This window comes from Candidatus Eremiobacterota bacterium (genome assembly GCA_031082125.1).
Classification (GTDB): Bacteria; Vulcanimicrobiota; CADAWZ01; order CADAWZ01; family Ess09-12; genus Ess09-12.
Map to the genome: position 1 here is coordinate 1 of JAVHLM010000003.1, position 365,891 is coordinate 365,891.

At 53.8% G+C, this 365,891-nt stretch carries 334 protein-coding genes, 8 tRNA genes and 2 pseudogenes; 180 read left to right on the plus strand and 164 right to left on the minus strand.

The features are described from left to right. The 10 genes from RDV48_03975 to RDV48_04020 all read left to right on the plus strand — a co-directional run. Window positions 1-813, plus strand: an 813-nt coding sequence (locus RDV48_03975) for a hypothetical protein (GenBank protein ID MDQ7821935.1), incomplete at its 5' end; no start/stop codon positions are given. Window positions 814-837: 24 nt separating this feature from the next. After that, window positions 838-1,500, plus strand: a complete 663-nt coding sequence (locus tag RDV48_03980) for an HNH endonuclease (GenBank protein ID MDQ7821936.1) — start codon at window positions 838-840, stop codon at window positions 1,498-1,500. A 68-nt stretch (window positions 1,501-1,568) separates the two neighbouring features. Further along, on the plus strand, window positions 1,569-3,317 hold the full coding sequence (locus RDV48_03985) for an HD domain-containing phosphohydrolase (GenBank protein MDQ7821937.1): 1,749 nt from the start codon (window positions 1,569-1,571) through the stop codon (window positions 3,315-3,317). 153 nt (window positions 3,318-3,470) lie between these two features. After that, a complete protein-coding gene (locus RDV48_03990; protein ID MDQ7821938.1) occupies window positions 3,471-4,172 on the plus strand; it encodes a CerR family C-terminal domain-containing protein in 702 nt (233 codons plus the stop codon). Next, entirely contained in the window at window positions 4,169-5,536 is a 1,368-nt protein-coding gene (locus tag RDV48_03995) for a TolC family protein (GenBank protein ID MDQ7821939.1), read from the plus strand. Before RDV48_03990 ends, RDV48_03995 begins: the two co-directional genes overlap by 4 nt. Continuing rightward, window positions 5,533-6,729 (plus strand): efflux RND transporter periplasmic adaptor subunit, encoded by a 1,197-nt coding sequence (locus RDV48_04000; GenBank protein MDQ7821940.1) that lies wholly within the window; start codon window positions 5,533-5,535, stop codon window positions 6,727-6,729. Before RDV48_03995 ends, RDV48_04000 begins: the two co-directional genes overlap by 4 nt. Beyond that, window positions 6,726-7,661, plus strand: a complete 936-nt coding sequence (locus RDV48_04005) for an ABC transporter ATP-binding protein (protein ID MDQ7821941.1) — start codon at window positions 6,726-6,728, stop codon at window positions 7,659-7,661. Before RDV48_04000 ends, RDV48_04005 begins: the two co-directional genes overlap by 4 nt. Beyond that, window positions 7,651-8,589, plus strand: a complete 939-nt coding sequence (locus RDV48_04010) for an ABC transporter ATP-binding protein (GenBank protein MDQ7821942.1) — start codon at window positions 7,651-7,653, stop codon at window positions 8,587-8,589. Before RDV48_04005 ends, RDV48_04010 begins: the two co-directional genes overlap by 11 nt. After that, on the plus strand, window positions 8,586-9,725 hold the full coding sequence (locus tag RDV48_04015) for an ABC transporter permease (protein ID MDQ7821943.1): 1,140 nt from the start codon (window positions 8,586-8,588) through the stop codon (window positions 9,723-9,725). Before RDV48_04010 ends, RDV48_04015 begins: the two co-directional genes overlap by 4 nt. Before the next feature lie 2 nt (window positions 9,726-9,727). After that, the gene (locus RDV48_04020) at window positions 9,728-10,846 is read left to right on the plus strand and encodes an ABC transporter permease (GenBank protein ID MDQ7821944.1); all 1,119 of its coding nucleotides are present in this window, start codon (window positions 9,728-9,730) and stop codon (window positions 10,844-10,846) included. A gap of 11 nt (window positions 10,847-10,857) precedes the next feature. Here RDV48_04020 and RDV48_04025 read toward each other — a convergent pair whose 3' ends face one another. From RDV48_04025 to cutA, 10 genes are all read right to left on the minus strand, one after another. Next, window positions 10,858-11,301 (minus strand): hypothetical protein, encoded by a 444-nt coding sequence (locus RDV48_04025; protein ID MDQ7821945.1) that lies wholly within the window; start codon window positions 11,299-11,301, stop codon window positions 10,858-10,860. Between the two features lie 115 nt (window positions 11,302-11,416). Continuing rightward, window positions 11,417-12,757 (minus strand): phosphoglucosamine mutase, encoded by a 1,341-nt coding sequence (gene glmM / locus RDV48_04030; GenBank protein MDQ7821946.1) that lies wholly within the window; start codon window positions 12,755-12,757, stop codon window positions 11,417-11,419. Next, complete coding sequence (locus RDV48_04035) at window positions 12,757-13,701, minus strand: CdaR family protein (GenBank protein MDQ7821947.1); 945 nt, start codon at window positions 13,699-13,701, stop codon at window positions 12,757-12,759. Before RDV48_04035 ends, glmM begins: the two co-directional genes overlap by 1 nt. Beyond that, window positions 13,661-14,539, minus strand: a complete 879-nt coding sequence (gene cdaA, locus RDV48_04040; GenBank protein ID MDQ7821948.1) for a diadenylate cyclase CdaA — start codon at window positions 14,537-14,539, stop codon at window positions 13,661-13,663. The genes RDV48_04035 and cdaA overlap by 41 nt, the downstream gene beginning before the upstream one ends. A 102-nt stretch (window positions 14,540-14,641) precedes the next feature. Further along, window positions 14,642-15,571 carry a spermidine synthase gene (locus tag RDV48_04045; GenBank protein ID MDQ7821949.1) on the minus strand — a complete coding sequence of 310 codons (930 nt, stop codon included), beginning with the start codon at window positions 15,569-15,571 and terminating at the stop codon, window positions 14,642-14,644. Then, window positions 15,564-15,986, minus strand: coding sequence for an adenosylmethionine decarboxylase (gene speD, locus RDV48_04050; protein ID MDQ7821950.1), 423 nt, complete (start codon window positions 15,984-15,986; stop codon window positions 15,564-15,566). The genes RDV48_04045 and speD overlap by 8 nt, the downstream gene beginning before the upstream one ends. 161 nt (window positions 15,987-16,147) lie before the next feature. Next, complete coding sequence (locus RDV48_04055) at window positions 16,148-17,488, minus strand: cyclic 2,3-diphosphoglycerate synthase (GenBank protein ID MDQ7821951.1); 1,341 nt, start codon at window positions 17,486-17,488, stop codon at window positions 16,148-16,150. Between the two features lie 153 nt (window positions 17,489-17,641). Then, window positions 17,642-19,078, minus strand: a complete 1,437-nt coding sequence (locus RDV48_04060) for a HAMP domain-containing sensor histidine kinase (GenBank protein MDQ7821952.1) — start codon at window positions 19,076-19,078, stop codon at window positions 17,642-17,644. A 4-nt stretch (window positions 19,079-19,082) separates the two neighbouring features. Beyond that, window positions 19,083-19,775 carry a response regulator transcription factor gene (locus tag RDV48_04065; GenBank protein ID MDQ7821953.1) on the minus strand — a complete coding sequence of 231 codons (693 nt, stop codon included), beginning with the start codon at window positions 19,773-19,775 and terminating at the stop codon, window positions 19,083-19,085. Window positions 19,776-19,797: 22 nt separating this feature from the next. Then, on the minus strand, window positions 19,798-20,115 hold the full coding sequence (gene cutA, locus RDV48_04070; GenBank protein MDQ7821954.1) for a divalent-cation tolerance protein CutA: 318 nt from the start codon (window positions 20,113-20,115) through the stop codon (window positions 19,798-19,800). A 251-nt stretch (window positions 20,116-20,366) separates the two neighbouring features. On the opposite strand from cutA, the gene RDV48_04075 reads away from it, so the two are divergent. Next, on the plus strand, window positions 20,367-20,663 hold the full coding sequence (locus tag RDV48_04075) for an HU family DNA-binding protein (GenBank protein MDQ7821955.1): 297 nt from the start codon (window positions 20,367-20,369) through the stop codon (window positions 20,661-20,663). Between the two features lie 91 nt (window positions 20,664-20,754). Then, complete coding sequence (locus RDV48_04080) at window positions 20,755-21,375, plus strand: hypothetical protein (GenBank protein MDQ7821956.1); 621 nt, start codon at window positions 20,755-20,757, stop codon at window positions 21,373-21,375. A 3-nt stretch (window positions 21,376-21,378) separates the two neighbouring features. On the opposite strand, the gene RDV48_04085 is transcribed toward RDV48_04080, so the two are convergent. Both RDV48_04085 and RDV48_04090 read right to left on the minus strand, forming a co-directional pair. Then, window positions 21,379-22,167 (minus strand): LytTR family DNA-binding domain-containing protein, encoded by a 789-nt coding sequence (locus RDV48_04085; protein MDQ7821957.1) that lies wholly within the window; start codon window positions 22,165-22,167, stop codon window positions 21,379-21,381. After that, window positions 22,152-23,897: a histidine kinase gene (locus RDV48_04090; protein ID MDQ7821958.1), complete on the minus strand. Its 1,746-nt coding sequence runs from the start codon at window positions 23,895-23,897 to the stop codon at window positions 22,152-22,154. Before RDV48_04090 ends, RDV48_04085 begins: the two co-directional genes overlap by 16 nt. A 92-nt stretch (window positions 23,898-23,989) precedes the next feature. Between RDV48_04090 and RDV48_04095 the strand changes: the two genes are divergently transcribed. Further along, the gene (locus RDV48_04095) at window positions 23,990-25,348 is read left to right on the plus strand and encodes a FecR family protein (GenBank protein MDQ7821959.1); all 1,359 of its coding nucleotides are present in this window, start codon (window positions 23,990-23,992) and stop codon (window positions 25,346-25,348) included. Here the strand turns inward: RDV48_04095 and RDV48_04100 are convergent. Beyond that, window positions 25,345-25,809 carry a GNAT family N-acetyltransferase gene (locus RDV48_04100; protein ID MDQ7821960.1) on the minus strand — a complete coding sequence of 155 codons (465 nt, stop codon included), beginning with the start codon at window positions 25,807-25,809 and terminating at the stop codon, window positions 25,345-25,347. The genes RDV48_04095 and RDV48_04100 overlap by 4 nt on opposite strands. Before the next feature lie 202 nt (window positions 25,810-26,011). Between RDV48_04100 and RDV48_04105 the strand changes: the two genes are divergently transcribed. Further along, window positions 26,012-26,590 carry a GAF domain-containing protein gene (locus RDV48_04105; protein ID MDQ7821961.1) on the plus strand — a complete coding sequence of 193 codons (579 nt, stop codon included), beginning with the start codon at window positions 26,012-26,014 and terminating at the stop codon, window positions 26,588-26,590. A 27-nt stretch (window positions 26,591-26,617) separates the two neighbouring features. Here RDV48_04105 and RDV48_04110 read toward each other — a convergent pair. From RDV48_04110 to RDV48_04150, 9 genes are all read right to left on the minus strand, one after another. Next, a tRNA-Ala gene (locus tag RDV48_04110) sits at window positions 26,618-26,690 on the minus strand. 51 nt (window positions 26,691-26,741) lie between these two features. Continuing rightward, window positions 26,742-27,449 (minus strand): 50S ribosomal protein L1, encoded by a 708-nt coding sequence (gene rplA, locus RDV48_04115; protein ID MDQ7821962.1) that lies wholly within the window; start codon window positions 27,447-27,449, stop codon window positions 26,742-26,744. A 66-nt stretch (window positions 27,450-27,515) separates the two neighbouring features. Next, window positions 27,516-27,941 carry a 50S ribosomal protein L11 gene (gene rplK / locus RDV48_04120; GenBank protein ID MDQ7821963.1) on the minus strand — a complete coding sequence of 142 codons (426 nt, stop codon included), beginning with the start codon at window positions 27,939-27,941 and terminating at the stop codon, window positions 27,516-27,518. 14 nt (window positions 27,942-27,955) lie between these two features. Next, window positions 27,956-28,465, minus strand: a complete 510-nt coding sequence (gene nusG / locus RDV48_04125) for a transcription termination/antitermination protein NusG (GenBank protein ID MDQ7821964.1) — start codon at window positions 28,463-28,465, stop codon at window positions 27,956-27,958. A gap of 253 nt (window positions 28,466-28,718) precedes the next feature. Next, window positions 28,719-28,913: a preprotein translocase subunit SecE gene (secE, locus tag RDV48_04130; protein ID MDQ7821965.1), complete on the minus strand. Its 195-nt coding sequence runs from the start codon at window positions 28,911-28,913 to the stop codon at window positions 28,719-28,721. Window positions 28,914-28,978: 65 nt separating this feature from the next. Beyond that, window positions 28,979-29,143, minus strand: coding sequence for a 50S ribosomal protein L33 (gene rpmG, locus RDV48_04135; protein ID MDQ7821966.1), 165 nt, complete (start codon window positions 29,141-29,143; stop codon window positions 28,979-28,981). Between the two features lie 33 nt (window positions 29,144-29,176). Beyond that, window positions 29,177-30,370, minus strand: a complete 1,194-nt coding sequence (gene tuf, locus RDV48_04140; GenBank protein ID MDQ7821967.1) for an elongation factor Tu — start codon at window positions 30,368-30,370, stop codon at window positions 29,177-29,179. 202 nt (window positions 30,371-30,572) lie between these two features. Continuing rightward, a tRNA-Thr gene (locus RDV48_04145) sits at window positions 30,573-30,645 on the minus strand. Between the two features lie 67 nt (window positions 30,646-30,712). Then, window positions 30,713-30,785 (minus strand) — tRNA-Gly (locus RDV48_04150). A gap of 196 nt (window positions 30,786-30,981) precedes the next feature. Here RDV48_04150 and RDV48_04155 point away from each other — a divergent pair. Both RDV48_04155 and RDV48_04160 read left to right on the plus strand, forming a co-directional pair. Continuing rightward, window positions 30,982-33,027: a DnaB-like helicase C-terminal domain-containing protein gene (locus RDV48_04155; protein ID MDQ7821968.1), complete on the plus strand. Its 2,046-nt coding sequence runs from the start codon at window positions 30,982-30,984 to the stop codon at window positions 33,025-33,027. A 79-nt stretch (window positions 33,028-33,106) separates the two neighbouring features. Further along, window positions 33,107-34,042 carry a response regulator gene (locus tag RDV48_04160; GenBank protein MDQ7821969.1) on the plus strand — a complete coding sequence of 312 codons (936 nt, stop codon included), beginning with the start codon at window positions 33,107-33,109 and terminating at the stop codon, window positions 34,040-34,042. 10 nt (window positions 34,043-34,052) lie between these two features. On the opposite strand, the gene RDV48_04165 is transcribed toward RDV48_04160, so the two are convergent. Then, a complete protein-coding gene (locus RDV48_04165; GenBank protein ID MDQ7821970.1) occupies window positions 34,053-34,742 on the minus strand; it encodes a response regulator transcription factor in 690 nt (229 codons plus the stop codon). A gap of 127 nt (window positions 34,743-34,869) precedes the next feature. Continuing rightward, the gene (locus RDV48_04170) at window positions 34,870-37,032 is read right to left on the minus strand and encodes a clostripain-related cysteine peptidase (GenBank protein MDQ7821971.1); all 2,163 of its coding nucleotides are present in this window, start codon (window positions 37,030-37,032) and stop codon (window positions 34,870-34,872) included. A 287-nt stretch (window positions 37,033-37,319) separates the two neighbouring features. Here RDV48_04170 and RDV48_04175 point away from each other — a divergent pair, with 287 nt between their 5' ends. Next, entirely contained in the window at window positions 37,320-37,553 is a 234-nt protein-coding gene (locus RDV48_04175; GenBank protein MDQ7821972.1) for a hypothetical protein, read from the plus strand. Here RDV48_04175 and RDV48_04180 read toward each other — a convergent pair. Genes RDV48_04180 through RDV48_04205 form a run of 6 tightly spaced genes read right to left on the minus strand, consistent with a single transcriptional unit; the run spans window position 37,550 to window position 43,710 of the window. Continuing rightward, a complete protein-coding gene (locus tag RDV48_04180; GenBank protein ID MDQ7821973.1) occupies window positions 37,550-38,443 on the minus strand; it encodes a carbon-nitrogen hydrolase family protein in 894 nt (297 codons plus the stop codon). The genes RDV48_04175 and RDV48_04180 overlap by 4 nt on opposite strands. Window positions 38,444-38,491: 48 nt before the next feature. Continuing rightward, window positions 38,492-39,247, minus strand: a complete 756-nt coding sequence (gene udp, locus RDV48_04185) for a uridine phosphorylase (GenBank protein ID MDQ7821974.1) — start codon at window positions 39,245-39,247, stop codon at window positions 38,492-38,494. A gap of 13 nt (window positions 39,248-39,260) precedes the next feature. After that, complete coding sequence (locus tag RDV48_04190) at window positions 39,261-40,676, minus strand: DUF1116 domain-containing protein (GenBank protein MDQ7821975.1); 1,416 nt, start codon at window positions 40,674-40,676, stop codon at window positions 39,261-39,263. 31 nt (window positions 40,677-40,707) lie between these two features. Next, window positions 40,708-42,276, minus strand: coding sequence for an acyl-CoA synthetase FdrA (gene fdrA / locus RDV48_04195; protein MDQ7821976.1), 1,569 nt, complete (start codon window positions 42,274-42,276; stop codon window positions 40,708-40,710). Window positions 42,277-42,295: 19 nt separating this feature from the next. Beyond that, window positions 42,296-43,264 carry a DUF2877 domain-containing protein gene (locus tag RDV48_04200; protein ID MDQ7821977.1) on the minus strand — a complete coding sequence of 323 codons (969 nt, stop codon included), beginning with the start codon at window positions 43,262-43,264 and terminating at the stop codon, window positions 42,296-42,298. A 47-nt stretch (window positions 43,265-43,311) separates the two neighbouring features. Further along, window positions 43,312-43,710, minus strand: a complete 399-nt coding sequence (locus RDV48_04205; protein MDQ7821978.1) for an STAS domain-containing protein — start codon at window positions 43,708-43,710, stop codon at window positions 43,312-43,314. 292 nt (window positions 43,711-44,002) lie between these two features. Here RDV48_04205 and nadB point away from each other — a divergent pair, with 292 nt between their 5' ends. The 3 genes from nadB to RDV48_04220 are packed head-to-tail and all read left to right on the plus strand — an operon-like array spanning window position 44,003 to window position 47,492. Beyond that, on the plus strand, window positions 44,003-45,604 hold the full coding sequence (gene nadB, locus RDV48_04210; GenBank protein MDQ7821979.1) for an L-aspartate oxidase: 1,602 nt from the start codon (window positions 44,003-44,005) through the stop codon (window positions 45,602-45,604). Further along, window positions 45,597-46,031, plus strand: a complete 435-nt coding sequence (locus tag RDV48_04215) for an archease (GenBank protein MDQ7821980.1) — start codon at window positions 45,597-45,599, stop codon at window positions 46,029-46,031. Before nadB ends, RDV48_04215 begins: the two co-directional genes overlap by 8 nt. 15 nt (window positions 46,032-46,046) lie before the next feature. After that, the gene (locus tag RDV48_04220; GenBank protein ID MDQ7821981.1) at window positions 46,047-47,492 is read left to right on the plus strand and encodes an RtcB family protein; all 1,446 of its coding nucleotides are present in this window, start codon (window positions 46,047-46,049) and stop codon (window positions 47,490-47,492) included. A gap of 3 nt (window positions 47,493-47,495) precedes the next feature. Here RDV48_04220 and RDV48_04225 read toward each other — a convergent pair whose 3' ends face one another. Beyond that, window positions 47,496-48,338 (minus strand): lytic transglycosylase domain-containing protein, encoded by an 843-nt coding sequence (locus RDV48_04225; GenBank protein ID MDQ7821982.1) that lies wholly within the window; start codon window positions 48,336-48,338, stop codon window positions 47,496-47,498. A 313-nt stretch (window positions 48,339-48,651) separates the two neighbouring features. Between RDV48_04225 and RDV48_04230 the strand changes: the two genes are divergently transcribed. Together RDV48_04230 and RDV48_04235 are read left to right on the plus strand one after the other, a co-directional pair. Continuing rightward, window positions 48,652-49,866 carry an AAA family ATPase gene (locus RDV48_04230; GenBank protein MDQ7821983.1) on the plus strand — a complete coding sequence of 405 codons (1,215 nt, stop codon included), beginning with the start codon at window positions 48,652-48,654 and terminating at the stop codon, window positions 49,864-49,866. Beyond that, complete coding sequence (locus RDV48_04235) at window positions 49,863-50,471, plus strand: DUF4276 family protein (GenBank protein MDQ7821984.1); 609 nt, start codon at window positions 49,863-49,865, stop codon at window positions 50,469-50,471. Before RDV48_04230 ends, RDV48_04235 begins: the two co-directional genes overlap by 4 nt. 22 nt (window positions 50,472-50,493) lie before the next feature. Here the strand turns inward: RDV48_04235 and RDV48_04240 are convergent, their stop codons facing one another. From RDV48_04240 to RDV48_04250, 3 genes are all read right to left on the minus strand, one after another. Beyond that, window positions 50,494-52,758 (minus strand): ankyrin repeat domain-containing protein, encoded by a 2,265-nt coding sequence (locus tag RDV48_04240; protein ID MDQ7821985.1) that lies wholly within the window; start codon window positions 52,756-52,758, stop codon window positions 50,494-50,496. Then, window positions 52,713-54,071: a protein kinase gene (locus RDV48_04245; protein ID MDQ7821986.1), complete on the minus strand. Its 1,359-nt coding sequence runs from the start codon at window positions 54,069-54,071 to the stop codon at window positions 52,713-52,715. The genes RDV48_04240 and RDV48_04245 overlap by 46 nt, the downstream gene beginning before the upstream one ends. A 152-nt stretch (window positions 54,072-54,223) precedes the next feature. Beyond that, window positions 54,224-55,177, minus strand: coding sequence for a hypothetical protein (locus RDV48_04250; protein ID MDQ7821987.1), 954 nt, complete (start codon window positions 55,175-55,177; stop codon window positions 54,224-54,226). 430 nt (window positions 55,178-55,607) lie between these two features. Between RDV48_04250 and RDV48_04255 the strand changes: the two genes are divergently transcribed. After that, entirely contained in the window at window positions 55,608-57,815 is a 2,208-nt protein-coding gene (locus RDV48_04255) for a hypothetical protein (GenBank protein MDQ7821988.1), read from the plus strand. Window positions 57,816-58,073: 258 nt separating this feature from the next. On the opposite strand, the gene RDV48_04260 is transcribed toward RDV48_04255, so the two are convergent. The 7 genes from RDV48_04260 to minC all read right to left on the minus strand — a co-directional run bounded on the left by RDV48_04260 (window position 58,074) and on the right by minC (window position 62,378). Further along, entirely contained in the window at window positions 58,074-58,334 is a 261-nt protein-coding gene (locus tag RDV48_04260; protein MDQ7821989.1) for a hypothetical protein, read from the minus strand. A 22-nt stretch (window positions 58,335-58,356) separates the two neighbouring features. Then, the gene (locus RDV48_04265) at window positions 58,357-58,707 is read right to left on the minus strand and encodes a DsrE family protein (protein ID MDQ7821990.1); all 351 of its coding nucleotides are present in this window, start codon (window positions 58,705-58,707) and stop codon (window positions 58,357-58,359) included. A gap of 44 nt (window positions 58,708-58,751) precedes the next feature. Continuing rightward, entirely contained in the window at window positions 58,752-59,105 is a 354-nt protein-coding gene (locus RDV48_04270; protein MDQ7821991.1) for a DsrE family protein, read from the minus strand. A gap of 16 nt (window positions 59,106-59,121) precedes the next feature. Next, window positions 59,122-60,201, minus strand: a complete 1,080-nt coding sequence (rodA, locus tag RDV48_04275) for a rod shape-determining protein RodA (protein MDQ7821992.1) — start codon at window positions 60,199-60,201, stop codon at window positions 59,122-59,124. A gap of 30 nt (window positions 60,202-60,231) precedes the next feature. Beyond that, entirely contained in the window at window positions 60,232-60,699 is a 468-nt protein-coding gene (minE, locus tag RDV48_04280) for a cell division topological specificity factor MinE (GenBank protein ID MDQ7821993.1), read from the minus strand. Between the two features lie 52 nt (window positions 60,700-60,751). Continuing rightward, a complete protein-coding gene (gene minD / locus RDV48_04285; protein ID MDQ7821994.1) occupies window positions 60,752-61,564 on the minus strand; it encodes a septum site-determining protein MinD in 813 nt (270 codons plus the stop codon). Window positions 61,565-61,637: 73 nt separating this feature from the next. Next, entirely contained in the window at window positions 61,638-62,378 is a 741-nt protein-coding gene (gene minC / locus RDV48_04290) for a septum site-determining protein MinC (GenBank protein MDQ7821995.1), read from the minus strand. Between the two features lie 302 nt (window positions 62,379-62,680). Between minC and RDV48_04295 the strand changes: the two genes are divergently transcribed. Continuing rightward, complete coding sequence (locus RDV48_04295; protein MDQ7821996.1) at window positions 62,681-63,151, plus strand: hypothetical protein; 471 nt, start codon at window positions 62,681-62,683, stop codon at window positions 63,149-63,151. Window positions 63,152-63,182: 31 nt separating this feature from the next. Here RDV48_04295 and RDV48_04300 read toward each other — a convergent pair whose 3' ends face one another. Beyond that, on the minus strand, window positions 63,183-64,178 hold the full coding sequence (locus tag RDV48_04300) for a tRNA (adenosine(37)-N6)-dimethylallyltransferase MiaA (GenBank protein MDQ7821997.1): 996 nt from the start codon (window positions 64,176-64,178) through the stop codon (window positions 63,183-63,185). A gap of 117 nt (window positions 64,179-64,295) precedes the next feature. Here RDV48_04300 and RDV48_04305 point away from each other — a divergent pair, with 117 nt between their 5' ends. Further along, window positions 64,296-68,747, plus strand: coding sequence for a tetratricopeptide repeat protein (locus RDV48_04305; GenBank protein MDQ7821998.1), 4,452 nt, complete (start codon window positions 64,296-64,298; stop codon window positions 68,745-68,747). Here the strand turns inward: RDV48_04305 and RDV48_04310 are convergent. Next, window positions 68,744-69,346 carry a class I SAM-dependent methyltransferase gene (locus RDV48_04310; protein MDQ7821999.1) on the minus strand — a complete coding sequence of 201 codons (603 nt, stop codon included), beginning with the start codon at window positions 69,344-69,346 and terminating at the stop codon, window positions 68,744-68,746. The genes RDV48_04305 and RDV48_04310 overlap by 4 nt on opposite strands. Before the next feature lie 168 nt (window positions 69,347-69,514). On the opposite strand from RDV48_04310, the gene RDV48_04315 reads away from it, so the two are divergent. Continuing rightward, complete coding sequence (locus RDV48_04315; GenBank protein MDQ7822000.1) at window positions 69,515-70,963, plus strand: tetratricopeptide repeat protein; 1,449 nt, start codon at window positions 69,515-69,517, stop codon at window positions 70,961-70,963. An 18-nt stretch (window positions 70,964-70,981) separates the two neighbouring features. Here RDV48_04315 and RDV48_04320 read toward each other — a convergent pair whose 3' ends face one another. After that, window positions 70,982-71,755 (minus strand): hypothetical protein, encoded by a 774-nt coding sequence (locus RDV48_04320; GenBank protein MDQ7822001.1) that lies wholly within the window; start codon window positions 71,753-71,755, stop codon window positions 70,982-70,984. Between the two features lie 137 nt (window positions 71,756-71,892). Here RDV48_04320 and RDV48_04325 point away from each other — a divergent pair, with 137 nt between their 5' ends. The 3 genes from RDV48_04325 to RDV48_04335 all read left to right on the plus strand — a co-directional run bounded on the left by RDV48_04325 (window position 71,893) and on the right by RDV48_04335 (window position 75,636). Next, window positions 71,893-73,077: an adenylate/guanylate cyclase domain-containing protein gene (locus RDV48_04325; GenBank protein ID MDQ7822002.1), complete on the plus strand. Its 1,185-nt coding sequence runs from the start codon at window positions 71,893-71,895 to the stop codon at window positions 73,075-73,077. Next, the gene (locus tag RDV48_04330) at window positions 73,064-74,398 is read left to right on the plus strand and encodes a serine/threonine-protein kinase (GenBank protein ID MDQ7822003.1); all 1,335 of its coding nucleotides are present in this window, start codon (window positions 73,064-73,066) and stop codon (window positions 74,396-74,398) included. The genes RDV48_04325 and RDV48_04330 overlap by 14 nt, the downstream gene beginning before the upstream one ends. Window positions 74,399-74,517: 119 nt before the next feature. Then, window positions 74,518-75,636, plus strand: coding sequence for a type II secretion system F family protein (locus tag RDV48_04335; protein MDQ7822004.1), 1,119 nt, complete (start codon window positions 74,518-74,520; stop codon window positions 75,634-75,636). Here the strand turns inward: RDV48_04335 and RDV48_04340 are convergent, their stop codons facing one another. The 4 genes from RDV48_04340 to rfbH form a co-directional block, all read right to left on the minus strand. Next, the gene (locus RDV48_04340; GenBank protein ID MDQ7822005.1) at window positions 75,637-77,748 is read right to left on the minus strand and encodes a hypothetical protein; all 2,112 of its coding nucleotides are present in this window, start codon (window positions 77,746-77,748) and stop codon (window positions 75,637-75,639) included. Next, window positions 77,745-78,386 (minus strand): type II secretion system protein, encoded by a 642-nt coding sequence (locus RDV48_04345; protein ID MDQ7822006.1) that lies wholly within the window; start codon window positions 78,384-78,386, stop codon window positions 77,745-77,747. The genes RDV48_04340 and RDV48_04345 overlap by 4 nt, the downstream gene beginning before the upstream one ends. A 90-nt stretch (window positions 78,387-78,476) precedes the next feature. Further along, window positions 78,477-78,920, minus strand: coding sequence for a type II secretion system protein (locus tag RDV48_04350; GenBank protein MDQ7822007.1), 444 nt, complete (start codon window positions 78,918-78,920; stop codon window positions 78,477-78,479). Next, window positions 78,917-80,464 (minus strand): lipopolysaccharide biosynthesis protein RfbH, encoded by a 1,548-nt coding sequence (gene rfbH / locus RDV48_04355; GenBank protein MDQ7822008.1) that lies wholly within the window; start codon window positions 80,462-80,464, stop codon window positions 78,917-78,919. The genes RDV48_04350 and rfbH overlap by 4 nt, the downstream gene beginning before the upstream one ends. A 318-nt stretch (window positions 80,465-80,782) precedes the next feature. On the opposite strand from rfbH, the gene RDV48_04360 reads away from it, so the two are divergent. From RDV48_04360 to RDV48_04465, 22 genes are all read left to right on the plus strand, one after another. After that, a complete protein-coding gene (locus tag RDV48_04360; GenBank protein MDQ7822009.1) occupies window positions 80,783-81,232 on the plus strand; it encodes a hypothetical protein in 450 nt (149 codons plus the stop codon). 161 nt (window positions 81,233-81,393) lie between these two features. Next, window positions 81,394-81,807 (plus strand): glycine cleavage system protein GcvH, encoded by a 414-nt coding sequence (gene gcvH, locus RDV48_04365; GenBank protein MDQ7822010.1) that lies wholly within the window; start codon window positions 81,394-81,396, stop codon window positions 81,805-81,807. After that, on the plus strand, window positions 81,807-83,168 hold the full coding sequence (gene gcvPA, locus RDV48_04370) for an aminomethyl-transferring glycine dehydrogenase subunit GcvPA (protein MDQ7822011.1): 1,362 nt from the start codon (window positions 81,807-81,809) through the stop codon (window positions 83,166-83,168). Before gcvH ends, gcvPA begins: the two co-directional genes overlap by 1 nt. Continuing rightward, a complete protein-coding gene (gcvPB, locus tag RDV48_04375; protein MDQ7822012.1) occupies window positions 83,168-84,631 on the plus strand; it encodes an aminomethyl-transferring glycine dehydrogenase subunit GcvPB in 1,464 nt (487 codons plus the stop codon). The genes gcvPA and gcvPB overlap by 1 nt, the downstream gene beginning before the upstream one ends. After that, window positions 84,618-85,430, plus strand: a complete 813-nt coding sequence (locus tag RDV48_04380) for a radical SAM protein (GenBank protein ID MDQ7822013.1) — start codon at window positions 84,618-84,620, stop codon at window positions 85,428-85,430. Before gcvPB ends, RDV48_04380 begins: the two co-directional genes overlap by 14 nt. Further along, window positions 85,427-86,401 carry a radical SAM protein gene (locus RDV48_04385; GenBank protein ID MDQ7822014.1) on the plus strand — a complete coding sequence of 325 codons (975 nt, stop codon included), beginning with the start codon at window positions 85,427-85,429 and terminating at the stop codon, window positions 86,399-86,401. The genes RDV48_04380 and RDV48_04385 overlap by 4 nt, the downstream gene beginning before the upstream one ends. Then, window positions 86,391-87,323, plus strand: coding sequence for an ATP-binding protein (locus tag RDV48_04390; GenBank protein ID MDQ7822015.1), 933 nt, complete (start codon window positions 86,391-86,393; stop codon window positions 87,321-87,323). The genes RDV48_04385 and RDV48_04390 overlap by 11 nt, the downstream gene beginning before the upstream one ends. After that, window positions 87,320-88,111, plus strand: a complete 792-nt coding sequence (locus tag RDV48_04395) for a lipoate--protein ligase family protein (GenBank protein MDQ7822016.1) — start codon at window positions 87,320-87,322, stop codon at window positions 88,109-88,111. The genes RDV48_04390 and RDV48_04395 overlap by 4 nt, the downstream gene beginning before the upstream one ends. A gap of 93 nt (window positions 88,112-88,204) precedes the next feature. Further along, on the plus strand, window positions 88,205-88,444 hold the full coding sequence (locus RDV48_04400; GenBank protein ID MDQ7822017.1) for a zinc ribbon domain-containing protein: 240 nt from the start codon (window positions 88,205-88,207) through the stop codon (window positions 88,442-88,444). Window positions 88,445-88,518: 74 nt separating this feature from the next. Further along, a complete protein-coding gene (locus RDV48_04405; GenBank protein MDQ7822018.1) occupies window positions 88,519-88,998 on the plus strand; it encodes a GNAT family N-acetyltransferase in 480 nt (159 codons plus the stop codon). 144 nt (window positions 88,999-89,142) lie between these two features. Continuing rightward, window positions 89,143-91,545 carry a PilT/PilU family type 4a pilus ATPase gene (locus RDV48_04410; GenBank protein ID MDQ7822019.1) on the plus strand — a complete coding sequence of 801 codons (2,403 nt, stop codon included), beginning with the start codon at window positions 89,143-89,145 and terminating at the stop codon, window positions 91,543-91,545. 80 nt (window positions 91,546-91,625) lie between these two features. Continuing rightward, window positions 91,626-92,324 (plus strand): YggS family pyridoxal phosphate-dependent enzyme, encoded by a 699-nt coding sequence (locus tag RDV48_04415; GenBank protein MDQ7822020.1) that lies wholly within the window; start codon window positions 91,626-91,628, stop codon window positions 92,322-92,324. 114 nt (window positions 92,325-92,438) lie between these two features. After that, the gene (gene hrcA, locus RDV48_04420; protein ID MDQ7822021.1) at window positions 92,439-93,488 is read left to right on the plus strand and encodes a heat-inducible transcriptional repressor HrcA; all 1,050 of its coding nucleotides are present in this window, start codon (window positions 92,439-92,441) and stop codon (window positions 93,486-93,488) included. A gap of 29 nt (window positions 93,489-93,517) precedes the next feature. Then, window positions 93,518-95,059, plus strand: a complete 1,542-nt coding sequence (locus RDV48_04425) for a TCP-1/cpn60 chaperonin family protein (protein MDQ7822022.1) — start codon at window positions 93,518-93,520, stop codon at window positions 95,057-95,059. A gap of 103 nt (window positions 95,060-95,162) precedes the next feature. Beyond that, the gene (locus tag RDV48_04430) at window positions 95,163-96,362 is read left to right on the plus strand and encodes a nucleotide exchange factor GrpE (GenBank protein ID MDQ7822023.1); all 1,200 of its coding nucleotides are present in this window, start codon (window positions 95,163-95,165) and stop codon (window positions 96,360-96,362) included. Between the two features lie 51 nt (window positions 96,363-96,413). Further along, window positions 96,414-98,273: a molecular chaperone DnaK gene (gene dnaK / locus RDV48_04435; GenBank protein MDQ7822024.1), complete on the plus strand. Its 1,860-nt coding sequence runs from the start codon at window positions 96,414-96,416 to the stop codon at window positions 98,271-98,273. 92 nt (window positions 98,274-98,365) lie between these two features. Then, entirely contained in the window at window positions 98,366-99,517 is a 1,152-nt protein-coding gene (gene dnaJ / locus RDV48_04440; GenBank protein MDQ7822025.1) for a molecular chaperone DnaJ, read from the plus strand. A gap of 9 nt (window positions 99,518-99,526) precedes the next feature. Beyond that, window positions 99,527-100,375, plus strand: coding sequence for a 50S ribosomal protein L11 methyltransferase (locus tag RDV48_04445; protein ID MDQ7822026.1), 849 nt, complete (start codon window positions 99,527-99,529; stop codon window positions 100,373-100,375). A gap of 5 nt (window positions 100,376-100,380) precedes the next feature. After that, the gene (locus RDV48_04450; GenBank protein ID MDQ7822027.1) at window positions 100,381-101,097 is read left to right on the plus strand and encodes an RsmE family RNA methyltransferase; all 717 of its coding nucleotides are present in this window, start codon (window positions 100,381-100,383) and stop codon (window positions 101,095-101,097) included. A 165-nt stretch (window positions 101,098-101,262) separates the two neighbouring features. Beyond that, window positions 101,263-103,419: a hypothetical protein gene (locus tag RDV48_04455; protein ID MDQ7822028.1), complete on the plus strand. Its 2,157-nt coding sequence runs from the start codon at window positions 101,263-101,265 to the stop codon at window positions 103,417-103,419. A 152-nt stretch (window positions 103,420-103,571) separates the two neighbouring features. Continuing rightward, the gene (locus RDV48_04460; protein ID MDQ7822029.1) at window positions 103,572-104,345 is read left to right on the plus strand and encodes a hypothetical protein; all 774 of its coding nucleotides are present in this window, start codon (window positions 103,572-103,574) and stop codon (window positions 104,343-104,345) included. Window positions 104,346-104,380: 35 nt separating this feature from the next. After that, window positions 104,381-104,593, plus strand: a complete 213-nt coding sequence (locus RDV48_04465) for a DUF6485 family protein (GenBank protein ID MDQ7822030.1) — start codon at window positions 104,381-104,383, stop codon at window positions 104,591-104,593. On the opposite strand, the gene ade is transcribed toward RDV48_04465, so the two are convergent. Together ade and RDV48_04475 are read right to left on the minus strand one after the other, a co-directional pair. After that, window positions 104,594-106,330: an adenine deaminase gene (ade, locus tag RDV48_04470; GenBank protein MDQ7822031.1), complete on the minus strand. Its 1,737-nt coding sequence runs from the start codon at window positions 106,328-106,330 to the stop codon at window positions 104,594-104,596. 63 nt (window positions 106,331-106,393) lie between these two features. Beyond that, the gene (locus RDV48_04475) at window positions 106,394-106,498 is read right to left on the minus strand and encodes a rubredoxin (GenBank protein ID MDQ7822032.1); all 105 of its coding nucleotides are present in this window, start codon (window positions 106,496-106,498) and stop codon (window positions 106,394-106,396) included. A gap of 545 nt (window positions 106,499-107,043) precedes the next feature. On the opposite strand from RDV48_04475, the gene RDV48_04480 reads away from it, so the two are divergent. From RDV48_04480 to RDV48_04630, 31 genes are all read left to right on the plus strand, one after another. Continuing rightward, entirely contained in the window at window positions 107,044-107,400 is a 357-nt protein-coding gene (locus RDV48_04480) for a hypothetical protein (protein MDQ7822033.1), read from the plus strand. Further along, entirely contained in the window at window positions 107,388-107,702 is a 315-nt protein-coding gene (locus RDV48_04485) for a hypothetical protein (protein MDQ7822034.1), read from the plus strand. The genes RDV48_04480 and RDV48_04485 overlap by 13 nt, the downstream gene beginning before the upstream one ends. 128 nt (window positions 107,703-107,830) lie before the next feature. Further along, the gene (locus RDV48_04490) at window positions 107,831-108,193 is read left to right on the plus strand and encodes a hypothetical protein (protein MDQ7822035.1); all 363 of its coding nucleotides are present in this window, start codon (window positions 107,831-107,833) and stop codon (window positions 108,191-108,193) included. 925 nt (window positions 108,194-109,118) lie between these two features. Next, window positions 109,119-109,328 (plus strand): type II toxin-antitoxin system HicB family antitoxin, encoded by a 210-nt coding sequence (locus tag RDV48_04495; protein ID MDQ7822036.1) that lies wholly within the window; start codon window positions 109,119-109,121, stop codon window positions 109,326-109,328. 11 nt (window positions 109,329-109,339) lie between these two features. Beyond that, window positions 109,340-109,552, plus strand: a complete 213-nt coding sequence (locus RDV48_04500; protein ID MDQ7822037.1) for a hypothetical protein — start codon at window positions 109,340-109,342, stop codon at window positions 109,550-109,552. A 24-nt stretch (window positions 109,553-109,576) separates the two neighbouring features. Continuing rightward, on the plus strand, window positions 109,577-109,825 hold the full coding sequence (locus RDV48_04505; protein ID MDQ7822038.1) for a hypothetical protein: 249 nt from the start codon (window positions 109,577-109,579) through the stop codon (window positions 109,823-109,825). Further along, complete coding sequence (locus RDV48_04510) at window positions 109,822-110,067, plus strand: type II toxin-antitoxin system RelE/ParE family toxin (protein ID MDQ7822039.1); 246 nt, start codon at window positions 109,822-109,824, stop codon at window positions 110,065-110,067. Before RDV48_04505 ends, RDV48_04510 begins: the two co-directional genes overlap by 4 nt. A gap of 112 nt (window positions 110,068-110,179) precedes the next feature. Then, window positions 110,180-110,788 carry a helix-turn-helix domain-containing protein gene (locus tag RDV48_04515; protein MDQ7822040.1) on the plus strand — a complete coding sequence of 203 codons (609 nt, stop codon included), beginning with the start codon at window positions 110,180-110,182 and terminating at the stop codon, window positions 110,786-110,788. 418 nt (window positions 110,789-111,206) lie between these two features. Continuing rightward, complete coding sequence (locus RDV48_04520; GenBank protein MDQ7822041.1) at window positions 111,207-111,431, plus strand: helix-turn-helix transcriptional regulator; 225 nt, start codon at window positions 111,207-111,209, stop codon at window positions 111,429-111,431. Further along, entirely contained in the window at window positions 111,428-111,709 is a 282-nt protein-coding gene (locus RDV48_04525) for a hypothetical protein (GenBank protein ID MDQ7822042.1), read from the plus strand. Before RDV48_04520 ends, RDV48_04525 begins: the two co-directional genes overlap by 4 nt. After that, window positions 111,706-112,026: a helix-turn-helix domain-containing protein gene (locus tag RDV48_04530; GenBank protein ID MDQ7822043.1), complete on the plus strand. Its 321-nt coding sequence runs from the start codon at window positions 111,706-111,708 to the stop codon at window positions 112,024-112,026. Before RDV48_04525 ends, RDV48_04530 begins: the two co-directional genes overlap by 4 nt. 4 nt (window positions 112,027-112,030) lie before the next feature. Then, complete coding sequence (locus tag RDV48_04535) at window positions 112,031-112,252, plus strand: hypothetical protein (GenBank protein MDQ7822044.1); 222 nt, start codon at window positions 112,031-112,033, stop codon at window positions 112,250-112,252. A gap of 14 nt (window positions 112,253-112,266) precedes the next feature. Beyond that, a complete protein-coding gene (locus RDV48_04540) occupies window positions 112,267-112,500 on the plus strand; it encodes a hypothetical protein (GenBank protein ID MDQ7822045.1) in 234 nt (77 codons plus the stop codon). A gap of 20 nt (window positions 112,501-112,520) precedes the next feature. Then, a complete protein-coding gene (locus RDV48_04545) occupies window positions 112,521-114,875 on the plus strand; it encodes a phage/plasmid primase, P4 family (GenBank protein MDQ7822046.1) in 2,355 nt (784 codons plus the stop codon). A gap of 73 nt (window positions 114,876-114,948) precedes the next feature. Beyond that, window positions 114,949-116,844, plus strand: coding sequence for a DNA polymerase (locus RDV48_04550; protein MDQ7822047.1), 1,896 nt, complete (start codon window positions 114,949-114,951; stop codon window positions 116,842-116,844). A 56-nt stretch (window positions 116,845-116,900) separates the two neighbouring features. Beyond that, window positions 116,901-117,302 carry a hypothetical protein gene (locus RDV48_04555; protein MDQ7822048.1) on the plus strand — a complete coding sequence of 134 codons (402 nt, stop codon included), beginning with the start codon at window positions 116,901-116,903 and terminating at the stop codon, window positions 117,300-117,302. A gap of 66 nt (window positions 117,303-117,368) precedes the next feature. Beyond that, entirely contained in the window at window positions 117,369-117,599 is a 231-nt protein-coding gene (locus RDV48_04560) for a hypothetical protein (protein MDQ7822049.1), read from the plus strand. A gap of 54 nt (window positions 117,600-117,653) precedes the next feature. Then, window positions 117,654-118,166 (plus strand): hypothetical protein, encoded by a 513-nt coding sequence (locus RDV48_04565; GenBank protein MDQ7822050.1) that lies wholly within the window; start codon window positions 117,654-117,656, stop codon window positions 118,164-118,166. 68 nt (window positions 118,167-118,234) lie between these two features. After that, window positions 118,235-118,468, plus strand: a complete 234-nt coding sequence (locus RDV48_04570) for a hypothetical protein (GenBank protein MDQ7822051.1) — start codon at window positions 118,235-118,237, stop codon at window positions 118,466-118,468. An 18-nt stretch (window positions 118,469-118,486) separates the two neighbouring features. Next, window positions 118,487-118,690, plus strand: coding sequence for a hypothetical protein (locus RDV48_04575; protein MDQ7822052.1), 204 nt, complete (start codon window positions 118,487-118,489; stop codon window positions 118,688-118,690). Window positions 118,691-118,713: 23 nt separating this feature from the next. Continuing rightward, window positions 118,714-119,109 (plus strand): hypothetical protein, encoded by a 396-nt coding sequence (locus RDV48_04580; GenBank protein MDQ7822053.1) that lies wholly within the window; start codon window positions 118,714-118,716, stop codon window positions 119,107-119,109. A gap of 1 nt (window position 119,110) precedes the next feature. After that, a complete protein-coding gene (locus RDV48_04585) occupies window positions 119,111-119,413 on the plus strand; it encodes a hypothetical protein (protein MDQ7822054.1) in 303 nt (100 codons plus the stop codon). A 72-nt stretch (window positions 119,414-119,485) separates the two neighbouring features. Continuing rightward, entirely contained in the window at window positions 119,486-120,046 is a 561-nt protein-coding gene (locus tag RDV48_04590) for a hypothetical protein (protein ID MDQ7822055.1), read from the plus strand. Then, complete coding sequence (locus tag RDV48_04595) at window positions 120,021-120,782, plus strand: terminase large subunit (GenBank protein MDQ7822056.1); 762 nt, start codon at window positions 120,021-120,023, stop codon at window positions 120,780-120,782. The genes RDV48_04590 and RDV48_04595 overlap by 26 nt, the downstream gene beginning before the upstream one ends. Before the next feature lie 12 nt (window positions 120,783-120,794). After that, a complete protein-coding gene (locus tag RDV48_04600) occupies window positions 120,795-121,355 on the plus strand; it encodes a hypothetical protein (protein MDQ7822057.1) in 561 nt (186 codons plus the stop codon). A gap of 11 nt (window positions 121,356-121,366) precedes the next feature. Beyond that, the gene (locus RDV48_04605) at window positions 121,367-122,104 is read left to right on the plus strand and encodes a hypothetical protein (GenBank protein MDQ7822058.1); all 738 of its coding nucleotides are present in this window, start codon (window positions 121,367-121,369) and stop codon (window positions 122,102-122,104) included. A 143-nt stretch (window positions 122,105-122,247) separates the two neighbouring features. Further along, window positions 122,248-122,436 (plus strand): CopG family transcriptional regulator, encoded by a 189-nt coding sequence (locus tag RDV48_04610; protein MDQ7822059.1) that lies wholly within the window; start codon window positions 122,248-122,250, stop codon window positions 122,434-122,436. A gap of 319 nt (window positions 122,437-122,755) precedes the next feature. Beyond that, window positions 122,756-123,460 carry a recombinase family protein gene (locus RDV48_04615; protein ID MDQ7822060.1) on the plus strand — a complete coding sequence of 235 codons (705 nt, stop codon included), beginning with the start codon at window positions 122,756-122,758 and terminating at the stop codon, window positions 123,458-123,460. Further along, window positions 123,460-123,684 (plus strand): helix-turn-helix domain-containing protein, encoded by a 225-nt coding sequence (locus RDV48_04620; GenBank protein ID MDQ7822061.1) that lies wholly within the window; start codon window positions 123,460-123,462, stop codon window positions 123,682-123,684. The genes RDV48_04615 and RDV48_04620 overlap by 1 nt, the downstream gene beginning before the upstream one ends. Window positions 123,685-123,696: 12 nt before the next feature. Then, entirely contained in the window at window positions 123,697-124,428 is a 732-nt protein-coding gene (locus RDV48_04625) for a Fic family protein (GenBank protein MDQ7822062.1), read from the plus strand. Between the two features lie 9 nt (window positions 124,429-124,437). Next, window positions 124,438-125,487, plus strand: coding sequence for a tyrosine-type recombinase/integrase (locus tag RDV48_04630; protein ID MDQ7822063.1), 1,050 nt, complete (start codon window positions 124,438-124,440; stop codon window positions 125,485-125,487). Window positions 125,488-125,621: 134 nt separating this feature from the next. Here the strand turns inward: RDV48_04630 and RDV48_04635 are convergent. The 4 genes from RDV48_04635 to RDV48_04650 all read right to left on the minus strand — a co-directional run bounded on the left by RDV48_04635 (window position 125,622) and on the right by RDV48_04650 (window position 127,218). Beyond that, window positions 125,622-125,694 (minus strand) — tRNA-Phe (locus RDV48_04635). A gap of 6 nt (window positions 125,695-125,700) precedes the next feature. Continuing rightward, window positions 125,701-125,777: transfer RNA gene (locus tag RDV48_04640), tRNA-Asp, on the minus strand. A 34-nt stretch (window positions 125,778-125,811) separates the two neighbouring features. Next, window positions 125,812-125,883 (minus strand) — tRNA-Val (locus RDV48_04645). 51 nt (window positions 125,884-125,934) lie between these two features. Further along, window positions 125,935-127,218 (minus strand): adenosylhomocysteinase, encoded by a 1,284-nt coding sequence (locus RDV48_04650; protein MDQ7822064.1) that lies wholly within the window; start codon window positions 127,216-127,218, stop codon window positions 125,935-125,937. Window positions 127,219-127,263: 45 nt separating this feature from the next. On the opposite strand from RDV48_04650, the gene queG reads away from it, so the two are divergent. The 3 genes from queG (at window position 127,264) to RDV48_04665 (ending at window position 131,899) form a co-directional block, all read left to right on the plus strand. Then, window positions 127,264-128,562, plus strand: a complete 1,299-nt coding sequence (queG, locus tag RDV48_04655; GenBank protein ID MDQ7822065.1) for a tRNA epoxyqueuosine(34) reductase QueG — start codon at window positions 127,264-127,266, stop codon at window positions 128,560-128,562. A gap of 94 nt (window positions 128,563-128,656) precedes the next feature. Further along, window positions 128,657-130,693 carry a S9 family peptidase gene (locus tag RDV48_04660; protein ID MDQ7822066.1) on the plus strand — a complete coding sequence of 679 codons (2,037 nt, stop codon included), beginning with the start codon at window positions 128,657-128,659 and terminating at the stop codon, window positions 130,691-130,693. Between the two features lie 114 nt (window positions 130,694-130,807). Then, the gene (locus tag RDV48_04665) at window positions 130,808-131,899 is read left to right on the plus strand and encodes a hypothetical protein (protein MDQ7822067.1); all 1,092 of its coding nucleotides are present in this window, start codon (window positions 130,808-130,810) and stop codon (window positions 131,897-131,899) included. Between the two features lie 27 nt (window positions 131,900-131,926). Here RDV48_04665 and RDV48_04670 read toward each other — a convergent pair whose 3' ends face one another. Beyond that, window positions 131,927-133,924, minus strand: coding sequence for a PEGA domain-containing protein (locus RDV48_04670; GenBank protein MDQ7822068.1), 1,998 nt, complete (start codon window positions 133,922-133,924; stop codon window positions 131,927-131,929). A 173-nt stretch (window positions 133,925-134,097) separates the two neighbouring features. Between RDV48_04670 and RDV48_04675 the strand changes: the two genes are divergently transcribed. Then, the gene (locus RDV48_04675) at window positions 134,098-134,499 is read left to right on the plus strand and encodes a hypothetical protein (GenBank protein MDQ7822069.1); all 402 of its coding nucleotides are present in this window, start codon (window positions 134,098-134,100) and stop codon (window positions 134,497-134,499) included. Here the strand turns inward: RDV48_04675 and RDV48_04680 are convergent. The 4 genes from RDV48_04680 to RDV48_04695 all read right to left on the minus strand — a co-directional run bounded on the left by RDV48_04680 (window position 134,496) and on the right by RDV48_04695 (window position 139,372). Further along, window positions 134,496-136,427: a tetratricopeptide repeat protein gene (locus RDV48_04680; GenBank protein ID MDQ7822070.1), complete on the minus strand. Its 1,932-nt coding sequence runs from the start codon at window positions 136,425-136,427 to the stop codon at window positions 134,496-134,498. The genes RDV48_04675 and RDV48_04680 overlap by 4 nt on opposite strands. A gap of 70 nt (window positions 136,428-136,497) precedes the next feature. Beyond that, window positions 136,498-136,953, minus strand: coding sequence for a CarD family transcriptional regulator (locus RDV48_04685; GenBank protein ID MDQ7822071.1), 456 nt, complete (start codon window positions 136,951-136,953; stop codon window positions 136,498-136,500). A 161-nt stretch (window positions 136,954-137,114) separates the two neighbouring features. Next, window positions 137,115-138,065, minus strand: coding sequence for a carbohydrate kinase family protein (locus tag RDV48_04690; protein MDQ7822072.1), 951 nt, complete (start codon window positions 138,063-138,065; stop codon window positions 137,115-137,117). 248 nt (window positions 138,066-138,313) lie between these two features. Next, entirely contained in the window at window positions 138,314-139,372 is a 1,059-nt protein-coding gene (locus tag RDV48_04695; GenBank protein ID MDQ7822073.1) for a hypothetical protein, read from the minus strand. 288 nt (window positions 139,373-139,660) lie between these two features. On the opposite strand from RDV48_04695, the gene mce reads away from it, so the two are divergent. The 9 genes from mce to RDV48_04740 are packed head-to-tail and all read left to right on the plus strand — an operon-like array spanning window position 139,661 to window position 145,868. After that, window positions 139,661-140,068: a methylmalonyl-CoA epimerase gene (mce, locus tag RDV48_04700; protein MDQ7822074.1), complete on the plus strand. Its 408-nt coding sequence runs from the start codon at window positions 139,661-139,663 to the stop codon at window positions 140,066-140,068. Window positions 140,069-140,077: 9 nt separating this feature from the next. Next, a complete protein-coding gene (locus tag RDV48_04705; protein ID MDQ7822075.1) occupies window positions 140,078-140,620 on the plus strand; it encodes a gamma carbonic anhydrase family protein in 543 nt (180 codons plus the stop codon). Further along, window positions 140,617-141,495, plus strand: a complete 879-nt coding sequence (locus tag RDV48_04710; protein ID MDQ7822076.1) for a hypothetical protein — start codon at window positions 140,617-140,619, stop codon at window positions 141,493-141,495. Before RDV48_04705 ends, RDV48_04710 begins: the two co-directional genes overlap by 4 nt. Before the next feature lie 15 nt (window positions 141,496-141,510). Continuing rightward, a complete protein-coding gene (locus tag RDV48_04715) occupies window positions 141,511-142,356 on the plus strand; it encodes a fumarate hydratase (GenBank protein MDQ7822077.1) in 846 nt (281 codons plus the stop codon). 11 nt (window positions 142,357-142,367) lie between these two features. Beyond that, window positions 142,368-142,928 carry a Fe-S-containing hydro-lyase gene (locus tag RDV48_04720; GenBank protein ID MDQ7822078.1) on the plus strand — a complete coding sequence of 187 codons (561 nt, stop codon included), beginning with the start codon at window positions 142,368-142,370 and terminating at the stop codon, window positions 142,926-142,928. Between the two features lie 17 nt (window positions 142,929-142,945). Continuing rightward, window positions 142,946-143,218, plus strand: coding sequence for a 4Fe-4S binding protein (locus RDV48_04725; GenBank protein ID MDQ7822079.1), 273 nt, complete (start codon window positions 142,946-142,948; stop codon window positions 143,216-143,218). 7 nt (window positions 143,219-143,225) lie between these two features. Beyond that, window positions 143,226-144,428, plus strand: coding sequence for a 2-oxoacid:acceptor oxidoreductase subunit alpha (locus tag RDV48_04730; protein MDQ7822080.1), 1,203 nt, complete (start codon window positions 143,226-143,228; stop codon window positions 144,426-144,428). After that, entirely contained in the window at window positions 144,425-145,270 is an 846-nt protein-coding gene (locus tag RDV48_04735) for a 2-oxoacid:ferredoxin oxidoreductase subunit beta (GenBank protein ID MDQ7822081.1), read from the plus strand. The genes RDV48_04730 and RDV48_04735 overlap by 4 nt, the downstream gene beginning before the upstream one ends. A gap of 40 nt (window positions 145,271-145,310) precedes the next feature. Then, complete coding sequence (locus RDV48_04740) at window positions 145,311-145,868, plus strand: 2-oxoacid:acceptor oxidoreductase family protein (protein MDQ7822082.1); 558 nt, start codon at window positions 145,311-145,313, stop codon at window positions 145,866-145,868. On the opposite strand, the gene RDV48_04745 is transcribed toward RDV48_04740, so the two are convergent. Together RDV48_04745 and RDV48_04750 are read right to left on the minus strand one after the other, a co-directional pair. After that, window positions 145,869-146,726, minus strand: coding sequence for a hypothetical protein (locus RDV48_04745; GenBank protein MDQ7822083.1), 858 nt, complete (start codon window positions 146,724-146,726; stop codon window positions 145,869-145,871). It abuts the gene before it with no gap. After that, on the minus strand, window positions 146,614-151,572 hold the full coding sequence (locus tag RDV48_04750; protein MDQ7822084.1) for a tetratricopeptide repeat protein: 4,959 nt from the start codon (window positions 151,570-151,572) through the stop codon (window positions 146,614-146,616). Before RDV48_04750 ends, RDV48_04745 begins: the two co-directional genes overlap by 113 nt. 165 nt (window positions 151,573-151,737) lie before the next feature. Between RDV48_04750 and RDV48_04755 the strand changes: the two genes are divergently transcribed. From RDV48_04755 to RDV48_04790, 8 genes are all read left to right on the plus strand, one after another. Further along, window positions 151,738-153,960 (plus strand): adenylate/guanylate cyclase domain-containing protein, encoded by a 2,223-nt coding sequence (locus RDV48_04755; protein MDQ7822085.1) that lies wholly within the window; start codon window positions 151,738-151,740, stop codon window positions 153,958-153,960. Next, entirely contained in the window at window positions 153,941-154,957 is a 1,017-nt protein-coding gene (locus tag RDV48_04760) for a hypothetical protein (protein ID MDQ7822086.1), read from the plus strand. The genes RDV48_04755 and RDV48_04760 overlap by 20 nt, the downstream gene beginning before the upstream one ends. After that, window positions 154,957-156,000: an S-methyl-5-thioribose-1-phosphate isomerase gene (mtnA, locus tag RDV48_04765; GenBank protein ID MDQ7822087.1), complete on the plus strand. Its 1,044-nt coding sequence runs from the start codon at window positions 154,957-154,959 to the stop codon at window positions 155,998-156,000. The genes RDV48_04760 and mtnA overlap by 1 nt, the downstream gene beginning before the upstream one ends. Before the next feature lie 32 nt (window positions 156,001-156,032). Then, complete coding sequence (gene holA / locus RDV48_04770) at window positions 156,033-157,097, plus strand: DNA polymerase III subunit delta (protein ID MDQ7822088.1); 1,065 nt, start codon at window positions 156,033-156,035, stop codon at window positions 157,095-157,097. A gap of 73 nt (window positions 157,098-157,170) precedes the next feature. Continuing rightward, window positions 157,171-158,760, plus strand: a complete 1,590-nt coding sequence (locus RDV48_04775; protein ID MDQ7822089.1) for an NAD(P)H-hydrate dehydratase — start codon at window positions 157,171-157,173, stop codon at window positions 158,758-158,760. A 49-nt stretch (window positions 158,761-158,809) separates the two neighbouring features. After that, a complete protein-coding gene (locus tag RDV48_04780) occupies window positions 158,810-159,292 on the plus strand; it encodes a CBS domain-containing protein (GenBank protein ID MDQ7822090.1) in 483 nt (160 codons plus the stop codon). A gap of 108 nt (window positions 159,293-159,400) precedes the next feature. Further along, entirely contained in the window at window positions 159,401-160,843 is a 1,443-nt protein-coding gene (gene proS, locus RDV48_04785; protein MDQ7822091.1) for a proline--tRNA ligase, read from the plus strand. Between the two features lie 11 nt (window positions 160,844-160,854). Beyond that, the gene (locus tag RDV48_04790; GenBank protein ID MDQ7822092.1) at window positions 160,855-162,624 is read left to right on the plus strand and encodes a hypothetical protein; all 1,770 of its coding nucleotides are present in this window, start codon (window positions 160,855-160,857) and stop codon (window positions 162,622-162,624) included. Here RDV48_04790 and RDV48_04795 read toward each other — a convergent pair whose 3' ends face one another. After that, window positions 162,625-163,221 (minus strand): indolepyruvate oxidoreductase subunit beta, encoded by a 597-nt coding sequence (locus tag RDV48_04795; GenBank protein ID MDQ7822093.1) that lies wholly within the window; start codon window positions 163,219-163,221, stop codon window positions 162,625-162,627. After that, window positions 163,214-165,085 (minus strand): indolepyruvate ferredoxin oxidoreductase subunit alpha, encoded by a 1,872-nt coding sequence (gene iorA, locus RDV48_04800; GenBank protein MDQ7822094.1) that lies wholly within the window; start codon window positions 165,083-165,085, stop codon window positions 163,214-163,216. The genes RDV48_04795 and iorA overlap by 8 nt, the downstream gene beginning before the upstream one ends. Window positions 165,086-165,281: 196 nt before the next feature. On the opposite strand from iorA, the gene RDV48_04805 reads away from it, so the two are divergent. Next, on the plus strand, window positions 165,282-166,136 hold the full coding sequence (locus tag RDV48_04805) for a DUF6263 family protein (protein ID MDQ7822095.1): 855 nt from the start codon (window positions 165,282-165,284) through the stop codon (window positions 166,134-166,136). Between the two features lie 155 nt (window positions 166,137-166,291). Here the strand turns inward: RDV48_04805 and rpsI are convergent, their stop codons facing one another. The 50 genes from rpsI to RDV48_05055 form a co-directional block, all read right to left on the minus strand. Continuing rightward, the gene (gene rpsI, locus RDV48_04810; GenBank protein ID MDQ7822096.1) at window positions 166,292-166,708 is read right to left on the minus strand and encodes a 30S ribosomal protein S9; all 417 of its coding nucleotides are present in this window, start codon (window positions 166,706-166,708) and stop codon (window positions 166,292-166,294) included. An 11-nt stretch (window positions 166,709-166,719) separates the two neighbouring features. Continuing rightward, window positions 166,720-167,148 (minus strand): 50S ribosomal protein L13, encoded by a 429-nt coding sequence (gene rplM, locus RDV48_04815; protein ID MDQ7822097.1) that lies wholly within the window; start codon window positions 167,146-167,148, stop codon window positions 166,720-166,722. A 119-nt stretch (window positions 167,149-167,267) separates the two neighbouring features. Continuing rightward, window positions 167,268-169,097 (minus strand): nucleoside-diphosphate sugar epimerase/dehydratase, encoded by a 1,830-nt coding sequence (locus RDV48_04820; GenBank protein ID MDQ7822098.1) that lies wholly within the window; start codon window positions 169,095-169,097, stop codon window positions 167,268-167,270. 39 nt (window positions 169,098-169,136) lie between these two features. Next, window positions 169,137-170,147: an SPASM domain-containing protein gene (locus RDV48_04825; GenBank protein ID MDQ7822099.1), complete on the minus strand. Its 1,011-nt coding sequence runs from the start codon at window positions 170,145-170,147 to the stop codon at window positions 169,137-169,139. Between the two features lie 230 nt (window positions 170,148-170,377). Beyond that, window positions 170,378-172,603 carry a tetratricopeptide repeat protein gene (locus RDV48_04830; GenBank protein MDQ7822100.1) on the minus strand — a complete coding sequence of 742 codons (2,226 nt, stop codon included), beginning with the start codon at window positions 172,601-172,603 and terminating at the stop codon, window positions 170,378-170,380. A gap of 59 nt (window positions 172,604-172,662) precedes the next feature. Then, window positions 172,663-173,934, minus strand: coding sequence for a hypothetical protein (locus RDV48_04835; protein MDQ7822101.1), 1,272 nt, complete (start codon window positions 173,932-173,934; stop codon window positions 172,663-172,665). A 147-nt stretch (window positions 173,935-174,081) separates the two neighbouring features. Beyond that, window positions 174,082-174,438: a hypothetical protein gene (locus RDV48_04840; GenBank protein MDQ7822102.1), complete on the minus strand. Its 357-nt coding sequence runs from the start codon at window positions 174,436-174,438 to the stop codon at window positions 174,082-174,084. A 29-nt stretch (window positions 174,439-174,467) separates the two neighbouring features. After that, the gene (locus tag RDV48_04845; protein MDQ7822103.1) at window positions 174,468-175,352 is read right to left on the minus strand and encodes a hypothetical protein; all 885 of its coding nucleotides are present in this window, start codon (window positions 175,350-175,352) and stop codon (window positions 174,468-174,470) included. Window positions 175,353-175,363: 11 nt separating this feature from the next. Then, a complete protein-coding gene (locus tag RDV48_04850) occupies window positions 175,364-176,917 on the minus strand; it encodes a hypothetical protein (protein ID MDQ7822104.1) in 1,554 nt (517 codons plus the stop codon). 119 nt (window positions 176,918-177,036) lie between these two features. After that, window positions 177,037-180,522 carry a tetratricopeptide repeat protein gene (locus tag RDV48_04855; GenBank protein ID MDQ7822105.1) on the minus strand — a complete coding sequence of 1,162 codons (3,486 nt, stop codon included), beginning with the start codon at window positions 180,520-180,522 and terminating at the stop codon, window positions 177,037-177,039. A gap of 51 nt (window positions 180,523-180,573) precedes the next feature. After that, window positions 180,574-185,889, minus strand: coding sequence for a tetratricopeptide repeat protein (locus tag RDV48_04860; protein MDQ7822106.1), 5,316 nt, complete (start codon window positions 185,887-185,889; stop codon window positions 180,574-180,576). Window positions 185,890-186,237: 348 nt separating this feature from the next. After that, window positions 186,238-188,253, minus strand: coding sequence for a secretin N-terminal domain-containing protein (locus RDV48_04865; GenBank protein MDQ7822107.1), 2,016 nt, complete (start codon window positions 188,251-188,253; stop codon window positions 186,238-186,240). 124 nt (window positions 188,254-188,377) lie between these two features. Next, window positions 188,378-189,265, minus strand: coding sequence for a hypothetical protein (locus tag RDV48_04870; GenBank protein ID MDQ7822108.1), 888 nt, complete (start codon window positions 189,263-189,265; stop codon window positions 188,378-188,380). Beyond that, complete coding sequence (locus tag RDV48_04875) at window positions 189,262-189,903, minus strand: hypothetical protein (protein MDQ7822109.1); 642 nt, start codon at window positions 189,901-189,903, stop codon at window positions 189,262-189,264. Before RDV48_04875 ends, RDV48_04870 begins: the two co-directional genes overlap by 4 nt. Window positions 189,904-189,909: 6 nt before the next feature. Next, window positions 189,910-190,572, minus strand: coding sequence for a PilN domain-containing protein (locus RDV48_04880; protein ID MDQ7822110.1), 663 nt, complete (start codon window positions 190,570-190,572; stop codon window positions 189,910-189,912). A gap of 54 nt (window positions 190,573-190,626) precedes the next feature. Next, window positions 190,627-191,733, minus strand: a complete 1,107-nt coding sequence (pilM, locus tag RDV48_04885) for a type IV pilus assembly protein PilM (GenBank protein MDQ7822111.1) — start codon at window positions 191,731-191,733, stop codon at window positions 190,627-190,629. A gap of 147 nt (window positions 191,734-191,880) precedes the next feature. Next, complete coding sequence (locus RDV48_04890; GenBank protein MDQ7822112.1) at window positions 191,881-192,087, minus strand: hypothetical protein; 207 nt, start codon at window positions 192,085-192,087, stop codon at window positions 191,881-191,883. A gap of 119 nt (window positions 192,088-192,206) precedes the next feature. Beyond that, window positions 192,207-193,121, minus strand: coding sequence for a prepilin peptidase (locus RDV48_04895; GenBank protein MDQ7822113.1), 915 nt, complete (start codon window positions 193,119-193,121; stop codon window positions 192,207-192,209). Between the two features lie 5 nt (window positions 193,122-193,126). After that, complete coding sequence (locus RDV48_04900) at window positions 193,127-195,130, minus strand: O-antigen ligase family protein (GenBank protein MDQ7822114.1); 2,004 nt, start codon at window positions 195,128-195,130, stop codon at window positions 193,127-193,129. Between the two features lie 170 nt (window positions 195,131-195,300). After that, the gene (locus RDV48_04905) at window positions 195,301-195,702 is read right to left on the minus strand and encodes a prepilin-type N-terminal cleavage/methylation domain-containing protein (protein MDQ7822115.1); all 402 of its coding nucleotides are present in this window, start codon (window positions 195,700-195,702) and stop codon (window positions 195,301-195,303) included. Window positions 195,703-195,867: 165 nt separating this feature from the next. After that, window positions 195,868-196,620, minus strand: a complete 753-nt coding sequence (locus RDV48_04910; GenBank protein ID MDQ7822116.1) for a sigma-70 family RNA polymerase sigma factor — start codon at window positions 196,618-196,620, stop codon at window positions 195,868-195,870. A gap of 228 nt (window positions 196,621-196,848) precedes the next feature. Continuing rightward, window positions 196,849-198,075: a type II secretion system F family protein gene (locus RDV48_04915; GenBank protein ID MDQ7822117.1), complete on the minus strand. Its 1,227-nt coding sequence runs from the start codon at window positions 198,073-198,075 to the stop codon at window positions 196,849-196,851. Window positions 198,076-198,216: 141 nt separating this feature from the next. Beyond that, complete coding sequence (locus tag RDV48_04920) at window positions 198,217-199,344, minus strand: type IV pilus twitching motility protein PilT (protein ID MDQ7822118.1); 1,128 nt, start codon at window positions 199,342-199,344, stop codon at window positions 198,217-198,219. A 24-nt stretch (window positions 199,345-199,368) separates the two neighbouring features. Then, window positions 199,369-201,105 carry a type IV-A pilus assembly ATPase PilB gene (gene pilB / locus RDV48_04925; protein MDQ7822119.1) on the minus strand — a complete coding sequence of 579 codons (1,737 nt, stop codon included), beginning with the start codon at window positions 201,103-201,105 and terminating at the stop codon, window positions 199,369-199,371. A 99-nt stretch (window positions 201,106-201,204) separates the two neighbouring features. Continuing rightward, window positions 201,205-201,768: a YqeG family HAD IIIA-type phosphatase gene (locus RDV48_04930; protein MDQ7822120.1), complete on the minus strand. Its 564-nt coding sequence runs from the start codon at window positions 201,766-201,768 to the stop codon at window positions 201,205-201,207. 9 nt (window positions 201,769-201,777) lie between these two features. Continuing rightward, on the minus strand, window positions 201,778-202,398 hold the full coding sequence (udk, locus tag RDV48_04935) for a uridine kinase (GenBank protein MDQ7822121.1): 621 nt from the start codon (window positions 202,396-202,398) through the stop codon (window positions 201,778-201,780). A gap of 123 nt (window positions 202,399-202,521) precedes the next feature. Beyond that, window positions 202,522-203,535 carry an endolytic transglycosylase MltG gene (gene mltG, locus RDV48_04940; GenBank protein ID MDQ7822122.1) on the minus strand — a complete coding sequence of 338 codons (1,014 nt, stop codon included), beginning with the start codon at window positions 203,533-203,535 and terminating at the stop codon, window positions 202,522-202,524. Then, entirely contained in the window at window positions 203,501-203,968 is a 468-nt protein-coding gene (gene ruvX, locus RDV48_04945) for a Holliday junction resolvase RuvX (GenBank protein ID MDQ7822123.1), read from the minus strand. Before ruvX ends, mltG begins: the two co-directional genes overlap by 35 nt. 56 nt (window positions 203,969-204,024) lie before the next feature. Then, entirely contained in the window at window positions 204,025-204,729 is a 705-nt protein-coding gene (recO, locus tag RDV48_04950; protein MDQ7822124.1) for a DNA repair protein RecO, read from the minus strand. A gap of 64 nt (window positions 204,730-204,793) precedes the next feature. Then, window positions 204,794-205,462, minus strand: a complete 669-nt coding sequence (gene deoC / locus RDV48_04955) for a deoxyribose-phosphate aldolase (protein ID MDQ7822125.1) — start codon at window positions 205,460-205,462, stop codon at window positions 204,794-204,796. Window positions 205,463-206,206: 744 nt separating this feature from the next. Then, window positions 206,207-206,665 (minus strand): ribose 5-phosphate isomerase B, encoded by a 459-nt coding sequence (gene rpiB, locus RDV48_04960; GenBank protein ID MDQ7822126.1) that lies wholly within the window; start codon window positions 206,663-206,665, stop codon window positions 206,207-206,209. 43 nt (window positions 206,666-206,708) lie between these two features. Next, complete coding sequence (locus RDV48_04965; protein MDQ7822127.1) at window positions 206,709-207,041, minus strand: BMC domain-containing protein; 333 nt, start codon at window positions 207,039-207,041, stop codon at window positions 206,709-206,711. 34 nt (window positions 207,042-207,075) lie between these two features. Beyond that, the gene (locus RDV48_04970) at window positions 207,076-207,627 is read right to left on the minus strand and encodes a BMC domain-containing protein (protein MDQ7822128.1); all 552 of its coding nucleotides are present in this window, start codon (window positions 207,625-207,627) and stop codon (window positions 207,076-207,078) included. 194 nt (window positions 207,628-207,821) lie between these two features. After that, a complete protein-coding gene (locus RDV48_04975) occupies window positions 207,822-209,135 on the minus strand; it encodes an SLBB domain-containing protein (GenBank protein MDQ7822129.1) in 1,314 nt (437 codons plus the stop codon). Between the two features lie 12 nt (window positions 209,136-209,147). Continuing rightward, window positions 209,148-210,563, minus strand: coding sequence for an aldehyde dehydrogenase EutE (locus RDV48_04980; GenBank protein MDQ7822130.1), 1,416 nt, complete (start codon window positions 210,561-210,563; stop codon window positions 209,148-209,150). A gap of 32 nt (window positions 210,564-210,595) precedes the next feature. Beyond that, entirely contained in the window at window positions 210,596-211,369 is a 774-nt protein-coding gene (locus tag RDV48_04985; protein MDQ7822131.1) for a hypothetical protein, read from the minus strand. Window positions 211,370-211,549: 180 nt separating this feature from the next. After that, window positions 211,550-211,879 (minus strand): ethanolamine utilization microcompartment protein EutM, encoded by a 330-nt coding sequence (gene eutM, locus RDV48_04990; GenBank protein MDQ7822132.1) that lies wholly within the window; start codon window positions 211,877-211,879, stop codon window positions 211,550-211,552. A gap of 31 nt (window positions 211,880-211,910) precedes the next feature. Then, window positions 211,911-212,573 carry a phosphate propanoyltransferase gene (locus RDV48_04995; GenBank protein ID MDQ7822133.1) on the minus strand — a complete coding sequence of 221 codons (663 nt, stop codon included), beginning with the start codon at window positions 212,571-212,573 and terminating at the stop codon, window positions 211,911-211,913. 170 nt (window positions 212,574-212,743) lie between these two features. Continuing rightward, complete coding sequence (locus RDV48_05000) at window positions 212,744-213,955, minus strand: HEAT repeat domain-containing protein (protein MDQ7822134.1); 1,212 nt, start codon at window positions 213,953-213,955, stop codon at window positions 212,744-212,746. A gap of 164 nt (window positions 213,956-214,119) precedes the next feature. After that, window positions 214,120-214,908, minus strand: coding sequence for a serine hydrolase (locus RDV48_05005; GenBank protein ID MDQ7822135.1), 789 nt, complete (start codon window positions 214,906-214,908; stop codon window positions 214,120-214,122). Further along, complete coding sequence (locus RDV48_05010) at window positions 214,901-216,502, minus strand: D-aminoacylase (protein ID MDQ7822136.1); 1,602 nt, start codon at window positions 216,500-216,502, stop codon at window positions 214,901-214,903. Before RDV48_05010 ends, RDV48_05005 begins: the two co-directional genes overlap by 8 nt. Then, entirely contained in the window at window positions 216,477-216,860 is a 384-nt protein-coding gene (locus RDV48_05015; protein ID MDQ7822137.1) for a hypothetical protein, read from the minus strand. Before RDV48_05015 ends, RDV48_05010 begins: the two co-directional genes overlap by 26 nt. An 89-nt stretch (window positions 216,861-216,949) precedes the next feature. Next, window positions 216,950-217,780, minus strand: coding sequence for a secretin N-terminal domain-containing protein (locus tag RDV48_05020; GenBank protein MDQ7822138.1), 831 nt, complete (start codon window positions 217,778-217,780; stop codon window positions 216,950-216,952). Between the two features lie 21 nt (window positions 217,781-217,801). Then, window positions 217,802-219,310, minus strand: coding sequence for a lysine--tRNA ligase (gene lysS / locus RDV48_05025; protein ID MDQ7822139.1), 1,509 nt, complete (start codon window positions 219,308-219,310; stop codon window positions 217,802-217,804). A 173-nt stretch (window positions 219,311-219,483) separates the two neighbouring features. Continuing rightward, window positions 219,484-219,993: a transcription elongation factor GreA gene (greA, locus tag RDV48_05030; GenBank protein ID MDQ7822140.1), complete on the minus strand. Its 510-nt coding sequence runs from the start codon at window positions 219,991-219,993 to the stop codon at window positions 219,484-219,486. A gap of 22 nt (window positions 219,994-220,015) precedes the next feature. Continuing rightward, on the minus strand, window positions 220,016-220,921 hold the full coding sequence (locus tag RDV48_05035; protein ID MDQ7822141.1) for a quinate 5-dehydrogenase: 906 nt from the start codon (window positions 220,919-220,921) through the stop codon (window positions 220,016-220,018). Window positions 220,922-220,937: 16 nt separating this feature from the next. Then, window positions 220,938-222,083, minus strand: a complete 1,146-nt coding sequence (locus RDV48_05040; protein ID MDQ7822142.1) for a shikimate dehydrogenase — start codon at window positions 222,081-222,083, stop codon at window positions 220,938-220,940. A gap of 12 nt (window positions 222,084-222,095) precedes the next feature. Continuing rightward, window positions 222,096-222,536: an SRPBCC family protein gene (locus RDV48_05045; protein MDQ7822143.1), complete on the minus strand. Its 441-nt coding sequence runs from the start codon at window positions 222,534-222,536 to the stop codon at window positions 222,096-222,098. A gap of 24 nt (window positions 222,537-222,560) precedes the next feature. Beyond that, window positions 222,561-223,826 (minus strand): aspartate aminotransferase family protein, encoded by a 1,266-nt coding sequence (locus tag RDV48_05050; GenBank protein MDQ7822144.1) that lies wholly within the window; start codon window positions 223,824-223,826, stop codon window positions 222,561-222,563. A gap of 88 nt (window positions 223,827-223,914) precedes the next feature. After that, window positions 223,915-224,784 carry a type III pantothenate kinase gene (locus RDV48_05055; GenBank protein ID MDQ7822145.1) on the minus strand — a complete coding sequence of 290 codons (870 nt, stop codon included), beginning with the start codon at window positions 224,782-224,784 and terminating at the stop codon, window positions 223,915-223,917. Between the two features lie 465 nt (window positions 224,785-225,249). Between RDV48_05055 and RDV48_05060 the strand changes: the two genes are divergently transcribed. From RDV48_05060 to RDV48_05075, 4 genes are read left to right on the plus strand one after another with little or no spacing between them, the layout of a single operon-like run. Then, window positions 225,250-226,593, plus strand: a complete 1,344-nt coding sequence (locus RDV48_05060) for a pitrilysin family protein (GenBank protein MDQ7822146.1) — start codon at window positions 225,250-225,252, stop codon at window positions 226,591-226,593. Beyond that, window positions 226,583-227,926: a pitrilysin family protein gene (locus RDV48_05065; protein ID MDQ7822147.1), complete on the plus strand. Its 1,344-nt coding sequence runs from the start codon at window positions 226,583-226,585 to the stop codon at window positions 227,924-227,926. Before RDV48_05060 ends, RDV48_05065 begins: the two co-directional genes overlap by 11 nt. A gap of 15 nt (window positions 227,927-227,941) precedes the next feature. Continuing rightward, entirely contained in the window at window positions 227,942-228,625 is a 684-nt protein-coding gene (gene cmk / locus RDV48_05070; protein MDQ7822148.1) for a (d)CMP kinase, read from the plus strand. Window positions 228,626-228,627: 2 nt separating this feature from the next. Then, on the plus strand, window positions 228,628-229,236 hold the full coding sequence (locus RDV48_05075; protein MDQ7822149.1) for a lysophospholipid acyltransferase family protein: 609 nt from the start codon (window positions 228,628-228,630) through the stop codon (window positions 229,234-229,236). A gap of 1 nt (window position 229,237) precedes the next feature. Here RDV48_05075 and RDV48_05080 read toward each other — a convergent pair whose 3' ends face one another. Continuing rightward, the gene (locus RDV48_05080) at window positions 229,238-229,663 is read right to left on the minus strand and encodes a type II secretion system protein (protein MDQ7822150.1); all 426 of its coding nucleotides are present in this window, start codon (window positions 229,661-229,663) and stop codon (window positions 229,238-229,240) included. A 177-nt stretch (window positions 229,664-229,840) separates the two neighbouring features. Here RDV48_05080 and RDV48_05085 point away from each other — a divergent pair, with 177 nt between their 5' ends. From RDV48_05085 to RDV48_05160, 16 genes are all read left to right on the plus strand, one after another. Continuing rightward, entirely contained in the window at window positions 229,841-231,196 is a 1,356-nt protein-coding gene (locus tag RDV48_05085) for a DUF512 domain-containing protein (GenBank protein MDQ7822151.1), read from the plus strand. Further along, a complete protein-coding gene (gene der, locus RDV48_05090; protein ID MDQ7822152.1) occupies window positions 231,189-232,499 on the plus strand; it encodes a ribosome biogenesis GTPase Der in 1,311 nt (436 codons plus the stop codon). Before RDV48_05085 ends, der begins: the two co-directional genes overlap by 8 nt. Before the next feature lie 55 nt (window positions 232,500-232,554). Further along, a complete protein-coding gene (plsY, locus tag RDV48_05095) occupies window positions 232,555-233,202 on the plus strand; it encodes a glycerol-3-phosphate 1-O-acyltransferase PlsY (GenBank protein ID MDQ7822153.1) in 648 nt (215 codons plus the stop codon). A gap of 56 nt (window positions 233,203-233,258) precedes the next feature. Beyond that, window positions 233,259-234,371, plus strand: a complete 1,113-nt coding sequence (locus RDV48_05100) for a PilT/PilU family type 4a pilus ATPase (GenBank protein MDQ7822154.1) — start codon at window positions 233,259-233,261, stop codon at window positions 234,369-234,371. After that, entirely contained in the window at window positions 234,361-235,137 is a 777-nt protein-coding gene (locus RDV48_05105; GenBank protein ID MDQ7822155.1) for a hypothetical protein, read from the plus strand. The genes RDV48_05100 and RDV48_05105 overlap by 11 nt, the downstream gene beginning before the upstream one ends. Continuing rightward, window positions 235,121-235,432, plus strand: coding sequence for an Asp-tRNA(Asn)/Glu-tRNA(Gln) amidotransferase subunit GatC (gatC, locus tag RDV48_05110; protein MDQ7822156.1), 312 nt, complete (start codon window positions 235,121-235,123; stop codon window positions 235,430-235,432). The genes RDV48_05105 and gatC overlap by 17 nt, the downstream gene beginning before the upstream one ends. 12 nt (window positions 235,433-235,444) lie before the next feature. Beyond that, window positions 235,445-236,938, plus strand: a complete 1,494-nt coding sequence (gatA, locus tag RDV48_05115; GenBank protein MDQ7822157.1) for an Asp-tRNA(Asn)/Glu-tRNA(Gln) amidotransferase subunit GatA — start codon at window positions 235,445-235,447, stop codon at window positions 236,936-236,938. Beyond that, entirely contained in the window at window positions 236,935-238,419 is a 1,485-nt protein-coding gene (gene gatB, locus RDV48_05120) for an Asp-tRNA(Asn)/Glu-tRNA(Gln) amidotransferase subunit GatB (protein ID MDQ7822158.1), read from the plus strand. Before gatA ends, gatB begins: the two co-directional genes overlap by 4 nt. A gap of 5 nt (window positions 238,420-238,424) precedes the next feature. Continuing rightward, on the plus strand, window positions 238,425-240,356 hold the full coding sequence (locus RDV48_05125) for a substrate-binding domain-containing protein (protein MDQ7822159.1): 1,932 nt from the start codon (window positions 238,425-238,427) through the stop codon (window positions 240,354-240,356). Window positions 240,357-240,443: 87 nt separating this feature from the next. Beyond that, window positions 240,444-240,704 (plus strand): hypothetical protein, encoded by a 261-nt coding sequence (locus RDV48_05130; protein MDQ7822160.1) that lies wholly within the window; start codon window positions 240,444-240,446, stop codon window positions 240,702-240,704. Between the two features lie 93 nt (window positions 240,705-240,797). After that, complete coding sequence (locus tag RDV48_05135) at window positions 240,798-241,454, plus strand: hypothetical protein (protein ID MDQ7822161.1); 657 nt, start codon at window positions 240,798-240,800, stop codon at window positions 241,452-241,454. A gap of 124 nt (window positions 241,455-241,578) precedes the next feature. Beyond that, on the plus strand, window positions 241,579-242,127 hold the full coding sequence (hpt, locus tag RDV48_05140) for a hypoxanthine phosphoribosyltransferase (protein ID MDQ7822162.1): 549 nt from the start codon (window positions 241,579-241,581) through the stop codon (window positions 242,125-242,127). A 110-nt stretch (window positions 242,128-242,237) separates the two neighbouring features. Next, complete coding sequence (locus RDV48_05145) at window positions 242,238-242,945, plus strand: C4-type zinc ribbon domain-containing protein (protein ID MDQ7822163.1); 708 nt, start codon at window positions 242,238-242,240, stop codon at window positions 242,943-242,945. 82 nt (window positions 242,946-243,027) lie between these two features. Further along, entirely contained in the window at window positions 243,028-243,315 is a 288-nt protein-coding gene (locus tag RDV48_05150) for a hypothetical protein (GenBank protein MDQ7822164.1), read from the plus strand. Window positions 243,316-243,451: 136 nt separating this feature from the next. Beyond that, on the plus strand, window positions 243,452-244,867 hold the full coding sequence (locus RDV48_05155) for an NAD(P)/FAD-dependent oxidoreductase (GenBank protein MDQ7822165.1): 1,416 nt from the start codon (window positions 243,452-243,454) through the stop codon (window positions 244,865-244,867). Between the two features lie 23 nt (window positions 244,868-244,890). Continuing rightward, window positions 244,891-246,186 (plus strand): adenylosuccinate synthase, encoded by a 1,296-nt coding sequence (locus RDV48_05160; GenBank protein MDQ7822166.1) that lies wholly within the window; start codon window positions 244,891-244,893, stop codon window positions 246,184-246,186. On the opposite strand, the gene RDV48_05165 is transcribed toward RDV48_05160, so the two are convergent. Next, window positions 246,161-246,709, minus strand: coding sequence for an archaemetzincin (locus RDV48_05165; protein ID MDQ7822167.1), 549 nt, complete (start codon window positions 246,707-246,709; stop codon window positions 246,161-246,163). The genes RDV48_05160 and RDV48_05165 overlap by 26 nt on opposite strands. A gap of 186 nt (window positions 246,710-246,895) precedes the next feature. On the opposite strand from RDV48_05165, the gene scfA reads away from it, so the two are divergent. Next, complete coding sequence (gene scfA, locus RDV48_05170) at window positions 246,896-247,036, plus strand: six-cysteine ranthipeptide SCIFF (GenBank protein ID MDQ7822168.1); 141 nt, start codon at window positions 246,896-246,898, stop codon at window positions 247,034-247,036. A gap of 5 nt (window positions 247,037-247,041) precedes the next feature. On the opposite strand, the gene RDV48_05175 is transcribed toward scfA, so the two are convergent. The 7 genes from RDV48_05175 to RDV48_05205 form a co-directional block, all read right to left on the minus strand. Continuing rightward, window positions 247,042-247,536 (minus strand): copper amine oxidase N-terminal domain-containing protein, encoded by a 495-nt coding sequence (locus RDV48_05175; GenBank protein ID MDQ7822169.1) that lies wholly within the window; start codon window positions 247,534-247,536, stop codon window positions 247,042-247,044. 195 nt (window positions 247,537-247,731) lie between these two features. Next, a complete protein-coding gene (locus RDV48_05180; protein MDQ7822170.1) occupies window positions 247,732-248,010 on the minus strand; it encodes a zinc-ribbon domain containing protein in 279 nt (92 codons plus the stop codon). 270 nt (window positions 248,011-248,280) lie between these two features. Further along, on the minus strand, window positions 248,281-248,556 hold the full coding sequence (locus tag RDV48_05185; protein ID MDQ7822171.1) for a hypothetical protein: 276 nt from the start codon (window positions 248,554-248,556) through the stop codon (window positions 248,281-248,283). A 14-nt stretch (window positions 248,557-248,570) separates the two neighbouring features. Then, a complete protein-coding gene (gene ftsH, locus RDV48_05190) occupies window positions 248,571-250,466 on the minus strand; it encodes an ATP-dependent zinc metalloprotease FtsH (GenBank protein MDQ7822172.1) in 1,896 nt (631 codons plus the stop codon). Window positions 250,467-250,631: 165 nt separating this feature from the next. Beyond that, window positions 250,632-251,171 carry a hypoxanthine phosphoribosyltransferase gene (gene hpt, locus RDV48_05195; protein ID MDQ7822173.1) on the minus strand — a complete coding sequence of 180 codons (540 nt, stop codon included), beginning with the start codon at window positions 251,169-251,171 and terminating at the stop codon, window positions 250,632-250,634. Continuing rightward, window positions 251,171-252,532: a tRNA lysidine(34) synthetase TilS gene (gene tilS, locus RDV48_05200; GenBank protein ID MDQ7822174.1), complete on the minus strand. Its 1,362-nt coding sequence runs from the start codon at window positions 252,530-252,532 to the stop codon at window positions 251,171-251,173. The genes hpt (RDV48_05195) and tilS overlap by 1 nt, the downstream gene beginning before the upstream one ends. Before the next feature lie 111 nt (window positions 252,533-252,643). Next, window positions 252,644-252,716 (minus strand) — tRNA-Met (locus tag RDV48_05205). Between the two features lie 162 nt (window positions 252,717-252,878). Here RDV48_05205 and rpsU point away from each other — a divergent pair. The 6 genes from rpsU (at window position 252,879) to RDV48_05235 (ending at window position 258,432) form a co-directional block, all read left to right on the plus strand. Beyond that, a complete protein-coding gene (gene rpsU / locus RDV48_05210) occupies window positions 252,879-253,052 on the plus strand; it encodes a 30S ribosomal protein S21 (protein ID MDQ7822175.1) in 174 nt (57 codons plus the stop codon). Window positions 253,053-253,210: 158 nt separating this feature from the next. Continuing rightward, on the plus strand, window positions 253,211-253,669 hold the full coding sequence (locus RDV48_05215) for a GatB/YqeY domain-containing protein (protein MDQ7822176.1): 459 nt from the start codon (window positions 253,211-253,213) through the stop codon (window positions 253,667-253,669). 22 nt (window positions 253,670-253,691) lie between these two features. After that, window positions 253,692-255,839, plus strand: coding sequence for an HDIG domain-containing protein (locus RDV48_05220; GenBank protein ID MDQ7822177.1), 2,148 nt, complete (start codon window positions 253,692-253,694; stop codon window positions 255,837-255,839). Window positions 255,840-255,854: 15 nt separating this feature from the next. After that, on the plus strand, window positions 255,855-256,331 hold the full coding sequence (gene ybeY / locus RDV48_05225) for an rRNA maturation RNase YbeY (GenBank protein MDQ7822178.1): 477 nt from the start codon (window positions 255,855-255,857) through the stop codon (window positions 256,329-256,331). Window positions 256,332-256,344: 13 nt separating this feature from the next. Continuing rightward, on the plus strand, window positions 256,345-257,067 hold the full coding sequence (locus RDV48_05230) for a diacylglycerol kinase (protein ID MDQ7822179.1): 723 nt from the start codon (window positions 256,345-256,347) through the stop codon (window positions 257,065-257,067). Window positions 257,068-257,130: 63 nt separating this feature from the next. Then, entirely contained in the window at window positions 257,131-258,432 is a 1,302-nt protein-coding gene (locus RDV48_05235; protein MDQ7822180.1) for a hemolysin family protein, read from the plus strand. On the opposite strand, the gene RDV48_05240 is transcribed toward RDV48_05235, so the two are convergent. Further along, on the minus strand, window positions 258,429-259,436 hold the full coding sequence (locus RDV48_05240; protein ID MDQ7822181.1) for an alcohol dehydrogenase catalytic domain-containing protein: 1,008 nt from the start codon (window positions 259,434-259,436) through the stop codon (window positions 258,429-258,431). The genes RDV48_05235 and RDV48_05240 overlap by 4 nt on opposite strands. A gap of 261 nt (window positions 259,437-259,697) precedes the next feature. Here RDV48_05240 and RDV48_05245 point away from each other — a divergent pair, with 261 nt between their 5' ends. Beyond that, window positions 259,698-261,224, plus strand: a complete 1,527-nt coding sequence (locus tag RDV48_05245) for a glycosyltransferase family 39 protein (GenBank protein ID MDQ7822182.1) — start codon at window positions 259,698-259,700, stop codon at window positions 261,222-261,224. A gap of 7 nt (window positions 261,225-261,231) precedes the next feature. On the opposite strand, the gene RDV48_05250 is transcribed toward RDV48_05245, so the two are convergent. The 4 genes from RDV48_05250 to aroB all read right to left on the minus strand — a co-directional run bounded on the left by RDV48_05250 (window position 261,232) and on the right by aroB (window position 265,573). Next, on the minus strand, window positions 261,232-262,308 hold the full coding sequence (locus tag RDV48_05250; GenBank protein MDQ7822183.1) for an NUDIX domain-containing protein: 1,077 nt from the start codon (window positions 262,306-262,308) through the stop codon (window positions 261,232-261,234). 4 nt (window positions 262,309-262,312) lie between these two features. After that, window positions 262,313-263,239: a bifunctional enoyl-CoA hydratase/phosphate acetyltransferase gene (locus RDV48_05255; GenBank protein ID MDQ7822184.1), complete on the minus strand. Its 927-nt coding sequence runs from the start codon at window positions 263,237-263,239 to the stop codon at window positions 262,313-262,315. 89 nt (window positions 263,240-263,328) lie between these two features. Then, on the minus strand, window positions 263,329-264,225 hold the full coding sequence (locus RDV48_05260; GenBank protein ID MDQ7822185.1) for a DNA methyltransferase: 897 nt from the start codon (window positions 264,223-264,225) through the stop codon (window positions 263,329-263,331). Window positions 264,226-264,499: 274 nt separating this feature from the next. After that, a complete protein-coding gene (aroB, locus tag RDV48_05265; GenBank protein ID MDQ7822186.1) occupies window positions 264,500-265,573 on the minus strand; it encodes a 3-dehydroquinate synthase in 1,074 nt (357 codons plus the stop codon). Between the two features lie 200 nt (window positions 265,574-265,773). Between aroB and RDV48_05270 the strand changes: the two genes are divergently transcribed. Continuing rightward, window positions 265,774-266,766 carry a hypothetical protein gene (locus tag RDV48_05270; GenBank protein MDQ7822187.1) on the plus strand — a complete coding sequence of 331 codons (993 nt, stop codon included), beginning with the start codon at window positions 265,774-265,776 and terminating at the stop codon, window positions 266,764-266,766. A gap of 18 nt (window positions 266,767-266,784) precedes the next feature. On the opposite strand, the gene RDV48_05275 is transcribed toward RDV48_05270, so the two are convergent. Continuing rightward, window positions 266,785-267,099 (minus strand): hypothetical protein, encoded by a 315-nt coding sequence (locus RDV48_05275; GenBank protein ID MDQ7822188.1) that lies wholly within the window; start codon window positions 267,097-267,099, stop codon window positions 266,785-266,787. Between the two features lie 163 nt (window positions 267,100-267,262). Between RDV48_05275 and RDV48_05280 the strand changes: the two genes are divergently transcribed. The 10 genes from RDV48_05280 (at window position 267,263) to hydA (ending at window position 276,735) form a co-directional block, all read left to right on the plus strand. Next, window positions 267,263-267,910, plus strand: a complete 648-nt coding sequence (locus RDV48_05280) for a DUF4126 domain-containing protein (protein MDQ7822189.1) — start codon at window positions 267,263-267,265, stop codon at window positions 267,908-267,910. Further along, window positions 267,907-268,296 carry a hypothetical protein gene (locus RDV48_05285; GenBank protein ID MDQ7822190.1) on the plus strand — a complete coding sequence of 130 codons (390 nt, stop codon included), beginning with the start codon at window positions 267,907-267,909 and terminating at the stop codon, window positions 268,294-268,296. Before RDV48_05280 ends, RDV48_05285 begins: the two co-directional genes overlap by 4 nt. Window positions 268,297-268,474: 178 nt before the next feature. After that, window positions 268,475-268,687, plus strand: coding sequence for a hypothetical protein (locus RDV48_05290; protein ID MDQ7822191.1), 213 nt, complete (start codon window positions 268,475-268,477; stop codon window positions 268,685-268,687). After that, window positions 268,677-269,096 (plus strand): cytidine deaminase, encoded by a 420-nt coding sequence (locus RDV48_05295; GenBank protein MDQ7822192.1) that lies wholly within the window; start codon window positions 268,677-268,679, stop codon window positions 269,094-269,096. The genes RDV48_05290 and RDV48_05295 overlap by 11 nt, the downstream gene beginning before the upstream one ends. A 126-nt stretch (window positions 269,097-269,222) precedes the next feature. After that, entirely contained in the window at window positions 269,223-271,490 is a 2,268-nt protein-coding gene (locus tag RDV48_05300; protein ID MDQ7822193.1) for a glycoside hydrolase family 3 N-terminal domain-containing protein, read from the plus strand. Continuing rightward, window positions 271,477-272,526 (plus strand): hypothetical protein, encoded by a 1,050-nt coding sequence (locus RDV48_05305; GenBank protein ID MDQ7822194.1) that lies wholly within the window; start codon window positions 271,477-271,479, stop codon window positions 272,524-272,526. The genes RDV48_05300 and RDV48_05305 overlap by 14 nt, the downstream gene beginning before the upstream one ends. A 66-nt stretch (window positions 272,527-272,592) precedes the next feature. Beyond that, window positions 272,593-273,471, plus strand: a complete 879-nt coding sequence (aroF, locus tag RDV48_05310; GenBank protein MDQ7822195.1) for a 3-deoxy-7-phosphoheptulonate synthase — start codon at window positions 272,593-272,595, stop codon at window positions 273,469-273,471. Then, window positions 273,428-274,480, plus strand: coding sequence for a prephenate dehydratase (gene pheA / locus RDV48_05315; GenBank protein ID MDQ7822196.1), 1,053 nt, complete (start codon window positions 273,428-273,430; stop codon window positions 274,478-274,480). Before aroF ends, pheA begins: the two co-directional genes overlap by 44 nt. A gap of 1 nt (window position 274,481) precedes the next feature. Further along, entirely contained in the window at window positions 274,482-275,312 is an 831-nt protein-coding gene (locus RDV48_05320; GenBank protein MDQ7822197.1) for a prephenate dehydrogenase/arogenate dehydrogenase family protein, read from the plus strand. A gap of 19 nt (window positions 275,313-275,331) precedes the next feature. Then, on the plus strand, window positions 275,332-276,735 hold the full coding sequence (hydA, locus tag RDV48_05325; protein ID MDQ7822198.1) for a dihydropyrimidinase: 1,404 nt from the start codon (window positions 275,332-275,334) through the stop codon (window positions 276,733-276,735). On the opposite strand, the gene RDV48_05330 is transcribed toward hydA, so the two are convergent. After that, window positions 276,707-277,687: a CehA/McbA family metallohydrolase gene (locus RDV48_05330; GenBank protein ID MDQ7822199.1), complete on the minus strand. Its 981-nt coding sequence runs from the start codon at window positions 277,685-277,687 to the stop codon at window positions 276,707-276,709. The genes hydA and RDV48_05330 overlap by 29 nt on opposite strands. Before the next feature lie 204 nt (window positions 277,688-277,891). Here RDV48_05330 and RDV48_05335 point away from each other — a divergent pair, with 204 nt between their 5' ends. Beyond that, the gene (locus RDV48_05335) at window positions 277,892-279,868 is read left to right on the plus strand and encodes an ankyrin repeat domain-containing protein (GenBank protein MDQ7822200.1); all 1,977 of its coding nucleotides are present in this window, start codon (window positions 277,892-277,894) and stop codon (window positions 279,866-279,868) included. A 3-nt stretch (window positions 279,869-279,871) separates the two neighbouring features. On the opposite strand, the gene RDV48_05340 is transcribed toward RDV48_05335, so the two are convergent. The 4 genes from RDV48_05340 to RDV48_05355 form a co-directional block, all read right to left on the minus strand. After that, complete coding sequence (locus RDV48_05340; protein MDQ7822201.1) at window positions 279,872-280,096, minus strand: hypothetical protein; 225 nt, start codon at window positions 280,094-280,096, stop codon at window positions 279,872-279,874. 158 nt (window positions 280,097-280,254) lie between these two features. Next, the gene (locus tag RDV48_05345) at window positions 280,255-280,836 is read right to left on the minus strand and encodes a hypothetical protein (GenBank protein MDQ7822202.1); all 582 of its coding nucleotides are present in this window, start codon (window positions 280,834-280,836) and stop codon (window positions 280,255-280,257) included. Between the two features lie 171 nt (window positions 280,837-281,007). Then, on the minus strand, window positions 281,008-281,259 hold the full coding sequence (locus RDV48_05350; GenBank protein MDQ7822203.1) for a hypothetical protein: 252 nt from the start codon (window positions 281,257-281,259) through the stop codon (window positions 281,008-281,010). Window positions 281,260-281,487: 228 nt separating this feature from the next. Continuing rightward, on the minus strand, window positions 281,488-282,501 hold the full coding sequence (locus RDV48_05355; GenBank protein MDQ7822204.1) for a GNAT family N-acetyltransferase: 1,014 nt from the start codon (window positions 282,499-282,501) through the stop codon (window positions 281,488-281,490). 153 nt (window positions 282,502-282,654) lie between these two features. Between RDV48_05355 and RDV48_05360 the strand changes: the two genes are divergently transcribed. The 3 genes from RDV48_05360 to RDV48_05370 all read left to right on the plus strand — a co-directional run bounded on the left by RDV48_05360 (window position 282,655) and on the right by RDV48_05370 (window position 285,376). Beyond that, a complete protein-coding gene (locus RDV48_05360; protein ID MDQ7822205.1) occupies window positions 282,655-283,170 on the plus strand; it encodes a hypothetical protein in 516 nt (171 codons plus the stop codon). 14 nt (window positions 283,171-283,184) lie between these two features. Further along, complete coding sequence (locus RDV48_05365; GenBank protein MDQ7822206.1) at window positions 283,185-284,255, plus strand: hypothetical protein; 1,071 nt, start codon at window positions 283,185-283,187, stop codon at window positions 284,253-284,255. 98 nt (window positions 284,256-284,353) lie between these two features. Then, the gene (locus RDV48_05370; GenBank protein MDQ7822207.1) at window positions 284,354-285,376 is read left to right on the plus strand and encodes a hypothetical protein; all 1,023 of its coding nucleotides are present in this window, start codon (window positions 284,354-284,356) and stop codon (window positions 285,374-285,376) included. A 109-nt stretch (window positions 285,377-285,485) separates the two neighbouring features. Here the strand turns inward: RDV48_05370 and RDV48_05375 are convergent, their stop codons facing one another. After that, window positions 285,486-286,253: an inositol monophosphatase family protein gene (locus RDV48_05375; GenBank protein MDQ7822208.1), complete on the minus strand. Its 768-nt coding sequence runs from the start codon at window positions 286,251-286,253 to the stop codon at window positions 285,486-285,488. A 180-nt stretch (window positions 286,254-286,433) separates the two neighbouring features. On the opposite strand from RDV48_05375, the gene RDV48_05380 reads away from it, so the two are divergent. Then, window positions 286,434-287,432: a hypothetical protein gene (locus RDV48_05380; protein ID MDQ7822209.1), complete on the plus strand. Its 999-nt coding sequence runs from the start codon at window positions 286,434-286,436 to the stop codon at window positions 287,430-287,432. Window positions 287,433-287,448: 16 nt separating this feature from the next. Here the strand turns inward: RDV48_05380 and RDV48_05385 are convergent, their stop codons facing one another. After that, entirely contained in the window at window positions 287,449-288,120 is a 672-nt protein-coding gene (locus RDV48_05385; protein MDQ7822210.1) for a histidine phosphatase family protein, read from the minus strand. A gap of 211 nt (window positions 288,121-288,331) precedes the next feature. Here RDV48_05385 and RDV48_05390 point away from each other — a divergent pair, with 211 nt between their 5' ends. Next, window positions 288,332-288,535, plus strand: a complete 204-nt coding sequence (locus RDV48_05390; GenBank protein ID MDQ7822211.1) for a hypothetical protein — start codon at window positions 288,332-288,334, stop codon at window positions 288,533-288,535. Window positions 288,536-288,650: 115 nt separating this feature from the next. Further along, the gene (locus RDV48_05395; GenBank protein MDQ7822212.1) at window positions 288,651-289,493 is read left to right on the plus strand and encodes a hypothetical protein; all 843 of its coding nucleotides are present in this window, start codon (window positions 288,651-288,653) and stop codon (window positions 289,491-289,493) included. Window positions 289,494-289,505: 12 nt separating this feature from the next. Here the strand turns inward: RDV48_05395 and glf are convergent, their stop codons facing one another. The 7 genes from glf to RDV48_05430 all read right to left on the minus strand — a co-directional run bounded on the left by glf (window position 289,506) and on the right by RDV48_05430 (window position 295,938). After that, complete coding sequence (glf, locus tag RDV48_05400; GenBank protein MDQ7822213.1) at window positions 289,506-290,660, minus strand: UDP-galactopyranose mutase; 1,155 nt, start codon at window positions 290,658-290,660, stop codon at window positions 289,506-289,508. Beyond that, window positions 290,661-291,500, minus strand: a complete 840-nt coding sequence (locus tag RDV48_05405) for a glycosyltransferase (GenBank protein MDQ7822214.1) — start codon at window positions 291,498-291,500, stop codon at window positions 290,661-290,663. It abuts the gene before it with no gap. Window positions 291,501-291,510: 10 nt separating this feature from the next. Then, complete coding sequence (locus RDV48_05410) at window positions 291,511-292,158, minus strand: class I SAM-dependent methyltransferase (GenBank protein ID MDQ7822215.1); 648 nt, start codon at window positions 292,156-292,158, stop codon at window positions 291,511-291,513. Window positions 292,159-292,448: 290 nt separating this feature from the next. Beyond that, window positions 292,449-293,624: a metallophosphoesterase gene (locus RDV48_05415; protein ID MDQ7822216.1), complete on the minus strand. Its 1,176-nt coding sequence runs from the start codon at window positions 293,622-293,624 to the stop codon at window positions 292,449-292,451. A 117-nt stretch (window positions 293,625-293,741) separates the two neighbouring features. Beyond that, on the minus strand, window positions 293,742-294,998 hold the full coding sequence (locus tag RDV48_05420; protein ID MDQ7822217.1) for a serine hydrolase domain-containing protein: 1,257 nt from the start codon (window positions 294,996-294,998) through the stop codon (window positions 293,742-293,744). An 89-nt stretch (window positions 294,999-295,087) separates the two neighbouring features. Beyond that, window positions 295,088-295,507, minus strand: coding sequence for a thioesterase family protein (locus RDV48_05425; GenBank protein MDQ7822218.1), 420 nt, complete (start codon window positions 295,505-295,507; stop codon window positions 295,088-295,090). 56 nt (window positions 295,508-295,563) lie between these two features. Further along, window positions 295,564-295,938: a hypothetical protein gene (locus RDV48_05430; protein ID MDQ7822219.1), complete on the minus strand. Its 375-nt coding sequence runs from the start codon at window positions 295,936-295,938 to the stop codon at window positions 295,564-295,566. A 190-nt stretch (window positions 295,939-296,128) separates the two neighbouring features. On the opposite strand from RDV48_05430, the gene RDV48_05435 reads away from it, so the two are divergent. After that, window positions 296,129-297,598 (plus strand): PQQ-binding-like beta-propeller repeat protein, encoded by a 1,470-nt coding sequence (locus tag RDV48_05435; protein MDQ7822220.1) that lies wholly within the window; start codon window positions 296,129-296,131, stop codon window positions 297,596-297,598. Window positions 297,599-297,612: 14 nt separating this feature from the next. Here RDV48_05435 and RDV48_05440 read toward each other — a convergent pair whose 3' ends face one another. Then, on the minus strand, window positions 297,613-298,923 hold the full coding sequence (locus tag RDV48_05440) for a PQQ-binding-like beta-propeller repeat protein (GenBank protein ID MDQ7822221.1): 1,311 nt from the start codon (window positions 298,921-298,923) through the stop codon (window positions 297,613-297,615). 182 nt (window positions 298,924-299,105) lie between these two features. Between RDV48_05440 and RDV48_05445 the strand changes: the two genes are divergently transcribed. Continuing rightward, the gene (locus tag RDV48_05445; protein MDQ7822222.1) at window positions 299,106-299,543 is read left to right on the plus strand and encodes a hypothetical protein; all 438 of its coding nucleotides are present in this window, start codon (window positions 299,106-299,108) and stop codon (window positions 299,541-299,543) included. A 4-nt stretch (window positions 299,544-299,547) separates the two neighbouring features. Here the strand turns inward: RDV48_05445 and RDV48_05450 are convergent, their stop codons facing one another. The 3 genes from RDV48_05450 to RDV48_05460 all read right to left on the minus strand — a co-directional run bounded on the left by RDV48_05450 (window position 299,548) and on the right by RDV48_05460 (window position 303,131). After that, window positions 299,548-300,963 carry a radical SAM protein gene (locus RDV48_05450; GenBank protein ID MDQ7822223.1) on the minus strand — a complete coding sequence of 472 codons (1,416 nt, stop codon included), beginning with the start codon at window positions 300,961-300,963 and terminating at the stop codon, window positions 299,548-299,550. 98 nt (window positions 300,964-301,061) lie between these two features. Next, window positions 301,062-301,892 carry a polysaccharide deacetylase family protein gene (locus RDV48_05455; GenBank protein MDQ7822224.1) on the minus strand — a complete coding sequence of 277 codons (831 nt, stop codon included), beginning with the start codon at window positions 301,890-301,892 and terminating at the stop codon, window positions 301,062-301,064. 72 nt (window positions 301,893-301,964) lie between these two features. Next, complete coding sequence (locus tag RDV48_05460) at window positions 301,965-303,131, minus strand: hypothetical protein (protein ID MDQ7822225.1); 1,167 nt, start codon at window positions 303,129-303,131, stop codon at window positions 301,965-301,967. 143 nt (window positions 303,132-303,274) lie between these two features. Between RDV48_05460 and speB the strand changes: the two genes are divergently transcribed. The 5 genes and pseudogenes from speB to RDV48_05485 all read left to right on the plus strand — a co-directional run bounded on the left by speB (window position 303,275) and on the right by RDV48_05485 (window position 307,873). Then, window positions 303,275-304,072: an agmatinase gene (gene speB, locus RDV48_05465; GenBank protein ID MDQ7822226.1), complete on the plus strand. Its 798-nt coding sequence runs from the start codon at window positions 303,275-303,277 to the stop codon at window positions 304,070-304,072. Between the two features lie 237 nt (window positions 304,073-304,309). Next, window positions 304,310-305,254: a DUF2092 domain-containing protein gene (locus RDV48_05470; protein ID MDQ7822227.1), complete on the plus strand. Its 945-nt coding sequence runs from the start codon at window positions 304,310-304,312 to the stop codon at window positions 305,252-305,254. A 12-nt stretch (window positions 305,255-305,266) separates the two neighbouring features. Continuing rightward, window positions 305,267-305,593 (plus strand): annotated as a pseudogene (locus RDV48_05475) (TlpA disulfide reductase family protein). Between the two features lie 20 nt (window positions 305,594-305,613). Beyond that, window positions 305,614-306,168 carry a hypothetical protein gene (locus RDV48_05480; protein MDQ7822228.1) on the plus strand — a complete coding sequence of 185 codons (555 nt, stop codon included), beginning with the start codon at window positions 305,614-305,616 and terminating at the stop codon, window positions 306,166-306,168. Window positions 306,169-306,208: 40 nt separating this feature from the next. Continuing rightward, window positions 306,209-307,873 carry a WD40 repeat domain-containing protein gene (locus RDV48_05485; GenBank protein MDQ7822229.1) on the plus strand — a complete coding sequence of 555 codons (1,665 nt, stop codon included), beginning with the start codon at window positions 306,209-306,211 and terminating at the stop codon, window positions 307,871-307,873. A 369-nt stretch (window positions 307,874-308,242) separates the two neighbouring features. On the opposite strand, the gene RDV48_05490 is transcribed toward RDV48_05485, so the two are convergent. From RDV48_05490 to RDV48_05500, 3 genes are all read right to left on the minus strand, one after another. Continuing rightward, window positions 308,243-308,566, minus strand: coding sequence for a hypothetical protein (locus RDV48_05490; GenBank protein MDQ7822230.1), 324 nt, complete (start codon window positions 308,564-308,566; stop codon window positions 308,243-308,245). Between the two features lie 224 nt (window positions 308,567-308,790). Continuing rightward, complete coding sequence (locus RDV48_05495; protein ID MDQ7822231.1) at window positions 308,791-310,197, minus strand: radical SAM protein; 1,407 nt, start codon at window positions 310,195-310,197, stop codon at window positions 308,791-308,793. A 464-nt stretch (window positions 310,198-310,661) separates the two neighbouring features. After that, window positions 310,662-310,865, minus strand: a complete 204-nt coding sequence (locus tag RDV48_05500) for a hypothetical protein (protein ID MDQ7822232.1) — start codon at window positions 310,863-310,865, stop codon at window positions 310,662-310,664. A gap of 568 nt (window positions 310,866-311,433) precedes the next feature. On the opposite strand from RDV48_05500, the gene RDV48_05505 reads away from it, so the two are divergent. From RDV48_05505 to RDV48_05575, 15 genes are all read left to right on the plus strand, one after another. After that, window positions 311,434-311,799 carry an STAS domain-containing protein gene (locus tag RDV48_05505; GenBank protein MDQ7822233.1) on the plus strand — a complete coding sequence of 122 codons (366 nt, stop codon included), beginning with the start codon at window positions 311,434-311,436 and terminating at the stop codon, window positions 311,797-311,799. A gap of 40 nt (window positions 311,800-311,839) precedes the next feature. Continuing rightward, window positions 311,840-314,437, plus strand: a complete 2,598-nt coding sequence (adhE, locus tag RDV48_05510; protein MDQ7822234.1) for a bifunctional acetaldehyde-CoA/alcohol dehydrogenase — start codon at window positions 311,840-311,842, stop codon at window positions 314,435-314,437. 245 nt (window positions 314,438-314,682) lie between these two features. Continuing rightward, a complete protein-coding gene (locus tag RDV48_05515) occupies window positions 314,683-315,195 on the plus strand; it encodes a hypothetical protein (GenBank protein MDQ7822235.1) in 513 nt (170 codons plus the stop codon). Window positions 315,196-315,445: 250 nt separating this feature from the next. Continuing rightward, on the plus strand, window positions 315,446-317,218 hold the full coding sequence (locus RDV48_05520; GenBank protein ID MDQ7822236.1) for a GAF domain-containing protein: 1,773 nt from the start codon (window positions 315,446-315,448) through the stop codon (window positions 317,216-317,218). Between the two features lie 1,294 nt (window positions 317,219-318,512). Next, the gene (locus RDV48_05525) at window positions 318,513-318,929 is read left to right on the plus strand and encodes a hypothetical protein (protein MDQ7822237.1); all 417 of its coding nucleotides are present in this window, start codon (window positions 318,513-318,515) and stop codon (window positions 318,927-318,929) included. Continuing rightward, window positions 318,926-319,648, plus strand: coding sequence for a glycosyltransferase family 2 protein (locus RDV48_05530; GenBank protein ID MDQ7822238.1), 723 nt, complete (start codon window positions 318,926-318,928; stop codon window positions 319,646-319,648). Before RDV48_05525 ends, RDV48_05530 begins: the two co-directional genes overlap by 4 nt. 276 nt (window positions 319,649-319,924) lie before the next feature. Further along, window positions 319,925-323,350: a tetratricopeptide repeat protein gene (locus RDV48_05535; GenBank protein ID MDQ7822239.1), complete on the plus strand. Its 3,426-nt coding sequence runs from the start codon at window positions 319,925-319,927 to the stop codon at window positions 323,348-323,350. Between the two features lie 292 nt (window positions 323,351-323,642). Beyond that, complete coding sequence (gene typA / locus RDV48_05540) at window positions 323,643-325,451, plus strand: translational GTPase TypA (protein MDQ7822240.1); 1,809 nt, start codon at window positions 323,643-323,645, stop codon at window positions 325,449-325,451. Window positions 325,452-325,783: 332 nt separating this feature from the next. Then, window positions 325,784-327,031, plus strand: coding sequence for a YcaO-like family protein (locus RDV48_05545; GenBank protein ID MDQ7822241.1), 1,248 nt, complete (start codon window positions 325,784-325,786; stop codon window positions 327,029-327,031). A gap of 52 nt (window positions 327,032-327,083) precedes the next feature. After that, a complete protein-coding gene (locus RDV48_05550; protein MDQ7822242.1) occupies window positions 327,084-327,371 on the plus strand; it encodes a Nif11-like leader peptide family RiPP precursor in 288 nt (95 codons plus the stop codon). 84 nt (window positions 327,372-327,455) lie between these two features. Next, entirely contained in the window at window positions 327,456-328,850 is a 1,395-nt protein-coding gene (locus RDV48_05555; GenBank protein MDQ7822243.1) for a TfuA-like protein, read from the plus strand. 15 nt (window positions 328,851-328,865) lie between these two features. Beyond that, complete coding sequence (locus tag RDV48_05560) at window positions 328,866-330,740, plus strand: radical SAM protein (GenBank protein ID MDQ7822244.1); 1,875 nt, start codon at window positions 328,866-328,868, stop codon at window positions 330,738-330,740. Next, entirely contained in the window at window positions 330,740-332,635 is a 1,896-nt protein-coding gene (locus RDV48_05565) for a radical SAM protein (protein ID MDQ7822245.1), read from the plus strand. The genes RDV48_05560 and RDV48_05565 overlap by 1 nt, the downstream gene beginning before the upstream one ends. After that, window positions 332,632-334,470 (plus strand): radical SAM protein, encoded by a 1,839-nt coding sequence (locus RDV48_05570; protein MDQ7822246.1) that lies wholly within the window; start codon window positions 332,632-332,634, stop codon window positions 334,468-334,470. The genes RDV48_05565 and RDV48_05570 overlap by 4 nt, the downstream gene beginning before the upstream one ends. Before the next feature lie 16 nt (window positions 334,471-334,486). Further along, on the plus strand, window positions 334,487-335,587 hold the full coding sequence (locus tag RDV48_05575) for a ThiF family adenylyltransferase (protein MDQ7822247.1): 1,101 nt from the start codon (window positions 334,487-334,489) through the stop codon (window positions 335,585-335,587). A 61-nt stretch (window positions 335,588-335,648) separates the two neighbouring features. On the opposite strand, the gene RDV48_05580 is transcribed toward RDV48_05575, so the two are convergent. The 5 genes from RDV48_05580 to RDV48_05600 all read right to left on the minus strand — a co-directional run bounded on the left by RDV48_05580 (window position 335,649) and on the right by RDV48_05600 (window position 344,569). Then, window positions 335,649-338,537 carry an NHLP bacteriocin export ABC transporter permease/ATPase subunit gene (locus RDV48_05580; GenBank protein ID MDQ7822248.1) on the minus strand — a complete coding sequence of 963 codons (2,889 nt, stop codon included), beginning with the start codon at window positions 338,535-338,537 and terminating at the stop codon, window positions 335,649-335,651. 19 nt (window positions 338,538-338,556) lie between these two features. Continuing rightward, complete coding sequence (locus RDV48_05585; protein MDQ7822249.1) at window positions 338,557-340,755, minus strand: NHLP family bacteriocin export ABC transporter peptidase/permease/ATPase subunit; 2,199 nt, start codon at window positions 340,753-340,755, stop codon at window positions 338,557-338,559. Between the two features lie 3 nt (window positions 340,756-340,758). Then, a complete protein-coding gene (locus RDV48_05590; GenBank protein ID MDQ7822250.1) occupies window positions 340,759-341,583 on the minus strand; it encodes a hypothetical protein in 825 nt (274 codons plus the stop codon). A gap of 168 nt (window positions 341,584-341,751) precedes the next feature. Next, window positions 341,752-343,233, minus strand: coding sequence for an insulinase family protein (locus RDV48_05595; GenBank protein MDQ7822251.1), 1,482 nt, complete (start codon window positions 343,231-343,233; stop codon window positions 341,752-341,754). Beyond that, window positions 343,226-344,569, minus strand: a complete 1,344-nt coding sequence (locus RDV48_05600; GenBank protein ID MDQ7822252.1) for a pitrilysin family protein — start codon at window positions 344,567-344,569, stop codon at window positions 343,226-343,228. The genes RDV48_05595 and RDV48_05600 overlap by 8 nt, the downstream gene beginning before the upstream one ends. Before the next feature lie 301 nt (window positions 344,570-344,870). Between RDV48_05600 and RDV48_05605 the strand changes: the two genes are divergently transcribed. Further along, window positions 344,871-346,034, plus strand: a complete 1,164-nt coding sequence (locus RDV48_05605) for a carboxylate--amine ligase (GenBank protein ID MDQ7822253.1) — start codon at window positions 344,871-344,873, stop codon at window positions 346,032-346,034. Window positions 346,035-346,266: 232 nt separating this feature from the next. On the opposite strand, the gene RDV48_05610 is transcribed toward RDV48_05605, so the two are convergent. Continuing rightward, entirely contained in the window at window positions 346,267-346,410 is a 144-nt protein-coding gene (locus RDV48_05610) for a hypothetical protein (GenBank protein ID MDQ7822254.1), read from the minus strand. A gap of 118 nt (window positions 346,411-346,528) precedes the next feature. On the opposite strand from RDV48_05610, the gene RDV48_05615 reads away from it, so the two are divergent. The 3 genes from RDV48_05615 (at window position 346,529) to RDV48_05625 (ending at window position 349,411) form a co-directional block, all read left to right on the plus strand. Beyond that, window positions 346,529-347,359, plus strand: coding sequence for an N-acetylmuramoyl-L-alanine amidase (locus RDV48_05615; protein MDQ7822255.1), 831 nt, complete (start codon window positions 346,529-346,531; stop codon window positions 347,357-347,359). Between the two features lie 38 nt (window positions 347,360-347,397). Further along, window positions 347,398-348,111 (plus strand): pentapeptide repeat-containing protein, encoded by a 714-nt coding sequence (locus RDV48_05620; protein MDQ7822256.1) that lies wholly within the window; start codon window positions 347,398-347,400, stop codon window positions 348,109-348,111. A 61-nt stretch (window positions 348,112-348,172) separates the two neighbouring features. Next, window positions 348,173-349,411 (plus strand): lipase family protein, encoded by a 1,239-nt coding sequence (locus tag RDV48_05625; GenBank protein MDQ7822257.1) that lies wholly within the window; start codon window positions 348,173-348,175, stop codon window positions 349,409-349,411. Window positions 349,412-349,455: 44 nt separating this feature from the next. Here the strand turns inward: RDV48_05625 and RDV48_05630 are convergent, their stop codons facing one another. The 4 genes and pseudogenes from RDV48_05630 to RDV48_05645 form a co-directional block, all read right to left on the minus strand. Beyond that, window positions 349,456-350,562, minus strand: a complete 1,107-nt coding sequence (locus tag RDV48_05630) for a glycerol dehydrogenase (protein MDQ7822258.1) — start codon at window positions 350,560-350,562, stop codon at window positions 349,456-349,458. Between the two features lie 171 nt (window positions 350,563-350,733). Continuing rightward, window positions 350,734-352,038, minus strand: a complete 1,305-nt coding sequence (locus tag RDV48_05635; protein ID MDQ7822259.1) for an anaerobic sulfatase maturase — start codon at window positions 352,036-352,038, stop codon at window positions 350,734-350,736. Window positions 352,039-352,175: 137 nt separating this feature from the next. Further along, window positions 352,176-353,783 (minus strand): annotated as a pseudogene (locus tag RDV48_05640) (arylsulfatase). Between the two features lie 373 nt (window positions 353,784-354,156). Continuing rightward, window positions 354,157-354,852, minus strand: a complete 696-nt coding sequence (locus tag RDV48_05645) for a hypothetical protein (protein MDQ7822260.1) — start codon at window positions 354,850-354,852, stop codon at window positions 354,157-354,159. 468 nt (window positions 354,853-355,320) lie between these two features. On the opposite strand from RDV48_05645, the gene RDV48_05650 reads away from it, so the two are divergent. Next, entirely contained in the window at window positions 355,321-357,624 is a 2,304-nt protein-coding gene (locus RDV48_05650) for a hypothetical protein (GenBank protein ID MDQ7822261.1), read from the plus strand. A 354-nt stretch (window positions 357,625-357,978) separates the two neighbouring features. Beyond that, the gene (locus RDV48_05655; GenBank protein MDQ7822262.1) at window positions 357,979-359,313 is read left to right on the plus strand and encodes a hypothetical protein; all 1,335 of its coding nucleotides are present in this window, start codon (window positions 357,979-357,981) and stop codon (window positions 359,311-359,313) included. On the opposite strand, the gene RDV48_05660 is transcribed toward RDV48_05655, so the two are convergent. After that, complete coding sequence (locus RDV48_05660; GenBank protein MDQ7822263.1) at window positions 359,310-359,894, minus strand: sigma-70 family RNA polymerase sigma factor; 585 nt, start codon at window positions 359,892-359,894, stop codon at window positions 359,310-359,312. The genes RDV48_05655 and RDV48_05660 overlap by 4 nt on opposite strands. Before the next feature lie 426 nt (window positions 359,895-360,320). Next, on the minus strand, window positions 360,321-360,494 hold the full coding sequence (locus tag RDV48_05665; GenBank protein MDQ7822264.1) for a hypothetical protein: 174 nt from the start codon (window positions 360,492-360,494) through the stop codon (window positions 360,321-360,323). Window positions 360,495-360,965: 471 nt separating this feature from the next. Here RDV48_05665 and RDV48_05670 point away from each other — a divergent pair, with 471 nt between their 5' ends. After that, the gene (locus RDV48_05670; GenBank protein ID MDQ7822265.1) at window positions 360,966-362,024 is read left to right on the plus strand and encodes a FecR domain-containing protein; all 1,059 of its coding nucleotides are present in this window, start codon (window positions 360,966-360,968) and stop codon (window positions 362,022-362,024) included. 5 nt (window positions 362,025-362,029) lie between these two features. Here RDV48_05670 and RDV48_05675 read toward each other — a convergent pair whose 3' ends face one another. The 3 genes from RDV48_05675 to RDV48_05685 form a co-directional block, all read right to left on the minus strand. Beyond that, the gene (locus RDV48_05675; GenBank protein MDQ7822266.1) at window positions 362,030-362,737 is read right to left on the minus strand and encodes a prepilin-type N-terminal cleavage/methylation domain-containing protein; all 708 of its coding nucleotides are present in this window, start codon (window positions 362,735-362,737) and stop codon (window positions 362,030-362,032) included. Window positions 362,738-362,742: 5 nt separating this feature from the next. Next, window positions 362,743-363,216, minus strand: a complete 474-nt coding sequence (locus tag RDV48_05680; GenBank protein ID MDQ7822267.1) for a type II secretion system protein — start codon at window positions 363,214-363,216, stop codon at window positions 362,743-362,745. A 255-nt stretch (window positions 363,217-363,471) separates the two neighbouring features. Continuing rightward, window positions 363,472-363,543 (minus strand) — tRNA-Thr (locus tag RDV48_05685). A 436-nt stretch (window positions 363,544-363,979) separates the two neighbouring features. On the opposite strand from RDV48_05685, the gene RDV48_05690 reads away from it, so the two are divergent. Further along, on the plus strand, window positions 363,980-365,872 hold the full coding sequence (locus RDV48_05690; GenBank protein ID MDQ7822268.1) for a hypothetical protein: 1,893 nt from the start codon (window positions 363,980-363,982) through the stop codon (window positions 365,870-365,872). Window positions 365,873-365,891 lie beyond the last annotated feature (19 nt).

Sequence of the window (365,891 nt, forward strand, 5' to 3'; positions counted from 1 at the left end):
AATAAAAAGGGTAACCGCCCCATATTTTCAAGTGTGCCTCTTTTGAAGAGGCGGAGGGGAAACCGCCGCATCAGCGATCCCGACGAGGTTACCGGGCAGGACGGCGAAGGGCGTGGCAACGAGGGTCAGGCCGGTGAGACACCGTGGTCTTCTCAGTGGAGCATCTTCTTCCCTTCGTGGCTGGAAGAGTGCCGCATAGGCAGTGAAGCCGGCGCGGTCTCCGCCAGGGTGATTGCGAATCGCCTTATCAGGGCCGCTTCCATCCGCCAGAGGCTCGACGTGGCCACGGGGATGCTCCTCCGGGCGATGGATGATCGGCAGCTCCAGCGCCTTCTGGGCTATGAGTTCATCGAGGACTACGCCGTGGATCGCTGCGGCTTCTCGATGGCTCAGACCCGCCAGCTCATAAGGCTCGCCGAGGGCTTCCACCGCCACTCCCTCACCGAGGAAGCCTTCAAAAAAGGCGTCATCACAAGGGAGCAGGCCCGCCTTATTCTCCCTGTGGTGGACGCCAGGAATGAGTCACAGTGGATCGCCTATGCGGCAAGCGTTCCCACCGTTGACCTCAGGGAAGAGGCGAGGCGCATCGCCAGGATCCTGGAGTATGACTGCCTTGCCTCACACAATTATGTGATTCTTCCTGGCTTCCGCTATGTCACTGACGAGAGGTTCCACGACCTGCCGGAGGAGGTGCAGGTCCTCATAAGGAGCGGGTCCTGGTACACGGGCCCTTCCCTCTATCCTTCGTGGCCTCTCTTATCAGATGACGAGAAGCTTATCGCTTCCCGCGACAGGCGCTTTGAGAAACCCTAGAAGTATTTCAGCGATGTCGATGAGATGATGGCCTCCGAGGCTCAGACAAGAATTGAAAAAGATTCCAGGCTGTGTGCGAGTGAAAAAGCCCTGGAGATCTGCACCATCCCCCGGGGCGAGAGCCCCGAGGAGGTCTTTCTCAGAGACATCCTCTCGAGAGAGAGCCCGGCCACGGCAGGGGGGGCTTTACGGGCGGCGGGAAGCTCCATGATGATCAAGTTCTTTCTCCCCCGGGAGCTCCAGGAAGTCTGGAACCTCGCGGCTCACCTCTTTCTCGCCAGGCTCGCCCGGGTGGAAGGCGCCGACAGTCTCGGACTCCCTGAAGAGAAATTTCTTGCAGCACTCCTGGCCGATTTTCTCACCACCGAGGGCACTTTGAAGCATGCGGCCCATCACCATAAGATCCTGAAGCGGGACCGCTTCAAATGCCAGGCTCCCGGCTGCCGGTGCCGCAGGAACCTCCATGTGCATCATATCATCAGGCGCTCCCAGGGCGGCACCGATGACCCCTGGAACCTCATCACGCTCTGCGAGGCCTGCCATCTTCACCTTCTGCACGGCCTGAGAACCCTCTCGGTAAGAGGCAGGGCGCCCTACGGCCTCACCTTCATATTCGGCTCCCTCTCGGAAGGCGGGCCCTTCCTGGTCTATGAAAATGGCTCCAGGTCAACGGTGAAGCACTTATGACAAGCCCTTGAGCGGAACCATCTGAGGTGATATAATGGCTATACCTGGTTCGAGGGAGAGAGTACACGATGAGCATAAAAATGAGGCTTCTGATTGCCCTGATACCGGCAATGCTCATTTTTCTCGCGCTGCTGATTTATTTCGGCTCATTGAGCGAGCGGCTTCTCAGGCTTGAGCACCGGCAGGTCGTGAGGATAATAGCCACGAGCTACGGGGTGAGATTCTCCACCATCGTTGACTCCGCGAGCACTATCGCAGATATTCTGGGAGACAGCATGGAGGCAGAGCCTGCCCTGACTGAGGAATTCGTCAACAAACTGGCTCAGAAAATCATGGTGGAGCGCACTGCCGGCATATCCGGCCTGTGTGTCTCTCTGGAACCCGGAATAATCGGGAAAGGTGAGTTCGCCCTTTATTTCAAAAAACCCCCCGCGGAAAAGAAAGAAGCGATATGCACGTCACTGGCCACCAGGGAATATGACTACAGGAACCGGGAATGGTACAGGACCGCCATGGAATCCGGGAAAGGCTTCTGGACAGAGGCTTATTTCGATAAAGGAGGGGGAGACGAGCTCGTCATTTCCTATTGCTCCCCTGTGCTGATAAAAAATAAGACCGCGGGGGTCATAAGGGCCGATCTCAGCGTCAGTGAGCTTGCCGGTGAGCTCCGGGAATTCAAGATAACGGAAAATGGGCTCGCTTTCCTGGTGACGGATAAAGGCCGCTGTATCGGCTCCTCAGAAGACACTCCCCAGTCAGGTGATTCGTTCTGGAGCGATGAGAAGTTCCTGAAAGATCCCGACACCCCCCGTCTTCTGAAGAAGCTCGAAGAGGGAAAGTCTTCCAGCATAAAGCTGAATAATCCCATCACCGGAGAAGAATCCCGGTTTTACATAAGGCCCGTGGCTCCCCTGAAGCTGAATCTTGTCTTTGTCAGTGCTTTGAAGGATCTTCATGCCCCCACCATACGCCTGAATTATATACTCATTGGAATATGCGGTGCTTTCATTGCTCTTGCGGCAGTCCTGATCGTCATGATCTCCTCGTCGGTTGCAAAACCCCTTGAAAAGCTGGTAAAACAGGCGGAAGACTATTCCTCGGGCAATTTCGAGAGCCGGCTTGACGAGCAGGAGGGGCCGGGCGAGATCAAAAAGCTCTCAAGAGCTTTCAACGCAATGGGTGAGGAAATAGGCAGAAAGCTCCATGAGCTCAGGGAGGCGCAGAAAGAAATCGTGCTCCATCTCGGGAAAGCCGCCGAATACAGGGACACCGATACAGGCTTCCATATATGGAGAATGAGCCAGTACTGCGGTGTTCTTGCAAAAGCCTGCGGCATGAAGAAGGATGAGTGGGATCTCTTCCTCCATGCGAGCCCAATGCACGACATAGGGAAGATAGGCATCTCAGACAATATTCTTCTCAAGCCGGGGGAGCTTGATGAAGACGAGTATTCCGTCATGAAGACCCATACCACCATCGGCACCAATATCCTCGCCGAAGGCAAGTCACAGCTTCTCAGGATAGCTCAGGTCGTGGCAAATTACCACCATGAGAAATGGGATGGATCAGGCTACCCCCATGGCCTCAAAGGCGAGGAGATCCCCCTGATGGCACGCATAGCCTGCATCGCTGATGTCTTTGACGCCCTCACTATGAAAAGACCCTATAAAAGGGCGTGGACGGTGGAAGAAGCGCTCACGGAGCTGAAAGAAAAGAGCGGCCAGGATTTCGATCCCGCGCTCGTGGCGCTTTTCATCGAGCATCTTGACGAGATCCTGGCAATCAGGGAGCACTTCAAGGACGAGATGACAGAATGACCACCCCGCAGTCTCCGACGGGGCCATTGACCGTAAGCAGGATAAAAGCAGTGCCGGGCGCTTACTGAGCAACTTCTTTCTCTTGACAGAAACGGCGAAATGTGATATAAATTTAAACAATCGTTTAATTAACAGATGGCAGGTTCATGCCCCATGCAGAAGAAAATCAGCAGCGCAGAGAAAACACCTCATCACGTGAACCAACACGCCGAGCACCACACCAAGAAAGAGCTTATCATGGAGGAGGCCAAACGGATCTTCGCCGAGAAAGGCTTCCATGCCACGACGATGCGCGACATCGCCAGGGCCGCAGAATCCAACATAGCCCTCATATACTACTACTTCAAGGACAAGGAAGACCTTTACCACACCATCATCGACACCACTATAAGCTCTCTCTTCAGCATGGTGAGAACATCGCTCTCCATGGAAACCACGCCGGAGGAGCGCATCAGGGCTTTCATCTCCGCCTATATCTCTTTCATGGGAAAGCAGAAATATCTCCCCCGCATCCTTGCGAGGGAGATGGCGGAGAAAGGCCAGCACCTTGACCTTGTGGCCCGTGAATACCTCCAGAAAAGCCATTCCACCCTCCAGGAAACTCTGAGGGAAGGCTCGGAGAGCTGCTCATTCAACGAACTGGACTATGAGCTCACTGCCCTCTCCCTCCTCGGGATGATGGGCTTCTACTTCTTCGCCGCCCCCATGGTGAAGAAGATACTGAAAAAGAGCTCCTATGACCGCCAGTTTATCACGAAGCTCACGGAGCACACCGCGTCGCTGTTCTTCCAGGGCATCCAGGGAGCAAAAGCCCCTGAGAGAGCGAAGGCGGGGATAAAGAGGAGGGCTTCATGAAAACCCTCACAAGGATGTCAGCCGCTTTCTTCATTCTTTGCCTCCTCGCATCACAGGCCCCGGGGGCGGAGGAGAGCACAAAGATTTACACGCTCTCTGAATGCGTCAGCACCGCCATAGAGAACAGCTACAGGCTCCCCACGTACGACTCGCGGATTACCCAGAACAAGGCCAAGGTGAAAGAGACCATGGACGCCTTCAATCCCACTATGACCTTCCAGGGCTCTTACACCTATCAGGAGCCCGCCATACCCTTCGAGATACAGGGGCTTCCCTTCGCATTCCCCGCCGCGAGCCCCATAGTTCCCTCTTTTTACCAGCAGTACAACCTTGCCGTCTCCAAGCTTATCACCTCCTTCGGGAAGGTCGAGGCCGCGGCGCGCCTCCAATCACTGAGCAGCGAGCAGTACAAGCTCCAGAAGAGCGCAGAGCGGGAAGCCGTTGTCTTTAATACAATAAACACCTACTACATGGTCCTCTTTAACCAGGAGCTCGTCAAAATAGCCCAGGCCGACGAGAGCGACTGGAAGGAACAGTACAAGCTCACCGGGGCTCAGTACAAAAGGGGCACCGTGGCCAGATATGATCTCCTGCGCGTCGAGGTGGCCCTGGCACAGTCCCATGACCAGGTGATAAGCACTTCAAAGAATCTGGAGGTCTCCAAGAGAAACCTGAGAACTCTCATGGGCCTCCCGGCAGAGACACGGATCGACCGCATCGAAAAGACCTCTGTCTGGGAAAGCTTTGAAAAGGACCACATGGACCGCCCTCTCGACATGTGGAAGGATATCTGCGATAAGTGCCACCCGGCGCTCCTTCTCGGGAGGCTTGCCATGACCCAGGGCTGGTTTTCACTTGAAGTGGCGAGGCTTGACAACGCCCCCGCCCTCTCGGCCTCCAGCACCTATTCCAGGCTCACCCCGACGGCCTTCGGTGAGAACTGGGCCTGGAAGAACTCCCTGGCCCTCAACATCCCCATATTCGACGGCGGGGTGCGCACCGAGAAGATGGACCAGGCCTGGGAGCTCATAAGGCAGGCACAGCTCAACCTCGATGACACCAAACGGAACACCCTGTGGAATGTCGAGAAGGCTTACCTTGATCTCCATGATCTCCCGCCCCGCCTGGAGACGGCGAAAAAGCAGGTGGAATCGGCTCAGGAGAGCTACCGTGTCGCCCAGGTGCGCTACAAGGCCGGGCTCAACACCATGGTGGAAGTGGTCGATGCCCACAGGGCCCTCATCGTCTCCGAGACCAACCAGATGCAGCTGCTCTTCAGCTATTACACGCAGATGGCGGCACTTTCCTACGCCACAGGCGTGCTGTTTGATGAACTATTTCTCGAGGGGAGGACAAGGGAATGAAAAAAATCATCCCCCTGCTCATACTGGTCATCGTGGGAATTGTGACCTACTTCTATGTCAAACAGATCAAGGCATCGAGGGTGACACCGGCCAATATCATTGAGGTGACGGGCTCCATCGAGACCACCGAGGTGGACGTGAGCTTCCAGGTGCCAGGGCAGATCGCCAGGATCACTGTGGAGGAGGGAGACAAAATAAAGAAGGGTGATGTGCTCGCGACCCTTGATGAAAGAGATCTCCGCCAGAAGATAAAGGAAGCCCGGGCGAGCAGGGCCACGGTGCTCTCGCAGCTCCCCCAGCTCGAAACAAAGATAAAAACCAGCGATGAACAGGAAAAAAAGCAGCTTGCCCAGGCCCGGACCCAGATTGACCAGGCGCGCTACCAGTGGATAAGCCTTAAAAAAGGCTCCCGCGATGAAGACATCGCGAAGGCAGAGTATGCCATTGACCAGGCAAGGCACAGCTTTGAGAATGCCAGCAAAAACTATGAGCGCGCCGAGCTCCTTTACAAGGACGGCGCCATGCCCGCCCAGCAGCGGGACTCCTACCTCACGGCCCATCTCACGGCACAGGATCAGCTCCGACAGAGCAAAGAGACATACCGCCTCCTCCTCGCGGGACCGAGGGAAGAGGACATAGAAGCCGCCAGGGCGAGGGTGGACCAGGCCGAGGCTTCGTACAACCTCATCAAGGTGCAGAGCCTCCAGACGAAGCAGCTCGTCGATCAGAAAGGCATCCTGGGCGCCCAGGTAAAGCAGGCTGAAGAGGTGATACGGTCAGCCCAAGTGCAGCTCTCCCATTCAAAAGCTTACGCCCCCATTGACGGCGTCGTGCTCATCCGCGCCAAGGAGCCCGGCGAGGTCGTGAGCGCCTCGACGCCCGTGCTCACCGTGGCCAATATCGAGGACGTGTATCTCAAAGCCTATATAGGGAATAATGATTTCGGCAAGGTGAAGCTCGGCCAGAAAGTGAGAATCACCATTGACAGCTCCAAGAATGTCTTCGAGGGGACCATCTATTACATTTCCGACGAGGCGGAGTTCACGCCCAAGAGCGTACAGACCAAGGAGGACAGGGTAAAGCTCGTGTACCGAATCAAGGCCCGCGTGGAGAACAAGTCACAGGAGCTCAAGCCGGGGATGATCGCCGACGGCACCATTGACATCAGCACCATGGGGCCGGAGAAAAAATGAGCGGCCAGGGAATCGAAGTACACTCCCTCACCAAGAGATTCGGCGCCACCACGGCGCTGAAAGACATCTCTTTTTCCATCGGGAAAGGGGAGCTCTTCGGCGTCCTCGGCCCCGACGGCGCCGGGAAGACAACCCTCTGCCGCATCCTGGCCGCCGTCATGAGCCCCACCGAGGGCGCCGTCACCATCGGCCCCTTCACCATAGGCAAGGACAGCGAAAAGGTGAAGCACCACACCGGTTACATGCCCCATGCTTTCGGGCTCTACGGCGACCTCACCGTCGAGGAGAACATTGACTTCTACGCGGATATTTTCAGGGTCCCCTTCAAGGAGCGGAAAGAGCGCATGGAAAGGATCCTGGGCTTCACGGGGATGGCGCCTTTCACCGACAGACGCTCCCAGAACCTCTCAGGCGGCATGAAACAGAAGCTGCAGCTTGCCTGCGCCCTTATTCATACGCCTGAATACCTTATTCTCGACGAGCCCACGTTCGGCGTTGACCCCGTCTCGCGCAGAGAGTTCTGGAAGCTCCTGCTCGAGCTTCTCAAGGGAGGCCTCACGATCCTGGTCTCCACGTCCTATATGGACGAAGCGCAGCGCTGCCACCGCATAGCCCTCCTCTCAGCGGGAAAGATCCTGAGGCAGGGCGATCCCGTCACCATCATCTCCGACATCCCCGGCGTCATGACAGAGCTCTGCTGCGACACCACGGCGGAAACCTCGAGAGCCATTGAAACACTGAGCGAGGTGCGCACCGTGACCCTTTACGGCGACAGGATCCATGCCCTTCTGAAGGAAGGCGTCACTGCCGACCAGTTTAAATCCCGAATCGAGGAGAAAGGGTTCTCAGCGCTCCCGGTGTCGGTCATCACCCCCTCGCTGGAGGATTATTTCATCTACCTTATTGAAGAGGAGCGAAGCCATGCACAATAACGGCTTCGCGGTCACCGTTTCGGACCTTGTGCGGAAGTTCGGCAAGTTTACCGCCGTGGACCACATAAGCTTTTCCATAAAGACCGGCGAGATCTTCGGCTTCCTCGGGCCCAACGGCGCAGGGAAATCAACAACGATCAAGATGCTCTGCGGCATCCTTGCGCCCACAGGGGGCACGGGAACAGTGGGAGGCTTTGACATAAGGCGGGATTCGGAAAAGATCAAGAGAAACATAGGCTACATGTCGCAGAAGTTCTCCCTCTATCCCGATCTTACCGCCGAAGAGAACATGGACTTTTTTGCCGGCGTTTACGGAGTGCACCCCCTGGAGCGAAGAAAGCGCAAGGACGAGCTCTGCCGCATGGTGGGCCTCCAGGACAAACGCACCATGGTGACGTCCCTCCTCACCGGGGGATGGCGCCAGCGCCTTGCGCTCTCCTGCGCCCTCATCCACCGGCCTCCCATTATATTCCTTGACGAGCCCACCTCCGGTGTCGATCCCATCTCCAGGAGAGATTTCTGGAACATCATCCAGGACCTCTCCCACGAGGGCATCACCACCCTCGTGACGACCCATTACATGGAGGAGGCCGAGTACTGCCAGAGGCTCGCCCTCATCAACCAGGGCAGGCTCATCTCCCAGGGCACCCCTGTGGAGCTGCGCGCTTCCTTCAGCTACCGCATTTTCTACGTGGAGTGCGACAACCTTATCAAAGCCCTCGACGTGCTCTCCCGCGAGCCTGCTTTCATGGAAACAGCCCTCTGGGGCTCGGGACTTCACGTGGTGGCTGAACCGGCAGGCGATCCGGCGGCAAAAATCAAGGAGCTGCTTGAGCGGGAGCAGATTGCCCTTAAGGCCATCAAGCCCGCTGTCGTGTCGCTTGAAGACGTATTTGTATACAAAGTGAGTCAGGGGAAAGCATCATGAGCATGATAAGGCTCCTGGCAGTCATAAGAAAAGAGACAATCCACATCACGAGGGACTTGAGGAGCCTCATCACGGCCATCCTGCTCCCCCTGGTGCTCATGGTCGCCTACTGCGAATCCCTGAGCCTTGACGTAAACAACATTCCCATGGTGATCATCGACTATGACAAGACCAAGGAAAGCAGGGACCTCGTAGACCGCTTCGTGAGCTCCGGCTATTTTTCCATCGTGGAGTACGTGGACAGCTACCGCGCGATGCAGCGGGCCATAGACGCGGGAAGAGCGGTCATCGGGCTCACCATCCCGAGAGATTTCGGCAAGCTCATCAATACCGCCGAGAAGCGTGTCCCTCTCCAGGTGCTTCTGGACGGCACAGACCCCAACAGGGGCTCAACGGCCAACGGCTACACGCAGGTCATCGCCCAGAACTATTCCCAGCAGATGATAATGGACCGCTTCGCCCGTCTCGGCATAATCCAGAGCGCTGTTCCCATACAGCCAAGGATAAGAATATGGTACAACCCGACGCTCCGGAGCAAGAATTTTCTTGTGCCGGGCCTCGTGGCAATGATAATGGCAATCCTTGCGGCGCTTCTCACGTCGGCTACCGTTGCGCGCGAGTGGGAAAACGGCACCATGGAGCTCCTTATCTCCACCCCGATCTCGGCTTTCGAGATAGTGCTGGGAAAATTCATCCCTTACTTCATCATAGGGCTCATCGACAGCATCATGATAATTATCGTGGGGACCATGTACTACCACGTGCCTATTGTGGGGAGCCTCGCGCTTCTTGCCCTTCTGATAGTCCTTTTCCTCACGGGGATGCTTCTGCTGGGCCTCCTTATCTCATGCTCCTTCAGATCGACCCTGATGGCCAACCAGCTTGCCTTCATGGTGACGTACCTTCCCACGATGCTCCTCTCGGGCTTCGTGTTTTTCATCCCGGGGATGCCCAAGGTGCTCCAGTACCTCTCCAGAATTGTGCCCGCCACCTATTTTCTCACCTGTTCCCGCGGCATCTTCATGAAGGGAGTCGGGATGGAGGTCCTCTACGAGTCTTTTCTTTTTCTTGCCATTTTTGATATGCTGGTGATTGCCCTTACGATAATGAGCTTCAGAAAGACCCTCGACACATAGCCATGATAGGAAGACTGCTGACCATCATTGCCAAGGAGTTCATCCAGTACCGCAGGAACCCTGCGATGCTGAGGATGATCGTCCTCATGCCGATCATGCAGATGTTTATTTTCGGCTATGCCGCCGTGCTTGATATCAAGGACATCAATATAGCCGTTCTGGACAAGGACAAGTCGTCATATTCAAGAGAGCTTCGCGAAAACTTTATCTCGTCGAACTACTTCATCGTGAAGTACGACGTGGACAGGGAAAGCGAGATAGTGAGCCTGCTTGACCGCGAGAAAGTCTTCGCCGGCATCATTATCCCCCCCGATTTCTCAAGGAATATAAAATCGGGAAAAACAGCCAGGGTGCAGGTGGTCATTGATGGCACCAACAGCTCGGCGGCAGGCGTCATCAGCAATTACTCGGCAAGCACCATATCCTCATACTCTTCAAAGCTCCTCGCCGAAAAAGGGCTCGACCCTTCAAAAATGGGCTCCCTCTCCGTCGAGGAGCGCTACCTTTACAACCCATCGCTTAACAACCAGTATTTCTTCATCCCCGGCATCCTTGGCATGATTGTCCTGGTCTTCGGAATGCCCATCACGGCCATGGCTATCGTGCGCGAGAAGGAGCAGGGGACCCTCGAGCAGATCATCGTGACGCCCATCACTTCCACCGAGCTCATCCTGGGAAAGGTGATCCCCACGACAATCCTCATCATGATAAGCGCTTCCGGCATCATCCTGCTCTCCCTCCTGTGGTTCAAGCTCCCGCTCCGCGGTGAGCTCTGGCAGCTCTATCTCGCAATCTGTCTCTTCCTTCTGAACAGCCTGGGCATCGGCATCTTCATCTCCACTATCTCAAACACTCAGCAACAGGCAATCCTCACCAGCTTCTTCGTGAACATGCCCATGATACTCTTCTCGGGTTTCATGTTTCCCGTGGACAACATGCCGGCGCTCTTCAAGCGCTTTGCCGACATCAATGCCATGCGCTATTTCCTGGAGTGCTCCCGGGACATCTTCCTGAAGGGCACCTCGTGGGAAGATCTCAGCCATGATCTCATCGCCATGGGCATCCTGGGCATCATTGTGTTTACGGCGAGCATCGTCAATTTCCACAAGCGTATTGACTGAGGGAGCACCGGCTAGGGGATCGTCATGAAGCGCCGCCCTGCAAGGTTCAGGAGGCAGAAATGCTTCATGTGCCGAACCAGCCTCTCCCAGGCTTCCTCGGAGTCTCTGAAGAGCCTCTCTGCGTGGAGAAGGCATGATTTTTTCCTGAGCTTCAGGTATCTTTCAAGGTGCCTGAGGGCCTTGTGATAGCCTATGAGCTCCCTGTCCCTGAGCAGCTCCGCTTCCTTGACGGCGCTGCGCTCCTCAATGGTGAGGTATGCCTTGGAAGCCTCCCTTATGCGGTTATAAAAGCGCTCCATATCGGAGTTCAGCTCACGGCGGGCTATGGCGAGGTAGGCTTCCACCTCCTCCGGCATCATCTCCCCATGGAGAAGGGTAGCGCAAATCAGGGGTATCCGGCTCAATGCATAAGGCTTCCTGCCTGGAGCGGCTGCCAGGGCCTGCGTCGTCATCATGGTGAACCACCTCCGTCGCTTTTATCCCATTGTAGGATAAAAAAGATGCGACGACGGTGATCCCTGTCACAGAAAGAGGGATGGAGGTATTACGATCAGGTAATATATTCCCTTTTCACCCGAGCTTGTCGGCGATGACGGAGGCGATCTTTCCCACGACTTCATTGAGCTCCTTCTCGTCAGGCCCCTCAGCCATCACCCTGATGAGGGGCTCGGTGCCTGAGGGCCTCACAAGGAGCCTTCCCCTGTCCTTGAGGAGCTCCTCGGTCTCCTTGATGGCCGCCGAGATATCCTCATCATCTGAAAGCCTGTCCTTGTGCCTTGCCTTCACGTTCACAAGGAGCTGCGGCATGTGTTTCATGCAGGCTGCCAGCTCATGAAGGGGCTTCCCCGATTCCTTCAGAATACGGGCCAGCAGCACTGCCGTCGCGATGCCGTCGCCGGTGGTATTGTGTTCAAGAAGGATGATATGGCCTGACTGCTCGCCGCCGATCAAGGCGCCCCTCCGCTTCATCTCCTCGATGACATGGCGGTCGCCCACCTTGGTGCGGATAAGCTTTATGCCCATCGAATCGAGGGCCTGCTCCATGCCAAGGTTGCTCATCACCGTCGCGACAAGCACATCGGGGCCGAGCTTTCCGCTCTCCTTGAGGAACCGGGCCGCTATGGTGAGAATCTGGTCTCCATCGACAAATTTCCCCATTTCATCGACGGCGAGGCACCGGTCCGCATCACCGTCAAAGGCAAGGCCCGCCGAGGCACCCTTGGCAAGGATCACCTTTTTCAGGTGGCCCATGTTTGTCGATCCGCACTGCACGTTTATCCTGAGGCCGTCAGGCTCATCATGAAGGGCGATTACCGAGGCGCCAAGCTCAGTGAAGATCCTCGGTGCGAGCCTGAAGGCGGCACCAAAGGCGCAGTCGAGGACTACTTTGATCCCCGTGAGGCTTCCCCCCACACTCTTCTTGACATGGTCGCAGTACATGTCCTCGGCGATGAGCACGGGCGTCACCCGGCCCAGGTCTTCTCCGACAGGCCTCGGGAGCGTGTCCTCGGGCGCCAGGACAAGCTCCTCAATCCTCTCCTCGTCTTCGTCGGGGAGCTTGTAGCCCTCATGGGAGAAAAGCTTGATGCCATTGTCGCCTATGGGATTGTGGGACGCCGATATCATGACGCCCATCTGCGCATTCAGCTGCCTTGTGAGAAATGCCACCGCAGGTGTGGGAATGATGCCCACCTTGAGCACATCGGCGCCGATTGAGCATGCCCCCGCCAGGAATGCTCCCTCCAGCATATCGCCTGAGATCCTCGTGTCCCTCCCGATGACTATCCTGGGATGTGATATATTGCAGGTGAAATAACAGGCCGCTGCGCGGCCCAGCCTGAAGGCAAGCTCTGGGCTGAGGTCTTCGTTCGCCACGCCGCGGATACCGTCAGTCCCGAACAGGGTTCCCATTATTCTCCCTCCTTGCGGATTGTAATCTTGACAAGCACACTCTTCTGGCTCATCAGGGTGCCGCCCTGGGGCTGTATGAGGTTGACCTGCTTCTGCACGTCACCCCTGATGTTCTTGAGACTGATAGCCTCCGTGTGAAGGACCTCCTCGGTGACCGTTGATTTCCCGGGGAAAAGCACGGTGGCGACGGGAGGCTCTATCATCACCTGCGTAACGGCATATCCCTGGGCGGGGCTGTCCATTATCCTGGGGTTGACCGGAAGGGTCATGGCCCTGATCGTGGACCGGACCGGCATGTCCACCTTGATATACTTGGGATTCACATCGACAAATACAATGGTGCCCTGGGCATCCTTCGGCTCCGGCTGCACGCGCTGCTTGAGGTCCATGTCGGCCGCCGTCACATTGACGGTCACCCCGACATCCTTGATGCTCCTGAGCGACGACTGTGCGCCGGAGACCTCAACTTCCTGCGGCTCCACGACGGCCTTTCCTGCCACGTAGCCCTCCTTGGGAGCTCCCACGACATTCACTTTCACATGGAAGCTCCGCCTCTCCAGCTTTTCAAGCACAATCTTGGCTCTTGAAGGCTGTTTCTCAAGCACGGTAAGACCCGGCGGGATCTTCACGCCGACATCCACCCAGTTCTGCCCCTCCGTCATGCCTTCAAGATCGACGAACGCCTTGAAATGCTCGGGCATAATCTTGTCAATGACCTGCGGCGGGCCCTTCACGGTGATTATCACCTTGTCGGGTCCCTTGGTGAGCATGAGATCGGTTTTCTCGTTCTGATACACCACCGGGAGGTAGATGCTCGTCTGGGACTCGTTCCTCACGGAGAGGGGTGCCTGGGTGAAGCGGACCCAGGCCCAGAGGGACATGCTCAGGATGATGCAGAGTATCTTAAGTCCCAGGTTGTTTTTTAAAAAATGCGTCAATCGCATTTTTCGCACCTGCTCCCTGTAGTTTTCTTGCCCGGTCCCCCGCCGAGGCGAACTGGAATGGATAAAAAGTCAGGAGGACCTTTTTGAGAGTCTCTTCCGTGAGGTTCTTGGTGAATTTCCCGTTCCTTGCAATCGAGATGTTTCCCGTCTCTTCAGAAATGATTATCACAATGGCATCGGTCTGCTCAGACAAGCCCAGGGCCGCACGGTGCCTTGTCCCGTAGCTTCTCCCCTGGGAGGACATCAGGTTCTCCGAGAGGGGCAGGTAGCAGCTTGCGGCCACGATCTTGTCGGCCCTCACGATGACGGCGCCGTCATGGAGGGGGCTCTTGGTGTTGAAAATAGAGAGGAGAAGCTTGGCCGACACCTCGCCGTTGAGCCTCGTACCTGTCTCGATGAACTCCTCGAGGCCTGTCTCCCTCTCAATGACCATGAGAGCCCCTGTCTTGGACTGCGAAAAGATTGCCGCCGTCCACACTATGTCATCGATCATTTTAGTAAGATCCTCCCGGTGTACCCTCCCAAAGGCGGTCTTTATCCCCCCCCCGCGGCCGAGAAAGCCGAGGGCGCGGCGGAGCTCCGGCTGAAACACGATGGGAATGGCGACGACAAAGCCGTAGAGAGAGTAATGGAGAAGCCAGTAGATGGTCTGCAGGTTCAGCTTGTAGCTGATGAAGAGGAGGATCAGAAGGACTCCTACTCCCTGAAGAATCTGCACGGCCCGCGTTCCTTTGATCAGCAGAAAGAGGTAATAGAGCAGGATGGCTACAAAGAATATGTCAAGGAGATCACGGTAGGTGATGGTGGAACTAAGAGTGGAAAGGACTTTCGTTATCATTGATCACCTTTAATGGTTCAATACCATGAGAATCAGCAAATTCCTGCAGAAGTCCCGAAAGAAATGACAGGCCCCGGAACGCAGGGCAGGTTTCCTTATCCCTTATATAATATAGACAGGGGCATTGAAATGGGCGAGGGCCTCACCCCTCTGCATGATCTGCTCGTGGCGGAGACGCTCCGTCCTGAAATACTTGGGGAGATGAAAGATCCCTGCATGGGTCTCGCCGTCATAAAAGGAGAGCTCGCCTTCAACACGTTCGGCGATGCGCCTGTCTATCTCTTCCTTGCTTACCGAGAGGGGATCGTGGGACTCGGAGGCGCAGATATAGGACCATACCACGTCAAAACAGGGGATCCTCGCAAGGTAGGTGCGCACCAGGGGAAAGACTTCTTTCACGGTGCGGTGGAGCGCGCTGTGGGTCCTCACGTCAATGAGATCGGCACGGGATGACTGCATGATAAGAGCGCCGCCTTTGGCGAGCCTGTTCTTGAGGATCGTGAAATATTCAACGGAATAGATACCGCTCGAAGGAGTATGGGGAAGGGGCTCCGTCAGGTCGCTTATGATGAGATCGAAAAGCATGGCATTGTTCTCAACCCATGCATAGGCATCGGTGAAAAGGAGAGTGAGCCTCGGGTCGGAATATGCCCCCTTTGACCACTCGGGAAGGTATTCCTTGCAGATCTCGATGAGCTTCTCATCGAGATCTATCATGGTGACTTCCTTCACGGTCCTGTGCCTGAGGACCTCGCGAAGGCACGCGCCTTCTCCTCCTCCGAGGATGAGCACCTTTGCGGGACCATGGTGAGAGGTCATTCCGGGATGAACAAGGGCCTCATGGTAGATAAACTCGTCCCGCTCGGCCGACTGCATGTCCCCGTCAAGGAGAAGAATCTTGCCGTATACGGCGCTTTCCACTATCCCCACTTCCTGGAAAGGCGTCCTGTCCGTGAGGATTGTTCTCTTTATGGCATGCATGTGGGCTTCATAATCGGCGATGCGATCAATGTACCACCACCAGTTACGCACTTTGGACAACTTTCAGACCTCCCGGCATGTGAGTCTTTGAGAACGCATGACTGAAATATCCCCGCGAGTTGGGTATTCCCCGCTTCACCTCGGAAACGGAAATGTCCTGCGCATCGAGTTTTTCCGCTATAAAATAACAAGCTCTCCAGGGTTCTGTGGTATCGCCGCATGTGTAGATATCTATGGCCGCATAGCCCAGCTCCGGCCACGTGTGAATGGACAGATGCGATTCGGCTATGACGACGACACCGCTTACTCCGTACGGAGAGAATTTGTGAAACGCTGTTTCTCTGATCTCGGCCTTGGCTTCCAAGGCAGCCCGCACCATGATGTCCTTGATTCCTGCCACGTCACAAAGGGAGTCTTTGTTACAGTGGGATAACTCAGCTAAGATATGGCAACCTATAGCCTTCATGGCAAGCCACCCCTTCCTATGAGTTTTTCGAGGAGATCCCACCTCCGATATGCCGGGTTTTTTATAACAAAATACAAAATATATAATAACGAATTTTTCCCTGTTTGTAAAGAGGTTTCGGGAATTTTTTCACCGCAGGGCCTGCAAGTCCTTTCCAGCCCTTAGGTGGTGCTGCGACGCTCTCTGAGCTTAGTGAAAATTTTTGTGAGGACCTCCTCAAGGTCAGGCTTTCCGATCTCCTGGAGCTCGTAGGTGATGCGCACGCTTGGCCTGGAGAGCTCCATGACCTTCCTCAGGTCTATTGGCGTGCCTATCACGACAAGGTCACAGGGAGTCTCCTCGATGGTCTCCTTGAGCTCCTGTATCTGGTGGTCAGAGTATCCCATCGCGGGGAGCAGGGGGCCGATATGGGGGAATTTCCTGAAGACCTCCCGTATGGAGCCCTTGGCATAGGGTCGGGGATCCACGAGCTCGGCGGCTCCCAGATTCTTGCTCATCACCACGCCGGCGCCGTATCCCATCTCTCCATGGGTGAGGGTGGGGCCGTCTTCAATGACAAGCACACGCTTTCCCCTCACCAGAGCGGGATCGTCACAGGAGATGGGAGAGGTGGCTTCTATCACCGTCGCCCGGCTGTTGTTGATCGTTATATTGCTCTTGACCTCCTCGATGTCCATAGGAGTGGCCGAGTCCATTTTGTTGATTATAATGCAGTCGGCCATCTTGAGGTTGGCCTCGCCGGGATAGTAGCGCACCTCATGGCCCGGCCTGAGGGGATCGACAAGGACAATCTGAAGATCGCTCGTGTAAAAGGGAAAGTCATTGTTCCCGCCGTCCCAGAGTATCACATCGGCCTCTTTCTGGGCCTCCTCGAGGATCACCTGGTAATCAATACCCGCGTATACGATGGTCTTTCTCTCTATGTGGGGCGCGTATTCCTCCCGTTCCTCTATGGTGCACTGGTACCTGTCCAGGTCCGAGTGCTCGGCGAAACGCTGGCAGACCTGCTTGGTGAGGTCGCCGTACGGCATGGGATGGCGTACGGCGACGACGCGGTAGCCACGGTTTTTAATAATATCACAGACCTTTCTGGTGGTCTGGCTTTTTCCCACGCCTGTCCTCACGGCGCACACGGATACCACCGGCACCTTTGCTTTGAGGCACGTGGCACTGGGGCCCAGAAGCTTGAAGTCGGCGCCTGAAGCCACGACCGTCGAGGCCTTGTGCATCACCTCCTGGTGAGAGACATCGCTGTAAGCGAAGACCACCTGATGGATTCCCTTTTCCTTGATGAGGCGGGGAAGCTCCTCTTCGGAGAAGATGGGGATCCCGCCGGGGTAAAGAGGCCCCGAAAGCTGAGGGGGATAGACTCTTCCCTCTATGTTTGGTATCTGCGTGGCCGTAAAAGCCACCACTTCATATTCTTCCCGTGAGCGGAAAAAGGAGTTGAAGTTATGAAAGTCCCGCCCTGCGGCTCCCATGATGATTACCCTTGTTTTCATGAAACTATCCTCTCTCTGGACCTCAGGGCAGCCCAGATGAAAAATGATGCCCTGCCCCTTCCTGAGGCTTCCGCCAGGCACCACCTGTCAATAAACTGCCATTGGTTATTTATCCTGTTATGATAGATCCTTGAATGTTCGCCCTGCCTTATGTTATTCCTTCTCCCGGGGGAGGGAAATCACGATGCGCAATCCCCCTCCGGCCCTGTTCACCGCCTCTATCGCCCCCCCGTGGAGGAGCACGAGCTGTTTCACCACGGCAAGCCCCAGGCCGCTTCCCCCTCCGGCCCTCGAGCGGGACTTCTCGACGCGGTAAAAGTGGTCAAAGAGCCTCGTGAGATCCTCTGCCGGCACACCAGGGCCTTCATCATCAAAGATCATGCAGACCTTGTCCTTATCTCCCTCAATCCCGATCAAGAGGCGGCTCCCTTGGCCGCAGTAACGAATGGCATTCTCTACGAGATTGAATACGACCTGCCTCATCCTCTCGGGATCGGCCTGCACCATCAGGGGGCCGCCTGAGACCTCTGCAGTGATGCCTCCCTCGCCGAGCCTTTGATGGCATGCCTCGATGATATCGGCACAGAGCCCTGCAAGATCGATCGGCTCCTTTTTAAGCTGCACAGCCTTTGCCTCGAGCTTTGAAAGCTCAAGCAGGTCTGAAACAAGAGTGTTGAGCCTTGTGACCTCCCGGTGAATGACTCCAAGATACTTCTGGGCGTCCTCCCCGCTCACGATTCCGTCCTGGAGCGCTTCCGAGCAGCCCTGGAGGGTGGAGAGAGGGGTCCTTATCTCGTGAGAGATGCTCGCAATAAGCTCTCTGCGCCGTTTTTCCATCGAGGCGAGTGAATCCTTCTCCTCTTCCATCTTAAGGAGGGCACTCTGAAGTTTTTCCGCCATGGCATTGAGGGTTTTGCCAAGGATCTTAATCTCCTCGGAATAGGCGGAGCCCCTCACACGGCCCTCCAGGTCGCCGTTTCCAAGCTTCCGGGCCACCTCCGTCATTTCTTCGAGGGGCCTTACAATCTTCCTTGCCATGAAAAAGGCGGCGCAGAGAGCGAAAAGAGCGATAAGCGCGAAAGCCTTTGCGACAGGCAGAAGGGCCTGGTAATTCCCCTTCCCCTCAATATTGTAAGGGAAAAGCATGTAGATGGCGCCCTTCACCTCCCCCTTGACAGTGACCGGCACGCTGCAGTAATATGCCCTTTCCCTCTGCTTCAGCCCCGAGAGCGTCTCGCCTCCCAGTGTCCTTGAAAGAATAGCGCTGTCAGGAGCAATAGTGCCCTTCTGTGCCTTCGGAGAAGCATTCATTACCTGCCCATACCTGTCAAGAACCCAGATGGCGGGATCCTGCGGGGAAGAGAGGAGGTCGAGCATCCGCCCCACCTCGACTCTCCCCTCCTTGTTCCCGTAGGACTCCGCCACAAGCTGCGCAAAGGCGGCAATTCTTCCCTTTACCACCTCGCCCCTGTGGGAGATGGCCTGGGGTGTCACTGTCACGAGAAGGTACACTGCGGCAAGAAAAAGAGCGCCCAGGGCAAAGAGAAAATAGGAGAGGGCCAGTTTCCACCACAGCTTGTTTCTCTTCATATCCTCACTTTGCCTCATCCCATGTATAGCCCACACCCCTCACGGCCCTTATCAGGGAGATCCCGCATGCGTGGCTCTCAAGTTTCTTGCGGATGTTTTTCACATGGACATCAACAGTCCTGGTCTCGCCCACAAAGTCCTGCCCCCAGATCCTGTCAAGAAGCTCCTCGCGGGAAAAGATCTTTCCCGAGTGGGACGAGAGAAGGCGGAGCAGCGCAAACTCAATAGGGGTAAAAAAGACCTCTGTGCCCGCCACCCGGGCCTTGCGCCCCTCAAAGTCGATTGCAAGAGGGCCTCTCTGAAGGATCCTTTTCTGCACGGGCAGGCTCATGCTCCTGCGCAGGAGCGCCTTTACGCGGGCTATGAGTTCCCGGGGGCTGAAAGGCTTGCTGACGAAATCATCAGCGCCGAGCTCCAGGCCTACGACCCTGTCGGTTTCTTCATTCCGCGCCGAGAGAATGAGGATAGGAGTCCCCCTGTCACGCCTTATCTCCCTGAGGACCTCAAGCCCCTCAATGCCGGGGATCATCAGATCCAGGATTATCATGTCCGGCTCTTCGGCGCTCACCAGGCCGAGGGCTTCCTTTCCGTCGCCGGCCTCAAGGATCAGATAGTTCTCCCTCAGCAGATAGCGCTTTACGAAATCCCTGATTTCCTCCTCGTCCTCGACGAGAAGAATTTTTTTCCTTGTCTCCATGGTCACACTGCTCCTCCAGCGCTTAGACGACTTCCTTCCCTATCCATTCGAGATAGTCGGGATTTCCCTCCTTGAGAGGAAAGAAGATGATTTCCGGGACTTTGTAGCTGTGAAGTGATTTCACCTCTTTGATGAGGGCCGGAATGGCGGCGGCCTTGGTCTTGATGATGAGCATCACTTCCACGGAGTTTTCCATGGCGCCCTCCCACCAGTAAATCGACTCGACGGCCGGGATGATATTCACACAGGCCGCATAATGCTTTTCCACGACAGCCTGGGCGATTTTCCTCCCCTCCTCCTTGCTCGAGCAGGTCACATAGCCAGCATAGTATTCTTCCATAGCCGCACTCCTCTCCTCGCTTGCTTGCCACGGGACTCCCGGGGACATGTCCTCCCCGGTGCCGCTTATTCCCATGATTATATCAAGAGGCAAGAGTTCCTTTCTCGGGTATATTTATGACTCTCATCACGCTCATCAAAGGGCGGAAAAAACGCGGCACAATGGCTATGGATCTCAGGGGAAAAGGGTTTTCAATCATGAGTATAGAAATTCCCCCTACCCACTATAGAAAGACACCAAGGAGGCCGGCCGTGAAAAGCGATTCAGGAAATGGTATGAATAAAGAGTCCCTTATTGCGCAGGTGGCTGACAGGACAGGCCTTGCCAAAGCCCAGGCGAAAAGTGCCGTTGAAGAGGTGTTCAATGCCATAAGCGACTGCCTGGCCCGCGGAGAAAAATTCCAGTATATAGGCTTCGGGGCTTTCTTTGTAAAAAAGCGCGCAGCAAGGATGGGAATCAACCCCATCACCAAGGAGAAAATGAAAATCAAAGCCAAGAAGATCCCCTCATTCTCTCCCGGGAAAAAACTCAGCGAACGGGTGGAGTAGGCGAAGCGGGTCGCTTTACTTTTCCCCCCATTTAAGCCATAATAGAGAGAGAATGAGAGCATGGCATAGCATGCCGCAAGGAGGCCCTATCATGTCTGAAGAAGAAAAACAAGCGGCTGGTTCCTCTGAAGAGGGAATGAGCCATAAGGATATGCTGCAGATGGATCTGAAGACCGTCGACCAGATGACAAGGTGGCGGAAAAAACTCTCAAAAGGCGAGAACATCAAGATTAAGGTCCTGGACAAGGGCATGATGCCCACCGTGATGATTGGCGACACCGTCGAAGTGATGCCTGTACATGCCATGAACCTGAAGACAGGGAATGTGATATTTTTCAGGCAGAGCGAGAATTTTCTCGTGCGGCGCATCGTGGAGGTTGTCTATGGTAAAAGCGGCGAATACCGCGTAAGAGGCGACGCCATTGAGACAGAGGAGCCGAGCGTGGTGGCGGGCCAGATCATCGGCAAGGTAGTGGCGGTAGAGCGCAACGGCCAGAGACTGGAAGTAGAGAGAAACATCGCGGGAGCCGCTCTCGGAAAGCTGAGACAGCTCGGTTCTACAAAAATAGGATCCGAAAAAGATTATTCAAGAGAAAAAGAGATGGCAAGCGCCGCCATGGGGAAGGTCGTAGAATTTTTTGAAAAGGCGTACCAGAAGCTCTGCGAATCCACCGATAAGCTCATTGAGATGATTTTCAGCAGGAAAAAATAGGCTTCAGATCCACCCCACCTTTTCCTTGAAGACTGCCACAAAGCTCCTGCTGAGCGGAAGCTCCGTCGCCTGGTCCTTCATTTTCAGGTTGTAGGTTCCGGAAAACCAGGGTATCACTTCCTGGATATGCTTGATGTTCACAATGTAAGCCTTGTGGGTTCTCACGAAAATGTCGGAAGGAAGGCGCTTCGAGAGGTTGGCCAGAGTGTCATAAATCCTGAACTCGCCTTTCTGCACCCTGGTATAGGTCTTGTCGCCCTTGGCATATATCCACCACAGCTCTTCAGGCTCAACTATCATCCTGTTCCCCGTTTCCTCGTGGACGATGGTGAGGCGCGTGAGCTTCTCCTCGCTCTTGTCCACGATTCTTCCCAGGGCCACGGAGAGCTCGTCAATGAACTGCCCCTTTGTCTCCTTGGTGCCCAGTATGCCCTTGAGCCTCTCCACGGCCATCTGCAGCCTCTCCTGGTTCGCGGGCTTCAGGATGTAATCGATGGCATTCACTTCAAAGGCATCAATGGCATACTTGTCATAAGCCGTGACAAAGACTATCATAGGCGGCTCGTCGTCGCTCACCAGCTCGCGGGCCAGGCTGATGCCGTCCATGTCGGGCATCTGGATATCCAGAAATACCACGTCAGGCTTGTACTCAGGGAGCATCGAGAGGGCTTCTTCCCCGCTGGAAGCGCCTTCAACCTTCTCAAAATCCTCGAACTTCGAGATCATGGCCATGAGCCTCTCGCGGGCCGGCAGTTCATCATCGACAATAAGAGCCTTCAGTTTTGCTGGCATTGTTTTTCCCCTTTCTCCACGATATAAAATCGCACCTTCGTTCCCTCTCCCTGGGTGCTCTCCATCTCAAATTTTGACTCGGGACCGAAAAGAGCCACCACTCTCTCTTTTACATTAAATACCCCGATTCCTCTCCGGGGCCCGCTGTCATCCTGGGGCGGAGGAGTATGGAGGATTTCATGGAGGCGCTCAGGCGAGCACCCTACCCCGTTGTCGCTCACCTCCACCTTTATCTTCTCCTCTTCGGGCTGAATCGTCACATGGATCGTTCCCCCTTCTTTCTTTTTGGAAAGGCCGTGCTTGATGGAGTTTTCAACGAGGGGCTGGATAAGAAAGGGAGGGATGCTGTGGGAGAGCACCTGGTCATCTATGGCGTAATGCACCTGGAGCTTCTCCATGAAACGGGCCTTTTCTATGAAAAGATAGGACTTGAGGTATTCTATCTCCTTGCGGAGGGTGACAAACTCGCCTTTCTGATCAAAGCTCTGGCGCATGAAGGTGGAAAGGTGAATGATAAGCTCCTCGGCCTTCTGGGGGTCCTTGCCGGTCATCCAGGCGATGGTGTTCAGGGAGTTAAAAAGGAAGTGGGGGTTGATCTGGGCCTGCAGGAGCTTGAACTTTGCCGATTCAAGAGCCATCCGCTGCTCTTCCAGCTTGGATCTTGTGAGCTCACTGGAAAAGATAAGGGAGAGGCCTGTCACAAGGTTCTGCTCTGAATGGCTGAAAGCCTGCCGCCTGCTCTGAATGAAGCCGAGAGCCGCCACCACCTTCTGGCCGTCACTGAGGGGGAGAAGGAAAATGCTGGTGAAGTCACAGTCTCTGGGGCATTTCCCGAAAATGAGGGTATGGTTTCCTTCAAAGACCAGGCCCTCCTCAAAGATCCTCTTCTGGATGTTCCTGAACGTATCGGAATCCTGGGGGTATTCGTGGGGTGAGCGGCCGGGGAAATAGGTGCTTTCATGCTTCTTTATGATGCAGACGCCGGGGATATCCAGGGCCTTCCTCAGGTTTTCACAGAGCTTCCTTGCGCTTTCCTGGGAAATGCCCTCCCTTATCTGATCAAGGGCCTTTCCCACGAGCCTCAGAATGTTATCGGTCTGAAGAGCACTCTTTCGGTCCTCTTCGGCAATGATGAGCTCAAGAAACGCGAGCAGGAGGTAGCACCCCGCCGCGTACACGGCAAGATAGAGGACCAGCGAGAAGTACCATGTCTGCGAGGTGAACATCAGGTCGGGGATCGTCGATATTATCGTGGGCATCGAGTAAAAAGGGGTATCGCTGGTGCTGAATCCCAGTAAAGTGATAAAGCCCGCGATGAGAGGCACATAAAAGGGCTTCTTCCCCCCGGGGGGGATCCTCATCCCCATGAGGGCACCAAGTGGCCCTGCAAGAAGGCATAAACCGATGGTGTAGAGAGGCTGGCCTATGATGAAGGTGTAGACAGCCAGTATCACACTCGCACCGGCGCCCACGACCATGCCGCTGTACATTCCGAAGAAGAGGGGGAGAAAAAGGGGGGCTCCGGCTTCGTTGATAACGATGAAGAAGGCTATGGAAATGATGCCGAACACGGCGGCAAGAAGGAGCTCTTCCTTCCGCTTGAGCTCCTTCCGGTAAAGGAGCTGGCTGAAAGCCGTGTAGCGCGCCACAATATAAAACAGGATAATAAAAAAGGAAAACTTGCAGAAAAACTCTATGACATTCTGGAGAAGAGCGGTCTTTATGGGCATAACGGGTGTATTCTCCACCCTGGCGTTCTCCCCTGCCAAAACGGCGAAGATGATAGGAGTTTGACGGGGGAACAGAGAAACCCTTATCCGCCATGATGCCATACCGGTCCACGAGCTTCGTGCTTTTTCTCATTGCCGCTCTCATCCTCCTTTCCGGAGGGATGGCGCCTTCCTTCTGCCAGCAGGACTTTGTCGGAAAGATCACCTCACTTGTGCAGAATACCGAAATTGTGAGGGCCGAAGCGAAATATGCCGTTCCCGCCCTCGAGGGAAATAGCCCCGGCCCGGGAGACGTGCTGAGAACTGGCGAGGGAGGGCGGTGCGAGCTCACCCTGTCAGATGGAAGCCAGATCATCCTGAACAGCAGGTCATCGCTTCTGATCAGAAGGAGGGACCTCTTCATCCTGCAGGAAGGCCAGCTCTGGGCTTCTTTCAGGGCCGAGGCCCGGGCGACCGTTGACTCTCCCTGCGGGCAGGCCGCCACCAGGGAGACCGTATCGGAATTTGTGATGACCCTCTCGAAAGATCACCGTCACACGGCGGTGGAACTCATATCAGGTGAGCTTCACCTGTCAACGCCCCTTGGCACCATCAAGCTCACGGCCCCTCAGAAGGGCATGCTTTCCCTCTCATCGCCGCCCAGTGAAGACCCTTCCTCTCCCTCTCAGGATTCCGGGGCTGAAAGCCCCCCATGGACCGCCTTCAGGAAGCAGTCGATAATAGTGCTCGTGAAGGAGAACGAGAAAGGGAGAGGTGACCGCTTCTACCAGCAGGATCTGGAAAAGACCCTCCGGCAGGGGAGATTTGGCGTGCTCACCGGGGAATCCCTGATGAGCTACAGGGACCAGGCGATACAGGCCCTGAAAGGAAGGGCGATGAAGGGGGAGCTCTCTGCCGCGATGGATCTCTGCCGCAAGACAGGGATCGACCTGCTCATCATGGCGTCAGTCACTCCAGTACAGACACGGCAGATATCAGCAGGCATCGTTTCCTGCGCCGTGAAGGGAGAGGTGAGGCTCTACCAGGTGTCCACAGGGGAGCTCCTGATATCAAGCGCCTCCACCGCGACAGGGACGGGGAAAAATGAAAAGGAGGCCGCCTCCGACGCGATCCGCACCATAAGAAGAAATCTCGTCACGAGTCTCCCATGGGAGGTCCGCAGGGAGCTCGCTGAGAGGGTAAGGAAAACGGATATACCGGAGAGGGTGGAGATTGTGCTGATTGATTTCACCGCCCAGGGGAAGAAGGCGCTCATGGAGAAGCTCAGAAAAATGGCCGAGACCATGAAGGTGAGCGACGAGTCCCTCCCGGGGAGACCAGCTTTCATCCTTATGACCACCGCATCGGTAAAGACCCTTTCCCGCGCTCTTACCCAGGTGAGCGGCTTCAGCACAAAGGTCGTGGAGGCCACCGGCGAAAGGATTGTGCTCAAGGCTCAGAAAAGGAACTAGAGCTTTTTCTTAAGGGTGTAAAAGACCTCTTCGAAGCCCTCTTCCCGGTACAACCTCAAGGCTTCCTTGTTGCTGGTGAGGACGCTGAGTGTCACCACTTCTATTCCCCGGTCTTTCAGGAAACTCATCACATGCCTCAGAAGCCTTCTCCCGTAGCCTTTCCCGCGGTGGATCTTTGCCACGTAGATATCAATGACCTCGGCGCACTGGTAGATGGTCTCAAAGGGCGGGGAGCATATGTTGAGAGAGATGAAGCCAATGACAGAGCCCTTTTCCTCTGCAACGAGAAAGAGGCCCTGGCTGATATAATACCTGGCGAAGGTTCGCCATTTCACCGTGTTCTGCTCTGACCATTTCATGTTCACGAGCTCATGGTAGCCATCGCCCATATACTCGCGCCAGAGGGTCACAAGACCCTCCAGATCATCATCACGGCCCGGCCTTATGACTAAATCACTCATTGCCCCGCCCTTTCGCTTTCACTCTTTTCTTCATTCGTTTCTCTGCTGCCTTATTCCTAGTTCCCTGAGAAAATTCATCAGGCGAAAAGAGGAAAAGAGGAGCTTCTCACCTAAATATGGAGTACCTCATAAGCCCGTAAGAATCGAAGTGGCAGGCGCCAGGGACAAAGCTCAGGGTGCCTGCCTGAGGGGGAGTACCGCAATGGATCAGAATTCCCAGGAAGAACAAAAGCTTCTCGTGCAGGATATCATCGCCCGCATCAACTCGATAAAAAATTATTACAGGGTCTTTGATGAATATGTGGTTTCAGTGGCAGAGTCGCTCAATGCCGAGCGCGGATTCATCATGCTGAAAATGAAGGGCACGGAGGACATGAAAGTCTTCGGCACCCACAACCTGAACCCCGAATCGATTGCCACCACGGCGGACATAAGCCAGTCCGTCATCAACGACGTAGCAGAGAAGGGCAAGGCCATCGTGAGCGTCGATGCAATGAAAGACCCTCGGTTCCAGGACAAGACAAGCGTCGTCATCTCGGGGCTGCGCTCCATACTCTGTGTTCCCCTCAAGATAAAGGGTATCACCGTAGGGATCCTTTACCTGGATAACCGTTACAAGGGATCGGCATTCAGGGATCAGCACCTCGAGGTGCTCACCAGTTTTCTCGACGCGGCCTCGCCTGTGATGGAAGCCCTTTACTCAAGGCTCGAAGCCTCGGAGAAAATCAAGGACAAGAGGATTGACAAGCGCGTGGTCCCGAAGAAGAGGAGCGGCATTTAGCCCCTGCCGATTGAGGTACAACAAAAATGGAGCTGCGGGGATTCGAACCCCGGACCTCCTGCATGCCGAGCAGGCGCTCTCCCAGCTGAGCTACAACCCCTTAAACATCTTCAATTATAGGCGATCTTCCTTTTCCCGTCAATAGGGTTCCCTATTTACCATGGACGAAGAGCGCCGCCTTCTGAGGATCGACCTTCACTCCCGCCCCCATGGTGGAGGTGAGGACGATGCTCTTGAGATAGGAACCCTTTGCCGTGGCGGGCTTCGCCCTTATGACGGCATCAAGCAGCGTGGAAATGTTCTGCCCCAGCTTTTCCTTGCCGAAATCTCTTTTTCCCACCGACGAGTGGATTATTCCCTCCTTGTCGGTGCGGTACTGCACCTTACCGCTCTTGAGCTCCTTTACGGTCTTCCCTATGTCCTTGGTCACGGTGCCGGCCTTGGGATTGGGCATTCTCGGGCCAAGTACTTTACCGAGCTCCTTGCCGAGCTGCCCCATCATGTCGGGGGTGGCCACGCACACATCAAAATCTGACCAGCCTCCCTTGACCATATCGATAAGCTCCTCGGCGCCCACCTTGTCGGCCTTGGCTTCCTCGGCCTCCTTTGCCTTGTCCCCCTTGGTGAAGACGATGACTCTCGGCGTCTTGCCGGTGCCATGGGGAAGGACCACGGTGCCGCGCACGTTCTGATCGCTCTTGCGCGGGTCTACGCCGAGCTTGATGTGCATCTCGACAGTCTCGTTGAATTTTGCCTTCGCGTTGGTGATGACGAGGTCTATCGCTTCCTCGATGGTGAGGAGCTTTGCCTTGTCATAGCTCTGCACGATTGCCTTGTAGCGCTTTCCTTTAGTTGCCATTCTTTCCTCCTCGTGGTGTTACCGGGGGGTTTGACGGATCCCCTCCCACATAATGAGAGGCATTGATCATGCCTCAACAACAATGCCCATGCTCCGGGCCGTTCCCTCGATGATCTTCACTGCGCCGTCAAGATCAGTGGCATTGAGATCGGGCATCTTGAGCTTGGCAATGTCTTCCACCTGTTTTCTCGTTATCTTGGCCACTTTCGTCACGTGGGGCTCGCCAGAGCCCTTTTCCACGCCTGCCGCCTTGAGCAGCAGCGTCGAAGCCGGGGGAGTCTTGGTGATAAAGGTAAAACTCCTGTCTTCAAACACGGTGATCTCAGCGGGGATAATCATGCCCACCTGATCAGCGGTGCGGGCATTATACTGCTTGCAGAACTCCATGATATTCACGCCGTACTGGCCAAGGGCGGGCCCGACGGGCGGAGCCGGGTTTGCCTTTCCTGCAGGAACCTGCAACTTCACTATAGCTTTTACTTTTTTTGCCATCTCAAGCTCACCTCTTACAACTTCTCAACCTGGCTGAATTCCAGCTCTACCGGTGTCTCTCTCCCAAAGATGGTAATGAGCACCTTGACCTTCTCTCGCTCAGGGTTCACCTCTTCCACAATGCCGTGGAAGTCCTGGAACGGACCATGGGTGACCCTCACTCCCTGTCCCACATCAAGATCAAGCTTGATGCGTATCGGCGCCTCAAGTCCCATGTGGCGCTTGATGATCTTTACCTCTTCCTCGGGCAGCGGTATGGGCTTGACCCCCGGCCCGACAAAGCCCGTAACTCCCGAGGTGTTTCTCACCACGTACCAGGAGTCGTCGCGCATGATCATCTCAACCAGCACGTACCCCGGGTAGATCTTCTTCTGGACTGTTTTCCTCTTGCCGTCCTTAAACTCTATCTCCTCTTCCGTAGGAACGAGGATCTGGAATATCTTGTCCTTCATGCCCATGGACTCGATCCTGCGAAGAAGATTGGCCCGCACCTTGTTTTCATAGCCTGAATAGGTGTGGATCACATACCACTTCCGGTCGGGATCCTTTTCCTGCTCTGCTTCCTCTCCCTCGGGAACCTCTTCTCCCTGCTCGGCACTCTCCTCCTCGGGAGACTCCTTGACCTCTTCACTCTCTACGGCAGGCTCCGGGGCGGTCTCTTCGGCCTTGGGTTTTCTTCCCTTCTTGGTTTTTCCCTCTTCGCTCTTAAGTGCCATCTTTTTGAAGTTCCTCCACCATATGTCAGAAACGGACGGTGTTTTTGACGATTAAGGTTTCCTATTGGATAAATCTCTTGAAAAACGCCGCAAGGAGATTGTCAACAAGAGAGAGATAGGCAGTGACCACCGCCAGGGTGACAAGCACCACTATGGTGGATGCCTTGAGTTCCTGCGGCGACGGCCAGGAAATCCTTTTCACTTCGGACCTGACGGCCTTTAAGTACTTCACAAGGTCATCAATATGCTTTTTCATGGTCGAGCCTTTCTGAAAAATATGTGCCTTATATGAAAACCCTCATCATACAAGGCACATAACAGTTACTTCGTTTCCTTGTGCGGAGTGTGCTTCCGGCAGAACGAGCAGTATTTTTTAAGCGCCAGACGCTCTGTGGTATGCTGCTTGTTCTTCTTTGTCGCGTAATTTCTGCGCTTGCACTCCCCGCAGGCCATCGTAATGATTATACGGGTTTCCTTCTTGGCCATGGTACAACACCTTCACCCTTCTGATTCTTGTTCTTACTCGATAATGCCGACCACCACTCCGGCACCCACCGTTCTTCCGCCTTCACGGATGGCGAAGCGGAGGCCTTCGTCCATGGCGATGGGGGTGATGAGGTTTACTTCTATCGTCACGTTGTCACCGGGCATGATCATCTCCATGCCCTCAGGCAGCTTGATAGCGCCGGTCACATCGGTAGTCCTGAAATAGAACTGCGGACGGTAACCGTTGAAGAATGGTGTATGGCGGCCGCCCTCTTCCTTTGACAGCACATAAACCTCTGCCTTGAACTTGGTATGAGGCTTTATCGATCCTGGCTTCGCAAGCACCTGGCCTCTCTCTATCTCTTTCCTGTCTACTCCGCGGAGCAGCACGCCGATATTGTCGCCGGCGCGGCCCTCGTCCAGAATCTTGCGGAACATCTCGACGCCGGTGCAGACCGTTTTCTTGACTTCCGTGGAGAAGCCCACGATCTCAATCTCGTCGCCCACCTTGACTATGCCGCGCTCCGCTCTTCCCGTTGCCACGGTGCCTCTCCCGGTGATGGTGAACACATCCTCGACAGGCATCAGGAAGGGCTTGTCAATGGGGCGCTCGGGCATGGGGATATACTCGTCAATGGAATTGCAGAGATCCTCGATTGATTTGGTCCATTTCGGATCGGGATCGTTTTCGATGACTTTCAGGGCCGAGCCCCTTATCACGGGGATGTTCTCGCCGGGGAACTCGTAAGTGCTGAGAAGTTCTCTCACCTCAAGCTCCACGAGGTCAATAAGCTCGGGATCGTCCACCATGTCAATCTTATTGAGGTACACCACGATGTAGGGCACATTCACCTGGCGCGCAAGGAGGATATGCTCGCGCGTCTGCGGCATGGGGCCGTCGGCCGCTGACACCACCAGAACTGCACCGTCCATCTGTGCGGCACCGGTGATCATGTTCTTGATGTAGTCGGCATGGCCAGGGCAGTCCACGTGGGCATAGTGCCTTTTTGCAGTCTCATACTCTGCATGATAGATGGCGATGGTGATGCCGCGCTCCTTTTCCTCGGGAGCATTGTCAATCTGATCAACATTGAGGGCCTTCGTGGTCCCTTTCGCCGCGAGAACCTTCGTTATTGCGGCAGTAAGGGTCGTTTTCCCATGATCGACATGCCCGATGGTTCCAATATTCACATGAGGTTTTGTTCTGTCGAATTTTTGCTTGGCCATTTCATTCCTCCTCTTACCACGTTCTTGTAATAGATGATTAAGTTAGGAAAATTCCCCGTTTTTCCCTCTAAATCCTTTCTCACAGGGGACTTTTTTTCGATCCCCTCTCTGCGCCAAGGCTTAAGACCACTGAGAGCCTGCCGCTCCTCGAGGCACCGGCGCATTCCCGGGTTCTATAGGCAACTGCACTTTGATCTGAAAAAGCTGGGGAACGGGATTGAACCGTCGACCTCATCCTTACCAAGGATGTGCTCTACCGACTGAGCTACCCCAGCGCGTGATACTAGAAAAGATTCCTCGCAAAAGAACATTCCAATTTGCTTGGAATCTTTAAGTGTAGAAAGCGGGAGACGGGATTCGAACCCGCGACATCCAGCTTGGAAGGCTAGCGCTCTACCAATTGAGCTACCCCCGCATATGCTGTACACTTTGTGCATCTGTACAATACAAAATATAAGGTAGAGATGCGCTACTATAATAGCCGATGAAATTTATTTTGTCAAGACCTTTACGAGGTATAAAAATAATGGTTCCACTGGAGGGATCTCTCTGCTTTTCAAGAACGTTTTACATGGCCACCGAAATAAAATGCCGCCCCAGGAGGAGTTATCATGGAAAGCCTTCCTTTTATAATTGATAAAAGACGATTCTACATGGCCTTCAAAGGCAGGACTGACAGGGTGGGCATCTATAATGCTGCCACATGCAAGATAGTATCGATGGAAGTAAAGAAAGGCGACTGGGAGATAGCCCAGAGGATAGAGGCCCATCTGGGCGGCCAGGCACGGCTGGGCATCCACAACCATCTCCAGGACAACACCTGCCCCTGGGCGCTGGTAATCTTTGATGAGGCAAGCGGGAACCCTACAGGGAGGGACTCGCTTTTTTTTGCAAGCGAGGGAGCCAAGCTGGGTCTCCGCGACATCAAGAGGGAGCGGACCAAGGTGAAGGGTGAGAACTACGAGTGCTGGCTCTTTTTCGAGAAGCCTCTCCCCGTGAGAAAGGTGAGGCACCTCCTCACGCTCATGCTCAAGAAATTCGGGATCTCCAAGGTGGAGGTGCTCCCCAACGAAGACGATCTCACCACGGGCAGCTTCGGGAACTATGCATGGCTTCCCTATTTCGGGGGCACCGACAAGTGGATGACCGAATCCGGTGAGAGCCGCGTTGACTACGGCATGAAGATGGGATTCACCATCTTCATCGACGAAGAGGGAAAGCCTCTCAAGGATCCCTTCGCCACCATCCACCGCTACACGGAAGAGGAGGTGGACAACGCCATCCTCTACCTCTCCGAATACATTCCCCCGGAGCCCTCGCCTGAAGAGGGGATAAGGATCCTGGACTCACACCTCAGAAAGCTGTCGGAAAAATGTGACGGCTTCAAAGCCATGACCCTTGAGGTCCGCGACAAGAGAATCCTCCGTGAAGAAGGCCTCACCCTGCTGGGCCTCATGCTCGGGACCCTCAACAGGCCTGACTACCTTCACAAGCTCCTCGCAAAAACCGCCGATTACGACAAGGACTATTACGACAAGAAGATCCAGGCCCTCACGGGAAGGGCATTCCGCACCTGCGCCGAGTTCAAGGCGACGGGGTACTGCCCCAAGGAGAAGGTCTGCTTTGACAGGAGGCCGCCCCTCTCTGAGCGTTTCGGGAAATTCGATGAGGACAAGAACAAGCCACCCGAGCTCTGGAGAGAGCCGTCGCCCGTGCAGTGGATATTCCAGGGAATCAAGGAGAGAATGGGAGAGGAGGGCGAAGCCGAGACTGCGGTCATTGACATCGATGTAAAGAGCCAGGAAGAGTTTCTGGTGGACTTTGACAAGGAGATAGTGGAACTGCGCGGGAGGGTCATCAAGAGCAAGAGGAACTTCTCAGGGTATGATACAGGCTTCCCCTCGCTCAACCAGGTGCTTGACGGCCTCAAGGCCGACACGCTCATCACCCTTGCGGGGCCCCAGGGAACAGGGAAAACGGCTTTTGCTCTGCAGCTCACCGAGCAGGTCGCCCAGCTCGAAGGCGTGCCCTGCGCCTTCATCGCATACAGCGAGACCAAGCAGGCAATGACGGTGAAAATGCTCTCCCGCATCTCGGGAATGGATTACAGGAAAATCTCGCGGGCTCTTCTCAATGATGAAGAGCTCATCAGGGTGAAACAGGCAGCGGAGAAGATAAAGGCGAGCTACGGGAAACATGTTTTCATCATAGAGGGGAACGACTCTCTCGGCATAAAAAAGATCAAGACCCTCATGGACTTTGCCTCGCCAAAGTTCATCGTCATTGACTCCATCGGCCAGCTGCCTTTTATTTCGAAACAGAACATCTCGGACATCTCGCTGCGCATCGAGCAGAACATGTCTCAGCTCAAAACCCTTGCCCGTTATCAGAAAATACCCCTTCTGGCTGTTTTTTCCTCAAGAGACAAGGAGCTTTCCATTGAAGGGGCCCTCATGCTTGAGTCCCTCATCATGCAGGCCAGCGACGTGTTCCTCCAGATGGAGGAAAAGGGACCTCTCACAGGCCCCGCTGAGAGCTCCTCACCAGGCTCGAAGGAGCTTACTCTCACGGTCCGCAAGAACAAGGGAGGAGAAAAAAATATCGTGATGCGCTTCGGGTATCAGCTCCTGGTCCAGAAGCTCTTTGAGCTGAAATAGGCCGCCTTGCCGGGTGAAGGATAATATCTTTATCTGAAGAAGATGTAACGCACATCACAGCCGAAGCGGGGGTTCCCTCGTGGAAGAGGTTTACAGGATACTTGTCGCCGATGATGAGGAAGACAACCTCAATCTCCTGAAATGCTACCTTGAAACCATGGACTTCGAGGTCATCACCGCCGTCAATGGAATTGAGGCAGTGGAGAAAGCCCAGAGCGAGACCCCCGACCTCATAATCCTCGATGTCATGATGCCGGGAATAGACGGATTTGAGGCATGCAAGAAAATCCGCGGTGATTTCTCCGTGAGCCATATTCCCATACTTTTCCTCACCTGCAAGGTCTCAATCGAGGACACGGTCCATGGCCTCAACGTGGGCGGCGATGATTACATCTCCAAGCCTTTCGATTTCAGGGAACTCGTCACCAGGATCCACACCATTCTCAGGCGCACCAAGCAGCATATGGCCGCAAACCCCCTCACCGGCCTTCCGGGGAACACCTCCATCCAGAAAGAGATAAAAAGGCTTATCAGCGAGAAGATCACCTTTGCCGTCTGCCTTCTGGACATCGACAATTTCAAATCCTTCAACGATCTTTACGGTTACGAGAGAGGCGACAAGGTCATCAAGAACACGGCCACCATCATCATGGAAGCCTGCAAGGACACGAGCATTCCTTACAAGTTTATCGGGCACATCGGCGGCGATGATTTTATCTTTATCTGCGCTCCTGAGCACGCCGCCGGGCTCTCCGAAAAGATAATCTCCCAGTTTGACGCCGTGGCGCCTGAATTCTATGATGACAAGGACAGGGAGAGGGGCTTCATTGAGACGATCTCGCGGAGGGGTGACGTACAGCGCTATCCCCTTGTGAGCATCTCTATAGGCATCGTGACCAATGAACTGAGGATCCTTGAGCATCCCGGCCAGGTAGCCCAGATCCTGGCGGAACTGAAATCATTTGCCAAGAAAACGCCGGGAAGCAATTATGTGAAGGATCGGCGGGCCGACTGACGGGCAAGGGTTACCTGATTCCTTTTTCCACCGCGTAGAGCACTGCCTGAACCCGGTCAGAGATGCCGAGCTTCCTGAGGAGATTCCCCACATGGGTCTTCACCGTGTGCTCGCTGATAAAGAGCTTTTCCGCGATCTCGATGTTGCTCATTCCTTTAGCGATAAGTTTTAATATCTCTATCTCTCTCTTGGTAAGAGGGGTATCCCTCATCAGCTCGGGGCCGCCAGCAGAGCCCTCGTGGCCTTCCACCGGCTCCTTGCCGTTTGTATGGATCTTGACAAACTCCCTGATGAGCTTGGTGGTGATTTTCGCCTCCAGCAGGGACTCTCCCTGGAACACAGTCCTGATTGCCTCTTTCACCTTGTCTGCCGAGATATCCTTGGAGAGATAGCCACTCGCCCCGCGCTGGAGCGCCTCAAAAATATAGTCTTCCTGGGAATACCCTGTGAGGACCACGACCTTGATCTTTTCATATTCCTTTTTCACGATTTCGGTGACGTGGATCCCGTTCAATTCAGGCATGTTGATATCGACCAGCACTACATCCGGCTGCAGTGCCTTTATCTTCGTGACAGCCTCCCTGCCGTCTGAGGCTTCCCCCACTACTACTATATCATCCTCCCTCTGGAGGATCCCCACAAGCATCTCCCTGAAAAGATTCTGATCGTCAGCGACAAAGACTTTGATCGGCTCACTCATAAACTCCCCCCTATCCCGGCCACACAGTCATGTTCTCTTTCTCTTTGTGAAAAAAACAAACAGCCACAAAACCCCAAGCCCTCCAGGAAAAGTCCGGTATGTGCTGCCCCACTGCTGAAATGATGTGCTATTTGATAAACCTGGGATTGTGACCCATCCCATCCTTGATTTGGCTGTCAGCGATGAGATTATCGGCAAAAAGCGAGATCGGATCCTCTTCCTTACCCGCCAGTTCGTCATACAGGACGCCTTTCCCGTGGGACATACCGTCACGGGTCTGGGAACGCATGATATGCCCTTCTATATATTCTTCATCCTTCCCTCGTGCCTCCTGCTTTGCAATCTCCTTTTCCCCGGCTTCAAGCATTGCTTTCTCTTCAGGGGTCTCGGGAGCGATTTCCACATCATCTTTCACGATGCTCAGCTCACCCCTGAGCTTGACAGCCTCCTGCTGGAGCTTTTTAAGCTTCTCCTCAACCTGGCTCTTTTCTGTGTCTGATATGTGGGGATTTCTCAGCATCTGCTGTGACTGTGCGAGGAGCTTGATGCAGGCCATGAACTTCGCAAGCTTCTGCTGATCGGCGCTGGTCACCGATTCGATGAGCTTCTTGTCCCAGTTGGTTCCCTGGACAAAATCGGGCACGCGCTTTCCGTAAGGCGCCGCCATCAGGGCGATATCAGAGACATTGGTAGGTGCCCATATGGAGAGGCCTGAAGAGCCTTCCATGTCATGACCCGTATGCTGCTCGGCAATCACTGCCTCTGCGAGGGCCTTTTTTATCTTGATTGCATCATCCTTGACCACCTGGGGCAGGTTTTCAGCACTCGAGAGCTTGTCGGCTATATCACCAAGATCCCTCAGGGTGCCGTAATCAAAAAGCATCTCGGGGCTGTAAGCAAAGGAGGGGTAATTCTTGCTCCCGTCAAGGAGCTTGAAAATCTCTTCATCGCTCGTGCCCGACTTCTTCCAGTCTGCCACGAGCTTCCTCCACGATGAGGTCACCTCATCTATCTTGTCAGTGTCAACGGCGGCAAGGGTAAGATAATGCTCCTTTGAGAACTTCCTGATAAGGGGAAGCTCCCTGGTCGCTTCCCCTTTCTCACGGTAAAGCTCCACGAAGCCCTCGGCAAACTCCCTCGCGTCGAAATCCTTGCCCTCTGAGAGATCTTTCTGCACGCCGCCAAGTATCTCCGGCCAGTCTGAGAGGACGCTCGACTTGGCTGACATCTCCGAGGCAATGATGATATCCGATGAGTCCTTCATCTCATTGATGGACTCAAGGTTCCCCATATAGCATGAATTGAAGACAGTGGCATCAACGCGGTCATTTCTCCCCGTTGACCTGTTGGCCTGGTTGATGCCCGCCTGTATTGCCATTCCCATGTCAGAGGGGCTCATCTGGAGGGCTCCCGTCCATGCCCCGCCGTGGCCTCCCAGTATTACTACGTAGTGCTTTGCCGGGTAGTTCTTTATGCCCCAGGCGACAAAGTCTCTCAGGTTATGTGGGAGCTTCATGTCCACGCCTGTCCCCAGGTCTTCCGCAACAGGGGAGGCATAGACGTTTGACTCCATGTCCTTGTCTCTCAGGGGCTGAAGGGCCTGCTGAAACTCCGTGCTCCACTCTTTTATCTGCGGATTCGCGGGCTCGGTGAAGAATTTCATATAACCGAGCTCCTCGGCCTTCTTGAATTCCTTTTCAGCTTCCTCCTTTAACCCCTGGCCTTCATAGACCTCGCCCATCACATAATGGATGAGGGGGTTTCCCGGATTGGCAGCCGCCACATCCTTCCAGTCGCCAAGCGTTACCGTCTCTGCCCGGGGCGTGGTGCTCGAGGTGATATGGTACCGTCTTACCCCTTCCCAGTCGCTGTCTATCCTGTCATAGCCGCCGTCGGAATATACGACCGACTGGGGCGCTCTGCCCAGCTCAACGACCACGTTCATATCTTTGTTTGAGCCTACTTTCTCAAGGCCCAGAGGTATTGACGCCACGGTGGATTCAAGGTCGGGATACTGGCCGTCCATGTAGAGGAGGAACGTGACTTCCTTTTCAGGTTGCTCTGCCCTGGTGTCCTCAGGCTCGCCGACCGGGGAGGGGGGCGGCGGGAGGGTCTTCTTTTTCTTATCGGCTGTGCCATTGAGGTCCACTACATCAGAGGGCGCCGCCGAAAGATCCTCCTGCGCGTCCTGCTTTCCTGCCGTAGCTTTTCCCTGGGAGATGGCTGCGTTCTTGAGTGATTCGATGTGTGGTCCGGAGCCTGGTGCGTTGAGGTTGAATGAGCTGTCCACAGCAATTCCTCCTTTTCCTGATTCATGCCTATTATAACACAGAAGGCAGTCTTTCACCTTTTAACAATTTGTTAACTTTTTACCTCTCAAGGCCATGGTGCCCGATTTTTCCTCTCAATCTTGTGCGCCCTCTCTTCCTGTGCTATAATAAATACTATCAAAATTCCGGCATATTGGGGGGATTTATGAAATTCCTGATGTGGCTTTTTTACGGCCTCATACTGCTGGCCATAAGCGCCGGCTGTTCGCCGCCTGTTGACTGATCCTCAAACTACAAGGAGGTTGCGATGGCTATTTGCCCTTTCCTCAACAAAGAGTGTTTTGCCGAGTGCGCCCTTTACGCACCGGGAATAAAAAACTGCTGCTTCGTGGCATCGACGCTTCTTTTGGAAGATATCCAGAGAGTGGCAGTGCTTGCCTATGAAAAATACCTTCAGCCTCCGGGAGCCCCTCTGAGAGAGATCTCGAAAGAGGCTCCCCGGCCCATGGCAGCAGAAAATCCTGAGAAGAGAAGAGCCTAGCCGTTCTGGTAGGGGATTCTCCGGGAAGGCTCAAAAGAGCTGCGCCCTTTGCTCATAATCCCCTCATAGGCTTTCAGATTCCTGTCCTCGAGGTGATCAAAAAGCATCGGCGATTTGGTCCCGTAGGTGACATATTTAAGGGGATCGGCACTGAGCCGGGCATAGACAATTTCTTCGCCGGCCCGGGCAAGTGCCAGCTTCTGGCCGATGGGGCTCACGATCATGCTGTGGCCGAAGTAATAGGCGCCCCCTCTGTCCTGCCCGATAGCGTTCACGGCTACAAAATAAACATGGTTGTCATAGGCCCTCGCGCAGTTGGTGAGCTCCCAGATCTCGTAGCTCCGGAGCAGCGCCGAAGGGCGCACAATCACCTCGGCGCCTTTCAGGGCGAGAACTCTTGAGAGCTCGGGGAAATCCCCGTCATAGCAGATGATAAGCCCCACCTTCGCGAAGGGAAGCTCGCAGATCACCGTTTCATGGCCGGGAGTGGTCCACCCTCCCGCTTCCAGCCTCTCCGTGGGGAAAGGATGGGTCTTGCGGTAAACCCCTGCAAGCTCCCCTCGATGGTCAAAGAGGGCTGCGGAATTATAGATTACCCCTTCTTTCTCACCTTTTTCATAAAGAGGCCAGACCACCGAGATGCCGATATCCTTCGCCGCCTCCTGGATCCGCCAGGTCATTTTCCCGGGAATGCCGTCAAGCCGCCCGTAAAATTCGCGGGCGCTCTCGCCGGGATTGAAGCCTGTGGTGATTGACTCGGGGTACACCGCGAGGCTTGCGCCGCAGGTCTCCCGGGCCTCCTTCAGAAGCACAACGGCCCTGTCAATGGTGGCCTCAACATTTTCCAGGTTCACGGCCATCTGTATTCCTGCGGCGACGAACTCTTTCATGCTTCACATCCTTTGCTTCCCGTCAACGGAATAGTGCGCATCCCGCAGCTATTTTTTCTTTTTTTCCTGCCCGTGAAGGATTCTGATCGCCTCCATGGCGGTCTTGATCGCCTCGTCTATCCCGACTTTCTTCATAATCGGGGCATCCTTATAAGTGAGGCCGATGATGGCGAGCACTTCCCCGGCTCTCACCCTTCTTATCTGTGAAACGACGAAGAGGGCGGCATCCTCCATTGAGGTGGCGAGGACATTGGCCCTCTCCCATGCCTTCCAGAGAGCCTGATTGTGCTCCTTGTGAGGGATCTCCATTTCGCCTTCTATATAGAAGGCATCCTTGCAGTGACACACGCCCATATGGTGCTTGTAGCCCAGCTTCTTTGCAGCTTCCCTCAGCGCAAGCGTCACGTCGAAATCGGCCACGGCAGGGTAGCTGAGCGGGATATACTGCCTCGTGGTGCCCTCCTCACGGATGGCGCCCGTGGCTATCACCAGGTCCCCCAGGCCCACCGAGGGCTGCAGCGCGCCGGCGGTGCCCACGCGGATGAAAGTGTCCGCTCCTATCTTTATCAGCTCCTCGAGGCAGATGGCGGCGCTGGGGCAGCCGATTCCCGTCGAGGTGACGGCGACCTTGATGCCGTCAAGGGTCCCCGTGTAGGTGGTATATTCCCTGTTCTCGGCCACCTTCTTGCTGTTCTCAAGATAGCCCGCGATGAGGGGTACCCTTCCGGGGTCGCCGGGGAGTATCACATACTTTCCCACGTCACCCTTGCCCAGCGCGATATGGTATTCCTTTCCTTTCTTCATGCACGCACTCCTTTCAAATCACTTTTTCCATTGCCTCGAGAGCCCTTACAAAACATTCCATCGGGGCGTCGAGTATCCCTGCGCCTATCTGCCCCACGCCCGCTTTTTTATGGGCAATTCCCGTGTTGATGATGGGAGTAATCCCGGTCTCCACCACTTTCCTCACATCAATGCCCACGGGGGTCCCGCTAAAATCAAGTGACGGGATGGTATAATCCCTGTGCATTGCCTGGGTAATCTCGTACATTTTCTGTGTCGCTTTCAACGCGTCGCCTGCCGACCCCCCTACGAACTTCACGATTGCAGGAGCAGCCGCCATCGCAACTGCACCAATTCCTGCCACCTCTGATATGGTGCTGTCTCCAAGGTCATTGTTTGCGTCTTCCTCGGAAAAACCTGAAAAATAGAGGCCTTTCGGCATGCCTGCCGGAGCGGTGAACCACTGTTCGCCGAGTCCTGCCACCCTGATGCCTATTTCCACACCGTTGCGTGCCATGCACGAGAGGATGGTGCTGTTGTTCAAGCCCAGGATCGTGTCAGCCGTCGCTTTACAGGCAGCCATGGAGAGGTTCAGGAAGAAATGCACATTGCCTGCGATGAACTCATAGATCTCCTGCATTTTCCTGCACTCCACCTCACTCTTGAGAAGAAAGGGGGTAATATGCTTGAGAAACTGCAGGGTTCCCCCCACATTCCTGTTGTGGCACTCGTCACCCATCATAAGGGCCTGGGAGGTGAGGTTTTTCACGTCGATGCCTCCCGAGAGGGCCACAGCCTTCTTGAGCGAGGGGGCCAGCACTTTCTCCATCCAGCGGAGCCTGTCAATCACGTCCCAGTCGTAGGCGCCGAAACGCAGCACCTTTCCAAGACCTTCGTTGAGGGAGCAGTAAGCCCTGTTCCCGAAAGTCCTGTTCTCCACGACAAAGACATACATGGAGGCAGAGAGGATGCCCGCCATAGGGCCGACGGCATGATGATGATGGCAGGGGTCAAAACTGATGCTCCCCGAGCGGGCCAGCCTTTTTGCTGCCTCCTTGTTCTCCGCCAGTCCCTCGTATATGAGGGCTCCTGTGACGGCGCCCTGCATGGGGCCGCACATCCTGTCCCAGGTGATGGGGGGGCCCGCATGGAGAATCTTCTCCTTGGTGAGGCCGGGAATCACCTCTTTCGCCTGGCAGATATCGACAAGGACGGGATGGGAGTCAATAAGTCTCTTCGCCGCTTCCTCGTTGGCCTTCTCCACTTTTTCGCACTGCAGCCTGCCAAGGAGGGAAGTAAGCTTCTCGTCGCCCCCGCATGGAGGCTTCCAGTCCACCTGGACGGCCTTCACCTCCTGGGACACGAGGGACTCGTGAAAGAGCGGGAGTCCCAGCGTGACAACGGCAGGACCATCTGCAAACATCTGATGAAACCGTTCTTCATTCTCCATAAGCTCACCCTTTCGATTATAGTTTACCGCGCTACGTCGCCTGAAGAAGCTTCTCGGAAGCCCTTCCCCTTGATGCCACAAGTGCCGCAAACCGGGCGGCCTGGGCATTGCTGGGGAGCACGAAGACGCCTGCCTCCTCGAATATGCTCTTCTGCCTCCTGAGGTTCTGGGGGTCGCCTTCCGTGCCGCAGAGGGAGATCACAAAGACAGGCGCTCCCTCTCTCTCTTTCACCTTGAGAATGAGCGGGAGCAGCTCCCCTGCGGGATCGGCATGGGAGCCGTATCCCAGCACCACGTCCATGAGAATGACTGCCACGTCCTCACGGGCTGCCTCTTCCATAAGGCGCTCTTTCCTGAGGGTATAATCTATCATGGGATGGGGAGTGCCCCTCGTAAACTCATCGTCGCCAAGATCCACCAGGGTGTGGGCCTGGCTCTTCCTCGCATCCTCAAGCTTCTGAGGCGGATAGACGTTCGTATTCGAATAGACCTCTCCAAGGAGCTCATGGAGTATCACCAGGGCCTCCTCGCAGAGGGTTCCCCCCGAGTAAAGGCCGCGGATAAAGACCCGCTCCTCGGGGAGCGCCTTCGCGGCGCCCTCGCTCTTCTTCTGAATCTTCTCAAAATCCTCCTGGAAGGGTGACTGGTTCAAGGGCTTCCCTGTCACAATGGCTGCGGTCTTGCCAACGGTCTCCTCCAGGGTTGAAGCGCTCTCTATCCTGTTGCCCGACACTTTCTCTCCTTCACCGCGGATAAAGCAAATCACGACGGGTTTCCCGAGCTTTTTCGCCGCCTTCACCACTTTCGCCGCCACCTTCCTGTCGGGAGGCTTTGACACGAGAACGATCACGCTGGTCCCGCGGTCATGCTGAAGAACGGACATGCCGTCAAGCATGGTGATGGCGTCAACCTCCTGGGAGAGATCCTTGCTCCCTGTTCCTATCGCATGGGAAATGCCAATCCCCTGCTGCTCCAGAAGGACGGTAATCTCCTGGATGCCTGTGCCTGAGGCTCCTACGATCCCCACGGGGCCGGGCCTTACGACATTGGCGAATCCCAGGGCCTTCCCCTTGATGATGGCGGTGCCGCAATCGGGCCCCATCACGAGAAGACCGCGGTCATGGGCCATCTGTTTCAGGGCTATCTCGTCGGCAAGGGGCACGTTGTCACTGAAGATCATCAGGTTAAGGCCAGCCTGAAGAGCCTTCTGTGCCTCATGGCGCACGAAGGGGCCCGGCAGCGATATGAGCGCGATATTGGCTCCTCCAATCTCATCAAGCGCCCTTGCAATGGTCCGGGGGGCATAGCTCGTATCGGACTTCTTTACCTCTCTTTTCTCAAGGAGCTCCAGTACTTTCTCGAAGGCGCCGGAACAGGCCTCCTCCTGATCGGCCACGACGGCAATGACAAGGTCATTGGGGCCGGCCTGCTCACCTCCCTCTGCAAGAATCGAGGTCTCCTTCATGAGGGCTTTATTGCTCGCAGTTCCCATGAGGACCGAGACCTTTTCCACGCCGCTCTGCTCTTTTGCCTGCGAGGCAATCTGCATGAGGAGCACCGAGTCATAGAAGCGGTTTTTCAGCACGAAATTCAGTACCATCGTAGCAAACCCTCTTTCGCTATAGAATAGAGCCGGAACCACCGGCAGACATTCCAAGAGCCACGCCCAGAAGTATTTCCCTTCCCGAAGAGGCTCCCATCGAGAGAAACCATGAGGCGCGCTTTTCCAGATCGGGCTCTTTGCTCTCAAGAAGCTCCCCGGTCAGGTCCATGAGCTCCTCAGAGAGCCTTCCCTGAGCCGCCCACCGGAGAAATTGGCAACTTATGAGGGTCGTAAGCTCTCCTGCACCCTCGATAAAACTCCCAAACCACCGGAGAAAGCTGACGGCTGTGGCGCTGAGCGCAAAACCGTGGTATTTCATCATCGAGAGCCCCCCCAGAAAGCCCAGCAGGATATCATCTCCTGTAGGCGTGAGACCCTTCCCCAGGCCAAGAAGTCTTTGCGCGGCCCTTTGCGCCTGCCCGGGATCCCCTGAGGCAATTCCCTTGGAAAGGTCATCGCAGAGAGCGCTTATCAGCTCATTAGCCGGTGAAAGGGCATCCCTGTGAGAGCTTACCGCCGACATCCCTGCCCTGCATATGCTTTCGGACACCAGATCGCCTGTCTCGCCGCCGCTGCGGGCGAGGAGGAATCTGGCAAGACGTGCTGCGTTCCGCTTGATTCCCTTGCCTGCGAGGGGCGACCGGCGCCTGTCCGGCCTGCCTGACCAGACTGTCATGGCCGGCGGGGGAGAGAGGGCAATCACTATTTTTCTCGTGTGGTGGCAGAGCTCGGCGCCGTCACATGAAAAGCGGTCTCCCGGTGCGATACCGATTCCTGCGAAGGAGCAGGGGCCCTCGATGAGAATCCTTGAAGGGCCGTTATAGGGGGTCGAAGTGAGGAGCGTGACCATGGTGCCCCCTGGGTCAATGAGGTTGAGGGCCCTCTCATGGACGCTCAGCACGCGGGCATGCCATGAGCTTTTCTTCCATAAGGCGAGAAGAGGCCTGTCGCATGAAAGCGCTTTGAGACTCCGGTGTTCAGGCACCTGCACCACCTTGCCATTTCAAGGAAATATACGAGCGCACTTTCCCTTCAAGACCGTTCATCACTCTGAAGAGAGATCGTTGGTTCAAGCTCACCGGCAACCGCTGCCTTGGAACGGCTGATATCCTCTATGGCTTTTTCTTCACTTTCATAGACGGAGAGAAAATCATAGAGCTTGGTGAGGTTGAGGATCCTTCTCACGTAGCTCTGGGGACAGCAGAGTCCAAAGCGCTTTCCCTGCTTTCCCATTTTCTTCCTGAACGATATCAGGAGAGAGAGGCCGAAACTGTCAATATAATCGGTATTTGAGACATTCAGCAGAAGGGATTCCCTGGACTCGGAGAGCTCCTCAAGGAGATGCTTGAGCTCCTCGCTGCTGTATATGTCAACTTCGCCCTTCAAATCCAGGATGGCAATACCCAGTACTTCTCTTTTCTGAATCTCCATCTCTTTCACGGCATCAATCCCTTTCTGGGAAGATATGGGGTGTGAAAAAAAAACGGAATATCTCTTTTTCCGAAACCATGAGTACTTATACATGGGAGCAAAATTTCCTCTAAGAAGCGAAGAAAAGGGAGCGGTGGGAGGTCAAAACAGGGAGAGAGGGAACAGGCCATGAAGGAGAGTCCCTCACGGTAAGATAATATATACCTGAGTGCCCGACGAGCAAATCCTCACTGGAATAAGGGGTTCAGGGCCTGGAAGGCTATTCACCATTCCGCCAGGACAGGAGCACACTATGACACAATCTGAAAGCGCCCGCCACCATAGCGATGTGCTTATCATAGGAAGCGGGATCTCGGGGGCAAGTGCTGCCCTGATGCTTGCAGGAGAGGGCCTCGAGGTCACCCTTGTCACCAAGGAGAGAGAGCCGGGGGAAAGCTCCACATGGTATGCCCAGGGAGGGATCGCAGGACTCGGGAATGACGACAGCCCCGAGCTGCTTGCCAGGGATATCATGCAGGCCGGAGATCACTACTGCTACAAAGAGGCAGTCGATGCCGTCACCGCCGAAGGGCCCGGCCTTTTGAGTGACTTCCTCATCAGGATGGCCGGGGTGAAATTCGACAGGGACAAGGGAGGCGCCTACGATCTCACCAGGGAGGCCGCCCATTCCCGGAGAAGAATCTATCACTACAGGGACGCAACGGGTTCTCAGATAGAGTCACAGCTTATAGAAAGACTCTCCTCCCATAGGCACATAAACCTGCTCTGCTCCCACCAGGCCATCGATCTCATCACCTTCCCCCACCACTCAAAAAACTATGCAAGGATCTACGAAGACGACATATGCTGCGGCGCCTATATCCTCGATCTCGCGACGGGCCAGGTGAAGACCTTTTTTGCCTCCTCGGTGATCCTCGCCACGGGAGGCATCGGGCAGGTATACCTCCATACGACAAACCCCCACTGTGCCACCGGTGATGGAGTGGCCATGGCGTACCGGGCCGGAGCGAGGATCATCAACGCGGAATTCGTGCAGTTTCATCCCACGGCCCTTCTTTCAAGAGATGACGAGAGGTTCCTGATCTCGGAAGCCCTCCGCGGCGAGGGCGCCCGCCTTCTCACCAAGCGCGGCGAGCTTTTCATGAAGAAATTCGCTCCCGACCTGGGGGACCTGGCGCCTCGCGACGTGGTCTCCAGGGCCATTCACGAGGAGATGACGGCATCAGGTGACAATTATGTCCTTCTGGACATCGCCCATTACAAAAAGGAGGGGCTTGATATCAAAAAGCGCTTCCCCACCATCTTCAGGAAATGCAGGGAATACGGGATTGATATCACGAAAGAGCCCATACCGGTGGTGCCTGTGGCCCACTACTTCTGCGGAGGGGTGAAGACTGACCTCCATGGGGAAACGACCGTCAAGAATCTCTACGCGGTAGGCGAGACCGCGTGCAGCGGAGTGCACGGCGCCAACAGGCTCGCAAGCGTAAGCCTGCTGGAAGGGCTGGTATGGGGAATAAGGGCGGCCCGGAGGATCTGTGAGCAGTTCTCCAGGGATTCCGTTGCCTTTGACGAGGTCCCCGGCTGGCAGTCGCCTTCCTGGGAGGAGGATATGGACCCCGTGCTTATCCTCCAGGACTGGCACACCATCAAGACCACCATGTGGAACTACGCAGGCATCGTGAGAACCCGTAAAAGGCTCTCAAGAGCTTATTCGGACATGAACTACCTTCACCACCGGATCATGAAATTCTACAAGGAGTCGGCCCTTACCAGGGGCCTCATAGAGCTGAGAAACGCCATAATAGTGGCAAGGCTCATCATAGAGCAGGCTCTTCAGAACAAGGAAAGCAGGGGATGCCATTACCTCAGGGAGGGCGGGAAATATGAGTGACATTCCTCTGCCGGCGGTATACCGCACTTTTGAGCATACGGCAGATACAGGCCTCATAATCTGCGGAAAAACCCTTAAAGAGCTTTTTGCCCATGGGGGATTTGCCCTTTTCGACTTCATGGCAGACCTCTCGCTGGTGAGAAAGCGCATCAGGAGGGAAATCTCACTCTCCTGCTTTGACAGGGAAGAGCTCTTCGTGAGGTGGCTCTCAGAACTCCTCTACCTTCATGAGGCGGAGCACCTTTTGCTCTGCCGCTTTTCCGTCCTCTCGGTGAGAGGGGGAAAGCTCATTGCCCTGGCTGAAGGCGAGAGCTACAAGGGGGAGCGCCACAGGATTCACACCCTCGTGAAGGCAGTGACCTACCATGGGATGGAGATTGCAAAAAGGAATGGCCTCTGGGAGGCCCGTGTAATTCTTGATCTTTGAAGAGGGGGGGCGCTTATGAGCGCACAAAACTTTGAAAAAATTGACGAGTTCAGGTTCCGTATCGCCCGCTCGGGGGCAATGCAGACCGACGGCCTGATCTATACCGATGAGAAGATGCTGGAGGACCTCCGCCAAGACCAGTGCCTCCAGCAGGTCATCAACGTGGCGTGCCTGCCCGGTATCGTGGGAAACTCCATGGCCATGCCTGATATTCACTGGGGCTACGGGTTCCCCATTGGCGGCGTGGCGGCCTTTGACATGGAAAAGGGCGTGGTCTCCCCCGGAGGTGTGGGCTACGATATCAACTGCGGGGTGAGGCTCATGACGACCTCACTTGATCGCGCCGATATCAAGAGCTCTCTTGACAAGCTTGTCAATGCACTCTACCAGAACATCCCCTCGGGCGTAGGCTCGCATCGCAAGGATCTGAAGCTCTCCAGGAAAGAGTTTGACGGGGTCCTGAGGAAGGGAGCCCGGTGGGTCATCGAGAGCGGCCAGGGTGAGAGCTCCGATAAGGATTTTATTGAAGAAAATGGCTCCATCCCTGGTGCCGATCCCGATATTGTCTCAAAAAAAGCCTACGAGAGAGGGAAAGACCAGCTCGGGACCCTCGGCTCGGGAAATCATTTCGTGGAAGTGGGCGTCGTGCAGGAAGTCTTTGACGAGAGGGCTGCCAACGTCATGGGCCTCTTCAAGAACCAGGTCACCGTGTTCATTCACACGGGCTCGCGGGGGCTGGGCCACCAGGTCTGCGATGACTACCTGGTGAAAATGCTTGACGCCTCAAGAAAATACGGGATCATGCTCCCCGACAGGCAGCTCTGCTGCGCGCCCATCACCTCGAAAGAGGGGCAGGAATACCTTGCCGCCATGGCCGCCGCGGCCAATTTCGGCTTTGCAAACAGGCAGCTTATCACCCACTGGGTAAGGGAGACATTCCAGCATGTGTTCCACCGGTCGCCCCGCGACCTCGCAATGAAGCTTCTCTACGATGTGGCCCACAACGTGGCAAAAATCGAATCTCACCGGGTCGGCAGCGTGATAAAGAAGCTATGCGTGCACCGCAAGGGCGCTACAAGGGCTTTCCCGCCTCACCACCGCGAAATTCCCGCCCTTTACGCCGAGATAGGGCAGCCGGTGCTTGTTCCCGGCGACATGGGCAGGTGCTCCTACGTGCTCCTGGGAACGGAAAAAGCCATGGAGGAATCATTCGGGAGCTCCTGCCATGGAGCAGGAAGGGTGTTGAGCAGGAGCCAGGCGAAAAAGGTGGCCAGGGGGCGATCAATCGTCGATGAGCTCAGGGAGAAAGGGATTTCCGTCAAGGCGGCAAGCATGGAGACCCTCGTGGAAGAGATGCCCGACGCTTACAAGGATGTATCGCAGGTCGTGGAGATAATGGCGGGGTCGGGGCTCTGCCGGAAAGTGGTAAAGCTCAGGCCTCTGGCGGTGATCAAGGGCTAGGGCTCAGGCAAGCCAGGGCTTGTTCTGCACATGGCCCATCACCGATGAGGCATATTTCCGCGCCATGGGTCCGCTCCCATTATAGCGCTCCACGGCTTTCTCCCAGCTCCCTGTCTGGTCATAGAGATTTCTGAGGAACTTGGCAGCATATTCAATGTTGTAAGCCACGTCGTTTTTGCCCTCCTGGACTTTGTAATCAGGGTGGGCGCTCGTGTAGATCTGCATCATGCCGAAGCTCTTGCCGCCGTCGCCGACGCAGCTGTTGTTCCAGCGGCTCTCCTGCCAGGCAATCCCCTTGAGAATGTCGGGAGGGATGCCGTACTTGTTCGCGGTATTTTCCAGGATCTCGCTTGTCTTCTGCTTGTCAGGGTTGTTGCAGACACCCCCTGAATAGGAGGAGCCGCTCGCATAGGGACTACCCTGGTTCCCATAATTCCCGTAGTTCCCACTGTTCCCGCAGTTGTTTCCCCCTCCGTTGAGCATCCGGGAGATCATATCGGGAGACATGCCGTTCTGGCGCATCATGAGCATCATCATGAGCATCATGTTCTGCATCTGGATCTGCTGGTACATCATCATAAACATCATCATCTGGGGGTTCTGCATCATCATCGACTGAAGGTCGGGGAGCGCGTTGCCGTAGCGGAGCTGGTTTATCGAGCCCAGGCAGCCGTTATAATATCCCTGGAGCCCCGAGATCTCATCCATTGAGGGCTGGGCGATAGGACAAAGGGCATTGTCCGCAAGGATGCTCTGCCGCTCCTGGAGGCGCTGCTGAGAGGCAACCCCCCCGTAATAGCCGGACTGCTGCAAATATCCCGGGCCCTCTATCATGTTTCCTCCCATTGTGGTCGCCTCCCCGATATTTTAACTTCTCGCACTGTATTCATTTTTTGCTGTCACCTTTAGTATAGCAAACTCACCGGGGTTTGGCAAGAGGAGGGGAACACCTCACCGGTGAAGATTCAGAGCAGACCACGATAATGTCCGTAATGGCAGGATTTTTAGAAGAATTTCCTTCATTGCGAACTCCTCCAGTGGAGAGGGAATGAACCACGATGATGTCGAAACTGATATCAAGACAGGAAAGCCTCCGTTATTACCATGCAGAAAATAAGCAATCCATAAAATAACCAGTGTGGTAACGAAAAGGTCCCTTATGGAACACACAGTCAATCCAAATCCCGGAATACTCCGGAAGATAAAACCCTGCAACCTGCTCTCATTCGGCCCTGACACCCGGGAGCTCGAGCTGATGAGCCTCAATGTGCTGATTGGGCCCAATGGTGCAGGGAAATCAAATCTCATCGAGGCACTTGCGCTTATGAGGGCGGCGCCCGTATCTTCGCAGACGACCTCGAACGCCGACATTCCTGGCGTTCTCCGGCGGGGCGGCGGAGTCCAGGACTGGATATGGAAAGGGGCAAAAGACCGGCATGCCACCGTCGAACTGTCAGTGAACTATCCCGGTGGAAACAGTCATATCCGGCACACCTTTGAATTCAGTGATAATAGCCAGCGTTTCTGGCTCCATGATGAGCGGATAGAAAATGAAGGGGCACACCAGAACAATAATCAAGAATCTTTCTTCTACCGCTTCCAGAATGGAAACCCTGTCATAAGCACCACCTTCAAGGGTGAGCGGAAGCTCGCGCCGGACAAGGTGAATTTCCAGGAGTCGATTCTTGCACAGCGCCGCGACCCGGAGCTGTATCCTGAAATCACTTACCTGGCCGATGTCTATGAAAAGTTTCGTATTTACCGTGAATGGGTTTTCGGACGGAACATGGTGTTCCGTGAAGCTCAAAAGGCGGATATGCGCAACGACAGGCTGGAAGAGGATTTCTCCAACCTGGGACTTTTTCTGAGCCGTCTGCGCAAGACGCCTAAGACAAAAAAAGCAATATTGGAGGGGCTGAGGGATCTCTATGAGGGGCTGACTGACTTTGACGTGGTCGTGGAGGGCGGCAGTGTCCAGGTATTCTTCACAGAAGGGGATTTCTCCATTCCCGCAACGCGGCTTTCAGACGGCACTCTGCGGTACCTCTGCCTGCTCGCGATTCTCTGCGATCCCAAGCCTCCCCCGCTGATTTGCATTGAGGAGCCTGAACTGGGCCTCCATCCTGACATCCTCCCAAAGCTCGCAGACCTGCTGGTGGAAGCGTCGCAGCGAACACAGCTCATCATCACCACCCATTCAGATATTCTTGTGGACGCCATGTCGGAACGGCCGGAAGTCGTGGTGGTGTGCGAAAAGCACGATGGTCAGACCGAGATGCGCCGCCTTGAGGGCGACAAGCTGGCCAAATGGCTGGAAAAATACCGGCTCGGCCAGCTGTGGACCAAGGGACAGATCGGAGGGACCCGCTGGTGAGCGCGCACATCTACCTGGAAGGCGGGGGTGACTCGAAGGAACTGCATACGCGCTGCCGTGAGGGCTTCCGCCGGCTCATTGAAAATTGCGGCTTCAGAGGAAGAATGCCTCGCCTGATTGCCTGTGGAAGCCGGGACAGCGCATTCGAAGATTTCAAAAGAGCCCATGGAGCAGGTGCCTCCGACGAATATATAGCACTCTGGATTGACAGCGAAGAGCCCATGGAAGACATCAATCGAGCCTGGGAGCATCTCCATAATGTTACTACCGTCAGCAAATGGGAAAAACCAGATGGGGCTGAGGATAATCAGGTACTATTCATGACGACCTGCATGGAAACCTGGATTATTGCCGACCGCGCCACACTGAAGGAGCATTATGACAAGAGCCTGCTGGAATCAGCACTGCCGCCCTTGGATAATTTAGAACAGCGATCCCGCCACGAAGTTCAGGAAGACCTGGCGCATGCGACATGGAACTGCTCCAACTCTTATAAAAAGGGCAGGCGGTCCTTCGATCTTCTCGGCAAGCTCACGCCCGCCGTTCTGGAACACCACCTGCCAAGCTTCGTCCGTGTCCGCCGGATTCTGGCGGACAGGCTGTAGGCACTTTTGTAAGGCTAAAGCCCTATTCCGAGAGAGCCCCCTCAGAAATCAGGTAGTACCTGATCTCTTCATCTTCAGCATAATAGAGCGGAGTATTTCCATCATTGTCCTGTGCATTCACATCGGCTCCGCCTTTGACAAGGAGCTTGATATAGTCAAGATTTATGTAATCATCAAAGGTTTGTAAGGCAAGGTGAAGGGCGGTAAAACCGTAATAATCAACGGCATTGACATCGACACCTTTCTTGATGAGAAGATTGGTGAGCTCTGGAAGTTCCTCTTTATAGGTCTCAGACCTGAGAGCCCAATGTAGGAGAGTACCACCATTTTTTTCGTTATAGCAGACATCAAATCCCTTCTCTATGAGGAATATGATTATTCTCATTAGTTTATCGGGATCTACTGCGTCTTCGTAATTACTATCAAATATTACTTGACCAATCATGCCATTCTCGTAATAATCAACAAACCGATTAATATTGTCCCCTTCTGAAGCCAAAAATTCTATCAATTCTTCATTCTGCCTTACCATTGCCCAATAAATCGGTGTTCGGTTATCAATATCTTCAGTGAGCAAAGCTCCTTTTTCGAGAAGCAGTTTTGCAATCTCCAAATCATTTTCGCGTGGTTTATAATATTTTGCAGCATAATGAAGAGGTGTTTGCCCATTTGAATCCTTTGCATTTACATTGGCACCCTTTTCCAGTAAAAGTGCCGCCACCTCTTCATTACCCGAATCTGCAGCGACACTGAGGTGAGTTCTGCTATCTATCGATAATGCATCAACGTCTGCACCATTCTCTATGAGGAAGGATGCCATCCTTTCAGTGCCATTCCATCTCCAAGCCACACAATGGAGAGGGACCCAGGCATTTTTACCTATGGTATTGACATCAGCGCCCTTTTGTATTAACAGGGCGACGACTTTCTCATGCCCATTTTTTGCAGCCAGGTGAATGGGAAGGTCACCACGCGGAGTCTGCGCATCAATATCTGCACCATTTTCTATGAGGAAAGATGCCATATCTTCATGACCGTTTATGATTGCCGCATGAAGTGGGGGTTCCCCGCTGTATTTATCTATTGCATTGATATCGGTTCCTTTTTCGATAAGAAGGGCAACCACCTCCACGTGCCCGCCTATGACTGCCAAATGAAGCAGTGTCCTGCCACGTTCATCCTTTTCATTGATGTCATAATTCCCTGAATCAAGGAACTCCTGAACACCTTTCGTGTAGCCAATTTGTGAAGCGGTTATGATATCGCATTGGACTCCCTTATCAGCAAGCAGTCGTGCAACTTCAAAGTGGTTTTTTTCCAGTGCGCAAGAGAAAGGCGTCTTGCCCTCTTTGTCAGCCGCATCGATCACGGCACCTTTTTCAATCAGAAGCGCCACAATCTTTGTATGACCGTGACGAGCAGCCTCATGGAGAAGAGCCCTGCCCGATTCCCTTCCCATATTAACATCAGCACCATGATTGACAAGATACACCATCAATTTTTCCATACATTGAGCTGCAGCGCCGAAAAGAAGATGTTTAAAAATCGAGGAATCCTTGTTTATTGGAATCTTTTCAATGAGAAGAAACACAATCTCCTCTTGGCCATAACCTATAGCATCATAAAGAGCCTTTATAAGGATTTCATTCAGTGAATCATAAGCATCATCCCGGGAACTGAGCAGTTCTTCGACAAGATCTCCATCACCTAATTTGGAAGCGACTGAGAGAGTAAATTCAAATCCCTTAGTGGCAAGGATTCTCATCATTTCAATATAGCCTACTTGGCTCTGAATCATCCCTGGGAAACCCCAATTAACCAGCTCTGCCCCACTAATATCAGCTCCATTTTTTATAAGGTCTGTCGCTAATTTATAATGACCTCTTGTTATGGCCTCACGGAGAGGGGACCAGCCATATTCACCCTTCTTGTAATTGATGTTCGCGCCTTTCTCAATGAGGAGAGTCGCTATTTTCTTATTGCCGTAATATGCAGCCTGCCGGAGAGGGGACCAGCCATATTCATACTCTGCATTGACGTCCGCACCCTTCTCAATGAGGAGCGCCGCTATCTCACTGTGGCCATTCTTCAATGCGATATAAAGAGGTGGAAGAGGTCTATCATTTACATTGGCACCGTTTTCAAGAAGAAGGGCGGTCATAGCAAAATCACCTTTGCTGACCGCATAACGGAGTGGCAGATGAGGCTTTTTCCCTGGCGAGAGGTCATCGGCACCATGTTTTATGAGGAACTCTGCAATTTCAATATTCCCCCTGTCAACAGCCAGGCAGAGCGAGGACTTGCGCCAAGGAGGCCATGATCTTCATTTACATCGGCACCGTTTTCAACCAGAAGCTTTATCATATCCATATCTTCATTTTCTATTGCTACATGAATGCAGGTTTTATCAAAGCACCTGCTATTAACGTCAGCGCCATTCTCAATAAGAAGCTTTACAATATCCTTATTACCCTTCTCCACCGCTTTTCCAATGAGAGAGCGATATTCAGAGACTTCATAACCCCCTTCATATACAAGTCTTACGCCATTTTTCAGGAACTCATGAACGGCATCGGTGTCACCTTTTTCAACGGCATCGAAAATCGTGGCGTATTTCCTTGAGGGCGGCCTGCTTTCTTTCTCCGTTGCGACCTTTTTCTTTTTCACCCGAGGGACTGCTTTCTTTTTTACAGCGGTTGAAGTGAGCTGATCTTTCAACAAGACGAGACTGTCTCTTACCGCCATGGCATGAGGCGGCCTTTTTTCTGATTCTTTTTCCACGAGCGAAAGGACCAAGATGCTGAGGGCTTCTGGTATTTCCTTGTTAAGCTCCGACAGGGGCTTGAAGGGAATGTCTGTGCCGGCCTGGGGATCGATACCGGTGAGAAGGTAATGCATCACCACCCCCAGAGAATAGAGGTCGCTCCGTGGCTCTGCCCTGCCGCTGCACTGCTCAGGGGCAGCATAGCCATCGGTGCCTATGGCGGTGAGCGTATGCTCCGGGATGAAGACACGGGCTACTCCGAAATCCACAAGAAAAACCTTGCCCTCAGCAATCATGATATTGGCCGGCTTTATATCACGGTAAACCAGGGGCGGCATACGTGTGTGAAGATAATGGAGAATGTCAAGGATCTGGAGGCACCACTCGACCACCTGTCCCACTGGGAAAGGCCTGCTGCCTGATTTCCTATGCATCGCCTCGAGATCGCTGCCTTCAATGTGGGTCATCACAATGTAACATTCCGGATCACCGGTGAGGGGGTTATGGGCAGTGAAGTAATCCATAACCTTGGGAAGCCCGCCATGATGGAACTGCGAGAGGAGCTTCGCCTCTTTCCTGAATCGCTCCGCAGCCTCTCTAAGCTCCGAGGAGCTCGAGTAATAGGGAAGCATCTTCTTGAGGGCTACAATGGTATCAAGTCTTGTGTCCATGGCCTTATACACACAGCCCATGCCGCCGGATTTGATAGTCTTTATGACCCGGTAGCGGCTGTCAAGGAGCGGGGCGCTTGAAGAGGAGAGCGTATCACCGCAGCCGATACAGAATCTCGCTGTTTCAGAATTCTCTCTCCCGCACTCCGGGCAGAATAGCGCCATAATAACCCTTCCTTTATGCTGGCAAGATGAGGTACCATATTTCTAGCGGGTCTCTATCTCAGAGATATTTCTGCAGCACGGGAGTTCCATCCTGCGGCTTCGAAAGATCCCCATACCTGTAAGATATTCTCTGATAAATATTATCAGCTTTTTCATCTCCGGCGCACATAGACCTCAACGGTCTGCGTCACCGTGGGGGTGGCGTAAATGGACTCGCGCAGGATCCTGTTCCTTTCCTTCTGCACCTCGTAGTTCTGAGCTGCTTCGACCTGGCGCTGCGACGCCTCCTGGGCTTTCCAGTAATTATCCCAGTATTGTTTTGACTGTTCCCGGGCCTCCCTGCTTTCCCTCTCTTTTTCGCGCTCATAGGCCTCGGCCTGATCCTTTTCGGCCTCCATCCGGGCCTTCTCTGCATCCTGCTCTTTCTTCTCTTCGGCCTGGAGCTTCTTTATGAACTCTCCCCGCATGGGATTTTCTGTGTAAGTGGAGCCGGCAGCCTTCCCGGGAAGGGGGGGCGCCTTCACATGAGCCGACTTCTGCGGCGCCCGAGGAGTCATCTGCTGAAGCTTCACCGGGGACTCTGCCGGCCGGTGAGGTAAAGGGCAGCCTGAAGGGTGCGCCTTTCCAGGTGATGACGCTGAAGCGCTGAAGGGAGTCATTGCAGTGGGCTGAGGCACCGGGGTGAGCGAGCGCAAGTACTCCTTCGCCTGATCCGCCTTCGCCGTCCCCGGCAGCAGGGCGATGACATTCTGCGCCTCGATGTAGGCCTTTGATCTCCGGGTGATTCTTGATTCGGTGTTTTTATAGGCAAGAAATAGCCAGAAGCGCACCTCCCCTTCCCGGGGCTTCAGCTCTTTCGCCTTGAGCAGGGGCGCTATGGCTTTCTTATAGTCACCATCAAGAACCCTGTCAATTCCATCATCCAGGGCTGCCTGAAACTCTTCCCGTGAAGAAGGCTCCACGGAAGGAGAGCCAGCCTGCGGCGTGGCGTGTGGGGGTCTGGCGCCTGAGGAAGAACCTGCAGAAGGCTTGCCCGCGCATCCATAAAATACCGCCGCGAAGAGCAGAGACACCAGTAATCCTGACCACCTCAATCTCCTCATCATCGCCACCTCCGTTCCCCATCTTCCACACTCACCGGGGAGCCCGCCTCACCCGTGCATATGGATAGAGCTTCCCCTCATGATACTTGGACACAGTTTGCCGAATAGTGACAGGAGCCCCCTCATTCACCTCGCTCACCGCTTACCTGCAAAATATTTTTCTACTCAGCCCTTTCCGGGCAGGCACCTCTCCACACTCACGCAGAGCGGCATTTTTCTCCGCCGGGTGGCCTTTCAGGCTCCAGGCGCAAAAAAATCACAAAACAGGCCTTTCCAAGGCTCCAGATGCCATGTGATGATGACTCTCAAACCCAATGTACATATAGTATTCTGCAGAAGGCAATTTTGACATGCCGATTATTATGCGATATAATTAATATGAGATACATAAGAGACCTGTTATAGATACCCTCAGCATGAAAGGAGGATTGTCGTGAGTACCGGCGTGATCCGCGAGTATCCCGGCTACGAGGCCGTCTGTGAGGGCGGGCAGGTCTTCAAGGCGCTCCCCGGCCTCCCCCTCGTCACGTACGGCGCCGACGAGGTGCTCTCGCGGGCAAACTGCCGTCACATCTTCCGCGATCTCACCGGCGAGGTCCTGGACTGGAACCTCTGGTGCCTCTCCCAGGCGGGTACGAAACTCGACCTTCTCATCGGGGAGGCCCTTACTTCCCTTCACGGGAAGATCGAGAGGCTCGGCTATGTCCGTATCGTTGATTTTGTCCGTGAGGAGCTGGGCATCTCATCCAGGAGCGGTTATGAGCTTATGCGGAATGCGAAGGACCTGCAGAAGTTTCCCCTTATCAGAGAAGCCCTTGAGAGCGGGCGGCTCCGCAGGAGCGCGCTGCGGCATCTTTTCCAGGTCGTCACTCCTGAGACCGAGGCTGAGTGGCTCCGAAAAGCCATGAGCCTCACCGTGCGGGGTCTCGAGGAAGAGGCGCGCCGCTTCAAATCTGAGCAATCACAGGGAAAGGAGGATATTGATTCTTTTGCACCGGGAGAGGACGACGAGGAGGGCAGCTCCACTTCCGTGAGCGTGAGAGTTCCTCTCGCCGTGGCGGCAAAGTGGGATCGGGCCCTTGAGGTCTTCCTTAGGATGGAGGAGGCGGAGCTCCCTTCGGAGTCGTTTGTGGAGGCCCTTCTCGCCGAGTTTATCGCTTCGGCGCCGCTCGAGGGGAGCGGGGAGACAGGGGCTCCCCCCGCCATCGAGGAGAAGGCACTTCTCCTTGGCGCCCTGGCGGGTGCCATAGGCTCTCTTGATGACGAGGCCTCCTTCGGAGAGCGGGACAGGGAGCTTGCGCGGCAGGTCCACAAGGATCTCGAAGAGGTGTCGCACCTGTGGGAGTTCCTGCCCTGGAAGCCCATCACGGTGGAGCTTCCCCAAGAGTTCCAGGCTTTCGCAGGCCACAGGCCCGATGCCGATAACGCCGTCGGGGCCCCTGGAGGGACACTTGCGCCTCCTGCTGCCGATCCTTTCGAGACGGTCGCCCGCCTCCGAAAGATGGCGGCGCTTCGCCACTCCCTCTCCTTCTACCAGGGGAGGCTCCTTCGGACCCTCAACAATTTCGGCCTCTACAGGGACATGCTCTTCCTCTCTCTCGGGCACTACACCAGGGAGCGCCTCGGGATGTCCCGCAGCACCGCCTATTCACTCATCAAAATGGAAAGGAGTTATCTCGAGTATCCTGATATGCTGGACCTGGTCCTGGAGGGGAAGCTCACCCCTGAGCAGGCGCGCCTGCTCTCCAAGGTCTTCATTGAGGGGACCAGGGTCCAGGGGGCGTGGCTCTCCTACGCACAGCAGGTCCCGGTGGCCACCCTCATCCAGGCGGTCGAGGGGTTTCTCTGCTTCGCGAAGAGGGCGGTCCACAAAAAGTGGGACATCCACCCTGAAGCCTTCGAGGTGGCCGTCACGGGGAGGTCCGTCAAGAGGATTTCCCCTGCACTCTCAAATGCCACGGAACCCAATGGGGATATGGGTTTGGATGCCGCAGTCCAGATGTGTACACATGAGCCTGGAACTCCCTCCTGTCAGGATGGGCTCACCTCCGTCATCTGGCAGGTCACCTGTGGCGGTGAGCACCCCGAGCTTTCCGAGATCCTCTCCATTCTCTCGGGAGAGATCCCAAAAGAAGGAACCTTCGGGTCAAACCCTCCAGAGAGGGTCTCCCTCATCCGCTTCTTCCTGAAAAGCGATCTCGTTCCCCTCTGGAACCACGCCGCGAGGCTCTGGGTTGCCGGCAGGCCGGAAGAGGCCGTCAATGACGGCCAGCAGCTCCCCCTCTTCATCGAGGCCCTCCTTGACACCTTCCTTGCCGCCTGGGACCTCCCCGAGAAGCGGGATATCCACCACAGGACCATTGCCCGCGATGGCTACCAGTGCCAGGCTCCCGGCTGCCGGTGCCGCCGGAATCTCCATTCCCATCACATCATCTTCCGCTCCCACGGGGGAAGCGACAAGCTTCACAACAGAATCACCCTCTGCATGGCCCACCACCTGCGGTGCGTCCACGAAGGACACCTCATCATCAGGGGCACGGCGCCTCACGACCTCACCTTCATCTCTGGCTCCCTCTCTGAAGGCGGGGCCCCGTTCCTGGTCTATGAAAAAAGCACCAGGACAACAAAATGCTTTTTATAACCTGGCGCATGCTCAAGAGGACGGGGGAAATTCTCTAAGACAGCCTAAATTTGCCCCTATGCCGGCATTCGTGACATAGGCAAATTTCCAGCTGGCCGGGAGATTTTCCCCCGGCCTCACGATGCACCGCAGGGCAATGCACGCTGGTCCGGAGAATAACCCATGGCCTCACAATGCACCGCGGAGAAAACAAAAAAGACAGACACCGCTTTTGCTGAAAGCGCGGTCCGTCCCTTTCCACAGTCATTCCCTGCCGAGTCAGGCGAAATTGAAGAGAGAGTTCGTGGTGAAAAGATCGATAGCCTCGGCGTAGCTGATTTTTTTGTAAGTCTCGGGGAGGTGGGCTCCCAGCCCCCGCTCCTCGACCTCGCTCTCGAAGACATAGACCTCTTTTCCCTGAATCTTTGCAGCATCAAGATAGAGGCCGTCGTGGATCAGCAGCACCTTCGCCTCCTCATCCATCATGAGGTAGGGAACGGCGTTCTCTCCGTAATTCTTGTCCAGAATATAAAGAGCCATAAGAGGCACCTCCCGTCACAGGCTAAAATGAAAGGACATGTTCCGAATCCTTGAGGATCGAGAGTATCTCGGAGCGCGTAACCACCTTTGCATCGTCACGGAGGCGCTCCCTGGCGATATTCCTGTCGCGGAGCGAATCCTCCTCGATGAAAAGCTCCATTCCCATCCCCTGGAAAATCTTTATGTACTTGAGAAAATCACCCTGCTTCAGGCTTGCCAGGCCGAAATAGACTCCATCACCGATGCAGATTGTCTTGACTGACTGGCCCTCTATCGCCATATGGGTTCCTACTGCGACGCGAAGCCCTTCTTCGCAGAAACTCCCTGTGTAAGGTGAGTGATTCAACATAAGTGCCACATTCTTCTTCGCCATGGTTTATGCTCCCTTCCTTATGCGCTCCCGAATCTGCGATGACATCAGAGGGTTATGACCCTGTCCGCTTCGCCCAGGATGGCAGAGAGATTTTCCATATTCCCCACCTTCATCCCTTCTACGTGGAGATCCAAATCATGGACACCCCGCTCTGCGCTGCAGGTGCTGCAGAGGTAGAAAACCACGCCCTTTTCCGCCATTTCGGCTATCCTGTCCTTGGGAAGCGTGAGAGCTTCCCTGGACAGCTGATCCTTAAGGGAATTAAAGACTCCGTCAAGCTCAAGAAACACCGTCACCTTCACACCCTTCTCCCTGGCGGCCAGCGCCAGCCTGGCGAGTGTCTCAAGCCTCGCGCTTGAATAAGGACCCGACTTCATCACAAAACCCAGTGAGTTCACTGCAATCCCTCCTCTCCTAGAATATTCTCTCCCTGCGGAAATATATACTGCCCAGCATCCCCATTGCCACCATGGAGGTGATGAGCGAGCTTCCCCCGTAGCTCACGAAAGGAAGCGGTATCCCTGCCACAGGCATTATGCCAAGGGTCATTCCAATATTGACAAAGACATGAAAACCCAGCATGGCGACTATCCCTATAGCAAGAAGACTGCCGAAAAGATCATGAGAGCTCTCGGCAATCGCAATCCCTTTCCACAGCACATAGAAATAGAGCACAAGTATTCCTACTCCCCCAACGAGTCCGAGCTCCTCACCTATGACCGTGAATATAAAGTCAGTGGAATGCTCCGGTACAAAGTTCAGATTATTCTGTGTGCCCATAAAAATACCTTTTCCCCATAATTTTCCCGAACCGACGGCGATCTTTGCCTGCACAAGGTTCCACCCCGCTCCCTCAGGGTCAGCCTCGGGATTGAGAAAGGTGAGAAGGCGCTTCTTCTGGTATTCCTTCAGGATGAAAGGGGCAGTGAAGAGGCCTGCGCATAGCGTTGAGAGGAGAATCCATGGCTTCACCCCTATGGCGAAGAGCATGGCAGCGGTGACTGCCAGGAGCACAAGGGCCGTCCCGAGGTCGGGCTGAACGAAGATGAGCGCAAGAGGGACGAGCATATAGAAGAGCGCCTTCAGGATATCCCTGGAAGTCCAGCTGTCATGCAGGGAGAGAAACCGCGCAAGGGTAATGATGACCGCAAGCTTCGCCATCTCTGAAGGCTGGAAGGCGCCAATGGGCCCGAGCGACAGCCAGCGCTGCGCGCCCTTGGCCGAATGGCCGAATAGCATCACCGCTATCAGAAGCGCAATTGTCAGGCCGTAGATATACCAGGAGGTCCTTCCCCAGAGCTCATAGTCTACCAGGGTAAAAACCGCCATGAGCACGAGGCCCGTGAGAAAGTAAAAAAGCTGCTTCTTGACCTCGGAAAGTGAATCCGGCTCTCTCCCGTTGGCGCTGTATATCATGAGGATCCCAATGAAAACAAGCGTAGAAACGGCAAGAACCAGAGTAAAGTCAATTTTGTGCCACCAGGCCCTGTTCAAGACGCCTCACTCCTATAGGCGGACATCAGCCTATTCCTTCTTTGCCTTCTTATCGGTAAAACGCTTCATCTTTGTCTTCCTCCTCCCGGAAGATCCCCGCGTCTTCCGGAGGGTCTCCACCTTTACCACTGCCTTTTTCCCGGTCTCTGCCTGGGATTTCTCCCGGTGAGCCGTCTTTGAAGGTCCTTCCCCGCCAGATTCGGCGGTGCCGCTTTTCTTTGCGGTGCTGCGCTTGATCTCCTTGATGGGAATATTGGCCGCCAGGGCAATTGCGCCGTCTTTCGACTCAATGCCGATTTCAAGGGCACTTCTGTCGATTTCCAGGTACCGTGAGATCACCTCTATCAGATCCTTTTTGAGGTCTTCCATGACCTGGGGGGATACGGAGGCCCTGTCATGGATAAGCACGAGTTGAAGCCTCTCTTTCGCCGTCTGGCGCGATTCATTCCGTTTGAAGATTCTGTTGAAAAAGTCAAATTTCGTCAAAAACTCCAGCATCTGCCCATGCTCCTTCCTCACTGCAATTTTGAAAAGGACGCGCTCCCGGCCGTCAGCCCTGCAGTTCATCCTTTTTGGTAATCAGTCTTTTAAGCCTGGTAAAGAGTCCCCCATCACCCGGGGGAGAGAGGGGGTAGCTCTTGGGATCAATAATCCTGCTCACGATCCTCCTGTAAGCGCTCCCGGCCTTTGAGGATTTGTCAAAGACTGCCGGTTCTCCCTTGTTTGACGCTTTCAGGATTTTCTCATCCTCCGGCACGATCCCCAGGATCTCTATGCCCAGAATCTCCTGCACATCCTTGACGCTGAGCATCTGGTTTTTCTTTACCATGTCCTTCTTGTAACGGTTCAGTACAATCCTGGGATTGAACTTCTCCTCGGCTTCAAGGAGGCCTATTATCCTGTCGGCGTCCCTCACGGCTGAAACTTCGGGATTGGTGACTATGAGGGCCTCGTCACTCCCCGCAATGGCGTTCTTGAAGCCCTGCTCTATGCCGGCGGGGCAGTCTATCATTACGTAGTCAAAATCCTCCCTCAGCGTCGCGCACAGGCGCTTCATCTGATCGGCATTAATGGCATCCTTTTCCTTGCTCTGATCAGCAGCAAGCAGGAAAAGATTCTGCGAGCGCTTGTCCTTCACAATGGCCTGCCGGTAAGAGCGGCACTTCCCTTCAAGCACGTCAACAATGTTATAGACTATCCTGTTTTCCAGTCCAAGTATGAGATCCAGGTTCCTGAGGCCTATGTCGGCATCAATCATAAGAACCTTTTTACCCATCAGCGCAAGACCTGTACCGATATTTGCCGTGGCCGTCGTCTTGCCGACGCCACCCTTCCCAGAGGTTACCACATATACCTTGCCCAATCCTATCCCTCCTCGCAGCTATGCACCATCATTGAAATATTCTTATATTGTCTCTGTCTCTTCCCGGACACATTCATAACCTGTGACTGCCCTCACGGGCGCTGAAAGGCACCAGCGTGATTCGGCCATTGACGACGCTCGCAATCACCGCGGCTCCTTTTTTCAGAGAGCGCAGATTGCTGGTGATTGCCATATGATCAGCGATGCGGAGCTGTGTCGGCTCAAGCACGAAGGCCATCACCACAGCCGAGGCGTTTCCTCCCGCCCCGGCATGGGCAATCCCTCTCAGCGTGCCAAGGATAATGATATCACCCTGGGCAATAACCTGGGCACCGGAATTCACATCGCCCTGTATCACCACGTTCCCCTGAAACTCCACCTTCTGCCCGGACCGCACGGTCTTCCTGAGCATGAGAGTCTCTTCTTTCTGTTCAAATTGCCTCTTTTCCGAAGGCTTTGACTGATCGGGAGCGCCTTTTGAAGTTCTTGAGTAATGCTCGGCGATACCGAGCCTCCCTATGATCACTTTTATTCCCTGGCGCTCCGCCACTTTTCTCGTGGCCAGAGACGTGCTGATTATCCCCTGAAGGGCCAGTGAATGTTTCTCAAGGAAGGCGAGAAGGCGCTCAAGGTCTTCCTGTTCCACTTCGCGCCAGCCCAGGTCAAAGCTCACGGGAGAACCATCAAAAAACTGCTTGTTTGAGTGTATTTTTTCCGAAAGGAGCGAGAGCATGTCAGAAAAGAAGCCCTCTTCAGACATGCTCACCATTATTCCCATCCTTGTTCCCTTGAAGGAAATGGGCTCCTTTTTCATGGTCCGCTCCTTGTGGAGGGCAGAGAATCATTACCGCGCCTGCGGAAGAAAAACACCATGCCCTTGTTTATATCCATAAAATCTGGAGTCGGGAGAAATGTCTCACAGAATCATATGAATTTTCATACATTTCTTCAGAGCATGGCAAAATCCTCCACTGAGCCCCGCCTTATCCGGCCCCATTGGACCTCCCGGACCATCGCCGGGGAGAGAGGAGCCGGGAAATATCCTCCTCAAGTTGCAGGAAAAGAAGAGGCTCCTGCGAAACTATCAAAGACCTGAGTGAATGAAGGAGGTGCCCTTTGACCTGTCCTTACTGCAAGGCACAAATCACGGAAAACGACGTGTTCTGCCCGGCCTGCGACTCCCAGCTCTATACCCCGAAGGACCTGCTCACCACGACGAGCATATCGCCCGTGGACAGTATCCTGAAATGGATTGAAGCATACCGCTCGGGACACTATTCCCTGGGCCAGTTCCAGGTGAAGGTCAACTGGCTGGTCGAGGCAGTGAAACTCCAGAAGGAACAGATTGAAGCGATGAGGATCCCTGAAAATGCCTCAGAGAATGCGAAAGAGAGCAAGGAATCCTTTATAAAAATCCTGGGGCTCATGCTTGAAGCCCTGGAGAAAACTGACAAGCACCTGAGGGAAGGAAATGTCGAACTCCTCAAAGAGTCTCTTGTCACAATTCATGATGTGCACAACAGGCTCCATGACCTCAAGGACCGCATGGTGGACTCGTTCAGCAGGGATGAGCTCAAGAGGGAGTAAAAGCCACCCCCCTCGACAGGGAGCAAGACCCTTATCGGGAGCTTTTCTGGTCAGCCGGAAGCGCTCCTTCCTCCAGGAAGTCAGAAACTATCGCCCCGGCCTCGCTCCAGTCAGAAATCCACCTTACGCTCCCATATTTTCTGAACCAGGTCATCTGCCGTTTCGCGAAGCGGCAGATCTCGGTATAAAGCTTCTCCTTCATCGCCTCAAAGGAAAGCGCGCCGCTGAGATAACGGGCAACATACCGGTATTCAAGCCCGAATGCCTCGAGGCGCTCCCTTGCCACCCCCCCGGCCATGAGGCTCTCCACCTCTTCAATCATGCCGCCGGAGAGCCTTCTTGACAGGCGCTCAAGAATCCGTGCCCTTACCACCTCCCTTGGGAGTGCTATTCCAATGGTGAGAGCCTCAAAAAACACGGGCCTTGTGCACCGGAGGGATCCGATTGAACCGCCGAGCCTCAGCACTTCAAGCGCCCTTATGATGCGCCGCCTGTTCTTCACATCTATGATTGCCGCTGCTTCGGGGTCAAGGGTGAGGAGCCGCTTCTGGAGATCTTCAAGTGTTGAGCGCCCATAGTCCCCTTCCCCCCCGGGCGTTGCCGGGGGGAATTGAAAACCCTCAAGTACGGCGCGGATATAGAGGCCTGTCCCTCCCACAAGGAAGGGGACTCTGTCCCTGAAGGCAATCGAACTGATCAGGAAATCTGCCAGATCAAGGTATTCAGCGACGGTAAATAGTTCCGAGGGCTCGACGATGTCGAGAAGCCAGTGCGCTATCCCCCCTGAAAGCCTGGGCACCACATGAAAGGTCTTCCCCCGGGCTTCAATAGTGACGGCATCATCTCTGCAGGGGACACCCTCCACCTTGCCGGAGCCTATATCCATCCCCCGGTATACCTGGCGGGAATCGGCCGAGATAATCTCGCCGTGAAATCTCCCGGCAAGGGCAATGGCTGCCTCTGATTTGCCGCATGCATTGGGGCCGACAATGGCAATCACTCTGGGCCGATCGGGAAGGCAGGCCATGGCTTTTTGGCACCCCCTGTAAAATTTGCTCATTTCTTTCCAAGGGGAGGTGGATTCTCTCCGGGAAGGAAATTATATGGTATCTACTTCTTTATGGTGGGAACAGAATCCTCGACAATGACAGATAATGGCACAAATCCCTGGCTCATAAAGGTATCAGAGCTTACCTGCGACGACGAAGGCTGCCAGGTGCTCCATGACAACGGGCTGGCCTCTCTTCAATGGGCCGATCTGGGCTGCCTTTTCATCATGAACCCCCGCGGCATGGCATCAACTATCGTGGCGCCCGATCTCTTCATCTATGACACAAAGGGCTCCACTCTCCTTTTCATAGACGGCAACCGCTTCAACTACAAGAAGTTTCTCCGCAAGGACCTCGCCGCCACCCAGGACAAGAACATGACGCTCCTCATCAAGAAGATCCTTCCCCAGCTCAGGGCCACTTACCTTGACGAATCGCTCGAGGCTTACCTTGAAAAAGCCTACCACCTCCTTCCCGTGCACTCTTCCGAGAACGAGGTGGGGGCTTACCTCCGCCAGGTGATACAGAGGGCGGCCGCCGAAGCCGCCGCTCCTGCCGAGGAAGATGAGGCTCACGATGAAAAAGGCGAGGTGAAAGCCCGCGAGTGGAAAACCGGCGATTTTATCGACGAGAACCTCCGCGTCAAGGAAGTGCTCAAAGGCGGGATGGGTATTGTTTATATCGTCAATGACCTGAACAGCTCTGCCCTCTATGCTTTGAAGACCATCCAGCAGCAGTACTTCTGGAACAAGAGGATCTACAGCATGTTTGTCAGGGAAGCCGAGGTCTGGGTGGAGCTTGAAAAGCATCCGAACATCGTGCAGGCCCATTTCGTGAGAATCCTGGGGGGATGCCCCTTCATTTATCTGGAATATATAAAAGGGACCAATCTGGATGCAGTGCTCAAGAAAGGACCCCTTCCCCTCTCTGCCACGCTGGATTTTGCCATACAGTTCTGCCGGGGAATGGATTATGCCTTCAAGAAGCTGGGCATTGTGCACCGGGACATCAAGCCTTCCAACTGCCTGATCACCGAGGAGGGAGTGCTGAAGATTTCTGACTTCGGTCTTGCCAAGATTTTTTCAGAGCCCGGGAGCATGGGTCCCGAGGAGGATCAGGCTTCAAGGGGAGAAATGCTCCCCATGCAGCCTCAGGGGATGCGGGTCACTGCCACAGGCGCCTTTCAGGGCACTCTCCCTTACATGGCTCCCGAGCGCTTCAAAAATTCCAATATCTCCGATATCACGGCCGACATATACTCCTTCGGCGTGATGCTTTTCGAGATGATCACGGGCACAAAGCCGGTGAACGCATCGGATCTCTCGGAGTTCATGATATTCCACAGCAAGGGTGAAGTGCCTGACATCAGGAAATACCAGCGGGCCATTCCCGACGAGCTCGCATCGCTTGTGATGAGATGCCTCGCCAATAAAGCCCAGGATCGCTTTCCCCACTTCGGCGAGCTGGAAAAGCTTCTGCTCAGCCTCTTCCAGTCCGTGACAGGGGCACCTTATATCTTCAAAGAGGAGGAACGGGAGCTCTCACCGCTTGACTGGGTGAACAAGGGGCGCTCCCTGGCGGCCCTCAACAGGGAGGAAGAAGCGCTCTCCTGCTTTGAGCAGGCCCTCAGGCATGACCATCGCAATGAATCAGCATGGCTTGCGAAGGGGAACACTCTCTGCTCCCTCGGCAGGCACAAAGACGCACTCCTTTGCTACAACAAGGTTCTTGAAACAGACAAGGACAATGAGGAGGCCTGGCTCAAGAAAGGCTCCACCTTCTTTGAGCTTAAAAGGCTCCAGGACGCACTTTCGTGTTACAACAGAGCACTGGAGATAAACCCGGAAAACCATGAGGCATGGATCAAAAAAGGTCTCTACTATGCCTATTTCGACAAAACCGTGGAAAGCCTCAAATGCTATGACGAAGCCCTCAAGGCGAACGGCAACTCGGCCGAGGCTGCCTATTACAAAGGAGCGAAGCTTCTTGAGGGGAAAAAGCTCAACGAGGCAATACTGCTTTTTGAGAAAGCGCTCGAGATCAATCCGCGGTGGATCGATGCATGGCTCAAAAAAGCCGAAGCCTTTGCCGAGAAAAAAAATACAGAGGAAGCGCTCCAGGCATACCTCAAGGTGCTCGAGATCGAGCCGGATAATGTGAGAGCCCTTCTTGCACAGGCCCAGGTGCTGCTGAAAGAGGACCACCACGAGAGGGCCCTCCCGCTCCTGCAGAAAATTCTCACTCTTGACGGCAGCCACAGGGAAGCGCTTAATCAGAGCTATGCCATTTCGAGAAGAATGGGACGGAACGAGGAAGCGCTGAGAATCTGCGAGAGAATTCTTGACCAGGATGGGGAAAACCTCACCTTTCTCCTCATAAAGGGAGAGATTCTTGACGAGCTCTTCCAGTTTGAGAGAGCCGAAGAGCACTACCAGGAGGCTATAGCGAGGGTGCCCCGCTGGGAAGAGGGCAGGAAGGCGCTGGAAGCCCTGATCAAGAGACGCAGGATTTACGAGAAGCATACCGAGGCATTCCTTGCCGAGGATATCGAGTTTCCCCAGGGAGACAAATCCATTCCCTCCATACCCGAAGAGGAAAGGAAAAAGTTCAAGGACTTCCTTGCAAAAGCGAAGAAAATCACGACAGAGGAGCTCCTCGCCCGCGGTCGTGAAGCCCATGAGAAAGCCTCCCTCTGGCAGGCTCTTCAGCTGATGCTCCAGGCTCTCCAGTCCAGGCCCGACCACGCCGAAGGCTGGCTCCTTGTGGGAAGGATAATGGGCGGACTTGAACTCCATGACCATGCATTCTATGCCTACGGAAGGTACCTCCATATGACTCACGACGCCCCGGTGGCCTTCTATGAAGTGGGCTTTCTCTTTGAAAAGGAGGGGAAAGTATACCGGGCCTTGAGGTGCATTCTGAAGGCTCTTAAGGCTGAGAACCGGAACTGGCGCCTCTGGCTCATGGCATTAGCCTATCTTTACCAGCTTGGAGCCTATGGCTGGGTAAAGGCCATGGCGCGAAAAGTGCTCACCCTTATGGCAAAGCGCCAGGCCACACCCCTCATGAGGCAATGCCAGGGCATCTGCGAATCAATCCTGGGTCTGTATGAAAAGGCCAACAGCACCTTTGATGAGCTTATCAGGGAAAACAGCAACGACTTCTTCAGCATCATCCACAAGGGCAACAACCTGAGGAGGCTCAGCCTCTCCAAAGAGAGCTCAGCGCTTTTCATCAAGGCAAACAGGCACCAGGACAACTCCCCCTACTATCTCTACTACCTTGGAATTCTTCACCAGCAGCTCTTGAACGAGAGCACGGCCTTAAGCTGCCTCTCGGAAGCCGAGAAAAAGAACAGGCTCCTCAGCGAAGCCACCCTTGCAAGGGCAATGCAGCTCATAGGGCAGGATTCCATGCAGGAGGCCGCCGAGATCATCAAAGGCGTGACCGGGCTCCCGAGAGGGAAGGGAAGAGCCTACGAGGCGCTGGGCTATCTCCACTGGAGACAGAACCAGTTCAGGGAGGCATTCCTTGCCCTCGAAGAGGGCAGCATGACCGATCCCTGGGATGGCGGCATTCCCATGAACAAGGCCCATGTCATGAGGAAAATCAGGACTGATAACAGCGCCATTCACTCGCTGCTGGAGCGCTATGAGGGAAACCACCCTCTCGAGGAGGAGCCTCTGATTATCCAGGCCATCCTCTGGCTCGAAGAGGAACACTATGAAAAGGCAGACCAGGCCCTCGCAAAGGCCCTTGCCATCTCGCCGCATTCGGCACGGGCCTGGAACACTGCCGGTATGGGAGCATGGCAGCGCCAGGAACGGGAAAAAGCCATGGAATGCTTCAGCCGCGCAATTGAGTGCCGCAAGGCCATTGAAGAAGCTCTCAACAACAGGGCGGCGCTCTATCTTGTCGAGGGAAAGACTGATGAAGCCGGCCGGGATCTTGATACCCTCCACCGGATGAATCCCAATCTCCCCTCGGGCTGCTATAACAGGGCTCTTTACCTCTGCCTCAGCGGCGCTAGCAAGGAGGCACTCGGAGAACTTGAGAGGGCCCAGCTCATGCTTGGAGAGACACGGAACCTGCTCACAGACCGCGCAATCTTCCACTTTCTCCTGAGGGACAAGAACACCACCGACCTCTGCCTCATCAAATCAGTAAAATCAGGCGACCAGAATGCGAAGACCTGGTTTCTGAAGGCTCTCCTTCACACCAGCTCCGGCACCCACGGCGCCTCTTTCAAATTCTATGAACAGGCCCTGAACCTCGAGAAGGATATTTACTTCTTCTGGCTCTGCTTCGGAGTATCCCTCAATGCGAGCGGTTCCCATGACAGGGCAAAAGAGGCAATAAGGAGAGGGGTGGCACTCCATCCCGGCATCTCTTTTGACACCGCAAGAACTTCGCTGGAAGAGAAGGAAATAGACGAGTTCATCATGCAGTGCGTCGGCAGTCCCATGTTCATCTCTACGGCTTTCTCATATGTCTGCCGCGATGACTATCATATCCTCCCGGGAGAGATAGCTTTCTTTCTCACCTAAAGCCTTTTCATGATCCACCAGGTCATGGCAACGGGAATGGAATCCACAATGCTCTCGTACTCTACAGGCGCTCTCATGGCAAAGTAAGGTGAGAAAAGCCCCTTCACGTCGTTTCCTGTGAAGCGGTGGCCAGCACCGCCTGAATTGAAGTACTTCTCACTGAAGCAGCGCAGAAGGTATATGCCGCCCTTTCTGAGGACGCGGAGGATTTCTGCCACAAAGGGTTCCCTCCGGGAGGGAAGAATATGGTGAAAACATCCCCTGTCATTTATTACGTCAAAGACATCCTGCCCGAAAGGAAGTGAGAGGGCATCACCCTGTACCAGCATGAATACCGCTCCTTGCTCCTCCCCGCGTTTACGGGCATGCGTGAGGGCTGCAAGGGAAATGTCAACACCGGTGCAGCAATGGCCCCGCCCTGAGAGAAAGACAAGATCGGTGCCCCACCCGCATCCCACATCGAGCACATGGGCCCTTCCCCCGATCTCCCTGCAGGTGAAGGCAACAAAGAGGCTTTCCGGCACGCCGGTCTCCCAGAGGAGGTGGTGATCTCCTTCAGCCTCATCGTATTCCCTTTCCCAGTCTATCGGATAGTGCATGGCACCTTCCCTTTCCCCGGGTCTCGCCGCAAGAGATATTTCATCACCAGGAAAGGAACCCCTCCTTCGTGGAAGGAGAATACCCAGGGGAGGAGAAATTTCAGATTATGAAGACCGCTGAGGGTGCTCATACCCGCACGGTTTCGGAGAACATTCTGGGGGGTTGCCATGGTCGATTCGCTCGATACTGCAGAAAAACTGGAGAAAATCCTTCTTGAAAATCCTGATGATCACAGGACGAGAATTGAGCTTGCCACCCACTGCATGTATTCAGGTGACTACTACAGCGCTGCCTATGAGCTTCAAAAGGTGGTAAAAAAGTCTCCTCCCTCTCCCATGTATGTGGACGCGTACTACCAGCTCGGAATAGTGCTCAGAACCCTTGGAAACTTCCCGGAAGCCCTCAAGTGCATGGGAAAAGTCATTGAGGCCGATGAAACCAACGGGAACGCCTTCTACTATTCGGGCCTCCTCCAGAGTGAACTCGGCGATCACAAGAAAGCCGCTGAGTCCCTGCAGAGATCCATCAGCCTCCTCCCCCAGCAGTCATATCTTCACTATGCACTGGGAAACACGCACCTGCAGCTTGGAAATGGAGACGAGGCCATCAAGGAGTTCCAGACAGCCCTCACTCTCTCTCCCAAGGATACACAAATCCGCAACAGCCTCGGCCTCTGCTATATTCTGAAGGGAGACTATCCCAGGGCTTCAGCAGAGCTTGGAGAAGCGCTGCTCGTAAACCCCAAGGACCCCACTGCCAATTTCCTTTACTCCTGGGTGAAGATCCGCCAGGAAGAGGAGATTGAGGCCATAGAAAAAGTGGAGAAATTTGTCCATAATGATCCCTCCAATCCTCTGGGCCATCTCACCCTCAGTGCCCTCCACCAGGTCATTGGAGAGTATTCCATGGGCGAAGAGGCTTACCGCAAGGGGGCAAAACTCCTCAAGATCGGAAAAGATCCCGTGCTCTACTCGGCCATCCAGGTGATCTCCTCCTCACTGAACGAGATCGCCAGGGAGAAAAACATGCTGGAGGAGGATGAGCTTCTTTACAAAGACGGCACAGTAAAAGCTTTTCAAGAGATTATGGGGTTGAAATCTCCGGCACTCCTGGAAAAGAGTCGGCTCACCGCCAGTCTGTCGCAGAAAATGGCCCAGGAGAATAAGGATTTTGATGATAGCGAGATAGAGGATATCCGCATCGCCGGGACGCTCTGCAACCTGGGAATGGCCTTTGTCCCCGACACCATCGTCAACAAGGAGGAGAAACTCACTGACGATGAGAAAAAAGTGCTTGCCACCCACCCCCTCCTGAGCCAGAAGGTCCTTCAGAAAATCGAGAGCTTCGCCGATGTCGTTCCCCTTATAAGGCACCACCACGAGCGCCATAACGGATCAGGCTTTCCCGACCATCTCAAGGGCGACGACATTCCCCTGGGAGCGGGTATAGTGGGGCTTGCTGACTTCTACGTGGAGATCACCGTCGGAAGCAAGCGGCAGAGGGCGGCGACAAAGGATGAGGCTCTGAGGACCATCAACACCCTGAAAGGCAATTTCTTCTCTCACAAGGCAGTCGAGCTGATAAACAAGGCGCTTTCATCACCGGAGAGCAGCTGAGAATTTCACCGGCTCACTTTACTTTATAGGAAGAGCAAGTATCTCCTTCACCTCACGGGAGAGATCTTCGCCGTCAAAAAGAATCTCCTTGCCTGCGAGGGCTTCGCCGGTGGGCATTTCATTATCCTTCGAGAGCATCATGGTGAGGAACAGGCCCTTTCGTGCCACCGTGTTGGGATAGGCGTCGCTGGCGTTGTAATAGTAATCTTTCGCAATGGTGAGAGCCCTCTCCCTGCCACTTTCCTCGTACCATCTGTCACGGGCGAAAAGATGTGCCAGGCTCAGGCGGGCCCCCCTCATAAAGCAGAGGACTGACCGCTTCTCAAGGTCATAGGGGGAAGGGAAGCACTGATCGGACATGTCGATGAGGCAGAGGGCATAGGCTCCCCAGTGCTCAGGCTCATAAGGCTTCATATGGAGGAGATAGGTAAACTGCTTGATGCTCCTGATGGGATCCATGAGCTCCTTGTAAAAGGTGACTGCACATTGCTGGAGGCACTTTATAAGCTCAGGCTCATTGTCAATATAGCGCAGGGAGTCCTCAAGCAGCGAAAGAATCTTTTTCCAGGCCTCTATCTGAAAGGTGGAGGTGAGAAGCTCTATTCCGAAGGTGGTTTCGTCGATATCCTCCTCCATGGCGGCAAGGGCTACCTTTACTTTGTCAAGCGTGTAAAGCTGCTCCTTCTGGAAGCTCTCCCTGTGAAAGGGAGAGCCGTCAAAAAAATCAAGGGGCTCGTAAAAGATATCCTCAGGAAGGACCTCCTGGGGGGAATGTTCAGTGAGTTCGTCCATGGCCGCTCCTCAAAGGTCGTATTCCCCTCTTTATTTCCCTTCATATCGACAGAATCCTCCATTGCCTGGAAAAAGGGAAAGCAGTGATTTCTGCGAATTTTCTTAGAGGTCATACTGAGAGTGCACAGGAATCCTCCATGGGTGAAGAAAACGTCATCGTAAATCCAGCCTCCTCGAAGAACCGCTTCGATACCCTCGGCTCAATTGTGAACGTCATCAATTCAACGCTGGACATAAGGAAAATCCTGGAGCTCATCATGGATAATGCCCTTGAGCTGATGGAAGCCGAGCGGGGATTTATCATGATGGTGGACCAGCAAGCCGACATCCTGGAGTTCAAGATAGCGAGAAACCTTGACAGGAAAAAGCTCGAAAGCGACGAGCTTGCCATAAGCAGAACCATCGTGAAGGAAGTATTTTCCGGGCAGAAGGCCGTGCTTACCCACAATGCGGCAAAGGATCCCCGCTATAAGAACAATCCGAGCGTGAAAGCCTTTGGGCTCCGCTCGGTAATCTGCGTGCCGCTTCTCGTCAAAGGGGAATGCCTTGGCGTCATCTACCTCGATAACCGCTTCAAGAAAGGCATATTTCAAGAAGAAGATCTTGATTTCATGTGCATTTTTGCCCATGAGATCGCTCTTGCCCTTGAAAATGCGAAGCTTGAACAGGAAAAAGCTTTCATAAGGGAAGTTTTCACCCATTATGTGAGCCCGGAAGTGGCGGAGGAGATAATAAAACGGGGATCTGAATACGACCTGCAGGGAGAGAAGCGCGAGGTCACCGTATTTTTTGCCGATATACGGGGATTTTCCACGATTTCCGAGGCGGCGGCCCCCCACGACCTTTTCTCACAGCTCAACGAGTTCTTTGAAGAAATGATTGCCATTACCTTCAGGAAACAGGGGACCTTCCTGAAGTTCCTCGGTGACGGCTTCATGGTTGCCTTCGGCGCGCCGCTCAGCCACAGCGACGATGCCATAAGGGCAGTGCAGGCGGCCATGGAGATGCGCCAGCACGTAGAGCTCCTCAACAGAAAGTGGGAAAAGGAGGGCAGACCACCCTTTCTCATGGGAATAGGAATCCACACCGGAGAGGCAATGGTGGGCAACGTGGGATGCCGCCAGAGGAGGGAATACACCGTCATCGGCGATGTGCCCAATACTGCATCACGCCTCGAAAATATGAACAAGGAGTTCCAGAGCACGATCATCCTGAGCGAGGCAACCTATCGGAAAGTGAGGGATTTCTGCACCGCTCTCCCCAGAGGCCCCGTCACCCTGAGGGGGAAAACTGAGCCGGTAAGCATCTATGTGGTACCCTGAAATCAGGAAAGCCTTTGCCTTCCTCTCCTTCCTTGCCTGCCTTATTCTCCCCTCACATTCCGCCTTTGGCGCAGAGGAGAATCCGGCTATTCATGTCACTTCGGACTTCGTGGGGAACGCCCGCGTATCCATTCGCCCCAGCGCACAGGGAAGCTTCGTAAAGGCGGCCGGCCAAGTTCCATGCGATATCAGGCCCTTGACCGAAGGCAACCAGGAAATCCGCATAGAGAAGCCCGATGGATTCTTCTTTGTTTACCGCGGCGAGAAAAAAGAGGTCTTCGCTCCGGAAAATATCATGATTACCACCACCAGGGAGGTGCTGTGGGAGAGAATACTTCTCGCCCTTGTCATTCCCCTGGCAGTCGCGGCGGAGCTCGGGAGAAGAGCCAGGAGGAGGCAATCTAAAACACTTGAGCAAAGCCTTCACCAGGCGGAGATCAAGACCTCGGAAGCGCAGGTCCGGGCCGAGCGCTCCTCCTTTGAGGGAGCCTTACCGGAGACAATTGCAGAGTATTCCATCGAAGGCGAGCTCGGCGAGGGAGGAATGGCGACGGTGTACAGGGGGCGTGACATGCATGGCGACCTGTTTGCGATAAAAGTGCCTCACAGAAAGCTCTTCAATGACCGCGACCTTGTGAAGCGCTTCGAGCACGAAGTGGCAATAAGCCTGTCACTGAAGCACCGCTCGATAGTCCGCACCTTTGACTGCAACCTGGATGACGGGCAGGGAATCCCCTATATCTGCTTCGAGTATGTCGAAGGGAGAACCCTCGCGAAAATCACCGCCGATGAAGCGCCCCTTGAGCCATCAAGGGCCATCAGGTATATCAGGGAGATTGCAGAAGCTCTCCGGCATGCCCATGAGCTCTCCATTGTGCACAGGGATCTCAAGCCCGGCAATATCATGATCACCTTTCACGACACGGTGAAAGTGATGGATTTCGGCGTGGCAAAGGCCGCCGATCTCTCCAGACTCACGGTTACGGACACGATGCTGGGCACGCCTCTTTACATGGCTCCGGAACAGATTGACAGCAAGGATGCCGATCCCCGGTCTGATCTTTACTCGCTTGGCATGATTTTTTACGAGCTGGTAACAGGCCACCTCCCCTTTGAAGAGGACGATCCCATCAAGGTGATCATGAAAAAGCATACCCACCAGCCGCCGCCGCCGGGGGTATTCGTGCCCTCCCTTCCCCGCCCCGTGGGGGAGGTCATAATGAAGCTCATCGAGAGGGAGCCTTCCCGCCGCTATCAATCCGCAGCGGCACTCATTGACGATCTCACGGCAAGGGGTCTTTCTCCATCAGATCATATCTGACAGAATCATGTGCTTGGCTTAAGAGGGATTTCACAGAAAAGGGCGAATACTCCCCATGAAACGGCCCAGCACAATGGAACCCATTGTGACGGCCGTTTCTTTATTTTCGGGAGGTTGCCATGCTCAGACTAGGAAGGTATCTCATCAGCTTCGAGCACGTGCCCCGCCACGAGCGCCTCAGGTGGGAGCTCGGCTCCACTACCGCAGAGGATATCGTGCTCTTTTACGGGCAGCTCGCCGCCCTCTACACTGCCGGCATCTCCTTTGTCCGATCGCTCACCATACTCTCCCGGCAGGCCACCAACAGAAAATTAGCCCTTATTCTTGATGCCGTGCGGCATGATATCAACGGCGGCTCAACCCTTTCCCACAGTATGAGCCGCCACTCCGGCACATTCAACGCCCTGGAGATACAGATCATAAAAGTGGGCGAGGCCGTGGGAGACCTTCCTCTTGTCCTTGAAAGGCTGGCTCTTCTTGGGAGGCGCCACCTGGAGCTTACTAGAAAGATCAAGTCCATGATGACTTATCCGCTTATTGTATTCTGCGCCTCACTTGCTCTCATAGGCTTTCTTGCGTGTTTCCTTTTCAACACCATCTTCCCGGCACTGGCGGCTCAGGGAATCGAGCTTCCTGCTGCCACCAGGGTTCTTATGCTCATCGCGGCAGCTCTGAAGAACCCTCTGGCAGGTCTGCTGGTACTCGCTGCGTGTTTCATGGCCTTCCGACTCTCCTGCTTTCTCTTCTCTCTTCCCTTTTTCAGGGAGCTGCTTGACCGCTTCATATGGAACCTGCCTCTCCTGGGAAAGACCCTTCAGAAAATATTCATGGCGAGGTTTTGTTATAACTTTGGCCTTATGTACGAGCACGGGGTAGGAATATTGAAGATCCTCGCCATTGAAGCCACCTCCTCATCGAACTCCATACTGAGAGCCGCCCTTCTTCGCGCGATTGACTCTCTGAAGGAGGGAGACTCCATTGCCGAAAGCCTCAAAAGGGAAGGAATATTTCCAAAGTCCCTCATCGATTTTCTGGCTATCGGCGAGTCAAGCGGCACAATTCCTTACTGCATGAAGAAGCTTGCCGAGTATTATGAGACCGAGGTCTCCTACTCTGTTGAGAATCTCTCATCAGCTCTTGAGCCTCTCATGATAGGGGGAATGGGAGTCTTTGTGGGGCTGGTGATCATGGTGGTGCTCTCCCCCCTCTACGGTGTCATCGCAAACCTGGGCCTGTAATTACTGAATCTCGTTCCAGACCGCTATGCGAGGCCTGCCGAAACGGTGGAGAGACTTGACGTAGCGGGTGTCAAAGGTGAGGTTGACGCTGTTGAGGGAGAGCCCCTTTAAGGCCAATGAACCTGCAGACGAAGTCGCCTCTTCGCCGTCCTCGTCAAGCACCGCGCCGCGGCTTGCGATGGCCCCTTTCACGGTGAGCCCGCCGGAAGGCGACCACGTTCCGTCAGCCATGGCCTCAAGAGAGGGATTTATCACTATGGCACCCTGGCCGATGATGAGGCCCTGATAGGTTCCCTTGGTGGCAAACTCCATATTCTTCGCGTGAATGACCATGCCCCGGTCCCTGGAATCCAGGCTCCCTCCCGTTATCTTCAGATTCCCCGATACTACGAGAGTGGCATTGGTCCCTACTATTGACGAGGGAGAAGAAGAAAGGCGAAGGAGTTTCTTTCTGAGGGAACAGCCCATGGACTGCGCCTGGCCGAGGCTGCCGGGCTCATACTCTGAAAGCTCCACATCGCCGTCAACAAAGAGAGTGCAGTCCTTGAGCACAAGGCCGGCACCGGAGAAACGCTCGCCGATTTTCACGAGCTCCTCCTTTCCGCTGCCCGCTGCCGATGAGGAGGATCCGAGAGAGCCCTGGAACCCCTGGGCGGGCTTCCACTTTCTGTCGTATATCACATAATGGTTTGAGAGATCGCCCTTCAGGTAAAACTTGTTGCGATGGGCATCGCCCTCCAGGGTAAGGGTGCTCTTCAGGAAGCACGCCGAGCCATACATGATCTTGATGAGATAGCGCTCGATAACCTCTTTCCGGCCGAAATCCGGCACGGCGCTGTGAAGCGCTGAGGAAGACTGGCTGTCAAGACCCAGCTGCGACATCAGCTCCGGAGGGAGCAGAGAGGGGTTTGACTTTGCAAGCTCGCAATATTCATTGACCTTTTGTTCAAAGGCTTTTGCCTTTTTCTTTGAGCCCACCCAGGTGAGGTATCCCTGCTGCATGGTAAAGGCATTGTCGCCGGTACCCACCTCTTCAAGCTCTGAGATGCTCTCGGGCCTGAGCTGCGAGAACCCCGAGAGCTCGGGAAACACAATCTGGGAAAGAGGATCCTTGTTCTCCGTGCAGAGGCCCTGGGCAATACCGTAACATTTCCTTCCGGTAAAGACATTGCCTGGGCTTACCTGAATGGGATCAAATGCTGAGCTGTCAAATGTCTCATCCGATGAAGCCTCCTTGCTGGCCGAGGTGCATGCGTTTCCCCTCAGGGAGTTGCCCTCGCTCTCCCTGGTACCGATGGAGACGGAAGCTTTGGGGAGCAGGTTAATTCCAAGGATGCCGTAGAAGTCAGCAATGCCAGATGGAGAGCGCACTCCCCTCGGAGAGCCTGACTTCAATGCTGCCCCCCTCGCTCCCGGGAAGAAAAGCGATGCCCGCAAGGCGCGGTAGTTATAAAGGGAGAGCACATCTCCTTTGACCACTGTTGGAGGCCATTTCCAGTCGGGCTGGCCGGGGCTCACCGCCTGCTGGATGAAGATGGGCGCCCTTGAGCAGAATGCGGCATAAGGCCATTTCCTGTTGATAATGGCCTCAAAGTACCGTGTGCTTCCCCCCACCGATACCCCTATTATGAGATCGATGGAACAGGCCGGTACGGAGCAGCCGCCGGCCTCTCTGTCCTTCCATCCTCTGCAGGGATATTCTCCCTGTGAGTTGTCGGTGGAATAATACTTCCTGGATGGATCAAAGGTAATGGTGACGGCCCCCGCAGGAACAGCAGGGCCCTCAGGGAAAGGGGGCTTTTCGTCATAGCGTTTTCTGAGATCGAGGGTGGAAAAGGTTGTGGAAGCGAGATCGACAGCATTGCTGTGCTCCGTCTCATACTGGTCAAGCTCGTAGATAAGCTGCGCCGCCGCGGCCTGGGCCGTGAAGAGGGCCTGGCGGTACTCCACCTGGGCGCGGACAAGATTAAGGTTGATGCTGCTGAGAGTCCCCAGTGCGAGGATCACCACGAGGAGGAGCGATGAAACAAGCAGTACAAGCAGGATGCTCCCTGCCGAGAGCCTCCTGGCAGGAAAGGATTTCTTTCCGTGAGGCCTGTGTGGTAAACTCATTCCTGATCCCCGTTGTGCATCGCTGAAACGGCAGAGATAAAGGTGGCGTCCTGGTGCTCGATACCGATCAGCAGCTCGTAAGTGACTGGATTTGCAAGGGCAGTATCCCCGCTTTCCCCGTCCTGCCGGGCGGAGAAAGAGAGAGATTTCACATTCCGCGCAACAACCCTGTCAGCCGAAGGCCGGGGAGTAAAACTCCCTGCCTGGTAAGGGGAAGGGGCATCACTGGGGGCGAAAAAATCCTCCTGGATATGGAGGGTCCCTGTCTCGCCTTGAAGGTAGAAGACCCCATGCTTCTGCCAGAGTATTGAGCCGGAGAGCGTATCATACTGCAGCCCGCCCGTCCTGCCGAAGGGGGAGAGAAAAGTGATGGCATCGCAGGCAAGGGTCCTGCCTGTGGTCTTCTCCTGGTAATTCTGCTTCAGAATAACCAGCGAGGAGCGGTCGGAAGCCCTCAATTCTGTTTCAATCTTCTTCATGGCGACAAGGGCTGTCTTCTGGATGTCGGCCCTTGTGTCGCTCCTTCTCCAGGCCCTGATCCCGGGAAGGAGGGCCCAGTAAAGACATGTGGCTATGAGTGCCATGAGCACGCCCACTACAAGTATTTCATGGAGAGTGATACCCCGGCGCCCTTTCATTGCCTCTTGTTCCTCTTCCCGCTCACGTGCCTGAATGCTTCTCCATGAGCCGTTGTTTTCCTTCAGAACGGATTCCCGTGAGAGCCTGAATTACTTGTCCTGGAAATAGACCCGTGTCGAGAGCGTGAGAGGCCGGGGAGTCCTCACCCAGCGCACGGTGACTATAATATCGAAGACCCGGTGGGGTTCCTGTCGATCCACGGCATAGATGTCCCTTTGAAAGGTAAAAACCGTTCTATTGATGGCTTTTTCTCCAACCCAGTCGGTGAGGGGATAAGAGGCGGACGGGGGCCTCTGCTGCCTCGCCTCTTCAACAAGGTACGCGGCGTAAGCGCTTGCGCTCTGGTAATCTTCTGCCTTCTTGAGGGACATGACACCGGTGGGAATTACGCTTATGATAAGGATAAGCGATGCCGCCAGTATCGCAAGGGCTACCACTATCTCTATGAGGGTAAAGGCCCTCTCTTCATTGACGATTGCTCCGTCCTTATCATGTAATGCGCATTGTACAGTTTTTACGGTGTGCCCAGTCATTGAAATGCCCCGGTAAAACGGTAAAGCTCTTCTGTGATGAAATCCCTCATTGCGGCAGTCAGGCCGGGATAGACACCGAACCAGAAGGTATCCCTCATCACTCTGTCAGTCTCATCAAGCCCTGACGCCACGCGGAAGCCTTCCCGGCTCTTCCTCATCTCGTCAAAACAGGGATGCCTGATAATATTCCCGGCGAAAAGCATTCTGGTCTGGATGCCTTTCATCTCGAGATGCCTTACGATCTCATCTCTTGAGAAAGGTGCCTCCTCTTTTATGGTGAGGAGAAATCCGAACCATGAAGGCTCTGAGTATTCCGTGGCCTCCGGGAGGACAAAGAACGGTGAAAGCTCCGAAAGTCCCTCACGAAACTTCTGCCAGTTCTCCCTCCGTGCCGCGATGAAACGGGGGAGCTTTTCAAGCTGGGCGCATCCGATAGCGGCCTGAAGGTCCGTTGCCTTCAGATTGTAGCCAAGATGGGAATAGACATACTTGTGGTCGTACCCCATGGGAAGGGTACCGAACTGCTGTGAAAAGCGCTTTTTACAGGTATTATCGCGGCCTGGCGGGCACCAGCAGTCTCTTCCCCAGTCTCTCAGGGAGATGACAATGTCTCTGAGCAGAGGATCGGAAGTATAGACTGCACCGCCCTCACCCATGGTGATATGGTGGGGCGGATAAAAGCTCGAGGTGCCGACATGGCCGAACGAGCCTGTGGAGCGCCAGGCTCCCTCCAGGCAATAGCGCGATCCAAGGGCGTCACAGTTATCCTCGATGAGCCATAGCTTGTTAGCCCTGCAGAACTCTCCCACTGCCTGAATGTCAAAGGGGTTGCCAAGCGTGTGGGCGATGAATACAGCCCTGGTCCTCTCTGAAAGGGCATCATTGAGAAGGCCGGGGTCAATATTGTAGCCAGGAAGCCTGATGTCCACAAAAACAGGGACGGCGCCATACTGGATCACAGGAGCTACGGTAGTGGGAAAAGCAGCCGCCACCGTGATAATCTCATCACCCCTCTGTATTCTCCTTTCACCCAGGAGGGGGGACGTGAGAGCCATGAAGGCGAGAAGGTTGGCCGATGAGCCGGAATTGACCAGGACGCAGAAAGGGATATCAAGGAACCTGGCAAGTCCCTCCTCAAAGGAGCGGGCGAACCTGCCTGCCGTAAGAAAAAACTCAAGAGAGGCATCGAGAAGGCCTGCTATCTCCCGGTCATCATAGACCCTCGCCGCATAGGGAACAGGCATCCCCGGGGAAAAAGGCTTGATTCGCGAGGTCTCACGGTATGAGCGGACTCCCGCCTCAATGGCAAGAGTCCGAAAAAGGGATGCCAGAGCATCTTCACTTATACGGCCTTCTTCCACGCCGAGCCAAGCAACGGGAATGACGTACCGCTGAGGAGCCTGCTGCGGCTCCATGCCCTGCGGGTCGGGCAGCACTTCCACCATGCCTGCTTCATCGGGCTCGCTTATGGCGATGCAGGAGCCTGAGGGGAACTTGAATTCCCCCGGCACCTTGAGGACAAAAAGTCTTCCCTTGCATTCCATTGGCGTTCCTGCTCACTTCCAGGGGAGTGCCCCCGCATGGTTTCTCCTTTAATTTCGCTGATGCCCTCCACTTTTCCTCGGAAAAGAGCGGGGGAGACGTAAAATTCGGAGATCCCGGCGATGAGGGCGTATTGAATTTTATTCTGTACTCCATTTGGAGTACAGATTACCTCTCGCCGGGCAGGAACTAGTCCAAAAGTCGTAGGGAGGCAAAAAACTTCATCGCAAAGTTAGGTCTGCCGATCGATGGTGCATGGGAGGGAAGGTCGGGTATAATAGGCACATAAAAAGAGATAAAAAGTTCTGGAGGTGCCGCCTGTGGTTACAAAGTACAAAGCCCTCACCATGCTCTTCATCATCGCCCTCACGACACTCCCCCTCCATGCCCAGGAGATCGGGCGCACAATCGCCGATATCTCCGGCGCCACCACGCTTTCAAGCATCATTGAGAAAGCTTCCACCGCCTTGAAGCCCGTACTTGAAATGAACAAGATCACCATCAGCATCACCGCTAACTCGACGCTCAAGACTGATGCGTCCAACGTGGAGGAACGCTTTATGAATCTTATGACCAATGCCATTGTCCATGCACCGGCAGGGACTGAGCTGAAGGTAAGCTACGACAGCGCTTCAAGCCAGCTCTCCGTATGGGTTGAAAACAACACCGTGAGCAGCACGGTAAAAAGAGAAGTGACAGACTCGATGGGCAATACTTTTACCCTGGAGACCACGAGTGGCAAAGGCACTCTTTACGCAATAAATCTCTAAGCTCTCGAAGCCTCTCAAGGCTTAAACCACAGGCAGCGGGTTAGGTACACTAACCCTTTTTTTTTATCAGAGGTATCACTGCATCATACGTAGAATAACTACTTCGCTTTCCCCGTGTCTTATCAACAATCGGCTATTTGCCATAGAGAAAGGAGTATCTTATGAACAGGGAAGAACTGAAATATTCCAAGGAGCATGAATGGGTCCATGCCAAGGGTGATGTGGCGACGGTGGGAATTACTCATTATGCCCAGGACCAGCTCGGCGAGATAGTCTATATTGAGCTCCCTGAGACGGGCCAGACGTTCTCCAAAATGGACAAGGTGGGCACCATCGAGTCGGTAAAAACCGTCTCCGATCTCTTCACTCCCATTGCCGGCGAGATCATAGAGCTGAATCCCTCACTCCTGGACCGCATCGGCGGCGAGGAAAACCCCGACTTTCACCCTGAATTTGTCAACCAGGAGCCTTATGACAAGGGATGGATTTTCAAGATCAGGATGCCGGCAGCCGCCGACTTGGAAGAGCTCATGGCTTTCAATGACTACAAGGCCCTGATAGGAGAGGATGCATAATGAATTACATTCCCCACTCGACGAAAGAGGTCCGGGAGATGCTTGACACCCTCGGCCTTGATCGCATAGAAAGGCTTTTCAGCCATATCCCGGAGGAAGCGCTCTGCAGGAAGGAGCTGGACCTTCACAGAGCCATGACCGAGCCTGAACTCAAGCGTCACTGCGAAGAGCTCTCGCTGAAAAACAGGCATTTTTCAAGGTCATTCCTCGGGGGCGGTGCCTACCGCCATTATATCCCAAGCGCTGTCAACGCCATCATCTCCAGGCCGGAGTTCTTCACCGCCTATACGCCGTACCAGGCAGAGGCAAGCCAGGGAACCCTCCAGGCCATTTACGAGTTCCAGAGCTTCATGTGCCTGCTGCTCGGCATGGATGTCTCCAATGCCTCGCTCTACGACGGCTCCACCGCCGTAGCCGAGGCATCGATTCTTGCCCTCAACGAGACCCGGCGGAAAAAACTCCTGATTTCCGAGGCCCTTCACCCTGAATACCGGGAGGTAGTGAAGACCTACCTCGGGCACAGCACGGAAATAGAGGAGATTCCACACTCAGACGGCATCACCGGCATTGAAGCACTCAAGGGCATGGTTGACAAAAACGTGGCTGCCGTGATCATCCAGAACCCCAACTTCTTCGGTGCCATTGAAACAATGAACGAGATCTCTCTGGCAGTAAAAGCCGTCGGCGCCCTGCTGGTCACCGTGATAAATGAGCCCTATTCACTGGGCGTCCTGAAGAGCCCCGGCTCTTATGGAACAGACATTGCCGCAGGGGAATGCCAGGCCTTCGGGCTTCCCCCCTCATTCGGCGGGCCTTATCTGGGCTTCATGGCGACAAAAGCGCAGTTCATGAGAAAGATACCGGGACGCCTCTCAGGAAAAACAGTGGACACCGAGGGCAACAGGGGATTCGTCCTCACCCTTCAGGCCCGCGAGCAGCATATACGCAGGGAAAAAGCCGCCTCAAACATCTGCACAAACGAGGCCCTCTGCGCTCTCGCCGCCACGGTGCATCTCTCGCTGCTGGGAAAGGGGGGCCTGAGGGAAGCGGCGCTGCAGAATGTGCAGAAAGCTCACTATGCCGAAGGGCAGATCACTGCCATCGAAGGCTTCAGGAAAAAATTCTCCCCGCCCTTCTTCAATGAGTTCGTGATCCAGTGCGACGGCAGTGCCCCGGGCGAAGTGAACAGGAAACTGAGTGATGCAGGAATCGCCGGGGGACTGGAACTGGGCCGCTTCTACCCCTCTCTCGCTGACTGCCTCCTTTTTTCAGTGACAGAGATGAACTCAAGAGAAGACATAGAGGCACTTGCTGCAGCGATGAAAACCTCATCGCCGGTACTTGAAAGGAGGCAGGCCTGATGAAGACCGACATTCTATTTGACGTGAGCTCCCCGGGGAGAAAAGGTTATTCCCTCCCCCCTCTCGATGTGCCGGAAAGGGATCTGAGAGATCTTATCCCCCCGGACATGCTTAACGAGGCAGACAATCACCTTCCCGAGCTGTCAGAGCTTGATGTCATGAGACATTTCGTTTTGCTCTCCAATAAAAACTTCAGCGTTGACTCCCATTTTTATCCGCTGGGCTCCTGCACCATGAAGTACAATCCCAAGGTGAATGAAGAGATAGCCCGCCTGCGTGGCTTCGCTGAGATCCATCCCTATACCCCGCAGGAGCATGTGCAGGGAGCCCTTGAGCTGCTGTGGATGCTGGAAAAAATCTTCGTCGAGATCACAGGAATGGACCGTTTCACCCTCCAGCCCGCTGCAGGCGCCCATGGGGAGCTTACCGCCCTGCTCATGACCAGGGCATATTTTGCTCACAAAGGCGAGAAAAGAACCACGATCCTGGTCCCGGACTCGGCCCATGGCACCAATCCCGCCAGCGCCTCCATGAGCGGCTTCAAGGTGGTGCAGGTGGCATCAAATGAAAAGGGCCACGTAGACTGTGCCGACCTGGAAAAGCACCTCTCAGGCGATGTGGCCTGCCTGATGATGACCAACCCTAACACCCTCGGCCTCTTTGAGCCCGATATCCTTAAGATTGCCGCGATGATCCACCAGTGCGGAGGCATCCTTTATTACGACGGCGCCAACCTGAACGCCACCCTCGGCATAGTGCGCCCCGGCGACGTGGGATTCGACCTCGTGCACCTGAATCCCCACAAGACCTTTTCCACGCCCCATGGCGGCGGTGGTCCCGGGGCAGGCCCCGTGGGGGCGAAGGGCGAGCTCATGAAGTTTCTGCCCCTGCCTCAGGTAAGGAAAAATGAGGCCGGAGGCACTTATTTCCTCTCGTATGACGAGCCCCTCTCCATAGGGAGGGTAAGGGCCTTTTACGGGAACTTCCTTGTCCTGGTGAGGGCCTTTGCCTATCTGATGTCCGTGGGGAAAGAAGGACTCAGGGAGATCTCCGAGGTGGCAGTCCTGAACGCCAGGTACCTCATGAAAGCCCTTGCCCCTTACTTTCACTTCCCCTACCCCGGTCCCTGCATGCATGAATTCGTGGCTTCAGCAAAGGATTACAAAACCAGGGGCGTGAAGGCTCTCGACATCGCGAAGCGCCTCCTGGATTTCGGCTTCCATGCCCCCACAGTCTATTTCCCGCTCATCGTCGAGGAGGCGCTCATGGTGGAGCCCACGGAGACCGAAAGCAAAAAGACCCTTGACGGCTTTGTCGAGGCGCTGAAAAAGATCCATGGGGAATCCCGGGAAAATCCTGAGATCCTCCTCAAGGCGCCCCATGCCATGCCGGTAAGAAGGCTTGATGATGTCACTGCGGCGAGAAAGCCTGATCTCAGATGGAATCCCGATGAGCACCATTAGCCTTGTGCACCCGAGGAAAACAAGGACTGTAAGCCTTACCGCCACAGTGTGCGACCTCAAGTGCGCCCACTGTGGCGGTCATTATCTCAAAGGCATGGAGACGCCGCAGGAGGTGGCAAACCGGGGCCCCCGGCACTACACAAGCGCCCTCATAAGCGGAGGGATGGACAGATCCGGCCGCCTCCCCCTGGAAGACCATGCTGATTTCTACATGCTCCTGAAAAGCTGGGGATGGAAGCTCAATTTTCACGGGGGGCTTCTTTCCCCCGGGGGAGCCTCTTTTCTTGACGGTTACGCGGACGCCCTCTCATTCGATTTCATCACCGACAGCGCAACCATTCGAGAAGTCTATGGCCTCGCCATCCCGGGCTCTACCTATGTAAGCACCTACCGCGCCCTGAAAAAAAAGTTCCATGTAATCCCTCACCTCACCGCGGGGGTGAAAGCGGGGCACCTCCGGGGCGAATCGGAGGCCCTGGCCGCCCTGGCAGGGGAGGAGGCGACGGAAGTGGTCTTTCTCGTATTCATCCCCACGAGGGGAACACGCTATCAAGATTCGGCACCCCCTCCCCTTGACGAGGTAAAACGGCTTTTTGCGCGGGGACGCGATCTGCTCCCCCGCGCCACCTTTACCCTGGGCTGCATGCATCCCCGCGGCGCTTACGGGACAATGCTTGAAAGGTGCGCTCTCGACTGCGGCTTTGAGCGCTTCGTGATGCCGTCACAGGATTTCAGAAAATCTCTCCTCGCTGATGACCGATACAGAGTAGTTGAAAAAGAGGAGTGCTGCGTGATATGATAGGCGTTTCGTCGGGCACGGCGTCGCTTCTTGGCCTTCACCGGGCCCGCTGCGAGACCTATCCCTCCATTGCCTACCTTATGGCGGGGAGCCATTGCAGGGGAACATGCTCGTTCTGTGCCCAGGCATCGGGAAGCATGTCCCGCGCAAGAACCCTTTCAAGAGTGAGCTGGCCCCTCTTCAGGGCCGGGGAAGTGCAAAGAGAAGTGGCAAGGGCCTTTGAAGAAGGCTCAATAAAAAAGGTCTGCATCCAGGTGGTAAACAGTGCCGATGGACTCGCGCAGGCACTGAGCTTCATTGCATGCCTCAGGAAGGTCTCGCCGGTCCCTGCCGGGATCTCCTGTACCGGCATCACCGGCCCGATGCTCAGCGAACTCATGGAGGCAGGCATCCAGACAGTTGCGCTTCCGCTTGATGCGGCAACGCCCCAACTGTATAGGACAATAAAAGGCAGAGACTGGGAGGGGGCCCTCCTCTTTCTCATTGAGAGTGCCGGGCGATACCCGGGAAGGGTTGCCACCCACCTCATCGCAGGGCTGGGAGAGACAGAAGAGGAAATGGCACGGCTCCTTGAGCTTCTTCATGAAAAGCATGTGGCCGTGGGCCTCTTTGCCTTCACCCCTCTTCCCGGAACCCCTCTGGGGAAGCTCGGAAGGCCCGATCTTGCAAGCTACCGGCGGATCCAGCTTGCCCACTATCTCATCAGATCGGGTATAGGCGCCATGTGTACCGTAAGAGAAGGAAATTTGCATTTTAACACAAAGTTACATGATATTGCACCGCAGGTAGTGGAGGGAGAGGCCTTCGAGACGTCGGGGTGCCCATGGTGCAACAGGCCGCTCTACAACGAAAAACCCGGGTCAACTCCCTACAACTACCCGAGAAATCTTTCAAGAGAAGAAACCCGTGAGGCCCTCTCCCTCGCCATGGCGGCCGGGGAGCCTCACCCTGAGAGACACCATGAACAGTGATTTTTTTGGTCGAGTTGCCGATTTCCTTGAAGTCAACAGAGAGAAAATTGCCCATGAGGCAAACGAGAGGACCTATGCAGAGATTCAAGGCTACCTGAAGGGAGGTATCCCCCGGGAAGAGTCACAGGCTGCCATTCTGAGGCTCCTGAACTTTATCATATCAAATCTCCGCAAGCATGACGATGCCCCGCTTCAGGACGATCCTCAGGGAGACGAGTTCCTCAGAGACCTTATCAACTTTGAGGAGGGCATCGCGAGCCGCAGGGTGGAATTCCGGATTGACCTCATAGACCTGCTCCACGGCATCAGGATCTGCAGGAACAAGATATGGGATTACCTCCGCCGCTGCTTCATCGACGAAAGCATAGAGAGCTGCTTTTTTTTCCGTCTTGAAAAGAGAATAAACACCCTCATCGTCTATTTCTTCATTTACGTGGCGAAGCTGTATCTTGAGATGAGGGATCAGGTCATCGAGTCGCAGAGCTCCTCTCTGAAAAAATGGGAGGAAGTGGTAAAGAGCACTTCCCACCTCGATCTCAAGATACCCTGCAAGGAGGAGTTCGCCGCCATTGTGAGAGCCCAGGCCGAAGCCATCGCCAGGCGCCTGAACTATAACGAGGAGGAAGTGCAGGATATTGTCATGACCGTCGGAGAAGCCTGCGACAATTCCATTGAGCACGGATGCTCCGAAAAAGGGATTGACCTCCATTACATGATTTCCAAAGAGAACTTAGAGATAGAAGTCATCGACTATGGCAAAGGCTTCGATCCGGAAGGCATGGGCCTGGAAGTGCCTGATCTCTTTTCAGAGAGGGGCCGGGGAATCTTTATCATGAAAAACCTGATGGATTCCGTGGCCATCACGAGCAGGCCCGGCGAGGGCACCTACATCAAAATCTCCAAGAAACGGGTTTTCCGATGAGAGCCTCCCTCAGGATAATCAGGGACGGGGCCCGGAGCGGTGAGGAGAACATGGCCATCGATGAAGCCATACTCGAGTCGGTATCACGGAACTCCTCACCTCCTACTGCAAGGTTCTACTCCTGGTCAAGGCCATGTGTGTCGCTTGGCTATTTCCAGTCCTGTGCCTCTCTTGACTTTACACGGATAAGAGCGCTCGGCCTTGAGATCGTGCGGCGGCCCACAGGGGGCAGGGCAGTCCTCCACCTGGACGAGATAACCTACTCCCTCACGCTGCCTTTACCGGGCGGAAAAGCAGGCACCATCAGGGAGTCCTTCAAAGTCCTGAACGAGGGTGTCCTGAGAGGCCTCTCACGCCTTGGGGTAGAGGTTTTTTTTCATGCCCTGCAAGGAAGGGCACAGAAAAGGTCTTCACCGCTTTGCTTTGCCGCCCCGGCGCAGTATGAGATCCTCGCTGGAGGGGAAAAGATTCTCGGGAGCGCCCAGGTGCGAAGGAATGGGACCCTTCTGCAGCAATGTTCGCTGCCTCTCACCGTTGATGATGCTCTCACAAAAGAGCTGCTTGGGGGAGAAGCGCCTGCCTATGAAGACGGGCTTCCCCGGGGCCTCCGGGGGATCGTCAAATCCCTGCCCGGGAAGGATGTCATTATCGACAGCATCATAGACGGCATAAGGGAATCGCTTGCCATGGACGCTTCCCTGGGGGCTGTCAGCGACGGGGAGCGCGCAATGGCTGACGAATTGGCCAGGAGCCAGTATGGCCTGGATTCATGGACCTGCAGGAGATAAGAGGAATCTTTTATAATGTTCTGAAATCCATAGGTGCAAGGATGCACTTCCAGGGTGTGACCTGAACATTCCTGGCTGAGGAGGAGAAAAGCCATGCCTATCTATGAATTCTGCTGCACACAGTGCGAGAGCACCTTTGAAAAAATCGTGAGAAGCACCACTACGGAAATCGTCTGCCCTGGCTGCGGAAGTGACAAGGTGGAAAAGAAATTTTCCACTTTTGCAGTGTCCTCGGGTTCGCGGGGAAGCGATCTTTCCTCTGCCCATGGCGCCTCTTCGTCAAGGAGCGGCTGCTCGAGCTGCTCGTCCCACCGGTGCTCCACATGCCATTAATCCACCTGTCGGAGGAACCACGAGGGGCGCGGGGAGAATCTCTGAAGAGAAAGACTCGGTGAGGGAGGCAAACCATGGACTATACGGTGAGAAAGGCAAAGGAAGAGGATATCGATGCTGTCATAGATCTTGCAGCAGAGATGGTGGTAAGAAGCCTGTCGCCCTTCAGAGACATTCCTGCTGAACAGGTCAAGCAGTTCCGCAAAAATGATCTTGCCGTGCTGAAGAATTCGGCAGGCTACAGCAACGTGGGCATATTTATCGCCGAAGATGAAAAAGGCCAGTTAATGGGCCACGTGATCGTAGTGAGCGGTGACATAGAGACATCGACAGGCGAGCGGCAGGGCTGGGTTTTTGACCTCTCGGTGAAAGACCAGTTCCAGAAAAAGGGAGTGGGCACAAGGCTCATGGACGAAGCGGAGAGATTTGTAAGGGCCCAGGGCCTGCGCTATCTTGGCATGGGCGTCACCACCTCCAATAAAAATGCCGTACTGTTCTATGAGCATCTTGGCTATGCCGAAGAGAGAAAAAGAATGATAAAAAAGTTAACATAGAAGGGTTTTCTCCCTCTCTGGAAGAATTTTTCCCTGTAAGAGTGATCGTCACCTTCATACCCAACGAAACATATCCTCGGTCGCTCTCCCGCTATGGGACTTTATACTTTGTTTCATCATATTTTCTAAAGGAGGCGGCATTCCATGTCAAGGAGAAAGAGAAGACAAGAAGAGGGCGCTGCAGAGGAAGTCGAACATGAAGAGTACGCCGATGATGAGGGCGGTGAAGGAGGAGATTCCCCCGACAAGGCCATGAAAAAGCTTGCCGAACTGGAGAAGAAAATAGAAGATGTGACCTCCAAGATGGGCCTCGTCATGATGGAGGCGCGCGACGCCGAGAGCAAGGTGAAAAAGCTTGAAGACTCGGTGAAAGACATGGAGGACCTCGCTGACGAAGTCGATGAGAAGCTTGAAAAGCTCACTGAAACAGAAGTAAAAATCGACAAAATCATCGAGGAAAGTGAAGATACCATAGCCCGCATAAAGAAGCTCGAAGAATCCGGAGCAGGCGGCGCCGAGCTGGAGCAGCGGCTTAAGCAGGAAGGCGAGGCAGTCGATGAAAAGCTCACCAAGGCCTTCAATGAAGCGAGCCGTGCCCTGGAAAAGATAGGGACCATTGATGAGCAGATGGGCTCAATAAAGTCCCACATGGATGAGATAACGGCCCATATTGAAGAGACTTCGGCAAGGCTTGAAGCCTATGCCATGCTCAAGGACGGCCTTGCCAACCACACCGAGGAGATCCAGGACATCCGCAAGCTGATTGATGACGTAAGGGCGGGCGGCGGCGGCGTGGCAGCCGACATGGAATCCAGGCTCGAAAAGATAGCCCACGAAGCACAGGAATCAGCAAAAGCCCTCAAAGAGAGGATTGAAAAGGATCTCGCCGAGATAACGCCCCTCATGGACAAAATGAAGGGCGACTCCGATTCCGGCATCTCAGCGGCTCTCGAGAAAATGACAAAGATCGAGCAGGAACAGAAGACTTTTCAGGAGATGATAGGCACCATCACCTCCCATGTCAATGAGATCACCGAGGAGCTCAACCAGATTGACGAGCGTTACGACGAGCTGACTTCAAAGTCTGATGAAACCGTTGAGAAAATAAAAGGGGAGCTTAAGCAACCCCTTGAGGAGCAGGAACAGAGGATCTTCACCAAGATCCAGGAAGAGCTCGGCAACTTCCATGACGTGACGAAAACCATCGAGGAAGCCTCAAAGAAGGTGGAGGAGCTTCAGCAGAAGACCTCCCAGTATGAGGATACTATCAAGCAGCTCAGCGACACTATCGCTAAGGCCGAAGTGAGCTCGGAAAAGGTCTCGGTAGCCTTCCGGCTCGTGGAGGACATGGAGAAAAAGATATCCCGCGTCGTGTCGCCCGTGGACGAGCTCATCTCAAGACTTGAGGACTTTGAAGAACTCCCCGCCGTCGGTGAGCTGGGCTTTGATCTCAACGACCTGCTCCAGGTGATGATCAAGCATGGTGCTTCCGATCTCCATCTCAAGGAGGGAGCGCCGCCTACCGTGAGACTGGAAGGTGATCTCGTCCCCGTGGGAAACCAGGTGCTTTCCGACAAGGAATGCAAGTACCTTGTTCTCTCAAGCATGTCAAAGTCACTGCGCCGCCAGCTCCTTGAGAAGAAGGAGATCGACTTCGCCTATGCCATTCCTGAGGCGCGCTTCAGAGTAAACGCCTTCCTGCAGAAAAGCACCGTGAGCGGCTCTTACAGGATGCTCAGGACAGAGATTCCTTCAATTGAAGAGCTTGGCCTGCCGCCATTCCTGAAGAGATTCGCCTCGATAAACCATGGCCTCATCCTGGTCACGGGCCCCGCGGGCTGCGGCAAGTCCACGACTCTGGCCTCCATCGTTGATTACATCAATACCAACAGGAAGCTCCACGTGGTCACCGTTGAGGACCCCATCGAATTCGTGCACAAGGACAAGATGAGCATTGTGACACAGAGGGAGGTGGGAATTGATACCCCCTCGTTCCTCGACGCCCTCAAGGCCTCTCTGAGGCAGGATCCCAACGTGATACTGATAGGAGAGATGAGGGATTCCGAAACCATACTCACGGCCGCCATCGCCGCAGAGACAGGCCATCTTGTCTTCAGCACCCTTCATACGCCGAACACCACCCAGGCCATCCAGAGAATTGTAGATGTGTTCTCAGGCGACCAGCAGAAACAGTTCAGGCTCCTCCTCTCGACAACCCTCAGGGGTGTCATCTCGCAGCGCCTCCTCAACAAGAAAGACAATGAGGGGCGCATTCCCGCTGTGGAAATCATGGTGGTCACCCCTACCATCTCAAGCCTTATCATGGAGAATAAGGTGAATGAGATCTATCAATACATGGTGCAGGGCCAGACAGAAGGGATGCAGACCTTCACCGCGGCCCTTACCAAGCTCTATGAGGCCGGCCTTATCTCGAAGGAAGACGCCATGTACCATGCGGATCAGCCCACGGAATTCCGGCTCGGTGTGGAGGGTCATACCACAGGCTCCACATCAATTCCCGAGGACTCCCTGATGAGCTGGCTCTAGACAACAACCGGCAGGAAACAGGGTGCTGGCAGGCTTTTACCTGCCAGCACCTTTTTACTGACCATGAGGGAGAGCGCACTATGGAAGATCATTACCACAGTGACATGAAGGCCCGCTATGACGATCTCTGTGCACGTATGGAGAAAGCGGCAGCAAAAAGGGGAAGGCGCTTTCAGGATATCCGCTTTGTGGCCGTGTCAAAAAAAGTGCATGCCCAAAGGATTATTGAGGCTGCGGGGCTCGGTATCACTGACTTCGGGGAAAACTATTTCCAGGAAGCCCGCGAGAAGATTACGACCCTCGAAGGCAAACTCACCTGGCATTTCATAGGTCATCTCCAGAAAAACAAGGCCCATCAGGTCCTGGAGCTTTTTAACCTCATTCAGAGCGTTGACTCGGTGGACCTTGCGGAAAGACTGGCAAAGCGGGCCCAGGAAAGAGGGAAAGCTGCGGAAGTGCTCCTCCAGGTCCATTACGGTGATGAAGCCACCAAGCACGGCTTTCTGACCGATGAGGTCATGCCTTCCATGGAGAGGATCTCATGCCTCACCCACCTTAAGGTGAAAGGGCTGATGACTATCCCTCCCTTCCTGGAAGATCCTGAAGAAAACCGGCGCTATTTCAGGGATATGGCTCTGCTCTCAGAGAAGCTCAGAGGCTTTCCCGGCTATGAAGCCGTTCATCTCTCGATGGGTATGACCGATGATTTTGAGATCGCCATCGAGGAGGGCTCCACCATGGTAAGAATCGGAAGGGCCCTTTTTGGAGAGAGGATCTGAGGCACTACCCTCCCTTGATAATTCTCGCCTTGCCTTGACAGAGCAGGAATTCCGTGGTATTAATTGAGTGGAATATTTTGCCTGACACCGGCTTTGAAGAGGGAGGAGAGAAGAGTGAAAGCAGGCTCTTCGGCGCTTAATTCTCGGCAAAAGGCCATCCTTGAGATCATCGTGCAGGAATTTGTAAAATCAGGCGAGCCTGTCGGATCATTGATCATTACCGAAAATTATGATATCGGCTGCTGTTCCGCCACGGTAAGGAACGAGATGGCAAGGCTTGAAGAGATGGGCTATCTCGAGCAGCCCCATGCCGCATCGGGAAGGATTCCCAAAGACAAGGCATACCGCCTTTTCGTCAATGAGATAATCAGCAGGAAGATCGCCCCTCCCCCTGAGAATGCCGTGAGCACCATCGAGCGGGAATACCAGATTATCCAGTCCCACCTGGAGATTCTTATCAAGAAAACTGCGCGGCTTCTCGCCGAGCTCACCAATTACACCTCCCTCCTTCTTGCTCCGCAGCTGAGAAAAAGCCTTTTCAAATACCTCAGGCTTGTTTCCCTTTCGCCGACCCGCATACTCCTTTTCATGATGAACAATACGGGCTCCATAATCCACAGAACCATCGAGCTTTCTTCGCCCATCAGCCCCGAAGTGCTGGAGCGCCTCACCAATCTGCTCAACGACAGGCTCCAGGGCCGGGCGCTTGACCATGTATCGGAATTTCTCAAGGAAATTCCCGGCCTTGAGACCGACAGGGAGCTCATCAGGAATATCGGCGACGCATCGCAGCACCTGGTGGAAGAACAGCAAAGAGAGGTATTCTACGGAGGGAAAACCCGCCTCTTCGACTTTTCGGAGTTCCGTGATCTCGACAAGATAAAAGTGCTGATGGAAGTTATGGAAGAAGAGAAAGTGGTGGCAGAGATCCTCACCGAAACCCTCAATGCCGACGGCGTACAGGTGCTGATAGGTGAAGAGAACCCCGTTGACGAGATGAAGGAGTGCTCGATGGTGACGGCCGCTTACAACCTGAACGGCGAACCGGTGGGCACGCTTGGGATCATAGGCCCCAAGAGAATGCCCTATGAGCAGATCATTTCCATCATTAACTACACTGCAGAGAACTTCAGCCACAAGCTCCGGCACCTTGATCGTCTTTAAATCCCGCTTTGTCCCCACAAGGAGGTTCCATGTCCGGCATTCCCCACCACAACGATAAGAGCGATATTGATGAGAGACTCTCGGCGCTCCTTACAAATGCTGCAGCGGTGAGAGCCATTGCCGGGGCCGTGGAAAATACCCTTGGCCCCAAAGGGCTTGATACCATGCTCGTTGACGGAAACGGCGACATCATTGTCACCAATGCCGGCGTGACCATCCTTGGCAGGATGGAGGTCTCCCATCCTGCAGCCCGGATGCTTATCAACATCGCAAGGAACCAGCACGAACAGGTGGGAGACGGGACCACCACGGCGACGATAATGGCGGGAACTCTTGTCAGTGAAGGCCTCAATTACATAATACGGGGAGTGCCTGTCTCCAAAATCATAGAAGGCATAAGGATTGGGATTCATGAGTGCCTCGAGCTGCTTGACAAAGGCGCAATTACTATAAAGGACATGGACGATCCTCTCCTGGGCCAGGTCACCACTGTCGCCGGCAGGAATGATAGCGCCATCGCCGGGGGTGTAGTGGCACTCGCAAGGAATATTGGCTCCGAAAAACTGCTTGACAGCACCTTCAGGCTCTCGGAGCGGATAGTGGCCGAGGTGGGGGCGTCCCACGAGGTATTTCCCGGTCTTCTCTTCAAAAAAAAGCGCCTCAATGAGCAGATGCCCCACAAGGTGACTGCCGCAAAAGTGCTGGCCCTTGAAGACAGCCTGCTGCCGGAGGAGTTGAGCGAAGCGGCCCTCAGGACCGAGGCGGGATTCGCCGCATACCTTAACTACCAGGAGGAGTTCAGAAAAAACATACGGCGCCTTCCCGGCCTGGGAATCAAACTGGTGGTGCTTGAAAAGGGAATCGATGACTTTGCGGAAGAACTGCTCACCAGGGAGGGAATACTGGTCATCTCAAGGCTCAGGAGCTCCGATTTCAGGAACGTGCTGGAGTACACTGGGGCAAAAGCGCTCAAGAGAACGTGCATTGGGCGCAGCGATGAAGAATTGAGAGCATCTCTTGGCCAGGCGAAGGAAGTAATGGAGGATGGGCGGCTTGGGCATATGAGAATATCGGGGGGAGAGGGGAAAAAGACCGCGACCTTTCTTGTGGGGGCAACGACGGAAGAAGTGGTGGGAGAAAGGGAGAGAATCGCACAGGATGCCGCCTCATCGCTCCAGGCAGCCCTCAAGGGCGGCGTCGTCGCCGGTGGAGGGGCCTTTGAGCTGAGCCTCATTCCCCCGGTGAGGAAGGCAAGGACAAAAGCCAGGGGCATCGCCGCATACGGTATTGACTGCGTGGTAGAGTCATTGAAGCGCCCGATGGCCCAGATCATAGCGAATGCGGGGTTCAACTCCCTTGAAAAGATAGAAGAAGCTCTCAAATCCCTCGAGGAGACAGGCCGCACCCCTGGAGTAGACTGCGATTCCGGTAACCTCATTGACATGGTGGAGGCTGGGATCATCGATCCGGTCCCTGTAAAGCGCCAGGTTTTCCTCGCCGCAATGGAGGTGGCTGAAGCGATTCTCCGGATCAATACCATCATCAAAATGAGCGGGACCGGTATGGCATGAAAATATAAATCATCCTCCTCTAGAGGAGGAAGAAGGTTGATGGTGATGAATACTTTCATGGTGGCCACTACCGGCGGCATCCAGAATGAAAGGGGTATATCGCATGGAAGAGAGCACGCTCAATTCCTCCCTGGCTCAACAGCAGGGAGACTCTTCCACCCTCTCACAGGAAGCCCTTTCACGGATGGAAAGGGAAAAGAAGCTGAAACGCGTGAAAAACAGGAAAGCGCTCCGGGCAAAATCCATGGTGCTGGAAGAAGGAGAATATGGTGATATGACAGACGAATCTTCCGAACAGTGCTCCGATACAGAGCCTGAGGCAGAGCAGACTGCCGCTGCCGCCCCCGCAGAGGAGCCGTCCTCCCCCCAGTCCCCGCCGTCGCCTGGAGCCAAGAGTACCCTGCCGCGCCCTGAGCTCACCTCAGAGGAAAAGGAAAAAATCGCCATAGGCGTAGAAGAGCTGGACAAGGTGATAAGCGGGGTCCCTATTCTTGATTTCCTGAGGGCAAGGCTCGCAAGCTCGGTCGATAAAGGCATTGATTTCCTCACCCTCATCGGGTTCTATCGTATTGCCTCGCGGATGCTCAAGGAGGAATTCGAGAAGAAGCGCGATCTGCACCGAAAGGTGGAGCTTGAGTACGAGGAGCAGAAAAAGGAAATCGAAAGCCTCCGGAATCAGCAGGCAATCGATCCTTTCAAGCCACAGCCGGCAATGCAGCAAAAGCCGCCTGAGCGGCCGCCTGAGCGGCCTCAGGAACGGCCACCTGACCGGAACCTTGTAGACCTGCAGGAGGCTCATAACCAGGAAATCTTTCTCCTCAGGGAGACCATAAAGAAGAAAGAGCAGAAAATCAACGAGTTCAATGATCTTTACGAGCGGCTGAAGACGGATTTCAATAATTTCAGAAACCGTTCCGTCAAGGAAGTGGATTTTCAGGTTGACAGGTCCTTTGAGGATCTTGTGAGCAAGTTTCTCCCTGTGGTGGACAATTTCGAGAGGGCCGTCAAGGCCTCCAAGACCACTCAGGATACTGCATCGCTGATGCAGGGCGTGGCAATGATCCTGTCGCAGTTCGAGGAGATCCTCAAGGGTATCGGCGTGGATCCCATCAAGGCCGAGGGCCAGCCCTTCGACCCCAAGATTCATGAGGCGATAGCCGTCGTGGAGAATAGTGAATATCCCGAAGATACTGTCATTGAGGAAGTATACCGCGGATACACGATAAAAAAGAAGATTTTGCGGCCGGCAATGGTAAAGGTCTCGAAGAGAGGCGCCGCGCCTCCTCCGGGCCCCTCAGCGTGAAGATCGGAGTCCTCTTGAAAAATTACTGTTCCTGAAGAAGGAGTGGATAGTATGAGCAAGATTGTGGGGATTGATCTAGGAACCACCAATTCAGTCTGTTCAATCATGGAGGGAGGGCAGCCAATCGCCATCCCGAGTGCCGAGGGCGATGCTCTTGTTCCCTCTGTCGTGGGTTTTTCAAAAACCGGCGAGCGCCTCGTAGGGGCCGTGGCCAAGCGCCAGGCCATCAGCAACCCTGAGCGCACCATCATCTCAATCAAGCGCCACATGGGCACGGAATTCAAAGTGCAGATCGACGACAAGAGTTATACACCCCAGGAGATATCGGCAATGATCCTTCAGAAAATAAAGGCCGATGCCGAGGCATACCTGGGATTCCCCATAGAAAGAAGCATCATCACTGTCCCCGCATATTTCAACGACAGCGAGCGGCAGGCCACCAAGGACGCCGGCACCATTGCAGGCATGGAGGTGGTGCGCATCATCAACGAGCCGACCGCTTCGGCTATGGCCTACGGCCTTGACAAGCTCGACCACTCGGAAAAGATCCTTGTATGGGACCTCGGGGGCGGTACCTTTGATGTGTCAATCCTGGAGATCGGTGGCGGCATTTTTGAAGTGAAAGCCACGGCGGGAAACATGCGGTTGGGCGGCGACGACTGGGACCAGCGGGTCATGGACTGGCTCGTCGATGAGTTCAAGAAAATGCACGGCATTGACCTGAGGACTGACCGCGTGGCCATGCAGCGCCTCAAGGAAGCAGGAGAGAACGCCAAGATTCAGCTCTCGAGCGATACCACCACGAGGATCAACCTGCCCTTCATCGCTGCCGACGCCCAGGGGCCGAAACACCTGGATATAGAGCTTACGAGACAGAAATTCCAGGAGATGTCAGCCGATCTCGTGGAAAAATGCGTGGAGCCGGCAATGAGAGCCATGGAGGATTCGGGCCTCACGATGGGACAGATAAACAAGGTGCTCCTTGTGGGAGGCTCGACGAGAATGCCCGCGGTGCAGGACAAGGTAAGGAAGCTTTTCGGCAAGGAGCCCTGCAAGGAAATTGATCCGGACAGGGTTGTCGCAATGGGCGCTGCCATCCAGGGCGGAGTTCTCTCAGGCGAAGTGAAGGACATGGTCCTGCTGGACGTGACTTCCCTCTCGCTGGGCATCGAGACCGTCGGCGGCGTGTTCACCAAACTCATTGAGAGAAACACCCAGATACCCTGCTCCAAGTCCAGAATATTCACCACGGCAGCCGACGGGCAGACCATTGTGGAGGTCCACGTGCTCCAGGGCGAACGCGAGCTCGCGGCCCACAACAAATCCCTCGGCAGGTTCGAGCTCCGCAACATCCCGCCGGCACCGCGCGGCGTTCCGCAGATCGAGGTGGTCTTTGAGATTGATGCCAACGGCATAGTGAACGTATCAGCCAAGGACCTTGCCACGGGCAACAAGCAGAAGATCACCATCCAGTCGCCGACGAACCTCACCGGTGAAGAGATAAACAAGATGGTGAAGGAAGCGGCTATTTATGCCGAAGAGGACGGGAAGCGCAGGGACGAGTCACAGACCCGCAACAAGGCCAACATAGAGCTTGATACCGCCGAGAGAACCATAAGGGAGCTCTCGGACAAGATGTCCATTGATTACCAGCGGCAGCTCCGAGAGGCTATTGACAGGCTGCGCATGTCACTGCAGACTTACGATATCCCGAAAATCAAGGAAGACACCAAGGCCCTCCAGGACGTGATGTACATGGTCTCGACAGAGGCATACCTCTCCATCGAGGGCGCAAAGATACCAAGTGCCTTCGCGGGAGGAGGCGGCGCCGCTGCCGCCAAGAAGGCAAAAGAAACAATTACCATGGATGAGCCGACAGAGGAGGATCTCTTCGGATGGTTCCAGAAATAGCAGGATCCTCCACCGGGCATTTCATTTCATAGAAAGATGCACTGACCTCAGGGCTTCTTTTTTTCCCCCTGGCGGAGAAGGAGGTGATAACCTTGGCAAAACGCGATTATTACGAGGTGCTTGAACTGTCGAGGAGTGCCACTGCTGAAGAAATCAAATCTTCATACCGGCGCCTTGCAAGGAAATATCATCCCGACGTGGCTGAGAACAAATCCGAGGCTGAAGTGAAGTTTAAAGAGATTAACGAAGCCTATGCGGTGCTCTCTGACGATCAGCGGCGCGGTCAGTATGACCGTTTCGGCCATGAAGGGCTGAATCTGGGAAGCGGCGATGCAGGTTTCGGAGGGTTTGGCTTCGGAGGATTCGGCGATCTCTTCCAGATGTTCGATATCTTCTCTGATTTCGGGGATATGAGGGGAGGCGCACGTGCCCAGGCCTCAAGCCGCCCCCAGAAGGGAAGGGATCTCCGCTACGACATCCCCGTCACGCTTGAAGAGGCCTTCAAAGGCGTGGAAAAGGAGATTGCCATAACGAGCCCTGTTACCTGCTACCATTGCAAAGGCACAAGAGGCCGGGACGGGGCGAAGCCTGAGCAATGCGCCACCTGCCATGGCACGGGCCAGGTCACCCAGGTGAGCCGGAGCGCCTTCGGGCAGATCATGAGAACCTTTCCCTGTAACCGCTGCAGCGGTGAAGGCTCAATAGTCACCGATCCCTGCCCTGAATGCAGGGGGATGGGAAAGGTGGAGAAGGAGAGAAAGCTGGAGGTGCAGATTCCTCCAGGCGTGGACACAGGCTCCCGGATAAGAATCCCCGGCGAGGGCGAGGCAGGCTTCATGGGAGGCGTAAGCGGCGATCTCTACGTGGTAATCCATATCATGGAGCATTCCGATTTTCAGCGCTCAGGAGACGATCTTTACTATTTCAAGCAGATAGCCTTGACCCTGGCGGCCCTGGGAGGAGAAGTGGCGGTGCCCACCATTGACGGGGAGACAAAATTGAAGATCCCCCCGGGCACCCAGTGTGACACCCTCTTCAAGATCAAGGGCAAGGGGATGATGAGCCTCAGGGGGCACGGGAGAGGCGATCTTTACGTGAAGGTATGGGTCATGGTGCCCACCAGGCTCGACGAAAAGCAGAAAAGCCTGCTCCAGGAGTTTCAGAAGCTTTCCGGAGAAGAGCCTGAGCCCGACAAGAGCTTCCTGGGGAAGCTGAAAAATGCCTTTTCCGGGGCAAAAAAATAGGGGTGCCCGGTGGAATACTACAAGATGAGGCTCTGTACCTCACCAGAGCTGATTCCTTACGCGGAATACCTCCTCCAGGCCCATCATATCTCGGCATGGAGCGAAGAGACTTACAGGACAAGGCAATGCCTTGTCTTCTACCTTCCCGCTGACGGGGCGGCAGAAGACATCCTTGAGAGACTCAGCCTCAAGCTGAAGGGTCTTGAAGAGACAAAGCTCTCCAAAAGGAAAATAAGGGCCCTCCGGTGGGAAAAATCCTGGAAGAGAAGCTTCAAGACAATTTCCATCGGCACCATCGTGATAAAGCCACCCTGGAGAGCCTACAAAGCCTCACCCGGCGAGGCCGTCATTGAAATTGAGCCGGGGATGGCTTTCGGAACAGGCGATCATCACACCACAAGCCTCTGCATAAGGCTTCTGCAGTCTTACGTAAAGCCCGGCATGAAGGTAATCGACCTGGGAACCGGTTCGGCTCTCCTCGCGATGGCAGCAATCGCCCTGGGTGCCTCATCGGTGACTGCAGTGGATCACGACCCGGTAGCCCTCACAGAAGCCCAGACCAATGTGATCCGTATGGGAATGGGAAACAGAATCGCCCTGGTAAGGGATGAGGTCACCGACGTGCCCCCTGGCTCATACGACCTCGCTGTGGGGAATCTCTTTTTAAGAGAGATTGCCATGCTGCTTGAAAAGCGGTGCCCCCCCCTCAGGCAGGGAGGAGTCTTTATCGGATCAGGCATTACGACAGACCAGCGCCCCCAGGTGGAAAAAGCGCTTCTCGGCCCGCATTTTGCGCTCCTTTCCTGGCAGACCGGGGGGATCTGGGATGCCTTCGCCGTGAGGAAAGAAGGTCCCTGAAAGCCATGCCGAGATTTTACGTGCCGCCGGACCGGGTATCAGGTGGATCTCTTTCCCTCGAGGGCGCCGAATGGAAACATGCCAGGCAGGTGCTGCGGCTTCGGAGGGGAGACCGCTTTACGGCAATTGACGGGACTTCCCGTGAATACCTCGCAGAACTTCATACTGTCGAGGTTTCGCGGGGTACCGCGAGAATCCTCGAGGTGAGAGAGGTTTCCCGCGAGCCTTCGATCCGCGTCACGCTCTACCAGGCTCTCATCAAGGCGCCACGTTTAGAGTATGTCGTTGAGAAAGCGACAGAGATCGGCGTGGCGGCAATTATCCCCCTTATTACTGCAAGAAGTGCGCCTCTCCAGTGGGGTCATGCACGGGAAACCCGCTGGAACTCCATTGTGAGGAGCGCCAGCTGCCAGTCGGGGCGCACCATCTTTCCCGGGCTTTCAGCTCCCGTAAGTCTCGGCGATGCCCTCTCCAGAGCTGCAGGGGGCACCATGCTCTTTTTCTCCCCCGATGAAGGGACAGGGGCCGCAATGAGATCCATGGACTCCATTCCCGAGGGGAGCGATTACCACGTCTTCATCGGTCCCGAAGGGGGCTTTTCGGGAACCGAATGGCGTGCTGCCTTAGAGAGAGGGGCCCTGGAAATCACCCTGGGAAGCCGTGTACTGCGGGCGGAGACGGCAGCACTTGTCTGCTGCTCCCTTCTTATCTACCGCCGCTGAGCGTACCGGTCCTCCTGTTCTTTCCTTCTCCCCGCAGCAGCCTTGCCAGTTTACATTTATTTAACATGGAAGAGGGGAATAAAGCACTTTACTCGAGGAGCCCATGTAGTGATATAGTTGATAAGGATAAATATAAGCGAGGGGGTAGAGGAGATGTCATTTGATATGCCTACTGACTTTCCCACTATTGACGCGGGAATGCCCAACCAGGTGGGGAAAACCTTCGATACTGCGGAAGCCAAGCTCAGAAAGGCCAGAAAAAACAAGAAAGCAAAGAAAAAGATAAAAGAAGAGCACTTCCAGCAGATACAATCGGGGAAAACCCAATCCGTGCCGGCCACGCAGTCGGGTATCAACTCGGCGACGGAAGGGCGCGACACCTTTCAGAGAACGCAGCCTACCATGGGACAGGCCAATGATGCTCTTGCAATGAACCAGATGCTCAATGTCTCGGCAAGCACGAACATGATGAGCGCCATGATGATGTCCGGCGCCTACAGGGCTCCCAATGTCGGCTACAGCGACACCGGGATGGCAAATTATAATTCCATCAACGACATTGAAGAGCTGATGGGTATCCTGGGCCAGAAGCAATCAGGCCAGGGGCAGATCATGCAGGCCCTCGGCCAGATGAACCAGGACTCCCAGCAACAGATGACCCAGAACAACACCTTCCAGCAGGGGGTCCAGCACTTCGGAAAGCTCGAGCAGGAATTCGGCGCGAAAGAGATGACGGCCAAGATGAAGGAGATGACCTTCAACGGCATCTCCAAGACTCTCAGCGGCGTCTCACAGACCATCAGCATGGCGGGAAAAGCCCTTGAAGCGGCCGCACAGGGCATCGAGGCCGTGGCCTCGGCGGTGGCTGCCATTCCCTATGTAGGGGCAGCCCTTTCTGCAATGCTCCGCGCCGTGGCGCAGATGCTCCGGTCCATGGCCAAGATGCTCGAGCAAATCGCCCAGAAGCTCAAGCAGCTCGCCCAGAAGATGCAGCAGCAGGCCAACCAGATGAAGATGCAGGGCGAGCAGATGAAGGTCCAGAAGCTCGCCAACCAGGCCAAGAAGATGCAGGAGATGAACAAGCTCCAGCAGGGCATGCAGCGCCTCAACCAGATCATGGAAGAACGGAACAAGGTGATGGGAGTCCTCAACAACAACCTGGGGCAGCAGATGCAGCTCATGCAGCGCCTCCAGGAGCTCGGCCAGAACATGAACATGATGAACCAGATGGGCGCCATGCAGGGCCAGAATCCCATGGCAAACATGATGAACATGATGGGCATGCTGGGGAATTCCATGAAAAACGCCGCGAACATGCAGGCAATCAACCAGATGCTCCAGCCCAGCCCGAACATCCAGATGGCCATGCTCACCTCAATGCCTTCGCCTGCGGCAATGGGCGGCGGCGCCGTCATGCCGATGGGTGGAGGCGCCTCGATGGGCGGAGGAATGTCAAGAGGCGGCGGTGGGCCGATGGGCGGAGGCATGCCTGCCATGCCTTCAATGCCCTCCATGCCTTCAATGCCCTCCATGCCTTCAATGCCCTCCATGCCTTCAATGCCCTCCATGCCCTCAATGCCCTCCATGCCGTCAATACCAATGGTGGGTCCCGGCGGGCAGCTCATGGCCCAGGGGCCTCAGCAGGGACACCATGGACCGCAGCAGGGCCAGCAAGGTCCCCAGCAGGCTCAGCAGGGCAAGCAGCAGGGACTTCCTCTCCAGGGCGGCCAGAAACCCCAGGGAGGCCAGGCAATGGCGCGGGGAGGCGCCCATGGAGATCAGGGTATTGCAGGTGCCGGAGGCGGAGGCACTTCAAAGAAAGAGGAGTACGAAAAGCAGCTTTCTGACCTTGCGGGCAGCGTGCTGAGCGCCCAGGGCCAGGGCCCCACCCAGGGTGCGGACCAGAAAAATCAGAACAAGCAGGCACTTTCCGAGCTCTGGAACCAGGTCATCCAGGAAAAGATCCCCATAGACCAGGCTGTACAGCAGCAGGTGTTCCAGGCTCTCGGCGATGAAGCGGCAAAAGCCGATACACAACAGGGTGGAAAACCTCAGGGAGGCCAGGCGATGGCGCGGGGCGGGGCCCAGGGCTTACCGGGAGCAGGCAGAGGTGCCCAGGGGATGCCTCAGGGAATGCCACCGGGAATGCAGCTGGGAATCAAGCCCCAGGCTGCCAACACGCCGGCAGCACCGGCAGCACCGGCAGCACCGGCAGCACCGGCGGCACCGGCAGCACCGGCAGCACCGGCGGCACCGGCAGCACCGGCAGCACCGGCAGCGCCTCCACCCGCAGCGGGTGGGGGAAACGTGCATCAGGCCTGACGATCAAAAGGTATATCACAGTATCTGGAGAATATGGAGTGGGAGGGAGATCCTCCCACTTCCCTATGTACGACTGCCGGATACAAGCAGCGGGACAGCCTGGTGCAGGATCTTTCACGGGGAGACACACAAAATGAGAGCGGGGTGCAACGATGGCTATTATCTGTCCGGTATGCAGGCATGAGCTTGCTCAGGATGATGCGACAGTTTGTGAAAAATGCGGCAACAACCTTGTAGAGGTCCGCTATGAGAAGCCCCTCAAGATGCTCAAGGAACTGGGCCTGAAAGTCACGGGATCGCCTGGTGCCTTCTCAAAGGAAAAGCTCGAGGGTCTCTATTCCCACATAGTGGAGCTCCTGGGCGACATTATGGCTCACAGCAAGGCGGAAATTGACAAAAACCTGGATAAGCTCCGCAGAGAGTTTGCAAAAACGTCCCAGATAGCAGAGGATGACGTGGATATGCGGGCCTTTACCGAGGGCTTCCAGATGGCCCAGTCATTCGTCAACGAAGGCATCGGCATGGCCCTCAGCGCTCTCACCGGCATGAAGAACTTCAAGGACATCAAGCAGGGCCAGAACATGCTCGAGCTTGCCACGACCAGGATCCAGGAGGGGCTTGAGCATCTCGAACAAATCACCGTGGCATCGACAGGGATGCCTCTTCCCGATGAAACCGTGCAGGAAACGCCGGCACAGGTCACTCTTGCCATGGACTCCATAGAAAAAGCCCTTGAGAGCCTCAGCGCCTACCTGGAAACCCGTCAGGTGGACTACCTGAAGACTACCCTCAAAAGGCTCGATGCGGCGAGCTTCTCACTTGCAGAGTGCCTTGAAGCCATGGGGGCCTCGAGGACCTCCGGGCCTGCCCCGCAGGAGGAGCAGTCCCCTGCCTCATCGATCCAGAATATTGATTCCAAGGCATAAGGCCTGGAATTTCTCGAATTGAAAGGAGTCATCCAGTGAAAGAGTGCACTGCTGAGAAAAACAAGGCTCGATGCAACTGCTCTTACGAGCCATGCGGGAAAAAAGGGGTATGCTGCGAATGCCTTCGCTTTCATTTCGGTATGGGAGAGTTTCCCGCCTGCCTCTTTCCCGATGAGGTGGAAAGAACCTACGATCGCACCATAGAGACTTTCATTGAAACCTATAAAAAGAGGGGACGATGGTGGTAGTCACGGCACGGGCACCTCGTCAAAGAGCCCCTGGTACCTTAATGCTTTCTCATCGACAAGCCCCTTGTCGGTGATCCTGAGCGCGGGAATCACGGGCAGAGCCATAAAGCTCAGTATCATGAAAGGCTGATTCTTTTCCATTCCGCATTCCACGGCAGCACGATTGAGCGCTGCTTTCTTTTCAGCGACATCAGCAAAGGAGCCGTCACTCATAAGCCCCCCGAGAGGCAGAGGGAGGGCAGCCTTCACCAAGCCTCCCTCCACTATGGCGATACCGCCCTCATAGCCAATCACCGTATCGACGGCTCTTTTCATGTCGTGATCGTTCATTCCTGCAACGATAATATTATGGGAATCGTGGGCAATAGTCGAGGCGCAGGCACCCTTCCTGAGGCCCAGACCTTTTATGAAGCCGACAGCCATACCACCTGTGGCATGGTGGCGCTCAATCACCGCTATCTTTGCAATGTCATTTCCGGGGTCTGCCACGATATGGCCATCATTCACCTTTGCATCAATCACCAGGTCCTCTGTCACGATCTCATGAGGAACTATGCCTATGCAGTGGATCCTCAAGGAGCGGGCCGGCACCCGAAAGAGGGCCTCATCAAAGGGAAGGGCCGAAACAGTCCTTCTCACCGGAGAGAGATCAAGAGGGGGAGCAGAAAAGAGAGGAAGACCATCTTCCGCCACAAGGACGCCCTTTTTGAATACCTTGCGGGCATGCCAGAGGTCGTCAATAACGACCATATCGGCCTGGTAGCCCGGTGCGATGGCTCCATGGGAGGGAAGATGAAAATGGCGGGCCGCGTTCAGTGTCGCCATTGAAAAGGCTATCAGGGGGTCTACCCCGAGGGAGATCACCTTCCTTACAAGATGATCAATGTGGCCTTGCTCCCTGATATCAAGGGGATCGATATCGTCAGTGACCAGCACAAACTGCCGGTAGTTAAGGGGAGTCACAAGAGGGAGAAGGGATTCGAGGTTCTTGGCATAGGTCCCCTCGCGAAGCATAACAGTCATGCCTTTTTCAAGCTTTTCCCCGGCTTCCTCCATGGTTACGCACTCATGATCGCTTGACGGTCCCGCGATAATATAGGCAGAAAGCTCTTTGCCTGAGAGTCCCGGTGCATGGCCATCAACAAGCCTGCCCACAGCAAGTGCCAGTTTCTCCATTATAAGGGGATCGGCCGAAAGAGTCCCGGGCACGTTCATAAGCTCCCCGAGGCCCAGGACTCTTTTATGCTCCATGAACTCCCGGAGGTCCCCGGCAAGAAGCACTGCTCCGCTGGTCTCAAAGGTCGATGAAGGTACGCAGGAAGGGAGCATTACATAAATGTCCAGGGGAAGGTCCTCGCCGGCGTCAAGCATGAATCGGATCCCCGCCTTCCCGCATACGTTGGCGATTTCGTGGGGATCAGTCACGACGGCGGTCACTCCCCTGGGTATCACGGCCCTGGCAAATTCTGAAGGGCTCACCATGGAGCTCTCAAGATGGCAGTGGCCATCGAAAAAACCAGGGGCAACAAAGCTTCCTTTCACATCAACGACACTGGAGGCTTCATATCGACCGAAGCCTACCACATAGCCTTTATGGACTGCGATATGGGTGCCGGGCATCATCGAGGCTGAAAGCACGTTCACCAGGGTTCCGTTCTTCACGAGAAGATCAACGGGGATCTTTCCCTGGGCCGCCGCAATAAGCTCACTCCGAAAGGCTGTTTTCCTCTCATCCATGCCGTGCATTCCTCTTTTCTCGATTATCTGCAAAAGCTTCCCTGGGGAGCCGGGCCCCTCCCGCTATTTCTTTTCCATGGTGCCTTTCTCTCCGCACTTGGGACATTTCTGGGGCTTGCATCTGCCATCCTTTTTTGCACCGCACTTGCTGCAGGTATATGTAGCCATTGCAGGTTCTCCTTTCCTTATGATCCTCACCTTCCATCATTCGAGAACAAAGGGAGCCCTCCTTTAAAAAATGGGGACAGGGGGGTGTCCCATTGCTGGCAAAATGCCCTGGAGGTTTATTAAAGAGGGAAAAGAAATATGCCGAGGGACAGAATCGAACTGTCGACACCATGATTTTCAGTCATGTCCCCCACCTTTTCAATCCATTGTGGCCCAGTGGTTTGAATGGGGTGCCTGGAAATGTGTGCCATTTTTGTGCCAGGTTTTTTCATAGTGTCTTGAATTTTCCCCCTATGATGCACTTGAAGGAACATCATGCCCTCGCGGCGTTGAGTTCCCTCAGGTCTGTTCATTCCATCCCCTCAGACTCCCTGCAGAGAGAGGAGGTGATGGCCTTCCCCATGCCCGGCAGGAGTGACCCTCCCGGCGGGGACTTTGCTGATTCGATTATAGCACAGAATGACCAGAACATGAATAGTAGGTAGAATCTTTATGGCAACGGTGAGCCCGTGCCGGTGCTGTCATAATAGAAAGGAGAGATTCAAATGATAGTAAGTGAGAACCTAGACAAAACAGAGAACCCCTCCCATGGCAATGATACCATGAGTGAGGCGGAAGAAACAAGAGCAGAAAAGATAAGAAGGTCTTTGGAGTTCAATAAATTGATAGAACAATCCTTTCAGGATTTCTATGAAAGTGGCTCTGATAATGGCCGAAGGCATTATGATCCTGGGGATCGTGATAGGGAATACAGTATAGCGAGTAAGATCGAGGCCATTGAGAGCTTGCTGGAAGAGAAACGCTGTGAAATGAGAGACTTGGAGGACTATGCCTGGTTCAGGGGCGGCTTCCTGGCTGGCATTGAATACGCCAAAGCAGGGGGTGACATATGCCAGAAGTAGCAGAGAACACAAGGCGCCCGAAGGCGCCTTGCAGCAGACAACGGTTTGACGCTCTCATCAAGAAGCAATACCAAGCCTTTTTGAAGCACGACGGCAGCGGCAATCAGGACTTCTCTTATTATCGTGAGGGCGACGAGGAGACATGGATGAAAGCCACCCACAAGGCGAATGTGGCAGCCGAAGCTTACGAGAAGGCACAAGAGCGCCTTGAGGAGCTAGATCGCTGGTTCACCTATCGGGCGGGCTGGTTGGATGCCATGTCCTACGCCGACAGAGTAGGCGTTATAGTGGGCACAGAATGAAAGATGCGGCTTCGATTGATTAAAGCGATACCCGGGCGGGGAGAGTGGGGCTCCCTCCCCTGGCCATAGTCCTGCCATAAATGTTATAATCAAGGGGCAATACCGCCCCTTGTGATGGAGCTTGAAGCATGAGATATGAGATAGAAGGCTGCCCTAAAAGTCTAAAAGGCATTACCGAGAAGGTTAAAATCTCCTGGAATAAAGGCAAAATAACCGTTAAATATGATGATGCAAAGGCGCACCGCTTATTTTCCAGCGGTGTAAGGCTTGAGATGGATATGATAGATACTAAATATTATGGCAAAACATTATGGCTGGAAGAGGGAGCGAGATGCCACATGAATGTCAGTCATCTCCAAGAGCCCCTCTGTTTTTTGTTCATAATGAGAGAGCTTTTGGAAGATGATTATGCCATTAAAACCGTTTTGGACGACGGCACAGAACTTGACAGATGGCCGACGACAACTGAAATTTACGGCCCAATAGAATGACCTGAATAGTAGTAAGGCCATTCCTGGCTATCCAATCACTCACGTAAGCGCCTGGGCGATCCTGCCCGCGATCTGCAGGACCCCCCGGCAGGTGGTGACGGTGAGCCGCATCCACGAGAGGGTGACGCGGCGATCCTGGAGACTGTCAAGGAGCAGCGCTCCTTGTTCGTTGGTTGAAGAGTTTGTAGCGCCCCGGAGCCCTTGTCATCGGGATGGCCGGACTACTATTCCGATCCTGCAGGATTATCGACTTGCGATAACCCTCTTAAAAGATGTGGCATGTTGCCATACCCTTTCACCCCGGCAGGTATGGAATGACCCGGCCAGGGCTCCCCTCTCTTATTTGGAAGATTCTGTATGCACCAGAGCAGGCAGGCCCCGGAATACTGTTCCTCCCCCTGCGGAATCCTCTGCCAAGGAAGCCCTTTTTACGTTCATCCTTTGCAGAGGAGGGGTGCTTTACGTCCATCCTTGTGCTTTGATACCCTCAGTCTGAACGGCTTCACCACGGGCACCGCTGGCAAAATAGACATGTCAGTAAAAAAAAGAGGTGCTCTGAGGCGCATGGTTACGGGCTTCTGATCTCGGAGCTCAAATTTTAAATGGCTTAATAGAGCCGTTTTCATAACATCTTTTGACCTGGTTCATGCTGATGGCGCTGTCATTGGCTTCCAGGGTAATAGTGAAAATGTTCAAAAATTACCCCGCATTACAGAGCCAATTCAGAGCCTCCAGACCAGGTTATTTCCAAAAGTATGATCCTGGTCCTGCCAGAGATGGCCCACGAGCCCGACGGCAGGGAGAAAAACAGAAGGCCCGCTCCCTTTTCTTTTGTGGTATAATCAAGGCAGGACTGTGCAGGCCCCTCATGGAAGTGATCGGGCACTCGGCAGAGCTTGCCGGGGGAGCCAGGCGGGGAGAATGATTGAAAGAAGCCGGGAGGGGGCAAATCATGCTAAAGCATTTCAATGTTTTGCTTGAATGGGATGAAGAGGACAAAGTTTTCATCTCCTATGTTCCAGCACTCAATAACATCTCCACCTATGGGGACACCAGGGAAGAGGCTCTGTCAAATACCAGGGAGGCAATATTGGGTTACCTTGAAGCCGCAAGGAAAGATGTGATAGCAGTATGAAGAAAACGGATATGAGAAAAGAGTTCCATCTTATGATTGATTCGCTCAATGATAAGGAATTGCTGGAGGCCCGGAAATTCTTCATCGAAAAGGTGATCCCTTATGACGAGGAACCTTTGACAGCAGAGGAAGAGAGGGCCTTTATTGAAGGGGAGAAAGCAATTCGAGAGGGTAAGGGGAAGCCACTTTCAGAGGTAATAAAGAAATATGGTGTGGCGCGGTGATATAGGAAGTCGGAGGTGTTAACTATGGATAAAATTGAAGCCATTGAGAGATTCGTCTTTCTGGTGAAGCAGATTCCTGATGAAAGGGTAGAGAAACTCATTGCACTGCTTGAAGATTACATGCAGGAACAGGGAATGGTTATTATTGAGCCTTTCGACAGGAGCAAGGCAAGGCCTGAATTTTTAGAGAGGCTTGACGCAGCGAAGGAAGGCGCCAGGCGGGGGGAGCTTGTGTCCCATGATGAAGTTCGCAAGGAGATATTCGGGGCATGAGCTTTGAGGTGCAATGGCAAAAGCAAGCCAGAAAAGCCCTGAGGAAACTCCACCCTTCAATTCAGGAGCAGGTATGGCGGGAAGTTGACAAGCTGAAGAATGAGACTGCCAGAGTAAAGAAGATGGCACGGCCTGGTGAGGAATACTGTGCCCGTGCCGGAGATTACAGAATCCTCTTTGAGGTAGAGGGCGAAACCATAGTGATTCAGGAAATAGGGCACAGGAAAGAGATTTACCGTTAAAACAGAAGGAGTAAGCAATGGCACGCAACAGGAAGCCGGGAGGGACTGGGAAGGAGTTGCCTATTTCTGGATCTTTCCCAAAGATGTTATAAGTCAAGAGGATTTGGTTACCATGAATATGTGGGACTTTGACCGATATAAGGACATATTTACACAGATATATGGACATGCTGCTCTTATGAAGCTTGAAGATGAAAGGGAAGCCAAGCAACACCAACTGATGAATGTTATGGGTGATGAGGAAAAAGTAATTTTTAGGAAAAAATATATCGAAATTATGGAAGAATATAACCAGAAGGTAGAGATATGGGATACCTTCTCGGAAGCTGAATCGGAAGCTGAACATGATCGAATACATGATAAATTGAAGCTCGATGAAGAGCTCCTCGGCTGGAACTTTGTCGAATATGTGAGGGGTGAGTATCCCCAGATAACCAAATCTCTGCCCGATGAGTATTTATTCTCAACATGCCATCTTATTACCCGCGTAGCCGAACAGGACATAAAAATGGTCAGGCGGGCCTATGGATATGAGCCCCTCAGAAAAAAACCACCGGAGAAACTTTTTACCACAGAAGAAGCTGCCAAAGTATTAAGATTACAAGTTCCCACTCTCAGAAAATATATAAGGGAGGGGAAAGTAAATGCTATTAAAATAGGACAGCACTGGAAAATCAAGCAGAGAGAGATAACAAAAATAAAGAGAAGTGGTATTAAATAGGCATTATTTATATTTTCTATTACGCGTATAGATGCGAATGTTACAGATTTATCAATAGGTATAAGCATTTTAAATTCTTATATTGACATCTCTCTTAAAATATGGTAGAATCATCTTAAGAAAAAACATACTAAGAAAACTTCCAGGACCGACACTTGACAAAGAGAGGGGTGATGGATATAGAGGCAAAAAAATAAGAAAGGTTTCGCACCTGTGTAAGGTGGAAACCCGGTTCCGAAATGAAACCTTCAGCAAGTTCATTATATCAAGCCTTACAAAAAAGTCAAGCGTGACTTGACACTATACAAAGGCTGATCGGGACCGGCAACCTCCTACCAGGTAAAGCTCAAGACTTACTATCGTAGGAGGTTTTATTATGCCTATTCTCTCAAACCCCGTGATTCAGGCTGTCTCAGGGATGAAGATCAATACCGCTGATCTCTGTGCACAAGCTGGAATCTCAATGCACACTCTCTACACCCTGAAAAAAGGTGTTCCCCATAAGATTCCAAGCAAGCTGTTAGATTATTTTCAAGCCTCAGGCTATTCCCCGGAAGCTCTGGTGGCTCTCCAGCAGGACTATGAAGCCTGGCGAGGCTCCCTTCAAAAAAAGACCTCTATTGCTGGAGGTGACGCAGCATGAGTAAAAGCGGCTGTACACCAGCGCCATTTGAAATGGATAAGAAATTAGGCTGTCATTGGGAAACAGAAAACCGCTCTCCTCTATTCTCCCCAGATATGATAACGGACTTCAGGGAGGCAGTGAGGGCTAAGAGGCTTTCCCCCAAACAGGCAGCAGAAGCCATAGGAATACCTGTCAATACCGCTCTCCTGGTATTCAGCGGCGGCACACCCAAGGGCGCCAGAAAAATCAAAGCAAAAGTTAGGGCATGGCTTGTCTCAGAGAGGGGGCAGGCATGAAAAACGAAGCCATCTCAACAGCACTGGACTCAATCCAGGAGGCCATGAAGAAGGCGGAGAGCAGCAATGAACTTCAGGCACTCACCGACAGAATGATCGCCCTGCTTGATCGGATGTCAGAGGAGCAGGGCAGACTCATCACCCTTGATGAGGCGGCGGAATTCCTTGGCTGCCAGAGGGCAACGGTGGCACGCTGGTGCAACGAGGGCAGGATTCCCTTCATCCCGGTGGGCGCCAAGAAGATGTTTGACGCGGCAGCCCTCAGGAAATATGCCATCTCCCTCACCATGAAGGCTCACAAGGCATGGAGGAGGTAACGCAATGACGCACAGTGACCCCCTCAATGCAGCGCTCCTCCGCCTTTTCGGCACACTTCACCAGGCAGTCCCCACGTGCCGGGGCGAGGGAATCCCTTTTACCCCGGAGCTCAAGGAGGACCTGCTGGAGAAGCTGGAGGAGGCCCGGGATCTCCTGCGGCATGACCTCGGGCTCCCCATCACTGCTGATGACCATGACATCTCCGAAAAACTCAGATTGAGATGAAAGGAGCAATGACAATGAAGGTAAGTGAACAGACACAGAACAATGAGAGGAATCTCGGCGATTTAATCGAGCAGATACAGGGAATGGGGAGGAGCGAGTCGCTAGAGGACACCAAAAAAAAGTCCCCGCTTCTTGCTAAAGTATTACGCCTTCTTGCTGATCAACTGGAAGCCTTTGGTGATGGAAATCAAGACATTGAAACCGTTGCCTCTTGCAAGGATACCACGGTGGGCAATTCATTAGACTGACAGCAGAAAGGAGTTTCGGTATGCTGGATCTCGGTGACATCTTCAAACAGAAGCCGAAAGAAGCAGCCCTAATTATGCTCAGAATGGGGATTCAACCCGTGCCCATCCCTCCGGGGATGAAAGGCCCCATCCTGAAAGACTGGCCTAATTTCCGGTGTACCCCCGATGAAGCGGAGAAGTATTTCCCTGATGAAGGAAATATCGGCGCCCTTTGTGGGGAGCCATCACGAGGCCTTCTCTGCATTGACCTGGACTGCCTCGAAGCTATCACAGTAGCAGCGAAGGTACTGCCGGAAACCGGCATGAAGGATGGCAGGAAAAGCCGTCCCTGCGCCCACTGGTTTTACCGCGTTGAGGAAGGGGTATATGAAGCTTATAATGACCCTGAAGAGGGAGGGCGCTTCATTGAAGTGCTTTGGAACGGCCACCAGGCAGTGATCCCTCCCTCAGTGCAGGGCGGGAGTGGCGAGACCCGGGAATGGGTTTGTGATCGTGGGGATTTCAGCCCTGCTGCGGCTGAATTTGAAGAACTGAGAAAAAAGGTCTCCTACATTGCAGCGGTGTGCCTCATCGCCAGAAGATGGAAGCAGGGAACGCGGCAGGAGCTTGCCTTGCTGCTTGCTGGTGCTTTTGCTCACGGTGGCATAGAGGAAAAAGAGGCGGTGAAATTTATTCGCCTGGTGTGTCAGGCTTCCGAGGATGAGGAACGGGAAAAACGGATTGATACTATTGAGACTACTTACGGAAAATTAGGCAACGGGGAAATAACCACGGGCATTCCCAAGCTCAAGGAGTTCCTCGGAGAGAGAGTTTTCGCCAAGCTGGAGACCTGGCTGAAGCTGAAAAAGCCTATTGAGAAAGCGAAAGAATATAACCGCTCAGACAAGGGCAATGCTGAGAGGCTTGCCGATAAAGAGAAAGGCAACGTGCACTGGGTTGACAACCTCGGCGGCTTCTTTGTGTGGAATGGCACCTATTGGGAGTGTGATACCACAAAAGTTATATACCATAAAGCCCTTGAAACTATTGAGGACATGCAGCGGGAAGGCCATGAGCAGAAAAACCAGGAACTTCAAAAGCACGCCCTGCAATGTGAAGCACTTTACAAGGTGCTGAATATGGTGGATTTCCTGAAGATACTCCCCGGAATTGCCATAAAACCTGAAATATTTGACCAGCAGCCCTGGCTTCTGAACTGCGACAATGGCACCATTGACCTGCGGACCGCCGAATTTTACACCCACCGGCGCGAGGATTACTTCACCAGGCGAATATACATTCCCTATATCCCATCGGCACAGTGCCCCCGATGGCTCAAGTTCCTTGACCAGATAATGAATGGCAACAGGAATCTCATCAGCTTCCTGCAGAGAATGGCGGGTTACACCCTCACTGGAATCACCAGGGAAGAGGTTTTCGTTTTTCTCTATGGAACCGGAGCCAATGGCAAGAGCACCTTCCTCTCCACAGTCTCGGATATACTCGGGCCTTATACCATGAACGTGTTAACCACCATGTTCATTTCAGACTGGCAGTCAAAAAGGGATGACTCTTCCCTTGAAAAGGCAAGTCTCAAAGGTGTCCGTATGGTTATCACTGAGGAAATCCCTGAAGGGAGAATGAATGCCACTGCCATTAAACAGCTTACCGGCTCTGAAAAAGTGAAGGGACGTTTCCACCGTAAAGATTTTCTAGTATTCATGCCTGAATTCAAGGTCTGGATGCACGGAAACACAAAGCCTACTATAAGAACTGTTGATGAAGGTATAAGACGCCGTTACCTCATGGTTCCTTTCGATGTCACCATACCTTTACCGGAGCGTGATAAATGCCTCTCCGAGAAGCTCCGGGCAGAATCGTCAGGGATTTTAAACTGGCTGATCGAAGGGTGCATGATATGGCAGCGGGATGGCCTCAATCCCCCTGAGGAAGTGATCTCCAGAACCAATGAGCACTTATACGATGAGGATTCCTTCAGGAGATTTTTCGAGGACTGCTGCCAGATAGGAAATCCTGATAACTTTATTTCTAACAAAGCTATTCAGGTTTGTCATAGAGAGTGGTCACAGACACAGGGAGAACTGGAATTAAGCCCCAAAGGCCTTGCAAATAAGTTGAAGAGTAAGGGGTGCATAAAAGCAAAGTTCGGGGGGGTAAGAGGCTTTTCAAAGCTTATTCTGATAAAGAAAATTGCCGATTTTGATATACCCTCTGGACACATAGTAGATTTAGACTGTCCTTCCGGTATATCCTCTTCTGATATATATATAAAGGATATACGGGGAGGAATGGAGATGTCTCCTAAGTGTCCTGATCCCCCTTTGCCCTACCCTGAAGAATCCGATGGCTATGAGGAATGGGAGGAGCGAGTATAGTGAGGACACATGCTGAAAAATATTGGACACATGTGATAAAAGCAAGTAAAGCCTTATACCAAGAGGAAAAACAATGACCTTCACACCAGAACTCTTGAAGCGAATAGAAAGCCACGGCCTGAAGCTCTCACTTGAAGGGCAGGAGATTGTAATTTCAGGCAACAAGGCTGCCTTTACCCAGGAGCGCCGGGCTTTCATCACACAGAACAAGGCAGAACTCATCTCCCTCCTTCAGGAGAGAGACTCAGCGCAACAGGTTTCACAGGACAATTCTTTGAAAGCGGGAGATGGGGACGGGGCTTCCTCGGGCGCTCCCTCCATACAACCCCCGGAGGCTCCCTCCCCGCTTTTTTACCCTTGTGCCGGACCTGGTGATCGTCAACAGGTCCTTGCTGTGGACCTGGAGACCACAGGCCTTGATCCCCGCGTGCACCATTTACGCCTCGTGAGCTTTGCAGGTGACCAGGGCGCCGGGGTGCACGAGACCCCAGAGCCTCTCCGGGATGTCCTTGCAAACCCGGCCATCACGAAGGTGTTCCACAATGCCCCTTTTGATGTTCCCTGGCTTCTTCACCATGGCTACCAGGTGAACACCTATGAGGACACCATGCTCATGGAGCAGGTCCTCTGCAACGGAGAGCGGCGCCCTAAAGGGGGATATGGCCTGCAGGCCCTCGTGAAAAAGTATTTTGACCTGGACATTGACAAGTCACTTCAGGGGGCAAATAACTGGGACGGCTTTCTCTTCCCGGAGCATTATACTTATGCTCAGAAGGATTCAGAAGTTACCCTGCTGCTTTACCGGCACCTCAGGGAGCTTCTCGCGGCAAAAGGCTATCAAGCGGTGTACTCGAGGGAAGCCCGGGCGCTCCCGGCCATCATTCGCCTGCAGCGGGACGGTATGCCTTTTGATGCACCGGCCTGGCGTGAGGACCTCGCAGGGCATAGGAGGAAGCTGATGGCACTTGACGCCGAGATCAAAGAGGTGCTCCCCTGCGGGAACCTCGCCTCCCCGGCACAGCTTCTCTCAGCCCTCAACGGGATGGGCTTGCACCTGGAGGATACGTCTGATGAATCCCTTGCCCTGAGTGAGACACTGCACCCCGTTCTTCCCCTCATTCGCTCCTGGCGTGCCGCTCAGAAGCTCTGCACTGGATTCGGTGAGAAGCTCCTTGAGAAGGTCCGGGATGGCAGGATTTACTCTTCCTGGAGACTCATTGGCGCTACCACCGGCAGAATGTCATGCTCCGGCCCGAACCTGCAGCAGGTCCCTCGGGATCTCCGTCGCTTCTTCAATGCGGCGCCTGGTCACAAGCTGGTAGTGGCAGACTATTCCCAGATTGAGCTCAGGATCGCAGCAGAGGTAGCAGGGGAACAGAACATGCTGGAAGCCTTCAGGAAGGGCGAGGACCTGCACCGGCTCACGGCTCAAATGATAACCGGCAGGCGTGATGTCACCAAGGAAGCCCGCCAGATTGCAAAAGCCTGCAATTTTGGCTTACTCTATGGGATGTCCGCCGAGGGCTTCAGGAACTATGCTGAGATTGACTATGGTGTACAGCTCACCCCTGAGGAAGCCGAGGATTTCAAGAGGCGCTTCTTTGAGGCATACCCCGGCCTGAGGTCCTGGCACCAGAAGCAGAGCCGGTCCAGGGTGATCACCACTCTGGGAGGGCGCTCCTGGGATGAAACAACCCTGAGCTCACCTCTCAACAAATTTAATTACCCAGTACAGGGAACGGCAGCAGAGGGGCTCAAGGAAGCCCTCGGGCTCCTCGTGGCAGGTCTTCCCGAAGAGTGGAAACTCTGCGGGGTGATCCATGATGAGGTTGTACTCGAGACACCAGAGCATGACGCCGAGAGGGCAGTGGCCCTCCTTGAGAAGGCAATGGTGGAGGGTATGTCCACCCTGGTCAAAGAGGTTCCTATTGTGGCTGAGGCCACTGTGAAAGATACATGGGAAAAGTAGCAGTGAAAAAAGGAGGTGATATATAGAATAAAGGCCCATGGGTTAATAGAAACGGCATGATAGAGATGAAAGGAGACAGAATCATGATAAAGGAACCAACGGCGAAAAGCAGCGTGATAACGATGGAAACGGCAAGAACCCCGAGGATTGAAGATGGATCTTATCAGGCAACGGTTGCGGAGGTAAGGATCGAACGTGACGCAGAGAGCCCCTTGGGCATGCGTGATCAGGTGTCCATTTTCTTCCTCGTCGGCCCCTCGCAGGTGAAACTCAGGACCGTGAAGCCCCTCTCCCTGGACCCCACAAGCCCATTATACCAGACTATCCTGGGTATCACTGGTGAGAGGGCCTGCAATGAGTATGACCTTGAAAAAATGGTGGGTCATACCGTTGAGGTGCTGGTCAGGCATCGGGATGGTTGGGAATTCATTGAGAACATAAGGTTCAAGCGGCACTAAAATCACCCCGGGGAGGTGTGTCAGCAGGCGCATCTCCCCTCCCCTGATACAGAAAGGAGATAAAGGATGAAGCCTGAGGGTATGTTTATGCTTGACAGGATAAAACAAAGCTTCATGACTCACCCAGGAAGCCTTATAAAGCTCTTGTCTGAATCCATTATAAAACGATACGACGGAGATTTAGATGCCATAACGAACGATATTTTAAATGATAAACCTTGGGCATCACGACAACAAGACGTTATTCTTACAAGAGAGTTCCTTAGGGACCTGTGTTTAGAATATCTGAGAAGATAAGATTGAGCCTCCCTGTAAGGTGGAGGAATTTGCCATAAAAGAAAGGAGCAAGAGATGGGGTTTGAAACACCAGTAGAAGTTGAACGATGGGTTAACGATTGTTTCAGGATACAGCGAAAGGCTGCCTATGAATTATTTGTCAATGTCTCGCCAAGCCTGAGAAATGAAAAATCCTTTGATGCTTACACCGATGCTACTAATGAGCTTCTTGCCTATTACTCTTACTGGATCAAATACAAGACGCGATTCGAGGTCATTGAGGACCTTTTGAAAGAGCCGGAATTGCAGGACCATAAGGCAATACTCATGAAGCATCAGCCGCCAATAGTCGCCAAGGTGGCAAAAGGCAGGGAAGTTTGGCCTGAATTTCCCAAAGCAGTGCAGCATCTCGAAGAAATCCAGAAGGTTTTGAAAGAGGTTGATGATGATCTAAGGGAGGAATGTCAGAGGAATTACAAGCAGGGATTTGAGATGCTGAAGGCACGGAACGCCAAGAAGAACGGCCCATATGCTTCCATGGAGGTTGTGAGCAAGCATAAGGAAGAAGCTGCCAACGGCATCCAATAGGGCACGCGGGAATGACTGTGAGGGCTGCAAGCAGACAGTGACAAAAGAAGAAAGCGAGGTAAAGCATAATGAGTGAGCTTGTGAAACTGACGGGACTCTGGAAGAACACAACAAAGAACGGGGACCCGATTCTCTCGGGATACCTTGGCGCGGCAAAGGTGCTGATTCTGAAAAACAGGGACAAGCAGGGGGAGAAGGATCACGACTATATTCTTTTCATAACCCCGGCACCACCGAAGAAGCCCAAGGAGAGCACGGCACCGACAGCAACAGAGGAAAGCTCAGAGGACGTTCCCTTCTGAGAGAAAGGAGTGAATACCATGCCACAATGCCCGGTATGCAATCATCGGTTCATAACCGCTTCACAGCAGAGTGCCCAGAAGAAGCAGCGCTCAAGGGCTTCCAGGTTTGCTCAGAAAATACTTGAGCTCTTGTCCCTGGATGTGCCCGCCGAGGATCTGCAGGAAGCCCTGGATGCTCTCCAGGAGGAAGGCTTTATCGTCAAGAAGCGGCAGATTTCATAAGACACAAGAGAAAGGAGGCTATTATGCCTAAAATAGAATGCAATGGAGAGGTTTCTGAGTTCCGGGAAGGGGAGAGAGTGACCCTGGAGGAGCTTGAAACCCGCTGCAAGAGGGCTTTTGATGAGGCTAAGGAGGCACTTATCACGACAGCAACACTCATGGAAGAATCATCTGATGAGGCAAGAGCAGCACTGGAAGCCTTCAGTGAGGCTTCCCTCAAAGTGGTGCAGGCAACGGTGGATTATCACAGCTACAAGGGGCATGTGGACACCATAGAGCGCTTGCTGAAGGACCCTCAATTAACAATCAAGAGAGACAGAATCAAGAAGCACCGGCGTTTAATGCACTGGATTTACCTTGAAGGCAATGCCATCCCGCTCCCCGCGAACATGGGAAAACAGATGGAATGGGAGGGCTGAGATGAAGAATCAGCAGCACCACCTGATCTCTATTGAGCAGCTTGCAGAGCACTTCAGGCAGGAGGGTGTTGATATTACCCCCGAGATTATTCTGGATAGAATCTGCAGGATCATGCTCTCAATAGGCTGCCCTCACTGTGGAAAGGAAATATCATTCCCTGTGCCCGATGACATGCAAAGGGCGGTGGCTTTCTATGAGCGCCACCAGCAGGAGCAGAGCACGGCGGCCCCGATGGGAGGCAGACTGGCAAGCCTGGCTGATAAAAGGGCGGCAAAGAGCAAGCCCCCGAGAGTGGGAGCCTGAAGCAATGGGAGAGGGGGCTCTGCCGCAGGGCGGGCTTCCCTTCCAGACACAGAACACAAGGAGCCCTGCTCCTTGGCAGGCGGCAACAGAAAGGAAAAGCTGATGGCTAAAAGATGTCCAGTTTGTGATCACACTGAAAGTGAGGCTATCAATAAGGCCCTTATCAATAACACACCTTTACACACCATAACACACCTTTACACACTGGCCCTTGATTCATTGAAGTGGCATAAAAGGAAGCACCTCCCCGAGCTTCTTTCAAAGGCAGAGGAAGCAAAAGCGGCTTCTGCCCTTGCCATGGCTGAAGTGGTACAGGAGAAAGAGGCAATGGAGACCGGGCAGGCGGACAGTCTCATGGGACAGTTGAAGGAAATCATTTCCAGGACTGAGCGTATATATGGGAAAGCAGAGGAAGCAGGGGACCTGAGGACTGCTTTACAGGCCATCAAGGAGAGCCGGGAAAACCTCACCCTCCTGGGCAAGCTGATAGGGCAGATTCAGGACGGTCTTACTATTAACCTGTATAATCATCCGGTATGGATTGACCTGAGAGCGGTTATTCTCACGGCACTTGAGCCTTATCCTGAAGCAAAGGAGGCCCTCTCTGATGCACTTAGCAGAGCTTGCAAGTGATCTCAGGCTTGCCCTTGACCCGGTGACCTTTGCGGCGGAGAAACTGGACATCACCCTTGACCAGTGGCAGGCGGAGGTGCTCACTCATCCCTCAAAGAGAATCATCCTGAACTGTTCCCGCCAGGCGGGCAAGAGCACAGTCACCAGCATAATGGCCCTAATCCGGGCGCTCTATTATCCCAAAAGCCTGATTCTGCTTCTTTCCCCTTCCCTGAGGCAGAGCACGGAGCTTTTCAGGAAGGTGATGGATGCTCTCAAGAAACTGCATGCCCGGCCAAAGCTCACAGAGGACAATAAACTCTCAACCCAGTTTGACAATGGCAGCAGGATTATATCACTCCCCGGCAAGGAAGGCACCATAAGAGGTTTCTCGGGTGCCTCCCTGCTGGTGATTGACGAGGCCTCAAGGGTTGATGACAGTACCTACAAGGCGGTGAGACCTATGCTGGCCACTTCAGGTGGCAGACTGGTGATTCTCTCAACCCCATGGGGCAAGCGGGGCTTCTTCCATGATGAGTGGGTCAACGGGGGCGAGACCTGGCAGAGGTTCAAGATAACGGCCCATGATGTCCCGAGAATACCGGCGCCCTTCCTTGAGGAGGAGCAGCGGGCTCTGGGAGAGTTCTTCTTCGCTCAGGAGTATCTCTGTGAGTTCCGTGAGACTGTTGACCAGGTTTTCAGCTATGAAATGATAATGGGCGCTATAGATCCGAATGTGAAACCGCTTGAATTCTGAGGAGGAAAAGCCTTGTTTATCATCGCCTGTGATCTCGGCAAGTCAAAAGACTTCTCTGCCGTCAGTGTGCTGGAGACTCAGCGGGGGGTGAAGCCTGGCACCTATTCCCTCCGGTCCCTGCAGCGGCTCCCCCTCGGGACGGCATATACCAACGTGACGGAGCACCTCAGAACACTGACTGCCTCCCCCGCCCTGCAAGCCGATGGCAGGCCCCCAGTGCTTGTGATCGATGGCACAGGAGTAGGGGCAGCAGTAGAGGACATTCTGAGAGCCTGGCGCCTCCCTCTCATCTCCGTGAAGATTCACGGCGGGAACAATGTGATCAGGAAGCGGGGGGAGATTCACGTGCCGAAGAAGGACCTGGTGCTCTCCCTGCAGGCAGCATTCTCAGGCGGCAGGCTTCTGGTTTCCAGGGAGCACCTTGAGCACCAGGCCTTCCTTCAGGAGCTCCAGTCTTTCAAAGTCAAGATAAACCCGAGAACCCGCAGAGCCACCTTCAATGGCGAGGGCGCTCATGATGACCTGGTGCTCTCAGTGGCTCTGGCGGTGTATATCGGGGAGCATGTATTGTAAAGGAGGAAACAATGGGAAATGCAAGAGAGTTTTACGTGGGGGCCAGTCTAGGCGGGGGTAGCATTCCCACTGCCTTGATCGTTATAGAGCGAATCATCAGGGACATAAAGGAGATGGTGTCACGCCCCGACGGCATGAAGAAAGAGCGGGTAAGGCATGAGTTCCATTATGAGGTAAAGAAGGCAGAGAGGATTTCTGGCATGTCCTCCCCTGCCCTGGCTGAAAAGTTCAGTGAGATAAAAGAAAAGCTCCATTCCCTGGACGGTGGCAGTCATAAAGTGCGTTTTGTGGCCGATGTCTCAGGACCTCTTGCCAGCGAGGCCTTGATACAAATGTTTAAAAACAAAAGAATTGACTTTGAAAGCTTGGTGATTATCACCACTATGGAGGAGCAGCATAGAGAAGAGAAGTCCCATAAATGGAAAGTGCCCAGGAAGAACCTTGTGGGGGTTATTCTGACACTTTTTGAGGAGAAGAAACTGGTGATAGCACAAGGCTTGAAAGATATTGAGGCACTGGCGCGGGAATTCACGGACTTTGACCAGCAGAAAATAAAGCAGCAGAAGAACCAGACTGATGAGGAACCTTGGCGGGAGAAGATAAATGATGATTACCTCTTTGCTCTTGCCGTGGCCTTGTGGGAGAGTGAACGGCAGGGAATGCCTTGTGTGATAAAGCCACCCCGAATGAGAAAGCCCCACTGGACAGAGAGAATGTTTAGGGACGGAGGAGGACGGAGGATAAGGTGATGGCTGAAGCAACAGCACCAAAGAAGAGGGGACGGCCCAAGAAGCGAGGCAGGAAGAGGAAGAAGGGGGCACTGGGACCTGGTGAGCTTCCCCCGGTGAAATCTTCGAGGAGTATTGATTATCACCGGGAAGGATGTCCTTGTGTGGTATGCACACAGAAGCGCCAGACGGGGGAGCGGGTTTACAAGAGACCTGTTGCATTTCGGCTCCCCGATGAGGTGATTGATCACCTGAAGGTCATGGCCGAGGAGCAAAACATGCTCCCGAGCCACCTGCTGGAAAAAATCATCCTGGAATACCTCGGGACCCCCGAGGCAGGAATAGCGATTTGACGCTGTAAACACCGCTGAAATTTTAATTCAGGGGGGGGGTAGGTATTCTGCTACTTCGTGAGGGGAGCCCCGGCCCTGTGCGTGGAAATCGTACCCTATCTCCGAGGATGGGCAAAAAAGGCATGAAAATGGCGTGGTAATAGGGATACACAATGATGAAAGAAAATGTAAAAATATTCAAGAAAAATCACGTTTAGTTTATTCACAAGGGACCCCTCACGTATAAAATAAAAGCCATATAAAATACCATAAAACACTTTAAATTCTTATAAAGTTATGGTATAATGAGATCAGAGCTCAGGTTACAGGAGGGACGAACATGAAGAAAGCCGTGGTGTATCTCAGAGTATCCACCTCCGATCAGGTCAATGACGGGGTTTCTCTCTCTAATCAAGAGGAGAAGATAAGTGCCTATTGCAAGATGGTGGGGCTTGAAGTGGTGAAGGTGATCAGGGAAGAGGGTGTCTCCGGCAGCATCAGGCTCTCCACGAGACCCGGCGGGCAGGAGCTTCACCACCTGGTCACCAAGAAGATGGTGGGGCATGTTATTGCCCTGAAGCTGGATCGCCTGTTTCGTGACGCTGAGGACGCTCTGCACCAGACAAAGGAATGGGACAAGCTGGGGGTGGCCCTCCATCTGGTGGATATGGGAGGGCAGACTATTAACACTGCCACGGCCATGGGGAGATTCTTCCTGAATATGATGGCAGGATTCGCGGAGCTTGAAAGAAATCTCATCGCAGAGAGGACTGCCACAGCCATGAGCTTTAAGAAAAGCCACCTTCAGGTGTATAGCCCGGTGCCTTACGGATATGACCGGCGAGGAGATGAGCTTGTGAGGAACGAAGAAGAGCAGGCGGTCATCACCACGATAAAGAACATGAGAGCAAGCGGCATGAGTTACTGCAAGATGGCTGAGATTCTCAACAGGGACCACGTGCCTACAAAAGGGGGCGGAAAGTGGCATACCTCAACCCTTTACGGTATAGTGAAGAACAGTCTCCACAAGGAGGGCGCAGCATAATGGAAAGGGCTTTTTCTGTCAAACAGGTGGCGGAGAAACTCTCCGTGCATATTAAGACCGTGCAGAAGTGGATAAAAGAGGGCAAGCTGAAAGCCCGGCTATTAGGCGGGGAAGCGGGTAAAGATAAGAAGCATGGGGATTGGAGAGTATCGGACACTGATCTCCAAGAGTTCTGGGACAGCTTGCCGGGGAACTATGGGGAGCAGCAGGACCGAGCGCAATAGAAGGAGGCATGGATGAAAACCCTTTATGAGAAGATTGACCTCCAGCAGCAGGAAATAAACAAGCTCCGGCCACTGGACGCTCATTTGAGGAAGCAGGTGAAGGAATACTTCAGGATCGGGCTCACCTATTCCAGCAACGCCCTTGAGGGAAACTCTCTCACCGAGAGTGAAACAAAGGTAATCCTGGAGGATGGAATTACAATAGGCGGGAAGCCCCTGAGGGATCACCTGGAAGCAGTGGGGCACAGTGATGCCTATGATTATATGCACAGGCTTGCCAGTGGGAAGGCCATCAAGGAAGCTGATATAAAGAAACTGCACCGGCTTTTCTTCCAGAAGATTGATGAGGGCGTTGCAGGGCACTATAGGAAGGTGAAGGTATTCATCACTGGCTCAAAGTATCCTATGCCTGCACCTGAGGCAGTGCCGATGCTGATGAAGGGATTCATGGAGAACCTTACCAAGGAGCGGGAGCTCCTCCACCCTGTCCAGTTCGCTGCTAAGATGCACAAGGACTTTGTAATGATTCACCCCTTTGTTGACGGGAACGGGAGGGTGGCAAGGCTTCTGATGAATCTCATCCTTCTGCGGGAGGGGTATTGTATAGCCATCATTCCCCCTGTCCTCAGGGCTGATTATATCAGGACGATAGAGAAGGCCCGGGAAGATGACAAGGACTTCCTGCAGTTCATTGCAGAAGTGGTGAGTGAGACACAGAAGGATTACCTGAGATTGTTCTCATAAGGAGCAACAATGACCAGGCTCTACAAGCGAGGAGATATCTTTTATATTGACTATACCGACAGGCAGGGCAACCGGCACAGGAAGAGCACCGGCACCACGAACAAGCGCCTGGCTGAAGAGCAGCTTGCCAAGGAGAAAGCGGCAGCACTGGACAGGAAGGCAGGCATTGAGACCCCGGAGAAGGTTACACTCAGTGAGTTTGCCACTGAATTCCTGTCCTTCTGCAAGGCGAACAAGAAGCCAAATACCGTGGTATTCTATGACGTTACCCTGAAGGCCCTGGTCAGAACCTTTGGTGATTACCTGCTTGATGAGATAAAACCTTATTTCATAGAGCAGTATAAGCTGAAGCGGGCGCGGGATGTCTCGAAAACCACGGTGAAGCGGGAGATGACAACACTGCACCGGGTTTTCAACCTCGCGATTCTTTGGAAGAAAGCGGTCGATAATCCTGTTAAGTTGGTGGATAAGATAAAGGAGCCGGAGGCGAGGACCCGCTCTCTCTCCGAGGAAGAGCTCCGGCGCCTGGTGGCAGAGTGCGGCCCCCCTTACCTGAGGATGGCCGTGCTCATCGCTCTTAACACTGGGTTGAGAAAGGGGGAGATTCTCGCCCTGGGAAAAGATGACGTTGACCTTGAAGCAGGGATCATTTCAGTCTCATCGACAATGTGTGCCACTGGACTTGGCACACCTAAAAGTGGCAAGGGGAGGCAGGTGCCAATAAATAGCACTCTACTCCCTGAGCTTGCAAAGTGGGTTGAAGGCCTGAAAGAGGAGCACCTCTTCCCCCATGGGGACTTCAAGAAAGCCTTCAACGCAGCAGTGAGGCGGGCAGGCATTAAGGATTTCCACTTCCATGACCTGAGGCACACCTTCGCCTCCCGCCTTATCATGGCAGGGGCGGACATCGCCACCCTCAAAGAGCTCCTGGGGCATGCCACCCTTTCGATGGCCATGAAGTATGCCCACCCCTCAAAAGAGCATAAGCGCATGGCGCTTGATAAAATTGGTGAATTGTTTTCAACAGAAAAAAATGCCCTTATGGGCAATGGGTTTTAAGGAGGTTTGTGTGCCATTTTTGTGCCAAGTTATCCTGAAAAGAGGCCCGTTTTTGTGTCTAAAGGCTATTTAATTGAAAATTTTTACCTATTGGTAAAATGCCCTGGAAGCTTATTAAAGAGGGAAAAGAAATATGCCGAGGGACAGAATCGAACTGTCGACACCATGATTTTCAGTCATGTGCTCTACCAACTGAGCTACCTCGGCATAAAATGGCGAGGACGATGGGATTTGAACCCACGATCTCCGGCGTGACAGGCCGGCGCGTTAAACCGCTACGCTACGCCCTCGTAAACTTTATGTGGCACGTTCCGTGTCTTTAAATGGGCGAAACAGGATTTGAACCTGTGACCCCCTACATGTGAAGCAGGTGCTCTACCGCTGAGCCATTCGCCCTTAACGTAACCATATTATAGCAAATATTGTAAATCTGTCAAGACGATTTTCCTAGGTTCCCGCAGAATAATCTGAGGCGTAGTGGACCTGCTCGTCGGTGAGCCTGTCAATGGCACGCCCCATGGTTTTCAGCTTGAGCCCTGCGATCTCCTGGTCCTGGGCCTCCGGGATGTTGTACACCTTCTTTTCCATCTTCTTCCCCTCGCGGGAGAGCCTGACCATGGAGAGGAACTGATTGGCAAAGCTCATATCCATCACTTCGGAAGGATGGCCCTCGGCTCCGGCAAGATTCACCAGGCGGCCCTTGCAGAGCAGATAGATCTTCCTGCCCCCGGAAAGGCTGTATTCATCGTTGTTCTGCCGTATCTCCCTGTGAGATTTCGCCATGGACTCAAGTTCCGGAATGTTAATCTCTACATCGTAGTGGCCGGTGTTGCAGATCACGGCACCGTCCTTCATATGCTCAAAATGCCGCTTCACTATGACATCTCTCATGCCTGTTGCAGTGATAAAGATGTCGCCCACTTTCGCCGCCTCATCCATAGGCATGACATCGAAGCCTTCCATCATGGCCTTGAGGGCCGCCGTAGGCTTCACCTCCGTAACGACCACCCGTGCCCCGAGGCCCCTGGCCCTCATGGCACAGCCCTTGCCGCAGTGGCCGTATCCTGCCACTACAAAGGTCTTCCCTGCGATAAGCACGTTGGTGGAGCGGAGAATCCCGTCAATGGAAGACTGGCCGGTGCCGTATACATTGTCGAAATCCCACTTTGTTTCCGCATCGTTTACGGCAATCACCGGGTAAAGCATCTTTCCATCGTCAGCCATGGCCCTGAGGCGGTGCACGCCTGTGGTCGTTTCTTCAGTCCCTCCGATGATGTCACGGGCAAGCTCAGGGTGCTTGTGGTGGATGGTGAAGATAAGATCGGCGCCGTCATCAAGGGTGAGCGTAGGCTTGAAATCGAGAGTTCTTTCAATGCACCAGTAAAACTCGTCAACGGAAAGTCCATGCCACGCAAAGATAGGTATTCCCTCCGAGGCGAGGGCAGCAGCTATGTCATCCTGTGTCGAGAGGGGATTGCAGCCGCTCCATGAAACCTCGGCACCAGCCGCTACAAAGGTCTTTACCAGCACTGCCGTTTCCTTGGTCACATGGAGGCACCCGGCAATTCTCATCCCTTTCAGAGGCTTGGTCCTGCCGTGCTCCTCGCGGAGTGCCATCATTACCGGCATATGGGCCTCGGCCCATTCAACCTTCTTCTTTCCCTGTTCCGCAAGCAAGAGATCCTTCACTTTGAATTTCTCTGCCGCTGCCGTCGAGTGTTCATTGGTCATGGTAATTCCCCTTTCATAGTGAGCTTGGTATGGAGTGAGCATTCAATGCATCGTCCCCATATTATACCACGGCCTGTCAACTATCTCAATACTTTTCATGGCAAGGCTTTTCACTCTCCTGGCAGGGACATGAAGGTGCCGAGGGCCATCACCGTGGGAGGAGAGAAGCGCGCCAGAAGGGTACAATTACAGGATGGAGAAGTGTGCCATGAGAACATTGAGGCGAGGGAGCCCATGACACGACGGGAACTTGAAGAACTTGCGGCACAGCAGGAAATTGAATCGATCGGTGTCGCGCCCTGTGAGCCCCTTGAGGACTGCCGGCAGGAAATCCTGCTGAGACAGGAAAGTGGCCTCATACCGGTCCATGCGAAATGGCACCGTGAAGAGGTCACGCAGTTCTGCAACCCCGAGCATTTCCTGCCCGGCGCGCGCTCGGTGATTGTCGCCACCCTCTGCTATCTCACCGGTGAACAGGAAGAACCGGACTGCTCAGGTACACCCGGGGGGGCAATTGCCCCCTATACCCGTTATAACTTCTACAGGGCCTTGAAGGAGAAGCTGAGAGGCCTCGCGCGGAAGATAAAAAGATACTATCCAGACGCCCGGTCTTACGTCTCATCATGTGGATTCCTGAGGGAGAAGCCTCTTGCGGCTTTATCCGGCATAGGCTTCTATGGATCCCATGGCATCATAATCACAAAAAAATGGGGTTCATGGGTCGTCCTGGGCACCATAGTAACGACACTGGAGCTTGAGCATAATGAACCACTCCCTGACAGCTGCGGCCAATGCTCGATATGCAGAGAAGCCTGCCCGACAGGGGCAATCACGGAACCGGGAGTGCTCCACGAGGGACGGTGCCTTCAATTCTTATCGGAGCATGAGGTGCTCCCCGTAAAATACCGTCAGGCATGGGGAAAACGCCTCTACGGCTGCGCCATATGCCAGGAGGTCTGCCCCCAGAACACCGGCATACCCCATGACGCCGCAAAGCCTCCCTTCGGGGCCTTAGGCCCCAGTGTGCCGCTTATTCCACTCCTCTCGATTGACGAAGAGACCATGAAGGAACAGTTCAAGGGAAACCAGCTCGGCGCCCGGTGGCTTTCGGGCTGGTCCCTCAAGAAAAATGCCGCCGTCGCTCTCGGCAACTGGCAGGACCCGGCGGCAGTGAAGCCCCTTGGAGAGCTTCTTTTCAACGGGCCTCTCCACATAAGCGAGCATGCCGCCTGGGCTCTTTCCAGAATCGGCGGCAGGGAGGCCCGGGCGCTCCTTGAGAGAGCACTGGCTTCTCCGTCACTGGGAGCCCTTAAAGGTACCATCAGAACCCATATGGAATTCTGAGGCAGAGGCCCCTTCACAGGATATGAGAGGATTTTCACCCATGACGGGGAACAAGACTCTTTAAAGCACCACCATCCACGGGAGGAATCACGAAATGAAAAAAGGAGCCTTCATCTTTCTTCTCATTGCAGCACTCTTCTTGCCTGGAGCCCCTGCACAAGGCGCCGACAGGGAATATACCTTCAGGGACTTTATCGGCACCCAGTGGGTGAAAGACCCGCAGGTATCGCCCTCAGGGGACAGAATTGTCTTTGTCCTCGAGAAAAAAAACCTCAGCGAGAATACCGTCACCTCACGCCTCATGGTGCTCGATATAAAAAGCCGATCGATTACAGGCCTCACCGCGGGAAAAGGGAAGGACAGCCATCCCCGGTGGTCGCCCGATGGCGCGAAAATTGCCTTTACCTCGACATTTGAGGGGGACACGCAGGTATGGGTCATCGCCTCTTCAGGCGGCGAGGCGAAAAAGATAACCGCCCTAGCCGCCGGGGCCTCAGATGCCGAGTGGTCACCTGACGGAAAGACGCTCCTCTTGGTCTCTGACCGGTACCAGGGATGCAAGACAGAGCGAGAGAACAAAAAACGCGTGCTCCAGGAAGAGAAAAGCAAAGTGAAGGCAAAAATCTTCACCGATCTCCCATACCAGGTCTTCGATCACTGGCGCGACAACAGGAACAGCCATCTCTTCACCATTCCGGCGGGGGGCGGAGAAGCCCTTGACCTCACGCCGGGAGCCTTCGACATTCCTCCCATTGATCTCGGAGGAACACAGGATTACTGCTTCTCTCCTGACTCCAAGGAGATCTGCTATGTGACCAACACCGATAAAAACCTGGCCTGGAGCACCAACAATGATCTCTTCATCATCCCCGCCAAGGGAGGAGCCCCCCAGAGAATCACCGCAGGGAAGGGCTGCGACTGCAACCCCCGGTATTCGCCTGACGGCACCTCCATAGCCTACACTTCTATGATAAGGCCCGGCTTCGAGGCTGACAGGAGAATAGTCATGCTCTATGACAGGAAAAAGGGAACCCACGAGGCTCTCAGCGACTCACTTGACAGGACTATCGACGACCTCCAGTGGGCACCCGACAGCTCTGCCATTTACTGCAGCGCTGAAGATGAGGGTTACAAGTCAATTTACCGCATTGAGAGAGCCTCGAAAGAGATCCGGAAGCTCACCGGGAAGTCATTCAACACCAGCCCAAAAGTGAGCCCCGACGGCAGCACCCTCTATTTTCTGAGCGAGCGCATGACGAGCCCCCCGGAGCTCCAGAGCTTCGACACAACGACTGGAGTCATGGAGAAACTCACCGATTTCAACAGGAATTTCGCCTCCCTTGCAATGAACCCCGCAGAGGAGTTCTCCTTCAAGTCAAGCGACGGCCTCAGCATCCATGGGTTCCTGGTAAAGCCGCCCCACTTTGACCCTCAGAAGAAATACCCCCTGGTCTACCTTATCCATGGAGGCCCCCAGGGGGCATGGAGCGATGATTTTCACCCTCGCTGGAATACGGAGCTCTTCGCCGCATCAGGCTACGTGGTGGCCGCCGTCAATTTCAGGGGGAGCGTGGGATACGGCCAGAAATTTACCGACATGGTGTCAAAAGACTGGGGAGGGAAGCCTTATCAGGATCTGATGGAAGGCCTCGAATACCTTATCACTGCCTTTCCCTTCATCAACAAGGAGCGGATGAGCTGTATCGGCGCCTCTTATGGCGGTTATATGGTAAACTGGATGATGGGCCACACCGACTGTTTCCGCGCCGCAATCTGCCACTCGGGCGTCTTCAATACCCTGAGCGAATACGGTACCACCGAAGAGCTCTGGTTCCCCGAGTGGGAGTTCAAGGGGACTCCTTATGATAACCGGGAGCTCTATGAAAAGTGGAATCCCCTCAATTACGTGGATAATTTCAAGACCCCTTGCCTGGTGGTCCACGGAGCCCAGGACTTCAGGGTCCCTGTCTCCGAGGGGCAGCAGCTCTTCACGGCGCTCCGCAGAAACGGAGTCCCTGCGAAATTTCTTTACTTTCCCGATGAGTGCCACTTCGTGAGGAAACCCCAGAACCTGGAGCTCTGGTACCGTACCATGCTTGAATGGCTCGCCACCTGGCTGAAAGGGCAATAGAGAGACAGGGGCAAAAGCAATGAATGATGCTTGCAGGAATGGAAGATAGAACTCTAGAAACTCCTTGGGAAGGACAAGCATCCTTTCACCCCAGAAAAGAGGAGACGAGAGCCCATGAGTGCGTTATTTCAGAGGAACATCGACAGAGACGGCGAGTACAAAAAACTCCATGGGAGAAAAATTGATCTTGCAGCAGCTCTCGGCATCACACTGGAACGAAGGGTTATTGACGCCAACCGTTATGAAGAGAAGGGGAAGGAAGGCACCTTTGAAATCACTTTCTACAGTGAGGGTGAAGGCTCGCCTGCCAAACGCAAGCAGGGCTATTTCGAAGTGCTGAAGCTGAATCTCACCAGGTTCTCTCCGAAAACCGGAGATTTTGAAGAGTCCATAAGCCTCAACTATGAAAACTCCGAGATGTACACCTCCTTCAGGGACAGGGATTTCTGGCTGGAATATGCAGGCACCGATCTTCCGGGCCTCAAGGACAAATTTGGCAAATTCCGGGACTCCCAGGGAGAATCACTTGCCGAACACGTGCTGAGGGAGTTTGCCCGCGTTGCTGAGAGGGCTACGAAGCTCCCCGGGCAGGAAGTGATCCTCTTTTCCACTCTCAATACCTCTCTGGACGGCATAGAAGAGCTGATGCACCAGGTACTCACAGGAAATTTCTCTAAAAAGCTTGTTATCCCTGAGCGGAAAGAGCAGCCGCCACCACCACCACCGGCAAAAGTGGAAAAGCCGGCACCATCGCAAGAGCCACCGCCGGCAAAGGCCGAGCCAAAGCCGGAGCCGAAACCAGAGCCCAAGGCAGAGCAGAAGCAAGAGCCTGGTGACGCCGGCATGGCACTTCTGCTGCAGCAGAAGTATGAAGAAGCCGTTGATTTTTACAAGACGAAAGCCAAAAAAAGCCCTAAGGATCCAGGTGGCTGGTTTGGCCTCACGGCGTGCCTTTTCCTCACCGGTGACATCAAGAAATGCACCCTCTATTACAACAAGTGCCTTGAAATAGATCCCTCGTACGAGATTTTTTCACAGCTCGTGAAGCTTGCCCCCGATGACGAGACGAAGCTGCTGGATCTTGCCGAGCGCTTCATAGACATCGAAATGCAGACCGAAGCAAAAAAATACCTGGAGTTTCTCGATAAAAAGACGCTTCAGGACAAGTCCAGGAAAAAGCTGGAGAGCCTTCAGAAGAAGCTGTGACCGCCGTTTTGGCCCTCTGAGATCTCATCACAGGTTCTTCTTCACCCACTGAGGGGCATCTATTCTCCCTTTATGTATCACAAACGAGCCCTGGGAGGTCACCCTCCTGCTGTTTCCGCAGACATAGACGAGCTCCCGGTAGCCGAAATCATCGATTCTTATGGTTGAGATGCCCAGAAGCTCCCCCTCTCCTATACCTTCCTTGAGGGGATCCTTGAGGGCAATGACCCGGTATGAGCCTCCATCGTTCTTTACCGCGAAAAGATGAATAGGATAGCCATCCTTTCCTTTCCGCAGCATATGCTTGAGAGCCACCACCATCTCCAGGGCGCCGTCATTATCAATGTCTTCATAAAGGGTCTCCAGGACCTTCCATTGCTTCCCGGGGAACCTCTCACCAAGGGGAAACTGATAAAAATCGGGACTGATAAAGGCCCTCGAAGAGCCGGCACGGGAGAAGCCGGCGCTCAATGAAGCACTCTGGGGCCGGGGAGGGGAAGGAGGACGGGGCGGGGGTGAGGGCAGTCTCACCTGCTCCTGGCGGAACTCACCTTCCAGGGGGGTAATCTCCCTTCTCCACTCCCTCCCGTCATGGGATGCGACTGTCACGGCGATTTTCTTCCCGGGTACCACACGGACCTTTTGAGGAAGCTCTCCCTTGTAAAGGCCATTGAAAAAAAGCGCCGTGCCTTCATCGGACTTGAAGGAGAGAATCGCCTCCCTTACAGGCTTGATGGCAAGCTCAGCCACTTCTCCGGCAGAGAAGGAAAGCCGCTGCTTCCAGGGCACGCAGTTTTTTGCACGAACCTCTATGGTATGAATGCCCGGCGAAACGGTTATAACCGCAAGAGGGAGGGTCCCCCTCAGCCTGCCATCCAGAAAGACCTTTGAGCCGGCCTCACCGTCGAGCTGCAATGCAGCCGACCTTGAGTCGCCAAGCACATAAAGAGTGGCCCTTTCTCCCCAGTTCACCTCTACGGGGAAGATTCTGCCCCCTCCGGCGCTTGAAAAATCCGCCACCCCTACTTCATGCCGCCCCTCCTTTACTTTCTCCAGCAGTGCAGGCGTCACCATTCCCGTATCCTTCCCATCGACCATGACAGGGGCACCGGGGGGAATTGATTTCACAAGCATCTCGCCCTGCCTCTCCAGGTGAAACATGTAAGAGGTCTCTCTGCCGGGCACTACGGTAAGTGAATAAAGGGCATCAGCGCCGCCGCAGTGCTCCAGGACAAAATGCACCTTATATGAGCCTGCGGGAAGGGAGGGGATTTCGAGGGGCGTCCTGGCCATAGGATACTGGCCGTCAAGAAAAATAACAGATGCTCCCGGCGGGTCGGTGGTGATGGAAAGGGCTCCCGTGGCAGCAGGAGCCTCAGCTTCCGGCCTTGCGGGCCTGTAGCCTTTTACAAACCCCGCCAGTATGAGGGCTGCCGCAAGAATCAGAAGGGAGGCACCGAGAAGGGCATACCTCCTCACTCCGCGGGGGGATTCCCCCCGGGAATCCCGGGACTTGACTCTCTTTTTGCGGCATGCGCTGCAGTAGGGCCTCTTATCAGGGACGGGAGCGCCGCATTCCGTGCATATATTATGGGAAGCTGCCTGGGCACCGGAAGGCTCAAGGCCCGCCTTCACTCTTTGAAGCTTCTGGAGCTTCTCCTCCAGGGAATCCTCAAGGGCTCCCTTCTCAGGAGAAGGGCGGTAATGAGCCCTTACCTCGAGAGGAAGGTCTCCTGCTTCATTGGCTCCGCGATAGCGAAAATGAAGCAGAGTCTCCATGTCACCGGGCTTCTCCCCCGATGGCTCGACCCTGATGGTGACCATGGCGGGAACAGGGGGCGAAACGGAAAAACGGGGGGGCGTGACGGAGAGCCAGGGGGCTTCGCTTTGCACCTCCACGTCAATCTCATTGCCGTCTTCGAGTGCCACCACGGCGAGGTTCACCAGGCAGCCACCTTCAAAAACCTCTTTTAATTCAAGGATTTTTACCTGCTGCCCCAGAACCTCTATGGCTATCCGCTCCATAACCGCTCACTCATCCCGGCGCAATACTGACGCACGTTATGTTCCCGAGTATATTCCTGATTATTTCTGGAGACGCACCAAGATACCTTTTCTCAAGAGAGGATTATCTTTACTGATCGCAAAATAATAGTAACCTTAGCGATAAGTGAAAGTCATGCAAGGAGAACCAGTCCATGGATTTTGAAACCTTTGTCAAGAAAGCCGCTGCCCTTATTCCCTGCGCCGTAAGGCATGAGCCTGAGAATGAAGAGCTTCACCTGAGTTTAAAGGTGAAAGAGGACAGGAAACAGATCGTGCGGGCCTACCAGTTCGAGGAATCAGGGAAGGTAATGGTGAGGTTTTATACCGTAATCGGCAAAGCCGATGCTTTTTCTGAAAAGCAGCTCCTCTCCCTTCTGGAGCTCAACTTCAGTCTTCTCCAGGGCGCCTTCGCCCTTTATGCCGGGGAGATCATCATCACAGAAACAATCCCTCTCGAGGAATCAAGGGTGGGCGACGCCGTGCAGATACTCCACTATATTGCCCAGATGGCCGATTCATACGAGAAGATGACCCTGGGGCTCGACAAGAACTAGGCGCCTGCCTTTGCCTTTTCGCTGAGGAGCTTTATCTTCTCCCTGAGGGGTGGCGTGGAGAGGCTGAGAGGCTCAAGCATAATGAAGCGGCTGAACAATTCAATTGCCTTGTCGTATTCGCCAAACTTCTCGGCAAGCACACCCTCTCCGCGCACCGCCTCCGAGTCCATGGCGTTGTATTTCATGGCCTGCGCATAAGCATCCCGCGCTTTTTCAAACTGCCCCAGCAGGGAGCTCATGTCTCCCAGGAGGCTCCAGAGATCTGACGCGGAAGGGGCGCACTTAAGCATCCTTTCGACACGGGCGATCAGCTCATCACCGGCAGCTTTTGCCTCCCGCACTTTCCCCTGAAGGAAAAGAAGCTTTATCCTCCTGAACTCCATGTTCAGAAGCTCAGGCGAGCTCTCTATGGCTTCATCCATCACCTTGAGGGCCTCGTCAATCTTTTTTGTCTTCATCTTTGCAGTGGCCAGGACCACGTAGAGCTGCTCATGGGCTTCCTTGGTGATATGAGGGCACTCAAGGCCCTTGATTGCAGTCTCCTCGGCCTCTTGCCACCTGCTCCTCCTCACATGATACTCTGAGAGGGCCAGGTAATTACGGCCGTCCCTTGGTGACATTTCAAGGGCCGTGTGATAGGAGGAGAGAGCCTCCTGGTCTTCCCCACTGGCCTCGAGAACGATGCCTATGTAGCGCGCATTGGAGCTTTCCTCTCTCCGGTAAAGCGAGAGGGCTTCCTCAAACCTTGCCAGGCGATAATACAGGTCTGCCAGGCAAAGCTCCAGGGCGCGGTGGTATTTCATCCTGCTTGCCAGGTCATCTTCGCCGGGCAGGATGGAAAGGTAATACTCTATTGCCTCCTGGGAGCGGTTGAGCCTCACCAGGATCCTTCCAAGCTCATAGAGGGCCTGGACATTCTTGGGATCAGCATCTATGGCGTTCTTCAGGGAGCCTATGGAGTCTTCGAAAAAGCCGCCCTGTATCTGCTGAAGGGCAAGCTGGAGCCATCCATTGCTATCAGCGGTATTCTTTGCCAGGAATTCCTTGTAATCATCGATAAGCTCTCTGTTGAGCTTTTTCCACTTCTCGTCGAGCCCCTCGCGGGCGTATATCCTGAGAAGCTCTCCCTTCCACTGCCTGAAGCCGGAGCTTTCCTTCGCTTCACGAAGAGCGATCAGCTTTTCAAAAAATGATATGGCGCTCTCATTCTCTCTTCCTATTCTCGCAAGCCGTGCCGTCCCTTCCAGCATCGCAATGCTCTGCGGCCTCAGCGCAAGTGCCTTTTTCGCAATTTCAATGCCGAACTTGACGATATCGGCGCGCTTCTCCTTGGGAAAGCCCACGCCCTGCATCTCCTGGAAAAAGGTATGCCCCAGCAGATCGTCCACTTCAGGCTGGAGCGCAAAGGCTTTTTGATAAGCCTTCTCAGCCTCGGCGAATCTGAAGGATCTCACATAGGCAATGGCCAGGCGCTTTATGGTATAGGCATCTTCCGGTTTGAGCTCTGCCACCTTCTGTCTCCACTTGAGAGCCTGCTCATACTTGAAATGCTCCTCCCAATGCTCTGCAAGCTTCGTGGCGAAAAAGTGATTCTGTGAAATGGCGATAGCTTCTTCCAGCGCTTTTACCAGGGCTTCCTTGTCGCCGGCTCTCTTTAAAATCTGGTATTTCTTGATATGGAGCTCGTCATTGCGGGGATCCTGGCCAAGAGCCTCCTCAACCTCCTGGAGGGCTCCCTCCAGATCCTCGCCTATGTCACCGAGAATGCGCTTCGCGGTTGCCGCCTCTTCATCGTCCTGCGCTTCTCCGCGGGCGCCCATGACCTTTTTCTTGAGAAACCCCTTCTGTTCCAGCCCCCCTTTTCCCATGACGGGCTTTTCCGGGGAGCCGCCGGGGCCTCGGGATGAAAATCCTTTTGAATCTTTCATAGGATTAGCCTCGCTTCAGCCTTTTTCTCTCTTTAGCATAGGACAAGGTCATCTACCGCGTGATCACCTGCTATTTGCAGCTTGCCTCTACCATCATCTCGGCATCTTCCTGGGAAATACTTGAAACATAGCCGAATTCCATTGCCAGCATCTTTTTTGACTGCTTGAGCATATTCATCTCTTTAGGAGTGAGCTTCTTATCCCGGGAAAGGGACGTGAGGTCCTTTATCACCTCAGCAAGCTGGTAGACATCAGAGCTTTTAATCTTCTTGAGATTGATATTATATCGCTCCGAAGACTTTGCAGGAAGCTCGCTCTTGCAGTGCTTGAGAAAATCAAGAACGCGGGGAATCTCCTCCTTGGCGAGAAGGCTTCTGATCAGGTTATTCTTCTGTTCAAGGTTGACCATTATCTTCAGCCTGTCGTTCTGAAAGGAGATAACGGCGAACTTGTTTACTTTTCCAAGAATTTCCTTTTCTTCTACCTTCTCCACGGTGCCTATGCCATAGAGGGGATGCATCACCATCTGACCGCTCCCCAGTACAAGAGCTGGTATAGCAGACTCTCTCTCTGCTGCGGACTTTACTTCCTCACCACCAAGACTTGCGTTTTTGGGACCCTTTACCGCCATACTATATGATTCATCTCCCTGTTGAGAAAATCCTCTCACATGGTAGCCTCTTTGAGTTATTTGACCTGATGGCCCGCTCTCGCCTTATTCACCACTTCTTTCACCGCATCAACAGTCAGCCTGGGATAGACAGCACAACTGGTGTTAAGGGTAAGCGTCGCTGCTCCGATTCCGAATTTCACGGCATCCAGAAAGGAATACTTGTTGAGAAAGGCTGTTACCACCCCTGCCACGAGGGCGTCACCGGCCCCCACCGAGTCCACGACTACCGTGGAAATTGAAGAGACAAAATCACTGAAATCCCGGGAGGCGCAGTAAACGCCTTCGGGACCAAGGGTGATAATGACGAAGTGGACTCCCCGCCCCACAAGTTCATCACCGGCACGCTTGATGTCATCCTCATTGATTATCTGGCGGCCCACCAGCACTTCCACTTCCTCACGGTTCGGCGTAATAAGAGTCATTTCATTGAGATAGGGGACCATCACCTGCGCCTTGGCAGGCGAGACAGGCTCAACGCAGGCCGGTATGCCCTTCTCCTTCGCCATCTTAAGGCAAAGAGAGAGGGTATTTTCCGGAACATCGGCATCTATCACCATGTACGAGGCTTCATCGAATACTTCCTTGTGGGCCATCACATAGGAAGGGGTGATCTCCGTGAGGATTGTCATGTCGGAAATGCTGGACTCCAGTTCGCCACGGGAGTTGATTACGGCCATGAATATCCCCGAATGAAGCTCCTCTGAGACAAGAATTCTCGACGTGTCAACGCCCGCTTCCTGTGATACCCTCAGTATCATCTCAGAAAGCCCTTCTTTCCCTATTGCGGAAAGCAGGATGGTATGAATGCCGAGCCTGGAGAGGTTTTCCGCAATATTCCTCCCCACTCCCCCTGCAGTGATCTCCACCCGGCCGGGATTCTTCAGCCGGGTATATACTGCGCTGATACTTCTTCCCTTGATATCTACATTGGATGCCCCGAGGACCACTACTTTTTCATCTGCCACGCCACTTGCTCCTTCACAAAAATTCTGGAGGTCACGAAAAACCAAGAAAGGGGATCGGTAAGAAAACTCACTTTACTAAAAGGGCTGTTCTTATCACTAATTTCGATAAATACCACTATTATCCTGCCACCGGTATTGACAAAAGGTAGGGCAATGCCATCGAAACGGCTTTATAATTGCTTTTCCGCACTCATGCGCCTTATAGCGCCATGCGACACGACAGATAAGCACCTGAATCCCAGGAGCCATCAGTAGTTTCTTTGGATGGGCCTCACATGATCTATCTTTTTCCTGGAAGTCTTTGGAAAGATATCGCTGTGAATAAGCTTATCTCTGTAAGTGAGGACAGCCCCTGATACTGCTGAGCCCTCAAAGGTGTAGAGCTTTCCCTCACCGGGCGGATCTGACGGGGAGGCCTCTGAAGAGGCGGCCTTGTCGAGAAGTGACTGTGCCTCATGCCTGGCAACGTCTGCAGACTCAGAGCTGCGGCTTACTGCCTCAAGCAGATATGACTTGAGAAGCTTTGGCCACAGGGAGCGCAGAAGTTCATGAGAGCCAAAAAGGTCTGCACAGAGCACTTCATCACCTATGGCCACCACGACACCGACAGCACGGGGCTCTTTCCCGGGAAGACCATAGAGAGCAGAATAGAGGTCATCTATGCCTTTTTCGACAGCGGGAGCCCTGTAAGTCTCATTGAGGGCTTTTGTGCCCGAGCTGTAGCCGAGGGAGCTCTGGGTCTTTGCCACCGCTTCCCAGACCCCCGATTGCGCCTGAGAGGCCCTGGCTTCCTGGCGCACCGCGATATTGGACGCGGTCCTGTTGGAAGAGAACTTATCGGACTTGTACGTCCAGCGGTCGGCCTCCACGCAGAAAGCATTCACCATAATCCTGCCGCTCCGGGGAGGGATAAGCACGTCATCCTTCAGTATCCTGTCCTGCTTGCTGCCCGTGAGAATCTCGCCCGCCATGATAAAGACCCACCGCGAGGAATCATTTTTCACCATAATCTTGTTCACATCTTCGGGTTTGAGCTCCGTCACGGCAAGCCACCCCTTTTCCATTGCCTCATCAAGCGTCACAAGGGTCTCATCCATGCGGGAGGGCTGCTGCCTTATCACCGGGTAGAGGGCAATGTTCCCTTTCTTCATGGGCTCTCCAAGCGAGAAAGACTTGAGGACTTCTCTGAGAGGATTTGAGGAGCCATATTCCTTGGCCGTCACCGCACTCCCCGATCCTATGAGCATTACAAGCACCGCCATGATAAAAAACCTCTGTGCCTCAAGAAAGCGCTTCCCACCTGTCATAATTCCCTCCTCATAGTAGCCAAAATGGCCCGCAAGACCCTCCATCCGATGAAAACGTAGGGCTTCCGGGGCTTCTTACTTGATATAGCATGGCCGGCCATGTTTTATTCCCTTCAGAGACATTTTCATGGCAGGAAAAGCCGAAAGAAGGAAAAAATGGCCCTGTGGAGAAAGGAATGGCGAATTCCCGCTTTACAGAGCCTGTGCCTTCATCGGCGCAATCTTTGATATCCTGAGACAATCACTGCCGCATGCCCTTGGAAATTCCGCGGTAAAGGAGATCACACCATGATAACCGGTATCAATCACCTGGGAATCGCCACGAACAACGTGCAGGAGATAAGGGAGCTTTACAGGAAATTGCTCCCTCTATCCCCGGTCCACGAGGAGACAATAGAAGAGCAGGGCGTAAAAGTGGCAAGCTTCATGGTGGGAGGCACCCACCTTGAGTTTATGGAACCACTGGGGCCTGAGAGCCCTATCAAGAAGTTCATGGAAAAGCATGGAACGGCCGTCCATCATATTGCCTTTACCACCGACGGCATCACCGGTGAGCTCGAGAGGCTCAAGGAGAAAGGATTCCGGCTGATTGACGAATCCCCCCGAACTGGCTTCGGAGGGAAACAAACCGCCTTTGCCCATCCCAAGAGCACTGGCGGCATACTCATCGAGCTCTGTGAGGAAAACCAGTCCTAGGAGGATTCAGTGCTGTACCCCTTTGAAGAGAAATCACCTCAGGTCCATAAGGATGCATGGATTGCCCCTACGGCGGCAGTCATCGGAGCCGTTGAGGTCGGCCCCGGTTCAAGCATCTGGTTTCACTGCGTTGCCCGCGGCGATGTCAATTACATAAAAATCGGATCCTTCACGAATATCCAGGACGGCACCATAATGCACGGTGCCGATGAATATTCCGTTGAAATCGGTGATTACGTCACCGTAGGCCACGGAGCCCGTCTCCATGGGTGCACCATTGAGGACATGTGCCTTATTGGGATAGGGGCGATCATTCTGAACGGCGCCGTGGTAAGAAAAAACACTATCATTGCCGCAGGCTCCCTTGTGCCCGAGGGGAAAGTGCTCGAGAGCGGCTGGCTCTATAAGGGAATCCCTGCAAAACCCTTCAGGGAGCTCACAGGGGAAGAGCAGGAAAAGAACCGTTACTGGGCAGAGAAATACATGCGTTTTGCCCTGAAATACCAGCAGGGCGACAAGAACCCGCCCTTGCAGGGAGGACTTCCCGCTTGAGGACTTCTGCGGAAAAAGCACTCTCTTCGTGCCCCCTGGCACTCTGGGGGCTTGTCATGCTCTTCATGGTCATGGGAGTTCCGGCCTGCCCGGCCGAAAACCGCCTTATCGTGCCGGGGAAGAGCGTAGGGCCTCTCAGGCTTGATTCCACTATCGAAGAGTGCATCAAGATACTGGGAAATCCCACAGAGACGGAGCAGGCCACTCCTCTCAGCAGCTCGAAGGGTTATTATTTCAATGAGCAGAACCTTGTCCTCTGCGTTGAGAGCAGCAAAATCAGCGGGATAATAGTCAATGACCGTAGCTACCCCACTCTTGAAGGGATACGCGTGGGAAGCTCGCTGCAGGAAATGGAGGCGCGGTATGGCACAAAAGACCGCCACACCTCAGGCTCATCGCTGGTGTACCCCCTGAAAGGCATCGCATTTATTGTCGAAAAGGAACAGATCACCTCCATCTATATCTTCAAGCTTGAAAATGACTCGCTGAGAGGTGACGGCTTGATAATAGCAGGGCAGCGCGCGGGGCATCTCACTCTGGATTCTCCTTATTCGATAGTCGAGAGGGTATGGGGACCCAGTGACTCCTCGATAAAGCTTCTCATTCCCCGGGGAAGCGTGATGCACCTCTTTGCCAGCAGGAAAGGGGTCCTTATCATCACATTCCGGAGCAGAATCGACAGCGTCACCATAATGACCTCCCTTTACAGAACTCCCGAGGGGCTCCAGGTGGGCTCACTGGAACAAGAAGTGAAAACCCTGTATGGCCAGCCCGCCGTGGCAGGCTCCTACTATTCCTATCCTGAAAAAGGCATCAGTTTCAAAATTACCGGCAAGAAGGTGGAAGAGATATCCATCACAAAACCACGGAAATAAAGGAGAAAAAGCCCTATGAGAGAGCTTCACAGAGATGAAATCGCAAGGGCCGTCGCCTCGCTATGCGAGCCTGCCTGCCTGGAACTTCCACCCGACGTGGAGAAGAGCCTTAAGACCGCCCTGGACACTGAAAAATCGCCCGCAGGCAAAGAGGCACTCGAGCTCATCAACGAAAACATAGTAATAAGCAGGGAGGAAAAGATCCCTCTCTGCCAGGACTGCGGATTTGCCGTCCTTTTCCTTGAACTGGGGCAGGAACTTCACATTGTCGGCGGCTCCCTCACTGAAGCCCTCAACGAGGGTATAGCGAAGGGCTATACCGAGGGATATCTCAGGAAATCAATTGTGAGCGATCCACTTTTTGGGAGAAAAAACACCACCGACAACACCCCGCCGGTGGTACATATTGACGTGGTTCCCGGTGACAGGCTCAAGATCGTCCTGGCGCCCAAAGGGGGAGGCAGCGAAAACATGAGTGCCCTCGCCATGCTGAAACCAGCCCAGGGTGTTGAGGGAGTAAAAGCATTCGTGAGGGAGACTGTGGAGAGAGCCGGATCAAATCCCTGCCCACCAATCATTGTTGGCATAGGGATAGGCGGAACTGCCGATAAGGCAATGGTCCTCGCGAAAAAGGCGCTGCTGCGTCCCATTGGACCATCACATCCCGAAGAGGCTTATGGAGCATTGGAAAAGGAGCTGCTGACTCTTGTTAACAGTCTTGGGATAGGGCCTCAGGGATTTGGAGGCATTGTCACGGCTCTCGCAGTCCATATAGAGACCTTTCCATGCCATATTGCCAGCCTCCCTGTGGCAATCAACCTGCAGTGCCACAGCGCGCGGCACGCCGAAGTAGTTTTATAGAGAGGTGCAAAATGAAAAATCCTTCCACCCGTCTTACCCTTCCCCTTACCCTGGAAGCCGTCAAGGCACTCAGAGCGGGTATGAACGTGACTCTTGAGGGAGAGCTCCTTGTGGCCCGCGATACCGCCCACAAACGGCTCTACGAAGCGCTTGAGAAAAAGGAAAAGCTTCCTGTCTCATTGAAAGATCAGACCATTTATTACATGGGCCCCTCACCAGCGCGCCCCGGGCAGGTGATTGGTGCTGCAGGCCCCACCACTTCAGGGAGAATGGATTTCTACACTCCGCGGCTCCTTGCGGAGGGAGTGCGGGGACTGATTGGAAAGGGAGAGCGCTCAAAAGAGGTAAAGGAAGCGCTTGTCTCTTATCAAGCCATCTATTTTTCGGCGATAGGAGGGATAGGGGCACTTTTGTCAAAAAAGATCAAGGAAGTGAATATTCTCGCCTATGAAGACCTCGGGGCGGAAGCCCTGAGGCTTATACGTGTCAGCGACTTTCCTGCCGTGGTGGTTCTTGACACCTACGGCGGGAATCTCTATGAAGAAGGCCGGAGAAGTTATAAAACACTCTAAGAGAGGGAACCCTGACCATGGGAGACAATGAAACTGCCGGAGAAGCTACTCCTAAGGAAGTAAAGAACATTCTGGAAAACAAGCTTGTCAATCCTGATGCACCTCTTTTCGTTTTCAAGGGGTGGTGCAAAAAATGCGGAATCTGCGTGGGGCTCTGCCCTCATAAGGCCTTTGAATGGGGTGAAGACGGCTATCCCGCCGTTCCCAGCCCGGACAAATGCAGGCGCTGCAACCTCTGCGAATACCGCTGCCCCGATTTTGCCATCACCCTCCTGCAGACAAGAAAGTAGGCACACCATGAAAGAAGTTCTCTTACCTTGTTACGGCACTTCCTGGGTAATAAACGACAGAAACAACGACCTGAGAGAGATTGACTATTTCCCGAGGTTTCTTCAGGGCAACGAGGCATGTGTCGAGGGGGCTCTCATGGCGGGCCTTGACTTTTACGGAGGCTACCCCATCACGCCGTCATCTGAAATAGCGGAGATTCTTTCACGCCGCCTCCCCCAGGACGGCAAGGTATTCATCCAGATGGAAGACGAGATCGCGAGCATCGCCTCCTGTATCGGTGCTTCACTGGGAGGCGCCAAGACCATGACTGCCACAAGCGGACCGGGATTCTCCCTGATGCAGGAAAACATCGGATATGCCGTAATGACTGAAGTTCCCACAGTCATTGTCAATGTGCAGCGCCTGGGTCCTAGCACTGGTGCACCCTCGAGCCCCGCGCAGGGCGACGTCATGCAGGCACGATGGGGCTCCCATGGCGATCATCCCATCCTGGTACTTACCCCTTCCTCCGTGAAGGAAGCTTTCGAGCTTACCGTCCTGGCCTTTAATTTCGCAGAAAAATACCGCACGCCTGTCATTCTCCTCTCAGATGAGGTAGTGGGTCACATGAGGGAGAAAATACTTCTTCCCCCGCGAGAATATCTCACCATCGTCAACAGGAAAGTGCCCGATGAGCGCCCCGCCACTTATTCCCCCTACAGGGACACTGACCACGACGGCGTCCCGGCGCTGGCGAAATTCGGGACTGGCTACCGCTTCCACGTGACAGGCCTTCTCCATGACTACGACGGATTCCCCACGTCAAAGGCAGATGAGATAAACGAATGGTTCGAGAGGGTCTTCCGCAAATTCGAACAGAACATTGAGGATATCTTCCTTTACCGGACCTACCACACCGACGATGCTGAAGTCCTGCTCATCTCTTACGGCATCTCTGCAAGAGCTTCAAGAAGGGCCATGGCAATGGCCAGGGAAAGGGGCATCAAGGCGGGGCTCCTGCAGCTTATCACCCTCTGGCCCCTTAACGAAAAGGTTATCCTTGAACACGCTGCCGGCAAGAAGCTTATTGTGGTCCCTGAGATGAACAGGGGGCAGATGGTGCTTGAGATAGAGAGAATTACCGGAAGGTCGGTGCCCATCAGGAAAGTCAACAGGTACGACTGCCACATGATTGAGCCCGAAGCGATACTGGAGGTTATGAATAAATGAGAGAGAGAAATTCACCGACCATTGTGGACTTCCTGAGAAGCAACAAGAAATTTCCCACAGTGTGGTGCCCGGGATGCGGCATTGGAGTGGTCCTGGGGTCAATCATCAGGGCGGTGCACAGCCTGGGCCTGAACAAGGACTATGTGGCGATGGTGTCAGGAATCGGCTGCTCAGGGAGAATGCCGGTTTATCTTGATTTTCACACCATCCACACCACCCATGGGAGAGCTCTCTCCTACGCCACGGGCCTCAAGCTCGCCCGCCCGGAGATGGAAGTGATAGTAATCCTGGGTGATGGCGACGGCCTTGCCATCGGCGGCAACCATTTCATCCACACGGCGCGGAGAAACATAGAGCTCACTGCCATTGTCATCAATAACAGGATATACGGGATGACGGGGGGACAATACTCACCGGCCACTCCGACGGCGTGCTTCTCGACCACCTCAACTTACGGGAACATAGATCAGCCCTTCGACATCTCCAAGATCGCCGAGGTTGCCGGGGCGGCCTTCGTGGCCCGCAGCACGGTGTACCACGTGATGGAGATGGGAAAATACATTGAAAAGGCCATTGAGAAAAAGGGCTTTTCCGTCGTGGAGGTCATGAGCAACTGCCACACCTACTTCGGGAGAATGAATAACATTAAAAGCCCCATTGATATGCTTACATGGTTTAAGGACAATACCACGATTGCCACCGGTGAAGGCGAGGGAGCCGATGCTTCAGGAAAGCTGAAAAGAGGAATCTTTGTTGACAAGGACGTAAAGGGTTTCATTGAAGAGTACCAGAATGTGATCGTGAGAGCACGGCGCCAGAAGAAATACAGAAAGATATCGTGACGCCTCATGGCTTTTATGGACAGGTGGTAAGGAGACTGATATGGAACGATGCGAGATAATACTGGCAGGTATCGGCGGCCAGGGACTTCTGCTGGCGGGCCTCATTCTCGGGGATTCGGCAGCCATTGGGGAAAAAAAGCACGCCGTGCAGATAGAATCATATGCACCCCTCGCCCGGGGGGGCGCAAGCAAGTCGGAGATAATCATAAGCACCAATGAGATCGACTATCCCAAGATCCAGAAAGCCGATGTGCTTGTGGCCCTCTCCAAGGAAGCCCTCGCCTCCTCAATGAACAGGGTAAAGCCAGACGGCCTTATCGTCCTCGACTCCACGGTGCCCCTGCCCGGCGAGGACCGCAGAATACTCCATGTACCCCTCACCCAGATTGCCGTTGAAACAACAGGGAAGGCCTTTACTGTCTCAATAGTGGCCCTGGGGCTCGTTGCACGCATTACCGGCGTTGTGGGGATCACATCGATACTCACGTCAATCGGCTTCCGCGCACCGACAGGAACTGAGGATATCAACAGGAAGGCCGCCGAAGCGGGATACAAAACAGCTGAAAACTATCTTCCCTCGGCAAAGGATGTGGCCTGATTATTTCTGCACCTTCTTTTTGATCTGCACCGAGAGTTCGTATTCCAGCTTTTCGACTGACGGGGGGTTGTTGGTAAAGAAGATGACGCGCCGGCTCTCACCTGGCGCGAGCCGATCGATTGAAACTACATCATCCTTGTAGACTTCGCCCTTCGGGTAGCGGAATATACAGTGAGCCTCTATGTTTTCCGCCGGCCTGCCCCTCTCATTCTTCACATCTGCATATATCCTGAGCAAGGTGACCTGTTTCAGCACATTGGTGACGGCATCCTCCAGGAAAAGTGATATCACCACCCCTTTCCTCTTCCTTGTGCCTTCTGCAGGCCTGTCACCGGCCCTGCCCGTTTCCTTGCCGGCTTCCGCAGCAGGAGGGGCCACGTCAAAAGTGTTTATATTCAGCTTGTTGCGGCTCTGGTCAAACTCAATCTTGTAGCCCAGCTCTCTTGCGAGGGCCTTCAGGGGAAGATAGACCATCCCCTGGTATTCAAGACCTTTCTGGGGAAGCTCCTTCTCTCCGATCTTCACCCACAGGGTGCTGGGATCCCACGAGAGATCCTCTCTTCTGTAGACTCTTACAAGCTCCTGCGCAGGGACAAATATCTCGTCAACCACCACGATATATTCTGTCTTGAGAGGACGATCGTCAACGGAGAGGGAGAGTATCTCGCCCCGGGCAGCCGAGGAAGCCAGGACAATAAAAAGAGCAAGAAGAATTGCGGCAAGGAGGGACCCGGTAAGGCCCTTCTCAGAGGCGGCGCTTCTTTTTCCGCCTTCTCCTCCTCCGGGCATCGCTGTCATCATCATCGCCTCCAGAGGCTTCGTCGGATTCATCGGCGGTATCATCAGCAGCTTCTCCATCAGAGAAGATCTCATCAGCGATTTCCAGCAGCATTGGTATCTCAAACACCGGCGTCTCCTCTGCTGCTTCCTGCAGCAGGGCGCTCTCGTCACCTGCTTTGCCTGCTTGTCTTCTCTCCGCCGGGCGCGGTGAGGGGGGGGCACTCTCTTCGTCTCCCGGGAACAGTATTTCTTCCCGGGGCGATTCACTGACAGGCTCTTCTGCCTGCTCCTTCTCCGGGTGCGGCAGGGTTTCAGGGCCTGTCCCAAGCTCTTTCTCTATCAGCACGATCCGCTCCTTGAGGTCACCGGCAAGATCTTTCTCACCGATGAGCTCCCTCACCTTCTTGAACTCAGCCTCTTTATCATCCTTCCTGTCAATGAGGGCAACCATGCGCACCCTTGCCTCAATATGCTTCTGATCGATGCCCAGGGCCTCCTCAAGCATTCTTTTTTCGGCATCAAACTTCTGCATCCTGTGATAGCTGTCAGCCAGATTGACAAACACCTCGGGGGTCTTCTTCTGGTGGAGGACCTTCTGGTACTGCACCGCTGCAAGAGAATGCTTTTCGTGCTGTTCATAGAGCCTGGCAAGGGCAAGGGGGAAATCTGCCTTCTGAGGATAGGCCGAGATATAGCGCTTGTATTCATCAACGGCCTGCCTGACAAGGCTGGCTTCAAGGAGAGCCGGCACAGTCTGCTTGAGTCTCTCCGGGTTATCTGCGGGAAGCTCAAGGATTGCTGCAGCAGCCTTTTCTACCCCCTCACTATTGCCTGTCCTGTGGTAGAGGGGGAGGAGGCGGCAATAATAATGGGTCTGCGACGGAGCACTGGCAAGAATGCTCTCAATATGCTCAATAGCGGCGGCGGGATTCTCAAGGAGCACTTCCACTTCGGCAAGTTTCTCCAGCGCTTTTATGTGGGATCCCTCTTCGTCAAGCACCTTCCTGAAATGCTCCCGGGCCTTGGGGTAATTTTTCTTGACAAGCGCCTCCAGTCCCGCCTGGAACTCCTGTTTTACCGCCTGCTCCTTCTCATAGGAGAAGACCTCTTCGCTCTCCCGGGGAACCGCAGGCTCGCTCTTGACACTCTCCTTCCCTGGCTCCTCCTCATGAGTGGAAATGCCTTTGAGAAGCTCTTCATCAAAAAACGAGGCCACCTCCTTCTCAAAGGAATACTCCTCGCTGAACACGGGAGGGAGGGGCGCCTCAGAGGGGCCTGAAGGGCCTTCGTGCCGGGAAGAAGGGGGCTGCTTTTCAGCCTCATCATCAGCGCTTGGCACCTCGGCAATGAGCTCAAGAATATCATCATCAGCAAAGAAGGGAAGAACTTCATCGGGCTCTGCCGGTTCGGTCTTGTCCGCAGCAGCCTCGGGAGCTTTCTCTTCTTCCCCCGGAACCTTCGGACTCTCAAGCTCAGACGGCGGTGCGGCTTCTTCTCTCAGGGCGTCCTTCTCTGCGAGTGCCAGCAGGACATATTCATCGTCTCCCTGGGCAGTCGCCAGGTCGAAAGCCTTGGAGAAAAGCTCCTGTGCTGAAGGGGCACCGCTCTTTTCCTTTTCAATGAGACCGAGGTAATAGAAAGCCCTGTAATTCTGAGGCTCATGCTTCATTATCTTACTGAATTGTGATGCTGCAGCATCGAAGCTGCCTTCCTCGAAGAGCTTTCTCCCTTTTTCAAAGGGGGATATGGCCTCGGGAAGCTTTGGAGCCTCTGGTTCCTGCTCCACGGGCGCTGGCTCCGGCTTCACTGCAGCCTTTTCCTGCTCCCCGGAGAGCACCTCGAGATCGATGTCATCAAAACCCTCCGGGAGGACGATTCCTTCCGGCAGTGCCGAGGCCTTCTCCTTTACAGGCTCCTCTTTTGCCTTGGGTGGCTCCACAAAGGGCTCGGGTTTTGCGGCCTCCTCCATTGCCTGCCTCGCTTTTGCTTCCTCCTGTTCCGCCTCTTTCTTGAGGAGCATTTCTATGTCAGGAAGGATAGGTATATCCAGACATTCTTCCGCGCTGAGCAGCAGGGGATCAATCTCCTCCTTGACAGGTTCTGCCGCCTTGGGGCGCTCCGGCAGGGGCGCCTCAGCACTTTTGACAGGTGCTTCTTTCCGGGGCTCTACAAAAGGCTCGGGTCTTGAAGGCTCCTCCTTTACCTCGGGCGGCTCCACCACAGGCTCAGGCTTCAAAGGCTCCTCCTTTGCCTCGGGCGGCTCCACCACAGGCTCAGGCTTCAAAGGCTCCTCCTTTACCTCGGGCGGCTCCACTACAGGCTCAGGCTTCAAAGGCTCCTCTTTTACCTTGGGCGGCTCCACTACAGGCTCAGGCTTCAAAGGCTCCTCTTTTACCTCGGGCGGCTCCACTACAGGCTCAGGCTTCAAAGGCTCCTCCTTCACTTTGGGCGGCTCCACAAAAGTGACCGGCTCGGGGAGGGCTTCCTCCTTTGCCTGCACAGGGGGAGGTTCCTTCTCGGCTTGTGGTTCGGCCTGAGGCTCAGGCTGGGGCTCGGCCTTTGGGGGAGGAGCAGGAGGGGCCTCTGGTGCGGCAGCCCGTACGGGAGGCTCTTCCTTGAGGGAGGGGGAGCCTGCTTCGGCGGTGAGCCCGAGCTCGAGGGAAAGGTCGGGAGGGCTCGATATAAAATCCCGATCGTCAAAAGAGGGGAGGAACATTCCCTCATTAAGCCCCGGCATAAGGCCATCCGGAAGGGCGACCCTGGCGTCGGCAGGTATTTTTTCCCTGAGATCCGCACCATGCCCTTCTCCGTGGATCGCGACAGGCGCTTCGGCGGAAACAGCTTCCATGGGCTTAACGGGCTTGGGTGCGACACGCTTCTCGCCAAAGAGCTCCGCCAGCGCCTCCTGGGCCTCTTCATGATCAGGGGCAATCCTGATGATATTGTAGTATTCCTGCTTTGCAAGATCGACTTTCTGCAGCCTCTGATAGAGCTTTGCCAGGGCAAGGTGATAATCAACCTCTTCAGGTGAAAGCGCCGAGGCCCTCTGGTACTGCTCAATTGCCCGGTTTATCTCATTCACATCTTCATAGGCCTTTGCAAACATATAGCGTGCATGGGCATCATCGGGATTTTCATTGATAACGGCAGCAAAAAGCCCCGTACCTTTTTCCACTTTGCCTGACTTCATAAGCGCCGAAGCATATTTCATCTTCATCTGCAGATCATCGGGTGAGAGTTCGAAAGCCTTCTCATAATGGACGAGGGCTTCCTTGTTATCATTCATGGCGATAAGGGCATCACCCATGTCACAGAAGGCTGGCGCATACTGGGGGTTGGCCTTCACTGCCTGGGTGAAATATTCAAGGGCCTCCTTCATCTGGTTCCGGAAGTGGGCAAAGACCACTCCGAGACCATGGAGCGAAGGAGCATGATCGGGCTGGGTACTGATGGCCTTCTGAAACTCCTCGTACGCGAAATCGCTTTCCTTGATATCAATGAAAGACATTCCCAGCTCATAATGAGCATCGACAGAACGGGGATCTATCTCCAGGACCTTGCGGAGCTCAACAATTGCGTCATCAAAGCGGTCAACCTTCTTGTAAATGAGGGCCAGTTCAAGATGGGTCGCCATCTCGCTCGGCTTGAGGTCGATGGCTTTGTTGAGGTTCTCAATGGCCTCTTTCATCATGTTCTGCCTGGAGTAGGCAAGGGAAAGCTGCTGGTAGTATGACGCCTCGGAAGGTGACAGCTCAAGCGCCTTCCTGAGCTCCTCAATGGCTTTGGGATAATTGCCGGTCTGGATATATGAGAGACCCAGATTGTAAAAGGCGAAGGCATCCTTCGGGTTGAGGGCGGCGGCATGGTAGAAATGATTGATAGCCCGCTCATAATTATTGACCCTGAAATAGGCAGTGCCCAGCTGGTAATGGGCATAGGCATCGGCAGGGTTGATCTTGAGGGCGTTTTCAAGACTGTCTATGGCCTTTTTTGTGTCCCCCATCTGCAGGCAGAGGGAGCCGAGCTGGTAATAGGCCTCAGCGTATTTCGGATCGCATTCGATTGCCCTCTCGTATTCCATAATGGCAAAATCAGGACGGTAAATCGCCTCACAGGCCTTGGCAAGCGAAAAATGCACTTCAGGGTTTGACTTGTCGTAATCAATGGACTTCTGGAAGGCCTTGATGGCCAGCTTATTGTTTCCCTGCTTGAAATATACCCTCCCCAGCCCGTAGTATATCTTGTAGTTATCGGCATCCAGCTCAAGAGCCCGTTCATACTGTTGCACTGCCAGGGCAATCATGTTCTCTTTTTCATAAGTGATTCCGAGGTTCAGGTAGGCATCGGCATATTTGGGGTTTACATTGATGGCACTCTTATACTGCATGATCGAATACTTGTTCTGCCCGAGGGCGGAATAGACATCGCCGGCCTTCACATAGGCTTCCCACAGCTTCGGGTTGATATCGACGGCCTTTTTGAGGCTCTGCAGCGAGAGCTCGGGCCTGTCAAAGAACTTGTAGGCAAGGCCGAGCTGGTAGTGGGCATAGGCATTATCGGGGCTTATCATGATAGGACGCTGGAACTGGCTGAGCGATTCCTCGATGCGCTTCTTGTAATAAATGGCAAAGGAGGGATCCTTGATCCAGTTGATAACGGTGGGATCAATATCAAAGGCCTTCTGCCACTCGTCAAGGGCGCGGGCAAGCTCATCCTGCCTGGCGAAAAGGAAGCCCATATGGAGGCGGGCCCTGGCATGGCGGGTGTTGAGCCTGATGCACTGCTCATAGCCCTTGTATGCCTCGTTGAAATCGTTAGCCTCCTCGAAGGCCATTGCGAGGCCGAAATGGGCCTCGGGGTCATCGGGATTCAGCTTTACGAGGGTCGAGTATTTCTGGAGAGAATAACTCGCCTTCTCAGCCATTCTATCAACTCCTCACCATGCTCTTTGATACAGCTTCCCCCCGGCGGCAGGCTCCCGCCGGGATAAAACTCAGTACTATTATACAGGAAAAACCACGTAAATTAAACCAGAAGGTATTTCGCTCTCAGCACCAGGCTTTTTCTGGCATACATAAGAGTCCCCCCTGTGGAGATAATTTCTCCCAGCATTGCCGATTTCCTCCATGAGCTTGCCGGTGAAGGTGAAAGAGTTGCCATGGAGAATTATCAAAAAGAGAGAGAAAAGGCTTCACACCGGAAGGTTTCAATGGCTCCAGGGAAAACTCCAAAGACCGTCAGAAGGCCTCTTCTTCCTTTTCTGCTCCTGGGCGTCATGATAGGTTTTCTTGGATACTGGCTGACGACACTGAAAATAGGGCATTACTTCGATATAGCCGGGATTTATGACCACTATGAGCGGCAGCTCCTCTACAATCGATTTGAATGGAGGGCTGAGAATAAAAACTACCCTCTCCCGCTCGATGACCGTATCGCCATCATAGCAATAGACGACAGGAGCCTTGACAATGATAGGCTGCCCCTTATCTACTGGAACAAGTACTATGTGCCTGTTTTCAGCATGCTTCTTGAAGGCGGCGCCAGGGTTATCGGCTTTGACGTGTATCAAGGCCTCTCCATTGAGGAATCACTGCAGCAGATTCTCGATGAAAAGGCCTTTGATGCGGCAAAGGAGTACTTGAAAAAGGGCTTTACTTTTGATGAGTGGCGTGATGACTTACTGCCGGAGCTCCCCATAAGCAAGAAAGACAACGAGCTTGCCATGCTTCTCATGGAGAAGAAAAAGATCATCCTGCCCTGTCAGGTCCTTTCAGGCAAAGAAATTGTCCGTCCAATCGATCTCATAGCTCTTGCTTCAGGAAGAGAAACATGGGGAGTTGTCACTTTGCCGACATTTCCCGATGGCGTGGTCATTTTCAATCAGTTCTCATTTTTATGGAAGCCCCATGCCAACGAAGAAAGAACTGAAGGGAATAAGAGCTCTTCAGCGGACGTATCTGAGGAAAACAGCGAAACGCTCTATAGTTTTGCCGTGCGTATCCTTGAGAAATTCAGCGGGAGTTCTCTTGAAATGAAAAGTGACGGTGCCTCAATAGGGAAGCTAGGCCTCCCGCTTGACAGCGGCCAGAGGCTCTGGATTAACTACCGGCGACCCGTCGATTATCAGAATGACAAGACCATTGCCTATTCATTCATTGATGTCCTGAAAAAGGCCAGCAATAATGACGCTGAGTTCTTCAAAGAGAATTTCGAGGGCAGAATCGTGCTTATAGGTTGCACGAGCCTTGCCATGGGAGACATGCATAAAAGTCCCTATATTGATGCCAGTGGCGATTTACTGAAACTGCCCGGCATTGAGATCCACGGACACACGTTGAGCACCATCCTTCAGCAGGACTTCCTCACCCTCACCCCCCCGGCTTACAGGTGCCTCATTTTTGTTTTTCTCTGCCTCCTCTCAAGCCTTATGGCAGCCCGCACGAGGCCGCTGGTGGCAGTTATTCTGAACGGGCTCCTCATGGTGACTTATATCGCGATCACCTTCGGGCTCTTTTTTTTCAGAAGCATCTGGGTGGACACCCTCGCCGCCTTCATCATCATCCCGAACTTTGCGGCCCTCTCCCTTTACCGGTATTATACCGAAGAGCGTGAGAGAGAAAAGCTCAGGAAAATCTTCGGGCGCTATGTGTCGAAGAACGTGATGGAGGCCATCACCGGCAACCCGAAGCTCCTCGCGCTTGGGGGCTCGCGCAGAAAAGTGACCATTCTCTTCTCAGACATCAACAATTTCACGCCCACCTCGGAAGGCCTCACCCCAGAAGAGCTTATCGGCTGCCTTAACAGCTACTTCAAGGAGATGAACGCCATCATTATGAAGTACAACGGCACCATCAAGCAGTTTGTCGGCGACGAGATCATGGTCATCTACGGCGCGCCCGTTGACCAGGATGACCAGGCGGTGAGGGCCGTGAACACCGCCCTTGAGATGGTGGATCGCCTCAACGAGATGAAGGCCGCCGCCCCCACAGGCAAGGCAGGGTTCTACGAGGTCAAGATCGGCATCCACACCGGCGAGGTGGTGGCGGGAAACGTGGGATCAGAGGACCGCACCGAGTACGCGGCCGTCGGCGACAATGTGAACCTCACGTCACGAATAGAAGGCCTCAACAAGAAACTGGGCACCTTCATCCTGATCAGTGAGGAAACCTACAGCGAGGTGAATGGAAAAGTCGAGAATGTGGCGTATGTTCCCTTCCCGCCCCAGGAGGTGAAAGGGAAAAAGAAGCTGCTTACCGTATTTGAGGTAAAAAGACCAGTTATAGGAGGAAAGAATGAAGAAAATCAGCCTTAGAAAGACTCTCGTGCACTTCCTGTGCATTTCCCTGCTCGCTTTTCTGGCCCTGATGGGAGAAAAAGCAGCCGCCTGCTACGGAGCCAACGCAGGGATCATTACCGATCTCAAGGGGAAAGTCACCCTCACAAAGCAGCAAAGAGCAGAAAAAGCGAGGCTTCTGGACTTGCTTCCCCCCGGCGCGAAGCTCTCGGGAGGCAAGCAGACGCGCCTCACCGTCACTTTTTCCAAAGACGGCCACACAGAGACTGTCACTGGAGAATTCTATGTGGTGGTCCAGGAAAACAGCCTTAAGATTATAAAAGGAACTGCCATCGCTCCTCCAAAGCCTGACAAGAACCCCGTGGGCCTGATACCCCAGGAGGTATCGCTTGCAAGCGCGGGAGCCCTCAGGACAAGAACAGGCCCTTCCTTTGACATCGCCGAGCTCTCGCCACTCTCACCGGTCAACGAAGAATACATTGACACGCTGCAGCCCACTTTCCGATGGAATTCTTTTGACAAGGGAACAGCCTACAAATTCCTGCTGCTCCATGACATGGAGAGCGCCACTAAATTTCCCGGAGTCATAATAAGGGAACAGGGAAAAGTACCCTTTCCCCGTGAATGGGGAGATCTCGTGTATGGCCACCATTATGAATGGAAGCTTTCCAACTCCCCGATCTGGGATGAATCCAAAGGGATGACCGAACCCCTTTTCTTCCATATCATCAATAGCGAATTCCTTACCGAGCTCAGGAAAGCCGAAGAACAGGCGAAACAGCTCTATGAAAAGAATCCCGGAAATCTCTCCCCTTATGTGACCCTCATCTCGCTCTATTTGAATCGCCTTCTTTATAACAAGGCCCTCGCAAAAGCACAGGAGCTCGTCGCGAAAAGACCCAATGACCCCAACGTGCACAACCTCCTGGGAGGAATTTATAACGCAATGAATCTGAAGGACCTCAGTGAAGCCGAGTTTAAAAAAGTCAACAAACTGGAGGCTGGCTCCAAATAATGAAACAGCTCATATGGAATGACAAAGAACTCCATATCCTGGACCAGCGGAAGCTCCCCCTCACCGAGGAGTACCTCGTCCTTACCGACTACCGCCATGTCATGGAAGCCATAAAGACACTCGCCGTGAGGGGGGCTCCCCTGATAGGAGTCACTGCCTCGATGGCGCTCGTGATGGCAGCCAGGGAAATAAGGGAAGACTCCCTTGAAGCCTTTCTTGCCGCGCTCGGCGAAGCCCAGCAGGCACTACGCTCCACGAGGCCGACGGCAGTCAACCTCATGTGGGCCCTTGACAGGATGATGCAGTGCGCTGAAAAGGCTCCGGGAGGGCCGGAGCTCATTAAAAAGGCCCTTCTTGCCGAAGCGCTGGCCATATGGCATGAAGATGAGGAGCTTTGCAGAAGGATCGGGGAGGCGGGAGAGGCTCTTATCCCCGACGGGGCAGGAGTACTCACGCACTGTAATACCGGGAGCCTCGCCACGGCCGGGATAGGAACGGCCCTCGGCGCCATCAGAACTGCAGTGAAGAGGGGGAAAAAGATCCATGTCTATGTGGATGAGACAAGGCCACTCCTCCAGGGCGCCCGTCTCACTGCCTGGGAGCTCACCCAGGACGGGATCCCCTTCACCCTTATCAGCGACAACATGGCGGGCCACTTCATGCGCAAGGGGAAGATATCTCTTGCCATCACCGGCGCCGACAGGATAGCCGCAAACGGCGACGCGGCCAACAAGATAGGCACTTACACGGTGGCCCTCCTCTCCCAGGCCCATCATATTCCCTTCTATATCGCAGCGCCCTATTCAACGGTGGACCTCTCCATCGCCACAGGCGACGAGATACGCATCGAGGAGCGCAGCAGCGAGGAAGTGACCTCTTTCGGCGGCGTCACCGTCGCACCGCCGGGAGCGAGAGCGGCCAACCCCGCCTTTGATGTGACTCCCCATGACTTGATTGCCGCCATCGTCACCGACAGGGGCATCATTGAAAAGCCTTTTGAAAGGAACCTCCGCGAGGCTCTCATGGCCGGAAACTCCCGGTGAACCGGGGTCTGCAGGGCGATCGCGGGAACCATATGAATACAGCAGGAGCAGCGCTCAGTTTCGGACAGCTTCTTGAAGGGAAAGAGAAAAAAGGCTCCCACCTTTATTACCTTGAAGGCGCTGACGAGTTTCTGCTGAGGGAAGCCCAGCGCCATCTCAAGGCCAGGCTTCTCGATCCCTCCCTCAGCGACTTCAACTACTCGAGGATCGTCGGGGCAAAAGATGTCAAAGCCGCCGCAATCAATGCCCTCTGCCAGGAGTTCCCCCTCATGTCCCCGCTCCGCGTCGTGGCTCTCGAAGAGGTGCAGAAAATGAAGGAGGAGGAGACCGAAAGGCTTGCCTCGTACTTCGCCGATCTGCCGAAAACCACCGTGGTTATTCTTTCCTTTAACACCTCGGCACCGCAGAAAGGGAAGAATCCGCTGGGAAAAAAGCTTGAGAGCCTCATCAGGGCAAAGGCAGTGCAGGTGCAGTGCTCCATGGCGGAAAGGGAGGCCGAGGAATGGATTATAGCCCACCTCAAGCGCTCGGGGTACGAAATACGGCAGGACGCGGCTCTCCTTCTGCGAAAGAGAATAGGGAACGACCTTTGGCTCATCTCGGAGGAACTCAATAAGCTCAAGGCATACTGCGGGAACCGCAAGATCATCTCGAGAACCGATATAGAATCCATTTCAGCCTATACTCCCCAGGCACAGATGTACCATATCACCGATTCCATTATGAGAGGCAACGCCGACGGAGCCCTCAAGGCATTTTATGAGCTCACGGCCACCGAAGAGCCTTCACTTGGCATGATGAGCTATCTGTTCAGGTTTTTCATGGGAGTCATTGATGCACAGAGGCTTTTCCAGGAGACGGGCTCAGCGCGGGAAGTGGCACGGATCCAGAGAAAATCAGAGTACGTGGTGAGAAAGAACCTTGAGCTCGCGTCGAGCATCACGGGAAGCCACGTTTACAAGATCGCCGATGCTCTGCTGCAGGCCGACCTCTCAATCAAGAAGGGCAAGGACAGAAGAATTGTCTTTGAGATGCTCATCATTCACCTCTGCGGGCTCTTCAGGAAAAGGGAGCGTTTCTCCCGGGATGCAGAATAGGACCATGGCGGAAGGAAAAGTGAGCGACATGGAAGAAGACCATAAGTGATCAGCCTTTCTCCATGGAGTCCCGATGAAAGTCGCATCAAGTGCAGAAATGCAGGCCATTGATCGAATCACTATTGAGGAGAGAGGTGTTCCCTCTTCGACCCTCATGGAATGCGCCGGCCTTGCAGCTCTCAAGGTTTTCCGTTCACGCTTCCCTCTTGAGGGAAAATCGGTGCTCATACTCTGCGGCCCAGGCAACAACGGGGGCGACGGCCTTGTCATGGCGAGGCATCTCCTCAAGCTTCCCGTGAAGCCCGTGGCGGTCCTCACGGGCCTGCCGGAAAAACTCACGGGCGATGCTCTCTCTCAATTTACCATCCTCAGGAACCTGGGAGTGCCCCCTGTCAGTATCACAGAAGAGTCGCACCTCGCATGCCTCGGCGAGCTCATAAGCTCCGCCGACTATATTGTTGATGCCCTGCTGGGCACAGGCCTCAAGAATCCCGTGAGGAGCCTCTTCGCATCGATCATCACGAGAATTAACGAATCGGGAAAGCCTGTAATCGCCGTGGATATTCCCTCGGGAATTGACGGCACCTCGGGGCACGTGATGGGCGTGGCAGTACGTGCTGCCCTTACAATCACCATGGGGCTCCCCAAGCTCGGGCTCCTTCTCTACCCCGGCGCTCTCTACGCCGGAGAGGTAGTCGTTGCCGACATCGGCTTCCCGGAGAGTCTTGTTGAAAAACCGGAACTTATGGCGGAGATCAGTGAACCCGAAAAACTTGCCTCATGGCTCCCGGGGCGCCCCGGGAATGCCCATAAGGGAAGCTGCGGAAAAGTGATGATCTTTGCCGGCTCACCGGGATATACAGGCGCCGCAGCCCTTGCCTGCGAGGCCTGCCACAGAGCTGGAGCGGGGCTTGTCACCCTCGCCGTTCCCGAGAGCCTCCACCTGCTCATGGAGGGGAAGCTTACCGAGACCATCACCAGGCCCTATCCCGATCTGCACGGCGCGGACGAAGTGGAACAGGCCTTAAAGATACTCCTCTCCCTCGCCGGGGAGGCCGATGCAGTGGCAGTGGGCCCCGGCATAGGGCGGCTGCCGGCGGTTCAGGATCTTACGGAAAAGCTCATCACAGGCATTGGGAAGCCGGCTGTCCTTGACGCCGACGCCCTCTTCCCTCCGATCATTGAAGGGCACGGCATGGCTCTCCCTGTCCTCACCCCTCACCCCGGCGAGATGGCGCGCCTCATGGGGGTCCCGACAGAGGAAATCACGGGGAATCCTCTCCATTACGGCAGGGCATGTGCCCAAAAATACAGGGCCTCTACGGTGCTCAAGGGCTCGCACAGCCTTATTTCAGATCCTGAAGGCCACACCTCTGTGAATGCCTCTGGCAATTCTGCAATGGCCACGGCAGGCATGGGCGACGTGCTCACGGGAATCATTGCAGGGCTCCTGGCACAGGGAATGAGCCCCCACAGGGCTGCCGTCCTGGGAGCTTTCATTCATGGGCTTGCTGGTGATTTTGCCGCGTGCCATATCGGCCCGAGGGGCCTCAAGGCCTCTGATCTCCTGGGACATATCCCGGAAATTCTCGGGCACCTCTCCTGCGGCAGCTTCGATAAGCTTGAGCCCTTTAAGCCTGTAAAGAAAGTCACCTTATGGTGATCCATAATCACAGGGCGGAATCCACCGCCCATGAAAGGCTGGTGACATTATGAAGGCGGCAGACGTGATGACCAGGGAAGTGCTGAAAGTGTTCCCCGATACTCCGATACAGGAGATTGCGAAAATCATCCACGAGCACAGGATAAGCGGCGTTCCTGTCGTCACCAAGGGTGACGAGATCGTGGGAATCGTCACTGAGGGAGACCTTATTATCAAGCTTGCAAGGCCTCACATGCCCCCCCATATCGAGATCCTGGGCGGGATCTTCTACCTCAGGCGCCCCCAGGATATGGATGAGGAGCTGAAAAAGATAACGGCCGTCCTTGCCAGGGACATTATGACAGAAAAGGTAATCACCGTGACGGAGGAGTGCGAGATTGAAGACATTGCCTCCATCATGGTGAGCAAAAAAATCAACCACATCCCTGTCGTGAGGGAGGGAAAACTCGTGGGAATAGTCTCACGGGGCGATCTCATTGACACCATGGTGGAAAAGCATAAAGACGACAACGAAATTCCCGATGCTCCCTAGAGTCAGGGGGAGAGCACCTGGCGGCAGCCGCGGGAAATGAGGCCCTGAAGGAAGTATCTTCCTACTGCAGAACTAACAAAGGTGCACACTCAAGATAAGGAGCCTGCGATGAAAGAAACTGCAACAGAATTTGTGAAAGAAATCCCCTCAAAATCAGAGAATTTTTCTGACTGGTACACTTCGGTAATCCTGAAAGGTGAGCTGGCCGACTATTCCCCCGTGAGAGGCTGCATGGTGATAAGGCCTTACGGGTTTGCCATATGGGAGAACATCCAGCACCATCTCAACCTGCGCTTCAGGGAGACGGGCCACAGGAACGCCTATTTTCCTCTTTTCATCCCCGAGAGCTTTCTGAAAAAGGAGGCGGAACATGTCGAGGGTTTTGCTCCCCAGGTGGCCTGGGTCACCCGCGGCGGCACGGAGGAACTTACAGAGCCTCTCGTGGTGCGCCCCACCTCAGAGGCGATAATCTGCAGCATGTACGCGAAATGGATAAAGAGCTACCGCGATCTCCCCGTCCTCATCAACCAGTGGTGCAACGTGGTGCGGTGGGAAAAAGCCACAAGGCTCTTTCTCAGGACCACCGAGTTTCTCTGGCAGGAGGGCCATACGGCTCACAGGACCGCCGAGGAAGCCGAGGCTGAAACCCTGCAGATGCTCACCATATACAGGGAATTTGCAGAAAATATCCTCGCCATCCCCGTGCTGTGGGGCAAAAAGACAGAGGGGGAAAAATTCGCGGGAGCGGTCCATACTTACACCATTGAGGCTCTCATGCCCGATGGGCAGGCTCTCCAGGCCGGCACCTCCCATAACCTGGGCACTCACTTCTCCAAGGCCTTCAATATCAAGTTCCTTGACAGCGACAACACGGAAAAATACGTCTGGCAGACCTCATGGGGCGTTTCAACCCGCATCATGGGAGCCCTCATCATGGCCCATGGCGACGACAGGGGACTCGCCTTCCCGCCCATGGTGGCTCCCACCCAGGTGGTCCTGGTGCCCATCTTCTACAAGAGCAGGGATGAAGTGCTTGCCAAGGCCCAGCAACTGAAGAGCGAGCTTGCAAAAAAATTCAGGGTTGAGCTTGATGACCGCGATGAATACAAGCCCGGATGGAAGTTCAACGAGTGGGAGATGAAAGGCGTCCCCCTCAGGATAGAGCTGGGACCCCGGGACCTGGAAGAACACAAAGTGACACTGGTATCGAGGGTTGATCACCAGAAAACGCAGGTGCCCATCGAGAACCTGGAAGAGACCGTGGAGCGCACCCTGGCCTCCATCCAGCAGAAATTCCTGGAGAAGGCCCGCCATCACCTTATGAGCAACATTTTCCCCGTGGAATCCGTTGAACAGTTCATGGCCATCAAGGACAGCCAGAGAGGGTTTTACAAGGCGGCCTGGTGCGGCCGCGAGGAGTGCTCCACAAAGATCGCCGAGGCCACAAAGACCACGCCGCGGTGTATCTCGCTTGAGGAAAAAACCGAAGGTCCCTGCCTTCAGTGCTCGCAGAAAGGCTCTCACGTAATCTATTTTGCCCGTGCATACTAGGAGGGAACAATATGAAAGTGATCAGTATTCCGCCTGAAAGCGCCCTCTTTCTGAACCGGCTCACCGCCGTGAAGGGAGGGGAGGAGCTCGACCTCATCGAGGAGATAAAGCACTACCGGGTCTTTCACCAGTTCACCCTGCAGTGGCTCCAGGGGAAATCAGCCCTCACCGATGAGGAGCAGACGAGGCTCTCCAATGCCCTTTACCTTCTCCAGAGAAGAGAGGAGCTCCTCAACGAGATAGAGACCAGGGGCCTGGACGACGGCCTCTATGACGAGCTCAGGAAAATAGAGTTCGAAATAGCCGATACCTTCACTGCTCTCACCCAGGAACGGGAGAAATCACCCATTTCCCCCATCCCTGCCGTCAATGAGCTGCTCATGAGCACCTGGGCTTCCATCCACAGGGAAGCCCCCCTGGAGCGTGTAAAAGAAGCGCTTGACGTGGCAAATGGGTACCTCCGGAACCTGGAAGGTGATTACAATGCCATTGCCCATACCTTCAAAGAAGAGGTGAAGCATGAATTCGCCCTTGGCTTTGAAGTCACAAAAACCGCCCTCGCCGACATTGGGAGCGCCCTTCTCTCAGGTGACAGGGCGGCCCTGGAAGGCCCTTCAGGAAGGCTGAAGGAGGGGAGCGGCCTTTTGAATTATTACCTCGAATGGCAACAGTCGCAGGAAGAGAAGCTCCTGACCCAGTTTAACAGGTTCAACATCCCCTTCATAGGTCCCGACCTGCAGATACTCCTCGAGGAGATGAGAGAGGGGAACTACTCGGAGGAGAAGCTCCTTCTGATAAAGGAATTCTCACTCCCGAAGCTTCTTCAGTTCTGGGAGGCCACCAACGAAAGGCTTTTTATCAAGCCGTCACAGAAACTGGAGCTGCTGGAGAAAATGGATGAGGCGCTTCAGGCGCTCCAGGCAGCCTTTGAGAGCTTGAAGGAGAACACCGGGGCCTCGATTGACCACTATGAGGAATGCCTTCAGAAGCTTTCGTCCCTCTTTACCGCTATTGACCACGAAACCCTTCACTGGAACAGCCTCATCGGTACAGGAGGGGAACTCCTGGGAGAGGCCATAAAAAATGTCTACTACGGCACCCTTCCGGACTTTGCCCTCGAGGAGGTCATAGGCTATTTCAAGTATACTCCCCAGGTGAGCTACCTGGAAGAGGGCATCGCACAGCTTGAGGCCTATTTCCAGGATCACAACAGGGAGCGGCTTCTTCACGGCCTTGAGCACATCCTCGCGGTGCTGCCCGGAAAAGAAGAGGAGGCAGACTCGCAGGTCTCCACGATCCCATGCGCATACTGCGGCACTGCCAATGAGCCGGCCAGGGCGTTCTGCTCCAAATGCAACGCGCGCCTTATGTTTAAGGAAGCGATAATTCTTGACCAGGACCAGGAAAAGGAGGGAGTTGAAGAGAAGCCGGTCAACCTTATGGAACTGCCCCTGCCTGCAACAGCGGAGCCTCTCATCAGGCTGGTGAACACCATCGAAAAAGGCACGGTCAATGACGAGGATGCCAAGTCGTACCTTTACTCCTTCAGGAACCTCGTGGAGAATGCCAAGAAAGAGATTGCCGCCGACAAATCGCTTCCCCCGGAAGGCAAGGAAAAAATGAAAGCGCTCATGGAGGTCTTTTCTGAGGCTGCCGCTGAAGCGATACAGTACCTCTCAAGCCATGACAGCGCAGTTATTCACAGGGCCCTCAGGAAAATCTCAGAGGCATCGGTGAATGCCCGGAGACTGGGCGAGCCTCAGGAAGCCCGGGAGGAGTGATTACTGCTTTTTTCCGGCCTCGTAGCCCATCTGGAAGGCCTTCAGGTTAAGGTCAAGCCACCGGGGAGCGATTCTCTTCCTGAGCGCTGCCTCTACGGCCTCCCTGGCAAGAACGAAATTCTCAAGGGCCACCATGGCCCCGAGCATAACTATATTTCCCGCCACGGTGCTCCCCGCGCTCCTTGCAATCTCAAGGGCCGGGACGGCGATTACCTTCAACCCCCCGTTTCTCATGTTCTCTATGAGCTTCTCGACCTTGGGATAGGCGCCCTGCCCCAGAGAGACCCCCGGCGGCACAAGGGGATCCGTATTGGTTACTATCCCCGTGCGGGGCGAGGCTTTCTCCAGGGTCCTGTAGGTCTCGACAGGCTCAAAGCCGAGAATGACATCGGCCTCGCCCTTTGCCACAAGGGGACTTTCAAAATCCCCTATCTTCATCTCCGTGGTCACTACGCCGCCGCGCTGGGCCATGCCATGGACCTCACTCATGACCGCCTTGAGGCCCTCCTCTATTGCTGCCGTCCCCAGTATATCAGAGACGGTAAGTATTCCCTGGCCGCCAACGCCTACTATTACAAGCTGTAAATTTCTACTCATTGCTCCTCACCTCGATTGATTTAGTGGGACACACCTGGGCACAGACGCCGCAGCCGTCACAGAGCGCCCTGTTTATGAAAACATTTCTCTCCTCACTGGAAAAGGCAGGGCAGGCGAACTGCGTTACGCAGACAAGGCAGTGAGAGCATGTCTCCTGGTTCACCTCAAAGGTCTTCCATTCGCCCTTCTTCCTGCGCTCCCTGTCGGCAACAAGAGCGCACTCCCTCCGGGAGACAATGACGGAAAGGCCTTCATGGCCAAGCGCTTCCTGGAATGTCTCAACAGTTGCATTGAGATCATAAGGATCAACAACTTTTACGAATTCAACGCCTATTGCCTTGACAAGCTTCTCGATGTCAACGGCGGGAGCCTTCATGCCATTGACTTCGCAGGCGATTCCGGGATGAGGCTGGTGGCCTGTCATCGCCGTGGTCCTGTTGTCAAGAATCACCAGCAGAAAGCTGTGGGCATTGTGATAGGCACTGATAAGCCCTGTCACACCGGAGTGAAAGAAGGTGCTGTCCCCTATAAAGGAGACCACCTTCTTTCCCGTAGCCCTCGAGATCCCGCAGGCAGTCCCCACGCTTGATCCCATGCAGAGAAGGTAATCAGCCATTGACTGGGGCGCCATGATACCGAGGGTGTAGCACCCGATATCAGTGGGAAAAATGGCATCCTTAATCTTGGCCTTTCTTAATGCCACTTTGACGGCATGGTAGGTAGCCCTGTGGGAGCAGCCGGGACAGAGCACGGGGGGACGCGGGGGAAGCGTCAGGGCCTCCACTTCAACACACTCTACTGTATATGGCACACCACGCCATTCACAGAGGGCCTTCTTCAGAATGTCAGGGCTGTATTCATACATCACCGAAAAAAGACCGTCTCGCTTGCCCCGTATCCTTGCGGTGATGCCTTCCCTCTGGGAGAGCACTCTTACGGCATTTTCCAGGTAGGGGTCAAGCTCTTCCACGATAAGCACATCCTCGCAGCTCCTGAGAAAATCAGAAATCTTTTTTTCAGGAAGGGGGGCCGTCATTCCCAGCTTGAGGACCCGCACATCCATTTTCATCGCCCTCGCCGCGTCCATGACATAATTATAGGCGCACCCGGAGGTGATAATTCCATAGGGCGACTTATCCCCCACCTGCTCGACAAAGTTGTACGGCGACTGTTCAGACATTTCTCTTGCTTTTACAAGTTTCTGCTGCAGCTCGCGGTGCATGGTCCTTGCAAAAGCGGGAACGGGAACCCATCGTGAGGGATTTTTTTCGAAATCACCCTGCCTTCTCCCCCCCGTAATCTCTCCAAAGGTCACTACAGAGCGGATATGGGCAACCCGCGTAGTAGTCCTCACGAGAAAGGGAAGCTCCAGCGCCTCCGACAGCTCAAACCCTTTCTTCATCATCTCATAGGCCTCGACGGGATCGGAAGGCTCAAGCATCGGTGCCCTTGATATCTCAGAAAAATAGCGGGTATCCTGCTCATTCTGAGAGGAGTGCATCGAGGGATCATCAGCGACAATCACCAGAAACCCCCCTCTTGTCCCGGTGTACACCGCTGTCATGAAGGGATCGGAAGCCACGTTCAATCCCACATGCTTCATGAACACCATGCTTCTCAGGCTGCAGGCGGCAGCTGAGGCTGCGACTTCCATCGCCACCTTTTCATTAATGGAGAACTCAAACGAGACCCCCGCCGGGCCTGCAATTTCCGAGAGCACATCTCCGATTTCCGATGAGGGAGTGCCTGGGTACGTGGCAGCGAAATTGAGGCCTCCTTCAAGGGCGCCTCTTACCAGTGCCTCATTCCCAAGCACAAAGTACTTATCACCGGCTTTCCCTTCCAGTATATCTCGTGGTTTCACAACTACCTCCTTGGCCGGGCTCTGTACTTTGATATTCTTTTACGATTCCTGCAGGGATAGCGTCTCCAGAGCCGCGATCTTATATGGTGTATAGAGTTTCTTTCTTGAGAGGAAAAAACCTTTTGGTCAATAAAGAGGAATATAGGGGTATGTGAAGAATCTTCTATGCCTAATCAACATAAGGAGCGTTCAGAATATGAACCCACGCACAATTCTCTCGATACTTATTATCGCCCTCCTTGTCATCCCGATGGCCGGGTGCGGCAAGAAGGTGGTGAATCTGGAATACCGCCTCCCCAAGGATGATTTGTCAAAGTACAAGATCTCCACGAGCTCCACGATAAACACCACGGCTTCAGACGGTAAAAACTCCACCATGAAGACCACCACTGATGCGGAAATCTCCCAGAAGGTCAAGGACGTCAGCAAAACAGGCGATCTCGTCCTCGATGTCACTTACAACAACGTGAAGATCACCCTTGAGAGGGACGGGAAAACCCAGACCATGCCCACAGGCGCCCTCGATGGAAAAACAGTCAACATGAAAATGTCCAAAAAGGGCAAGCTCCTTGAAGTCGAAGGAGAGGAAATTGACTCCGGAGGAGGCATGAAACAGCTCTCCCAGATGAACGCCGTATTTCCCGATAAACCGGTGAAAATTGGTGACACCTGGGAGAACACCGACACCTCCGACATTCCCCTGGGGGCCCCGGAGCTTAAAATGGTCCAGAAGGTGACAAGCAAATATACCTTCCAGTCCATTGAAAAGATGAACAACATTGAATGTGCGAAGGTGACAGTGGCAGCCACGCTCAACCAGGAAGTGCAGAAGGGGAAAGACGTGGACAAGCTTCCCGTGAAAATTGACGGCAAGGGCGAGGGCAAAGTGGATGGCACATTCTATTTCGGCATCACCAAGGGGAAAGTGGTCAAGGCTGAGATGATCATGGACATGGACAATACCATGAACATCCAGCAGAAAGCTAAAAAGGCTTCCACAAGCACAAAAGTGAAGATGAACATGTCAATGGAGCTCATTAACGCCAACTAAACCTCGGGATTCATATCAGGTAAGCAAAGCAGCCTGCAGGAAATCACTCCTCCAGGCTGCTTTATTTTTGCCTTCATGCCGCACCGCATGCGGAAAAAATTACACGCACCCATGGAAGGTGCGTGTAAAATAATCCCAAAATGCGGCGATGCAATTTAACGCTTGGTCCACTGAAAGCCCTTGCGCGCGCGCTTGCGGCCGTATTTCTTTCTTTCCTTCTCTCTGGGATCCCTGGTGAGGAGACCATCTTTCTTGAGAGGGGAGCGAAGGGTTTCATCAAATATGACAAGCGCCCGGGAAATGCCATGGCGGATCGCGCCAGCCTGGCCTGCGATGCCGCCTCCCACCGATTTGGCGATGACATCAAACTTGTCCTGAAGCTTGACCAGCTCAAGAGGCTTGCGCACCTGGAGCTCCATGATCTTTCTTCCAAAATACTGCTCGATAGGCCGGCTGTTGATGCTGATATTTCCTTTACCAGGCATGAGCCATACCCTTGCAATGGCAGTCTTCCTTCTTCCCGTCGCGTAGTAGCTCGTAGTCTTTTGTGAAGTTTTTGCCCTGGCCATCATGATCCTCCAAATTATATCTCCAGTTTTTCTGGTTTCTGAGCGCTATGCGGATGTTCTACACCGCTATATACCTTGAGCTTCTTAAGACGCGGCGCCCGCATCTTGTTATTGGGCAGCATTCCTTTCACTGCCTCGAGAATCAGCCTCTCGGGATGCTTCTTATGCACTTCCAGAGCCGTCCGCTGCCTTAATCCCCCGGGATAACTGCTGTGACGGTAATAAATCTTGTCACTCCATTTCTTGCCCGTGAGCTTCACCTTGTCAGCATTGACCACTACCACGAAATCGCCTATATCCATATAGTGCACGTACTCTGGTTTATGCTTTCCTATGAGGATTTTGGCTATTCCCGTTGCCAGTCTCCCCAGTACCTTGTTCTCTGCATCGACAATAAACCACTTTTTCTCTATATCCTTGATGCTTACAAAAGGAGTATCCAACGAAAACCCTCCCATGACTCATTTTTTTAATAACAGCTTTTACATTCTAATATAAAAAACCGAATATGTCAAGAGATTTTCTCTATCCTTCTTATCCATCACGTGATCCCATGAAAATTTCAGGGATCCTGCGCCGCATTCTTGGCGCAGGAGAAGAGCTTGACGCCGTCAAGAAGGAGCTTCTTCACGGTCTCTTCATTATTTTTTTCAAGAGCGGCTTCAAGGTCACTCAGCATCTTTTCCATGGCATCCCTGTCAAGAGCACAGCTGTGGACCTTGAGAATTTTCTCAACGCCTGTGGGACTGATGGTCTCGCCGACATTGACAAGCTCCTCCTCGAGCTTCTCACCGGGCCTTGAGCCCTGTATCTCGATCCTGATGTCCCTGCCGACCTCATATCCCGAGAGGCGGATCAGGTTCTTTGCGAGATCAAGGATTTTAATAGGTTTTCCCATGTCGAGCATGTAAATCTCACCTCTCTCCCCGATGGCACCTGCCTGAATCACCAGCTGCACCGCCTCAGGAATGGTCATGAAATAACGGGTCATGTCGGCATGAGTCACCGTCACGGGGCCGCCGCTTTTTATCTGGTGCTTGAACGTGGGGATAACGCTCCCCCGTGAGCCAAGGACATTTCCGAAACGGACTGCAATAAATTTGGTCGATGAGTGGGCAGCCCCCGTGGCGACCAGAATCTCGGCAATCCGCTTTGAGGCCCCCATGACGCTTACCGGATTCACTGCCTTGTCAGTGGAGAGGAAGATAAAGCGTTCAACTCCATATTTGCCTGCTGCCTCAACAAGATTCCTTGTGCCCTTGACATTATTCTTTATAGCCTCGCGGCTGTTGTGCTCCATGAGCGGTACATGCTTATGGGCGGCAGCATGAAATACCACCTGAGGCCTGACATTCTCAAAGAGCCAGTTCAGCATCGACCGGTCCTTGATATCTCCGATTACGGTTCTGAGAGGAATCGCGGTATGTGACGAGAGCTCCAGCCATATCTCATGAATGCTGTTTTCGCCATGGCCGAGCAGCACGAGCTCACGGGGCTCAAGCCGGAGCACCTGGCGGCAGATCTCGCTCCCGATGGAGCCTCCGGCGCCCGTCACCAGGACAGTATTGTTCTTGATATAGCTGGAAAGCCTTTCAAGATCGAGAGTCACCGGAGCACGCTCCAGCAGATCCTCGATCTGCACTTCACGTATCTGGTTTACCGCGATTTTTCCATCAAGTATCTCTGATATGCTCGGGATGATCTTGAGGGCCACCTTGAGCTTTTCGCAGCGCGACACAAGCTCCCTCACGTAGCTGGGAGAAGAAAGGGCAATGATGAGCTCATCAATGCTTTTGTTCTCAATGACCTTCGCGATGGTTTCCTTGGTGCCGAGCACGGGGACCCCATGTATCATCACATGAGCCCGGGTGAGGTCATCATCAATAAAGCCGACGGGAATATACCCCGCTCCCTTCTGGCGCTGCATTTCTCTTAAGGCCAGCTCTCCTATATCATTGGCACCGACGATCAGGACCCTCTTCTGCTGAACGCTTTTGTGAGGGCGTGCCCTCTCGCTCACAAGCCTGAGAACGAAGCGGATTCCTCCAAGGAAAAATATGTTTGCGAACCAGGCAATGGCGACAATGCCGCGGGGGAAAACCGATCCTGAGGTGACGAAGCTGAAGATAAGATAGGGTGCAAGAGCTGTGGACACGGCATACACGATGGTGATAAGCTCATAAAGCCCGGCATAACGCCATACCTTTTCATAAAGGCCAAAGAGGTAAAAGACCACCACGCAGACAGGAGCTATAGTGAAAAAATAGAGGCAGGGCGTGATGAACCGAGCAGGAATCTCTCCTTCAAAGCGGATGAGGATAGAGAGGCCTATGGCACAGGCTGAAAGAATGAGATCGACGCCCATAAAGAGAAACTTGCCGCTTATTTTCACTTTTGAGTGCCCCCGCCTGTCCTTGATTGTCCATGCATTTTAGACCGCATAAAGCCCGCTGCAACGGGAACATATGGGGAGCCTGCCTTGACGGATCAGCTCAGTCCTGAAATGCCTCATGGATTCATTGTTCCATACAGAGGCAATTGTATCCTCATTGATATGGCCGATGATAATATCAGGATAATCATTGCAGGTAACAATTTCACCGTTTTCGAGGACATTTGCGGCATACCAGGGGATATGGCAGCGCTCAATTCCTGATGTATAGTCATAATCCTTGTAATAATCGGAAATCTGCCAGGGTTTAAGAGCCGGGAAGAAAGAGTAAGGGATCCGGTGAGGTTTTTTCCGAATCCTCATGATGTCCCTTAAGAGGGCCGAAGGCTCGAGGCCCTCTCTGTCAAGCAGATAACGCTCCCAGGAAAGAGAGGGACTGTTAAAGGTATCCATAAGGAAATTATTGTATCCATGGCCTTTCTGCTCATCAACAGTGAAGGGATGGCAGAATATGAAGCGTTCAATGCCCAGATCCTCGGCAAGGTCCAGGATGTCAGAGAGAAAATGATAATTCTCCTTGGTGATCATCAAGGTGCCGGTAATCAGGGGATTTCGGCTCTTTTTTTCCTTCCTCACCCTGAGGAGGGCCCGCATGCCGCTTTCCATTTCCTCATAAGCATTGGACCGTGGATTCAAGTTCTTATAGACCTGCTGTGTACCGTCAAGCGAGATCACAAGCTCAGCGATTTGATTTTCCACGAGAGAAGGCGCCAGATTCTCCAGATTATGGCCCCTGGTGGCAAGCACGCAATAGATCTTCCTCTCCCCAATTGTCTCCAGTACTGAGGCTATATAAGGGTGGGAAAGAGGCTCGCTCCCCCAGAGATAGATGTTTGAGCGCATCTGGGAGACCTCCTCGAGAAGCTTGGCGAAAAGGGAGGAAGAGAGGTAGTTATCGCTTTCCCTGCGCTGGCTGGACTTTAACGGGGAGCATCCGAAGGATCCGAACTGCCCATATATGAGGGTTTCCGAGTTTTCGGGGGGGGTCATCCTCACATTGACCACTTTTGGGAGACCTGGGCACTGAGCCTGTGAGATCCAATAGTGCCACCTCGCCCCCCCCTTTTTCTGAAAGAAACCTTTCATTGATTCCCAGAGGAACTCAGGATGGTGAGCAAAAAGCTGAAGCTGCCTCAGTGGCATTCTTTCTACCCCTTGTGCATGTAAGGTACCTTATCCTTCTGCAGGCAGGGGGCAATATCCTATGAGGTACCGCTTAATTATTTTGGCGGTGCCTTCTGCCTGAGCTCCGGATCAAGCTTCAGGGCTTTGTCGATGTACTCCCCTGCCTTTTTATTCTGTCCCATCTTTTCAAAAGCATATCCCAGAAACAGGTAGGTAAGCGGGAAAGAGGGATCCTTCTCAGATGCAAGGGTCAGGTTGCCTATAGCCTGCAGATTGTCGCCAAGCTGGTAGAAGCCGTAGCCGGCGGCAAAAAGTGCCGATGCATTCTCCTTGTTCAGCTTCAGGGATGTCTCAAGGAGGGCTATGGCCTCCCGGTATTCCTTTTTCTTCAGGTATATATTCGCCAGGCCCAGGTAAGTGTCTGAGAGCTGGAGCTTTGTGGGGTCGCGTCTGAAAAACCAGAAGCGCTCGAGGGTATCGGGGGGAAATCTCTTTATGGCATCACGATAGATTCTTTCAGCTTCATCAAAATTCTTCCGGCTGATGGCACAGGCAGCGCTGTCATTATAGAAGCTCGGGTAGTTAACGGGATCGAGCCTGAGGGCTTTTAAGAAGCAGGCATAGGCCTCATCATAACGGCCTTGCTCCCAGTACACTTTCCCCAGGAAATGATGGAGCACCGCCCTTGCAGGATCAAGCGCCACTGCCCGCTTGAGATGCATTTCCGCCATTCTGAAATATTCCGGAGAGGTCTGGTGCGCCATAGCCTGGGTGAAATAGTGATTTGCCAGGTTCCTCTGCAACTCACTGTCATAGGGGTCAATGGAAGCGGCAAGACGGTAGCATTCAAAAGCCTCCTTCGTCCTGTTCATGGTACGGAGCGTATCGCCAGTCTCGGTATAACGGCGGGCAAAGTACGGCATGACAAGAACAATTGAGCAGATCATGAAAAGAATACAGAAGCCGAACTGGACTGCCATGTGGCGGCTCAGCCCCTTGATGAAAAAATCTCCGTCTCTCTCTCCCTGAAAAGCGGCATGGTGCTCTTCTGCTTTGGAACCTCTTACGACACGCCCCATGCTTGAGGCAAAAAGGGCGACCCACACTGCGGGAATGGCAGGGAAAAACCAGTCAACATCGACAAAATGGTGCAGGAAGCTCCCCAATGCTCCAATACCGATCCCCACATAGGAATAATAAAGAAATGCCCTCTCCTTTATCTCGGCCAGAAGTCTGAGATATCTGCTGAAAAGCGCCCACAAGAGCCAGAGAAAAGAAAGAAAGACTATCCAGCCCATCTCTGAGAGAAACTGAAAATAGAGATTATGGGGGTACTTGGAAAAATGGCGTATGTCGTCTTCATAGAGGGGATAGAATCTCCCGTAGGTCTTGAGTCCTGTTCCCAAGAGAGGGTATTTAAGAGAGATCTTTACCGCTGCTTTCCAGAACTGAAGGCGGGCTTCCCGTGACATGTCTCCTTCCGAGACAAGCTCCACAGCCCGCTGCTTCAGTCTCTCCTGCACGGCAACCTGGTTTTTGCCGGGAGCCTTTTCATGAGGAAGAAAATAAGGAATAAAGAACATAAGCAGAGCAAGCGCCGCTGCCCTTAGAGCCACCCTCCTCCTGCTCTGGAACTGCACCTTGCCTAAAAGCGCAAGCAGTACCAGGAATGCCATGCTGACGGCAAGGCTCAGGAGCACTCCCCTTGAGAAGGTGAGTATGATACAGATCCCGAAGGTGAGGCTGCAAAGGCCGTATAGCATGCTCCTCGACATATCAGAAGCGCTCACAAAAAGCGAAAAGGCCAGCGGAAAAAAGAGGAGAAGGAAACCGCCGAAGACATCAATCTGATAAAAGGTGGAATAGAGGCCTCCCATCTCCTTCTGGAGGCCGTATTTAAAAAAGAGGCCTATGCAGCAGACTGCAAAAGCGACCATCATGAGAAAGTGAATAAAAAAATGATAGTACTGCTCAAGGCTCCAGAGATCATAGATGATGACAAAAAGAAGGACATAACAGAGGAGATTCGCCCATTCCAGGATGCTGTCATGGACATAGGAGGAACAGAACGAGGAAATCAGGGAAATGACCATAAAGAGAGCAAGGGGGAGTCTCAGCTCCCTGAAAGGCGGAAGGACCCTGAAGGGGATCAGAAGCCAGAATGAGGCGAAAGCGAGGGTAAAGAACCTGAAGAGGGATTCGGGCCTGGGATGATGACCGCCAAAATCCAGGCAGAGATAGAAAAGAAGCAGGCAAATCCCGATCCTTGGAATCCAGGGAATGGATTTTTCAAAAAAACGCCCGGAGAGCGACAGTACCATCACCTCAAAAAAGAAAATGCGTCAGATGCTTGGAATCGGGCTTTTTTTACTTATTCACGTCAGTCTTCTGCCGGTACATGAGCAAACAGTTCTTCAAGAGTCTCTTTCCCTTTTTCCATGCTGTAGCGCATAGCCCCAAAATTGGCCCCTGCCTTGGCGATAGTGATAAGAATATGTGATGGGCCTGCCGTCCTCACCACCATGAGACCCTGTTCAAACTCAAGGACCCAGTAAATAAAAGCCTTGCCTTTTTCGTCCTGGCGGAACTCGCCTACGGCATCTATGCCGCTTTTCACTATTTGTGCTATCTCATCAACTTCAATCGCCTCATTGTTGATGCTGTCTATTACAAAGCCCTCTCTTGAGAGGGTTATCACCGCAGAGACTCCCTTGGTCTTGATAAGGCTCTGGAGCACAGAATTGACTGAATCCTTGATTTCCTCATAGTATTTCCTCCGGGCCTCGGAGACTCCTCCAGCCTGTGCCCGGAGAGCTTCTTCAAGTTCTTTCTCGTGCTCTAATCTCTCGCGTTCTTCTCTCTCGCGTTCTTCTCTCTCGCGTTCTTCTCTCTCGCGCTCTTCTCTCTCGCGCTCTTCTCTCTCGCGTTCTTCTCTCTCGCGTTCTTCTCTCTCGCGCTCTTCTCTCTCGCGCTCTTCTCTCTCGTGCTCTTCTCTTTCGTGCTCTTCTCTCTCGTGCTCTTCTCTCTCGTGCTCTTCTCTCTCGTGCTCTTCTCTTTCGCGCTCCGCCTCCATTTCGCGCTCATGCTTCTGAGTAAGATGGCTTTCCCATTTTTCTATGTACTGAAAGATCTCCTCAATATTGTGTTTACGCTTGAGAGCCATCTCGAAATGATATTCACAGATAGGATCAGTTTCATCATCCTTTACTGCCTGTTCGAGGTGCTTTATCTCGTCGTCAAGCATCTCTATCTCGAGCTCCCTCTGGCGACGATAAAGTCTCATCTCCTCAAGATCGGGCTCCTGCTCATGGTAAAGCTCGTACTTTTCCTGCACTTCATGAGGAGGAGGCAGAATATCAGAGAGCCTGTCATAAAGAATGCGGGCTTCAAGGTTTGAAGGGGCTCTCTCGAGGGCTGTCAGGATTTCCCTGTAAGATTCCAGGGGCATGTTCTGGAGCATATATATCCTGGCAAGAGCGAGATGAGCTTCATGGATATCTTCCTTGATGCAGGTTACCTTCTGATATGCCTGAAGCGCTTCAAGCCGCCTCCCGCGCCTCAGGTGATATTCGCCGTAAGCCATCAGGGTTGCGACATCGTCGGGATTATCCGAGAGAAGAGAGCTGATTTTCTCAATCTGCAGCTCCAGCATGAGGAACACCTCCACTATGAGATAAGACAACCCTGTCTGCCAAGCTTCTCCACGGAAAAATTGATTTCCTCCCTTATCACAGCCCGGCCATTCGCAGGGCCTGCGATTCAGCCAGGAGACGCCTGGAGCAGCCTGGAGCAGAAAAGCTTAGTTCGTAAGGCCTTCAATGGCCTTCTTGCTTTTCCGTATCTCCAGCCGGATTCTCCCGAGATTCACCCCCGAAGAGGTGAAAATGGTGAGAATATGCCCCCTGGCCAGTATCACGGAAGTGATACTCAAATCTTCAAACTCGATATAAGACTGGTTCAGACCATCTTTCTGGAATTTAAGCGCCGCCTCGATGCCAATCTGAGTGCTCCTGTGGAGAAGCGGTTCGAGTGGCGCAAACTCATCAAGATTCTCAATTGTCTTGTCCAGTATCGTCCCATCCGGATCGGAGAGGATCGCCCCAAGGACCCCCTCAATTTTACAGAAGTTCTCGAGAATTTCCTTCAATTCAGACATGGTGTTCTCCGCTTTCACATTGCCCTTGCTCACGCAATAGGCCTCACATTGACAAAGTCGCCATCCTTCACGTTCATTTTCTTCATAAGCTGGCCGGCAAGGGAAAGATAACCGCCAAGATGCTTGGCTGCGGAAGTCTTGAGGGTATAAATCTTTCCGTCGGCAGTTTCAACCTCTATGGTAATGGTTGCGGTAGTCTTGATTCCCCATTCCTTCATCAGGTGTTCTTCTATCTTAACCGTGTCGGCAGCCTTGATGAAGCCGCCCATGGTTTTCGCAATGAGCTGCCTCTCTTTCTCGAGTTCTTCCTGCACCGTTCTCTTTTTGAACTCTATCTCATCAGCCTTTTCCGCAAGCACATTTATCCTTGCCCCTTCCTTGAAAATGATATCCAGGAAGGAATTGACGGCGTCAAGGCCGCAGAGTATCTGCCCATATTCATTGGCAAAACTATCGGTGACAATCTTGCCATGATCTATAAGGAGCATATGATCTGCATCCTTGATGATCACCTGGAGAATACCGGTTATATTATCAGCCTCCAGGGCACTGAGAACCTTTTTGAACTCCTTTTTCTTTACCTCATAGTCCTTATACTGGTAATCATAGGCAAAAATAGTGGAGAGAACGCTCACGATCTGGGGAGAGAGCACATAAGAACTCACGGGGACCTCTTTGCTTTTCACTTTATTGATGAGCCGCGCCGACTTGAGGACCTTTATCTTCGGATCCTCAATCTCAAGGGCCCTTATAATTTCTCCGTGAGAAAAGAAAATGACGCCTTCCGTCTTGAAAATCTCCATCAGCACATATCCGGTAAATCCCTGCTGCTCCAGGTTCTGTATCATGGTATTGATATCGGTAAAGGGAAGGGTAATTTTTTCTATGAGGGGATTTCCCTTTGGTAATAGCACCTTGCTTCCTCCTACTCTTCGCTTTTCTCTTTTGCCTTCTTGAGAGCACCCTCTATGGCCAGGAATTTGTCATCCCTTGTCTGAGAAGCGGCATCTTGAGCTTTCTTGGGTGCATCTTCTCCCTTATCTGGCTGGACATCAAGCGAGATGATCTTAGGTGCTTTCTTGACACCAGTAGGCAAACTCTCCGGTTTCGTAGGAGATTTCTGCTCGGGAGCAATATCTTCCTTCTTTTTGTCCACCGCGAGGCCAATGATCTTTTTATCCTTGCCCGCCGGGGGCTTATCGCCAGTTTCCGGCATCTGCGCCGCAAGCGATATCACCTTCTTGAGGGGCTTTTTCGGTGATGGTGCCTCTGCCTCCTGTGCCGCAGCAGGTGTCGGGGCTCTTTCTTCACTTTCCTTTCTCCTGGGCAGCGCCTCGGTCTTCACCTTCTCAGGCTCAGGCTCCGGCTCTTTCTCCGGCGGCTTCTCGGCCGCTTTCTCAGGCTCAGGCTCCGGCTCTTTCTCTGGCGGCGTCTCTGATGCCGCTTCATCAACAGTGCCTGTATCAGCTTTTTCTCTCTCTTCGTCAGCTTCGGTCTTCTCCTGATAAGCCTCTTCCTCTGCAATGGAGAGGGCGGGCGTGGGCTCACTGGGCGACTCTTCAGGAGGGGAAACCTTTTCCTGCAGGAGAGGGGAAGGCTCTCTTTCGGGTGCTGATGGCTCTGGAGGGCTTTCTTCCTCCTCCTGCACTACAGCAGCCTCCACCGGCGGAGCTTTATCCTCCGCCTCACCTTTTGCTTTTGACGGAGCCTCACGCTTACCCTTGTCGCTCTTGAGAAAGACCGACCATGGCTTGTCTTCCTCTTTGGCCACATCGTCCTCAGTCTTGCTTTTCTTGAGAAGAGCCTTCCAGGGGTCATCTTCTTCTGCTTCTTCCTGGTGAGGCGGCGGCTCCTCTTCAACCCTGATCTTCCTTGTCGGTTTGCCCGCATGCCTCTCTTCCGGCTCCTGAGTGGCCTTCTGCATGAGATCCCTCCATCCGCCCTCACCGCCGGGAGGGGCCTCGGCACTCATCACTGCATGTTTCTCCTCTCCCTTCGCCTGAGGCAAAGGGGGCTCCAAAACAGCCGGTTCAGGTGCTGCATCAATATGCACCACACGTTTTGCGGGTTTATCACGGCGTTCTTCATGCACCACCGCCGGTTCACTTACTTCCTGGGCGAACTCTACCACTGCCGGCGGTTCCTGGGCACCATGCTCCACTTCCTTGGTGCGCGAGGAAGAGGCAAATTGCACACTTTCTTCCTTAAGCAGGGCTCTGAAGGGATCGTTCTCGCTGGATTCTTCCTCGACGACACTCACTGTTTCCGTCGCTTCCTCCGAGGAGGCGGCAAGTTTCTTCTTCTGGAACCAGTCAATGAGCTCCCACACCATCAGTACCACGAATATCCCAAGAAACAGCATCATGAGCTGGAAATATTTCGTCTTGATACTTTCCTGAGGGAGAGCAGGCTGGGCACTCCATGCGGGAAGAATTGAGAGAAGAGAGAGGGACACTAGACAGAATAGTTTCCTTATCATATCTTTAAGCCTCGTACCAGTATTATTTTGCGTTCTCAAGCCATTCTTAAGGATTTCACCTGAACGCTGAAGATCACAATTTTAAAACTCCCTTTCCTGCACGGAAGAACGTGGATCTCTCAATCCTCTGAATAAGCCGAGAAGGGAATGACCTTCCCTTCAGAATCGGAGAGAATCTGCGAAAGCTCATTTATCTTCTCTGACACATCCTTGTATCTGATATCGATAGCATAGCACTCCTGGAACATGCCAAGAGCATCCTCAATGGTGCCCATCTCCTGGTAGGTGAGCCCCAGGTTGTACCGGATCTCCTGGAGATCCTCATCAGAGAAATCAAGATCCAGGGCTCTCTGGAACTGCTTGATGGCAAGCCTTGTAAAGCCCTCTTTCTTGAAGGCCTTGCCAAGAAGGGTATGGGCCTCAAGTATATGGGCATGATCCTTTGAGGCCTTCTGGTATTCCATGATTGCCTCTTCCATAAAGCCCATTTCCTCGTAAAAAAGCCCCAGATTTATGTGGGCCATAGCCTCATCATTGCCGACCTGCACCGCTTTCTTATATTCTTCAACGATTCTGGACATGAGACCTTTTGAGACCACCTGCTTGGCAAAATTCACGGCAAGCTCAAGGGCTCCATGCTTGGCATGAATAATAGCGAGCCTCGTCATTCCCTCGTAATGACCGGGTTCCGCCTCTACGATCTTCTCATAAAGGGGCTTGGCTTCCTCAAGGAAGCCGTTGGAAAAGAGGGCTTCAGCCATTCTGAAGATGAAATCCAGGCTCTCAGGCTTCCACTCCTGGATCTGCTGAAAGAGCCCCAGGGCCTGGGCAAGCTCCCTCTGCTTGAGATGGAGCTCAATCATTCCGAAGTAGACCTCAATGACTTCCTGGGTGCTCTGGGCGTTGAGATGAATAGAAGCGATCCGCTCTTTTACCCTCAGCGCCTGGGAGATATTCCCGAGATCCTCGTACTGGTAGGCCATAAAGCCGAGGATTTCCAAGGCTTTGCCCCAGTCATCCTTCCGCTCATACATCTTCTCAATCTGCTCCTGAAGGCAGAGCGCTCCCTCCATCACTCCCTCGTGGAAGAGCTCGCTCACCATCCTCTCAAAGCTCTTTATCCCCTCATCGGCAAGACCTTCCTTGAAATATACCTCCTCCACCATGGTGAAGATTTCCCGTTCGCGGTCGAAATCGCCCTGACGGATCAGCTCCTTTATTATCTCGCTGTATTGGCTGAGGGCATTCTGGACCTGGTTGTCACGGTAGAAAAGACTGGCAATCTTCTCCCGGTAGTCCCAGTAAAGGCTCATGTTGCTCTGAGCCTTCACCAGTTCGGCCATCTTCAGATTCAGCTCGATCACCTTGGAGATCTCACCCTTGTCAAGATAGAGCTGTACCAGTTCCTCCAGAAGTTTCTGGGCTTCTTCAAGATGATTCTGCTCAAGAAAAATCTGGCTCAGGTTCTGGCGAAGCTCAAGGTTGAAAGGCTGAAGGGCGATGATTTCCCTCACCACCTCCTGAGCCTTTTCCACCTCGTTCTCTTTCAGATAGTTCACCATCAGATACTTGTAATGGTCCGTTGCTTCCTCAAAGCGGATCTGCTTGACAAGAATGTCTATGAGGTTCTGGCGGAACGTGATATTTTCGGGCTCAATCTCCAGTATCTCATTGAGAATCAGGGTGGCGGGGATGTCAAGAGACTTGGCAAGATAAAGCTGTGCCAGTTTTGAATACTGCACAAGCGCCTCTCTCACGTTCACACGCTTGTAGAGGGCGCCAAGGCTCCTGTGGGCTATCATGTTCTCAGGCGAGAGATCAAGAATCCTGTTGCACATCCTGATTGCTTCTTCCAGCATCTCCATGCGCAGATATATGTTGAAAACCACCAGATAGCCGTTAATTGCCTTCTCTATGTGTCCTCGGGCCGCCTGCACCTCGCAGAGCCTCTCCCTCAGCTCAATGTTGTCAGGCACAAAAGCGAGTATCTTCCGGTAGATATTTTCCACTTCCCTGTAGTCGGCCTTGCCGAAAAGCATCTCACTGATTTTCTTGGTCTCATCAAGCGCCTGCTCAAGATCGCCCTCTTCCAGGCACTTCTCAAGAAGGATCTTGCGCACATCGGTATTAGTAGGCTCTAGCTCAAGGATTTTCTGATAGGTTTCATAAGCAACGTGCCATTCATCCATTTTGACATGGATGTCGGCTTTTGCAAAGAGGGCCTGCTTGTATCCCGGGGTGTTGCGCAGTATGTTCTCCAGGATTTTAAGAGCGCTGTCAAAATTGCCGTTTTCTTTTTCCTTGATGGCCTCCTGGTAGTAAAGATCGACCTGATCGGGAAACTTTACCACCAGCTCCTTGTTCAACGAGTTGGCTTTTTCCTCATCGCCGCGCTCCCGAAGTATTTTCACCACGTGGAGGTACTGGTCAAGGGCTACCTGGTGCTGACCCTGCCGGTAATAGATCTCCCCCAGGATTTCGTTCGCCTTGAGGTTATTGGGATCAATGTCAAGCATCTTCTGGCATACCGAAAGGCCTTCGACAAGCATCCCCTTCTCCAGGTAAGTCGAGGCAAGGGAGAGAAACTCGGGTATGGCCTCTTCTGAATTGCCATCGTTGAGGAGGAGGCCTATGAGCTTATGGCGGGCCGTGAGGTTGCCGGGATCCATCTTCAGGATCTGCCGGTAGATATCTATAAGCTTTTTCCGCACCTCTACATTGTCGGGATCAATATCATTGAGCCTTTCATAGAGACCTACCACCTTGTCGAGCAGCCCCTCCTCGGTATATATCTGGGCAAGCTTCTTGATGCACTCAACGGCCTTTTCCACCGAGCCCTTCTGGGCATAGATCTCGCTGAGTCTCTGGAGGACTTCCTTGTTGCGGGGCTCAAAATTGAGGATCCTTTCAAAGGCTCTTATGGTGTCAACGAGCTGGTTGTTCTTCATATAGAGCTCGCCGGCGTTCCTGAACCATACAATGGTTCCCTGGGGGGTTCTCCCTCCCCTGATGTAGATCTCGCCGAGCATCTCGTAAGCATAGGCGGCATCGGCGGGAGCAAGCCTGACTACCTCCTGGAACTCCCCCACTGCCTCCTTGTCCATGCCTTTTTTCATGTACGCCTGGCCAAGAGCCATATGGACCTTTGCGTCCTGCGGTGACAATTCATAGCAGGCCCTCAAATACTGGATTGAATCATCAAGATGCCCTTTAGTCTGAAGAATCATGCCCATCTGGTAAAAAATCTCGCCCTTGATATTATTGACCAGATCCTTGAGCTGCTCGCCGGAGCCGCCGCGCTGCCCCATCAAAAAGCTCTTCTTGGCTGCCTGGCCCTCAAGGCCGATGATTTCCTGGTACACCGTGAGGGCATCATCAAGGGCACCCCGTTCCTGACATGCTCTTGCCCAGTTCAGGTATTCCTGGACCGCTATGTCAAATTCACCCTTTTTCATGAAGATGTTTACAATATTCCGGCGCACGTTGCTGTTCTGAGGCTCAAACTGGAGGGCCCTCTGGTACATATCGACGGCCTCGTCCAGCTTGCCCTGGGTGGCAAGCGTATCGCCCTGCTTGACAAACATCTCGAATTCTTTACTTGACATACTAACCTCCCCGCAGCTCGTTCAATAGTCTCCCTTTTCCATCAGAGCCCGCTATCCAGGCTCACGGGGTATAAGACGCGTGACCTTGGAGGGAGCTGACTGCTGCTGCTCCTTGAGATGCTTGATTTTCTGGGCCACATCCTTATAGGTGATATCCACCTTGAAGATATCCTGATATATTGCGAGGGCATCCTGGATTTTATTGGTGCTCTCCAGCAGTATACCGAGGTTGTAGCGGAGCTCCAGCTTGTCCTCATCGCTGAATTTCGGCTCTTCTATGGCCTTTTTCAATGTCTTGATGGCAATGGGCTGCATGCCCGGCTTCATCGCGAAGCAGAGGGCCAGCATGTTTGAAGACTGCAGGTTGTACTCGTCGGCTCTCTTCGTTTTCTGGAACTGCTCTATGGCGTCATCAAGGCGCTTCAGTTCCTTGTAGATAATGCCGAGATAAAACCTTGACTGCACGTCATCCTTGTTTTCCTCCACTTTTTTCCGGTAGCTATCAACGATTTCCTGCCTGAACTGCTCATTGCTCGCATCAAGGGCAATCAGCTTGTCCAGGACCCGCATGGCATCTTCAGGCTTCCCCTCACGGAGCAGCACCTCGACATACTTCTTGGTATTTTCCTTATGGCCCGGATCCATGTCAAAAACTCTCGAGAGCTCCTGAAGCGCTTCCTTCACATTCCCCTTCTTTTCCAGCAGTATTATGGCGAGCTGGTGACGGGTGTCGGTATTCCTCTCGTCGATCTGCAGGGCTTTTTTATAGGTTTTGATGGCTTCATCCCAGTTCTCCATGGTGGTAAGATTCTTGGCGATGGTGAGGACCTCTTTGAGAGCTTTTTCCGAGTTGTCGCTCATCATGTAGAAATGGGCGAGCCTCTCTCTCAATGCGAGATTATAGGGATCGGCCGCAACGAGCTTCTGGTAGAGATCGACGGCCTGTTCAACTTTTTTCTCCTTGAAATAGACGTCTGCAAGAATCTGTGACTCATGCATAGCCTTTTCCACCATATTCTTTTCAAGGTACAGGTTGATGAGCTGGTGACGGGCATCATGATGATCTGGCTTTGCCTTGACTACTTCCTCCAGGATGGGGAGCGCATGTTCCTTCTCGCCGGACTCTATGAAAAGTGCCGCGATGGAATACTGCGTTTCAAGGGTCTTGGACTCATCGCCCATTTTCTTGTACAACGACACAAGCTGCTGATGGGCGTCTACACTTCCCGGCTGAAGCATGACTATCTTCTGCAGGCAGTAGGAAGCATTCTCAATCTGCTCAAGATCCTTGTAACGCTCCGCAAGAGTTGAATATTCCTTCACCGCCTCCTCCACGGTACCGGCCCGTTCATAGGCCTCGGCAAGCTTGAGCTGCACATCAATACCATTGGTAAGATCAAATATCTTCCTGAGCAGATGAACGGATTTCGCCGAGTCCACATTCTCCATGGCGAGCTGGGCAAGCACGTTCAGATGATAAAGGGCGGCTTTTTCTGTCTTCTGCTCCAGGTAGATGTCTATAATCTCCTCACGGGCATCTACATTGTCCTTGTTAAGGGCGAGCACTGCCTGGAAATATTCAATTGAAAGGGGAGTCTCCTTTCTTTCCTTGAAAGTTCTCGCAATGGAGAGCAGCACCGACTCGGCTCTTTCTGTCTTCTGCTGCCAGAGATTTATCGTGGCCAGCTTCTGAAGGTAGTCAATCCTCTGGGGATCCTTCTGGCATAATATCTCGTACTGCTCAAGCGCCTCATCGGTAAGGCCGCAGTTATAATAAAGATCTGCAAGCTCCGTTCTGAGGTCAATGTTCCCGGGGTAATCGGCAAGAATCTTCTGGTAAGTCTCGATTGCGGCAGAATAGTCACCGGCTTCCAGAATATCCCTCAACTTCAATATCATCTCTTCAAGTTTTGACATCTTCGGCTCCTGTACTTCCTGGAAAGGCACCGTGATGCCGGTAATAAGCCCCGGGCCCACCTTCTCTCCAATTGCCTCCTCAACCTGGGCAAAAGGAGGGATGTCGGTGGGAACATGCCATTCACCGGCGGCAGCGCCTGTCTCAAGGGCAGTCTCCACGCCGGAAAACTCTCCCAGCGGCTGATCTGACGGGAAGAGCATATCTTCCTGCGCAGGCGATGCCATTGCGGCACCAGGCAGTCCCCCCAGTTCACCGCCGGGTACCTCAAATGCGCTTTGCTCTGGGCTCAGGAAGCTGTCCTGGGGGAACCCCTCAAGGGGAGCATCCCAGAAGGAGATGGGCTCCTCAACAGACTGGCCTTGACCGGGGCTCCCGAAGAGAGGGCTACTCCCCTCTCCGAAGCCTACCCCTTCATTGTCTGAAGAAAAACCAAGGGAGTTCCTCATTGCCGAGTCCCCTGAAGGGACATCGTAGGTCATCTCAAGAGGCGCAGCGCCGAAAGGTTCTTCACCGAAAGGCATCTCAAAGGCCGAGCCCGGCATGGAGATGTCAATTATCGGATCCTTGGAGAAGGGGCTCACCTCATCAAGCCTTCTTGTGTCCATTACCTTTTCAATGGAGGAATCCTGCGATGCCGGCTGCCACGAGGGAGTGGCAGGGCCCGGCGCCAGTGGCTGCGAAGGCTCTCCAAAGGTATCACCGGGGAAGGTGATTTCCATGTCGCCCATGGGGGGAAGACCGAACATGTCATCTGCAGCAGAAGGAGCCTGAGGCGCTAAGGGCTGAGAAGGCGAAAGGGGCACAGTGGAAAAATCCTCAAGCGTGGAGGAAAAAGGGGTCTCATCAAGGCCCGTTGACAGAGGAGCATCATCACCAAAGTCAAAAAAGCCCATTGACTCTTCCTGGGGAGCTTCCTCGTACGCGGTCGCCTCAAAGCCCTCCATGCCAAAATCACCGGGAGACGAATCCATTGGCGGGGCTATTTCCATTCTTGGCGGGCCCTTCTGGGGAATTACCTCTTCCCATTCATCCTCAAGGCTCTGTGGAGCCCTTTCCACTCCTTTCTCCTTACGCGGCATTATTTCCTGAGCCTCAGGTCTCATAAGAGGCTTTTTCGCACCGGGAGGAGAAAGTGTGGGCTTCCCACCGCCCGCCTTGGAGCGCAGCTGAGGCCTTCCCGGCTCATTCTCCTCTTCACCGCCTTCACCGCTCAGGCGCGGCTTGAAAAGTGAAGTCTTCTCCCTTGAGACAAGGCCTTTCTTTTTCTGTGCACCCAGTCCTCCCTTGGGGATCAATCCTTCTTTGGACCTGGCGGCTTCCTTACGGGAAAACATCGAGCTCTTCCCTGAGAGAAGACTCTCGTCAAAATCCTCCTCGTCGGTAAGGGGTTCCATCACTTTTTCAGGACGGGGCTGCATGAGCTCGGAGGAGACTTTGAATTCCTGCTCCTCGACCCTTCTGGGCATTGCCTGTCCAGGAGTCCTTGCCGCCACCTGGGGCTCCCTTGCGGGAGGCTTCTGTGGTCTGGGAGGCGGTTCTGGGGACGGTGTATCAAAAAAGGTGGAACTGGCTGGCGCGGGGCCGGGAGGCGAAGGCTGTGGCACATCAAAAAAAGGCGAATTCATCACGGGAGCTGCCGGGGCGCTTTTGGACGGAACATCGAAGAAGGGTGATTCCTGGACTGATGCCGTCACTGAGGGCATGTCAAAATATGAGGGCTCTTTTGCCTGAGGCGCCGGTGAAGGTACCGGCATATCAAAGGGAGAGCTCATTGACGGTGGCGGGGCTGAAAGAGGCGATACCTCAAAAAAAGGCGAATCCTGCGGGGCCTTTCCCATGGAAGGAGTATCGAAAAGAGATGCCTCCTTTGCAGGGGCGCCGAAATCCTGAGTGCCAAATCCCGGAGCGTCAAAGAGAGATCCTCCCTTCGGTGCTGTATCCAGCTGAGGCATTTCCAGAGAGGGGGGCTCAAAAAGCGATGCACTCGGCTGTGCTCCCGCCATCGGTGCTGAGGGCATTTCAAGAGGAGGCGGCTCAAAAAAAGGAGTGTCCAGAGAAGGTACCTCAAGGGAAGGCACCTCAAAGGAAGGCGCATCAAGGGAAGGCACGTCAAAGCCCCCCAGATCAGGCACTTCAAGCGAGGGGATCTCCAATGAGGGCCCATCAAGCGAAGGAATCTCCATCGAATGGGTATCAAAAGAGGGCAGCGGAGGCGCTTCCATTCTGGGCGGAGGAGGAGCTGCCTGTACAGGGGCAATTGGCTCGGGCTTAGGAGATTCCGGGGCTGGTTTCGGCTGAAACTGGGGCTTTTCCGGCGGCGGCGGAACCAGTTCCGGCATCTCAGCGGCAACGGGTGGCTCAGCCATGGTGGGTCCCAGTTCCGGAATGGGGGCGACCCTGGGCTGATATGATGAAATCGGCTCGTCTTCCTCGTCGCCTACGAGGGGGGCGCCAAGATTAGTCAATTCCCTGCAGGCCGTCGGATTCGTCGGATCAAGGGTAAGGACCCTCTGATAAATCCTTATTGCTTTCTCCGTCTCATCAATAGACTGGTATATATGGGCTGCCGAGAGGTAATTCTTGATTGATTCAATATGGTTGCCCTGGGCCTGGTGCAGCTCACCAAGCTTTTCCTTTGCCTTTACCTCCTGGGGGTTGATGGAGAGTATCTTGTTGAAGGCAAGAATGGCATCCCTGAACTGGCCCTTGAGCTGGCAGACATTCCCGAGGGCCATAAGGGCTTCCACGTTGTTGAGATCAAGGCGCAGCACGGCCCTGTATTCTGCCTCGGCCTCATTGAATCGGTTGAGGTTCACGTAGATATTGCCGAGGGTAAGGAGGAGCTGCTCATCATCGGAAACGATTACCTTCATTCTGCGGAAGGCTTCTGCCGCTTTTTCCAGATTGTTCTTCTGAAGGTAGGCATTAGCAATTTTCCTGTACTGGGAGGCCGCTTCCTGGATATGGCCATGGGTCATATACATCTCGGCGAGCTCAAGGCCGATGTCCAGATTGTTGGGAGCATATTCCTGGGCGTTCTGGAGCAGCATGATCGACTGATCACTCAGCCCCAGCTCTACATAAAGGCGGGCCAGCTGCAGGGACTGCTTTACCACCTCTGCAATATTGCCCTTCTTCTTGTGGATCATGATGATCTTAAGGCGCGCCTTGTCATTTTCCGGCTGGATCATCTGGATCAGCTGGGCAAATTCAACGGCCTGGTCAAGATCGCCCTTTGCCTCGAGAATGTCCATGAGCTGAAAATACTGGTTTACCACATTGGAAATAAGGCCCCTTATTGAATAGATCCTCGCTATCTTATAGCATGCCTCCTCGTTCTGAGGATCCCTCTGAAGGATCTTGATAAACTTCTCCTGGGCCTGATCCCATTCTGACTGCTCAAATAAAGTATCTGCTTCTCTTAGGAGCGCCTGTAATTCATCGGACACTTCTCCTGCACCACCTTACAAGTTCTATTCTGACTTATTATACATAATAACTACCTCGGGGTAAACCATGCTGCTCCTTATATTTTTGGGATTTTTCCGGGGAGTTCTTCCATTCTCCGCTTCTTGCTGCAAATTTCCCCGCTTTATCAGGTTGCAGATTCGAATTTTTTATCGATATCCATGAGAAAACAAGAGGTTATCGCATTTCATTGCACATTCATGAAGATGATTCGCCTTGGCAGGCTTTTATCCTTTCAGGAACCACTCTCCTTTTGCATGGGAAAGGGTTCCAAGGCAAAAAAAAAGAGCAGGCATTAACCTGCTCTTCTTTGATACGGGATGAGATCGCTATTGAACCATTATCCTCGGGGTGATCATGATAACCACTTCGTTCTTGCTCTTTGAACGGGTCTCGTTCTTGAAGAGCTGCCCGATGATCGGGATATCACCAAGAAGAGGAATACGGTTCTTGGTCACATTCTCGGTCTCTCTCAGCAATCCGCCAAGCACCATCGTATCGCCATCCTTGACTCTCATGTAGACATCGGCAGTCCTGTTTGCCGTGTGAGGATACTGGTTGTTGATGAGGTCAAGCAGGGTGGAGATGTCGGGCTTGATATGAAGGCTCACATTGCCATCGGGAAGTACCGTGGCGGTGATGTTGAGCTTCGTGCCTATATCAACATAGATAACCTGATACTGACCGGCGCGGGGATCATAGTATACCACGGGGTATTTTTCACCGATATGAATCGTGGCTTCTTTGCCGCTGATGGTCGTCACTTTGGGTGCCGCAAGCACCTTGGCTTCTGATGCGTTGATAAGGGCATTGATCTGGACAGACATCTGAAGAGCACTTCTGGTGAAGTAAGTGATCGGGATCACACCACCGGTCGTATAGCTCAGGCCGCTGATTGCGCCTGGACCAGTACCGGTGGGATTGCTCTCAGTGAAGGTGGTGTTCATGAGGACGCCCTGTGTTCCACCGACACCCCATGAGCCGCCGAATGATTTCTGCCCTGTCTCGGTGAGATCAACGACCTTCACATCAAGAGATATCTGCTTAAGATTTGCATCGAGCTCATCGAGATAGTCTTTGCACTGTGAGATTGCTGAATCATCGCCGGTCACAATGATGGCATTGAGCCTTTCATCGTAGTTGTAAGTAAGAGTCGGCACCAGTTTCTGGAGGGTAGCGATGATGTCTCTCGCGACAGCGGCCTTGAGAGGAATGATCTCCGTCTTTGGCGGCGGAGGGGCCGGCACAGCCACATCAAGCTGCGAGGCAAGAGTCTTCATCTGCTTGATGGTGTTGGGATCAGCTGTCACGATAAGGGCATTGAGCCTTGAATCGGGCTGAATCTTTGCATCAGGGTAGTTGCTGGAAAGCACTCCCTGCACATCGCCGGGTTTCGCATTTTCCAGGGGAATGACCTGAGTGGTTTCATCGCCCTTTTTCACCTTCATGATATTTGAAGGTATCTTGTCAAGCACTTTTGAGTCGCCTACGATAAGGGTGCTGTCAACCTTTTTGTAGTCATAACCGCTCATCTTGATGATCAGATTGAGGGCACCTGTGGCAGGCACGTTTTTCAGGGTCATGGTTACTGCGCCGCTTACTGAGGGATCAGTAACAAGGTTCAGGTTGAGCTCCTTCGCAAGGATCTTGAGAACGTAAATCAGGTCAGCATTGACAAAATCCATGGTGACCATTTTCTCTTTGGGAGCCTCTGCCTTTTTCTTTGCCACGGGCTTATATCTGGGAGCCGCGGGCTTGTAGGCGGGCTGTTCATAAGTTTCCCTGGGCTGGGCCTGGGCAGTATGCTTCGGGGTTGCAGCCGGCTTATCAGGCGTCACAGCGGGTTTCGTGACGGGTTCTGTGGGAGCTTCGGTGGCCGTAGTTTTCGCAACGGCTGTCGTTGCTTTCGCCGTGGAAATCATAGCTGTTCCAAGCTCAACAGTGAAACCCCTTCTCCCTGCCGCTGCGATTACTTTGTAATCGGGCTGCGACACGACATTGATGATAACCTTGACTGTTCTTGCCTTATCGGTTGCCTGGATGACTCTTACATCCTCGATCAGGCCGTAGTTCACCGCAATGCTCTTCTTCAGCTTTGATGAGAGCACGGCAGGATAGACTTCCAACACAATTGCCTTGGTCGGAGTCTTTGTCCGGTATGAAGTATAACTTATTGCTTCGTTTGCGTCAACGATAACCTTTATGGTTCCCGTCCTATCCATTACTTTCACACTGTTGACTGTCGCATCAGGCGATGCATATGTCGGTGACACCAGTACCAGTGCGAAGCAAAGGATAAGAAGCCCGAGAATCATGTTCTTCCACCCTTCGTTCCTTTTCAGCATTGTGACTTTTCCACCTCCTGTTGTTGAATCATCATCTGGTTCAAATTTCCACTTTATTTTCAATCTTGCTAAAGTGTCATTTGTGAATTTGAATAGTACTGCTGCGCTTTACTGCGCACTCTGGTTATTTGGTACCACCTCCCGGAGCACCACCCTGAGGAGCGCCGCCACCCTGAGGGGCGCCTCCACCTTGAGGAGCACCACCCTGAGGAGCGCCGCCACCCTGTTGCTGGGGGGGTGCCATCTGAGGAGCGCCGCCACCCTGCGGCTGCGCTGGCCTCTCAGGAGCCGGTAATGTGCTTTTTTGTTGCTCTTGACCCTGTTGGCCCTGACCTGATTTCCCGCCGGCAGTAGGATATGCCGACGACTGCTTTATTTTGATCACAAAATCCTGGCCGGACCATGAAAGGACCACTTTATCTGCGGAAATACTCTTCACGGTATATTCGCCCACTTTTTCACCCTTTGACACCATGAAGCTGGGGCCACCGCTGGTAGAAGAGATGATGGCATAATTCTTGCCGCCTGATACGAAGGTACCGGTAACCTGTACCGGTATATTCTGTTGTACCGGTGCAGCCTGTGCTGGCTTCGTAGTCGGCCCAACGGGTGCAGCAGGGGTAATCTTCACCTGCTGCGTAGGTTTCTGCGTAGGTGCCGCCGTGACATTTGTCACGGGCGTTGTCGGTTGCGCGACCTGGGCACCGCCAAAAGGCAGGAAAGGATCTCTGCGGCCTTTGGTCAGTGAATAAGGGGCTGCATCTGCAGCCTGCTTCGGTGCCTCAGGCGTTGCCAATGCACCGGCTTCTTGAGTCGGTGAGGGCGATGCCTTGGTAATAGTGACGGTGTCCGTGGCTGCAGGAGCACCGGTCGTCTCTGATGTCGATGAGGGCTTCGAACCCTGCTGACAGCCGCTGGAAAATACCACGACACAGGCCAGCAGTACTACCGCGATACCTGTCGCCACTCTTATGATAAGCTTTTTAGTAGTACGGTCACTTGCTGTTCTCATTGCCCACCTCCCTGTCGCAGGTATGCCGTTATCGGTATGGTGATGTTAAGAGGAGGAGATCCGCCTTCCTTGGAGCCACCCGAGGGAGAAAGAGAGATCCTGTTGATTGTGACAAGTCTCTTCAGCTTAAGAGCACCGAGCTGCCTCAGGAAATCGATGACTGTCGCATATCTTCCCGTGAGCTGCATCTGGAATGTTCTTGTCGGGTAGCCCGCAAGAGCTGTAGGTCCTGTATCGGCCTCTTTCTTCGCAGTGCCGCCTACGGTAGTCAGTGCTCCCGGAGTAAGGTTGTTGATAATGAAATCGGGGTCACCCATCCTTGTCCTCTCTTGCTCTACAAGCCTTTCAATATCTGCAATATAGGATGGCACGAACTCTGATTCGGTCTCAGGAGTAAGCTGCTCCTGGATAACAGCCTTGAGTTCTCTTTCAAGCTGCTTCTTCCTCTCTGTTTCCTGAGGAAGGGCCTTTACAAGAGCCTGGTTCTTCTCATACTCTCCCTTTTTATCATTGAGGGTTGTCTCGAGCTGCTTTATTTCAGCAGTTTTCTTCTGCCAGTCCACCAGCCAGAACCCCAGACCAATAAGGATTATAATGAATATCGCCAGTACTATCTTCATTGGTGTTGGTAGTGCCATTGCTCATCAACTCCTTTCCTGGCTCACAAGCTTCACCTTGCCGTTAAAGCCGCTGGGGCCTTTTTCTGCACCCTGGGGATTGGTCTGCTCTGCTGCCTTGGCATCATAGGTCAAATCAATGCCAAATGAATAGCTTGTATAAGTTGTTCCACCCACTGCGGTGGAGCCCCGTCCCGTGCTCGACAAAGTAGAACTTCTGAAATAGCGTGATTTCTGGATTGCTTTCATAAAGCCAGAAATTGATTCGAGGGGCCTGATGCCCGGCATCTCAACTGCAACCCCTGAGAGCGCCACCTTTGCCTGCCCCGGCTCAATTGATATACTGCTTACCCACATATTCTTCGGCAGGAGAAAAGAGAGTTCGTCAAGCAGGTTGCTGTATCTTATCGGATCGTAACGAAGGCTCTTTACGGTGTTTATCTGCGTCTCAATTTCTGCGTTCTCTTTCTTCAATTTCTCGATAATCGGCAACTGCTGCTGGAGGCTCTGAATATCCTGTTCAACCTTGGATATATCTTTTCTCTTATCTTCGATATCTTTTTCCAACTTAACGCCAAAATAGTAAAATACAACCACTGATGCTGCTATGAGCACAATCATGATTGCAATTACCGGATCAAACCCGAACTTCTTGCGTTCAGTTGGCAAAAGATCCACTTTAATTGCCATATAGTCACCTCCTGTTCTTGATTTACCTTGTCAGTCAATGCAAAATTATAATGCCTAACCCATGCTTCTCATTGCAAGTCCTAGGACAACCATCAAAGATGGGGCTAACTCTTGCAGTTCTTCAGGGGTATAGCCCGGAACATTTGAGATATTTATGGATTTCAATGGATTTGCAACCTGACACTGAACTCCCAACTCATTAGAAATATAAGCATCAATATTTTTAAACTTGGCTGTTCCACCTGAAAGAACCACTACATCTACTGATTCGCCTCGGTATCTTGAGCGATAGTAATCGAACGAGCGCTGTATTTCCGTTATCAGCTCTGTCAAAACCGGGATTATCACGTTGAAAATCCTCATCGTTGTAGGTGCTACAGGTGTTGCATCTTTTTCCACCCGTATTACTCCCTTATCCTTTTTGATTTTCTCCGCTTCTTCAAAACTCAGATTCAATGACTGCCCTATCGCTTTGGTAAAACTATTACCGGCTACGAGCACAGTCCTGTTATGCCGCAGAACACCGCCCTTAAAAATATTAATGCTCGTTGACGATGCACCCAAATTTATGAGAGCTATTGTCTGATTAAAGACATCGGGATCAACGCTCATCTGTAATGACCTTACCAGCGCAAAGGGCTCAAGGTCTATGGCCAATGGATTAATGCCGGCAAACCTTATGACATCCTGGGTGTTTTTCACCATCTCATTCGGCGCAGCAACGAGGAGTACCTCCATTGATTTCTCATCACCTTCTATGTCCTTCCGCAATATAGTTCCCTTAATTTGGGCTTCCGCAACTGAGTAGGGTAGATATCTCTCTGCTTCAAACTTAATGGCATGCTGCAGTTCTCGTTCTGTCATCCGTGTCATATTGATCGGCCTTATGACCACAGACTGGCCAGAAACAGCACCAACTACTTTCTGCATATTAAGCTTGTTGTTCATAATCAACTGCTTAACGGTATCACCCAGTGCCCTAGGATCGACAATCGCCCCGTCCTTGATCGTCATTGCAGGTGTCGGCCCGATGACGAGGCTCGTCATTTCAAAGTCTTTCTCTCTCTTGGTGCTTAACTGTACTATCTTTATGGTGTTACACCCCAGATCTAACCCACCAGTTACTCCCTTCCTTGCGAAGAGTTGCTTCAAAAATCCCATCTCTTTTCGTTCACCTCCCTTCTTTAAGTTCTCTCAATGCATTCTTACCAAATTCTGACTTGAAAATTTCTTTCCAAATCCCCCGGAATCCTCATGCCCATCAAGGTTGCATGCAAGCAATACCCTACGAACATTCTATGAAAGATTCTATTGAATTTTGAAAACTCCTTCTTTCATGAAATCACATTTTTTCTTTGCCATGACATACTTTTTTAAGGTGATCATCAAATATTTCATGCCCTGGAGGCCTCCTTCTCCGTTGACCGCAAAAAACACCACCATGAAAGGGATTCTTGCCAGGCGGAATCCAGGATGTGTCCCTTTTGGAAATGTATCATGTACATGGTAGTACATGAGCCGCCTTGAAGTGGTCATCATGATGCTTCAGAAACATCCCGGGGATTGTCATGAGATAAAGCGGGAAGATGACTGGTTCCAGTGCAGCCAGAGAAGCAGCACCAGGGGACTGCGACTCACATTGAAGAGCCAAAGAATAGCATAGACTGAAGCTCGCACACCGCAGCAAGAAGCCTGTCACCCCAGATAAGCGTGATAAAGGCGGCAAGAGCCATGAAGGTGCCGAAAGGCACCGGGTCCTTTTTCTTCTTCATCCTGACGATCAGGAGTGGAACGGCATAGAAAGAGCCGAGAAAGAACGACACCACGAATGCCACCAGGGCCCATTCCCCACCCAGGAACGCTCCAATAAGGCCGGCAAACTTCACATCACCACCGCCCATGGCTTCCTGGCGGAGCAGAAGGGCTCCAAAGAAGGCGATACATGAGAAGGTGAGGTACCCGATGGCTATTCCCGCGAGGGCATCAGCCACATTCCACCCTGCTGCCGACAGACGGGGAGGGTTCTGAAAGAAGGAAGCATAAAGAGCAGCAGCGGTATTGCTTTTATGCACAAAGAAGCTCCCCACGACTCCCGCTATGGTTCCGGGTATGCTCACGCAGTCAAGAATAAGCCAGTGATCAAGGTCAATGAAAAATATCACGATGAGCAGGCCGGTAAAAATGAAATAATAGACATATTCCAGGGTGAAACCGCCATAATACCGGAAAAGAAAGACGCTCAGGCAGGCGGTGAGAAGCTCTATGAGAGGATATCTCCACGATATGTGGCGGTAACAGTAATGGCACTTCGCCCCCAGCATGAGATAGCTCAGGAGCGGGATATTCTGCCACCATAGGATTGGCTGCCCGCAGGAGGGGCATGATGATCCAGGAAAGACAATCGAACGGCTGAGAGGCAGGCGGTAAATGCAGACATTGATAAAGCTTCCCCAGAGGCTTCCCCATAAAAATATGAACAGAAGGCTCAAAGGCGAGTCTGGTGAGCACCAGAGAGCTCTCATATTATCGAATACGCTGCCATCCATCATACCAATCAATCTCCCTTTTCATTGAGGGGCACTCTCATCCGCCTTTCAAGGTCGAGGGCCTTCTGATGAGAGGGTTCAGAGAGAAGCACCTTTTTTACATGGAACGAGGCCTTTCGATAATTCTTCATCTTCCAATAATATAGAGCCAGATTGTAATGAAGCACCGCGGAATCGGGACTGCGCAGGAGGCCTGCCTCATAGTAGCGCAGCGCCTTGTCATCCATGCCCATGCTCCCGTAAAGATTTCCCAGATCGTTATAAAACAGAGGATTGTAGGGATCCATCTCTATCACCCTGCGATAATTCTCCTCTGCGCAGGGGAAATACTCTCTGTCATAATTCTCTGCCATGTACCCGCAAAACCTTCCAATGTCAGCATATGGGTAAGGATCATAGGGATTAAGGGAGCTTGCCCGGCCGTAGCTTGCCATGATTTCTTCAGGGAGCTCCTTGAAGGGTTTTTCCCTGAAAAGGGCTTCAAGCATCTTGCCCTGATAGAGATGGTTTTTATAGGAGAGCGGTTCTTCCCGGAGAACTCTTTCATAGGCAGCAATGGCCTCTTTCCACCTTTTTCCTGCCTCATACTTCTTTGCCTCGTTGAGGTAATAACTGGCAACCACAGGTTTTACCGCGTCTCTTATGGCAAATATGCAGTATAGCACTGTCATGACTAGAACCAATTTCTGGAAAAAGGTTAGCTTATTTTGAACCTGACGCGACGGAGGGGGGGGTATATAAGCGATACTTACCATGGCAAGCATGAAACACCATAATACATTGGTGACCATGGTTGAGTAAAGAAAGAACACATGGCAGTAATAAGCGATAAAAGTCCCTGAGACCGCTATCCATTTAAGCTTCTCTGAATATTCGCCTTCACGGCTCACACGCTTCAAAATGCAATAGAAGACAAGTAAAAAAAGAACGCCGTAAAGCACGAGACCCGCAATCCCCATTGAGGATGCCGTTTCAATCACCTCATTATGGCACGACTCCGGAAGGGCTACTCTCCCCCTGTTTTCCAGGGGCTCAAAATAACGGTACTGCGAGAAAATATAGGGATAGGAGCCGGGACCCGTGCCAATATAAGGGTGGCAGTAAAAATTGGCAAGGCCGATCTTCCAGAGAAAAAGCCTGTCCAGGTTAATCTCTCTGAAAGAAAAAGTATCACGAAGCCGCTTGAGAATGGAAAATTCCCTCTTGGCGCTGCTCTCGGCGCTCCACAGAAGCAAAAAGGCCACCAGGGCAATCAGGCAGACCGCCACTATCTTCTTTCTGACTTCAGAGCCCACATGGCTCCAGGCAAGAAGGATCATCACCAGATGGGAGATGCCCAGGGCAACCCAGGCTCCGCGGGAATGGGAAAAGAGAAGGGCCACCAGCAGGGTGAGCCATATGACCGCGAAAATGATTCTTCGATAAGGCTCCTTCCTGAGACTTCCGTCCACAAGAAAAAAGGTGCTCACCGGAAGGACCATGACCAGGAACCCTCCGAGAAAGGTAGGATTTCCCATCGTGCCGATTGACATTTTCCTCACCATCTCGGGTTGAGACCATTCCACCCCCGGCAGGTCAATGCCAAAATGCTGCAGCAGCGCATATACAGAACAGATAAAACCCGAAAACACCATGGCAAGAAAATAATCCCTGTACTCATCTTTCTTGAGATTCCTGACCCACATGAGGTAAAGTATCACTATGGGGAGGAATTCCACCGCCGGTATGATGCAGATCATGCGATAGGGAGAGACCAGGGCTGCCACAAAAAACACAAGGCAGTAAAACACCACGATACACGCAATGCGGGATCGCCACGAACGCTCTTCTTCTCCGGAAAAATAAAGGTAGAGAGCGAGGGGAATCATCAACAGGACAAGGATCTTCAAAACAGCAAGCTTGATAACGGCAAAGGAGCTGTAAAGATGGGCAGAAAATACCAGCGGGACCAGCAACACTATCAAAAGTGAACAGGCCTTAAAGATTTTCTTGGGATATCCCGCCTCTTGCATGGCAGCTCCATGAGAAGAATATTGAGTGTTTCGTCCTTCGGGTCACTAATCCTCTGCTTTCACTCCCCGGTATGGGCAAGGCCGCCCTGTGCAGCTTTTAAAGGGCGTCGCCAAAAAAACATAAAAAAAAAAGAGCCCCACTGGAGCTCTTTTCTGTTCTTCTGATACTCTTACTCTATAAGGCCCTGAACTGCATCATACTGAGGATATGATGACTTGCTGGTGCCCATAACCGACGTGTGGTAACTGCCACTGCACCAGGTTGTGTACGCATCGGGTACCGTAGTGTACACATAAGAATAAGGATCTGTGCCTGCTGAAGCACATGTAGGAATCTGCTTAAGATAATTGGGCGTTACACCAGTCTTGGCACTGGGATACCTGCCCTGATTGTCAGTGGAATACATCTCCATTGCAGTACCTATGTTCTTCAGGTTGCTTTTGCAAGCGGTAAGCTGGCCCTGTGCACGAGCTCTAAGGAAATTAGGCACCAGAATGGCTGCCAGAATAGCAATAATTGCGATAACGATCATGAGCTCGATCAGGGTGAAACCCTTCTTCCTCTTTAACATTCTATTTCACCTCCTTTCACTTTTTTATCAGGAATTTCCCCACTGTTTTTCCTGCAATTCCTATTATAGTATACTTGGGGAAGAAAATCAATAGTTCAAGGTAAGTAGAATTTGAAAAAGGAGTAGTCCTTTTGACCTATGGAGAGCCCGGCAGAGCACTTTCCCTCAGTTTGCCCTGAAAAATTTTTTCATTCCTTCCACGGCCTTGCTCAAGACCCTCGAAACCTTCCTCTGCGAGATTCCCATTCTTTGTGCTATCTGCATCTGGGTAAGATCATAGTAAAAAAACAGGAACACCACCTTCCGTTCAAAAAGCCTGAGATGCTCCAGTGCCTGTTTCAGGAGGATCATCTCATCATCGGGGAGCTTGAATGACTCGTAGGCAGGAGCGATGCTTTTTTCGAGGTCCCCCTCTCCCACTTCATCGAGAGAAACCCGATGGGTATTTCCCGACTCCTTTGCCTTCAGCACCTCCTTGACCTTGTGCTCGGGGATATTGAGCTCTCTCGAGACCGCCTCGGTGCTTGGCGGAGTCTGATGCTCCTGGAGGTGCTTCTCGATGAGCCTGTTGACACTCCCTGCAAGCTCGTTGAGCCATCTCGGCCTCCTGGCCATTTCCACCTTGTCCCTGAGATAATGCTTCACTTCACCTTCTATCCAGTGGGATGCGAAAGTGGAAAATTTGATGCCCCGCTCCACATCATAAAGATCAACGGCTTTGATGAGGCCGATATAAGCCACCTGAAGGAGATCGTCATTGGACTCCCCCAGGTTTCTGTATTTCCTCACCACCGGCTTCGCCAGGTCGAGATGCCTGCTGATGAGCGTATGCCTCAGAAAAGGATCCCTGGAGCGGGAATAGTCCCTGAAGAGCTCCTCATCATGCCCTTCTGCTGAAGGAGGTGAATTCTTTTCCATGAGGGTGAACATTTCTTTTCTGTGCTCTCTATACCCTGCTGCACCCCGGACCGGCATCCCGATGGCCCGGTTTACACCTGGCAATAGAAACCACAGAGAGGATAGCTGCCTATCCCCTCTGTGGTTATTTCATTATCAGTATGTTCAGGGCGAAGCCCATTCAGATTGTCAAGAGTATGCCCGGACTCTCCTTTGCTTTCATTCGCTGCCGGTAAATGCCTCTCTCTCCTAGTGAAGAGTTCCAATCAGCTGGTAGAGCGGCAGGAACACCGATATAACGATGAAGCCTACAATACCGCCCATGCCCACGATCATGATCGGCTCAAGCATCGAAGTGAGCGAGGCGAGCATATATTCCACCTCAGTGTCATAGAAGTCGGATATTTTGGATAACATAGCATCCAGGTTTCCTGTTTCCTCACCGACTGCGACCATCTGGGTGACCATGGGAGGGAACATGCCGCTTGAGCCAAGAGGCGAGGCGATGCTTTCACCTTCCCTGATGCTCTCCCTGATTTTTCCCACTGTCAATGCAATTATTTCGTTACCTGACGCCTTTCCCACGATTTCCAGAGCCTGCATGATAGGCACGCCGGAACTGAGAAGGGTTCCCAGCGTTCTGCAGAAGCGTGAGATAGCCACTTTTTTGTTGAGCAGGCCGAACACGGGTATGTTGAGACGCAGCAGATCATACTGCTTTCTTCCGAAGGGTGTCTGAATATACCTGTTGAAGGCAAAACCGCCCAGGACAAAGAGGCCAAGGGCAGGGAAGACCACCCAGGGATTCTTTGCTCCCTTGGTAATCATCATCAGAATCTTGGTAGGGAGGGGAAGCGTAAGATTCATACCCTCAAAAAGTGAAACGAATGTCGGCAAAATGTATGTCACTAGGAAAAACACGATGCCAAGGGCCATGACCAAAATCACGCAGGGATAAGTAAGGGCTGATTTCACCTTCTTCTTGAGGCTGAAATCCTTCTCCATGAAGTTTGCCAAACGCTCAAGCACTTCATCGAGCACACCGCCCATCTCGCCTGCTTTCACCATGCTGATATAGAGGGTGCTGAATATGGTGGGATGCTTGCCCAGTGCGTTGGAAAGCGTTGAGCCGCCTTCCACATCCCTTCTCACCTGGATAAGTGTCTGCTGAAGCTTCTTGTCTTCAGTCTGCTCGGACAGGATATCCAGACAGCGCACCATGGCAAGACCGGCATTGATCATGGTGGCAAACTGACGGCTGAACACTGTAAGCGCCTGTTCGTTGACCTTCCGAAGCTTCTGATACCACGCCATTACATCAGTCTGGCTACCGCTGACAGCTTTTTCCTTGATATTGATAACAGTGTATCTGGATTCCTGAAGCTTCTGGGTAGCGGCCCTTACGTTGGGCGCTTCAATGGTGTCCCTCCTCAGTTGTCCCGTGGCATCTCTTGCTTCATATACAAAAACGGGCATCTTACCTTGACCTCCCTTTTATATTTTGGTTAAATCAGCAACAATAAGTATTGCAAATGGTATCAGGAACCACCACATAATTCCACCTCCTTTTCATAAAATTTGATGAGGGACATATACAAAAACATATTCTGTTATAAGCTACTTCTTTCCGCCGGATTTTCCTCCTCCTCCGCTCCCTCCCGAGGAGGTTCCCTCGATCATTCTCCTCAGATCCTCGGGATGCATGGTATGGTTTATGGCATCCTCGTAGGTAATCTGCTTGCTTAAATAGAGATCAAGGAGCGACTGCTCCATGGTCTGCATTCCTACCTTTGCGCCTGTCTGGAGCGCATTATACACCTGGTGCGATTTTCCTTCTCTTATAAGGTTTCTGATAGCTGACGAGGCAAGCATGACTTCAACACAGGGAACTCTTCCCACGCCGCTTGCATGAGGTATGAGCTGCTGCGAGAACACCGCCTCAAGCACTCCTGCGAGCTGGATTCTTATCTGCTGCTGGTGATGAGGCGGGAAGACATCAATGATTCTGTCCACTGTCTGCGATGCATCGGAAGTATGGAGCGTTGAAAAGACGAGATGTCCTGTCTCGGCTGCCGTGAGGGTGCCGGAGATAGTGTCCAGATCTCGCATCTCTCCCACGAGGATCACGTCGGGGTCCTCTCTCAGGACTCCCCTGAGTGCGTTGAGCCAGCTCTGCGTATCCTGCCCGAGCTCTCTCTGGTTCACCATGGATTTCTTGTGGGGATGCACATACTCAATGGGGTCTTCGATAGTGATGATATGATTGCTGCGCTCGCTGTTGATAAGGTCGATCATGCAGGCAAGCGTGGTGGATTTTCCCATGCCTGTTGCTCCTGTGACAAGAACGAGCCCATGGGGCTTTCTTACTATCTCCTCTATGATGCCCGGAAGATGGAGCTCCTGACGGGAAGGGACGGTGCTGGGAATCGCGCGCAGCGATGCTCCCACCACGCCTCTCTGCTTGAACACGTTAACCCTGAAACGGCCGAAGCCTCTCACCCCGTGCGAGCAGTCAAGCTCCCAGGTCTTTTCGAACTTTTCCTTCTGTTTGTCATTGAGAATACTATACACCAGCCGCTTCGTATCATCAGGCATCAAGCGGGCATACTCGGTGGGCACAAGCCTTCCGCTCACTCTCAGCATCGGCGGCAATCCCACGGTAAGATGGAGATCCGACGCATTTCTCTCAACGGTTACCTTGAGAAGGTCATCCATCGTGAATTTTAACGGTTCTGCCACTGCCATGCGCACTGTCTCCTTATCTGTTTTTTACATTTCCTGGCCTTCGATGTAGACCACCCTGAGGCATTCCTCGATAGTGGTCACGCCGTCGAGCACTTTTCTCAGACCATCATCAGGCATGGTTTTCATGCCTTCTTCTACGGCACACTGCTTGATTTCCGCCGTGGAGGCACGCTGGAGAATGAGGCCTCTGACACGGTCAGAGATCATGAGCAGCTCATGAATGCCCGTTCTTCCCTTGTAGCCTGTCATCTTGCAATGATCACAGCCTCTTCCCCTGTAGAAGGTAATCTCTGAATCCGTGTAAGCCGTGAGGCCGAACCTTCTCACCGACTCTATAGGCGGTGCATATGATTCCTTGCAGTTGGGGCAGATACAGCGGGCAAGCCTCTGGGCGAGTATGCCGATTATTGACGAGGAACAGAGGAAAGGCTCCACTCCCATCTCAATAAGACGGGTAATGGCACCAGCAGAGTCATTGGTATGAAGGGTGCTCAGCACCAGATGTCCCGTAAGAGCAGCTTCAATACCGATCTTTGCCGTTTCTGAGTCTCTAATCTCGCCGACCATGATGATATCGGGGTCCTGCCTGAGGAATGACCTGAGGGCCGAGGCAAAGGTGAGGCCCGCTTTCATATTCTGCTGAACCTGGTTGATTCCCTGAATCTGGTATTCCACGGGGTCTTCTACGGTAAGGATATTCACTTCGCCCCTGTTCAGCTTGTTGAGAATAGAGTAAAGGGAGGTGGATTTCCCTGAGCCGGTGGGTCCCGTCACCAGGATCATCCCGTAGGGCTTCTCCACGACGTTTTCCAGCGCGCTCTGCACATCAGGATAAAAGCCCAGCTTATTGAGACCAAGCATGACTGAGCCTTTGTCCAGGATTCTCATGACCACCTTCTCTCCGTGGACCGTGGGGACCGTCGAGACGCGGAGGTCGAATTCGCGGTTGTCATGCTTGAGATGGATCTTTCCATCCTGGGGAATCCTGCGCTCGGCGATATCAAGGTTAGACATGATCTTGATACGGGAGATCATCGGCGCCTGAATGTGCTTGGGAGGCTGCATCACGTCATGGAGCACACCGTCAACACGGTAGCGCACCCTTACCGCCTTTTGCTCAGGCTCGATATGTATGTCAGAGGCCTTATCATTGATTGCCTGCGAGATGATAAGGTTCACCACGCGGACAATAGGCGCCTCATCGACAAGTTCCTTCAGTTTGTCGAGAGCAATCTCTTCCTCCACGGCATCATCGACTTCAACGGGGCCGAAATCTGCGGCGCTGATATCCTTCACCGTTTCTTCCACTTCGGCAAGATCCGTCACGCCGAACTGCCTGTTGATGGCCTTCAGGATAGCGTCCTCCGTTGAAATCACCGGTTCAATGTCAAAGCCGGTGATAAGCCTTATGTCGTCGATGGCGATCACGTTGAGGGGATCGACCATGGCGAGGGTCAGCTTGTTCTCTTTCTGGGCTATAGGTATGACCTTGTAGCGCTGCGCAAGGTGCTCCGGGATCGAGCGGGCGAGCTCGGGGTCAAGGTCGAAGTCGTCAAGATCCACGAAATCGACGCCCATCTGCTTGCCTATCACTTCCGTGATATCCTTCTCGGTGACAAAGCCCATGCTCACCAGAATTTTCTGCACGGTTTCATTGACCCTGTTGCTCTGATCGACGGCTTTCTGGAACTGCCGCTCGGTCACAAGGCCGTTTTCCACAAGGAGCTCACCAATATCTTTTTTCAGAGAGCGAGAAATCATTATTTCACCAACTTAGAAGTTTTTCTGCATACTCTTCAGAGTGATTATAACATACTGCGCTGCGGTTCTGCAAGAACTTTGTTAGAAGTTCAACAGAGGTCACAAATTTCCTTCCTTGGCCTGTAACATTTTTTTCGGTATTTTAGCCTTCAGCGGGTGAAGAATGCCCTTTTTCTTCATCCTGAACAATATAAGTTTCTCTGCAGTCCTCTGGAGAATCGTCGCATAGAATTCTCTCTTGTCCACGGGAAGCACCAGGATGGTGAGAAGTCCCAGCCTGTTGCCGCCAAGCACGTCGGTAAAGAGCTGATCGCCTATCACCACGGTGCGGCCGAACCTGCTGTTGAGCATTTTTATTGCTGCGATAAATGATTTTTTTCTCGGCTTAACCGCTTTTGGGATAGCGGGAATGTCCAGCAGCTTCTCAAAGTAGCGTACCCTTCCCCTCAGCACGCAATTTGAGACTATGCACATCTTGAAACCCAGGTTCTTGGCGCTTTTCAGCCACTCCATGAGCTCAGGCCTCATCTCCTTTGAGCGCCACCCTACCAGGGTGTTGTCAAGATCAAAGATAAGGGTATCGTACCCGTGCTCCTTGAGGTGATGGAGGTCAATAAACTCCACCCTTTCCATGAAAAAATCGGGATAAAGCAGGTCTAAAATCTCTACACCTCACATCCCCATAAGAATTGAACGGATCTTTGTGGTGAGTATGTCTATTGCCACCGTGTTCTGTCCTCCGCCGGGAATGATGATATCGGCGTATCTCTTTGTCGGCTCCACAAACTGGAGATGCATGGGCCTCACCACTTCCATATACTGCTCGATTACCTCTTCAACGGCCCTTCCCCGCTCCATGATATCTCTTTTCAGGCGCCTGATAAACCTTTCATCGGCATCAGTATCGACAAAGATTTTTATATCCAGGAGCTCCCTTATACGCCTGTCCTCAAGTATCAGTATCCCTTCAACGATGACAATCTCCCTGGGCTCTATGTGCTTGATCTCCTTCTGTCGTGAATAAGTGATGTACGAGTAAATCGGCAGGTCAATGGCATCACCTTCCGAAAGTCTCTTGATATGTTCAACTAGGAGATCATTGTCAAAGGCAAAAGGGTGATCATAATTTATTTTCTTGCGCTCCTCCCACGAAAGGTGGCTCTGGTCAATATAATAGGAGTCCTGGGGGATCATTATCACCTTGTCGGGGGGAAGATCCTGGATTATCTTCTTGACCACCGTCGTCTTGCCGGAACCCGTTCCCCCTGCAACACCTATAGTTTTCTTCTTCATCGCGCCAGACTCCCTCTTCACGCCTCAAGGCAGGACTCAGGACCTTCTTTTGAAAGCTTTTCCTTTAATGGAGTATTTTGCATGGCACGGCAAAATCCCTCGTGACCCATAAAGGCTTCCCTGTCAGTCTTTTCTGTACCTGTGGAGTGCTTCCTGGTGATCATGAAAGGTGGTGGAAAACACGTGGGATCCGTCTCCCTTTACTTCATCGACGACATAGTAAAGAGAGGGGACATCCCCGGGGGAACAGGCGGCCTTGAAAGATTTTATGCCCGGATTACAGATCGGCCCGGGAGGCAATCCCTGATGCAGATAGGTGTTATAAGGTGATTCTATCTCCAGATCGTCAAAGGAAAGGACAGGCTTTGTCCTTCCAAGGGCATACTGCACAGTGGCATCGCACTGGAGAAGCATTCCCTTCCTGAGACGGTTGTAATACACTGCGGCAATAAGGGGACGCTCATGGTCAAGCCTTGCTTCCCTCTCCACCAGCGAGGCCATGGTCACCAGCTCGGGAAGGCTGAATTGAGCGGATAAGGCTGAAGCTTGGTAGAGAGGAAGTATCTGCTCCTCAAACCTCTGAAGCATCTTCTCTATAAGAAAATCCGGTTTTATACCGCAGGGAACCTGATAGGTATCAGGGAAAAGAAATCCCTCGGGATTCCCGATTGTGAGAGATCCCACCTGGAAAGAGCCCTGCTCCTTTAAGGCGGTCCGGAACTCTTCCGCCGTCATCACATGGGTAGATTCCAGGAGCACGGCGATATCCTCCACTGACGCTCCTTCGGGAGCCGTGAACGACCGCTCCTTTACCTGGCCATTGACGAGCATTTTGAGGATGGCAAGAGAGTTCATAGCCGGGGTAAGCTCATAAGTCCCCGCCTTGATGCGATCCTCGGCCCGGGCAAGCCTCAAGAGAAGCCTGAAAGAGAGAGCATTGCCGATTATACGCTCATGGGCAAGATTTCGGGATATCTCCGCTGCGCTCTCCCCCGGTGAGACCTGAAAAAGCACCGGTGCTCCCGTACCCTGAGGCATTACCATCGAGTAGGCCAAAAACATCAAAACGATGGTACAGAGGATAAAAAGAGCAAAAAGGAGCTTAAGGAGCTTCAGTATCTTCACAGGGAGCGTCATCCTCCGTCTTTTTCCTGCTGTCCAGGTACTCTTTAAGTATCAGTGATGCAGCAATCTTGTCAGTTTTCCCTTTCCTTGACTTTCTCCGCACACCGGCATCGATAAGAAGGCCTTCTGCCTCCCAGGAGGTGAGGCGCTCATCAACAAGATGGACTTTAAGGGCATATTCCTTTTCAAGTGCCGAGGCAAGCTCCTGGGATATGAGGGCCTGCGGGCCCAGGGATCCATCCATGTTTTTTGGAAGGCCCACCACTATCTCTCCGACGGAGTATTCACTGATTAATGCTCCCAGTTTTTCAATGACCTGCGCAGTATCCTGGACCTCGATGAAGCCCCAGGGGGATGCAATAATGCACAGAGGATCCGAAAAGGCAATACCTATCCTCTTTGAGCCTACATCTATACCCATAATGCGTCTGTAGTGAGCTGCCACGTGAACTCACTCCTTTCGCTGCACTTTGCTTACATCCCTTATAAAAGCGACTGACTTCAGCTCCCTTGAAAAATGCCACTCGGCGTGGCTTTCCAGAATGCCCCTTGCTCTCCTTGCCCGGTCCTCCCCCCCCCCAGTGATCTGAGCCTTTTGAGCGACGTTCCGGGAAGGACCCTGAGGAGCGTCAGGACTTCCTCGTCCACCGCGAGAGAGCCACGGCTGCTCCCGAGGCAATTGCCGCAGCACAGCCCTCCCTGCGACGGACTGAAGCGCCTCAGCACCTCACTGTCGCCGCACTCGGCGCAGTGTGTCAAAGAGGGCTCATAACCGAGCGCCTTGAGAAAATGATAGAGGAGGAGCACGCTCAGGAGCTCAGGCTCGAGTTCCTCCTCAAGCAGATGCAGCGCCTTCTTGATGAGGCGGTAAAGGGATGGATGGGGCTCGGAGAAGGGAAGAAAACGGTCAAAAAGCTCAAGGTAATAAAGGCCGTATGAGAGCCTCACCAGGTCCTCCCTGAGCCCGGAGTGGGGAGCAAGGAGCTGCGCCTGCATGCATTTCTCGATATTTCTTCCTCTTGCAAGGAGAAGGGATACCTCGCTGAAAAGCTCGAATTTCCCCACCTGGGACCCTTTTACCTTGCGGACCCCCTTCACGATCACCTTAATTTTCCCATAATCAGGTGAGAGAAGGGAGATGATCTCATCACATTCTCCATACTCCTGCTTTTTCAGCACTATCCCTTTTGTCTTGAAGAGGGGCACTAAAGATATCGCTCCATATCCATCAGTAGAAAGGGAACATGGCAAAGGGGAAGAGGCGGAAACCTTAATAGGCGCTGGTGCCTGCCTCTCCCTTCACGATGGCCACGCTGGCGCTGGCACCTACGCGGGTTGCCCCTGCCTTGATCATCTTCTGTGCAGTGGCAAAATCCCTTATGCCCCCCGAAGCCTTCACTCCCATATATTTTCCCACTGTCTGGCGCATGAGCTCCACGTCGTGGGCAGTGGCACCGCCGGGGCCGAAACCGGTTGAAGTTTTCACGAAATCGGCACCGGCCCGTTTTGAGAGTTTGCAGGCCATGACTTTTTCCTCATCGGTGAGAAGGGCCGCCTCTATGATCACCTTGACAAGATAGCCTGAAGCGGCCTCGACCACGGCTTCAATATCCTTCTCTACCAGGTCATAATTCCCGGCTTTCAGGGCCCCCACATTGATGACCATGTCGATTTCCTCAGCGCCGTTTGCAATGGCGTCTCTCGTCTCCATGGCCTTGGTGACCGACGTGGTGGCTCCGAGAGGGAATCCTATCACGGTGCACACCTTGACAGGAGAGCCTTTAAGGCATTCGGCGGAAAGCTTCACATAGCCGGGATTCACGCATACCGATGCGAAAACATACTGTTTTGCCTCTTTGCAGAGCTTTATGACATCCTCCCTGGTGGCATCAGGCTTCAAAAGGGTGTGGTCTATCATGAGGGCAAGCTCTTTGTTTATCTTTTCCACCCCGGGCGCCGTAGAGATCCTGTCAGCACCGGCACCCACAACGGCATTGACTTTTCCGGGGGCAAGGGTGGCGCATTTCCCGCAGCCTGCGCACTCATCTTTCTCCTCCTCGCACTTCGCAGAGGGAGCTGTCCCTTCTTTCGGGGCAGCTGAGATGCCGGCGCCGGACTCAACGGCAATACCCATTGATTCGATATCCTTCAGGAATTCACTCAGCCTTGCGGCGATACCCTTGCTTGAACGCTCGACTCCATCTATCACAGCCACCTTCACGCCGCACGCGAGAGCCTCCATGATGCATTTCACCGGGGGATTCGCCTCCAGAAGATAAGCAAGAGTTGAGAGCTGCGAGGGGCGGTATGCCAGATAGTAAATACAGCCGTAAGCACCGAGCCTGGCTTTCAGCGGCGCTCCATCCTCCCAGGCAAAGACGCTGCCGACAAGGTCTCTCAGGGCCGGATCGCCTGGAAGAGAGGCCTTCCCCGAGAGGAGCACCGAGATGTCAGACCCGGTAAACCGCGTGGTGAGAAGGGACTGCCATTGGCCCGGCGGGACGGCATCATCAATGATGAGGAGCACCTTCTGCCCCCCCGGTTTTTTCGCCGGGGCATGGGGAACCCTTGGCTCGGGGCTTCCCTCCTTCATAGTGTCCATCACTTCCCTGGTGATTTTCTCAATGAGATTTTTCATGTCCATGTGATCACCTCTCGGCTTTCTATGTCGTCAAGGGCAGGGCTATGACGGATCCTTGAGAAACCTCTGCTCCACTGACATGATCTTATCAACTCTCCTGCTGTGGCGGCCGCCAAGAAATTTCGTGGTGAGCCAGACCTTCACAATCTCCTCGGCCATGCCGGCTCCCGTGACACGGCCGCCAAGCGTGAGCATATTCACATCATTATGCTCCCTGCTGTTCCGCGCGCAATAGGTGTCATAGCAGGGTGCAGCGCGCACACCGGGCACCTTGTTCGCCGTGACGGCGCTTCCAATCCCCGCCCCGTCTATCATTATCCCCAGGGCACCTTGATCATGGGAAACCTTCTCCGCCACAAGAAAGGTAATATCGGGGTAATCAACGGGGTCCCTGGAATAGGCGCCGAAATCAACGACCTGGAACCCCAGGCTCTCAATGTAGGGCTTGAGCTGTTCCTTCATCTCAAAACCGCCGTGATCAGAGCCAATATAGACTTTCATGGGCTTGCCTCCCTTTTTACCAGGATTAAGACAATTTCATTCTTCAGTCGCACTCTAAAAAGGTATTGCTGGCGCCATGCATTGAGTCGATGATCATTTCGGCCTCGTCGGCAAGGCGGGGAATCACGTGGACTGCGATAAGCTCGCCTACCCGCCGTGCCCTCTCTGCCCCTGCTTCTACCGCCGCCTTCACGGAACCAACGTCACCCCTCACAAGCACGGTTACCGATGCGCCGCCTACCCTTGCTTCACCGGTAATCGTCACTGTTGCGGTCTTCACCATCGCGTCTGCCGCTTCAACTGCCGCAATAAAGCCTCTCGTTTCAATCATCCCGAGGGCCTGGCCCGTGCAGTCATTCTTTTTCACAGGTGCCATATTCTCAGTGCCTTTCATCGCCGTTGGGCAGACATCACAGTATCACTCTGCCCATCATTTCATGGGGTGCCGGGATAACCACGCTGTGCACAAGCATCCCCTGATCCTTAATAAGTTCAAGCGCAGCCATTGATGCCGACTGCACCGCCCCCACAATCCCGGTGAACGTGAAGAAGGACTTGCCGCCCATGCCGTTGGCCAGGCGGATTTCCAGCAGCTGCACTTCGGCCGCCTTTACGGCGGCATCAGCGGCATTGATAGCCGACGCCGCAGAAAAGGTCTCCACGACCCCGAGGGCATCGAGCCTGTCCACCGCGGTGCTGGCCCTGAGCGCCGGAGCTACCTGGGGATGGACATTGGGAATCACAAAAGTGTCCACGATATGGAGATCTCCCACCTCTTCCCCTCTTCGCACGGAAGTCCTCACAGCGTCCACATTGCCGGTAACCAGTACCATATATTTCCCCGCGCATATGGGGTGGGCTTCAATAAGATCCACCTCGGCCACTTTCACCATGGCATCGCATACTTCTATGCCCCTTGCGATACTGTTAAGCTCCACAAAGCCGATAGCAGGATATTGCACCTCTATCACCTCTATTCTCTAGTCAGCACCAGAACTCTCTCACTGTCTATTCTCCCCCTCCCGGCTAATTCCTCCATAAAGCCATGGGTATGGCTTTCGCCGGGTATGTTCCTCAATTCAGGTCAATAAATTCTAATCCTTTCGCACAGGATGAGCTTTTATTCCCGCCCCTCAGGGCATCTCTGAAAATCCGCTCATCGTTCTATCACAATCTCCCCCTCTGCCTCCATCACCATCCCGGGAATCGAGGCATGGACCCGGGCCGAGAGCTTGCCCTCAGGGATTTCACCGACAAGGTCCCCCTCGCGTACCATGGCCCCCGCCTTGACGGCGGGAAGAGCAGGTGCCCCCAGGTGCTGCTTCAGGGGGATACGAACCCGTGTCGGCATATAGTCCGTCCTCACAAAGGGTGCAGGCGCGTCATAGCGGGAGAGGCCGATCCTCTCCAGGAGGCGTCTCGTGGAGATCTTCCGCTCGTCGCGGAAGGGGTAAGGCGACACATCGGCCCTCCGGTGAGGGTTTTTGACATTTTTTCCGCCAAGCTCCTTTTTCAGCATGGCATTGATCATCCCCGGCGAGAGAAAGAGCGGGCATGCGTAGAAGGTGCAGAGACCGCACTCACAACACAGATAAGAGGAGGTGGCGATAGTGCTGTCCGCTATTCCATAGGGGATTGATCTCATTATCAGATGGGGCTTCATGGCATGCCCGAGGAGATAGCGCGGGCAGAGCTCCGTGCAGTACATGCACTGATCACAGGAAGCCTTGGATCTCCTGAGAATCCCGTTTGGGTGCTGCACTTTCCGAAGAATGTGGGGATGCTCCGGGGGAAGGACCAGTATGCCGCTCGTAGTTTTGGTGACAGGATCATTATCACTCCCTACCACCCCCATCATGGGCCCTCCCACCAGAATGGTGTAGTCATCGGTCAGGGCACCCCCGGCAAGGGCAATGGCCTCGCCGATCAAAGTTCCCACAGGGAGCTCGCAGGTGAGGGGATTTTTCACTTCTCCATGGATGGTAAGCCAGCGTCTTGTCACCGCAATGCCTTCATGGGCCTGCGCCACGTTCACAAGGGTGGCCACATTGTTCACCACGACGCCCACCTGCAGGGGAATACCCCCTTCGGGTACCACCCTTCCCAGCACCTCGTAAACGAGGACCTGCTCATCGCCCGCGGGATAGAAGCTCTCCATGGTATGAAGATGGATATTTGCGCATCCTTTAATGGCTTTTTCCAGGGCGCCTTTCGCACTCCTGTACTTGGCCTTGAGCGCAATGAAACCGGCTTTTGCCTGAACCTGTTCAACGGCAAGCCTGAGGCCCGCGACAATCTTCTCGGCCTCCAGTGCCATCAGGCTCTGGTCACAATAGAGAAGAGGCTCGCATTCCGCACCGTTGGCAATGACGTACTCCACCTTCGCCTGGTATTTCACATGGGTCGGGAAGCCGGCGCCCCCTGCGCCCACTACGCCCGCACTCTTTACTTTTTCAACGAGATCTCCCATGGGGTGTTCTCCTCATACTATCCTTAAATAATCCACGAGCACGCAGCGCCTCTGTCTGGTGAAAGTCCGTGCTGAAGTCACTCCCTCCCCCGTGGGGGTGGAGATGGTGAGGGTCGTATGGCCTTCGCCGCCGAAGCCCAGGCCTGCGAGAGTAGGGGCATTCTTGACAAAAATCGTCGCGTTTATCCTTGAGGCCATTTCGCTGAGATTCTCGATATTTCTTGAATGCATGGAGGCCGTGTGCAAGCAGCCTCCCTCGGCCACGACGGACCTCTCTATTCCCTCGGCGACATTCCTCACCCGCACCAGGGGGATAAAGGGCATAAGCTGCTCAACATGGACAAGGGGATGATCGGGCGGGAATTCTGCGATAAGGAGCCTCGTGGTGGCAGGAACATCAAGCCCAATGGCCTTGGCAATGTAATGGGGAGGCTTCCCCACGTAGTCCCTGTTGAGAACTGGCTCATGGCAGCCCACGCCGCCCTCCTTGAAGATTATCTTTGTGAGCTCATCGGCCTGGAGAGGCGAGAGCTCAAAGGCTCCCTTCTGCACCATCTCCTCCTTGAGAGGGGAGAAGATGGACTCCACGGCAAATACCTCTTTTTCGGCTATGCACATGACATTGCAGTCGAAGGAGGCTCCCAGCACAATATCGGCAGCAGCCTTTTTTATGTCTGCCGTCTCATCGACAAGCACCGGGGGGTTGCCGGGCCCTGCGGCAATCACCTTCTTACCGCATGTCATGGCAATTCTCACAATTTCCGGCCCTCCCGTCACCACCAGCATCCTCACAAGCGGGCTCTTGAGCAGTTTCTGGCCGCTCGCGAGGCTGGGCTTCTCCACGGTGGTCATGAGATTCGGCGGGCCGCCCACGGCCTCCACAGCCTCGTTGAGTATCTCAATTGCCTTCTGGGACACCTTCTGGGCCTGGGGGTGGGGGTTGAAGACCACGCTGTTACCTGCAGAGATCATGCTGATCGAATTGTTTATCACGGTAGTCGAAGGATTCGTCGAGGGGGTGATTGAGCCGATGACGCCGTAAGGGGCCATCTCCACAAGGGTGAGGCCATGGTCGCCGGAAAAAGCAGTGGGGAATATGTCTTCAACGCCGGGGGTCTTCTCAATGGTGAGCCTGTGCTTCTCGATCTTGTCCTCGACCCTTCCATATCCGGTCTCCGCCACGGCGAGCTCTGAGAGAGCCCTAATCTGCTTTATCGCATGATCACGCATGGACTGGATGATCTTCTTCCTGTCGGCAACCGAGAGCTTTGCAAGCTTTCTCTGGGCCTTATGGGAGGCTTCAATTGCCTCGTCCATGTCTTCAAAGATGCCCCTGCGGGCAGTTACCTTCTCTACCGCCCTTTTATCGCTGTACCGCCTCACCACTTCTTCGACAATCCTGCCAATCTCCTCGCGGTTAAGCTCCATGGGAGCACCTCCTCAGCAAAACTTGAATCTCTTCATCTCAGGATGATCTCGACGCCCGTCGCCTCCGCATATTCCCGGGCGAGGGGAGTCACTATCGTGCCCCTCAGAAACTCCAGGCGCCTTTTCCCCTCATCAAAGGCGGCCTGCACATCAGCCTTGGTGATGACATTGCCAGCCCTGCCCTCCTGGGGCTGACGGGAGAGAAGCTTTACAAGCTCTGTCTCCAGGCTTGCAAGAGGAATCTCGGTGAGCCCCATCGCCCGCATCACCTCGCAGTGAGCGTTCAGAACGCTCACAAGCGGCTTGGGAAGTCGCGCTGAAAACCTGTTGAGAAATGAGATCTCTTCCGCACCGACAAGAACCGGCTTCCCTTCCACAAGCGCCTGGAGGGTCACCCTGGAAGGCACGTCATCGGCAATGAGGCTCGCGATCTTGGAGCAGAGCGTCATGGTCATGACAGGCACTATAAGAAAATCGGCCCCGGGGACAAGGGCTGCCCAGGAGGAGGGGAGGGAGTCATTCACCTTCGGGATCGATGAGTCCGGGGGGAGAAAACAATCGCCTCCCCTGAAAAAAGTCCACGCTATGCCAAGGCGGCCGCACCTCTGGAACTGCTCCCAGAAGACCTCCATCTGGGGCCTTTCATCGGTGAGCACCACGAGCCCCCTGAATGTTTTTGACGGCGGTGCGGGAAGAGAAGCCTGATGAGGAAGGCGCTCCACGCCCTCATAGCCCCCGTCGGGAAGCGAGGCAAGGCGCTCCATCACCATGGCGGTAATGTCTTCTATGAGATGCTCCAATTCCATTTCATTGTTCCCCAAAACAAAACTGTCGCAGAGAGAAAAAACACTATTGCAGCAGCCACCTGGAGGGCAGGCGGGCATTTTCAGGCTCATCAGGGCGGCCTTCCGGCCGCCCTGTCAGAGCCATTGCCTTCCTTTTCCCTGTGGTGCCTCTCCGAAAAGCTCCAGAGGTTTCCCTCAGTGCTACTTCTTATCCTGAACGGGCTTCTCTTTTGGAGGAGCAATGGGGAGCACATCATCGAGCTCTTTATGGGGCCTGGGTATGACATGGACGGCCACGAGCTCTCCGATCTTTCTTGCCGCTGCAGCGCCGGCATCAGTTGCGGCACGGCATGCCGCCACATCGCCTCTTACCAGGGCAGTTACATAGCCGGAGCCTATCTTTTCCCATCCTATGAGCTTTACATTGGCCGCCTTTACCATCGCGTCAGCCGCCTCAATCATCGCCACCAGGCCTTTGGTTTCTATCATTCCCAGGGCTTCATACGTTGAAATCACAGTTGCCACCTCCATTTATTTTAGTTGATTATATCCCATGCAGTCATTACAAAGTGATACCCCTCACCAGGATTCCGGAGGCTCCCGGCTTGAGGGCGCATGCGTTTGCCTCGTCAATATCAAGGTGCATCTCAAGCGCGTAGGTTTCTTTCACTCTCACCAGCACCCTGTCAAAAATCAGGCCCCGGGGGCCGTCAACAAGGACTCTGGCCCACTCCCCGTCCTTGACGCCGCAGCGCCTCGCATCGCCCGGAGTCATATGGATATGGCGCTGGGCAATCACCAGCCCCTGCCGGAGGGTCACCGCGCCCTGGGGCCCCACGACCGTGATGCCCGGCGTGCCCTCGTGGGCACCGGAATCCCTGATGAGTGGCGAGGAGATCCCAAGGGCAAAGCTGTCGGTGAGAGATATCTCGACCTGTGTATAATTTCTTACGGGACCAAGGACCCGGACATCCCTGATGACCCCTCCGGGCCCTACGAGGGTGACGGTCTCTTTTGAGGCGAATTCCCCCGGCTGCATCAAATCCCTCATCCTGGTGAGCTCAAAACCCTTCCCGAAGAGGGCTTCCAGGTCGTCTCTCCTCATATGGACATGGCGGTTCGAGATGTTGATGGGAATCGGGTCGCCGCTCGAGGTGCAGACCTCTCGCCCTTGAACTTCCCGGACCACTTTCTCCACAATCTTTCTTATCAGCTCTTCTTCCATGGCGCCTTCCTGCTCTTTTTACCGCCCTGGGGCAGAGATGTTCTTCTTTCGACAGAAATTCTCTTAATCCCTCTTTGTGGCATGGGCTTTGCATTGAAGTCCATGAAGGAATTGCAGAGAGCACAGGGGTGACCGTCAGGGGCTCATGAGCAGGGAACAGCAGCACACACCTATATGCAGCGTGCAGGCTTTTCCCCTTTTTCAAGCCAGTAGATGAGTTTCGCCGCGTGATGGCGCACTGCCTGCACCTCGTCACGGAGGAGCATCTTGATGTAGGGGAGAGCTCTTGAGTCCTCGAAGTTCGCCAGCGCATACCCCGTGAGGGTCCTGATGCGGTAGGACTTGTCCTTGAGCAGAAACAGGAGAGGCTTGAAGGCCCGTTCATCGGGGATGTACTGGAGAGCCCTCACGGCCGATTCCTTTATCTCCTCATCGCGCGAAAAAAGGGCCTCGATAAGGGCCGGCACCGACTTGCGGTCTCCTATCTCCTCCAGGGCGGCAATGGCATATACCCTTTTTCCGGGCCTGTGGGAGGCCATTATTTCCAGAAGCATCTCTACGGCCTTGGCCCCGCCTATTTTCCCGACCGCCATGGAGGCATAATGGGCCAGAATCTCATTTTCGTCATCAAGCAGTTTTATCAGCTCATCAAGGGCTTCGGGGTTGCCGATTGCACCAAGGGCGAGGGCCGCCTGCATCTTGACGATAGGCGAGCGGGTCTTTTTCATAAGCTCCATGAGGGGCTTGAATGCTGATCCGTCAGGGAGTCCCTGAAGGGCCTTGGCGCAGAAATAGGCACTTTTATTATCCTTCAGACCCTCCACAAGCCGGGGAACCATCGCGGGGCCGGCAAGGCGCCCGAGAAGATCGGACGCCTCCTCCCTTACATAGCTTTTTTCCTCATCATCGAGCACGCGGCTAAGGACTTCCCTGTCCCACCCTTCGGTTCTCAGGGCGGCGTAGGCTTCCCTGGTCACGCCGTTTCTCATGGCGAAGCTTGTGTCCTGGCAGGTGCTCAGTTTGAGGGAGCGATAATAGATGGAGAGGGAGTCCTGCATGCCGTTGGCGAGCCTTTTCTTGGCGCGGATCATGGGGTGGGCGAAGCCCTTCATGTTCCCCACTTTCTCGAGGGTGAGATCTTTCTGCCAGCGGCCGCCCATATTTTCAATGATGACCTCGCCGAGGTAGCTCCCTATAAAGCCTGCCGCACGGTAATAGTGACTCTTGCGCACCTTGAAGAAGATAGTGATGAGATCGTCAGCGATAAGAAGGGATTCTTCGGAGAAATCGAGCGTGAGCTTGAACTTCTTCTCTACCAGCCTCAAAAAACCCTCAGCAGACTCGCGGATATTCAACCTGATCTTCAAATCTGCCTTGGCCACTATCTGCCTCCTGCACGAGAACATCCGGTAGAAAAGAAGCCTCTCTCAATCGTGGGAGCCTGTATATCCTATGAAAGAAATTCTCTATGATTGCCTACATTCCTTCTTGGGAGAAGCCTATTATCCGGAAAGAAAATTCTCTGCATCCCGGATGATGCAGAGAATCATCCCCTGGCACAGGAGAAATAATGGAACACCTCCCTTGATATCTCAGCGATAACCCTGTCTCCTTCAAGAGGATCTTCAAGGTCCCTGGTAAAAAGGCATATCACATAAGGGTTCCTCTCCAGGAGCACAATGCCGGCATCGTGGCGCACCCCTGTCACCTCGCCGGTTTTATGGGCAATTCTTAACTCCTCCGGCAGAAAGAGGGGGATCTTCTCGCGGTACTGCTGGCGCTCAAGAATTCCCAGGACCTCCCCGGCCGAGGTGTGCGAGAGAAACTCGCCCCGGTAAATCTTCTCGAGAAGGACGAGAGTATCGCGGGGAGTGGTGTAGTTAAAGAACGAAGGATCGGGATGGGATAGCATGAACTTCTTCACAAGGCGGCTCCCTGTCATCCCCAGGTGCTCCAGGAGAGAATTCACCTGATCCATGCCCACAAGGTCTATGAGCATATTACTGGCAGTATTATCGCTCACCACGATCATGAGGGCGGCAAGGTCGCTTACCGTGAGCTCCAGGCCGTCATGGAGTTCCTTCAGCACGCCGGCGCCATCAACCTTAAATTCAGCGGCAAGCCTTACCGTTTCGTCACGGCGGCGGAGTCCCTTTTCAATCTGCCGGTACAGCTCTCCAGCTATGGCCATTTTGATAATGCTGGCGGCATGAAAACGCTCTTCCGCCCTGTGATAAAAAGCCTCGGAGCCTTCCAGGGATTTTATGGCAAATCCCATGGTGCCTCTGAGTGCCTGGGCCATTGCAGCAAGTTTCAGTGCCATTTTTTCACTCATGGGCATTCCTTCTGAGGACCCTTCCGGGAAGCGCGCCTGTATGGGTCCCCTGGTCTATTACTACCTCGCCGTTTATGATTACATACTCAATATTTTCAGGATATTGGTGGGGATCAAGGTAAGTGGATTTTTCCGCGATCCTGGTTCTGTCAAAAACAGTTATGTCAGCCCACCATCCTTCCCTTATCCTGCCCCGCCCCGTAAGCCCTATCCTTTCCGCAGGCAGCGACGTCATTTTCATCACCGCATCAGAAAGGCTCAGAACGGAGCGATCTCTCACATAATGCCCGAGAATCCGTGGATAGGTCCCGTAGGCCCTCGGGTGGGGCATGTCCTCCTGCCTCCTCTCCTCTGCGGAACGGGCGGCGGCATCAGTCCCGAAACACACATAAGGACGCTCCATGATGGCCACGACATTTTCTTCCGACTGCGTGAAAAAAAGAACCGGCAGGTCAGACTTCTCCATCATTATCAAGCGGATTACAAGCTCCAGGGGCGTTTTCCCTTCACTGTGCGCTGCTTCTCCTACCCTCATTCCGCTGAATCTCAAGAGTTCCTCATTCTTAAAAGCCGCAAAAGCGATTCTTGTCCAGTCAATTACCTGATCATTCATTTCCATGGCGAGCCTCCCGCAGGTCTCCTCTTTTTCCAGGTTTCCCAGGAGGGCGCTCTTTCCCCCCTCCCGCACCCAGGAAGGGAAAAGGGAGGCAATCCCTGTCGATGAGGCGGGATAGGGATACTGATCGGCCCCCACAAGCCCCCCCATTTGCCGTGCCTCTTCTATCATCTGAAGGACCTGAGGGAGCTTCTTCCAGTTTCTCTCCCCTGAAGCCTTCAGGTGCGAGATTTCGAGCCGGACTCCTGACTTGAGAGCCACCGAAAGGGCTTCTGCAATGGATTCAAGAAGGCTGTCACCTTCACCCCGCATATGAGTGGCATAGATGCCGCCTGCCTCCTTTACGAGCCCGGCAAGGCTGATAAGCTCATCCTCTGAGGAAAAAGCCGAGGGCACGTAGATAAGACCCGAAGACATGCCCCATGCCCCCGTACTGAGGGACTCGGAAAGGATTGCCTTCATCTTCACGAGCTCCGAGGGGCCTGCCCGCCGGTCATCAAATCCCAGGACTCCCCCCCTTATGGTGCCGTTCCCTACAAGCATCGCGAAGTTGATGCCGATTTTCTTCTTCTCAAGGAGGCGGAAAAAATCATCACAGCTCCTCCAGGAGGCATTGGAGCCAGAAAGCTCGCTCCACTCTCCATTGAACTCTTCAAGTGCTGCTCCATAAAGGGGTGCCGGCGATGCGCCGCAATTCCCCGCCACCTCGGTGGTGACGCCCTGATGAACCTTGCTCTCGGCCCTTGGGTAGAGCAGAATGTGCTCATCAGTATGGCCGTGGATATCAATAAAACCGGGGGCTATCACAAGCCCCCGCGCATCAATCGTCCGGTATGCCTTTTTTTCCCCGAGGCTCCCCAGAGCCACTATCTTTCCTCTCCATATGCCAAGGTCGGCGGGGTACGGGACTGCTGCTGTTCCGTCACAGACGAGTCCGCCCGTGATGGCGAGGTCAATCCTGTCCGGGCTCTTCTTCATCAACGTCCTCCTCCTGGATAAGAAGACTCCGCTGGGTATCCATGTACTTCTGGAGGATGAGGAGACTGCTCTCAAGATCGCCCCGGTTCACAAGCACTTCACCCCATGTATCAATGCTGTAATGGTAATCGGCTCTCTCAGAGGCCCGTTTTTGCGAATGAATCACGACAGGAATTCCATTTACTTCCAAGAGTTCCTTGATACCTGATGCCTCGGCTTCGTCGGCGACACTCATTAACGGCGCAAGCCCCCGGTCTTCCTCGAGTTCGCTTTCGCCCTCATCTTCCAGTTCCGCTCCACAATAAGGACAATGCAGATCTCCTACTACAACTTCTTCAAGACACTCAGGACACTTCATTGGCTTCCTCCGCAGAAAGACTAGACAAAAGCTCGCACAAGTGGCGTATGCGTTACCCACTATTTCTTTCTCCCGGGCCACTCTCCTCCTTACCTTCGGTCAATAAGCGGCGTGATAACAATCGACATTGCCTGGGACTGGCGGCTTCGCATGGAACCGAATATCATGGTAATGAGGGAGCTCTGCTCGCCTTCACCGGCAGCAAGCACCGCCGACTGGCCATTCGGCACACGGACAGTTGCCGAGAGCTTGTCGAATCTTATGGTTCCCCTCTCCCTGTCGGTAAAATAGCTTATCTGGGGAGCCACGGTGAGCTCCACTTCTTCGCCCCTCACGACGGGCATCACGGCAAAGCCGGTAGAGACCTCCCGGTAAAGGGGGATCTCGGTGATATACCCCAGGGTCTGGGCAAGGGAAAAAAACCATGATGCCTGGGGGACATTCTCCCCGCATGAGATCGATCCCCATGTGCCGCTTATGGTCATAAGGTTCATCGTTCCCTGGACAGAGCTTGACTGGGAGAGGCTTCCCGCCCAAAGGGCGACTCTCCAGTTGTTGTTCACCGCCATGGCATTCGCCCCCCATCCCGCCTGAGAAAAAGAGGCACTGTCGAAGAAATTCACCCATATTCTCACCTGCGGCTGAGGCACATCGTGCTCTTTTATGAATTTTGACACCTCCTCGATGACAGAGGGGTAGTCCTTCACGATAAGGATGTTGGTTCTGGCCTCGGAGACGGCCTGACCTTCCTTCGAGAGGAATATGCGCACCAGCTTCTCCGTGTCCACCGCATTGAGATAGCAGAGGCGGAACACCTTGCTCGTGATCGTTTCGGGCTCTTCACCGCGCCCCGGGGAGGGCATGGCGGCAGAAAGCGCGATAAGGCACATTACCACTATGATAATCTTGTACTTTGTCATGGTGCCTTCCGGGAGAGCGGGCTACCCTTTAGGGCGCAGCGCGGGAAACAGTATCACATCCCTGATGGACGGGGAATCGGTAAAGAGCATCACAAGCCTGTCGATGCCGACGCCAATCCCGCCCGTGGGAGGCATGCCATATTCCAGCGCACAGAGAAAATCCTCGTCGAGGGGATGGGCCTCCTCGTCTCCCGAGGCCTTGAGCTCCATCTGGTACTCGAAGCGCTTCCGCTGATCAAGAGGATCGTTGAGCTCCGAGAAGGCATTGGCAACTTCAAGATGATGAATGAAAAGCTCAAACCGGTAGGTGAGAAGAGGATTTTCCTTTTTCTTCTTGGCAAGAGGCGATATCTCGATAGGGTAATCGGTGATGAATACGGGCTGCACAAGGTGGGGCTCCACGACACACTCGAAGACCTTGTCGATGAAATGGCCTAGTTCTTCTTTCTTGTGAAAGGGTACGGCGTACTTTTCGGCAATCTCCGGTGCCTTTTTCATATCCCTGAGATCGTCAAGCGTTATGCCTCCATAAGTGCGGAGCGCCTCGTCCATGGTAAGGCGGCGGTACGGGGGAGCAAGGTGCAGAGTGGTTCCCTGGTATAAGATATCATCGCCTGTTTCAAGCTTCCTGCAGATGGCGGCAATGATCTCCTCCGTCATCTCCATCATGCCCTCATAATCTGAATATGCCTCGTAAACCTCGAGCATCGTGAACTCGGGGTTGTGCTTTGTGGAGATGCCCTCGTTCCTGAAGATCCTCCCGATTTCATAGACCTTTTCCAGCCCGCCCACGATGCATCTCTTCAGGTGCAGCTCCGTGGCGATTCTGAGATAAAGATCGGTTTCAAGCGCATTGTGATGGGTGATGAAAGGCCTTGCGGCGGCACCTCCCGCGATGGCGTTCATGCAGGGGGTTTCCACCTCGTGAAATCCCTTCCCGTTGAGCAGGTCTCTCACCGCCGCGATGAGCCTGCTCCTCTTTAAAAAAGTGTCCCGGGAGCGCTCGTCGGTAATCAGGTCAAGATAGCGCTGGCGGTAACGGGTTTCCACATCCTTGAGGCCGTGCCATTTCTCCGGAAGGGGATGGAGGGCCTTGGAGAGCAGGGAGAACTCTTCGACGGATATGGTGAGCTCGCCGCTTCTGGTGCGGAACACTTTTCCCTTCACACCTGCCATATCACCGATATCACAATACCTGAGCAGCGAGAAAAGCTCTTCGCCAAGCTTGTCCTTGCGGAAATAGAGCTGTATCTGCCCCTCCCCATCAAGGAGAGTTGCAAAAACCGTCTTTCCATGGGACCGTACGGCCATAATCCTCCCGGCCACAGCCGCCTCGTCACGTTCCTCCCCTATGGGAATCTCGTCATAGAGACGGTGGAGCTCGGAAGTTCTATGGGTCCGTCTGAACTTCATCTCATAAGGATCGATGCCCCTGGCACGAAGCTCCTTGAGATGGTCAAGCCTCTCATGTTCCTGATCGCTCAGGCTCAAAGAGGACTGCTCTTCTTCCTTGCTTATATCGCTCCCCATCATTTCCTCCCCGGTCGTTGTCTCTTGTGCCGCCCTGTATTTCAGGATCCGTCTGCGAGAAAAATACCAGCGCAGGCCTTCATGGGAGAAATTTCTTTACCATGGAAAAGAAGCCTTTCCGCCGATGAGAGAGGCCTGCCCGCTCAAGGAAGCCCTGCCGTGGGCTCCTCTCCTTATATTACTTCAGTGTCAAGATGCTGCTTCTGATAGATTCTCACCACTTCATATTCCATCTTGCCCTTGGGCACTTCTACCTCGATTTTCTTGCCTTTTTCAGCGCCTATGAGGGAGTGACCCACCGGTGATTCGTTGGAAATGAAGCCTTTTGAGGGGTCTGACTCCAGTGAGCCCACGATGGTATATTCCACGTTTTTCCCCGTGCCAAGGTTCTTGAGCGTCACTGTGGAGCCAAGGCTTACCCTGTCCTTGGGGATCTCCTTCTCATCAAGGACCTTGGCGTTGCGCAGGATATTTTCAAGATGCATGATCTCACCTTCAATGAAGGCCTGCTCGCTTTTCGCATCCTCATATTCGGAGTTTTCCCCGATCTCGCCGAACTCCTTGGCCTGCTTTATTCGCTCTGCCACTTCCTTGCGGTGGTGGGTCTTGTAATAATCGAGCTTCTGCTGGTACTTCTTGAACGCATCGCGGGTGAGAATTATCTCTTTGCTGGGGTTGGCCATTCTCTCCTCCTCTAAGGGACTCTTAATTCAGTATTTCAATTCTAGGCTTGAGCTCAAGCCTTTTGATAAGATCAAGGTATTCCTCCGCAGTGACTTCCTGCCATCTTTTCCCGAGCATGGCGAGAAGCACTGCCTCAAGAACGTTGGTGCCGAAAGAGCGGCCCTGGAATTCAGGCGTCGTCGTGATAAGGTACTTCACGCCCCGTGCCTTCAGCATTTCTATATCTTCGGCAGTCACCGTGTTGGTGATGATATGCTTTCCCGGGAGCTCAGCCGGAAGATACTTCCTGATAAAATGATAATCGCCGGCGATAAAATCAGCGTTATGGTAATAGTCGCGGTATTTCTCCTCGGGGGGCAGGTCCTGCTTCTTCCCTATGGGGTAGATAAACCCTATGGGAAGCTTGGAGATTTCCGGAAGGAGCTTCTCGGCATACTCGGCAAGTTCCTCAATGCTGTAGATTGGCTGATCCCTGTCAAGGGAAAACATCATATCGCCAAAGACCATTGAGCACCCTGCCTCGATGAATGCCTCGGCCATCCCGAACCTGTCCATGGCACAGACCATGAGAACTTTGCTGTCTTTGAGATGAAAGCGCCCGTCGGCATCCAGAATCCTCACCACTTCACGCTCCAGGGTGTTCTTGAGGCCGCTCCCGTCAACGACCGGCGTCTTCTGCACGGCGTTCATGAGCTTGAGGCCGTCTTTGAGAGCGTACCGCCCTTTCCGAGAGTAGAGGTAAATGTCAATGCCTCCCAGTCCTATGGCATCAACATTTCCATCAAGCTCCCTGAGCAGGGCCTCGGCCTTTCTCATGTCGCCGTCTGTTCCCCGCCGCTCTATGGAAAATTCCTCTCCCATGATGGGGAGCTCCACCTTGTGATCCCTCTTTGACGAGCCGAGGCTCACGCTTATTACCCGCTTCACGGTGAAATGTCCTTTCCTAGGGCACCTTGCTTTCAATCGGGGACTTGCCGCCGCTTCCGTCATCAATGGCGCTCCTGAGGTAATCGGCCACATTCTGCGACTTCAGCTTTTTCACGCGCTCTATCATCTTGTCGGTGACGAGCTGGTCAAAGCTCCTGAAACCGGCAAGCTTGAAGCCCTGCCTCTTGGTGATCCTCGTGATCTCCCTCACGTTTTCGATCTTGATGCCCCTCCCGATGCTGAATACCTCGAACCTCTCCTCCATGCAGAGCGCCATTGTCTCCGCCATGCAGGCGAGCGAGACGTTATCGGGATAACCGAAGTCATAGTTAAGCCTTACATTCTGCGGGATCTCCACGAGGCCGCCCTCTATCACAAGCACATCGGGACGGAGAAATGCCACTTCCCTGCACACGTCGTGGGGAAGTGAGACATCGCACACCAGGGCACCGCTTTTAAGATCGTGAGCCTTGATGATATCGCCCGAGGAACTCGTGGCGGAGACCACAATGTCGGCCTTGTTGATTCCCACAGAGACATCGCTGAACACCGAAGTCTCCCTCCCCGTGGACTGGCGTATCCCTTCTGCTATCTTCTCGAGGCGCTTGAGATTCCTCGCCACGAGGACCATCTTCTTGACCTGCGGGGCGAGAAGATGGGCGCAGCAGCTCCCTATGGAGCCTGAGGCCCCAATCACCGTGGCCGTGGCATTGGAGAGATCTATCCCGAGCCTCTTCGCCGCCTCGACGGTCGCCTCAACGGCAGTGGCTATCGTGTAACTGTTTCCGCTTGTGACCGGTATGTCGGGAACCATTTCCGCCATGGCGATACCGCCATTCCCTATAATCGACGTGAATCCCCCGAGGCCCAGTATCTGCACTCCTTTGTCCCTGGCGATCTGGGCGCCCTTGCGGAGCTTCTCATAGACAAATTCCTTGGGCATGTTCATGAACTGATGAGGGAAAAGAGGCACGGCAATAAACCATCCCTCGACATCCTTGCCGTCTGCAGAGACAAGGCCCTTCACATGAGCCACTTCGTGAGGAGGAGTCCATTCGAGTATTTTCTCAACGAGGGCCTGGCGCTTGTTGGCGGCCTGGGGGGCCACGCGGGCCACATCGTGCATATCAATGGGATGTACGAAGAAGCCGAATCTCAGCATGGTGACCTTCCTCTACTTTCCGCCTTCAAAAAACTGCTTGATGCCGGTAAGCATCATATCAGAGTTCTCGCGGACCTTGGTCTGGAGCGTGGGGCCGATGAGCTCCTCGAGATGGGGTATTCCGAAATCGAAATCCACTGCCAGCACTACCCTGGTTCCCTCGCTGGAGGGAGTGAAGGTCCAGAAGCCTTCGAACTTGTCGAGGTCGCCCTCAGTGAGCCGGTAGGTGATCTTCCTGTTCTTATCGTCAAATACGTCCTCTTCAATCCATATTATGGGTGTTCCCTCGACGCTGGTCACCCACTCCGACATCTGGGAGCTCTCCCGCCGCTCAAGCACTTTCACGCTTTCCACGTCACGCATATACTGGGGAAACTTTTCCTGCTCCTTGGCGAAACGGTATACGGCATCTGCATCTGCTTTTATCACTATGGACGCTTCTACGTATGGCACAAATATCTCCTCCCGGGTGACGGACTATTTTACAAAGGTTTTTTTCGTTTTTTCCACCGCCTTTTCAAAGACGGCGACAGCTTGATCTATCTCGTTCTTCTCTATGATAAGCGGCGGCTCAAAACGGATAACCTTCTGATTGTTCAGCGTATAGACTCCTGTGACTCTTCCGCGGGACATCTCAAAGATTATCGAGCCGCCGTAACTTTCCCTGATCATTTCTACCCCTATCATCAAACCCCTTCCGCGAACCTCGGCGATGATATCGGGGTACCGCTCCTGCACCTCTCTGAGCTTCGCCATGAAGTACTTACCATGCTCCTCAGCGCGGCCGGGGAGATTTTCGCCGGTGATGACCTCGATGGTGGCCAGGGCCGCTGCACATGCCAGTTGATTCCCGCCGAAAGTGGAGGTGTGGATAAGGGGATTCTCCTGGAAAGGCTTCCATGCTTCTGCCGTGCCTATGATGGCGCCTACCGGCATGACCCCGCCTCCAAGGCCCTTGGCAAGGGTAAGCATGTCAGGCCAGACATTCCACTGTTCCACGGCAAAAAAGGTCCCGGTCCTCCCCATTCCGGTCTGCACCTCGTCGGCAATGAAAAGGACTCCTCTCTCCGTGCATATCTTTCTCACTTCCTGGAGATACCCGTCGGGAGAGACTATTATTCCTCCTTCACCCTGGACAGGCTCGACGATAAATGCGGCGGTATTGTCATTGATGGCGCTCCTGAGCGCCTCAGCGTCACCGAAGGGGATCTGCACCACGTCCTCGATGAGGGGGCCGCATCCTTTCTTATAGATGTCCCTGCCCGAAACCGAGAGCGCTCCAAGAGTCTTCCCATGGAATGAATTGATCGTGGAGATGATGCGGTGCTTCCCCTTGCTTATCCTCGCAAGCTTTATGGCGCCTTCGATGGCTTCGGCGCCGCTGTTGCAGAAAAAGCAGTACTGAAGGCCGCCGCCGCAGAGAGAAGCAAGCCTGCGGGCGCACTCGCCAAGCTGCCTGTTGAAAAATACCTTGGTCGAAAGCGGCATCTGGTCCAGTTGAGCCTTTACCGCCTTGACCACGGCGGGGTGCCTGTGGCCCAGGACAAAAACACCGTAGCCACCTGCGCAGTCTATGTATCTATTTCCCTTTTCATCATAGACATACACACCCTCGGCATGACACTCCTCTGCATAGTAGCCGCTGAACTTCAGAAGTCTTGACAGGGAAGGGTTCAAGTGGTGCTTGTAGGCATCCTCTGTAGACGCGAGAGAGGTTTTCACCCTGCCATCAGTCTCTATCATAACAGTCCACGCCCTTTCCCATAAAGGTTTCAACGACAGTTCGACATGGTGGGAACTTTTCCTCCTCGTTCACTTCCTTCAGTAAAAATCACCGCGCTTCCCCGCTCTCCGAGAGAACCCTTATGCCCTCAAGGACAAGAAAAGGCTCCACGGAATCCACAAAGGGAAGGTGACTCCTCAGCACATGGGCGAATCCGCCGCACGCGATGACCTTTCCGGGTCTTCCGTAATGCTCCTGGAGGCGCCGCACAATCCCCTCAAGCATCGCGATATGGCCCAGCATGAGTCCTGACTGGATGCTCTCAACGCTGTTCCGGCCCAGAAGCTTCTGCGGCACTGCAAGCTTCACTTCCGGAAGGTAGGGAATCCTTGCACTGAAAAACTCGGCACCCATCCGGAGGCCAGGGCATATTATCACCCCTTGAAAGCTCCCCTCCCCGGTGATATGGGAAAAAGTCGTCGCCGAACCCATATCGATTATGATAAGCGAGTCCCGGTGTTTCCTGTAAGCCGCCACGGCGGCTGCTACGAGATCGGCTCCCAGCTCAGATGGAGTTTCAATGTCCAATGTTATCAGGTCAGTGTGACTGTGGCCCACAAAGAAGGGAGCGATGCCGAAAAGCTCTCTCACTGCTTCATCCAGAAGGGAATTCAGGCGCGGCACCACGTTAGATATGCCGATAGTGGTTATCTTGTCTTTCGGGACAGCCTTCTCCCTGATGAATTTTCTCACCAGATCGAGGTACTCCCTTTCATCCCTTGCGAGAGAGGTGCCTACATGGGCGGTGGTGAGAAGGTCCTCTCCCTGATAAACCCCCATGACAAGGCAGGAATTCCCTGAATCCAAAACGAGCAGCAGAAGGACTCCTCCCCTCTTACCACGGCGCCAAGGCCTCATAGTCAAGAGCATGCCATACGCACTCATTATAGACTCTGAATTTCCGATTGGAGGGTGCATGGCGCTTAGAGCGGGTGTGAGTATATAATGAAAAAAACCGGGATATGCATGGGTTCCGCATGGTGTATCTCCAGATTCTACAGCTCAGGGCAAATTCCTCTTGCCGGATTCAAGAGTCCCCGCGGGAAATTGACATACCCGTCAATTTCTGCTATAGTGAAAGAAGCAGCAGGCTTATTGTTACGAGTGGTTCGACTGTTGGCATAGACTTTATGACTACCGGAAAACTGCTTTGCACATTAACAAGTGGCTTCGGCCACCTAAACAAATCTTGACTGTGGTTCTTGACTGTGGTTCTGGATTGTAGCGTAATGTGAGACTTGGCCTGCTGCTCTTTCTTTTTCCCCGGGGCTGCTTCCTCTCTCCATCTCTTTCCCTGTGAGAATCATCCATAGAGGCAAGAGGTATTTCACCCCTCCCGGCGAATTATGACGGACACTCCCCGCACAGAGGCAGGAGAAACTCATGAACAGGCATTTGCTCATTCTCTTGACAGTCACCGCTTTCATCCTTCTTGCCCCCGGGATATACGCCGGTGCAGCCGAAGGCGATATCGTGCAGCAGCGGCTGAAAAACGGCCTCACCATTCTCATGGAGGAGAACAAGGACTCATCCCTCGTGTCAATAAATGCCTATGTCCGCGTGGGAAGCAAGGACGAGAGGCAGAGCGAAGAAGGCATCAGCCACTTCTGCGAGCACCTTTTTTTCAGGGGCACTCAGACCTCGTCAGGGGCTGAGTTCAAGAGCTCTCTCGAGGCTCTGGGCGGCATGTGCAATGCAGAGACATCGAAGGACTATACGAGATACTACATCAACATTCCGAGCGTCCACTGCATGAAAGGCCTGGAGCTTATAACCGATGCCCTCCAGCATGCCCGGTTTGATGAAAAGGAGATAGAGCAGGAGCGCAAGGTCATTCTCGAAGAATACTCGATGGGCGCAGACAATTTTTCACGCTTTTTCTATGATACCCTCTTTGAGATGGCTTTCCCCACCCATCCTTACGGGAAAACCACCATAGGATTTGAGAAAAATCTCAAAGCTTTTAAGAGAGATGATTTCATCAGCTACCGTAAGAGGTTCTACTCGCCGGAAAACCTCATATTCGTCATAGTGGGAAACTTCGACAGGGATAAAGTCTCATCATTCCTCACCCAGGCCTATGCTTCAATTCCCCGGAGCTCCTATGGGGAACAGGTCTTTCCCGCTGAAAAGAGGCTTGCCCAGGTCAAGGAAAAAACGGTAAAGAAAGATATCGATGATTCCTACCTGGCCATGGGCTTTCTCGGGCCCTCGGTGAAAGACAGGGATACCATCTACGCCACTGACGTGCTCTGCTTCATGCTGGGCATGGGCACAAGCTCCCTTCTCACAAGGGATCTCGTCGAGCGCAGAAAGCTGGTGAAGGAAATCAGCGTGAATTTCCAGACCCAGAGAGACGAGGGGCTCATCGTGATACTTTCCACGCTGAAAACCAATGACATCGACACCGTGAAAAAGGAGATACTCGCCGGGACGGAGCAGGTAGCAGCGGGGAATTTTACCGATGATGACGTGAAAAGGGCAAAGAACCTGCTGAAGAACAGCTTTATATTCGGCAACGAGACAAATGACGGGAAAGCATCGAGCATCGGCTTTTACGAAGCCATCGACAGCTATGAGTTTGCCCTTGACTATCCAAGGAATATAGATGGCGTCACAAGGGAAAACCTCATGAATACGGCCAGAAAGCTCTTCTCATCGCCGTATTGTGCTATAATTGTGAAGCCTGAAGAAAAGAAGAAACGGAAATTTGACGATGAAGAGTGAAAGAGAGGCTCCCCTCGCGCTGCTGCTGCTCATGGCGTTTCTATGGAGCCTTGGACAGTCTCCCCTGCCGCTTTTCGGGGCAGAGCCGCCTGTGTTCAAAAACATCCTCGACAACGGTCTTCTGCTGCTTGTGAAACCGGGGGAGACAAAAGATATTGTGGCAGTCTCCATAATAATCAGGTCAAGCGTTTATGATGAAGAGGATCAGAAGGTAGGTATCAGGTCCCTTCTTCTGGAGCTGCTGCAGGAAAAAATAGCAGGCGAGACCACCGCGGGAGGCATCAGCCTCACCGAGCTCATGGGAGTGATGACCCAGACTGAATCCACTGCCGACTATATTGCCCTGAACTTTGTCACTACCCCCCGCCACTACAAGAAGCTCCTGGAGCTTGTGGCAAAGGCCCTGGTAGATCCCACAATCAGTGACACCCTCTTCACCAAAGTAAAAAATTCGTTCGTGGAGAAGAACAAGGGCGGCAAAGGGGCCTTCTCCACCATCTACAGCATTTTTCTGCAGAATTTCTACCGTTACCACCCTTACAAGCTCTCAGAGGAAGCCAATGTCAAGGGCATCGAAAATACCGACAAGAAAAAAGCCGAATCCTTCTTTGCCTCCCAGGCCACCTCTGACAGGATAGTAATAGCCATTGCGGGAAACGTGAAGCAGGACGAGGTCATGGCGCAGATAAAGAACGACTTCTCCTCTCTCAGGCCCAGGAAAACCACGAGGGTGGAGGTGCAGTGGGAGCCCCAGACCATTGAGAAAGAGCTTTTTCTCTCCTCTCTCTCAAAAATGTCCTGGATACTGCTGGGCTTTCCGGCACCCTCATACGGCTCACCTGATTACCCTGCCATGCTTGTGCTGAAAACACTCCTCGGTGACGGCCTCAATTCAAGATTATGGGTGGAGCTGAGGGAGAAAAGAGGCCTTGCCTACGAGCTGGGCTCTTATTACCCGGAGCTTGAGGGGCCCAGCCATCTGCTTCTTTACGTGATAACGCAGCCGCAGAACGTGATTGCTTCAAGAAGGCTCATACTCAACGAGATAGAGGACATAAGGGTCCATGGCGTGACTCCCATAGAGCTGGAAGATGCCAAGGCCAAAATTTTCGGCGGCTATCTTCTCTCCCGGGAGTCCTCAAAGGGGCAGGCCCTCGCGACGGCCGTATCGGAAGTAATTGGGGGGAAATACTCGCTCGATGTCACCCTGGAAAGAAAAGTCGAAGAGGTGACCTCGCAGGACATCTCCCTGATGATCAACAAATACTTCCAGGTACCCACGTATCTTGTGGTGAGGCCACCCGGAGCATACTACATAGACTGGTTCAGGTAAGGAAAGAAAGGTGTGGTGATGAAGGGAATCAAAATCGCTTTTGACGGTCCCGCTGCATCAGGAAAAAGCACCGTGGCAAAGGAAGTGGCAAAAAGGCTTTCATACCTCTATGTGGACACGGGGGCCATGTACCGCGCCGTCACCTGGAAAGCGCTGTGCCTTGGCGCTGATTTTCGCGATGAGGAGGCCATCATTGCCATTGCGGGGCAGTTCCCCGTGGAGCTGAAGCCCAGTACAGACAATGCCCAGGGATATGTGGTCATCATAGACGGAGTCAACGTGACGGATTTTCTCACAAGTGACGAAGTGAACCTTTACGTGTCAACGGTAGCAAGGATCAGCGGGGTGAGAAAGACGCTTGTGGCAGAGCAGAGAGCGCTTGCCCGCGAAGGCGGGGTGGTGATGGCAGGAAGGGATATCACCACCGTCGTGATGCCCGATGCCGAGGTCAAGGTCTACCTTACCGCTTCTTCCCAGGAAAGGGCAAGAAGGCGCTTTCTTGAGATGGAGGAAAAGGGAGAAAATCCTGCTATGGAGGCTGTCGTGAACAACATAGAGCACCGCGACACCATTGATTCATCAAGGGAAGATTCCCCTCTTTCCGTTGCCGACGAGGCAACAGTGATTGACAGCACCGGGAAAAGCATTGAGGAAGTGGTTCATCAGGTGATGGAGCTTGTAAGGACAGAGAGAGGATAAGAATGTTCTATACGGCGGCCCATATTATCCTGAAAGTGATTTTCAAGGTGTTTTTCAGCCTGAAGTGCGAGGGCCTTCATCACATTCCCTCCGCGGGAGGCTGCGTGATCGCCTGCAACCATGTGAGCTATTTTGATCCCCCCGCAGTGGGAGCGGTCTCAGTCAGGCCGGTCCATTTCATGGCTAAGAAGGAGCTCTTCAACATCCCCATCCTGTCGCCGCTCATCAGCGTCCTCGGGGCTTTTCCTGTGACAAGGGGAGCCTCTGACACAAAAGCAATAAAGCATGCCATCAGGCTCCTCAAGAGCGGCGAGACCGTAGGCATCTTTCCCGAGGGCACACGGTCGGCTACCGGCGAGATAAACGAGGGGGAAATGGGGGTATCACTTATCATCAAGCAGTCCGGCGCACCTATTATTCCCTGCGCTATAAGCGGAACCCGATGCATGGTGACCATGAAAGGCATCATTCCCGTATTTTCAAAGGTAACGGTTCGGTTCGGGCCGCCTATTTTTTATAAAAACGAAGAAGAGGGAATGTCACACAAGGAGTATATGAGAGTCTTCACCGACAGGGTGATGCAGGTGCTCAGGTCCCTCCAGGAAGGCTAGCCTACCATTCCACAAGGCCCCATTGATAGCTGTACTGGGGATAGTTGCTGTCAAAGCCGAGCATCATATGATGGCTGCCTTCACAATATAAGGTGAAATTGTCGCTGTTGTCGTCATGCTCATAGGCATTCTCATAGGTGTCCGCCCTGGCGGCGGGGCACGTGGGAATGGTCTTGAGGTAATCAGGGGTGAGATACTTGAGCTCCAGGGGAAATTTCCGCTTGTTCCGTGCCTCGTTTGAATAGAGTTGCAGTCCTGTTGAAATGGTCCTGAGGTTTTCGCAGCAGGCTATATAGGTGGTGCGGGCCTTGGCGCGCGTATAGCCCACGACGGCAAAAAGGCAGAAAAGAACGGCAATAATACCCATCACCGTCACGATCTCGATCAGCGTATATCCCGGGGCTCTCCCACTTCGCTTGTTCATCATTTCACCATTCACCTCTCGGCAGAAATTTTCCACTAGGAGGAGGCATTTCCCTTTATTATTATAACGTAAAATGCCTTGTGCTTCAATATTAGGAAAGAGGCCTGCCCACCAGGAAAAAAGGGCGGCGGCGGGTAATTATGGCACCAGAGGAGGGGGGGCCCGGGGAGGAGGTAGGTGATGGAAAACATCAGAGGACGGGGCGGCAGAATAGCCCAGACAATCGACGGTTCCCCCGCCGCGAAGGCAGGGCTCCGCAAGGGAGATCTTGTGGTGAGTATCAATGGCATTCCGCTCAGTGACAGCATTGACTATCTCTATCTCACCTCGGGAACGCTTTTGAAAATCAGATTGATAAGGAGCGGGAAAGCCTTTGAGGCCTTCATAAAGAAGGAAGAGGAAGAGGTCATTGGAATAAGGTTCGAATGTGAGATCTTCGACGGCCTCAAGGTGTGCCGTAATAAATGCCATTTCTGCTTCGTGGACCAGGTCCCCCCCTCGCTGAGAGGCACCCTCAAGATCAAGGACGATGATTTCAGACTCTCATTTCTCCACGGCAACTTCATTTCACTTACCAATATGGAGGAAAAGGACTGGGAGAGGATAAGGCGCTACCGCCTCAGTCCCCTCTACCTCTCGGTCCATGCCACGAGACCGGAGCTCCGCGTCAGAATTTTTCGGAACCCCGCTGCGGAGAGGATAAGAGAGCACCTTGAGCGCTTCCGTGGCTGGGGAATAAGAATCCACACCCAGGTGGTGCTCTGTCCTGGGATAAATGACGGGAAAGAGCTGGAAAGGACAGTCATGGAACTGGCGGAGTTTTATCCCTCAGTCTCTTCCATTGCAGTGGTCCCTGTGGGAGTGACGAGGTACCTCCCCAAGGACTCGCCGATCCGCTCCCTCTCCCTTTCCGAAATGAAAGAGACCGTCATGGTTGTGCACTCCCTTCAGAAAGGGTTCCGCAGGAGAATGGGCGAAACCCTTGTCTATCTGGGCGACGAATTCTATCTTAAAACAAGCAGAGCCCTCCCCCGCTCCTGCGACTACGGAGACTTTCCCCAGATAGAGAACGGTGTGGGAATGATGAGAATGCTGATGGGCGAGTTTCGCAGAAAAGCAAGGTTTCTCCCCGCTGCGGTCTCACCGGCACGGCATGTGAGCATTGTGACAGGGGAGCTTGCTTATTCCCATATCCTGATCATATCGGAGGCTCTCAACAGGGTGCAGGGCCTGAAAGTGACTGTCCACAGGGTGAAAAACTCCTTCTGGGGCCCTCAGGTTGATGTGGCAGGCCTCCTCACAGGAGGAGACATTCTCCAGGCACTCGAAAAAGAGGATGGAGGGGAAAGGGTTCTCATACCCTCGGCATGCCTGAGGGAAGATCTCGTGTTCCTCGATGGCCTCACGCTCTCTGCCCTGGGGAAGCGCCTGGGAAGAGAAGTGATCCCGGTGAAGCCCTCCTACTCTGATCTGCTCATGCACATCACCAGGCCGAAGGGAAAGGTCTTACCAAAGCAAGGAGGATCCCATGGATAAGCCGGTAATCGCCATTGTGGGGAGACCCAATGTGGGTAAATCCCAGCTCTTTAACAGGCTGCTGGGAAAGCCTTCGGCAATAGTCCAGGATGAGCCTGGCATCACAAGAGACCGGATTTACTCTGAGTGCACATGGGATGGCAGAGCCTGCTATCTTGTGGACACGGGTGGGCTCGATCCCCAGGAGGATGATGTCGTCAAGATGCTGGCCCAGAGACAGTCCAGGAAGGCTATCGAGGAATCGACCCTTCTTCTCTTCGTTGTTGACGCGAAGGAAGGGCTCACCCATATTGACCGGGAGATATCCGTCGAGCTGCGCAAGATGAAGAAACCCCTCATTCTTGTGGCCAACAAGGTGGACAACTTTGAAAGCGCTTACACGGTCAATGAGTTCGCCCCCCTTGGATTCGGCGAGGCATTTCCTGTCTCGGCTCTCCACGGCACCAATTCAGGGGAGCTTCTTGATGAGATCTTTTCCAGATTCCCCGCACCTTCAGGTGCTCCCGAGGCCCCTCCCCTGAGGCTCACTCTCGCAGGGAGGAGAAATGTGGGCAAATCATCACTCATCAATGCCCTTACCGATGAAGAGAGAAGCATCGTGCACGACGCGGCGGGCACCACGAGGGACTGCGTGGAAAGCCTCATCACGCTGGCAGGCACGCAGATCCTCGTGACTGACACCTCGGGCCTCAGGAGGAAAGGGAAAATAGACGAGAAAGTAGAATACTATAGCGCCATCAGGACGCTCAGGGCCATTGAATCATCTGACTGCGTGCTGCTGGTCCTCAATGCCGAAGAAGGAATTGTCGCACAGGACAAAAAAGTCGCCGAGCAGATTCAGAAAACCCGCAAAGCGTCTGTGATTGTCGTAAACAAATGGGATCTGATGCAGGACTCTCCGGAGACAAACAAGAAAGAGTTCACCATCATGGTAAAAAAAGAGCTCTATTTTATTGATTATTCGCCTGTTCTTTTTATCTCGGCACTCCACCGCAAAGGGATCGGCAGGATTATCCCCGAGGTGAACGAGGTGATGAAGGAATACCGTAAAAAGATAGAAACCTCGATGGTGAACAGGATTTTCCAGGAGGCACAGAGCCTCAGGCCTGCACCATCTTACAAAGGTGAGCAATTAAGGATATTCTATGCATTCCAGGAAGGCGTGGCACCTCCCCGGTTCACCCTCAAGGTGAACTCTCCCAAACTGGTCCATTTCTCATATAAAAGATACCTGGAAAACACCGTGAGAAAGGCACTGGGATTTATCGGGTCACCGGTGGTGATCACCTTCAAGAAAAAATGAAGAGAACAGACTCCCGACTCTCCAAGAATGGAATTTTCAGGCAAAGGAGTGTGGCATGAGCTCCCTGCTGCTTATCATCCTCTCATACTTTTACGGCTCCCTGCCTTTCGGGGTGTTCATAGGAAAGAAGCTGAAAGGCATTGACATAAGGGAGTTCGGAAGCGGCAATATAGGAGCGGCAAACGCTTTCAGGACCCTCGGACCTGCAGGCGGCATCGCAGTCCTCCTTTGCGATATGTCAAAGGGAATCCTGCCTGTGCTCCTCGCGAGGTTTTTTGCTGCAAGTGATGCCCTGGTCCCTTTACTCCAGGTGATAGCAGGGGTAACAGCCATCCTGGGCCATAATTACTCGATTTTTCTCAAATTCAAGGGAGGAAAGGGTATTGCCACAAGCTTTGGCGTCATTATCGCCCTTAACTGGTGGATAGCGCTTATGTGTTTTAGCGTCTGGGGGCTTATGGTGCTCCTTACCAGATACAGCTCCGTGGGCTCTCTCTCCGGTTCCCTTGCGCTGCCGGCCTTCATGGTGATTTTTAAGCAGCCCGTCCCTTTTATAGCCTTCGGTATCATATCCTGCGCATTCGCCTTTTATGCCCACAGGGGGAATATAAAAAAGCTTCTCAAGGGCACCGAGCTGAAAATCACTGAAAAAGCGGGAAAAGAAGACGCCCCCCGGGAGGAAAGTGACGCCAGGGCTTCCTGAGCCTTTCAATGGCAGTGATATTTTAAAGAAAAGAGAGGATATGCCAAGTGAGCAAAATGATTGACCTCCTCAATACCATACTGGCGGCAATGGTCCGTGAAAATGCCTCGGACGTCTATATCAGGGCCGACAGCCACCCCTTTTTCAGAGTCGAGGGAGAGCTCGTAGAGGTGGAGGTGGCCAAGTTCACCCAGGAGATGTTGGAGGATCTGAAAGACGACCTGCTGAGGCCTGAGGACAGGGAAAGCTTCAAGAAGAAACCCGAGGCGAACATCACCTATGCCAATCCCAACCTCGGCCGCTTCAGGGCCAATATCTACGTGCAGCGCGGAACAATAGCCATAGTGATGAGAAAAATCCGCGATGACATTCTGGAGTTCTCCAAGCTGGGGCTACCTCCGATCCTGGAAAAGCTTGCCCTTATACGAAGCGGGCTCGTCCTCATCACAGGGCCCACAGGAAGCGGCAAATCCACAACGCTTGCCTCCATGGTGCGCTACCGTAACGAAAACTCCTCAGGGCATATCATCACTATTGAGGATCCCGTAGAGTTTGTCCACAGCGATATGAACTGCATCGTGAGCCAGCGGGAAGTAGGAATTGACACCATGTCCTTCCAGGATGCTCTTGAAAGCGCTCTCCGCCAGGCACCCGATGTGCTCCTCGTCGGCGAGATGAGGGATGTCGAGAGCGTCAAGGCGGGAGTCTATTTTGCCGAGACGGGCCACCTGGTGCTCTCCACCCTCCATTCCAACAATACCATCCAGACCGTGGAGCGCATGCTCCAGTTCTTTCCCACGGCAGTCCATGACCAGATACTGCAGCAGCTTTCCATCAATCTGAAAGCTGTCGTGTCGCAGAGGCTCATCAAGAACAAGGATGGCACGGGGCGCCTCCTTGTCTGCGAGGTCATGATAGTGAACGCCCGTGTCTCCGAGCTGCTCATCAAGGGGGAGCTCAACCAGATAAGAAAGGAGCTCGACCAGTTCGCCTCCGAGGGAATGGTGAGCTTTGACGTCTCTCTAATCGAGAAGTTCAAGAACGGCGAGCTTTCAGCGGAACAGTGCATGAGAGCCTCGGACAATCCCAATGATATGAGGCTGAAGCTCAAGACGCTCCCGGTCTTCATTAGAAGCAGCGGAAGAGAGGACGAACGCTATGCACAATAACGATGAAAAGTGCATTGAAAACGAGGAAAGCACAAGGGACCGCTATGGTACAAAGATTCCTGTCCGCATCAAATCAGGATTCTTTACCGAGGAGAATCTCCATATCATTACCCAGTGTGAAGAGAAAGACATCCCTCTCTCGCAGATTGAGTATGTGTGCCTGGGCGCCATTGAAGAGCTTGTAGGCGGTGCCGAGGCTCCCAAGTCCAATGTGAGAAGCGTCATCAGGAAATTTCTCTTTGGCGAGAAGACCGAAGATGAGCATGTCAAGCCCACGAAGCGCACTCTCTTCATCGTGGATATCTACGTGAAAGGCCTGGATGCCGCCTACCGTTTTGACAGCAGCAACATCAACTACAAAAGCTTTCTGGGCGAGGTGAGCTACATCAGCTTCCACAATTTCAAGCGCCTCTTCAAAACCCTTGTCGATCATACCAAGGAGAGCTTCTTCAACAAGTCGGCAGTGGCGCTCCTGATGAAGCGGCAGGACAAGATCACCCGCTACCCGTCGGTCTACGACTTCGAGCTGGAATGCCAGAACCGCCGCACCAGGCTCAGCGATGAAATACACTGGAAGTCCCTGGGGGAGCAGATAGATTATCTCTTCAAGGACCAGGGGCAGATCGAGGATTTCGAGAGCGACGATGAAATCCCTGAAGGGAGCCTGAGGGTGATCGAAGGGATTCCCAATATTGTCGTGGATTCTCCCCCCGAGGAGGATCCCGGCACCGATGAAAGGACCGTTTCCGATGAACGCAGCGAATAACTCCCTCACGGAACGACAGGTTGCCCATATCGCCCACCTTGCAAGACTTGAGATAACGGAGGAGGAGCTGACCCTTTTCACCAGGCAGCTCAGCAGCATCCTCCACTACGTGAACCAGCTGGAAGAACTTGACACCGGCACTATCGATGCCACATTCACGGTGAATCCCACGGTAAATGTCATGAGAGAAGATGCCATGGAGCGTTCCCTTCCCGTGGAGGAAGTGCTCAGAAACGCGCCTGACAGGGAAGGCAGCTACCTCAGAATGCCTCCCATACTTGGCGATGAAGAGTGAAAGGAGGCCCACGTGGAACTCCACGAATTCACTGCAGGCGACATCAGAAAGCTTCTGAGGGAGAGGAAAATCTCATCCGTTGAGCTCACCAGGGCGTATCTGGAGAGAATATCCGCTCTTGATGACCGGCTGAAGGCCTTTATCACCGTTACCAAAGATATGGCGCTTGAGATGGCCGCTGCTGCGGACAAAGCTTTTGGGGAAGGGAGGGAGAGTACCGTGGGGGGAATCCCCCTGGCCCTGAAAGACAACCTTTCGGTGAAAGGCATTCCCTGCACCTGCGGCTCTTCCATTCTCCAGAACTATGTGGCACCTTATAATGCCACCGTGGTGGAGCGCCTTGTCTCGGAGAATTCTGTCATCATGGGTAAAACCAACATGGACGAGTTTGCCATGGGCTCGTCTACTGAAAATTCAGCCTTCTTCACTACGGGCAATCCCTGGGACCTCTCCAGAGTGCCCGGAGGATCGAGCGGTGGGTCTGCCGCCGCCGTTGCTGCCCGCATGGTGCCGTGGGCACTTGGCTCTGACACGGGGGGATCGGTCCGCCAGCCGGCAGCATTCTGCGGCATCACGGGCCTCAAGCCCACCTACGGCCTCATATCAAGATACGGCCTTGTTGCTTACGCCTCATCGCTCGACCAGATAGGGATCCTGTCCAGAAACACGGAAGACTGCGCGCTCCTGCTCAAGGCAATCGCGGGACAGGACAGGAGAGACTCCACCTCGGCGGGTATTCCCGTGCCGGATTACGAGGCGGCTCTCAGGGGGAAGGAAGGGAACTTCACCATCGGCATCGTCGAGGAGTTTTTCCAGCAGAGCCTTGATGACGGGATTAGAACCCTCATAGAGCAGGCAGCCCATGTCTTTGAAGGAATGGGGTGGTCCCTGAAGAGAGTGTCATTCCCCCATATCAGGTATTCCCTCGCCTCTTACTATATCATCGCTCCCGCAGAGGCAAGCTCGAACCTTGCCCGTTACGACGGCTCCCGCTACGGCCTCAGAGAGCCCGCGGAGACGACCATCTCGATGTTCAAGCGCTCAAGGGAGAAGGGATTCGGCGCCGAGGTAAAGCGCCGCATAATGATGGGAACCTACACGCTGAGCGCCGGCTATTATGATGCCTATTACCTTAAGGCACAGAAAGTGAGAACCCTTATAAAGCGCGACTTTGACGAGGCCTTCAGGGAATGCAGCTTCATTCTTGCCCCCGTCACACCTACGGCTCCCTTCAGAAAAGGGGAAAACATCGACGATCCCCTCAAAATGTACCTTTCAGATATCTACACCGTGTCGGTGAACCTCGCAGGCCTCCCGGGACTGGTCCTGCCCTGCGGCTTTTCAGGGGGCCTCCCTGTTGCCCTCCAGCTTATCGGGAAGCCCTTCGACGAGGTGACGCTGCTACGCGCCGGGACCGCCTTTCAGCGCGCCACGGATTTTCACCTGAAAAATCCGCCTCTTGGGGAAGCAGTGCCGGGCGGAAGCATCAAGGAGAGCATGAAATGAGCCCTGAGATAATCATAGGCCTGGAAGTCCATGTGGAGCTGCTCACGGAGAGCAAGCTCTTCTGCGGCTGCTCCACGAAGTTCGGCAATCCCCCCAATACCAATGTCTGCCCCGTGTGCCTGGGCCTGCCGGGAGTCCTTCCGGTGCTTAACCGGAAGGCTGTCGAACACCTGATCAGGACTGCCTGTGCCCTTTCCTGCACCATTGCCCCGAGGAGCAAGTTTGACAGGAAAAACTATTTTTACCCTGACATGCCCAAGAACTTCCAGATATCACAGTATGACCTCCCCCTCGCCACGGCGGGAAAGCTCTCCATCGTGACTGCGGGGGGGGAAAAAACAATCACGATCAAGCGCATTCATCTGGAGGAGGATACGGGGAAGTCCGTCCACAAAGGCACCATCGACTGCTCCCTCTCAACTCTTGAGGACTACAACAGGGCTGGCGTGCCTCTCCTTGAAATCGTGACGGAGCCTGACATGCGCTCCCCTGAGGAAGCCCATGTCTTTCTTACGGGCCTGAAGGATATCCTCAGGTGGCTCGCCGTAAGCGACTGCAAGATGGAGGAAGGAAGCCTCCGATGCGACGCCAACATCTCCCTTTCCCCCGGGGATGGGGTATTGGGGACAAAAACCGAGATTAAGAACCTGAATTCCTTTAAATCGGTGAGGGAGGCCCTCGAGCACGAGGCGGCAAGGCAGCAAAAGTGCTTAGCTTCCGGCATCGCCATTGTCCAGGAGACGCGGGGCTGGGACGAAAAAAAAAGCGTGACCATTCCCATGAGGAGCAAAGAGGCCGAGTATGACTACCGCTATTTCCCTGAGCCCGATCTTCTTCCGCTGGAGCCCGGTGCCCAATGGATCAGGGAGTTCAGGGAGGCTCTCCCTGAACTCCCTGCGGAAAAGCGTGAGCGCTTTGTGCGGGACTACCGCATTCCCTCCTATGACAGCTCCGTGCTCACGTCCTCACCGGCAATGGCCGATTTTTTTGAAGCGACCGTCAGGTGCGGCGCCTCTCCCAAGGCGGGGAGCAACTGGCTCATGGGAGACATAAGCCGGATCCTCAATGATAAATCCCTCTCCCTTGATGAGACGCCACTGACGCCGGGGCGCCTCGCAGGGATGATCGATCTTGTCGAGAAGGGAACGGTGAGCGGAAAGACCGCCAAGTCCCTCATTGAGGAGATGCTCGCCACGGGGAAAGACCCCCTTGAGATAGTGAAGGAGCGGGGACTGACTCAGATATCGGGCGAGGACGCCATTCAGGCCCTGGTGATAGAGGTGGCACAAGCCAATACCGAGGCGATGCACTCGCTGAGGAAAGGGAATGAGAAGGTGCGGGGATTCCTTGTGGGACAGGTGATGAAAGCGAGCAAGGGCAGGGCTAATCCCTCAATGGTGAACAAGGTCCTTGACGGACTCCTCGGGGCCCTCCCTCTTCCGGAAGCCCGACAGGATGAAGATGACCATATAAGGGGGTAGCTCCCATGAAAGAAGATGCCTTTGACAATATCCCGCTCGACGAAGCCATTGAAAGATGGATTTCAGAGGTTGATTTCAGAAAAGCCGCGCCATTGAAGTCCCCACAGGCGATAGCCGTTGAAAAGTCCATCGGCAGAGTCACGGCAGAGCCTGTTCTCGCACGGATATCGGCTCCCTATTATTACTCATCGGTGTGCGACGGCATATGCGTAAAATCATCCGACACCGTCACCGCGAGCGCAGACGCTCCAATCCGCCTCAAGATCGGGAAGGATGCCTATTTCGTGGACACGGGAAGCGCAATGCCGACAGAGTTTGACGCGGTGCTCTCCATCAAGGACGCGCAGCTTCAGTCACTTGAGGAGCTCATCATTGAGGGCCCCATCACGCCTTGGCGCAATGTGCGGCCCATCGGCGAGGATATGACGGTGCAGGAGGTCATCCTGGGCGCTCATAAGCCCATATCACCGCTTGACATAGGAGCCCTCAGGGCGGGAGGAGTCTGCGAGGTCCTCGTCAGGAAAAAGCCCAGGGCCGCCATCATCCCCGTGGGAGGCAACCTGATACCTCCCGGAGAAGAGCCGGCAGTGGGGAAATGCATCGATTACAAGTCACCGATGCTCCTCCACCTTATTGAAAACTCCCTTGGTGACGGGAAAATAACGGGCTTCGTGGCAGAGCGGATGGAGGACATCAAGAACCTCTTCAGGAAAGGACTCGAGAAGATCGACCTGATTTTCATCATCAGCGGCCCCTCATGGGGCACAGCCCTCATCAAGAAGTTACTCATTGAGATTGGCGAGCTCATCATAGGGAGCGTCACCATCAACCCAGGTTCGTCCATCTGCCTGGGAATCATAGACGGAAAGCCGGTGATTGCCCTCCCGGAGCATCCCGTCTCCATCTACCTGGGATACACGCTCTTCGGCAAGCCCGTGATCCACAAGATGCTCGGCCTCGATCATGAGATGCCCCACAGAATCATAGCGAGCCTTGGCCGCGGAATCGAATCAAAAAAAGATTATGATGAATTCATAAGGGTGAACCTCGGGGAAGTGAACGGCACCATAGTCGCTCTTCCTATCTCAAAGGGCGATGCCGTCGTAATGTCCCTCGTGAAAGCCGACGGAATGCTCAGGGTGCCCTCAAAGTGCGAGAGGAAAGAGCCGGGCGATGAAGTGGAGATTGAGCTTATGCCCCAGGTGAAGGACATCAGGAAAAACATCCTCATGACAGGAAGCTATGACATATGCATTGATGTGTTGAAAAACCAGATAGAGAAAAACTTTCCCGGCCTCGGCCTTCACTCGGTGAACGTGGGAAGCCGGGAAGGGCTTGCCTCCCTCTCGAGAGATCTGGCCCACCTGTGCGGGATCCACGCATTCGACGAGCATTCGGGGACTTATAACGTTCCCCTGGTCAAGGAATTTTTCCCCCAGACCCCTCTCGTGCTGGTAAACCTTTTTCAGCGCAAGATAGGCCTTCTCACGCGGAAAGGCAATCCCAAGAAGATCAGGGGCCTTCAGGATATCGCGCTGCCCCACGTGACCTTTGTCAGCAGGCAGAAAGGCTCGGGCACGAGAGCCATCCTGGATTATCACTGTGCACAGCACGCCATTCCAAGGGAAAAAATCCGTTTTTACGAATCGGAGGCAAAAACCCCTATCTCGCTTGCCTCAATCATCGCAAGCGGCCTGGCCGACGCGGGCCTCGGAATTCTGCCCGCCGCCAAGGCCTTCAAGCTTGATTTCATCCCCCTTTTCCTGGAATCCTTTGATCTGGTCTTTCTGAAGCCCTTTCTGAACACTTTCGTCACCCAGATACTGCTGGAAGTGATCAACGGCACCTCATTCAGGAGCGAGCTGGAGCACTGGGGTGGCTACGACCTTTCCAGCACGGGGAAAGTCACCTTCGAGCAGGGAGGGTGCAGGCTCTGACAGGAAGTGGAAAGCCCCCCCCGTGAAGGAATTCCCCAAAAAAAATTGAATAGGTAGAGAGAACACGATGAATAGAGGTGCATAGGCATGTCTCTCAGGATACCGAAAGAGCGAAGAGATGTCATAATTTTCTCAAGAAACCACAAAATTGAAGGTGAAATCTATCTCCTCATGGACTCCAGGATCTCAGATGAGCTGAATGTGCGCATAAGGGAATTCATCCCTGTCACCAACGCGAAAATATACTCACTCAACGGTGACAGCCTTCTTTACAGTGCCGATTTTCTCTCGGTGAACAAGCATTCCATTGACATGGTCATCACGCACCCGGGCGGAAAAATGGTGTAAAACGTCTTTTCTGGTCTCTTCTTCCTTGAAAATCCGCTTCCTTGCCGGATTTTCCGATGGACTCCGATAGAAAGGGAATGAGAAGGGGCACCTATGAAAGAAAAACTCTGCGACCTCGTCAAGGAAATTGTGCTTTCCAAAGCAACTTTTGAGCTTCGCGACAAGGCTCCCGCCAAGGGAATGGATGCGGTCATTAAAATTGAGAGCCTCGCGATAAATAATCCCCATTTTCTAGGATTTGTCATAGACAACCTCTCCCTCGTGCTCCAGGATTTCACGCCGGGGGCCCGGGAACCGCAGGAGAGGAGTTTTTCCCGGGTAGCCGTCGAGAGTCTCGCGATAACAATTCCCCAGCAGTGGGTGAACGACGAGATCGAGAAGCAGGAGCAGTCCCTGGCGGAAAAAGACCTCACTGACATGGCCATCTCTTTTCTTCCCGGGAAAATAGTGGTGCGGGGGGCTGTCAAGAAAGGGGCTTCATTCCCTTTCTCAGTGGAAATCAAGACAGGAGTGCAGGAAAACAAGCTCATGGCCAAGCTTGCGCAATTCAACCTCATGGAAATACTGCCGCTCCCCGCGTTCATCCAGAACTTTCTCATCGATCTCTTCAAGGAAAAAATCAGAAGCCGTTTCGTGGACATCAAGAACCATCTCTTTCTGATAGACGTCGTTTCCGCGATCCCCTTTCCCCTTGACATTGCCATAAAAAGCTTCCGCGTGGAAAAAGATTACCTTATCCTGGAAGCCTGACCACCGGCCGCCTGTCATCACTGTGCCGTACTGCATAAGGGAGCCCCCCTCCGAGGTTTGACAAAGATTTGAAATGGGCATATAATAGTAGAGTTTTCCAGAAGGTACACCCCGGAGCGCCGCAATGAGGGAAGAAGTAGCGCATATTCTTTTTTCCACCGAGGATATCCAGAAAAAAATCAAGGAGCTCGGAGCAAGGATATCATCGGACTACCAGGGCAAGAATCTTATCCTGATAGGGGTGCTGAAAGGCGCAATGTTCTTCATGGCAGATCTGATGAGGCAGGTGAGCATTCCCGTCATCATAGACTTCATCGGGATATCGAGCTACGGAGAGTCTTCCAAGAGTTCCGGCGCCGTGCGCATCATCAAGGATATCGAGGAAAACATTGACAACAAGCCGGTCCTCGTCGTGGAGGATATTGTTGACACGGGGCTCACCATGAATTATCTTCTCAAGACCCTAAGGCTTCGGAAGCCCTCCAGCATAAAAATATGTGTCCTTATCGACAAGAAGGGGAGAAGGATGCAGAACATCCCACTCGATTACGTGGGCTTTGAGGTGGAAAACCAGCACGTGGTGGGATTTGGCCTTGATTACAGGGATCGGTACCGCCACCTCCCTTACCTGTGCACTCTGAAAGAGTCCCTCCCTCAGGTCAGGATTCCATGAGGATCAGAAAGCGCAGGAGCCGGTGAGTACCGACGGAGAAAAGAAATGGGGCATGGAACAGGCCGTCCCCAAGAAGCGGGCGAGGAGAGACTTCTCCAAAGGAGGCAGCAATGAGCAGCCAGATCTGGCAGTTATATAGAATTCAGCTGATTGACAACCAGATTGCCGATATGGCGAAAAAAATTGAAAATCTCACCAGGGGGGAAGAGCTTCTCGAAGAGCTGGGAAGCCTGGAAAAGTCCCTGGAAGAGATGAAGCAGGAGCTGAAGAAAAGGCAGACCACTTACAAGGACAAGGACCTTGAATGCAAGAAGTACATCAGCCAGAAGGAGGGCTTCGAAAAGAAGCTTTACAGCGGCCAGATCGCAAGCCATAAAGAACTTGAGAGCTGGCAGGCCGAGGTGCAGAACCTGAAAAAGAAGCAGAGTGATCTCGATGATGAGCTGCTTGCCATGCTTGATGAGCTCGATGAGAGGGAGAAGAGCATAGGCGAGCAGGAGGCCCTGCTCGGGGAGAAAAAAGCGGAACACCAGAGGGCCGGCGAAACTTACCAGGAGAGGCTCGATGCCCTTAACGCCGAGGTGGAGAGCCTGAAACAGAAAAGGGAGAAGATGGAGCAGACCGTGGAGAAATCCCTGATCAAGCAGTTTACCGAGCTCCAGGAGCAGCGCGAGGGAATAGCCGTCGTGAAGGTCCTCAAAGGGATATGCGGAGGGTGCTATATGAACCTCCCTGAAACGTCCCTTAAACGGATACAGGCCAGAGATTTAGAATTCTGCAGCAACTGCGGAAGGATTTTATTCGCTGATGGCGAATGAGGAAAATTCGTGAAAAAGCTCTCATCATAATGAACCCTGCCGATACTCCAGGGGGAGAGAGCACTTCAGAAAGGAGCCGCACATGCCCTACAGACCATGTGTATACCGACAGTCCCAGCTGGGAATTTTTCAGTGCGAAAAGCATTATTATCAGCACGCCCATCCCAGCATGTATGATGAGCTCTATGAGTTCTGCATCGCCAATGTCCCTGACCGGTTCTGTCCTCATATAGACTTCGGATTCAACCTTGAAGGCGAGCCCAAGATTTTCATCAACTGTACCCACACCTACAAGGCCAGGCCCGTGAGAAGCTTCAAGGAATGTGAGGACTGCGATTTCCCTGACAAGGAAGGCTCATCCCTCGGATAGGCAGTCCCTGCGGGGATAGAATAATAGTGAGAAGGATTGTACAGACTGCCAGAGTTCTCATGTAACCCAATGGTACCCACGGCGAGAACCCGTTCGCTGTGGGTATTTACTATCTCCACCCGAGGAGGCGAAGCCATTGTCCCATAAGGCATCACCAAAGAAAAACACCTTTGACGTCATCATCATAGGTGCAGGACCTGCAGGTCTTTTTGCCGCCATAGAGCTCTCGAGATTCTCATCCTTCGACATACTGCTGATAGACAAGGGAAAAAACATCGAGAAACGGAAATGCCCTTCCCAGATCTCTGGGAAAAACTGCATGAAATGCAAACCCTGCAGTCTTCTTTTCGGGTGGGGAGGATCCGGCGCCTTCTCGGACGGGAAGCTCACCCTTACCTCGGAAGTAGGGGGAACCCTCTCGAACTATACCTCTCCAGCAGAACTGGAGAAGCTCACCACCTATGTGGACAATCTTTACCTCAGTTATGGCGCTCCGCGGGAGCTCTATGACGCCGATGATGACTACCTCAAGAGCATTCACAGGAAGGCAGTGCTGGCTCACCTCCTCTTCATCCCTTACAAGATCAGGCACCTGGGGACCGACAAGTGCCTTGAGGTGGTCAAGGCCATAAGGGACGACCTTGACGAAAAAATCACGATCCTTACCGAGAAAGAGGTAAAGACCATCATCGTGAAAAACTCCCAGGCTGTCGGCATCAGGCTTGCGAGCGGTGAGGAGTTCAGGGCAAACTACGTGGTGGTGGCCCCCGGACGGCAGGGTGCCGAGTGGCTCACGGGGGAAGCGCACCGCCTCAATATCAAGACCCTTATCAACCCCGTGGACCTGGGGGTGAGAGTGGAGGTGCCCGCAGAGGTGGCAGAGCCCCTCACAAAAAACATCTACGAGTCCAAGTTCCTTTTCTATTCAAAAACTTTTGACGACAAGGTGAGAACTTTCTGCATGTGCCCCTATGGCGAGGTAGTCACCGAGTATAGCGACGGGATCCTCACGGTAAACGGCCACAGTTACAAGGAGAAGAAAACCGACAACACAAATTTTGCGCTTCTTGTGAGCAAGACCTTCACGGAGCCTTTCAAGGACCCCATCTCGTACGGGCAATATATCTCGCGCCTCGCGAACCTTCTCTCCGGCGGCGTGATGATCCAGCGCCTCGGCGACCTTGAAACAGGGCGGCGCTCCACCGTTGAGCGGATCCAGAAATCCATTCTCAAGCCCACCCTCAAGAGTGCCACGCCGGGGGACCTGAGCCTGGTGCTCCCCTACCGCTACCTCTCGAGCCTCATTGACATGCTGAAGGCCCTGGATGTGGTGGCTCCAGGCATATATTCGAAATACACCCTCCTCTATGGGGTAGAGGTCAAGTTCTATTCCTCAAGGATTGAAGTGAATGACCGACTGGAAACAAAGATTCAGAACTTCTTCGTGGCGGGAGACGGCGCAGGGATAACAAGGGGCCTGCTCCAGGCATCCATATCGGGTGTCCTTGTGGCAAGGGAGCTCATGGCCCGGGAAGGGATGAAAGGAGAGTAGCCGGATCTCATCCGGGAGACATTATGAAAAAACCATCGGTATGCGTAATCGTAGGAGCACAATGGGGAGACGAGGGAAAAGGGAAGATAACCCATTACCTTGCAGACCATGCCCACCTTGTCGCACGGTTCGGCGGAGGGAACAACGCCGGGCACACCATAAGCTTCGGAGGAGAAAAATTCAAGCTCCACCACGTGCCGTCAGGGATTTTCTTCCAAGACAAGCTCTGTATCCTGGGCAATGGAATGGTCATCGATCCCCAGGTCCTCACTGAAGAGCTTGAAGGGCTGAGAAAACGGGGCATCGGAGGGGAGAACATCCGCATCTCCGACCGCGCCCATATCATCATGCCTTACCACCGTTATATTGACAGGAAGCAGGAAGAGACAAGGGGAAAACACATGCTGGGCACCACGGGGAGGGGCATCGGCCCTGCCTATACCGATAAGGTTGCCAGGTCGGGTATAAGGGCTTCTGATCTTCTTGACAGTGAGCTCTTCATGGAAAAAATCATCATCAACCTTAAGGAGAAAGAAGCGCTGCTTGAAGGAAGCGGTCTCACGGCAGAGGGAATCATTGCACAGTATGAGCCGTACATAGAAGCTATGAAGTCCTCCATTACCGACACCTCTCTCATTCTCTACGAGGCTATCAAGAAAGGGAAGAAAATATTGATGGAAGGCGCCCAGGGAGCCCTCCTGGACCTTGACTTCGGCACTTATCCCTTTATCACTTCCTCAAATGCCATTGCCGGAAACGCCTCTGTGGGCGCTGGAATCCCCCCCTGGAGCATCTCGCAGGTCGTAGGCATCTCAAAGGCTTATACAACCCGCGTGGGGACGGGTCCCTTTCCCACCGAGCTGAATGATGATAACGGCGGGCACCTGCTGAAGGTGGGCGCCGAATACGGCACCACGACGGGAAGGGCACGTCGGTGCGGGTGGCTTGACGCGGTGATTCTCAGGTTCGCAGTGCGGATAAACGGCATCACGGAGCTGGCCCTTACCAAGCTCGATGTGCTCAGCGGAATAGATCCTCTCAATATTGCCGTGGCATACCGGCACAGGGGTAAGCGCCTGGAGAACTTTCCCGCCGACATGAAGGTCCTCGCCGAATGTGAGCCCGAGTATATCCAGATGAAAGGATGGACCGGCGATATAAGCGGCGTCCGTGAGATCGCCGCGCTCCCCCAGGCAGCCCGTGATTACATGAAAAAGATCGAGGAACTGCTTGAAGTCCCCGTCACCATTGTATCGGTAGGAGCCGACAGGGATCAGACAATCGTAGCACCTTTCAGTCTGCTTTCTGTAAGTTCCTGAGGATCCTGCTCATGGTTGCCTCGCAGTCCCTGCAGAAAAGAGAGCTTTTTCTGTCGGTGTCGTTCACGCTGTAGGAGAAATACATCACGCAGTCGCGGTGAAAGCAGTGCTTGAATCCAAGGAGATGCCCCAGGGCATGGGATGCCTCCTTGAGGGTTCTCGAGAAAAGAAGGTTGGTATCATCGGGGCCTGTTGCAGGGGAAGGCAGGAACTCTGATATGGAAAGGATTCCCACCTTATCGGCCTGGCGGGAGTAATACATAAAGGCCGCCGTGTCATCATAGAGGTCAATGGCCGTGATGCCCAGACCAAAAATCCCGTCATGGGGCAGACATTCCCTCAGTGTGTCACAAAGCCTGCTCACAAGGTATTTTCCCTTCGTTTCGTGGTAAGCCGCCAAGGGCACATCGAGAGGGCCAATGAGTGAGAACCGGAAGAGGAAGCGCTCCTCAAGGGCAGGGATGATGCCCGCCATAAGCCCCGCGTGAATGGTTCCGACCGTGATAAGATAAACTGTTCCCATGGTACCCACAGGGTGACAGGCTGCAGGAATTCGGCCCACCACCGTGAATATGATCGGGAAGAATGTTCCTGCCATTATTCATTATACATGATGGGCCCCGGGAGTGCAAGACTGCACCCTGGAGCGCGGGATTTCCATAGAAATATTGCATAAAGGAGCAAGGCCATGAAATCAAAGGAAGAAAAACTGGAGCACATCACCATACTCGCCGAACCCTGGCCTCAGGAAGAGCTTACCGAGGAGTGCACGAAATGCGCCACCTCCTGCCAGTCGGCCTGCAAGACCTCGTGCACCGTGGGAAACATTCCCTGTGAAAAGAGACGGTAGGACCCTCATTTGAAATCGTCCACGTCTTTCACATCAATATCATCCTTGAGCGGATCATCTCCCCCTGACGAGGAGCCCCCTCCTTGGGAGTCAACATAAACCGCCGCGGAAGAGGGCTCCCAGCGCACGGAGCACCCGAGAGCCTCTGACATGAACCTGAGTGGAACAAGGGTCCTCTCGTGATGGATGAAGGCTGGGATGGGCATGATTTTTGTTCTGCCGTTCACTTTGGCTTTTGTCGAGTTCACCACGATCACCACCTTGTGGTTTCCCCTTGCTGCCCTGACGGTGCCGGTGCTTTTCTCATAGGAGATTGCAGCCTTGAAGCGCTCAAGCACTCCCCGCAGCGGGACAAATATGGTGGCCTGGCTCATCATGGGGGGCACATCGGTCTTGATCTTTTTTCCATCGACGACAAGCTTGATATCCTGGCCTTCACACCGGGCAGCGGTAAATGCCAGGAGCAGGATTACAATTGCAACGAAGGGCCTGTAGTTCATCACTTGCCTCCTCTCACAGGGTGCTTATTTTATTATACCTCATTTTTTTCTCGTTCAAAAGGTGCCGGTTTCTCCATTGCCGCCACACCAAAAATAAAGGCCGTTGAGCGTTCAACAGCCTTGTCTTTTAGGGTGAGGACCCTGACCCCCAAAAAGCGACCCTTGCGGGCTTCTTAATAAAAAATCGTGCCCGTGCTAGCCGGCCACTTCTAACTTGTCATAGCATTCACGGCAGTAAACAGGCTTTCCCTGGGTAGGCTTGAATGGAACCTTTGTAGGTTTCTTGCAGGCCTCGCACACCACATCGATAAGTGGCTTGAATCCTTTCTGGCCGTGGTTTGTCTTGTTGTGTTTCCTCGATGCGCGGCATTGTGGACAGCGGACAGGTTCGTTCTCAAAACCCTTTTTCTCATAGAACTCCTGTTCACCGGCGGTAAAGGTAAACTCCTTGCCGCAATCCCGGCAGTTCAACATTTTGTCCTGAAATTCTGCCAACCCCGATTCCTCCTTACCAAATGATTCCGACCTGCATCACCCTGAAAAATCATGGCTGTTACGGTTTCTCAAGAGATGGTAAAAAAGTGGTCCTCCGCAAGTACCTCTCATTCTGCAACCATTGCAATGACTGAAGGATCTGCAAAGTCTTCCCTATTATAGCATTAAATTCTGCCTGCCGCAAGAGATTTTCGAAATTTTTCACAGGCCGTGGAAAAGAAAAGCATCAAAGAGAAGGGCACCGGCTCATCAGAAACGCCAGAGCTCCAGCATAAGCCAGGCTTCTGCGAGCACGATGAAGGAGGCGATGACACAGAGGACCTTCCAGCGATAGGAAAGGTGCTGCTGGAAAAAGGCCAGAAGCAGCATCAGGGAGATAAGCTGCATGATGGCAAGACGGCATGTGTTATGGGTGAGGTAAAAAAAGGGGATGTATTCCGGCCAGAGAAAGAGAAGGCCCAGGAAACAGAAAAAAAGCGTGATAGTGACCACATTGATATAGAAAATCACTTTTCGCCAGCTCATCTGTTACCCTATCCTCATGACTCAAAGGCAAGGCGATTCGAGGAGTTTCCCTCGCCGAAGACATCCTTGAGGGAACCTTCCGGAGGCGTCGCGGCCTCCTGCTCCGAATCAGGCTCCTCTTCCGGCTTCTCTGCAGATTCCTCCCGGGAATCCCCCTCATCATCAAGGAGTCTGTCGAGCTCCTCCCCCTCGAGGACTTCTTTTTCAAGGAGCACTTCCACGATCTTCTCAAGATCGTTTCTATGGCCGTTAAGAATCTCTTTCGCTCTCACGTAGGAGGAGTCAACTATGGCATGGACTTCATCGTCTATGGTGTTTCCCACGGACTCAGAGTAATTCCTGTCCTCCATGATGTCCCTTCCCAGAAATACCTGTTCATGCTTTTTCCCGTAGGTGAGGGGTCCGAGCTTTTCACTCATGCCGTACTTGGTGACAATGTTCCGCGCAATCTCCGTGCTCCTCTCCAGGTCATTGGAGGCGCCCGTGGTAAGCTCTCCGAAGACTATCTCCTCGGCGACTCTCCCCCCCAGGAGCTTGATAATCTCTGCCACGAGCTCTTTTTTGGATCGCAGGTGCTTGTCTTCTGCGGGCATGGTCCACGTGATGCCAAGCGCCATGCCGCGCGGCAGAATCGTCACTTTTCTCACCGGGTCGGCATCAGGGAGAAGCTTCGCTATGAGGGCATGCCCCGCTTCATGATAGGCCGTGACCTTCTTCTCCTTGTCGCTTATGATCCGGCTCTTGCGCTCAGGGCCTACAATGACCCTGTCGATGGCCTCCTCGCAGTCCGGCATCTCTATCTTCGACTTGTTGGTCCGGGCGGCCAGGAGGGCCGCCTCGTTGAGGAGATTCTCCAGATCGGCACCGGAGAAGCCCGGTGTCCTCCTCGCAATGATATCCAGATCCACCGTGGTATCAATCGGCTTGCCCCTTGAGTGGACCTTCAGGATGGCCTTGCGCCCCGCCACGTCGGGCTTGTCAACCACTACATGCCTGTCGAATCTTCCCGGGCGAAGGAGCGCCGGGTCCAGCACATCGGGCCTGTTGGTCGCGGCGAGGACTATCACGCCGTTGTTCGGCTCAAAACCATCCATCTCGACAAGGAGCTGGTTCAGCGTCTGCTCCCTCTCATCGTGGCCGCCGCCGAGGCCCGCGCCGCGCTGCCTTCCCACAGCATCTATCTCGTCCACGAAGACAATGCACGGCGCCGATTTCTTCGACTGCTCGAAGAGATCCCTCACCCTTGATGCTCCCACTCCCACAAACATCTCGACAAAATCAGAGCCGCTGATGTAAAAGAAGGGCACGCCGGCTTCACCGGCTATGGCCCGCCCAAGGAGCGTCTTTCCGGTTCCCGGCGCTCCAAGGAGCAGCACGCCCTTGGGTATCCTGGCTCCAAGAGCCTGGTATTTCTTGGGGTACTTCAGAAAGTCAACGACTTCCTTGAGCTCTTCCTTGGCTTCCTCGACGCCTGCCACGTCTTCAAAGGTGACCTTCGACCTGTTGTCAGTGAGAAGCTTTGCCCTGCTCCTCCCGAAGGAGAAAGCCTGGCTTCCCCCTGACTGCGCCTGCCTGAGGATCAGGAAAATGAAGCCTATCAGCAGCAGGTAGGGGAAAAAGTTGAGGGCTACATACCACCAGGGGGTGTCGGTGGGAGGCGATGCCTTGACCACCACGCTGTTCGACTCGAGAAACTCGGCGAGCTTGTCATCTTCATAAGGAATGAATGTCTTGAACTTTGCATCCTTGGGGGTTTTAAGGATGCCCCTCAACTCCGTGTGGGAGATGGTGACTTCCTTGACATTCCCGCTCTGCACTTCCTTCCTGAACTCGCTGTAATTCAAATCCTTCACATCAGTCGATGAGGTGCGGTATCTTTCCAGAAGCAGAAAGCCCAGTATGAAGATCATCAACCACACGCCAAAGGGCCTTAAAAATTTACCCAACAGATTACCTCCCCTGTGCCAGTCATCGGGCCTGCCCCATAAGGGCTCCCTCTGTTATTTCAATAGTATGGCCTATTCGCCTTCATTCCTATTGATCCTGTTTTTTCCCAAAAGACTCTTGAGCGGTCCTCAGGCCATCAGCTCATCTTTCACGGTGGCAAGATAAGGCAGGTTCCTGAAGCGCTGCTTGTAATCAAGGCCGTAGCCCACGATGAATTTATTGGGAATAGTGAAGCCGATGTAATCCGGCGTGACCGCCACTTTCCTTCTCGCGGGCTTGTCAAAGAGGGTGCATATCTTCAGGCTTGCCGGCTTCCTGAGAAGAAGGGCTTCCTTTATCTGAAAGAGCGTGTACCCCTCGTCAACAATATCTTCTACAATAATGATATGCTTACCTTCAATGGGGTAATCGAGGTCCTTGATGATCCTGAGCTGGCCGGGACGGTCCGCATAGCCGTACCGTGTCACCACGATAAAATCGATGGTGGCATTGATGTCAAGGGTCCTGGTGAGATCAGCAAGAAAGATCACCGCTCCGCGCAACAGCACGATAATGATGAGCTCCTCATTGGCATAATCGGCGGAAATCTCTTTTCCCAGCTCTTCTATCCTATGCCTCATCTCCTCTTCCGTGTAGAGAATCTCTGCAAGCTCAGGGTGCATCTTCATCACTCCTCACAGAACCGTACTTTATGAGAGCTTCCCGGCAAGGCAGATACGCACAGCATCCTCGAAGTATTCCCCGTCACCCTGAAACGCCCGTCGGCTCTGTAGCCGACGACCCAGAGCAACTGCCCCGCCGAGTCCACCACAAGAGGGATTGAATCCCTCATCTCTCTTTCTATTTTAAGGTCAATGAAGAAATCCTTTATTTTTTTCTCTCCCTCCATCCCGAAGGGAAAAAACCGGTCGCCATCGCGGCGCGTCCTCACAAAGAGAGGAATCGTGAGCTTCTCCAGGTCAAAATAGGCCTTCATGGGCGTCGGTTCGATACAAAAGGGCTCCCCTTCACACACCTCGGCGGTGAGTCGGAGCCTGTGCCCGGGAAGATCGAGGGCTCCTGGAACCTCAAGAATCACAGGGTCCCTGAGGGCGCCCGGCCCTGCACTCCCCACTCCCTTGGCAAAAATGCGGAAGGCTCCATACCCTTTTTTCCCCTTGAGCCCGCCCGGGAGAGACACCTCAGCGCCTGTCCTGCCCTCAAGGCAGTCAAGGAGCTGCTCGCTGTGCTCAAAGGCTATATCTTCAAGATCGCCCTTTATCTTTTCAATTCCCTTTCTCATAAGCCTCCTCTTCAGTGCACGGGGAAGGGGGACGAGGGAAGAGAGCCTGAAGGAGGCTTCGCCTTCCCTGCACTCGGCATATTCACTGAAGAGCGCTTCGGCAATGCCCTCGAGGAGCGAATGGTCTTCAGCGGCGACCTGCCCGAGATGGGAAAGGGCCTCGCTGATGCGGGGATTATAGTGCTCTTCCATGAGAGGGATCAGCTCATTTCTCATGCGGTTCCTTGTGAAGTCCCTGTTCTCGTTTGAGCTGTCATGCCGCCATGGTTGCCCTTGGGAGGCCAGAAAGGCCTTGATCTCCTCCCGCCTCACCTCCAGGAAGGGCCGGATAAAAAGCCCCTCCCTGTGAGGGGAAATCCCTGCAAGCCCCCTGTAGCCCGCACCTCTGATTATTTTCATAAGCACCGTCTCCGCCTGATCATCAAGATGGTGGGCCGTTGCCACCTTCGCTGCCCCTAGAATCCTGGCATAGCGACGAAAAAGAGTGTACCGCACGAGCCGGCCCGCCTGCTCAAGAGAAAGCCCCTGTTCCCTGGCGAACAGGGGGACATCTGCATTGAGAATTAATGCCGGGACACCGAGGCCGGCTGCATAGGAGGCCGTGAATTCCGCATCGGCATCAGAATCACTGCCCCTTGTGCGGTGATTCACATGGATACAGAGGAGCTTCAAGGGAAGCCATCTCTTCACCAGGCAGAAAAAATAGAGAAGGGCAACGGAATCGGCTCCCCCGGAGACAGCCACCATGAGCTTTTCCCGGGAGCCTATCAGGCGATGCTTCTTTATTGTGGCAAGAACCCGCTCTGCAAACATCAAAAGAAGAATGATATGGGGAACATTTCTGGAGAGAAACAGGAGTGGCGGCGGAGGGATTCGAACCCCCGACCAAGGGCTTATGAGTCCCCTGCTCTGCCACCTGAGCTACGCCGCCATGCACTCCTTGGTTTGTTATTCCAGTGATACTTATTATAATGAACAAAATAAAAAAGTCAATAGACCCCTCTCTTGACATCTTGTGAAGAATGACCTATAATGAATCACATAACTATAGTCCCCCGTATAAAAAGCATCCTAACCGTGAGGGGGTGATCAAATGGAAACACGCGTGGGAGAAGGCGAATCAATCGATTCTGCTCTCAAGAGATTCCGCAGGCAATGTCAGCGCGATGGCATTCTTTCAGAGTGGAAAAAACGCGAGCATTATGAAAAGCCAAGCGTAAAAAGAAAGAAAAAGTCTGAAGCCGCAAGAAGAAGAAGATCCGGCTAAAGACATTTAGATGGTTTATCACAACTATTACCTTAAAAGAAGCCACATCATTGATGTGGCTTCTTATCAGCTTACTGTATGCCCTGCCAGCACAGAGCCTCACCGCTTTAAAAAAGCCCAACTGTCAGCAGAAATTTGGTAAAAAGGGGATGTACCCGATGAGTTTCACCGAAATGCTCTCTTCTGAGATGAAAGAAGCCATGAAAAGCAAGGATGCCCTCAGGCTTTCAGTAATCCGCCTTTTTAAGTCGGAAATCACCAACGAGGAGAAACGGCAGGCCCGCCTTCTCGAAGAGGCTGAGGTCCTGGAGATCTTCAAGAAGGAGATGAAAAAGAGAAACGATGCCATCGATGCCTTTAAAAAGGGAGGCCGCAATGAGCTCGCCGAGAAAGAGGAGAAGGAGCTCCACATCCTCAGGAGCCTCTCGCCCACTCCCCTTGAAACCCTCACAGAAGACCAGGTGAGAGAGATGGTAAGGGAGATCGTCGCCTCTTTTCCTGAAGGTGAAAAACCTCAGATGGGGAAAATCATGCCTCTCGTGCTCCCCAGGACCAGAGACAAGATTGACGGAAAGACAGTGAACAGGATCGTCCGCGAGCTTTTGGGGTCGGCATAACCAGTCCAGGAGTGAATGAGACGTGAGTTTCTTCGACAGGCTGAAAAAGACGCTCTCAACGAAAATAAGGAACAAGGCAACGATAGACACCCTTATGTTCCTCTTTATCTGGATTACCCTCACCTCCCTTCTCTCGGTGAACTATTTTCCCTTCAAGCCGCTCTCGATATCTGACGTGGCCCCCTTTGACATCGCCGCTCCACGATCCATCGAGAAGGAGGACAAGGCCGGCACCGAAGAGGCCAAAATGAAGGCGGCCAAAGAAGTAAACACTGTTTACAGCATCGATACCACAATCAACGCGAAAGTGCTCAAGAGCATCGAGGATTCGTTCGCAGGAATCGCCGAGATCCAGAAGGTCATCAAGGGAGATCTCCAGGACGGCAGGGATGAGGCAGTCCTGGAGATCCGCCAGAAAATCCCCATCCCCATGGCGGAAAAAACTTACACCACCCTCATGAATGCCGATCCTGAATTCCTGGAAAATAACATGAAGCTCACCGTCATGAATATTATCCGCGGCGAGATGGAAAAGGGCATCAAGGATGAGACGCTTATGATCTCGATAAAGAAGGCAAGGGAGAAAGCCTCGGCCCTCAGAATTCCCTCCGACTACATCGCCGCGATTTCAGATATGCTGGGTAACGCCATGAAGCCCAACATCATCGTTGACTGGAACGCCACCATCAGGGAGCAGCAGAGAAGGATTGCCGAGGTGAAGCCCATCACCTTTGAGATCCCCAAGGGCCAGATTATCATCAGGAAAGGTGAGCTGGTCACCCCCAAGCAGATTGAGATACTCGAGGAGATGGGCATCTACAGGCCCAACATTGACATAGAGGGCCTTGCGGGGGCTGCCATCCTCGTGGTGATAGTCATTCTTATCGTGCTCCAGTACCTGAAGCAGCACCAGCCCAAGATTTTCCAGGATGACCGCCTTCTCTTTCTGCTGAGCATCATCGTCGTGGCCGTTGCCGTCATCTCCCGGTGGTCCACAAAGATATCCGGCTTCCTCACGCCCATTGCAACGGCTTCAATCCTCGTGACCATGCTGATGGATTACCGCCTTGCCCTTTTTATTACAGCATTCCTGAGCATACTTATCTCCATATTCACCGGCAACATCGCTCCCGGGGCCGTGGCCCTGATTACCGGCACCGTGGCCGTCCTGAGCGTTTCAAAAGTGACCCGGAGGTGGGATCTTATCACGGCCACCCTGATCGTCGTCGTGACCAACATTCTCTCGGCAGGCGTCTTCAGCCTCATCAACAAGGAATCCCTCAAGATGATATCGATAAACTCCTTCATATGGGGAGGCCTCAACGGGACCTTTTCCTGCCTTGTGGCGATCGGCGCCATGCTCTTCATCGAGAACCTCTTCTCCATCACCACCAATATAAAGCTTCTCGAGCTCTCAAACCCCGCAGAGCCTCTCCTGCAGCGCCTCCTCATCGAGGCGCCCGGCACCTACCACCACAGCATCATAGTGGGAAACCTCGCCGAGTCTGCCGCGCAGGCCGTGGGAGCCGATCCTCTCCTCTCGAGAGTGGGAGCCTATTACCATGACGTGGGAAAGCTGAAAAGACCCTATCTTTTCATCGAAAACCAGCTTGGCATGGAAAATCCCCATGAGAAGCTGGCTCCGTCCCTCAGCACCCTCATCATCATATCCCATGTCAAATACGGCCTGGAGCTTGCCAAGCAGTACCAGCTCCCCGAGCCGATAACGGATATCATCGTGCAGCACCATGGCACCTCGCTGGTGGCCTACTTCTATCACCAGGCCAAGATGAAATGCACCGAGTCAATCATTGAAGAGGATTTCCGCTACCACGGCCCGAAGCCGAAAACCAAGGAGGCCGCCCTCATCATGATAGCCGACTCGATAGAGGCTGCCGCCCGCTCCCTCTCACAGCCCAACACCAACAGGATTGAGAACCTCGTCACGCAGATCATCAATGACATGCTCAAGGACGGCCAGCTTGACGAGTGCGAGCTCTCCTTCAAGAACATCAACGACCTCAAGAAGTCATTCATAAAGACCATGAACGGCATGTATCACACGCGTATAGAATACCCTGAAAAAATCGAGAAAGACATCTCAGACGCGGCAAAGGTAAGAAAGCTCTATACCTTTGCGAAGCCGACCAACAAGCTTTCTCAAAAGTAGACCGGGGGATGGAAGATGACAACGATAAAAATTCTCGTGGACACTGAAGGCTCACCAAAGGGGCGCTTCAAGACCTTTGCGCGGACCATCGCAAAAAAAATTCTGGAAGAGCTCTCTCTTCCCTTTCCCTGCGAGCTCTCCCTCATGCTGGTCGATGACGAGACCATCAGAAGGCTCAACAGGGAGCACAGAGGAAAGGACACCCCGACTGACGTGCTTGCCTTCCCTATGGAAGAAGGCCATAAGATGCTCCTGCCCCCGGGGAAAGGGGTCCGCAGGCTTCTCGGCGACGTGGTGATCTCTCTGGAAACTGCCCGCCGCCAGGCAGAGGAGCATTCTCACCCGGTAAAAAGGGAACTGGCAATCCTCATTGCCCATGGAATACTTCACCTGAGGGGATATGACGACGATAAGCCGGGAGAACGCGCGGCGATGGAAAAGCGCTCGGGGGAGCTTTTGGAATCGCCTGCAGTATCCTCATCCATCCCGTAGCCTGAAAAATCCTATGAAACAGCCGCCGATTCTGGATACGATAAACTGCGCCATCAACGGGCTGATTTATGCCCTCAAGACGGAGAGGAACCTCAAGATTCATGTGGTTATCGCCATCCTGGTGCTCCTCACCTGCCTGTGGATCGATATTGACCGGAGCGACCTGATGTTCATATTCTTCTCCATCACCCTGGTCCTCATGGCAGAGACATTCAACACGGCCGTGGAGGCCATCGTGAACCTCCTCACGCTCTCTCACCACCCCCTCGCAAAAATTGCAAAAGATGTCTCTGCAGGCGCCGTCCTCGTCACCACGGTAAACGCCCTCGCTGCCGGCTATCTGATCATTCTTCCCGCCATAAAAAAGCCAATTCTGAGCGATGTGATAAACAAGATAAAGCAGCAGTACACCCATGCCATAGTCATTCTGATAGTACTTATCCTTATTGTGGTGATGATCTTTAAATCCATGGGGGGAAGGGGGAGCTTTACAAGGGGAGGGATTGTGAGCGGCCACGCGGCGCTCGCCTTTGCCGCAAGCACCGCGATCCTGTGCATCACAAGGAACGTACTAGCCACGTCACTTGCCTTCATGCTGGCCCTCCTTGTGGCGCAGAGCCGTGTGGAGGCGAAATTTCACCGCTGGCTGGAAGTGGTGCTGGGAGCCCTTATCGGTATCCTTGCAAGCCTCGTGGTCTTCGCCCTCTTTTCGAACCTGAAGCTCATTTTTCTCTGAGCCCTCTTTCACAATTTTGCCTCCATATGGTATAATAGGACTGGAAAGTGAGGACGATATTTTTTGGACGACTCTGAATCGCACCTGCTACTGGTGATTGTCCCTCTGTTAATCCTGGTAGCAATGGCATCGATAGTACATACTACTTTACTTCTCATCAATAGGTCGAGGCTCAAGCAGCTTGTCGGGGAAGAGATAGAAAACGCTGAACTCCTCAGCGAACTTCTCAATACTTCCCTTGATGTGGTGCTTATTGTAAAGATTCTTCACGGGGTGCTCATCCTCATGCTGGGAATCGCCGTGGGGTTCTGGGCAAAAGAGGCCTCGTCGCTCCCCGTTCTGTCAATTCTGGGAATTATTGCGCTCGTCGTGATCTTTTTCATCCTCGCTGAGCTCATCCCATGGGAAGTGATCCCCGGCAAGGCCGAAAAAATAGCATTGAAGATGACGCGCCTTCTCTTACTCGCCAGGAAGATCTCCACTCCTTTCCTCAAGGTCTTTCTTTTCATGATCTCGCCAATCACCAGGATCTATGGCAAAAAGGATTCCAAGGGGACCGTCACGGAGGACGACCTGAAAATGATGGTGGAAGAGGCTTCAGAGCAGGGAATTCTTGAAGAAGAAGAAAAAGAGATGATCCACAGCGTTTTTGAGCTCTCCAACACCATAGCGAAGGAGATCATGGTCCCCCGCCTGGACATGGTGTCAGTGGAGCTGAAGACACCTCTCACCAAGGTGCTTGACACGGCGATGAGCCATGGCTATTCCAGAATCCCTGTCTATGAGGACTCAATTGACAGGGTCGTGGGTATTGTCCATACCAAGGACCTCCTTGCCCTGCTGAATGAGAAAAAAATGGACATGCCCCTCAAGGAGATCATAAGGCCCGCCTTTTTTATCCCCGGAAGCAAGCGGATTGACGAGATGCTCCGGGAGATGCAGAAGGAAAAGATAGCCATGGCAATCGTGGTGGACGAATATGGAGGCACCGACGGCCTGGTGACTATAGAGGACATCATAGAGGAGATCGTCGGGGAGATCACTGACGAGTATGACAAGGATATCACGCCCGTAGAGGAGATGGACGACGGCACCTATCTCATCGATGCCAAGACCATTATCGAGGATGTAAACGACCAGCTTGACATTTCGCTTCCCACCGAGGAATTCGAGACAATCGGCGGTTATGTGTATGGGCTCACGGGTCATATTCCCACGGCGGGGGAGACACTCCACACCGACGGCATCACCATCACGGTGGAAAAGATCCTGCGCCAGAGGATCACAAAGCTCAGGATTAAAAAGGATGTACAGGAGCCTGCCACACCCGTCAGGGGCAGCAGGGAATCCACCTGGGCACCCTAGTCATTGACCTCAAAGGCCACTTTCAGGCTGTCGGGATGCCTCACCATCTCGAAGGCTTCTTCCCAGTCCTCCAGGGGGAACCTCGCCATGAGAAGTGGCCTTACCTCAATGAGGCCGCTCGCGAGCGCCCTTATGGCGGGAACAAAGGGACCGCACCTTGAGCCTATCACGCGCAGCTCTCTCACGACGATCCCGGTGAGATCACAATCCATCTTGTCTGCAATGGTGCTCTTCAGCACAAGACATCCCCGCGGCGCGATGAGGGTGTTTGCCACGTGAAAGCCTCCTGGCGAGCCGCTGCACTCGACTATCACGTCAAAGCTCTCTCTCTCAAGGTGGCTCTCTGCTCCCTTGAGGGACTTTATCTTCACTCCGGAACTGTCAAATCCCTCAAAAAAGAAGGCCGATATTCCCATCCATTCAAGGATGGAGAGCTTCTTCTTGTGCTTGCCCAGCAGGATCACCTCGGCACCGTTCATCCGCATCACCTGGGACACCAGAATGCCGAGCTTTCCGTCGCCGATTATCGCCACCCTGTCGGTAGGCTTCACCCATATGCTTGTCACTATGTTGAAGGCCGCGGCGAGGGGCTCTATGAAGATGGCCCTGTCATTGCCAATCTCGTCAGGCAGCACGTGGAGGTTCTCCTCGGGGAGGGTCACGTAATCGGCGAAGCACCCGTCCTTACCCTGGATTCCTATCACGCTGCGGCTGGTGCAGTGCTCCTTTATGCCTTTGCGGCACTGGGGACACTCGCCGCACCCGATGTTTATCTCCCCGACGACCCTTTTCCCGATGAGGGAGTGATTGGTAGCATCCTGGACTATCCCCACGAACTCATGGCCCAGCACGCCTTTGAAATCCCTGTATCCCATGAGGATCTCCTCATCAGTTCTGCAGATCCCTGCAAGCTGGACCTTGATGAGAGCCTCGCCGTTTTTTCGGGGTGGGAGAGGGTACACTGGTAGGAGAGAGAGCTGCCTGTCAAAGTATAACGCCCGCATAATTCCCCCTTGTCACTACATCGATTCGCTTCTTATACTCCAGAGCCTGCCGGACAACCTCATGGCATGGTATCAATCACTGCCGAATTCCTGATACCTGTCCAGGGATCATGGAATTCACCATGGGTGCCAGTATAGACTAATTCTACCACTTTAGGCTCTCTCCTCTATGCCATGGAGGTGAGCACCATCCCGCCGCGAGGAAGGAGAATGGAAGGTCCTCCAGGAATAAGTTTTAAACTCTGCACAGGGAGCACCCATGTGACCCTTCCTGACTCTTCCCTTCACCCCTCTCCCCGCGGGGAGAAAGCCCCCGTCAATGATGCCCTCACTGTTCCCTCTTTCCTGCTGCTTTTCTTGCTGGGGACCATGCTTCGCCTGTACCACCTGGGGTGTCACAGCCTGTGGGCCGATGAGGGATTTTCACTGTTCGCGGCAAAGATGAGCCTCCCCGCCCTTGTGGAGTTCATCACCCGCTTTGATGCCCACCCGCCCCTTTTCTACGTGGTGCTCCACTTCTTCACCACCCTGGGAACAAGTGAGGCCCTCATGAGGGTTCCTTCATTTCTTGCAGGAACAGGGGCGCTCCTTGCCGCGGCATATCTCGCCAGAGCCCTGTACAACAGGCATGTTTCCCTTATGACCACCTTTTTCGTTGCGATAAGCGCATCGCTGGTCTATACGGTACAGGAAGCAAGGATGTACCCCATGCTCTCCCTGCTGAGCCTCCTCGCCGCGATCTTTTTCATAAGGCTCACAAAGAGGTTCTCTTACAGGGACACTCTTATCTATGGCTTCCTGCTCATTCTCTGCCTCTACACCCACTACCTCGGCTTCTGCGTCATCGCCTCCCACGGGCTCTCCCTCATGCTGCTCTACAGGGATTCCCCCTCAGCAAAGGCTGCCGGAGCCGCCATGGCAGCGGCGGCACTCTCTTTCACGCCGTGGCTCCCTCACCTTGTGGTGCAGCTCTCATCCCACCAAGGCCCGACGGCCCTCGTGTTTCACCCGGTGCAGATCATTCAGTTCTTCACCGCCGCCTTCGCCGGCTTCACATTTCTCGCCCCTCCCTGGACGGCCCCCTTCCTGCTCGTCATCTTCCTTGCCCTGATAGTGCCCCTCACAGGCATCATTGCATGCCGGAGCAGGGACACTTCACTCCTTTTTCTCTTCATCATGACTGCCCTTCCCCTTGTTTTACTTGTCATAGTCTCTTTCACAGGGCTGAGGCAGCTCTTCTCGGTGAAATATCTCTCGTACACGGTACCTTTCTATTTTATGATTCTTGCAGCGGTACTTGACAGGCTGCGGGCCAGGGGGCTGAGGCATTATGCCCTCCTCTTCCTGGCAGCATACATGCTTGTCAATGCGGGCGCCCTTTACAACTGGTACTTCATACCGGGATTCCAGAAGCAGCGGTGGAAGGAAGCCATCACCTATGTGAACGCCCAGGCAGGGCGCCACGATGCCATGCTTATCCAGGATTTCTTCCAGATTTATTGCCTCCGGTACTATCTGGCGCAGGACGCCTCAATATACATGGTACGCCCCGGTGAAATGCCCGGGCCCCTGGAAGAGATAGCACGCTCCCATGAAAGGATCTGGTACATTGCCTCCTGCGGCTGGCGCATCCGCGATCCGGAGCTTGTGATCCCGAAGTGGCTTGACACCCATATGGAAAACGTGAGCGCCGTGAGCTTTGAATCAATGGAAGGCAGCTATTCTGACGTGCTGGTGCTGCTTTTCAGAAAGCCTCAGGGGGGGAGTGGAAAGCCTCCTTCCCCATAGGACGGGATTACCTTTTCACGAGAATCTTCTGGGCTTTTCGCAGGATCTCTTTTTCATTGAGGTACGTGAGTTTTTTATAGGCCTCGCCGAGAGTCAGCCAGATCACGTCATCGACTTCACCGTCGCGGGGGTAGAAATTCTCCTGGATAACCGGCATGAGAAAGAAATAGACCGTCTTGTGGTAGAATACATTAGCCTCTTTCCAGTAAAAATGGTAGCTTATCTCGTCAATCTTCTCGCGCACCTCGGTAAGATGGCCCGTCTCCTCGGCTATCTCCCTGCGGGCCGTCTCCTCGAGATTTTCACCAGGCTGGAGCCGTCCCTTGGGGAGCGCCCATACGCGCTTATCCTTCTTGGCGATGAGACATACCTTGATCCTCTGGCCCTCCTTTTTATAGACCACTCCCCCCGCCGATATCTGCCGCTCTTCCCGCTCTTCGGGACAAAGGTCGTCAATGAGGTCCTTTTCATGCTGGAGAGAGCCTTCGTCAATGCCTGCGGGAGGCGGGGCCGGGGCCTCCTGCGGCGCGTGGAGGGGTGTCTCAGGAGCTTCAGGCTTCACTTTCGTGATGTCTTCCAGCAGCATTGCCCTCTGGAGCGCAGCCCTTACCGCCTTGATATCAATCTCGCCCTTGCTCGCTCCCTGGGGGGATCTTCCCTGGTTGGGTGACAGGCTCTTGCTTGATTCCTTTTCCAGGGCTTCTCTCGCAAGAAGCTCGGCTTCCCTGTTTCTGAGGGCATGGATCTGGATAAACTCCAGGGAGAGGCCTTTGGAGAGCGCCTTTATCTGCTCCAGCAGCCCCACGAGCTCGTCGCCCTTCACCTTGTAGATGCCTGTCATGTGCTTGATAAGGGGCTCGTTGTCGGAGAATATCTTGACGCGGAAGGCATTCATCGAGCGCATTTCCTCGATTCCCCTCAGCAGCGCCCGAAACTCCGCCTGGGCCGTCGTTGAGACCCCGATGTATTCGCCGATCTTCTTGACCACTCTTCCCCAGTGATCACAAATGATGACTCCCACGCCCGCAGGACCGGGGTTCCCGCGGGAGCTTCCCTTGATATACATTATTACATTGGCTGACATACTGCTAAACCGGCACTCTTTCCCTGGCTTTCAGAGACGCTATGGCGCAGAGGGCTATGGAGTTGAGCTTTGTTTTCATGTCGTCTGCCCTGCTCGTGAGCACAATAGGTGCCCGGGCGCCCAGGATGATACCGGCAGATTGACAGTCCGCAAGATACATGAGGGCTTTGTAAACGACGTTTCCCGATTCGATCTCGGGGAACAGCAGGATATCGGGATCGCCTGCCACGGGGGAGTCTATGCCCTTTATCTTTGCAGATTCAGAGGAGATGGCATTGTCAAAGGCAAGGGGGCCGTCAACGATGGCATGCTTTATCTGGCCGCGCTCCGACATCTTGGAGAGGCATGCGGCATCATAGGTGCAGGGCATCTTGGGGTTTACCGTCTCCACAGCGCCCAGGACAGCCACCTTGGCCAGGGGCACCTCGAAGATGTCATGGACAAGCTCTATCACGTTCTGGAGAATCTGCACCTTCTGATCGAGAGTGGGAGCGATATTCATCGCCACGTCGGTGAGGAAAAAAAGCTTGTGATACCGCGGTGACTGCATCGCAAAGGCATGGCTCATTATGGTGCCTTTCCTGAGGCCCACATCCTTGTCCAGCACTGCTTTGAGAAGGCAGTCGGTGTGGACATTCCCCTTCATGAGAAGGGCCGCCTCTTTCCTGTGCACCAGTTCGACAGAGCGCTTCGCCGCGCTGTCGTGATCGGCCACGTCCAGGATCTCCACCTTTGAGAACCCCATGCCGATCTTCTTCATCTCATCTTCAATCAGCTTCTTGCTTCCTACAAGAATAGCCTCAGCCACATCCTCTTCGATGGCGTGCTGTATCGCCAGAAGGGACGACTCATCTTCCGGAGCGACAACGGCTATTTTCTGAGAGGGACATTTTTTCGCATAGTCAAGCACATCCTGCATGGATTTGATCATACCCTGCCTCCTGTCTTGTGTAGCAGCCTCAATGACTACCGGTGATGGGGAATGACAGGGTTTTCAGGCTTTCTATGCGAAAATCCCTGTCAGACTTTCTGGAATATCATTATATATTCGTGCTTGAATACATAAAAACCCTGCTTGAGGGCTCGGTACTTCCAGAGATTCCCCTTCTTCCCCTTGCCCTTCTCATTCCCCTGAATGTCCTTCACGTTGATAGCCTTGAGCTTGAAGCCCACACGGCGACACATGTTCATGCACTCAAATCCCAGGGGAACCCACTCGCCCTTGGCATACTTGTCACCTATCACCAGGGTCATGAAACGCCGGTTCTCAAGCACCTGATGGGCATGCCTCACCACCTGTTCAAAACGCTTGATAAACTCTTCTCCGGTGGGGGCACAGGCAAGATCACGGGGATCGTCGTTGAACTGGATGATATCCCAGTAAGGAGGGTGAAGGACCACGTGCTGCACATTGGTTCTTCCCAGATCTTTTATCAGGATCTTCACTTTTTCAAGCACCGTCGGCGATGTTGAGTCTCCATTGACGAGGCTTGTCTTGATATTATGGGGATTTGCCGCCTCCATGATCCTCTCATGGGAGCTTCTCACCACTTCGTGGTTGAGTTCAACCCCTATGCCATGCCTCCCGAGATGGCGGCACTCTATGAGGGTTGTTCCCATCCCGCTGAAGAGATCGAGCACCAGCTCGCCGCGCTTGGTAAACCTTGTAATCACCTGGTAGGCTATCTGGGGCACAAAATTGCCGTGGTAGTCTCCCACGTGGGGGCCTGTCCTGTCCCGGGCGCCTAAAAGCCAGAGGCTGTCAGTGATAATATCACCCAGATATTCTTTCCATCTTGACATGTCGATGTCTGAGAACGATGGATTGGCGTAGGGACGCCTTATTCTTCCTGGCATCTTTTCCTGAGCCCTTGCTGGTGGACTCACCATCTCGGGCAGAAGCATTTCTCTTGGCATTAAATGTCCTCCTTTTTCCAAGCAATAGTTCCCGGTATGGAGCTTCACTCACAATCCGGGATCCCTTGACTTTTCCAGGAGTGACCGGTTCAAAATGAACCTTGAGAGAGGGCTTGGGTGAATGGCTGAGGAAAATAAATGGACAGGCTGTACGCAAAGAAGTGCAGGCGTTAAAGCCTGCCTCTTGCTGAGGAATGTTGTTGCGAGATGAGTATTCTCTTTTTTTTCAGGAATTCCTTCCTGGAGTGTTCTCTGTGCTCTCAGAGGCAGAGGGTCACTTGGAGAGCTCCTGAACAATGGTTTCCACAAGGGATTCAGGCACTTCATCCGTCATGGCCACATGACCTATGCCCCATGGGAGCACGAAACGGACCTTTCCCTTTTTTTTCTTGTCATGCTGGAGCGCGCTCAAAACGGCTTCACTGTCACAATCTCTGAGCTTCACGGGAAGGGCCCATGCCTTGAGAAGGTTCACCACCCTCTCGGTCACCTTGTGATTGATTCTGCCCATCCTCTCGGCAAGAAGGCATGCCCCTCTCAGGCCGATCGCCACGGCTTCCCCGTGGAGATACTTCCTGAAGCCGGTTGCTGTTTCAATGGCGTGCCCGAGAGTATGGCCCAGGTTCAGGTGAGCCCTGATCCCCTGCTCCCGGGGATCGTTCATGACCACCGAAGCTTTTATTGATGAGGTCTGAAAAATAATCTCCTCAAGGGCCTCTGCCCTGCCGGATGCCTTGTCAAGAAGCTCAAAAAGCTCCGGCGAGGCAATAAGGGCCGACTTGATCACTTCTGCCATGCCGCAGGCAAGGTGCCGCTTCGCGAGGGTTGCCAGCAGATCAGTATCGGAGATGATAAGGCGGGGATGGTAAAAAGTGCCTATCATGTTTTTTCCCTGCCGGTGATCGACTCCGGTCTTCCCCCCTATGCTCGCGTCAACCTGGGCAAGAAGGGTGGTAGGGATCAAGACATGAGGGATACCGCGCATGTAGGTTGACGCCACAAAACCGGAGATATCACAGACAACTCCTCCTCCAAGGCCTATCAGCGTGGAGGTTCGCTCCATGCCGCAGTCCACTAGGAGATCCAGGAGCCTCTGAGCCCATGTCATTGTCTTATAACGCTCACCGTCAGGAATTTCCGTATAATAACAGAGATATCCCGCCTCCTTGAGAGAGAGGGCAAGCTTTTCCCCATAGAGTGGGCCTACCTTCCTGTTGGTGACGATGAAGAGAGGGCCTTCAAGGGAAGCCTCCCTCAGCAGCAGGGCGGTCTTTTCCATCAGAGCAGCGCCGATATAAAGCTTTGTCGCCGATGAGGGGAGAGGGCAGATGATTTCCAACTGGTGCATGATGAACTCCTTGCGGTTTATTCTCCCCAGTACCTTCGCGCCCGGGGGAGGCGTTACCTCCTGCCCTGCACTCTCTGCAGCGGCCCTTCCTGCCCATAGGCTTCAACTGAGATCTATTTCCCCTATTTGCGGCAAAGAAAAAGGTTTTCCTTTCAATACCGCCAATTTTAATCGTATAGCATCTTCTAAGGAGGTATCCTATGAATAAGCCGCGCCTGCCACTCAGCCTTTTTCTCGTTCTGCCCCTGCTCCTGGGGCTCATAATAGCAGGATGTTCAAATACCACCAGCGATTCAGCCTTCAATTACATTGGAGAGACGGTTGTCACGCCCTCGCCCACGCCTTTAAGCCCCTATCCCTCGTCGAGCGAGGTGCTTGCCTATTATTTCCCTTCGGATATTGTGAACAAAATGAAGGCCGATTCGGCGCCTTTCATCGCCCAGTACGGCGGGCTCAACGTGATGAGCACCTCCATGTACGGGAGAGCCTTTATCACAGGCACGGCCAGCATCAAGGACGTCTTCGACGCGAGAATACCCCAGAACTACACCATATTCCAGAGATATGCCTATGACAACTTCGGCATCAAGGCGACGCCCTACTTCTATGAGCGCTACGCCGAGGCCGCCAACAAGTTCATCCAGGAGTGCGGCTATGATGCCGTCATTTTTCACCCTGACGAGCTCCATCCCGTTTTCACCGATCCCACCACCGACACGTGGATGCTGCTCCGCGACTGCCCGACGAACAGCGCTGACATTTTTTACAGCACCCGCGTCACCGACAGGAAGATCGCCATTCAGGGAGGGGTGGAGATGAAGATGATGACTGCTACAGATCCCCTTTACAGCAAGGACTGGATGTATTACGTCCCGAACAATGTCAACGATTACACCCCCTATGCGGCACCTTCAAAAGCTCAGGAAGTTCAGGAGAAGCTCACCTTTGCCACAAGCAACTACGCGCCTCAGGATGCCTCGGCAGATGCCCTCAATAAGCGCGTGTCACTTGGCATCGTGGAATCTCCCTTACTCTCAAACAAGACTATCCAGGTGGGGGGATGGAAACAGGCGAGCCTTGCCCAGGACATGGTGACAAGCGGCATTTCATTCCGCAATAACCCCAATTCAGGCACCTGGGGTGGATGGGGCCTCTATGTGCTTGCCCTTGATGCCCGGTACTGGACCGAATGAGCCCGAAAAGCCAGTGAGCTATATCTGGAGCCTTTTCACCGAAGACTTCTGATGGGGCTCGCTTTTCAGCTTCTCCTGGTCCTTGTCGTCCCGGGCCGCATAGATATCAGGGCTCTTTTCCAGTTGCAGCTTGAGAGATTCCAGGGCATGGCCGCCCTTGGAGTAAGCGATGGCATAGCCTTCCATCTGGTTGGTGAGGCGGTGGTGGGCTCTCAGCCGCGCTTCAGGCTCACCTTGAGTAGGTTTTTCAAGAGTGGCAACGTCAAAAAGCTCTTTGGGCCTGATGACGGCAATATAGTGATGTTCTGTCTCCTGCCATTCATATACCTTCATGGTATCCCCTCTTTCCCTCTGGTTTCTCCTCTCTCTATTCGAGATTCCCCCCTAATATCCTAGGTATTCAATGATTTTTCCTCATCGGGGGGCCGGCCCTGCAAAAAAGGATTCGCGGGAAAAAAAGATAAATTTAAACAATATCAGGGGAAAGGCACACGAGATGGAACACCTGCCTATGATTCTCATTGAGGGAGCCCTGGGCTTCTCGCTGGCAGCCTGCGCAGGGCTGCGGGCTTTTCTTCCCCTCTTTGTCATAGGCGTTCTAAGCCGCACGGGGGCCCTGCAGCTGGGCGACAGCTTCACCTGGATAGGCTCCACCCATGCCCTTATTGCCTTCGGTACCGCTACCGTAATCGAAGTGCTGGGAGACAAGTTCCCCGCAGTCGATAATGTGCTTGACTCGGCAGGGCTCATCATCAAGCCGGTAGCAGGAACTCTTCTCTTTTCAGCGGTAATCGTCAAAATGGATCCTCTCCTTTCGATAATACTTGGCATCATTGCAGGAGGGAGCATCGCAGAGCTCATCCACGTAAAAAAAGCCGCCATCCGCCTCGCCTCCTCAGGGCTTACCGGAGGCATTGCCAATCCTTTCATTTCGTGTATTGAGGACATAGGGGCCCTTGCAGGCACCTTTTTATCCTACGCGCTGCCGCTCCTTGCAGTGTTTCTCGTCACGGCAGGCATTTTTCTATTCCTGAAGCTCTACCGCAGATCCGTGCTGAAGCGGCAGGCCCGGGCCGGGCAGGCACCTCTCCCCGCCGGGGGAGCGGAAAGGGAAAGCGCTGTTGAAAGGAATGGTGCAGCATGATACACGAGGAGAAGAACCCCGAGGGCTACATTGACCTCATTGACAGCACCTCGCAGGAAGTGGTGGGGAGAAAATACAGGCTCACTGCTTCAAAAACCAGCGTGCTCTGCAACGAGCGCTTCGCCGCAGGGGAGATGGTAGAGGTCCTTTTCCCTTCAAGCATTGACATGCAGGAGGCAAAAGAGGAAGGCGGCCCCTGGGAGGGCTTCTCGTCGAAGTGGTTAAAAAACAATGCCCTTGAGATCAGGGAGCTTCACACCGGCGTCGTGATTCACAGGGCTCCCTACAGCAGGCGCTTTCTGGGAAAGGCAAACAGCGCCGCTCGCTGCCATGCCCTTAAATCAATCCTGAGGCGCTTCATGGAAGGCGGAGCCTATGGAAGATAGGGGCCTGCAGGAGAAAAAGCCAGGGAACAGGCGACAGGAGCACATATGACCTGCGCGTCTCTTTCCGCCACCCGATATGGGGCAGGATTTTACCTGCACGAGAATAATCCCACAGGTTCCGAAGTAACTTCTGTCTACACCACTGGCCCGCACTCAGTATAACCGGGAGGGAATGCCCATGTCAAGCAAGTCAGTAAAGAAGAGTAAATCGAAGCCCAAGGCGGAAGAGAGCGAGGCTCTTTCAGCGCTCGCCGCTATGGCGCGCCGGGACGGGGAGGCTCTTGAGGAAACCCTCAAGGGCGAGGCCCTTGTCAATGATATGACGGCCAGGGAAATCGAGAAAAAGAACAGGATAAATATAGGGGAGATCCTCTCACGCCATGAAAGCTGAGCTGCAGGGGGACTGGCAGGCAAGGCTCATAGCCCATGCCCGCGATGCAAGGGAACATGCTCATGCGCCCTATTCACATTACAAGGTAGGGGCGGCAGTGCTTGCAGGAAGCGGAAGGATTTACGGCGGCTGCAACATTGAGTACGCCACCTACACCCTCACAAGGCATGCCGAGATGACCGCATTCGAAAAGGCTATTTCCGAGGGGGAAAGGGATTTTCTTGCCCTGGCCGTCATCACTGACGATAAAAGCGCTCCTTTCCCCTGCGCGCTCTGCCGCCAGGTCATGGCAGAGCACTGTGCTCCCGCCTTCGTGGTCATAGGGGCCAATATGGAAGGCGCCATAAGGAAAACAACCCTCGCAGGGCTCTATCCTCACTGTTTCGGTCCCCGCAACCTGGAAGCCTGAACAGGGCTCCACAGGGCCCGCTCCCTCCTCGCTTCAAAACTGCCTGGAAAGCTTGAAGGAGGAAGGCTCAAGGCCGGACAATATAAAAGGAGAAAAACACTCCACCAGAAAAGAGATGTGATTTCCATGAAAAAAGCCTTCCCCGTGCTCTTGCTCTTTGCCCTCCTTCTTGCGGCGCCCCTTTTTGCCGCCGACCCGCCGCCTCAGGACATAGAGGCCCGGATCGAGGCGCTCCTTGGAAATATGAGCCTCGAGGAAAAGCTCGGGCAGATGACGCAGTATTCCGAGGGGCAGAGCCCCATTGAGACCGAGGTGATGACCGGCAGCGAGAAAGACAGGCAGCTCCATAAGAACAAAACTTCCAGGGAGCGCTTCATCGCCCTGGCAAGGAGGGGCATGCTCGGCTCCCTTCTCAACTGCATCGGCGCGGCAAAAGTAAACGAGCTCCAGAAAGTGGCAGTGAAGGAATCGAAGCTCGGGATACCCATCATCTTCGGCTACGATGTCATTCATGGTTACCGCACCATATTCCCCATTCCTCTCGGGCAGGCGGCCTCGTGGAACCCCGGGCTCGTGGAAAAGGGTGCCCAGGTTGCCGCCAGGGAGGCCGCCTCGGAGGGAATCCACTGGACCTTCTCCCCCATGGTGGACATTGCCCGTGATCCCCGGTGGGGCCGCATTGCCGAGGGATCAGGCGAGGACCCCTTCCTCACGTCGGTCATGGCGAGGGCCCAGGTGAGGGGCTACCAGGGGAGCGACCTCTCGTCGCCGTCATCAGTGGCAGCCTGCGCCAAGCATTACGTGGGATACGGCGCCGCCATCGCAGGAAGGGATTACAATACCACCGAAATACCGGAGCGCTCCCTGAGGGAGATCTACCTGCCTTCTTTCAAGGCCGCCGTTCTGGAAGGCGTGGCGACCTTCATGAGCGCCTTCAACGACCTGAACGGCGTGCCCACCTCGGGAAACCGTTACACCCTCACCACGATCCTCCGCGACGAATGGAAATTCAAGGGATTCGTGGTGAGCGACTGGGAGTCAATACTCCAGCTCATCCCTCACGGCTTTGCCGCCAACAGGGCCCAGGCCGGCATGGAAGGCGTGCTTGCGGGCGTTGACATGGACATGGCCGACGGGATCTACCAGGAATGCCTGCCGGCCCTCGTCAACGAGGGGAAAGTGCCCATGGCGGTCATAGACGAATCGGTACGGCGCATCCTCCGCATAAAGTTCCAGAAGGGGCTCTTTGAGAATCCCTATACCGACATCACCCTCGCACCCAAGGTCCTCCTCGCCGAGAGCCACAAGACAGACGCACTTGCAATGGCGCGTGAGACGATAGTGCTGCTGAAAAACGAGGGAAAAACCCTTCCGCTGAAGACCACCCTCTCCTCTGTCGCTGTCGTGGGGCCCCTTGCCAATGACGGCAGGAACCTCATGGGCTCATGGTACGCCCAGGGAAGGGACGGGGACAATGTCCCGATCCTCTTCGAGCTGAGGAAGAAGCTTAGCCCCTCCTGCAAGCTCACCTATTCCCAGGGCTGCCCCATCGAGGGGCCGGCGAAAGCGGGTGAGATTGAGGCGGCCGTCAAAGCCGCGAAAGCAGCCGACGTGGTCGTCGCCGTGCTGGGAGAGCGCGGGGACATGTGCGGCGAGGCGGCAAGCAGGTCCTCGATAGATCTGCCCGGCCGCCAGCAGGAGCTCCTTGAAGCCCTCCACGCCACGGAAAAGCCCGTGGTGCTCGTCCTCCTCAACGGCAGGCCCCTCACCATCCAGTGGGCTGCCGATCACATCCCCTCAATCGTCGAGGCATGGTTTCCCGGCACCATGGGAGCGCGGGCCATCGCCGACGTGATCTTCGGCGACTATAATCCCGGCGGAAAGCTCCCCGTCACATTCCCGAGAAACGTCGGGCAGATTCCGATATACTACAGCGCCAAGAATACGGGGCGTCCCGCGTCAGCGAGCGACAAGTTCACCTCGAAGTATCTCGACGTGCCGGTGACGCCTCTCTATCCCTTCGGCCACGGCCTGAGCTACACCACCTTTGAATACAGCGGCCTTGAGCTCTCGTCGGCCAGTATCAAGAGAGGTGAAGACCTCCAGGTCTCCGTCACGGTAAAGAACACCGGCGCCAGGGAAGGCGACGAGGTGGTGCAGCTCTATATCCGGGATCATGTGGCAAGCGCCACGAGGCCTTTAAAGGAGCTGAAGGCTTTCAGCCGCATCCACCTTGTACCCGGTGAGGCAAGGAAGGTCTCATTCACCCTCACGCCTGATTCATTTGCCTTCTATAACAGGGAGATGGTCCGCACCGTCGAGGCCGGAGCTTTCTCTGTCTTTGCAGGGGGAAGCTCCCAGGGCGGCCTCGAGGCGAAGCTTGAGATCGAATAGAGCGGCGGCGGTGAAGCCAACAGGCGCTCAGCCACACGGTCGGCGGAAGCTCTCTGCCTTCATTGTTGCCCTGGCATGGCTTCTCATGGCAGGGGAGTGCCTCTCCCGCCATGGGGTGCCGGCTCCATTCTCTCTCATCGCTTATGAGAGCAAAAGCCACACGAGGCAGCTCTACGATTCCCCACCCGGCCCCGAAGCGGTCATCTCCCGCTATTTCACCCCCGGGCTCACTGCCTCCATGCGCGCCGATGCCCGCAGGATAAAAGGATCCTTCGGCGGGATAAACATCTTTTCTTCGGCTCACTATGCCACTACCTTTGTCACCGGCACGGCAACCCTCAGGGATGTCTTTGATGCCCGTGTCCCGGGGAACTTCCAGATATTCCTCGCCTACGCCAGGGAAAAGTTCGGCACAGACCCCGCAGCTTACGAGCGGTTTCCTCTGGCAGCCACGGCCTTTCTTGAATCCTGCGGATTTGACGCGGTCCTCTACCGGCCTGACCAGTTTCACCCTGTCTTCACCGACGCCCGCGCCGACACATGGATGTTTCTCCGCGACGCTCCCTCCTTCTCCTCCCCTTATTATTACAGCTCCCGGGTGAAGGACCGCAGAATCGAGGTGACAGGAGGAATGGCCATGAGAGCCCAGGTGTCGTCCGATCCCCTTTACGAAAACCACTGGATGTACTACATTCCATCGGAAAACAGCAGTTACAGGCAATATTGCGTGCCAGGAAAGGAAGAAAACCGCTGTAACAGCAATGTAACGGGAAAACCGAGTGATTATTCCCCCCCGATGCCTTCAAGGGAAGCCATTGAAAGACGGGAAAAGCTTGGCATCGCCCCATCGCCCCTCTCCGGGCGCACCCTCCGCGTTGGGGGCTGGAAAAGCGAGCAAAGCGCCTCTGAGTCAGTGCGCGACGGCATAAGATTCGTCCACGATCCTGAATACGGCACCTGGGGAGGCTGGGGCATCTACCTTCTCCCCCTGGACAGGGAATTCTGGCTCCCCCCTGCAGGAGGCCATGGAAAGTGAGACAACTTGCCTCTTCAGGGGACTTGTGGTATCATTAGGGGTATATGCAAGCCCGGGAGAATCAAGATGAAAAACGTGAAACTGGCGGCTCTCAAAGGCGTCGAAAAAACCGTGGTCACCGTGGGAGGCTGCGAGATAGGGGGCGCCTTCACCGTCATTGCCGGCCCCTGCAGCGTCGAGAGCGAGAAGCAGATAATTGAGACCGCAAGGGCGGTGAAAGAGGCGGGGGCGAAGATCCTGCGCGGCGGGGCCTTCAAGCCCAGGACCTCCCCTTATGCCTTTCAGGGGCTGGGCCTCAAGGCCCTCAAGCTCCTTGAAAAGGCCCGCCGTGAGACCGGGATGCCCGTCGTCACCGAAGTCCTTGACACCCGCGACGTGTCATGGGTAAGCGAGTTTGTAGACATGCTCCAGATAGGGGCCCGCAACATGCAGAACTTCTCCCTCCTCAAGGAGGTGGGCCGGGCGGGAAAGCCGGTAATTCTGAAGAGGGCTATGCACTCGACTCTTGAAGAGTGGCTTAACTGCGCCGAATATATCCTGAATGGGGGGAACTCCCAGGTAATCCTCTGCGAGCGCGGCGTCCGCACTTTTGAGACGTATACGCGCAACACCCTTGATCTTTCAGCAGTCCCTTCCCTCAAGGAGCTCACCCACCTCCCCGTGATTGTCGATCCCTCCCACGGCACGGGGAGAATAAGCCTCATCGAGCCGATGAGCCTCGCGGCGGCCGCCTGCGGGGCAGACGGGATAATGCTCGAAGTCCACATAAGGCCGGAAGAGGCTCTCTCCGACAAGGATCAGTCCCTTTCGCCATCGCAGTTTTCTGACATAATGAAAAAAGTCACCGCCCTCAACGGTTTCCTTGAGGGCATCAGGCGGGGGGAAAAGGAGGTAAAGCCCGATGGATCTTGCAAAGGTAAGGGAAAAGATAGATCTCATCGATAAAAAGCTCATAAATCTCCTGGAAGAGCGCATGGAGCTCTCGCTTAGGGCGCAGAAGCTCAAGCAGGAGGTGGAAGACCGAAACCGCGAGGAGGAAGTGATGCACCACGTGGCCGAGCGCTCGGGAGGCCTTGTGTATCCCTCCTTTACCCGGCGCCTCTTCGAGCTCATCATCGGGGAGAGCAAGCGCCTCCAGAAAAACGGCTACCGCCTCATAGGATTCCAGGGCGAGCACGGCGCTTATGGCGAGGTGGCAACGCGCGCCTGGGACACCCATCTCGCCCCCATACCCTGTATCGAGTTTGCCGATGTTTTCGACAGCGTGTCGGGAAAAAAACTTGACTTCGGCATGGTGCCCGTGGAAAACTCTCTCGAGGGCGCCGTCACCCAGGTCAATGACCTGCTGATCGACACGGACCTCCATATAGTGGGCGAAGTGGTGATTCCCGTCCATCACTGTCTCCTTGCGCTCCCTGATACTGATTACCGGGAGATAAAAGTGGTTTATTCCCACCCCCAGGCGCTTGCCCAGTGCAGGGGATTTATCACGCGCAACGCCCTTGAGATGCGTCCTTATTACGATACGGCAGGTGCGGCGAAAATGCTCGCCAGGGACATGCCCCACGCATCGGCAGCCATTGCGAGCAGCCTTGCCGCCGAGCTTTACAACCTCCAGGTCATCAAGGAGAACATCGAGGACCACCCCTCGAACTTCACGCGGTTCGTCGTACTCTCGAGGGAGAAGGCTCCCATGAAAGGTGAAAAGTGCTCAATCGTGTTCTCGGCAGCCCACCGGGCCGGCACGCTCTTCGGCGTTCTCAGGCTTTTCGCCGAGGCAGGAATCAACCTCACGAGGATTGAATCGCGGCCCCTCAGGAATGACCCGGGCCACTATGTCTTCTTTCTTGATCTGCTGGGAGATCCCGAAGACCGCGCCGTGGCCGCGGTACTTGGAGAAGTTGAGAAGGCCACTGTCAAATACAAGCTGCTGGGGTCGTACGGGAGGGCCTGATATGAAAATAGCCATTCTGGGAGCGGGAAACATGGGAGCCTGGCTTGCCTTGACCCTTGCAGAAGACCACGAGGTCGGTATTTATGACATTGACAGCACAAGATATGCCGCCATGGAGGGGAAAAAGACAATTCATACCTTCTTAGCTCCTGCTGCACTTGGAGAATACAGGCCGAACCTGCTCCTCAACGCCGTAAGTCTCAAAAACACCGTGGAAGCCTTCGAGAGCGCCCTCCCCCACGTGGAGGAATCGTGCCTGCTGGCCGACGTGACCTCCATCAAGGGAAACCTCCCGGCATTTTACCGGGGCACCTCGCGCCGCTGGGTCTCGGTCCATCCCATGTTCGGCCCCACCTTTGCCAACCTGAAGGCCCTCTCGCGGGAAAACGCCGTCATCATCAAGGAATCCGCCGACGAGGGAAAGGCCTTCTTTGAGAGCTTCTTCAAAAATCTGGGCGTCACTATCTTCTATTACCATGCCGACGAGCATGACAGGATGATGGCTTATTCACTTACTACGCCCTTTGTGGCAACGCTTGTCTTCGCCGCCTGCATGACTGAAGACGCCGTGCCCGGCACGACCTTCGCAAGGCACCGCGAGATCGCCAGGGGGCTCCTGGGTGAGGATGATCAGCTCCTCGCCGAGATTCTCTTCAACGATCTCTCTCTTTCACAGATTGAACAGATTACCAACAGGCTTGAGTTCCTGAAGCATATCATCAGGGGGCGCGACGGCGACGAGGCGGTGAAATTCTTCGCAGGCCTCAGGAAAAACATCGGCGGGCCCCTTCAAGAGACCCCTTCACCGCAGGAGGATGCCATTAAAGCCTGAAAGGGAAGAGAGGATCGCCATGGGTGACTTTGTGCTCAAGGGAGGGACCGTGGTAACGGCAGGCTCCCTCTTTTCCGCCGACGTGGCCGTCAAGGGAGAGAAAGTGGCCGCCCTCGGCGACATTCCCGGCGAGGAGAATGTCCTTGACGTCAGGGGGAAGCTGGTGCTCCCGGGGGCGCTGGATGCCCATGTGCACTTTCACCTTCCCATCGGGGGAGGGACTTACTCGGCCGACGACTTCGCCACCGGCGGGAGATCGGCCGCCCTCGGCGGCGTCACGACCGTATTTGACTTCGTGCACGCAGGGCCGGGGGAGGAGCCTCTTGCCGCTCTGCAGGCAAGGATGGCTGAGGCGCGGGAATGTCCCGTGGACTACGGGCTCTTCTACTGCATCAGCGAGCACACCCCCTCCATGGAGACAGCAGTGCCTGAGCTGATTAGGACGGGCATCGCCTCATTCAAAATCTACACCACCTACCGCCCGGCCGGCATTTATCTCGATGACGGGGGATGTGCCCGCCTCTTGAGGCTGTGCGCGGAACACGGCGGGATGGCATCGATACATGCCGAGAATGACACCATGATAGAGGCCGCCATAGAGGAGGCTTCAGAAAATAATGAACTTTCCCCGCCCTGGCACGGAAAAACAAGGCCGCCTTTCACCGAGGGCGAGGCCATAAGAAGGATGGCTTACCTGGCGAAAAAGACCGGCGCCATTATTCATATCATGCATGTCTCCTCGGGTGAAGGGCTCGGTGAGGTCATCCGCGCGCAGCAGGAGGGCATTGCACTCACGGCAGAAACATGCCCCCACTACCTTCTCTTTGATGAATCGAAGCTTGAAGGCCCCGACGGCTGTCTTTATACCATGACACCGCCCCTCCGCACTCCCCGGGACCAGTCGCTCCTCTGGGAAGGGCTCGTCAATGACCACCTCCAGTTCGTGACGACTGATCACTGCCCTTTCACCAGGGCACAGAAGGAGTGCTCAAAGGACGATTTCAGGAAAATCCCCAAAGGAGTCGGTGGCGTAGGAACCCTTGTGCCGCTCATGTACTCGGAAGGCACCGCCATGGGAAGAATCAGCATTGTCAAAATGGTGGAGCTTCTCTCGGAGAACCCTGCAAGGCGCTACGGCCTATGGCCCTGGAAAGGCGCCCTTCTCCCCGGGTCCGACGCCGACATCACCGTCCTGGCACCGGAAGATTCCTGGGTGGTCACCAAAGATGAGACCGGGTCAGCCGCAGACTACTCCATCTTCTCGGGAATGAGCCTCAAGGGAAGAATTGAGCAGGTATACCGGAGGGGCAGCCTTCTCGTTGACAGGGGAAAGTACCTCCCGCCGGCGTCGCCGGGGCAGTTTCTCCCCAGGAGGGTCATGCCCGGCAGGACTCTCAAGGCTTGTTCCACGGGGGCTTTCTGAGAAACACCGGCTGCGTGAAGGCCATTTTCCCCTGTGAAGATTCTACCTCGGCCCTCACGTAGATATCGTCATCGCGATAGTGATAGGAAGCTTTTGCACCCTTCGTCTTCTGGAGCACACGGCGCGCCGCGCCGCAGAAGGTCACGGTATATTCAGTGTCCTTCTCGGGCGTGATCTCTATACGATACTCCTCTGCCCTGGCTGAGAGCTCCGACAGGACCACACCGGTGGTGCAGTAAAAATCGCCCTCGCGGAGAGATCGCATGAGCGCGTCAGTGGTGAGCTCAGGGGCCCTCACCATCACCCAGGCCCTGCCGGGATTTCCCCAGCCGTCTTTCTTCTTCTTTTTATGGTAATGGGCATCATCGGAAGCAACGCCATAGACTCTCTTTCCCATCTGAAGCAGCATGTCCCACCGTATCCTGTTCTCCAGGCCCGTGCTGGACATCGCGTTGTAAATCTCGATAAGAAAAAAGCCTTCAATGACTGCTATCTCCACGGGAAGAATATGGTTCTTGTACGAAGGGTGGTTGAGCAGAGGGATCCCCCCGGCATCGCGGATGGCTTTCACGGTTTTCACCAGCACCTCTTCAACAGTCTTTGCCTTGACGGGCTTTACATGCCTGTTTATATTGACAGCGTTCATATGGATGACCTTTTTTTCCGCCATGGTCCCCACCTCTTCACCGGCGATGACCAGAAAGTCTTTTGAGCTGTTGAGCTTTCTCTGCGTCACATCGGTGAAGCGGTCATGATCGGTAAGCACCAGGAAATGATACCCGTGATCGCGGTACCATTTCACCATCTCCTCCGGCGATGAGTCGCCTTCCCACGCGTTGCTATGGCAGTGCATGGCTCCCTTGTACCAGGAAGGCTCTGCAGGAGCCATGCCGGGGAGGAGGGCCATAAAGACCACCATCAGAATGGGTATCATGCGGTGTCGTGCATTCATCGCAGTTTCGTCCTGAGCCTGGGATATTCCATAGTGTGCCGCTCCAGAGGTATAGATGTTCAGTGCACTATGAATTATTCCTCCCCCTCTTCCTGGGAGGAGCCGTCAAAGGAGCGGAGAAACATTACTCTTCCGGGGAACGCCCCGCGCCCTGCCGGGGTTTTGCGGGACCGCTCCCCAGGCCTGTGCAGCAAAGGAGTCGCCATGGGTCCTGCCGTGCGTCGTGCCATACTTTTATCACTCCTGTTTCTCCTTTTCCTCTCCGGGGCAGCCTTTGCAGAAAGGCTCACCCTTGAGCAGTGCCTCGAGATGGCCCGGGACATGAACCTGAACCTCAAGCGGGGAGAATCGGATTTGAAAATCACCTCCCTCTATGAGACAAAAGCCCGCTACAACTTCTATCCCTCCATAAATTCCTCGGCGAAGTTCAACACCAAAACCTACAGTACGAGCCGCACCCTCAACATTCATGAATACTATTTCGAGCTTATCCAGCCCATTTACCATTTCGGCGAGTTCACCTACAAACTCGATATAAGCAAGGCAATCCGCATCGCCTCGCTCCTTCAGCTCATGGAAACCAATATACAGGTGGAAAGGGATGTGATAGTCACCTATCTCACCATTCTGAAGCTGAAGAAGCTGAAAGCCCACATTCAGAACATGATCAGCAAGGCCAGGCACCAGTATGAGGTGGTGAGCGCCCTGGTAAGGATAGGCCTCAAGGAGCCCAAAAGCGAGGAGCGCTGGAGAGTCCTCATAGACGGCTACCAGGATGACCTGGTGAAAAATGAAAACAGCCTTGCCGATGCCTACACGGGATTAAGAAAGCTGCTGCAGTATAAGAACATCAACGAAGAGCTCCAGGTGGTGCCCGTGGAAGTCTCCGAGGAGTTCGAGTACGACTACCGGCAGCTCCAGGAGATAGAGAAGGCCACGGGAGTTGTGGGCATTGAAAAAGCCCTCTACGGCTATGCGAAGGTCTTCTGCCCCGCCATCAGGAAAAGAGTATACGATATAAAGGCTGCCGAAAGCTCCGTTGCCTATGAGAGAGCCGTCACCATGCCCAAGCTCGACCTTGCGCCCCGCTACCAGCGCGAGGAAGACACGCCTTACACCTTCTGGACGCTCGGCGTAAGGGCTTCTTTCAATTTCCTCGATCTGCCCGGGTGGGAAAATGTTGCCATCAGGCAGGAAGAGCTCAACAGGACCAGGATTGACTATGATCTCTTCGTGAGGGACCGGTTCTCAGAGATACGTACCACTTTCTTCAACTACCTTGCCTCGGTGCGCAAGCACCCCATCACCATTCGCCAGGTCGATGAGGCAACAAAGTATCTCATAAATATGCATAACACCTATGCCAATGGAAAAATATCCGATGTGGAGCTGATAGACGCCTTCAATTCATACTACAACAGCAACACGACGAGAATACAGGTCCTCTACGATTTCTTTACCTCTCGCGCGCAGCTTTACAGCCTCATCGGTCACTCCACGGCACTGCAGACCCCCACGGTAGAAGAGTTCATGAAGAAAAAGGATATAGAAAAGTACTACTCTGAAAAGGATATCTTCTATGACTACTTTTACATGAAAGATATGAGGGCGGCGCTGGACAGCGGTGACATAAAGAAAGTGGAGGAGCTTCGCGACAAATACCGCGGAATCATAGGGCAGAAGGCATTTCTCCAATGGAGAATTCTGCATTTTGCCGCCTTTGTCGGCAACAAGGAGATACTGGAAAAAAGGATCGCCCAGGGAAAAGACGTGAACGTAGTGGCACTGAATGGCCTCACCCCCCTGCACCTGGCAGCAATGCAAGGACACACGGAAATTGTAGAGACTCTTCTCAAGCATGGCGCCAACCCCAACTTCAAGGCGGAGATGGAGGAATTCACTCCCCTCATGGCAGCCTCAGAGAGAGGCTTCACTGAGATCTGCGATCTGCTCCTGAAAGGAGGAGCCAGGGTGAACGAGCGCTCAAAGCAGGGAAGAACTGCCCTCCACAACGCGGCGGAAGCAGGCTTTCTCCCGGTGGTGAAGCTTCTGGTGGAGACCGGCGCCGATGTGACCATAAAGTCTGATTCCGGGAAAACAGCTGCTGAAATGGCACGCTTTGAAGGATACAACAACGTGGCGGACTACCTTGAATCGGTGACGCCCGGGAAGGGGAAATAGGCCCTACTTTGCGAATGCCTGTTTCACGAACTGGCGTATCCTGTCCACATCAAGGCAGCGTATGAATATCTCCATGTGGCGGTCGTCGGGCGTCTCGTTTATTTCTCTTCTCCTGAGCTCTTGCTGGAGCTCCTGTATTTCACCGTGAGGCACTTCTATTCTGTTGTTCAGGATAAGGTAGTATTTTTCTACGAGCTTTTCATCAGGGACGTGCCTTAAGCCAGCCATTGATGTCCTCCCGATAGTCAGAAACAGGTTTCTCTTATTATATCATCATTCATGGCAAAGGAAAAGGGTGCGTGCGAAGTTTTCTTGCCTCATTGAAAAAAGCAAAGGCCTGGAGAATCCTCCAGGCCGGGTTGTTATGGCGCTTCCCGGGCATCCCTCTAAAGGGCCGAAGCGATATCGATGGCCCTGTCCTGCAGCCTGTCAAGCTTGGTGAGGGCGTCTTCCACGGTATTGAAGCCTGCCCTTGCCATAGCGGGATTCCCTATCTCAATATACCCCAGCATGAGGGAGACCCCATCATGGTACCTCTCAAGCTCGTTCTGCGTATTCTTCACGAGCTCCACTTCCTCGGGCGGCAGGTCATCAAGCTTCTTCTTCACCACGTCACTCTTGAAGAGGTTTACCCCCATCTGCGTCATTGTATAGATGGGTCTTACCACCTGACGGTACTCGTCCTTGGTCATGGTGCCCGCCTCGACACCTTCGCAGGCTTTTCTCAGGTTCTTGAGATGCTTGGCATCCTGGAGCGGCACTTTCTTCATCTTGCCGTGGGAGCCTGTCACTTCACCTATCACGGTGTTGAGCGTTTCCTCGTCATCGCCCTCTCCGGGGAGTGGAGTGCTGCACTCCTCGCATATTTCGGCACCGTGGGGATTTCCATGGCCGCAGTTGTCGCACATGATCCTGTCTGAACCGCTTATCCTGCTCCAGAAACCGCCTTCCTCCTCTACATCGGACATAGCTGTTCTCCTTTCATCGTGAAAAAGAATATACTCTGCATTCTCTCTGCGGTGAACCCTTTCACCGATGAGCAGAGCATGAAAATATCCCCTGCGGAACACGCTGAGCTCCCGCAAGGGATAAATATTCCTCGCTCTGATAGAAGAATCCTCTAGTTTTCCTTACCGGACTTATTGCTTCCAGTCACCGGCCACTGCTGAGGCTGAGGCCGTGGCAGATGCGCCGCCCTGCTGGCTTTCATCACCCTTGGCCTGGTTGATGATATTGATGATCACGGGGGCTGCGCTCTTCTCCGCTTCCTTGTCATCCTTCTTGTCACCCTTAAGCTTTGCAAGGGGTGCGGTGAGAACCTCACCAAGCCCTTCCATACCCTTCGCCATCCCTCCGCCGGCCTGCTCAAACACTTTCTGTATCCCGTCCATAATAATTTCCTCCTTGTTTTTTGTTCTTTACTTGTATATCACACTCATGGCATCGCCAGTAAAGACCTTAAATGTAAACTTTTGTTAACAATTGCCTCGTCAATTCGGCCAGGAGTATGGCAGCAAGGGTTTCGACAGAAGAATCATACTCTGGTATGAGATTTCCGGGGGAGGCGCTCTCAAGCCTCCGTGCCTTGCCGATGCACTCTCCGTGCTTGATGAGAGTCTTCATGCACCTGACGCGCTCTCAATCACACCAAGCTTTTTCATCCATCTGATGCTTTCGAGATGAAAACCGATGCTTTTTATGGCGGTCTTCAGGGCTCGCTGGTTCCCCTCGCTGATATCGGCGAGGCAGAAGGGGATCCCCTTTTCGCTGAGGAGGTTGATGCCTTCCTTCATGAGCCTCTGGGCTGCCCGCTTTCCCCAGTAATCAGGGTGAATGGCTATGTCATAGACATATCCAAGGCGGGCCCCCGTGATGGCATCGCAGGCGTTGGTCTTGAACAGAAGATACCCCACGGGTGTCTCCTTGACGGCATCTTCAATGATGAGGGCGGTAAAGTCCTCACTCTCCTCAAGGGAGAGCTCAGAATATATGCGGAGGTACCGGTACTGCACGTCATCCTTGGGCCTGTCCCGCCCCGAGGGAATGGTGAATGATGCGCACTGCGTGTTGAGCCATAACACGAAAAAGAGATCCTCGCTCTGCGCTTTTCTGACAATGAAAGGGTCGGGATCATGACGGGGGAGGGGCTTAACGGCCGTCCTGAGGATAATCCTGTTCATTTCCTTCCCGAAGCCTTCCCGGAAAGCCCTCTTCTCGCCTTCCTTGTCCTGCGCGAAGATCTCCATCACCAGGTACTGTATCTCTCTCTCCCTCACTGCCTCCTCGGCCTTCCTGAAAAGCAGGGGAAGGGCATCACCTCCGGCATGGTCAGGGGAGACGGCGTAGTCAAAGATAAAGCCCTGCTTCTCCCCCGTGATGGTCTCCACAATATCCAGAAACAGTACAAGGTAAGCCACTGCCTTCCTGTCGCCGCTCCTCTCGGCGACAAAGACCTTGAAATCGCCTCCCTGGCCTATGAGGTGAGCCCTGCTTCTCAGGCTCCTCACATGAAAGCTCTTCACCTCGTCACCCATGGAAGACCACATCATCGAGAGAAACTGGTCCTTGCCCTCAAAGAGCGCGATGATCTCCTCGATATCCCCTGGTGTTCCCTCTCTGGCTTCAATATTCATAAATATAGACTTCAACAGGTGGAACGGAATGCCCTTCTTTCACCTGCCGCACCGAAACCATGGCATGGGGCATGCCACTCTTACGCCATCGGTCAAGGGGGAATAAGAGGATTTCACGGTGTTCTCTCGAATTCATGCTTCAAGGAATTCTTAATGGGAACCCACAAAGACTTTTCAGACCTTATCGCCTTTTACCAGAACCTTGACAGCAACCTGCCGAAGCTTGAGCAAGAAAATCCCTGCGGTTCCTGCAGAGAATGCTGCTCATACCACATAGTGCTCTCAGGTTATGAATTTGACTTCATGGACCTTGAGCTTTCCAGGATCGGCGCACCTTTCTCCCTTCATTTTTCCCCCCTTCTTCCCGGAAAGCGCGATCCCCGCCTGGGTGAGCCCCCCGCGCCCTGCCCCCTTCTGCTGAGAGAGGGTGGATGCCTTGTCTACCGGGCACGACCACTTGCCTGCCGCCTTATGGGAGGTTATCTCCCTTACCACTCGGAGCCTGTCGCCCGGTGCGTGTACCTCCCGCACCAGAAAGTCTATGCCACCGTCGAGGAGATACCTTCATGGAGCCACTATGAGAGGATCCTGAGAAGACACCCCTCGCTTCCAGGCTATTTCAGCGTCACATACGCTCCACTGGAGGCACCGCTTCAGCACAGTCAGTAAGAAACGGCACAATCATGGCATCAAAGCACCCCATACATCAAAGCAGCACTCTTCACTTCAAGCTCCCGGCAGGCAGAACCTCAGGACTGCTCGCGATCTTCCTCCTCTGTATTGTTGTCATGGCGTCAGGTGGCCGTATCGAAGCCGCCTCCCCCGTTCCCATGATGAACACGTTCACGATCCTCGATGACATTTTTCCAGCCACAGGTGATCTTTACCCTTATGAGAGGCAGCTGCTGAAGGATGACCGGGGAGTCTTCAATGTGGCTCTCTTTTCAGAAAAAGTCACCGCCAGCACCCCCCTTTACAGGATGTTTTCCCGCCTTCCCTTAAAGAGCGCCGACAAGAAAGCTCTGCTGCAGAATATCACCGACGGGGTGCTGAAAATCTACTTTGATCTTGGCGCCAGGCCGCCTGTATGGAACTACAACCGCATGCTCTTTGAGAGAGAGCTCGCCTCATACGGAATCAAAGAATTGTGCACGCCCCCTGACTTCGTTATCATCTCTCACGCCCATCTCCCCAACTATATCGGCGGTTTTGAGCTCATGCAGAAGTATTATCCCAATGTCCCCGTGTTCATCACCGAAGATATGAAGGAAGGCCTGATCTATTTCGATTCCAGAGATCTTACCGGGAGAAGGGTAAAAGCCAGGACTCCCATAGTGCTCCACCCCGGCGAGACTGTCCTTACCGATCACCTGAGCATCATAAACGGGAAGTATAGAAAAAAATGGGAAAACGTGATCCTCGATGGCACCAGGGTGGTAGAGCGCCGGGGCTATAAAAAGGAGCCAGAATATGAAAATGTCCTCAAGGTGAAGACCAGAGAGGGCCTGGCTCTCTTTGCCACCTGCATGCACTGCAAATTCCCCATGGACCGCAGAAATGCGCTCTATGTGGGCGGCTTCGAGGAGGAGCCGGAAATCATTCTGAAGGCCAGAAAGCTTTCGCCTTCGCTTCGGTTTTACCTTTACCACTGTGGAAACCCCGAATACCTCTCCGAAAAGCTGGGGGGAAAAGTGGATATCAGCTCATATGTGAAAAGGATCCGGCTCGGTGAGACCGTCTTCTTCAAGATCTGAAGAGAGGCGCCGGTACATTAATAATTTGTTCATTGCCCCGGGACCTCTTTTCTGCTACTATGGTGGTGCAGAGGTTCAGAGATAAGGGGTGGTAGATCATGGATCCTCTCTCACGGGCAGTTTCCCCGCAAGTTCCGCGCTCGTATCAGGCACCGGCAGAGAAGCCTGAAGAAATGTCCCTGCCGCATGACGCCTTTGAAAAGAATGGAGCAGAAAGGGGGAAACCCCCTGAGGCCGGGCAGGCGAAAAGCGTCTCGGCCATCGAGGGCGTTTCCGCCCGGACTCTTCCCCGGCCGATGACGGAAGAGGAAAAGGCATCATTCAGGGAGTACTTCCCGAAGCTTGACGTGGAGAGGGCCGTCGTATCTGCCGAGGCGACGCCGGAATACAACTGCATCTCCTGGACAGTAGGTGAGACCCACCAGTGGTTCTGGCCACCCCAGATGTACCCCGCCCTCACTCCCGACAAGGCCTTTGACATCTTCTACGGCGGCTATGGCCTTGTTCCCGCTGAACAGGGCACTGTGGCCCACTGGGTGAATGACGAGGGGCCCACTCATGGCTCCATTTCCGGGCCCGATCATGGCCCCCGGTGGGAGAGCAAGTGCGGGCAGGACCTGCAGATCCAGCATGACAGGGACGAACTGGACAGTGACGTCTATGGAAAGATTGCGAAATACTATGCCATGAAAGGAGCGCCGCGGGCAATGAAACAGGCCCAACCGCCCGAGATACCCAAGGAAGTTGCGGCGACCGTGAAGGAAAAAGCGGCACAGGTCCCCGCCGGGGTACGTGATGCTTTTAACAGCCGCTATGAGGACTGGATGGCCTTCCGAAAATCCCCCGGGGTGCGCATGTCCTCAAATCCTGCCGACTACTGCAAGACAGGAGCCTTCAAAGAGATCGTGGCCATGGGAGTGCAGGTCACTCCCCTTCTGATGGACAAGATTGCCTCGGGCGACTTTTTCTCCTACCAGGCCTGCCGGGAGATAGAGAAGGCTGCGGGACAGGGCGGCTTTGAGATTTCCCGCAGCGCGGGAGGCACCGATGAGGCGGTGAGCGAGCAGACAAGGGCGGCAAGGGCGCTCCTCGCCTGGCACCAGGATCAGCAGGAAAGCTGACCACCCCTGTCCTTATACCGGTAACAATGACAAGAGAGCCCCTTTGAGGGGCTCTCTTGTTCTGCCTCAGAGCCGGCTGTCAACTGCGGGGCTCTTGGAGAGCTTCTTGTCAAGGGCGATTGAGGAGGTCCCTGATTCCGGGGAGAAGGAGCAGGTTTGCCGCCACGATTGAAGAGGGAATCCCGGCGCCTGGTCCTTCTCTTGTAAAATCTTCCACTATCCCGCCTGCTTCCCTCACCATGACAATACCCGCCGCCACATCCCAGCTGTTGCAGTGCTCCAGCCAGAAGCCGTCAAGCTTTCCCGCTGCGGTGTAGGCAAGAGCCAGGGCCACTGAGCCTTGCAGCCTCACGACCCGGCACTGTGCGTATACCCTGGTAATAACCTCCATGTCCTTTCTGAACCCCTCGCCGCGGTAATAGGTGTCACCTGTGGCAAGCACGGCCTTCGAGAGATCAGTCTGCGAAGAGATTGTGACGGCCTCATCATTGAGCCAGACCCCCTTCCCCTTTTCCCCGTAAAAATATTCTTCCGTGACGGGGTTGTAAATGGCACCGCAGGTGAGGGAGCCCTGCTGCTCCAGGGCGATGGAGACGGCGAAGAAAGGGATGGCGTTTCCGTAGTTTGTCGTCCCGTCAAGAGGGTCTATGATCCACCTGAGAGGATTGTTCCCGATGCGCTCCCCCGACTCTTCGGCGATGATGTCGCTCCGGGGAAACCTTCTCTGTATCTCGCCGATGAGATAGGCCTCCGATTCAAGGTCAGCCCTCGTGACAAAACCGGCATCCTTCTTTTCCGTGAATTCAAGGGGGCGGCGGAAATACTTCAGCAGTATTTTCCCGGCGCCCCTGGCAAGGTGGGACATGAAATCCTTCATGGCGTCTCTTCTCCCTGGATAATCTGTGAAATACCACTCTATGGTTTCCCGGAAGCATCTGAAATTCCTGGATGGGATCCAGAGATTGAGCACTTCCGGGAAATATTTCTCCGGAAGAGGAGAGTGCTCACGGCAAGAGGGAATATTTGCAGTGAGATCCCAGATACCCAAGGAGTTCCGGTGGATTTCCTGAAAAAGATCCTGTCCCATCCCAAGAAAGAAATGAGCACCTTATCGCCTTATACCGGCGAGAAGGCCGCCATGGAAAAAACACCGGAAAAGGGGCTGCCACCGAATGACCATGCTTTTGAGCTGACCGATCCTCTCCTCATGAGGATTTTTCTGGACTTCACAGGCAGAACCCCCCCTTTTTCAGCGATTCTCTTTGATGCAGAGGAAGAGGAATGCTTTGTCTACTTCTTCAATGAAAGTGAGCTGGTGAAAGCTGCAGCGCTCCCTCTCGGGGAATGGCCCTCCAGGGCCGAGACTCTCAAGTCCCTCAACGAGAAGACCGTGACAATCGGCTCTTCCCTCTTTTCAGCCGGCACCATCATCTCATTCTCAAACTTCGGCGAGCGGATTTCCCTTGTCCTTGAAAGGGTCCGGCAGGACTGCCCCTCGGGGCTCAGTGATAAAAAGAAAGCCACCATAAAGCTTCTGAACCTCATGAAGCCTGCCACTTCTCTCACAGAGCTCAACAAGGTGCACATGGCATGTTTTATTGAAAAGCACCTTGAGGGAAGGAGCGGGAGCCTTGCAGACCTGCTGCGCGAAGAGGGTCTTCTCACCGAGGCCCTCTATGAAAAATGCCTGGCCCTCTCGAAGACGGGAAGACCCGTCGAGGCCCTTTTCCCGGAGCAGGGCGTTTTCCCGCGCAAGGCCCTCACGAGAGTCATTGCACGCTGGGCCGATTACGAATATCTTGACATCGACGATGAGGAAATCGACGAGAATCTCGCAGACCTCATGGGTATTGAGTTTTGCCGGGCGCACCATCTCCTTCCCTGCCGGCTCACAGATGATGAAGTCCTCGTTGCCGCTGCAGACCCGTCTCTCAGAGAACCCCTGCAGGCTGTTGAAGAGAAGATCGGCAAAAAGGCTGTGGCGAAAATGAGCGCCGAGGAAGACATAAGGGAATTGACAGAAGACCTTTTCAAACATATGGGCAGCGGTGAGTGAAGCCCGCGGCGGCAGTCTATGCTCTTTTCGGGGGAGAGCCCTGCGGTGTCTTCAGGTGAGAGATATTATCACGGATGAGAAGCATCCCATGATCCAGATCCTGATCTGCCTCGATGACAGTGACAGAAGCGTTCTGCACCATGTTCCTGGGTACTTCCTGGAGGCTCTTTCCCAGCACGTGGCAGAGCGCTATGGCGATAGCTCCGCCGTGAGTGATGCAGACAACGCTTTCCGTGGGCAGGGAGTTCCTGATGATCTCGTTGAGCGACGCCGTAACCCTGCGTTCCATTGAGGGGAGCGTCTCGCCGCCGGGCATGGGATTATGAAGGGGGTCGGTAAAGCATTTCTGGAAGAGGGGCACCCCCTGGGCATCCTTCCAGGAAGCGATCTCATTCCTGGTCTTCCCCTCCCATTCACCCATGTCCAGCTCCGTGAGGCCTCCATCCTTCTTTACGGGCAGGTTCAATGCCTGTGCCACGGGCGCCGCAGTCTGGGCAGCCCTTGTAAGAGGGCTTGCATAGACTGCCGAGAAATTCCCGTCATTCTTCACCATTTCATCCTTGAAATACGCTCCCAGCGCCTCGGCCTGGGCTTCACCCTCTTTATCAAGAGGAATGTCGATGCGGCCCTGCATCTTCCCTTCCTTGTTGTATGAGGTCTCGCCGTGGCGGACCAGATAAATCCTCATCGTGACGGAGCCCCCTGTGTGGACTTCACTGTGCACCTCCTATTATAGCAGAGAAGGGACCATGACACAAGAGATGATACTCTGCGGATCGCGGGCAGAGCTTTCTTCACCTCGACACCTTGCCTGAATTTTTTTTCATATCAACGACTGCCATACTGATGTCACACCCCCCCCTTATAATGAATCCAAAACCATAGGAGGAATTGCTGCCATGTACGCCTTATCTTATGAAGCATATGACGTGAAAAAGCCGGCGATGAAATCATCGGCGTGGTGTGACAGGGAGATATGCTTTGCCCACAAAAGCCAGAAATGGTGGATCAGTAAGTCAGGGGTGAGAGTCTGCGGAATCTGCGCACCGCCTCCCGACAGGAGCGCCCTGCCGGTGATAGCGGTGTCAATAGACAATGACTGACGGGGCTCTCCCGGGGCGGCCTCCGCCGGGGGGAACCTCTATGGAATAAAATCACCCCTGTTTTCATATCTCTCTTGAGGATTACCATCTGGAAAAGAAAGCGGGAGTGATTACCATGGCAAAGGAAAGGGCACACTACTGCCTCACCTTTCTCTCTTTTCTCCTTATCCTGTCACTTTCTCTGCTGTGTCATCCAGCAGCTCAGGGCGGCGAAGTACCTTCTCCCTCTCCGGCTCTCCCGGCAGCGGCACCGGTGACATCACCTTCCACCGGGATACCTGCAGCATCCCCGGCGCCGCAGCTCTCGCCTCCCCCTTCCCCGTCTCCGGAGGCTTCGCCTGTCATCACGCCGGGGCCAGGAGAGGCAGGGAAGTCCCTCAGCCTTGAGGCAGTGCTCCAGAAGATGAAAGAAGCGAATGCGGGGCTCAAGGATTACTCATCACCCATAAGGATAACGGGCTTGGCGAGCTATTCCATTATCGACACTGCTCTTTACATTGAAGGGACCTATTATTTCAAGACACCTGACAAGCACAGGCTCAAGATAAGCAAGGGCCCCCACTACCTGGCCCAGTATCCCCAGGCCTTCGGCTGGAGCCTCCCCGACCCCCGGGAGTGGACAGGCAAGGTGAAGGAGGTCAATGAAAACGGGAAAGACTATTTCCTTGTGAAGCTTATCCCTGTGATGGGGCAGGGTGACCTGTTGAAAAACGAGTTATGGGTTGATAAAAAGTCCTACCTTTTCTCCAGGCAGGTCTCCTATTACCGTGACAAGGGCATGATGACCATAGAGAGCTCATACCGGGTGGTGGAAGGCTTTCATGTATTTGACAAACTTATTGGGCACTTTGAGTTTCCCAAGAAGCACCTGAAGGGCAAAGCCCAGGCTGAGTACGGCGAGTACAGGATAAACGGGGGCATCGACGATGCCGTATTCCAGGATGAAAAGAAAAAATAGGGGAGCCCGGCTTCACGGCGACGGCGGCAAAGGGACCTTTATCTTCTCTTCGTATACCTTCAGGGCAGCCTCTATCACCCTGTCCATGTTGAGATAGCGGTAAGTTCCCAGCCTTCCGCCGAAAATGACGTTCCTGAGCCCCCGGGAATCCTGCATATAGCGCTCATAGGTTTCCCGGTCCTCACTCCTGTTCACAGGGTAGTAAGGCTCGTCATCGCCTTCAAGGCTCTTGGAATACTCGCGGAATATCAGGGTCTTTTTCTCTCCATAGGCTCTCTCGCGGTGAAGGTGCCTGAACTCATGGATCCTGGTGAAGGGGACGGCGGAGTCTGCATAATTCATCACGGCCGTGCCCTGGTAATCTCCCTCCTCAAGGATCTCCCGTTCAAAAAGGGAGGTCCGCCATGCCAGTCTGCCGTGCCGGTAGTTGAAAAAGCGGTCAAGAGGCCCCGTATAGACGATCAGGCAGTCATCGCCCAGCAGGTGGCGCACCTCAAAAAAGTCCGTATTGAGATGGAGAGAGATATTGGGGTGGGCAAGCATTTTCTCGAAGACGCCGGTGTAGCCGCAGAGAGGGAGGCCCTGCCAGGGATCGTTGAAATAGTTGCTGTGATAGCTGTAAGATACGGGAAGCCTTGCCATGATATCAGAGGGAAGTTCCCTTGGATCGACGCCCCACTGCTTGATGGAGTACCCCCTGATAAGGGCTTCATAGAGAGGCCTTCCCACGGAGGAAATGGCCACTTCCTCGAAATTTGAGGGTGTCGGGGAGCCCTCCTTTTCGATCTCGCTGCAGAGAAACGCGCGGGCCTCCGAGGGCTTGAAATTGGCTTCATAGAAAGCATTTATGGTGCTGAGATTGATGGGCATCTGATACACCCTGCCCTTATGCTCGGTAAGCACCTTGTGCTGATAATCGTTGAAAGGGGAGAACCTGCTTATATAACGCCATACCGCCTCGCTCGAGGTATGGAAAATATGGGAGCCGTACTTGTGGAATTCTATACCCGTCTCCCGATCAGTCTCCGTGTAGCAGTTACCGCCTATATGGGCTCTCTTTTCAACAAGGGCCACGGGCTCTCCCATGTCGGCGGCAATTCTTTCCGCTATGGTGGCGCCGAAGAACCCCGCACCGGCCACGAGATACCTGAAGTGCTCAAAGCTCATCTAAAGCTCCATATCTTTAAGAAAATTGCGCTTCCTCCCGAACTGCTTCACCGTGTCCTTCAGCATCGAGTCAAAATCCCTCACGGTGGGCTGGAACTGCCCCTCGGCCTTGTCATGGTTCTGGTGTATCACAAAAATGTCTTTCGGCGAGTTGGTCACCCAGTTCAGGAGCCTCCGGCGCTGGATAAAGTCGAAATCCACGGTGCCCCAGTGATCGGACTCGTTGAGGCCCCCGAATTCCTTCCACTTCGTGCGAAGCATACCGCCGAAAATCCAGGATTCCCACTCATCACAGGTCTCGGCAAATGAGGGCGTGCTGTACGGGTTTATTACCATGCCGAGGTACTCCTCCTTGTAGAGAGGCTCCTTGTTGTCATAAAATCCCTCTATGTTCCTTATGGCATAAAAATCGTTCTCCCAGTCCACCGAGTCAATCTTCTCCTGCATCGAGAAGGTGAGATAATAGGTCCGGGAGTTAAAGTAGTGGTCGGGGTGGGCTCTCAGGGTTCTGTTGGCCTTTTCAATGCAGTCAAAACAGATCATCACCTCGGGATGGGCGATGTAGACAAACTCCCCCCTTGATTTCATGATGCCGCGGTTGACGATGGCGCCGGCATCCCTCCACTCCCCCGGCTTCTTGTCATCGAGCTTCACGTAACTGATCTTGAGCTGGCCTGAAAAGGACTTCACGAGAGCCTCTGTGTCATCGGAAGAGCCATCGTCAAGAATGATAAGCTCGAAGCGCTTCTCGGTCTGCCTGGCGTAACACTTGAGGGACCGCTTCAAGAGGTGGGCGCGGTTGTAGGTGCACAGCACGACGCTGGCAAAATCTTTTATCACTGCTTCCTCCTTACTTCTTAAGGACCAGCATGAGCCATCGCGGGGGAATGGTCTCCTTCCTTGCAATCTGTTCCCTGTGTTCATCAAGAAGCTCATCAATCGCCCCTGTCGTCTGGGGCAGGTCGCCCCCGTAATCGTGAAAGGCCATGATGCCTCCTGGAACTATATGAGGCCAGATGGCATGGAAATCATGCTTCACCACTTCAGGCTCATGGTTCCCATCCAGAAAGGCAAAGACGAATTTCTGGTCCTCACTGAAACGGAGCGTTCTTGAGTCGCCTTTCACCACGCGGATGTTGGGATATTCCCTTGTGTTCTCGAGAAAAAGCTCTTCCTGGTTGCGGCCGCCCAGAAGCAGATGGTAGATATCGGCCATTGCATAGCCGGCGGTATTGACGGTCCTGTCAACGTCCGGGTCAAAAATATCGACGGCATAGACCTTTTTCCCCCAGGGAAGCGCAGCCTTCGCAAGCTTTGCCGTGCCGCCGCCGATGAAGCACCCTATCTCCAGGAAATCCCCTTCAAGCCGGAAAAGGTCGCACTCTTCCATGAGAGCGATAAAGATCTCATAGCCGACGAGATCACTGATCGTGCCGTAGGGAAACCGGTAGATATAGAGCTTTCTCGGGAAGGGATTGCCCTTTCCAGGGAGTTCCATATGCGTCCTCACAAAAGAATCAGCAGGATCTTTTTCATACCGGATCATTTCCTGAAAGTTCCCGAAACCCCTGCAGGTTGGCACCTTTTTTGATCGGCTCACCGGGAAAAACTGGCGCAGGGGATCTACGTGGAGCGCCTGAGAGAAAGCGACCGCTACGCAAAGGTTTACACAGAACAGGACGCCCGGGAGGCAGCCTGCCACGAAGCGCAGAAACATGCCGATTGATTTGAACCAGTGCAAGGTCACTGAAGACCCAACAGCTTCACCGCCAGAAGCCACAGCCAGTTTTACGCATTGTCAGGGCCCTTTGCTTCAGCGGGGGACCCTTCCGCGGCATTGACGACGTACCTCCTGGTCGGGTACACCTTCATATCGGCGTCGATCACCTTTCTGGTCACAGGGTCCACGTAGAGATCAATCTCCCCCACCTGGCGGCCATGGGAGCCGGCTTCGACGATATAGGTCTTGTGAGGGTAAGGACCTGTATCAAAGGCCGCGTTGGCCGTCTTGTGGTCATGACCCGCGACAATGACGTCAATGTAAGGAACCTGGGCGGCAAGGTGCTTGAGCTCCTCCATGCTGAGCTGCACTTCCTCATCACTGAGGGTGTAGTCCTCGGTGAGGTGGCTGCCCTCATCCTTGATATCGGTGATTCCCTTGTGGACAAGAGCTACGATGACCTCTGCGCCTTCATGGCGCATCTCATCGACGCTCTTGAGAAGGGATGCTGATTCAGAAAGGGCCGTAATATCATCGCCCATCTCGGGATGCTGCGGTGTGTGCATCTTTGTGGTGGTAATTCCCACAAAGCCTACTTTTACCCCCTTGATATCGGCTATGAAGTATGGGACAGTGCCTGAGATAGGCTTCTGGGTATCCTTATCAAGCAGGTTGGAGCTTACGACTCTCGCCTTGAGCTCTTTGAAATATTCCTTGACTGCCACGCCACTGCCCCACTGGAACTCGTGGTTCCCCGGCACCACGGCGGTATAGCCTTCCTTGTTGAAAAACTCGACAATCCTGCCGAAACGGTCGGGGTCGCCGTGATTGGCCGTGTTGCCCGCGTCGCCCGAATCCACCAGCACTGCATCAGGGTTGACACGCTTCAGCCTTTCAACAACCTTTTCAACGGCAGGGAGGGTGCGGGTAGCGCCATGAAGGTCGTTCGTGTGGATGAGGGGGATCTTTATGAGGTTACCCGGCGATGCGGCGCTTTCCGGGGGAGGCGGATTGTTTTCCGGTTCTGATTTTTTGTTGCTCTTGGGCTTCTTCTTTGCGGCCGCTTCCCCGTGAGGGGCAGCAGGGGCTTTCCTCTCCGCAGACTCACCAGGGACATCGCCCCGGGGCTTGAAAGAATCAGCAGGCTCATCGACTGCTGCAGGCTCTGAAAGATTCCGGGCCTGCGGTTCCGTGAAAGGGAGACTGACGTTTCTGAAGGCCGGGAACTGCACTTCACCCACCATAGCGCTGCTCCTCTCGAAAACTGGGTTTCACCCTCAAGATGATTATACCTTATTACGGGCCTCAGGGATATTGAGAAATTGTAAATTTTCGGAGCCGGGAAAGAGAGCCGCTCTGCTTCAGCGGTATGCAGGGAAGAGATCATGGTCCGGCCACCTTGTGACACCTGCTGCAGCCTCGTGGAGCGCCAGATCAATCTCGCCGTACTCGACATAGTTTGAAAGAGCGCACTCATTGAAGAGGACGACCCATGAAAAACCGTCATGACGGCGCACAAGCAATGAGTAGGTCCCCGGGAGGAGGCCGGCATGCCAGTAATTGGCCTTCCCTGAAGACCCCACAGGCCTCACGAGCCAGCCGCACCCGTAATAATAGTCCGAGGGGCTGCCATCATCTTCAATCCAGGCGGGGGCTGGCGGCCGCCCGTACATGGCCTTCCTGAACTCGGCAGTGAAAAGCTCCCGGCATGACATTCCGTCAAGGGCAGAGGCAAACCTTGCCAGGTCTAAGACCGATGCAAGCCAGCCGCCATGGGAGTCCATGGCTTCAAGGCAGAAGCCTCCATAGGGACGGAGGACCACAGGCGGCGTCTTTCCGGGAAATACGCTGGACTCCTGTGTTGAATCACTCTCATAATAACATACCTCACCGGGAGCGCGCTCGCCGGGGAGGGTTTTGCCAAGGCGCATGCCCTTTATTCCCATAGGCTCAAGAAGGCTCTCTTTCACGTATTCTTCGTAGCCCTGGCCCGATAGCGCCTCAATCACCCTGCCCAGCACGCAGTACCCGAAGTTGGAATACGAGTAGCGGCTTCCCGGATCGAAATCAAGAGGTTTTTTGAGCATGTGGTCTATGATCTGCTCCTGGCGGGCAGGAGGCGTCATGCCATGCTCCTCGGCAATAGGGCGGGACTGGAACATGGGGTCGCCGCTCTCCCCGCTTTCCCAGCCCGCCGTGTGCTGGAGCAGATGGCGGAGGGTAATCTGCCTGAGCCTCGGGTCGGCAGGGTCCTTGACGGCAGGATATTTCTCACTGGAGAGGAGAGGGAAAGCGTGTGAATCAAGGCTCACCTTGCCGCCGCTTTTCTGGATGAGAGTAAAAAGGGCTGCTGCAGTGAAAGGCTTTGAGATGCTGGCAATGCGGAAAAGCGATGTTTCCTTTACAGGCTCCCCTTTCTTCCTGTCTGCCACGCCGTATCCCCGGGCATAGACAAGGCGGCCGTCCTTGACGACTGCCAGGGCGCCGCCGGGGATCTGGTGCTTTGTCATGTAGCGCTCCATGGTGCTGTCGAAGCTCCCGAATTCCTTGCCGGCACAGGCGGGGGCTCCCTGGAATACCATCATGAGAATAAACAGGGCGCGGCACAGTAGTTTCATTGAGCACCTCTCTCGAAAATGCATTATCCCGAGGTGGATTCACCTGGAGAGCTGTTTATTCCTTTTGAATCACAAAAGAGCCGGGGTACTTATGAAGAGCCCTGGAAAACCTCTCTCAGCTTTTCATAGAGCCCGGGAAAGCGCGTCATTTTCACTATTTTTCTCTCGGGCGAGATGAAGGTGTGCACCGATGTTCCTGAGGCAATGAGCTCATGGTCCTTTTTCGCTTCATAGGCCAGGGTAATTCGCGCATTGGTCATCCCTACGGGGACCGTCACGATGGTGAGCCAGTCTTCATACCGGGCCACCGATCTGAGCTGGCACGTGAAAAACACCACGGGAGCCCAGATTCCCCTTCTTTCGAACTCGGAATAAGAGAGGATGTGGCGCGCGAAGAAATCTGTCCTGCCGGCTTCAAAATATACCGGGTACACGGAATGATGGACCACACCCATCTGATCGGTTTCCACATAGCGGACCTGCAGCTTTATCTCTGACAGAAAGGGCATTTTCCTTGCTCCTTCTCTGAATGACAAAGAAGATATTCCTGAAAAAATGAGGGCCGCTATCTGCTTCCCGCGCCGCCCCTCTTCAGGGAAAAGAACTTCACCCCTGCCATGATGACTATCACCAGGCCGATGAGGGTGATGAGGCAGAATGGAATTATAAAGACGATATGGCGATGGTCCGAGAGGGTCGTCGTGCAGAAAACGGGCCAGGCACATATTCCTCCGATACCGAGAAGAAGAACCAGGCCGCCCTTTACCCCAAGAGTGATGCAATCCTTCACTTTCTTGATCTCCTGCTTCTCTTCGGTCCCCTTCTGAGTGACCTTCTCGCGGTGCTCAGCCTCCATCCGGGCGAAATCCCTCTGGGTGAGGGAACCGCGCTTCCTGCCTGAAGAAGAACGGCCTGGGCCTGAATCATTATTAAAGCTCACCTTTTCCTCCCGCCTGTGCTGTCCCCCGGTGGGGCAGCGTTATGATGCCTTATTATTTTATCATGTCAGGGGGAAAATGAGAAGACCTTCAGGCCTCTTGAAATTTCTATACATTGAGAGTAATATAAGAGAGTGGCTCGAAGAGACTTGAGCGGCAGGATACTACCGGTAGAAGGGGAGGAAAACCTCTATGGAGATAAGTTTTGACAGAACCGCACAAGGTCCGGCACAGAGAGCGACCACGGCTGCACCGGCGAATGGGCTTTCAGGGGGCTCTCTCCCGACCGATCAGGCAAAGGACACCTGGTCCGGATCTGCCACGCCGCAGAATACAGCCCCCCGGACCATGAAAAATATTTCCACCGCCAGCGCCTCCGAGGCCCTCTTCAAGGGAGAAGAGCAGGCCGTAAAGGTGCCATCCGAGGTCATGTGGAGCTTCCAGGCTCCTGCTGCTTCCAATGCGCCTCCCGTCACCGGCCCTCCGGGAAATGTCTATGTAAGAGCCGGATCGGACTTCCTCTATGCCGTTGATACCAAGGGAGCCGTCTTATGGAGCACAAAAGTGGAAGACACTTTCGGCAGGGAACCGGCTATTGACAGTAAGGGTAATGTTTACTTCTCCGACAGCTCATTCGGCACCATGAAGATTGCCTCGCATGATCCCCAGGGAGGAAAACGCTGGGAATACACCCAGCAGGTGACCGGCACGGGCTCCAAGACCGAGGAAGATGACCGCATACTGCTTGATGCCCCCTCAAACACCATGATCCTCTGCCTCAAGAACAGGCTCTTTGGCCTGGATATGAGCTCGGGAGCCTGCAACTGGACCTTCAGCCTCTCGGACTATGAATACGGGGAAGTCGGGCACCTCAGACAGGGGCCCGGCGGCAGCTATTATCTTGCCTCCAACGTGGATCACCAGATCCATATCCTTGATCCTAAGACAGGCAAGGAGACAGGGAAATTCAAAGGCACGCAGGATCCCCACTCTTACCTGGGGATGGCGGTGGGACAGGACGGCACGGTCTTCACCACCGAGGAGCTCGGCGACTGGAACAAACGGGCGGTCCGGGCCCAGAAGCCCGACGGAAGCACCTTGTGGCAGAGCAGGAGCGCCGAGTACGTGAGGGATCCTCTCGTGGGACCTGACGGCACCGTGTATATCCAGCGCAAGGAAGGCCGGGAGAAATACTGCCTCGACGCCCTCGAGCCCGCCACCGGCGAGCTGAAATGGTACAGGCCCATGCCGGGCGGGAACTGCGACGATCCGCTGCTGATGGCCGACGGCAGCCTCCTCATAAAGGCTGATGAGCCTGCCGATCCCGCCACAAAGCGGCCCTGGAAAAAGGGTTGGCACAGGGCCATGGAAGAAGATCCCGTCAGCAAAATATACTGCCTCAGCCCCGGCGGAACGGTGAAGTGGACCCTCGAGCCCGGGTTATGGCTCCACTCGAAGCTCACCCTCGACGAGAGCAAGGGTATCCTCTACGGCAGCGACAACACCGGAGGATGCCTCGGCATCAACATAAGCAAGCTTGATGAGACAGTGATGAAAATCCGCGAACAGTCTGTGCCCGACGACGGCAGCCCGCTCAAGATTGTCCTGGAAGAGGACTGCGTCGATATCGGAGGCATCCGCCTCCCCGTAGGCAGGGGATAGCGCCGGGGCAGGCGTCAGGCCTTTCCGGGATCTTCCTTCTTCTTCGGGAGCTTCAATCCATCTATCACGATGAACTCCTCATCCTGCTCCACCGTCTTCTGCTGCTCTACCGGCGCGGCCTCGGGATTCTTGGCGATCTTCTCCGCCTCGGCCTTCATGGTGAGGGCCGGTACATTCATGGCATAGAGCTTTCCGTTATTGCAGCCGAAATAGAAGTTGCCTTCCCCGTCGCAGGCGGGAGGGCAGTGAATATAGCTGTCGGCATGGTACTGCATCTGCTTGACGCCGGTCTGCTGGTCCAGGCAGAGGACCATGTTCCTGTCGGTCACCACATAGAGAAGGCCATTCTCGGCAGGCACTGGCTCTACACGGAGCTCGCCGCCGATGTAGAACTCCCACTTGTGCTGCCCCGACACGGGGTCCACGGCATAGAGGAGATTGTCGTTGTTCCCCACGTAAACGGTGCCGTCGGGACCTACCACCGGCGTGGGAAGGATCCAGTGGCCAGTAGGGAATTCCCATTTCCCCTCCCCTGTCGAAGGATCGATGGCGTGAAGGGTCTTGTCAATGCACCCCGCGTATACGGTACCATCGGGGCCTACGGCGGGAGAATTGCGGAGCATATCGCCGGTCTTGTATTTCCATTTCTCTTTGCCTGTTCCCGATTCAAGGGCGTACACGCAGCCGTCATGGCCTCCCCCGTACACTGTGCCGTCCTTCCCGAGCACGGGATCTGATTCAAAGTTCTGGGTGATGGGCGTCCGGGCCGTTATCTTCCGGTTTTTCAGGTCAATGGCGATAAGCCCGCCATCGCCGCGCATCGAAGCCCGGCCATCTTCATAGACGGTAATGGAGGCCGCTGAGGAACCTATGGGAAGTTTCCACTTGTCGTCACCCGTTGCAGGATCAAGGGCATGAAGGCATCCGTCATCTTCCACCAAGAGGAGGGAGCCGTCGGGGGCAAGAACGGCCGGAGGAGGGCCATCGCTTCCCATTTTCTTCTGCCATAGCTCCGATCCGGTCTTTGCGTCAAAGGCGTGGAGCGCCTTGTCAGGATAGCGGTCGCTTACGATAAGGGTGCTGCCGGCAAGCACGGGGGAGCCCATGACAGAAAGCTCCTTGGTCCACTTCACCTCGGCGGTCTTTTTTGTGCTGCCTGTCAGAAGAGCCCCGGCAGCCTTCTTTATATCCACGGGCGGGGCCGAGGAAGCGCTTTTCTGAAAAGCATCGCTTATGTTCGCAAAAGCCTGGGGCGATTCATTCCCAGCCGCCTGAGGCTGAGTACGGTCACCTGGTATCAACGATCCCCTGTCGCGTATCTCCATGATAAGTCCCCCCTTGCTCGAGTTCTGCCAATGGTTATGTGAATGGCAAGGTTATTATAGCTCCAAGGTCCACGCAAGAGTATTTCAAAAATGTTAACTCTTCGCCTTTTGAGGCCATTCCCTTGCATGGCGTCTGATTTTAAAGTATTATAGAGACAGTATCCTGCAAGGAGGGCAAGAGGGTGGATAATATCAAGAACATCATTACACAGGCGGGCGCTCAAAGCCTCAGGGGGGGCATGAAAGTGGCCAACGACGCGGCCCCTGTTGACACTTTTTCCCCATCGGGGAGCTCCGACAAGAGCTTTCTGGAGAAAATGAAGGACAAGCTCAAGGGCATCTTCTCCCATGACGACGATTCCCAGGCACAGCCCCAGAAAGAGCCCGGCGGCTGGTACTGCGCGCCCGGCGGGCAACCCGAGTGGCACCCCCAGTCCAATCCTCCGCCGCCCCAGAACGCCTATGGGCACTGGGCCATCGATACTGCCTGCGGAGCGGCTGACTGGTACTGGCAAAAAAACTTCGAGCCCGCCGAGGGGCCCACTTACGGCCCGGCATACAGGCTCCCGGGGAGCGATGCCGCCCCTGCGCCGCCGCCGGCACAAGAGCAGAAGCCCTGAGGCTTCACCTGTAAGCGCCTTGTTCAAGGAACCAGCCAAGCGGCTGGTTTTCTTCGTTCCTGAGCCTGAGATAGAAACCTATGACTTCCTGGACAAGGGCCCTGATTCTTATGCATTCGACTTCCACGCACGGGAAGGCATCACCGGCTATCACCAGGGAGCGGTGAAAACATGGCCCCCCGCAGAAAAGACGCGCCCAGCACGCCGAGCACCCGGGACGCTCCCCCACGGGAACCCTGTAAGGCGCGAGCAGCGATGAGGGGAGAGCGCTCCTCACGTTCCCCAGGGCGAAACGCCCGTCACCAAAAAAATGATGGCAGGCATATATGGTGCCGTCAGGCGATACGGCCAGGCTGTCTCCTCCCGCCCGGCACCGCAGGAATGCCGGTCTTCTGTGATGAAGATTCCTGACGAGGTCATAGACGGGGATGACATGGAGATAGATTCCCTGCTGCACTTTTTCGAGGAGCCACTCGAGAAGGCGCCGGTATTTTTCAGCAAACTGATGTTCAGGCGCCTCGCCGCCACCGCACGGTTCCCTGCCCCCGCCCATAATCCCCTCTCTTGAATAGAGCTCCACAAGGTCAATCACTGTGAAGCCCATGGCAGAGAGAGTGATGACGCGCTCCAGAGGATCGCTTTCACGGGTATTTATGGTGGTTGCCGCATAGCGCGCCTTCGGAGATATCGTGGAAAAAAAACCGGGCAGAAATCCCTTGATGGCCTGGAAGCTCCCCCGGCCGCCGGGAAAAACCCTGGAGCAATCGTGCTCCTCGGCAGTCCCATCGACGGTGAGCTTCAGGTGAATCTGCCTCCTGCGGCAGAACTCCGCCATCTTACCGGTGAGGAGCGTAGCGTTTGTTGTGGCAGAGATAAAGAGCTCCTTCCCTTTTTTTCTGAGCTTCTCACCCCACTTTGCCGCCTCGTCAAGGATTTCAGGGTGCAGGAGAGGCTCGCCGCCGATGAAGCAGAGCTCAACGTGAGGGAGAGCGGCACTGGCCTCCTCCAGAGATTCCACGCACCGATGAAAGGTCTTCACCGACATATCATTCTGCGCAAGGCCGGGAGAGTTTGCACTGAACCTGTTATAGCAATAGCGGCATACCAGGTTACACCTCATGGTGTTGGCAATGATGAGCCTTGCGAGGGGCACATGGCTCGGTATGCCCGGAAAATGAAGCTCCGTCAGCAGCCCCCTTTTCTCCAGAATAGCCAGGTTCGCAATGGTATCTTCACCGTATCCCTCAGGATAGGCGGAAAAGTCCACGGCCTGGACGTCGCCGCCGCATTGCTGAAGCTCCCTGAGAAACCTTCCGAAGTGCTCATCATGCTCGATGAGCGCCATGGAATGGGGAAAATAATAAAAGAACCCGCCCCGGGGCGACGGTCCTTCCTTCCAGGAGAGATTCCCTGTATCCATGCCTTCTCACTTTGCAGAGGGATGGCGCCGATAAGGCCATGCTTTTCATCATTCTGAGTGTGCTTTTAGAGCAGGCGCTCCCATTGCACGCCCTCCTTCTATATCCTCTCGAGCCAGATGAGGCTCTCCCTGCTCGGCTTTTTCTCCCTGGCCCTGTAGACATCGTCCTGCAATGCCTCGGCAAGGGTGATGAAACGCCACCCCTCTCCCTTGTACCAGGCGAGAATATCGCGGAGAAAGGCGCCGTTGATGACATTCATATGGATGAGGAGTATATGGGGTACCTCCCGCCCTGCCTTCTTTTTTGCCAGTGCCTCGGCATAGCGCGTCTTTTCCCTGACGAAGGCCAGGTAACGCGCCCCGACCTCTGATGCGCCCTTCTCGTCACCGGCCTTGAGCTTTTCATGATACTCGGCATCGAATTCCCAGTCCCTGGGAAAAATGGTGGCCGGTGCAATGACAAGGCCCCGGTCCCTGAGAAATTCATAGACCTGATCCCTTTTTTCAGCAGTGTCCCCGCGGTGGAGGTAAGGATAGCGGAAGAAATGTGCTCCCGATTCCCACGGGGCAATGAGAGCTTCACAGAGCTGGATATCTTTTCCGTACTCTCCGGCGCTCACCTCGTTGAGATCAAGGTGGTTGAAGGTATGGTTGCCGATGGTGTTCCCTCGCTCGATAAACTCCCCGAGCAGCGAGCGCTGGTAGTCTTTCCTTACCCTTCTCCCGGTGACGAAGCCTGTGACTTTGGCCTGAAAAGCATCAAGAGCATCCATGATCTTCCGGGAATAAGCCTCATCTTTGGCCTGATCATACCTTCCCTCATAGACCAGGGGAAGATCGTCGATGGTCACCGCAAGATCCTTTGCCCAGAGGCCCCCTGATGACAACAGAAAGAGCAAAAGCGCCATGATGACAAGAAAATACCGCATTCCCTCACCTGCCTGCCTGTAACACTTGAGGAGTACTTTGCCAGTCCGGCGGGAACTCCTCTCTCCGCCAGACTATATCAGCATATCGAACCGGTTGCTCCAGAAGACCATCAGGAAGCCCTGCAGCAAGGCAAGGCTCACCGTGAAAAGCGTATCTGTCTCGGGATCCCTGGAGAGCTTCGCAAAAAGCAGCGCAAGAGGAAATATCACCAGCATGTAGCGGAGCATGCTCAGAACCAGCACAAAACCGCCCGAGAGGGGTGCAAAAACGGCGATCATGGTGAGGAGCCAGTATGAAAAACCAATTTTTCTCCAGAAGATCGACACGAGCCCCACGACAGCCAGTACCATCATCACATTGAGCTCATATCTGGAATCACCACAAAAGCAGGCCTTGATGATGAGGAGGGGATTCATGAAACGGTTGCCCCATCCTGCCTCCTTGATATGAAAGTAAGCGAGGGCATCACCGGTGAGCCAGTAACAGTATGCCATGAACACGAAAAGGCCGAGGGGGAACAGGAGCAGAAAGAGCACATCCGCTCTCACCTTCCTGAGGCTGAAGCCTTTACGCTGCAGGTACTCGTAAAGCAGGGGGGCTGCAAAGAAGATCCCGACAGGGCGCGTAAGGGAGAGAAAAAAGCCGGAAATCCCGGCATAAAGCCATTTTTCTTTTCTGGAGAAGTAAAAGCACAGGACAAGGAGTAGAAGGAAGAGAGATTCGCTGAAGACTGCCGAGAAAATGAAGGCGGCGGGAAAGAGAAAGAGATATTTCACCGTACGCTTCGCAGTGTCCTCGTCAGCGTCAAGGCGCACCAACCGGTAGAGCACAAGGCAGGCGAGGATGAAGCAGAGATTGGAGACCACGAGCCCTGCGATAAAATAATCCTTGATAAAAAAGGCGGCGCACTTAATCAATAAAGGGTAAAGGGGGAAGAATCCGTAAGTGGCCTGGTTGAATGACTCAAGCGCCTGGCTCACTTCCGGTGAATAGCCGTACCGTGCTATCTTCACGTACCATGCGGTATCCCATGCTCCCCATGTATTGAGCCACGGATTGTCTATGTAAATCCATCCCCTGGTGAACAAAGGCCCTATGCAGTCCACTGACGCGCGCCCCACGATGGTGAGGATGACTCTGGTGAAAAGGAAAAGCAGCATGATAAAAGAAAGCTCCGGTGTCCAGAAGGAGACAAGGGCTTGCTTTGCGCTGCGGAAAAAGGCCTGAAGTGCTTTCATCACGCTCTCTGCTTCCCGGGCCATCCTTTTCGGTGAAAAGGGGAACCTTATTAAGTATATGGCAAGACCGCCCCCTTTCCCTTCTGAAAAGCACCGCGGGAGGTTCTTTACTCCGCAGCGGAGAAATGAAGGGGCAGATCCTTATGATAAAAGTAATCGGCATCCCTTACGACGGGAACTCATCGTTCATGAAGGGGGCGGCGCAGGCACCGCGGCTCATTCGGTCAATGGAAGCCTGCGGGTCGGCAAACACCTTCGCGGAGAGCGGCCAGGACATTGCCTCAGGAAAAGAGTTTGAGGACCTGGGAGACATCCCGCTGCCCGGGGAAAGCGCCGCGGAAATCTTTCAGGCAATCAGGCAGACCATGGCGGGCCACTTTGCACAGGGGCATAAAATAGTATGCCTGGGCGGAGATCACTCCATCACCTATCCCGTTATCGACGCCCTTACGGAACACTGTAAAGGCCTGAACATACTCCACCTTGACGCCCACCCTGATCTCTACGACCATTACGAAGACAATCCTTACTCCCATGCCTCGCCTTTCGCAAGGATAATGGAAAAGGGAAGGGTGAAATCCCTTACTTCCGCGGGGATCAGGACTTTTACGGCGCACCTGAGGGAGCAGGCGGCAAAATTCGGGGTCCTCTCCATAGAGATGAAAGACTTCCACCCCGGTTTCGTGAAAAGCCTTGAGGGACCTCTCTACCTCTCGCTGGACCTGGATGTCCTCGATCCCGCCTTCGCCCCGGGAGTCTCCCACCACGAGCCCGGTGGCCTCGCCACGAGGGAGCTCATAGGCATAATCCAGGCTCTGGAGGTTCCCCTTGTCGGCGCTGACATCGTGGAATTGAACCCTTCCCGCGATGTGAACCACGTGACGGCAATGACAGCCTACAAGCTGTTCAAGGAAATCGCGGCAAAAATGCTCCCCTGCTGACCCGTGAAGACCCCTGCGTCACCACGATGAAAGGCGCCTATCTCTTCTGCGACAGAAACCAGAAGAAGCGCTGGAAGACATCGTGCTTGAAGCGGAAGAGGGGAAAGAGGGACCGGCAGCGAAGGTGGAAGTCTCAGACGACTGGGTGATCATCGACAGCATGAAACTGCAAAGAAAAGAAGAGAAGCCTGCCGGCACTTAAAGAGGCTCCTCCCGGAACCATAAGGAATTCCAGTGATGATGAACACGCCTCGCACCTTTTTTCCCTTGCTCCTGCTGGCGGCAGTGACACTCCTTCTTCTGCCCTGCCCTGCCCGGGCAGAGGTGAACTCATCGCAGCCCTTCAAGGATGAGCTGATGGCTCATGGGCTTTATGACAGGATGGTAAGGGCATTCAGAACTGCCGGTTCTCTCTCTTACACCGTCGCTTTTCGCTGGGAAAGTGATGGCAGGGAGCTTTCCCGCGCCCGCTACAAGCTATGGATGAAAAAGCCCAATTTTGCCCGCATCGAGGGATATGATGCGGACGGCGCCCTGAAGAGCACCCTCGTGGGCGACGGAAAGTTCTTCTGGATTTTCTGGCCCGGGAAAAGACCCTGCTGGAGCTATGAAGATGAAGAGGCTTACCGTGCGACTTCCGAAAAAAGATACATGAAGACGCCTGCCCCCCAGGGGTGCCATTCACTTGGCCACTCCGTGGGGAAAATGGACTTCGGAATCCCCATCACCATATTGGATCCCAGCATCTTCCACGGGAGCAACGATTCCCTCCAGGCTCACATTGACGCCATGAGGCTCTGCGGCGAAGAGAAGGTACAGGGTGAAAAGTGCGCCCTCATCGAGGTGAGCTATCTTAAGGGCCAGAGGAGGCAGTTCTACTGGATTGCAAAAAGCACGTCGCTGCCGCTGAAAATCAAGCAGGTCATCTCTGTGAATAAAATCGTCACGATGAGCGAGGAGCTTTCAGAGATGAAGCTGAACGGCGAGATTCCCGGGGTGTCCTTCTCCTGGTCGCCTCCTGCAGGGTGGGAGGAATGGCAGGAGCCCTCTGTGGAAACGGGTCTCCTTAAAAAAGGAACTGCGGCGCCTGATTTCTCCTTCCCCCTCCTCACGGGCGGCACCTTCACCCTTTCCGAGCAGAAAGGGAAAACGGTATGGCTCATCTTCTGGCGCTATGGCTGACCGGAGTGCGCAGAAAAATTACCCCGCTTGGAAGCGGTGTACCAGAAATTCAAAGAAAAAGGCCTCCTCATAATAGGCTTCAATGTCACAGACGACAGGGAGATAGTCCTTAAAGCCCTGGCGGCGGCCAAGGTCACCTTCCCGAACATCCTTGACTTATCTGAAGCCGCCCACAAGGTGAATTTCGAGATCTACCAGAAACATGGCCGCGCCGCCGTCCCGCTGAGTTACCTCATTGACAGCCAGGGCATTATCATCGACGCGTGGTATGGCTTCAGTGAAGGCTTCCCCGAGGTGATGAAGGCAATGGATACTGAGCCTGACAAACCGATAAGATGACAGAAAAGAAGGGATAGGCCATGCTCGAAGATACTGATGGAACAAGCTTCCCTCCCCATTCCCGCCTGGTGGTCGTGGAGTTCACCGGGAGCGGCTCCCTCCAGGTGGAGCGGGAAAACCATGCATCGGAAGAAGTGCCGGTCTCCGATGTCCTCTCTCTTCATGGCGCCAGGATCCGCCGAGAATCAATGCGTTTCAGCCCGCAGAAAAAAGGCGGCACCATGATCGGGAAAATGACGCTGCTTGCCATGGGAGTGCCGGTCAATCCCCTCCCCGGCAAGCCCAGGGACACGACGACAAAATCCGAAGATATGCACTATGTGCTGGGGATGAGGGTAAGGAAAAGAGAGGATCTCTGGTTCCTCATGGCCACCTCCTTTAATTTCCGCAAGGCCCTCGGCGCAGACGCCGCTTTCTCCCTGGAGATGAACGTGCGGGCCTTCATCCAGAAGCTCGGCGACTTCTGCCCCGGTGCGCGGCGAGATCGCTTCTTTGAGGCGGCCCTCGCAAAAGCGGCGCTCCCGGAGCCCATTGACAGCCTCCTGGAATTTATAAAGGCTACCTATGGCTCCTGAGCATTGCCATTGACCGGGATCATTAAAAGGAGGCAGGCATATGAAGGGGGCGATGGACAAGGGGCAGAGCATGAAACAATTGAAGCAGCCTGTCTCCCCTCGGGGCGGGCTATGGGTGTTCCTTCTTCTGTCAGGTGTTTTTTTCTTCTGCGCTCATGAAACCGGAGCTCTGGAAGATCTTTCCCGCCGGGAAGTGAGAGAGACCATCATTGGCCGTCTTTACCCCACTGTCTGTGATTACCTGGCGATAAGCCCCAACCTGAGGCATTTTGCCTATGGCAGGAAACATAATGATACCCTTAAGGAATCACTGGTGTATGACGGGAAAGTGCTGGGGACCTATGACAGCATCACAAGCGAATGGCTCGTGTTCAGCCCCGACAGCAGAAGGCTTGCCTATGTGGCTGATTCATGCACCGTAGTCGATGGAAAGAAAAGTAAGCCCTATGGCAGGTACGATCCCTCCGCAATGAGATTCAGCCCCGACAGCAGAAGGTTTGCCTACGCGGTGGTGCATGCATGGAATATCTGGCGTGCCGTCATTGACGGGAAAGAGAGCCGGACCTATACCCGTGTTTCAGATTTCTGCTTCAGCCCCGACAGCAGGCGCCTCGCTTTTCAGGGTGGCCGCGCGGGGAAAGAATTCATCGTGCTTGATGGCCGGGACCTCAGGCGGTACCCCGGATCGAAGTGGCCCCGCTTCAGCCCCGACAGCAGGCGGTTCGCCTGCGTGGCGACGGACGGTGGAAAAGAATTCGTGGTCGTTGACGGCAGGGAGGGAAAACGTTACCATTCCATTGCCTTTGACATGGTCTTCAGCCCCGACAGCAGAACTTTCGCCTATGTGGCTTCCCGGGGGGAGAGTCGATGCGCAGTGAGAGGGGATAAAGAACTGAAGTGGTACGATTCAGTGGGTGAACTCTGCTTCAGTGCCGATAGCAAGAGATTTGCCTATATCGCATCAAAAGGGAATAAGCACCGTGCCGTCATCGATGGGAAAGAAGGCAGGGAATATGACAGGATCCTTACCGGCTACGGTGGCGGAATAAGATTCAGCCCCTGCTCGAAAAGAACGGCTTATGTTGTCGAAACAGACAGCCCGCCTTCAAAAAAACAGTTTGCAGTCATTGACGGGAATGAAGCGGGGAGCTATGATTCAGTGTCCATGCCGATCTTCAGCGCCGATGGGAAGAGAGCCGCTTACATCGCAAAGGAAAAGGGAAAAATGTTTATCGTTGACAATGGGATAGAGATGAAGCGCTACGATAAGGTCGAATCGCTGGTCCTGAGCCCTGATGCCTCCACGTTGATATATGTGGCCTCCCTTGGGGGAAAGCAGTTCCTCGTCGTGGAGAAGGAGGAAAGCAGGGCTTACGATTCCGTCTCCTGTCCCTCTTTCAGCCCCGGTGGCCTGATGAGAACCTGTATAGCATCGCGGGAGGGAAAGCAGTTTTTCGTCGTGAATGGAGATGAAGGAAAGCCTTATGGAAGAATCATCAATTTCCAGTTTGACTCCCCGACGAGCCTCCATTACCTGGTCGAGGAGGAAAGCCCCCCTGACGCCGGGTACGAGAGCACCTATATCATTGTGGAGGAAAAACTCCCTCTCCCGGGAGCCATCCACCCCTATTCTTCGGTGACCCGTGAAAAATCACCCCTGTCCTGCAGGAGGCTCACAGAATGGAGCTGCCTGTTGCTGCCGTGATGGCGGGAGGCTTCCAGCTCGGAAGGTACTTTGGAAGAAAGATTTAAAGGTGCTTTCCCCCGCACCGTGATGCCAGGAAATTGCTTACCGCCTCGCACCTCATATATTTTCATCCCCGATAATACCGCCCTCAGGAGCCATGAAAGCGGGGCCGCCCCGAAAGTGGCGGCAGTTTTATGAACCGAACCATCTATGGCTGTTTGCTCCTGCAGGTGAAAAGCGCTCATGTCCTGAATATTAATGGGGATGTGCAGAAATAGCGGGAGAGGCCATTTTTCCCTCCCGGAGGCTTTCTTTTCGAGAGTAACCACCCCTTTTGTGCAGTGCATAAGAACTTCATTTCAGGATAAAGATGAGCGCCTGTGCTCTTCACACTGGCTTGTTTTGCTGATGGCCAATTCGTACAGGGAGTGCGGCCCGCACATCCCTTCCTATCCCTACTGCACCCGCGCATTCCTGCCCAGCCGCTATCGCGCCCGCAGCCTTGAGGGCTCCCACCGCAATTGCACCCGCTGCAAATAGCCCGAAGGATATCATGCCTGCCGCACACAGGCCCACCGCGACCTTTCCTGTAGCCAGCACACCCACTGCGAAATCACCAGTCGCAATAATACCCACTCTGAGGCCATCTCCGCTGTTGATCACTGGGATGCCCTTTATACAGAGCTTATATTCCTTCTCGTTTTCACTCATAACAAGCCTCCAATAGAAAGAACAAGAATTGAGACACCGGCTTTCGCAGAAAATTATATAATAAATTCCTGGAAAAGTCCAAAAGTGGGCAAAAGAAGGTCCTGGGGCAGTCTGACCGGGTTGCTCAGCCATCACCAATCAGGCACAGCAATGAACTCCGTTTGTAAACCCGCAGGCAGAGTCAATGCAGGTGACAGGGCAGGTGAGCCGGCATTCTGGTGCGCTCATTCCATTGCAGCCTGTAAGTCTGTCGCGGTTTTTCTGATTTTTTTCTTATAAAATATGGGTATTATGGCTCTTTTTATCCCCATTACGGCAAAATTAATAATATGATGCATCTTTATAATACCCATTCCAGAAAGTTTCTTTATAATCTTCACATACTTCCAGGGGGTATAAAACCTCATGGTAATCTGATCCTTGATGTCTATCAAATCATTGACCTCGTATTTATCAGAAAAAATATACTTGATATCATCAATCTCTTTCACATGATAGTCGGGATAGTCATTGATGAGAGTATTCAACGGGGAATACTTATCGGTCATGAGAGTGAATGTTTCGATGGTATCAATTCTGGATTTTGCGGCAAACTGAGGAATGCGGAGCATTTCTTCCTTGGTTTCCGTAAAATAGCCCACCATGAAAAAACCGTGGACAAAGAATTTGTAACTGCTTATTGTGCGTAAAGCCTTTAATGCTTCGGCGGTATCAAATCCCTTGTTCATCAGTTTTAATACGCGGTCACTTGCCGATTCGATTCCAATGGTGAGAATTCTTATTCCCGCCTTATACATTTTCTCAAGAACATCGGGATGCTTGCCCACATCAAGGCGAACTGCAGCCATGAAATTTTTCTTCAGCCCTTTCTCAATGATGAGGTCACAGATTTTTTCGACACGCTTGACATTTGCGGCAAAGTTGTCATCGGTGATCAATATGACCGGGGCATCGATGGTCATTAATTCTTCCACGACAGATTCGGGAGATCTTCCCGTCCAGTTTCTTTTCTGCCCCAGCGGGTTATTATTGAAATTACAGAATTTGCAATGAAAAGGACACCCTCGGGAAGTTGAGATGAGATCGACGGTAATCCCGATTTCTTTATTGGTATAATCGTACCTGCGAAGTCCCCTGTTCACGATAATGCTGTTGTCAATTGCCTTCAGGTTCCGGTTCTCATTATGAACTACCGTGCCGTTTTTCCTGAATGAAATGCCATCAATGGCTTCAAAATTCTTTCCCTCTGCAATCTCCCTGATGCTCTCCTCTCCATCGCCTCTTACGATGCATGAAACCCTGGGATGCTGCTGAAAAATTTCTTCAACATAGGCAGTGGCTGTTCTGCCTCCCACGATGATGGTATTCTCTTCAGGCACCTGCTCGATGATTGCTGAAAGTGCGGGGAGCTCAAAGTCCCAGTTGATCGAGACTGCAACCATGGCGCCATTGCCTTTTTTTACCAGGGGAACAAAAGTCTCTTCATGCCTGAGGTCTACAATGGTGACGGGAATGCCGGCTTTCTCCAGGACTGTCCCGATGATTTCCAGCCCCAGCGGTGGATAGTAATGGTAGCTGGTTTTCGTTTTTCCCGCATGAGGGTAAATGAGCAAAGCACTTGTAAATTCCATAGCATTCTCACCTGATCAACTGATAAAGTATTGAAGCAGAGAGCATGTCCAGTCCATTACAGGATTACCATGATCGTGGGCGTGGCACCGGGGTAAAATTTGGAGGCTCATCCGTTTCTGCTCAAAGTGGTGAAATTATAGCATAAGTATCCTGGAAAGTCAAAAAGTGATAAAATATTAGAATATGGGGGACCGGTGAGGCCGAGCCTCATGAATTCACCGCGAGCGGGGGGTGACGCACCTCCCGGCCATGCCGTTATCGACGGTAAGACAGGGCATTTCAGTCTCACACGTAGAAAACGCACCTCTCCATGTTTCGAAAGCGCAGGGATTCTCCAAGCTCAATGGTGCACTGCTGGCTGCACGATGGGTAAAACATCTGCATTGACAGGATTACGGTAATAAATATTATCGTTACAGTCCTCACAGCGGATTCGGCCTGCCTGTGAAGGGGGGAGAAACCGCTATGCAGAAAGCTTCTGTCCCGTTACCTTGGTTTTCTTCTTAGGGGTCGGGACCTTATTCACTGGTTCTTCCTTCTTCAGAAAGGTATCCAGCTTATTGGTTATCATCATCGGAAGCTCGATGAACCTGTCAGCCTCGTACCACATCTTCCCGTTCCAAATATAATTGATACCATCCATTTCGCATGTAAATACTTGACTCATAATTTACTCTTCCTTTCTCTACGTCGAAAACGCCACTGATGTTATGACAGATCCTGCAGACAGCCTTTCGGAATCAGGGGAAACGAAGGGCATGAGGATAAATGATTAAGGCAGTTCCTCAGGTTAATGGAGCCTGCACTGAAAGTGGATAGGAAAAATAGTTTATCACTATCTCTATTATAGCAGAAATATGAAAGATAAGCAATTATCGGGGACAGCTTCCTGACTTTTTGGCCTGTCCCCGGGGTGGTGGTTGATTTTGGTTATGAGCTCCGGCTCGTGGAGCCACGGCGGAGCTTACCCTGCTCTTTGAGCATGGAAACCATTAATGGCGCTGGAGGTTGCCTCCTGAAGGATTCCATCCCTCTTCTCTTGAAGCTTACAGAGAATATGGGCAAAGGTCCTACGGCAAATAGTACGCAGCTTCTCTCCAGCACAGCATCTGCGCAGCAATACCGGTAAGAATGCGCTATCGGCCTTGGGCCTTTCAAAGAATGCCATCAGGACATTGAAGCATATAGGGGTCACTAAGGTGATTTTAAGGAGTATATGACAGAGGAGGAGTATCATGGAAGACAGCATGGTCGCCATAAGTCCCTGCACACTGGATCAGGCAATCAAGATAATTCATCTTCCCGCAAAAATTGATTCAAGCACCGCGGAAAAGGTTACTTCAGAGGCCATGGCCGCCTTTGAAGGGAATCCGGGAGGTATTCTTTTCAATTTGAAGGAGGTCACCTTCGTAAGCAGCGCGGGAATAAGGATGTTCATCATGGCTTACAAAAAGGCTAAAGCCGAGGGTATCAAGATAGCCATGATACATGTTCATCCCAATGTCTATAAAATCTTCAAAGTGGCAGCCCTCGACAGTGAATTCAATATCTGTGACAGCGAGGCCCAGGCGCTGAAAGAGGTCTGGCTCCTGCAGTCATGAGCTTATGTGAGAAATACAGAGAGAGGAAGGAGCATTTCCCATGGCAACAATGACAACAGAAACTGATGTGGCGCAGATCGTTGAAGAGATGGTCAGGCAATCAAAGGAAGCCTCGGCGGTCTTCACCCAGTACAGCCAGGAAGATGTGGATCGGATCGTCTACGCCGCCGCCAGGGCCGGCGCCCATCACCGTATCGAGCTTGCCAGGATGGCTGTCGAAGAGACAGGAATGGGGGTCTTTGAAGACAAGGTCATCAAGAATCTCTTTGCAACAGAAAATGTGTACCATGATATAAGGGATATCAAGACAGTGGGGTTAATTCATGACTGTGCTGAGACGGGGATCATGGAGTTTGCCGAGCCCCTGGGAGTTATTCTGGCGATCACGCCCGTCACCAACCCCACGTCAACCTGCATGTTCAAGATACTTCTCGCTCTCAAGACGCGGAACACCATAATCATCTCGCCTGCCAGAAATGCCATGAAGTGCACCAACGAGGCGGCGCGTATTCTCTACGAGGCCGCACTCGAGGCCGGTGCCCCCGATTATTGCGTCCGCTGGGTCGAGAATCCTTCCAGGGAGGTAACGCACGCCCTTATGAGCCACCCGGATGTCGCAGTTGTTCTGGCTACTGGAGGCACGGGGCTCGTCCATGCAGCTTACGGCTCGGGAAAGCCTGCAATCGGTGTCGGGCCTGGAAATGTTCCGGTGTTCATTGAGAAAACTGCCGATCTCGATCAGGCCATCAATGACATAGTGCTCAGCAAGACTTTCGATAACGGGATGATATGCGCCTCGGAGCAGTCGCTCATTGTCGAAGCTTCGATTAAGGATAAGGTCGAAGAGAAATTGCGCGCCATGGGAGCCTATTTCCTCTCCCGCGAGGAGACTGAGAAGCTTCAGAATATAGTCATCGATCCCCAGAAAATGACCATGAATCCCAAGGTGGTTGGCCAGAAGGCAGCGCATATTGCCGAAATGGCGGGAATCAAAGTCCCCCAGGATACGCGGCTACTCATCGCCCCTCTTGACGGCGTAGGGGATGGGTATCCCCTTTCGCGGGAAAAGCTCTGCCCCCTCCTTGGCTTCTATACTGTCCAGAGCCTTGATGAAGGCGTCAACCTCTGCACCGATCTCACCCATCTCGGCGGGCTCGGCCACACGGCCTCAATTTTCTCCAAGGATCCCGAGGCGATAAGGGAATTCGGCGAGACAATCAATGCAGGGAGGGTCATCGTGAACGCCCCTTCATCCCATGGAGGCATCGGCGACATCTACAACTGCCTCCATCCCTCCCTTACCCTCGGCTGCGGCGCAGGCGGCCGGAATATCACGACTGACAACGTGACGGTGACTCACCTGCTCAATATCAAAAGAATATCAAAGAGGATGGCGAAGATGAGATGGTTCCGTGTTCCTTCCCGAATCTATTTTGAGCCCCACTCCATGGATATGTTCCTGAAACAGGAGGCAAAAGAGCTGGGATGCCACCGCGCATTCATTGTCTGCACTGGCTCTGGCATAAGGCAGGGAGCTGTGGGCCGCCTGGAGCAGGGCCTGCTGGAAGCGGGCATCACGTCAACGATATTCTCCGATATCGCGCCTGATCCCACCCTCGAGATGATTGAGGCCGGCTACAGGGCCATGGAGAGGGCAAAGCCCGATCTCATCGTCGCCATCGGCGGCGGCTCGCCTCTTGACGCGGCGAAGGCAATGTGGTTCTTTTATGAGCAGCCCGACTTTTCTTTTAATGACCTCAAGCTTTACTTCATGGACATCAGGAAGCGGATCGTGAAGTTCCCTTCCCTTGGCAGGAAGGCAAAACTCATTGCCATTCCCACGACGAGCGGCACCGGGAGCGAGGTAACGGCCTTCACCGTCGTCACCGACAGCACGACGCATAAAAAATATCCCATTGCCGATTATTCCCTCACGCCCGATATCGCCATCATTGATCCCACCCTTGTCATGACTGTTCCTGCCGAAACCACCGCAGATACGGGTTTAGATGCGCTCTCCCATGCGCTTGAATGCTACGTCTCGATTATCGCCTCCGATTTCACCGATCCTCTTGCCCTGAAGGCCATTCAGCTCATCTTCAAGTATCTCCCCGATGCGATGAAGAACGGGAAAGATGCCAGGGCAAGGGAGAAACTGCACAATGCATCGACAATTGCCGGCATGGCCTTTGCGAATGCATTCCTGGGAATCAACCACTCGCTTGCCCATATCCTCGGTGCCACTTTCCACATCTCCCATGGGCGCGCCAACGCCTTTGTCATGATCCCTGTCCTGCGCTACAATGCCGAAAAGCCCCACAAGCTCCAGGCGTACCCTAATTATGAAAGTCCCAAGTCGAAGGAGCGCTATGGGGAGATCGCCCATGCGCTCAATCTCTCTTTCAAGACCCCTGAAGAGGGGGTGGAGAGTCTCGTCAATGCCATCAAGGAGCTGAAGAAGCAGGTCGGCATTCCCGCCTCACTGAAGGAAGCCGGCATCGCCAAGGCAGATTTCGACAAGCAGATCGACAGGATGGCGGAACTGGCCTTTGAGGACCAGTGCACGGTGTCAAACCCGAGCTATCCCCTCGTGGAGGATCTGAAACAGATGCTCAGGGATACCTACGACGGCGTCTGAGGGAGGGGCATCACCGGGCTTCTTGGTCAGATCATGCAGTGAGGGTATCACATGCCGGGATTATATCCGGCATGGCCTGCAGCCACCTGCTCTCTCTTTGTACCTCTTCATGGCGGGATTTTTTACAAAAATGTTACAATAAGGCAACATGTATCTGCTTTTATAATGAATTGTTAACATGAATACCATTAATCATGGGAAAATATCCGTTATATTATAATTAGAAGACTATGGGAGATGGTGGTATGTGGGGAGAAAATCTTGTGGCGTCGATACAGGATGTGATACGGACAAACCCTTTCCTGTCCTATATTGCGTACCCCCAGGGGACCTCTGACACGAGGCGCAGAGCGGAGCCTGAGGCAGAGAAAAAGGAAGAGCTTCTCCTTTCCCGGGAAGCTCTCGAGATCGTTCCCATGGAAGAAGAGGAGGCTGACGAGAGATTTCATGACGGAGAGGCAGAGCGTGGAAAAAGTGATGAAGAGCGCCTCGAGGAGATTGACCGCCATGTCACGGAGCTCCTGACCCTCCTTCTTATGAACCAGGAATACGCGGTAATCGTGCTCGAGAATTTCAACAGGACGCGGGACCTCTTTCTTCAGAATCAGCGTCCCGATGCAGAAGCTTCGGAATCAAGGCCCTCATTGAAAGTCCTTAAGCACCTCTCCTTTGAGGAGCGGCTTCCCGCACAATTTCGCCAGGCCTTTCTCAATCTATTTCTCGAATACCAGGCTCTCAGCCGTTACACAAGCCGGTAACGCCACAACAACCCCATGGAATTTTCTATGGAGTATGCTCCCTGACACATTCAGTGCCACTGATTCTTTGGCAGGAGTCTTGAAGGCGATATCGCGGGTGTCCCGCCATACAGAGTGGTGAGGGAGACGACTCCCTGCAAAGGGAATTACTCCTTTGAAAACGAATCATCATGACAGGCGCCTTGTCACCTATAAGGCGTTTCACTGAAATTGAGGCATCTTTAACAATGAACATTGGAAAGAACGTGAGATGGAGCATAGTGAGAAGATAAAGAATCGCCTCGCGGTTATCATGTGGCTCATCCTCTCTGTGAATGGCATTCTTGCCATCTCATCAGGCGGGGCCTCCAAGAGTCTGGTGTTCATCCTTGTGCTGATTGTTTTCGGCAGCGCCTTGTGCCTTTCTCTCACTGTCGCCAGTACCCGCACCCTCATAAGGCCTGCACTGCTTTTTATCATCATCGTGGCTTTTGTGCTCACCATAACCTTTATTTCCCACTTTTCCCCGCTCAGGGAGCCTCTCTCACTCAGTTTCATAATATTGCTTGTGAGCACGGCATTTTACTTTCAGCCTGCCGAGGCGATTATTCTCACCGCTCTCATGAGCATGATGGAAGCGATTCTTCTTTACCTTCCGGAAAAATCCATGGTGGCCCTTGTAAGCACCCGGCTTCTTATCACTGTTACCGGCTATTTTTTCATCGTACTCGTGGCAGGTATCTTTTCCAGTGAAAGCCGCCAGGAGCTCCGGGCCATCGACGGCGAGGCAGAGAAACTGAAAAAGAGCCTCTCGGACCTGGGAACAGAAAAGGCACAGGTTGAAAAGGAAAAAGCACGGGCTGAAAAGGAAAAGGCACAGGTTGAAAATGAGAAAGATGAGCTCACCAGGATCCAGGAGAAGCTCAATGCCGAAGTCTCCAGGAGGGAATCCCTCCATCAGATAACCTGTGACTTCACCCAGACACTTGACAGCAGCGTAATCTCACGCCAGCTCATCGAGATCCTCAAAAGCTCTCTCCCCTTTGAGACTGGCGGGGTATTTCTTGTTGACAGGGGGCGGCACAGGATATCCTGTGCCGCTGCCAAGGGTCCCTTTAAAGACGAGATGCAGAATCAGTTGAATGATATTTCGGAGAATATCCTTGCCATAATAGCCGAAAAGAATGAGCTCTCCATTTTTCACAGCATAGAAGAAGATCCCCGCTTTGACAAGATTGCAGGGAGCACGCAAGTGAAATCGGCGCTCTACGCCCCCATTTCGCTTGATGCTGAGGTGTACGGGGTGATCTGCTTCTGGAGTGCGACGCGTCGCGCCTTCTCAGATATAAGCCTCGAGTTTTTCAAATCGGTGATATATGAAGCGGCACGGGCTTTCAAGAACGCGGAAGTTTACCGCATGCTCGATACAAGGTTCAATTTCATTATCACCCTCTGGAATGCCACCAAGAAGCTCGCCTCGGTGAGCGACCTCTCCAATACGAGCAAGAATGTGCTCAGGCAGGTCATTGAAACCATAAGAGTACTCTTTGATGCCGACGGCGTCATCCATTATTTTTATGAGCCCAGCATGAGAATCTTTGTCCCCTTCGTGGTGACCTCCCAGGGGATCATTCACAACCCGGACCTGATGGCTTCTGCAGGTATCGCGACAGAGCATTTCGGGCAGCTGGTCATGAATGCGAAGAAAATAGAAGAAGGGGAGCTCCTGGAGGGGCCTCTCCATGTCCCTAACGTGAACTTCTCCACGTCGAAGGGAAAAGTATTTTCAACAGTCGCAAAAATATTTGACGTGACCTCGCTCTACTGGTATCCCCTCGCGGTGCGGGAAAATGTGCTGGGCGCCCTCGTGTTTCTTTTCAAGACGGGGAGGGAGTGGACCAAGGAAGAATCACAGTTGGTCGATATTTTCTACTACCTCTACACGCTGAGCATTGAGAACCTTGAGCTTGTCCATGGGCCGGAGAGCAAGGAGAGAGACAGGACGAAGGAGCTCAACAATGGAGGTCAGGAAATAAAGATTTGATGAGCAATTCAGAGTTCATAAAGATGCCGTTACTTATGCTCTTCTGGACAGTATCATTTCGTCAGAAGCACCAGGCGCTCGATGAGTTGAAATCATAATGCGGCCAAAGTTCATCGAACCATTTAAGAGTAAAGCCCTTCAGCTTTTGCTGCTTATTGCTCTCCTGCTCATCATCAGGTCCTGCTTCTTTGGCGCGCCGCTCTGCAATGATGAAGGTTACTATGGTTACATGGCACAGAGGATGCTTGATGGCTCCCTTCCTTACAGGGATGTCCAGGACAATAAGCCTCCTTTTCTCTATTTCATCTATGCAATCTCGCTTTTCGTCTTTGGAAAGGTTTCCGACATTGGAATCAGGATCACCGCGGCCCTTTTTGCCTGTGGAACTCTCTTTTTTTTATACAATCTCGCGGAATTGCTCTTTGACCGGAAGAGAGCCTTCATCTCTTCACTTTTCTTTGCGCTTTTATCTGGTGGGGTATCATTCCTGGGGTGGAGCGCCGAGGCCGAGATATTTATGACCTTTCCGCTCTGTGCTTCTTATTTTTTCTTCTATAAAGGCTTGAAACAGGCATTGCCGCGCTATTTCCTCTTTTCCGGGCTTGCCCTTTCCGCCGCATTCCTTATTAAAAGCGTCGCGGTTTTCTACGTTCCCATACTGCTGATTTTTCTTTTTTTATCTATGAAGGTGAATAGAGCACTCATGATAAGATCAAGTCTTTCTTTTTTGGGAGGATTCCTTGCCCTTAACCTCATTACCTTGATATGGCTCGCCTTTACAGGAGTGCTCGATGATTTTATTCAGTGTGTTGTTCTTTATAATATGGTTTACCTGGCTCATGGTGCCTCCATGAGTGATTTTTTTCCTCTCCTTGGGCGGAGATTCATTGATGACGGGCTCCTGCTTGAGTTAGGCCTGCCACTTTCTCTGGCTTTCGTGTCGCTTGCCTATCATATGTTATTTGAAAGAGATGAGAGCTTTATTTTCCTGCTCCTTCTCCTTGTGACAGGTATTCTCCAATATTTTCAGGGATGGAAGGTTTTTTCTTTTTACCTTTTCCCCGCTCTCCCGGTCCTGTTCATTCTTGCTGCAGATGGGTTGAAGCGATTGTGGAGCATGGGTGGGCGCATAAGCCGGGTCATATTCATAGTCATGATGGTTCTCCCGGGAAGCCTTGTATTTCAATATGAGTTGAAATATTGCACAGATTTTAATAATCTCTGCATAAGCCCAAGAAACAGAACCTATTTTCAGATAAAGGAAATTGCGCTCAGCCTCAGGCAGCGCATGGCCATGGAAGACTATGCCTATAACTGGGGCTGCGAGGGAGAGCTTTACTTTTACATGGGAAGAAAGCTCCCCACGAAGCACGTGGTCATGGACCGGCTGTACTATCTATCCAGGTCGTCATATACCGGCAGGCCCTCTTTTCTGAAAGGATTTGTCGCGGCTTCCTTGAAGGAATATGGGGAGGATCTCCTGCGCTCTCTTTCCGCCTCTCCTCCATCTTTCATTATTGTCTCCTCTCCGTCGCCTGATTTTTCCGCAACAGACTACACAAGAGGGATTGCGGAAGATCTGGAAAAGTTTATCAGCGACAGGTATGAATTATCTGGTACAAGGGAGCGGATCAGGATATATCGTTTAAAAAAGAGCTCTCCCTCCATGAGAAGGTCCGAGTTTCTCTGTCAGTTTAAGGATGCGCCATGAAATACGACCTTGTGGTAGTACTGCCAATCTATAATGAAAAAGAACTGGTTTTCCCTGTTTTATCCTCGTGGATATCGGTTCTGGAGAGACTCAGCAGCAATTTTCTCATTCTTGCAATAAATGACGGGTCAAGCGACGGGACGGAACAAGCTCTCTCAGCTTTTGCTGATAACTCTTCTGTTGAAATAATAAACAAGGCCAACAGCGGCCACGGCCCTACAATACTGATGGGGTACAGGAAGGCGATGAAGCTTGCCCCATGGATTTTTCAATGTGACAGCGACGACGAGATGAAAGCTGAGAGTTTTCCAGAGCTTTGGGAGAATAAAGACCGTTATGATGTTCTTTACGGTGCTCGAATGGGACGCACACAAAGCCTGGCCCGGCGGATAGTCACTTTATGTGCCGGATTTACAGTCAAAATGCTCTATGGCCACGGCGTCAAGGATGTGAATACCCCGTACCGCCTCATTCGTTCTACCCTGCTCGAAGAAATCATCAATGAGATCCCTGATGATACCTTTGCCCCCAACGTCATCATAACAGGAGCCCTCCACGACAGGGGAGCCAGATCGCTCTATGTCCCCATACCATATCATCCAAGGGAAAAAAGAGGAGGCGGAGAGCTTGTGAATTACAGGCTCATCAGGGCTTCTCTTATCTCCTTTATCCAGACCGTTCAATGGAAACAGAAGACCAGGCAGCTCGGCAGGAAATAAGAGGAGGAGATTACTACCCTCCATAGAAAACAGAATCCACCCGCTTTGTGGCCATACCGGCAAAGCGGGCCATGTGGCTCAAGGCCCCCGGACACTTCGACTGGACAGAGGTTGACATGGCACGGCTTCTTGCAGACTGAACAATCATGCCGGGCACAGGAGGTGTGCCAGGTCCACCAGGGCGCCGTGACTGCTTCACTCATCGTGAGCCCTCATACTTGTCCGAAGCCTGGGACATCACTATCGATCCGGTGAGCACCTGGAGGGCCTGAGGAAATGAAGATTCACAAGCACTACACTCTTCAGAAATGGGCACTCCTGGCAGTTTTTTTCATCTTGGCCCTCTGTCTTTCCGCCTGGGGCGCTACCCCCGCTCTGGCTCAGGGCGCAGCGGACCAGGGAGCCGAGAAAAACAAAGCCGGAAAGCTTCTCAGGGAGGCTGATTCTCTTCTCAAAAAGGGGCTTAATAATGAAGCGCTCAGGAAGTACGAAGAAGCCTATGAATACTGCGTGAAGCATGGTGACAGGGAAAGCTCAGAGGCAGCCATGGCGCTTTACAGCATCGGCTACACCCACTATCACCTCGGTAACTATGACAGGGCCCTTGCATACTATAGTGATGCTCTGAACGCATGGAAAAAGCTCTACGGTGAAGAGCACCCTAAAATTGCGGTGTGCTATACCCTCATGGGAAATGTCTATGACAAAAGGGGAGACTATGACCTGGCGCTCAACGCTCTGGAGGTTGCTCTTTCACTCTTTAAGAAGCATCATCATGAGAACCATCCTGACGTGGCGCTCACTTATGATTTTCTGGGGAACGTCCACCGCCATAAAGGTGAGTATCATAAGGCAGTTAAGATCTATGAGATGGCCATCGACTTGAAGAAACGGCTACAAAGCAATAATGATCACGAGATGGGCACTCTCTATAACAACTTAGGCATAGCCTATGATGAGCTGGGAAAGCTTGATGAAGCCCTCGCCAGTTTTGATACATCAATTTCAATTCACCAGAGGCTTTTCGGAGAAAACCATCCTACCCTGGCAGCAGCTTATGGCAATATAGGCACGATCCACGATAAAAAAGGAGATTATCGCAAGGCAGCGGAGTATTATGAAAAAGCTCTGGCTCTTCAGGAACAATCCGGCATAGAAGACAATCCCTTGCTGGCCAAATTATACAGCCAGCTGGGCTCATCCTATGAAAACATTGATGCGCACGCGAAAGCCCTGGCCTGCCATGAGAAGGCTCTTACAATCCACAGGAGGCTCTGCGGTGAGAACCACCGCGACGTGGCAGGGTGCTATATCGATCTGGGCTCTTTCTATGAATCCAGAGGTGAGCTTGAACAGGCTCTTGCCTATTATGAAAAGGCCCTCGCAGTGTACCGGAAAATTTATGAAAAAGATCATCCCGATACCGCGCGGTGTTATATGAAATTAGGGAATCACTATATAAGAAAAAGGGACTTTGACAGAGCGCTTGACTATTTATCCCATGCCCTGGCAGTTCACCGGCAGTTTCTGGGTGCAGAGCACCTAAAAATCGCAGAGGACTACAGGAGTATTGGCAACTGTTATAGTGATAAGGGCGAATATCAGAAGGCTCTGGACTATCTTGAAAAAGCCCTGGCAATTTTGAAGAAGTCACATGGTGAGGATCATCCCGACATAGCAGCGTGTTATAAGGATATCGCATGGATATGTTATTCCAGGGGAGACTCTGAAGAAGCCCTCGCTTATTACGGCAAGGCCCTGGCCATTGACGTGAAGTGCTACGGCGAGGATTCCGTCTTTACTGCGGCAGACTATGCTCACATAGGTTTCTTTTATTCGGATGAAAAACAGTATGAGAAGGCGCTTGCCTCTTTCAATAAGGGAATGCGTGCCCTTTCAATGAAGAAGGTAAAAAGCGCCGCTCTTGTGAAGCCCGAAGACCTCCCTCCTGATGATCTCACAGTGATCTTGCTCCGAAATAAAGCTTCAGCCTTGTATGAGCTCTCGCTGCGGGATAACTCCGGCAAAGAGCTGAAGGAGGCGTCATCGCTCCTTCTCCTGGCCATTGATATTCAGGACAAGGTAAAAGGGGATATAAAGGAGACCACCTCAAAGAAACGTTTATCCATAAGATATTCCGAAATCTTTCCACTCACGATAGAGGTGCTCCTCAAGCGGCACGAAAGAGAGAAAGATTCGGCATATGTAAGTGAGGCCTTTCAGACAGCGGAGCGGGGCCTGTCCAGAGCCTTTCTGGAGATGGTGGGGAAGTCCAGGGCGCAGGTTGCGGGGAACCTGCCCGCAGAAGTTCTGGAGAGAGAGGCGGCCCTCAGGGGAGAGCAGAAAGCGCTCGACAGCCTCATAGACAAGGAGAACGGGAAGCCCAGGGAAAAGAGAGATATGGAGACTCTCAGGGGCTTCTATGGGAAGCGTGCGGAAAAAGAGAGGGAGCTGGAAAGCTTTGTGAGGGAGCTTGAAAAAAAGTATCCCAAGTACGCCCAGATCAAGTACCCGAAAACCTGTACTTTGAGAGAGGTGCAGCAAGAGGTGCTGGGAGGCCGGGAGGCATGCCTTCTCTATTATGTGGGAACGAACCGTTCGTTTCTCTTTGTCATCACGAGAAATGTCTGCGCTCTCTTTCCTCTCCCCGGAACCAAAAAGACGGGAGCAATGGTGAGCCGGTTCAATGCCTGTATGACTGCAGCGCGCAGGAGCGATTCCTGGGTGAAGGAAGCCGAGCTCGCCGCAGTGTCCCACGAGCTCTACACCGCCCTTGTGAAGCCTGCGGAGCCAATGATAAAGGGGAAGGACCTCATCGTCGTTCCCAGCGGCGACCTGTATTTCCTCCCTTTCGAGGCCCTTCTCACCGAGGCCGGTAATGAAGAAAAGCCGCCTCACTATCTTGTGGAAGACCATGCCGTCTCCTATGCTCCCTCCCTTTCCCTCTACAGTCTCATGAAAACCCTGGAGAAGGGCCGTGCCCGGGCGGCGAAACCTCTCCTGGCCTTCGGCGATCCCGTGTACCCCGTCGATGATGATCGCTGCAATGCAGGGATTATTGAGAAAGAAACGATGAGAGACGTGGAGCGGTATGGCGCAAAAGGCCTTGTTTTCGGGAGGATAGAGGCCACTGGCGACGAGGTGCGCTCCGTTGCAGAGACGCTCGGTATTTCCCCGTCTTCGAGGGACATTCACCTGGGATTCAATGCGTCAGAGGAGAGCCTTCGCAGGTGCAGCCTCAAGGATTATCGCATGATCCACTTTGCCTGCCATGGCATTGCAGGATACGACATGGGCATTGAGCCGGCCCTGGTGCTCTCGCTTTCAAGCACTCCCGCCGGGAAGCCTGAATGTGACGGTTTTCTCACCATGTCGGAAATCTTCAGCCTCGCTCTCAACAGCGATTTGGTGGTGCTCTCGGCATGCCAGACAGGGCGGGGGAAGCTTGAGAAAGGCGAGGGGCTTGAGGGGATCTCCCGGGCATTTCTCTTTGCAGGGAGCTCTTCCGTGGTGGCCAGCCTCTGGTCAATAGCAGACGAGGAGACCAAGCTCTTCATGGTGGACTTTTACCGGGTCCTGGGGAAAGGAAAGGGGAGAAGAGAAGCGCTTCGGGAGGCAAAACTCCGCTTCATCGCCGAGAAGGACTCCAGAAAGAGCCTCCCTTACTACTGGGCTCCCTTCATTCTCATAGGGCTCCCCTGAAGGGCTCCTCGGTGAGACCACCGATTCATCAAACTGATGGAAAAGTCTAAAATTTGAGAAAAATAGCAAAGCGGGAGGTCAGAGAGAGGAAAACTCCTCGCTGAAATGGAAGGTGAGAGACAACTGCTCAAAACAGCTCAGGCCGGTAAAGATCAGCAGAAACAGTCAAAATAACTGCACTTCGCGATCCAGAGGTTTTTATACTCCAGAGCATAACTGACAGCATCATTATACTCGAGAGTATAATGTGCGTCAGTATACCCATAGTAGACGCCATACAGGAGAAGCAACAATGCCAGCAACACTGCCGATAAGAAATGTAGCCATCATCGCTCACGTAGATCATGGAAAAACGACCCTCGTCGATGCGCTTCTCCGGCAGAGCGGGACCTTTCTCCTCAATGAAACGGTGCCGGAAAGGGTAATGGACTCCCTCGATCTCGAGCGTGAGCGAGGAATCACCATTGCGGCGAAAAACTGCTGCCTTACATGGGAGGGGTACGTGATAAATATCGTTGACACTCCCGGGCATGCCGATTTCGGAGGTGAAGTGGAGAGGATTCTCTCCATGGTCGATGGCGCGCTCCTCCTTGTAGATGCGGCAGAAGGCCCCCTTCCACAGACCAGGTTCGTCGTAAAAAAGGCTCTGGAAGCGCGGCTTCCCCTGGTGCTGATCATCAACAAAATTGACAGGAGAGATGCACGTACCGAGGAAGTGGAGGAGGAGCTTCTCAATCTTCTCCTCGAATGCGGCGCAGAAGCGGAATACCTTTCAAGCCCCGTAATCTATACAAACGCGAGGGCTGGCGCTGCCACGAAGACCATGAAAAAAGAGCCTGTAGATATGAGACCGGTCTTCGAGGCAATCCGCGATTACATTCCAAGCCCTAAGGTCGAATTGGAAAAGCCCCTCAGCATGATCGTGGCGAACCTGGGATACTCCGATTACGTGGGGAGACTGGCCATAGGGAGAATGAAATCAGGCACCGTATCGGTAAATGACCAGGTGCTCATTGCCGGTGAGAATAAACAGTATAAGGGCAGGGTGATGCGAATTTACGGATATGAAGGGCTGAAGATGGTCGAGCTTCCCATTGCAAGGGCCGGTCAGATCGTGGCGCTCGCGGGGTTTGAAACCATCACCATCGGCGACACCGCAACGAGCCCTGACGACCCTCTCATACAGCCCAGGATCCATGTTGAAGAGCCCACGGTGAGCGTGATCTTCTCTGCCAATACCTCCCCCTTTGCAGGGAGAGAGGGGAAGTACGTCACCGGCAGCAAGCTGAAGGAACGTCTCTTCAAGGAGGGATGCTGGAATGTCTCATTGAGGATAGAAGAGGGACAGTCGCCCGACCAGTTTGTTGTTGCAGGAAGAGGTGAGCTTCAGCTCGCCATCCTTATTGAGACAATGAGGAGGGAAGGCTACGAAATGGAGGTGAGCAAGCCGAAAGTCATCGAAAAAACCATTGATGGCGCGGTCTGTGAACCCTTCGAAAACCTTGTCGTAGATATCCCCGAGGAATATATTGGCGTCACCCGGGAGTTTATGGCCCTGAGAAGGGGAACCCTCGTCTCCATGTCAGGCTTCGAAACAGGAATGATCCGCCTGGAATTCCACATCCCCTCGAGAGGCCTTATCGGCATCCGCTCAACATTTCTCACCATTACCAGGGGCCTTGGCATCATGCATTCCATCTTTGAAGGGTACAGGCCTCTTTCGGGGCCTATCCCTGCGAGGGTAAACGGTGCCCTCGTGGCCTCCGTGGGAGGCGCGGCAACTGGTTATGCCATTGCCGGCCTGGCGCAGAGAGGGAAGCTTTTTGTCTTTCCCGGCACCGAAGTCTATAGCGGAATGATTGTAGGTGAGCATGCCCGGGAACACGATCTCGACGTCAATATCACCAAGCAAAAAAAGCTTACCAACATGCGGTCATCAACGTGCGATGAGACGGTAGTGCTCACCCCCCCGCTTATTCATTCCCTGGAAACCGCCATTGAATGGATAAATGACAACGAGTCCATGGAGATAACCCCAAAATCCATTCGCCTGCGAAGGCTCTATCCTCTTTACCAGCCCAAGCACCACAAAGAGCTGTGAATAATTGGCCTGAAGTCTGATCGGCTTACCCTGCTTCCGAGTAGCCGCTTCAGGCTGATAATGATGGTATGAGGGAGGCAAGCGAGCCATGCCCTCATTATGGAAGCAGAGTGTGCAGATACCATGGTGTGTTGAAAGGAGTCTTCATTGCGGTGGGCGAATTTCAGTATTTCAATGCGGTATTCGCCAGGGCCTTGAAAATATGGCTCTCTATAAAGATACCCGCGTCAATATGCGAAGCCACCTGATAATATCTCTCCCTGCGGGAAAGAATGCCGGCCGCATTTCATTGAAAAGCCTGTGTGCACAGACAGTGAGAAGGAGGACCCCTCATGGGAACCAATGAAGGGACAGGAGTCTCTTTCAGAGGGAAAGTCTTCCGCACTCCTAAAAAGAACCCGGGCAGCCCGCGGCTCATGGAGCCCGAGGAAGCCCTGGAGCTCATGAAACCCTTTCTCAGGAAAACAGGGCTCACGCGCTTTGCGCAGATCACGGGCCTTCGAAGCGTGGGCATCCCGGCGGTGAACGCCATAAGGCCCATAAGCCATAACTCATCGGTAACCCATGGAAAAGGCCTCACCCTGGCCCATGCCCTGGCCTCGGCAGCAGGGGAGTCCATAGAGCGCTATTGCTGGTTCAACTGTACCGTTCCCGCCTTCAGCAGCACCTATAATGATCTGAAAGAGCGGCGCACCGTGATCCCCATGGAAAGGCTGGCCCTTTCCAGGTTCTCGCTCTTCAGGCCTGACCTTCCTGAACAGTGGATGCTCGGCTGGGACCTCATGCATGACGAGGAGGTGCCGGTGCCTTTTTCATCGGTGAGCAGGTCCGGCACCTGTTTCACCACGGAGCTCCGCTCCTTCCAGAGCACGTCAAACGGCCTCGCCTACGGCGTGGACTTCCTGGAGGCCCTCTCTCAGGCAATCGAGGAAGTGGTGGAGCGGGACGCCGTCGCCTGCATGGATATGGCCCTCCTGTCAGGCCGGATACCGCTCTCGAAAGTCCGCGTGGACCTCTCCACCATACCTTTCGAGACCATCGGGGGACTCATCGGAAAAATTGAAGAAGCGGGGCTCCTCCCTGTCCTGCTGGACTGCACTACCGATACGGCGATCCCCGTTTATCACTGCATGCTCCTCGATGACAAGAAATGCTACGTCGGATCAGGGGCGAGCCTGAGCCCCGAGACCGCCATGGCAAGGGCCTTCACCGAAGCGGCCCTCGCCCACGCCGTGCTGTTCAGCGGGGTGAGAGACGTTTATTTCAGGGACGAGAGGCTTGCAGGCTCGCTCGTCGATTTCAGGAAGCAGATGGCAGAATCCCTCGAAGCCCCGGCGGAAAGGAGCGCACGTGGCCTTTCCGCCGAAAGGACCGGGTCCTTTGAGGGGGACATCGCCGTGATGAAGGATAAACTCCGGGGTGCCGGCATCGACCAGCTCATCGTGATAGACCTTCCAGAGCCAGGCCTCCCGGGGAGCGTGGTAAAGGTGACGGCCCCCGGCCTCGAGGGATACCACCATACTATTGCCTATCGTCCGGGCTCCAGGGCTCTCAGCCGCATGAGCGGAGAGCGGCCCTGAAAGCCCGGGGAACTGCGAAAGCGGTAAGAATATAAAAGAAAGGAGGGATGACATGTCTTTGGAAAAAGCGAAAGATGCGCTGAAGAAGATCATGAATGATCCGGACTTCAGCAGGAAGATGATCAATGTGAAGAGTGATCAGGAAGCGATAGAGCTCCTCTCTTCCCATGGCTTCAAGTTTACCAAGGAAGAATTCGAAAAGGCGAAGCATGAGATGAGACAGGCTGTTATCAGCGACGCTGAGCTCGCAGGCGTGGCTGGAGGAAGCGACAGCTCCAACAAAACAGCTTATCCGGTTGCGAACAGTGTGACAGTCGGAGCGGCGGCGGCTGCTTTCTAGAAGGCCATGAAGGGGCACACCGGCATCAGAGCGGTGTGCCCCTCATGAATTCCCATGAAGCCTTACAGGGCGGGAGGAATGTTCATGAAGTGCGTGATCTTTACAGGGCCGACCCTCTCAAAGGAGGAAGCCCAGCCCTGGCTTGAAGCCATCTATCTGCCTCCCGCCAGGCAGGGAGACATAATAAGCGCCATATTCACCCACATGCCCGACATCATAGGCATCATCGACGGCGCGTCCTATCCGGACCTGGAAGTATGGCACCGGGAGCTGCTCTACGCGCTTGAGAACGGCATTGCCGTGTACGGCTCATCGTCAATCGGGGCGCTCCGGGCAGCGGAGCTGGATATCCATGGCATGCAGGGTGTGGGAAAGATATATGAGGGCCTCAAGGGCATTGAGGTGAGCGACGATGACGAGGTAATGTGCCACTATGAGTGCAGCGGCTCTCACCGGCGCATCTCCGAGCCCCTGGCGAACATCAGGGCGACTTTTGAGGCCCTCCACAGGGAGCGGCTGATTGACGGGAAGCTTGTGGCGACCCTTCCCGCCCTGGCGAAGTCGCTGCATTACAGGAAGCGCACCTTTCAGGCGATCCTGGAAAAAGCCCGCAACGCCGGGGTGCTTTCCGAAAAGCAGGCCGAAGAGCTTCTCAATCATACGAGGTCCTGTTACGTGGATCTCCAGAAAGAAGACGCGATTGAACTTCTCAAGGCCGTCAAAAAGGCCATGGAGACCGGCGGCAGGGCACCGTACGGGAAGATTGTTGACCGTTCCGACGATCTGATCTTCCACGTGGCGAAGTACAGGGACCGCACCATCTCACGTGACGGCGAAGGGGAAGGGCTCCCCCTGTTCTCGCTGGTGGATTACATGGTCCTTACCCACCCTGAAGCCGACGAGCTTGCCGTGAGTGCAAAGAACCGTTTCCTGGCGGGAGTGCTTGCCGACATGCTTCACGTTGAGGCATCTGACAGGGAGACAGGGGAGGAAGCCCTGACCTTCAGGACGCGCTATGGCCTCGAGGATCAGGAGCGATTCGGAGAGTGGCTTGCCGAAAACGATCTCGTCGAGGAAGAGTTCAGGCGGCTGATGGAACAGAACGCGAAGATGAAGGCGCTTCATGACTGGCTGAGGGACAAGCTCGGCCAGAGAAAGTTCACAAGGGTCATCACCGATGAGCTCATGCTGACGGACCAGTATTCCCGGTGGGTCGGGAAAGCGCTCCTGGCCGAGAAGCTCTATCAGGAGCGCCGCGAGTACGGCGAAGAGCTCTTGAGCATCGAGGCTCCGGAGAAGCTGGTAAGGGACCACGTGGCGGGGGCTCCAAGGGAATGGCACAGGATCTTCAGGAAGGTCATGGAAGGGATGGAGATCACCGATATCATGCTGAAACACCAGCTTGTCAAGGCCAGGATAGAGAGGGAGACGCTGGAAAAGGCGCTGCTGAGGCATCTCGAGCCGGCGGCCCACGAGTGATGAAAGGAGGCTTTTATGACCCGCAAGCCCGTTGATGTGCTGCTTCTCAACCCGCCCCTCAGCCTGCCGATGCCCTATCTGAGCATCCCTGTCCTTGCCTCGTACCTCAGGTCGCAGGGAATCAGCGTTGCCGCGTACGACGTGAACGGCGAGTTCTATTACCGCTTCATCACAAGAGAAAACGTACGCAGAGGGATCTCCCACGCGGCGGAGAGGCTCCAGGTGCTCAACGGCAGGGAAGAGCTGCGCTTCACCGAGATGATTGAGTATATCTCCAGTTACTACTACCTCACGGAAGTGGAGAAAAACCTCCCCAAGGTCACGGCCTATCTTTTCCCCTTCTCGGACTGGAAACTGCTCCAGCAGCTTGATATCGACAAGCTTTTGATGACCCTCGCAACTCTCCCTTATTTCCCGGAGATCCTGGTCACAAAGCCCCAGTTCATGTACACAAGCCCTTACTATGAGTTCTCATCGAAAGAGATTATGGAGAGCACAGGCCATGAGAGCTTTTATTCCGCCGCGGTGAGGGAGATCATGGAAGATCTCCTCAGTGAGTATGACCCGAAACTCATCGGTATCTCGCTCGCCTTCAGCGTACAGGCCCTTCCCGCATTCCTGATGGCGCGGTTCATCAAGGAGATTAGGCCTGAGTGCCACCTCACCATAGGGGGGACCTTCGTCTCATCGTACATGCGCAGCCTCAGGGACGACACGCTCTTCCGCCATGTGGACAGCTTCGTGCTTGACGAGGGGGAGTTCCCTCTTGTGCAGCTTTTGAGGGAGTACGCCGGGGGAAAGCCCGACCTCAGAAAGGTTCAGAACCTCATCTTTGCCGAGAAGGGAGAGGTGATCTATACCGGGCCTGCCGAGCCCTTTGACCTGGAGAAGTCCTCCGCGCCTGACTACGGGGTTTTCCCCCTTGAGAAGTACACGGTGCCCCGCGAGGACCTCATGATACTCTTCAGGATCGCGAGGGGCTGTCCCTGGCAGAAGTGCACCTTCTGCAGGACCGACATCCCCCAGTGCAGCAACTTCCAGCAGCCCTCACCGGAGCTGCTCTATGAACAGTTCCGGGAGGTAGTGAAACAGACGGGGGCGCGCCGCTATTACTTCACCTCCGACAGCGCCGATCCGCTGGTTCTGGAATATTTTGCAAGGAGAATCATTGACGACGGCTTGAAAATAGACTGGTACTGCCACACCCGTGTTGACCTGAGGCTTACCAGGGAGCGCTGCGAGCTTTACGGGAAATCAGGGTGCACCGGCATCTATCTCGGTGTTGAGACCTTCAACGACAGGATACTGAAACTGATGAACAAGGGCATCACTTCTGAGTGTGCAGACCGGGTCCTCCGCCAGGTTGAAGGCGCCCTGGACCTCCGCCTCTACATGATGGTGGGCTTCCCCGGCGAGACCAGAGAAGAGGCCCTTGAAGACTTCCGCAGAGTGCAGGAATATCTGAAGCTCGGCCTTATCAAGGACTACCACTTCTCACCGGTGCAGATACTGCAGGGCTCCGCCATGTACCGGGACCTCGAAAAATACGGCATCACCAGCCTCATCACCACCGAGGGGGCCGATCTCGAGGGCGAGGTAAGCAACTTCACAAGCAGCGGGATGTCGCTGCAGCAGGTCATCGAATTTTTCCAGCAGTACGCTGCCGACCGCAGCAAGATCTTCCCGGAGTTCTTCTCCTCGGAGGGCCGGGAGCACCGGAGCCTCCGGATCAATGGCCGCGAGGTGGAGGCTGCCTTTGACATCGCTCAGATCGTGAGGACGGTGGACAGCCTCTGGGAGTTCGCGTACCTCACCAAGTCAAGATGGCTGGCCCTCGGCGAGAGCCGCATCGCCCCCCTGAAGCCCATGCTCACCGGGATGAGGCAGTGATGAAGAAAGAAGCAGAGGTGCTCCTCATCAATCCCCCCTTCGCAGAGCCGCGGCCCTATATCAGCATCCCCACGCTTGTTTCATATCTTGAGTCCCGGGGCATCCGCACCGCGGCATATGATCTCAACTGCGAGTTTTTCTACCGCTTTCTCACAAGGGAGAGGATCCGCAGGGGCATAGAATATGTTTCGGAGAGGTTCCTCGAGCTTAACGGCAGAGATGAGCTCGCCTTCAGGGAGATGCTTGAATACACGGTATGCTGCGATTTGCTCAGGGACATGGAGGAGCACCTGGGGAAGCTCACCCTGGCGCTCCTGCCTTTTTCAGATTTCCAGATACTCAGGAGCCTGGAGCTTGAGAGCCTGCTCAGCGGCCTCACGACAGCCCCCTATTTTCCCGAGCTCCTGATCTCGAAGCCCCAGTTCACTTATGCAAGCCCCTATTTCGAGTACTCCACGGCCGACATCGCGGAGAGCACGGGCCATGAGAGCTTTTATTCCGCCCTCTTAAGAGAGATAATCGCTGAAATACTCGACGAGTATGAGCCCAGGGTGGCGGGCATCTCAATAGTGCTCACAGAGCAGGTGGTGCCTGCTTTCCTTGCGGCACGCATCATCAAGGAGTTGAAGCCTGACCTTCATGTAACGGTCGGCGGGCCCTTTGTCTCCACTTATCTGAAGGATCTCAAGAACACGGTGCTCTTTGATTACGTGGACAGCCTGGTCTTTGACGAGGGTGAGCTCCCCCTCGAGCAGCTCGCCAGGGAGCTCGCGGGCACGAAGCCCGACCTCGGGAGAGTGCAGAACCTCGCATATCTGAAAAACGGGAGCCTTGTATCCACTCCCCCGGCAGAAACACTTCCTGCCGAGGCATCGCCTCCTCCCGACTACAGGGCCCTTCCCCTGGACAGGTATCTTGTCTCAGAAAGAAACGCCGAGATGCTCTTCAGGCTCTCGAAGGGATGCTCGTGGCACCGCTGCACCTTCTGCAGGACCGACATCGCGATGTGCCGGGAATACCGGCAGGCCCCTCATTCCTTCGTCTATGAGAGCCTGCTCGAGGTCATCAGGGACACGGGGTGCGGCAGGTTCCGCTTTACCAGCGAAGATTCTGACCCGCTGCTCCTTGAGCATATCTCGAAGAGGCTCCTGGAAGACGGCATATCCATAAAGTGGCGATGCCACGCACGCGTTGACGCGCGGTTCACCAGGGAGCGCGGCGAGCTCTACCGCAAGGCGGGGTGCACGAGCCTTTACCTCGGCGTGGAATCTTTCAGCGACAGGATCCTGCGCATGATGAACAAGGGGATTACCTGCGGGCTCATTGACAGGGTCCTCACAGAGCTCGGCGGCGGCGTTCCCGTGCGCCTCTATATGATGGTGGGATTTCCGGGGGAGACTGAAGAAGAGGCGCTCGCCGGGTACGGGAAGGTGCGCTCCCTTCTTGAGCAAGGCCTTATCGGCGACTATAAGTACTCTATCTTCGAGATGCAGTCAGGATCAGAAGTGGGGGAGCACCCGGAGCGTTTCGGCCTCAGTGATCTTAGCCGTTACCCGCGCTCGGACCTGCCCTCTGAGATACTGGAGTTCGAAAGCAGAGGGATGCCCAGGGAACGGGCTCTCATGCTGGCCGCAGAGTTCGAGAAAAACAGGAGAGAGTGGGATCCCCAGCTGGACAGGGTCTGTGAGCGCTATGAAGAGACGGTTGAGCACGTCACTGTGAAGGGAGACCCCGTGGAGGTGAGGTTCAACGTCAAGGAGATACTGGAGAGAATGGCCCATTCCACGGGGCTCTATTTCCTCCCCCGGATCGGGGAATGGATACGGTACGGGGAACAGCATATCACCCCTGTCAGGGCTGCCCGCCGGGCGTCGCAGCCGCTCAGCACTGTATGAAAAAACCTGTTGACGTGCTTCTCATCAATCCTCCCTTCTCAAGGCCCGATGAGCCTGTGATAGGCATCGCCACCCTCGCGGCATATCTCAAGACGAGGCAGATCACTGTCGAGGCGAAAGATGCAAGCCTCGAGCTCTTTCGCAGAACAGTAACGAATGACTGCATCAATGAAGAGAGAGCCTATGCCGGAGAGAGGTTCACGGAGCTCAACGGCAGAAGCGTTCTCGACTTCTGCGGGATCTATGAGTACGTGAGGCTCTTTTCCCTGCTTCTGCGCCTGCAGGGGCTTCAGGGCATCTTTGATGATGCCGGGGGGGATCTCTGGGAAAAGCTCAGGCATGCAAGCGACACGGTGAGGTCCTCGTTTCTCGAGCTTGCCACGGCATCGTTCTTTCCCCGCTTCATACTCTATGGAGGCCCGCCGACCTTCAGCTGCCACTCTCCTTACCACCACTTCTCCAAAGCCGACATACTCGCTTCCCTTGACGATCCCGCCTGGTACTCCGAGGCGCTCGAGAATACTATTGCACTGTACTTTGAGGAGATGAGCCCGCGGATCGCCGCAATCTCGGTGTCATACTTTAACCAGATTATTCCGGCCTTTCAGTGCGCCCGCATCATAAGAAGGATTGCGCCGGGTGTCCATATCAGCATGGGAGGATCGGCGGTCCAGATATTTTTTCGGAAGGTGAGGGATACCGGGCTCTTCGCCATTGTTGACACCATTGCCACCGGAGACGGCGAGGCGACGCTCGAGGCGCTCTCACGAGAGCTTCAGAGGAAGTCAGCCTCACTGGAGGCGGTGCCAGGAATCATCTACCTGTCAGGCACGATGGTGAAAAAAAATGACCCGGCGCCGCCCCTTCCTGTTGAAGGCCTCTCCCTCCCCGATTACAGGGCCTTCCCCCCGGAAGACTTCATGGCCGGCCCCGAGGCAATGCGCTTGCCCCTGAGGCTCTCGAAGGGGTGCTCCTGGGGCAGGTGCTCCTTCTGCCGGACCGAGCTTTCCATGATAAAAGCGTACCAGGCGCCGACGGCGGGGCGCCTCTTCCCGATGGTCACCGATTTCATCATTGCCACGGGGTGCCGGAAGATCCACTTTGCCGACGAGTCAATTGATCCCGAAGCCCTGGAGGAGATCTCGAAAGAGCTCATCGGCAGGGAACTCACCCTTGACTGGAACTTTCAGACGAGAATCAACAGAAAGATCACTGAGAGGCGCTGCAGGCTCTTCAGGGAGGCGGGATGCTCGGCCATCTCCTTCGGTGCAGAATCCTTCAGCGACAGGGTCCTTGGCCTGATGAGCAAGGGCATCACGGCAGAGCTCATAGAAAAGGTGCTCTATGAGGCCGGGAGCGTTCTGCCTGTCACCATCTTCATGATGGTGGGCTTCCCCGGCGAGACCGAAGAGGAAGCGAGGGAGAGCTTCAGGAAAGTCCGGGAGCTTGCCCGGGCAGGAGTGATCCGCGATTATATCTACTCCCCCTTCATTATCCACTCAGGCTCTGCAATGATGGCGGAGCCGGGGCGCTACGGCATCACCGAGCTGCACCACGGTCCTGGAGAAGACCTTTCACCTGATATCATCGATTATCAGTGCACCGGCATGGCAAGGGAAAAAGCCAGGGAGCTCTTCATCGAGTTTTCCCGGAGCCAGGCAGGCCGCCGGCCCTGGCCGCCGGAGGTCAGGATAGGAAAAAATACCGTTCCGCGGAGGTTTGACGTGGAAGAAATGATGGGGATCATTGCCCGGGAGACCTCCATGCGCCCTGCGATGCCCCTCTACCGCCTGATCATCACGGCAGAAGCGTCGCTTGCTCCTGAATCCATATGACAGGGAGGAGAAAAACGTGTTCACAGAAAAGAGCCGCCTTTCCCTCAAGAGAACCATATACTCGGTGATGCTTGACGGCAAAGATCTCGTGCTTCTTTGCACCCCCTGCGAGCCCGTGGTGCTGAAGGAGCTCTCACCTTTCAGAAGGGAACTCCTCATTCTGCTTGACGGGAGGCGCACCGCGGGAGAGATCATGCAGGAGCTGAACGCGCGGGGCCATCGGTGCATTTTCAGCAAGGTGAGGGAAGAGCTTGATCGGCTCGATGAGTGGCTCCTTCTGGAAGAGGAGGGTGATGCTCCTTTGCCGGAGGATACAGAGCATGCGGGGCGTAACGACCGCACGCGCCTGTGGTTCGCCGCCAGGAGGACCTCAGGTGCCTCCTTTGCCCGCCAGGCAGAGAGAGATCTCCAGTCGGCCCATATCGTCCTCTTCGGCCTGGGAGGGCTGGGCTCGCAGCTCTTCACCCAGCTCCTGCTGACAGGCATCGGTGAGATCACCGCCGTTGACTGCGAGAAGGTGGAGGAGAGCAACCTGAACAGGCAGAGCCTCTTCTACGAGAGCAACGTGGGCCGCCTGAAGACGGAGGCTGCGGCGGAGCGGGCCCGGCTGATGAACAGCTCAGCATCCATTCATTTTGTGGATAAGAGAATCGCCTCGGCTGGAGACTTCGCCTCACTGATGGCCCCTGCGAGCCTGGCGCTCCTCGCCGCCGATACTCCCCGCGACATGATATTCGACTGGATGAACGAGGCCAGTTACACGACAGGCGTGCCGGTGCTCTACAGCAACGGTGTCCTCCAGTCCTCCATGGGGATCGGCCCGCTGGTGATCCCTGGCAGGACGGCGTGCTATCAGTGCTCGATGCCCGAAGGCGCCCGTTTTGAAGACCCCCTCGTGGAGCAGATCAACAGGCGGCACTGCCACGGGGTGATACTCCCTCCTCTTGCCATGTGCGCGGGTCTTATGGTGCTTGAGCTCGTGAGGCATCTCACTGGATGCGAACCCTGCCGGATTTATGACCGCAGGCTTCACATGGACTTCAGAAATTACCGGATGTGGTTCCAGGATATAGAAAAGCGCCGGAGCTGCCCTTTCTGCGAACAGAGAGCGCCATGACAGGCTGCAGGCTCCCCGCCGGTGAATTGGCGCCCGGCAGGCTTCCTGAGGTGTGCCTTGGCTAGGTGAGCTGGCGGTCCGCCAGCTTCCTGAAGGTGCCCTCGACGCTCATGAGCTCTTTGAAGGTGCCTGCCTGCACGATCCTCCCTTTCTCCAGCACATAGATCCTGTCGGCCTTCACCACGGTGCTGAGCCTCTGTGCTATTACTATCTTTGTGGCCTTGAGAGTGAGAAGCTGTTCCGTCACCACGCTCTGGACCCTGTTGTCAAGAGAGCTCGTCGCTTCATCGAAGAGCAGTATTCTCGGCTTTTTCGCCAGGGCCCGGGCTATCAGGAGCCTCTGCTTCTGGCCTCCTGAGAAAGTCTGTTCCCCTTCCATGACCACGGTGTGCATTCCCATCGGCATGGCCTTGATATCCTGGTCTATGCCGGCTGTCCTTGCTGCCTCCCACGCGTCATCGAGGGAGAGCTCCACCGAGCCCGAGATGTTGGAAAAGATATCGCCGGCCATCAGCTCGCTTTTCTGCAGCACTGCTCCAATCTGGCTCCTCACGGCCGAGATGTCGAGGGTCCCGAGGTCTCTCCCGTCATAGTAAAGGGCCCCCTGCTCGGGCGCCTCAAAGCCGAGGAGGCACCTGAAAAGGGTTGATTTCCCTGATCCCGAGGGCCCCACGAAGGCAATAAACTCGCCGGGCTTCGCCTGGAAGGTGACGCTCTTCAGCACCATGGGACCGTCGGTCCTGTAACGGAAAGAGAGATTGCTCGCCTCCACGGCACCATGGAGCTCGCCGGGGTCAAGCTTCTCCTCGTCAACCTCCTGTAATGCCTCAAATATAGGCTTCATCCTGTCGTAGAGGGGAACGCTCCTTACGAGCTCCCCCGCAATGGCACCCAACTGGATCATGGCGGCAAGAAACCCGGTGAAGGCGGCGTTGAAAGCGAGAAAATTCCCCAGGCTCATGGAGGTCCCTCCGATGACCTCAGCGTTATGCTCCATGGTGGCGGCGAGAGCAAAAATTGCGCCTGCGGACAGGAGAGGGAGCATTGAGGTGAAGACCTCGAGACGGGCGCCCACAAGGCCGGCTTTATAGGAAAAGTTTTTCTGACGCGAGAACTTCCCGGCCCATTCTGAAAAAGCGAGAGCCTGTGCCCCTGCTATCTTTATCTTGCCGATCCCTTTCACAAGGTCAAAGACGAAGCCATAGAGCTGTCCCTGGATATTGATCTCTCTGCGGGCGAGGGAAAGCTGGAGAGAGCTGGCAAGAATAATCGCCGCGAGCAGTGCCAGGGCAAAGAGAGCGGCAGTTATTGCAAGACTGCTCTGATAATAGAAAAGGATCAGAAAGCTGAAGGAGGCATAGATCGCCCCCTGTATGGCCGGTAAGGCAAGGCCCTCGAAGAACTGGCTCATGATGGAGTCGAAGCCCAGGGAGCGCATGGCGAGATCACCTGACGAGTACCTGTTGAAGAAAGCGCAGGGCAGGGCCATGAGCCGATCCCACAGGGCGCACTGGATGACGCCCTTGGCCGTTCCTTCCATCCTGAGAAAAGCAACACCCTGGGTAAACTGAAAGACTGCCACCGCAAGAGAGCCCGCCAGAAGGGCCACGGAGAGCTGCACCAGGAGGGGCATCTCCCTTTCCGGGACTATCAAGTCAAAGATTATCCCCGTCGCCACAGGAATAAGCAGGCCGAATAACCCCATTGCCATCGCCACAAAAACCGATACCTTCATGTCGGATTTAAGCAGCGGCAGGCTGATGAGCAGGATATCCCGTAGGGAAAGAGGTTTATTGGGAAAGGGCCTGTAGAGCATGTAAGCCTTAGTATCAATGGAGGCGGCTCTCTCCCTGTCAACAGGAAACTCGGAAATTTCACCTGAAGCAACCCCCTTATAGCGTCCTTTACAAGGCAGAAGAGCCAGAGGCTTCCCCGATTCCTTGAGAAAACCGACCATGGGCCCCCTTTCCCTCTTCCACCAATCACCTTCGAGGGTGACTCTCCGCGTCCTCACCTTTGACGCTCTTGAAATGGCCGAAAGAGAGAGGGGTGGAGCATTCTCCCCATGCGAAGCAGGAGGCTCTTTCAGCGTGAAATGCATATATTCAGCCACACGCCGGCAAGCGTTGAAAAGAGGCGATTCGCCGGAAGGCGCCTCCTCCCCGGGTGAGCCTGCCTTCTCCGTTGATGAGGCGAGATAATGGAGGGCTTTACTCAATACCTGGCCCTCATGCTGCCTCCTCTGCTCAATGGTCTCCGATTCCCTGCGCTCCTGCCCGTCCATCGAATGGCCGATGGCGCAGAGCACCGCCCTGTGAAACGCGCTGAGCCCGGCAAGCTCCCGGTCTTCCGCGACGTAGTGGGCGGTAGTCAATGACTTCAGCCTTGAGGGCTCGCGGCATGATGCCCATCCAAGGCGGGAGAGGGGGAAGTATGAGCCGGAAAGGGCGCATGGCTCTCCATCGATGCCCATAAATGCCGAGGCCCCTTCCCGGTGTGAGATCCACAGGACGGGAGCGAGTGAGCTGATGGCGTCATCCTTCTCAGCGAGGTACTCTTCACCTTCGGTGAGAAGCCTCAGCTTTCTTGGAAGTGATGCCGTTCTGAGAAGCCCCCTCGAAAGCGCCTCGATCCATCGGTCAGCAAGAGGGACAAGCTCCGCGCCAACTGCTGAGATACTTGTCTCTTGGAGCTCTGTCCCGTTTTCGCCCACGGCGAGGAGTGCGATGCCCTGAAAGGGCTCGAAACCGAAGAGAGCCTCATCCTTCTCAATTGTGCAGACATAATGACGGTATGAGGCCGCGCCGCCATGCCTCACGGCAAAGATATTGACACGGTTTTTCCTCACTATCCAGACAGACCCCGTTCCTTCGGCAAAAAAAGGCTCATTTCCGCCGACGGCTCTTCTGCCTTCAGGTCTGTTGCTCTCGTTTCTGCCGTCTCCTTCCATGCTCCGCTCCCTCAATTACTCACATCTCTATCAGGTTTCTGTAAAGTCCCTCTTCCTTGATGAGGGACTCATGGGTCCCTCTCTGCGCGACCTTGCCGCCGTCGAGGACGACGATCTCGTCACAGTCCCTTATGGTGCTCAGCCTGTGGGCAATGATGACGGTGGTGCAGCCTCTTCTTCTCAGGTTGCCGTCAATGGCGAGCTCCGTGAGGGGGTCCAGTGCGCTTGTAGCCTCGTCAAGGACTATGATGCGGGGGTTCGTGACGAGAGCCCGCGCGATCTCCAGTCTCTGGCGCTGCCCGCCGCTGAAGTTTCTCCCCCCTTCCTCGACGAGGCTTTCATACCCGGACTCCCTCTCGTTGATGTCGTCGTGGATGGAGGCGTCCTTTGCCGCCAGTACGATGTCGGTTTCCTCTACGGCGGTCTCCCAGAGTGTCAGATTCTCCCTGATGGTGCCCTCGAAGAGCATGATGGTCTGATCCACCTGCGAGAGGCTGCTCTTCAGGATACCTGCCGGGACCTCTGCGAGAGGCTTGCCGTCAAAGAGCACCTCTCCCTGCCAGGGGGCGTAGAGGCCGCAGAGTATCTTTGAGACCGTCGATTTCCCGCTGCCTGACGGGCCTATGATGGCAACCCTCGAGCCGGGAGAGAGGGAAAGGCTGAAGCCCTGGAGGAGGGGCGGGTCAAAAGGGCCGTATCCGAAGGTAATGTCCCTCAGCTCGACAGTCCCTTCAAGTTTTCCGGCCCTGGCCGCGCCATCACCGTTGGTCTTACCGGGCACTTCCCCTTCATCGCTCTCCCGGCGGCCCGGCAGAGCGCCTTTCACTTTGTAGCGGAACACGTCATCAATCCTGCTTATGGTGCCCTCAATCTCCTGGATGCTCGCGCCGAGGTTCACCAGGTTATTGATGGGAGTCACGAAGAGGGCCATAAGGCTCTGGTATGCCACAAGGGACCCTATGGTCATCTTGCCGTTCATCACCATGAGGCTTCCCAGAATCAGTATGATGACGTTTCCCAGCGATGAGAGTGACGCAGGCAGGATGGAGAGCGCAGATGTCAGGAAATTGAGCTCCTGCTCGCCGTTTATCACCCTTGTGAAAATCCCGGCCCACCGGGAGAAGAAATCCGACTCAGTGCCGCTCGCCTTGAGGGTCTCTATGTAGCGGAGCCCGGAGATTGACGTTCCGACGAGCTTGCCACGGTCGTTGAGAAGCCTCAGGTTCCCATGGACCCTTCTGTCTGAGACATATTTAAGGGCCACGAAATTGAGGGCCGTGAGAAAGAGGCAGATGGCCGTGAGGCGCGCGCTGTAGAGAAAGAGGATGACAAGGTAGAAGAGGGCAAGAAACACATTCAGGATCGTGACGGAGAGCTGGTTGGAAAGGAGCTGGGCTATCCTGTCGTTGAGGGAGACCCTCGAGACGATGTCGCCGGCGAAGCGTTGCTCGAAAAACTCTACAGGAAGCCTGAGGAGGCGCCAGAGGTACTTGCCGGACTCGCTGACCGAGAGGTGCGTTTCCAGCCTCAGCAGGCAGAACCTCTGCAGCCACGTGAGGAATCCCCGGAGCACTGCGATGATGAGCATTGCCGTTACCAGGGGAAAAAGCATGGTCTCGACGCCGCCTGAAAAGATACCATCTATGAATATCTTGGTGAAGAGAGGGACTGCCATGCCGGGCAGCACCAGGGCAAGTCCCGCGAGGAGGGCGAAGAAAAGGGCTTTCCGCGAGCCCCCCACCCTTGTGTTCAGGCTGTCGATAATGGTCCTTCTGCTCCCCTCTCTCCTGAAGTCCGGCCCCGGCTTGAAGGTGAGCACCACGCCGGTGAATGAGTCGCTGAATTCCTGAGGGGACACCTTTCTCGGTCCGAAGGCGGGATCGTTGATATAAAACCACTCCCTGCTGAAGCCTTCGACAACCACGAAGTGATTGAAATTCCAGAAGACGATGAGAGGAAATTCCTGCCCGCAGAGCTCGTCAATATCGAGACTTAAAGCCTCGGTGACAAGACCATACTCCCGTGCGGTCTTCACTATGTTGAGGGCTTTGCTCCCGTTGCGCGTCACGCCGCATTCTATTCTCAGCTTTTCAAGAGGCACATTTCTGCCGTAGAAGGAGAGCACGATGCCCAGCGCCGCCGCCCCGCATTCAAGGGCTTCCATCTGGAGCACTGTCGGTGTCTTTACTCTCCGGGAGCGTTTTTTTTCAGCGTTCATGCACTAAAACCTGACTGGAAGCATGAGGGAGAGCGGCGTCACCGTTTTCAAGATAACGGTGGCGGAGCAGGGAGTGACATTGCTGATCTTGATGGCGGGCCCCCTGCCTGACGACCACTTGTAGCCGCTCACGGTGGAGGCATCCCTGGTGGGGATGGCGCGGATTCCGATCTTCGGGGTTCCTTTCAGGCAGATCTCTGCCAGGGTCTCATTATGGACTTTCCTCATCACCTCGGCCCTGGTGACAGGAAACTCCGTGATGCCGGCGACCTTCCCGTAAATGAAGCCGAAGTCCTGCCTGTTCACCGTCGAGGGGGATATCAGAATGTCCATGCCGGGCGTTACAAGCTTTCCGTTCTCCATTGAAATGAAAATGACGGCATCTATTTCTGAAGTTTCGGCCTGAACGGTCCCGAAGGTTTCTTCCTGCCTTATGAAGTTACCCTCGTCAAAAGGGAGCGATACGAGAATTCCCGTCATGGGGCTTTTGATTTCGAAGGCATCGCCGCCGGAGGAATCGGTCCTTCGCACCCTTGCGAGCACCTGGTCCCTTGTAACCCGATCTCCCTGCTTCACCGGCAGGCATTCTATGGTTCCTGCCAGGCCGGCGATGATTCCTTTCATTTCCCCCATGCCCAGCAGCATTCCCTCTCCGCTTATGGTGATGGGAATTCTTCCAAAAATCAGCCACAGGATCGCGAAGAGTATAAGGACCCCTGAGGCGGCGAGGGCAAGCCACCCCCTGGAGCTTACAATGGTGACGCACTGGTCGAGCTGCTCCGGCGAGGTGAGCTTCTGTAAGGCCTCTTTCCTGTATATCTCCCTCATAAAAAGATAGTTCTATGGAAATCTCTTTTTCCTTCCTTGTTGAACCTTCCAGCTTCACTACTTAAAAGCATGGCAATCTGCTATTCGCAAACTCAGAATTCCCATAACGAAAGCATCTTCCGTCTATGCGGGCTGATTTGCAGTGAGTCGGACGAGAGGACGGGCCTGCTAAAACAGGTCCTTCGCCTCCACAATTTCAATGTCTCCGGTGGTAAGGCCTGGATCATATTTCAGCACCTGCTCATCTACCTTCCGTTCATCTTCAGGGAGCGCGCTCTTATACACGGGGCGTGCGTCGATTTTTCCCAGCAGCCGGCCTTTGAGGGTCTCCGGGTCGTCGGTGACAAATACCATCTTTACCTTCCGGTCGGCAAGCCTTCTTCCAAGGGCCGAAGATACCTCGCCGGCGGTTATCTTCTTCATCCTCTCCCCGATGGAGGCTATGAAATACGGAATATGATAAAAATCGGAATCCATTGAAAATCCAAGTTTCTGGAAGGGGTCATAGTCCCAGAGCTTTGAGTTGTAGGTCACGAAATCCCTCATTATCCTGAAATCCTTCTCAGAGAGGCCCTTTTCGGCCATCTGATTGAATTGATAGAGCGCATATCTGGCGGCGAAACAGGCATTCTCATTGCTGAGGCTTCTGAGCCATATGGAGAAGTACTGCCGCAAGCGGGGGATCCTTACGCCGGGCATCTTGTCCTGGCCGCCTTCCCTGAATTTTTCAAGGTAGGAATAATCGCCGTAGTTGAAGCCGCGGACCTTGCGAAGCTCGCGGCTGAGCAGGCAGTTGAGATAGCGGTGCTGCCCGAAGTGCGCATTGGTAATCATGAGCGGATAGAAATCATCATCGGCGCGGGTGAAGTCAACGGGGAATCCCAGGGCTACGTCACAGGCGTCGCCATCTTTCCTGATGATCAGCACCCTGTTTCTTTCGATGGGCTCCGGGGTACCTATGGCTTTCATTTCAGGCTTTCCCGGCGGAAGCGCGTCGAGATCGCTCATCACCTGCTTTTTTATCATGCCGCATTCACGGCCGGCTACGCCTAGCTCGTAATTCTCCTTTGTATAGCGCGAGGCGAAAAAAGAGGTCACCTCCCGGACGGTGAGAGCCGCGAGAGATTTCTCCGTGCCTGAATCGGGTGTCCCATAGGGGTGGCCTCTGTAGATGAAGCGCTCCAGAGCCGCCTGGGCCAGGCTTTCACCATGCCTGGAGATATGGTCGCGGTGGTTCGCGGCCTGGGCCAGGGCACGCTGAAGCGAGTCTGCGTTTATACGGGGCGAGGTAATTCCTGCAATAAAAACAGGATAGACCTCATTGAACTTTTCCCTGTGGGCTTTGAAGAAAAAAGTGGTGATCTCTTTGTCAGCCTGCGCGGAGAATGATGCTCCCGATGCCGGCGCCTTTTCGTTGATCGCCCTGTCTATCTGTTCCTCAATCAATCGGGTGGTGACATAATTCAGGCCCTCTTTCCCTTCGGGATCATTGACGGCTCCGGTGCGGAACGAGAGCACGACATACACGACCTCCGAGCCCGGGAGTGCCAGCGTGGTAATGCCGGTATTCTTCTCCTTATCAAGCTCAATGGCATTTGTCGGTAAGGTGAGAGCGAGAATAAAGACCAGCACGATGCAGAATCTACTCATGAGCATCCTTCCCTTCGGTGAGCGTCACCACGATCCGGTTCTTTTCCGCAAAGTATTTCTCCGCGGCGGCCTTGATTTCTGAAGGCTTCACCCTGAAGTAGTTGTCATAATAGAGATGAGCCGCCCGGGTATTTCCTGAAAGAAAGTACGGTCTCGCGTACGTAAAGGCGATCCTGTTCAGTGAATCAAGGTTCGTGAGGGTTTCGAAGCGCCTTTTCTCTTTTATCTGCCGCAGTTTTTCCGGATCGCAGGGATTTTTTCTGACGGAGTCAACCTCCTGGAAGAAGATCTCCTTTGCCTTCTCTATATCCTTTTTATCTTTCAGCTTCATAATGGTGGTAAACAGGCCCGGGTCGCGGGTAGAGCAGCTGCCCGGGAAATCGACAGTGGTCGCGATCTTCTCCTCGTACACCAGGCGCTTGTAAAGGGGGGAGCTTTCCGAGAAGGAGAGCTCCTGGATGAGGTCAATGGCAGGGATCTCGATATTCTGAGGATCATAGCCGGGAATATGGTAGGAGATCGAGAGATACGGAGAGGTCTTTCCGGGATAGAGGATGTCTGCCCTTCTTTCGGCGCCCTGGGGCGGCTCAGGGGGAACCTCGGGAAGATCTTTGCCACACTTGAGCGACCCGTAATTCTGCCTTATTATCTCTCTCACTTTCTTCTCATCGATATCTCCCGCCACCACGAGCCGGCAGTGATTCGGCTTATAATAGTCACGGTAAAACTTCATCACCCTTTCGCGGTTTTCGGGCATTTTCTTCAGGGTATCAAGATGCTCCGGCATATCCCTGTATGGGTGGATGGTATAGGCGATCTGATAGAGCTTGCTGTCAAGCATGCTCAGGGGCATACGGTAATGCCCCAGGTACTCCCCCAGCACCGCTCCTGTCTCCGCTCTGTATTGATCGTCAGGTATCACGAGGCTGCTGAGCTTGTCCGTCATTATCTCGGTAAGCCTCCTGAAGGCCTCCCGGGGAAATATCCTGTAATAACAGGTATAGTCACTGGCGGTATAACCCTGTGAATAGACGCCATACTGTGCATAGTATTCATCAACTTTCTCGACCGGATAGTGCTCCGAGTCGCGAAACATCAGGTGCTCCATCAGGTGGGTGTACTCGATCTCCTCAGGCTTCTTTTCAGAGCGCATCCCCACATCGAAGGCCAGGAAGTCCATCATCACCCCGTCATCTCCGCACTTTATGAGCACGACTTCCATACCGTTATCGAGCCTGTAGGACTCCACCGGGAAAGAGAACAGTTCGGCATAAGCGGGAGCAGTGACAAGCAAGCAGATCAAAAATAGCAGGCCCCCATGGAGAAATTTCCTCATAGTACCTCCTTTCACTGAACTCAATAGTGTCCCCCATTAAGGGAATCAGGTATTCTTAAGATTCCTTGAACGCCATGCCTTGTTCAAGAGCCCGCTCACCCTGGATGACAGGAACCTGGGGCCCGGCCTCCGCAGCAAATTATACAACAAATCTCTGAAAAAGTCCAAATTTTCAAGCCCATCAGGTCATGCCCCTTCACCCGTGGACAATGCCGAAGACCCTCACCGGGGGAAAATATGCCCGTGCCGTAGAATGATTACAGGATGCTTGCAACCATGCTTCACGGAGAAAGTGCATACCATGAATGTCATATTCCTGTCACCCCATTTTCCGCGGCAATTCCACAATTTCTGCGCAGCCCTGAAACGGAGAGGGGTCACCGTGCTCGGTATCGGCGACACCCCGTGGGAGGCCCTTGAGCACCCTGTCCGCGCATCGCTGACCGAGTATTACCACGTGCAGAACATGGAGGATTACGAGCAGCTTTACCGGGCAGTGGCCCTGGTCATTCACCGCTACGGCAGGGTGAGCAGAATCGAGTCGCTCAACGAGCACTGGCTTGTATCCGAGGCTCGCCTCCGGACCGATTTCAACATCGAGGGGATACAGCTCGACACCATTGATGACATAAAGCTCAAGTCACGGATGAAGACAAAGTACCGCAAGGGCGGGGTTCACGTGGTTGACGGGAGGAGAGTGGCCGATCTCAGGGAAGCTCTCTCATTCGCGAATGAAACGGGATTCCCCCTTGTGGCGAAGCCCGATAACGGGGTGGGAGCGGCATATACGTACAAGGTCTCGTCCCCCGGGGAGATCGAGCAGGTCTTTCACGAGCATCCCCATATACCGTATTTCCTGGAAGTCTTCGTGGACGGCGATATCTACAGCTTCGACGGCCTCACGGACCAGGAGGGCGTCCCTGTCTTTTATACCTCCCATACCTTCAGCTCGGGCATCATGGAAATCGTGCTGGAGGATCGCCATGTCTACTACTATTCGCTCCGGGAGATCCCCAAGGACCTGGTTGACGCAGGTCTAAAGACCCTTAAAGCCTTCGACGTGCGCGGCAAGTTCTTTCACCTTGAGTTTTTCAGAACCCATAAAGAGGGGAAGCTCGTGGGGCTCGAGGTCAACATACGGCCTCCCGGGGGATTCACCACCGATATGTTCAACTATGCCAACGATATTGATGTCTACCAGGAATGGGCGAATATGATCGCCTTCAACGAGTTCCGCTCGCCGTACTCACGGAAATACCACTGCTGCTATATCGGCAGGAAGATGCAGAAAGGATACGCCCACTCTCATGAAGCCATGAGGGAGAGGTGGGGCGGCTGCCTGCTGGCGGAAGGGGAGATGCCCCCCGTCTTTGCCCGGGCCATGGGAGATTACTATTACCTGGCCAGGGCCAGTGAGCGGGAAACCATCCTGGAGCTGGCCGGCTATGCCCTCGAGCTGGGATAAGGGGCCCTTTACTCGTCGAATCACTTGAAGAGGCAAAAGTTCACGACTTTGCCGTCCCTGGACATGACGAACGTAATGCCCCGGTTATTGTAGCGAAGTATCTTGCCTGAGCCTCTTGGCGGAGAGATTGTTTTCGCCATATTCGGAGACTGCCGACCAGACTCTTTTGAGAGTGAGCCTGTCGGTGCGTTTGGGAAGCTCAGGGCTTTACCCTCTCTTCTGAGTCGAAGCACTATCCTTCCCTGGGCTTCAAAGGCACCGTAAAGAGCATCCATCCCTCGCCGTCAACAATCGAGAACAGATTATTGCCGGCCTTTGCCTCCCATTTGCCATGCTCTTCATTAATACTGTCCACATTTACAAATTTCTTCGCCATGATTTAACATTTCTGAAATGGTTTCTGGAGAATTCTCATGCTATAATTCTAAAGGAGTTTTATTGGGAGCAGGGGGGGTTACCAGGCATACATTGAGACACAAAGTGAGGAAAAGGACATGGACAGTATCTCATCACGCCGGACAATGGGAGACATCAGCGAATACGCGGCTTCTGGCATGGCAAAGCATACAGGCGACGACGACAGCCCTGCAGTAAGATATGATGGCGTTGAGCTTTCAGAAACCGCCTCAGCACTAAAGGACAAGAAGATATGCATCGATCCCGGCCATGGCGGCGGCGATTCCGGCGCCGTGGGACCAACCAAGTTCACTGAAAAAGAAGCAAATCTTGATATAGCTCTGAACCTGAGGCGATACCTCGAAAGCAAGGGTGCCAGGGTCATAATGACAAGAGACACTGACACATCCCTGACATCTTCGGTTTCCGGGGTAAAAGAGCTTGGCGCCCGCGTCAAAGTAGCCAATGAGAGCAAAGCGGATGTCTTTGTCTCAATCCACAACAATGCCTCTGATAATTCCGCAACCGGCGGCACTGAAACCTATTATTATGCAAAGGGAAGCGCCGCATCAAAGCTTCTTGCGAGGACCGTCTTTGACCACCAGGTGGAAAAACTGGGGCTGCACCCCCGTGGCACTTTCCCTGCAAAATTCTATGTCATCAAGTACACTGACATGCCCGCTGTGCTCTCCGAATCGGCCTTTGTGAGCAATGCCGAAGAAGAGGCGAAGCTCAAGGATCCCGCATTCCGGCATACCGTCGCAGAGGCCATCGGTGATGGCATAGAGGAATATTTCGTAAAGATGCAGGGAGGCAGTATTGATTCCAGCAAACCCAATCTGCCCGATGACGGGAAATGGGACCCTCTTCCCTGCGAGAAATACCTCACTGTGGCTCAGAAAAGCACCTCATATTCTTCAGAGCTATGAAAAATGGACGAATCTACAAGGGTACCTGGTCTCAGCATGTGACGCGCAAGGTGCTTGCCCAGCACGACCAGTGGGCGCACGGAAGGGGCGGCCAGCGCCTCCACCTTTGCGGAGCCAACCTTGACGGGATGCGGGCCACTGGGACCAGGATGATCGACGCCCGCTTTGAGACATGCAGCCTTGTGGACGCACAGATCTCTGCTTCGATCCTGAGCGACATCGAGATGGAGGATTGCGTCCTCACCCGGGCTGCCTTCTCCCGGTCGGACATGGATCGGGCCATCCTCTACGGGTGCCGCTTCACCCAGGCCGACCTCCGCCTGGCCCGCCTGCGGATGGCTGACATTGTCGGATCCGATTTCAGCAGTGCCCTCCTCGATCGCGCCGATCTCACCGACGCCATCCTCAAGGAGTCGATCATGCGGGGTGCGCTGATCTATGACACCACCTTCGACCGTGCCTATGTAGGGTACTGCGACTTCTGCGATGCCGATCTCTCGGCCCAGGACGCCGTCCACCTCTGCACTGCAGAGGGAACGTGGTTCTTCCGCTGCGACTTCCGCGGCTCCAACTGGGAGGGCCGCCATCTCCGCAACACCCGCTTCACCTCGTGCCGCTTCCACGGGGTGCGGGGAAAGCCGGTCATCGACGGGGAGTATGCCATGGAGCGCCCGAACTTCGCCGCTGACAACGATGGTGAGGACATCAGATCCGGGGAGGAGATGTTCCGGCTGTGGGGGGCGCCCCCGTAATAGACCGGATTTGTACCATCTCCCGGCCAAAGGCTGATCATACCATATGAGGAGGCACTGCATGATGACTTCAGCTAAAATACTCTTTACAGCCTTAGTGCTCATCCTGATGGCTGTCATCCTGCCATTATCAGGATCGCACTCTGCCTTCGCAGAGAAGCTCCCACCTCCTGGAGAGCTTGTGCGGTACAAGCTGATTGGAGCCTATGCAAAACCTCAGATTGATTCCTTATTCAAACCAGGCGCTCTTGAAAATATGCTCTCAAAGGGCGATGGTAATGTCAAGACGCCTGGCTCTGCAGAGAATGCAGTCAAAGCCTACCTTGTGGAGTACAGCACTGCCAACACAGACGGCAAAACAGTTGCCGTATCGGGACTGCTGCTGGTGCCCGACCCCTCATCAGGGCAATTCCCTGTTTTATCATACCAGCACGGCACAATTTTTGAAAGAAGAAAGGCGCCTTCATATCTCAACTCCTGCAGCGAATCAATACTCATGCTTCACACCTTTGCCGCCCATGGGTACGTGGTCTCGATGCCGGATTACATTGGCCTGGGCCGCTCGCCCCTCATGCATCCCTATCTTGTCGCCGGATCGGAAGCTTCATCAAGCCTGGACATGCTGAAAGCATCAAAGCAGCTCTGTGCAAAACTGGGTGTTGCTCTGAATGGCACACTGTTTCTTGCGGGGTATTCACAGGGTGGGCATTCCACCATGGCGCTTCAGAGGCTTCTCGAGACAGAGCATCGGCCTGACCTGCCTGTAACCGCTTCGGCACCTATGGCAGGACCATACAACCTCTATATGCTCTGGAGCACGTGGATCGGCAGGCCCTGCTATCTCTCTTCCGCGGTAATGGCAAAAGGGGTGCTCGCCTATAACAACGCCTATAATCTTAAACTGCCAATGGGAGAAATATTCCGCCCGCCCTATGACGGTACTGTTGCGACACTTCTTGATGGAAACCACCGTGAGGAAGAGATCATCGGCATACTGCCCCGCAATCCTGCCGCACTGTTCACCAGGAGCTTCCTGAAAAGGATGAATACGGGGAATCACCCATTTTACACTACAATGAAGGCCAACAACACATATGAATGGTATCCTGAGGCTCCCACCACCCTCTACCACGGCATGAAAGACGATGTAGTACCTTACAAGGCTTCTGAAATCGCCTATTATTTCATGAAACGGGGCAGCGACAAAGTGAGGATATGCAATCTGGGCGATTACAACCATATGACTGCCTTCATCCCGGCTCTGTTCACCGCAAAGGGATGGTTTGACAGCTATAGATAATTACATGTGATAGAGATACAATGTCAGGAATCAGCCGGAGATTTTCATCGCACCAGGCTCTTATAATTTTTTCTTGATTCACCAATCGCATCGGCAGCGAGCATGGCATTGAGGACTTTTTCAGGAGTCATCGTGCCCGCCTCGTGATGGATGGCTTCCGTGGGAGCGCAGGCCTTTTCAGCAGCCTTCATCAGTTTATCCCGGCTGGTATTTTGCAGGCCGATATCGGCAAGGGTAGTAGGCAGGCCGATTTCCTCACAGAAGGAGAACACTTCTGCCGATTCCCGACGAGAGGCATCGGTGAGTTGAAGACCCGCCAGGAGGCCGAAGGCGACTTTTTCACCATGGTAAAACGAATGGGTTTCTTCCAGGGCGGTGAGCCCGTTGTGAATGGAATGAGCTGCCGCCAGTCCGGAGCTTTCAAAACCGATTCCGCTCAACAGTATGTTCGCCTCTACAATGTGGTTCAGGGCCGGCGTGACGATATGCTTTTCGCTGGCGACTTTAGCCGCTGCACCGTACATCAGCAGGGTATCATAACAGAGCCTGGCGAGATTGAGCCCTGCCATTGTACTATATCCGCCGCACTCGTTCAGCGATTTTGTGCGATCGCACGATCTGGCTTCGAACCATGTGGCCAGCGCATCGCCTATACCGGAGATCAGGAATCGAGCGGGAGCATCGGCAATGACAGACGTATCAACCAGCACTATCTGCGGGTTCATTTTTTGATAGGAGACTGAGTGGAAGAGCCCTTTCTCCGAGTAGATGACCGCACAGCCGCTGCATGGCGCATCGGTCGAGGCAATGGTGGGAACGATGATCACAGGAATCCCGAGACGATCCGCAGCGATTTTTGCCGTATCTATCGTCTTCCCACCACCCATTCCGACAAGAACGTCTATATTTTTGCCGGTCATACTGCTGGAAAGACGCTTTAATTCATTTTCACAGCACTCCCCCTGAAACGGCTCGATACCAATCGAGTGTTCAGTCAAACCATTCAGGTATCTGGGAAGGACTTTGTCTTTCACCGTACCGGATGCCAGGATTAACCCTTTTTTACCTAACAAACTGACCCAATCGGGTAATTGGTCGAGAACTCCCTCACCCTGAATATATTTTCCTGGAAAAACTGCTTTCAAGACCATATTCATATCCTCCAGGGAAAAGATTCATTTGTCTTGGCACCTATAATAACCACGGCACACTGGACCATATAAGCTAATGCCTCACGTATATTCTCGCTTGTGCCCGTGGGAAACCTCTTTGTCCCTCTGCATGGGCTTGTAAAGAAAAGCCAGATTCTGATTTCTTCAGCATTATTCATCAAGTGGTATGAACAACGGGCCTTTGAAAGCTTTCATGATATATTCAACGGGAAGCCCGTTTTCGAGCAGTTTGACCATATTTACCATGTACCTGGAGATATGGCGGTAGTATTTTTTCAATCCTCTGCAGAGGTAATTCAAACCCTCTTCCTCATCAAAGGTTTTTAAAAAGCGATGTCTCGGGCATTGCCCCCTGCAGACATAAATGAAACTGCATTCCCGGCATTCGAGGGGGAGGAGTTTTTCCTTGGCAGCGCCGAAATCCATCTGTTCTTTTTTGTTGAGGAGCTGTGCCGGGCTGTCATTCAGAATATTTCCGAGACGGTATTCAGGATAGACATAATGATCGCAGGAATATATGTCGCCGTTGTGCTCAATTACCATGCACTGCCCGCATTGCGCCCCATACATGCAGTTGGAAGCGGGGATTCCATACCAGGCGGCTAGGATCCATTCAAAATTCATGACAAAAATCTTAGCCACGTCATTTCTGACCCATTCATCAAAGACGCTCCCTAAAAAATCTCCAAATGCCTCGGATTCTACACTCCAGGGTGTTACTGACAGTACAGGCTCATTTTTGCCGATATGGGGAGGCATGGCAAGGCCCTGTTCCATGGCTTTGCAGTCCCTTGCTCTCTCAACTACGGGAATGAACTGAACGAATTCCACTCCTTCGTTTTTCAAGAAATGGTAAACATCAAGAGGATGCCGGGAGCTTTCGCGGTTGACGCAGGCGAGGACATTATACTGAACTCCATGGTTCTGAAGCAGTTTCAGCCCGTTCATCACTTTATCAAAAGTGGAGTCTCCTCCCCTGTCGCGCCGGTATAAATCATGGAGTTCCCGTGGCCCGTCAAGACTGATTCCCACCAGGAAATTGTTCTCGGCAAGAAAACTGCCCCATGGGTCATCCAGCAGAGTTCCGTTGGTCTGGATCGAGTTGGTTATCTGTTTTGCGCCTGTAGTATACTTTTTCTGCAGCTGGAGTGCTTTCCTGTAGAAATCAATACCCATCAATGCCGGCTCGCCGCCCTGCCAGATAAACTGGATCTCGGGTCCCGGGCTTGCATCGATGAATTTTTTTACAAAAGCCTCAAGCACCTCAGAAGACATGCGGAATTTTGAATCATCTGGGAAGAGGGCTTCCTTTTCAGTATAAAAACAGTATTCACACCGGAGGTTGCAGGAAGGACCGCCCGGTTTCGCCATAAGCTGAAAACTCCGGGGCTTTGCCGGCGATAATGACGGATTGTCTTCCCTTTTTTCATGAACCTTGCTGTTTTTGTCCTGCATTACTCAACATTTCCTTTTTCATGATGCATCGGAATCCAGCGCCACAGATGCCGGTATCGGGGCTGTCTTATTGTGAATACTGAAAAGGGGACTTGACGCCCCCTTTTCTCACGTATGGCGGTAAAATGCCCTTTGTATTATTTGAACAGTGTGTTAGACCGGTACTTCTTATAAGTTTCCAGGTGGGTAAGCTTGGCACCATTGAAGATTCCTAGATAGGGAGTCTTCCTGACAAAATAACTGTGGCTTTCCTTAGGATCGAGAAAAAGGTTGTACATACGGGCATAAGTGTAGGTCAGGGTTTCGCCCGAGAAACCGCCCGGACTGCTGACATCGGTCATCACATCCTGCTCTGCAGCTTCCATTGCTTTGAATTCCGCGATTCTTGTTCCCGAGAAGGTATCCTGAAGCCAGTAATATACCACTCTTCTGTTGGAAGTTCCATTGTCTGAGAGCAGGAAAGAGGTCTGGTCTATGCCGTCGATGAAACGATCCCTGGGCAGTTTTGATTTTGCTCCTGCCAGGCTTATGGAAGTGTTGTAAATATCGGAAAGATCAAACAGCCCGTCGGAAATCCTTCCGGGTTCAATCATGCCTTTCCAGTAGACGATGCATGGCACCCGCATTCCGCCTTCCCAGGTGGTGCCTTTTGAGCCGCGGAACGGTGTGTACCCGCAATCGGGCCATGTTTCCATTTCAGGCCCGTTGTCGGAGGCGATGATGATAAGGGTATTCTCAAGCTGCCCTGTTTCTTTGAGGGTATCAACAATGCGGCCCAGATTGGCGTCCAGTTCAATCATCACATCTTTGTACGGATACTTGCTTGGTGATTTACCAAGAAACTTCTCGTTGGGATAATTGTCGAAGTGGGCTCCCCTTGTGCCGTGATAAAGTAAAAACGGCTTGTCGCTCTTCGCCATCTTCTTGATGAAGTTTACCGAATAATCGGTCCACTTTTCGTCAAGAGTTGAACAGACGGGGATTGTCACTTCAGCGATATCTTCAATCTTGCCTCCCTTTTTGGCATGCACCCAGTGCCTGTCAAAGGGGAAACTCTTGATCATGGCTGTGCGCTCGGGGCTGTAAACCACCTCAGGGAAGAAATGAGGGTCTCTCCACTCGGTGTACATATCAGATACGCTGAGGAACCCGTAGAAATCATCGAAGCCGACGTTCTAAGGCTGAGAAGCTGCATTTTCCCCGACATGCCACTTGCCCACCGCCTGAGTCACATAACCGCTGTCACCGAGCACTTTGGCGACGGTGACTTCATTGCCCAGTCCGCCTGTTTCTCCGTACATCGGCGGACGAAGAATTCCGTGGCGCATGGGGAGGCGTCCTGTCAGAATTGTCGCTCTTGTGGGCGATGATGACGGCTGTGCATATGCCGAGGTAAGCATAAGCCCCTGGGATGCCATACGATCCATGTTCGGCGTGGGAGCGCCGACTGCAGCACCTCCGCCGTAACACCCCAGATCGCCCCATCCCACATCATCCATCAGATAAATAAGAATGTTGGGCTTCTTGATGGTTTTTTTGCAGAGTGCGTCCAATTTGGCTTTTGCCTCGGCTTCCTGCTGGGGATGAGCTATTACCGGCTCCATATTGTCAGCCGGTTTTACGGTAGGTCTTGCCATGCCGTCTTCATAAGCCTGCCCCCATGACACGCCGCAGGTAAGCATCAATCCGGCGGCTCCGGTCAGAAATGATTGAAATACTTTTGATGCAATCTGTTTCATCGACATGTTCTGTAATCACTCCTTTTCTATTGGTTATTATAAAAATTTTCATTCAGAATATCAGCTCTCTTGAGCCGGTTGTTTCAAAAGTGCGGCAAAAACAGTCTCGATAAGGATGCCGTCAATTTTTACAGGTCAGAAGCAGGATGACAATTGCCATTGGAAATAGACAGCTGATTGAAGTGAGATACCGGCTGCCCCCGGCTTCCGCAGAATAGTATACAATAAATTTCCAGAAAAGTCCAAATTGATGCCCCCTCCTGAAATCTAAGAAAAATGAAAGGCTAAAATACTACTGAAAGAGGATTCATTACGGGGGGCGGCTGATCATTGTGAGGGATGTGCCACAGGCTCATCTATTGCAGGTCACCAGTCAAAACTAGGAGGAAGAAGCATTAATAGGAAGAGAAAACTCGCCAAAAAACACCCGGTCATCGGTCTTTAGAATCCGGGGTGAAACTGCTTCACCTTCACCGGAGGAGGAAGGGCTCCCTTTATCTTCCTTTCCGGCAGGTCTGGTAAAGCTCTGGGGTATGACTTCCTTTCCCATCATTGACTCATATACAAGCTGCTGCGAGGATTTATCAAAAAGGTACGCCACTTCATTTCCGCCGCCCATGCCGATATCTCCGCAGGCATCCTCGGTATGCCCTGCCTGATGAATTTTTTTCACCAGGGTCTGTCCTTCTTCCCGGTAGGTAATGGTGTAAGAATTGAAAGACTTGCCGCCCTGGCCGTATGGCTCGACGGTTTCTCCCTTGATTACCATCTCGTCAGGGGTGGCGGGGTCATCATCAATATGGATAGCTTTTCCCGCTGCCGCAACAGTTTTTCCATCGGCATTTATGGTGACCGGAATCTTGAGCTCGCCTATCGAATTCGATGCCTTATGGGTCATTATGAATTCATCCTTTAACTCCCGGTATTCCCGGAGCATGGTTTCGGCCACGTGATCCTTCGTTTTGCTCACCGGAAGAGACCAGTTTTCTACCACAGGATTCTCGTGCTTCTCCAGTATCCTGTCCATTACCGTCTTTCCTGTCACCGGCTGCTGCCCTGCGCCTATTCGGTCCATATGCGTGACCCTTCCTTTGAGAGGATTTTTCCCATACTCATTTTACCATGGATCGGGATACTCTGCGAAGGGTTTTCTTCAAGAGGCAGAAACAGGGGGATACCATGCACTACGGTCAGATGACTGGCCGAAAACAGCGTGCAGCATCTGCAGGTGATTCGATGAAGACCGGGGAGCCCTTACTATCCCTATTCAAGAGAGTGTTTACAAAATGTTTATCTTTTATCAACATGACTGTTACAATCCGGCTGTGACAAAAGGAGACTCATTGCTGTCCAATTTGAAAGGAAGATAAAGTAAAAGAAATATCAGTATTCGATCCTGCAAAGAAAAATTGGGAGGTGCCATATGGTGGAGATAAATGCTTTAGGTCAGAATCCCACATTGTCGCAGGGGATGCCTGCAGCGGATATGACCGGTATGCAGGGAAAGGAAGGGCAGCAGTCCACATCATTGCAGGGAATGCCATTGACCTTGCAGGATAGATTCAATGCCTCACCTGAGCTCAAGGAAGAGCGGGAAAATCTGTCGATGAGCCTGGCTGGTGCCAATCCACCGCAGCAGAGCCAGAATATCCAGAATACTGGCAATAACGCTAAAACCAATAATCCCATGGCTAAGGCAATCGGGGCACAGGCTGCACACCAGGGAATAGATACAGGTATGAAGACGCTGAACCAGCTTCTTGGGAAGCTCGGGCAAGGCGGAAAAGGCGGCGACCTTGGCCAGGGCGGTGAAACCGGAAAGAACCATGGCACCGGCCAGAACCAGGGCACTGCTGCATCAAAGGAATCTTCTCCCGGCCAGGGCGGCGAGCAGATAAAAGGCAAAAAAGGCCCGGAATCGAAGCAGCAATTCCAGAATGAAGCTGACAAGCAGAAAGACCTCAAGGACGGCGAGACCCAGGACAGCCAGCAGAACAAGGGCCAGGCCGATGATGCAGGCAGACAGAAGGATGCTGCCAACCAGGAGAGGAACGAGCTTCAAAACGAGGAAAAGCCCAAGAATCAGGATCAGATTGACCAGGGCAGGCAGAATATGGATGAAGGCAAAGCCCAGGAGGATCAGGGCAAAGTCCAGCAGCAGGAAGGCAAGCAGGAGCAGACACAGGGCAAGCAGGAGCAGACACAGGGCAAGCAGAAGCAGACCCATGGCAAGGGCCTGCAGCAGACAGGCAAGGCACAGCAGATAACAGGCAAGGCCCTGCAGCAGGCAGGCAAGATCCTGCAGCAGACAGGCAAGGCCCTGCAGCAGGCAGGACAGGCACAGCAGCAGTCAGGTAAAGCACAGCAGCAGGCAGGTGAAGCCCAGATCCAGACTGGCCAGGCAATGATGAGCAATCCATTCACTGCAGCGGCAGGAGCTGCCATGGTGTCTGCAGGCGAGGGTGTAAAAGCGGCCGGAATAGCGCAGGAGCAGGCAGGCAAGGCACAGGAGCAGGCAGGTAAAGCACAGGAGCAGCAGGGCAAGCAGCAGGAAGAAAGTGGCAAACAGGTAGAACAGATGGGCAAAACAATGGAACAGCTGGGTAAGCAGACTGAACAGCTTGGCAAGCAGAAAGAAGCCCAGGGCAGAGAGCAGGAAGAAAAGGGCAAAGAGCAGGAAGAAGAGGGCACACAGACGGCAGAAGAGGGCAAACAGCTTGCCGATCAGGGTAAAAAGGGCATGGATCAGGGCAAGCAGGATCTTGCTGAGACCAATAACGGGATACAGGACAAGGCCCAGGAGGCCAGGCAGGGCGGACAGGACCAGGCGGCCAGCAATAAGGCGGCAAATGACAATGCCAGGAACGCAGAAACTGCAGCCGATAATGAGAACAGGCTGCAGGAAGCTGCCCAGAAGGCCGATCAGGCTGGAAAGAAAAGCGGCGAAGGCGGAGAAACTGGCGAGCAGAATTGCAGGCCCGCACAAGGCGGAGCTCAAGGACAGGATTGCGGCAGTAACCAGGGGAATGGCAGTGGTGACAAGGGCAAAGGCCTGCAATTGCCTCAGATATCACCAGAGGCACAGAAAGCCAGGACTTCTGAAGATCAGAAAAAACAGAGGGAAGCTATGGGGGGAAAGAATTCCAATATCCTGCTGCAGCAGCAGGTGATGAACCCGGGTCAGCAGAACAGCACCCGGAATAATATACAGAATATGGCCAGGAGAGCCGCCGCGGGAGACTTCAGCGTGGCGATGCCGGGACTTATCGCGCCGCAGTCTTCAGCGGCTGCGCGTGGAGCACAGCCTGCAGGCGCGACACAGCAGACAGCGGCACAACCTGCCGGCCAGGGACAGGCTTCAGGGCTTCTCGCAGGGATGCCCGCGCAGAGCATGCCGGGACAGCAGGGAATACAGCCACCCTTGCAGGCTCAGCAGCAGAAAAAGGGCGATGATGACGGAATGAGGGATATGGCGGAGCTCCTCAACCAGGATGCTGCAGCAAAGGGCATCGATGGAGAGGCCGGTCAGGATGCTGCTGATGCTGAAGGCCCACAGCAGAGCGGCCGGGCGAAAAAGGCCACCATTGAAGAGACCGATGACGAGATCACAGTGAACCTCGGCAGCTTCAACACCACGGGCGGCAGCGCTGGAAGCAGTGAAGGGCTCACTGGAGGCGCTGGAGAAACAGGGGTAGCCGGGGATGCCGGAATGGATGATGAGCCGGGAGGAGAAGTGGCAGGGATAGGATATGATGATGCTATGGTTGAAGGCCCTGGAAAAGCTGATGCCGGCCAGGAAGCCAAGTCCCCGATGACAGGCCTTCTGGAAAAGCTGATGAGAGTCTGATGATTGCAGCAGAAGTCGGTTATGAGAGGCCTGCAATGCCCATCGAACAGCCTGCTCTTTCTCTTCTGTACTCCAAGAGGGCTTGAATAAGATGCTCCTTTTTGGTACAATCTCATCAAGGGAAGGTGTTCTCTCCTTGATATGATGTTCTACAAAGGAAGATGTTCTGTGCTTCATTGCCGTTTCAGAAAGTCCTCAATGAAGGGTATCTTGCTCATTCTGATCCTTCTGGTAGGCATTTTAATACTGGGACTCTCGCTCTCTCTGCTGACCTTCGTGAGCGTGAACGCAAATTTTACTTCTTCCTTAAGAGACCGCATTGCTGCCTTGAACAGTGCAGAAGCTGGGATAGCAATGGCGATGTACAAACTGGAGGAGGATCCCAACTGGGGCACAGGTCCTTCTGCTCCCCCTCCTCTTTACGAGAAGCTTCCCTCTGGCGAGAGTACCTATTTTATTTCTTTCAACAAAGAAGATTTCAATGACAGGTCCATCTGCTGTTACTCGGTGAACAACTTTTTCAATCCCAGCCCTGTAGATGGCTGGCGCGGGCCGAGCTCAGTGCCTCCCTATTCCTGTCAACTTGTCAGCATAGGGAAAGAGAGAGGGATAGAGAGAAGGGTGGAAGTGCTGTTAAAAATGATTGATACAGCCCTGCTCACCAGCGGCAAGATAACTATCAACAACAATGTATACGCATCATCCCTCGTTGATTCTCTGCCGGTGAGTATCCATTCCAACAGTCGTGCATACAACCCTAAAAGTAAAGAAGAGGAACTGAACAACGCGATCACCATCACAGGCTCAGGGAACATCAAGGGGAAGGTGAGCGCCTGCGGTTCTGTCCATGTTCCCCAGATTGTCCCTGAAGGGGGGACCCAGGAGCTTACCTTTCCAATCAACATACCCATCATAGACATAGAGAATGTCATTCAGAACAAATTTTCCGAAGGCGGCATATCACATTATGTGGATATACCGGCGGATCAGTATATTTTTGATATAGCAGGAGGCTCCCCTGTGGTTTTCAATAAGGACGGACCTGTTTCAAGTGCGACACTTCACCAATGGGGGTGGGTTCTGTCAAAGCAGTCTCCGGGATGCGTGCTTACGTGCAAAAAAAATCTGAAATCAGGCGGAGATCTCTCCCTCAGGCTCACGACAAGCGCCATACAAAACTATCAAAGACTCCTTATCACCTCTGATGTGACACCTCCCGCCAAAGACATTGAGTTTCTGGCCAGAGGGAACCTCACGGTGACCGGGAGTTTTAAAGGCAGTTTTGAGATCTACTCGGGAGGAAAAACCACGATTTACGGCTCCAGTGAAGCCGAAATTGATGCAAGCGACATTGCCATCTACAGCCATGACGATATGGCCATTCTTACCTATGAGCCTTCTCTTGGCACAGAAAAATTCAGTTTTTTCAACGGTCTTGTATACACCCATGGAAACGCGATCATTCGGAGCCCCGATGAGCTACCTGAGCTTTCACGTCAATCAATAGTGTATAAAGGTCTCCTCATAGCCACCAGTGCTTCTGATCCCCATGGGCTTTGTTCCACAAGCGGGAACTTCTTTACCAATAATGAGACTCATTTTTTCTTTGACCCAGACTGCATCACCAGGCTGAAATTTCTCAACTCGCAGAAGTTTGCCTATACCATAGCCTTCTGGAACGAGTTTTAAGCGGTTTTGAAAAAAGTATCGAGAAGCTCCTTGAGCTTCATCTTTGCGCGGTAGACCAGGTTTTTGGAAGCGTTGGGAGTGGTATTGAGCACTTTTCCTATCTCTTCGTAGGGGAGATCTTCGAACTCTCGAAGGGTGAGGGCTATTCTGTAATTCTCCGGAAGGCTCCTGATGGCGGATTTGAGATATGCCGCGAACTCTTTTTCAGAGTAGACTTTCTGAGGATCGGCGGTGTGATCGGGGATTTCCCTCGGTTTTTCACCTTCTTCTGACATGATCACAAGAGATTCCGTTCGCTCTTTCTGCATATGGGCAATCCGGTCCTTGCAGCAGTTCACGGTAATCCGGTAAATCCATGTGGAGAGCGCGCTGTCGCCCCTGAAGCTCCCGATAGAACGGTAAATCCTGATGAATACCTCCTGCGCTATATCATCAATATCAGGTACATTCTGCAGTATGTGATAAATAGAATTAAATACCGATTCCTGATAGGTGGTGATAAGACTCTCGAAGGCTCCGGGCTCTCCTTTTTTGACTCTCTCGAGAAGTCTTGACTCTTCAGTGTCTGGAGAAGATGGCATCCCGTTCTCCCCATTTCTTTGACCTGAGCTCGCGGTAAAGGATGTGTAATGATGGTGCTGGTAATGCTCCTGAGTACAAGTATGCACTATTTTAGGTTGGCTGGTTTTTTCCTTCTGATGGTACCTCTTGTCAATGAAAGGGCTTCAGGCAAAAAAAAACCTCCCTTGTGCAAGGAAGGTTACCATGTCAATGTAGGAATGAATATTTCAGTTACGTGCCTACCGCCTCCTTATTAATAATGATAGAGAGAGAAGAATCTTTGCTTGGGGCTTGGGGGATAAAGCTTTCCTTATAAGTGCCACCGCCTCCTTGTGAATAATGATGGTAAGAGAAGAATCTTTGCTTGGGGCTTGGGGGATAGAGCTTTCCTGATAAGTGCCACCGCCTCCTTTCTAAAATTATTGGGAGCGCAAAACCTTGGTATTTCATATGTTCTGGTATGCTCTACCGGGCGCATCTTTTTCCTCGCTCCCCGGCAGTGGTTTTATCAAAACAGCTGTTGCCGTTTTGACTATATACGAGAATGTCAGACACAGTGTCTCTCTCAGAGACTGCCCTTCCTCTTCCCGGTGAAAATCTCTGTAAGTGGTGAGTTGCATAAGCCGAACCTCCTCGTATTTTCCCTTTTCTGTGAAATTAGACCGGGGGGAGCACCTCTTTATCACAGCCTGATTGTAACAGTTCTGTTAATAAAAGATTAACAATTTGTGAACATCAGGTGTGACAAATTGGAAAAGTGAAAGTCTAATGAAATGATGAAAGTAGGTGCAGAGAAGGCAATAATACCGAGATGTTGAAAATATAAGGGAATATAATGTAAAGCTATGAAATGTGAAGAAGTTCAGGAAAAGCTCTTTATGTATGCCGATGGAGATGTGGCAACCTCTCTGAGAGCGGCTATTGATTCTCATTGCAATGAGTGCCCGGCCTGCAGAAGGGAATATGAAAAAGTCATGCTCATCGCTCGGGGCCTCAAGAATGTTCCGAGATACAAGCCTGATGAGTATTTTGTCAATAGGCTCATGGCCCGGATGAGGAATGAAGGAATTCTGGAGCAGAAGAGGTCCTTCTTGAGTATCCTTGAAGCAGTGTTCGGGTCGCTCCTGGGAACCAGAAGGGTGGCCTGGGTGCTTGCAGGAATGGTAATTCTAGTTATCGCGGTTGCTACTGTCGTGAAGCAAGACAGTAAAGTTGATTTCTATGTGGCCTACTGCGAGGGGAGTGCTACGGTAAAAAACCGCAGCACAGGAAAGGTAAGTCCATTGACTCCCTCCATGAGGATTTCTCAGGGTGACACTCTCACCACCAGAGATAAATCAAGAGCGGTCATAGTGGTGAAGGAAGGTTCCTCCAGTGATGTGCTGGCCGATCTGCGCATCGGGGACAATTCAGTGTATCGTCTGGAATCTGAGGGAAAGAGGAAAGGCGCTCTCCGACAGTTCACAGGGAATCTCCTGACAGGTGCGGTATGGATCAATGATGAAAAAAGCTCTGTAAAAAAGGTTTTCCTCTCCTGCCGCACAAGAGATTTGACAGTAACCCCTGTGGGGACCGAGTATCAGGTTCACTGCAGGAGGGGAGCTACTGAGGTGAATGCCTACAGGGGGACCCTGGAAGTGGTGGATAGCCAGAGGCCGGACACAAAGGTGCAGCTCGAGCCCGGCTATGAGATATCCTCTGTGACGGGCGGATCGCTCTTTCAACCCAGAAAGAGCGAAGGAGGGGACACCGAGTGGACTTGCTGGAACAAGAGCCTTGTGACCGGCAAAGATGGTGTCACCGTGAGACCTGCAGCATCTCTCATGCCATCTCCCTCACCGACAATATCCGCATCTGCCGCGCCTGACCCCGAGAAAGCCGGACTCCTGCTGAAACTTGGTGATATGGTGCGGTTTGAAGTTGATAAGAAGCTTGAAGGAATCTCTCTGCGCTGGGTGGTGAGAGGTGATATCGGCACCATAGACGAAAATGGCCTCTTTGTGGCCACCAGAGAGGGAACAGGTGAGATCGCCGCCATAACAGGAAGAGGAGAGATAAAGACTGTGCTTTCCGTCCTCCCCAGGGATTGCCGGGTAACCACCTATACCAGGAGCAGCTATGAGGTGATACTTCCTGACTCCCTCAGGTAATCCCCTCAGTTTCGGAGGACAACTTTTGTTCTTACCTCAATTTTCTGGACAGTGGTTTTGCCGTATATATCCTTGACTTCCTCACTGGTAGTGAGGGAAACTGTCACAGTATGCCGCGGAACACTTACGTTGTCCAGAGGAATGCCGACATCCACGTTGAGATTTGCCACCCTGTCGGCAAGTGTCCAGCAAGTCGATTCGGGGGGAAGTGTGGTATAGTAGAACTTTAGATTATCTTGAGAGAGGGCGCCTGTTATGGTATAGGAGGGGTAATAATCGCGGCCCATAAGACGGTAAAGGGACGGATTTTCAGCATCACGAACAAGGGCGTACACGACATATTTCTGCCAGAGAGGCCGTCCTGATGAGTGATCATAGTGGGCCTCACCCCGATCATCCTGGGGGCTCGCAAATGCCATGAGGAAATCAGCGTCTCCTGCCCCGCCCTCTACGGTAGTAATGGTGCCTATTGCCGAGCACTTGAGCTGTGAAGCGAGCTTTACCACCGCCACAGAGGCGCTCTGCTGAATATGGATCATACCTGTGCCCATGTTCCACCACCGCATGATCATAAGAAGGGTGGCATATATGAAGAGAAGCATCATCGCCGTGAGGGCTGTGCTCACTATCACCTCGCTCAGGGTAAAGCCTTCCCTGTGCCTCCTGTGAGCAGGCAGCGCAGAGAAGATACTCTCTCTTCCATTCCTGTTCATCGCGTTTAAGGTGCCTGAATCCCGAAGATATAAGTCTCCAGGGAGATATTCTGCAAGCTGGTCTTTTCCCAGTATGAGACGACTACCGTGATGTCCTTGAGCATTTTTTGAGAAGCAGACCGGTCAACTACCTTTACAGAATAAAAGTAAGTTTTTCCATCTATGTTCTCAGAAGGGTATGGAGGGGGAGGAAATTCGGTCATATCAGTGTTGATTGCAGTGGCCGGTGCACTGATGAGGGCTCCTGAGCTTTCATCAATGAGGGGAGTGTACTCGCCAAGTGCAATATTGTAATAATCTATATCCTTTATGGACTCCAGTTTCTCTCTTGCAAGGTTTATGGCGATCTGTTTATATTTCTGGCGGTTGATATAGTCGTTGCTGAAAGGAATAATGGTGAGGATGCTTAAGAAGATAATAACAATAAGGGCAAAGCCCACTATGATCTCTGCCAGGGTAAAACCCTTGTGCCTTCCCACTGGAAACTCCTTGAAAAAAGTGACTTATGTCCTGTATATTTTACCATGAGGTGAGCACAAAAAGAAAGATCGGGAATCATTCCTGATCTTCATCCAACAGTTGTGGGTGACCCAAGAGCGCTGCCCAGGGCCTGCAGCAGGCCGCGCAGCACCATCGGGACTAGTTGTTCTCAAAACACTCTTTTTATGTCGAATTGTTCGTTCCGTGACACATAGAAAAACTGCAATTTCCTCATCACCACGGGAAAACAAAGAAGCCGACGATCCGATTTGAACGGACGACCGGCTGATTACAAATCAGCTGCTCTACCCCTGAGCTACGTCGGCTTATGTCCGCTATTATAGCATTTTTGCCCATGGAGGTCAAGAACTGCGCTCTTTTTCGGATCACTTTCTCGGGGAGTTATCCAATGTCTTCCCACAATCCGCAGAAGAACCGCGGAATGCATCTTCTCCATTATTTCACAGAGCTGTGGAGGCCTGAAATTATTTTTCTGTCACCATCTTTGGTCAACACATCCTCTGCGCCCTGCCACAGGAGGCTCTTTCTCTTCATTGGAGGGGCTTTCAGGGCTTCTGAGGAGAAAAATCGCAAAACAGGCCTTTCCATGCATCTACAGGCCATGTGGTGATGGCTTTAAAACCCAATAGCAACATCATTATTTGCGATCTGCAATTTTGACTTTCTCAATGTAATTTTGTATAATAGTATTAGGGATACACGAGTATCTTGAGCATGGCCGCTTATGAAAGGAGGAACATCGTGAACACACAGGCCGGCTCTCACCTCAGAAGAGAGGTCCCGCACCGGGAGGCCGTTCGGACCACCAAGGCTGGGAAGCCTATGTCCGCGGTGATCCGCGAGTATCCCGGCTATGAGGCCACCATGGGGGGCGGGCAGGTTTTCAAGGCTGCCCCCGGCCTCCCCCTCGTCACGTACGGCGCCGATGAAGTGCTCTCGCGTGCGAACTGTCGCCATATTTTTCGCGATCTCACCGGGGAGGTCCTTGACTGGAACCTCTGGTGCCTCTCTCATGCCGGGGTCAGGCTCGACCTTCTCATCGGGGAGGCACTTCTCTCCCTTGATGGGAAGCTCGAGAAGCTCGGCTATGTGCGTATTGGCAATTTTGTCCGCGAGGAGCTGGGGATCTCTTCCAGGAGCTGCTATGAGCTGATGCGAAATGCCCTGGAGCTTCAAAAGCTCCCCCTCATCAGGGAGGCTCTTGAAGAGGGGCACCTCCGGAAGAGCGCGCTGCGGTATCTTTTCCGGGTCGTCACTCCTGAGACCGAGGCGGAGTGGCTTTCAAAAGCCATGCAGTCCACCATAAGAGAACTGGAAGAGGAGGTGAAGCGTTTTAAATCGGGAGCCGGGAAGGCCAGCGCAGATGCTTCGGGGGAAGCTGAAGGCGGCCCCGGGGGGAGCGGCATCAACGCATTCGTCGCCGGGGATGACGACGAAGAGGTCACAGGGAGCCTCGCCGTGAACGTGCGGGTTCCTTTTGCCGTTGCCGCGAAATGGGACAGGGCCCTCGAGATCTTCCACAGAATCGAGGAGGCGGAGCTCCCTTCGGAGTCGTTCGTGGAGGCCCTTCTTGCGGAGTTCGCCGCTTCGGCGCCGCTCGGGGGTATCGGGCATCCTGGCACCACGGTGCAGGCACCGGAGGATTCCGGGATAGGGAGGCCGGGGGCTTGGGAGGCCGCGGGAGCTTCTCTCTGCCGCCTGCAGGGGAATGACTCCCATGGCGACTGCGCCAACCACGGTGAGGGGGCACACTCTCACGATGGCTCTGATGCTTCCGATACAAGGGAGAACAGCGCCGATCCCGCCATCGAGGAGAAAGCCCTTCTCGTGGGTGCCCTTGCAGGGGCAATCGGCTCCCTCGATGACGAGGCCTCCTTCGGCGAGCAGGAAAAAGAGCTGGCCAGGCAGGTCCACAAGGACCTCGAGGAAGTCTCTCATCTCTGGGAGTTCCTGCCCTGGAAGCCCGTCACGGTGGAGCTTCCGTCGGAGTTTCAAGCTTTCGCACGCCACAGGTCCGATGCCGATACCGCCGTCACCCCAGACGGCACCCTGGTGCGCCCTCCCGCCGATCCCTTCGAAACGGTCGCCCGCCTCCAGAAGATGGCGTCGCTGCGCCACTCCCTCTCCTTCTACCAGGGGCGCCTCCTTCGGACCCTCAACAATTTCGGCCTCTACAAAGACATGCTCTTCCTCTCCCTCGGGCACTACACCAGGGAGCGCCTCGGGATGTCCCGCAGCACTGCCTATTCTCTCATCAAAATAGAAAGGTGGTATCTCGAGTATCCCGATATGCTCGACCTCGTGCAGGAGGGGAAGCTCACCCCCGAGCAGGCGCGCCTGCTCTCCAAGGTCTTCATTGAGGGGACCCGCGTCCAGGGGGCATGGCTCTCCTACGCCCAGCAGGTCCCTGTGGCCACCTTCATCCAGGCCGTCGAGGGGTTCCTCCGCTTTGCCAAAAGAGCGGTCCACAAAAAGTGGGACATCGCTCCCGAGGCCTTCGAGGTGGCCGTCACGGGGAGGTCCGTCAAGAGGGTTTCCCTTGCACTCTCTAATGCCACAGAACCCTGTGGGGATAAGGGTTTGGACGCCGCAGTCCAAATGTGCGGTGCGGCCGAGCAAGGTCGTGTTGTATAGTGGGTGCGAATCCCACCTG

Excerpts from the sequence above, each read along its gene's own strand:
- RDV48_03980 (MDQ7821936.1), top strand. The coding sequence starts at position 838 with ATGATGGCCTCCGAGGCTCAGACAAGAATTGAAAAAGATTCCAGGCTG.
- RDV48_03985 (MDQ7821937.1), top strand. The coding sequence starts at position 1,569 with ATGAGCATAAAAATGAGGCTTCTGATTGCCCTGATACCGGCAATGCTC.
- RDV48_03990 (MDQ7821938.1), top strand. The coding sequence starts at position 3,471 with ATGCAGAAGAAAATCAGCAGCGCAGAGAAAACACCTCATCACGTGAAC.
- RDV48_03995 (MDQ7821939.1), top strand. The coding sequence starts at position 4,169 with ATGAAAACCCTCACAAGGATGTCAGCCGCTTTCTTCATTCTTTGCCTC.
- RDV48_04000 (MDQ7821940.1), top strand. The coding sequence starts at position 5,533 with ATGAAAAAAATCATCCCCCTGCTCATACTGGTCATCGTGGGAATTGTG.
- RDV48_04005 (MDQ7821941.1), top strand. The coding sequence starts at position 6,726 with ATGAGCGGCCAGGGAATCGAAGTACACTCCCTCACCAAGAGATTCGGC.
- RDV48_04010 (MDQ7821942.1), top strand. The coding sequence starts at position 7,651 with ATGCACAATAACGGCTTCGCGGTCACCGTTTCGGACCTTGTGCGGAAG.
- RDV48_04015 (MDQ7821943.1), top strand. The coding sequence starts at position 8,586 with ATGAGCATGATAAGGCTCCTGGCAGTCATAAGAAAAGAGACAATCCAC.
- RDV48_04020 (MDQ7821944.1), top strand. The coding sequence starts at position 9,728 with ATGATAGGAAGACTGCTGACCATCATTGCCAAGGAGTTCATCCAGTAC.
- RDV48_04025 (MDQ7821945.1), bottom strand. The coding sequence starts at position 11,301 with ATGATGACGACGCAGGCCCTGGCAGCCGCTCCAGGCAGGAAGCCTTAT.
- glmM (MDQ7821946.1), bottom strand. The coding sequence starts at position 12,757 with ATGGGAACCCTGTTCGGGACTGACGGTATCCGCGGCGTGGCGAACGAA.
- RDV48_04035 (MDQ7821947.1), bottom strand. The coding sequence starts at position 13,701 with ATGCGATTGACGCATTTTTTAAAAAACAACCTGGGACTTAAGATACTC.
- cdaA (MDQ7821948.1), bottom strand. The coding sequence starts at position 14,539 with ATGATAACGAAAGTCCTTTCCACTCTTAGTTCCACCATCACCTACCGT.
- speD (MDQ7821950.1), bottom strand. The coding sequence starts at position 15,986 with ATGAAGGCTATAGGTTGCCATATCTTAGCTGAGTTATCCCACTGTAAC.
- RDV48_04055 (MDQ7821951.1), bottom strand. The coding sequence starts at position 17,488 with ATGAAAACAAGGGTAATCATCATGGGAGCCGCAGGGCGGGACTTTCAT.
- RDV48_04060 (MDQ7821952.1), bottom strand. The coding sequence starts at position 19,078 with ATGAAGAGAAACAAGCTGTGGTGGAAACTGGCCCTCTCCTATTTTCTC.
- RDV48_04065 (MDQ7821953.1), bottom strand. The coding sequence starts at position 19,775 with ATGGAGACAAGGAAAAAAATTCTTCTCGTCGAGGACGAGGAGGAAATC.
- cutA (MDQ7821954.1), bottom strand. The coding sequence starts at position 20,115 with ATGGAAGAATACTATGCTGGCTATGTGACCTGCTCGAGCAAGGAGGAG.
- RDV48_04080 (MDQ7821956.1), top strand. The coding sequence starts at position 20,755 with ATGTCTGAAGAAGAAAAACAAGCGGCTGGTTCCTCTGAAGAGGGAATG.
- RDV48_04085 (MDQ7821957.1), bottom strand. The coding sequence starts at position 22,167 with ATGCCAGCAAAACTGAAGGCTCTTATTGTCGATGATGAACTGCCGGCC.
- RDV48_04090 (MDQ7821958.1), bottom strand. The coding sequence starts at position 23,897 with ATGCCCATAAAGACCGCTCTTCTCCAGAATGTCATAGAGTTTTTCTGC.
- RDV48_04095 (MDQ7821959.1), top strand. The coding sequence starts at position 23,990 with ATGATGCCATACCGGTCCACGAGCTTCGTGCTTTTTCTCATTGCCGCT.
- RDV48_04100 (MDQ7821960.1), bottom strand. The coding sequence starts at position 25,809 with ATGAGTGATTTAGTCATAAGGCCGGGCCGTGATGATGATCTGGAGGGT.
- RDV48_04105 (MDQ7821961.1), top strand. The coding sequence starts at position 26,012 with ATGGATCAGAATTCCCAGGAAGAACAAAAGCTTCTCGTGCAGGATATC.
- rplA (MDQ7821962.1), bottom strand. The coding sequence starts at position 27,449 with ATGGCAACTAAAGGAAAGCGCTACAAGGCAATCGTGCAGAGCTATGAC.
- rplK (MDQ7821963.1), bottom strand. The coding sequence starts at position 27,941 with ATGGCAAAAAAAGTAAAAGCTATAGTGAAGTTGCAGGTTCCTGCAGGA.
- secE (MDQ7821965.1), bottom strand. The coding sequence starts at position 28,913 with ATGAAAAAGCATATTGATGACCTTGTGAAGTACTTAAAGGCCGTCAGG.
- rpmG (MDQ7821966.1), bottom strand. The coding sequence starts at position 29,143 with ATGGCCAAGAAGGAAACCCGTATAATCATTACGATGGCCTGCGGGGAG.
- tuf (MDQ7821967.1), bottom strand. The coding sequence starts at position 30,370 with ATGGCCAAGCAAAAATTCGACAGAACAAAACCTCATGTGAATATTGGA.
- RDV48_04155 (MDQ7821968.1), top strand. The coding sequence starts at position 30,982 with ATGGAAAGCCTTCCTTTTATAATTGATAAAAGACGATTCTACATGGCC.
- RDV48_04165 (MDQ7821970.1), bottom strand. The coding sequence starts at position 34,742 with ATGAGTGAGCCGATCAAAGTCTTTGTCGCTGACGATCAGAATCTTTTC.
- RDV48_04175 (MDQ7821972.1), top strand. The coding sequence starts at position 37,320 with ATGGCTATTTGCCCTTTCCTCAACAAAGAGTGTTTTGCCGAGTGCGCC.
- RDV48_04180 (MDQ7821973.1), bottom strand. The coding sequence starts at position 38,443 with ATGAAAGAGTTCGTCGCCGCAGGAATACAGATGGCCGTGAACCTGGAA.
- udp (MDQ7821974.1), bottom strand. The coding sequence starts at position 39,247 with ATGAAGAAAGGAAAGGAATACCATATCGCGCTGGGCAAGGGTGACGTG.
- RDV48_04190 (MDQ7821975.1), bottom strand. The coding sequence starts at position 40,676 with ATGGAGAATGAAGAACGGTTTCATCAGATGTTTGCAGATGGTCCTGCC.
- fdrA (MDQ7821976.1), bottom strand. The coding sequence starts at position 42,276 with ATGGTACTGAATTTCGTGCTGAAAAACCGCTTCTATGACTCGGTGCTC.
- RDV48_04205 (MDQ7821978.1), bottom strand. The coding sequence starts at position 43,710 with ATGGAGATTCAGAAAAGAGAAGTACTGGGTATTGCCATCCTGGATTTG.
- nadB (MDQ7821979.1), top strand. The coding sequence starts at position 44,003 with ATGACACAATCTGAAAGCGCCCGCCACCATAGCGATGTGCTTATCATA.
- RDV48_04215 (MDQ7821980.1), top strand. The coding sequence starts at position 45,597 with ATGAGTGACATTCCTCTGCCGGCGGTATACCGCACTTTTGAGCATACG.
- RDV48_04220 (MDQ7821981.1), top strand. The coding sequence starts at position 46,047 with ATGAGCGCACAAAACTTTGAAAAAATTGACGAGTTCAGGTTCCGTATC.
- RDV48_04225 (MDQ7821982.1), bottom strand. The coding sequence starts at position 48,338 with ATGGGAGGAAACATGATAGAGGGCCCGGGATATTTGCAGCAGTCCGGC.
- RDV48_04230 (MDQ7821983.1), top strand. The coding sequence starts at position 48,652 with ATGGAACACACAGTCAATCCAAATCCCGGAATACTCCGGAAGATAAAA.
- RDV48_04245 (MDQ7821986.1), bottom strand. The coding sequence starts at position 54,071 with ATGGCGCTATTCTGCCCGGAGTGCGGGAGAGAGAATTCTGAAACAGCG.
- RDV48_04250 (MDQ7821987.1), bottom strand. The coding sequence starts at position 55,177 with ATGATGAGGAGATTGAGGTGGTCAGGATTACTGGTGTCTCTGCTCTTC.
- RDV48_04260 (MDQ7821989.1), bottom strand. The coding sequence starts at position 58,334 with ATGGCTCTTTATATTCTGGACAAGAATTACGGAGAGAACGCCGTTCCC.
- RDV48_04265 (MDQ7821990.1), bottom strand. The coding sequence starts at position 58,707 with ATGGCGAAGAAGAATGTGGCACTTATGTTGAATCACTCACCTTACACA.
- minE (MDQ7821993.1), bottom strand. The coding sequence starts at position 60,699 with ATGCTGGAGTTTTTGACGAAATTTGACTTTTTCAACAGAATCTTCAAA.
- minC (MDQ7821995.1), bottom strand. The coding sequence starts at position 62,378 with ATGAAAAAGGAGCCCATTTCCTTCAAGGGAACAAGGATGGGAATAATG.
- RDV48_04300 (MDQ7821997.1), bottom strand. The coding sequence starts at position 64,178 with ATGGCCTGCCTTCCCGATCGGCCCAGAGTGATTGCCATTGTCGGCCCC.
- RDV48_04305 (MDQ7821998.1), top strand. The coding sequence starts at position 64,296 with ATGACAGATAATGGCACAAATCCCTGGCTCATAAAGGTATCAGAGCTT.
- RDV48_04310 (MDQ7821999.1), bottom strand. The coding sequence starts at position 69,346 with ATGCACTATCCGATAGACTGGGAAAGGGAATACGATGAGGCTGAAGGA.
- RDV48_04315 (MDQ7822000.1), top strand. The coding sequence starts at position 69,515 with ATGGTCGATTCGCTCGATACTGCAGAAAAACTGGAGAAAATCCTTCTT.
- RDV48_04320 (MDQ7822001.1), bottom strand. The coding sequence starts at position 71,755 with ATGGACGAACTCACTGAACATTCCCCCCAGGAGGTCCTTCCTGAGGAT.
- RDV48_04325 (MDQ7822002.1), top strand. The coding sequence starts at position 71,893 with ATGGGTGAAGAAAACGTCATCGTAAATCCAGCCTCCTCGAAGAACCGC.
- RDV48_04330 (MDQ7822003.1), top strand. The coding sequence starts at position 73,064 with ATGTGGTACCCTGAAATCAGGAAAGCCTTTGCCTTCCTCTCCTTCCTT.
- RDV48_04335 (MDQ7822004.1), top strand. The coding sequence starts at position 74,518 with ATGCTCAGACTAGGAAGGTATCTCATCAGCTTCGAGCACGTGCCCCGC.
- RDV48_04340 (MDQ7822005.1), bottom strand. The coding sequence starts at position 77,748 with ATGAGTTTACCACACAGGCCTCACGGAAAGAAATCCTTTCCTGCCAGG.
- RDV48_04345 (MDQ7822006.1), bottom strand. The coding sequence starts at position 78,386 with ATGAAAGGGCGCCGGGGTATCACTCTCCATGAAATACTTGTAGTGGGC.
- RDV48_04350 (MDQ7822007.1), bottom strand. The coding sequence starts at position 78,920 with ATGACTGGGCACACCGTAAAAACTGTACAATGCGCATTACATGATAAG.
- rfbH (MDQ7822008.1), bottom strand. The coding sequence starts at position 80,464 with ATGGAATGCAAGGGAAGACTTTTTGTCCTCAAGGTGCCGGGGGAATTC.
- gcvH (MDQ7822010.1), top strand. The coding sequence starts at position 81,394 with ATGAACAGGGAAGAACTGAAATATTCCAAGGAGCATGAATGGGTCCAT.
- gcvPA (MDQ7822011.1), top strand. The coding sequence starts at position 81,807 with ATGAATTACATTCCCCACTCGACGAAAGAGGTCCGGGAGATGCTTGAC.
- gcvPB (MDQ7822012.1), top strand. The coding sequence starts at position 83,168 with ATGAAGACCGACATTCTATTTGACGTGAGCTCCCCGGGGAGAAAAGGT.
- RDV48_04380 (MDQ7822013.1), top strand. The coding sequence starts at position 84,618 with ATGAGCACCATTAGCCTTGTGCACCCGAGGAAAACAAGGACTGTAAGC.
- RDV48_04385 (MDQ7822014.1), top strand. The coding sequence starts at position 85,427 with ATGATAGGCGTTTCGTCGGGCACGGCGTCGCTTCTTGGCCTTCACCGG.
- RDV48_04390 (MDQ7822015.1), top strand. The coding sequence starts at position 86,391 with ATGAACAGTGATTTTTTTGGTCGAGTTGCCGATTTCCTTGAAGTCAAC.
- RDV48_04395 (MDQ7822016.1), top strand. The coding sequence starts at position 87,320 with ATGAGAGCCTCCCTCAGGATAATCAGGGACGGGGCCCGGAGCGGTGAG.
- RDV48_04400 (MDQ7822017.1), top strand. The coding sequence starts at position 88,205 with ATGCCTATCTATGAATTCTGCTGCACACAGTGCGAGAGCACCTTTGAA.
- RDV48_04405 (MDQ7822018.1), top strand. The coding sequence starts at position 88,519 with ATGGACTATACGGTGAGAAAGGCAAAGGAAGAGGATATCGATGCTGTC.
- RDV48_04410 (MDQ7822019.1), top strand. The coding sequence starts at position 89,143 with ATGTCAAGGAGAAAGAGAAGACAAGAAGAGGGCGCTGCAGAGGAAGTC.
- RDV48_04415 (MDQ7822020.1), top strand. The coding sequence starts at position 91,626 with ATGGAAGATCATTACCACAGTGACATGAAGGCCCGCTATGACGATCTC.
- RDV48_04425 (MDQ7822022.1), top strand. The coding sequence starts at position 93,518 with ATGTCCGGCATTCCCCACCACAACGATAAGAGCGATATTGATGAGAGA.
- RDV48_04430 (MDQ7822023.1), top strand. The coding sequence starts at position 95,163 with ATGGAAGAGAGCACGCTCAATTCCTCCCTGGCTCAACAGCAGGGAGAC.
- dnaK (MDQ7822024.1), top strand. The coding sequence starts at position 96,414 with ATGAGCAAGATTGTGGGGATTGATCTAGGAACCACCAATTCAGTCTGT.
- RDV48_04450 (MDQ7822027.1), top strand. The coding sequence starts at position 100,381 with ATGCCGAGATTTTACGTGCCGCCGGACCGGGTATCAGGTGGATCTCTT.
- RDV48_04455 (MDQ7822028.1), top strand. The coding sequence starts at position 101,263 with ATGCCTACTGACTTTCCCACTATTGACGCGGGAATGCCCAACCAGGTG.
- RDV48_04460 (MDQ7822029.1), top strand. The coding sequence starts at position 103,572 with ATGGCTATTATCTGTCCGGTATGCAGGCATGAGCTTGCTCAGGATGAT.
- ade (MDQ7822031.1), bottom strand. The coding sequence starts at position 106,330 with ATGGATGAGAGGAAAACAGCCTTTCGGAGTGAGCTTATTGCGGCGGCC.
- RDV48_04475 (MDQ7822032.1), bottom strand. The coding sequence starts at position 106,498 with ATGGCTACATATACCTGCAGCAAGTGCGGTGCAAAAAAGGATGGCAGA.
- RDV48_04480 (MDQ7822033.1), top strand. The coding sequence starts at position 107,044 with ATGATAGTAAGTGAGAACCTAGACAAAACAGAGAACCCCTCCCATGGC.
- RDV48_04485 (MDQ7822034.1), top strand. The coding sequence starts at position 107,388 with ATGCCAGAAGTAGCAGAGAACACAAGGCGCCCGAAGGCGCCTTGCAGC.
- RDV48_04490 (MDQ7822035.1), top strand. The coding sequence starts at position 107,831 with ATGAGATATGAGATAGAAGGCTGCCCTAAAAGTCTAAAAGGCATTACC.
- RDV48_04500 (MDQ7822037.1), top strand. The coding sequence starts at position 109,340 with ATGAGAAAAGAGTTCCATCTTATGATTGATTCGCTCAATGATAAGGAA.
- RDV48_04505 (MDQ7822038.1), top strand. The coding sequence starts at position 109,577 with ATGGATAAAATTGAAGCCATTGAGAGATTCGTCTTTCTGGTGAAGCAG.
- RDV48_04510 (MDQ7822039.1), top strand. The coding sequence starts at position 109,822 with ATGAGCTTTGAGGTGCAATGGCAAAAGCAAGCCAGAAAAGCCCTGAGG.
- RDV48_04515 (MDQ7822040.1), top strand. The coding sequence starts at position 110,180 with ATGAATATGTGGGACTTTGACCGATATAAGGACATATTTACACAGATA.
- RDV48_04520 (MDQ7822041.1), top strand. The coding sequence starts at position 111,207 with ATGAAGATCAATACCGCTGATCTCTGTGCACAAGCTGGAATCTCAATG.
- RDV48_04525 (MDQ7822042.1), top strand. The coding sequence starts at position 111,428 with ATGAGTAAAAGCGGCTGTACACCAGCGCCATTTGAAATGGATAAGAAA.
- RDV48_04530 (MDQ7822043.1), top strand. The coding sequence starts at position 111,706 with ATGAAAAACGAAGCCATCTCAACAGCACTGGACTCAATCCAGGAGGCC.
- RDV48_04535 (MDQ7822044.1), top strand. The coding sequence starts at position 112,031 with ATGACGCACAGTGACCCCCTCAATGCAGCGCTCCTCCGCCTTTTCGGC.
- RDV48_04540 (MDQ7822045.1), top strand. The coding sequence starts at position 112,267 with ATGAAGGTAAGTGAACAGACACAGAACAATGAGAGGAATCTCGGCGAT.
- RDV48_04545 (MDQ7822046.1), top strand. The coding sequence starts at position 112,521 with ATGCTGGATCTCGGTGACATCTTCAAACAGAAGCCGAAAGAAGCAGCC.
- RDV48_04550 (MDQ7822047.1), top strand. The coding sequence starts at position 114,949 with ATGACCTTCACACCAGAACTCTTGAAGCGAATAGAAAGCCACGGCCTG.
- RDV48_04555 (MDQ7822048.1), top strand. The coding sequence starts at position 116,901 with ATGATAGAGATGAAAGGAGACAGAATCATGATAAAGGAACCAACGGCG.
- RDV48_04560 (MDQ7822049.1), top strand. The coding sequence starts at position 117,369 with ATGAAGCCTGAGGGTATGTTTATGCTTGACAGGATAAAACAAAGCTTC.
- RDV48_04565 (MDQ7822050.1), top strand. The coding sequence starts at position 117,654 with ATGGGGTTTGAAACACCAGTAGAAGTTGAACGATGGGTTAACGATTGT.
- RDV48_04570 (MDQ7822051.1), top strand. The coding sequence starts at position 118,235 with ATGAGTGAGCTTGTGAAACTGACGGGACTCTGGAAGAACACAACAAAG.
- RDV48_04575 (MDQ7822052.1), top strand. The coding sequence starts at position 118,487 with ATGCCACAATGCCCGGTATGCAATCATCGGTTCATAACCGCTTCACAG.
- RDV48_04580 (MDQ7822053.1), top strand. The coding sequence starts at position 118,714 with ATGCCTAAAATAGAATGCAATGGAGAGGTTTCTGAGTTCCGGGAAGGG.
- RDV48_04585 (MDQ7822054.1), top strand. The coding sequence starts at position 119,111 with ATGAAGAATCAGCAGCACCACCTGATCTCTATTGAGCAGCTTGCAGAG.
- RDV48_04595 (MDQ7822056.1), top strand. The coding sequence starts at position 120,021 with ATGCACTTAGCAGAGCTTGCAAGTGATCTCAGGCTTGCCCTTGACCCG.
- RDV48_04605 (MDQ7822058.1), top strand. The coding sequence starts at position 121,367 with ATGGGAAATGCAAGAGAGTTTTACGTGGGGGCCAGTCTAGGCGGGGGT.
- RDV48_04615 (MDQ7822060.1), top strand. The coding sequence starts at position 122,756 with ATGAAGAAAGCCGTGGTGTATCTCAGAGTATCCACCTCCGATCAGGTC.
- RDV48_04620 (MDQ7822061.1), top strand. The coding sequence starts at position 123,460 with ATGGAAAGGGCTTTTTCTGTCAAACAGGTGGCGGAGAAACTCTCCGTG.
- RDV48_04625 (MDQ7822062.1), top strand. The coding sequence starts at position 123,697 with ATGAAAACCCTTTATGAGAAGATTGACCTCCAGCAGCAGGAAATAAAC.
- RDV48_04630 (MDQ7822063.1), top strand. The coding sequence starts at position 124,438 with ATGACCAGGCTCTACAAGCGAGGAGATATCTTTTATATTGACTATACC.
- RDV48_04650 (MDQ7822064.1), bottom strand. The coding sequence starts at position 127,218 with ATGACCAATGAACACTCGACGGCAGCGGCAGAGAAATTCAAAGTGAAG.
- queG (MDQ7822065.1), top strand. The coding sequence starts at position 127,264 with ATGCATCGTCCCCATATTATACCACGGCCTGTCAACTATCTCAATACT.
- RDV48_04660 (MDQ7822066.1), top strand. The coding sequence starts at position 128,657 with ATGAAAAAAGGAGCCTTCATCTTTCTTCTCATTGCAGCACTCTTCTTG.
- RDV48_04665 (MDQ7822067.1), top strand. The coding sequence starts at position 130,808 with ATGAGTGCGTTATTTCAGAGGAACATCGACAGAGACGGCGAGTACAAA.
- RDV48_04670 (MDQ7822068.1), bottom strand. The coding sequence starts at position 133,924 with ATGGAGCGGATAGCCATAGAGGTTCTGGGGCAGCAGGTAAAAATCCTT.
- RDV48_04675 (MDQ7822069.1), top strand. The coding sequence starts at position 134,098 with ATGGATTTTGAAACCTTTGTCAAGAAAGCCGCTGCCCTTATTCCCTGC.
- RDV48_04680 (MDQ7822070.1), bottom strand. The coding sequence starts at position 136,427 with ATGAAAGATTCAAAAGGATTTTCATCCCGAGGCCCCGGCGGCTCCCCG.
- RDV48_04685 (MDQ7822071.1), bottom strand. The coding sequence starts at position 136,953 with ATGGTGATGCATCCCCTCTATGGCATAGGCACCGTGGAGAAGGTAGAA.
- RDV48_04695 (MDQ7822073.1), bottom strand. The coding sequence starts at position 139,372 with ATGACAGGTGGGAAGCGCTTTCTTGAGGCACAGAGGTTTTTTATCATG.
- mce (MDQ7822074.1), top strand. The coding sequence starts at position 139,661 with ATGATAACCGGTATCAATCACCTGGGAATCGCCACGAACAACGTGCAG.
- RDV48_04715 (MDQ7822077.1), top strand. The coding sequence starts at position 141,511 with ATGAGAGAGCTTCACAGAGATGAAATCGCAAGGGCCGTCGCCTCGCTA.
- RDV48_04720 (MDQ7822078.1), top strand. The coding sequence starts at position 142,368 with ATGAAAAATCCTTCCACCCGTCTTACCCTTCCCCTTACCCTGGAAGCC.
- RDV48_04725 (MDQ7822079.1), top strand. The coding sequence starts at position 142,946 with ATGGGAGACAATGAAACTGCCGGAGAAGCTACTCCTAAGGAAGTAAAG.
- RDV48_04730 (MDQ7822080.1), top strand. The coding sequence starts at position 143,226 with ATGAAAGAAGTTCTCTTACCTTGTTACGGCACTTCCTGGGTAATAAAC.
- RDV48_04735 (MDQ7822081.1), top strand. The coding sequence starts at position 144,425 with ATGAGAGAGAGAAATTCACCGACCATTGTGGACTTCCTGAGAAGCAAC.
- RDV48_04740 (MDQ7822082.1), top strand. The coding sequence starts at position 145,311 with ATGGAACGATGCGAGATAATACTGGCAGGTATCGGCGGCCAGGGACTT.
- RDV48_04745 (MDQ7822083.1), bottom strand. The coding sequence starts at position 146,726 with ATGGAGAAGCTGCTGATGATACCGCCGATGAATCCGACGAAGCCTCTG.
- RDV48_04750 (MDQ7822084.1), bottom strand. The coding sequence starts at position 151,572 with ATGGCTGAGAAGGCGAGTTATTCTCTCCAGAAATACTCGACCCTCGTA.
- RDV48_04760 (MDQ7822086.1), top strand. The coding sequence starts at position 153,941 with ATGAAGAAAATCAGCCTTAGAAAGACTCTCGTGCACTTCCTGTGCATT.
- mtnA (MDQ7822087.1), top strand. The coding sequence starts at position 154,957 with ATGAAACAGCTCATATGGAATGACAAAGAACTCCATATCCTGGACCAG.
- holA (MDQ7822088.1), top strand. The coding sequence starts at position 156,033 with ATGAATACAGCAGGAGCAGCGCTCAGTTTCGGACAGCTTCTTGAAGGG.
- RDV48_04775 (MDQ7822089.1), top strand. The coding sequence starts at position 157,171 with ATGAAAGTCGCATCAAGTGCAGAAATGCAGGCCATTGATCGAATCACT.
- RDV48_04780 (MDQ7822090.1), top strand. The coding sequence starts at position 158,810 with ATGAAGGCGGCAGACGTGATGACCAGGGAAGTGCTGAAAGTGTTCCCC.
- proS (MDQ7822091.1), top strand. The coding sequence starts at position 159,401 with ATGAAAGAAACTGCAACAGAATTTGTGAAAGAAATCCCCTCAAAATCA.
- RDV48_04790 (MDQ7822092.1), top strand. The coding sequence starts at position 160,855 with ATGAAAGTGATCAGTATTCCGCCTGAAAGCGCCCTCTTTCTGAACCGG.
- RDV48_04795 (MDQ7822093.1), bottom strand. The coding sequence starts at position 163,221 with ATGAGTAGAAATTTACAGCTTGTAATAGTAGGCGTTGGCGGCCAGGGA.
- RDV48_04805 (MDQ7822095.1), top strand. The coding sequence starts at position 165,282 with ATGAACCCACGCACAATTCTCTCGATACTTATTATCGCCCTCCTTGTC.
- rpsI (MDQ7822096.1), bottom strand. The coding sequence starts at position 166,708 with ATGATGGCCAGGGCAAAAACTTCACAAAAGACTACGAGCTACTACGCG.
- RDV48_04825 (MDQ7822099.1), bottom strand. The coding sequence starts at position 170,147 with ATGACCCCCCCCGAAAACTCGGAAACCCTCATATATGGGCAGTTCGGA.
- RDV48_04830 (MDQ7822100.1), bottom strand. The coding sequence starts at position 172,603 with ATGGTACTGTCGCTCTCCGGGCGTTTTTTTGAAAAATCCATTCCCTGG.
- RDV48_04835 (MDQ7822101.1), bottom strand. The coding sequence starts at position 173,934 with ATGCTGGAGCTGCAGATTGAGAAAATCAGCTCTCTTCTCTCGGATAAT.
- RDV48_04840 (MDQ7822102.1), bottom strand. The coding sequence starts at position 174,438 with ATGTCTGAATTGAAGGAAATTCTCGAGAACTTCTGTAAAATTGAGGGG.
- RDV48_04850 (MDQ7822104.1), bottom strand. The coding sequence starts at position 176,917 with ATGATAAGGAAACTATTCTGTCTAGTGTCCCTCTCTCTTCTCTCAATT.
- RDV48_04855 (MDQ7822105.1), bottom strand. The coding sequence starts at position 180,522 with ATGTCAAGTAAAGAATTCGAGATGTTTGTCAAGCAGGGCGATACGCTT.
- RDV48_04865 (MDQ7822107.1), bottom strand. The coding sequence starts at position 188,253 with ATGCTGAAAAGGAACGAAGGGTGGAAGAACATGATTCTCGGGCTTCTT.
- RDV48_04870 (MDQ7822108.1), bottom strand. The coding sequence starts at position 189,265 with ATGAGAACAGCAAGTGACCGTACTACTAAAAAGCTTATCATAAGAGTG.
- RDV48_04875 (MDQ7822109.1), bottom strand. The coding sequence starts at position 189,903 with ATGGCACTACCAACACCAATGAAGATAGTACTGGCGATATTCATTATA.
- RDV48_04880 (MDQ7822110.1), bottom strand. The coding sequence starts at position 190,572 with ATGGCAATTAAAGTGGATCTTTTGCCAACTGAACGCAAGAAGTTCGGG.
- pilM (MDQ7822111.1), bottom strand. The coding sequence starts at position 191,733 with ATGGGATTTTTGAAGCAACTCTTCGCAAGGAAGGGAGTAACTGGTGGG.
- RDV48_04890 (MDQ7822112.1), bottom strand. The coding sequence starts at position 192,087 with ATGTACTACCATGTACATGATACATTTCCAAAAGGGACACATCCTGGA.
- RDV48_04895 (MDQ7822113.1), bottom strand. The coding sequence starts at position 193,121 with ATGATGGATGGCAGCGTATTCGATAATATGAGAGCTCTCTGGTGCTCA.
- RDV48_04900 (MDQ7822114.1), bottom strand. The coding sequence starts at position 195,130 with ATGCAAGAGGCGGGATATCCCAAGAAAATCTTTAAGGCCTGTTCACTT.
- RDV48_04905 (MDQ7822115.1), bottom strand. The coding sequence starts at position 195,702 with ATGTTAAAGAGGAAGAAGGGTTTCACCCTGATCGAGCTCATGATCGTT.
- RDV48_04910 (MDQ7822116.1), bottom strand. The coding sequence starts at position 196,620 with ATGGAAAAGAATTCACCTCCTTCAGCAGAAGGGCATGATGAGGAGCTC.
- RDV48_04915 (MDQ7822117.1), bottom strand. The coding sequence starts at position 198,075 with ATGCCCGTTTTTGTATATGAAGCAAGAGATGCCACGGGACAACTGAGG.
- RDV48_04920 (MDQ7822118.1), bottom strand. The coding sequence starts at position 199,344 with ATGGCAGTGGCAGAACCGTTAAAATTCACGATGGATGACCTTCTCAAG.
- pilB (MDQ7822119.1), bottom strand. The coding sequence starts at position 201,105 with ATGATTTCTCGCTCTCTGAAAAAAGATATTGGTGAGCTCCTTGTGGAA.
- udk (MDQ7822121.1), bottom strand. The coding sequence starts at position 202,398 with ATGAAGAAGAAAACTATAGGTGTTGCAGGGGGAACGGGTTCCGGCAAG.
- mltG (MDQ7822122.1), bottom strand. The coding sequence starts at position 203,535 with ATGACGCTCCCTGTGAAGATACTGAAGCTCCTTAAGCTCCTTTTTGCT.
- rpiB (MDQ7822126.1), bottom strand. The coding sequence starts at position 206,665 with ATGAAAGTCTATATTGGCTCTGATCACGGCGGTTTTGAGATGAAGGAA.
- RDV48_04965 (MDQ7822127.1), bottom strand. The coding sequence starts at position 207,041 with ATGGCACCTGTGAAAAAGAATGACTGCACGGGCCAGGCCCTCGGGATG.
- RDV48_04975 (MDQ7822129.1), bottom strand. The coding sequence starts at position 209,135 with ATGGGAGATCTCGTTGAAAAAGTAAAGAGTGCGGGCGTAGTGGGCGCA.
- RDV48_04980 (MDQ7822130.1), bottom strand. The coding sequence starts at position 210,563 with ATGGAGCTTAACCGCGAGGAGATTGGCAGGATTGTCGAAGAAGTGGTG.
- RDV48_04985 (MDQ7822131.1), bottom strand. The coding sequence starts at position 211,369 with ATGGAATTGGAGCATCTCATAGAAGACATTACCGCCATGGTGATGGAG.
- eutM (MDQ7822132.1), bottom strand. The coding sequence starts at position 211,879 with ATGGAGGTGGCAACTGTGATTTCAACGTATGAAGCCCTGGGAATGATA.
- RDV48_04995 (MDQ7822133.1), bottom strand. The coding sequence starts at position 212,573 with ATGGAAGAAGAGCTGATAAGAAAGATTGTGGAGAAAGTGGTCCGGGAA.
- RDV48_05005 (MDQ7822135.1), bottom strand. The coding sequence starts at position 214,908 with ATGAGTGAAAAAATGGCACTGAAACTTGCTGCAATGGCCCAGGCACTC.
- RDV48_05010 (MDQ7822136.1), bottom strand. The coding sequence starts at position 216,502 with ATGAAGAAGAGCCCGGACAGGATTGACCTCGCCATCACGGGCGGACTC.
- RDV48_05015 (MDQ7822137.1), bottom strand. The coding sequence starts at position 216,860 with ATGAAGTGTCCTGAGTGTCTTGAAGAAGTTGTAGTAGGAGATCTGCAT.
- RDV48_05020 (MDQ7822138.1), bottom strand. The coding sequence starts at position 217,780 with ATGACAAAGTACAAGATTATCATAGTGGTAATGTGCCTTATCGCGCTT.
- lysS (MDQ7822139.1), bottom strand. The coding sequence starts at position 219,310 with ATGGGGAGCGATATAAGCAAGGAAGAAGAGCAGTCCTCTTTGAGCCTG.
- greA (MDQ7822140.1), bottom strand. The coding sequence starts at position 219,993 with ATGGCCAACCCCAGCAAAGAGATAATTCTCACCCGCGATGCGTTCAAG.
- RDV48_05040 (MDQ7822142.1), bottom strand. The coding sequence starts at position 222,083 with ATGCTGAGATTCGGCTTCTTCGTACATCCCATTGATATGCACGATGTG.
- RDV48_05050 (MDQ7822144.1), bottom strand. The coding sequence starts at position 223,826 with ATGATAGAGACTGATGGCAGGGTGAAAACCTCTCTCGCGTCTACAGAG.
- RDV48_05055 (MDQ7822145.1), bottom strand. The coding sequence starts at position 224,784 with ATGCACCCTCCAATCGGAAATTCAGAGTCTATAATGAGTGCGTATGGC.
- RDV48_05060 (MDQ7822146.1), top strand. The coding sequence starts at position 225,250 with ATGAACAGGCATTTGCTCATTCTCTTGACAGTCACCGCTTTCATCCTT.
- RDV48_05065 (MDQ7822147.1), top strand. The coding sequence starts at position 226,583 with ATGAAGAGTGAAAGAGAGGCTCCCCTCGCGCTGCTGCTGCTCATGGCG.
- RDV48_05075 (MDQ7822149.1), top strand. The coding sequence starts at position 228,628 with ATGTTCTATACGGCGGCCCATATTATCCTGAAAGTGATTTTCAAGGTG.
- RDV48_05080 (MDQ7822150.1), bottom strand. The coding sequence starts at position 229,663 with ATGATGAACAAGCGAAGTGGGAGAGCCCCGGGATATACGCTGATCGAG.
- RDV48_05085 (MDQ7822151.1), top strand. The coding sequence starts at position 229,841 with ATGGAAAACATCAGAGGACGGGGCGGCAGAATAGCCCAGACAATCGAC.
- der (MDQ7822152.1), top strand. The coding sequence starts at position 231,189 with ATGGATAAGCCGGTAATCGCCATTGTGGGGAGACCCAATGTGGGTAAA.
- plsY (MDQ7822153.1), top strand. The coding sequence starts at position 232,555 with ATGAGCTCCCTGCTGCTTATCATCCTCTCATACTTTTACGGCTCCCTG.
- RDV48_05100 (MDQ7822154.1), top strand. The coding sequence starts at position 233,259 with ATGATTGACCTCCTCAATACCATACTGGCGGCAATGGTCCGTGAAAAT.
- RDV48_05105 (MDQ7822155.1), top strand. The coding sequence starts at position 234,361 with ATGCACAATAACGATGAAAAGTGCATTGAAAACGAGGAAAGCACAAGG.
- gatC (MDQ7822156.1), top strand. The coding sequence starts at position 235,121 with ATGAACGCAGCGAATAACTCCCTCACGGAACGACAGGTTGCCCATATC.
- gatB (MDQ7822158.1), top strand. The coding sequence starts at position 236,935 with ATGAGCCCTGAGATAATCATAGGCCTGGAAGTCCATGTGGAGCTGCTC.
- RDV48_05125 (MDQ7822159.1), top strand. The coding sequence starts at position 238,425 with ATGAAAGAAGATGCCTTTGACAATATCCCGCTCGACGAAGCCATTGAA.
- RDV48_05130 (MDQ7822160.1), top strand. The coding sequence starts at position 240,444 with ATGTCTCTCAGGATACCGAAAGAGCGAAGAGATGTCATAATTTTCTCA.
- RDV48_05135 (MDQ7822161.1), top strand. The coding sequence starts at position 240,798 with ATGAAAGAAAAACTCTGCGACCTCGTCAAGGAAATTGTGCTTTCCAAA.
- hpt (MDQ7822162.1), top strand. The coding sequence starts at position 241,579 with ATGAGGGAAGAAGTAGCGCATATTCTTTTTTCCACCGAGGATATCCAG.
- RDV48_05145 (MDQ7822163.1), top strand. The coding sequence starts at position 242,238 with ATGAGCAGCCAGATCTGGCAGTTATATAGAATTCAGCTGATTGACAAC.
- RDV48_05150 (MDQ7822164.1), top strand. The coding sequence starts at position 243,028 with ATGCCCTACAGACCATGTGTATACCGACAGTCCCAGCTGGGAATTTTT.
- RDV48_05160 (MDQ7822166.1), top strand. The coding sequence starts at position 244,891 with ATGAAAAAACCATCGGTATGCGTAATCGTAGGAGCACAATGGGGAGAC.
- RDV48_05165 (MDQ7822167.1), bottom strand. The coding sequence starts at position 246,709 with ATGGGAACAGTTTATCTTATCACGGTCGGAACCATTCACGCGGGGCTT.
- RDV48_05175 (MDQ7822169.1), bottom strand. The coding sequence starts at position 247,536 with ATGAACTACAGGCCCTTCGTTGCAATTGTAATCCTGCTCCTGGCATTT.
- RDV48_05180 (MDQ7822170.1), bottom strand. The coding sequence starts at position 248,010 with ATGTTGAACTGCCGGGATTGCGGCAAGGAGTTTACCTTTACCGCCGGT.
- RDV48_05185 (MDQ7822171.1), bottom strand. The coding sequence starts at position 248,556 with ATGAGCTGGCGAAAAGTGATTTTCTATATCAATGTGGTCACTATCACG.
- ftsH (MDQ7822172.1), bottom strand. The coding sequence starts at position 250,466 with ATGATCTTCATACTGGGCTTTCTGCTTCTGGAAAGATACCGCACCTCA.
- hpt (MDQ7822173.1), bottom strand. The coding sequence starts at position 251,171 with ATGAAGATGCACCCTGAGCTTGCAGAGATTCTCTACACGGAAGAGGAG.
- tilS (MDQ7822174.1), bottom strand. The coding sequence starts at position 252,532 with ATGGTGGCTGTCTCCGGGGGAGCCGATTCCGTTGCCCTTCTCTATTTT.
- rpsU (MDQ7822175.1), top strand. The coding sequence starts at position 252,879 with ATGGAAACACGCGTGGGAGAAGGCGAATCAATCGATTCTGCTCTCAAG.
- RDV48_05215 (MDQ7822176.1), top strand. The coding sequence starts at position 253,211 with ATGAGTTTCACCGAAATGCTCTCTTCTGAGATGAAAGAAGCCATGAAA.
- ybeY (MDQ7822178.1), top strand. The coding sequence starts at position 255,855 with ATGACAACGATAAAAATTCTCGTGGACACTGAAGGCTCACCAAAGGGG.
- RDV48_05230 (MDQ7822179.1), top strand. The coding sequence starts at position 256,345 with ATGAAACAGCCGCCGATTCTGGATACGATAAACTGCGCCATCAACGGG.
- RDV48_05240 (MDQ7822181.1), bottom strand. The coding sequence starts at position 259,436 with ATGCGGGCGTTATACTTTGACAGGCAGCTCTCTCTCCTACCAGTGTAC.
- RDV48_05250 (MDQ7822183.1), bottom strand. The coding sequence starts at position 262,308 with ATGTCAGCCAATGTAATAATGTATATCAAGGGAAGCTCCCGCGGGAAC.
- RDV48_05255 (MDQ7822184.1), bottom strand. The coding sequence starts at position 263,239 with ATGATCAAATCCATGCAGGATGTGCTTGACTATGCGAAAAAATGTCCC.
- RDV48_05260 (MDQ7822185.1), bottom strand. The coding sequence starts at position 264,225 with ATGCCAAGAGAAATGCTTCTGCCCGAGATGGTGAGTCCACCAGCAAGG.
- aroB (MDQ7822186.1), bottom strand. The coding sequence starts at position 265,573 with ATGCACCAGTTGGAAATCATCTGCCCTCTCCCCTCATCGGCGACAAAG.
- RDV48_05270 (MDQ7822187.1), top strand. The coding sequence starts at position 265,774 with ATGAATAAGCCGCGCCTGCCACTCAGCCTTTTTCTCGTTCTGCCCCTG.
- RDV48_05275 (MDQ7822188.1), bottom strand. The coding sequence starts at position 267,099 with ATGAAGGTATATGAATGGCAGGAGACAGAACATCACTATATTGCCGTC.
- RDV48_05280 (MDQ7822189.1), top strand. The coding sequence starts at position 267,263 with ATGGAACACCTGCCTATGATTCTCATTGAGGGAGCCCTGGGCTTCTCG.
- RDV48_05285 (MDQ7822190.1), top strand. The coding sequence starts at position 267,907 with ATGATACACGAGGAGAAGAACCCCGAGGGCTACATTGACCTCATTGAC.
- RDV48_05290 (MDQ7822191.1), top strand. The coding sequence starts at position 268,475 with ATGTCAAGCAAGTCAGTAAAGAAGAGTAAATCGAAGCCCAAGGCGGAA.
- RDV48_05295 (MDQ7822192.1), top strand. The coding sequence starts at position 268,677 with ATGAAAGCTGAGCTGCAGGGGGACTGGCAGGCAAGGCTCATAGCCCAT.
- RDV48_05300 (MDQ7822193.1), top strand. The coding sequence starts at position 269,223 with ATGAAAAAAGCCTTCCCCGTGCTCTTGCTCTTTGCCCTCCTTCTTGCG.
- aroF (MDQ7822195.1), top strand. The coding sequence starts at position 272,593 with ATGAAAAACGTGAAACTGGCGGCTCTCAAAGGCGTCGAAAAAACCGTG.
- pheA (MDQ7822196.1), top strand. The coding sequence starts at position 273,428 with ATGGATCTTGCAAAGGTAAGGGAAAAGATAGATCTCATCGATAAAAAG.
- RDV48_05320 (MDQ7822197.1), top strand. The coding sequence starts at position 274,482 with ATGAAAATAGCCATTCTGGGAGCGGGAAACATGGGAGCCTGGCTTGCC.
- hydA (MDQ7822198.1), top strand. The coding sequence starts at position 275,332 with ATGGGTGACTTTGTGCTCAAGGGAGGGACCGTGGTAACGGCAGGCTCC.
- RDV48_05330 (MDQ7822199.1), bottom strand. The coding sequence starts at position 277,687 with ATGAATGCACGACACCGCATGATACCCATTCTGATGGTGGTCTTTATG.
- RDV48_05335 (MDQ7822200.1), top strand. The coding sequence starts at position 277,892 with ATGGGTCCTGCCGTGCGTCGTGCCATACTTTTATCACTCCTGTTTCTC.
- RDV48_05340 (MDQ7822201.1), bottom strand. The coding sequence starts at position 280,096 with ATGGCTGGCTTAAGGCACGTCCCTGATGAAAAGCTCGTAGAAAAATAC.
- RDV48_05345 (MDQ7822202.1), bottom strand. The coding sequence starts at position 280,836 with ATGTCCGATGTAGAGGAGGAAGGCGGTTTCTGGAGCAGGATAAGCGGT.
- RDV48_05350 (MDQ7822203.1), bottom strand. The coding sequence starts at position 281,259 with ATGGACGGGATACAGAAAGTGTTTGAGCAGGCCGGCGGAGGGATGGCG.
- RDV48_05355 (MDQ7822204.1), bottom strand. The coding sequence starts at position 282,501 with ATGAATATTGAAGCCAGAGAGGGAACACCAGGGGATATCGAGGAGATC.
- RDV48_05360 (MDQ7822205.1), top strand. The coding sequence starts at position 282,655 with ATGGGAACCCACAAAGACTTTTCAGACCTTATCGCCTTTTACCAGAAC.
- RDV48_05365 (MDQ7822206.1), top strand. The coding sequence starts at position 283,185 with ATGGCATCAAAGCACCCCATACATCAAAGCAGCACTCTTCACTTCAAG.
- RDV48_05370 (MDQ7822207.1), top strand. The coding sequence starts at position 284,354 with ATGGATCCTCTCTCACGGGCAGTTTCCCCGCAAGTTCCGCGCTCGTAT.
- RDV48_05375 (MDQ7822208.1), bottom strand. The coding sequence starts at position 286,253 with ATGAAGGATTTCATGTCCCACCTTGCCAGGGGCGCCGGGAAAATACTG.
- RDV48_05385 (MDQ7822210.1), bottom strand. The coding sequence starts at position 288,120 with ATGAGGATTTATCTGGTCCGCCACGGCGAGACCTCATACAACAAGGAA.
- RDV48_05390 (MDQ7822211.1), top strand. The coding sequence starts at position 288,332 with ATGTACGCCTTATCTTATGAAGCATATGACGTGAAAAAGCCGGCGATG.
- RDV48_05395 (MDQ7822212.1), top strand. The coding sequence starts at position 288,651 with ATGGCAAAGGAAAGGGCACACTACTGCCTCACCTTTCTCTCTTTTCTC.
- glf (MDQ7822213.1), bottom strand. The coding sequence starts at position 290,660 with ATGAGCTTTGAGCACTTCAGGTATCTCGTGGCCGGTGCGGGGTTCTTC.
- RDV48_05410 (MDQ7822215.1), bottom strand. The coding sequence starts at position 292,158 with ATGGAACTCCCTGGAAAGGGCAATCCCTTCCCGAGAAAGCTCTATATC.
- RDV48_05415 (MDQ7822216.1), bottom strand. The coding sequence starts at position 293,624 with ATGGTGGGTGAAGTGCAGTTCCCGGCCTTCAGAAACGTCAGTCTCCCT.
- RDV48_05420 (MDQ7822217.1), bottom strand. The coding sequence starts at position 294,998 with ATGAAACTACTGTGCCGCGCCCTGTTTATTCTCATGATGGTATTCCAG.
- RDV48_05425 (MDQ7822218.1), bottom strand. The coding sequence starts at position 295,507 with ATGCCCTTTCTGTCAGAGATAAAGCTGCAGGTCCGCTATGTGGAAACC.
- RDV48_05435 (MDQ7822220.1), top strand. The coding sequence starts at position 296,129 with ATGGAGATAAGTTTTGACAGAACCGCACAAGGTCCGGCACAGAGAGCG.
- RDV48_05440 (MDQ7822221.1), bottom strand. The coding sequence starts at position 298,923 with ATGGAGATACGCGACAGGGGATCGTTGATACCAGGTGACCGTACTCAG.
- RDV48_05450 (MDQ7822223.1), bottom strand. The coding sequence starts at position 300,963 with ATGGATACAGGGAATCTCTCCTGGAAGGAAGGACCGTCGCCCCGGGGC.
- RDV48_05455 (MDQ7822224.1), bottom strand. The coding sequence starts at position 301,892 with ATGCGGTATTTTCTTGTCATCATGGCGCTTTTGCTCTTTCTGTTGTCA.
- RDV48_05460 (MDQ7822225.1), bottom strand. The coding sequence starts at position 303,131 with ATGAAAGCACTTCAGGCCTTTTTCCGCAGCGCAAAGCAAGCCCTTGTC.
- speB (MDQ7822226.1), top strand. The coding sequence starts at position 303,275 with ATGATAAAAGTAATCGGCATCCCTTACGACGGGAACTCATCGTTCATG.
- RDV48_05470 (MDQ7822227.1), top strand. The coding sequence starts at position 304,310 with ATGATGAACACGCCTCGCACCTTTTTTCCCTTGCTCCTGCTGGCGGCA.
- RDV48_05480 (MDQ7822228.1), top strand. The coding sequence starts at position 305,614 with ATGCTCGAAGATACTGATGGAACAAGCTTCCCTCCCCATTCCCGCCTG.
- RDV48_05485 (MDQ7822229.1), top strand. The coding sequence starts at position 306,209 with ATGAAGGGGGCGATGGACAAGGGGCAGAGCATGAAACAATTGAAGCAG.
- RDV48_05490 (MDQ7822230.1), bottom strand. The coding sequence starts at position 308,566 with ATGAGTGAAAACGAGAAGGAATATAAGCTCTGTATAAAGGGCATCCCA.
- RDV48_05495 (MDQ7822231.1), bottom strand. The coding sequence starts at position 310,197 with ATGGAATTTACAAGTGCTTTGCTCATTTACCCTCATGCGGGAAAAACG.
- RDV48_05500 (MDQ7822232.1), bottom strand. The coding sequence starts at position 310,865 with ATGAGTCAAGTATTTACATGCGAAATGGATGGTATCAATTATATTTGG.
- RDV48_05505 (MDQ7822233.1), top strand. The coding sequence starts at position 311,434 with ATGGAAGACAGCATGGTCGCCATAAGTCCCTGCACACTGGATCAGGCA.
- adhE (MDQ7822234.1), top strand. The coding sequence starts at position 311,840 with ATGGCAACAATGACAACAGAAACTGATGTGGCGCAGATCGTTGAAGAG.
- RDV48_05515 (MDQ7822235.1), top strand. The coding sequence starts at position 314,683 with ATGTGGGGAGAAAATCTTGTGGCGTCGATACAGGATGTGATACGGACA.
- RDV48_05520 (MDQ7822236.1), top strand. The coding sequence starts at position 315,446 with ATGGAGCATAGTGAGAAGATAAAGAATCGCCTCGCGGTTATCATGTGG.
- RDV48_05525 (MDQ7822237.1), top strand. The coding sequence starts at position 318,513 with ATGGAAGACTATGCCTATAACTGGGGCTGCGAGGGAGAGCTTTACTTT.
- RDV48_05530 (MDQ7822238.1), top strand. The coding sequence starts at position 318,926 with ATGAAATACGACCTTGTGGTAGTACTGCCAATCTATAATGAAAAAGAA.
- RDV48_05535 (MDQ7822239.1), top strand. The coding sequence starts at position 319,925 with ATGAAGATTCACAAGCACTACACTCTTCAGAAATGGGCACTCCTGGCA.
- typA (MDQ7822240.1), top strand. The coding sequence starts at position 323,643 with ATGCCAGCAACACTGCCGATAAGAAATGTAGCCATCATCGCTCACGTA.
- RDV48_05545 (MDQ7822241.1), top strand. The coding sequence starts at position 325,784 with ATGGGAACCAATGAAGGGACAGGAGTCTCTTTCAGAGGGAAAGTCTTC.
- RDV48_05550 (MDQ7822242.1), top strand. The coding sequence starts at position 327,084 with ATGTCTTTGGAAAAAGCGAAAGATGCGCTGAAGAAGATCATGAATGAT.
- RDV48_05555 (MDQ7822243.1), top strand. The coding sequence starts at position 327,456 with ATGAAGTGCGTGATCTTTACAGGGCCGACCCTCTCAAAGGAGGAAGCC.
- RDV48_05560 (MDQ7822244.1), top strand. The coding sequence starts at position 328,866 with ATGACCCGCAAGCCCGTTGATGTGCTGCTTCTCAACCCGCCCCTCAGC.
- RDV48_05565 (MDQ7822245.1), top strand. The coding sequence starts at position 330,740 with ATGAAGAAAGAAGCAGAGGTGCTCCTCATCAATCCCCCCTTCGCAGAG.
- RDV48_05570 (MDQ7822246.1), top strand. The coding sequence starts at position 332,632 with ATGAAAAAACCTGTTGACGTGCTTCTCATCAATCCTCCCTTCTCAAGG.
- RDV48_05580 (MDQ7822248.1), bottom strand. The coding sequence starts at position 338,537 with ATGGAAGGAGACGGCAGAAACGAGAGCAACAGACCTGAAGGCAGAAGA.
- RDV48_05585 (MDQ7822249.1), bottom strand. The coding sequence starts at position 340,755 with ATGAACGCTGAAAAAAAACGCTCCCGGAGAGTAAAGACACCGACAGTG.
- RDV48_05590 (MDQ7822250.1), bottom strand. The coding sequence starts at position 341,583 with ATGAGGGAGATATACAGGAAAGAGGCCTTACAGAAGCTCACCTCGCCG.
- RDV48_05595 (MDQ7822251.1), bottom strand. The coding sequence starts at position 343,233 with ATGAGTAGATTCTGCATCGTGCTGGTCTTTATTCTCGCTCTCACCTTA.
- RDV48_05600 (MDQ7822252.1), bottom strand. The coding sequence starts at position 344,569 with ATGAGGAAATTTCTCCATGGGGGCCTGCTATTTTTGATCTGCTTGCTT.
- RDV48_05605 (MDQ7822253.1), top strand. The coding sequence starts at position 344,871 with ATGAATGTCATATTCCTGTCACCCCATTTTCCGCGGCAATTCCACAAT.
- RDV48_05610 (MDQ7822254.1), bottom strand. The coding sequence starts at position 346,410 with ATGGCGAAGAAATTTGTAAATGTGGACAGTATTAATGAAGAGCATGGC.
- RDV48_05615 (MDQ7822255.1), top strand. The coding sequence starts at position 346,529 with ATGGACAGTATCTCATCACGCCGGACAATGGGAGACATCAGCGAATAC.
- RDV48_05625 (MDQ7822257.1), top strand. The coding sequence starts at position 348,173 with ATGATGACTTCAGCTAAAATACTCTTTACAGCCTTAGTGCTCATCCTG.
- RDV48_05630 (MDQ7822258.1), bottom strand. The coding sequence starts at position 350,562 with ATGGTCTTGAAAGCAGTTTTTCCAGGAAAATATATTCAGGGTGAGGGA.
- RDV48_05635 (MDQ7822259.1), bottom strand. The coding sequence starts at position 352,038 with ATGCAGGACAAAAACAGCAAGGTTCATGAAAAAAGGGAAGACAATCCG.
- RDV48_05645 (MDQ7822260.1), bottom strand. The coding sequence starts at position 354,852 with ATGGACCGAATAGGCGCAGGGCAGCAGCCGGTGACAGGAAAGACGGTA.
- RDV48_05655 (MDQ7822262.1), top strand. The coding sequence starts at position 357,979 with ATGGCGATGTACAAACTGGAGGAGGATCCCAACTGGGGCACAGGTCCT.
- RDV48_05660 (MDQ7822263.1), bottom strand. The coding sequence starts at position 359,894 with ATGCCATCTTCTCCAGACACTGAAGAGTCAAGACTTCTCGAGAGAGTC.
- RDV48_05665 (MDQ7822264.1), bottom strand. The coding sequence starts at position 360,494 with ATGCAACTCACCACTTACAGAGATTTTCACCGGGAAGAGGAAGGGCAG.
- RDV48_05675 (MDQ7822266.1), bottom strand. The coding sequence starts at position 362,737 with ATGAACAGGAATGGAAGAGAGAGTATCTTCTCTGCGCTGCCTGCTCAC.